This is a genomic window from Clavibacter davisi (genome assembly GCF_052751415.1).
In genome coordinates this window covers 57,672-500,522 of sequence record NZ_CP199882.1, presented here as the reverse complement: position 1 = coordinate 500,522, position 442,851 = coordinate 57,672, and the positions used below count along the sequence as shown (strand labels likewise).

Sequence of the window (442,851 nt, the reverse complement as noted above, 5' to 3'; positions counted from 1 at the left end):
CCGGAGGGCGCGGGCGCGGATCCGCCGCCCGCAGCGGGCGCGCTCGCCGACGGGGCCGGTGCCGGTGTCGATGCCGCGGGCTGCTCCGCGACCGCACCGAGCCCCGTGTTGCCCGCCTTGACCTGGAACGGCGCGTCCGTCCTGAGGAGCTGCATGAGCTCGTCGCCGTCCGTCTTCAGCGGCTGGACCTTGCCGGCGTAGACGCCCGTGCCCGAGGTCGTGCCCGGGTACTGCACGAAGTGCACCTGGTCGAGCGGGATGTCCTTGAGGGCCAGCGCCATGGACGCCATCGTCTGGTAGTCGAGCGACGTGGAGCGCTGCATGTTGTCGACCGCCGCCTTGGCGAGGCCGTAGACGCGCGTGGGATCCGAGAGCGTGCTGGACTGCCGCATCGTGCGCACGAGCGACGACAGGAACACCTGCTGGTTGCTGATGCGGGCGAGGTCGCTCTGGTCGCCCACCGCGTGGCGCGTGCGGAGGAACTGGAGCGCCTCCTTGCCCTTCAGCGGGGTCACGCCGGCCGGGAGGTCGAGGTCGGTCCGCTTGTCCTTGAGCGGGCTCGCCAAGCAGACGGGCACGCCGCCCACGGCGTTGGACATCTCGATGACGCCGTTGAACTCGATGAGCGCCGCGTACGGGATGTCGAGACCCGTGAACTGCGCGACGGTCTTCGCGACGCACGGCAGGCCGCCGTCGGAGAGCGCGGAGTTGAGGGGCGCGGCGGACAGGGGCGAGGTGGTGCCGGATCCGTCGCTGCGCTGGCATGCGGGGATGGGCACGATCAGGTCGCGCGGGAGGCTGACGACGGTGGCCTGCGAGTGGTCCGCGGAGACGTGCAGCACCATGTTCACGTCGTTGAGCGCGCCGTCGGTCTTGCCGTAGCCGTCGCCCTGGCCCTGGCGGGTGTCGGATCCGGCGAGCAGCATGTTGAAGCCGCCGTCGAGGGCGCCGACGCCCACCGTGGTCTGCTCGGTGCCGTCGCTGATGTCGACGGTGTTGGCCTGCACGGACTTGTCGAGCTCCCAGAGGGCGATGGTGGCGACCGAGAGTCCGCTCGCGACCAGCACCACGAGCGTCATGGCCGTGCCGATCAGCAGCGTCCGCGCCGCCGAGGACTTGCGCAGCCGGCCGTGGCGGGCGATGACCGGCGGCGTCTCGGATCGACGGGGGCGCAGGGGCGCGTCGCTCATGCGGGTCCTCTCCGGGCGGAGGGCGTGGGATTCGAACCCACGAGACATCTCTGCCCACCAGTTTTCAAGACTGGCTCCATCGGCCGCTCGGACAGCCCTCCCGATGCGCGCCCTCCCGCGGGGCGGATGGGGCGATCGTGAAGGATCCTACCGGTGGCCGGTCGGCCCGCGGGGTGCGGCCGGGTGACCGCGCGGGATGCGTCACTCTCGCACGTCGCGGATCCGAGCGGGCTGAATCCTCCCCAGGTGGGGAATCTCGCGGCGACCGGAGTCAGAGACGGGCGAGGACCACCGCCGCGCCGTTCTCGGCGATGGGGCCGGTGACCTCGGTGGCCACCGCGATGACCTCGGCGGGCGCCTGGCCCATCGCGACCCCGCGGCCGTGCGCGCCCGCCCACTCCAGCATCTCGATGTCGTTCCGGCCGTCGCCCATCGCGAGGACGTGCGTACGGGCGATGCCGTGCAGCTCGCGCACGCGCTCCATGGCCGTGGCCTTGTTCACGCCGTCGGGCGCGATGTCGAGCCAGGCGGTCCAGCCGATCGAGTAGCTCACGCGGTGCAGGCCCATGCGCTCGACGACGCCCTGGAAGTCCTCCACGTCGTGCCCGGGCGAGATGACGACGACGCGCGTCGCGGGCACGTGGAGCAGCTCCTCGAACTCGACGTGACGGCCGTTGGCCTCGAGCACGCCGGCCGGGAAGTCGCCGCCGGAGTAGAGGTACACGCCCTCCTCGTCCTCGACGGCGTAGCGGCCGCTCGCGAGGTGGGGGCGGATCCGCTGCAGCACGTCGGCGGGGTCGAACGTCTCGACGAAGCGTCGGCTGTACCCGGTGGGGGCGTCGGCGTCGCGCTCGAGGGTGATCGCGCCGTTGGAGCAGACCATGTACTCCGGCCGGATGCCGAGCCGGTCGACGATCGGCAGGGTGTCGGCGACCGAGCGGCCGGTGGAGGGCATGACGACGTGGCCGACCTCCTCCACGCGCCGCACCTCGCGGATGACCTGCTCGTCGAGCGAGCCGTCCTCGCCGAGGAGCGTGCCGTCGATGTCGAGGGCGATGAGGAGGCGGTCGGCGTCGGCCACGCGCGGGGTCATCGCGCCGCCTTCGCCGTGGCGGGCTCCAGCGTCTCGAGGCCGCCGAGGTACGGGCGCAGCGCCTCGGGCACGCGCACCGAGCCATCCGCCTGCTGGTGCGTCTCGAGGATCGCGACGATCCAGCGCGTGGTGGCGAGCGTGCCGTTGAGCGTGGCGACGGGTGAGGTGCGCCCGTCCTCGCCGCGGAAGCGCGTGCCGAGTCGTCGGGCCTGGAAGGTGGTGCAGTTCGAGGTGGAGGTGAGCTCGCGGTAGGCGTCCTGCGTGGGGATCCACGCCTCGACGTCGTACTTGCGGGCGGCGCTCGACCCGAGGTCGCCCGCCGCCGTGTCGATGACGCGGTAGGCGAGGCCCAGGTCCTGCATCATGCGCTCCTGCAGGGCGAGCAGGCGCTCGTGCTCGGCCTCGGCGTCGGACGGGTCGACGTAGCTGAACATCTCGAGCTTCTGGAACTGGTGCACGCGGATGATGCCGCGGGTGTCCTTGCCGTAGGAGCCCGCCTCCTTGCGGTAGCAGGTGGACCAGCCGGCGTAGCGGATGGGGCCCGCGGCGAGGTCGAGGATCTCGTCGGCGTGGTACCCGGCGAGCGCCACCTCGCTCGTGCCCGTGAGGTAGAGGTCGTCGTCGTCGAGGTGGTAGACCTCGTCGGCGTGGGCGCCGAGGTAGCCGGTGCCGGCCATGATCTCGGGCTTCACGAGCGTGGGCGTGATGAGCGGCACGAGGCCGGCCTCGAGCGCGCGCGCCAGGCCGAAGTTCATCAGCGCGATCTCGAGCCGCGCGCCGATCCCCTTCAGGAAGTGGAAGCGGGCGCCGGAGACCTTGGCGCCGCGTCCCATGTCGATGGCGTCGAGGATCTCGCCGATCTCCAGGTGGTCGCGCGGGTCGAAGTCGAACGACGGCCTCTCGCCGACCTCGCGCACGAGCGCCCAGTTGTCCTCGCCGCCGGCGGGCACGCCCTCGATGACGATGTTCGGGATCCGCCGCATGGCCTCGTCGAGCGCGGCCTCGGCCTCCTGCGCGCGCTCCTGCGCCGCCGTGACGCGCGCCTTCAGCTCCTGCACCTCGGCGATGAGGCGCGGCTTGTCGGCCTTGTCGGCCTTCGCGACGAGCTTGCCGTGCACGTTCTGCTCGGCGCGCAGGGCCTCGAACTCCGTGATCGCCCGGCGCCGCTCGGACTCGGCGGCGACCGCCTGGTCGACCACCTCCACGGAGGCTCCGCGCAGCTCCTGCGAGGCGATGACGAGGTCGGGATGGTCGCGGAGGGTCTGCGGATCGATCACCCCGTCACTCTAACGAAGCGGCCCGGGCGCGTCGGGGCGCGTCGACCGGTCAGGCGCCCGCGCCCGGCTCGGCCGAGAGGATGCCCCGCAGCCAGTCGCGCGCCTCGAGGAACACGTCGTCCTCGTACCGGGCGCGGTACCTGCTCCGCGCGCCGTCGGCCCGCGGATACGAGCCCAGGAACGTGACCCGCGGGCTGAAGCGGCGGATCCCGAGCAGGGCGTCGGCCACGCGCTCGTCGTGCACGTGCCCCTCCGCGTCGATGACGAAGCGGTAGCGCCCGAGCTCGTCGCCGATGGGCCGCGACTGGATGAGCGTGAGGTTCACGCCGCGGGTCGCGAACTGCTCGAGGAGGTCGAGCAGGGATCCGGCGCGGTCGTCGGGCAGCTCGACGATGAGGCTCGTCTTGTCGGCGCCCGTGCGCGGCGGCAGCGTGGTGGCGCGGCCGACGAGCACGAAGCGCGTGACCGCATTCGGATTGTCGCCGACGCCGCGGGCGACCGCCTCGAGCGGCCGGCCCTCCGTGATCCGCGGCGGCGCGATCGCCGCGTCCGCGGTGCCGCCGTCCAGCAGGGACAGGGCCGCCGCGACGTTCGAGGTCGCCGGCACGTGCCCGTGCCTCGGCAGCTCGCGCTCGAGGAAGCGGCGGCACTGGCCGTAGGCGACCGGATGGGCGGCCACGGTGCGCACGTCGGCGAGCGCCGTGCCCGGCCGCACCACGAGGTCGAAGGACACCGGCACGAGGTGCTCGCTGAGGATCCGGAGGCCCGGGACGTTCGCGAGCGCGTCCTGCGTGGCCGTCACCCCGCCCTCGACGGAGTTCTCGATGGCGATCATGGCGGCGACCGAGGTGCCGGACACCACGTCGGCGAGGGCCTCGGAGGCGTTGTTGACCGCGCGCCAGGTGCGGCCGCGGGCGGCCTCGACCTGCATGAGCGCGGCCTCCGTGAAGGTGCCGGACGGGCCGAGGTAGCTGTAGGTCTCGTCGGGTCGCGGGGTCTCGGCCATGCCTGCACCCTAGATGGGAATGGGCGGGCCCCGGTGCCAGGATGGGAGCATGCATGACCGCGCAGGCACAGTCGCCCTCCCGTCCGACCTCGTCGACCTCGACGAGCTGATCCGGGCGTACCACGACCTCCACCCCGACGTGGAGGACCCGGAGCAGAAGGTGGCGTTCGGCACGAGCGGCCACCGCGGCAGCTCCCTGAAGACCGCGTTCAACGAGGACCACATCCTCGCGATCACGCAGGCGATCGTGGAGTACCGGGCCGAGCAGGGCATCACCGGGCCGCTGTTCATCGGCCGCGACACCCACAGGCTCTCGAAGCCCGCCGAGGACACCGCGCTCGAGGTGCTCGTCGCCAACGGCGTGCGCGTGCTCGCCGACTCCCGCGACTCCTGGTGCCCGACCCCCGCCCTCTCGCACGCGATCCTCCGCTGGAACCGCGACGACGCACACGGCGACGACGACGTGGCCGACGGCATCGTCGTGACTCCCAGCCACAACCCGCCGGCCGACGGCGGCTTCAAGTACAACCCGCCGCACGGCGGCCCGGCGGACTCCGACGCCACCGGCTGGATCGCGTCGCGCGCCAACGCGATCATCGCGGGCGGGCTCGTGGACGTGAAGCGCGTCCCGCTCGAGGAGGCCCGCGGCCGCATCGAGGGCTACGACTTCCTCGGCCACTACGTGGACGACCTCGGCTCCATCATCGACATGGAGGCCATCCGGAAGGCGGGCGTGCGCATCGGCGCGGATCCCCTCGGCGGCGCGTCCGTCGAGTACTGGGCCGCCATCGGCGAGCGCCACGGCCTCGACCTCGAGGTCGTGAACCCGGAGGTGGATCCCGCCTGGGCCTTCATGACGCTCGACTGGGACGGCAAGATCCGCATGGACCCGTCCTCCTCCTCCGCCATGGCGAGCGTGCTCGCGCGCAAGGACGACTTCGACATCCTCACGGGCAACGACGCCGACGCCGACCGGCACGGCATCGTCACGCCGGACGCCGGGCTCATGAACCCGAACCACTACCTCGCGGTCGCCATCGACTACCTGTACGCGCACCGTCCCGAGTGGCGCGCGGATGCCGCGATCGGCAAGACGCTCGTCTCCTCCAGCGTGATCGACCGGGTGGCCGAGTCGCTCGGCCGCCGCCTCTGGGAGGTGCCGGTCGGCTTCAAGTGGTTCGTGCCCGGCCTCATCGACGGATCCGTCGGCTTCGGCGGCGAGGAGTCCGCGGGCGCGAGCTTCCTCCGCATGGACGGGACCGTCTGGACCACGGACAAGGACGGGATCCTGCTGGCGCTCCTCGCCGCCGAGATCGTGGCGGTCACCGGCAAGACGCCGAGCGTGCTCTACCGCGAGCTGACGGAGCGCTTCGGCGACCCGGTCTACGAGCGCGTCGACGCCGCGGCCACGAAGGCGCAGAAGGCGACCCTGGGCAAGCTCGACGGCGACGCCATCACGGCCATCGAGGTCGCGGGCGACCCGATCACCGCGAAGCTGAGCACCGCGCCCGGCAACGGCGCCGCGGTCGGCGGCGTCAAGGTCGTCACCGGGAACGCGTGGTTCGCGGCGCGCCCGAGCGGTACCGAGGACGTCTACAAGATCTACGCCGAGTCGTTCGTGGGCCTCGACCACCTGCACGCGGTGCAGGCGGAGGCCAAGCGGATCGTCGACGCGGCGCTCGGCGCCTAGCGGCTCGACGCGGGATCGACCGGGCGATGCGCAGCCGCCGCGATGGGAGGCTTCGCATCCACGATGCCTACGCTGGGGGAATGCGCCATTCCGGGGATGTGGATGCGTTCGTCTGGGACGAGCCGTCGATGCGCCCCGGCGACGGTGCGGCCGGCGCGACCCCGGTCGTCGACCGGCACATGCGGCTCCCCGACGGCCACGCGCGCCGGCGGGTCGTGGCGCTCGCGGGGCTGCTCGCCGTCGTGGTCGCCGGCATGGTCGTCACCCACAGCGACGGCCGCGGGCTGTGGCCCGACATCTTCTACGCGGCGGCCTTCCACCTCGCGCTCATCGCGGCGCTCCCCCGCGTGGACACGGTCGTCCACGGCGCCGCCGTGCTCGTGTGGTGCACCGGGATCGAGCTCCTGCAGATCACCGGGTGGCCCGCGCTGTGGGCGCTGCACGTGCCCCTCTGCCGGCTGCTGCTCGGCACCGGGTACGACCCCGTCGACCTCGGGGCCTACGCGCTCGGCGTGCTGCTGGTGCTCGCGGTCGACCGCCTGCTGCGCATCGGCCGCGGGCTCGACGACCCGACCTAGGCCACGCTCCAGAAGTGCACCTGGGCGCCGGGGTGCTCGGTGGTGATGGCGGCGTCGAGGTCGCGGAAGTCGTTGTCGAGGTTGTGGCCGACCATCTTCACGATGTTCCCGCCGGCCCTGGGCTCGATGGCCGAGACGATCTGGGTGTGATCGGGCGAGGAGTTGCGGTTCCAGTCGAAGATGACGATGTCGCCGACCTTCAGCTTGTCGCGGTCCGCGAGCTCGAGGCGCGTGATGCCGAGCGTGGACGCGTTCGAGGTGAGCCACTTGTCGAAGGTGGGCACGTGGATCCACGGGTAGGTCCAGTCGGACCCGCCGCCGCGGTTGTGCCACTCCGTCGTCATCTCCCAGCCGCGCTGGATGAGCGTCTGGCTCACGAAGTTCACGCAGTCGCCGCCGGACGGGTTGAAGTTGCCGTACTCCTTGAGGTTGTAGGAGTCCCAGTGGGCGAGCGCGTACTGGAGCTGCTTGTCGACCGGGGTCTGCGCGGCGTACGCGGCGGTCGCCGTCGTGAGCGCGGCGTCGCCCGCCATGACCTGGATCTCGGCGGACCGGTCCTCGTAGTCGGCGGAGCGGGGCGCCACGACCGTGACGGATCCGTCGCCCGCCACCTTGAGGTCGGTGCCCGCGGTGCCCGCGAACATGACGGCGGTCGCGGCGGAGAGGCCGACGCCGGCGAGCGTGACGGTCTGGCCGCCCGAGACGGAGAGCGTGGCCGGTTCGACGGAGGAGACGGCGGGCGCGGATCCCGACGCGGCGGGCCGGCCGTCGGCGCCGAGAACGGCGCGCGGTTCGGGCTCCTGGCGGGTGCAGGCGGCGAGGGCGGCGGTCACGGGGACCGCGAGCGCGGCGGCGAGGATGCTGCGGCGGCGGATGTCGGCGGTCACGAGCTGCTCCGGGAGGTAGAAGGGGTGCGCCGGGATGCCGGGCGCGACCAGGGTACCCCGCGACCCCGTGCGTCCCCCGGACGGCGCGACGAGGGCCGCCCGAGAGGGAGCACGCGCGGCCGCGGGCGCGAGGACGCCCGAGTGGCCAGTCGATCGACTTGTGGAGAATCGGATGCCTTCCACTCCCCGAGAACCATCCTCATGGAAGCGGCGACCGACGCCGCGTGCACCGCCACGAAGGACATCCACCGAGGAGGCACCGATGACACGCATCACCTCAGCACCATCTCGCACCAGGAACGACCGCGGACGGATCGGACGCGCGCACCAGCACGTCGCCGCGCTCGCCATCGCCATCACCACGGCACTCGCCGTGGTGATCGGCTGCTCCATGCCGGCCCAGGCAGCCGAGAGCCACCCCGCCAGCGCGGCCGCGACCGCGCACGTCACGGCGGCCGAGGCCCGAGCGGGAGCGGCCATCACCGCCACCGCCGCCGCGGTCACGACGAGCGGCGGCACGAGCACCACGCTCACCCCGACCGACCCGGGAGTGAAGGACCCGCACGCGCTCGGCGCGAGCGCGAAGTCGGCCGGCTGGGACAGGCACGGACCGTGGGTCGACATCAGCAAGGACGCGTGGCCGATCATCACCGCCAGCGGGGGCGCCGGTGCCACGGTCAGGTTCTGCGCGATCGCCAAGATCGGCCCCTTCCTCTGCTTCCTCGGCGTGATCGCGATCGCCGCCGTCACCGAGTGGGTGAAGCACCACCCGCCGTGCCCCGGCGACCAGAAGTTCAAGTTCTACTTCGGCGACACGCCCAGCTACTGCCACGACTGATCCACCCCCTGCGATGCGCGTCCCTCCCCCGGAGGGGCGCGCATCCGCGCATAGGGTGGGGTGATGAGCGTCGACGTGACCCACGACCCCGACGGCTCGCGCTACACGCTGTGGCTCGACGGCGAGCGCGCGGGCTTCGCGGACTACCTGATCCAGGGCGACCGCATCGTCTTCACCCACACCGAGATCGACCCCGCGAAGCGGCGGGGCGGCCTCGGAGGCGAGCTGGTGCGGGCCGCCCTCGACGACGTGCGCGGCGGATCACGCACGGTCGTGGCCGCGTGCCCCTTCGTGGCGGAGTGGATCGACGAGCACCCCGACTACCGGGAGCTCCTCGAGCGCGGCTGAGGCGGGTCCGCCGGGCCCGGGCCGGGCTGCCCGCGGGGCGCGTCGCCGCGCCCCGCGAGACCGCTCCGCGATGGGATCGAGCCGTCACGGAGCCGCCCGCGGCAGTCGAGCGCAGCCGCTCGAGGCGGTTCGGTCGTGCCGCTGCCGACGCTCGGCCCCGAGGGGCCGGAAGGCCGACAGCAGGACACTAGGCGTCCCTCGTCCGGGGGAGCGCATCGCGTCGCCGAGCGGACATCCGCGGTTCGCGGGGTGGACAGCGGGCAGCGCGCGACGCCGGTCAGGGGACGCGCGTCAGCCACTCCGGCGTGGAGAACTTCTCCTCCACCAGCTGGCGGGTCTTCGCCCACTCCTCGGGCGTCACCTCGCCGGGCTTGCCGCCGTAGAGGCCGGTGAAGGTGGTCTTCATCCGGTCGATGATGTCGGCGCGGCTCATGCCCGTCTGGCTGCGGAGCGGGTCCACGCGCTTGGCGGCGCTCGTGATGCCCTTGTCGCTGATCTTCTCGCGGCCGATGCGGAGCACCTGCACCATCTTCTCGCCGTCCATGTCGTAGCTCATGGTGACGTGGTGGAGCACGGCGCCGGCGCCGAGCCTCTTCTGGGCGGCGCCGCCGATCTTGCCGGTGGGGCTCGTGATGTCGTTGAGCGGCTGGTACGACGCGTCGATCCCGAGGGAGCGGAGCGCGGTGATGACCCACTCGTCGAGGTAGGCGTAGGAGTCCGCGAAGGTCATGCCCTGCACGAGGTCGACGGGCGCGTAGATCGAGTACGTGATGACGGCGCCCGCCTCCATGTACATCGCGCCGCCGCCGGAGACGCGGCGCACGACGTCGAAGCCGTGGGCCGCGGCCTGCTCGGCGTCGACCTCGTTGCGGAGCGACTGGAAGCTGCCGATGACGACGGCCGGCTGATCCCACTCCCAGATGCGGAGCGTCGGGTTCCGGCGACCGGCGCCGACCTCCTCGGCGAGCACCTGGTCGAGCGCCATCTGCTCGACAGGCCGGTAGGCGCGGTCGTGGATGACCTCCCACTCGTAGTCGCCCCAGTTCGTGGCGCGGGCCAGCGACCGGCGGATCGCGACGGCGACGGCCTCGGGCGAGAAGCCGAGCAGCACGGCCTGCGGCGGGAGCGCGCGACGGATGGCGGCGGCGATCGCGGCCGCGTCGCTGTCCTCCGGGAGGCCGTCGACGGCCCGGTCGATGGCCTCGAGCGCGTCGTCGGGCTCGAGGAAGAAGTCGCCCGCGAGACGGAAGTCCGAGATGCGGCCGTCGGTCACGTCGAGGTCGACCACGACGAGCTTGCCGCCGGGGACCTTGTACTCACCATGCATCCCGCCAGCCTAGGCCGCGGAGGACCCGGCGCTCGGCCCGGAATCGCCGCGGGCACGCCGATGTGGGACGGTGGGACGTGCGCATCACCTGGGCGGTCGTCCGCCTCCTCACCGCCCTCGCCGTGCTCGTCGCCGTCGTCAGCCAGTACGTCGTGAGCTCGGCCTACTGGCGGAGCGTCGGCGTCGAGGGGATCGAGGGGAAGACGCTCGACTTCCTCCTCTACTTCACGATCGAGTCGAACCTGCTCGCGGGCGTCGTGATGGCGGTGGGCGCCGTGCGGCTGCTGCGTCGCGCGCCCCTGCCCGGTCGCGGCTGGACCGTGCTCCGGCTCGTCGCGACGACGTGCATGGTGACCACCGGGGTCGTCTACAACCTGCTGCTGCGCGGGCTGCCCACGATCCCCGGCGCCTCGCTGCCGTGGTCGAACGAGGTGCTGCACGTGGTGGTGCCCGCGCTGGTGCTGCTCGACTGGCTGCTCGCGCCGGATCGGCGGCCGCTCGGCTACGGCGCGGTCGGCCGGGTCGTGGTGTTCCCGCTCGTCTGGGTCGGCGTCACGCTCGCCCGGGGGCCGTTCACCGGCAACGAGGTGACGGGCGCGGCGACGTACTACCCGTACCCGTTCCTGGATCCCGCCACGGGCGCGGGCGGCTACGGCACCGTGGCCGTCTGGGTCGTCGTGATCGCGGCGTTCATCTGCGGGCTGGCGCTGCTGCTGATCGCCGCCGGCCGCCGCTCCTCCCCCGCCCGGCCGGCCTGAAGCGCCCCCGCCGGGCTCGGCCGATTCGAACATGCGTTCGAACATCCGGGCTATGCTCGCGCCATGAGCATCGCGTTCCAGGCCTCCCTCTTCGACGACCTCCAGGCGGAGCCGGGCCTCGGCGCGCTCGGCCGGGAGGTCGAGCGGCTCGACCTCGGGCAGGGCGCCTGGCTCGACATCCGGCCCGGCTGGGTCACCGACTCGGACGCGCTGTTCGAGCGCCTCGTGGAGGACGTCGAGTGGACGGCCGACACGCGGCTCATGCACGGCCGCGTCGTCGAGGTGCCGCGCCTGCTCTCGTGGTTCGGCCCGCGGGCCACGCTGCCCGCGCCCGTGCTGGTCGAGGCGCGCGACGCCCTCAACGACCACTACGGCCGCCCGCCCGGGCAGGTGCTCGAGACCGCCGGGCTCTGCTTCTACCGCACGGGCGACGACAGCGTCGCGTGGCACGGCGACCGGGTGGGGCGCGCCATCGACCGCGACACGATGGTCGCCATCGTCTCGGTCGGGGCGGCGCGCACGCTCTCGCTGCGACCCAAGGGCGGCGGTGAGGTGCGGCGGTTCCCGCTCGGGCACGGCGACCTCGTGGTCATGGGCGGCAGCGCGCAACGCACGCACGAGCACGCCATCCTCAAGACGGCGAAGGCGGTGGGGCCGCGGATCAGCATCCAGTTCCGGCCGGTCTGGCCCGTCTAGGGGCACGCCGCCCGACGGCGCCGCGGATCCCGAGACGGGACGCGGCCGCATCGGGAACGCTCCCGCTGTTCAGGAGGTCTTCCGCCGGAAGTCGCGTCGAGCGACCCGCTGTTCCCCTCGGACGGGGAGGATCGCGCCTGGCATCGACGCTCCCGGGCGCGACCCGCCCGGATCCCCCGCGTCGAGCCGAGCACGCGCCCCGCGGAACGCCGCGACGGCGTGCGCCCTCCGCGTCGCCGCTCCGCGGGATCCCCGCCCGCATCGCCCGGCACGATCCAGGAAGAGAGACAGCCACCGTGAGCACCTCCAAGCCCGAAGAGCACGCCCCGGACGTCGACCTCGAGGCCGGCGTCGACGCCGCTCCCCCGCTCGACCCCTCGCGCCCGTACCGCGGCGCCGTCCGCCCGGGCGTCAGCCGCCGAACCGTCCTCATGGGCGGCGCCGCCGCGATCATGGCGGGCGTCGCCGCGGGATCCGTCGCCGGATCCGGCACCGCGAGCGCCACCGCCGCGGCCGCCGCCACCCGTCGCGGGCTCACGCACAGCATCCGCGACGTCGAGCACGTGGTGATCCTCATGCAGGAGAACCGCTCGTTCGACCACTACTTCGGCACGCTCCCGGGCGTCCGCGGCTTCGGCGACAAGCAGGCCGTCGAGCTCCCGGGCGGCGGCACCGTCTTCGCGCAGCCCGACGCGACCCGCCCCGACGGCGGCCGGATGCTGCCCTTCCCGCTCGACTCGTCGCGCTACAACGCGCAGGGCGCCGGCGGCCTCGACCACTCCTGGAAGGGCGGGCACGCGGCCTGGAACAAGGGCGCGTGGGACAACTGGGTCGTCGCCAAGAGCGAGCAGACCATGGGCTACTTCACGAAGGACGACCTCCCCTTCCACCACGCCCTGGCGTCCGCCTTCACGATCGCGGACCACTACCACTGCTCCCTCATCGGACCGACGACGCCGAACCGCCTCTTCCAGTGGACCGGCACGATCGACCCCCGCGGCACGGCCGGCGGCCCCGCCATCGACAACCCGGACGACTACGCGCCGGTCTTCAGCTGGACGACGTACCCCGAGCGCCTGCAGCAGGCCGGGATCAGCTGGAAGACGTACGCGAACGACGAGGTCGGCGACGAGGGCACGCACCCCTACGTGGGCGACTACGGCGACAACCCGCTGTGGCTCTTCCACCGGTACCACGAGGCGCTCGCGTCGTCGGATCCGGCCACGCGCGCGCTCGCGGAGGCCGGCGGCCTGCACGACGGGTGGAAGCCCGACTCCGGCAAGGGCCTCGACGTCACGCACCTCCTCAGCGAGTTCGGGCGCGACGCCGCCGCCGGCACGCTGCCCGCCGTGTCGTACGTGGTCGCGCCCTACGGCTGGAGCGAGCATCCGAAGGCGAGCCCGGACTACGGCGCGCACTACACGAACGCGGTGATCCAGGCGCTCATGAGCAACCCGGACACCTGGGCGCGCACCGTCCTCCTCATCAACTACGACGAGAACGACGGCTACTTCGACCACCAGCTGCCGCCGCTCGCCGAGCCAGGCACAGCCGACGAGTACGTGGACGGCCTGCCCATCGGCTACGGCACGCGCGTGCCGCTGACGGTCGTGTCGCCGTGGAGCCGCGGCGGCTGGGTCGACTCGCAGGTGTTCGACCACACCTCGGTGATCCGCTTCCTCGAGACGTGGACGGGCGTGCACGAGCCCAACATCTCCGACTGGCGGCGCACGATCTCGGGCGACCTCACCTCGTGCTTCGACTTCGCGCACCCCGACTTCTCGATCCCGTCGGCCGCCGAGGTGCTGCCCCTGAGCGCCACGCAGGCGCTCGTCGCCGCCGCCGACGCCGACATGGCGAAGCCGCCGGTGCAGGAGCCCGCCGTGGGCGCGCAGCGGATGCCCGTGCAGGAGGACGGCACCATGCGCCACCGCCCGCTCCCCTACCGGCAGGACGCGGACGTGGCGGTGGACCGGGCGAGCGGCCGGGTCACGATGACGATGCGCAACGGCGGACGGCAGGGCGTCTCCCACCAGGTGTTCCCGAACATCGCGCTGCCGTTCGCGTCGACGCCGTTCACGGTGGCGCCGCGCGGGACGGCGGCGTACACGTGGGACGCATCGGCGCACGCGGGGGCCTACGACTTCAGCCTCTACGGGCCCGACCGGTTCCTGCGCCGCTTCGCCGGCACCGTGGTCGCGGCCGGGAAGGACGACGTGCCCGTGCCCCGGGTCTCGGTCGAGACGATCCCCGGCGGCAAGCCCGTGCTGCGGCTCACGCTCGCGAACGACGGGACGCCCTCGGTGCACTACACGCTGACGGCGAACGACTTCCTCACGCGCGAGCGCCACGAGACCGTGAAGCCGGGCCGGAGCACGACCGTGAACTGGCCGGTGGACGAGTGGGGCTACTACGACGTGGTGGTCACCGCGGGCGACGGCTTCCGGTACCGGTACGCGGGTCGCGTGGAGTAGCGCGGCGACGCACGACGACGCCGGCCGGCCCCGAGGGACCGGCCGGCGTCGTCGTGCGGGCCGCGTCAGGCGCGGGCGCGGTCCTCGTCCACCGTGGCGGCCGGGCGTCCGACGGCGCTCGCGGGGCCGAGGTGCGCCACGGACGGATCCGGGCGGCCCTCCTCCACCCGCTCCGGGTCGAGCGGTCGGGCGGCGAGCACCACGGCGTCGGCGTCGGCGAATCCCAGGTGGGTGAGCAGCGGGACCCAGAGGGCGCGCAGCCGATCCACCTGGTCGCCCGCCGCCGGACGCGGCGACCGGTACGAGAGCACGCCGAACGTGGCGCTGAGCAGCACGTCGACGGTGTGGTCGAGATCCGGGACGGGGAGATCCCGGGCGGCGAGCTCCGCCTCCAGGTGCTCCCGCGTGAAGCGCCACACGTCGAAGCGCCGCTCCACCGCGAGGCCGAGGCGCGGCATGTCCTGCAGGAGGCGGACGGCGCCGGCGGCGACCGGGCAGACCTCCACGGTGCGGCCGGCGGTGAGGAGGAAGACGACGAGGTCGGACAGCGCACCCGAGCCGTCGAGCGCGGCCTCGATGCGGAGCCAGCGGTCCTCCTGATCCTCGACCACGGCGCCCGCGAGGCTCTCCTTGGACGCGAAGAGGTGGTAGCCGATGGCCGACTTGGGCTTCCCCATGGCCTCGGCGACGCGGGAGAACGACGTGCCCTCGTAGCCGTGGGCCGCGAACAGGCCTCCCGCCGCCTCGACGATCTCGCGTCGGGCCCGGGACACCGCCTGCTGCCGTCGATTCATGTCACGCTCCCGTCTGCCCCGGCTCGGGTGGGAGGGAGTCTACGCAGCCGGAGCCGCGGGACGCCGACGCCCCTGTGAACGGGTGCCGCCGGGATCGGCGGCGAGGGCCTCCGGACGCCGCCCTCCACAGGTGGTGAGAACGGTTCTCACGGAGGGATAGCATCCGCACGCGCCCTCGCGCAGACCCCCTTGAATCGAAGCTGGATCCCGCATGCCCTCTCGTCCCTCGTCCCTCCCACCCGTCGAGGCCCGCGGGCCCGCCGAACGCCCGCCCACCGCGGGCCGGATCCTGGCCCTCGCCCGCCGCCGCCCGCTGCCCGCGCGCGCCCGGTCCGTCGCCCTCGGCACGGGCATCGTCGCCCTGGCGGCCGTCGCCGCGCTCGTCGCGACCGCGCTCGCGGGCACCGGATCCGCGTCCGCCGCGTCCGATCCGGCCGCCGAGCGCGCCGCCTCCGGACTCCGCGCGCTCGAGGGCTCCGCACCCTCGTGGTCCGCCGCCGTCCCCGCCGTCCGACTGGGCGACGCGCCCGCGGACGCGACGGCCGCCTTCACGGTGCTGCTGGATCCGGCCCGACCCGACGCCGCGCCGGCCGTCGCCGCGTGGCTGCGCGACCGCGGCCTCGACGTGGGCGACGCGCGCGGCGAGGTCTCCGCGCTGCCCGTCTCCGGCACGCTCGCGCTCGCGTCGCGGGCCTTCGACACCGGGTTCGCCCGGTTCCGCGTCGGCGGCCGGGAGGTCGTCGCACCGGAGCGGACCCTCGCCGTCCCCGCGGCCCTCGACGCCGTGCGCGGCGTCGCCGGCACCGTGCAGGGCGACGTGCTGATGCCGTCCGACGCGGAGTCGGACGCCGCGCTCGCGGCCGACACCGCGGAGGCGCCCGCCGCCGCGACCCCGATCCCCGCGCCGATCCCCGGCCAGGCGTCCGGCGGATCCCCCGCCTCCTCCGCCGACGACGGCACGTGCGCCGCGTGGTGGGGCCAGCGCCTCACCGACGCGTGGCCCGCATCCGTCGCCGTGGCCCACCGCTCCAACTCGCTGTGCGGCTACGGCCCGGCGCAGCTCCGGCGCGTCGACGACGTGCCCGCCGAGGACCGGGGCGCCGGCGCGACCATCGCGATCGTCGCGGCCTACGACGACCCCGACACGAAGGCCGACACCGACACCTACTCCCGCACGGTCGGCGAGCCGGTCTTCACGGCCGGCCAGTACCGCGACCACCCGTCCGCCTCGCCGCGCACCGGCATCTGCGGCGGACCCACGGCGTGGACCGACGAGCAGCACCTCGACGTGCAGGCCGTCCACGCGATGGCGCCCGACGCGGCCGTCTCCTACTGGGGCGCCGACGACTGCACCAGCACGAGCCTCTACACGCGGATCCTCGACGCGGCGGAGGACGGGCCCGACGTGATCAGCCTGTCCTTCGGCGCGATGGAGGGCCTCGACACGGCCGACGACCGCGAGCTCCTCAACCGCGTGCTCGTGGAGGCGGCGTCGCGCGACGTGTCGGTCTTCGCGTCCACCGGCAACGACGGCGACTACAGCGGCGTCGGCGACCACGGCGGGAACGCCACCGTGGCGTCGCCCGCGTCCAGCCCCTACGTCACGGCGGTCGGCGCGACCAGCACCGGCCTCGCCCAGGACGGCTCGATCGCCGTCGAGGCGGGCTGGGAGACCGAGACCCGCTTCGCGCGCAACGGCGCCCTGATCCCGCCGGGCTTCGCGTTCGGCGCGGGCGGCGGCCAGTCCGCGGTGTACGCGCGACCCACCTGGCAGGCCGACCGGCTCGCGGTGGCGGGCACCGGCAGGCTGCTGCCGGACGTGGCCTCGCTCGGCGACCCGGACACGGGCTTCATCACCTACGGCCCGCATCAGGGCCGCACCGAGTACGCGGCGCACGGCGGCACGAGCCTCGCGACGCCGATGGTCGCCTCCATGGTCGCGATCTCCAAGGCCGTCACCGGCCGGCGCTTCGGCCTCGCGAGCCCCGCGCTCTACGCGCTGATGGGCACGGGCGCGCTGCGCGACGTGCAGCCCTCGTCCGCCGCCACGTGGTCCCCGAAGGGGCCGTCGGCGGGAGCGCTGTGGCCCGAGACGCTCTTCCTGTGGGACACCGGGAGGCAGGGGCTCCGCTCCGCGCCCGGCTGGGACGACGTGACCGGGGCCGGCGTGCCCGCGGGCCGCGCGTTCATCGACGGCCTCGGCGCGGAGGCGGGACGATGAGCCGGGCTGCGGTCCGGGCCTCGCTCCCGACGACGCGGCGGCTCGGCGCGCGCGGATCCCTCGGGATCCTCGGCGCGACCGGCGCCACCGCCCTCGCGGCGCTCCTCGCCCTCGGCGGGCTCGCGCCCCTGGCGGCGCACGCGGCCGACGTCGTGCTCGCGCGCGCCTCGGGCGTGGAGGTCATCGACATCGACGGCGACACGCTCACGGCGCCGACACCGCTCGCCGAGTGGTCGGCGGGCCAGGCGGTGGCGCGGGAGGCCGCATCCACCGGCGACGTGATGAAGCTCAACACGACGCAGACGACCGGGCTCCGCTCCACGGCCGGCCCCACGGGCGCGTCCAGCAGCATCGCGAGCGGCCGGTTCCAGCTCCGCGACCGGCCGGCGATCGTCTTCTCCGGCCTCACCGTGTCGTGCACGCCCGGCGGCACGCCCGCCGTGCACCTCGACCGGCTGACGATCGGCGGCGCGGACGTGACCGCCGAGGCGGACGCGACGCCCGGCTGGTCGCGCGACCTGCCGGCGTCGGTCTACGGCGCGACCCGCGTCATCGTGGGATCCACCGCGAAGGGCGACGACGGGTCCGCGACCACGCTCGGCATCGACGTGGAGGCGGAGGGCGGGGCCTCGGAGATCTGGCGCGTGCGCGCCGGATCCGTGACGTGCCAGGCGGCCGCCGCCGTGCCCGTCCCGACGCCGTCGGCCTCGCCGACGCCCGCGCCCGCTCCGGCTCCCGACCCGGACCCGACGCCCGCGCCCGGGCCGACCCCGGCGCCGGATCCCGCCCCCGCACCCGCCCCCGGCCGCGTCGCGACGGGCGTCACCGTCACCGCCCCCGACGGCACGCGCGTGATCGACGGGCAGCCGCGCGTCGAGGGCCTCGACCGCAGGTCCACCGCCGACGCGCTCGCCGCGACGGACGGATCCGCCGAGCACGCCTCCTCCACGCGCGTCGAGACCGGCGCGGACGGCACCACCACGATCGGCGTCGGCTCGTTCGAGCAGCTGCCGGGCGCCCCCGGCGACCCGCTCGCCCAGTACCGCTGGACGGCGTTCCGGGTCTACGGGCTCACCGTCACGGTCACGCCCACGGGCGAGGTCGCGACGGAGTTCACGGATCCCGGCAGCGCGGTCTTCGTGGACGGCCGCTGGATCGACACCACCACCGACCTCTACACGGGCGTCGACGAGAAGGGCGCGCCCCGCGTCACCGTCGCGTTCGGCGAGCACGAGACGGCGGCCGACGGCACCGTCACGGTCACCGGCGTGCACTACCGCGACCTTACGGGCGCCCACCCGGACGTCCGCCTCGGCACGGTCGTCGTGCCGCCCGCGGCCGGGCAGGTCGTCGGCGCGTACGGCGTCGGCGTCACGGCGGCCGACGGCACGGCGCTCGTCGCGCCGCAGCCGGCCGCGACCGTCGCCGCGCCGCACGCCACGGCTGCCGCCGCGACCGGCACGGGGACGGATCCCGACACCGCGTCGGCCGTCGCCGTCGACCTCGGCACGGGCTCCGCCGCGGGCACCGCCACGGTCGACGTGGGCGGGTTCCGGCAGGTGCCGGGCGCCGCGACGGATCCGCTCGCCGACTACCGCTGGCCGGCCCTCCGGGTCGCCGGCCTCCACGCGGCCGTCTCGGCCGCCGGCGCGATGACCGTGTCGTTCGCGGATCCGGGCAGCGCGGTCTTCGTGAACGGCGTGTGGATCGACACGACCACCGACCTGTACACGGGCGTGGACGAGCACGGCACCCCGCGCGTCGAGGTGCGGTTCGGCGAGCGGTCGGTCGCGAAGGACGGCACGGTGACCCTCACCGCGCTGCACTACCGCGACCTCACCGGGCGCTTCCCCGAGGTGCGCCTGGGCGTCGTGACGGTGGCGGCGGGCAGCGGGTCGACGCCCGTGCCGGATCCGTCGCCGACGCCCGTCACGATCGTGCCGGACACGGCGCCGGCCGGCTGGTCGGCGTACGGGATCCGGGCGACCGGGCCGAGCGCCGTGGCGGCGACGCCGGTGGCGCGGCCGGACGACGCGGCCGCCGCGGCCCCGGCCGCGCTCAGCGCCTCGGAGGCGACCGCGACCGACCCGGGCGCCACCGCCGGGGACGGCGCCGCGGGGCAGATCCGCGCGACGGGCATCCACCTCGCCTCGAGCGGCGGATCCGGCAGCGCCTCCCTCGACGACATCGCGCTCTACCCGGGCAGCCGCACGGCGGTCGCGATCCGGGGCCTGCGGGTGCAGGTCGACGGCGGCACCGTGCGCGTCTCGAGCGACGGCGGCAGCATCGCCGGCGCCTCGCTCGCGGCCGGCGACATCGCCCCGGGCACGCGGTTCGCGCTGCCCGACGGCGGATCCGCGGCGCTCGCGGAGGACGTGACCACGGGCGCGTCCCGCACGGTCACGGGTCTCCACCTGGTCGACGCGTCCGGCCTCGACGCGGACGTGTCCGCGGCCGTGGTCACGACGGCCGCGGTGGCCGACGCCGGCGGCTCGGGGTCGGACCCGGGCGCCGGCAGCGGCTCCGGGACGGGCACGACGCCCGGATCCGGCACCGCCACCGCGGGCACCGCCTCCCCCGGCGCCCTGTCGGCGGACGGCTCCAGCCCGGTCGGCACCTCCGGCGCGAGCTCGGCCGCGAGCCTCCGCGGCTCGCTGCCGCGCACCGGGTCCTCGCCCGCGGCGACGCTCGCCCTCGCGGCGCTGCTGCTGGTCGTCGGATCCGCGGGCGCGCTCGAGGCCCGACGCCGCCGCCGCGCGCCGACGACGAGCCGCCCGACGCGCGCCTGATCGGGTCCGGCCGGACACGCGCTCCGGCCGGACGCCGCGCGCTCCACCCCCGCTCCGCCCTCCCTCCGCCCTCCCTCCGCCCACGCGGAGCGGAGGGCGGAGCCGTGTCCGCACCCGCCGCACGCTGTCGCCGCAGGCCCCGTCCCGCACCGTCGCCGACGATGGAGGAAATGCCTCCGCACATGCGCGGAGAAAGCGTAAGAAATCAGCGGTTATGTACATGGAAATGTGTTAGGAGAAAAAACGGGAATATCTTTCCGACCGGATTCCACTCCGGTCGGCGAGACGAGAGCACGCTGCCCGGCGGGGTCCTCCCACCCACCCGCACATCCGGAGGCAGCGATGTCCAGCACCACCGTCCACCCGTCCACCGGGATGAACCCGTCATCCCCCCACCACCGCCCGCGGCCGATCCGCCGTGGCGTCCTGCTCACTCTCCTCGCGGTCGCGGTCGTCTCCGTGTACTCGACGGGGATCGTGCCGACCGGGATCGTCCCGGCCGATGCCGCGACGCTCGCGTCGTCGGCCACGCACCCCGTCATCGCGCCGGCGATCCCCGCAGCCGTCCGCGCCGGGACCGTCGACCAGGACGTCCGATCCGGGCGCATCACGGTCGACCAGCTCGCCGACGCCGCCGAGGTCAACTCGGGATCCGCGGCCGCGCTGCCCGCCGCCTCCCTGCCCGCCGAGCACGCGCGGCTCGTGACGGAGATCCGCGCGCAGGTCGCCCAGATCCGCCTCGAGCGCCCCGACGCCCAGCCGACGTCGATCGAGCTCGGCGCCGACGCCGCCGGGAGGCTCACGATGGCCGCGGGTGGGCATGGCACCGCCACCCTCGACCCCGCGCACCCCGGCGCGGCCCCCGCCGCGAACCCGCTGGTCGCCTCGGACAGCTGGCGCTCCTTCTGGCACGCCGTCTCGCACCCGCACATCAAGTTCCACATCTCGGCGATCGTCATGAAGACCGCCGTCTCCACGATCGGCGCGCTGACCGCGGGCTCCCTCTGCGCCATCACCGGACCGATCGGATGCGCCTTCGTCGGCGGCTTCATGACCGGGCTCGTCGCGTTCATCCTGGGCACGCGCTGCGGAAACGACGGGATGTGGGTCGTGTTCCCCGACACCCAGTACGACAGCTACTGCGGGTGACGATCCGACGCTGATCCGCGCGCGGCCGCTCGCCGGCCGCGGCACGTGGCGACGCGGGCCGTCGGGAGTCCCCTCCCGGCGTCCCGCGTCGTGCCACATGCGTCACCCGCGCAGCAGCAGCAGCACGTCCGTGGGCGGCTTCGGCCATCGGTCCGCCGGGCGCATCCGTCAGCGCATCGCGACGCGCCGGTCGGCTGATTCGTCGACCAGCTCCCGCTCCACATCGGCCATGATCTCGGGCAGGCGGGTCGAGGTCTGCACCCGACGCACGAGCGCCTCCGCACGAGGGACGCCAGCACCGTTCAGCAGCGACGCCCACAGGGCGCACAGCCGCGAGTCGAGGGGCTCGTGGGGCTGCTTCGCGACGTGGCAGAGCACGAGGCCGCGGGTCGAGTCGAGGAGGAGCTCAGCGAACGATTCGACCTCATCCTCGGAGCCCGGCGACGACGGCAGGTCGGCCGCGAGGCAGTCGCAGACGTACCGGATGCGCTCCACCCCCGTGCGGCCCTCCGCCGGTGCCCCATCCTCGACGTCGAACGCGGGCAGGTCGAGCAGCAGCCGCAGGGCGCCCGCCCGCTCCGGGTGTGACTCGATCCCCCGCATGCGCGAGAGCAGCAGGGAGATGAGGCGCTCCGTCCCCATGGGCAGCCCCGCGCGCTCCAGGGCATCGTCGATCGTCCGCCACCGCATGTCGTCGTCGGTCAGGACGGCCGCGGCCAGCGCGGCCTTCGAGGAGAAGAGGTGGTAGCCGATGGCCGACTTCGGACGATCGATGGCGCGCGCGATGCGTGAGAACGTCGTCCCCGCATAGCCGAATCGCGCGAAGAGGGCCCCCGCCGCCTCCACGATCTCGTGTCGCGACCGCAACATGTCCGCTCGTCGACTGTCCAACTAGCCACCCTCATCCGTACCGGATACGCCCATTCCCATCCGGGAGGGCCGACTTGGACGGTAACAGCGCGCCCATGAGGCGGAGGGGATCCCGGTCAGGCTCGCACTCGCCTGTGCACAACTCCCAGACGATCGTCTGGCAGCACCTAGCGTGCACGTCACACACCGCAACACGACGCACCTCCCGACGGCATGGGCCGCGCCGTCCCCAGACCGGATTCCCTGCACACGCCACGCACCCTCACTCGAACGGAGCTCATCGTGTCGAACGGCCCCGCATCAGGTCCTCGCGATCACATCCGGCGCACCCGCGCCAGCAGCGTGGCCTTGGCCGCGACGATGGCTGTCGTCGGCGCCATCCTCGTCGCCCCGGCATCCGCCGAGGCCTCCACCCGACCGTCCTCGATCGAGGTCATCGCCGCCTCGCTGAAGGCCGGCACGATCATCTCCGACATCACGACGCGGAAGGTCACGGTGGATCAGCTCGTCGACGCCGACCTCACCGCCTGGGCGGGCGGTGGACCCTCGGTCACCACCCCGACCCGCGACGAGGTGACGAAGCGGATGACCGCGGAGGTCACGTCGCTCGAGGTCTCGGGCGGCCTCCCGGCGACCCCGGACGTCGACAGCACGGCATCCGAGCGGGGGCGCGTCTCGGCGTCGGCCAGCACGATCGACTCCTCCCTCTTCTCCTTCCGGCGCTTCGTCAAGCACTGGACTACCATCACCCTCGACGGGCGGATCGCGAAGCTGATCGTCGGAGGCGAGGGCGGCATCGCCGCGGCCTTCATCTGCGCGACCCCCGGAGTCGGCACGCTGATGTGCGGGTTCGCCACCGCCATCATCGGCGTCCTCGTGGGCATCTACGTGTACTACCCGATCTGCAGGGGGAAGAACATCTACATCAAGCTCCCGGACGTGCACAACAGCCACTGCTAGAGCAGCCCCATCGCGGATCCGGTCGGGACGGTGCGCTGAGCATTCGGCGGCCGTGGCGACCGGACACGCACCACCGTCACCCGCGCCACCCGCGTCACCAGCGCAGCAGCAGCACGTCCGATCCGCCCTCGCGCCCGACGACCACGAAGCCGAGCGACTCGTACAGGGCGCGGGCGCGGTCGTTCCCGTCCTCCACGCTGAGGCTCACGGCCGGGGCGCCGGATGCGCGGACCGCGTCGACGAGCGCCACGAGCATCCGCCGCCCGAGGCCCCGGCCGCGCGCGGACGGGACGAGCGCCATGCCGAGCTCGGGGACGTCCGTCGCGACGAAGCCGTAACCGCGGTCGTCGTCGGCGAAGAGGCGCGCCCAGGCGGCGCCGACGGGTTCGCCGTGCCCCTCCGCGACCACGCCCACGTCCCCAGCGCGCGGCCAGCCGGCCACGTAGTGCGCGAGCTCCGGGGCGGCCATCATCCGCTCGCGCGTCATGGAGCCGTCGTCGCGCCAGTCCATCGACGCGAGCAGCATGTCTTCGAGGAACGGGAGGTCGTCGGCGCGGGCCGGGCGGAGGGTCGCGTCACCGGCGGTCATGCGGGCTCCGCCTCCGCGTCCACGTCCGCGTGGGGCGCCACCCGCGACTCCAGCCAGCTCCGCAGGTCGGTGACCACCTCGTCGCGGTTCGTCTCGTTGTAGATCTCGTGCCGCGCGCCCGGGTAGACGATGAGCAGCACGTCGCTGAGGCGCGAGCGCCGGCTGTAGTCGCGCGCGAGGAGCTGCATGCCGCGGCGTCCGCCGAGCGAGTCCTCCTCGCCGCCCTGGATGAGCACGGGCAGGTCGGTCGCGAGCCTCCGGGGCGGGCGGCCCATGATCTGCACGGAGTCGCGCATCCGGTACGGCTTCAGCGCGTTCACGTCGAAGTTGCGGTCGTCGGCGCCGAACGCGCGCTGCGCCTCCGGGTCCCGCGACAGCCATTCGAAGCCCGACGCCGCCGGGTGCCGCCAGCGCTTGTTCAGGTCGCCCGTGTTGATCACGCCGGGCATCGCGAGGGACGCCCCGCTCAGCACGAGCCCCGCGTAGAGCCCGGACGCGCGCGCGACGATGCGCTGCGCGAGGAGCGCGCCCCAGCTGTGGCCGAGGAGCACGAGCGGGAGGTCGGGGTGCTCGCGCCGGAGCTGCTCGCTCACCAGCTGGATCCCGTCGAGCGCGGCCAGGTGCCGCCGGGGCCCCAGCACGCCGATGCCGAGGTGCCCGAGCCCGGTGGCACCGTGCCCGCGGTGGTCGTCGGCCGCGACCGTGTACCCGGCGGCGTTGAGCTCCCGCGCCAGCCGGATGTAGCGCAGCGCGTGCTCGCCGACGCCGTGCGCGATGTGCACGACGGCCCGCGGGCGCTCCGCCTCCCACACGTAGTAGTGGAGGGTCACGCCCTCCGCGTCCACGATGGTGCGGTGGTCGGCTCCGCCGGTGGGGCGCTCGTCGTCGGGCATGGATCCAGACTAGGTGCGGCCACGCTCGACCGGCCGGATCAGGACTCGCGCGTGATCTCCACCCGCACGAACAGCTTCGACCGGAACGGCCCCGCGTAGATGCCGCGGAGCGGCGCGACGTCGCGGTAGTCGCGACCGCGGCCGACGAGCACGTGCCGGTCGCCGATGTCGATGAGGTTGGTGGGATCCCAGCCCCGCCACTCGCCGCAGTACCACTCGACCCACGCGTGCGACTCGCCCGTGACGGTCTCGCCGACGGCCGCGTTCGGCTTCGGGTGCAGGTAGCCGCTGACGTAGCGCGCGGGGATCCCGACGTGCCGGAGCGCCCCGATGACGATGTGCGTGATGTCCTGGCAGACGCCGCGCCCCTGCTCCCACGCCTCGCGCGCGGTCGACTGCACGCTCGTGACGCCGGCCATGTACTCGACCCTCTCGCCGATCGCGCGCGCGATCTCGGCCGCCGCCTCGCAGGGCGTGCCCGCGCCGCCGGCGATCTCCTCCGCGAGCGCGACGACCTCCTCGTGCGGCGCGGTGCGCGCGGTCTGCGCGACCTGCTCCACGTGCTCGGTGGCCCGCTCGACCTCGACCGCGAGGTCGTCCCAGCCCAGCTGGTGCGGCTCGTGCGCGCGCGGCCGGACCTCGACGAGGCTCGTCGCCGTGAGCTCGAGCGAGCGGTGCGGGCTCAGGATCTCGAACGACGACACGCGCGTGCCGAAGTAGTCGACGTAGGTGTGGTGCCCCGGCTTCGGCTGGATGTCGAGGTTCGAGTACAGGACGAACTGGTTCTCGCTCGACACGGGCAGCATCCGCGCCTCGTTGTACGACGCGGTCACCTCGCCCTCGTAGTGGAAGCCGGTCCGGTGGGTGATGCGCAGGCGGTTCACGAGTTCTCTCCGACCCAGCTGGGTGCCGCGTTGGTGGGGAAGTAGCGCTGGCGGACGGCCTCGCTGGTGGCGGATGTCGCCTCCTGCACGGCGTCCATGAAGCGCGGGAGGTCCTCGAGGATCTCCTGGATGGGCCGGTACTCCAGCTCGCTCCGGATCTGCCCGAGCAGCCGCTGCGCCTGGTCGGACACCCCGAGGCGGTCGGTGCGCGGCTCGATGTCGTGCAGGCACTGCTCGGCGCGGCGGATCGAGTGGGTGATCGACCGCGGGAACAGCCGGTCGAGCAGCAGGAACTCGGCCGCGTTGCGCGCGCTCGGCACCCCGCGGTACGTGCGGAGGTAGGCCTCGTACGCGCCGCAGGAGCGGAGGATCGTGGTCCACGACGGGCCGCTCGCCTCGGTGAGCGCGCGGGTGGCGAGGAGGCGGGCCGTCATGTCGGCGCGCTCGATGGAGCGGCCGAGCGTGAAGAACTGCCAGGCCTCGTCGCGGCTCGTGCCCGACTCGACGAGCCCGACCGCGAGCGCCGAGCGCTCGCGCACCCAGCCGAAGAACTCGTGCACCCGGTCGTTCGCGATCTTCCGCGGCATGCGGGCGCGCGTCGTGTTGAGGCACTCCCACAGCTCGCTGGAGACGATCTCGCGGGCCCGCCGCGCGTTCTCCCGCGCGGCGCCGAGCGAGTACGCGATGGACGCGGGCTGCGTGCGGTCGACCGCGAGGAGCGCGAGCACGTCGTCGCGGCCGAGCACGTCGTCGGAGGGGACGTCGCTGCCCATCACGCTGAGGAGCGAGCGGCAGGCGGTGTCCTCGTCGATCCACGGGTCCTCGAGCAGGAGCTGGAGGTGCACGTCGAGGATGCGGGCCGTGCCGTCGGACCGCTCGATGTAGCGGCCGATCCAGAACAGCGACTCGGCGATGCGCGACAGCATGGGCATCAGCGGTCCCCCTCGGCGGTGGTGGCGGGTGCGGTGGACGCGCGTGCGGCGGCGACGGATGCGGCGGGCGGCGCGGCGGCGGCCTGCTGCTGCTGCTCGTGCTGGTCGCGGTTGCGCGGGGCGTCGTGCGGCGACTGGTCGGGCGCCTTGTCGCCGTCGACGATCGGGATCGACGTGGTGACCGCGGCCTGGTCGGCGACGAGCGTCTGCACGCTGCGCTCGCGCGTGGCCGTGGGGAAGCCGGAGTCGCCGACGACCCAGGTGTCCTTGGATCCGCCGCCCTGACTGCTGTTGACCACGAGCTGCCCCTCGGGGAGCGCCACGCGCGTGAGCCCGCCCGGCAGCACCCAGATGTCGCGGCCGTCGTTCACGGCGAAGGGCCGGAGGTCGGCGTGCCGCGGGCGCATCCCGTCCTCCACGAGCGTCGGGATGGTGGACAGCTGCACGACGGGCTGCGCGATCCAGCCGCGCGGGTCCTTCAGCAGCCGCGCTCGCAGCTCGGCGAGCTCGCCCGCGCTGGCGGCGGGGCCGACCACGAGGCCCTTGCCGCCGGATCCGTCGACGGGCTTCACGACGAGCTCGGGCAGCCGGTCGAGCACCTCCTCGAGCGACTCCGGGTCCTCGAGCCGCCAGGTGTCGACGTTCGGGATGATCGCGTCCTCGGCCAGGTAGTAGCGGATGAGGTCGGGCAGGTACGTGTAGACGAGCTTGTCGTCGGCGACGCCGTTGCCGACAGCGTTCGCGATGGTGACGTTGCCGAGGCGCGCGGCGAGCATGAGGCCGGGCGAGCCGAGCATCGAGTCGGCGCGGAACTGCAGCGGATCCAGGAACTCGTCGTCGACGCGGCGGTAGATGACGTCGACGCGCATGGGGCCGCCCGTGGTGCGCATCCAGACGCGGCCACCGGAGCAGAACAGGTCGCGGCCCTCCACGAGCTCGACGCCCATGAGGCGCGCAAGCAGCGTGTGCTCGAAGTAGGCGCTGTTGTAGACGCCGGGCGTGAGGACGACCACGTTCGGGTCCTCGACGCCGTCCGGCGCGCTCGCGCGGAGCGCCTGCAGGAGCTTGTTCGGGTAGTCGCCGACCGGGCGCACGCGCATCGAGACGAATAGCTCGGGGAGCGTCTGCGCCATGACGCGGCGGTTGGAGATGACGTAGCTGACGCCGGACGGGACGCGCACGTTGTCCTCGAGCACGCGCATCTCGCCCGCCTCGTCGCGCACCAGGTCGATGCCGGAGACCTGGATGCGGACGCCGTTGGCCGGGTCGATGCCCGCGGCCTGGCGGTGGAAGTGGCTGGACGAGCTGATGAGCCGGGCCGGGATCACGCCGTCGCGGATCGCGCGCTGCGGCCCGTAGACGTCGGCGAGGAACGCCTCGAGCGCCCGGACCCGCTGGGCGACGCCCTTCTCGAGCCGGCTCCACTCGGCCTGCTCGATGACGCGCGGCACGGCGTCGAGCGGGAACGGCCGCTCCTCGCCCGCGAAGTCGAAGGTGACGCCCTGCGCGAGGTAGCTGGTGGCGAGCGCGTCGGTGCGGTCCTTCAGCTCCTCCTTGGTCATGCGGGAGAGGGCCGCGTGGATCTCGCGGTAGGCCGCCCGCGCGACGGCGGGCTCCCCGGCGACCGGCGGATCCCGGAACATCTCGTCGAACGGCATCGCACCGCCGGTGGCGCGGCGTGCGGCCGCGAGCGTGCCGTATCCCTCGAACAGATCACCCATGGCCGCAGACTAACGGCGGCGTGTGTCGGGGGTGTTTCCGCGCGCGGGGTGCGGGTCCGGGGCGCGCGGCCGGGGCGTGCCGGGTCAGGCGTCGGTGCGCTTGAGGACGTGCACCGGGATCGCGATGGAGGCCGCGACGAGCAGGATGCCGGAGAAGAAGCTCAGCAGCTCGAAGCCCTCGATGGAGAAGGCGAACGCGAACAGCGCCATGCCGCCCAGGAAGAGGGCGAACGCGATGATGAAAGCGACGATGTTCACGAGGGCACCTGGATCCGTTGACGAGACTGGGGGCGACCGACCCGCGCGAGGCGCGATGTGCGGTCACCGTCGAGTCTACGAGATCGCGGGGCGCGCGTCGCCCGGCAGGTCGACGCGTCAGCGCGCGGCGTGCTCCGGGCGGATCCCGCCGGCCAGCGCCTGGAACGCGCGCTGCGGACCGGGCGAGCGGGTGAGCGAGGAGGCGACGGCGTCGAGCATCGCCCGCTGCGCGCCCGACGGGTTCAGCAGCGCCTTGGCCGCCTGCCGCAGCTCCGTGACGGTCGCGACGTTCGGGGCGAGCGCGATCCCGAGCCCGGCCTCCTCGAGCGCCGCGGCGCCCGCGAACTGGTCGGTCGAGAGCGGCAGCACGAGCATCGGGACGCCCGCGGTCGCCGCCTCGGTGACGGAGTTGTTGCCGCCGTGCGTGACGGCGAGGTCGGCATGGGCGAGCAGCGTCACCTGCGGGAGGAACGGGCGCACGAGCCAGTCGGACGGGATGTCGCCGAGCGCGGCCCGGTCGGTGGATCCGGTCGCGAGCGCCACGCGCACGTCGAGGTCGCGCAGGGCCGCCGCGATGCGCGCGAGCACGTCGTCGCGCACGGAGAGGAAGCTGCCGAGCGAGACGTAGACGATGGGGTCGCCGCCGGCGTCGATCCAGTCCTGCACCTCGGCCTCGGGCGCCTCGCGGCGGACGGCCGAGCCGATGAAGGCGTGCGGCGGCAGCAGCTCGGAGCGGTCGGGGTCGTGCAGCTCCTCGGGGTAGTTGAGGAGGAGCACGTCGCCGGCCTCCGCGAAGGCGTCGCGGCTCGGGCGCATCGACGGCGCGAGGATCGCGAGGGCGTCGTTCCACTGCGCGGTGAAGCGGTCGCGCACGCGCACGCAGAGCGCGTGCAGCTCGTCGAGGTCCTCCTCCTCGGGCTCGAAGGCGGCGGGCCACGCGGGCGGGAAGCCGTAGACCTCGTCGCCGACGGGCAGCGCGCTCGGGTGGCCGAGCACGACGTCCGCGTGGCGGGTGCCGGAGGCCAGGAGCGCGAGGCGGGCGCTGAAGGCGAGGTGGTCGACGATCACGTGGTCGGGGCGCACCTCGTCGAGGATGCGCTGCACGGCGCGCGCGGTCTCGACCGGCTCCCACAGCAGGTCGTCGCTCCGGGCCTCGGCCTGGAAGCGGAGGGTCTCGACCATGCCGCGGCGCGTGGCGGCGAAGAAGCCGCGGAGGGCGTCGTCCTCGCCGGTCGGCTGCTCCTCGGCCTTGATGGTGCCGGGGTTGGATCCGCGGCCGAGGCGGAGGTCGACCCGCTCGAAGCCGGAGGCCTCGACGATGCCGGCGGTCGCGGATCCGGTGGCCACGACCACGCGCTCGCCCGCCTGCTGCCAGGCCGACGCGAGCGTGATGAGCGGGAAGAGGTGGGACGCGTAGTCCGGGCTGATGACGAGCAGGGTCATGAGGCGCTGAGCTCCCAGAGGGTTCGGTCGTCGGCTGCGGCGACGTCGCGGTAGACGCGGGACAGGGTGCCCGCCATGGCCTGGATGGTGAAGGTGCGGGCGACCATGTCGCGCGCGCGGTCGGCGGCGTCGTCGGCGTCGGGGCCGGCCGCGATGTCGAGCGCGCGGGCGATCCCGGTGGCGAGCTCCCCCGGATCCGTCGTGTCGACGAGCAGGCCGGTCACGCCGTCCTCCACGTAGGTCGCGGGGCCGCCCGACGCGGGCGCGACGACGGGCAGGCCCATCGACATCGCCTCGAGGAGCGCGACGCCGAACTCCTCCTTGATGCTCGCGCACGCGTACGCGCCGCCCGGCGCCGTGAGCCCGGGGCGGCCGTAGCGCACGGCAGCGAGCCAGCGGGTGACGGTGTCGTTGCCGCGGTGGCCGGCGAGGAGGAGGCCGTGGCGGGCGGCGTCCGCGGGGCCGCCCGCGCCGGGCACGGCGTCGAGCATCCGCGCGAGCTGGTCGCGCTCCTCAGTCGTCGGCGCGTCGAGGTCGCCGCCCACGATCAGGAGGTTCGCGCGGGAGCGAAGCGCGGGATCCGCCGCCCAGACGTGCGCGAGCGAGGCCATGCCCTTGACGCGGGCGAGGCGGCCGACGCTGATGACGAGCGGGAGCTCGCGGCGCTCCGCGGGGAGGCCGGCGAGCAGGGCGTCGAGCTCGACGAACGCGCGGGCGGGGGCGCCGTCCGCGTCGGCGCCGAGCATGGCGTCGTCGCGGGAGCGCTCGATGGCGGCGACGTCGATGCCCTCGGCGACGACGCTGTGGCGCTCGGGGTGCGCGTCCACGTCGATGCCGACGAGCCGGCGCATGTCGCGCTTCAGCTCCGGGCGCGGGAAGAGGACGGTGTGCGCGGCGTCGGCGGCCAGCCGCTGCACCAGCCGCACGCGGAACCAGTAGTGCTCGCGCGCGTCGACCGCGCCGAAGCCGTCGCGGGTGAGGGCGCCGGAGCGGTCGAGCGCGTCCACGACGCCGTGCGGATCCGGCGCGACCGTGAAGACCACCGGGATGCCGAGCTCGCGCGCGACCGTGGACGCGGCGAGGGTGCCGACGTCGGCCATGCGGAGGTGCACGGCGTCGACGCGGCCGGCGGCGCGGAGCACGCGGCGGATCCCGCGCTCGGCCTCGACCCGGTGCGGCCACGCCTCGGGCAGCGAGCGCGGGCCGCCGAGCATCGGGATGTGCGCGAAGACGTGGCCGTCGTCGCCGGCGGAGACGCGGGCGAGGGAGGCGAGCGCCTGATCGGGGGTGCCGCGGGAGAGGGTGAGTACGCGGTCGACCGGCCGGTCGGCGACGGTGGTGGCGGCGACGTCGTGGCTGCCGGTCGACGCGCCCGCGGGATCCACGAGCGCGTCGCCCAGCCGCACGAGCAGCGTCGCGATGCCGCCGTTGTCGCCCGCGCCCACGTGCGTGAGCCCCGCGTCGATGTCGGCGTGCAGGAAGAGCTGGACGATCGTGAGGCCGGGCCGCTCGGGCGCGGCCGGGTGGTCGCCGTGCTGGCGCGCGATGTCGAGGACGGCCAGGCGCGCGACCGCGGCCACCTGGTCGTCGCCGCGCGCGATGTCGGAGACGATCCCGAGGGTCGCCTCGCCCGCGGGGCGGTCGCCGAGCGCGGCCACGGCGGCGGCCCGGGTGAGCGGGCCCTCGCGCGGGTCCTGCGCGGTGCGGAGCAGCACGCGCTCGGGGATCCGGCCGTGCACCAGTCCGACCGTCTCGACCAGCCGCGAGCGCGCGCCGTCACCGCGCACGCCGAGCAGCGCGTTCTCGAGCGCGAGGGAGAGGTGGTCGGGGGTCGAGCCGGCCCACTGCTGCAGGGTCCGCTGCGCGAGCATGCCGGGGAAGCCGCCCTCGACGACCATCGCGACGAGGCCGGACACCGCGTCGAAGCGCGGCAGGCGCGTGCCGAACGCCCAGGCGGCGTGCTCGCGGATCCACCGCACGTCGTGGTCGAGGAGCGCGACGAGCGCGAGGTCGGCGGCGTCGTCGAACACCTGCGCGAGCGCGTGGATGGCGGCGACGGCGGTGAGCTGGTCGGCGGGATCCGCGGCGGCGCGGGCGAGGAGCCGCACCGCGCGTCCGCCGCCGTCGCGGCTGGCGGCGACGGTGAGCTCGTCGGCCTCCTGCATCACGTCGAGGATGCGCGCGGCCTGCGCGACCTGGTCGAGGCTCGTCTGGATCCCCATGCTGGTGTCCCCTCCCGGGTCGCGTGCTCCTGCGACGGAGCCGAGAACCGTCTCACACGGGAGCGTCCGCCCCCGGGACAGCCTCCCGGCCCTCGCGAGTATTCCGCAGTCGGCTGCGAGAACTCCAGCGCGGCCGTCGCGCGCGACCCCGCGCGTACGCTGACGGCATGCCCCACCCCGCGCCGACGGCCCCGCAGATCCGCTTCGGCATCGTGGGGAGCGGCTGGCGCAGCGCCTTCTTCCTGCGCATCGCCAGGGCCCTCCCGGAGCGCTTCGCCGTGACCGGGCTCGTGACGCGCAGCGCCGACACCGGGCGCGCGCTCGAGGAGGAGTGGGGGATCCGCACCTTCCGCACCGCGGCCGAGCTGCTGGCAGCGGAGGCGCCGTCGTTCGTGGTCGTGTCCGTGCCGCGGACGGCCGCGCCGGACGTGATCGCCGACCTCGTCGACCGCGGCGTGGCCGTGCTCACCGAGACGCCGCCCGGCGAGACCGTGGAGGACCTCGAACGGCTCGACGCGCTGGTGCGGCAGGGCGCGCGGATCGAGGTGGCCGAGCAGTACCCGCTCTCACCGCTGCTCGCCGCGCAGCTCGCCATCGCCGCCGGCGGTCGGCTCGGGCGGATCAGCCAGGCCCAGGTCGCGCAGTGCCACGACTACCACGGCGTGCGCGTGATGCGCCGGGCCCTCGGCATCGGCTTCGAGGACGCGACGATCACCGCGTCCCGCTTCTCCTCGCCGCTCGTGGCCGGGCCCGACCGCGACGGCGATCCCGTGCGCGAGGAGGTCGTGACGGCCGAGCAGACCACCGCGCGCTTCGACTTCGGCGACCGCCTCGGCGTCTACGACTTCGCCGACCGGCAGTACTTCTCCTGGATCCGCCGCAACCGGCTCCTCGTCCGCGGCGAGCGCGGCGAGATCGTCGACGAGCACGTGAGCTGGCTGCTCGACGCGACGACGCCGACGTGGGCCGACATCACGCGCGTCGAGACGGGACAGGGCGGGAACCTCGAGGGGCACCACCTGCGCGGCCTGCTGCTCGGATCCGAGTGGGTCTACCGGAACCCGTTCGCGCCCGGCCGGCTCGCGGACGACGAGATCGCGATCGCGCAGTGCCTCGTCGAGATGCACGCGCACGCGGCCGGCGGCCCGTCGACGAACTCGCTCGCGGAGGCGTCGCAGGACCACCACCTCGCGCTGCTGATGCACGATGCCGCGACCACCGGGAAGGCCGTCCGGAGCACACGGCGCGCCTGGGCCGACTGACCCCTCCCTCTCCCCCTCCCACGGAAGGCACTCGCATGCGCATCGACCTCACCGGATCCACCGCCCTCGTCACGGGCTCCACGCAGGGCATCGGCTTCGCCATCGCGGAGGGGCTCGCCGACGCGGGCGCCCGCGTGATCGTCAACGGCCGCGACGAGGAGCGCACGGCCGCCGCCCGCGACCGGCTGCTCGCCGCGCATCCGGGCGCCGCCGTCGAGGCGCTCGCGGCCGACGTCGCCACCGAGGACGGCGCCGCCCGCGCGGTCGAGGCCTTCCCCGAGGTCGACGTGCTCGTCAACAACCTCGGGATCTTCGGCTCGGCCGACCCGTTCGCCATCACCGACGACGAGTGGCGCCGCTACTTCGAGGTCAACGTGCTCGCGTCCGTGCGCCTCACCCGCGCGTACCTGCCCGGCATGATGGCGCGCGGCTGGGGCCGGGTGCAGTACATCGCGAGCGACTCGGCCGTCGTCACGCCGGCCGAGATGATCCACTACGGCGTCTCGAAGACCGCGCTCCTCGGGGTCTCGCGTGGCTTCGCCAAGGCCGCGGCCGGATCCGGCGTCACCGTCAACTGCGTCATGGCCGGCCCCACGCACACCGGCGGCGTCGAGGCGTTCGCGCGCGAGCTCGTGGGCGACGACCTGCCGTGGGACGAGGCGCAGCGGGAGTTCATGCGGGAGCACCGGCCGCAGTCGATCATCCAGCGGCTGATCGAGCCGGAGGAGATCGCGAACATGTGCGTGTACCTCGCGTCGCGGCAGGCGTCGGCGACGACCGGCGGCGCGCTGCGGGTCGACGGCGGGTACGTGGACGCGATCCTGCCGTAGCCGGCCGGGCGCGCCGGGCGACGCCGCAGCCGTGCCGGATCAGCCCGCCAGGTGCCGCCGGATCGCCTCGACGCCGACCTCGACCTCGCGGAACGACGTCGTGAGCGGGCTGAGCCCGAGCCGGAGGCCCGACGGCGCGCGGAAGTCGGGGATCACGCCCTCCTCCCACAGCGCGCCCACGATGTCGCGGAACCGCGGGTGGTCGACGCTCACGTGGCTGCCGCGGCGCTCCTCCTCGCGCGGGCTCGCGACGCGCGCGCCGAGCGGCACGAGGTCGCGGTCGACGAGGGCGAGCGCGAAGCCGGTGAGGGCGAGGGACTTCGCGCGGATCGCGGGCATGCCCGCCTCCTCGATGAGCGCGATCATGTCCTGCATCGCGAGCATGCCGACGATGGGCGGCGTGCCGCTGAGGAAGCGGCGGATCCCGTCGGCCGGCACGTACTCCGGCCCCATCGCGAAGACGTCCTGCGCGCCCATCCAGCCCTGGATCGGCTGGCGCAGCTCGGCCTGGAGGCCGGCCCGCACGTAGCCGTGCGCGGGCGCGCCGGGCCCGCCGTCGAGGTACTTGTAGCTGCAGCCGACCGCGAGGTCGACGCCCCACGCGTCGAGCTCCGTGGGGATCACGCCGACGGAGTGGCAGGTGTCCCAGAGCGCCAGCGCGCCCGCGTCGTGGACGATGCGCGTGATCTCCGGCACGTCCGCGAGGAACCCCGAGCGGTAGGCGACCTGGCTGAGCACGACGAGCGCGGTCCGTTCCCCCACGGCCTCCGCGACGAGCTCGGGCGCGACCCCGGCGTCCGGCGCGACGTCGATCCACCGGATCGTCATGCCGCACTCCTCCGCCACGCCCTCGAGCACGAAGCGGTCGGTGGGGAAGTTGTCGGTGTCGATCACGAGCTCGTCGCGGCCGGGGCGCGCGCGGACGGCGGCGCGCACGAGCTTGTAGAGGATCACCGTGGTCGAGTCGCCGACGAACGTCTGGCCGGCCGCGGCCCCGTACGCCACGCGGCCGAGGTCGTCGCCGATGCGGGTGGGCATGTCGAGCCAATCCTCGTCCCAGCCGCGGATGAGGCGGCCGCCCCACTGGTCGCGCACGAACGACGCGACGCGGTCGACGCTCGCGATCGTCGGCCGCCCGAGCGAGTTGCCGTCGAGGTAGGCGACCACGTCGTCGGCCCGCACGAACAGGTCGCGGAAGCGGGCGAGCGGGTCGCGCGCGTCGAGGTCGGCGGCGGTCGGGATCGGCGCGGTGCCGGGCACGGCAGCGGGCGCGGTGCCGGGCGCGTCGGCAGGCGCGGTGCCGGGCGCGGCGGCGCGCGCGGCGGCGCGCGCGGCGGCAGGCCGTCCGGGGCGGGCAGCCGGCGCGTCGGGGCGGGCGGCGGATGCGGCGTGCGCGTCGGGGATCACGTCCGCAGCCTACGAGCCGCCGCGGGACGCGGACGCTCCGAGCCGGGCCGCGGGTCCCCGCCGGCTAGCGCGCCCGGAAGTAGTACGCATCCGCGGTCAGTCCCGGCGCCGTCGCCCAGAGGCCCTCCCCCGCGCCGTCGATCGGGATCTCGACGACCACGTTCCCGCTCGCCGTGCCCTGGGGGTCGAGCGGCTCCTCGTTGTCGGTGAAGGCCGGGGCCGGCGCGAGCGCGGAGGCGTCGGCGGCCGAGTACTGCGATCCGTCGGGCGCCAGGTACCCCAGGGCGAGCTCCGACAGCGGGTCGCCCTCGTCCGAGCCGAGGTACGTGACCGTGACGGGCACGACCGCGTACTGCATGCCCTCCGCGGGCTCCGGGTTGGACGGGTCCGCCGCGAGCACCGCGGCCGTCGCGTCGAGGACCGGCTGCCCGAGCGTGACCGACCACTCGGGCCCGTCGGCGCCCCCGCCCGTGACGGGCGTGCCGATCGGCAGCGGATCCTCGGGGCTCGTCCCCCGGGCGCCCGCCGCGTCGCCGCCGGGGTCTGTGCCGGTGCCGGGGTCGGTGCCGTCGCCGGAGGTGGATCCGGGGCCAGGGGAGACGCGGGTGCCGTCCGAGGACTCGACCGCGTCCGAGACGGCGGTCACGAAAGCGAGCGTGTAGACGATCGCGAGGACGATGCCGAGCACGAACGCCACGACGCCGAGGATCAGGCCGGTCAGCGCAAGCGGCCTGCCGTCCATGCGCCGCACCAGCGAGATGATCCCGAGAGTGATCGCCGCGAGGGCCGGCACGAACGCCACGTAGTTGAGGAACGGGATGAGGGCGGCGATGACCGCCGCGATGCCCACGACGAGCGCGGCGATCGCGAGGCCCGTGCCGCCGCGCGGACGGGACGGCGGACCGCCCGGGTAGGGCGGGGTGCCGGCGGGCGGGGTGGAAGCGGGGGCGGGGGCGGATGGGGCGTAGTCGGTGGGCGGGGCGTACGCGGCGGCGGCGTAGCCGGAGGGCGGCGCGTAGCCGGAGGGCGACGCGTGGCCGGAGGGCGGCGCGTGGCCGGAGGGCGGCGCGTAGCCGGAGGGCGACGCGTAGCCGGAGGGCGACGCGTAGCCGGAGGGCGGCGCGTAGCCGGAGGGCGGGGGGCTCACCGGATCCGCCGCGGGTCCGTCCGCCCCGTCCGACGGGTCGGCGTCGTCAGGGACCCGGCCCGCCGCCGCATCCGACGTCGCCGGCTCGTCGACGCCGTCCGCCCCCGCGGGCTCGTGCCCCTGCTCATCCTCCGGGCGGGATCCGGGGGTGCGGTCGGCGTCGCGGTCATCGTCCATGAGTCGTTCCTAGCGGAGCCGGTGCCCCGGGCGGCAGGGCTGCGGAGCAAGCGCCCCGAAAGGGGGGCGCGCCGCGATGGCTCCGGCGATCCGCGGCCGTCACGGTCCCCGCGAGGCGGTCCGTTAACCTCGGGGGCGTGCCCCTGCCCGCGTGGACCCCCGACGGCCCCGATCTCGTGATCCACGCGGAGAACCTCGAGGCGGTCCGCGCGCTCCCCGACGGCGCCTTCCAGCTCATCTACCTGGATCCGCCGTTCAACACCGGCCGCACGCAGGAGCGGCAGAACCTCACGGTGACGCGGAGCCCGGATCCGGACCCCGACGAGGCCGCCGTCCCGGCCGCGGCCCCCGCCGACGCGACCCCCGGCGCGGCGCCGCCGGCGGCCCCCTCCCCCGAGGCGCGTCCCACCCTCGCCACCGCGAGCGTCGCGACCCCCGAGCCGGTCCGCCCGCCCGGCGCGCGCCTCGGTTTCCACGGACGCAGCTACGACAGCGTCAAGGGCATGCTCTACGGCTTCGACGACTCCTTCGCCGACTACTGGGACTTCCTCGAGCCGCGGCTGATCGAGGCGTGGCGCCTCCTGCACCCCACGGGGACGCTGTACCTGCACCTCGACTACCGCGAGGTCCACTACGCGAAGGTCGTGCTCGACGCGCTGTTCGGCCGGCGCTCGTTCCTCAACGAGATCGTGTGGGCGTACGACTACGGCGCGAAGTCCCGGCGGCGCTGGCCGGCCAAGCACGACACGATCCTCGTCTACGTGAAGGACCCGGTCCGCTACCGCTTCGACTCCGAGGGCGTGGACCGCGAGCCCTACATGGCGCCCGGCCTCGTGACGCCGGAGAAGCGCGAGCGCGGCAAGCTCCCGACGGACGTCTGGTGGCACACGATCGTCTCCCCCACCGGCCGCGAGAAGACCGGCTACGCGACCCAGAAGCCGCTCGGCGTGCTGCGCCGCATCGTGCAGGCGTCGAGCCGGCCGGGCGACTGGGTGCTCGACTTCTTCGCCGGATCCGGCACCACGGGCGCCGCCGCCCGCGAGCTCGGCCGCCGGTTCGTGCTCGTGGACGAGAACCCCCAGGCCATCGACGTGATGCGCGCCCGGCTCGAGGGCGCCGGCACGGTCTTCGTCGCGCCGGATGCGGGTCCGGTCGCCCGGAAGGCGAAGGCCCCGGACGCAGCCCCGGCGAAAGCGAAGCCGACGGCCACCGCGACGCCGACGCCGCCGCCGCGTCCCTCGGCGCCGAAGCCGGCTCCGCCGCGCACGTCCCCCGCCGCCGACTGATCGCGGGGCCCCGCGCTACCCCTGCTGCGCCAGCGCGAACGGCAGCACGCGCGTGGCGCCGGCCTTCCGCAGCAGCCGGCCGGCGACCGTGAGGGTCCACCGGGTGTCGACCAGGTCGTCGACCAGGAGGACGGGACGCGGATCCGCCGCGAGGTCGTCCGCGAGGTGCGCCGGCACCTGGAACCGCGGATGCACCCGGCCGAGCCGGTAGACGCTGTTGCCGCGCGCGGCGCCGGGGGCACCCGGATCCACCAGGTCGAGCGACCCGAGGAACGGCAGCCGGCCCACCTCGGCGATGCGCTGGGCGAGGCTCCCGACGAGCTGCGGTCGGCTCGCCGACGGCACGTGCACGACGGCGCGCGGACGCTCGGCCCAGCCCCACTCGGCGAGCACGCGGACGCAGGCCGCGACGAGCGCGTCGTCGACGGGCGCGTCGTCCGCGCCCGCGGCGAAGACCGTGCGGAGCCGCCCGCCCCAGCCGAGGTCGGTGAGGCGCGCGAGGGCGCGGCCCTCGTCGACCTGCTCGCCCGCCGCGATGGCGCCGCTGAGCGGCACGCCGACGCTCGACGCGCCCGTGGGCCAGCGGAGCCGCGGCTCGACGGGCAGCCCGACGCGGTCGAGCGCCTGCGACGCGGTGGCCGACGCCTGCTGATCCAGCGACGCCGGGTACCACGCGCCCGCGCACCGGTCGCAGCGCCCGCACGGCGCCGCGGTGTCGTCGTCGAGCTGGCGCTGGAGGAACTCCATGCGGCAGCCGAGGGTGGTCTCGTAGTCGAGCATGGCCTGCTGCTCCCGCACGCGCGCCGCCGCGACCTGCTCGTACCGGGCGCGGTCGTAGACCCACGGGACACCCGTGGCGGACCAGCCCGACGTGTCCCGACGCACGGCGCCGTCGACGTCGAGCACCTTGAGGAGGAGGTCGAGCCGGCTGCGCGAGAGCGACACCCGCGACTCGAGCGCCGGCACCGACAGCGGACGGTCGCTCTCGCCGAGCGTCTGGATGACGGACGCGGCCTGCTGCTCGTCCGGCATGGACGCCGTGGCGAAGTACTGCCAGATGTCCGGATCCTCGCGGCCGGGCAGGAGCAGCACGTCGGCGTCGGCGGACCCGCGGCCCGCGCGGCCGACCTGCTGGTAGTAGGAGACGGGCGACGACGGCGCCCCGAGGTGCACGACGAACCCGAGGTCGGGCTTGTCGAAGCCCATGCCGAGCGCGCTGGTGGCGACGAGCGCCTTGACCTCGTTGCGCTGGAGCTCGCCCTCGGCCTGCTCGCGGTCGGCCGGATCGTCGCGCCCCGTGTACGCCTTCACCGCGTGCCCGGCGTCGCGCAGCAGCCGCGCCGTGTCCTGCGCCGCGGACACCGTGAGCGCGTAGATGATGCCGCTGCCGGGCAGCTCGTCGAGGTGGCTGAGCAGCCAGCCGAGCCGGTCGCGGCTGTTCTCGAGCCGCAGCACGCCGAGGCGGAGCGAGCGCCGGGCGAGCGGCCCGCGGATGGTGACCACGGGCACGCGCTCGGTCTCGACGGCGCCGCCGCCGGTGGATCCGACGCTCAGCTGCTCCTCCACGTCGGCCACCACGCGCGAGTTCGCCGTGGCGGTGGTGGCGAGCACGGGCACGCGCTCGTCGACGGAGGAGATGAGGTCGCGCAGGCGCCGGTAGTCGGGCCGGAAGTCGTGGCCCCAGTCGGAGATGCAGTGCGCCTCGTCGACCACCAGGAGGCCGAGCCGGGCACGGAGGGCCGGGAGCTGCTCGTCGCGGAAGCGCGGGTTGTTGAGGCGCTCGGGCGAGACGAGCAGGAGGTCGACCTCGTCGGCGTCGAGCGCGCGCAGCAGGTCGTCCCACTCGTGGGCGTTGCTGGAGTTCATGGCGACCGCGCGGACCCCGGCCCGACGGGCGGCGGCGACCTGGTCGCGCATGAGCGCGAGGAGCGGTGAGACGAGGAGCGTGGGCCCGAGGCCCTGCTGGCGGAGGAGCAGGGTCGCGACGAAGTAGACCGCCGACTTGCCCCATCCGGTGCGCTGCACGACGAGGGCGCGGGACCGGTCCTGCACGAGCGCCTCGATGGCCTCGAACTGGCCGTCGTGGAAGTCGGCGCCCGCGACGCCGACCAGCCGGGACAGGTGCTCCCGGGCGGCGGACCGGAGGTCGGAGAGCGCGGCGGAGGAGGACGGCGTGGCGGTGTCGGGCATGGGGCCATGCTCCCATCCGCCCCCGACCGGGCCCTCCCCGGCGACCCCGCGGAGGGAGAGCGCGCCGGCGCGCGACCTGGGGAGGGACTACCGCTCGGGCGAGGACCCGGGCTCGATGGCGCGCGACGGCCGGGCGGGACCCTGGGCCCGCGCGGCCTGCACCGCCTGCTCGGCCTGGAGCTGCCGCAGCCGCGCGATCCGGGCGTAGTGCCGCTCCTCCTCCTCGAGGTCGGCGAGCTGCTGCTCCGTGCTGCGCACGCGCAGGTCGACCGCCATGGCCGCGCGCTCGTAGGCGGCGCTCCGGTCCGGCGGTCCGACGGGCTCGCGCCGGGCGTCCCAGTCGTGGCCGACGCAGAACCACACGATGCTGCCGATGAGCGGCAGGAAGACGATGAGCAGGATCCAGACGAGCTTCGGCAGGTGCTTCACCTGGTCGTCCGGTCGCGTGATGAGGTCGACGAGCGCGCACACGGCGACGAGGAGGGGGAGCAGCCCGAAGAGGATCACGGTCAGGCAGCCTAGGTGCGGAGCCGTGCCCGACGGAAGGGCCTTGCACGATCGCGACGGAGGGCCCCGCACCCCCGCGATTCGCTCAGTGGACACGGACCGCGCATCTGCCAGCCATCCAGGAGCCGCCGGTCCTACATTGCAGTCGAGGGCCGCATCCGGTGGCCTCAGTGAGGAGGAGATCATGGGTCTCGACGACAAGATCAAGAACGCTGCTCAGGACATCGCGGGCAAGGCCAAGGAGGCGCTCGGCGACCACAAGGGCGACGACAGCCTCAAGGCCGAGGGCCAGAAGGACCAGGCCGCCGCGTCCGCGAAGAAGGCGGGCGAGGACGTCAAGGACGTCTTCAAGTAGACCCTCACCGGTCTCGGACGGAGGCGGCGATCCCCACGGGATCGCCGCCTCCGTCATGTGCGGGACGGGACGCCTCAGGCCCGCGCCGGCGCTCCCGCCGCCTCGGCGATCCGCTGCACCAGCTCCGCGTCGAGCACCGCGACCTCCTCGCCGTCGTCCACCGCGTGCGCGCGCACCACGACGGAGACGACGCCGCCCGCCGGGTCGACGTCGACCACGAGGAAGCCGGATCCGCGCACGATGCGCTCCGTGCCCGGCGTGGCCGCCACGTCCGTCTCGTTCGCGACGCCCGGCGCGACGAGCACCGGCACGCCCGCGATCGAACCCACGATGTGGTGGTGGTAGTGCCCCGAGAGGATGACCCGCACGTCGCTCCCCCGCACGATCTCCGCGAGCCGGCCCGGATCCTGCAGCGCGAGCGACTCGTGCAGCGTCGTGGGCGCGGGCACCGGCGGGTGGTGGAGCACGAGGACCGTGCCGCGCTCGGACGGCGTGGCGAGCAGCTCGCGGAGCGCGTCGAGCTGCTGCTCGCGGAGGGCGCCGTAGCCCTTGCCGGGCACGGAGGTGTCGAGGGTCGCGATGCGCCAGCCGTCGACGATCGTCACGCCGTCGACGGGCGGGACGGCGGCGGGATCGCGTCCGTCGTCGGTGCCCGGGCTGCCATGTCCGTCGCCGAGCACGAGGCGGAAGGCCGAGCGCACGTCGTGGTTGCCGGGCGAGAGGACGACGGCGGCGCCGCGCGACGCGGCCCACGGATCCAGCCGCTCGCGCAGGAGCGCGTACGACTCCGGGGTGCCGTCCTCCGAGAGGTCGCCGGAGCCGACGAGGAGCCGCACGTCGGGCACGCGGTCGGCCGCGGCGAGCACGCGGTCGAGCGCGGCGGCTGTGTCGACGACGCCCTGATGGAGGCCGCCGTCGCGGAGGAGGTGGGTGTCGCTGAGGTGGACGAGGCGCAGGGATCCGGTGGGCAGTGCGTGCATGCCACGACCCTACGAGGGCGGGCCGACACCGCGGCGCACGGCGGGCGGACATCCGGTGACGGCGTCCCGCGGGCCCGGCCGGCGCGCATGCCCCGGCGGTAGCCTCGTCCCACGACGAGAGGGAACCCCATGGCGACGCGCGACGAGATGGACTGCTGGCTCACCGACATGGACGGCGTGCTGGTGCACGAGAACCAGGCCCTGCCCGGCGCGGCGGCCCTCATCCAGCAGTGGCAGGACCAGGGCAAGCCCTTCCTCGTGCTCACGAACAACAGCATCTTCACGCCGCGCGACCTCTCGGCCCGGCTCCGCGCGTCCGGCCTGCACGTGCCCGAGTCGGCGATCTGGACCTCGGCCCTCGCGACGGCCGCGTTCCTCGAGCAGCAGATGCCCGGCGGATCCGCGTTCGTCATCGGCGAGGCCGGCCTCACGACGGCGCTGCACGAGGCGGGCTTCATCATGACCGACACGCAGCCCGACTTCGTGGTCATCGGCGAGACGCGCAACTACTCGTTCGAGGCGATCACGCGGGCGATCCGCCTCATCAACGGCGGCGCGCGCTACATCGCGACGAACCCCGACGCGACCGGCCCGAGCGCCGAGGGCGTGCTGCCCGCGACGGGCGCGGTGCTCGCGCTCATCTCGAAGGCCACGGGCAAGGAGCCGTACATCGTCGGCAAGCCGAACCCGATGATGTTCCGCTCGGCGCTCAACAAGATCGGCGCGCACTCCGAGAGCACCGGCATGATCGGCGACCGGATGGACACCGACATCATCGCGGGCATCGAGGCGGGGCTCCACACCGTGCTCGTGCTCACGGGCATCAGCGACCGGGCCGAGATCGAGCGCTACCCGTTCCGGCCCGACGAGGTGCTGTCGGGCGTCACGGAGCTGCTCGATCCGGAGCCGGTCGAGTCCGAGCTCTGATGCGCCGTCGCTGATCCGCCCGGCCGCGCCCCCTCCCCGGCACCCCGCGAGGCGAGCAGCGCCCGGATGCCGCGGGAGCGCAGCATCGCGAGCCCCACGAGCACCTCGCCGAGGCCGCCCGCGATCACGACCACCCGCAGCGCCGTCTCCTGCCCGAGCGGGTGCAGCGCGACCGTGAGCGCGCCGCCGAGGAGCACGGCGGGCGGGTAGAGGCCCTGGCCGAGGAGCTTCTTCGCGCCGAGGATCGCGCCCTGCCGGGCGGGCGGCGTGCGCTCCTGCCAGACGGCGGTGAGCGGCGCGCCCTGCACCTGGAGCGCGACGTTGCGGACGACGGCCGCGGCGATCCACACCCCGAGGAGCGCGGTCGACGCCAGTCCGACGCGACCCACGAGCCCGAGCACCACGGCCGCGCCCGCGATGGCGGCGAGCCGCGGGATCCGGTCGCCCCGGGCGGCCACGAGCGCGGCGCCGACGAGGAGCCCGGCGGATCCGGCGACGCTGAAGGCCGCGAGGCTCGCGCCGGAGCCGATGCCGCGCGCCCCGAGGAGCAGCACGTACGCGGTCGTGGCGGAGGCGGCGATCCCGTTGGCGAGGTTGAGCGCGCCGAAGCCGAGCTGGAGGCGGCGGAGGCCGGGGTGCCGGAGGATCCACGCGATGCCGTCGCGCGCGCCGCGGAACGGGTTCGCGACCCGGCGGTCCGGGGGCGCGTCCCACCGCACCACGACGAGCGCGGCGACGCAGCCGAGCGAGGTCACGGCGTCGACGAGGAACACGGCCGACGGGGCCACGGTCGCGGAGAGCGCGGCCCCGAGGACCGGTGCGAGCAGCGTCGGCCCGTCCTGGAGCAGCGACGTGACGCCGTTGATCCGGGTGAGGTCGGCCTCCTGCCGCATCCGCCGCACGCTCGCCGTGAGGGTCAGCGCGAGGGTCGACGACGCGAGGGCCGACAGGAGCGTGAGCGGGTAGACGACGGCGAGCAGCCGGCCGGGGCCCGCCGCCGAGACCGCCGCCATGCCCACGGAGGCGGCCGCGAGCACCGCGTTGCTCGCGAGGGCCGCGCGCCGATGGCCGACCCGGTCCGCGAGCCAGCCGGTGAGCGGCGCGCAGTAGATGGAGGCGACCGTGGCGACGACCGTGAGCGCCGACAGGGCCAGCGCGCTGCCGGTCTCGGCGAACACCTGGAGCGTGAGCGCGAACGACGCCGCGCTCGCCCCGAGGGAGGAGACCGCCTGCGCGCCCCAGAGGAGGAGGAACGCGCGGCTGCCGGGTCGCACGGGAGACGCCATCCGATCCCCCGCCCGCCGCTCGTCCGTGCGGCGGCCTGCGCGCACGGGGTGTCGAGGATAGGGCGGGGCGCGGATCCGGCGGCGTCACCATCCCCACGCGCGACGAGCGCGCGGCAGGCGGCAGGCGCACCGGAGGCGCACCGCAGGCGGCGGGTGCGCGGCAGCCGGCCCGACCGGCTAGGGGATGACGGGCGGCTGCGGGACGCCGATGCTGCCGGCGAAGGTGCCGCCGCCGGCGCGCGAGACGAAGCAGTAGGCGTCGCGGTCGCCGGCCGTCCACTCCTCCTGCGTGATGGGGTACGCCGACTGGTACTGCACGTCCGCGTAGGCGCGGGCCGCGCGGTAGTCGATCACGGTGTCGGCGATGCAGAGCCCGTCGGCGGAGTCCCGCACGGCGTCCTCGCCGGGGAACGCGTCGCCGGTCTGGGGCAGCGCGACGCGGGCGACCATCTGCGCGTGGTGCTCGGATCCGCAGTCCACGACCGTGAACTCCTCCTCCCACGGCATCGTGTACGGCTCGAGGCACTCGCCGCCGAGCAGCGCGTCCCAGGCCCGCACGCCGGCGGCGGCCGGGCCCTGCACGGGATCCGTCGGGGTCGGGGTCGGCGACGGCGTCGGGGTCTCCTCGGCGGCGGCCGTCGCGGTCGCCACGGGGGCGGCGTCGGAGGACGCGGCGGATCCCAGCCGCTGGCCCAGGAGGAAGAGGACGACGAGGAGGAGCACCAGCAGGATCGCGCCGCCGACCCAGAGGGCCGTGCGACGGGGGCCGCGGGGTCCGGTCGCGCCCCGGGGCGGGGACGCGGGCGACACGGCGCGGGCGTCGTCGCGGACGGGCGCGCGGGGTGCGGGCGGGCGCGGGGCGGGCGACGCGGCGGACGGAGGCGGGACGGGCGCGGATGCGGATGCGGCGTCGGGACGCGAGGCCGGCGCCGGCGCCGCGTCGGGACGCGGGGACGCGGGCACGGCGACCGTGGGGGCGTCGCGGTCCGGGTGCGCGGCCGGGGCGGCGGCACCGGCGACTGCGGCGGCCGCGCCGACCGCGCCGACGGTCGGGAGGACGCGCGTGCGGTCCTCGTCGCCGTCCTGCTCGGGATGGTCGGCCTCGGTGACGCGGCGGTCCGCGTCCTCGTCATCGTCGACATCGCCGAAGAGGAGCGCGATGGCGTCGACGGGCTCGGCGTCGGACGCGACGGGATCGCGGTCGTCACGGTCGTCGGCGACGGGCGAGCCCGGGGCGTCACGGTGCTCGTCGGCGTCGGCCGGGGCGGGATCGCCGTCGGACAGGCGGGCCCCGTCCGCGACGGGAGCGGGGCCCGACGACGCGGCGTCCGCCGGGGCGACAGCGGCGACAGCGGCAGCGGCGGCTTCGGCCGGAGCGGGCGCCGCCACCGGGGCACCGGCGGCCCACGCCATGGCGGCGGCACGCGCGGCCGCGGCGGCGGGCGCGAGCGGGGCGGAGGCGTCGTCGCGCTCCTCTGCGTCACCAGCGGCAGCGGCAGGCTCGGCGTCCCCGTCGTGCGCCGCCTCGATCGCGGCCGGCCCCGCGGGGTCGGCGCGGCCGGCGGCATCCGCCGCGCCCACCGGATCGTCGACGACCCCGGCGTCCTCGTCGACGCCCTCGTCGACGCGGGGCGTGAGGCCCACGAGGTCGTCGGCGGGCGTCTCCGCGGGCATCTCGGCGGCCGGCTCCTCGACGAGCTCGGCGTCCACCACGGCGGGCTCCACGGCGCCGTCGGCATCGGGCTCCGGGAGGCGCTCGACGCCGTCCCCGTCCATGATGGGCTCGAGCACGAGCTCGGCGGTCGCGTCGCCGACGGGCTCGGGATCCGACTCCAGCTCGCCGGTCAGCACCTCGCCGGACGTCGGCGCGTCGGACGTCGGCGCATCCGGCAGCGTGGCATCGGACGGCGGCGCATCCGCCGGCACGGTCCCGGCGGGCAGGTCCACGGGCGCCGGGACGTACCCGGGGTCGGGCTCGCCCGCGAACTCGAGCTCGTCGGCGATGCCGGGTGCCGCGGCGATCTCCGGCTCGGGCGCCGGGCCGGGCGCGTCGTCAGCGGGGTCGGCCTCGGCGGAGGCGTCCGCCTGGTCGAGCGGGGCGATCCGGTCGGCGTCCTCGGTCGCGTCGAGCGGGGCGATGCCGGCGAGGATGTCGTCCGCCGGGGCCTGCGGCGCGTCGGCGGGAGCGGGGTCGATGCCCTCCTCCTGCGCGGCGGCGATCTCATCGGCCTCCGCCTGCTCCGCGTCGTCGCGGTCGGCGGGCGCGGGCTCGACGCCCTCGATGCCGCCCCAGCCGGTCGGCGCCAGCGGGCGGACGGGCCGCTCCCGGTCGGCGTCCGTCGCGGGACGGACGGCGAAGGGGTCGTCGTCGCGGTCGCGGTCGCGGCCGGATCCGCCGCCGGGAGGCGCCTGCCCGTCCACTACGCGAGCCCCAGGTCCTCGAGGCCGATGGCGTAGAGGTAGCGGTGGCCGGCGGCCTCGATGACCGCGCGGGCGTCGGTCGAGCGGTCGACGACCACGGCGACCGCGGCGATCTCCGCGCCCACCTTCTCGAGCGCCTCGATGGCCTTCAGCGGGGATCCGCCGGTGGTGGAGGTGTCCTCGACGACGATGACGCGCTTGCCCTGGAGGTCGGGCCCCTCGACCTGGCGGCCGCGGCCGTGGTCCTTGGGCTCCTTGCGGACGACGAACGCGTCGTAGCCGCGGCCGACCGCGGCGCCCTGGTGCAGGATCGCGGCGGCGATGGGATCCGCGCCCATGGTCAGCCCGCCGACGGCGGCGACGTCGGGCACCTCGGCGATGAGGTCGAGCATGACCTGCCCGATGAGCGGCGCGACGCGGTGGTCGAGGCTCACGCGGCGCAGGTCGACGTAGTAGGTCGCCTTCTTGCCGCTCGTCAGGGTGAAGTCGCCGTGGAAGACGGCGTCCTCCTTGATGTGGGCGATGAGCTGCTGGCGCGCGTCGGAGGTCGTCACGCAGCCGATCCTACGGGCGGGGGCCCGCGCCGACAGGTGCGACGGGCGGGCGCGACGCGACGCGGATCAGCTGCCGGATGCGGTCGGCAGGCCGAACACCGTGCCCACCGCCGCCACGTCGTCGCCGCCGTGGCCCGCGGCGGACGCCTCCGCGTACGTCTCGCGGAGCGCCTCGAGCATCGCGGTGTCGAAGTCGTGCGCGTCGGCGCCGTCGAGCGCGGCGAGCATGAGCGTCACGTCCTTGAGCAGGCCGTCGAGCGCGAACGACGGCGCGAGCTCGCCCGCGAGCATCGACCCGCCCTTGAGGTGCGCGTACGGGGTGTCGGCGGCGCCGCCCGCGATCGCGTCGAGGAAGAGGCGCGGCTCGACGCCGAGCAGCTGCGCGAGGCCGAGCGACTGGCCCGTCGCAGCGGTGATGGACGCGATCCAGGCGTTGCAGGCGAGCTTGAGGGCGGATCCGGGACCGGCGGTGGACCCGGCGACCACCGTGCGCGAGCCGGTCGCCTCGAGGACGGGGCGCGCGACGGCGAGGTCGTCCTCGGATCCGGAGACGAGGTGCACGAGGAGGCCCTGCTCGGCGGGGCCGCGCGTGCCGAGGACGGGCGCGTCCACGAACCGGATGCCGTGCTCGGCGGCGAGCGCGGCGATCCGGCGGGTGCCCTCGACGCCCACGGTGGACGACTGGAGCACCACGGCGCCGGGGCGGAGCGCGGGCGCGACGTCGGCGAGGACCTCGAGCACGGCGTCGTGGTCGAACAGCATGACCACCACGATGTCGGCGTCGCGCACCGCGTCGGCGGCGCTCTCCGCGACGGTCGCGCCGTGGTCCGCGAGGGGCGCGGCCCTCTCGGCGCTGCGGTTCCAGACCGTGAGCGGGAGGCCCGCGCGAAGGATCGAGCGGCTCATGCCGGAGCCCATCACGCCGGTGCCGAGCAGCGCCACGCGGGGCGGCCCGTCGGATGCGGGGGCGGAGGCGGGCGCGGCAGCGGTGTCGTCGGTCATCCCCCGACGGTACGCCCGCCGGATCGGAGACCATCGCGCCCGCGCACGACGACGGGCCGCCGATCGCGGGGATCGACGGCCTGTCGGGCGGTGCGGACGGCTCAGACCGCGGGCGCCTCGGCGTCGTCGTCGGAGCCCTCGCCCGGCAGCACGATGTCGGCGATCGTCACGTCGACCCGCGTGACCGGCCGGCCCACGAGCTCGGTGACGGCGTCCGTGATGGCGGCGCGCACGTCGGCGGCGACCTGCTGGAGCGGCACGCCGTATTCGGCGACGAGCGTCACCTGGAACGCGACGCCGGACTCTTCGGTCTCGACCGAGACGCCCTGCGTGAGGTCGGTCTGGCCGATGCGGTCGCGGAGCTGGCCGATGACGCGGGCCGCGCCGCCGCCGAGCGCGTGCACGCCGGGGATATCGCGGATCGCGAGGCCCGCGACCTTCGCGACGACGCCGTCGGCGACGACCGTGTCGCCCTCGGCGAGCGCCCCGGAGGAGACGGTGCCGGAGGATGCCGGCGCGACGCGCGTGACGTCGGCCGGGGTGGGAGCGGGGGTGGGAGTGGGAGTGCTGGGGCTGGTGCTGGGGTTCGTGTCGCTCATGCGGTTCCTCACCGTCGGGGCCCGTCGGACGGGCGTCTGCTGTGGTACTCATGGATCAGACGCGGCTCGTCCCCGGTTCGTCACGGACCGGACCCGGATCCGGCTCGTCTCCCAGCGCACACGGAGGTACGGCATGGCCCTCTCCTCCTCCCTGCAGGACGCGGGCGACGGGATCCTCGCCGAGCGCGCGGCCGACGGCGACACCCGGGCCTTCGAGGTCCTGGTCCGCCGGCACGCCTCCTACATGCGGGCCTTCGCCATCCGGCTCACCGGATCCCGCGCCGACGCGGACGACGCGGTGCAGGAGGCGCTCATCACCGCGTGGGACCGGCTGCCCACGCTCGAGAAGCCGGACCGCGTGAAGAGCTGGCTGCTGCAGATCGTCAGCCGCAAGTCCCTCGACCGGATCCGCGCGCGCCGCCCCGCCGACGACATCGACGACCACGAGATCGCCGACCGGCTCACCTCGCCGGAGCGCGATGCCGAGACGTCGTCGCAGATGCGCGCGCTGGCGGTCGTCCTCGACGCCCTGCCGCGCGAGCAGCGCGAGGTGTGGATGCTGCGCGAGGTGGGAGGCTTCTCCTACGAGGAGATCGCCGAGAGGCTGGGCGCGACGCCCTCGACCATCCGCGGCCGGCTGTCCCGGGCGCGCACCACGGTGATGACGAGCATGGAGGCGTGGCGATGAGCGGCACCGGACCGCACGGGGGACCCGCCCTCGACGCCGACGGCGAGCCCCTCGACATGGCTGCCCTCGCCGACTACCTCGACCGCGGGCGCACCCCGCGCATCGCCGCGTACGAGGACGACCCCGACATCCGCAACGCGCTCCGCGCCCTCGAGCACATGCGCGACCTCGGCCGCGAGCTCGTGGAGGCCGAGGCCGAGGAGGCCGAGGCCCCGGGCGACGACTTCTTCCGCGGCGTGCTCGCGCACATCAGCCGCGAGTCGCGCGCCGGGCGCGACATCCCGCTCTCCCACCCGGATCCGGGGGTCAGCCTCGCGCTCACCGAGGGCGCCGTGCGCACCCTCGTGCGGCAGGCGGGCGACGAGGTGCCGGGTGTGCTCATCGGCCGCTGCACGCTCGACGGGGACGTGACGCGCGCCGGCGAGCCGGTCCGGGTCGCGCTCACCATGAGCGTCGTGTGGGGGGATCCGCTGCCCGAGCTGGCGCAGCGCGTGCGCGAGCGGGTCCACGCGGCCCTGCTCCGGCACACCGAGCTGCGCGTCGAGGGCATCGACGTGACCGTGGTGGACGTGCAGGCGCCACCCGCGCCCGAGGAGGAGGCAGCACGATGACCCTCGACGACGACGCGTCCGCGGCACCCGGCACCGGCCCGCTCCCGGACCCCGCCGACCTCTCCCGCGACCTCACCACGGTGCTCCGCGGGGTCGCGGGCGTCGCCGACGTCTTCGCGCCGCGCTCGCCAATGCTGCTCGCCGCCCAGCAGGTCGTGGAGGGCGTCGTCGCCGGGTCCTCGACCGCGGCCGAGCAGCTCGTCACCGTCGAGACCGGCGAGGGCACCGTGCTCGTGCAGGCGTCCATCGCGGTGGATGCGGCGGGCCGCGCCAGCGACACCGCGCGCGCCGCCGTCGACGCGATCCGCGCGCGCCTCGCCGAGGCCGTCGGCGCGGACGCCGCGGCGCTCGCGACCGTCACGGTGCGCGTCGGCAGCATCGGCTGATCACGAGGACGTCGTCAGAGGGTGACACCAGCTAGTCCGACGGTTTCTCCGCGTACACGGGGACTCGGCGGAGATAAATACGCCCGAAAGTAGTGCCGCGCAGCACCTCCACTGCCCTGAGGCAGTCCTTTGCTTGCGAATGCCGTCTTTCCAGCGCCGCGAGTTGCTGATCTCTCGCCGCGAGCTGCTGTTCTCTCGTCGCAAGCTGCTGCTCTCTCGTCGCAAGCTCGATCTTCATCTCGTCAAGGCGACATGTCGCTTTCGCGAGATCTCCTTCAACGATCGAGGCGGAGCGAAGGGCAGCGTCACGCTCCTCGATCCTGTCTCGGATCTCTCTGCCCAGAGCACGGTTCCGACGCACGAGCGCCTGCATCATCTGAAGCCACTTACCGGTGCTGGCCCAGCCGTAATAGGCCGTGCGCTCCACGCCACCGGCGATGTCGTGGTGGAGCTTCCCTGCCAGGTACTGCTGGAGCACGAGCGCTAGCCCGAACTCACTGACTGCGGGCTGACGCAGCATCTGATGCCGATCGGGCTGGAGGATCCCGGCGTCGACTATCGCGCTCAGGCCGCCGACGTCGAGCGCGTCCTCCGGCCGGGAGGTGTCGGTCACGAGCCGCACTCCGAACGCGGGGATGCGCGTGTCGACCCAATGGCAGTCGTATGTCAGCCATAGAACCCTGGTGGAGCGCTGGGGCTCCCTGTACCGCCGGATGATGTCGTGCTCGCGGGCAGCTTCCTCCCCCTCGACGTTCTCCAGCTCGATTCGGATGAGGTGAAGTACCTGCGGCGTGCGCACAAGGAGATCGACATGCCCCGCCGCCAACTTCGGCGCGACGACGGTCTCGTATCCGAGGGAGCGCGCATGCTCGTCGACGGCGGAGACCAGCGCCCTCTTCCACCCTCCCCCTCGTCGTCTTCCGCGCATCTCCGCACACTGCTCCTCCGCGAGGCCCGGGCCCTCGTCCGGTCGCGGTGTGTGGGCCAGGATGTCGCGTTGAGAAGACGTCCCTCGATGAAGACGCCTCGGGTGCACAGGTCGATCGCAGTCCATGCATCTCAGGCCTTCGCGGGACTCCGTGGAATGCCAGCGGTCATACTGCCCAGGTCTGCGTATGTCGATCGCGGTCCCTCCGGGTCCGATCGCCACGACCATGTTCTGGGGATCCGCCCATCTGCTCATGCCCCTCATCAATAACGGAGACGACCGACAGTCCGTGTGTTCTGTCGACCGGGCACGCGCGCGGCCGGGCCGGTCCCCCGCTCCCGGTACCGTGGACGCATGCGCGTCGCCACCTGGAACGTCAACTCCATCCGCACCCGCGTGGGCCGCGTCGTCGACTGGCTCGTGCGCGAGGACGTCGACGTGCTGGCCATGCAGGAGATCAAGTGCAAGCCCGAGCAGTTCCCGATGGCGGCGTTCGAGGAGGCCGGCTACGAGGTCGCCGTGCACGGGCTCAGCCAGTGGAACGGCGTCGCGATCGCGAGCCGCCTGCCGCTCGAGGACGTCGTGACGACGTTCGAGGGGATGCCGCGGTTCGGCAAGCCCGACGCGTCCGGCCAGCCGCCGCTCGAGGCGCGCGCGATGGGCGCGACCGTCGCGGGCATCCGCCTGTGGAGCCTGTACGTGCCCAACGGCCGCGGGCTCGACGACCCGCACTACTCCTACAAGCTCGAGTGGCTCGAGGCGCTGGCTGCCGACACGCGCGCCTGGCTCGCGGCGGATCCGGAGACGCCGCTCGCGCTCATGGGCGACTGGAACGTGGCGCCGCTCGACACCGACGTGTGGGATCCGGCGCTCTTCGAGGGCAAGACGCACACCTCGGAGCCCGAGCGCGCCGCGTTCGCCGCGTTCCTCGAGGCCGGGCTCGCCGACGTCGTGCGCCCGTCGATCCCCGAGGGCTACACGTACTGGGACTACCAGCAGCTGCGGTTCCCGCGCGACGAGGGCATGCGGATCGACTTCATCCTCGGCAGCGCGCGGTTCGCGGAGCTCGTGGACGCGCCCCGCATCCACCGCGACGAGCGCAAGGGCGACGGCCCGAGCGACCACGTGCCGGTGGCCGTCGACCTCGACGTGGAGACCGAGCTCGACGACGACCGGCCGATGATCTTCTGATCCGCGCCGCGGCCCCGGCCGGAGTCGCGAGCCGATGGCCGCTCCCGATGCCGATTCCGGCTCCGCGGGGCGTGCCCCGTAGTCTCGTGGCGTGACCTCCGACGACGACGCGACCCCCGAGCGCGGTCGCCGCGCCGACCGCGGACGCCGCTCCGCCGCTCCGCCCGCCCGCGCCCGACGCCTGCCGACTCCGCCGAAGGCGGCCGTCCCCGCCGTCCCGCGCCGGACGGTCCGGGACCCGGCCGAGACCGAGGTCATCCGCCGCCCGTCGGAGCGGGACGTCGCGCGCGACCGCCGCGACGCCGCCCGCGACCGCCGCGACGAGGACCTGCCGGGCCCCGCCTGGCTGCCGCGCTGGATCCGCCGGGTGGACCGCCGCGTGCTCGTCACCACCGCGGTCGGCATGCTCGTGGCCGCCCTGATCGGCGGGGCCGTGGCCGCGTACGGACTGGGCCTCATCTTCGTCACCGACGCCTGCGACGTGGACGCGTACGTCTGCGACGACACCCTGTTCACGCTCGGCTACGGGCTCGCCGTCGCCGGCCCGCTGCTCCTCACGGGCATCGCGCTCCTCGTCGCCCTCGTCGGCATGATCCGGGGGCGCACCCGGCCGTGGCTCGTGCTCCTGATCGGGGTGGCCGCGTCGCTCGCGGCGTACGTCCTCGGCGCGGTGCTCGTGCTCGTGGCCGTGCCCGGATCCTCGCCCCTCACCTGACCCGGGAGCCGCATACACCGTCCCGAGCGGGCGCTCCGGCGGCGCGGGCGCCGCACCGCCGTTCCGCTAGCGTGGGAGGCCGGACGCGCTCGACGCGGATCCGGGGGATCGGCCGCACCACGCGGCATGCGAGGGGGCGTAGTGGACAGCGGACGAGTGGCTCTGGTCATCGAGGACGACGGCGACATCCGCCAGCTGCTCGAGGTGGTCCTGCGCCAGGGCGGCTTCGCGGTGCACTCCGCCGGGACCGCGTCCGAGGGCGTCCGCCTCGCCGCGGAGGTCGCGCCCGACGTCATCACGCTCGACGTGGGCCTGCCCGACTTCGACGGCTTCGAGGCCGCGCGCCGGATCCGCCTCGTGAGCGACGCGTACATCGTCATGCTCACGGCGCAGGGCGAGGAGGTCGACACCCTGCTCGGCCTCGAGGCCGGCGCCGACGACTACATCGTGAAGCCCTTCCGGCCGCGCGAGCTCCGCGCCCGCATCTCGGCGATGATGCGGCGCCCGCGCGGCGGCGGCGACTCCCCCGCGGCTCCGGCGGCTCCCGCCTCCCCGGCCGCCGACGCCGCGGATCCCGCGGACGAGCCCGTCCAGCCCGCCGCGTTCGCCACCACCACGACGGTGTCGCCCGCGCTCCCCACCGACGCCGCGCCCGACGACGACGCGGACGCCGACGTCCTCCGCCACAACGGCCTCGTGCTCGACGGGGGCACCCGCCACGTCACGGTCGACGGCGAGCAGGTCGACCTCACCCGCACGGAGTTCGACCTGCTCGCCTCCATCCTCGCGAGCGGCGGCCGGGTGCGCACCAAGGGCGACCTCGTGCGCGACATCCGCGGCGGCCCGTACGCCGTCTCCTCCTCCACCGAGCCGGAGGAGCGCGCCGTCGAGGTGCACCTCGGCAACCTCCGCCGGAAGCTGCACGACGATCCGCGTCAGGCGCGGTGGGTCCAGACGGTGCGCGGCGTCGGCTACCGGCTCGCGCCGCCGCGCGACTGACACCGGGGCGACCGGACGCGGGCGCGCGAGGCCGCCGCGGAGCCGGTGGGCTCCGCGGCGGCTGCGCCGTGGATCGGGGTCCCCTCGGGTGGGATCCCGGTCCCGTCATCCGATCCGGCCTGTCGCGGGAGCCGGTCGGGCGTGCACCTCGACCGTCGGGTCGGCCGCGGGCACGGGTCTGGTGGGGCGGCCTCAGTCGGGCGCGGCCCCGGACGAGGCGCGGATCCAGGACCGCATCGCGTCCATGCTCCGCTCCCCCGTCTCGCCGATGCCGGCGAGGAGGAACCGCGCCGCCTCCGGACGCCCGCCGCGGATGGCCGACTCGAGCTGGGCGGCCGCCGCGCTCAGGCGGAGCGCGCCCACCATCGCGGCCGAGGACTTGACGCTGAGGCAGGCGTCGAGGGCCGCGTCGCGGTCGCCGTCGGCCACCGCGTGCGCGAGGCGGTCCCAGCGGCTCGGCCACAGGTCGACGTAGAAGCGCAGGAAGGCGATGCAGGCGTGCTCGGCGTCCGGGAGCGCGTGCGGCTCGGCGGCCTGCAGCGCGCGCGAGGGGGCGCCGACCGGGCGGGGGGACCCGGCCGGCGCCTGCCCGCGTCCCGGTGCGGGGGCACCACGGGACGCGAGGCGGTCGTCCGGACGGGGGGATCCGGACGACGGGTTCCCGCGGCGCGGCTCGGGGTGGCCGCGCTGCGGGGTCACGTCTCCTGGTGCGGGTACGCCGGGAGACGCAGCGGGGGTGTCCGTCGGGGGGACGACGGACAGTCGGGCGGGACCGGGCACGTCCGACAGCTCGACCAGCAGCTGCTCCAGGACGCGGACGTCGAGGAGCGGGGGGAGCTGCGGGGCACGGGCGGCATGGGCGTTCACGCCCGGCCGCCGACGAGCGGAGCGGAAGGACCGGCCAGGCCGACGGCGGGTACCGTCAGCGCATCCGCGGACCCGGTACGGCACCCGGTGCGCGCGGCTCGGGTGCCGCTCGCGGGGTGGTCGTGGGGGGTCATCCGGTCCTTCGATCGCTCGTGTCGGACGGGTGGGAGGCCCGCCGTGGCACGAGCCTGCCAGCGCCGCATGCCGGTTCGACTCAAGTTGTGGACAAGATCAGCTCAAGTCGGCGCGCCCATGGCAGGGCGGACCGAGGCGGGGCACGCCGGGGCTCAGGATCCCGGGGCCGGCGGCCGGACGCGGAGCGGGATCCGGACCCGCATGGTGGTGCCGACGCCCACGGCGCTCTCCACCTCGATCCGCCCGTCGTGCGCGTCGACGATGGAGCGCGTGATGCTGAGGCCGAGCCCGACGCCCGCGACCGTGCTGGCGCGCGCGGAGCTGGTGCGGAAGAAGCGCGTGAAGAGCTGGGCCGTGTCGTCCTCGGACATGCCCACGCCGTCGTCGCTCACGCAGAGGTGCAGCTGGTCGCCTTCCACGCCGACCTCGGTCGTGACCGTGCCGCCCTCCGGCGTGTACTTCACCGCGTTGCTGAGGAGGTTGTCGAGCACCTGGCCGATGCGCACGGCGTCCACCTCGGCGACGAGCTCCTCGTACTCGGGCTCCACGAGCGCGACGCCGCTCGAGCGCGCGTGCGGCCGGATCACGTCGAGCGCGTTCTCCACGATCTCGCCGACGTCGACGAGGTTGCGGTTCACGGCGAGCCGGTGCTGCGCCGCCGTGAGCAGGTCGCCGATGAGGCCGAGGAGGCGCTGCGCGTTGCGCTCCACGATGGCGAGGCGGGCCGCCGTGATGCGGTCCTCCAGGTCGTCCTCGACCAGGTCGTCGGCGATGAGCTCGATGTAGCCGAGGATCGAGGTGAGCGGCGTCTTCAGCTCGTGCGAGACGCTCGCCACGAACTCCTCGCGCTCGGTGACGGCCAGGGCGAGGGCCGTGACGTCGGTGCTCACGACGACCATGCCGAGGGAGCGCCCGTCCGCGGCGACGAGCGGCGAGACGGAGGCGAGCACGGCCTTCTGCGCGCCGCCGTCGCCCACCCAGTACACCTGCCGCGCCATGGCCTCGCCCGCGCGGGCCCGCGCGACCATCTGCCGCTCGGGCGGCACGACCGTGGTGCGGTCCTCCTCGTAGACCAGGCCGCCGATGATCGGGTCGGCCGGGTCGAGGGGGTCGGCGAGCGTCATCAGCTCCACCGACGCCCGGTTCCGCAGCATGATCCGCCCGGTCGGGTCGAGCACCACCACCGTGTCGTCGATGGCGTCGAGCACGCCGTCGATGATCGTGTTCCGCTGCTGCAGGTCGTCGAGCGTGGCGGTCAGCTCGCGCTCGATCTCCTCCAGGCGCGCGTGCTGTCGGAACAGCTGCTGCGCGAGGAGGTTCACGGCGACGGCGACGAGCAGCATCACGACGGGCAGCACGACGAGGTGCGACCACTCGGTGGTGTTCGAGGGCAGCGAGCCGGATCGGATGAAGGGGAGCGCGAGGACCACCGCCGTGCCGATGGCGCCCAGCCAGAGCACGTGCAGTGCGAACGCGTACGCGAGCCAGACGACGGGGAAGACGAGGAGGAACGACGTCGACGGCACCTGCGCGCGGATGGCGTCGTGGCAGAGGGCCAGCGCGACGAAGTCGAGCATCGGCAGGAGCGCGACCCAGCCGCCGTCGACGCGGTGCCACGGCACGGCCGCGGCGGCCACCGTGACGAGGACCGCGATCACGGCGCCCGCCACGAACCCCGGGTCGGCCACCGAGGCGAGGTCGCCCAGGCCCGCGACGAGCCCGACGACCGCGAGGCTCAGGATGAAGGGCATCTGCGCGTGCAGCGGCTTCGAGAGCGTCATGCTGCGGAGCGCGGCGGGGAGGCGGGAGGCACGGTCGCGCCGGACGGAGGAGGGGGCCTGCTCGCTCACGTGACCCCCCGGTTGCGGTCATCCCCGTGCCGCTCGTCGATCCTAACCGGCGGTGGAGGATCCGCCCCGGACGCCTGTACCCCGTGATAAGGGGGGCCGTAGGGTCGATGGATGACCGATCTGCCCCACGAGCGCCGCGTGGAGATCGCGCACCTCGTGGCCTCCCCCGTGCACCGCCTCGAGGGGCGGCCGGCGGACGGCCCTCGGGACGAGCCGGGAGAGCCCCCGTCGCGCCGCAGCGTGCGGATCCGGGCCGGCCTCGGAATCGTAGGCGACCGCTACTTCGGCCAGCGCGCGCACCGCACAGCCGCGGTCACGGTGATGGCGGTCGAGGCGGTGGAGCGCGTGGCGGAGGAGCTCGGTGTCGAGAGCGGACTGGATCCGGTCGAGACGCGGCGGAACGTGCTGCTCCGCGGCGCCCCCGTCGACGCGCTCCGCGGCATGCGCTTCAGCCTCGACTCGGGCGACGGACCCGTGGAGTTCCAGGGGCACCGGCCCGCGAACCCGTGCGCGTGGATGGACGTGATGCTCGCGCCCGGCGCCTTCCGCGCGCTGCGCGGCCGGGGCGGCGTGCGCTGCGAGCCGCTCGGGGACGGGATCCTCACGGTGGGACTCGCCATCCTCCGCACCGAGCGGCCTGTGGAGGGCGTGCCCGGCGAGCCCGCCCCGCGCGGAGCGACCCGCGGGGACGCGCCGCGCGGGGACGCGCCGCGCGACGGGGTGCGCCTGTTCTGACGCGCCCCGCCGCGCGGCGGCCGACGCCCGTGCGCCGCGCGGTTCCGCGGATCCGCCCTAGTGGACGGGCGTGCCGCCCGTGACCGCGATCGTCTCGCCGCTCGTGAAGCTCGACTCCTGGCTCGCGAGGAACACGTACGTCGCCGCGATCTCCGCCGGCTGGCCGGGGCGGCCGTAGACCGACTGGGATCCGAACTCCTCGACGTCCGACGCCGACTGGCCGACGGGCTGGAGCACCGTCCAGAACGGGCCGGGCGCGACCGAGTTGACGCGGATCCCCTTCGGCGCGAGCTGCTGCGCGAGCCCCTGCGTGAAGTTGCGGATCGCGCCCTTCGAGACGGCGTAGTCGATCTTGTCGGGGCTCGGCTGGTACGCCTGCGACGAGCTGGTCGTGATGATGCTCCCGCCCTTGGGCAGGTGCGGGATCACGGCCTTGCTCAGCCAGAACAGCGAGTAGACGTTCGTCTTCATCGTGCGGTCGAGCTGCTCGGAGTCGAGGTCGAGGATGTCGTCCTCGTTGCGCTGGTAGCCGGCCACCATCACGAGGCAGTCGAGGCCGCCGAGCCCGTCGACCGAGGCCTGGACGATGTCCTGGCAGGTCGTCTCGTCGGAGATGTCGCCGGGCACGAGCGCGGCGGTGCGCCCGTCGGCCTCGATGGTGGATGCGGTGTCGCGCGCGTCCTCGAGCTCCTCGTCGAGGAAGTTGAGCGCGATGTCGGCGCCCTCGCGCGCGAACGCGATGGCGACGGCCTTGCCGATGCCGGAGTCGGCGCCCGTGATGAGCACCTTGCGGCCCTTCAGGCGGCCGAAGCCGACGTAGCTGTCCTGGCCGTGGTCGGGGGTCGGCTCGAATCTCAGCTCGTCGCCGGGGCCCGTCTGCTCCTGCTGCGGGAACGGCGGGGACGGGTACTGCGCGATCGGGTCCTGGATCTCGTACTGGTTGCCGCCGTTGCGGATCTCGCTCATGGGATGCGCCTTCCTTGGTCGGTCGTGGGGTCCCTTCCACCCTGGCCCGGCGAGCGCGCGGCGTCCGGGGGAGGCGGAGGGGTCGTCGGCCGTGCGCTCCTACGATCGGTGCATGACGACGACGCCCGAGTCCGACCTCCCGCCCGTCGAGTTCGCGTTCCCGGGGCCGCTGCGGGATCAGCTCGTGGCGGCGATCGTGTCGGGCGAGAAGACCTCGACGAGCTCGCTGCTCATCCAGTACGCGGTCGACGGCGAGGAGGTGCCGGTCGTCGGATCCCGCGGCACCGTCATCGACTCGGAGGGGCGGCCGGTGCTCGTGACCGAGACGACGGCCGTGGAGATCCGCCGCCTGGCCGACGTGCCGCTCGCGCACGCGGTGGACGAGGGTGAGGGCTTCACGACGGTCGCCGAGTGGCGGGACGGCCACGAGGAGTTCTGGACGTCGCCCGAGGTCGTGGCGGAGCTGCCCGCGGGGTTCCGCCTCGACGACGACACCGAGATCGTCATGGAGCGCTTCCGGGTGGTGGGCACGGCGGATCGACCCGCCTAGGGTCGGGTGATGCGCCCCCTCCTCTCCGCCGCCCTCGTGACCGCCGCTCTCGTCGCCCTGTCAGGCTGCGCGTCCGCGGATCCGCGCCCGGCCTCGGCCCCGACCGGCGAGGCCCGCTCGGCCCCGGCGACCGGCGTGCTCGCGACGGAGACCACCGTGGGCATCACCCTCCCGCCCGTGGGGACCGGCTTCGACTACCAGCTCGGCGGCGCCTCCCCCGTGCCCGCGGGCGCGGGCATCGTCGTGCGCGACAGCACGGACGAGCCCGCCGCGGGCGCGTACGGCGTCTGCTACGTCAACGGGTTCCAGACGCAGCCGGGCGAGACCTGGCCCGACGACCTCCTGGTGCAGGGCGACGACGGGCCGCTCGTCGACCCGAACTGGGACGACGAGTTCCTCCTCGACACCTCGACCGCCGCGAAGCGCACGGCCATCGCCGCCCGGCAGGCGACGGCGGTCGATCGCTGCGCCGACGCCGGCTTCCAGGCCGTGGAGTTCGACAACCTCGACTCGTGGAACAGGTCCGAGGGGGCGCTCGACGAGGACGACGCGCTCGCCCTCGCGACCCTGCTCGTGGATCACGCGCACGGGCGGGGCCTCGCCGTCGCGCAGAAGAACACCACCGACATCGGCGCGCGCGGCCGGGACGAAGCCGGCTTCGACTTCGCCATCGCCGAGGAGTGCGACCGCTGGAAGGAGTGCGCGGCGTACACGGCCGTCTACGGACCGCACGTGCTCGACGTCGAGTACACCGACGACCTGCGCGACACGGTCGAGGGCGCGTGCGCGCGGATCCTGGCGCTGGACCCCGCGCCCCGCGCCATCGTGCGCGACCGCGACCTGGTGCCGGCGAGCGAGGACGGATACGCGTTCGCCGCCTGCTGAGCGGATCCCGGCGCCCCGTGACACGATGCGGGGATGGACGACGACGACCGGCGCGCGGAGATCGCGGAGCTCGTGGAGCTGCGCCGCCGGGTCTTCGGGCCGGACGCGGAACCGGGCGACGCCGACGCGCTCGCGCGGCTCCGGGAGCTGGAGGGGCGCGGGCGCGCGCGACGCGAGCGGACGGCGGATCCCGAGGCCGGCGACGGCGACGATCCGCGCACGGATGACCCGGGCACCGACGACGACCCGCACGTCGACGACGCCCGCGACGGCGGACCCGCGGACGCGCCGCCGCGTCACGGTGCGCGCCGGCCGCGCATCCGCCCGCGCCTCGCCGCCGTGTGGGCCGCCTCGGTCGTGATCGCCGCGCTCGCCTCCGCGGGCGCGACCGCGTGGTGGCTCGACGACGATCGCGACACGGTCGCGGAGCTCGCGCTGGAGCCGCCGCCGGTGCCCGACAACGCGACCTACCTGTCGGTCGACACCGGAACCATCGCGAAGGGCTCCCTCTTCGCGCCGTTCCACGGGATCTCGGTGGCGCGCGTGCCGATGATCGAGTCGTCCACGGGGGTCGAGGAGATCTGCCTGGTCGCCGGGCCCGCGGAGCAGGACGGGGCGGTGAGCGGTCCGGCCGGCTGCGCGACGGGCGCCGTCCCCGCCCGCACCGCGATCGTCATCACGGCCGACCAGCCGCAGGAGCTCCGCGACGCGTTCCCGCTCGGCACCACGCTGACCTTCGAGCTCGAGGCCGACGGCGATACGGTCCGGGTGCGCACCGTCGGGTGACGCGGGACCGCGTCGTCCTCTCCCGATCCGCGGACCGGCGAGCGACGGCGGATGCGATAGGTTGTGTGCTGTTCGGGGAGCGCGCCTATCGGGGCGCCTCGTCTGGTTCGATTTCCGGAGCTCTCCACCACTGGCCGCCGTTGCGGCGCGCGCGCCCGCCGAACCGGATCCGGAAGGGGTCGGCTACTCCTCGGGTCGCGCGTACGAGACCGGCAGCAGGTCGCGGATCGCGACCATCTCCGGCCCGTCGGCACCGGGCACGGCCACGCGGATGCCGGGCTGGAGGTCCAGCATCACCTGGCGGCAGCGACCGCACGGCGGGGCGACGCCGCGACCGCCGTCGCCCACGGCCGCCATCGCCACGAGCGGTCCGGCATGGGCCGCGACGGCAGCGCCCAGCGCGACGAGCTCCGCGCACGGTCCGCCCGTGAAGTGCAGCACGTTGACGCCGAGGTGGATGCGGCCCGCCGCGTCGAGGGCCGCGGCCGCCATGGTGTGGTCCGGGTCGGCGCCCAGCGTCCCGGCGAGCGCCTCGGCCGCGTCGATCAGGCGGGCCTCGGAGTCGTGGAGGGGCATGCGCACATCCTGGCGCACGGGTGCGCGCCCCGCGTCACTTGTCGCCGACCCGCACCGGCGGCAGTCCGCGGTCGGCGCGCTCGGCGTTCACCAGCTCCTCCACGAGGGCGGTCTTGCCCGCCGTGTAGGCGAGCCCGTCCTCGGCGGTCGCGGCGAGCCGCGCCTTGAGCGCGTCGTAGCGGCGCCGGGCGTCGGGATCGCGCAGGAGCCGGTCGCGGAGGAGGCGCTGCGGGCACGTCGCCCACGTCTCGGCCGCGAACACGTGGAGGATGTGCGTCCGCACGCCACCCGCCATCCGCACGTGCACGCCGTGGTTCCGCGGGCCGGTGCGGTGCTGCGCGTAGCCGAGCGGATGCAGCTCCGGGTCGAGCCCGAACGGGTCGACGCCCGGTGCGGCGGCGGCGGCCAGGTCGAGGACGGGCTTGGCGCGGAGTCCCGGCACGGCCGTGCTGCCGATGTGCTCGACGGCCGTGAGCGCGTCGCCGGCGGCCCCGCGGATCCGCTCGGCCTCGGCGCGGAACGCCTCCGCCCACGCCGGGTCGTGCTCCTCGAGGCGGATCATCGCGCCCACCCTAGCGACGGACCCGGCCGCCCCGACCACTCCGGCCGCCCCGGCCGCCCCTAGGCTCGACCACCATGCCCTCCTCCCCCTCCGCGCGGCGCGCGCTCCTGCTCGGCGGCACCGGCGCGATCGGCGGCGCGACGGCCGCCCGGCTCGCGCGCGACGGCTGGACGGTCGACGTGACCGGCCGGGATCCGCTCGGCATGCCCGCCGAGCTGACCGCGCTCGGCGTCCGCTTCCACGCGGTCGACCGCGCCGACGCGCGCGGCATCGAGCGGCTCGCGGGCGACGGGGTCGACCTGCTCGTCGACCTCGCGGCCTTCACCGCGGCCGACGTCGAGGCGCTGCTCCCGGTGATGCGGGCGAGCGGATCCGTGGTCGTCGCGTCCTCCCGCGCGGTGCACGTCGACGCGGAGGGCCGGCACGTCAACGGCGACGAGCCGCCGCGCTTCCCCGTGCCGATGCCGGAGTCGACGCCCACGCTCGCGCCCGCCGCGCCCGGCACCGACCCCTTCACGCGCGAGGGCTACGCGCCGTCGAAGGTGGCCGTGGAGCGCGCGGCGCTCGACAGCGGGCTCGCCGTCACGGTGATCCGGCCCTCCAAGGTGCACGGCCGGTGGGCGCGGAACGCCCGCACGCGCGGCATCGTCGAGCGGATGCTCGGCGGCGCCGGGACCGTCGAGCTCGCCGACCGCGGCGCCTCCGTCGACCACCTCACGGCCGCGGCCAACGCGGCGGCGCTCATCGCGCGCGTGGCCGACGTGCCGGGCGCGCGGATCCTGAACTCGGCCGACCCGGATCCGCTCACGGCCGCCGAGATCGTCCGGGTGATCGCCGACGAGCTCGGCTGGCGCGGCCGCATCGTGCCGCTGGAGCCGGGTGCCGAGGGCGGGGCGCACCCGTGGGCCGCGCCGCACCCGATCGTGCTCGACACCCGGGCGTCCCTCGCGCTCCGCTACGCGCCGGTCGGCCCGGGCGCGGAGCTCCTGCGCGAGGAGGTCGCGTGGGTCCGCGACGGGGTCCGTCGGCGCGACTGAGCGCGCATCCACGCGATCGCGGGGCGCGGTCGCGGGGCGCGGGGCGCGGCCCGTGGACGCCCGACCCGTGGCCCGCGCCGACCTGCCACGATGCCGGCATGCCCGTCGTGACCGTGCGCCCCCAGACCCCGACCGAGCTCGCCGAGATGCTCCTCGCCGCGGAGGAGGACTACGCCGAGCGCCAGGTCGAGGCGGGGATCTGGTCCGCCGCGGACGCCCGCCGCCTCTCCGCCGCGGAGACCGCCCGGCTGCTCCCCGAGGGGATCGCGACGCCGCGCACCCTGCTCCTGCGCGGGCTCGACGAGGACGGCGTCGGGGTCGGCAGCGCCTGGGTCGCGCTCGACCACCCGAACGGCTCGCCGGACACGGCGTTCCTCTTCGAGTTCCTGGTGGACCCGTCGCGGCGCGGATCCGGGTACGGCCGGGCGCTCCTCGCCGCGGTGGAGGACGCGACGCGCGCCGCCGGCGTCCCCGCGCTGGCCCTCAACGTCTTCGGCGCCAACCGCGTCGCGATCGCCCTGTACGCGTCGGCGGGATACGGGGTGACGGCCCAGCAGATGCGGAAGGCGCTCTGACGCGCACCGCGACAGGCCTGGCCGATCCCCGTCGGATCCGCCGCCGACCCGGTCGTCGCGGGCCGTCCCTGGCAGGGTCGAGGAGCGGGCTCCCACCGGATCCCGCAGAGCACCCGAGGAGCACCATGCCGCTGATCCGCTTCCTGTTCGTCGCCGTCCCCGTCATCCGCCGGTTCCTGCGCAGCCGCCAGGGCAAGGCCGCCATGGCCAAGGGCAAGGCCCAGCTGGCCAAGCGCTCGCAGAAGCGCGCCGCCCAGCGCGCCGCCGCGACCCGCCGCCGCTAGGTCCCGGGGGCGAGCAGCGCCGCGATCACCAGCAGCACCGGGATCGACGTGACGGTCGTGATGAGCACCGTGTCGCGCGCCAGCACCACGCCGCGCTCGTAGCGCGAGGCGAAGTTGAAGATGTTCTGCGCCGTCGGCAGTCCCGCGATCACCGTCGCGGCGAACGTCTGCTCGGCATCGAGGTGGAAGGCGAAGCGGGCCAGCAGGAACGCGGCGAGCGGCATGACCACGGTCTTGATCGCCGACGCCACCACGATCTCGCCCCGCCCCGATCCCGGCGCGAGCGGCTTCCGCCCCACGAGCGACATGCCGAACGCCATCAGCACGATGGGGATCGCCGCGCCGCCGATCAGCCGGAACGGCTCGTACACCGCGTCGGGCACCGGCAGCCCCGTCACCGCGATGAGGATGCCGAGCAGCGACGCGATGATCATCGGGTTCCGCAGCGGCTGCGTGAGGATGCCGACCACCGACGCGGATCCGCGGCTCGAGATGTCGAGGATGGTGAGCGTGGTCGGCGCGAGCACCAGCAGCTGGAGCAGCAGCACGGGCGCGACCAGCTGCGCGTCGCCGAGCACGTAGATCGCGACGGGCAGGCCGATGTTGTTGGCGTTCACGTAGCTCGCCGAGGCGGCGCCGATGGTGGTCTCCGCCACCGGACGGCGGAACAGGATCCGCGCCACGACGAGGTACAGCACCGCCGCGACGGCCACCGCGGACGCCGACGCGAGCAGGAACGACGAGAACACGACGTGCAGGTCGGCCTTCGCGAGCACCGTGAAGAGGAGCGCGGGCGTCGCGACGAAGAACGCGACGCGGTTGAGGGAGTGCTGCGCGCCCGGCCCCGCGAGGCCCGAGCGGCCGACGGCGTAGCCCACCGCGATGATGAAGCCGATGATGGCGAACCCGGTCAGCACCCCGATCATCCGGCTCCCCTCGCCACGCGTCGCCTCCACCCTACGGGCGCTCGCGGGCGGCGCCGACACGCGCGAGCCCGTCCGGCGTTCAGCGCCGGGACACCGGCCGGGCCCCGACGCGTCACCGTCACCGCATAGCGTCGGGAGCGTCGCGACCGCGACCGCTCCCCCGCCGGCGCCGTCGCGCCGCGCCCGCTCCGCCAGGAACCCATGCCCCTCCGCTCCCTCCGCCTGCCCGCCTCCCTCGTCCTCGCGCTGGGTCTCGCCGTCGGCGGATCCGCGCTGCCGGCCCTCGCCGCCACCGGCGCGGGCGCCGGGACCGGCGCGGGGACCGCCGCGTCCGCCGACCGCCCGCACTACAGCAGCAAGACCCCGTACGCGCCGCAGGGGTCACCCGCCGACCTGGCGCCCGCGCCCGCCGGCTTCGTGCCGGTGTACACGGAGTCGGTCGCGCGCCACGGGTCGCGTGCGCTGTCGAGCTTCAAGTACGACTCGCTGACCACGCAGGTGTGGGAGCAGGCCCGCTCCGAGGGCGCGCTCACGACGCTCGGGCAGACGCTCGGCCCGGAGGTCCAGAAGCTCACGGCCGCGAACCGGAAGCTCGGCTACGGCAACCTCACCGGTCAGGGCGCGGACCAGCACCGCGGCATCGGGAGCCGGGTCGTCCAGCGGCTCCCGGCGCTGTTCGCCGGCGTCGACGCGGGATCCGACGCCATCGCGCTCGAGAGCTCGGGCGAGGCGCGCGCCACCGCGTCGGGGAAGGCGTTCGCGAAGGGCCTGACGTCGGCGGATCCGCTCCTCGCCTCGCACCTGCCGAAGGACATCGCGAAGGACCCGGACACGCTGTACTTCCACAAGTCGGACGCGAACGCCGACTACCAGGCGTACGAGGACGGCCCCGCGGTGACCGCCGCGGTCGCCGCCATCACCGACCAGCCGCGCAGCCACGAGGTCGCCCGCCGCACGCTCGAGCGCATCTACACGCCCGCGTTCGTCGACCGCCTCGCCGCGGGCAGCTACCGCTTCGTGGACGGCGGCGACGGGAAGACCACCGTCGACGACGAGGTCGACGCCGCGATGATGCTCTACAACCTCTACATCATCGCCCCCGACATGGCCGACGAGGTCTCCGTCGACTTCGACCGCTACATCACGAGCGCCGACGCCGAGTGGTTCGCCTACCTCCTCGATGCGGAGGACTTCTACTCGAAGGGCCCGGCGTTCCAGGGCAGCGACATCACGTACCGGATGGCGACGCCGCTCCTCGACGACTTCCTCGACTCGATGGACGCGCGGCTCGCCGGCTCGCCCACCGCCGCGACGTTCCGGTTCGCGCACGCGGAGACGATCATCCCGTTCGCCGCGCTCCTCGGCCTGCCGGGATCGACGCAGCAGGTCACGCCCGAGGCCCCCTACGACTACGCGACCAACGCCTGGCGCGGCGAGACCGTCACGCCCATGGCCGCGAACGTGCAGTGGGACGTGTACCGCGCCGCCGACGGCCGCGCCATCGTGCGGATGCTCTACGACGAGCGGGCGATCCCGTTCCGCGCGGGCTGCGCGCCCGTCGCCGCCGGGTCCCTCTTCTACGACGTCGCCGAGGTGCGCCGCTGCCTCACGGGCGCCGCCGCGGCGCCCGTGGCGTCGGGCGCTCCCGCCGACCCCGCATCCGCGGCCGGGGTCGCTCCGGCCGGATCCGCGTCGTCGCACGGCGCGGAGCTGCCCGCCACCGGCATGTCGGCCGACGAGCTGCCGTTCCTCGCGGTGCTGGCCTTCGCGCTGGCGGCGGCGGGGATCACCGCGGTCGGCATGGTGCGGCGGCCTCACCGGCCCTAGTCGGCCCCGGACGCTCCGCCGTCGGCGCGACCAGCCCCTCCATCACGTCGAGGAACGGGCTCAGCCCCGGGGGCTCTGCCCTCAGATGAGGATCTTCCGATTCAGGATGCGCAGCACTTGCTCGGAGCGGATCTCCAACCGATCGAGCAGCGTCTCGACCGTCGACGTCCGATGCGCCTCGGACAGGCCCTCTGCCACCGCCCGGAACACGACGGGCGCGATGGACACGAAGTCCGTGGCCCACTCGAGGAACGCATCCCCCAGCAGGCCCGCTTCTCGCGCGACGGCGGCCCATTCGAAGGCACCCATCGATTCCGCCTCGTACCGCCCGGCGATGGCCATGGACATCCGCGTCGCACCGAAGGCGCGGAGCAGGTCCCGCGGCGCATCCCCCCGGGGCCGGACGTAGGGCAACAGGGAGGAGAAGTCATACATCTCCGTCAGGTCGGATGCGGGGGCCGCATGCCGCAGCGAGAAGTTCTTGCCGTGCGCATCCGTGTTCAGCAGGAACCACGACGCGAAGAACGCCTCGACGAAGCGGGACTTCGCGAGCGAGGAGATTTCCCTGTCGGGGATGCGGTCGAGCTGGTCGAGGATGTCGCGATATCCGGGGCCGCCGTCCCTCTGGTACTTCTTCAGCCGTGGCGTGCCGGTCGCTTGCACGAGATCCTCTTGATGGAAGCGCGTGATGCTGCCATCTGGCGCAGCTCGTCGATCGAAGCGGGTCACCACGAGGGATCTCTCACCACCGAAGTCCAGCATCTCGGTCCGCGCAGCGGGGATGCCGAGCAGCGGGAGCGCCGACATCGTCACGTGCTCGACGATCTCGCCATCAGCCAGGCCGACGACCTTGGGCTTGAAGATGTGGGTCGACGGGTGCACGCCGGTCGGCGCGAACCACTTTCCGTCGCGAAGGGCCAGAGCGAACTTGTCTTGCGCGCCGCCGAGAGAGAAACGTCCCGCCTCGCCGCCCACGAGCGCCGGGTCAGGGAGATCATCGCGAATGGCCCGGATGCGCTCCGCGATGGAATCGTGACGGAGCGGATGGGGGCTTCCGGCGGAGCGACGTCCGACCCCTGTCGGGTAGAACTCCAGGGCGCCGGCCACGTCTGCTCCGTGCACGGCGAGGAGCTGGAACGGCTCCGTGTCGTCGAGGCCCGCTTCCCTCGCCCATCGATCCCGCACGGGGCCGCTGTCCGGCAGCAGGTTGTCGATGAAGTGGAACACCAACCCCCCTTCATGCCGCCGCTGCACGACCGGTAGGGACAGGGAGACAGGCGGGCCCTCTGCGTCGCTCCACGCTTCGGCGTAGTCGAGGACGTAATGACGTGGACGGATCTGCTCCACCGTGGCGACGAGCTCGCCGTAGAGGTGCACGTCGAGGACGCGGATCACTCCATGTCCTCACGGTCTTCCCCGCGGCCAGGCCGGGTGCCGGAGGGGAGCTGTCCTTGTCCGCGCATCTGCTGCTGGGAGCGCGAGAGCCGTTCCAGCGCCCCTGCCATCTCGGCGTGCATGGCGGTCGACGTGGACGAGACCGCCTTCCCATCGGGCGCCTTCACCCGCGACGCAGGGCGGGAACGATGCTCGAGGGCGGAGAGGAGGTCCGACGCATCCAGGACGACGGGCTCGTAGACCGGGATCGTGACCCGCGGCCGCCGGGGCGCAGCACGCTCCTCCGGCGTGACATGCACGTGCAACTCGAGTTCCCGGAGGACGCGGAGCACCTTCGAGAGGGTGGGATCGCCTTTGCCCGTCTCGAAGCGCGTCAGCCATTGGCGCGTCACCTCCGCCTTCGCCGCCAGCTCCTCCTGCGACCAGGCCAGATCGAGACGTCGCTGGCGCGCGACGAGACCGAGATCCGACGGCCACGAAGCGCGCATGCCCGCTCCCCTCCCCTGCCGATGTAACGCAAGTGTCCCACAGGGCGCGTGGAACGCACGCGTGACACCTACCAGGTGGAATTCGTGTGTTCCAAGCTGACTACAGCACGAGGAGGCGGCGCACGAACGCCGCCCTCCCGATGGGGGGCGTCAGGCCGTCGGCGTGACCAGCCCCTCCATCACATCGAGGAACGCGCCCCAGCCCTGGATCGTCATCTCGCGCTGCTCGGGCGTGAACTCGCCCGCGGTCTGCGTCATGGTCATGCGCGTGGCGCCGCCCGCGACCTCCTCGAGGTCGACGGTGAGCGGCGGGCCGGCGGGCGCATCCGGCTGGTCGGTCATCGTCATCGCGAGGCGTGTCGGCCGGTCGAGCTCGACGTACTCACCCACCCAGTCGATGGATCCGCCGTCGGGGAGGCGCATCACCGCGCTCCAGGCGCCGCCGACGCGCACGTCCATGCGCAGGGTGTCGAGCGGCACGTCGACCTCCGCGGTGCCGAACCAGGCGGCGAAGTCGGCCGGCGTGGTCCACGCGTCGAAGACGCGCTCCCGTGAGGCGGCGAACGTGCAGGTGATGACGATGGGCTCGCTCACGGCGACCTCCGGCGGCTCGTCGGGACGGGGACGGGCCGCCGCTCGTGGGACGACGGCCCTGCCGCGAGTCGACCACCCGCTCGCGCCCGTGTCAACGGGCGACCGCGGTGACGGGCGACCGCAGCGACAGGCGGCCGTAGCGACAGGCGACCCCGCAGCGACGAGCGACCGCGCGGACGAACCGTCAGCGCTCGGAGCGGCTGTCCCGCGCGTCGCTCGACGGCACCGCGATCCGCGACGCGTCGTCCGTCGCATCCGGCCCGGCCGCCTGCTCCGGGCGCGCACCCGGGCGCGCCCCGGCCCGCTGCTCCGCCTCGAGCCGCTCGGCCTCCTCGCCGCCCACCGCCTCGCCGCGGGCGACGAGCCCGGCGACGTCCGACAGCGGGATCTGCTTCAGCAGCAGCGAGAGCACGAACGCGATCGCGATGAACGGCACGAGGTACCAGAACACCGGCGCCAGCGCGTCGGCGTACGCGTCGACGATCCCGTCGCGCACCGCGTCCGGCAGCCCGTTCAGCGTCTGCGGGTCGATGCTGCTGGCCGAGGCCGCCGCATCACCCGGGGCCGCGCCCGCGCCGGCGAACACGCCCGTGAGGTTCTCGGTGAGGCGCGTCGTGAACAGCGTGCCGAACACGGCCGTGCCGAGCGCCGCGCCCACCTCGCGGAAGTAGTTGTTCGTGCTGGTCGCCGTGCCGATCTGCGCGGCGGGCACCGCGTTCTGCACCACGAGCACGACCACCTGCATGATCAGGCCGAGCCCCAGCCCGAAGATGAAGAGGAACACGCAGATCAGCCACACCGGGGTCTGGGCGGTGAGCGAGGTCATCAGCACGAGCGCCAGCATCGTGAGCAGCGTGCCGACGATCGGGAAGATCCGGTACCGGCCCGTGCGGGTGATCAGGATGCCCGAGGTGATCGACATGCCGATGAGGCCCACCATCATCGGCAGGAGCAGGAGGCCCGAGACCGCCGCCGAGGTGCCGGTGGACATCTGCAGGAACGTGGGCACGAAGCCGATCGCCGCGAACATCCCGATGCCGAGCGCCAGGCCGATGGCCGTCGCGTTCACGAAGACGGGGTTGCGGAAGAGGCTGAGCGGGATGATGGGGTCGTCGGCGCGCGCCTCCGTGAACACGAACAGCGACGCAGCCACGACGAGCCCGATCCCCCAGGCCCAGGTCGCGAGCGAGCCCCAGCCGTAGGCCTTGTCGCCGCCGAAGTCGGTGAAGAAGATGAGGCACGTCGTGGCGGCGGACAGGAACAGCACGCCCGCCCAGTCCACCTTCTTCGTGGCCCGCTTGCTCGGCAGCGTCAGCGTGACGAACGCGATGGCGAACGCCGCGATCCCCACCGGGATGTTGATGTAGAACGCCCACTGCCACGTGAGGTGGTCGACGAAGAAGCCGCCGAGCAGCGGGCCGCCGACGGCCGAGAGACCGAAGATGCCGCCGAGCGGGCCGAGGTACTTGCCGCGCTGGTTGGCCGGGACGATGTCGGCGATGATCGACTGCGACAGGATCATGAGCCCGCCGCCGCCGAGGCCCTGGGCCGCGCGGAACACCACGAACGACCAGAAGTCGCCCGCGAACGCGCAGCCGACCGACGCGAGCGTGAAGATCGCGATGGCCGCGAGGAACAGGTTCCGCCGCCCGAGCACGTCGCCGAACTTGCCGTAGATGGGCATCACGATCGTGGTGGCGAGCAGGTACGCCGTGGTGATCCAGACCTGGTGGTCGACGCCGCCGAGCTCGCCGACGATGGTCGGCATCGCGGTGGAGACGATGGTCTGGTCGAGGCTCGACAGCAGCATGCCGGCGATGAGCGCCGAGAAGATGATCCAGATGCGCCGCTGCGTGAGGAGGAGGGGCGCGGGGGCGGTGGCGGTCATGGGGTCCGTTCGTGCTGGCGGGTGGTCACGGTCGTGGGGTGCGCGATCTCGCGGAGGGCGTCGAGGCGCCGCCGCAGGATGGTCGGCATGGGATCGGCGTTGCCGGGGGCGAGGAACTCGCGCGCGCTCGCCCGGCCGAGCGCGGCCATGACCTGCACCACCACGGATGCGCGGAGATCGCCCTCCGGCAGGCCCTCGCGGCGCTCGACGAGGCGCACGTCGCTCGCCTCGTCCTCGATGGACGCGTCGAGCGCGCGGACGAGCAGGCCGGGCTCCCGGCGGAAGGCGGCGTGCATGTCCTTCATGGAGGTGCCGTCGGTGTCGAGGCGGGCCCACCGCTGGAGGCAGAGGTCGGCGAGGTCGGCGAGGAGGTCGGGCGAGGTGGCGCGGGACGGCTTCCCCGCGGCCACGAAGGCCTCCTCGAGGTCGGCGGTGTCGAGGCGCGCGGGACGCCCGAACACCGCGTCCTCCTTGGAGGCGAAGTAGTTGAAGAAGGTGCGGCGCGCGACGCCCGCCCGCTCGCAGACCTCCTCGACGGTGAAGCCGGCGAGGCCGCGCTCCGCGGTGAGGCGGCGCGCCAGGGTCGTGAGCGTCGCCGACGTCGCCGCCCGGCGTCGCTCGCGCAGTCCTGTTGCACCATCAGTCACGGAGTGCATGTTTGCACCATCTGGTGCTCAGTGCAAGTGGCGGATCCCCGTCGGGCTCAGATGCGGAAGCCCTCCGGCCAGCCGTGCGCCTCGAGGTACGCGCGGACGCGCTCGACGTCCTCGTCGGACGGCATCTCCGAGGTGACGCCCGCGATGGCGTCGGCCACGTCGAGGCGGCTGGCGGGCAGCCCGCCCTCCGAGGCGAGCCGGGCGCTCACCTCCTGCACCTCCTCGTCGCTGAGCCGCCGGCGCAGCAGGGCGAGCAGCGGCACGAAGTCCTGCTCGGGGAGCCCGGCCGGGTATCCGGCGCGCAGCCACGCGACGATGCGCGAGATGAGACCCGTGCGCTCGGTCGCACGCGCGTCGGCGCTGTCCGGCTCGTGGAGGTCGTCGGGCGATCCGAGCGGCCAGCCCGCCGCGGCGAGACGGGCCGAGACGCGCACGAGGTCCTCCGGCATCGCCGGCCCGAGGAGCAGCTCCTCGACGCGCTCGCGGAGCTGACGGCGGCCGATCTCCTCGCCCGCCGCGTCGGCCGCGGTCGCGTCGTCGACGAGCTGGTCCACCACCTGCTCGAGCTCCTCGGCGGTGAGGCTGCGGCGGAGGATCCCGAGCAGCGGCACGTAGTCCTGGTCGGGCACGCCCGACGGGTAGCCCGCGCGGAGCCAGCCGACCACGCGCTGGACGATGCCGCGCTCGGGGGCGGGGCCCTCGGCGGGCCCGTCCTCCGTCGATGCACTGGTGGTCATGGTCAGCCCTTCGAGGTGAAGGTCGGGATGACGTGCTCGAAGCTCACGGTCTGGCCGAGGCCCGTCGCGATGATGAGCGTGAGGCCCGCGACCACGGCGAGGACCACGACGGCGTAGCAGACCGCGCCGACGAGCTGCAGGAGCGGCGCCGGGAGGCCGGGACCGGATCCGGTCGCCCGGCCGCTCGTGTCGGGGCTGGCGAGCGCGAAGGAGCGGACCCCGAGCGCGAAGAGGGCGGGCAGGCCCGCGCCGAGGAGGACGGCGACCACGGCGACCTGGCCGACGGCGGAGAGGAAGAGGGGGAGCATGGCGTGGCCCTTCAGGCGTCGGCGGGCTGGGTGGCGGGGCGGGCGGGCGCGTCGTCCGACCACTCGTCGTTGACGTTGTGGGCGCCCACGTCGTCCTTGCGGGAGCGCACGTAGACCGTGATGGCGACGGCGAGGAGCACGATCGTCATCGCGATGCCGCCCGCGGCGCCGCCGATGAGGTGGCCGAGCCACCACATGACCGCGCCGACGAGGGCCGCGGCCGGGAGGGTGATGATCCACGCCACGACCATGCGCAGCGCCACCTTCCAGCGCACCTGCGCGCCCGGGCGACCGAGGCCGGAGCCGAGGATGGATCCGGTGGCCACGTGCGTGGTGGAGAGCGCGAAGCCGAGGTGGCTGGACGCGAGGATGACCGCGGCCGACGAGCTCTCGGCCGCCATGCCCTGGTGGGTGTCGATCTCCACGAGGCCCTTGCCGACCGTGCGGATGATGCGCCAGCCGCCGATGTAGGTGCCGAGCGAGATGGCGAGCGCGCAGCTGATCTTCACCCAGAACGGCACCGAGGAGGTGTCGGTCCAGCCGCCGGCCGCGATGAGCGCGAGCGTGATGACGCCCATCGTCTTCTGCGCGTCGTTCGTGCCGTGCGCGAGCGAGACGAGCGAGGCGCTGCCGATCTGGCCGATGCGGAAGGTGCGGTCGAGCCCACGGCCGGCGAGGTTCCCGATGATCCGGAACACCAGCCAGGTGCCTATCGCGGCCACGGCGCCGGCGAGGAGCGGCGACATGAGCGCCGGGAGGATGACCTTGCCGACCACGCCGTCGAGCTTCGATCCGTCGCCGGCCCAGTTGACGCCGTTGACGCCGAGGCCCGCGAGCGTGGATCCGATGAGGCCGCCGAACAGCGCGTGCGACGAGCTGGACGGCAGGCCGAGGAGCCAGGTGAGGAGGTTCCAGACGATGCCGCCGATGAGGCCGGCCAGCACGATGAGGAGGAGCGCGGATCCGCCGCCCTCCAGCAGCGCCGGGTCGGGCGCCCCCGTCTTGTCCTGGATCTTGACCACCGCGTTCGTGACCGTGAGCGCGACCTCGATGCTGAGGAAGGCGCCCACCAGGTTGAGCACGGCGGAGAGCGTGACCGCGACCTTGGGCTTCAACGCGCCGGTCGCGATGGACGTGGCCATCGCGTTCGCCGTGTCGTGGAAGCCGTTGGTGAAGTCGAAGGCGAGCGCCGTGATGACGACGAGCACGAGGAGAATGAAGGGATCCACGGCGACGAGCATGCGCCCTGCCCGGGCGTCCCCTCTACGGGGGGCCCTCGGGTTCACCCGCTGTTCACCCGCGGCTGTGGAGAAGCGCGTCGCTCGGACCACCCGGAAGGACCCCATGCCCGACACCCCACCCGCATCCCCGACCGTCGCGCTGGTCCCGGTCGACGTCGACCAGGACCGCGCGGCTCTCCGGGAGTTCCTCACGTCGAACGCGTTCCCGTTCCACATGCGGTCGGCACCGACGGCCGCGGAGGTCGACGCGCGCATCGCCGACGGCGACTTCGCGGGGCCCGAACACGAGGCGCTGTGGGTGGAGGTCGAGGGATCCGGCCGCGTGGGCCTCGTCGTGCTCGACGACCTCGAGGACCCGGGCGTGCTGTTCGACCTGCGCCTCGCGGAGCCCTGGCGCGGCCGGGGCCTCGGCGTGCCCGTGGTGCGCGCGCTGACCTCTCACGTGTTCGGCTCGTACCCGCACGTCACCCGGTTCGAGGCGCAGACCCGCGACGACAACCGGGCGATGCGCCGGGTGCTCGTGCGCGCGGGCTTCGTGAAGGAGGCGCACTACCGCGACGGCTGGCCCGTCGCGGGCGGCGAGCCGCGCGCGTCCGTCGGCTACGCGATGCTGCGGCGCGACCACGAGACGGGGACCACGACGCCGGTGCCGGTGGACGATGAGGCGTAGGCCCCCGCGCCCGCGCACGGATGCTGCGCGGGCGCCGGGATCCACGCGCGGAACCCGCTAGCGGGACACGATCTGACGCCCACCCCGCGGATACGGTGGAGGCACCGCACGCACCCGCACGATCGGAGGTCGATCCATGTCCAGCGCCGCAGCCCCCGCAGCCGTCATCGGCGAGCCCGAGGTCGTCGAGGACGTGCGCTCCGTCGCCTCCTCCCCCGCCTGGCTCGCCCTCAAGGACGCCGCCGTCGCGCTCCAGCCGATGCAGGTCAAGGACGGGTCGATCCCCGACGCGGCGCACCACGCGGAGGCGACCCGCCTGATCACGACCATCCGCGACGGGATCCGCGCGCTCGCCCCGCTCTTCCCGCACGACGCCGCGTACCTCGCGGCTCTCGACGTGGACTTCGCGCGCTGGGTCGACGCCGGCCTCGGCGTGCCCGACTTCCTCGACTCGCTCACCGCGTTCCAGCCGCAGCGGGACCGCGTCGACGGCATCCGGCACCTCGTCGTGTTCCCGATGACCACGCAGAACGGCAGCGCGAGCCGGCTCGTCGAGGCCGTGCTCATCGAGGTGGTCTGGCCCGAGTTCGTCGCCGAGCTGGAGGCGGGCGACTACGGCAACGCGCTCTTCGTCCCCATCCGGTTCGTCGACTTCACGCCCGGCTACGACACCAACTCGGCCGTGCTGTTCCCCGAGACCGTCGCCATGCGCGAGGTGCCGACCTTCACATGGGGCGCGATCTTCGCCGACCGCGAGGCCGCCCGCTTCCGCCGCGTGGTGCGCCACGCCGCCGAGGTCACGAAGCTGGAGCTGCCGGACGACGCCCGTCGCCTGCTGGAGGACCAGCGGCTCGCGGAGGAGACCTTCGTGATGTGGGACCTGATCCACGACCGCACGCACATGCGCGGCGACCTGCCGTTCGATCCGTTCATGATCAAGCAGCGGATGCCCTTCTTCCTCTACTCGATCGAGGAGCTCCGCTGCGACCTCACCGCGTTCCGCGAGGCCGTGCGCATCCAGCGCCGGCTCGCGGCGACGGATCCCGAAGAGCGCACCGCCGCCGACGACGCCCTGCTGGAGCGCGCCGGCATGGTGCAGCACGCGGTGATCTTCGACCGCATCTTCCGCTTCGCCATCACCGGATCCCGCGTCCGCAACTACGACGGCCTCGGCGGCCAGCTGCTGTTCGCCTGGCTGCACCAGCACCACGTGCTGCACTGGACGGACACGCGCCTCACGATCGACTGGGACGAGGTGGCCGACGTGGTCGTCGCGCTCGCCGACCGGGTCAACGACCTCTACTGGCGCTCCATCGACCGGCCGAAGACCGCGCACTGGCTGGCCGCCTACGCGATGGTCACCGAGACGGTCACGCCGCACCCCGCGTCCACGTGGGCGAAGGGGCCGGACGCGCTGCCGCTCGACGGGCCGCCCAAGGGCCTGACGGATCTCGTGCTCGACGACGAGTTCCCGCTCAGCATGTTCTTCGAGGCGCTGGAGAAGAAGATGCGCGACGTGATCGGCTCCACCGCCGGCATCACGGGGCAGGCGGCATGAGCGTCGACGGCCGCGTGGTCGTGGTCGCCGGCGCGTCGAGCGCAGCGGGTCGGGCGGTCTGCTCCGAGCTGACCGCGGCGGGTGCGCGCGTCGTCGCGGTCGGCTCGGACGCCGGCCGGCTCGACGGCGTGGACGCGTCGCGTCGCGAGGTGTGCGACCTCGCCGACCACGCGGCCGTCGTGGAGCTGGCGGCGCGGATCCGCGCGGACCTCGGCGGCGTCGACGGGCTGATCCACCTGGTCGGCGGCTGGCGCGGCGGCAACGGCCTCGAAGGCCAGACCGACGACGACTGGGACTTCCTGCACGAGCGGCTCGTCACGACGCTCCGCAACACGACGCGCGCGTTCGACGCCGACCTGCAGGCGTCCGACGCCGGCCGCCTCGCGATCGTCTCCTCCACCGCCGTGCAGCGCCCGTACCCCGGCGGCGCCAACTACTCGACCGCGAAGATCGCCGCCGAGACGTGGGTGCGCGCGGTCGACCGCGGCTTCTCGAAGGCGGGCTCCCCCGCCCGCACGACGATCTTCGTGGTCAAGGCGCTCGGCGGCCTCGAGCGCGCGCTCGCCCGTCGCGTGGTCGGGCTGTGGACCTCGGTGCCGCCCGAGCGCGATCTGATCGAGGGCTGACCGGGGCTCGCCGCCGGCTCCGGCGGCGGTCCACCGCATCCGCCGCGTAGCACACGTCCGGGCTCGGCACGAGGCCCGCCCCCGTCCTCGATCCGAGCCCGTCGCCGGTATAGCGTCGCTCCGTGACCCCGCCCGCCAGAACCGCCGAGCACGACGCCTTCGGCCCGTGGATCGACACCGTCCGCACCCTCGACCAGGTCCCGCGCCTGTTCCGCCCGCACGGCGCCGACCCGTTCACGGCCCGTCTCGTGCTCAAGGTGCCGCGCGACATCGCGCGCCGCGACACCGATCCGACGATGGACCTCTACGAGCACCTCATCGTGGTCGGCGACCGCGAGCTCGAGGTGCTCTCGCGACGCGGACCCACGTTCGTCGCCCGCCGCATCCCCTACGCCGACGTCGTGGCCGTGCGCGACCGCGTCGACCTCCTCGACGGCCTGCTCACGCTGCACACGATCGACGGCACCGCCCTGGAGATCCCGTTCAACGGAGCGTCGGCGGACGTGGTCGTCGACCTCACCGAGCTCCTCGTGGGCCTCGCGGGGGCGGCGGGGGGCGTCCCCGTCCACGCGCCCGGGCGGGCCGAGCGGGTGGCCCCGCGCATCGACATGGGCACGGACGAGGCGGGCATCGCCTCCGCGTACGACGACCTCACGGCGCGGGATCCGCAGCTGCGGTACCTCTCCTCGCGGCCGCGCACGCCGCTGCGGACGACCGCGACGGGCCTGGTCGGCGCGCTCCAGCGGCTCCGCCCGATGAGCCTCGCCGGAGCTCTGGCCGCGTGCACGCCGCGCGAGCTGCTGATCGTCTCGCGCCGCGACGCGGTGCTGCGCCGCCGGACGGCGACCCTCTCGATCGACCGGCTGCGGATCCTCCGCCACGCCATCACCTCGACGACCTCGGAGCCGCACCCGCGCTGGCGGGGCATGTCGACCCTCACGATCCGGGCGGGTGCCGCGACGTTCGAGCTGATCGCGGAGGCGTCCGAGCCGCTGGAGTGCGACCTGCTCACGGTCAGCCGCTGACGCGGCCCGCGGCCTCGTGGTCATCGCCGTCGGGATCGCGATCCTCGCGACCGCGGATGACCACTTCAGGGGGACGGGCGCGCACGACGACGCCCGCCCGTAGGGTCGAGGCATGACCGACGCCGTGATCCTCACCGGCACGGTCGGATCCGGCAAGACGTCGACGATGCACGCTCTCGGCGCGCTCCTCGGCGAGCGCGGTGTGCCGCACGCGATGGTCGATGCGGACGCCGTACGCCTGCTCCGTCCGTCGCCGCCCGACGACCCGTTCCACCGGGAGCTCGAGCTCCGCAACCTGCGTGACCTGTCGCGCAACTTCCGTGACGCCGGGGCCCGCGTCGTGATCGTGGCCGCCGTGGTCGAGCAGGCCGCCGACCTGCCGCGCTACGCGGAGGCGCTCGGGTCCCGGGAGCCGCTCCTCGTGCACCTCACCGCGGATCCGCGGATCGTGAGCGCCCGCCTCGACGCCCGGCACGACGGCGATGCGGACGCGCGCGCCTGGCATGCGGCCCGCGCGCCGGAGCTCGCGACCATCCTGGAAGCGGCCGACCTCGGGGGCACGGAGGTCGACACGACCACGCGCTCGCCCGCCGAGGCCGCCGCGCTCATCGCCGAGGGCATGCGGTGGTGAGCGCCCGTAGGGTCGAGGGCATGACCGACGACCTGCCGCTCGCCTTCACCGCGCCGCTGTGGGCGTGGGAGGCGCGGCGGGAGCTGTGGACGTTCGTGTCCCTGCCCGCGGAGCTGACGCCGATGCTGCGGGAGCTGGGGCAGGCCGGCCGCCGCGGGTTCGGATCCGTCCCCGTGCGGGTCCGCGTCGGCACCACCACCTGGCGCACCTCGGTCTTCCCGCAGGGCGACGGCACCTGGGTGCTCCCCGTCAAGCGGCAGGTCCGCGACCGTCAGGGGCTCGAGGTCGGCGACGACGTGCACGTCGACCTCGAGCCGCTGCCGTGAGCGGCGACCTCCGCTAGCCGCCGGTCGGCGGCGTGTAGAGCTGGAGGTCGTTGCCCTCGCTGTCCTGGAACGGGAGGATGCGGCCCCACTCGTGGTCGCTGATCTCGCCCGTGATCTCGGCGCCCCGTGCCTTGATCTTCGCGAGCTCGTCCTCGATCGACCCCTCGGGTGTGAACGAGATGACCGCGCCGCCGCTCGACGAGCCGCTCGCCTCCTCGCGCGCGTTGAGCCCGATCATCAGGCCGTCCGCGTCGATCTCGCTCCAGTCGTCGTCCTCGCTCGTGACCGTGAGCCCGAGCGTGTCGCGGTAGAACGCCACCGCGCGCGTCATGTCCTGCACGGGCAGCCAGACCGTCGCCACCGAATCGACCATGGGATTCCTCCTCGTCTCGAGGCCGGTCGGTCGACCGGCTCTCCCCTCCTGCCTACTCCGGGGGCGGGGGCTCTGCCTCCACACGCGGCTGAGGTCGGCACCGGCGACGCAGGCCCATGAATGAGGCGCCGACCGTCGCGAGTCCCACCCCGACGGCGAATGCGGTGGCAAGAGAGGCGTAACCCTGCCCGGCGACGACGACCCCGGCGACGATGCTGGCCGCTCCTCCGCCGACGTTGATCACGAGGTCCGTCGTCCCCTGCGTCGCGAGTCGCTCCTCGGGCTCCAGCGCCTCGACCACGAGCGCGGATCCTGCGACCATCCCCATGGACCACCCGATGCCGAGCAGCGCCAAGCCGAGCCCGAAGCCAATTTCGTCGCCGGAGGCCGACAGCGCGAGGATGGCCCCCGCGGAGCACACGATGATCATGCTGGCGATGGCCGACCCTCTCGCGCCGTGCCGTGCGATGACGAGACCGAACAGCGGGCTCAGGCCGTACATGGCCGCGAGGTGGCCGCTCATCACGAGGCCGACGACCGCATCGGGTGCCATGTCGTGATGGAGGTGCACCGGCGCCATGGCCATCAACGCGACCATGGTCACGTGCACGATGGCGCTGAGACCGAGGCCGGCGGACGCAGTCGGTCGACCGCGGAGGACGCGCAGCACTGTCGCCGTCGAGGACCGCGCACGGGCGCGGCCCGGCCGGGATGATGAGCTCGGAACCGCGAGCATGACGACGAGGGCAGCCGTCGCGTACAGTGCCGCGAGGAGCATGAAGGCCCCGGACGACGCACCCAGTCCCGTCAGCGATACCAGATTCGGTCCGACGATCGACCCGACGGTCGACGCCCAGAGGACCAGCGCGATCGCGAGAGCCGCGTCACGGGGCCGGCGGGCTGTCTCGGCCGCGGCGAAGCGCGCCGCGAGGCCCGCCACGGTACCGCCTCCCACGAGAGACAGACCGAGGAGCACTGCCTCCCACGCCGATGCGGCGATGGCTGCGGCGCACACGAGCGCCCCGAGCATCGCGAGGGCGTAGGCCAGACCGAGGGACCACCGCCGGCCTGCTCGGGCTGCAAGTCGAGAGACCGGGAGCGTGAGCACGCTGGCTCCGACCACGATCGCCGTCTGCGCAAGACCTGCGATCCTCTCCGAACCCGACAGCTCGAGCACGGCGACGCTCGCAATCGTGAGCGAGAGGCCCGCACCGGTGGAAGCGGCCACCTGGGCCGCCACGAGCGCCACGAGCGGTCGCGACCGGAAACGGCCGACATCAGCCTTCGCCCCGCTGCCGCTCACGCGCCCGCTGACGGGATCCCCCGTCGCCTGTAGAAGAACGGCGCCTCATCCCCGGCGACGAAGACGGCCTCGTACTGCTCGAAGTCCTGGTAGACGAAGGCCTCGTACTCCGTCACGATGCGCCCGTCCGGATGTTCGATGGCAACGCCGTGCCAGGGGCTGATGCGGGTCGCATCGTCCTTGATTCGAGGGGAGTACTGCCCCGGCTTCGGATGGACCGTCCCGCGTACCGCATGCGGGAATGCACGCCCGAGCACATCGAGCTCGCGCAGCTTGGTGAGGAGCACGGCGTACTCGAAGGCGGTCCGATCGGCCCGCTCGTCGAGGATCTCGTCTGCTTCTCGCAGGAGCGCCGCGACGTCCACCCCCTCGATGCCGCCTCGCTTGTAGAGCTCGATGAAGGCTGCCGAGATGGCTGTCGTCTCCGTCCCCTGCCGGAGGGCTCGGACGAGATCCCGCCGATGGGTGAAGCGGTTCGAGGCCCACAGACGAGTCACGTCCTCCCTCACGGCCAGGTCGATCGAGGCAAGCTCCTCGCTCCTCGCCTGCATCAGGTCGTGCATGTCCACCGCCTGGATGCGCCCGCGTGCACCGAGCAGGTCGATCTGCTTCCTCACGTTGTCGCCATACGGCATCGCCTCGTCATCGCTGTAGCCGTAGAAGGGCCGATAGGCGCGACCGTCCAGCACCAGGGTGAACAGCACGCCGGGTGCGTAGACGACTGACACGGCGTCGGAGATGTTCTTCAGGAGCTGCAACGCGTAGAGCTCGCCGAGATCAGGGGCCACCCGCCGATGTGCCGCAGGGTTGTGCGGCCGACCCGCGAAAGACGGGAGCACCACCTCCACCGGGCGCCCACACCGGATCGCGTCGGCGACGCGCGCCAGGACGTCTCCGGATGCATCCCAGGGGAACTGCGCCGGTCCCTTTCGGAATCGGTCTTCGTTCATCACCCCGAGCACCGCCTCGGGCGTACATGGGCCCGCTGCGACCCGGCCCCCCGAGCGCCATCCGTGACGCCGCTGGAACGCGTCGACGTCGAACCTCGGCAGGGTGCAGGACGCGATGGGATGCCAGCGCCTCGCCGCGGCCAACAGCTTCGCCGGATCCGCCTTCCACCCCGGGTCCGTGTAGGACACATGCTCGAAGGCCTTCGACGATCGATCCTGGTCCTCTTGCGTTGATGGCACGGTTCTTCCTCGTCTTCATCGAGGGCGCGATGCGCGTTCCTCGATCGCCGAGAGTAGGAGGAAACGAGGGCGCGGATGACGATCCCGGGCCGAATCCGCTGGGTCTTGCACCCGCCGCAGCGCATGCGATATGGCCGCACGCCAGACCGAGATGGTTGACAACTGTCCACCACAGTCATATGGTTGCTTGCAGTCAACTACCGGAGGAACATGTCCCAGCACCACACCGACGCGGCACCCGCGAAGGCCCCACGCCGCACCGTCTCCGCCGACGGATCCATGTCGAAGCGCCAGGTCCTCGAGTCCCTCTCGGGCCTCCTGCTCGGCATGTTCGTCTCGATCCTCGCCGGCACCGTCGTCTCCACCTCGCTGCCGATCATCATCAGCGACCTCAAGGGCGACCAGTCCGGCTACACCTGGGTCGTCACCGCGACGCTCCTCGCCACCACCGTGAGCACGCCGCTCTGGGGCAAGTTCGCCGACCTCTTCAACCGCAAGCTGCTCATCCAGCTCGCCCTCGGCACCTTCGTGCTGGGCTCCGCGCTCGCCGGCTTCTCGCAGAACACGGAGACGCTCATCGTCTTCCGCGTGCTCCAGGGCCTCGGCGCCGGCGGCCTCGCCGCGCTCAGCCAGATCATCATGGCCGACATCATCAGCCCACGTGACCGCGGCCGCTACGCCGGCCTCTTCGGCGCCGTCATGGCCGTCGGAACCGTCGGCGGCCCGCTCCTCGGCGGCGTCGTGACGGACGCGATCGGCTGGCGCTGGAACTTCTTCATCGCGCTGCCGATCGCCATCATCGCGATCATCCTGCTGCAGGTCACCCTGCACCTCCCCGCGCACCCGAAGCGCAAGGTGCACGTCGACTACCTCGGCGCGGTCTTCATCGCGAGCGGCGTCTCGCTCCTGCTCATCTGGGTCTCCCAGGCCGGCAAGCAGTTCGAGTGGGCCTCGGGCACCTCGTACCTCATGGTGGGCGGCGCGGTCGTGCTCCTGATCGCCGCGGTCGTCACCGAGCTCAAGGTCGCCGAGCCGATCATCCCGCTCACGATGTTCCGCAACCGCACCTTCACGCTCTCGGTCGTCGCGAGCCTCGCGGTCGGCATCTCGCTGTTCGGCACCTCGGTCTTCCTCGCGCAGTACATGCAGCTGTCGCGCGGCGCCACGCCGACCCAGTCGGGCCTCCTCACGATCCCGCTCATGGCGGGCCTGCTCATCTCCTCGACCGTGTTCGGCAGCCTGATCAGCCGCCGCGGCAAGTGGAAGACGATCATGATCTCGGGCGCCGTCCTCATCGTCGCCGGCACGGCGCTGCTGTCGACGCTCCGCTACGACACCGACTTCCTGCTCGTGGGCATCTACATGTTCGTGCTCGGCGCGGGCCTCGGCATGCTCATGCAGAACCTCGTGCTCGTCGTGCAGAACGCCATCGAGGTCAAGAACCTCGGCGTCGCCACCAGCGCGGTCACGTTCTTCCGCAGCCTCGGCGGCACGGTCGGCGTCTCGGTGCTCGGCTCGGTGCTCGGCACGATCGTCGCGTCGGAGATCACCGCCGGGATCATGGGACTCGCCCCCGCCGACCAGGCCGCCGCCGCGCAGGCGCTCGGCTCGGGCGTCATCCCGCAGGTGTCGCAGCTCAGCCCCGCGGTCCGCACCGTGGTCGAGAGCGCGTACGGCGTCGGCATCGGCGACGTGTTCCTCTACAGCGTGCCGCTCGCGATCGTGTCGCTCATCGCGGTGATCTTCCTGCCCAACGCGCAGCTCGGCAGCAAGAACGCCGTGCAGATGAAGAACGAGAAGGCGGCGAAGGACGTGCGCCGCGTGGACGCCGAGGACGCGCTCATCGCCGCCTCCGCCGGGGCCGTCGCGCTGACGCCGGCCGGCGAGGCGAACCCGACCGGATCCATCCGACTGCCCGAGCACGAGGACGCCGGGGTCGACGCCCGCCGATGACCGATGACGACCGGATCGCGGCGGGCATCGCCGAGGTCGAGGAGCAGATGACGGCCCTGGCCGCGCGGATCCGCGCCACGACCCGGGAGGCCGCCGCCGCGATCCACCCGGAGCTCCCGCCCATCGGCTACAAGATGCTCCGCGTGATCCGCCGCTGCGGCAGCGCCCACGCCAGCGCCGTCGCCGACCAGCTCGGCGTCGACCGCAGCGTGGTCAGCCGGCAGCTCCGCCAGCTCCAGGACCTGGGGCTGGTGGAGGTCGGGGCCGACGCGCAGGACGGCCGGGTGCGCGTGCTCGCGCTCACGAACGCCGGCCGCACCGGGATCGACGCCGACGACGCGCAGGGCAGCCGCCTCGTCCGCGTGCTCGGCCGGTGGGAGCGCTCCGACCTGGAGGCATTCGCCGGCTACCTCGCGCGGCTCAACGTGGCGGCCGAGGCCGACTCCGGGCCCGCGACCGGTGCGGTCGGCTGCGAGGCGGACGCCCCCGGCGCCGCTCCCGCGGCCGAGGCCCCGCGCGCGCCCGTGCACGCGGCCTGAGACCGAGCGGCGCGACCGCTCGGAGGATCACGACGCGGCAGGTGCCGGCGCCGACGCGGGCGCGCCGCCGATCGCCGCGTGCAGGGCTTCCATCGCCGGCAGCGCGCGGGCGATGGCGCGTCGCTCCTCGGCCGTGAGCCGACGCAGGGCGCCCACGAGCACGCCCTCGGCGGAGCGGTCGAAGGCGCGGAGCAGATCCCGCGCGCGATCCGTGAGCCCCACCTCGGTGCTGCGGCCGTCGCCCTTCACGAGCCGCCGGTCGACGAGGCCGTCGCGCTCCATGGCGAGCACCAGGTTGCTGACGGTGGAGCGCGCGAGCCCGAGCGCGCGGCCGAGGCCGGTGGGCGTGGCCCAGCCGATCGCCTCGAGCCGGCGGAGGACCTCGACCTGCGCGTCGGGGAGGTCGGGCAGGTCGGCGGCGCTCCGGGAGGCGTTCATGAGGCGGCGGCGGAACGGCCCGAGCTCGGAGCCGAGGCGCCGGGCGACGGCCCGCAGCTCCTGGTCGGACGCGTCGGCTGGCATGCACCGAGGATACCCAGGTAGATGCGCTTGTGACAAACGCATTCCGGTGTCAGGATCGGCGGCATGGACAACATCACCACGAGCGTCGAGCACCCCGTGCCCGCTCAGGACCTCAGCCCCCTCGTCGGACACCGCCTCATCTACACGTACGCCAACGGCTGGCAGTACGAGATGTACGTGAAGAACGCCACGACCATCGACTACCGGATCCACTCCGGGATGGTCGGCGGCCGCTGGGTCAAGGACCAGACGGTCGACCTCGTCGCCCTCGCCGACGGCGTCTTCAAGGTGTCGTGGAACGAGCCCACCGGCACCAGCGTCGTCGTCAACATCATCCCCGCCGCGCGCGTGCTGCACGGCACGATCTTCTTCCCGCGCTGGGTGGAGGAGGACGGCTCCAAGACCGTGCTCTTCCAGAACGACCACCTCGAGCAGATGCGCGCGTTCCGCGACGAGGGCCCCACGTACCCGATCTACGTGGTGCCGGAGTTCGCGCACATCACCCTCGACGAGTTCGTGGGCGCCGACGACGAGACCGTCGTCGACACCGCCCCCGGCGACCTCCCGGCCGGCTTCGCCGACCGGCGGAACTGATGGCAGCGGCCGGAGCGCCGCGCGTCACCCCGCTCGCCCTCGACCACGGAGGGCACACGATCCGCGGCTGGGAGCACGGCACCGTGCGTCCCGGCGCGCCCGCCGCGCTGCTCGTGCACGGCTTCGGCGACTCGGGCACCGGCGGCCACGGCCTCTGGGTCCCCGTCGCCCGGGCGCTGGCCGCGTCCGGCACGGCGGCGCGCGCCTACGACCGGCTCGGGCACGGCGTGAGCGACGGCGACTTCGCCGACGTGCGCCTGCTCGACGAGGTCGACCAGGTGACCGCCATGATCCGCGCCCTCGCCGAGGACGTGGACGGGCCCGTGCACGTGGTCGCCCACAGCCTCGGCGGCGTCGAGTCCGCGCTGGCCGCGGCCCGCGTCCCGGAGCTCGTCGCGAGCCTCACGCTGTGGTCGCCGGCCGGCGTGGTCGTCGACGACATCACGGCGAACGACCGCGTGATGAGCGTGCCGCTGGCCGCGGCCCGCGAGCGCGGCGTCGTCGACGTCCAGGGCATGGGCCTCGGCCTGGGCTTCCCGGACGAGGTGCTCGCGGGCGTCGACGTCTACGGCCCGGTGTCCGGCTATCCGGGCCCGGTCGACGTGGTGCACGGCACGGCCGACGAGGTCGTGCCCGCCGCGTACGGCGCCCGGTACGGCGAGCTGATGCCGGACGCGACCTTCACGGCCGTGGAGGGCGCGGATCACGGCTGGTCGTCGGTGGACCTCCGCCGGATGCTCATCGAGCGACTGCTCGCGCACGTGGCGCGGGCGTCGGGGCAGGCCCGCCCGGCATCGGCCTGACGCGCCCGGCGCGCATCGGGGAGGATGGGGGCGTGCTCGCACCCCTCCTCCTCCCCGTCCCCCTCCCGGCTCGCGTGGACGGGGTCACCCTCCGCCGCGCGACGGCCGCCGACCTCGCGCCCGTCATGGACCTGATGGCCGACGACCCGGTGGGCGCCGCGCGGGGCGACCGGGCGGATCCCTCCGATGCCGACCTCTACCGCGCGGCGCTCGACCGCATCGTCGCCGACCCCGCGAACGACCTGCTGGTCGCGACCGACGCGGAGGGCGCCCTCGTCGGCACGCTGCAGCTCACCCTGATCCCGGGCATGTCCCGCCGCGGCAGCTCCCGCCTCCAGGTCGAGTCCGTGCACGTGCGGAGCGACCTGCGCTCCTCCGGCATCGGCGGCGCGATGATGCGCTGGGTCGCGGACGTCGCCGCGCCCGCCCTCGGCGCGACCCTCGTGCAGCTCACCTCCGACGCGGTGCGCGTCGACGCGCACCGCTTCTACGAGCGGCTCGGGTACGCCCGGTCGCACCTGGGCTTCAAGCTGCGGATCCCGCCGGCGGGCTGACCGCCTCAGCCCTCCACGCGCACGCGGAAGTGCCGCGCGAACACGGGGCCGAGCGCCATGAGCTGGGTCGAGTCGAGCACGGCGCCGCGGAGTCCGCTGCCATCGGCGCGACCATCGACGGACCCTCAGTCCGTGAGCGCGCACCCTACCGTGGAGGACGCGACACCCGAAGACCCGCAGGACGGCCTGCGCCTCCTCCTGATCGGCCCCTACCGTGGGAGTCCCGAGCGCGCGCTGCGCTGTGGATTCGGCGGCGGACAGGAGGAAACGTGGAAGGACATCGATCGCTGGACATCCTCGTCGTGCACGACGAGCAGTTGATCCGATCGGGCATCGCGCAGGTGCTCTCGGACAGCGGCGACCTGCGGGTCGAGTGCGCACGGGGTGTCGACGCCATTCCTCGGATCAAGCACCGTGACTCGGACGTCGTGCTCCTCGGCGCTCGGCACCTCCCAGATCCCCACTTCGCAGAGGTCATCCGGCACTGCTCGCGGTCAGATCCACGTCCCGTGTCAGTCATCGCCGAGAGCGACGCCATCGGCTTGGCACGCCAGGGGGTCGAGATGGGAGCATCGGGAGCCCTGTCACTGGACATGGACCCCGAGAGCCTGAGAGCTCACGTCCGATCGCTCGCAGCAGGAGCCGTCGTGCTGGCGTGGGGCCGGTCCAGCCGGAGCCTGCTCCCGGACGCCTCGCGGACTCGTGCCTCCGCCGCGTTGCATTCGCTGAACCCGATCCAGCTGCAGATGCTCAAGGTGATGGCCGAAGGGGCGACCAACTCCGACATCTCCCGGGATCTCCGCGTACCTCTCGGCACGGTGAAGGACTCGGTCAGCGTGATCCTGCGCACCTTGGGTGTGACCACGCGCGTCGAAGCGGTCGCGGTCGCCGCTCGCGCGGGTCTGCCCTTCGCGGCCTGAGTGACGAGCGCCCGAGTGGCCGCTCCGGTCAGGCCTTCGGCGACTCGGAGCCGAACACCTTCAGCAGCCGGAGCCCGGCGGCGAAGACGATGGTGGCCACCACGAAGCCCGTGAACCTCACTCCCGGCTCGTCGGGGAGAAGCGCCATTGCGAAGAGGAGCACAGCTGCCAGGGCGACGGTCTTGATGAGGCTCCGCACGCGCATTCCCCCGGTTCCCGGTCAGACGAAGAGTGAACCTATGCACCCGAAGGCGCCGGCGGCGATGAGCCTAGCAGCGAGCACTTGCGCGTTCCCCTTGCTGAGGTAGTTGTCGACCAGGAGCGCGCCGACCGCTACACCAGCCCCGCGATAGCACTTGAGCTCCTCCTCGCTCGGGCGCTGCGCGACCACGCGGGTCTCGACGCAGTCCCGATACGCCTGGCTGTCTTGCGGCAAGCTGGCGCACAGGTCGCTGATGCTGTCGATCGCGCGGGCCGGTGCGGCGGGCAGAGCCGTGAGCGAGACGCCACCCGCCAACGCGACGGCGAGTAGGAGGGCGACGGGCCGAGATGCTGAGCGTGTCGTCGTGTTCATGGGGCGATCGTGCTCGGGAGGCCATGACCTGCGCATGCCCCCGCGGGACGATCCGTCATCCACGTGGCTGGACAAACCAGCCGCCCGGCGGGCCGCATGACCGCCTCAGTCCTCCACGCGCACGCGGAAGTGCCGCGCGAACACGGGGCCGAGCGCCATGAGCTGGGTCGAGTCGAGCACGGCGCCGCGGAGGCCGTCGGGGGTGTCGAGGTCGTGGATCTCGGCGCCGCGGAGGTCGAGGTGCGTGAGCGACGAGTCGGCGAGGTCGAGCGTGCCGATGGTGGTGCGCGCGAACGCGACGCGCATGCCGGACGTGCCGCGGAGGTCCAGCTCCTCGATGGCGCAGTCGGTGAGGAGCAGGTCGGTGATCTTGGAGCCGCGCAGGTTCACGAAGCCGAGGCGGCAGTCCGCGATGTGCACCGAGGAGAGGGACGCGTCGTAGAGCTCGGCCGATCCGACGCGCGAGCCCTCGAGGCGCACGTCGCGCATCCGGATGCGCGGCGCCTTCAGCACGGGCGCGTCGAGCCGGGAGGCGAGCACGTCCACGAGGCTCGCGGCCGTGAGGTCGGCCTCGTGCAGGCGGATGCGCTCGAGCACGCACTCCTCGAACCCGATGTCGACGAGGTCGGCGTCGCTCAGGTCGGCGTCGGCGAAGCGCAGGCGCTCGAAGGACGCGTGCGCGTCGAGGTCGGACGGGTCGCCGTCGGCGAGGCCGCCCAACCGCGGGTCGCTGATCCGGGGCGGGAGGATGCGGGTCGATGCGGCCATGCGGTGCCTCCGGGGGCGGGTCGATTCGGGTGCGGGCGCGCCGTCGGCGGGCCTCGCCCCACGGTACGGGAGACCCCCGCGATCGCCCCTTGACGCCATTTCCCCAGCCGCAGGATCATCGGTGCATGGTCGCTGTCGAGCACTTCGAGATCCCCGCCGACGACATGGCGCGGACGTGCCGCACCCCACCATCGTGATCACGGTCGGCTCCATCGAGGAGACGGTCGCGCAGGTCGAGGCGCACGGCGGATCCGTGCTGGGCGCCATCCAGATGCTCGACGAGCGCGACCGCTGGGCCTACGTGCGGGACAGCGAGGGCAACGCGATCGGCCTGTTCGACCACGGGCCGGGCACGGCGGACGGCGACGCGACGGACGCGACCTCCGACTAGCGGAGGTCGCGGCCCGACGCCGCGCTACGCGTTGTCGTCGCCGGTGTCGATCGCCGTCTGCCGCGACGGATCCGCGAACGGCAGCCCCTCCGCACCCGACACGTCGGCCATGTCCTCGCCGAACTGCCGCGTGTGCACACGGTGCGCGATCCGCTCGTCGTCCATCCGCTGCGACAGCGCCGCGTAGGTGGTCTCGAGGTGCGGCACGCGGCGGATCACGTCCATCACGAGCCGGAACCGGTCGAGGTCGTTGAGCATCAGCATGTCGAACGGCGTGGTCGTGCCGCCCTGCTCCACGAAGCCGCGCACGTGGATGTTCGCGTGGTTCGCGCGCTTGTACGTGAGGCGGTGGATGAGCGACGGGTAGCCGTGGAACGCGAACACCACGGGCTTGTCGCGCGTGAACAGCGCGTCGAACGAGCCGTCGTCGAGGCCGTGCGGGTGCTGCGTGGAGTCCTGCAGCCGCATCAGGTCGACCACGTTGATGAACCGCACGCGCAGCTGCGGGATCTCCCGCTTGAGGATCTGCACGGCCGCCATCGCCTCCACCGTCGGGATGTCGCCCGCGCACGCGACGACCACGTCGGGCTCGAGCCCCGGCACCTCGGTGCCCGCCCACTCCCAGACGCCCACGCCGCGCTCGCCGTGCGCCCGCGCCTCCTCGAGCGAGAGCAGCGTCGCGGTCGGCTGCTTGCCCGCGATCACGACGTTGATGAGGTCGGTGCCGCGGAGGCAGTGGTCCATGGTCACGAGCAGCGAGTTCGCGTCGAACGGCAGGTAGACGCGCACGATGGACGCCCGCTTGTTCACGACGTGGTCGAGGAAGCCGGGGTCCTGGTGCGAGAAGCCGTTGTGGTCCTGCCGCCACACGTGCGAGGAGAGCAGGTACGTGAACGACGCCACCGGCCGCCGCCACTCCACCTTCGAGCTCGACTCGAGCCACTTCGCGTACTGGTTGAACATCGAGTCGACCACGTGGATGAACGCCTCGTACGAGGTGAAGAGCCCGTGCCGGCCGGTGAGGAGGTACGCCTCCAGCAGCCCCTGCGTGAGGTTCTCGTTGAGGATCTCGATGACCCGGCCCTGGTGCGCGAGGTGCTCGTCGACCGGCAGCACCTCGCCCTGCCACGCCTTCGCCGTCACCTCGTACACGTCGTCGAGCCGGTTGCTGGCGGTCTCGTCGGGGCCGAAGATCCGGAAGTCGAGCGGGTTGCGGGCGATCACGTCGCGGAGCCAGCCGCCGAGCACGCGCGTCGGCTCGGCGAGCGCGCCGCGACCCTCGCTGAGGTCGACGGCGTTGACCTCGAGCGGCGGCAGCGCGAGGTCGCGGCGCAGCAGGCCGCCGTTCGCGTGCGGGTTCGCGCTCATCCGCCGGTCGCCCTCGGGCCGGTTCGGCTGGAGCGCGGGCGTCGGCCGGCCGTCGCGGTCGAAGAGCTCGTGCGGGCGGTAGCTCTCCAGCCACTCCTGGAGCTGGCGGAGGTGGTCGTCGTCGTCGCGCACGCCGGAGAGCGGCACCTGGTGCGCGCGCCACGTGCCCTCGACCTGCTCGCCGTCGACCTCCTTCGGCCCGGTCCAGCCCTTGGGCGTGCGGAGGATGAGCATCGGCCACGCCGGGCGCTCCTCGCTGCCGCCCGTGCGGGCCGCGAGCTGGATCCGGCTGATGTCGTCGAGCGCCTCGCCGAGCGCGAGCGCGAACCGCTCGTGCACCGCGAAGTGGTCCTCGCCGTCGAAGCCGCCCGAGACGATCCGCGGGGAGTAGCCGTAACCGGTGAAGAGCGCCAGCAGCTCCTCCTCGGGGATGCGCGCGAGCACCGCGGGGTTCGCGATCTTCCAGCCGTTGAGGTTGAGGATCGGCAGCACCGCGCCGTCCGACTCCGGGTCGAGGAACTTGTTCAGGTGCCAGCTGGAGGCGAGCGTCGCGGTCTCCGCCTCGCCGTCGCCGATCACGCAGGCGACCACGAGGTCCGGATCGTCGAGCGCCGCGCCGTACGCGTGCACGAGCGAGTAGCCGAGCTCGCCGCCCTCGTTGATGGACCCGGGCGTCTCCGGCGCCGCGTGCGACGGCACCCCGCCGGGGAACGAGAACTGGCGGAACAGGTGCCGCATGCCGGCCCGGTCCGGCGTCGCGGCCGAGAACAGCTCCGAGTACGTGCCGTCGAGGTACGCGTTCGCGACCATCCCGGGGCCGCCGTGGCCGGGACCGGCGATGTAGATCATGTCGAGATCGCGCTCGATGATCACGCGGTTGAGGTGCGCGTAGACGAAGTTGAGGAGCGGCGTCGTGCCCCAGTGGCCGAGGAGGCGCGGCTTGATGTCGTCGCGCGTGAGCGGACGCTCGAGCAGCGGGTCGTCGAGCAGGTAGATCTGGCCGACGGAGAGGTAGTTGGCGGCGCGCCACCAGCCGTCCACGACGTCGAGGTAGAGGGGCGCGGCGGGGTCTCGGGGTGCGGTGTCGGAGGCCATGCATCAGCCTACGGCGGTGGTCCGCCGGTGACCCGGGTGAGGCGGATCCGATCAGCGGGCACGCAGGGGCGGGCGGTGGTCCGTCGGTCCGTCAGCCGAGGCAGGCGCGGTCGTCGAGCGGCGTGGCCGTGGTGCGGGCGACCACCATCTCCTCGCCCGCGAGGATCTCCGAGTTCCCCGCGTTCGCCGCCTGCAGGTCGGCGACGCAGAGGCCGAAGCGGGCGGCGACGCCGGTCATCGTGTCGCCGGGTGCGGGCGTGTAGTAGGTCAGCCCGCCCACCACGGAGGCGATCTCGCCCTGCGCCTGGGAGCGCGGGCCGCCGTCGGTCGGCACGACGGGCTCGGGTGCCTCGGGTGTGCGCGTCGCCGGGAATGCGTCGGCGCTCGCCGACACGGTCGCGGCCGGCGCCGGTGCGTCATCCGTGGACGTGCACCCGCCGAGGGCGATCGCCGCCGCCGCGAGGAGGGCGGCGGCGAGGAGCGGACGATGCGTCATGATCGCGAGGCTAGCGGTCGCGGGGGCGCCGGTCACCGCACGCAGACCGACTCGGCCGAGAGGTGGAGGCCGTCGGAGGCGCCGCGGATGCTCGCCGAGGCGACCCCGTCGGCGCGCCCGTCGCCCGCCGTCCAGTAGTCGCGGCCCATCGCGCGGCCGGCGGGGACGAACCCGGCGTCCGTCCACGACCTCGTGATCGCGTCGAACGGGGGCTGCGGCTCGTCCATCGCGGTGAAGATCGGGATGAGCACGCTGCCGGTCGCCTGCGTCCCCGCGGCGCCGTCCTCGCACTGCGTCGCGACCGTGGTCACCTCGGCGGGCACGCCCGTGGTGGCGGCCGCGGCCTCGAGGAAGGCGCGCACCCCCGCCTCCTGTTCGCTGACGTCGACGAGGTCGTACGGCGGCGCGGGCGTCGCCGGGGCGGCCGGGGTCGAGGTCACGTACGGGTCCGGGAGGTCGTCGGGCTCGGGCGACCCGAGCGGGAGGCCGAGCCAGCCCGTGAGATCCGCGCTCGGGCCCGTGTCCCGGCCCGCGGAGTACGGGGCGCGCACCAGGAAGTCCAGCCTCGGCGCCGCGCCCGCGTCCGCCGCCTCGTCGGGCGTCGCGGCGAGCACCGCGGCCACGCCCGCGGGATCCTCGGACTCCACGAATACCCCGCCGCGGCTCGCCGCAGACCCCAGCGTCGCGGACAGCTCGGAGACGTCCGGCCGCGCGTCGATCCGATCCAGCAGATCGAGGACGCCAGGCGCGGGTGCGGTGGCCGAGACGTCGGCGCTCGTCGTGCCGCGCCGGATCCGCATCTCGCCCGGGCCGAGGGACGGCCAGAGGAGGTCCGCCGCCGCCCGCATCGTCGTGCCCTCCCGGAGCTCGACGTACGGGTGGCCGCCCGTGACGTCCACGGAGGCGACGACCGGGATCCGTCGCCACACCTCCGCGAGGTCGACGGACACCGGATCCCGCGGGTCGAGCGTGACGGGCGCCTTCCCGTCCCCCGCGGGCAGCGCGAGCGACAGCACCAGATCCGCCCCCGTGATCCCGTCGGCGAGGGCGGCGCGGACGGCGACGGCGACGGCCGGATCCGGGGTGTCGGCGGTCGCGTCGACCTCCGCGGTCCACTCGTCCGTCACGAACCCCTCGCCGCCCGGGATCAGGCGCGTCGTCACATTCGCGATCCCGTCGACGGCGGCCAGCCGCACGCGCAGCTCCTCCATGGACGACACCGCGGCCTCGGGCGGATCCGGGTACAGCCACGAGCACCCGCTCAGCGCCGAGGCGAGGATCAGGACCGCCGCGAGCGCGGATGCCGTCCGCCGCCGTGCCCGCATCCTCATCCCCATGCCCTCACCGTACGGAGCGCGGTCGCGCGCCGGCATCCGCCGGAGGCGCCACCGGCATGCCCCGGGAGGATGGCGCGCGCCGACGAGCGCAGGGAACGGCCGAGGAGCGGCGGCGATTCTCCCCAGCCCCGGGCACGGCGTGCCCGCTGAGGAGGATCCGCCCGCCCGTCGCCCGCATCCCCCTATGGTCTCCCCGATCCGACCGGATGGACCGCGCGGACGCCTGAGATGCCCGGAGGCACCATGACCCCCCTGCTCCCCCGACGCCGCACCCGCTCCACCGCCATCACCAGCGCCTTCATCCTGGCGTTCTCCTGCGCCGTGGCGCTGGCCGGCCCCGTCACCGCCCACGCCGCGGGCGGCGGGACCGTCAACGAGATCACCGTCCCCCGCAACGACGTCTCCGGCTTCGGCGGCGGCACGATCTTCGCCCCGAAGGTGGACGCCGGCACGAAGCTCGGCGCCGTCGTCGTCACGCCGGGCTACAGCGACACGCAGGCCGACATGCGCTGGTACGGCACCGACCTCGCCGCCGCCGGCTTCGTGGTCTTCACCATCGACACGAACGACACGCAGGATCCGCCGCAGGCCCGCGCGAACGAGATGCTCGCCGCCGCCGACTACCTCACCGGCTCCAGCGCCGTCGCCGACGAGGTCGACCCCGCCCGCGTCGCCGAGCTCGGCTACTCCATGGCGGGCGGCGGCGTGCTCGCCGCGGCCGAGGCCCGCCACACGCTGAAGGCCGTGATCGCCCTGATGCCCTTCGACGTGCGCGTCAACTACACGAAGGTCACCACGCCGTCCCTCATCATCACCGGCCAGTCCGACCACGTGGCATTCCCGTTCCTCATGGGCAAGCGCATGTACCGGTCACTCCCGGGCGCCACGCCCAAGCAGTACCTCGAGCTCCGGGGAGTCGGGCACGCCGGCGGCGAGCGGACCCCGAACGACACCATCCGCACGGCCGTCACGACGTTCCTCGACCGCTACCTGAACGACGACGAGTCGGCGGCCGCGAACATCTGCCCGGCACCCGCGGCCACCGGCCCGATCAGCGCGTCGATGAGCTACTGCGGCTGACACGCCCCGCTCGCTCGCGCGCTACGACGGCGCCGCCTCCGCGAGGAGACGGCGCCGTCGTCATGCCCGGAAGGGCGGGTCAGGCCGTCTTCGTCGGCCCGTAGAACGCCTCGATGTCGGCGAGCTCGCGCTCGGCCGTCTCCTGGATCAGCGCCATCAGGTCCTTGTCGAGGCCCGGCGCGAACTGCTCGAGCCGCTCGGGCGCGATGGTCGACGGGACGCCCGCGGGCGCCTGCTCGGTGGCGGTGAGGTCGGTGCCGTCGTTCGAGGGTGATGCGCCCTGGAAGATCCGGCCGGCCTCGCTCTTGCCGTCGAGGTCGAAGCTGTACTGCTTGCTCTGGAGCCCCAGGTCGACCAGCTTCTTGACCTCGGGGAACTGCTCCGCGTTGGTCTTCGGGATCGGCAGCAGCTTGCCCCAGTCGACGCCGAGGGTCTCGAGCGCCTTCGCGTACGCGTTCTCGTGCGCCTGGTCGCGCACGATGAGGTACGCGACGGTGGCACGGGCGACGGGGTTGTCGGTCATCTCGTAGATGCGGCACTTCTGCAGGCGGCCGGTCGACTCGAGCATGACGTTGTAGAGCAGGTCGAGCGGGAGGTTGCCCGAGTTGTAGACGTAGCTGCCGCTCCACGGGTTGCCGGCGGAGTCGACGGGCAGCGCGCCCTGGGCGCCCACGAGGTGGTGGTGGATGTTGCCGTGGTCGAGCGCGATGCTCAGCGGCGTCGCGCCGCCCTGGCCCGGGGTGTCGAGCGGGTCGGTGAGCTTGCCGCTGTACTCGGGCGCGCCGTCGAGCAGGCGCGAGATGGTCGTGCCGATGAGCTCGACGTGGCTGATCTCCTCGGTGCCGACGCCCTGGATCAGGTCGCGGTACGGCTTCGCCGCCGCCCCGCGGAAGTTCATGGCCTGGAAGAGGTACTGCATCATCGTGCGCATCTCGCCGAACTGGCCGCCGAGGCCCTCCTGCAGCGCGTTGGCGGCGGCGGGGTCGGGCTCGCCGTCGGCGATCTCGTTGATCCAGGTCTGTGCGTGGAAGTACATAGGGGCTCCTATTTCTTCGTGCGGTGGAATCACCGTCCCCTTCACCCTGCTCCGGGCGTCGAGGAGCGACCGGCAGCACGGAGGTTGTTCCCAGGGCCGGACGGGCGAGGCCGATGGAGGGTGCCGACGGACGTCGCGCCCGGGGCCGGGCGGATCCGCCCTCGGGTGGGACGTGCGGAGCAGCAGGCGAATCAACCGGCCCGCGATCCGGCCGCCGGGCTTGCTGATGACGCGGCGTCATGTGATCCAGTGGGATCACACCCCGACGACGAGGAAGGCCCCTCCATGCATCCGTCCCTCATCCCGCCCCGCTCCGTGCTGATCGGCGACGCCGCCGCGTTCGCCGGCACCACCCCGCGGGCGATCCGCCACTACCACCGCATCGGCCTGCTGCCGGAGCCCGAGCGCGGCACCGACGACCGCCGGCGCTACGGGCATGACGACATGATGCGGCTGCTGTGGATCCTGCGGACCGTCGACGCCGGGATCGCCCTGGGCGACATCCGCGAGGCGTTCGCCGACGCGGGTCCCGACGCGGCCGGCACGGTGCCCGGCGTCGAGGACGCGGAGGCCCACCCCGACGTGGACGGGATCCTGGAGCGGCTGGACGCCTCGCTCGCCGAGCGCGAGGCGGAGATCGGCCGACAGCGCCTCGCCGTGCAGCGCATGCGCGCCCGCGGCAGCCGGCTCGGGCTCCTCTCCGACTTCGTCGCGCGGCGGCTCGACGGCCTGCCCGCCGGATCCGTGCGCCCGGCCGACCTCGACGCCCTCCTGGTGATGGAGCGCATGTACGGTCCGCTGGGCGCGGCCGTGCACGCCTCGCGGGCGATCGCCCTCGCCACCCGCCCGGAGCTGCGCGCGCAGGCCGACCGGGTCGACGCTGCCGAGGAGGCGCTCGACGACGCGGTCGCGGTGGACGATCCCCGCGTCGCCCAGGTCGCCGCCGAGCGGCACGCGTTCGAGCGCGCGCTGGACGCGGCCATCCGCGAGTCGGGCCAGCACGAGGACGACGAGGCCCTCTTCGCCGAGTGGGAGCGGCTGCACCCCGACGGCTCCGACGGCAGCGAGGACGAGCCCGGCGCCGGTCCCTCGCGCGGGCACGGCTCCCTGACCGCGGCGCAGGCCCTCACGCGGATGCCCTACGACCTGTCCCCCGCCCGCCTCCGCTGCATGGAGCTGGTCGTCGAGCTGAGCATGCCCGACTGGGCCGACGCGTAGGGGCCGAGCGCGCGGCGCGCGTGGTCGGCGCCGTCGACCCGGGAGGAGGATGGCCCCACCCGCCATCCGCCCGCACGTGAGGAGCGACCATGACCGCCCCGATCCCCCTGCACGTCACCGACGCCGACCTCGACGACCTCCGCGACCGGATCCGCCGCACGCGCTGGACACCGGAGTGGCCGGTCGAGCCGTGGGAGGCCGGCACCGACCAGGCCCTGCTGCGCCGCCTCGCGGGCGTCTGGGCCGACGGCTTCGACTGGCGGGCGCGAGAGCGGGAGATCCGGGCGCTGCCGTGGGCGGTCGCCGACCTCGACGGCACGCCGATCTCCTACCTCCGCTTCGACGCGGAGCGGCCCGGCGGGATCCCGGTGCTCCTCACCAACGGCTGGCCGAGCTCCGCGCTCGAGCTGGTGCCGCTCGCCGAGCGACTGTCGCAGCCGTCCCGCTCCGGCGGCGACGCAGACGACGCCGTCACCGTGATCGTCCCCGCGCTCCCCGGCTTCCCGTTCTCGCCGGCCCGGCCGCGGATCGACGAGCCGACGCACGAGCTCTGGCACCGGCTGATGACGGAGGAGCTGGGCTTCGCGCGGTACGCGGCGCACGGCGGCGACCTCGGCGCGGGGATCACGTCGCGGCTGGCGGAGGCGCACCCGGAGGCGGTGGCGGGGATCCACCTGATGGCGGTCGCCGCGCCCGCGGACCTCGACGAGGCGACGCTCACGGAGGAGGAGCGCGCGTACCAGGACGAGGTGCGCGCGTGGGAGTCGACCGAGGGCGGCTACGAGCACCAGCAGCAGACACGTCCGCTGACGCTCGCGCCCGCGCTGCAGGACTCGCCCGTCGGGTTGCTGTCGTGGATCCTCGAGAAGCACCGCGCCTGGAGCGACTGCGGCGGCGACGTCTCCACGCGCTTCAGCGACGACCACCTGCTGACGCTCGCGTCGCTCTACTGGTTCACGGGATCCATCGGCGCGTCGCTCCGCCCGTACTTCGCGTACGGCTCCCGACGCACCGCGCCGGTGGAGCGCGTGCGCGTCCCGACCGCGGTCGCGGTGTTCCCGCATGACCTGGTGCACCCGCCGCGGAGCTGGGCCGCGCGCACCTACGACGTCGTCCGCCACACGACCATGCCGCGCGGCGGCCACTTCGCCCCGCACGAGGAGCCGGGGCTGCTGGCGGACGACATCCGCGCGTTCCTGCGGATGCTGCGGTAGGGGCCACCCGCCGCCCGCGTCCTGCGCGTGGGGCAGCTGCTCGCGGAGACCGGATCCCCATTCCCTCGACCGGCGCGACGTTCCTGACGATAGACTTCCCGCGTCAGGATCGGAGCCCCCATGTCCCACGCGCATTCACCGCAGGATCAGCCGATCCCCGCATTGGCCGCCCTGAGCGCCGACCAGCGCCGCGCGCTCGGCGCCTACATCCGCTCGGTCACGACGGATGCGCCGGAGGACTTCGAGCGCTTCATCGCCCGGCAGACCGCCATCTATGCGGAGACCGCCGCCCTGTCCGAGGCCCTGTCCCGGCAGGCCGAGCAGCTCCCGACGGGAGTCGTCAGCAGCCTCAACGACACCGAGCGCTTCTGGCGGAGCATCGAGGCGGAGTTCGGGTTCCTCTCGAGCGTCGACGTATCGGCGGCGCTCGGTGCGCGACCGAACCGCGCCTACGCCAGCGAGTTGCGGACAGCGGGCAGGATCCTCGGACTCCGACGCACGAACAGGTACGTCTACCCGGGCTTCCAGTTCCACGCGGAGGCCATCCGGCCGGTGGTCCCCCGGCTCATCTCGCTCGGACGGGAGAACGGGCTGGAGTCGCGGGACGTGGTGGCCTGGCTCTGCCGCCCGACCACCTACCTCCGCGGGGACGCGCGACGGCCGGTGGACCACCTCGATGACGTCGAGCTGGTCGTCGACGCCGCCGCGCGCGCCTGGGCCGTCGTCTGGTGAGCGTGCCCGCACCGCCGACGCCGTTCACCGCGATCCCCGAGGTCGTCGCTGCCGGGTCGCGCATCCACCGGATCCACTCCGACCGGTTCGGACCGGCGGAGTTCAACCCCGGAGCGGGGGCGCCGACCCGGTTCGCGTTCTTCGGCGACCCGGTCGTCCCGGTGCTGTACGCCGGCGACACCGAGGACGTCGCGATATGCGAGACGATCCTCCACGACGTCCCGCTCTCCGGCGGCGTCGTCGGCGGCCGGGATCTCGCGGGCCGCCGCTGCTCTCGCCTGATCGCGACGCGGGACCTCCGCCTCGCCTCGCTCGTGGGCGGAGGACCCCGAGCGCTCCGCGTCCGTGCGGCCTCGGTCTGCGCGACCGACGCCGCGGACTACCCGCGGACCGTCGCATGGGCGGAGGCATCCCACGCCGCGGGGTTCGACGGGCTGGCCTATCCGTCGCGACAGGCAGCCGGACGACGGGCCATGGTGCTCTTCGGCGACCGCGTGGGCACCCGCGACCTCGAGCCCGACCCGGCCTACCGCTGGTGGTTCGACGACGCCGACGGCTTCGCGCGGCTCTACGAGATGTGCCGCCCGCTCGGCGTCACCGTGCTGCGCCTCGCCTGACGCACTGCTCACGCACGAAGGCGGGACGCCCCGGGATGCGGGGCGCCCGCCGTGGGCGGATCGGCGAGTCAGCGCTTCTTCAGCGCCCCCGTCGACCACAGCGCGACCGCGATGAGCACCGGCTGGAAGAACAGGCGGCGGAAGCGCTTGGCGTCGGTGTCGAGGCCGAACGCGTCGCGCTTGTGGACGTACTGCGCGATGTTGCCCGGGAAGATCGCCGTGAAGAACGCGGCGGCCGCCCAGCCCGCGAGGCCGCGGCGCGAGCGCGCGAACAGCAGGGCCGAGCCGAGCGTGATCTCGCCCACGCCGGATCCGATGACGGTCACGTCCTCGGGTACCGGCAGCGACTTCGGGACCTGCGCGCGGAACTCCTCGCGCGCGACGGTGAGGTGCGAGACGCCGGCGAACGCGAGGAACGAGCCGAGCACCACGCGGGCGGCGGTGCGCGGGAAGGACGTGCGGGTGAGGCCGGCCATCAGTCGTCCGAGACCGTGACGACGACCTCGATGTTGCCGCGGGTCGCGTTCGAGTAGGGGCAGACCTGGTGGGCCTGGTCGGCGAGCTCCTGCGCGAGGTCGTGCTCGACCCCGGGGATGACGACCTCGAGGTGCACGGCGAGCTGGTAGCCGCCCTGCCCGTTGGATCCGATGCTCACGCGGCTGCCCACGCTCGAGTCGGCGATCGAGACCTTGCGGCCGCGCGCGACGCCCTGGAGCGCCGAGTGGAAGCACGCGGCGTAGCCAGCGGCGAAGAGCTGCTCGGGGTTCGCGCCCTCGCCGGATCCGCCCATGGCCTTGGGGATGGAGAGGTCGAGGGCGAGGTCGCTGTCGCTGACGGCGACGCGGCCGTTGCGGCCGGCTCCCGTGGCGAGTGCCTCCGCGGTGTACAGGGCGTCCATGTCGGTTCCTTCCGTTCGTGGCCGCGCGCGGCGGCCGGGATTCTGAGGTGGGTGGTGCGGATCAGGGGGTGCGGGCCGATGCCTCGGCGGGCCGAGTCCACGGCTGCGCGAGCGCCTCGGTCGTGGTCTCCTGCATGCCCGCGGTGAGCAGGTGCAGGGTGGCGAGCAGCTGACGGGCGCGCTCGAGGTCGAGGCCCATGCCGCGGATGATCGCCGCGGGCACGTGCGCGAGATCGACCCGCACGGTGCGCCCGCGCTCGGCGAGCGACACCGTGACGACGCGCTGGTCGGCGGAGATCCGGCGGCGGACGATGAAGCCGGCCTCCTCCATCCGCGCGAGCAGCGGCGACAGCGTGCCCGAGTCGAGATCGAGCTGCTGCCCGAGCTCGGTGACCGTGCGGTCGTCGCCCGACCACAGCAGCACCAGCACGAGGTACTGCGGGTAGGTGAGGCCCCACGGCGCGAGGAGCGCGCGGTAGGCCTGCGTGGTCGACCGCGACGCCGTGTAGAGCGAGAAGCAGACCAGCTCGTCGGCGATGCGCGCGGGCGGCGCGGTCTCGTCGGCGGGGGCGCAGGAGTCGGTCGGGGTCATGCTCCGACCTTGCCACGAAACTAGGTTGTGCGCAATCCAGTTCGGCCGATGCTCAGGCGAGGGGCCTCGCCGCGTACCCTGGACCGACATGATCACGAGACGAGAGGCCGCGCTGCGGCTGGGCATCCCGCTGGAGATGGCCACGCGCCACGGCATCCCGGGGCGCGTCCCGGAGTCCGAGATCGCCGCGATGGACCAGGATCCGCCCGCCTGGCTCGCGCAGTCCCGCGCCAACGCGACCGGCAAGCGTCCCGTCTGGGTGCAGCTCACGTGCGAGGTGTGCGGCTTCACGGAGGCCGTGCGCCCGAAGAAGTGGTGGCCGGAGTTCAGCTACCTCTCCTGCGAGCGGCACTCCCCCGACGAGCTCCCCGAGCCCGCGCTGGGCCTCGCGCGCCGCGAGGTCGACGGGATCGGCAGCCGGTTCGTGGGCGTGGTGGACGAGCGGCCATAGGGGCGCCATCGGTCCCGAACCGTCGCATGCGACGTTCCGGCCAGCGTGTCCGCCACGACGAGAGGGACCCCGCCGTGCGGCGGGGTCCCTCTCGTGTCGATCGCGAGCTACGCGCTCGTGGCCAGCTTCTTGATCCAGTCCTCGGTCTTCCGGCCGCGCTTCTTGTCGACCACGATCCGGATCCGGGCGGCCGATGCCCGTTCTGCGTCGCTGATGGGGTCGGCCTCACCGGCCTGGATGCGCTTCTCGAGTGCGCTCGGGCTTGGGTTCCTCTGCTCCATCGTCACGGCGGTACCTCCTTCATCCATTGTCAGCGCGTGTGGGGATGGTGTCCACCTCAGGTGGATGGGCGCCGGACGCAGATACCACGCTGCCCCTCCGCTCCTCGTCCAACCGAGACGACGACGTCACGGCGTCGATCATCTCCGCCTCGGTGGTCGTCGCCTCCGCTACGAGCACCTCGATCGCGGCGAGCCCCACTTCACGATCCGCCTCGTCCGACGACATGACGAGGTCGAGAGCCCACTTCGCGCGATCCCACCACTCCTGGCGCTCCGCCGACCGTCGCGACACCCGCGCCGCCACCGTCGCGGCCCCATAGGCGAAGCCGGCTCCGATCAGGGTGAAGATGCCCGCAGCAGGAGGCCCCGTCCAGAAGTCCCGCACGAACGCCTCGTCTACGATGCGGCGCACGAAGAGCCCCACGATCACAGCCGCCAGTGCTCCGCAGGCGCCGGCCACAGCCGCGACCGCACCGAGCCGCTTGATCAACAGCGCCCCTCCCCACCATGTCCCAGCGGCAGACCATATGCCTGACCACCGTCATCGCCGGATCCAGCTGACTGCTGCCCGACTCGCCGCACACGGCAGCGGAGCAGAACCGGGGACGGGCCCCCTCGCCGGTGGACGCATGGCGAGCGTTCTGCCATCACCCTCGGGGCCGGGATGGCCCCACCTCCGTCAGGCCGCGACGACCTCCGCGTACGCCGCCCCGCCCTCGCGCAGCGCCGGGCAGTGCTCCGGCGTCGGGTGCAGGCAGATGTCGATGACGCGGGTGAGCTCCTCGCGGGCGCGCTCGAGCTCGGCGATGGCCGCGGTGATCCGGTCGCGCTCGGAGCGCAGGAGCGCGAGGGACTCGGGCGCCGCGACGCCGCTGTCGACGCTCGGGAGCAGCTGGCGGATCGTGCGGCTCGGGAGGCCCGCGGCGAACAGCTGCTGGATGAGCTGCACGCGCTCCACCGCCGCCTCGGGGTAGACGCGCTGGCCGCTCGTGGTGCGCTCGGCCGGCAGCAGGCCCTGCTCCTCGTAGTACCGAAGCGCCCGGGTGCTCACGCCCGCTCGTCCCGCCACGTCGCCGATCCGCAGCATGCCGCCCTCATCCCTCGTGATCCGTCGGAGACGTCGATCTCGCGGGCGGACTTGCCCTTCACGTCGACGTCAACTCCTAGCGTAGGCCGCGCCGCACCTCGCGAACGACGCGGGCGGCAGGAGGAAGAGCACGCATGGACATCCAGGATCAGGTCGCCCTCGTCACCGGCGCCAACCGCGGCATCGGCCGCACGTTCGTCGAGGAGCTCCTCGAGCGCGGCGCCCGCAAGGTCTACGCGACCGCGCGCCGGCCCGAGGCGATCGACATCCCCGGCGTCGAGGTGCTGCGCCTCGACCTCGCCGACCCCGCGTCGGTGACCGCCGCCGCCGAGGCCGCGTCGGACGTGTCGCTCGTGATCAACAACGCGGGCATCTCCACGGGCGCCGCGCTCATCACGGGCGACATGGCGGAGATCCGCCGCGAGATGGACACCCACTTCTACGGGACGCTCGGCGTGATCCGCGCCTTCGCACCCGTGCTCGCCGCGAACGGCGGGGGCGGGATCGTCAACATCCTGTCGGCGCTCTCGTGGTTCTCGACCTCCGCCAACGGCGGCTACGCGGCGGCGAAGGCAGCCGAGTGGAACATGACCAACGCGGTGCGGCTGGAGCTCGCCGGGCAGGGCACCCTCGTGCAGGGCGTGCACCTCGGCGCGGCGGACACCGACATCATGGCAGGCTACGACGGCCCGATGATCGCCCCGCGGGACGTGGCCCGGGCCGCACTCGACGGCGTGGCCGCGGGATCCGTCGAGGTGGTCGTCGACGACTGGAGCCGCATGGTGAAGGACTCGCTGGCCGGCGACCCCGCCCCGTTCTACGAGCGGATGCGCGCGATCCTCGGCTGACCGCCCGCCTCAGAGGGACTCGAGCACCTCGACCGCCTGATGCACCCCGCGGTCCTGCCGCATGAGCGCGCCCACCTCGGAAGCCCGCTCCCGCCGGCTGAGGGCCTCGCCCATCGCGGGCACGAGCGCGTCGACCGACAGGCGGCGCAGCGGGATCGGGGCGGCCGCCACCCCCCGACGGTGCAGCAGGGCGCCCCAGAACGGCTGGTCGGCCATGAAGGGGACGACGACGGCGGGCACCCCGGCCCGGGCGACGGCGTGCGAGGTCCCGGCCCCGCCGTGGTGCACGGCGAGCGCCGCGCCCGGCAGCACCCGGTCGAACGGCGCCGACCGCGTCACCAGCACGTCGGGGCCGCGGCACTCCGTCGGCAGCGCGAGCCCGCCCCACCCGGTGAGGACCAGCACGCGCAGGCCGTGGGAGCGGGCGGCCGTGACGATCGCGCGCCCGCGGGCCTCCGCGTGCCCCTTCGCCATGGAGCCGAACGACGCGACGACGACGGGTCCGGCGGCCAGGAACTCCTCGACGGCCGGGTCGAGCGACGCCGTCGGCGCCTCCGCGTACCAGGCCCCCGTCTGATGCACGCGCTCCGGCCAGTCGTCGGGCCGGGGCAGCAGCGCGGGGCTCGCGGCCATGAGCGTGGCGCGCGACGGCGAGCGCCGGGCAGGGCGGCGACCGCCCGGCAGCTCGGCCGCGGCGCGCGCCACGTCGCCGTCGAAGAAGCGGGCGATGGCGCGCGGCACGGCGTACGTGGACCGGTTGTGCGCGCCGAGATCGCGGGTGGCCGTGGGACCGCCGGCCGCGGGGAAGCGGTCGCTGGCGGTGGCGACCGGCGCGAACTCCACGACCACGCGGGGGACGCCGAGCGCATCCGCCACCATCGGCGCGCTGAGGATCAGGGGGTGGTGGACCACCACATCGGGCTCGAAGGCGACCGTCTCACGGACCGCGGCGACGATCGTCCGCTGCATCGCGGGCCGCACCTCCGTGCGCAGGTGGTGCGCGATGGCCCAGGGGGTGCGGCTCGCCGGGGTCAGCACGCGCTGCACGTCCAGGTCGAGGCGCACGCAGTCGACGCCCTCGGGCGCGACCCCGTCGTCGGGCAGGGCCAGCCGCACCTCGTGACCGCGGGATGCGGCGTGTCGGGCGAGGGCCGCGAAGGGCTCCACGTCTCCTCGGGTGCCGGCGGTGAGCAGCATCAGGCGCATCCGCCCAGTCTGGGCCCGGAAGCCGTAAGGCCGTCGCCCACGTCCACGGCGTACGGTCGATGTCGTGACCGATGGCAGTGAGCGCATGCCGCGCACCGCGCCCGCCGAGATCGCCGTGGCCGTGCGCCGCCTCGTGCTCATCTCGCGGCCGGTGCTCTGGATCAACACCATCGGGTCGGGTCTCGTGGCCGTCTGGCTCACGGGCGCTCTCTTCGACCTGCGGGCCCTGCCGCTCATCCTGTGGCTCACGCTCCCGTTCAACCTGCTCATCTACGGCGTCAACGACGTCTACGACCAGGACACGGATGCGACCAACCCCCGCAAGGGGTCCCTCGAGGGCGCCCGGATCCGGCCGTCCGAGGTGCGGCTCATCGCCGGGGGCGTCGCCGTCCTCAACATCCCGTTCCTCGTCTACTTCCTCCTGGTGCTGCCGCCGCTCGCGAACGCGGCGATCCTGCTCTACGCGGGCGTGTTCGTCTTCTACTCGGCGCCGCCGCTGCGCTTCAAGGCCCGGCCCTTCCTCGACTCGCTGAGCAACGCCGCCTACGCGCTGCCGCTGGTGATCGTGCCGGCCGCCCTCGGGGTGGCGCCGGTCTGGCCCGCCGCCCTCGGCCTCATGGCGTGGAGCGTGGCCAAGCACGCGTTCGACGCGGTGCAGGACATCGTGGAGGACCGCGACGCGGGCATCACCACCACCGCGGTGCGGCTCGGCCCGCGCGGGACGGCCCTGTGGAGCGGGGCCTGGTGGATCGCCTCGACGGCGCTGTTCGCCGTGGTGAGCGTGCCCGTGGCGGCGCTCGACCTGCTGATCGCCGGCATCCTGGTGGTGTCCCTGCTGCGCGACCCGACGCCGCAGACCGGCCACCGCCTCTACCGCCTGTCGGTCGCCTTCCCGTACATCGCGGGGACGCTGGCCGGGGTGCTGCTCCTGGTCGCGATCGTGTTCGGAGGCTACCCGTGAGCCGCATCGTCGTGGTCGGCGGCGGGATGGGCGGGCTCACCGCCTCCGCGCTGCTCGCGCACGCAGGCCACCGCGTGACCCTGCTCGAGGCCTCCGCCGAGCTCGGCGGCAAGAGCCGTCGCATCCAGCTGGGCGAGGACCGCGTCGACACGGGACCGTCGCTGGTGACGTTCCCGGCGGTGTGGGATGAGCTGCTGCGACGCCTCGGCGACGACGGGCACGCGTCCGATCGGATCCGCGGCGACGGCGCGCTCGACCTGGTGCGGATGCCCGAGGTGGGCCGCTACTACTTCGACGGCGACGAGACCTCGCTGCCGGTGGCGCCCGATCACCCCTGGTACCCCGCCTGGCGACGGTTCTCCGAGATCCACGCGCCCCTCGCCGACGACGTGACCGCCTTGCTGCTCGCCGACCCCACGGACCGGGCAGCCCTCCCGGCCGTACGTCGGCTGCTGGGCGTCTACGGCTCGCGCCTCACGACGCGGGCGTACCTCGACAGCCTGACCTGGCTGCCCGACGGGCTGCGCGAGATCATCGCGATCCACACCCTCAACGCGGGCGTCTCGCCCTCGCGCACGCCGGCCCTCTACGCGAGCATGCCGGCGATCATGGCGGAGACCGGCGCGTGGGTGCCCCGCGGCGGGGTCTTCGAGATCGTGCTCGCGCTGGGCCGGCTGGCCGAGGCGGCCGGGGTCGAGGTCCGCGTCGGCGAGGCCGTGACCCGCATCGAGCCCGGGTGGGTCACCACCGCGGCCGGGCGCCACCCCGCCGACCTCGTCGTCAGCGCCCTGGACGCCGACCGGCTCGCCGCGCTGATGGGCCCGTCGCGGATCCCCGCCCTCCCCCGCCGGCGTCCGCGCATCCTCTCCTGCTCGGCCGTCGCCGTGTACGGCGTGCTGCGCGAGGAGCTGCCGGCGCGCATCGCGACGCACAGCGTGGTGCTGCCGACGAAGCCGGCCGCGCTGCACCGCAGCCTGGAGGCGGGCGACGAGCCGGCGGACACCATGGTGTTCGTCAACCAGTACCGCGCCGGGGAGGTGTACCCGAACCCGCGCAGCACCGTCGGGATCCTGCTCACCGCGCCCGCCGACGGCGGTCGCTACACGGCCGAGCACCCCTTCGTGCGGCGCGAGGTCGACCGCGTCTCGGCGGCGATGGGGCTCGACGGGCCGCTCACCGACCTGCTCGACGAGACCACGATCCTCGATCCGCGCTACTACGGCGTCGGCGGCGAGCCGCACGGCGCCCTCTACGGAGCGGCGCGCCCGCCGTGGCTGAGCGGTCCGTTCCACCGCCCCTCCTACAACGACCCCTGGAAGCCCTGGCTGTGGCGCGTCGGCGCGTCGGTGCACCCCGGCGGCGGCATCCCGGCGGTGGTGGGCGGCGCGATGATCGCGGTGACCCGGCTGCTGAAGTCGAGCCCGGCCTGACGCTACCTCGGCGTGCGGGTCGGCGACGGCACGCGCCCCGAGTCGTCGACCCGCACGTGGACGGCGTCGCCGCGCAGGTCGAAGAGGAGGGCCGTGCCCACCGGGTACTCGTCGCGCAGCTCCTCGGGCGCGCCGATGCCGACGACGAACTGCGCGGACGCGCCGAACGCGCCCGCCGCGCATCCGCCGCCCTCGGTCGAGCCGAGCGCGGCGCGCGACGGCTGCACCGAGAGGCACTCCGCGCGGACCTGCGGGTACGCCGACCGGTCGTTCTCGAGGCGCACGAGCGTGAGGCCGTGGAAGCGGGCGGATCCCGTCTCCGCGCCGCCGAAGTAGTCGCGCATGTAGACGGGCAGCTCCTGGTCCGGGTCGAAGCGCACCACCGCGACCTCGCGCCCGACGGGAGCGGTGACCGTCGCGACGATCACCGCGGTGACGGCGACGGCCGCGGCGACGGAGGCGGCCCAGAGGATCGCGAGGCGGAGGGCGGCGCGCGGGCGGGATCGGGCGGAGGGCGCGTCGTCGTCGGCTGAGCCGCCCGCGGTGTTGGTGTCGGCGGGGGCATCGTGGGCGGCGTGGGCGGCAGCTCGTCGCGCATCGGCATCCGCGACGCCCGCGCCGACGCCGCGTCCGGGTGCGGATGCCGCCGCGTCCGTCCGTGTCACGACCGGCGCATCCGCCGTGCGCGCCTCGAGCACGCGCAGCCGCGCGAGGTCCGCCGGATCCGCGTCGCTCCCCGGCCCGTACGCCCGGCGTCGCAGCTCGGCCAGCTCCGCGCGCTCGGCCCGCCGGGTCCGGGCATCCGGGTCCGCGCGCTCGTGGGGCTCCATCTCCCGATCCTGTCACCGCGAGCGGTCGGCGACCGGGCTGTCGACCCCGCTGGCTCGCCGACCGCGTGCCGGGCGCCGAGCTCGTGATCCGCCCGGACGACGGCCACATCTCCGTGCTGCGCGGCGCCGAGGACGCGCTCGGGCGGCTGCGGGAGCGGATCCGCAGCGCCGCATGGAAAGAGGTACGCACCCGCGGAGACGGCTCTCGCCGACCCGGACGGATCCGGATCGGCGAGAGGGTCGAGCGGCGCGGGGTCAGTGCCCGCGCGACACCCGCCGCGGCAGGGCGAACACGAGCGCGAACGCGACGACCGCGAAGATCGCGCTGACGCCCATGGCGGACGCCGACGCGTCGGTGAACGCCTGCGGCACCATCTGCGGGCCGCGGATCCCGGCGCCGGCCACGCCCGCGAACAGCACGCTGCCGATGACCGCGATGCCGACCGCCGAGCCCACGCGCTGCACGGTGCCGATCACGCCGGAGGCCGCGCCCGCCTCCGCGGGGTCGACCGTGGCGACGATGAACTGCGCGTTCGGCGCGATGAAGAGGCCGTTGCCGATGCCCGCGAGCAGCAGCGGGACGAGCAGCATCCAGCTGTTGAGATCGGCCGCGGCCGTGTTGAGCAGCACGAGCCAGAGCCAGATCAGGCCGACGCTGACGAGCGCGGTGCCGATCACGAGCACGGTGCGGCCGAGGCGGTTCGTGAGCCGGTTGCTCTGCGAGGAGCCGACGATGCTGCCGATGGCGAACGGGATGGAGACGAGGCCGGACTCGAGCGCGGAGTTGCCGAGGCCGGACTGCCACAGGATCGAGATGGTGAAGAAGATGCTCGTGAAAGCCGCGAAGTAGACCATCGCGAGGATCACGCCGCCCGTGAACGCCGCGTGCGAGAACAGGTGCGGCGGCACGAGGACACCCTTCGAGCGCTTCGTCTGCAGGACCTCCCACGCGCCGAACAGCGCGAGGAGCACGACGCCGCCCGCGAGGGAGAGGTAGGTCCAGAGCGGCCAGCCCTGGTCCTGGCCGTCGATGAGCGGCACGAGCAGGGCCACGAGGCCGGCGCTCACGAGCAGGATGCCGACGAGGTCGACGCCCGAGGCGGCGGGCTTCGCGGCGGCCGTCCCGCCCTGCTGCGCGCCCGCGCGCTGGCCGGACTGCGCGCGCACGTCGCCCGCGACCTCCTCGGCCACGCGGCGGCTCGGGAGCAGGAAGATCGCGGCGATGACGGTGGCGATGCCGACGGGCAGGTTCACGAAGAAGACCAGGCGCCAGCCCGACTCCTCCCCCGCGGCCTGGATGATCAGGCCTCCCACGATCGGGCCGAGCGCGGACGAGACGCCGATGACGGCGCCCATGATGGCGAACGCCTTGCCGCGCGCCTGCGGCGGGAACAGCAGCTGGATGAAGGCGGTCACCGCGGGCACGAACAGTCCGCCGGCGAGCCCCTGCACCACGCGCGCGATCACGAGCTGGAGGTCGTCCTGAGCCACACCGCACGCGAGGCTGGCGAGCGTGAAGAGCGCGATGCCGGTCACGAACACCCACTTGTGCCCGTAGCGGTCGCCGAGGCGGCCCGCGGGGATCAGCGCGAGGCCGAACGCGAGCGCGTAGCCGGAGATGATCCAGCTCAGCGTCGACTCGGAGGCGTCGAGGCTCGTGCGGATGGTCGGCAGCGCCACGTTCACGATGGTCGTGTCGAGCAGCGCGATGAACATGCCCGCGAGCAGCACGATGAGCGCCTGCCAGGCACGGCGGGAGACCACGGGGGCGGACGGACGACCGGCGTCGGGCGCGCCGGTGCCGCGCGCCGCGGGGCGAGCGGATGCGGTGGTGTCGGACATGGGGTCCTTTCGTTCCGACGCGGGCGTCGGCGGTGGTGCGGGCGGGATCCGGCTCGGCGGACGCAGAAGACGGGGGGCCGCAGGACCGGGCGGTCACGCGGCTCGACGCGGGGCGGGCGCTCGAGGACGGATCCGCGTCGGTGCGGGAGGACGGCCGGGCGATTGGACCCGTCCCTCCAGTGTGTCACTGGTTGACGGATGCGGCCCATCCGGATGTCCGCGGGAGCACGGTCCGAGCGGCCGTCCGCGCGACGTGCCCGGCTTGGGGACGGCCTTCCCGACCGGCACGCGCGCGGCCGTACCCTGACGACCTCGACCGGATCCTGGATCCGTCGACCTCCCGCGCGACGCGCGCGACCCGCCCCGCTGCACGACGCCCGTCCGTCCCCACCTGCCCGGAGGCACCATGTCCCGCCCCCGCACCGCCCTCCGCTCAGCCCTGCTCGCCGCGCTCGTCGCCGGTGCCGTCGGGATCGCCCAGCTGCCCGCCGCCGCGCCCGCGAGCGCCGCGGCCTCGGGAACCGACGCCGTCGCCGCGTCCCACGGCCCGCGCCAGATGGAGCGCCTCGACCGCGCTCCCGAGGCCGCCGCGGTGCCCGGTGGCGTCCACCTGTCCTGGCGGATGCTCGGCACCGACCCCGACGCCATCGCGTTCGTCGTCGATCGCGACGGCACGCGGATCACGCCGTCGCCCCTCACGCACGCGACCGACATGACCGACCCGGGCGGCGGCGCCGGCTCGCACTACGTCGTCTCGAGCGTGCTCCACGGGGTCGAGACGCCGGTCACCGCATCGTTCGGCGTGCGCACGAGCCCCTACACGTCGGTGCCGCTCGACCGGCCTGCCGACGGCGTCACCCCCGCCGGCGAGACCTACAGCTACAGCGCGAACGACACGAGCGTCGGCGACGCCGACGGCGACGGGCAGTACGAGCTGTTCGTGAAGTGGGATCCGAGTGACTCCAAGGACAACAGCCAGGGCGGCTACACGGGCCCCGTGCTCCTCGACGCCTACCGGCTCGACGGCACGCGGCTGTGGCGCATCGATCTCGGCCCCAACATCCGCGCCGGTGCCCACTACACGCAGTTCCAGGTCTACGACTACGACGGCGACGGCCGGGCCGAGGTCGCCATGAAGACGGCCGACGGCTCGGTCGACGGCCAGGGGACGGTCATCGGCGACGGCCAGGTCGATCACCGCGGTTCCGACGGCCGCGACCTGACCGGCCCCGAGTTCCTCACGGTCTTCGACGGCCTCACGGGTGCCGCCATCGACACCGTCGACTACGACCCGCCGCGCGGCGTCGTCACCTCGTGGGGCGATGCGTACGGCAACCGCTCCGAGCGCTTCCTCGCCGCCACGGCGTACCTCGACGGCCAGCACCCGAGCCTCGTCGTGGGCCGCGGGTACTACGCGCGCACCGCGGTCACGGCGTACGACCTGCGTGCCGGCCATCTCGTCGAGCGCTGGAAGCTGGACAGCAGCGCGCCCGGGAACTCGGCGGCGGCCGGCGAGGGCAACCACAACCTCGCGGTGGCCGACGTCGACGGCGACGGCCGGGACGAGGTCGTCTACGGATCCATGACGGTCGACGACGACGGGAAGCTGCTCTACAGCACGGGCCTCGGCCACGGCGACGCGCTCCACGTCGGCGACCTCGTGCCCGGCAACCCGGGCTACGAGGTGTTCGCGGTGCACGAGATCATGTCGCACTCGGGCAACCGGGCCGCCACCATGCGCGATGCCCGCACGGGCCGCATCCTGTGGAGCATCCCGGGCGACCACGACACCGGGCGCGGCTCGGCCGCCGACGTGGATCCGCGTCATGACGGCGCCGAGGCGTGGGCGTCCGGCGTCGGATCCGACGGCCGCGACCATCCGCAGCTCCGCACGGCCGACGGCCAGCTCATCGCGAACCGCATGCCCGGCACGGACTTCACGGCCTGGTGGGATGGGGATCCGCTCCGCGAGATCGTGGACGACGACTACGACCCCTCCATCGGCGCCGGCACGCCCACCATCTCCAAGTGGGACTGGAAGACGGCCACCGAGAGGCCACTCCTGCGCGCCGAGGGCGCCCTGTCCGACAACGGCACCAAGGGCAACCCCATGCTCCAGGCCGACCTCATGGGCGACTGGCGCGAGGAGCTCGTGTGGCGGAGCGCCGACTCGAGCGAGCTGCGCATCTACTCCACCACCGACCAGTCGGACATGCGGCTCCGCACGCTGATGCAGGATCCGGTCTACCGGTTGGGCGTCGCGTGGCAGAACACGGGCTACGACCAGCCGCCCGAGGCGAGCTACTTCATCGGCCAGGGCATGGGCACGCCGCCGAAGCCGGACATCTACCTCACCGGATCGTCCGCGGGGCGATAGCGCGGATGCGGACGCGGACGCGCTCCCCGGTCGGTTCCCCCGATCGGCGGACGCGCCCTGCCCCGCCCGCCGATAGCGTGGCCGGATGAGCGCCCCCTCCGCCCACGCCGGCGTCGCCCCGGACGCCGCCCTCGACCCCGTCGACCGGTTCTGGGTGCGCCCGCGACCCGAGCGGGCGGGGCTGCGGTTCGACTTGATGCTCGCCGCGGTGATGCTCGTGCTCACCACCTTCAGCGTCATGCAGTACTACGCGCTCGGCATGTACCCCTCGCGGCCCGCGATGTGGGTCATCGCCGCCTGGATCGTGCTGATGTGCGTCCCGCTCGCCTTCCGCCGCCTCCAGCCGGAGGCGGTGACGCTGGTGCTCGGCGCGACCTTCGTCATCGGCGCATACCAGTTCGTGCCGGAGGTGCTCTTCTCCAACATCGCCATGTTCATCGCCATGTACTCGCTGGGCGCCTGGGGCAGGAACCGCCTGCGAGCCAACATCGTGCGCGGCGTCATCGTCGTCGCGATGTTCGCGTGGCTGTTCGGCTCGCTGCTGCAGACCTCGGGCTTCTACTCGCTCGCCAGGTCGACGTTCGAGCGCGCGCCGGCCGACGCCTGGATCCCCGCGCCCGTCGCCGCCGGCCTCATCTCCATCATCACGAACCTCCTCTACTTCGGCGGCGCCTGGTACTTCGGCGACCGCGCGTGGGCGTCGGCGCGCGACCGCTGCGCGCTCGAGACGCGCACGGCCGAGCTGGCGACGGAGCGGGAGCGGGTCGCGGAGCAGGCGGTCACGCTCGAGCGGGTGCGCATCGCGCGGGAGCTGCACGACGTCGTCGCCCACCACGTCTCGGTGATGGGCGTGCACGCGGGCGCCGCGCGCCGGGTGCTCGCGCGGGACGCCGACAAGGCCGCCGCCTCCCTCGGCATCGTCGAGGACAACGCGCGCAGCGCCATCGAGGAGCTGCACCGCATGCTCGTCGCGCTCCGGCAAGAGGACGACGGCCAGGGATCCGCCGGGCACGACGACGCCGCCGACCCGACCCGCACCGCGTCCACCCGCGGCGTCGGCCAGCTGCCCGAGCTCGTGGCGGATGCGTCCGGCGCGGGCCTCCAGGTCGCCTTCGACGTCGTCGGCACCCCGCGGCCGCTCACGCCCACGGTCGACCTCATCGTCTACCGGGTGGCCCAGGAGTCGCTCACGAACGTGCGGAAGCACGCGGGCACGGGCGCGCGCGTCGACCTCCGCCTCCGCTACCTCGCCGACCGCGTGGAGGTGGAGGTCAGCGACGCCGGGCCCGCGGGGGCCGCGGCCTCGGCGGCGGCGGGTCCCGTGCGGAACGGGCCCGGCGGGCTCGGTCAGCGCGGCATGCGGGAGCGCGTGGCGGCGGTGGGCGGATCCATCGAGATCGGCCCGAAGGCCCGCGGCGGCTACCTCGTGCGCGCCTCGGTGCCCACGTCGCCGGCCCTGGCCGTGCCGCCCGTGCCGATGCCGGTGCCCATCGACGTGACCGTCCCCGCGCCCGCTTCCGAGCCGGAGGCCGCATCCGCACCCGCGTCCCTCATCGAGCCCGCATCCACACCCGAACCCGCATCCGTCCCCGAGGAGACCCGCGCATGACCGCCGACCCGACCGATCCCACGACAGGGACCGCCGCGCCCGCCGCCGTCCGCGTCCTGCTCGTCGACGACCAGGCGCTCGTGCGCGCCGGCTTCCGCGTGATCCTCGAGAGCGAGGACGGCATCGAGGTGGTCGGCGAGGCCGCGGACGGCGAGGAGGGCGTGCGCCTGGCCGCCGCGCTCGCGCCCGACGTGATCTGCATGGACGTGCAGATGCCGCGCGTCGACGGCCTCGAGGCCACGCGGCGCATCGTCGCCGACCCGGCGATCCGGGCGGGCGTCCTCATGCTCACCACGTTCGACCGCGAGGACTACCTCTTCACCGCGCTCGACGCGGGCGCGAGCGGGTTCGTGCTGAAGAGCGCGTCTCCCGAGTCGCTCGTGGAGGCCGTGCACGTGATCGCGCGCGGCGACGCGCTGCTCTCGCCCGACGTCACGCGCCGGGTCATCGAGCGCTTCGGCCGCGGACCCGCAGCGCCCGGCGGATCCGGCGCATCGGACGGTCCCGACGCACCCCGCGGATCCGACGAGGGGACCGCCCCCGCCGCGACGCCCGCGATCCCCACCGACCCGCGCGTCCAGACCCTCACCGACCGCGAGCTCGAGGTGCTCCGCCTCCTCGCCGAGGGCCTCGCCAACGCGGAGATCGCCGAGCGTCTCTACCTCGGCGAGGCCACCGTGAAGACCCACGTCTCGCGCCTGCTGCTGAAGCTCGGCGTGCGCGACCGGGTGCAGGCGGTCGTGTTCGCGTACGAGCGCGGGATCGTGGTGCCGGGCGCGAGCTGATCCGCCGAGGACGCCGCCGCAGAACCCGCTACGCGTAGGCGGTGATCGCGGCCGAGTCCACGAAGCCGGCCGGGCGTCCGGGCTGCCGCGCGGCTCCCCCGGCGAGCGCGACCGACGCGAGGGCGACCGCGACGCCCGCGAGCACGGCGGCGGCCACGGGGCCGACCGACGAGTGCGCGAGCACCAGGCCCGCGACGAAGGCGACGGCCTGCACGAGCCAGAGCGCGTGGATCCACCAGCGCCACGCCCCGCGACGCGTGGCCACGCGCTCGAGCCCGCGGCGCACCTGGATGAGCGCGGCCACCCGCACGACGAGCGACAGCGTCACCAGCGCGAGCCCGCTCAGGGCCAGCGGCGGGGTGCCGATGTCGGTGGCGATCAGCGCGAAGAGCACGAGGCCGGCCGCGCCGACCCCGTCGGCGACGGCCTGGACGACGGTGGCGATGCGCATGGTCCGACCCTAGGAGCGGCGCCCGCGTCGAGCCAGGCGCGGCGGCACCCCAGATCGGGGGTCCACGTGCCCCCGTCCCGTCCCCCTCCGGGTTCCCCCTCATGGCGGACTCCCCGGCGCAGCCCCGCACCTAGCGTGAGCAGCACGGATCACCCACGCCCACCGAGGAGGCCCTCCGTGCTCGAAGTCCACAACGTCACGCGATCGTTCGGGGACCGCCGCGTCCTCGACGACGTGTCCTTCGCCGTCAGGCCGGGGAGGCTGACCGGCTTCGTCGGCGGCAACGGCGCCGGCAAGACCACCACCATGCGCATCATGCTCGGCGTGCTCACGCCCGATTCCGGGACGGTGTCGCTCGACGGCACCGACCTCGGCACCTCGAGCCGCCGCACGTTCGGCTACATGCCGGAGGAGCGCGGGCTGTACCCGAAGATGAAGCTGCAGGAGCAGATCGTGTACCTCGGCCGCCTGCACGGCATGTCCGCGTCCGACGCGACCACGAGCACCGAGCGCCTGCTCGAGCGGCTCGGCCTCGGCGAGCGCCGGAACGACGCCATCGAGTCGCTGTCGCTCGGCAACCAGCAGCGCGCGCAGATCGCCGCGAGCCTCGTGCACGACCCCGAGGTGCTCGTGCTCGACGAGCCGTTCTCGGGCCTCGACCCGATCGCGGTCGAGAACGTGCTCGGCGTCCTCACGGAGCGGGCCGCGCAGGGCGTGCCCGTGCTGTTCTCCTCGCACCAGCTCGACATCGTGGAGCGCCTCTGCGACGACGTGGTCGTCATCGCCGAGGGCCGGATCCGCGCATCGGGCGACCGCGAGCAGCTGCGCGACGAGCACAGCCGCCCCCTCACGGAGCTGCAGATCGACGGCGACGGCGGATGGGTGCGCGACGTGCCCGGCGTCGAGGTCGTCGAGTTCGACGGCGGCTACGTGCTCTTCGAGGCCGACGACGCCGCGCGCCAGCGCGTGCTCGCCGAGGCCGTCTCCCGCGGATCCGTCACGAGCTTCACGCGCCGCCGCCCCACCCTCAGCGAGATCTTCCAGGAGGTCGTCCAGTGAGCACCACGTCCACCGCGTCCGGCACGAGCCGCGGCGCCGCCCGGGGCCAGGCCCCCACGTTCGGCCAGTCGACGATGCTCGTCACCGGCCGGGAGGTGCGCATGCGCCTGCGCAGCAAGTCGTTCCTCATCAGCACGGCGATCCTCCTGATCGGCGTCCTCGCCTCCATCGTCGTCTCGGGCTTCCTCGCCGGCCGCGAGACCGGGGGCGACACGACGCGCGTGGCCGTGGTCGGCGCGGCGACGCAGGCGGTCGACCGCGCATCCGGCCTCGAGGGCGTGCCCGCCGACAGCGTCGAGGACGCGCGCCAGATGGTGCGCGACGGCGACGTGGACGCGGCCGTCGTGCCCGACGACGCGGCCCCGGCCGACGGCGCCGTGCTCGTGATCGGCGACACCTCCGCCCCCGACGGCGTCGTGCAGGCGCTCACGGAGGCGCCGCGCGTCGAGCTGCTCCAGGAGCCGACGACCAACCCCGCGATCGGCTACCTGATGGCGGTCGTGTTCGGCGTCGTGTTCTTCATCTCGGCGCTCACGTTCGGGCAGATCATCGCCCAGAGCGTCGTGGAGGAGAAGCAGACCCGCGTGGTGGAGCTGCTGATGTCGACGATCCCCGTGCGCGCGCTGCTCGCCGGCAAGGTGCTCGGCAACAGCATCCTGGCGTTCACGCAGATCGCCCTCATCGCCCTGATGTCCGGCGTCGGCCTGCTCGTGACGGACCAGACGGCGCTCCTCGCGGTCGTCGGACCGTCGGTGCTGTGGTTCGTCGTGTTCTTCCTGTTCGGCTTCGTGCTGCTGGCCTCGCTGTTCGCGGCGGCCGCCTCGCTCGTGTCGCGCCAGGAGGACGTGGGCGCGGTGACCATGCCCGTCACCTACCTCGTGATGATCCCGTACTTCGCGGTCATCCTCTTCAACGACAACCCCACGGTGATGACGATCATGTCGTACGTCCCGGTCTCGGCGCCGGTGGGCATGCCGCTGCGCCTGTTCACCGGCACCGCCGAGTGGTGGGAGCCGCTCGTGTCGCTCGTCGTGCTCATCGCGACGACCGCCGTGGTGGTGGCCCTCGGATCCCGCATCTACAGCAACTCGCTGCTCCGCACCGGCAGCCGCGTGAAGCTGAAGGACGCGCTGAAGGGCTGATGCCCGCGCGGCCCGGCCGCATCTCGACGACCGCCCGGTCGCGTCCGCTCCCCCGCGGACGCGGCCGGGCGCGCGTGCGTCCGATCGCGGCCGGCCGGCGCGCGCTTCGGCTGACGACGCGGGCGTGGCGAGCGTGCACGCGGCGACCCCGTCTCCCGCTACGGTGAACCCGATCCGCTCCACCACCCCGAGGACACCATGGCCACCGCTGCCCGCCGCACCATCCTGCCCACCGCGCTCGCGGCCGTCCTCGTCGCCGCCGCGCTCAGCGGATGCTCGCCGCAGCAGATCGCCGATCTGCTCCCGCACGACGCCCCGCGCGACGAGCAGGGCGCCATCACCGCGAGCGGCTCGACCGACGTGTTCGACCTGCGCCAGGGCGACTGCATCGAGGACCAGTCGCTCGTCGACAGCCTCTCGAGCGAATCCGGGAACGGGGCCTCGCAGGAGGTGCACGACGTGCGCACTGTGCCGTGCTCCGACCCGCACGACTTCGAGGCGTACCGCGACGTGACCCTCACGGGCGGGTCCGACTACCCCGGCGCGGACCCCGTCGACGCGCAGGCCGACGAGGCGTGCGGCAAGGGCTTCGACTCCTTCATCGGCTTCGACTACCAGGACTCGGCCTACGAGTACACGTACTACCAGCCCACCGCCGAGGGCTGGATGACCGGCGACCGCACCGTCACATGCCTCGTCGGCGATCCCGCGGGGAAGACCACCGGCTCGCTGAAGGGCATCGGGCGCTAGCGGGCTTTCCGCGCCTCGCCGAGGCGGCTCGCGCGGGCTGGCTCGCGCGGGCCGGCTCGTGCAGGCCGGCTCCTAGGGCCGCTCGACGGCAGCCGGGCCGTCCACCTCGACGCGGGTAGTGCCGTCGGCGCGCTCGTCGACGACCAAGGGGACCTCGGGGTCGTCCGGGTCATCCGCACCCGCCTCGGCGTAGGTGTCGAAGTCGGCGGCCGTGGAATCGTCCTCGACGGAGCGGTCTCGGGTGGATGCGTCCGCATCGCGCTCCGCGGCCGCCTCGCGAGTGTCCTCGACATCAGCCTTCGCGGAGTCCGCGAGCACCGCGCCGACGGCCCTCGCGCGGCCGGCGAGCTCGGATCCGACCTCCCTCGCCGTGTCGCCCGCGCGGTCCCCGGCGTCCCGGGCGCGATCGGCGGCATCGACCGAGGCCTCGTGCACGCGGTCGGCCGCATCGGACCCGGCCGCCTCCGCCTTCTCGAGCGCGTCGGACCCGGCGTCCTCCGCCCGCTCGAGCGCGGCGCCCGCCGGCGATTGCTCGTCGTCGAACGGGCCGTGCACGTCGGCCACGCGGATGTTCACGCGCACCGGACCGGGTGCGATCTGCCGGGCAGCGCGCGCGACCTGCGCGCGGGTCCGGTCCACCACGTCCTGCACGGGCGCGGGGTACTCGACCACGAGGTCGATGTCGATCACCGTGCCGCCCTGCTCCTCCGACACGGTGACGCCGGGCCCCGTGCTCGTGCCGCGGATCGCCCGCGATGCGGCGCCGAGGGCCCGCGCGGCCGATCCGCCGAGGTGGTGCACGCCGGTGACGCCCGCGGCGGTCTCGGCCGCCGCGACGCCGATGCGCTGCGCGGCGGTCTCCCCCTCGGGGTGCGCGGCCTCGATGCCGGTCAGATCGACGGGACGGATGGCGGGTGCGGCGTCGTTCACGGCGGTGCTCCTTCGGTGGGTGCGGATGCGGATGCGGGTGCTGCTGGTGCGGGTCAGGCGGCTGGACGTGCGGAGAGGCAGGCGGGCGGGCGGATCAGGCGGGCACGTCGGCCGCGCGGGTCAGCACGCGGTGCGCGAGGCCGGCGATCGCCGCTCCCACGAGCGGCGCGACGATGAACGCCCACACCTGCCCGAGCGCGACCGGCCCGCCGTAGACGGCGGCCGCGATCGAGCGGGCCGGGTTCACGGACGTGTTGCTGACCGGGACGCTGATGAGGTGGATCAGGGTGAGCGTGAGCCCGATGACGATCGGCGCCACGGCCGCGTAGGCCTTCTGGGCGGTGACCGCGAGGATCACGGCGACGAAGACGGCCGTCAGGATCACCTCGATGAGCAGCACCGCGCCGAGGCCGAAGCCGCCGGGCGACGCGTCGCCGAAGCCGTTGGAGGCGAAGCCCGCGTCCTGGGCCGAGGCGAGGTAGCCCGCCGGGCCGTCGGCGGCGATGAGCGCGAGAGCGCTGGAGGCGAGGATCCCGCCGACGAGCTGCGCGACGACGTACCCGGGCACCTCGCGCCAGCCGATGCGGCCGGCGACCGCGAGGCCGACGGTGACGGCCGGGTTGAAGTGCCCGCCGGAGATCCCGCCGACCGCGGCGACGCCCGCCATGACGGTGAGGCCGAACGCGAGCGCGACCCCGAGGAAGCCGACGCCGGTGGCGTTGCCCTCGTCGGGGAAGGCCGACGCGTAGAGCGCCGTGCCGACGCCGCCGAAGACGAGGAGGAAGGTGCCGAACGCCTCGGCGCCCCAGCGGGCGGCGTTGGAGGGGCGGTTCCCGGCGGCGGCCGCCTTCTGGCCGCGGCCCTGGGCGGGCGTGTCGCGGGGGGCCTTCGCCGGGGTGGTGGACGTGCTCATCGGATCTGTCCTCGGTGTCGGAGGGGTGCGGCGGTGGGAGGCGCGGACCGGCTTCGGCCCGTGCGGCGGCGGGGCCGGGTCTCGCCCGGTCCCGCCCGCGGGTGGTGCTACTGGACGCGGCTCTTCGCGGAGTCGTCGTCCTCGTCCGCGTCGTCCGAGGGGATGTGCACGTCGGAGACGGTGACGTTGACCTCGGTCACGTCCATGCCGACGACCTCGGAGATCGCGTCGGTGACGGCCTCACGGATGCGGTCGGCGAGGTCCTGCAGCGCGACGGGGTACTCGGCGACGACGATGACGTCGGCCGCGACCTGCTTCTCGCCGACCTCGACGGAGATGCCCTGACCGCGGTTCTGCTGGCCGATGACGTTGCGGATCGCGCCGACGGCGCGTGCGGCGCCGTTGCCGAGGTCGTGGACTCCGGCGACCTGGCGGGCCGCGATGCCCGCCACCTTCTCGACGACGCCGTCGGCGATCGTGTTCGTGCCCGAGGTGGAGCCCGCGGGGGTGTGCTTCGCGGCGCTGCGGCTGGTGGTGGCGGGGGTGACGTCGGTCATGGGGTGCTCCTGGTGATCGGTGGCGCGCCCCGGATGCGGGTCGCGGTGCCGGCTGGATGACCGGCACGTCAAGGAGACGGGCAGGGCCACCCGGTCGTCCCGGACGTCCAGGGATCCTCCAGGCAGGAGCGGCTGCGCTTCGCTGCGCGGCCAGCGGGAGGCGGCGCGCGTGCGCTTTCCGGCCAGGAGCCGGGGCACGGAGGCACGCGGGGCGGACCCGTCCGCCGACGCCCGCACGGATGTCGCAGGTCGGGCCTAGGTTGAGCCCATGACCGCTGCTCCCGGCACCACCCCGCACCACGACGTCGTCGTCATCGGCGGGGGGAACGCGGGGCTCTCGGTCGCGGGGCGCCTCCGGCGGTACGGCGTCGACGACGTGGCGGTCATCGAGCCGCGCGACACCCACTACTACCAGCCGATGTTCTCGCACGTCGCGGGCGGCACCGCGCGCGCGTCGCAGGCCACGCGGCCGCAGGGGTCCGTCACGCCGAAGGGCGTCACGTGGATCCGGGATCGCGTCGCCGGCATCGACCCGGTCGCGAAGACGGTCGCGCTCGCGTCCGGCACGCGGGTGTCGTACGGGCAGCTCGTCGTCTGCCCGGGCATCCAGAAGGACTGGGATCGCGTGCCCGGCCTCGTCGAGGCGATGGACTCGCCCGTCGGCATCTCCAACTACGAGCACCACTACGCCGCCAAGGCGTCGAAGGTGCTGCGGGACGTGCGCTCCGGCACGGTCGTCTTCACGCAGCCGGACGGCCCGGGCACCTGCTCGGGCGCGTCGCAGAAGCCCATGTACCTGGCGTGCGACCACTGGCGCGCGCTCGGCGTGCTCGACGACATCCGCGTGGTGCTGGTCCTGCCCACGCCCACCATGTTCGGCATGCCGCTCATCGACGCCGAGCTCGAGCGCAAGGTCGCCGAGTACGGCATCGAGGTGCGGTACGGGCGGGAGCTCGTGGGCGTGGATCCGGTCGCCCGCACCGTGGAGATCGCCGGCGTCGACCGCTCCCGCGCGCTCCTCGGACCGGACCACGCCGCGCAGCAGGGCCTCGACGATCCGGAGCGCGAGACCCTCGCCTACGACGTGCTGCACGCGGTGCCGCCGCAGTCGGCGCCCGACTGGCTCGCCGGCACCGGGCTCGCCGCTCCGGGCGACACGGGCGGCTTCGTCGAGGTGGATCCGCTCACGCTCCGCCACCCGCGCTTCCCGGACGTGTGGGCGCTCGGCGACGCGGCGGCCACCACGAACTCGAAGTCCGGCGGCGCGCTCCGCCAGCAGACCACCACGGTCGCGAAGAACCTCGTCGCCGCGCTCAAGAGCGAGCCCCTGCCGCAGGTCTACGACGGGTACTCGGTGTGTCCCTTCGTCGTCTCGCGCTCGACCGTCGTGTTCGCCGAGTTCGACGACCGCTACCGCCCGAAGCCCACGATCCCCGGCTGGAAGGGCCTCGCGAAGGAGCGCCGCATCACGTTCCTCGCCGACCGGTACGTGCTGCCGTGGGTGTACTGGAACCTGATCCTCCAGGGGCGCGCCTGAGCCGCGGGCGCCGGCCCCTCCGCTGGTCGCACCGGGCCTGATCCGGGCCCGGTCCCGCCGCCGACCCGCCGTCGCCGCCCGCGGATCCGCCCTCCGGGGGACGCGCCGCGCGCCCCCGCCCCGGGAGGATCGCCCCATGACGCGCCCCGGTGAGACCGTGCCCGACTCGCGGGGCCGCACCGGCCTCCACCTCCGCGGGACGGACCTCGACCGGAACCCCGACGTGGTCGTGAAGCGCGTCGAGGTCACCTCCGACGGCTGGCACGTGCTCCGCCGGACCACGCTCGACCTGCGGCTGCGCGACGGATCCTGGCAGGAGCAGCAGCGCGAGACGTACGACCGCGGGGACGGCGCGACCGTGCTGCTCTACGCGGCCGACACGCACCGGATCCTCCTCACCCGCCAGTTCCGCTTCCCCGCCTACGTCAACGGCCACCCCGACGGCATGCTGATCGAGGCGGCGGCCGGCCTCCTCGACGAGGACTCCCCCGAGGACGCGATCCGCCGCGAGGCCCGCGAGGAGCTGGGCGTCGAGGTCGTCGCGCTCACGCACCTGTTCGACCTGTTCATGAGCCCCGGATCCGTCACCGAGCGCGTCCACCACTACCTCGCCGCGTACGCTCCCGCCGACGTCGTGGGCGCGGGCGGCGGCGTGGCCGAGGAGGGCGAGGACATCGAGCGCATCGAGGTGACGCTCGACGAAGCGCTCGCGATGATCGCCGACGGCCGCATCGCCGACGGCAAGACGGTGATCCTCCTCCAGCACGTGGCGCTGCACGGGTTCCCGGGGTAGGTTCGCATTCCCTCGACGAGGATGCTCAGAGCACAGGTGCCGGACCCGAGCCACGGAGCTGGATTCGCGCCTCCTCCTCCCAGCCCCGCGCCATGTCGCGATAGCGCTTCCTCTGCGCCTTGTTGAAGCCCGCACGATCCGCGAGCAGCGCGAATGCCCGCGCCACCTGGTCGGGTATCGCGGCAGGATCTCCTGCGGTCGCCGCCAGGAGGACGCGGATCACCGTCGCCGGATCCCCGCCGAACTCGATGAGCCTCACCAGCTCGCGAGCGTCCTTGGCGCCTTTCTCCGAATCAGGCCGGTCGAGCAACGCCGCCATCTTCGTGGTGATGTGCGCTTCGATGGTGAGGAGGGACCAACCACGCAGCTTCTGCTCGTCCACGTATCGCGCCAGCACCTCCACCTTCAGCAGCAGGTGATCCCCGAGCTGGGACTCGTAGGGGAAGTAAGCGTCTATGTGGATGCCATCCGCTGTGCCCCGAGCCTTCTTCGCCCCTCCGCTGTGCCGAGAGCTCTCGCTGTAGTCCTCCAGTCGATCCCGCAGGGTGATTCGTCGAGACGGGTCCTGCACGATGAGATCGATGTCCTGGCTGATGTCGCCACCGACCCTCAGGTAGGTCGCCCACCCTCCGATCAGGATCGATGGGTCGAGTTCGTATCCGAGGGAGTCGACGAGGCGATGAAGCTGCGCCGACTCGTCGGCCGAGATGTCAGGTGGCATCGGGAGCCTGGTCCCACTCGCGTTCCCGGAGGAACTTGTCCCGGATCGCGTACCGGTATTCCGAGGCTGCCCACCCCGGAGTCGCGAAGAGATCGGCATAGGTCTGGGCCAGCGAGCTGTACCCGTCCCAGGTCCGCGCTGCTCGCTTGTCCATGGTCATGATGCGGACCTCTTCTCCGGGCGGCAGCTTCGTCGAAGCAGGCACATGGGGCACGTAGAGCAGATGCTCGATGAAATCAGCGACATGGACACCCCCGAGGTGCACCTTCGCCGCGTCCGGCCCCCCGAGCGCATACGGATGGGCGGAGGCGTCCATCAGCGGGCGGGCCCCCTCGACCGTGGTCATGGCGAGGGTGTCTTGGATGAGATTCCTGCGCGCGCACAACAGGGTGAGCACCTTGTCCAGGCTCGTCACCGAGAAGCCGCCGCGGGGATACTTGAGGATCGCACCGATCAGGCTCAGGCGCTCAAGGGCCAGGTTCGTGGTCGAGGCGGGCACCCCCGAGGAGTAGGCGAGATCCTCGACGCTCTTCCACCTTCGCTCCTGACGGAGCGCCGCGTCAGCGAGTGTGCGCCACACCAGTTCGTTGCCCTTCATCGCGCACCTCTCGCTCTTTGGAAATCCTGAGCATGAATCTACAGGTAAACCTGTGACCGAAGCCAGTGAACCTCGTCAGGTAGGCGAAGATGGACCCGTGACCGACGCCACCGCCGCCTCCCCCCTCCGCCTCCACGACACCGCCGCCCGCGGCTTCGCCTCCGACAACTACTCCGGGATCCACCCCGAGGTGCTCGAGGCCATCGCGGCCGCGAACGGCGGGCACCAGGTCGCGTACGGCGGCGACGCCTACACGGCCCGGCTCCAGGAGGTCGTCGGCGAGCACTTCGGCCGCGGCGCCGAGGCGTTCCCGGTCTTCAACGGCACGGGCGCGAACGTCACCGGCCTCCTCTCGATGCTGCCGCGCTGGGGCGCCGTGGTCTGCGCGACCACCGCGCACATCAACACCGACGAGGGCGGGGCCCCCGAGCGCGTCGCCGGCATCAAGCTCCTGCAGGTGCCCACCGAGGACGGGAAGCTCACGCCCGAGCTCATCGACCGCGAGGCGTGGGGCTGGGGCGACGAGCACCGGGCGCAGCCGCTCGCCGTGAGCATCACGCAGACCACCGAGCTCGGCACGGTCTACACGCCGGCCGAGGTGCGAGCGATCGCCGACCACGCGCACGAGCGCGGCATGCGCCTGCACATGGACGGCGCCCGCCTCTCCAACGCGGCGGCCACGCTGGACGCGCCGTTCCGGGCCTTCACGTCGGACGCCGGCGTCGACGTCGTCAGCTTCGGCGGCACCAAGAACGGCCTGCTCTACGGCGAGGCGATCGTGGTGCTCGATCCGGAGGCGTCCGAGGGCCTCACCTACCTCCGCAAGCTCAACATGCAGCTCGCCTCGAAGATGCGGTTCGTGAGCGCGCAGCTGCTGGCGCTCCTCGGATCCGAGGTCGACGGCGTGCCGCTCTACCTCCGCTCCGCCCGCCACGCGAACGGCATGGCCGCGCGCCTCCGGTCCGCGCTCGACGGCGTGGACGGCGTCGAGTTCACGCAGGAGACGCAGGCGAACGGCCTCTTCGCGATCCTCCCCGAGGGCGTCGCCGACCGCCTCCGCGGCGAGTTCCGCTTCTACGACTGGGACCCGGCCCGCCGCGAGGTGCGCTGGATGTGCTCCTTCGACACCACCGAGGACGACATCGACCGCTTCGCGGCGGCGATCCGCCGGGAGGTCGGGGCGGCGTAGGCCGCAGCCCCCTGCACGAGCTCGTCAGGGACGAGGCCTCCCGGCCCGGAGGTTCCGCCGTCGGATGATCCGGAACCCGACGAACGTGACGACGAGCACGACGCCCGCTCCGAGAGCCAGACGCGGTAGCAGCTCCAGGCCCGAGAAGGCCTGGACCCCCGCGGCGAGGAACACGGCGATCACCATGAGGGTCATCGACTGCCCGACGGATGCGCGGCCCGATGTCCGCGGTCCTCCTTCGGCTCCCCGGTCGATGTGCACCTCGTCAGCCATGTGTCGACTCTGCCAGACGAGCATCGAGACTCGCCGTCGCGTCTCGATCGATCCCTCAGGGGACGCATCTCCCGGGTCGCCGCGCTTCATCGCGCGGGGCGGGCTCGCCCTGCGCACGCTGTCGGGTGGATGTCGGGCCGTCGTCGGGTCGATGTCGTGGCCGGCGCCGGGGGCCCGTCCCTACTGTGGAGACCATGAACGGGACACGGATCGTCGACCTCCGCACGCAGCGCGGCTGGACCCAGGAACGCCTGGCCGAGGCCAGCGGCATCACCGTCCGCACGGTGCAGCGCCTCGAAGCCGGCAACGACGCCAGCCTCGACACGCTCACGCGTGTCGCGAACGCGCTCGACGTGCCGGTGGGCGACCTGTCCGCCACCCTCGACGAGAGCGACCACGGACGCGCCGTCACCGCCCCCGACACCAGCGCCGCGCGGCAGCAGGAACGCCGCGACACGATCACCGACGGGCTCGAAGCCCTCTACTACGGCGTCGGCGCGCTGCTCACGATCGGCGTGATCGTCGGCATCACGACGGACGCGTTCGAGAACCACGCGATCTACATCATCCCCGCCTACTGGATCGCCGGATGGCTGCTCGCGGTGTTCCTGTTCCTCGTGGTCCTCAGTCCGCGCCTGGATCGCCGGTTCCCGCTCTCGCGCGACCGCACGCAGCGGACGCGTGACGGTCGGACCTGATGCTCGCGTGCGCGAGCAGGTCACGCTCCTGATGGAGCCGCGCTGCACGACTCCATGGGCATGGCTTCGTCCGCTCGACGTCGGCCACGGTGGGATGCCGATGTCACCGGCTCGCCCCTCCGGCCTCCGAAGATGCGCCTTGCCGACTGCGGGTCGCAGTACGGGCACGTTCCCGACTGGCAGCACTGGCGCTGCGTCCGCCTACGAGGAAGCCGAGCTTCCCTGCGGCACCAACCCGTGAAATGAGTCGGCGGGGGCCTCACGGCCCCCGCTGACGTCCGGGCTAGTCTCCGGCCGGCCCGAACTCCACGTGACCCGGCCCGCGGTCATAGCGATAGCCGACTCGGAAGCGCATGTAGATGACACCCTGCGGGAACCGCGCTTCCACCTCGTCGGCGAACTGCGAAGCCTCGGGCTCGCGTGCGAAGACACCGAGCACCGTGTTGTGGGGCGACTCATCCTGCAAGACGATCCAGACTTCGGCAGGCGCCGGGGGCGTCCCGCTACCGCTGTTCTTCCGCGACCTCCACACCAGGCAAGCATGACCCTCGTTCGGCATCCCCTGCAAGCGGGCGCGCGGCCGCTTGGCGCTGCCGGGTGGGCGCCTACCGCAGGGCAGCGGACGAACGTGCTCGCCATCCCTCCCGGTCCACTGCGAGGTCGGGCAGCGGCCGCGGAATCGCGGGTCCCAGCTCGATGGCCGGCAACCGCTCCGCCGTGATCGCGCGTCACCCCGTGTTCTGCAGCCCCGCCGCGATCCCGTTTACCGTGAGGAGCAGGAGCCGGTGGTCCGGATCCGTCGGGTCGGCCTGGCCGGGAGCGCCCTGGCCCGCCGCTTCAGAGGCCGACGTGCGCAGCGCGCGCAGGGCCCGCAGCTGCAGCAGCGAGAGCGCGTCGACGTACGGACTCCGGAGGCGCACCGCGCGGCGCAGCACCGGCCGGCCCTCGAGGATCTCGCCGCGGCCGGTGGCCTTGCGCACCCACTCGCGCGTGAGCTCCATCTCCTCGGTGACGAGCGCCGCGAGATCCGGTCGGTCGCCGAGCGCGAGGTAGCGCTCCGCGAGGCGGCCGTCGGTCTTGGCGAGCGACATCTCGACGTTGTCGATCATCGACGTGAACAGCGGCCACTCGTCGTAGGCCCTGCGGAGCACCGCCTCGTCGCCCACGGCGGCGAGCGCGGAGCCGAGGCCGAACCAACCCGTGAGGTTGATGCGCGCCTGCGTCCACGCGAACACCCACGGGATGGCCCGCAGATCCTCCAGCGACTCGACCGACAGGCCGCGGCGGGCGGGCCGGGAGCCGAGCGCCAGCAGCCCGATCTCCTCCATCGGCGTGACCTGCGCGAACCACGGCGCGAAGCCGGGCGCCTTCACGAGCTCGAAGAAGCGGGCGCGCGAGGCCTCGTCCATGACGCGGACCATCTCGGCGGATCCCTCGGCGGCGACCGCGTTGCGCTCCTCGTTCGAGGGCGCGGACGCCAGCAGCGTGGCCGCGGCCATCTGCTCGATGTGCCGGGCGGCGATGCGCTTGTCGCCGTAGTGGGCGAAGATCACCTCGCCCTGCTCGGTGAGCTTGAAGCGGCCGTCGACGGATCCCGGCGGCTGGGCCCGCACGGCGCGGTCGGCCGGTCCGCCGCCGCGGCCGAGGGCTCCGCCGCGGCCGTGGAAGAGCGTGAGCTCGATGTCGTTCTCGCGTGCCCACGCGGCGATGCGCGCCTGCGCGTCGAACAGCGCGAAGGTCGCCGACACCGGGCCGACGTCCTTGGAGGAGTCGGAGTAGCCGAGCATGACCTCGAGCTTCCGGCCCGTCTGCGCGAGGCGGGCCGCGACCTGGGGCAGGCGGATCATGCCGTCGAGGATCTCGGTGCTCGCGTTCAGGTCGGCGAACGTCTCGAACAGCGGGATGACGTCGAGGACGGGCGCCTCCTCCGCGGAGCCGAGGGCGAGCGCGGCCAGCTCGTGCACCGTGCGGATGTCGTCGGCCGACTGCGTGAACGAGACGATGAAGCGGGAGAACGGCGCGACGCCGTGCCGCTCCTGGAGGCGGGCGAGCGTGCGGAAGACGTCGAGCACCTCCACCGTCATGGGCGCGAGCTCGGGCGCCTGGTCGCCGGATGCATCGGCCGAGGCCACGGCGAGCACCTCGCGGAGGGCCTCGCGGTGCACCTGCGAGTGCTGGCGCACCTCCATCTCGGCGAGGTGGAAGCCGAAGGTCTCGGCCTGCCAGACGAGGCCCTGCAGCTCGCCGCCCGCGATGCGGTGCGCGCCCGCGCTGCGGAGCGACGCCTGGAGCACGCGGAGGTCGGCCAGCAGCTCGGCGGCGGACGGGTAGGCGATGGGATCGTCGTGGCGCTCGCGCGTGGCGGCGAGGCGGCCGGCGATGACGAGGAGCACGCGGCGGTGCAGCTCGGCCGGCGCGCGCGTGCCGATGCGGGCGGTGAGGTGCGGCGCGAGCGCGTCCTGCGCGGCGGCCAGCTCGCGGAGCTCGGGGCTCGGCGGGGTGTCGGCGTCGCCCAGCGTGAGCGAGCGGCCGACGCGGAGGGCGACGCGCTCGAGCCCGAGCAGGATGTGCTCGCTGGCGATGCCCGCGGCCTCCTCGGTGACCGCCGCGGTGACGTACGGGTTGCCGTCGCGATCCGCCGCGATCCAGTTGCCGAGCCGGAAGAACGCGGGCGCCACGGCGTCGCGCACGCCGGCCTCCTCGCCGAGCAGCCAGTCGTCGAGCAGGCGGTAGACGCGCGGCACGACCTCGAACAGCGTCTGGTCGAAGACGCCCATGGCCGTGCGCACCTCGTCGAGCGGCGTGGGCCGGGTGGTGCGCAGCGGCGACGTGCGCCACAGCCCGTCGATCTCCTCGAGCAGCCGCCGGTCGACGTCCTGGCCCGTGAGCGTGCCGGCCATGGCGCCGTCGCGCTCGGTGAGGAGGTCGCCGATGCGGCGGATCCCCGTGGCCACCGCCCGACGCCGGGCCTCGGTGGGGTGCGCCGTGAGCACCGGGTGGAACCGCATCTCGCCGAGGCGGCGCATGGCCTCCTCGCGGCCGAGCTCCGCGGTGAGCTTGCCGACCGCATCCGGGATGGAGTCGGGCACGAAGCCCGACGCCGCCTCGCGCTCGCGGAGGACGCGCACGCGGTGGTGCTCCTCGGCGAGGTTCGCGAGGTGGAAGTAGCAGGTGAACGCGCGGGCGACCTGCTCGGCGCGCTCGGGCGTGAAGGTGGCGACGAGCCGCTCGGCGTCGTCGATGGACGCGTCGCGCGCGCTCTCGTACGCGTCGATGACCAGCTCGCGGAGCCGCTCCACGTCGTCCAGCAGATCCTGGCCGCCGGACTCGCGGAGCACCTGGCCGAGGAGGCCGCCGAGGTGGCTGACGTCCGAGCGGAGAGCGGGCTCCACGGCGTCGCGGGTGCCGTCGCGGGTGGAGTCGTGCTCGAGGGGAAGCGGCTTCTTCGGGGGAGTCGTCACGGAGTCGAGGATACGGACAGCGCGCGGCGGATCCTGCGCATGACGTCCGAGGACGAGCGCTCCGGCCGCGGATCCGCCTGGGGAGGAGCGGCCGGACGACGGATCGGGCGGCCGCGGATCGAAGGGACTCGGATCGCATGGCGGCGGATCGGGCTGCCGCGGATCAGGCGGCGGCGGGCGCGGCCGTGCGCTCGTCCCGCGGCATGCGCAGCAGCGCGTACGCGGAGGCGGCGAGCAGCAGCACGGCGCCCGTCGCGAAGGCGACGGGGAACGACACGGCGTCGGCGAGGTAGCCCGCGACGAGCGGGCCGACGATGGCACCGAGGTCCGACACCATCGAGAAGACAGCGACGGGACGGCCGCTGCGGCCGCCCGCGGCGTCGCCCACCGCGGCCCCCGGTGCCGTGCCCATGAACGACGCGGCCGCGCCGAACAGGCAGAGCAGGATCGTGAGCACGATGACGTTCGGCGCGAACGGGATCGCGACCATCAACACGCCGGCGACGGCGAACGACCCGACGATCGCGGGCCGGCGGCCCACCGTGTCGACGAAGCGCGCGGCGGGCGCGAGCGCGAGGGCCTGCACGACCGCGGCGCACGCGAACGCGATGCCGGTGGAGGCGGCGGGCGCGCGGATCACCTCCACGACGAGCAGCGGGATCAGCGAGCTGCGGACGCCCATCGACGCCCACCCGTTGCCGAGGTTGGCGAGGAGCGCGCCGCGGTAGCGGGTGTCGCGGAGCACCTCGGCGAAGGGCCGCGGCGGCTCGGCGGGGCCGGTCGCGTCCGCCGGGCCCGTGCGCTTCGACAGCAGCAGGAGCCCGATGACGCTCGCGACCGCGAGGGTCGCCGCGTAGAAGAAGAAGGGAGCGGTGAGCGAGACGGTCGCGAGCACGGCGCCGAGCGCGGGCCCGGCCATGCCGCCGATGAGGAAGCCGCCCTGGTAGAAGCCGATCGCGCGGGCCCGGCGGGTGGGATCCGTCGAGCCGAGCAGCAGCGTCATGGCCGCCACCGAGAACATGGCCGACCCGATGCCGCCCGCGCCGCGGAGGAGCAGGAGCTGCAGGTAGTCCTGCGCGAGGCCCGCGAGGCCGGAGGAGAGGGCGACGATCGCGAGGCCGATGGCGAGCACGGTGCGCTCGCCCGTCCAGTCCATGATCCGCGCCACGAACGGGCTCATCACGAGCCGCATGAGCGCGAACGCGGAGATGACCGCGCCGATCTCGAAGCTGCCGACCCCGAAGCTGCGCGCGTAGACGGGCAGCACGGGCACGACCACGCCGAAGCCGACCATCACGAAGAACGCGATGACGCCGAGGACGAGCACGTCGCGCGGCAGCTTCGCGCGGGGGGCGCGCGGCGCGCGCGGGGCGCGCGGGGCGCGGACGGGGCCGCGCGTGTCGGGCATCCCGCCGTCGCCGGGCTCGGGGGTGCTCGCGGATCCGCCACGACGGAATCCGCGCATGCGCTCAGGATACGCGGTGCGCGGCGGCCTCCCCGTCGCCTACGACCGGCCGTGCTCCACGTCGAGCTCGACGCGATCGGCCGCGAACCGCGTCACGTTGAGGAGCAGCGGCGTGCCGTCCGGCAGCGTGTTGAGCGCGCGGACCACGAGGACGACCGCGCCGGACGCGAGCCGCAGCTCCGCGGACTCGGCGGCCGTCGCGAGCCGGCCGGTCACGGTGGTGGTGGCGCGCAGGTAGTCGTCGACGCCGACGGCGCGCAGGGCGTTCGTCATCGACCCGTCGGGCCCGTAGCGGTCGACGATGCCGGGCACGAGCTCGTCCACGAGCCACGAGGTGCCGCGGACGACCGGGCGGCCCTCGACGAGCCGCAGCGTCTCGAGGCGGAGGGCGGGGCGACCGGCGAGGGCGAGGCGCTCGGCGACGTCGGCGGGCGGATCCTCCACGGCCCACTCGAGCAGCTCGCCCGTGGACGCGGAGCCGCGGCCGCCCAGGCTGTCGCTGAGCCGCGTGCGGAGGCCGATGCGGTGGACGATCACGTCGTGCGCGGTCACGAACGTGCCGCTGCCCCGCCGCGAGACGACGAGCCCGTCGGCCGCGAGGGCCGCGACGGCCTGCCGCACGGTGTGGCGGTGCACCTCGAAGCGCTCGGCGAGCTCGCTCTCCGACGCGAGCTTCGCGCCGGCCGGCACCGCGCCCTGCATGATCTCGGCGCGCAGCTCCTCCGCGATGAGCCGCCAGGCGGAGTACCCGCTCGTGGATCTGCTCTGGGTCGCCATGTCCTCTCGATGCTAGCGGGGGCGCGTGGCCCCGGATCGGCGCGCCGACGCGGATCCGGACCGCCGGGCTCTCCGCCGCCGCCCGCGTTCCCCACTGTTCACCTGCCCGCGACCGGCTCGTCGCGCGGGCGCGCGCTCCCGCTCCCCCTCCGCCGCTAGGGTCCACTTATCTAGATGAGCAGACAACTTGGAGGGATCGCGTCCATGACGACGACCACGACCAGCACGACCGCACGGGAGGACGCCGCCGCCCGCCAACGCTGGATGCGCGTCCTCTCGGCCGCCGACGTGGGCGCGCTCGACGCCGCGTGGACCGCGTGGGAGCCGAAGCCCGAGGTGCAGCACATCCGCGGCCCGGAGGCCGGGCTCGTCATGGTCCGCGGCCGCGTCGACGCCGGGGGCGCGCGCTTCAACCTCGGCGAGGCCACGGTCACGCGCGCCACCCTGCGGCTGCACGGGCCCGCGATGGCGGCGGATGCCCTCGGCAGCTCCTATGTCCTCGGATCCGACCTCGAGCACGCCCGCCTCGCCGCCCTCTTCGACGGGATGCTCCTCGACGCCGGGCTGCACGACCGCGTGCTCGCGGAGGTCGTCGCGCCGCTCGAGCGCGAGCGGGCGGAGGCGGACGCGAGGCGCGCCGCCGAGGCCCGCAGCACGCTCGTGGACTTCTTCACGGTCGCCCGGGAGCACGCGTGAGCGCCGTGGCGGGCCGCGCACCCGGGACTGCCGCGCCCGGCATCCCGGCGCCCGGCATCCCCGCTCCGGGCTTCGCCGACGCGACCCGCGGCGCGCAGGCCGCCTTCCGCGCGCTCCTCGACGCGCTCGCGCACCCGACCAGGATCCACCCGCTCACCGGACCCGCCGAGGCGCCCGCCGGCCTCGGCCCGGGACTCGGTGCCGTCGCCCTCACCGTGCTCGACGAGGAGTCCGCGCTGTGGCTCGACCCGCGGCGCGCGGCCGACGCCGAGGTCACGTCCTGGCTCACGTTCCACACGGGCGTGCGGATCGTCGCCGACCCCGCCGACGCCGCCTTCGTCCTCGCCGACCCGGCGTCGCTGCCCCCGCTCGCGGAGCTGGCCGCTGGCACCGACGAGGAGCCGCACCGCTCCGCGACCGTCCTCCTCGACGTGCGCGGCGCCGCGGGCTCCCTCCGCATCCGCGCCGAGGGCCCCGGGATCGACGGGCACGCCGTCGCCGACGCCCCCTGGGCCGACGACGCGTTCCTCGACGCCTGGCGGGCGAACGGCGCCTGCTTCCCGCGCGGCATCGACCTGCTCCTCGTCGACGCGGGATCCGTCGCCGGGCTCCCCCGCACCACCCGCCTCCGGGCGGCCGACCCCCGATCGGAGGCCTGACATGTACGTCGCCGTCAAGGGCGGGGAGCGGGCCATCGCCGCCGCGCACGCCCTGCTCGCCCAGGAGGGCCGGGGCGCTCCCGGATCCCGTCCGCTCGAGGCCGGGCAGGTCGCCGGCCAGCTCGGCGTCCTCGTCTCCCGCGTGATGACCGAGGGCTCGCTGCACGATCCCGAGCTCGCCGCCCGCGCCCTCCTCCAGGCCCAGGGCGACGTGCTGGAGGCGGTCACCCTGCTGCGCTCCTACCGCACGACGCTGCCGCGCTTCGGCTACACGCTGCCGGTGGACACCGCCGGTCTCCCGCCGCAGCGCCGCGTGTCCGCCACCTTCAAGGACCTGCCGGGCGGCCAGCAGCTCGGCGCCACCTTCGACTACACGCACCGCCTGTTCTCGGACGCGGAGCCCGCGGACGTCTCGACGCGCGCGGAGGACGCGGGCGCCACGATGCCGCGCGTCGCCGACCTGCTCGGCGCCACCTCGCTCATCGAGCCCGACTCCCACCCCGGCCAGGACGACGAGGAGCCCGCCGACATCACGCGCGAGCCCACCGTGTACCCGATGACGCGCGCCGAGCGCCTGCAGGCCCTGGCCCGCGGCGACGAGGGCTTCCTCCTCGGCCTCGGCTACTCGACCCAGCGCGGCTTCGGCACGACCCACCCGTTCGCGGGCGAGATCCGCGTGGGCGAGGTGGAGGTGGAGCTCGACGCGCCGGAGCTCGGATTCGCGGTGCCGCTCGGGCGCATCGAGGTCACGGAGTGCCAGATGGTCAACCAGTTCACGGGCAGCGCCGACCAGCCGGCACGGTTCACGCGCGGCTACGGCCTCGCCTTCGGGCGGAGCGAGCGGAAGGCCATGTCGATGGCGCTCGTCGACCGGGCGCTCCGGGCCACCGAGCTCGGCGAGCGCATCACCGCCCCCGCGCAGGACGAGGAGTTCGTGATCAGCCACTGCGACAACGTGCAGGCGACGGGCTTCGTCGAGCACCTCAAGCTCCCGCACTACGTGGACTTCCAGGCCGAGCTCGCGCTCGTGCGGCGCCTGGCGCGGGAGTGGGAGGAGCGGCACGCGGACGGCGCGGGTCCTGCGGATGCGGACGCGGCCGACGCGGACACCGTCACCGCCGCAACCGCCGCCGCCGCCGTCCCGGCCGGACCGGGGGCCCGCGCATGAGCTCCTCCCTCATCGGCTACAACCTCGGCTACCTCGACGAGCAGACCAAGCGCATGATCCGCCGCGCGCTCCTCAAGGCCGTCGCGATCCCCGGGTTCCAGGTGCCGTTCGCGAGCCGCGAGGTCCCGATGCCGCGCGGCTGGGGCACGGGCGGCGTGCAGGTCACGGCCGCGATCATCGGCGAGGACGACGTGCTGAAGGTCATCGACCAGGGCGCCGACGACACCACGAACGCCGTCTCCATCCGCCAGTTCTTCGCGTCCGTCGCCGGGGCCGCCACGACCACGCGCACCGACGAGGCCACCGTGATCCAGACCCGGCACCGGATCCCCGAGACGCCGCTCGCCGACGGCCAGGTCGTCGTCTACCAGGTGCCCATGCCGGAGCCGCTGCGCTTCCTCGAGCCGCGCGAGACGGAGACCCGGCGCCTCCACGCGCTCGAGGAGTACGGGCTGATGTACGTGAAGCTCTACGAGGACATCGCGCGCTACGGCCACGTCGCCAAGACGTACGACTACCCCGTGATGGTCGACGGCCGGTACCTCATGGCGCCGTCGCCGATCCCGTCGTTCGACAACCCGAAGATGCACATGAGCCCCGCGCTCCAGCTGTTCGGCGCCGGCCGCGAGAAGCGCATCTACGCCGTGCCGCCGTTCACGCGCGTGGAGAGCCTCGGCTTCGAGGACCACCCGTTCGAGCCGCAGACGTTCGCCGACCCGTGCGCGATCTGCGGATCCACCGGCGTGTACCTCGACGAGGTCATCACCGACGACCGGGGCGCATCCGTGTTCGTCTGCTCCGACACCGACCACTGCGAGCGCACGGCGGCCCCCGCCGACGCCGCCCGCGCCCACGACGAGGAGGCGCTCGCGTGAGCGACGACGACCGACCGCTGCTCGAGGTCCGCGGGGCCGCCCACCGCTACGGCGACCGCTACGGCTGCCGCGACGTCGACTTCGACCTCTGGCCGGGCGAGGTGCTCGCGGTCGTGGGCGAGTCCGGATCCGGGAAGTCGACCCTGCTCGGCACCCTGTCCCAGCGGCTCGCGCTCAGCGAGGGCAGCATCCGCTATCGGCTGGCCGACGGCGAGACCGTGGAGCTGGCGGACCTGTCCGAGAGCGCGGTGCGCCGGCTCTGGCGGAGCGAGTGGGGCTTCGTGCACCAGGATCCGGCCGACGGCCTGCGCATGCACGTGAGCGCGGGCGGCAACGTCGGCGAGCCGCTCATGACGAACGGGTGGCGGAACTACGGGCGGATCCGCGAGACGGCGGCCGAGTGGCTGCGGCACGTGGAGATCCCCGTCGACCGCATCGACGACCACCCGACGACGTTCTCCGGCGGCATGCGGCAGCGGCTGCAGATCGCCCGGAACCTCGTCGTCTCGCCGCGGCTCGTCTTCATGGACGAGCCGACGAGCGGCCTCGACGTCTCCGTGCAGGCGCGCCTGCTCGACCTGATCCGCGGCCTCGTGGCGGAGCTCGGCCTCGCGGTGATCATCGTCACGCACGACCTCGCGGTCGCCCGCCTCATCTCGCACCGCACGCTCGTGATGAAGGACGGCCGCGTCATCGAGTCCGGCCTCACCGACCGGGTGCTCGACGACCCGCAGGCCGCGTACACCCAGCTGCTCGTCTCCTCGATCCTGCAAGGATGATCCGCCCCATGACCGGAAGCACCGCCGGGAGCACGCCCGGATCCGCGCCCGTCCCCGTCCCCGTCCTCACCGTCGACGGGGTCGCCAAGACCTTCACGATGCACCTGCAGGGCGGGCAGCGACTCGCCGTCCTCGACGGCCTCTCCTTCGTCGTCGGCCGCGGCGAGAGCGTCGTGCTCGGCGGCCCGTCGGGGGCCGGCAAGAGCACGGTGCTGAAGCTCGTCTACGGCAACTACCAGGCCGACCGCGGGCGGATCCTCGTGCTCGGGCCCGGGCCCCGCGGCGCGGTGGACATCGTCACGGCCGCGCCGCGCGCGGTGCTCGCCGCGCGACGCGACGCCGTCGGCTACGTGAGCCAGTTCCTCCGCTGCGTCCCCCGCGTCGGCACGCTCGACGTGGTGGCCGAGCCGCTCGTGGAGCGCGGCGTCGCGGCGGAGGAGGCCCGCGACCGCGCGGCGCGGATGCTCACGCGCCTCTCCATCCCGGAGCGGCTGTGGTCGCTGCCGCCCGCCACCTTCTCCGGCGGCGAGCAGCAGCGCGTGAACGTGGCGCGCGGGTTCCTGCCGGAGCTCCCGCTGCTGCTGCTCGACGAGCCGACCGCGTCCCTCGACGCGCGGAACCGCGACGTGGTGGTCGAGCTGATCGCCGAGAAGCGCGCGGCCGGCGTCGGCATGCTGGGGATCTTCCACGACGAGGAGGTGCGGGCGGCGGTCGCCGACCGGATCGTGGACGTGGAGGCGTTCGTGCCGGCGCTCGCGGAAGCGGCGCTCGAGGCGGGCGCGCTCGCGGAGGCCGCGCGATGACGCGCGTCGCGGTCTACGCGATCCCGGGCATCGGGTCCGGCGACGCCACCGGGATCATCCTGCGGGAGCGCGCCGAGGCGTGGCTCGGCCGGTCCGTCGTGGGCGGGTCCCCGGCCCCGGCCCCGGCCGCGCCCGCCGGGTGGACGCGGGCCGAGGTCGACGCGATCACGGTCGACGCCCGCCGCTACGGCTTCCACGGCACGCTCAAGGCGCCCTTCCGCCTCGCCGACGGGCGCGACCTCGCGGAGCTCGACGCCGCGGTGGCCGGCCTCGCGGGCGCCCGGGACCGCGTCGCGCTGCCCGGGCTCCGGGTCGCGTCGCTCGGCGGGTTCCTCGCGCTCGTGCCGACCGGTCCCACGCCGACGCTGGACGCGCTCGCCGCCGACGTCGTCACGGGCCTCGACGCGTTCCGCGCTCCCCCGACGGATGCGGAGACGGCCCGCCGGGATCCGGCGTCCCTCAGCCCGCGGCAGCGCGAGCTCCTCGCGACCTGGGGCTACCCGCACGTGCTCGACCGGTTCCGCTTCCACCTGACCCTCACCGACCGGATCCCGGCCGCCGAACGCCCGCTCGTCGAGGCCGCCCTCGCCGCCTGGTTCGCCGACGGCACGGACCGGCCGGTCGCGATCGACGCGCTCGCCGTCCTGATCGAGGACGCGCCCGGCGCGCCCTTCCGGCTGCACGCGGTGCATCCGCTGCGCACCCCGCTCGCTCCCCGCCCCGACTCCCCGCCCCACCCCCACGCCCCGCTCCCCGACACCCCGCACGACCCCGACACCCCGCCCCACCCTCGCGCCGCCCCGGCGCCCGACCCCGAAGGACCCCGATGAGCCGCGAGACCGTCCTGCGCAACGCCCGCATCGTCCTCGACGACGAGGTGCTGCACGGATCCGTCCTGATCCGCGACGGCCTCGTCGCCGACATCTCCCCCGGCGCCGCCGGCGCGGCCGGCGGCACCGGCGACGACCTCGACGGCGACCTGCTCATCCCCGGCCTCGTCGAGCTGCACACCGACCACCTCGAGTCGCACGCGCAGCCCCGGCCGGGCACGCGCTGGGATCCGGTCCCCGCCGTCCTCGCGCACGACGCCCAGCTGAGCGGCGCCGGCGTCACCACGGTCTTCAACGCGATCCGCATCGGCACGCTCGAGGGCCGTGACGACGCCACGCACCTGTCCCTCTCGCTCGCGGAGGCGATCGAGCACGCGGGGACCGCCGGGCTGCTGCGCGCGGAGCACCTCATCCACCTGCGCTGCGAGGTCGCGGCGCCGGACACGGCCGCCGAGTTCCGCGAGTTCGACCGCATCGCGTCCGTCCGCCTGGCCTCGCTCATGGACCACACGCCCGGGCAGCGCCAGTACGCGGACGTCGAGGCGTTCACGAAGTACATGGTGGGCCGGGGACGCGTGTCGGCCGCCGGGATCGGCGCGCTGATGGAGGAGCTGCAGGCCGTCGCCGCCGAGCACTCGACGCCCAACCGCGTGGCCATCGCCGAGCTCGCCACCGCGCGCGGGGTGACGCTCGCGGCCCACGACGACGCCACCGTCGCGCACGTCGAGGAGTCCGCGGCGCTCGGCGTGCGCATCTCCGAGTTCCCGACGACCGTGGTCGCCGCCCGCGCCGCGCGGGAGCACGGGCAGCTGATCGTGATGGGCGCGCCGAACATCGTGCGCGGCGGCAGCCAGTCGGGCAACGTGGCGGCCACCGAGCTGCTCGCGCTCGGGCTGCTCGACGTGCTGTCCTCCGACTACGTGCCCGCGAGCCCGCTGCAGGCGGTCGTGCAGCTCGACGCCGACGGGATCCTGCCCCTCACGCGCGGCGTCCGGCTCGTCAGCGGCGACCCGGCGCGGGCCGTCGGCCTCGACGACCGCGGGGCGATCCGCGTGGGCGCGCGCGCCGACCTCGTGCGCGTGCACCGCCACGTCACCCCCGCGAGCGAGCGGCACCCCGGCGGGCGGACCGTGCCCGTCGTCCGGAGCGTGTTCCTCCGGGGAGCGCGGGTGTCGTGAGCGACGCCTCCGCCCGCATCCCCCTCGGCCCCGGACCGTTCGTCGCCGTCGTCGGCGCGAGCGGCGTCGGCAAGGACGCGCTGCTCGCCGCCGCCCGCGCGCGGAGCGGACCGGACGCGCACTTCCCCCGCCGCGCGATCACCCGCCCGCCCGGGCCCGGCGAGGACTTCGACCCCGTGGGCGTCGAGGAGTTCGCCGCGGCCGCCGCGCGCGGCGAGTACGCCGTGACCTGGCGCGCGCACGGCCTCTCCTACGGGATCCCCGCCACGGCCGACGACGCCGTCCGCGCGGGCGCCGCCGTGGTGGCGAACGTCTCCCGCAGCATGCTCGGCGTGCTCCAGGCGCGCTACGCCCGGCTGGTCGTGGTGCGGATCACGGTGGCCGAGGACGTGCGCGCCGCCCGGCTCCGGGAGCGCGGCCGCGAGCCCGACGACGACATCGCCCGGCGCCTCGCCCGCCGGGATCCCGCGCCCGACCGGGTGGCCGACCACGAGGTGCGGAACCACGGCACGGTCGCCGAGGGCGGCGAGGCCCTGCTCGACGTGATCCGGGCGGCCCGCGCGTCCGCGCTCGCCGCCTCCCCGCACCCCGCGGGACACCACCCCCACGACCCCGCACCCCGCGGAGGGACGGAGACCCCATGACCGCGAAGCTCACCGAGGAGCCCGTGATCGGCCCCGACGTCACGATGAGCGGCAGCGCGCTCGGCCGCTGGACGGAGATCGGCGCCGCCACGCGCCTGCTCGACACCGTGATCGGCGACTACAGCTACTGCGACCGGCTGTGCGACCTCGCGCACGTCGACGTGGGCCGCTTCGCGAACATCGCGAGCGCGGTGCGGATCGGCGCCACCGACCACCCGCTCGACCGGGCCACGCTGCACCACTTCATGTACCGCAGCACCATGTACTGGGACGACGTGGAGGACGACGCCGAGTTCTTCCAGCACCGTCGCTCCCGCCGCACCTCCATCGGGCACGACACGTGGATCGGGCACGGCGCCATGATCAAGCCGGGCGTGCGCGTCGGGGACGGCGCGGTCGTGGCGTCCGGCGCCGTCGTCACGCGCGACGTGCCGGACTACGCCATCGTCGCGGGCGTACCCGCCACCGTGATCCGCTATCGCCAGCCGCCGGAGATCGCCGCGCGCCTGCAGCGGCTCGCCTGGTGGGACTGGGACCACGCGACCCTCCGCGCCCGGCTCGCCGACTTCCGGGCCCTGCCGACGGAGGCGTTCCTGGAGCGGCACGAGGGCTGACGCGTCGCGGCGGGCGCGGGCTCAGCCGGGCCCGTCGCTCGCCGCCGCCAGCAGCGGCACGAGCACGGCGCCGATGGGCATCGGCAGGCCGTGCGCCCGGCCCCGTCGGAGGACGACCCCGTTGCGCGCCTGCCACTCGAGCGGTCGTCCGGCGTCCCGGTCCGCGAGGATCGAGGTGCCCTGGTCGGCGGGCGCCTGGGCGAAGTCGTCGACGATCCGGTCGGCCACCCCGTCGTCGAGGTGGGCGCCCTCCGCGCGCGCGACCTCCAGGCACTCCCGCGCGTAGGCCCGGGCGAGCGTCGCGACGTCGTCCCGCCGGAACACGCCGGCCCGCCGTCCGGTGGCGGCCATGATCCCCGCGACCGCGTTCTGCACGAGCTTCCGCCAGGCGGCCGTGGTGAAGTCGGCCGCCAGGTCGACCCGGCACCGGCTGCCCGCGAGCGCCTCGACGGCGACGCGGGATGCCGGCACGTCGGGCAACGTGAGGCGCGGGGTGCCGCGGAGCAGCACGGATCCGTCCGCCTGCGCCTCCGCGGGGAACCACACCACCGCGGGCACCACCGGGCAGCCCGGGACGTGCGGCGCGACGTCCGCCACCTGCTCGACCCCGTTCTGCAGCACGACGACCACCGTGCCCGCGTGGCAGAGCGCCCGGAGCCACGGCGCCGCCGCCTCGATCTGCGTGGCCTTCACCGCGAGGAGCACGAGGTCGACGGGCGCGGTGACGCCGGCCGGATCCGTGCGCACGGGCCCCGGCACCACGATCGTCGTCCCGTCCGGCGTGCGCAGCTCGAGCCGCTCGCGCGCCGTCCGACCGCCGAGGAGCACGGGCACCCCCGCCTCGTGCAGCGCGGCGGCGACGGACGTGCCGATCGCGCCCGGGCCGACCACGGCGACGGCGGGCCGGACGGGCGTCACCGGAAGACGCGGCGCAGCCAGGCGGCGAGCGCCTCGACCGCGAGCACGCTCACGAACACCATCGCGACGAGCGTCGTCACCTGCCCGTGCAGCGTCATCACGGAGGAGGCGTTCGTCAGGTGGAACCCGATCCCGCTGCCGCCGACGATGCCGAGGATCGTGGCCGCCCGGATGTTCGTGTCCACGAGGTAGAGCGAGTTGCCGACGAGCGACGGCAGCCCCTGCGGCCAGGTGGCCGACAGGAAGCGCTGCCCCCGGGTCGCGCCCACCGCGGTGAGGGCGCGCTCGGGACCGGCGCCCACCTCCTCGAAGGAGTCGGCGATGAGCTTGCCGAGGAGCCCCACGCCGCCGAACGCCAGCGCCACGACGCCGGCCTGGTTGCCGAGCCCCGTGATCATGATGAGCAGGATCGCGAGCACCAGCTCGGGCACCCCGCGGAACACGACGAGCACGCCGCGCGCCGCGTTCCGCACGGCGGGGCTCGGCGCCACGTTGCGGGCGGCGAGGGATCCGACGACGAGCGCGAGCACGACCGAGAGCAGCGCCGCGGCGAACGCCACCTGGATCGTCACCAGCAGCGCCTCGGCGAACTCGCCGAACGTGTGCGATCCGGTGCTCGGCGGCCAGAAGCTCTGGAGGGTGGGGACGACGTACTCCCACGTGACCTGGCCGAGGTCGATGTCGGCCATGAGGTAGCCGCCGACCACGACCACCACGGCGAGCGCCGACCACGCCGCCGTGCGCACCCGGTCGGCCGTCCACGGCCGCCGCTGCATCGACTCGACGGTCACGGCGCGCGCGGTGCCGGCGCTCCCGGCGCGGTCGGGCAGGGCGCGGTCGCGCGTGAGGCGCCGCACGATCCGGTCGCCCAGCCCGCGCCCGGCGGGCCGCACGCCCAGCGCGCTCCGGCGGATGGACGACGACACGACCTCCAGCAGCACGCACAGCGCGAAGATGACGAGCGCGATGCCGATGCCGCGGCCGTAGCCCTCCGGGAACTGGCCGAACGCGACCTTCATCGCGTAGCCGAGCCCGCCCACGCCGGCGTAGCCGAGGATCGCGGAGCCGCGGAGGTTGATGTCGAAGCGGTGCAGCACCGTGGCGATCCACGACGGCAGCACCTGCGGGAACACGCCCGCCCAGAACTCCTGCGCGCGCGTGCCGCCGGTGGTGCGGATGGCGCGCTGCGGGCCCTCGTCGACCTGCTCGATGGCGTCGGCGAAGAGCTTCGAGATCATGCCGATCGAGTGGATCCCGATGGCGAGGATGCCGGGCAGCGGGCTCCCCAATGCGAACGCCAGCGCGAACGCCAGCGCGAGCACCACGTCGGGGATCGCGCGCGTCACCACGCCGATCGCGCGGCCGACGAGGCGCAGCCACGGCGCCGGGGTGGTGTTGCGCGCCGACGCGTAGGCGACCGGCACGGAGACGAGCGCGGCGACGAGCGTGCCGAGCACGACGATCCCGAGCGTCAGCCCGATGAGGTACGCGAGGTCCCCGGCCGGCGGGAAGCTGATCGGGTCCATCCGCGAGAACACCTTGGCGGCGTTGGCGACGCTGCGGAGGACGTTCGACCAGGTGAAGTCGAGCGTCGTCAGCGCGTGGATCGCGAACGCGACCAGGGCGAGCACCACGACCAGCGCGAGCGCCTTCTGCCGGTCGGGCCGCCGTCGCGGGGCGCGCTCCTCGACGTCCGGGCGGACGCCGGGCGGCGCCTGGCCCGGGCGCTCGGCGACCGCGGTCACCGGCTGCCGTCCGCGCGCACCCCGACGGGCTCGTCGAGCGGCATCACGTCTCCGAGCTCGGTCGCGATCGCGGCCAGCGCGGAGGTCGTGGACGCCACGCGCCCGTAGATCTCCATCACCTGCGCCTTGCCGATGCCGCGCGTGGGGGTGTCGAGCACGACCTCGCCGTGGCGGAGCCCGACGATGCGGTCGCCCCAGCCGAGCGCGAGGTCCACCTGGTGCAGGCTGCACACCACCGTGAGGCCGTCGTCGGCGGCGATCTCGCGGATGAGGCGCATCACCTGCTCGCTGGACTCCGGGTCGAGGCTCGCGACGGGCTCGTCGGCGAGCAGGATCTCGGGCCGCTGCATGAGCGCCCGCGCGATGGCGACGCGCTGCTGCTGCCCGCCGGACAGCCGGTCGGCCCGCTCGTAGGCCTTCTCGAGCAGGCCCACGCGGTCGAGGTGGCCGAGCGCCTCGGTGCGCGCGGCGCGGGGGTAGGTCCAGATGCCGAGGCGCGGCCCGCGGAGGCGGCCGAGCGCGCCGGTGAGCACGTTCTCGAGCACCGTGAGCGAGGGCACGAGCTCGAACTGCTGGAAGATCATCGCGACCCGGCCGCGGAGGGCGCGGAGGTCCTGCCGGCCGAGGGCGGCGACGTCCTGGTCGAAGACGCGGACGCTGCCGGCGGTCGGCAGCTCGAGGCCGTCCAGGTGCCGGAGGAGGGTCGACTTGCCCGAGCCGGACAGGCCGAGGAGCACGACGACCTCCCCGCGCTCGACCGTCAGGTCGACATCGTGGAGCGCCCGCGTGCCGCCGAAGTCCTTGGTGACCGCGGAGACGGAGATGAGCGGGGAGGTCGTCGTGCCGGTCATGGTCGATTCAGTCCGTCCGCGTCACTTCGCGCACTTGGCGGCGGCGATGGAGTCGCAGAGCTCCGCGATGCCCGAGTAGTACGAGACGTCCTCCGGCTGGGCGCCGAAGTAGCCCTTCGCGAAGCCGTCGGTCATCGGCACGCCGGAGGCCTTGATCGCGTCGATCGTGGCGCCCTGGAGCGCCGTGGTGAGCTTCGCCTTCACGTCGGCGGGCAGCGCCGAGGAGATGGAGAGCGGCCCGCCGGGCACGTACTCCTTGCCGACGACGGTCAGCTTCCCGGCGGCCGCCTCGGGCTCGACGATCGAGTCCTCGGCGAACCCGACGTCGCACTGGCCGGACGCGACCGCCTGCGCGGACTTGTCGTGGGCACCCGCGAAGTAGGGCGTGAAGTCCGCGAACTGCGGGTTGCCGTTGGCGTCGGCGCCCGTGCTCGTGACGTCGAGGCCGGCCTTCTGCAGCTGCTTGAGGCCGAAGAGGAAGCCGGAGGTCGAGTTCGGGTCGACGAAGCACACGGTCTTGCCCTTGGCACCCGAGAGGTCGGTGATGGAGGAGCCCTTCGGCACGATCGCCTCGGAGTAGTAGCCGGGGTCCGTGACGCTCTTCGAGGTGAGCATCGCGGCGACCGGCTCGATCTCGGCGCCCTTGTTCGAGGCCATGACGTACTGGAGGGCGCCCGAGCTCATCATGTCGATCTTGCCGGCGACGGCGGCCGCGATGAGCGCGGTGTAGTCGGCGGTGGGGTAGTACTCGACCTTGAGGCCGGTCTCCTTGGCGATGTAGTCCTCGAGCGGCTTGTTGTTCGAGTCGGAGCCGGCCTGGTCGGGCGTGGCGCCGAAGACGAGGGTGCCCTCGGACTTGGCCCAGGTGCCCGACGAGTCGGCGGATCCGGACGAGTCGGAGCCGCCGGCGGAGCAGCCGGTGAGCGCGAGGGCGGCGACGAGGGCGGAGGCCGCGAGGGCTCCGACGCGGGTGCGGGGGGACAGGGACATGGACGTGCCTCTCGAGTCGGGACCCGCGGGCGGAGATGGGGGAGGCCACGGGTCGGAGCCGACTCTAGGAACACGCGAGGGGAGCGGCGTGCCGCTCAGGTGGCGCGACCGTGAACGTGTCCGGAAGAGCAGACATCTCCTCCGGAGCGCGCACCCTCAGCCCATGTCGGAGCCCAGCTCCACCTCCGTGAAGATCGAGCCGAGCAGCACGCCCGCGGGCGGCGTGGTGTCCGCGCCGAGCTCCGGGAAGCGGTGGGCGAAGACCTCGGCGTCGTCCTCGGGGTGGTAGCCGATCGCCTCGCCCGCGGCGAGCGAGACCCAGCGGCGCGTGTTCCGCGAGACGCCCCACACGATCCGGTGGCCGGGCTCGTCCCACCGCAGCACGGCCTCCACGAGCCGCACGGCGTCGGCCGCGGAGAGCCAGGTGGAGATGCTGCGTGCCTGCGACGGCTCGGGCTCGGCCGTCATGATCCGCACGCTCACCACGATGTGCCCGTGCCGGTCGGCGTAGAGGCTGCCGAGCCCCTCGAGCAGCACCTTGCTGAGGCCGTAGAAGGTGTCGGGTCGGGGCGCGGGCACGTCCTCGCGCGCGGCCTCGGTCGCGGGCAGGAAGCCGACCGCGTGGATGGAGCTGGCCGCGAGGATCCGCGGCACCCCCGCCCGCACCACCGCCTCGTGCACGGCGTGCGCGCCGTCGTTGTTCACGGCCTGGATCGCCTCCCACGGCCGCTCGGCCGCGTGCGCCGCGAGGTGCACCACGAGGTCGGATCCGCGGAACGCCTCCGTGCACGCGTCGACGTCGGTCGTGTCGACGATCGCCGACGTCTCCCCGTCGGCGAGCGGCGTCGGCGGCGCCACCACGTCGAGCAGCCGCAGCTCGTGCCCGGCCGCGAGGAGGAGCGGGCGGATGCTCGTGGCGATGCGCCCGGATCCTCCCGTGATCGTGATCGTGGCCATGTCGGATCCCCTCGTCGTCGACGCGTCGGCCGCCGCGGCCGTCCCCCTCATCCTGGCGGGAGGCCGGCCGCGCGGGGAGGGCGGCGTCACTTCTCCGCGCCGGCCACCATCCCCTTGATGAAGAACCGCTGGAGGAAGAGGTACGCCACGAGCACGGGCACCACGGCCATGAGCGAGGCCGCCGCGGCCGCCCCGAGGTCGCTGCTCTGCTGCCCGAAGAACGCGGCGATCGCGGGCGCGATGGTCCGCACCGCCGGGTCGGTGAGCAGGTAGCCGGAGAGCGCGAACTCGTTCCACACGGCGACGCTCGTGAGGATCACCACGGTCGCCGTCACCGGCTTCAGCAGCGGCAGCACCACCCGCAGGAACACCTGCAGCGTGGAGGCCCCGTCGAGCGCGGCGGCCTCCTCGAGCGACTCCGGGATCGACCGGATGAACGCGCTGTAGAGGAAGATCGCGAGCGGCAGCTGCGTGGTCACCATCACGAGGATCACGCCCCAGTAGGTGTTCGTCGCGCCGAGCTGCGTGAGGAACGAGTACAGCGGCACGAGGATGCTGAGCGGCGGCACCATGATCAGCGCCACGATGCACGCGAACACCAGCCGGTTGAGCGCGGTCGCGCGGCGGGCGAGCGGGTAGGCGGCGAGCGCCCCCAGCACGCACGTGATGGCCGTGGACGCCACGGTCACGATCGCGCTGTTGCCGATGGCGCGGAGGATGCCGCCGTCGCGGGCCGCCGTGACGAACGCGTCGCCCGTCAGCCGGTCGAGCGGGAGCGCGAGCTGCGCGGCCGGATCCCCGGGCGAGCGGAGGGCCGTGGTGACGGCGATCCAGAACGGCAGCAGCTGCACCGCGCACATGAGCGCGAGCGCCGTGCCGAGCGCGACCGTCGCGAGGCGCTGGCGCGGGGTGCGGCTGCCGGCCGTGCGGGAGCGGGCGGCGTCGCGCGGCGCCTCCGCCGCGTCGTCCGGCTCGGGGATCCGGGCGGGTGCGTCCGGCCGGGTGGTGTCGAGGGCGGTCATGTCATGCCTCCAGTCGGCGGCGGTTGAGGACGGTGTTGAGCACCAGCGTGAAGACGACGATCACGGCGAACAGGGCGACGCCCATCGCGGACGCGTAGCCCGCGCTCTGGTTGTCGAAGTACGCCTTGCCGATGAGGGTCGACACCGAGTTGGTGGAGTAGCCGGGCCCGCCGCCGGTGAGCACCTGGATCACGTCGAAGAGCTTCAGTCCGCCGATGAGGTTGAGCACGATGCTCGTCGCGAACGCGGGCTGCAGCAGCGGCAGCGTCACGTGCACGAAGCGCTTCCACCCGCCGGCCCCGTCGAGCATCGCGGCCTCGTGGTACATCGCGGGGATGGACTGCAGGCCGGCCAGGTAGATGATCATCGAGACCCCGACGAACTGCAGCGAGTTGACGAGCACGACGATGGCGACCGAGGTTCCCGCGTCGGAGAGCCACGCCTGCCGCTCCCCGCCGAACGCGAGGACCACGTCGTTGAGCGTGCCCTCGTTGTACTGGAAGAGCAGGTAGTACATCGTGCCCATGATCACGGGTGAGACGAGCACGGGCAGGTAGATGATCGCGCGCATCGCCATGCGCCCCCGGATCGCCTGGTCGAGCGCGAGCGCCAGCCCGAGGCCCAGCACCTGCTGCACGATGGTGGATCCGAACCCGTAGGCGAACGTGTTGAGGAGCGAGCTGCGGAACACGTCGTCGGTGAGGAGGCGCGCGTAGTTGTCGAGGCCCGTGAAGGTCATGGTCGGCGAATAGCCGTCCCAGTTCTGGAACGAGAGCATCACGCCGCGCACGAGCGGGTAGGCGGTGAACGCGCCGAGCAGCACGACCGCGGGCAGGTACATGAGGTTGATGCCCGGACGGGTGGCCGACCCGCCGGCCCGGCGCCTGCGCACCGGGCCCGCGGGACGCCGACGCCCGAGCGGCGGCACGACGGGGGTGGTCGCCATCGGGCGCTACTTCCCCTGGCCGTGGAGGCTGGTGAAGTCCTGCTCCACCTGCGCCACGGCCTTCGGGACGTCGGACTGGCCCGTGATGACGGAGTCGGTCGTGGTCACGAGCGTGTTCCACATGCCGTTGGGCAGGTGGACGCGGTCGAAGTACGGCACGAGCGGCGTCTTGGCCTGGGTGACCCAGGTGTCGTAGCTGCCCTGGAGCGGGCCGAGGTCGCTGGCGGCGTCGGTGAGCCCGGGCGCGGATCCGCCCGCCGCCGCGAGCTCGGCGTCGTTCCCCGGCTCGGCGAGGTAGGCGAGGAATGCCTTCGCCTGGTCGAGGTGCGCGCTGGTCTTGGAGACGCCGAACGCGTTCATCTCGCCGCCGATGAGGTACGGGTCGCCCGTGGAGCTCGGCACGGGCATGAAGCCGAGCGACGCGTCGGGCGAAGTGCGGAGCGCGTTGTTCGCGACCGAGTTCTGCTGGAAGACGAACGCCGCCCGGCCGGCGCCGAGCGCCTTCGACATGTCGTCCTGCGTGGCGGAGGAGTAGTCGGGGTTCACGTAGCCGGCGTCGACCCAGCCGGCGATCCGGTCGAGCACCTTCGCGTAGGGGGCGTCGTCGAAGGTGCCGGACGAGAGGCCCTCGAGCTGGGCGTCGGTGTACTGGCCGGGCGCGATCCAGTCGACGAGGTTGCCGGCCGGGCCGTTGGCCTTGCCGCTCACCTGCACCACGGTCGTGCCCTTCGCGTGGATCCTCGCCGCCGCCGCGTCGAACGCGTCCCAGGTGGTGAGCGAGGCCGGGTCGACGCCCGCGTCGCGGAGCACGTCGGCGTTGTAGAGCACCCCGGCGATGTCGGTGTCGACCGGGAGCGCGTAGATGGCCCCCGACCCGTCGCGCATGGCCGCGTCGAGCTGCGGGTTCACCTTCGCGGCCCACGGCTCGTCCTGAAGCGGCGCGAGGAACTGGGCGTAGCGGTCACGCGACCAGCCGTGCGTCATCCAGATGTCCGGCACGTCGCGGGAGGCGAGCTTCACCTTGAGGTCCTGCTCGTACTGCGTGCTCGAGGGGATCAGGTCGATCTTCACCTCCGGGTTCGCCCGCTCGTACGCCTCGGTCAGGGTCGTGAGGGTCTTCAGCTGGTCGGTGCCCTGGGCGAAGCCGGTCTGCATCTGGATGGCGCCGTCGGAGCCGGCGCCGCCCGCGCATCCGGTGAGCAGGGCGGCGGAGGCGACCACCGTGGTGAGGAGTGCGCCGGTGCGCAGGATTCGTGACTTCATCGTCGGCCCTTCGTGGCTGCTGACCGACGGCGCGAGGGGAGCGGCTCGTCGGTGAGCCGCGGCGTCGCCGGTCGGTGGGCGTGAATCTACACGTGTAGCTATCGCAGGGCAAGGTTTCGCAACGGGTCCGCATTCCGGGCATCCCCGGCGCTCACGCAGAGGGTTGTCACGAGTAGATCGCGCATGCCAGACTTCCCGGCACAGCGCCGACGACGATGCCCCGGCCTCGTCGCGACGACGCTGCCGCACCCGCTGAGCGATGACGCTCACCATCGAAAGGCCAGCCATGCTCTCCCTCGGGATCGTCGGCGCCGGACAGTTCGCCGGCCAGTTCGCCGCCCTCTTCAAGATCCACCCCGACGTCGATCGGGTCCTCGTCACGGACCTGCTCCCCGAGCGCGCGGAGGAGCTCGTCACCCGCGAAGGGCTCGACGGCGCCGTCGACTCCTTCGACGCCCTCCTCGAGACCGACGTCGACGCGGTCGCGCTGTTCACGCAGCGCTGGACGCACGGGCCGCTCGTCGTCCGCGCCCTCCGCGCCGGCAAGCACGTCTACTCGGCCGTGCCGATGGCGGTCTCCGAGGAGGAGATCGCCGACATCATCGAGGCCGTCCGCGAGACGGGCCTCACCTACATGATGGGCGAGACGAGCTACTACAACCCCGCCACGGTCTTCGCCCGGAAGAAGGTCGCCGAGGGCGCGTTCGGCCGGATCTTCTACGCCGAGGGCGACTACGTCCACGACATGGACCTCGGCTTCTACGCCGCGTACCAGTACAGCGGCGGAGATGACTGGAAGCGCACGGCGAGCTACCCGCCCATGCACTACCCGACGCACTCGATCGGCGGCGTCCTCGGCGCGATCCCCGGCCACGCCGTGAGCGTCAGCTGCATCGGCGTGCGCGACGACCGCGGCGACGGGGTGTTCGACCGCGAGGTCAGCCAGTTCGACAACGACTTCTCGAACGCGACCGCGCTGTTCGAGCTCGACAACGGCGGCATCATGCGCATCAACGAGATGCGGCGCGTCGGCTACCCGTCGCAGATCCGCGAGTCGCGCTTCCGCTACTTCGGCACGGAGGCGAGCCTCGAGCAGATCGCCACGGTGAGCGTCTGGCAGGACAAGCACGACGTCACCGACATCTCCGAGGAGCTCACGACGCAGCCGAGCATGTCGCTCGACGACCCGTCGCTCGCGCACGTGGCGCCCGAGCTCCGCGAGGCGTTCGTCTCCGGATACGCGCCCGTGCACGACGAGGACCGGCTGCCCGCGGTGTTCCACGGCGTCCCGAGCGGGCACGAGGGCAGCCACCACTTCCTCGTGGACGACTTCGTGCGCGCGGTCGTCGACCGCACCCTGCCGCCCGTGAACGCCTGGGTTGCCGCGCGCTACACGATGCCCGGCATCGTCGCCCATCGCTCCGCGCTGCAGGGCGGCGAGCGTCTCGACGTCCGCGACTTCGGCGACGCCCCGGCCGACCTGCCGACCACGGCCCCGGCCGGCTCCGCGGATAGGATCGCAGCAGGATCCCGCTGACCGGCGCGACGTCGGGTCGCCGGGACCCGGTCGGGCAGGGAGGAGCGAGGCGCATGGCGACCTCCGCCCCCCTCCCGCCCGACGGGTCCCGTCCCCGCGGCGCGTCCCTCCCCCGCGGCCAGGTCACCCGATCCGACGTCGCCCGGTACGCCGGGGTCTCCACCGCGGTCGTCAGCTACGTCGTCAACAGCGGGCCGCGGCCCGTCGCGGAGGCCACAGCCGAGCGCGTGCGCGACGCGATCCGCGTGCTCGGCTACCGCCCGAACGCGAGCGCCCGCGCGCTCCGCACGGGCAGCACGCAGATGCTCGGGCTCGTGGTGCCCGAGATCGGCAACCCGCTCTTCGCCGAGATGGCGATCGCCGTGGAGCAGTGCGCGGCCCGACGCGGCCACGCGGTGCTGCTCGTGAACAGCGAGAGCGATCCGCAGGTCGAGCGCACCCTGATCCGCTCGCTGACCGCGCGGCAGGTCGACGGGATCATCATCAGCACCGTGCAGCACGGCAGCGCCGTGGTCGACCTGCCGACGCTCGGCGTGCCGGTCGTCCTCCTCAACACCTTCTCCGCGCAGGACGGCGTCGAGACCGTGGGCGTCGACGCGCGGGCGGGCGCGCGCCTCGGGGTGGAGCACCTCATCGGGCACGGGCACACGCGGATCGGCCTCATCATCGGCGGGGCCGAGGTGGAGGCGCGCGAGCACGGCTGGCAGGACGCGACCCGGGCCGCCGGGCTGCCGGACGGGCCCCTCGCCCGCGAGTCGTTCACCCGCGAGGGCGGCTACCGCGGCGCGCTCCGGCTCTTCGGCGGATCCGACCGGCCCACCGCGCTCTTCGCGAGCTCCGACATGCAGGCGATCGGCGCCCTCCGCGCGCTCGGCGAGCTCGGCCTGCGGGTCCCCGAGGACGTCGCCGTGGTCTCCTTCGACGGCACCGACGAGGCGGAGTACGCGGCGCCGCGGCTCACGGTCGTGCGGCAGCCGGTGGAGGAGATGGCGGAGGAGGCCGTGACGCGCCTCATCGCCCCGGATCCCGAGCGGGCCCCGCACCACGCGTCGTTCACGCCGACGCTCGTGATCGGACGGTCGTGCGGGTGCGCGGCTCCGGCCGAGGCGACGGCCGAGCCCGCCTAGAGCGGCGCCGCGTCGAACAGCACGCGCGAGCAGCCGACCGCCTGGTCGTGCGTGACGACCGCGCGCACCCCGTAGACGTCGGCGATGAGCTCGGGCGTGAGCACCTCCCGCGGATGCCCGCCCGCCACCACGCGCCCCTCGCGCAGCACCAGCACGCTGTCGCAGAACATCGCCGCGAGGTTGAGGTCGTGCAGCGCGATCACCGTGGTCACCGGCAGGTCGCGCACGAGCGCGAGCAGCTCCAGCTGGTGGCGGATGTCGAGGTGGTTCGTCGGCTCGTCGAGCAGCAGCTCGCGCGGCTCCTGTGCGAGGGCGCGCGCGATGTGCGCCCGCTGCCGCTCGCCGCCGGAGAGCGTCCGCCAGGCGCGATCCGCCTTCGCCTCGAGCCCGACGTGCGCGATGGCGCGGTCGATCGCCGCCTGGTCCTCGGCCGTGTCGCCGCCGAGCAGCGTGCGGTACGGCGTGCGGCCCAGGCGCACCACGTCGCGCACCACGATGTCGACCTCGGTCTCGCCGTGCTGGGTGACGGTCGCGACCCGGCGGGCGACGTCGCGGCGCCGGAGCCCCGCGAGGTCGTCGCCGTCGAGCGTGACGCGGCCGGAGTCGGGCGACGCGGCGCCCTGCAGCAGCTTCAGGAGCGACGACTTGCCGGAGCCGTTCGGCCCGAGGAGCCCGACGGTGGATCCGGGTGCCGGCTCGAGCGTCACCCCGTCGACCACGAGCCGCCCGCCGCGCGCCCAGCGGACGTCGTGCGCCCGGAGCGTCATGCGCGACCCCGGTTCCGCATCAGCAGCAGCATGAAGACGGGCACGCCCACGAGCGCCGTGCCGACGCCCACCGGCAGCGGCGTCGGCGCGAACGCGAGGCGCGAGAACGCGTCGACCCACACCATGAAGACGGCGCCGAGCACGATCGTGGCCGGGACGACGCGCGCGTGCCGCTGGCCGAAGAGCAGGCGCGCGGCGTGCGGCAGCACCAGGCCGACGAAGCCGATGGCGCCGGCGATGCTCACGAGCGTCGCCGTGAGGAGGGCCGTGACCACCAGGAGGATCGTGCGGGTGCGGCCCACGTGGATCCCGAGCGACGACGCCACCTCCTCCCCGAACGCGAAGGCGTCGAGCGAGCGGGCGTAGGCCAGGCAGACGACCGCGCCGATCACGACCACGGAGACGCTGAGCCCGACCTCGTCCCAGCGCATGCCCTCGAGCGATCCGAGGAGCCAGAAGGTGATGCCGCGCGTCTCGTCGGAGTCCGCGAACGCGAAGACCACGAGGGAGGTGAGCGCGGAGAACAGCTGCGTGCTCGCGACGCCCGCGAGGATCACCCCGGCCGTGCCCGCGGACGAGAACCGCGCGAGCAGCAGCACGAACCCGAAGGCCACGAGCGCGCCGATGAAGGCGCCGCCCGACATGCCGATCGCGCCGCCGCCGAGGCCGAGCACCCCGATGAGCACCGCGCCCGTGGAGGCGCCGGAGGAGACGCCGAGCACGAACGGATCCGCGAGCGGGTTCCGCAGCAGCGACTGCAGCACGACGCCGCACAGGCCGAGGCCCGCGCCGCACGCCGCCGCGACGAGCGCGCGCGGGAGGCGCTCCTGCCAGACGATCGCGTCCTCGGAGACGCGCACCGGGATGCTCGCGAGCCCCGCGTGGTTGAGCAGGATGTCGCGCACGTTGACGAGCGACACGTCGGCCGGCCCGAGCGTGACGGCGACGCCCACCGAGAGCGCGAGCGCGACGATCCCGAGCACGACCAGCAGCCCGACGCGGAGCGCGTGCGGCAGGGCGCGCACCCGCGCGGCCGCGGCCTGGAACGGAGCCCGCGGGGCCGCGGCGCTCAGAGCTTCGCCCCGCGCGCGTCCCACCAGGCCCGGATCTTCTCGAGCCCGTCCACGAAGCGGATCGACGGGTTCATCTCGGCGCCGTGCAGCGCCACCATGCGGTCCTCCTTCACGGCCGTGAGGTCGCGCGTGAGCGGGTCGCTCGTCAGGAAGTCGATCTTGTCCTGCAGCTTGTCGCCGGGGAACCTGTTCCGCTGGAGGTCGCCGAGAACGAGGATGTCCGGATCCCGGTCGACCACGTCCTCCCAGCCCGCGGCGATGAAGTCGTCGTGCACCTCGGGGTACGCGTCCGTGGCGCCGACCTGGCGCGAGAGCAGCGACGTGGCGCCGAACCCGCCGCCCATGTACGGCGTCTTGGTGTCGGCGAACCAGTACATGACCTTCGCCCCGCCGAGGTCCATGCCGTCGGTGGCCGCGGCCGCGCGCTGCTGGAGCGACGCGACGAGCGCCTCGCCGCGGTCCTTCACATCGAAGACCGCGGCCATCTCGCGGATCTCCTGGTACAGCGCGTCGACCGTGAGCGGCGTGGTGCGCTTGCCGCCGCCGTTGATGCTGATGTCGGAGTCGCAGTCCGTCGGCGAGAGGTAGGAGGGGATGCCCGTCTCGGCGAGCCGGTCGCGCGTGACCACGCCGCCGGTGCCGTAGTGGCGGCCGAAGGAGGCCGTGACGAAGTCGGGGTCCGCGTTCAGGAGCACCTCGTAGGTGGGCGCGTTGTCGGCGAGGCGCGGCACCTTCGCGTTCGCGTCGGCGAGCGAGTCGAGCACCGGATCCGTCCACGAGGCCGTGCCGACCATGCGGTCCTGGAGGCCGAGCGAGAGCAGGATCTCGGTGGAGTCCTGGTCGAGCGACACGACGCGCTGCGGCGCCCGGTCGATCGTGACGTCGTGGCCGCAGTTCGACAGCGTGAGCGGGTAGGTCGTCGTCCCCTGGCCCGTCTCGGCGACGGACGCGGCGGGCACCACCTCGGAGGCGCCGCATCCGGTGAGGGCGACGAGCACGAGGCCCGTCACGGCGGTGGCGGTGAGGCGGGCGAGGGCGCGAGCGCGGGGCATGGGTCTCCTGGGGTCGAGGCCGTCGGGCGGCCCGCGGGGAGCCGGGCCGCCGGTAAGCATAGCCTTACCTCACTGGCGGTTCGACCGCTCGCGCACAGCGGGCCGCCCTAGCGCCGCGGTCGCCGCGACACGACGCGGTAGACCACGGCGATGCCCAGCGTGAGGATGGCGAAGAGCACGAGCGACCACTCGGACCTGACGAGCGCGAAGCAGATCACCTCGCAGACGCCGAGGACGAGGACGGCGATCCAGGTGGGGACGGGCTTGCGGTCCATGTCGGGGCTCCAGTCGTGACTGCGGCGACGATCGGGGGTGAGCGCCATCGGCAGCGCGGCGCTCTCGCGCTCCGACCCTAGGCGGGAGTCGTGGGCGCATGTCAACCGATCCACACCCGTCGAACGCCGACGAGAGATCGGGCCCCCGCGTCAGCGCCCGCGCGCCACCGTCGACCCGCGCACGATCAGCTCGAAGCCCATCGTCTCGGAGCGGAAGGCTCCCGCGTCCGCACCGCGTTCGATCCGCTCGGCCAGCATCGCGACCGCACGGCGGGCGATGGCGCGACGGCCGGGCGACACCGTGGTGAGCGGGGGCTGCGCGAAGCGGGAGTCCTCCGTGTCGTCGAGCCCCGCGACCGCCACGTCCTCGGGCACGCGGAGGCCGCGCTCCTGGAGCATCCACTGGGCGCCGAGCGCGAGGGAGTCGTTGAAGCCGAACACGGCGTCGAGCTCGACCCCGTCGTCGAGGAGGCGGGCCATCGCGGCGGCGCCGGACTCGCGGCGCCAGGGGCCGGGATCCGCCCGCAGGCGCGGATCGAGCGGGATGCCGGCCGCGGTGAGGGCGTCCTCGGCGCCGCGCTGCCGGAGCGCGGCGCCCGACGGCTCGCCCGCGTCCCGCACGCCGATGAGCGCGATGCGGCGCCGCCCGGTCTCCACGAGGTGCGCGACCGCGGCGCGCGCGGCGTCCCGGTCGGCGATGAGCACCTGGTCGGCGAGGCCCTCGAGGAAGCGCTGGCCGATCATCACGAGCGGCACGTCCAGGTCGATGAGGCCCGCGTCCTCCTGGTGCAGGGCGAGCGGCTCGTAGATCACGCCGTCGAGCACCTGGCGGTGGAGGCCCGAGAGCGCGCCGATCTCGCGGTCGCGCCGCCCCGCCGTCGTCTCGACGAGCACGCTGAGGCCGAGCTCGTCGGCCGCGTCGATCACGTCCTGCGCGAGCGGGGCGAGGTACGCACTGTCGAGCTCGGGGATCACGAGCGCGATCATGCGCGAGCGGCCGGAGCGCAGGTTCCGGGCCGACACGTTCATCCGGTACCCGAGCTCGGCGACGGCCGCCTCGATGCGCGCCCGCGTCCCGTCGCGCATGTAGGGGTAGCCGTTGAAGTAGTTGCTGACGGTCTTGATGGAGACGCCCGCGGCACGCGCGACGTCGCTCATGGTCGCCGCCATCCGCTCCCCCTCGTGTCCGTGCGCCGTCCGGGTCGCCGCGCGCGGCCCCAGCCTCGCACGCGGGCCGGGCGGCGGCCCTACTTCACCGCGCCGCTGATGAGCCCGGCCACGTAGTACCGCTGCAGCAGCAGGTAGAGCACGACGCACGGGATCACCGTGACGGCGACGCCCGTCTGCATCAGCCCCCAGTCGACCGTGTTGTTCTGCCCGGCCGACAGGATGTTGAGGCTCACCGGCAGCGTGTACAGGCTCTGGTCGGTGATGAGGATGAGCGTCGCGAAGAAGTCGTTCCACGCCGAGAAGAAGGTGAGGAGCGCGGTCGAGACGACGCCGGGGATCGCGATGGGCAGCATCACCCGCCGCATCGCCTGCAGCGGCGTGTTCCCGTCGATGAGCGCGGCCTCCTCGAGGCTCGCCGGCACCGCCGCGAACGAGTTCCGCATCAGGAAGATCCCGAACGGCAGGTTGAAGGTCGCGAGCACGAGCGAGAGGCCGACGAGGCTGTTGTCGAGGTCGAGCTCGATGAGCGTCAGGAACAGCGGCGTGATGATCGCCTGGAACGGGATCATGAACGTGATGAGCACCAGGAAGAACACGAGGTCGCTCCCCCGGAACGGCAGCCGCGCGAACGCGTAGCCGGCGAGCGTCGACACCACGACCGTGAGCGCCGTCACCAGCAGCGACACGAAGACGCTGTTGCGGAGGCTCGTCACGAGGTCGAGGCCGCCGGTCGGCGTGAGCAGCCGCTGCAGGTTCCCGAGCCCGATCGACCCGTCCTGCGCGGTGAGCGCGGTGCCGAGCATGATCCCGAGCGGGTAGAGGAAGAGGAGCGCGACGCAGCCGCACGCGACGTACCAGGCGAGCCGCGGCATCGAGGCGCGGACGGCGCCGAGGCCGCGGGCGTCGCGGGTGCGTCCGGCGCGATCCGGGGACGGGCCGGCGGAGGGCGCGTCGGCGGCGGAAGCGGGGCGGGCGGGCGCGGAGGTGCTCATGCGTGGTCCGAGTTCCGGAGGAGCAGCATCTGGGCTGCGCTGACGAGGCCGAGGACGACCATGAGGATGATGGAGAGCGCGGCCCCGTAGCCGAGGTCGAGCCGGATGAACGAGGAGCGGTAGATCTCGTAGACCGCCGTGATGGTGCCGTTGTCCGGCCCGCCCGCGGTCATGATGTAGAACTGGTCGAACGCCAGCAGCGACCCGGCCACGCTGAACACCAGCACGAGCGCCAGGGTCGGCCGGAGCAGCGGCAGGGTGATGTAGACGAACCGCTGCCAGCGCGTGGATCCGTCCACCTCGGCCGCCTCGTTCACCTCCTGCGGGATCGACTGGAAGCCCGAGAGCAGCAGCAGCATCTGCAGCCCCGCCGACTTCCACGCGACCATGCTCACCACCACGAGGAACGCCGTCACCGGCCCGCCGAACATGTTCGTCGAGACGTCGACGAGGCCGAGGCCCGCGAGCGCCGTCATGGTCGGCCCGATCACCGGCTGCCACATGAAGAGGAAGAGGTAGCTCGCGGAGGCGAGGCCCACCACGACCGGCAGGAAGAAGATCGACTGGAAGACGCGGGCGGTGCGGGTGCGGCGCTGGATGAGGAGCACGAGCGCGAACCCGATCACGAGGAGCACCGGGGTCACGACCGCCGTGTAGACGAGAGTGAAGCCCACGGCCTTGAGGAACGCGGCGTCCTGGAACGCCTCGACGTAGTTCGCGAGGCCCGTGAAGGCGCGGTTGCCGAGGAGCGGCCACGTGTAGGTCGACATGGCGACGGTGCGCATCAGCGGCCAGATGAAGAAGGTGACGAGCATCACGACGGCCGGCAGCACCAGGAGGATCCCGGTGCGGCGCCGCCTCCTCGCCATGCCGCCGCGGTCGCGCACCGCGCTGCGGGCCGGGGACGCGACGGCGCCCTGCAGCCGGTCGATCACGGGTGCGGTCACTTCTCGTCCTCCTCGACGTAGACGACGGAGTCGAGGATGCGCTGCGCGTCGGCCTGGGCCTCGCGCTGCGCGTCGTCGATGCCGCCGCCGAACACGGACTGCGAGATCAGGTTCACCCAGACCCCGTTGTTGTCGTTGAACAGCTCGTTCTCGACCGGGCTGAACGGCACGTGGCCGACGCGGAGGGCGTCCGCGAACACGGCGTAGCGCGGATCCTGCGGCACGTAGGCCTCGTCGAGGAGGTCGGTGCGGATGGGCACGACCGACTGCTCGGCGAGGATCGTCTGCGCCTCGTCGCCCGTCGCCCACTCCACGAACTCCCACGCGGCGTCGACGTTCCGGGACCCCTCGAGGATGGCGAGGGTGTCGCCGCCGCCGAAGGACGCGGAACCGCCGTCCTTCCCCGGCAGCGGGGTGACGCCGAAGTCGACCTGTCCGCCCGCGACGAGCGCGCCCATGGTGGCGGTGCCGTCGGCGATCATGCCGACGTTGCCCTGCTGGAACGCGGTGGCGGTGTTCGGGCCGGCGTCGGTGCGGGCGAGGGACGGCATGCTGCCGTCGGTCCACATGCCGCGCATCAGCTCGAGCGCCTCCGTCACCTCGGGGCTGTCGAGCGTGGCCGTGCGGCCGTCGGCGGTGAGCACGTCGCCGCCGCTCCCCCAGATCAGCGGCGTGAAGCCGAAGATGAGGCAGCCGCCGCACGCGCCGGGGATGGAGTAGCCGTAGGTGCTGTCGCCGAGCGCGGTGATGGCCTTCGCGGCCGCGCGGATCTCCGCGTGCGTCGTCGGCGGGTCCTCCGGGTCGAGCCCGGCCTGGGCGAAGAGGGTCTTGTTGTAGAAGAGCACCGAGGCGTCGCCCGTGAACGGCACGGCGTAGGTGCGGTCGTCGAAGGACGAGACGGACGCGTGCGCCGGGCTGAAGGCGTCGGCGTAGCCGAGCGCGGCGACCCGGTCGGTGATGTCGACGAGGGCGCCGGCCTGCGCGAAGTACGGCGTGAAGACGAGGTCGAGCGCGGCGACGTCCGGCGGGTCGCCGCCGGCGATGGAGGTCGCGAGCTTCTGCACGTAGCTCGGCGACGGCACGAGCGTGATCTCGACCTGCGTCGCGTGCGTGGCGTTGTAGGCCTCGGCGAGCGGCTCGACGAGCGCCTTCTCGTAGTCGCGGATCCAGAGCTGCACGGTGCCGTCGCCCGCGTCGCCGGATCCGGCGGAGCAGCCCGAGAGCGCGAGGCCCGTGATCATGAGGGTCGCCGCGGCGGCCAGCCTCGTCGTGGTCCGCTTCATCGCGCTCCTCGTGTCCGTGATGCGTCGGCCCGTCGGGGCTCGGCCGCGAGGCCGCACGCACCGCCCTGGTGCCCTTCTACATCGTTGTACTAGATTATGTGCATCGATGTACAGCCCGTCAAGAGGACCCCGATGACCATCGCCCCCGCCGCCCCGCGCCCCGCCGCCGCCAGCCCGGGCGCCGCCCGGTCGTTCCCGCTCCAGGCCGTGCGGTTGGGCGACGGCCCGCTCCGGCACGCGCAGCTGACCGATGTCGAGCACGTCCTCCGCATGGATCCCGACCGGCTGCTCGCGCCGTACCTCCGCGAGGCCGGGCTCGACTCCCCCGTTCCGAGCTACGGCAGCTGGGAGGCGATCGGCCTCGACGGTCACATCGGCGGCCACCTGCTCTCCGCGCTCGCGCAGCTGCACGCCGCCACCGGCGACCCGCGGCTCCTCCCCCGGCTCGAGCACATGCTCGACGTGCTCGAGCGCTGCCAGGACGCGGCCGGCGACGGCTGGCTCGGCGGCGTGCCCGACGGCCGCGAGTTCGGCCGCACCATCGCCGAGGGCCGGATCGAGGCCGACACCTTCGACCTCGAGGGCCGGTGGGTGCCGCTCTACAACCTGCACAAGACCCTCCGCGGGCTGCTCCACGCGCACGAGCACGCCGGATCCGCCCGCGCGCTGCGCATAGCCGAGGGCCTCGCCGGCTGGTGGCTCGGCGTCTCCGCGCACCTCGACGACGACGCGTTCGAGGGCATGCTCGCGACCGAGCACGGCGGCATGTGCGACGCGTTCGCGACCCTCGCGGGCATCACCGGCCGCGCCGACCTGCTCGCGGAGGCGCGGCGGTTCGCGCAGCGCGCGCTGGTGGATCCGCTCGCGGCCGGCCGCGACGAGCTCGACGGGCTGCACGCCAACACGCAGATCCCCAAGGTGATCGGCGTCGAGCGGCTCGGGCGGATGACGGGCGACGCGCGCCTGCTCGCCGCCTCCGACGCGTTCTGGGACTCGGTGGCCCACCGGCGGAGCGTCGTGACCGGCGGCAACAGCGTGCGCGAGCACTTCCACCCGGCGCGCGACTTCGCGCCCATGGTGCTCGACGAGCAGGGGCCGGAGACCTGCAACAGCTACAACATGCTGGAGCTCGGGCGGCTGCGGTTCGAGCGCACGGGCGACCCGGCGATCCTCGACCAGGTCGAGCGCACGATGCTCGACCACGTGCTCTCCACGCAGCACCCCGAGCACGGCGGCCTCGTCTACTTCACGTCGCTCAGGCCCGCGCACCACCGCGTGTACTCGGTCGCCGGCGAGTCGATGTGGTGCTGCGTCGGCACGGGCATGGAGAACCACGCGCGCTACGGCGAGCAGGTGTTCGCGCGGACGGACGACGCGCTGCTCGTGGACCTCTACGTGCCGGCCGAGCTGGACTGGGCCGCGCGCGGGATCCGGGCGCGCATCGCGGGCGACGTGGCGCGCGCGGGCTCCGCGACGGTCACGATCACGGCGGACGCGCCCGCCGACCTGGAGCTGCGGCTGCGGCGGCCGGGGTGGGCGACGTCGATGGAGGTGCGGGTGGGGGACGACCCGGTGGCTGTGGTGCCCGGTGCCGACTGGGTGCCGATCCGCCGCACCTGGTCGAGCGAGGCCGTCGTGACCGTCCGCTTCGGCATGGAGGTGCGCGCCGAGGGCCTGCCCGACGGATCCGCGTGGACGTCGTTCCGCTACGGCCCGGTCGCGCTCGCCTCGCGTGACGGCCGGGACGGGATCGCGACGTCGCTCGCCGAGGACTCCCGCATGGGGCACGTGTCGCCCGCGCCCAAGGTGCCGCTCGAGCGGACGCCCGTGGTGACCGCGGTCGACCCGGCCGACGCCGTGACGCTGGTCGACCGCGGCGCGCTCGCGTTCCGTCTCGACGCGTGGCGGGGCGGCGAGCGGGTGGAGGTCGCGCTCGAGCCGTTCGCCGGGATCCACGACGAGCGGCACACGCTCGTCTGGCCCACCGGCGCCGACCCGGTCGCGCGCGCCGCCGAGCTCGCCGCGATGGACGCCGCCGGCACCGACGCGGCCGTGGTCGACGAGGTGGTCGCGGGCGAGCAGCAGCCCGAGGTCGACCACGCGTTCCGCGGGGAGGGCACGCGAGCGGGCGGCGCCGACGGCCGGCACTGGCGGAGCGCGACGGGCTGGTTCGGATACGAGCTGCGCGATCCCGCGGGCACGGCGACCGTGGTGCGGGTGCTGCTGCGGCGGGAGGCGTTGGGCGGCCACGCCGCCGCACCCGGCCCCGCGGCCGATGCCGCTCCCGTCGGCCAGGCCGTCCGCGTCGGCCAGGCCGTCCGCGTCGGCGGCGTCGAGGCGGAGCACGTCGCCGAGGTGGATCTCGGCGGCGAGGTCGGCGACGACGCGCTCGACGTGCGGATCACCGACGCCATGCGCGCCGGATCCCCCGCGGGCGCGCTCGCGGTGTCGGTGCACGCGGCTCCGGGCGGGCGCACGCGCGACGTGCTCGGGATGCAGCTGCGCCGCTGACCGCGACGGCGGACCGTCGGCGCCGCGCCGACCCGCCGGAGCGCGCACGAGGGGCCCGGACGATCCACCCGGGCCCCTCGCGTCGTGCGTCGCCGACTACGCGGAGACGGCCTGCAGGTTCTTCTCGATGTGCGCGTGGAACGCCTGCAGCCAGGAGAGGAGGAACTCCTCCGTGCCGGCGTTCGAGATCGCGCCCTCGGGCGAGATGAGGCCCTCGGTGGTCTGGATGTACGCCTCGGGCTGCGACAGCTCCGGCGACGCGAGGAACGACAGGATGCTGCGGAGGTGCTGCTGCGCGACGGCCGTGCCGACCGCGCCGATGGACGTGCCGATGACCGCGCTGGGCTTGCCCTGGAACGCGTTCTCGCCGTAGGGGCGGCTCGCGAAGTCGAGCGCGTTCTTGAGCACGCCGGGCACCGAGCGGTTGTACTCGGGCGTGACGATGAGGACGGCGTCGGCGTCGGCGATCCGCGCCTTGAACGCGTTCGCGACCTCGGGGTAGTCCCCGTCCATGTCGGCGCTGTAGAAGGGCAGCGGCGCGATGGGGATCTCGGTGAGCTCGAGGCCGGCCTGGGCGCCGAGGCGCTTGAGCGCGAGCGACAGGGCCCGGTTGATGGAGGTGGACGACAGGCTGCCGACGAGGTAGCCGACGCGGTAGGTGGTGCTCATGGGGTGCTCCTTCCCGCACGGATCATTTCCATGCGCGCGCATGGAGCCTAGCGGCGGCGCATGCGTGTCACCCGGGCGTCCGGGGCTCGCGCGGATCCCGGACAGCCCGGGCGAGCACCGCCTCCGATGGCAGGGCGGCGCGCTCGGCCTCGGGCAGGAGGTCGTAGCTGGACACGGCGACCGGTGCCCGCTGCCCGGCCAGCGAGTACCGCACCACCGCATCCGTCTTGCCCGCCACGAGCAGCAGGCCCACGGTGTCCGCGTGGTGTGCCCGGCGCAGCCGATCGTCGACCAGCGCGACGTAGAAGCCGAGCTGCCCGAGCTGCTCCGGACGGAAGCGGCCCGTCTTCAGCTCGATGACGACGTAGCGCAGCTGCTCGACGTGGAAGAACAGGAGGTCCACGAAGAAGTCGTCGCCGTCGACGTCGAAGTGGACCTGACGTCCGACGAACGAGAACCCCTCGCCGAGCTCGCGCAGGGTGTCGATGATCCGGTCCACGAGCGCCCGCTCGAGCTCGCGTTCCGCCGCGTCGCCGTCGACGGCCAGGAAGTCGAGCACGTACGGGTCCTTCGTGAGCTGACGGGCGAGGTCCGACTGCTCGGCGTCCAGGGCCCGGTCGAAGTTCGTCGGAGCGCTCGCCGACCTCTCGTGGAGGCGCGTGCGGATGTGGTGCTCGAGGACGTTGCGCGACCAGCCGTGGGAGACGCTGCGGGAGGCGTACCAGTCTCGATCCGCCTGCGCATCCACTCTGCTCAACAGCACCGTCACGTGTCCCCAGGGCAATTGCGCAACAGGCCGTTGCGCGATTGCCGGGTCGGGCCAGGCCCGCGCAAACGAGCGCATGTAGATCAGGTTCCGAGGCGAGAAGCCCTTCATCTCGGGGAACTCAGCTCGCAGGTCGGCTGCGAGACGTGAGATGACCCCGCTTCCCCACGCCTGCTCATCCGATTGCCGCGCGAGCGTGGCACCGATGCGCCAGTAGAGGATGACCAGCTCGGTGTTCACCCGCCGCTGCGCGGCGTGACGCGCGGCGTGCACGCGACCCTTCAGCTCGGCGAGCACGTCCTCGTAGGGAGGGGTGGGAGTGGGGGTCGAATGGAGGTCCATGCGCGCAGTGAAGCGCCCGCCACCGACATCGGCCGCCGGCTACCCCAGCAGCACCTCCCACGTGCGCAGCGACGGCCAGAGCGCGTGGCGCGGGAGCACGTCGGGGCCGCACGCGCGGGATCCGAGGCCGTGCTGCGCGTCGTCGAGGAACAGGTGCAGGCCGTCGGGGGCGGGGAGCTCGTGCGGGTGGCCGACGTCGGTCATCTGCTGCGGGGTCCAGCGGGAGAGCTGGAACCCGGCGCGGTGGCCGGAGGCGTCGGGCACGGTCGTCACGGTGAGGGGCGTCGCGCATCCGTCGCCGATCACGAGCGACCGCAGCTCCGGCCGGTGGCCCGTCTCCTGCGGGCGCGCGTAGGCCACCGCGAGGCCGTCGACGCTCGAGGCGAAGCGGCCGACGCGCACGGCCGTGCGGCTGTCGGCGTACGACTCCCCCGGCCCCGTGCCGTGCCACGCGACCGGGTGCTCGGCGAGCGCGGCCGGCAGGTCGATGCGCACGGCGACGCGCGGCCACGTGCAGTCCCACACGCCGAACGGCACGACCTCGGTCGCGAGCAGGAGGCCGCGGTCGGTCGCGGCCCAGCGGAAGGCGACGTCGACGCCCGCGCCGGAGTGCGCGGCCTGCACGCGCATCCGCGTCTCGAGGCCGTCCGCCGTGCGGGTGGATCCGAGCAGCCGGTGCGTGAGCCGGTGCAGGCCCCGCTCGCGCCAGCGGTCGGCCGACGGCGGGGTCTCCTCGGCGCCGCGTCCGCCGGTCAGCTCGGGCTCCGCCAGCTCGTACGATCCCTGGCCGGCGCCGCGGTCGTTCTCGGTGGGCGCGCGCCACAGCTCGAGGCGCGGGCCGCGCACGGGCACGCCGCTCCACGCGACGAGGTCGCCGCGCGCGTCGAATGCGCCGACGCCGAGCGCGTCGCCGTGCCAGCGCCCGACCGGCCGGGGTCGCGGCGCGGGCCGGTCGCGCACGAGCGCCTGGTGCTGCGCGACGACGTGGCCGGCCTCCGCCCAGGGCGCGTCGTAGCGGGTGACGACCTGCACGGTCACGTGCGCCTCCTCCGCGTGGCCGGCGACGCGCGCCTCCTCGGGGAGCGGGATCGTGACGGCGTCGCCGGCCGCGAGGGGTGCGTGCTCGAGGATCCCGCGGGCGACCCGGCGGCCGTCGTGGTCGAGGATCCAGACCAGGTCGACGTCAGCCGTGGAGGCGCTGTGCCGCCGGTTCTCGACCCGCACGGAGGATCCGTCGGCCGCCACCCGCACGCGCACCGGCGCGATGACCGCCGCGAGCTCGGCGAGGCCCGGGGTGGGCGTGCCGTCGGAGAGCAGCAGGCCGTCCATCACGAAGGGCCCGTCGTGCACGGGCTCGCCGAAGTCGCCGCCATACGCGTGGAAGGGGCGCCCGTCGGCGGTCCGCGCGAGCAGCCCGTGGTCGCGCCACTCCCACACGAAGCCGCCGTGCAGGCGCGGCCAGCGGTCGATCGCGTCCTCGTAGTCGGCGAGCGATCCGGGCCCGTTGCCCATCGCGTGCCCGTACTCGCACAGGAGGAAGGGCTTCGCGCGCTGCTTCGCGCCGGTCGCGCCCGTGGTCTCGTGGATGCTCGCCGCGGGCGTGCCGCACACCGAGTCGATCTCCTCGAGCGTCGGATACATCCGCGAGTAGACGTCGGTGTGCTCGCCCGTGAGGTCGCCCTCGTAGTGCACGGGCCGGGTCGGATCCGCGCGCCGGACCCACGCCGACATGGCCGCGATGTTGCGCCCGGTGCCCGACTCGTTGCCGAGCGACCACATCACGATCGACGGGTGGTTGCGGTCGCGGCCCACCGTGCGGGCGATCCGGTCGAGGTACGCGCCCCGCCAGCGCGGGTCGTCGGACGGGTTGTCCCGCCACTCCACGTCCCAGAAGCCGTGCGTCTCGAGGTCGCACTCGAGCACGACCCAGAAGCCGAGCTCGTCGGCGATGTCGAGGAGGCGCGGATGCGGCGGGTAGTGGGAGGTGCGGATCGCGTTGATCCCGCTCCGCTTCATCAGCTCGAGGTCGGCGCGCGCCTCGGCCTCGTCGAACACGCGGCCGCGCTCGGGGTGGGACTCGTGCCGGTTGACGCCGCGGAAGGTGAGGCGCCGGCCGTCCACGAGGAGCGCGTCGCCGTCGATGCGCACCGTGCGGAACCCGATCCGGAGGGTCGCCGTCTCGCCGGGCGACGACACGGTCGCGTCGTAGAGGCGCGGCAGCTCGGCGCTCCACGCGTCGACCGCGGGGATCGCGAGGGGCGCGACGTCGGCCGGGGTCTCCCACGTCGCGTGGATCCCGAGCTCGGGCACGCGCACCACCACGGGGAACGCGCCGTCCACCTCCACGGCGAGGAGACCGGATCCGTCGACGGGGTCGCGGTCGGCCCGCACCCGCACGTCATCGAGGGCGCCCGCCGGGCGGGCGAGCAGCTCGACCGAGCGGAAGATCCCGGGCAGCCACCACTGGTCCTGGTCCTCCAGGTAGGAGGCGGCCGACCACTGGTGCACGCGGATCCCGAGCACGTTGTCGCCCGGCACGAGCAGCGCGGTCACGTCGAGCTCGGTCGCGAGGCGGCTGCCGGTGGTCCAGCCCGCCTCGACGCCGTTGACCCAGAAGGTGGCGAGCCCCTCGATCCCGTCGGTGCGCAGCAGCACGCGCTCGGCGTCGGCGAAGGACGCGGGCAGCCGGAACGCGCGCCGGTGCTCGCCCGTGGGATTCGCGTCGGGCACGTGCGGCGGGTCGATGGGGAACGGGTACTGGAGGTTCGTGTACGCGGGCGATCCGTGGCCGTGCAGGACCCAGTGCGACGGGACGGGCAGCGTGGTCCAGCCGGCCGCGTCGAGCGCGGCGTCGTCGAGCGCGGGATCCGCGACCGCGGGCGTCGCGCCGGCCGCGTCCACGGGCGCCTCGGGCAGCAGACGGAACCGCCAGTCGCCGTCGAGCGACAGGGCGGGCGCGTCGGTCGCGAACCGCGCGCGCGGGGCGAGGCGCGAGGTGGATCCGGGGGCGACGTCGTCGAGGTGGGACATGCGGATCCTCCGTGCGTGTGGGTGCGCGCGACGGCGCGGGGTGGGACGGTCAGCGGGGAGCGGAGCGACGAGTGACGAGCCGCGGGTCAGCCCCGCTCGTCGAGCCCCGCGAGCGCGGCCCGGTCGGCGACCACGGTCACGTGCGGATGCCGCTGCAGCACCGACGCGGGCACGCGCTCGGTCACCGGACCGGCGAGCGCCGCCGCGAGGGCCCGCGCCTTCCGCTCCCCCGAGGCCACGAGCAGGATCCGGCGGGCGGACATGATGGTCACGATGCCCTGCGTGATCGCGTGCGTCGGCACCGCGTCCACGTCGCCGCCGAAGTACCGCGCGTTGTCCCGCCGGGTCGCGCCGGCGAGGCGCACCACCCGGCTGACGCCGTCGAACGGGGAGCCCGGCTCGTTGAAGCCGAGGTGCCCGTTGGCGCCGATGCCCACGATCTGCAGGCCCGCTCCGCCGAGCCGTCGGATCCGCCGCTCGTGCTCGGCCGCGGCCTCGTCCGGATCCGCCGCCGCCCCGTCGGGCACCACCACGCGCGCGTCCGGCACGTCGAGCGGCCCGGCGATGCGCGCCCGCACGAACGCGAGGTACGACTGGGGGTGCCCGGGCGGCAGGCCCACGTACTCGTCGAGGGCGACGAGCGACACCCCGTCCGTGATGAGCGCCCGGTCGCGGTGGCGGCGGCCGAGCTCGGCGTAGAGCGGCTCGGGGCTGGATCCCGTCGCGACGCCGAGCACGCCCGCCGGGTCCTCGCCGAGGAACGCCTGCACGACGTCGGCCGCGGCCGAGCCGAGGCCCGCGGCGTCGTCCACCGCCGTGACCCGCGCCGTGCGCAGCGGGGCGGTCGTCACTTCAGCGCGCCCTTCGCGATGTCGCCGATGAACTGCTTCGCGCCGACGAGGAACACGATGATGAGCGGGATCACCGCGAGCAGCGCGCCCGCCATGACCATTCCGTAGTCCTTGCCGTGGGCGCTGTTGAGCTGGCTCATCGCGACCTGCAGCGTGAGCGTGCCGGGGTCGTTGAGCACGATGAGCGGCCAGAGGTAGTCGTTCCACGCGGCGATGAAGGTGAAGATCCCGAGGAACCCGAGGCCCGGCCGGATGAGCGGCAGGCACACCGTGAGGTACTGGCGGAAGAACCCGGCGCCGTCGATGCGGGCGGCGTCGATGAGCTCGTCCGGCACGCTCGAGATGATGAACTGCCGCAGCCAGAAGATGCCGAAGGCGTTCGCCGCCGCCGGCACGATGAGCGCCTGCAGCTGGCCGACCCAGCCGAGGTTGATCATCGTCACGAACTGCGGGATCACCGACAGCTGCGCGGGCAGCATGAAGGTCACGAGCAGCAGCGCGAACAGCGCGCGCCGGCCCGGGAACTCGTACTTCGCGAACGTGAACGCCGCGATCGAGTCGAAGAACAGCACGAGCACGGTGACGGACACCGCGACGATCACGGTGTTCATGAGCGATCCGCCGAAGTCGATCGTGCGGAACACGGCCTGGATGTTGTCCCACAGGTACGGCCCCGGCACGAGCACGGGCGGCGACTTGTAGATGTCGCTCGTGGTGTTGCTCGCCATCACGACGAGCCAGTACAGCGGGAACAGGCTGACGATGGATCCCGCGAACAGCACGCCGTGCAGGATCACCCGCCCGGGCGGCAGCTGCCGGCGCCCCGCGGGACGACCGGCGCGCTCGTCGCGCGGGCGCCCGGAGGCCTGGTCGGCGAGGCGGGCCGCGGCGGATCCCGCGGCGTGGACGGTCGCGCTCATGCGCGGTCTCCCTTCCTCGTGCCGGGCACGCGCACGGCCTTCTCCTTCTTCTCCGACCCGAGCCGGAAGCTGATGATGGAGAAGATCACCACGAGCAGGAACACGCCCCACGCGATGGCGGCGCCGTAGCCGAAGCGGTTGTAGTTGAAGGCCTGCTGGTAGAAGTACAGGACGGTCGTGAGGCCGGCCTGGCCCGCGCCGCCCGAGTTCGGGTTCGTCGTGCTGGAGGAGGCCGTGAGCACCTGCGCCTCGGTGAAGCTCTGCAACCCGGTGATGGTCGAGACCACCAGCACGAACAGGATCGTGGGGCGCAGGAGCGGCAGCGTCACCGACCAGAAGGTGCGGATCGCGCCGGCGCCGTCGAGCTTCGCGGCCTCGTAGACCTCGGTGCCGATGGCCTGCATGCCCGCGAGGAAGATGATCGCGTTGTAGCCGGTCCACTGGTACGTGATGAGCACCGCGATGGTGACCTGGATCGCCCACGGCGTCGACAGCCACGGCACGCCGTCGAGCCCGATCGCGCGGAGCCCCGCGTTCACGAGGCCGAAGCTGTCGCCGAAGATCGAGCCGAAGAGCACGGCCATCGCCACCACGCTGGTGACGTTCGGCACGAAGTAGCTGATCTTGTAGAAGGTGCTGAGCCGCTTCGCCGAGTTGAGCATCGCCGCGACGACGACCGCGATGGCCATCATCGGGAACGTCGACAGGGCGAAGATGATCAGCGTGTTCCGGATGGAGAGCCAGAACGTGGCGTCGGCCGCGAGGGCCTGGAAGTTCGCGAGGCCCACCCACTTCGCCGTGCCGAGGCCGTTCCAGTCCTGGAACGAGAGCACGAGCGAGTAGAGCGCGGGGAACAGGCCGAAGACCAGGAACAGGACGAAGAACGGCGCGATCGCGACGTAGTACGGCCACGTGCGGCGGACGACGGTGGGGATCACTGCTTCGCGGTCTTCAGGGCGGCCTCGCCCGCGGCGACGGCGTCGGAGTAGGCCTGGTCGGGGTCCTTGCCGAGCGAGGTCACGTTCTGCAGCTCCGTGACGAACGCGGCCTGGACCTGGTTGTCGTACGGGCTCGTGTAGGCGGTGGGCATCTTCGCCGCGGCGTCGGCGAAGATCCCGACGGTCGACTGGCCGCCGAAGAAGTCGTCGCCCTTCTGCAGCTCCGGGGAGTCGTAGGCGGCGGTGGCCGACGGGAAGATGCCCTTGTCGGCGTACGCGGTGACCTGGTTGTCCTCGCTCAGCACGTCCTTGATCACGGCGAAGGCCGCCTGCGGGTCCTTGGTGCCGGCGGGGATGGAGAGGAAGGAGCCGCCGATGTTGGCCGGGCCGCCGGGCATGGGCGCCACGCGCCAGTCGCCGGAGGTGTCGGCCGTCGCGCTCTTGAGGTCGGCCTGGTACCAGGACGCGCCGAGGAGGGCCGGGAGGGATCCGTTGCTGATGGCCGACGCCCAGTCCGGGCTGCCGTCGGTCACGTTCGCGGTGAGGCCGTCCTGGTAGGCGAGCACCGCGCGGTCCCACGCGGCCTTCACGGTGGCGCTGTCGCCCGTGTAGTTCCCGTCCTCGTCGACGAACCGGGTGGTGCCCTGGCCGAGCGACTTGGTGAACACGTCGGAGGCGTCCACGAAGATCGCGCCGCCGGTGGCCGCCTTGAGCTTCTTGCCGAAGGCGAAGTAGTCGTCCCAGGTGGCGGTGGCCTTGGCCACGTCGGCGGGCTCGCTCGGCAGGCCGGCCTTCTTGAACACGTCCGCGCGGTAGTAGAGCGCGGTGGGGCCGATGTCGATGGGGAGGCCGAGGAGCTGGCCGTCCTTCGTGGTGGCCTCCTCGAGCTTCCACGCCGGGTACTGGCCGGCGACGTCCTTCGCGCCGAGCTGGTCGAGGTCCTCGAAGAGCCCGTCCTCGCTGCGGAAGTACGGCATGTCCTCGCCCTTGACGCCCGTGACGGACGGCAGGCCCGAGCGGCCGGTGAAGGTGGTGACGAGCTTCTGCTTGAAGTCGCCGCCGATGGTGGAGACGTTGAGCGTGGTGCCCGGCACCTCCGCCGGCACCTTGTCGAGCACCGTCTGGCTGAGGCCGTCCGGCCAGATCCAGAGGTCGAGCTGCCCGCCGGCCGAGGATCCCGACGACGAGCAGGAGGCGAGGACCGGCGCGAGGAGCGCGAGGGTCGCGACGCCGACGACGATGCGCCGGGCGCGAGCGCGGCGGGCGGAGGGGATGGGCATGGTGGTTCTCGATTCGGTGGGGGACGGGCGGGTCGGAGCGGGCGGTCGGGGTCGGGGTCGGGGTCGGGGAGCAGGGGGACGCGGCGGGCCGGCTCAGGCGAGCAGGCGGTCGGCGTCGGGGCGGGAGAGGGCGTCGGCGAGGTAGTCGTAGCGGCCGGGCTCGGCGGCCTCGGGGTGCGCGCGCAGCCACGGCACGAGCTCGTCGAGCCGCGGGGCTCCGGCCGCGCCGCCGGGGCGGGTGACCGTGATCCCCGCCACGAGGCACGCGAAGTCCACGCGCTCGGTGAGGGACCATGGCGCGCGGGCCGAGGCGGCGAGCGATGCGCCGAAGACGTCGCCCGCGCCGGTCGCGTCGACCGCGCGCACGGCGAGCGGCGGTCGGACGACCTCCTCGCCGCGGGCGGAGTCGACGGCGACGACGCCGCGGGATCCGGAGGTGACGACGCTGAGCGGCACGCGCGCGCCGAGCGCCCGGGCGGCCTCGACCGCGGAGCCGGTGCCCGTGTACGCGGCGGCCTCCAGCTCGTTGGGGAGGAAGGCGTGGCACTCGTCGAGCTGCTCGAGGATGGCCGGGTCCCACCGCTCGGACGGGTCCCAGCCGACGTCGGCGTACACGTCGGTGCCCGCGGCGGCGGCGCGGCCGACCCAGGAGCTGCGGTGCGGATCCAGGTGCACGAGCGCCGCGGCGACGGCCGGGACGGCGCCCGGCACGAGCTCGTCGGAGCTGAGCGGGCAGGCGACGCCGCCCGTGACCATGGCGCGGTCGTCGTCGTAGCCGAGCGACGCCGTGACGGGCAGCGACCAGCCCTCCAGCGTGACGAGGTGGTGGAGGTCGACCCCCTCCGCGGCGAGCTCGGCGCGCACGAGGCGGGAGAACGGATCCACGCCCACGGCGGCGGCGATGACGGTGGGCACCCCGAGGCGCGCGCCGGCGACGGCGAAGTTGGCGATGCCGCCGGGGCCGTGGCCGAACGACGAGGTCCAGATCTCGTGGCCCGGCCGGGGGCCGCTCGGCAGGTCGCCGAAGACGACGTCCGCGAACAGCTGGCCGACGACCAGCAGGCCGGCGGGCCGCTCGGGGCGGGGGGCTGCGGACACGGTGACCTCGGCTTCTCGGGATCGCGCCGTGCGGACACGGCGGATGGGGTGGTCCGCCGACGGCGACTCTGCCGGTGGACGCGGTCGTCGGGTGAGCGGCGACCGGTAGTGACGTTTCTAGCCCATGTGAGCACATGGATGGAAGACCTTGTTCATTACGAGATTGTTTCTGACTGATCCTGCGCGCTAATGTTCACTTCATGAGAGACGCCCGGGAGTTCGTGATCCTCGACCGGCTGCGCGCCACGCGCAGCGCCACGGTCGCCGAGCTGGCCGAGGCCGCGGGCACGAGCGACGCCACCATCCGCCGCGACCTCGCCCGTCTCGACGAGCAGGGCGCGCTCCGGCGCACGCACGGCGGCGCCGTCCTCGTCGAGGTGGACGCGCCGTTCGCCGAGGTCGAGCAGGTCAACCGCGAGGCCAAGGAGCGCATCGCCCGGGCCGCGGCCGCGCAGATCCTCGACGGCCAGTCGGTCGTGCTCGACATCGGCACGACCACGCTGCACCTCGCGGAGCAGCTGCGCGGGCGCTCCCTCACGGTCATCACCGCCAGCATCGCCGCGTTCGACGTGCTGCGCGACGACCGGAGCGTGCGGCTCATCCTGCTGCCCGGCGACTGGGATCCGGTCTACCGCTCGGTGTCCGGCCCGCTCACCGCCGAGAGCCTGCGGATGCTGCACGCCGACCACGCCTTCGTGGGCGTGAGCGGCATCGCCGACAACGGCGACCTGCGCGACACGACGATGGCCCAGGTGCCCATCAAGCGCGCGATGGCGGAGGTGAGCGACCGGGTCACGGTGCTCGCCGACTCCTCCAAGTTCCCGGGCACCGGCGCCGGCCGCGTCGCCCCCACCGCGTCGCTGACGCAGCTGATCACCGAGGCCGCCCCGCACGAGCGGGTGTCGCAGGGCCTCGCGGACAAGGGAGTGTCGGTGACCGTCGCATGAGGCTCACGATCCTGGGCGGGGGCGGCTTCCGCGTCCCGCTCGTCTACTCGGCGCTCTTGCGCGACCACGAGGCCGGCCGCGTCTCGCACGTGGCCCTCTACGACACCGACGAGGTGCGCCTCACGGCCGTCGCGCGCGTGCTCGCGGAGCAGGCCGCGGCGTACCCGGACGCGCCCGTCATCTCGCTGCACACCGACCTCGACGAGGCGCTCGCGGGCGCCGCGTTCGTGTTCTCGGCGATCCGCGTGGGCGGCATGGCCGGGCGCTCGTGCGACGAGCGGCTCGGCATGGCGCACGGCGTCATCGGGCAGGAGACCGTCGGCTACGGCGGCATCTCCTACGCGCTGCGGACGCTGCCGGTCGTGATGGACCTGGCCGAGCGGATCCGGGCGCAGGCCCCCGACGCCTGGGTCATCAACTTCACGAACCCCGCGGGCGTCGTGACCGAGGCCATGTCGCGCGTGCTCGGCGACCGCGTCATCGGCATCTGCGACTCCCCCATCGGCCTCGCCCGCCGCGTGCTCGGCGCGCTCGGCGTCGCGGGCGACGACGTGGTCATCGACTACGCGGGGCTCAACCACCTCGGCTGGCTGCGCGGCCTCCGGGTCGACGGCCGCGACGTGCTGCCGGACCTCATGGCCCGGCCCGACCTCATCGGCACGTTCGAGGAGGGCCGGCTCTTCGGCGCCGAGTGGGTCACCGAGCTCGGCGCCGTGCCGAACGAGTACCTGCACTACTACTACTTCCAGCGCGAGGTGCGGCACGCCGACCAGCTCGCCGCGCAGACCCGCGGCGGCTTCCTCGTGGAGCAGCAGGGCCGGTTCTACGAGCAGCTCGAGCACCGGCACGACGTGTCCGCGCTGGCGCTCTGGGAGCGCACGCGGCTCGACCGCGAGACCACGTACATGGCCACGAACCGGCAGTCGGCCGGCATGGGCGACCGCGACGAGGGCGATCTCGTCTCGGGCGGCTACGAGGACGTCGCGATCGCGCTCATGCGCGGCATCGCGTACGACCAGAGCGCGCGGCTGATCCTCAACGTGCGGAACCGCGGCACGCTCGCGGCCCTCGACGCGGACGCCGTGGTCGAGGTGCCGTGCGTGGTCGACGCCTCGGGCGCGCATCCGGTCGCGGGCACCCAGCTCCCCGACTTCGGCGTGGGCCTCGTCACCAACGCGAAGTACGTGGAGCGGCAGACCATCGAGGCCGGCCTCGGCGGATCCCGCGCCGCGGCCGTCCGCGCCCTCGCGCACCACCCGCTCGTCGACTCCGTCACCGTCGCGCGCTCCCTGCTGGAGGACGCGATGCACGCGTTCCCGGCGCTGTCCTACCTGCGCTGACCGCCGGTCGCGCCCGGCTCCCGCCGCCCGCGCCTCCCTCCCGCACGCCCCTCCCGCCCGTCCCCACCCCCGAACCCGGAGGACTCCCCATGCACCAGAACCAGAAGCTCGTCCAGGAGCGGATCCTCCGCGCGCTCGACGAGCGGATCACCCCCGCGGTCTACTCGTCGAAGACGCCCGTGACCCTGCGCGCGTGGATGGCGCCCGACGAGCCCGTGCCCGTCGCCGAGGCGATGCGGCAGGAGTACGCGCCGTTCGAGCTCGGCCAGCCGTGGGGCCGCGCGTGGTCCACGTGGTGGTTCGAGGTCACGGGCGAGGTGCCCGCCGAGTGGGCCGGCCGCACGGTCGAGCTGCTCATCGACCCCGGCTTCATCGGCGACTGGCCGGGCAACCAGGCCGAGTGCCTCGTGCACACCATGGACGGCGTGCCGGTCAAGGGGATCCACCCGCGCAACACCTACGTGCGCCTCGCCGACGAGGCCGCGGGCGGCGAGCAGGTGCGCTTCCTCGTGGAGGCGGCGGGGAACCCGGACATCCTCGTGAACGAGTTCGTGCCGACCCCCTACGGGGACAAGGCGACCGCGCCCGCCGAGCCCATCTACCGCTTCCGCCAGGCCGAGCTCGCGGTGTTCGAGCCCGAGGTGTGGGCGCTGCGCTTCGACGTCGAGGTGCTGTACCAGCTGCTGATGGAGCTGCCCGAGACCGAGCCGCGCCGCCACGAGGTGCTCCGCGTGATCGAGCGCGCGCTCGACGTGCTGGCGATGGACGACATCGTCGGCACGGCCGCGGCCGCCCGCGCCGAGCTCGCCGAGGTGCTCTCCCGCAAGGCCGTGCCGAGCGCCCACACGCTGAGCGGCATCGGCCACGCCCACATCGACAGCGCCTGGCTCTGGCCCATCCGCGAGACGAAGCGCAAGACCGCTCGCACCTTCTCCAACGTGCTCCGGCTCGCCGAGCAGTACCCCGACTTCCGCTTCGCGTGCTCGCAGGCGCAGCAGTACGCCTGGGTGAAGGAGAACTACCCGACGGTGTTCGAGGGCATCAAGCAGGCTATCGCCGACGGCACGTGGTACCCGGTCGGATCCATGTGGATCGAGCCCGACGGCAACCTGCCGGGCGGCGAGGCGATGATCCGCCAGCTCACCCACGGCATGCGCTTCTTCCAGGAGGAGCTCGGCGTCGAGACCCACGGCGTGTGGCTGCCCGACTCGTTCGGCTACACGGCGTCGTTCCCGCAGATCGCGAAGCTCGCCGGGCTCGACTGGTTCCTCACGCAGAAGCTCTCCTGGAACCAGACGAACACGTTCCCGCACCACACCTTCTTCTGGGAGGGCATCGACGGGTCGCGGATCTTCACGCACTTCCCGCCCATCGACACCTACAACTCCACGCTCGAGGCGGAGGAGACGCACCACGCCGTGCGGCAGTTCCGCGAGAAGGGCCGCGCGACCATGTCGCTCGCGCCCTTCGGCTACGGCGACGGCGGAGGCGGGCCCACGCGCGACATGATGGAGCGCCAGCGCCGCACGGCCGACCTCGAGGGGTCGCCGAAGGTGGTCGTCGAGCACCCGGACGACTTCTTCCGCAAGGCCGAGGCCGAGTACCCGGACGCGCCCGTCTGGGTCGGCGAGCTGTACCTCGAGCTGCACCGCGGCACGTTCACCTCGCACGCCCGCGAGAAGCGCGGCAACCGCCAGGCCGAGCACCGCCTCCGCGAGGCCGAGCTGTGGTGGACGATCGCGGCCGTCCGCACGGGCGCCGACTACCCGTACGCGGCGCTCGACCGGCTCTGGAAGCAGACGCTGCTGCAGCAGTTCCACGACATCCTCCCCGGCTCCTCCATCACGTGGGTGCATCGGGAGAACGAGGAGGACTACGCCCGCAGCCTCGCCGAGCTCGACGCGCTCGTGGCCGACGCGATCGCGCGGGTCACGGCGCAGGCGGTCGCGGACGGCGAGGGCGACGGATCCGGCGCGTTCGCGGTGAACTCGACCGGCCACGCACGCACGGCGCTCGTGGAGGCGCCCGACGGATCCGCGCTCGCGCTCGTCGCGGTGCCCGGCAGCGGCATCGCGCCGCTCGTCGCGGTGGAGCCGGCCTCCCCCGTCGTCACGACGCGCGCCGACGGCGGCACCGTGCTCGACAACGGGCTGCTCCGCGTCACGATCGACGCGCGCGGCCTCGTCACCTCGATCCTCGACCTCCGCCACGCCGACCGCGAGCTCGTGCCCGCCGGCCGCGTCGCGAACCTGCTCCAGCTGCACGAGGACATCCCCACGGCGTGGGACGCCTGGGACGTCGACGCGCACTACCGCGCGAGCCGCACCGACCTGGTCGAGGCCGAGTCGGTCGAGCTCGTCGAGGACTCGCCGCTCCGCGCGACCGTCGAGGTGGTCCGCCAGTTCGGGCGCTCGCGCGTCGTGCAGCGGGTGTCGCTGCACGCGGACGACGCCCGGATCCACGCCACGGCCGACCTCGACTGGCTCGAGGACGAGAAGCTCCTCAAGGTGTCGTTCCCGCTCACGATCCACGCGCAGCACCACAGCGCCGAGATCCAGTTCGGGCACGTCCGCCGTCCCACGCACACGAACACGTCGTGGGACGAGGCGCGCTTCGAGGTCATGGCGCACCGCTTCGTGCACGTGGAGGAGCCCGGCTACGGCGTCGCGCTCACCAACGCGGGCAGCTACGGCCACGACATCACGCGCACGGTCGGCGCGACGGGCGAGGTGGAGACGGAGATGCGGATCAGCCTGGTCCGGGCGGCGCGCTCCCCCGACCCGGTGCAGGACATCGGCCACCACCGGTTCGAGTACGCGCTCGTTCCGGGCGTCGGCATCGAGGGCGCGGTGGACGCGGGGCTGGAGCAGAACCTGCCGGTGCGCGTCGTGCGGCCCGGCGAGGAGACCGGGGCGGTGGCCGCCGTCGCGCCCGCGGCCGCGGTCGGATCCGCCGCCACGCCGGACGCGGCCGTCCCGTCGTCGCTGCCCACCGCCTCCGGGCTCGTCACGGTGCACGGCGGCACCGTGCGGATCGAGGCGCTGAAGCTCGCCGACGACGGCTCGGGCGACGTGATCGTGCGGCTCTACGAGTCCACGGGCGCACGCACCGCCACCCGCCTCGAGGCGCACCTCGACGCCCAGCGCCTCACCGAGGTCGACGTGCTGGAGCGCCCCCTCGGCGACGGCTTCCCGCGGGCGATCGCCTTCCAGCCGGAGGACGACGGACGCGGGGCGCGGCTCGTGCTGCGGGCGTTCCAGGTTGTCACGGTGCGGATCCACCGGACCTGACGCGAGTCGACGCCCGCCCTCCCGGCCGCGGCCGCGGCTAGCCGACGGGAGGGCGGATCGCGTCCCCCGCGATCCACACCGCCGACGGCTGCCAGGCGGCGTCCCACCACACGAGGTCGGCGGACGCCCCCGCGGCGACGTGGCCGATGTCGGTGCGCCCGAGGGATCGGGCGGCGTTCTCGGTGCACGCGGCGAGCACGCGGGCCGGATCCAGTCCCGCGCCGATCATGCGCCGCACCCCCTCGTCGAGCACCACGCCCGCCCCGGCGATGGTGCCGTCGCGCCGGCGCCCGAGGCCCGAGGCGTCGTTGGCTACGGGCTTCCCGCCGAACTCGTGCCACTCCCCGGGCTCCCGCCCGGCGGTCACGATGGCATCGGTCACCCCGACCATGCGCCTGCCGGCAGCGCCCATGACGAGCGACACGACCCGGGGGTCGAGGTGCTGGCCGTCGATGATCGTCCCGACGAAGAAGCGCTCGTCGGTGAGGACCGCGCCCGGCACGCCCGGTTCCCGGTGCTTCAGGGGGCGCTGGGCGTTGAACACGTGCGTGGTCATCGTCGCGCCGGCGTCGCCGGCCGCGCGCACCTGGTCCGCGGTGGCGTCGCTGTGGCCGACGGAGACGACGCAGCCCTCCGCGACCAGCCGCCGCGTCGCCTCCTCCGCGCCCGGCAGCTCCGGGGCGAGCGTGACCGTCCGCAGCGCGGCGCGGGCCGCCGGATCCGCGAGCAGCGCATCGAGGTGGGCGGGGGTCGGGAGGAGCATGCACTCCACGCGATGCGCGCCCTTGCGCGCGGGCGAGATGAACGGGCCCTCGAGGTGGGCCCCCAGGATCCGGGCCACCGGCTCGCCGGCGAACTCGCCCTGGGCGCGCCCGACGCGGGCGAGGGCGCTCGCGATCTCGGGCAGCGGCGCGGTGATCACGGTCGGCTCGACCCCCGTGACGCCGCGCGAGGCGAGCCCGGCCAGGAGGGTGCGCCAGCCCGCGGTGTCCGCCGACGCGACGTCGACGCCGAACGAGCCGTTGACCTGGAGGTCCAGCAGGCCCGCGCTGAGCGTCCCGTCGACGAGGTCGTGGTCGACGACCTCGGTCCCCGTCGCCGCGTGGACGGCCGTGATCCGCCCCGCGGCCACGTCGACGACGACCGGCCCCGTGAACGCGCCGTCGACCAGCGCGCGGGCGGCGCGCAGCCGCATCAGAGGCCCTGCCCGGCCGGCTTGCCCGCGAAGGTCTCGCGGTAGTGCTCGACGAACTCGAGCTCGGCGGCGGCCTCCTCGTCGACGACCACCGTGGCGTGCGGGTGAAGCTGCAGCACCGACGCGGGCCAGCGCGCCGACAGCGCCCCCTCGACGGCCGCGCGCACCGCCTGCGCCTTGGCCCGGCCGAAGCCGAGCATGATCGCGTGCCGGCTGTCGAGGATCGTCGCCAGCCCCTGCGTGAGGCAGTGCGTGGGCACCCGATCGACGTCGTCGCCGAAGAAGCGCGCGTTGTCCCGCCGGGTGCGGGCCGTGAGGGTCTTGAGGCGCGTGCGGCTGCCGAGGCTCGACATCGGCATGTTGAAGGCCAGGTGCCCGTCCGTGCCGATGCCGAGGACCTGCAGGTCGATGCCGCCGGCCTCCCGGATGGCCCGCTCGTAGGCGGGACCCTCCTCCAGCGGGTCGGATCCGGCGTCGCCCGGGCCGCGGATCGCGCCGGGGGCGAAGTCGACGTGCCGCTCGAGCTCCTCCGCGATGAACGCGCGGTACCGCTCGGGGTGCCCGGCGGGCAGCCCCACGTACTCGTCGAGGAGGAAGGCCCGGGCCCGCGCGAAGCTCAGCCCCTCCTCCCGGTGGCGCCGGATGAGCTCCCGGTACAGCGGCAGGGGCGTCGAGCCGGTCGCCAGGCCGAGCACCGCATCCGGCCGGCGCTCGAGCAGCGCGCTGCAGGCGTCGGCGACGAGCGGGGCGGCGTCCTCCGCGGTCGGGACGACCACGACCTCCATCAGAGGGCCTCGCGCATCGCGTCCTTCAGGGACTCCGCGCGGGGGCCGAAGACCGCCTGGACGTTGTCCCCCACCTCCATCACGCCGGCCGCGCCCAGCTCCTTGAGGCGCGCGTGGTCGACGAGCGCCCGGTCCGCGACCTCGACGCGCAGGCGCGTGATGCACGCGTCGACGAGGACGAGGTTGTCGCGCCCGCCGAAGGCCGCGATCAGCCGCTCGGCGGTGGGGGCCGACGCGGCGACGGCGGGGCCGGCGGGGCCGGCGGGGCCGGCGCCCGGAGGCGCAGGGGCGGCGGCCCCGGCGTCCGCATCCGAAGGCGCATCCGCATCCGCGTGGGCGACCCCGTCGACCGGCGCCACCACCTCCTCCCGGCCCGGCGTGCGCAGGTTCCACCTCGCGATGACGAGGCGGAAGAGCAGGTAGTAGACGGCGAAGTACGCCACGCCCATGACCACGATCAGCCAGACGTTCTTGGCCGCGGGGGCGGTGCCGTAGAGCAGCAGGTCGAAGAGGCCCGTCGAGAACGAGAAGCCGAGGTGGATGTCGAGCAGGTTCGCGATCGCGAGCGAGAGCCCGGTGAGCAGGGCGTGCACGACGTACAGCGGGAAGGCCGCGAACATGAACGCGAACTCGAGGGGCTCGGTGATGCCGGTGAGGAACGCCGTGAGACCCGTCGCGCCGAGGACGCCGATGGCCGCCTTGCGCTGCGCGGGGTTCGACAGGTGGATCATCGCCAGCGCCGCGGCGGGGAGCCCGAACATGAGCACCGGGTAGAAGCCCGACGTGAGCGTGCCCGCCGTCGGGTCACCGGCGGCGAAGCGGGTCACCTCGCCCGTGACGACGCTCCCGTCGGCCTTCGTGTAGGAGCCCTGGAGGAACCAGACGTAGGAGTTGAGGATGTGGTGCAGGCCCACCGGGAGGAGCATCCGGTTCGCGAAGCCGTACACGAAGGCGCCGAGCGCGCCCGTGCCGCCGATGAACGCGCCGAGACCGGAGAGGCCCAGGTCGAAGACCGGGTAGGCGTAGCTCAGCCCGAAGCCGATGACGAGGCTCACGAGGGAGACGATGATCGGCACGAACCGGCGCCCGCCGAAGAAGCCCAGGGCGGCGGGCAGCTGGATGGTGTGGTACCGGTCGAACAGCCAGGCGGTCACGAGGCCCACGACGATCCCGCCGAAGACGCTGTAGTTGATCAGCACCTGCTCGCCGGCGACCGTCTTCTGGCCGGCGAGCACCACCGGCGACATGACCTTGAACACGTTCGAGAGCACGAGGTAGCCGACGACCGCCGAGAGCGCGGTCGAGCCGTCGGCCTTCTTGGCGAATCCGATGGCGACACCCACGGCGAACAGGAGCGCCAGGTTGTCGAACAGCGCGCCCCCGGCGGCGCTCATGGCCTGGAAGAACGTGCCGACGACGGGCAGGTCGATGCTGCCGAGCAGGTCGGGCTGCCCGATCCGGAGCAGGATCCCGGCCGCGGGCAGCACGGCGATCGGGAGCATCAGGCTCGTGCCGAGGCGCTGCATCTGGGCGAAGCCCGGGACGGCGCGTCGGCGACGCGGCGGGGCGGTGGCGGTCATGGGTTCTCCTTCGCGGTGGGCACCGGTGATGGGTGGAGCGGCGGATCCTCGGGTCGGGCGGGCGGTCGAGCGGGCGGGCGGGCGGGCCCGCGGACTCCCCGGGCGGGTCAGACGGAGAGCAGCGGGGAGCCGGGGAGCAGGCCGGCCCCCTCGTCCACGAGCACGCGGACGTCCTCCGGCGAGCGTTCGAGCACGATGACGGGGACGACGCTGGACAGGCCGGCGGCGAGGATCGCGGGGACGTCGTAGGCGATGACGGGAGCGCCCGCGGCGACGCGGTCCCCCTTGGCAGCGAAGGCCGTGAAGCCCGCGCCCGCGAGGCCGACGGTGTCGATGCCGAGATGGACGAGCACCGCGAGGCCGTCGTCGGCCGCGACCACGAAGGCGTGCGGGAAGACCTGCAGCAGCGTCCCGGCGATGGGCGCGACCACGTCGACGATCTCGGCGGGCGGCGCGATCGCCACCCCGGGCCCCATCGCCCCCGCGGCGAACAGCGCATCGGGCACGGACGGCAGGGGCAGGGCGACCCCCACGAGCGGGGACAGCACACGGACCACGGGGACTCCTCGATGGGACGGACGACTGGTATGCACCAGTGCCGAGCATCTAGAGTCGATGGGACGAAGATCGCCCACACGACGGGGAAACGCGGCTGCAACTGGTACGTACCGGTGAAGCTACGTGCCGCCACCCCGTCGTGTCAACGCCGAGAGACGCGCACATGCCCCGACCCCGCGATGCCGCCGCCGCCCGGACCGCCGTAGTCGCCCCCGGCCCGGTCCCCAAGCACGCCCAGCTGCGGGCGATCCTGCTCGCCGACATCGGCGGCGCGTGGCCCGCGCACGCCGCCATCCCGTCGGAGCGGGAGCTCGCGACCACCCACGACGTGAGCCGCGCGACCGTGCGGCAGGCGCTGCGGCAGCTCATCGAGGAGCAGCGGCTCTACACGGTGCAGGGGAAGGGCACGTTCGTGGCCGGGGAGCGGATCCAGTCGCAGCTGCACCTCGCCTCCTTCACGGAGGACATGCGGCGGCGCGGGATGGTGGCGACCACGCTCGTGCGACGCGTCGGGATCAGCGCCCCGCCGCTCGAGGCGCGCGCCGCCCTGGGCCTCGACGAGCACGAGCGCGCCTGGGCCGTCGAGCGGCTGCGGCTGGCCGACGGCACCCCCATGGCCCTCGAGCTCGGCTGGTACTCCGCACGCGTGGCGGCGGACCTCGGCGACCACGACCTCAGCGCCTCGCTCTACGGCGTGCTCGCGGAGCGGTACGGGGTGCACATCGACAGCGCGGAGCAGACGGTGTGGGCCGAGGCCGCGGATGCCGACACCGCCGAGGCGCTGCAGGTGACCGCCGGATCCTCGACCCTGGTGTTCCGCCGGAGCTCCCGCGCCGGGGGGACCCCCGTCGAGCACGTGACGTCGTGGTACCGCGGCGATCGCTACCAGGTGCACATGGCGCTCGCCGCCGACTGACCCACGCCCGCCGGGGGCGACGCAGGCGCGGTGGCTGCCGCCGCTAGTTGAGCGCCTTGCCGCCGGTGGTGAGCGGCTCGACCGAGCTGGGGGTCAGCGCGAGGGCGAGGCCCGAGAGGCCGAGGCCGAAGAAGAGGAAGTCGTCGACGATCGTGAACCCGGTGGGCGTGAGGCCGCCGAGCTCGTCGTCCACGATGCTGAGGACGCCCATGAGCGTGAACAGGCCGCCGAACGCGGTGAGCGTTCCGCGGATCGCGCCGGGGCCGATCTGCCGGGTGCCGGCGAGCAGCAGCACGACGGCGCTCGCGAGGTAGAGGACGTCGACGAAGAAGTCGACGTTGAGGATCCCGAGCAGGTGCGAGCCCTCGATGAACAGACCCACGAACCCGTGGCCGCCGAGCACGGCCGCGACCATCACCATCCACGCCTTGCCCATGATCCGGTTCCCCTCGGTGACGGACCCGCCGCTCGACGGGCACGGTCTCCACCGAACCGGGCGCGGAGGGGAGCGCCAAGGTCGCGCGGCGGGACTCCCAGGATCCGTTGAGGTCTCCGCCGACGGCGCCGCCGCCCCCGGATGCTGGACATCCTCCGCCCGGCGACACACTGCTCGATCCCCGGCGTAGCGTCCGACGCACAGCACATCGGCCGGCCAGGAGCCGGCCTCGACACGACTCGGAGATGCACATGTCAGAACGCAACACCGTCATCCGCAGCATGCACGACCTCGGCCTCGCGGCCTGGTTCGGCGGGTCCCTCATGGGCGCGGTCGGGCTCAACGGGGCGGCCGCCGCCGCGAAGCTGCCCCAAGAGCGCCTGCGCCTCTCGTCCATCGGCTGGGCGAAGTGGGCGCCCGTGCAGCTCGCCGCCCTCGGCGCGCACGCCGTCGGCGGGCTCGGCCTGATCTACGCGAACAAGGGCCGCCTCGCCGGCCAGAGCGAGGCCCGCTCCAACACCAACGTGAAGGCCGTGCTGACCATCGCCGCCGCCGGCACGACGCTCTACTCCGCGATCGTCGGCGCGAAGATGGCCAAGCACCAGGACGAGGGCGCCGCCGGCACCACCGAGCCCGGTGCGGGCTCCTCGAAGGAGCTCGCGGCCGCCCAGAAGAAGCAGAAGGCGCTCCAGTGGATCATCCCCGCGATGACCTCGGTGCTCGTCGTGCTCGCCGCCCAGCAGGGCGAGCAGCAGCGGCCGGTCGCCGGCTGGATCGACCGCATCAAGCACTAGGCGCGACGCGTCACGACGGCGGGGCGCCTCCGGGCGCCCCGCCGTCGTGCTGCCGCCGCGTCCGGCGGACGCGCCTCAGCAGGTGCTGCGGTACTCGCTGATCTGGAGGCTCACCGCGGGCGCCGGGCAGATGAAGCGCTCGTAGCGGGTGTCCGCGTCGACGTGGCGCTTCAGCCACGCGATGCTCGCGCTCGCGATGGTGGTGTTGGAGATGTTCGGCGCGAAGTGGCTCGCGCCGCGCAGCTCCAGGTAGGCCTTCTCCGACGCCTGCGTGAGCGACTCGTAGAACGGCTCCGCGTGCCGGGCGACCGGCGCCACGCTGTCGTCCTCCGCGCCGATGACGAGCGTCGGCGCGACGACCTCCGGCCACGTCTTGTCGAGGTTGTAGGGCGTCATCGGGATGACCGCGCGGATGGCCGGCTCGTCCTTGGCGGCCTGCAGGGATCCGCCGCCGCCCATGGAGTGGCCCATGACCGCGCGCCGGGACCCGTCGACGCGACCGCGCACGGAGCTCTCGTCCACGACGTAGTCCAGCGCCGCACGGAGCTGGTCGCCGCGCGAGCTCGGCTGGTCGGAGGTGGTGATGGTGTCGATGGTGAAGACGACGAAGCCCTGCGACGCGAGGCGCGGGCCGAGCCAGGCGATGCTGGACTCGCGCGCCGTGTAGCCCGGCGCGATGGCGACGACCCCGAAGGTGCCCGCGCTAGTGCTCGTCGGGTAGTGGATCGTGCCGCCGCCGAAGCCGCGGGCCGTGAAGCGCGACACCGACGTCTCCGCCACCGCGAAGGAGCCCCGCGTGGCCTCGATGCTCGCGGAGCTGGGCTCGGGTCCCCGCTCGTACGGGTTGACCGCCGCCGCCTGGGCGGGAGCGGCGAGGCCCAGGGCGGCCCCCGCCGCCATCAGCATCGCCGCCGCGGTCAGGAGCGGGCCGCGGCGGCCCCTCTCGGTCGTGATCGTGGTCATGGTGTCCCCCCGGACGGTCGTGCGCCCGCCCATCCCGGGACACGCCCCGGGCCCCGCGGGCGCGTTCTGGCATGGACGCTACATTTGCCTTACCAGTTGGTCAAGCAATCGACGGGACGGGGGCGCGGGCGCGCCAGGAGGGGGGCGGATCCGCATGGGCGACGACCCCGTGGACGGCCGCCGGCTGCGCTATGCCCACCGCCGCGGCGAGCTGCTCCGGGCCGCCACCGAGCACGTCCTCGAGCACGGCCTGGACGACCTCACCCTCCGGAGCCTCGCGGACGGCGTCGGCGTGAGCCACGCGACGCTCGTCCACCACTTCGCGACGCGCGACGGGCTCATCGCCGAGATCGTCGCGCGCGTGCTCGCGGAGACGTTCTCCTCGCCCGACCTCGTCGCGGGGGCGGACGACCCGCTGCGCGCGCTGTGGACGCGGGCCACGGCACCCGAGGGCCGGCGGCACGTGCGGCTCTTCGTCGCGATCACCGGCCGCAGCATGCACGGCGACCCGCCCTTCGCCGACGCCGTGGCGCGCTCCCTCCGCGACCGCACCGCCCTCATCGCGGGAGCGCTCGAGGCCGCCGGGCGTCCCGCGGCGGAGGCGTCGGCCGCGGCCACCGTCATCCTCGGCGTGATGCGCGGCCTCATGGTCGACCTGCTGCTCACGGGCGATCGCGAGCGGGTCGACGCGGCCTTCGCCGCCTTCGTCGCGGGCCAGGCGCGCGTCGCGGGCTGATCCGCACCGCCACCCCCCGATGCGGGGCCCGGGCTCGGATCCCGGTAGCGCGGCGCCGGAAAGCCAGTGCCCCCGCCCCCGGGAGGCGTTGTGCGCGACGCGCCGCGAGGGGATCGTGAGCCATGCGGATGCTCGTGGACGAGCCATGCCCACCGCCGAACCTCCGGGAGCGTCACATGTTCGATGAGAAGCCCATCACCCCGCCCATCGGCGAGCGCGCGCAGGCCGCCGCGGGCGCCGCCACGCCGGGGGGTGTCGCCGGCGGCATGCGCACCAGCGGCACGGACTAGCCCGCACCGGGGTCGAGGCGCCAGCGGGCACCCCGACCCCGGCCGCCTCCCGCGCACCGACCGGATCCCCGGCGGCGCGTGACGAACACCCCGCCCCACACGTCCACTCCATGACACGCGACCGCATCCCGGTCGCGCAGGACGGAGGAACCATGAGCACCGCATCCGCGCCCGACGCGCGATCCCGAGCGGCGTCCCCCCTGCACGCGCTGGCCCCGCTCGGCGCCCGCACCGACGACGCCCCGGCCCCGCGACCCCGCGGCAGGCACGGCGACGCCACCGTGGACTCCATCGCCCCCGAGGCCGCATCCACGCTCGCCCGCGCCGCCGATCCCGCGCGCTGGGCCGCCGAGACCGCCGCCCCCGCGCTCCGCCGCGGCAGCATGTCCGGAACCGACATCGACGAGGCCGTCGACCGGTACGCCGCCCTGTTCCCGGGCACCGAGTTCCACGCGGAGGAGGGCAGGGGCGACTTCGCGTACCGCTACTCCTTCGTGGGCGACGAGAACGTCACGCTGCGCTCGTCGAGCTTCCCCGCCACGCACTGGGGCCGCGTGCCCGCCCTGCCCGACTACGTCGTCGCCTGGTGGCGCGAGGGATCCGGCGCGGTCGACGTGGGCTCGCACGAGGTGCGCTCGAGCGGATCCCGCCCCTTCCTCTTCCCCTCCGGCCGGTCGTTCGGCTTCCGCTGCGAGCCGAGCGTGCAGAACCTCGTGCACATCGACGGCGGCTTCCTGGAGGAGACCGCGGCCGAGGTGCACGACGGCCGCCCGCGTCCCCTCGTCTTCGACCACGCCCGGCCGCCGGGCATCGAGCAGGCGTCGCTCTGGCGCCGCGCCGTCGGCGAGGCGAGCCCGGTGCTGCAGGACATCGCGTCGAGCCCGCTGCTGCGGATGCAGGCCGGCCTCCTCGTGGCGCGCGCCACGCTCCAGCTCTTCCCGTGGCACGACGTGCCGTTCAGCGCCGAGATGCGGGGCCCGCGGATGAGCTCCGTGCGCACCGCGATCGAGTACCTGCACCACCACGCCGACCGGCCCATCACGCCGGCGGACGCGGCGCGGGCCGCCGGGATCAGCACGCGCGTGCTCCAGCTCGCCGTGCGCCGGTACGAGGACACGACGCCGAGCGCGCTGCTCCGCGGGATCCGCCTGGACCGCGTGCGCGCCGAGCTCCGCGACGCGTCGCCCGCCACGACCACCGTCCGGGCTGTCGCCGAGCAGTGGGGCTTCGGCCACCTCGGCCGCTTCGCCGCGTCCTACGCGGACCGGTTCGGCGAGCTGCCGAGCGCCACGCTCCGCGCCTGACGCCACCCGGCGGACCGCGGCGGACCGGTGCCGGAGCTGTCCGCTCCGGCCCCGCGCCGTGTCCGGGAGGCGAAGCGGCACGCGCGCTCCCTGGGAGTCACCTGAGCCGCGTGCCGAACCACCCCGCCGATGCGTCTGAATGACGAGGCGGGCCACGGAGGCGACTCCGGTCCGCACCACGCAGCAGCACCACCGCGCACGGTCCACCACCACGAGAGAGAGACACCATGTCGAGCATCACCCCCACGTCCGCGTCCACCGGCGTCACCGGCACCGGCAGCACCGGAGGCAAGAACACCATCGCCGACGGCGTCATCGAGAAGGTCGCCGGCATCGCCGCGCGCCAGGTCGCCGGAGTCCACGACCTCGGCAACGGCGCCGCACGCGCCGTCGGCGCGATCCGCAACGTCATCGGCCAGCAGGACCGCGGCCAGGGCATCTCCGTCGAGGTCGGCGAGACGCAGGTCGCCGTCGACGTCACGCTCATCGCCGAGTACCCGGTCGACCTGCAGCAGGTCGCGGACGACGTGCGCAACGCGATCAGCGACGCGATCGACCAGGTCGTCGGCATGGAGGTCACCGAGGTCAACGTCACGATCACCGACGTGAACCTCCCGTCCGACAAGCCGTCGAACGACGACGCGGCCGAGAAGCGCGTCCAGTGACCCCCACGACCACGGGCCTCCTCGTCGGGGCGGTCCTCGCGCTCTCCGGCCTCGCCTTCGGGTTCGGCGGCTTCCTCCTCGTCCTGATCTTCATGGCCGTCGGCTTCGGCGTCGGCCGCGTGCTCGAGGGCAAGCTGGACGTCCGCGGGCTCGCCGACGCCCTCCGCGGGCGCCGGTCGTCGTGACCTCCGCGCTGGCGGAGCCCGGGTCGCCCGGCACCGCCTCCCGGGCGACGCGGGGCCGCACCACCGTCACGCCGCGCGCCGTGCGCCGCGTGGTCTCCGCCGTCACCGCGGACGCCCTCGAGGTGCCCGCCGACGACGTCTCCGTCACCCTGACGGACGTCGGCGGCACGCTCACCGTGGAGGCGCGCACGCCCATCCGCGTCCCCGCGCTCTCCGACCGGCAGGTCGCCGAGGGGTCGCTGGTGGAGCGCCTGACCCGGGCGCAGATCCAGGTGCGCGAGCGGGTCCTCGGCCTCACGGGATCCACCGTGGGAAGCGTCGACCTCCGCATCACGGGCGCCCGCATCCAGGCACGCAGGAGGGTCTCATGAGCGCCGACAGCACCTACCGCCGCCTCGTGCGGCGGGAGACGCACTCGTCCCGGGCCGGCATCGCCATCACGATCGCCGTCCTCCTGATCCTGGTGCTCGCCTGGCTCGGCACCGAGTCGGTCCTCGCGGCCGTCGGCGCCGCGCCGCTGCTCCTCGCGCCGGCCGACCTCGCGTCGTCCGCCCTCCAGGCGGCGTCGGCCCCGGCCGGCGCGCTGGTCGCGGTGGGCGTCGCGATCGCGATCCTGGGGCTCGTCCTCGTGATCGTGGGGCTGAAGCCCGGCAGCCGCGGCCGCCGCGGCGGGAGCATCGGCCGCACCGCGGCCGTCGTGGACGACCGCGTCATCGCGCGCTCGATCGCCCTCACGGCCAGCCACGCGGGCGACGTGTCGCCCGACCAGGTCGACGTCAGCGTCTCCAAGCGCCAGGCCCTCGTCCGGCTGACCCCCTCCACGGGATACACGCCGGACCGGGCCGCCATCGAGCAGGCGGTCCGCGCCGAGCTCGACGGGTACGACTACACGCCGGCGCTCACCGCCAAGGTGACGCTCGCGACGAACGGGAAGGTGGGCTCATGACCAGCACGAACCGGGCGCTGAACCGCCTCCTCGTCATCGTGGTCGGGCTCGTCCTCCTCGCCGTCGGCGTGGCCCTGGGCGCGGGCAGCCTGCTGCCCGACGTGCAGTCCACGGTCTCCGGCGCGGCGTCCGACGCCGAGCAGCCGGTCGCCGACGCGCTCTCCGGCGACCAGCCGTGGATCCTCTGGGTCGTCGCCCTGGCGGCCCTCGTGCTCATCGTGGTCCTCGCGTGGTTCGCGCTCCGCCAGGGGCACGGCCGCACCGGCACCCTCGTGCGCATCGAGGGCGGACGCGACGGGTCGACGCCCACGGGCGGCGCCCTCGTGATCGACGCGCGGTTCGCGCAGCAGCTGCTCGAGGACGCCCTGCACGACGACCCCGGGATCGTCTCCGTCGACGTGACCGCGTTCGAGGTGGCCCACGCCATCGCGCTGCGCGTCACCGCGGTCGCCCGACGCGGCATCTCGCCCGTCGCGGTGCGCCGCACGGTCGACGAGGCCGTGACCCGGCTCGACGCGGTGCTCGGCACCGAGGTCCCCGTCGTCATCCAGATCACCGGCGGCCTCCGCTCGAGCATGTCGAGCGAGACGCGCCTGGCCTGATCACCCGTCCGCCCCGGCACGGACCCCATCGGTCCGCGCCGGGGCGGGCCTCTGCCCGCACCATCCGCTCCACGAGAGAAGAGACGCACCATGACCGACGACGACAGCTCCTCCCGCAGCGGCTGGTTCGGCGGGTCCTTCGCGCAGAAGGCCGTCGATCCCCTGCTCCGCGCGGTGCGCGCGGAGATCGACTCCGCCAAGCGCGAGATCGGCGAGCGCGCCCGCTCCGCCCGAGCCGGCGCGATCCTGCTCGGCATCGGCGTGGCGCTCGCGCTCGTGTCGCTCGGGCTCCTGGCCACGGTGGTCGTGGCGCTCCTGCTGCTCGCGCTGCCCCTGTGGGCCTCCGCGCTCATCACGCTGGCGCTGTTCGCGATCGCGACGGCGGTCGTCGTGAAGGCGGGGCTCGCCCGGCTCTCGCGCGGGGTGCCGCCCCTGCCGTCGGACACGCTGCACCACGCGCGCGACCGGATCCGACCGGGCGACCGCGACGGGTCCGCGGACGCGGGCCCGACCGGATCCGCCGCCTCCGCCGGCTCCGTTGGCTGATGCCCGCGCGGCCCGCACGATCCATCGCACGGCTCCCCTGTGGACGCCGGGCGTCGGCGTGGAGGCCGCTCCCCTATCTTGACGGTTCACGCCCGCTCGGCCCGGCGGCACCACGCGTCGCCATCAGGCCAACGGACAACCGCAGACCGCCGTCCCCGGACGACCGAGCCGCCCTGCGGACCGGTCCGCCCGGCGGACCGGCATGGGAGGCACACCGATGAACCTGTCCCGACGCTCCGTCCTGGGCGGCGCCCTCGCCGCCGTCCCCGTGGCCCTGATCGCCGCAGGCCCCGCGCACGCCGACGAGGCCACGCCCGCCGCACCCCCCACCACCGACGCCCCGCTCGCGTCCACCGGGCGCCCCGTCGTCCGCGACATCCAGCAGAAGCTGGCCGCGCGCTACGGCACGCGCGCCGGCTTCCCCGCCGTCACCACCGACGGCGTGTGGACCGCCGACGCGCACAAGGCCCTCATCCACGCGCTGCAGCTCGAGATCGGCATCGCCGAGGAGACCGCGAACGGCGCCTTCGGCCCGCTCACGCGCGCCACGCTGCGGAAGCAGCCGACCCTCACCGTCGGATCCGTTGACACCACCGGGTACCTGGTCCACCTGCTCCAGGCGTCGCTCGTGGTCATGAGCACGTGGGACGGGCCGGTCGATGGCACCTTCTCCGCCCAGCAGGCCAAGCGGCTCTCCCAGTTCCAGCGCACCGTCGCCCTCCCCGAGACGGGCATCGGAGACTTCCGCACCTTCGCGGCGCTCCTCGCCAGCAACGGCGACAGCACGCGTCCGGGCCAGGCCGTCGACGGCATCACCGTCATCAATGCCGCCCGCGCGAAGACGCTCCGCGACGCCGGCTACACGGTCGTCGGGCGCTACCTCACGAACTCCGACCGTCCGGACGCGCTCGAGAAGAAGATCCAGGACGGCGAGCTGCAGGCCATCTTCGCCGGCGGCCTCAAGGTGTTCCCGATCTTCCAGGAGGGCGGCACCGACAACACGTACTTCTCGTACGACCTCGGCGTGCGCGCCGCCGGCCGCGCCGTCGAGGCCGCCGACCGCCTCGGGTTCCTGCCCGGCACGGTCATCTACTACGCCATCGACTTCGACGCCACGCCCGCCGAGGTCGAGACGTACCTCCAGCCGTACTTCCGCGGCATCCACGCCGAGCTGAAGCGCCGCGCCAGCGCGTACCGGGTGGGTGTGTACGCCGGCCGCCGCATCTGCGCGAACCTCGCGGCCGCGCACCTCACCGAGCTCAGCTACGTGGCCGACATGTCCACGGGCTGGGGCGCCAACCTCGGTGCGAAGATCCCGGAGAACTGGGCCTTCGACCAGATCCTCGAGCACAACGTGGGCGAGGGCGACCAGGCGTTCGACGTCGACACGAACGTGGTCTCGGGCCGCGACCCGGGCCAGAGCAAGGTGGCGCCCCGCCCCTGATCCACGGCGCGCCGCCGACTGCGCAACGGCGACCCTCGGGGCCGCCCGGACGATTCCCCTTCATGGGGGACGACCGGGCGGCCCCGTTCCTGTGGGATGGGGGCATGACCCCGTCACCGCTCCGTCCGTCCCGTCGATCGCGCCCGTCCCGTCCCGCCCGGACGGCGCTCGCGCTCGCGCTGGCCGCCGTCACCGCGCTCGCGACCGGCTGCTCCGTCGCCCCCGCGGATCCCGCCCCCGCCTCGCCCGCCACCGCCGAGCCCGTGGTGCTCCCGGGATCGCCCGTCGGCCAGCAGGCGCAGTGGCTGCTCGACACGGTGAACGCCGAGGACCCCGTCCCCGTGCAGGAGACGGGCGAGCGCCTGGCGCAGGTGATGCTCGACGCGGCGACCGCGGAGGAGCTCGCCGCCGTGCTCGAGCAGGTGCGCACGGGCCGGCCCTGGACCCCGACCGCGCACGAGGAGCAGGGCGCGCAGTCCGTCACCACCATCGCGAGCGAGGCGGGCGGGACCTTCGACATGCAGGTCGTCGTCGACGACGCCGGCCTCATCACGGGCCTCTTCTTCGGCGAGCCCGAGGGCGACCGGACGCCCGCGACCAGCTGGGCCGAGCTCGAGGAGCAGGCCGCGGCGCTCGGCGGCGACGTGTCGCTCACCGTCACGCGCGTGGCGGACGGCGCCCTCGGCGAGCGGATCCTCGAGGTGCTGCCCGACGGCGTGGCCGCGACCGAGGCGCGCCCCATCGGATCCATCGTGAAGCTCTACGTGCTCGGCGCGCTCGTGCGGGCGGTCGAGGAGGGCCGCATCGGCTGGGACGACCCGCTCACCGTCACCGACGACGTGCGCAGCCTCCCCTCCGGCGAGCTGCAGGACGCGCCGACCGGCACGGTCCTCAGCGTGCGCGAGGCGGCCGGGAAGATGATCTCGATCAGCGACAACACCGCGACCGACATGGTCGTCGAGGCGGTGGGGCGGGAGCGCGTGGAGGCGGCGCTCGCGGACCTCGGCCACTCGGATCCGCCGCGCAACGTGCCGCTCATGACCACGCGCGACCTCTTCCGCATCGGCTGGCAGGACGGCGGCGCCCTCCGCGCGCGCTGGGCCGACGGCGACGCCGCCGAGCGGCGCGCGCTCCTCGACGGGCTGCCGGGCGGCGTGCTCGACGTGCCCGTGTCGGCGGTCACGGACGTGGTGTGGACCTCGGGCGCCGATTGGTTCGCGACGCCCGACGACATCGCCCGCGCGCACGTGCGCCTCGACGAGCTGTCCCGGACGCCGGCCGGGGAGCCCGTGCGCGGGATCCTCGCGGCGAACCCTGCCCTCCCCGAGCCGGAGCGGTTCGACCACGTGGCCTTCAAGGGCGGCAGCTCCGTGGGCACGCTCGCGCTCGCGTACCTCGTGGAGGACGGCGACCAGGCGTGGACCATCGTCGTGCAGGCCGCGGCGCGCGAGGCGTCGGGGCTGGAGCGGCAGTCCGCGTACGCGGGGCTCGCGGCCGACGCCGCGACCCTGCTGGCGGATCCCCCGCGTGGTTGACTCCTCGTGCGACGGGGGTCGCGCGAGGGGAGCACGATGACGACGTCGGATGCGCACGCGGAGGACGGGACGGTCGACGCCGAGGTCCCGGAGGCGCGACTCGAGCCGGGGCCGGGACGGCCGATCCGGCGGGCGATCCGCGCGGCCGGAGCGACCCGTGCGTGAGCCCGCCGCCCGCGCCCGCCTCGCGCGCATCCGCCTCGCCCGCGCCCGCCTCGCGCGCATCCGCCTCGCCCTGGTCGCCGGGCTGCTGACCGCGCTCGCGATCCCGCTCGGGCTCGCCGCCCCTGCGCACGCGGAGGCCGACGACTTCTCCTTCCGCTCATTCGACGCCGTCTACCGGCTGTCGACCGACGCCGACGGCCGCTCCGTGCTCCGCAGCACCGAGACGCTGGTCGCCGAGTTCCCCGACCGGGACCAGAACCGCGGGATCCGCCGCGCGCTCGCGCAGGAGCACGACGGCCACCCCACCGGGCTCCGTGTGCTCTCCGTGACGGACGCGTCCGGCGCCCCGCGCGCGTTCGAGACCGACTCGGACGATGGCGCGACCGTGCTCACCATCGCCGACGACGCCTTCGTGCGCGGCGAGCAGACATACGTCATCGACTACGAGCAGCACGACGTCACGCGCTCCTTCGCCGACACGGACGCCGACGAGTTCTACTGGGACACCAACGGACTCGACTGGGCGCAGCCGTTCGGGAGGGTGACGGCGACCGTCGAGATCGCGCCGGAGCTCCTCGACCGGCTCACCGGCGGCGCGGACGCGGCGGCCGGTCCCGAGGGCGCCGACGGACCCGCCGACATCGTCCGCACCGAGACGGGCTTCACGGCCACGGCGGAGGACCTCGGGCCGCGCGAGAACCTCAGCCTCTCCATCGGGTTCGAGCGCGGCACCTTCACGCCGCGCGACTCCTCCTTCCTCGCGGCGCCGTGGCCGGCGCTGTCGCTCGCGGGCGCGCTCGTCGCCGTCGCGGCCGCGGTCGGTGCGCTCGTCCTGCGCCGCCGCCGGCTCGCCGACGCGCCCGGGCGCGGGCGCGGGACGATCATCGCCCAGTACGACCCGCCGGAGGGCGTCGGGCTCCTCGTCTCCGCCGTGGTCTCGGGCTCGGCGGCGCGCGCGACGACCGCGCTCCTGCTCGACCTCGCGGTGCGCGGCGCCGTGCGGATCCTGGAGCGCGACGGCACGGGGAGGCCGTCGTTCGCGCTCGAGCTGGTGGATCCGGCGCGCGTCACGGACCCGGACGAGCGCGGCTTCGTCGCCGCGGTCTTCGGCGACGACGCCGGGGCCGGCACCGTGAAGGACCTGAAGCGGACCGACACGAAGGCGGCCGCGCGGATCCAGAAGGTGATGGCCGCGGTGCGGAAGCGCACGGTCGCCGACGGGCTGCGGAGGCCGCTGCCCGTGGGCGCGATCACGCTGCTCATCGTCGCCGCGTCGATCGGCACGGCGGCGGCCGTCGCGTTCGCCGCGCTGGCGCTCGCGGACGCGTACGGCGGGCCGGTCGTGATCGCGTTCCTCGTGGCGGCCGTGCTCGCGCTCGGCGTGACGATCGTCGCGCTCGTGACGCACCCGCTCACCGAGCGCGGGGTGGCGCTGCGCGACCACCTGCGGGGGCTGAAGGAGTTCATCCGGCTGGCCGAGGCGGACCGGATCCGGATGCTGCAGTCGCCCGAGGGCGCCCTGCGCGCCGACCTCCCGCACGACCACGTCGACGTGCTGCGGCTCACCGAGGAGCTGCTGCCGTACGCCGCCCTGTTCGGCCAGGAGGAGGAGTGGGGCGACGAGCTCGGGCGCCGCTACGACGACCAGCGCCGCGAGCCCGGCTGGTACTCCGGCAGCACGCCGTTCGCCCCGGCCGTGTTCGCGTCGAGCCTCGGGTCGGTGTCGTCCAGCATGGGAGGCGCGTACTCGGGGTCGAGCACGAGCGGCGGATCCACGGGAGGCACCACCTCCGGCGGCGGCGGTGGAGGAGGCGGGGGCGGCGGGGTCTGACGCCGCGCCCCGTCACCGGGCGGCGGCGGCTCCGCGGGGAGCGCGCACGCCGACGGCGCGAGCGTCGGCCGGCTCCCGCGCGGCACCGGCCGCGTCGGCCGCGTCTGCCGCTCCGTGCGCGTCTGCCGCGCCGTGCGCGCGCACGACGTGGTCGGCGATGCTCGCCAGCTTCTCGCGCGTCTCCTCGAGCTCGCGCGCCGGACGGGACGACCCCGTGACGCCCGCGCCGGCCTGCAGCCACGTCGCGTCGCCGCGGCGGAACAGCGTCCGCAGCACCAGGGACGCGTCGAGCGCGCCGTCGGCGTCGATGCGGAGGACGGCACCGGCGTAGAGCCCGCGGTCGCGTCCCTCCAGGCGGCTGATGAGGTCGAACGCGGCGCGCTTGGGGACGCCGGACGCGGTCACGGCCGGGAACAGCGCGGCCAGCGCGTCCCAGGGCGTGAGCCCGTCGACCAGCTCGCCCGCCACGCGGGAGGCCAGGTGCTGCACCGATCCGCGCTCCTCCACCACCATGAACTCCTCGACGCGCACGCTGCCCGGGCGGCACACGGGCGCCATCTCCTCCACCGCGAGCTTCACCGAGATGGCGTGCTCGTGGATCTCCTTGACGTCCGCCAGGAGCTCCTCGCGCAGCCGCCGCGACTCGCCGGCGTCGGCCACGAGCGCCCGCGTGCCGGCGAGCGGCTGCGTGCGGACGGTGCCCCGGGCATCCACGGCCACGACGATCTCGGGGCTGAAGCCCACCGCCTCGACGCCGCCGAGACCGAGCAGGTAGGAGCGCGCGGGCGTGTTGGCCCGGCGTCCGCGCACGAAGGTGGCGGGCAGGTCCACCTCGCCCGTGACGGGCACGCGACGCGACAGGACGACCTTCTGCAGCTCCCCCGCGTGGATCGCCGCGATGCCCTCCGCGACGGCCGCCAGGTAGCGTGCGCGCCCGTCGTCGGGGTCGGCGAGGCCGGGGCGCTCCGGCTCCGGCTCCGGCTCCCGCTCCGCCGCGGGCGCGGGCACCGACTCGGGCACCGGCGCCGGCTCGGGCGCCTGGAGGATGCGGACCACCTCCGCCGCCTCGCGCGCGTCCCCCGAGCGCACGGTGGCGCTGCCCGCCGCGAAGAGCACCTCCGTGCGCGGCAGGATCACGTGCAGGAGCTCCCCCGCCTCCTCGGCGACCGGCATGCCCGCGTGCGCCCGCGCGAGCTCGAAGCACGCGGTGCCGTAGGCGCGACCGCGATCCGGGCCCAGGCCGTCGAGCAGCCGCTCCACCTCGCGGAGGGGCTGCTCCCGCCAGGGCACGACCACGTCCTCCTCGCCGACGACGCGCAGGCGGACGGTCCGTCGGTCCACCACGACCTCGGCCCACGCGCCGATCGCGCAGGAGAACCGCCCCGCCTCCTCGAGGATGACGTGCGGCTCGTGGCGGAAGGCGCGCGCGAGGTCGGCGGCGGCGCCGAGCGGGTCGCGGGTGATCGACAGCTCGGTCGCGCGGGTCACGGGGGCTGCGGGCATGGGGACTCCTTCAGGCGGGGCGGGGGACGGACGGGATGCCGGGGACGGGACGATCGCCGCGGACGGCGGACGGGATGCGGGGGACGGCGAGCCACGCGCACGTGAGGACGAGGCCGTCGATGACGAGCCAGCTGCCGCGGTAGGCGGGGAACGGGATGGGGCCGGGTGCGCTCCGACGCGCCGTGAACGCGCCGCCCGGGTGGAGCGTCACGTGGAGGTCGGGGAAGCCGAGCCATTCGCGGTAGCGGGCGTAGTGCGCCTTGCCCACGGACTCCTTGGCGCTGAAGAGCACGCAGTCGGCGTGCACGCCGGGCCCGAGCGGCGGATCCGGATGGCGCTCGGCCGCGGTGCCGACGATGTCCCGGGCGTCCCGGGGCAGGGGCGCGTGCGGCTCGGCGTCGATCCCGATGGTGCGGAACGCGTCCGTGCCCGCGACGACGGCGGCCCGGTACCCCGCGCAGTGCGTGAGGCTGCCGACCACCCCGCGCGGCCAGACCGGGTCCCCGCCCACGCCCTTCGGGATCGCGACCGACGCGTCGTCCCGGACCGCGGATGCGCCCGGGGATGCGCCCGGGGCTGCGGCAACGGATGCGCCCCCGGCGAGCGCCGCGAGCGCCGTGCGCGCGCAGGCCCGGGTCGCCGCGAACTCGCGCCGACGCGACGGGACGGCGCGGGCCACCGCGACGGCCTCGGCGGGGTGCAGGGCGTGCTGGCCCGCCGGTCCCCGCTCCTCCGCCAGCACCGCGCCGGCGGGGAGGATCGCCTCAAGCACCGCGGCCGTCGTCGCCCGCGGCCAGCAGCGCCGCCACCCGGGCCTTGTCGATCTTGCCGACGGCGGTGAGGGGCAGCTCGGGCAGCACGACCACCCGGTCCGGGTGCTTGTACGCCGCGACCCCGAGCGCGCGGAGGTGCGCGACGACGGCGCGGCGGTCGGGCGCGGGGCCGGTGCAGGCGATGACGGCGACGGCGCGCTCGCCCAGGTCGGGATCCGGCACCGACACCACGGCCGCCGCGCGCACGGCCGGCAGCGCCAGCAGGTAGCGCTCGATCTCCGCCGCCGCGTACTTCTCGCCGCCGCGGTTGACCTGGTCCTTGGCGCGGCCCGTCACCACGACGTGTCCCGACGGGAGGAGCCGCACGACGTCGCCCGTGCGGTAGAGGCCGTCGGGCGTGAAGGCCGTCGCGTCCGCGTCCGGTGCCGCGTGGTAGCGCCGGAGCGTGCACGGGCCGCGGGTCTCCAGCTCGCCCGCCTCGCCGTCGGGCGCGAGGGAGCCGTCGGCGGCGCGGATCCGGAGCACGTCGTCGGGCGAGATCGGCCGGCCCTGCGTTCCCCAGCGCAGCTCGGGCGGATCGTCGAGGGCGGTCATGCAGATGAGCCCCTCGGCCATCCCGTAGACCTGCTGGAGCGTGGCGCCGAGCGCGGGCTCGAGGGCGCGCGCCGTGACGTCGTCGAGCCGGGCGCCGCCGACCTGGACGACGCGGAGGCTCGAGAGGTCGGCCGTCGTGTGCGCGGCCTCGTCGATCCACGCCCGCGCCAGCGTGGGGGTGAGCGGCACGTGGGTGACGCGCTCGCGGGCGATCAGCGCGAAGGCGGTCGCGGGATCCGGATCGGGCGCGACCACGACGGTGCCGCCCGCCCCCAGGACGCCGAGCACGCCGGGGCACGCCAGGGTGAAGTTGAAGGCCACGGGCAGCACGGCCAGCAGCACCGAGTCGGGGCCGATGCCGGCCGCGCGCGCCGCCGCCCACGCGTTGTAGGAGTAGTCCGCGTGGTGGCGCGGGATCAGCTTGGGCAGGCCCGTGGTGCCGCCCGAGTGGAGGAGGAGCGCGAGCCGGGGCACGCCGTCGGGCGCGACGGGGTCGAGCGCGGGGGCGGTGCGTCCGTCTTCGCCACCGCGCTCGCGGATCCCCTCCCAGGTGAGCGCGCCCGCGACGCTCCGGGGGCTATGGACGATCACGAGGTCGAGCCCGGGGCAGGCCGCGCGCACGCCCTCCGCGAGGACCCGGCCGTCCTCGCGGCCGACGCGCTCCGCGACGACCATGCCGCGCGCGCCGCTGCCGGACGCGAGGTGGGCGAGCTCCATGAGCCGGTGGGCGGGCATCGCGTGCACGGGCACCGCGCCGGCCCGCACGAGCGCGGTCCACACGATGACGAAGGCGGCGCCGTCGGCGAGCTGCACGAGGATCCGGTCGCCGGGGCGGATGCCCGATGCCACGAGCCCGCGCGCGGCGAGGTCGACCTCGGCGTCGAGCTCGGCGTGGGTCCAGCGACCGCCGCCGCCGACGAGCGCCGTGCGGTCGGGCACGCGGGCGGCGCTCCGCCGCAGGATGCCGTCGAGCCGGACGTCCGGCTGCCGCCCGGCGGCGCGGGCGTCCGCGACCACGCCGGCGGCCCAGGCCGCGCATCCGCCCTCGGGCTCCCCGCCGGGACGCCCCTCGTGCTCGCGCTCGTGCTCGTGCATGCGTGGGGCCTCCCTCGTGCCGTGGACGGTCGCCGCACGGACGCGACGACCGGCCATATGATAACGATTCTCAACAGACCGAGCCCGAGGAGCGTGCACATGACCGAGCGGATCCCCTCCGGCCCTCCCGTCGAGCTGCTGCGCGACCAGGTCGCCCGCGCCCTGCGCCTCGACCCCGCCGAGGTCGGCCTCGACGACGACCTGGTGGACCTCGGGCTCGAGTCGACCGCGCTCATCCGCCTGGCCGGACGCTGGCGCCGGGAGGGCCGCGCGGCCGACTTCGCGCGGCTCGCGGCCGACCCCACGATCCGCGCGTGGGAGCGCCTGCTGGGCGCCGCGGCGGATGCGGCGGATGCGGACGCTCCCGCCGCGGCCCCCGCTCTCGACCCCGAGGCGCCCTCCCCCCTCACCCCGCTGCAGCACGCGTACTGGCTCGGTCGCCAGCCCGGCCAGCCCTCCGGATCCGTCGCCGCGCACTTCTACGTGGAGCTCGACGGGGCGGAGCTGGATCCCGATCGGCTGCGCGCGGCCCTCGCCGCCCTGGTCGCGCGGCACGCGTCGCTGCGGATGCGCTTCCGGGACGACGGCACGCAGCAGCCGCTGCCCGCCGGCGAGGAGCCGCCCGCGGCGCGGCTGCGCGTCCACGACCTCCGCGGCCTCGCCTCCGACGCGGTGGCGGAGCGCCTGGCGCGGATGCGCGACGCGGGCACGCACCGCCGCATGGACGTCGAGCGCGGCGAGGTGCTCCGCGTCGACCTGACGCTCCTGCCCGGCAGCGACTGCCGCCTGCACGTCGACCTCGACATGCTCGCGGGGGACGCCATCAGCCTCAGGGTGCTCCTCGCCGACCTCCGCGCGCTGGTGGAGGAGCCCGGGCGGCCTCTCCCCGCGATCCGCCGCGACGTGCGCGCGGAGCTGGCCGCCCGGGCGGCGCACGCCGAGGCGTCCCGCTCCTCCGCCGACGCGCGCTGGTGGCGCGAGCGCGTGCCCGGCCTCCCCGCGGGCCCCGCGCTCCCGGTCCGGGCCGACGCGGACCGGGCGGCCAACGCGGGAGGATCCGACGCCGAGCCGCGCTCCCGCCGGCTGCACCACCGCATCGGGCAGGACGAGCTGCGCCTGCTCGAGGCCGCGGCGCGCGCCCGCGGGCTGACGGTGGCCGCCGTGCTCGCGACCGCGTTCGCCGAGGTCGTCGCCGCCTGGTCGGCCGAGGCCCGCTTCCTCCTCAACCTCCCCGTGCTCGACCGCGGCGACGAGGAGGGGCTGGAGCTGCTCGTCGGCGAGTTCAGCACCTCGATCCTCCTCGACGTCGACCTCTCGGAGGAGCGGTCGTTCCGCGACGACGCGCGGCGGATCCAGCAGGGCGTCCGCGAGGCCGTCGCGCACGCGGGCTACGGCGGCGTCGACGTGCTCCGCGACCTCGCGCGCCGCGACGGCGGGAGCCCCGTGCTGGCCCCGGTCGTGTACACGAGCGCGATCGGGCTGGGCGAGCTGTACGACGCGCCCATCCGCCGCGCGCTCGGGGAGCCGGTCTGGATCATCTCCCAGGGCCCGCAGGTGTGGCTCGACGCGCAGGTCACCGAGCTCGAGGGCGGGCTGCTCGTCAACTGGGACGTGCGGGTCGACATCCTCGAGGAGCCGGCGATGGAGGCCGCGTTCCAGGCGTACCGCGGGCTCGTCGACGGCCTGGTGCACGAGCGGCCGGGTGCGTGGGACCTGCCGGCGCTCGCGGTCCCCGCCCCGGGCGACGTGCGGGCGCGGCTCGCGCGCGAGCGGCCGGCGCCGTCGCCCGATGCCGGCGGCGCCCTCCTGCACTCCGCGTTCCTCGCGCGGGCGGCGGAGGATCCGGCGCGGACGGCGCTCGTCGGATCCGACGGCCGCGCGGTCGCGTACGGCGAGCTGGCGGAGCACGCGCGCCGGGTCGCCGGGCTGCTGCGCGCGGAGGGCGTCGGCCCCGGCGCGACCGTGGCGATCACCGCGCCGGCCGGCCCCGATCGCGTCGCCGCCGTGCTCGGCGTGCTGCTCGCGGGCGCCTGCTACGCGCCCGTCGGACCCGACCAGCCGCCCGCGCGCCGCGCCGCGATCCTCGGGAGCGGCATCACCTGCGTCCTCGCCGACGACGAGCTGGTCGCCGTCTCCGCGGCGACCGCCGGCCCGGGCGGCCCGCCCGTGCTCGCGCTCGGGGCCGCCCACGATGCTCCGCCGCTCGCGGATCCCGTCGCCGTGGCCCCCGACTCCCCCGCCTACCTGCTCTTCACGTCGGGATCCACCGGCCGGCCGAAGGGCGTGGAGGTCCCGCACCGGGCCGTCGTCGCCACCCTCCGCTCCCTCGCGGTCGTCGCGCCCGTGGGGCCCGACGACCGCACCATCGCGCTCTCCGCGCTCGACTTCGACCTCTCCGTCTACGACCTGTTCGCGGCGCTCTCGGTGGGCGCCGCCGTCGTCGTCCCCGCCGAGCACGAGCGCCGCGACGCCGAGCGCTGGCGCGAGCTGGTGCGGGCGCACGGCGTCACGGTCTGGAACACCGTGCCGGCGCTCCTCGACATGCTGCTCACCGCGACCGCCGACGGGCCGCTGCCCCTCCGGCTCGTACTGCTCGGCGGCGACGTCGTGGGGGCGGATCTGCCCGGCCGGCTGGCCGCGTGCGCGCCCGCCGCGCGCCTCGTCGCGCTCGGCGGGATGACCGAGGCGACCATCCACTCCACCGTGCACGAGTCGCGCGCCGGCGACGCCGCGGATCCGGCGTCGTCCGCGCGCGGCCTCCCCTGGGGCGACCCGCTGCCCGGCGTGCGCCTGCGGGTCGTCGACGAGCGCGGCCGCGACCGCCCCGACGGCGTGCCCGGCGAGCTGCTCGTGGGCGGGCACGCGCTGGCCTCGGGCTACCGCGGCGATGCCGAGCTCACCGCCGCCCGCTTCCCGACGATCGACGGCGAGCGCTGGTACCGCTCGGGCGACCGGGCCGCATACCGCCGCGACGCGTCGGGGCGGCCGGTGCTCGAGTTCCTCGGCCGCGCGGACCACCAGCTGAAGATCCGCGGGCACCGCGTGGAGCCCGGCGAGGTGGAGGCGGCGCTCGCCTCGGCCCCGGGCGTGCAGCGCGCCGTCGTCGTCGCGGTCCAGGGCGCGCTCGCCGCGATGGTGGTGCCCGAGCCCGGCGCGGTCGTCGTCCCCGACGAGGTCGCGGCCCACGCGGGCGCCCTGCTCCCGCCGTCCATGGCGTGCGCGCGCGTGGTCGTGCGGGACGCGCTGCCGCTCACGGCCAACGGGAAGGTCGACCGGGCGCGCATCACCGCCGAGCTCGCCGAGCGGCCGGCCCCCGCGCCGCGCGTGGACGACGCCCCGCTGACGCCGGAGGAGCGGCTCGTCGCGCGCGTCTGGACCGGTCTGCTCGGGGCCCCGTGCGGACGCGCGGACTCCTTCTTCGCCGCGGGCGGCGACTCCCTCCAGGCGACCCGCAGCGTCGCCGCCCTCCGCGCCGCGGGCGCGACGGACGCGAGCGTGGCCGCGCTCTTCCGGCACCCGGTGCTGGCCGACTTCGCGGCGACGCTGCACCTCACGGAACCGGAGCCCGCGGACGCGCGCGCCCGCATCGTGCCGGACCCCGCGCACGCCCACGACCCGTTCCCGCTCACCGACGTGCAGCGCGCGTACGCCGTGGGCCGCGACCCCCGCATCCCGCTCGGCGGGGTGGGCACGTACCACCACACCGAGTTCGACGGCCGGGGCCAGGACCTCGAACGCCTCGCCGCCGCGTTCGACGAGCTCGTGCGCCGCCACCCCACGCTCCGCACGGTCATCCACCCCGACGGCACCCAGCGCGTGCTCGAGGAGGTGCCGCCCGTGCACGTCGACGTGCGCGAGGTGCCGGCCGACGCGGATCCGGATGCCGTGACCCGCGAGCTCGCCGCGTTCCGGGAGCGCACGTCGCACCGCCGCCACGACCTCGCCGTCTGGCCGCTCTTCGACCTCGACGCCGTGCGCTACCCGGATGGCCGGGGCGGCACCCGCACGCGCATCGGGATCGGCCTCGACTACGCCGTCGTCGACGCGCTGTCGATCATGATCCTGTACACGGAGCTCGACCTCCTCGTGCGCGGGCAGCCGCTCCCGCCCGCCCCCGCCGAGCTGACCTTCCGCGACTGCGTGCTCCAGACCCGGCCGGATCCGGAGCGGCTGCGCGCCGACGAGGAGCACTGGCGCGCACGGCTCGCCGACATGCCCGACGCCCCGCGGCTGCCGCTCGCCACCGCGGATCCGGCCCCGCGCTTCACGCGCCGCGCGCACCGCTTCGACGCCACGTGGTGGACCGCCTTCCGCGACCGCTGCCGGGCGGCCGGGCTCACGCCCACGAGCATGCTCGCGACCGCGTACGGCCACGTGCTCTCCCGCTGGACCGGGCAGCGCGACCTCACCATGACGCTCACGCTCTTCGACCGGCGCGACGTGCATCCCGACATGCCGCGCCTCGTCGGCGACTTCACCGGGCTGACCCTGCTCGACCACCGCGCCGCGGACTCCGCGGCCGAGGCCGCGCGCGGGCTCCAGGAGCGCCTCGCCGGCGACCTCGACCACCGCGAGGCGCCCGCGTCGTGGATCCTCCGGGAGCGGGCGCGCCTCCAGGGCACGGCCGTGGCGCCGGTGCCCGTCGTGTTCACGAGCGCGATCGGGGTCGGCGACGGCGGCAGCGCCGGCATCGGCCACGGCGTCTCGGCGGACGTGTCGGGGTCGTTCGGCGAGCGGATCCACGGCGTGTCCCAGTCCCCGCAGGTGCTCCTCGACGTGCAGGTGCTGGAGGACCACGGCGGGCTGCGGATCGACGCGGACGCCCGCGACGACGCGTTCCCGCCCGGCCTCGTCGAGGCCCTCGTCGCCGCCTACGTGGCCACGCTCGAGCACCTCGCCACGGCCGACTGGGACGCGCCGCTCCCCGCGGATCCGCCCGCCGACCAGGCGCGCGCCCGCGCCGCGGCGCCCGCGGCCCCCCGACCGGGCCGGCTCCTGCACGACGGCGTGCACGAGGCCGCGCTCCGGGCGCCCGACGCGCCCGCGCTCATCACGGGCACGGGCGCGTCGGCACGCGTCGTGACGCACGGGCAGCTCGCCGACCGCGCCCTCCGGATCGCCGGCGCGCTCCAGCGGCGCGGCCTCGGGCCGGGCGACCTCGTCGGCATCACGCTGCCGCGCGGCGCGGACCAGGCGGCGGCCGTCCTCGGCGTCCTCAGCGCGGGTGCCGCGTACGCGCCCATCGGCGTCGGCCAGCCTCCCGCCCGGCGGCGGGCGATCCACCGCGCGGCGGGCATCCGGCTGGTCATCGCCGACGACCCGGCCGCGGCGGGCGGCGACGCCCCCGACGCTCCCGCCCTCCTCCGCCCGGCCGACGCGGCCGCGGAGGAGCCGCTCGCCGCGCCGGTGCGGCCCCCCGTGTCCGCGCTCGCGTACGTCATCCACACCTCCGGCTCCACGGGCGAGCCCAAGGGGGTGGAGATCGCGCACGACGCGGCGTGGTCCACGGTCGACGCGGTGGGCCGGATGCTCGACATGGGCCCGGCCGACCGGATCCTCGCCCTCTCCGCCCTCGACTTCGACCTCTCCGTCTTCGACGTGCTCGGCGTGCTCGGCGCGGGCGGCGCGCTCGTGATCCCCGAGGAGGGCGAGGAGCGCGACGCCCCGCGGTGGCTCGACCTGGTGCACGAGCACGGGGTCACGCTGTGGGACACGGTGCCGATGCTGCTCGACATGCTCCTCGTCGCGGCCGACGACCGGCCCGGCCTGCTCGGTACGCTCCGGGCGGCGCTCGTCTCCGGCGACCGCGTGGGCACCGACCTGCACGGGCGCCTGATCCGCGCGGCCGGGCCCGACACGCGCCTCGTCGCCCTGGGCGGCGCCACCGAGGCCGCCATCTGGTCGAACGCGTGGGAGGTGGACGGGCCGCTCGACGGCTGGCGGTCCGCGCCCTACGGCCGGCCGCTGCCCGACCAGGCGTTCCGCGTGCTCGACGCGTCCGGCCGGGACTGCCCCGACTGGGTGCCCGGCGAGCTCGTCATCGGCGGTCGCGGCCTCGCCCGCGGCTACCGCGGCGACCCCGCGCGCACATCCGCCGCGTTCGTCGAGATCGACGGCGGGCGCTGGTACCGCACGGGCGACACCGGCAGGTACCGGCCCGGCGGGATCCTCGAGTTCCTCGGCCGCGCGGACCGCCAGGTGAAGCTCGGCGGGCACCGGATGGAGCTCGGCGAGATCGAGGCCGCCCACGCGGCCGCGCCCGGGGTGCGGCGCGCGATCGCGCTCGTGGTCGACGGGACGGCCGGTCGGCGGCACCTGCACGTGGCGATCGAGCCGGACGACGGGCACGACGCGGCCGCCGTGCTCGCCGCGGCGACCGCGACGGCCGCCGACCGGCTCCCCGCGTACGCGATGCCGCGCCGCGTCCACCTCGTGGACGCGTGGCCGCTCACCGCCAACGGGAAGGTGGACGTCCGGGCGCTCGGGCGTGCGCTCGCGGATGCGGACGCCGAGGCCGATCCGGCGCGGCCCGACGCCGCGACCAGCACCGACGCCGACGCCGCCGCGCGCCCCGCCACGCCCGCCACCCCCACCGAGGCCGCCCTCGCCGAGCTCTGGTCCGGGATCCTCGGCACCCCGCCCGCCCCCGACGCCGGCTTCTTCGCCGCGGGCGGCGACAGCCTCGCCATGCTCCGGCTCGTGACCGCGGCCCAGCGCCGCTTCGGCGTCGACGCGGGCGTGCGCCGCTTCCTCGAGGAGCCGACCGTGCGGGCGTACGCCGCCTGCATCGACCGCCTGCGCGTCGCACCCGCGACCACCACCCCCGCGACCACCACCCCCGCATCCGCCCCCGCGGACGCACCCGCCCGCACGCCGGCCCCGGCCGGCACCGACCTCTTCGAAAGCGGAGACCTGTGAACGCTGAACAGCTCATCGACGACCTCAACGCCCGCGGCGTCCGGCTCTGGGCGGAGGACGGGCGGATCCGGTTCCGCGGCCCGCGCGGCGTGATCGACGACGACCGGCGCGAGCTCATCCGCCGGCACCGCGACGACGTGCTCGCGATCCTCGACCGGCGGGCCGCGACGGGCGCGGACGATGCCGGCCCCGGCGAGGCGGCCCCCCGCGCCGACCCGGCCGCCGCGCACGACCCGTTCCCGCTCACCCCCGTGCAGACCGCCTACCTCCTCGGCCGCACCGACGCGTACCCCTACGGCGGCGTCGCCTGCACGGCCGACCTCGACCTGTCGTGGCCGGCGTCGACGGATGCCGCGCGCATCGTCGACGCGTGGATCCGCCTGGTCGCGCACCACGGCATGCTCCGCGCCGAGATCCACCCCGACGGCTCGCAGCGCGTGCTCGCCGACCCCGGCCCCGTCGAGGTGCCGGTCGACGACCTGCGCGGCCTCGGATCCGCGTCCGTCGGGCACCGCCTCGACGCCGTGCGCGCCGAGCTCGCGCAGGGCACGGGCGGCGACCCCGGCTGGCCGCGCGTGCGCGCCGTCGTGACCCGCGCCGACGATGCCGTGCGCCTGCACCTGGCCGTCGACCTGCTCGTGATCGACCACGCCAGCCTCCAGCTCGTGCTCGACCAGCTGCGCACGCTCGTCGAGGATCCGGCCGCCGAGCTGCCCGATTCGCCCGACGGGCCCGGCTTCCGCGACTGCGTGCTGGCCCGCCGCGCGCTCACGGCGTCGGCCGCGTACGAGCGCGACCGCTCCTACTGGTGGCGCCGCCTCGACGACCTGCCGCCCGCGCCGGAGCTGCCGCTCGCGGACCACGACCCGATGGCCGCCCCCGCCCGGTTCCGCCGCCTGTCGGCCGTGCTCGACCCCGCCGCCGCCCGGCGCCTCGACCGTGCCGCCGCCGACGCCGGCGTGACCCCCACGGGCGTCCTGCTCGCGGCCTACGCCGAGACGATCGGCCGGTGGAGCCGCGGCGCGCGCTTCGTCCTCAACCTGCCCGTCTCCGAGCGCGGCGGTCTCGCGGCCGGCGCCGAGCACGTGGTGGGCGACTTCACGTCCGTCGAGCTGCTCGAGGTCGACCTCACGGAGGACCTGCCCGCCGTCGAGCGGATGCGGGCGCTCTCCGCCCGCCTGCTGGAGGACCTCGCCCACCCGCTCTGCGGCGGCACCGAACTGCTCGCCGAGCTCACCCGGCGACGCGGCGGCGACACGCGCGACGTGGCGCTCGCGCCCGTGGTCTTCACGAGCGCCCTGGCCGGCGACGCCGCGAACGCGCCCACGGGCGACGGCGGGCGGATCACCGCGGCCGTCACGCGCACGCCTCAGGTGTGGATCGACTGCCAGGCTCTCCGCGTGCCCGACGGCCTCCAGCTCAGCTGGGACGTGCGGGAGGGCGTGCTCGCGGACGGCGTGGCCGACGCCGCGTTCGGCGCCTTCATCGAGGCCGTGCGCGCCCTCGCCGACGACCCGGCCGCCTGGGACCGGCCGGTCGCGGTCGACCTGCCCGCCGACCAGCGCGCGCGGCGGATCCGGGTGGGCGACACCGGGGATCCGGTCGCCCCCGCGCTCGTGCACGAGCCGCTGCTCACTGCCGCGGAGGCCCGGCCCGACGCGCCCGCGGTCATCGCGCCCGACCGCACGCTGACCCACGACGAGCTCGTGCGCCGCGCGGCCGCCGTCGCCGCGCGGCTCCGCTCCACCGGGCACCGCCGGGGCGACCGCGTGGCGATCGTGGCCGCGCGCGGCTGGGAGCAGGTCGTCGCCGTCGTCGGCGTGCTCCTCGCGGGCGGCGCCTACGTGCCCGTGGACGTGGCCCAGCCCCGGATCCGCCGCGACACCGTGCTCGCGGACGCCGGCATCCGGCAGGTGCTCACCCAGCAGGCCCTCGTCGGCGCGCCCGAGGACTGGCCCACAGGGATCGAGCGGATCGCGGTCGACGCGCTCGAGCCCGCCGCCACCCGGCCGGCCGCCGCCGCCGGGCGCGACGGCGTCGACCCGGGCGACCCCGCCTACGTCATCTACACGTCCGGATCCACGGGCACCCCCAAGGGCGCGATCCTCTCCCACCACGCTGCCCACAACACGCTCGTCGACATCCGCGAGCGCTTCGGCGTCGGCCCCGACGACCGCGTGCTCGCGCTCGCCGGGCTCGGCTTCGACCTGTCGGTCTTCGACGTGCTCGGCGTGCTCGGCGCCGGCGGCGCGCTGGTGCTGCCCGACCCGCGCCGGCGCGACGACCCGTCGCACTGGGCGGCGCTCATCGCCCGCCACCGCGTCACGCTCTGGAACTCCGTGCCCGCGCAGGCGCGCATGCTCCAGGACTACCGCGACGCGGTCGCGGCCACCGGCGGCGCGGCGGCGGGGGACGCCCCGAGCACGCTGCGGCTCGCGCTGCTCTCGGGCGACTGGATCCCCGTGACCCTGCCCGACGCCATGCGCGCCGGCCACCCGGAGCTCACGGTCGTGAGCCTCGGCGGCGCGACCGAGGCCGCCATCTGGTCGGTGCACCACGTGATCGACGAGGTCGACCGGCTGCTGCCGAGCATCCCGTACGGCACGCCCCTCCGCGGCCAGCGCCTGGCCGTCGTCGACCACCACGGGCGCGACCGGCCCGAGGGCGTGCCCGGCGAGATCCTCATCCGCGGCGCGGGCGTGGCGCTCGGCTACCTCGGCGACGCGGAGCGCACGCGGGAGCGCTTCGGCGTGGATCCCGCCACGGGCGACCGCGAGTACCGCACGGGCGACATCGGCCGCTACCTCCCCGACGGGAGCATCGAGCTCCTCGGGCGGGAGGACGCGCAGGTGAAGATCCGCGGCTACCGCATCGAGCTGGCGGAGATCCAGGCGGCGGTGCTCGCCCAGCCGGGCGTCGCCGACTGCGCCGTGCAGGTGGCCGAGGGGGCCGCGGGCCGCCACCTCGTCGGGATCGTGCAGCCCGAGCGGATCGCGCCGACGGAGGCGCCCGACGACGACGCCCCCGCCGGCGCCGCGCGCGCCGCCCTCGCGGTCGCCGCGGCCGATGTGGACACCGACGCCCTCGGCGCCTTCCTCGCCGGCTTCGACGAGCACGCGCTCCGGGTGATCGAGCGCACGCTCGCGGCGGCCGGCGCGCTCGTGGACCCGGCGATCCCCCTCACGGACGACGAGGTCGCCGGCCTCCTCGGCGCGAGCGACGCCCACCGCGTCGTGGTGCGCCGCTGGCTGCGCGCGCTCGCGCGACGCGGGCGCATCGAGCGCGACGACGACGGGCGTCACCGCGGCGCGCTCTCCGCGGATAAGGAGCGGGTCGCCCGCGCCTGGGCCCGGGTGGAGGAGGCCGAGCGGGAGATCGGCTGGAGCGCCGAGCTGCTCCGGCACGTGCAGGCGTCGAGCCTCGCGCTGGGGGACCTCGTGCGCGGCGACCTCGACATCGCGGAGCTGCTCTACCCGGGCGCCCCGAGCGACGCGATCGGCGCGGCCTACCGCGACAACCTCGGCGTGCGGCTGCTCACCGCGGCGCTGACAGCCGCGGTCGTCGCGCTCGCCGACCGGCACGACGCCCGCGGCCACGGGCCGGACGAGCCGCTGCGGATCCTCGAGGTGCGCGGCGGCGTGGGCGGCGCGGCCGACCAGCTGATCCCCGCCCTCGCGGGCCGCGCCGTCGAGTACGTCTTCACCGACCCCTCGATGTTCCACGTCGGCGAGGCGCGCGAGCGCCACCCCGACCGGCCCGGCGTGCGGTTCCAGGCCTTCGACCCGGCGGCCGACCCCCTGCCGCAGGGCCAGCGTCCGAACTCCTACGACGTCGTGATCTGCTCCAACGGCCTGCACGGCGTGCCCGACGTGCCCGCCGCGCTCCGGCGGCTGCAGGGGCTCCTCGCCCCGCACGGCCACCTCGCCGTGATCGAGAGCACGCGCGAGGACAACCCGCCGCTCATGATCGCCACCGACTTCATGGAGGTGCGAGCCGGCGGCCCGGCCGACGCCCGGCTCGCCGGCGACGCGCTGCTCTTCGAGGCCGCCGAGTGGCGGACGATGCTCGGCGACCTCGGCGCCCGCGGGATCCAGCAGGTGCCCGCCGACGAGGATCCGCTCTCCGGCCTCGGCCAGCACCTCCTGCTCGCGCAGGTGAAGGCCGACCGCGCGCCGCTGCGGGCCGCGTCGCTCCGCCGCCACGCCGCGGACCGGCTGCCGGAGTACATGGTGCCGCGCCGCTGGCAGGTGCTCGACGCGCTGCCGGTCACCGCGAACGGCAAGGTCGACCGGGCGGCCCTCGCCCGGCTCGCCGAGGACCAGGCACCGGCCGCCGCGGTCGCCGCCGGATCCGACGCGCCCCGCGACGACGTCGAGCGCCGCCTCCAGGAGCTGTGGGCGGAGCTGCTCGGCCGCCCCGGCATCGGCCGCGACGACGACTTCTTCGCGCTCGGCGGCGACTCGCTCCTCGTGGCGCGCCTCGTCGGGCGGATGCGCGAGCAGCTCCCCGAGGTCGTCGACCTCGAGTGGGACGTGGTGCTCCGCCACATGCTCCGCCGGCCCACGATCGCCGGGCTCGCCGGCTACGTGCGCCAGGCCGGGCAGGGCGCCGCGGGCGAGCGGGACGCCCCCGCGACGCCGGCCGTGAGCCTGCTCTCCGGATCCGGCCAGGGGCCCGCCACCGTGCTCGTCCACGCCGGGATCGGCACGATCATGCCGTACCGCGCGCTCATGACCGAGATCCGCCGCCGGTCCCGCGGCACCGGCTCGCTGTACGGCGTGGAGGTCCCCGACCTCGACGCCTTCCTCGACGCCGACCCGCACGGGCTCATCGACCGGATCGCCGCGGAGTACGCCCGCGAGCTCCTCGCCACCGGGATCCGCACCTTCCACGTCGTCGGCTACTGCCTCGGCGGCCTGGTCGCCACCGAGGTGGCGCGCGCGCTCACGGAGGCCGGCGCCGACGTGGCGTCGTTCACCGCGATCAGCAGCCACAGCCCCGCGTTCCGGCTCGACGACGAGATGGTGTCCGAGTACTCCTTCGCGATGATGATCGGCATCGACCCCGTCGACCTCGGCTTCCCCGCCGACCCGTGGCGCATCGCCGCGGCGGGCGCGCGCATCCTCGAGAAGACCCCCGGCGTCATGCCCGTGGACGGCTACGCGTCGCTCGACGGGGAGTTCGCCGACATCGGCCGGGCCTTCCTGGAGCTGTCGCGCATCCCGCGCCGGGCCCGCATCGCGCGGATGTGCGAGGTCGTGCCGCCGGCGTCCGGCAGCTACACGCCGGAGCAGATGACGCGCTTCTTCCGCACCTTCCGGCAGAGCGTGTTCGCCATCACGCGCTACCGGCCGGATCCGTACGCGGGCGACATCACGTTCCTCCGGCACAGCGGCGCGTACCCGTTCCCGGGCAGCAGGGAGGCGGTCACCGACTACTGGGAGGAGCTCGCGCTCGGCGAGCTCGACATCGTCGACATCCCGGGCGACCACTACGACTGCCTGTCGGTGGAGCACGCGCCGCGCGTGCTCTCGATCCTCACGCGCGTCACGGGCGGGGCGGTGATCGCGTGATCGCGGTGCCGTCGGCCCTCCCGCGCCTCACGCGCCGGGCGGTGTTCGCGTGATCGCGGTGATCGGGGCATCCGGCGCCGTGGGGCGGCCCGCGGTGCTCGCCCTCCGCGCCCTGTCCGAGGAGCCGCTCCGGCTCGGCGGACGCCGCGCCGCGCCGCTGCGCGCGCTCGCCGAGGAGGCGGGCGGCGCGGTCGAGGCCGTGACCGTCGACCTGATGGACGACCACGCGCTCGCCCGCTTCTGCCGCGGGGCCGACGTGGTGGTGCACTGCGCCGCCCCTGCCTTCGCGTTCGGCGACCGGATCGCGGCCGCCGCGCTCGAGGCGGGCGCCGACTACGTGGACGTCTGCGGGGAGGAGCCCGTGCGCGCGGGCCTCGTCGCGCGCGGCCTCGCCGACGCCGCCGTCCGCGACGGCCGCCGGGCGGTCGTGTCGACGGGCGTGGTCCCGGGCCTCTCCGGCCTCCTGCCGCGGCTCGCCGCCGAAGGTCTGCGCGGTCCGCTGCGGCTGCGCGGCTGGGTGGGCGGCATCGAGGCGTGCTCGCCGGGGGTCGCGCTCGACGTGCCGCTGTCGCTCGCGGCCGGCGGGCCCGGATCCACCGCGTACGGCACGCCGCTCGCCGCCTGGTCCGGCGGCCGGCGGGTCGAGCGCGCGCTCCGCGCCGAGGAGGACGCGACGGCGCCCTTCTTCCCGGGCCGGGTCGCGCTGCAGCCGTACCTCTCCGCCGAGACCGAGCGGATCGCGCGCGGGCGCGGCTTCGCGGAGGCCGCGTGGTGGAACGTGCACCCGGGCCCCGCCGTGCGCGACGCCCTCAACCGCCTGCCCGCGCTGCTCGCGGGCGCGGACGGCGCGGCGGCCGCCGCCGACGCGCTCATCCGCGCGGGCGACCTCGACCTGCTCGGCACCCGGCCCTTCCACGTGCTGGCCGTCTCCGTGCGCGGCACCGCGGTCGACGGCACGCCGGTCGAGCGGGTGATCGTGCTGCACAGCGACGACAGCTACGTGCTCGCGGGCCACCTCGCGGCCATCACCGTGCGGGAGATCCGCGCGGGTGCCGTGCCGCCGGGCGTCGGGTTCGCGCACGACGTGCTGGATCCGCAGCGCGTCCTCGACCTCGTCGCCGCGTCGGGCGCGAGCACCGTCACCCGCATCGACGACGCCGGCGACGCGGGCGAGATGGTGGAGGAGGACCTGTGACGGGCGGCGCCGACGACCGCCCGCTGCGGATCGTCGTGTGCGGCACGGGCTTCGGCCGCATCCACCTCCGTGCCGTCGGGGCCGTGCCCGGGCTCCGGCTCGCCGGGATCCTCGCCCGCGGCGGCGAGGCGTCCCGCGCCCTCGCGGCGGCGCACGGCGTGCCGCTCTACACCGACGTCGCCGATCTGCCCGCCGACGTCGACGTGGCCTCGGTCGCCGTCGGATCCGCCGTGCAGGGCGGGCCCGGGACCGACCTGGTGCTCGCGCTCCTCGCCCGCGGGATCCACGTGCTGCAGGAGCACCCGGCGCACCCCGACGAGATCACCGCCGCCGCCCGCGCGGCCCGGAAGGCCGGCGTGCGCTACCGCCTCACGACCCACTACCGGCACGTGCGCGCGACGCGCGGCTTCCTCGCGTCGGCCGCCCGGCTGCGCGCGCGGAGCCCGATCGTGCACGTGGACGCCGCCGGCCCCGTGCACCTGCTGCAGCCGCTGGTCGACGTCCTCGGCCTGGCGGTCGGCGGGCTCCGGCCGTGGGCGTTCGCGGATCCGGTCGAGCGCCCGCGCGAGCTGACCGCGCTGGAGGCCCGGCCGTCGCCGCTCACCGCGATCGAGGGCGTGGTCGGCGGCGTGCCGCTCTCGCTGCGGATCCACGACGAGCTGCACCCCGCCGATCGCGACAACCACGCGCTGCTCTGGCCGCGGATCGCGCTCGCCTCGGAGGCCGGGGTGCTGACGCTGGCGGACGTGCACGGGCCCGTCACCTGGAGCCCGGCCCTGTTCACCCGGCGCGACGCGGCCGGCCGGCTCGACCTCGACGGGGATCCCGCCCGGCGCTCCCTGCCGCGGCTCGCCTCCTGGCCGGACGAGCCCGCCCCGACCGCCGGCGACCTCTTCGACGACGTCTGGCCGGAGGCGGTCGCGCACGCGCTCGGGCTGCTCGTGGCGGAGATCCGCGCGGGCGACGGCGACGCCCTCCGCGCGGCGCAGGCGGACATCACCATGGCGCGCGCCTGGGTGGACCTCACGCGCCGCCTCGGCCCGCCGCGGAGCATCCGCCCGGGCGAGCCGCCGCGGGTGACGGCGGAGGCGATCCTGCCGGCGGCGGACGCGGCTTCGGCAGGCCGGGCGGGCAGCCGCGACGCCTCCGGCTTCGCCGCCGAACCGGGCCCCGCCGATCCAGCACCCGCCGACCCCTACGGCCCCGCCGCCGAGCTCTTCGACCTCGCCGCCGCCGCGCACGCGGAGCTCACCGCCGCGGCCGTCTGCCGCCTGCTCGAGGGCCGCGACCTGTCACGGGCACCCGTGCTCGACATCGGCGCGGGGACGGGGGTCGTGATCCGGGCCGTCGCGCGCGCCCATCCCGAGGCGCGCGTGGTGGCCGCCGAGCCGTCCGAGCCGCTGCGGGCCGTGCTGACCGCGCGGATCCTCGACGCCCCGGGCCTGCAGGAGCGCGTGACCGTCACCGCCGGATCCGCCCCCGAGCTCGAGCTGCCCGACCGCCTCGCCGCGGTGCTGCTCTGCGGCGTGCTCGGCCACCTCGACCGCGGGCAGCGCGCCCGGCTCTTCGAGCGCATCGCCGCGCGGCTCCTCCCGGACGGGGTCGTCGTCGTCGAGACGATGGGCCTCGAGGCCGGGGCGCGCGTGCCCGAGTCGCGGCTCGCCCGCACGCGCGTGGGCGACGACGAGATCGAGTGGTGGTTCCGGTCGGATCCCGCGCCCGACGGCCTGCTCGCCCTGCGCACGCGCTGGCGGAGCATCGAGCCGGGCGGTCGCGCGCGCGAGGTCCACGACGCCTACTCGTGGGATCCGGTGGGCCTCGAGGAGCTCGCCCGCGAGGCCGGCATGGACCTCGTGCGCCTGCCCGCCGCGGCCGACGCCTCCCTGCCGCTGGCCGCGTTCGTCCCGCGGCGCGCGGATCCGCCCGCCGGGTGACGCGTCCCTCCCCATCCGATACCGCTCTTATCGCGGATCGTTCTCAACAAGGGCTACGCTCCTCCCGACCGCCGACCCGCGCGCACGAGCATCCGCACGACCACCCACCCGCACCCGCACCCGCACCCGAGCACCAGGAGCCCGCCGTGATCGACACCCCGCGCATGGAGGACGCCTGGCTGCGGCGCATCCAGGCGGCGCCCGCGCCCCGCATCCGCCTCGTCTGCCTGCCGCACGCCGGCGGCGCGGCGTCCGCCTACCGCGGGTGGGCGCCGTTCGTGCCGCGGGGCGTCGAGCTCCTCGGGGTGCAGTACCCGGGCCGCGGCGACCGCTACGGCGATCCCGTCAGCCCCGACCTCGACGCGCTCGCCGCCGACGTCGCGACGGCCGTCGGCGCGCTGCCGGACCGCCTGCCGGTCGTGCTGTTCGGGCACAGCATGGGCGCCCTCGTCGCCTACGAGACCGCGCGCCTCCTCGCGGCCGCGGGCCGCCCCGCCGTCCGGCTCGTCGTGTCGGGACGCCGCGCGCCGACCGAGCGGTGGGGCGGCACCCTGCACCGGCAGGACGACGCCGTGCTGCTCGCCGACCTCGTGCGGCAGGGCGGCACCGCGCCGGAGATCCTGGCCGACGACGACATGCGCCGCACCGTGCTCGCCTGCCTGCGCGACGACTACCGGCTGGTCGAGACGCACCGCACCCGCCCCGGCCCGGGGCCCGGCTGCCCGGTGAGCGTGTTCAGCGGCGACGCGGATCCGGAGCTCCGGCCCGCGGAGGCCGAGGCGTGGCACCGGCTCGTCGCCGGGGAGGACGACGCCGGATCCGACGGCGACGCGCGCCTCCGCGTGTTCCGCGGCGGCCACTTCTACCTGGCGGAGCGGCCCGCGGAGGTGGTGGAGGCGATCGTCTCCCAGCTGGATCCGGCGCTCGCCTTCCCCGCCGACGCGGAGGCGATGTTCCCGTGACGCTCGAGCTCCAGGACTACTCCCCCGGCGCGGAGTTCTACGACCTCGTGGCCCGACGGCACACGGGGGCCATGGCCGGCGTCCTCGCCGAGGCGCTGGCGGGCGCCTCGGCGAGCGGGGCCGACGCGGGCCGCGGCCCCGGCGCGGGCCGCGGCCCCGACGCGGATCCCGACCCCGGCACGATCGTGGAGCTCGGCGCGGGCACCGGCCGGGTCACGCGCCTGCTGGCCGACCTCGTGCCCGGCGCGCCGATCCTCGCCGCCGAGCCCTCCCCCGTCATGCGCGCCGTGCTGCGGAGCCGCGTGCACGAGGATCCGGCCCTCCGCCACCGCGTGACCATCCGCCCCGAGACGGCGCAGCAGGTCGCGCTGCCCGACCGGATCCGGGCGGTCGTGCTCATCGGCGTCGCCGGGCACCTCGGGAGCGACGACCGCGCCGACCTCTGGCGGCGCTGCCTCGAGCGGCTCGTGCCGGGCGGCGTGGTCGTCGTCGACCTGATGGGGACGAGCGCGCGCTCCCTCCCGCCGACGCGCCTGCTGCGCGAGCGCATCGGCACCCAGACCTACGAGTGGTGGACCACGGCCGAGCCCGGCCGCGACGGCGCCACCCGCTTCACCACGCGCTGGCTCGTGCTCGACGGCGAGCGGACGGTGCGGGAGGTCCGAGGAGGATACGAATGGCACAGCCTGGACCCCGCGACGCTCGAACGGGAGGCGGGGCGGTCGTGGACCGTGCTGCGCGGCGGGGCCGAGGACGCGGCGACCGAGCTCGCGGTGCTCGGCCGATGACGGGCACGGAGGGCGCCCCGGACGCCCCGGACACGACGGCGACCCCGGTCGCCCCGGGCCCGGCCGAGCAGCCCGCCACCGTGGCGGTCGCCGTCCGCGCGGTCCGCGTCCGGCTGGCGGCCGCCGTGCTCCTGCAGGCCGCGGCCTCCGCGAGCGGGCTCGCCGCCGTCGTCGCGGTCGCCGAGATCGGCCGGGCCGCCGTCGCCGACCCCGGCGGTCCCCCGGCGTGGGGCGGGGTGGTCCTCGCGGCCGTCGCCGGCCTCGCGAGCCTCCTGCTCGGCGCGACCGCCGACACCCTCACCCATCTCGCCGACGCCGACCTCCAGCTCGACCTCCGACGCCGGATCGTCGCCCGGCTCGGCCGCGTGCCCCTGGCCTGGTTCGACGCGCACGACGCAGGCCGCGTCCGCCAGGCCGTTCAGCAGGACGTCGCGGCGCTGCACGCGCTCGTCGCGCACACCCTGCTCGACGTCACGCGCCTGGTCGTGGTCACCGTCGCGTCGCTCGTCTACCTCCTCACCCTCGACGTGCCGCTCGCGCTCGTCTGCCTCCTGCCGCTCGTCGCCGGCGTGTTCCTCTTCGCGCGGGCGATGTCCGGCGCCATGTCGTCGATGGCCGAGTACGGGCGCGCGTCGGCCGAGATCGCGGGCAGCGTGGTGGAGTTCGCCGACGGGATCCAGGTGGTCCGCTCCTTCGGCCGGCCCGGCCGCGCGCACGCCCGCTACCTGCAGGCGGTCGACGCCTTCGCCGCGTTCTTCGGCGCCTGGGTCGCGCGCACCACGGCCGTCACCACGGCGTCGTGGCTGACCGTCTCGCCGATCGGCGTGCTCGCCCTCGTCGTGCCCGTGGGCGGCGCGATGGTCGCGGCCGGCGCGCTGCCCGCCGCGGACCTCGCGCCGTTCCTCCTCCTCGCGCCCGCGATGGCGGCGCCCGTCGGCGTCATCGGCCCGCGCGCGCAGGCCATCCGGGGCGCGGTGGATGCGGCGAAGGCCGTCGACGAGGTGCTGCGCGCGCCCGTCGAGCCGGAGGTCGCCGACCCGCGCGAACCCGATGCCCGCCACGGCGCCGGCCTCGTGCTCCGCGGCGTCGGCTTCTCGTACGACGGCGAGTGGGACGCGCTCCGCGACGTCGACCTCGACCTGGAGCCGGGATCCGTGACCGCGGTCGTCGGCCCGTCCGGATCCGGCAAGTCCACCCTCGCGGCCCTCGTCGCCCGCCTGCGCCTGCCCACCCGCGGCACCCTCGAGCTCGGCGGCGTCGACGTGCGCGACGCGACCCCGGCGGCCTGGCACGCCCAGGTCGGCTGCGTGTTGCAGGACACGGTGCTGCTGCGCGACACCGCGCTCGAGAACCTCCGGCTGGGACGCCCGGGCGCGTCGCTCGACGAGGTGCGCGCCGCCGCCCGGATCGCCCAGGTCGACGACGTGATCGACGCCCTCCCGGACGGGTACTCGACCGTGCTGGATCCCCGCGGCGGCCTCTCCGGCGGCGAGGCCCAGCGCATCGCCCTCGCCCGCGCGCTCGTCGCCGACTGCCCGGTGCTCGTGCTCGACGAGCCGATGGCGCACGCCGATCCGAGCACGGCCGCCAGGATGCAGCGCGCCCTCACCGAGGCGACCCGCGGCCGGACCGTGCTGGTCGTCGCGCACCGGCTGGAGACGGTGGAGGACGCGGACCGCATCGTCGTGATGGACGCCGGCCGCATCGTGGAGCAGGGCACGCACGCGGAGCTCCTGGCGCTCGACGGCCTGTACGCGCGGCTCCGGCGCACGGGCGCGCTGGAACCGGCCCCGACCGCCACGACCCGCACGACCCGCACGACCGACACCGACCGGGAGGAGCGCTGATGGGCGCGATAGACGACATCCGCCGCACCCTCGGTCCCGCGGGCGAGCGGGAGCTGCGCCCGGTGGTGGCGCGCATGGCGGCGGCGTCCGTGCTGCACGGCGCGGCGGTGGTCGCCCTCGTGCCGGTGCTGGAGCGCCTGTTCGGGCCGGATCCGGCGTCCGCGTGGCCGTGGATCGCCCTCTTCCTGCTCCTCGCCGCCGCCCACCTCGCCGTGCAGGCGCGGGCGCAGTCGGCCGCGTTCGGCGCGGGCGTGCGGGCGGCGAACGCGCTGCACCACCGCATCGGCGACCACGTGGTGCGCCTCCCGCTCGCCTGGTTCGACGCCGCGCACCGCGCCGAGCTCACGGGTGCGGCGGGCGGCAGCGTGCTCGCGTCGATGGGCGTGCCGGCGTACCTGCTGCGGCCGCTCATCACCGCGACCGTCGTGCCCGCCGTGATCGCGGTCGCGCTCCTGATCCTGGATCCCCCGCTCGGCGTCGCCCTGCTCGTGCTCGCCCCGGTGCTCCTGCTGGCCCTCCGCCTGGGCGGCCGGGTCGTGGCGCGCGCCGACGCCGCGCGCGCCGCGGCCCACACCGAGATCGCCGAGCGCGTCGTGGAGTTCGCGCAGGCGCAGCACGTGCTGCGCGCGCACGGGCGCACGGGACGCGACGCGGGACTCGTCGACGGGATCCTGGTGCGGCACCGCGCCGCGTCCCGCGCGCTCATCGGCCGCATCGTCGCGGGGCTGGTCGCGTTCGGCACGGTCATGCGCGCCGCGCTCGTCGTGGCGCTCGTGCTCGCGGTCGACCGCGTCGGCGGCGGCCCGGTCGACGCCGGCCGCACGGTCGCGACGCTCGTGCTCGTCTTCCACGCCGCCGACCTCGTCGGCCAGGCGGCGGAGCTGGCCGTCGGGGTGCGCGCCGCGCGCCGCGATCTCGGCGCCGTCCGCCGGATCCTCGACGCCGCCCCCATCCCGGAGCGCCCGCTGGGCACGACGCTCCGGCCCGTCGGCGCCGACGTGGAGCTCGACGGCGTCTCCTTCTCCTACCCGGGATCCGCGACCCCGGCCGTCGCGGGCGTCGACGCCGCCCTGCCCGCCGGCCGCATGATCGCGCTCGTCGGCCCGTCCGGATCCGGCAAGACGACGATCGCCCGGCTCCTCGCCCGCGCCGCCGACGTGACCGACGGCGCCGTGCGGATCGGCGGGGTCGACGTGCGCGACATGGCGCTCGCCGACGTGGCCGCGTCCGTGTCCACCGTCTTCCAGGACGTGCACCTGCTCGCCGGCACGCTCGGCGACAACGTGCGCCTCGCGGATCCGGACGCGGACGACGCCGCCGTCACCGACGCGCTCCGCCGCGCCGGCCTGCCGCTCGGCGCCGGGCTCGACCTCGACACGCCCGTGGGCGAGGGCGGCCGGCAGCTGTCGGGCGGCCAGCGCCAGCGCGTGTCCATCGCCCGGGTGCTCCTCGCGGACACGCCCGTGGTCGTGCTCGACGAGGCCACGGCGGCGCTCGACGCGGAGAGCGCCGCGGCCGTGGGCGAGGCGATCCGGCTCCTGCGCGGGCGCCGGACCCTGCTCGTGATCGCGCACCGGCTCGACACGATCCGCAGCGCCGACGAGATCCTCGTGCTCGACGGCGGCCGACTCGTGCAGCGCGGCACGCACGACGCGCTCGCCGCCGAGCCGGGCGTCTACGCGCGGTTCCTCGCCGATCTCGAGGCGGCCGACGGCTGGCGGGTGCGGGCCCAGTACTCGTAGCGCGACGCGGGCTGGAAGCCGAGCCCGTCGTAGAGGGCGAGCGCGCCGTCGTTCTCGGCCACGACCTGCAGCCAGAGGTCGGTGATCCCCCGCTCGACGCCCGCGCCGACCACAGCTCCCATGGCCGCCCGCGACAGGCCGCGCCGCCGGGCCTCGGGGCGCGTCGCGACGGCGAACAGCCCGCCCCAGCGGCCGACGAGCGCGAGGCGCGCGGTGGCGAGCACGCGGTCGCCGTCGCGCACTGCGGCGTACACGGCCGGGCCGCGCGCGAGGATCCCGCGGGCGACGGCGAGCTCGGCGGTTCCGCCGCGCCCGTCGACGCTCCACCACGCGTCGAGCCAGGCGTCGTCGGGCGCGTCCGCGACCGTGAGCGCGAGCGCGAGCGCCGGATCCGCACCTCCCGCCTCCGCCAGCCGCGCCACCACCGCGCCGGCGTCGGCGACCTGCACGAGCGTCCGCGCCTCGGCGACGTAGCCGCGGGCGGTGAGCCGGGCGGCGAGGTCGGCGGGCTCCGACGCGGGCGACACCTGCACGCACGGGTCGATCCCGTGGCGGTCCGCGAACGTCTCGACCGCGTCGAGGGCAGCGTCCGTGTCGTCGACCGGGCCGGCCAGGAGCACGGAGTTCGCGCGCTTCGTCACGCCGCCCGCGGCGCGCAGGATCCAGCCGCCGTGCCGCTCGCGGTGCTCCGCTGGCCAGCCGCGGTCGGCGAGGTCGTCGAGGAGGGCGGCCGCGGCGCGCGCGTCCATGGCGCGCAGGGCCGCGGCGGATGCGGCGCCGAGGGCGTCGCCGCCCCGGGCGCCGCCCTCCGCGCTCACGCCAGGTCCCCCGCGTCCGCCGGCGCGCGCGACACCTCGTCGTCCGCATCCGCCGCCCGCAGCACGCGCAGCGCGTTGCCGCCCGCGAGCGCCCGCAGGTCTCCGTCCGACCAGCCCCGCTCGGCGAGCGCCGCGATCAGCGCCGGGTAGCACGACACGTCCTCGAGCCCGTCGGGAGTGCGGTCGATGCCGTCGTAGTCGCCGCCGAGGCCCACGTGCCGGGGTCCGGCGACCTCGCGGATCCGCTCCACGTGCCGCACGACGTCGGCGAGCGTCGCGCGCGGCCGCTCCCCCGGGCGGCGCGCGGCGACGGCCTGCACGCCCTCGTGGTCGCGCGGATCCACGCCCTCGGCCACGGCGAGCGCCAGCGTCTCGTCGTGCCACGCCGCCACCCGCGGCGACACGAACTGCGGGACGAAGGTCGCCATGCAGACACCGTCGTTCGCGGGGAGCGCGGCGAGCACGTCGTCCGGCACGTTCCGCGGCACGTCGCACTCGGCGCGCGCCCCGGAGTGCGTGAACAGCACGGGACGGCGGGCGATCCGCAGCGCGTGCCGCATCACGTCGGCCGACACGTGCGAGAGGTCGACGATCATGCCGATCCGCTCCATCTCGGCGACCACGCGCTCGCCGGCCGGGCTCAGCCCGTGCAGCACGGGCGCGTCGGTCGCGGAGTCGGCCCAGGGCACGTTCGCGTTGTGGGTGAGCGTCATGTAGCGGACGCCGAGCGCCCGCATCGCCCGCAGCACGCCGAGGGATCCGCCGATCGAGTGGCCGCCCTCCATGCCGAGGAGCGATGCGATCCGGCCGGACGCGACGACGCGCTCCACGTCGTCGGCCGTCACGGCGAGCGCGAGCCGATCCGGGTGCGCGGCGACGAGCCGGCGCGCCACGTCGATCTGCTCCAGCGTGGAGCGCACCGGATCCACGTCCGGCAGGTCCGGCACCCACACCGACCAGAACTGCGCCGCCATGCGGCCGCGGTCGAGGCGCGGCAGGTCGGTGTGCAGGCCGGGCACGGCGTCCTCCACCGCGAGCCGGGCGAGCACGTCGTCGCCGACGGACGCGCCCCGGCCGCCCTCCCGCACCGCGCGCTCGCGGAGCGCCCAGGCGAGGTCGTCGTGGCCGTCGACGATGCCCTGCGCGTCGAGGATCCGGCTCACCCGGTCGGCGAGGGCGGCGCGGTCGGCCGGAGCGGGGAGAGCGGCGAGGCCGGCGGGAGCGGCGCCCTCGGCGAGGTGGGCGGGGGCGGGGGCGTCCGTCATCCGCGGATCAGCGCCCGGTGCCGTCGACCGCGAGCGGCTCGATGGCCGCCAGCTCGTCGTCGGTGAGCGCCGGGGCGCCGGCCGCGGCCACGTTCTGCTCCAGCTGCTCCACGCTCGACGCGCCGATGAGCGCGCTCGTGATCCCGGGGTGCCGCAGCACCCACGTGAGCGCCAGCTGCGCGAGCGTCTGCCCGCGCCCCTCGGCCACGGCCTGCAGGCCGCGCGCCCGCTCCAGGTAGGTCGCGGACACGGCCGACTCGTCGAGGAACCCGCTGGTCGCGGCACGCGAGTCGGCGGGGATGGATCCCGACAGGTACCGGTCGGTGAGCAGCCCCTGCGCGAGCGGCGAGAACACGATGCAGCCGGATCCGGCCTCCTCCAGCACGGGCAGCAGCCCGCCCTCGACGTGCCGGTTGAACATCGAGTAGCTCGGCTGGTGGATGGTCAGCGGCACCTTGTGCTCGGCCAGCGCCGCCACGGCGCGCTCGGTCTGCTCGGGCGAGTAGTTGCTGATGCCGGCGTAGAGCGCCTTGCCCTGGTGCACCGCGGTCGCGAGCGCGCCCATGGTCTCCTCGATGGGCGTCTCGGGATCCGGGCGGTGCGAGTAGAAGACGTCGACGTAGTCGAGGCCCATGCGCCCGAGGCTCTGGTCGAGCGACGCGAGCATCGACTTGCGGGAGCCCCACTCGCCGTAGGGGCCGTCCCACATGAGGTAGCCGGCCTTGGAGGAGATGACGATCTCGTCGCGGTACGGGCGGAGGTCCTCCGCGAGGATCCGGCCGAACGCGGTCTCGGCGCTGCCGGGGGGCGGGCCGTAGTTGTTGGCGAGGTCGAAGTGCGTGATGCCGAGGTCGAACGCGCGGCGCACGATGGCCCGCTGGGTGTCGATCGGGCGGGCGGTGCCGAAGTTGTGCCAGAGGCCGAGGGAGAGCTCGGGCAGCTTCAGGCCCGAGCGGCCGGAGCGGCGATACGGCATGGACGAGTAGCGATCGGGATGAGCGACGTAGGTCATCCGCCGAGCGTACCGAGGGAGGCCGCCGCACCCGCCCGCCGCGACCGCCCCGCGCGGCCGTCGCGCGGGGCGGACCCTCCACCCCCCGTCCGCTGGCGGCAAGCCCCTAGGCGACCGGCGGCGGATGGCCTTCACTGAGAGCGTGCACACCATCCACTACGCCGACGGCCGCTACCTGACCGGCGACGACATCGCCAGCGCCGTGGTGGAGTGCGCGCAGGCGCTCGCTCGGGAGGGCACCGCCGCCGCGACCGTCGAGGTGCCCGTGCGGCTGCCCGAGGGCGGGGTGGGCACGATCGAGATCCTCATCGGGCCGGCCAGCCAGATCGTGGTGGAGCCCGCGGGCTCGTCCGACGACGAGCTGCGCGACACCGACGCCGTGGAGCGGATCCGCGCCCGCACCGTCCGCGCCCGCCAGTCGCAGTCGGGCACGAGCGTCAGCGCCGACCGGCAGGACGGCACGGCCGTCCCGGGGCTCGAGGACCTGGACTAGGCGCACGCGTCGGCAGCCGCGGCGGCACCGGCGCCGGCAGCCGCACGAGCGCGGGAGGATGGATCCGTCCCCACCCGCACCGACGCGAGGAGCCCCATGTCCGACACCGCCGTCCCCTCCGCCCTCCTGCACCTCCGGGCGTCCGGCGTCTCGCTGGTCCTCGACCTCGTCGACGGCCGCCTCCCCGCCGTCGTGCACTGGGGCGCGGACCTCGGCGAGACGACCGCGGCCGACCTCGAGACCCTGGTGCTCGCGTCCGTCGAGCCGATCGTGGGCAGCATCGCGGACACGCCCGTGCGGCTGTCGATCCTGCCCGAGGCGCACACGTCGTGGATGGGCAAGCCCGGCCTCGAGGGGCACCGCGACGGCGCCGACTGGTCGCCGATGTTCCGCGTCACGGCCGCGACGGTCGACGGCTCGCCGCTGCCGTCGGGCGTCGACGGCCGGCCCGGATCCGCCTCCGCCGGCCCCGCGCTCGTGCACGTCGACGCGGTCGACGACGCCGCGGGACTCGCGCTCGCGATCGACGTCGAGCTGCTGCCCTCCGGCCTCGTGCGGATGCGCGCCGAGGTCCGCAACCTGCGCGACGGCCTCTACTCCGTCGGCGCCCTCCAGCTCGCGCTGCCGCTCCCGGCCGAGGCCCGCGAGATCCTCGACTTCGCCGGACGCTGGGGCCTCGAGCGCACGCCGCAGCGCCGGGAGCTGGTGGTGGGGATCCACGAGCGCGAGGGCCGCAAGGGCCGCACCGGCCCCGACGCCGCGACCCTCCTCTCCGTCGGCACGCCCGGCTTCGGCTTCCGCCACGGCGACGTGCGCGGCGTCCACGTCGCGTTCAGCGGCAACCACCGCCACTACGCCGAGCGCCTCTCCACCGGCCGCCAGGTGATCGGCGGCGGCGAGCTGCTCCTGCCCGGCGAGGTGCGCCTCGCCCGCGACGAGTCCTACGCGAGCCCGTGGATCTACGCCGCGTACGGGCACGGCCTCGACGATCAGGCCGCCCGCTTCCACCGCTTCCTTCGCGCCCGGGACTCCCACCCGCGCCGCGACCGGCCCATGACGATCAACGTGTGGGAGGCCGTCTACTTCGACCACGACCTCGCGCGCCTGCAGGACCTCGCGGATCGCGCCGCCGCGCTCGGCGTCGAGCGCTACGTGCTCGACGACGGCTGGTTCCGCCACCGCCGAGACGACCACGCCGGCCTCGGCGACTGGTACGTCGACGAGGCCGTGTGGCCCGACGGGCTCGACCCGATCATCGACCACGTCACGGGCCTCGGCATGGAGTTCGGCCTCTGGTTCGAGCCCGAGATGGTGAACGAGGACTCCGACCTGGCCAGGGCGCACCCCGAGTGGATCATGGCCACCGGCGGCCGCCTCCCCCGTCGGGCCCGCGACCAGCAGGTGCTCGACCTCGTGATCCCCGAGGCGTACGCGTACGTGCTCGAGCGGATGACGGCGATCCTCACCGCCCACGACATCGCCTACGTCAAGTGGGACCACAACCGCGACCTCGTCGACGCCGGGGTCCACCCGCGCGGCGAGGCGGGCGTGCACCGGCAGACGCTCGCGGCGTACCGCCTCATGGACGAGCTGCGGGCGCGCTTCCCCGGCCTCGAGATCGAGGCGTGCGCGTCCGGCGGGGCCCGCGTCGACCTCGGCGTGCTCGAGCGCACCGACCGCGTGTGGGTCTCCGACTGCATCGACCCGCTCGACCGCCAGCAGATGATGCGCTGGACCATGCAGCTCCTCCCGCCGGAGCTCCTGGGCTCGCACATCGCCTCGGGCGTGAGCCACACCACCGGCCGTGCGCACCGCCTCGCGTTCCGCGCGGGCTCGGCGCTGCACGGCCACCTCGGCATCGAGTGGGACCTCGCGCAGGCCACCGACGAGGAGAACGCCGACCTCGCGGCGTGGATCGCCCTCTACAAGGAGGAGCGCGCGCTGATGCACACGGGCACGGTCGTCCGCGCGGACGAGAGCGACCCGACGCTGCTGGTCCACGGCGCCGTGGCGCTGGACGCCGCTTCCGCGCTGTTCTTCCTCGCGTCGATCGGCCGCTCCGAGGTCTCCCCGCGCGGCCGCTTCCTGCTGCCGGGCCTGGATCCCGAGCGCCGCTACCGCGTGGAGCCCGTGCGCGTCGGCACCCCGGAGCCCGGCTTCACGGCCCCGGCCTGGTGGGACGGCGTCGAGCTGACCGGCCGCGCGCTGGCCGCGTCGGGCCTGCACGCGCCGGCGATGCTGCCCGAGTCGATCGCGATCCTGCGGGTGACGGCGGTCTGAGCCGCGAGGACGTCAGGCGCTCGGCGCCTGCTCCCCCGGCTCGTCGCTCCACGCGCGGCCGACCGTGAGGCCCTCGCCGTCCGGCGCGAGGTCGACCCGCACCGCGTCGCCGTCGCGGATGTCGCCCGCGAGCAGCTCGCGCGCCAGGCGGTCGTCGATCTCGCGCTGCATCAGCCGGCGGAGCGGGCGCGCGCCGTACAGCGGGTCGTGGCCGCGCTCGGCGAGCCAGCGGCGGGCATCCGGGGTGACGCCGAGCGTGAGCCGGCGCTCCGACAGCCGCACGCCGAGGCGGTCGATGTAGAGCTCCACGATCTGGCCGAGGTCCTCCAGCGACAGCGTCTGGAACACCACGATGTCGTCGAGCCGGTTCACGAACTCCGGCTTGAACGTCTGGCGCACGAGCTGCTGCACGGCCTGCTCGCGCTGGTCGAGCGGCAGCGAGGCGTCGCTGATGAACTGCGAGCCGAGGTTGCTGGTGAGCACGAGGATCACGTTGCGGAAGTCGACCGTGCGCCCCTGGCCGTCGGTGAGCCGGCCGTCGTCGAGCACCTGCAGCAGCACGTCGAACACCTCGGGGTGCGCCTTCTCGACCTCGTCGAGCAGCACCACGGAGTACGGGCGGCGGCGCACGGCCTCGGTGAGCTGGCCGCCCTGCTCGTAGCCGACGTACCCGGGAGGCGCGCCCACCAGGCGTGAGACGGCGAACTTCTCGCCGTACTCGCTCATGTCGATGCGCACCATGGCCTTCTCGTCGTCGAACAGGAACTCGGCGAGCGCCTTCGCCAGCTCCGTCTTGCCGACACCGGTGGGCCCGAGGAAGAGGAAGGACCCGGTGGGCCGTCCCGGATCGGAGATGCCGGCGCGCGTGCGGCGCACCGCGTCCGCGACCGCCCGCACGGCCGGCTTCTGGCCGATGAGCCGCTTGCCGAGCTCCTGCTCGAGGTGCAGCAGCTTCTCGGTCTCGCCCTGGAGCAGCCGGCCGACGGGGATCCCGGTCCAGGCCGCCACGACCGCCGCGATGTCCTCGGCGGTCACCTGCTCGTTCACGAGCCGGTCCTCCGCGGACGGCACCGACTCGGCGGCCTCGGCCTGCGCGACCTCGCGCTCGATCACCGGGATCTCGCCGTAGAGCAGGCGCGACGCCTTCTCCAGGTTCCCCTCGCGCTGGGCCCGCTCGGCGCGGATCCGCAGCTCGTTGAGCTCGTCCTTCAGCTTGCCGACGCGGTTGACGCTCGCGCGCTCCGCCTCCCACCGCCGCTGCAGGTCGCCGAGGGACGCCTCGCGCACGGCGATGTCCTCGCGGAGCTTCTCCAGCCGCGCCTTCGACGCCTCGTCCTTCTCGCGCTTCAGCGCCAGCTCTTCGAGCTTCATGCGGTCGACCGCGCGCCGCAGCTCGTCGATCTCGACGGGCGACGAGTCGATCTCCATCCGGAGCCTGGACGCGGACTCGTCGATGAGGTCGATGGCCTTGTCGGGCAGCTGGCGGGCCGGGATGTAGCGGTTCGAGAGCGACGCCGCCGCGACGAGGGCCGCATCCGTGATGGGCACCTGGTGGTGCGCCTCGTACCGGCCCTTGAGCCCGCGGAGGATCGCGACGGTGTCCTCGACGCTCGGCTCGCCGACGTACACCTGCTGGAACCGGCGCTCGAGGGCCGCGTCCTTCTCGATGTACTGGCGGTACTCGTCGAGCGTGGTGGCGCCGATGAGGCGGAGCTCGCCGCGCGCGAGCATGGGCTTCAGCATGTTGGACGCGGCGACGGATCCCTCGCCGCCGCCCGCGCCCATGAGCGTGTGCAGCTCATCGACGAAGGTGATGACCTCGCCGTCGGCGTCGTCGATCTCCTTGAGCACGGCCTTCAGCCGCTCCTCGAACTCGCCGCGGTACTTCGCGCCCGCGACGAGCGCCGCGAGATCCAGCGAGACGAGCTGCTTGCCCTTGAGCGAGTCGGCCACGTCGCCCGCGACGATGCGCTGCGCGAGCCCCTCGACGACGGCGGTCTTGCCGACGCCGGGCTCGCCGATGAGCACCGGGTTGTTCTTGGTGCGCCGCGTGAGCACCTGGCTGATGCGCCGGATCTCCGCGTCGCGTCCGATGACCGGGTCGAGCTTGCCGCTCTTCGCGATCTCGGTCAGGTTCACCCCGTACTGCTCGAGCGCGGTCTTCGCGTTCTCGTCGGTGGCGGGTGCGCCCTGCATGTTGGCCACTGCGTTCCCTTCGGTCGTACTTGAGTCGTGCTGGCTCAAGTTTACTTCGGGAGCGGACCCAGCGCCAGCGGACGGCGGTCACTCCCCCAGGCGCAGGGACCCCACGACCTCGGCGACGCGCGCCCGGGCGTCGGGCCCGAGGCCGCGGACGGGTCGCGGGAGCGGGTCGTCGCCGACGAGCCCGAGCTGCGCGGCGATCGCGGCGATCACGCGGTAGCTGCCGTGCGCGGCGAAGAGGTCCCACACCGGGCGCAGCCGATCCGACTCGGCGCGGGCTGCCGCGTGGTCGCCCGCCCGCACGGCGCGCGTGATCGCCGACACCGGGCCGGGGAGCGTGCCTCCGACGGCCGAGTACCACGCGTCGCAGCCCGCGATCAGGCCGGTCGCGCCCAGCGCGTCGCCGGACACGCCCACGGTGACCGACCCGGGGATCCGATCGCGGATCGCCCGCACGTCCGCCGCCGCCGCCTCGGGGTCGACCGGGACGCCGGGGATCTTGATCGAGGCGACGTGCGGGAGCCGCGCGATGGCGGCGTAGAGGTCGAGCGTGAACCGGACGTGCGTCGTGCCCGGGTTGTCGTAGACGACGAGCGGCACGGAGAGGCTCGCGGTGACGTCCTCGTAGAGGCCGAGCACCTCGTCGTCCGTGAGCGCCTGGTACGTCACGGGCGCCAGGAGCACCGCGGCGGCGCCCGCCTGCTGCGCGTCCTCGGCGAGGGCCAGGACGTCCGACGTGCCGAGCGCCCCGATGCCCACGATCACCGGCACCGGACCCGCGTGCCGGACGGCGGCGGCCGCGACCCGCCGGCGCTCGTCGCGATCGAGGTACATGTACGCCCCCGTCGACCCGAGCGCGGCGATCGAGTCGACGCCGGCGGCGGCCAACCGCTCCACCAGGCCCGCGAAGGCGGCCTCGTCGACGGCGCCGTCGCGCAGCGGGGTGAGGGGGAAGGCGCTGTGACCCGTGAGCATGGCATGTCCGATCGGTCGACGACGGGGGATCCCGCCACGGTATCGCCGGGCGCGGAGCGGGTCGGCTGCCCGGCCGCGCTCAGGCGGCGGCCACCGCGATCGCGACGTCCTCGGTCACCATCCCGGCGTTCGCCATCGCGCCCGCCATGGTGCCGGCGGCCATGGCGACGGGCACGTTCGCGGATCCGCTCGACGCGTTGCCGGCGATGAGGAGGCCGGGCACGCTCGTCTGGCCCATCGGATCCGCCGTCACGAACGGACCCCAGGGCGTCTCCTCGGTCGCGGCGCCCAGCACGCGGGCGAACCCGTCGCGGGGCGCGACGCCGGGCATCGCGAAGAGCGAGTCGAGCGGGAGGACCCGGCCGTCGGCGAGCTCGACGCCCTCGAGCGCGCCGCGCTCGCCGAGCACGCGCGTGACGACCGCCACCTCGATGCGGATCCCGCGGGCGTCGAGCCCGGCGCGCGTCGCGGCGTCGATCTCGAGCGGCCGGCCGTCCGCCGTCCCGCCCGCGACGAGGAAGGTGATGTCGGCGGACCACTGGCGCAGCATCTGCACGTGGTGGAGGCTGCCGGGCCCGGTGGCGAGCACGCCGATGCGGCGGTCGCGCACCTCCCAGCCGTCGCAGTAGGGGCAGACGACGACACCCGCGCCCCAGTGCGCGGCGAGGCCGGGGACCTCGGGCAGCACGTCGGCGAGGCCGGTCGCGAGGATCACGCGGCGCGCGCGCACCTCGGCGCCGCTGTCGAGGCTCACGCGGAAGCGCGGGCCGGCGGGATCCTCGATCGCCGCGATCCCCTCCACGCGCCCGTCGGCGACCACGCCCCCGTAGCCCTCGATCTCGCGCCGCCCCTCCGCGAGGAGCTGCCGCGGCGGCTTCCCGTCGTGGCCGAGCACGCCGTGCATGTGGGCGGCGACCGCGTTGCGCGGCTGGCCGGCGTCGACCACGAGCACGCTCCGGCGGGCACGCGCCAGCATGAGCGCCGCGCTCGATCCCGCGGCGCCGCCGCCGACGACCACCGCGTCCCACTCGTGCCGGCCGTCGATCCCTCGTGTGATGTCCATGGCTCGAGCCTCGCGGACCCGGGCGCTCGGCGCACGGCTCCTTGCGGGATCAGCAAGGCGGAGCCGCCTGTCGCGGCCGCCGACCTCAGCGCAGGAGCGCCTCGATGCGCCGCAGCACGTCGTCGGGCGACGGCAGCGCGCGCATCTCCGCGGCGACGGCCGCGGCGGCCGCGCGCGGGGTCGGATCCGCGAGCATCGCCCGGATCCGCGCCGCGATCTCGTCCGGCGTCGCGCGCGCGTCGAGCATCGCGCCCGCCCCGAGCTCCCGCACCCGCTCGCCGTTGGGGAGCTGGTCGGCGCCCAGCGGCAGCACGAGCAGGGGCACGCCGTGCGCGAGCGACTGCGTCATGGTGCCGGATCCGCCGTGCGACACGACGAGGTCGGCCACGTCGAGCACGCCGTCATGCGGCACGTACCGCTCGAGCCGCACGTTCTCGCCCGCCACCGCGAACCCGGCCGGGTCGATGTCGGGCCCGGTCGTGACCAGCGCGCGCACGGGCAGCGTCTCGAGGGCCTGGATGATCCGCGGCAGCAGGTCGCCCGACGCCCTGTTGAAGATCGTGCCGAGGGTCGCGTAGACGCGGCGCTCCTCCTCGCCCGCCGCGAACCAGGCCACGGCGGGATGGTCGCGGTCCGGCCGCGGGGCCTCCGGGCCCATCCGGGTGACGGGCGAGCGGCGCTCGCGGACGCGGCGGAACGACGCGGGGAACGGGATCACGGCGAGCTGCCCGTCGATCACGCACAGCTCGGGGTCGGGCGCCAGTCCGACCTCCGCACGGAAGCCCTGCATGGGCTCGCGGAGCTGCTCGATCCACCCCTCGGGCGCGGTCGCGAACACCTCGACCACGACGCACGGGATGCCGACGCGCTCGGCCGCGACCATGGCGCCGAAGTCCTGCCCGTCGCAGACGACGACGTCGGCCGGCCAGGCGGACGCGATCCCCGAGACGGCGTCCCGCGCCTCCCGGCCGGTGGGCCCGAGGAAGTACGGCGCCACGTTCCGCAGCACCCCGGACGCGGCGACGGGCGTCAGGACGCCGGTGCCGTCCTCCCGCCAGCTCGGCTGCGCGGTCGACGGCATGGTCGACACCTCGCGCGGGTGGAGGTGGTCGAAGCCGGTCTCGTCGAGCACGACGGACCGCGCTCCGCAGAGGGCCGTCTCGTGGCCCGCCGCCGCGGCCGCGTGCGCGAGGGGCATCAGCGGCCCGAGGTGGCCCCGGCCGCGCGCGAACGAGAAGAGGATGCGCGCGGGGCGGCGGGATCGGGTCGCGGTCGTCGTCATGCGGTCGGGCTCCTCCGGGTCGGCCGATGCCGGTTCGGACCCGACGGGGATCGGGAGTCGGGGCGGGCCGCGGGGATCCGGCGCGGACCGCATGGCGTGCCGGCAGCGGGAACGAGGATCGTGGCACGCCGTCGCCCGCCCGCGGCGACCGTGCCCACAGACGGGTCCGCGTCGCGTGCGCATCCGCCTGCGCACCCGCGGACCTGCGCACCCGCGCACCCGCGGACGCCGGACGCGCGAGGGGCGCGGAGCATCCGCCCCGCGCCCCGCGACGCCCCTGCGGATCAGCCCGCGGCGACCGCCATCTCGTTCGGCGTGACGTCGAGGGTCGTGCTCGAGCGCACCTCGCCCGTCGTGAGGTCCACCGCGTGCACCTCCTGCGCGGCCGGCTCCGTGACGTACCCGATGCCGTCGGCGACGACGATCGCGGGGTGCGGGTCCTGCCACTCGACCGGGCTCTCCCATGCGTCCATGACGGGGAAGGAGCCGGTCAGCTCGCCGGTCGCGGGGTCGAGCACGTGGATCGCGCCGTCCGAGCCCATGATGTAGGCCATGTCGTCCGGGCCGCGCGCGACGTCGCGGAACGTGTAGCCGACGCCCTCCGGCAGGTCGACGACGCGGAGGGTCCCCGCCTCGGTGTCGATCAGGGTCACGGCCTCGAGCAGGTAGCCCTCGGCGTCGCGGTCGGACTTGTAGTCGCCGACGATGATCGGGCTGGTCTCGCTCACGTAGGCGTTGCCCATGCGGCCGTACGGCTGGTCGGGCGCGGTGAGCTTGGTGATCTCGCCGTCGTCGTAGACGAGCGCGCCGTCCTCGCAGCCGAACACCACGACCTCGCCGGCCGCGGTGCCCTCGCCGTGGACGCCGGGGCACTGGTCGCTCTGGGCGATGACGGCGCCGGACGCGTCCCTGGCCTCGATGCCGTTCCGGCCGTCGGCGTTCCCGACGGTCGTGAGGAACGTGCCGTCCTCGAGCACGATCGAGACGCCGTGGTGCGCCTCGACGCCCGCGATCGTCTCGGTCTCGGGCATGCCGTCCGTGGTGGCGAGGGCCGCGGTGTCGAAGACCGTCGTGTCGCTCGTGCCGTCGGCGTAGAGGATCGTCTTGCCCGCGTGCCGGACGACGTGGCCGGGGGTGTCGGCCGCGAAGACCGTGTCCGTCAGCTCCGGCTCGTCGCCGGTGCCGGCCGCGGTGTCGAGCACCTGGAAGCCCTCGCTCATGGTGACCATGACGTGCCGGTCGTCGCCCGCGGGATTGAGGCGGGTGAACTCCTCGGAGGCGAGGTCGGCGACGGTCTCGAGCGTCTCGCCGTCGAGGACGAGGATGCCGCCCTCGTACGCGACGGCGAGGCGGGGGCCGGCTGCCTGACCGGATCCGGCCGCGGCGCCGGAGGACGGGGAGCCCTCCGGGGCGGGGGTGGAGCAGGCCGCGAGCGTCGCGGCGAGACCCAGGGTGACGGCGGCGATGCCGGTCCGTCGTAGTCGGGGGGTGCGCATGGTGGTTCCTTCTGTGTGGGAGGGATCGCGGGCGCTCAGGGGGAGAGCCCGGTGGCGATGCGCTGCGTGTTCACGCGCATCATGGCGAGGTAGTCGGGGGCGCCGCCCTCGGGTCCCGTGAGGGACTCCGTGAACAGCTCGACCACCTCCACGCGGATGTCGGCCTCGCTCGCGAGCGCCTGCACGAGGCGGTCGGGTTGCGAGGACTCCGCGAAGATCGTGGGGACGCCGGTCTCCTCGACCGCGTCGACGAGGTCGGCGAGGTCGCTGGCGGAGGGCGCGGCGAGGGTGGTGCCGCCGGGGATCACGGCGCCGACGACCTCGAAGCCGAAGCGGTCGGCGAGGTACCCGAAGACGTGGTGGTTGGTGACGAGGGCGCGGCGCTCGGCCGGGATCGCGCCGAACGCGGCCGTCATCTCGGCATCGAGCGCCTCCAGCTCGCCGCGGTAGGCGGCGGCCTGGTCGGCGACCACGCCCGGATCCATGCCCTCGATCCCGGCGAGCACGGGCTCCAGCGCGTCGACGACGTCGACCATGCGGGCCGGGTCCGTCCAGAAGTGCGAGTCGGGCATGCCCTCCGCGTCGCCCTCGGCGTAGTCGAGCACCTCGATCGCGTCGCCCGCGACGAAGGTGGGCACGTCGGCGGCTGACGCCGCGTCGAGGTGCTGCTGCAGCCCCTCCTCGAGGCCGAGGCCGTTCGCGACGACGAGGTCGGCGGAGCGGAGGCGCGCGGCCTCCTGCGCGGAGATCTCGAAGGAGTGCGGATCCGCGTCCGGCTTCATCAGCGTCACGACCCCGGCCTCGTCGCCCACGAGCTCCTCGACGACGTCGCCGAGGATGTTGGTGGAGACGTAGACGGTCGGGCGATCGTCGCCCGCGGTCGCGCAGCCGGTGAGGGCGAGGGCGGTCGCGGCGGAGGCGGCTGCCGCCGCGAGGGCGGCGGGCAGGCGCCGGGCACGCGCGCTCATCGGCCCGTCTCCGCGGTGAAGGCGGGCTCCGCCTGCGTGTCGAATGTGCGCGAGACACGGGCGCCGTCCGCGAAGTCGATCTCGTGCAGCCGCCGCTCGACCGGGCCCGCGAGGTAGGCGCGCTGCTGGTCGGCGACGAGGGTCGGGATCCGCCCGGCCGCCAGCGAGTCGGCGACGAGCGGGCCGGTGTCGGCGATCACGGCGCCGTCGGCCCCGGACAGCACGAGCACGCGGCCGTCGCGGGTGAGGGCGAGCAGGTGCTCGTCGGTGTCGTCGACCGCGGTCACGTGCACGAGCGGAGACGGCGCCGGGAGCAGCCGCCAGGAGCGCTCGCGGGTGTCGAGCAGCCAGATCCCCTGGTCCCCGGCGAGGGCGGCGACCGTCGGCCGGCCCTCGCGGTTGTCGAACGACGTGGCGGCGGGGGCCGTCGTGCCGTCGGGGTACGGGATCCGCTCGACGGTCAGCTCCTCGCCGTCCACGCTCGCGAGCAGGGCGCCGTCGGAGCAGCCGATCACGGCGCCGACGCGCGTCGTGATGGTGCCGGCCGCGTCCGGGCACGCCTCGACGAGGCCCGTGCGCGCGCCGTCGGCCGTGTATCCGGCCACCGTCGCGTCGGCGCCCCGGCCCTCGGTGACGAGCGCGAGGGACCCGACGGGCACGACCATGCCGGGGCCGGGCTCGCCGTCGAGGCGGAACCGCTCCTCCACCTCGCCCTTCGCGAGCGCCTCGGTGTCGAGCAGCACGGCCTCGCCCGATTCGGGGAAGAAGAGGCCCGTGCCGCCCGTGGTGGAGAGGTTGGAGGTCGCGATGGTCGCGGTGCCCGCGCCCGGGACCGTGCCGACCAGGCGCGGATCCGCCCGGTAGTAGTGGAAGTGGTCGACGTGATCCCACGTCCAGACGCCGCTGTCGACGATCTCGACGCCCGCGTCGGTCTGCGCGAAGAGGTACCGGCCGTCGGTGTCCATCGCGGCGGGGGCGCCGACGCTGCCGAGCTCGGCGACCGATCCGTCGAGGAGGTCGAGGTGCGTGACGGCGCCGGCCGGGTCGATGGACGTGAGGCCGAGGCGGGGCTCCGACAGCTCGGCGGCACCGGAGACGGCGCCGTGCCCCTCCCCCTGGTCGTCGGCGGTCGGATCCGCGGTCGGCGCCGCGGCGGGCGCGGTCGAGCAGGCGGTGAGGGCGAGCGCGAGGCCGGCCAGGAGTGCGGGAGCGGTGGTGCGGGGGCGCACGGGGTCCTCTCGGTGGGGTGGATGGCAGGGTCGCGGCGGTCGTCCGCCGCGGAGGTCAGGGGGCGGGGGCGGTGGATCCGGCGGACGGGCCCGCGAGGACCGGGTCGAGGGCGGCGGCGCGGGCGGCGTCATCGCGGTCGACCGCGCCGGCTGCGCTCCCCCGGCCCCGCGCGCGCAGCGCCGTGACGGCCGCCCGCGCCACGCCGGAGAGCGCGGCCACGGCGATGGCGGTGGCCGCCACCGACGCCCCGGCCGCGGTCGCCGCGTGCCAGGAGACGAGCAGCCCGACGAGCACCGAGGCGATGCCGAGCACGGCGGCGAGGGCCATCCGGGTGGGGATCCGCGCGGTCCAGTGCCCGGCCGCGACCGCGGGCGCGAGCAGCAGGCCGACGACGAGCAGGGATCCGACCGCCTGGTACGACGCGACGACCGCGAGCGTCACGAGCCCCACGAGCGCGGCCTGCGCCGAACGGGGGCCGAGGCGGAGCACGGCGGCGATGCGCGGATCCAGCGCGAGCGCCACGAGCGGTCGGTGGAACGCCCACGCGACGCCGAGCCCCACGACCGCGGCGCCGGCCAGCAGGGCGATGTCGACGGGCGCGATGGCGAGGATGTCGCCGAAGAGGATCGAGGTCGCGTCGGTGGCGAAGCTGCCCGAGTGCGAGACCACGACGACGCCGAGGGCGAGCATCGCGACGAAGAGCAGGCCGATGCTCGTGTCGTAGGAGAGCCGGCCGCGGCGCTGGAGGGCGGCGATCCCCAGGCTCATCGCGACCGCGCTCAGCGCGCCGCCGACGAGCACGGGCGCCCCGAGCACCGTGGCGAGCGCGACGCCGGGCAGCATGCCGTGGGCGAGCGCCTCGCCGAGGAAGGCCATGCCGCGGATGACGACCCACGTGCCCACGACGCCGCAGAGGATCGCGACGAGGGCGCCGCCGAGGAGGGCGCGCAGGAGGAAGTCGAGCGCGAACGGCTCGAGAATTCCGCGGGTGAGGAAGGACACGATCCCGACCGTAGTCGAGAATGAGAACGCTTATCAAATGCGTAGTATCGGAGCATGCCCCGTCAGCAGCCCGCCGTCGTCCTCCGCGGGATCCGCGTCGACTTCGGCGACCGGCGCGCGCTCGATGACGTCGACCTCGACCTCCCGGCCGGGGCCGTGACGGTGATCGCCGGCCCCAACGGCGCCGGCAAGTCGACCCTCCTCGAGGTCGTCGCCGGCACCCGCGCGCCCGCCGCCGGGACCCGCTCCGCCGCGGATCGCGCGGCCTTCGTGCCGCAGCGCGCCGCCGTCTCGGACCGGTTGCCCGTCACCGTCCGCGACGTCGTGACGGTCGGCGCGTGGGGTCGATCCGGGAGGTGGCGACGCCTCGACGCGGACGCCCGCCGGGCGGTCGACGACGCGCTCGACCGCCTCGGCCTGATCCCCCTCGCCTCGCAGGGATTCGCCGCGCTGTCGGGCGGGCAGCGCCAGCGGGCGCTGCTCGCGCAGGGGCTGGCGCGCGGCGCCGACCTGCTGCTCCTCGACGAGCCGACCACCGGCCTCGACGCCGCGAGCGCCGCGCGGATCCGCGCGATCATGCGCGCGGAGGCCGACCGCGGGATCGCGGTGGTCGCCGTCTCGCACGACCCGGCGGTGCTGGCCGAGGCGGACCGGGTGGTGCGGCTCGAGGACGGTCGCGTGGTCGGGGACGAGGCGCGCTGAGCGGCGCGCCTCGCCTGCTCCCGGCTCCCGGCGGCGCCCGCCTCAGTGCCGGTGCTCGGTGTCCCAGGCGGGGAACGGATCCGCGTACGCGCGCCACGCGTCCGGCCCCGCGACCAGCTCGGCGGGCTCCAGGAGGCAGGCCCCGAGGATCCGGTCGAGCGCCTCGCCGTCGAGCCCCTCCCCCACGAAGGCGATCTCCTGGCCCGCGGGCGACTCCGGATCCCAGCTCGGCATGCCGGTCGGGTCGAGGCTCAGCACGTCGCCTGCCGTCGACCACTGGCCGACCGTCTCCGGCCGGCTCGCGAGGCGCACGAGCCCGCGTGACCGCACGATGCGCCCCGCGGGCCCCGGCACGAGCTCGCACGCGACGGCCCGGCGCAGGCGGCCGGGGTGGAACGGGCGCGGATCCCGGAAGACGTGCACGCCCATCGGCGCCGCCTGATCCGACGGCCCGTCGGGCGCGGCCAGCACCGCGAGCCGCGCCGGCAGCCGCCCCGCCAGCGCCACCTGCCAGCCCATGCCCGCCGCGAGGCGCCGCACGCGCTGCCGGGCGATCCGCACGGGCACCGGCACGAGGGCGTCGCGGTCGCCGTGCGTGACGATCCGGGCGTCGGGCGCGAGCAGGCCGACCAGCGCGACGACGCGTCGGGCGTCGGCGGTCGGCCGCTCCGGATCCAGGTCCGCGAGCACCACGACGCTCGCGCACTCCAGCCGCCCGGCGAGGCGCTCGCCCGCGTCGAACGGGGCCGCGTCGTCGTCGCGCGGGTCGAGCAGCACGTCGCGGATCTCGGCGACCGAGGAGACGGCCACGACGTCGAGCACGCCGATGGGCGTGGATCCGGGATGCCGCGCCTCCACCACGTGCTCCAGGACCAGGGCGACCTCGAGCGGATCCGCGGCGGGCTCGAGCGCGACGACCGCGAGGCCGCGGCGGCCGTCGTCGACGTCCGCGATCAGCCCCTCGGCGAGCTCGGCGCCGAGCCGGCCGCTGTCGCCGTCGGGCGCCTCGACGACCTGCGGATCCGCGGCCTCGGGCGATCCGGTGACGGCGGCGGCCACTCGCGAGGCGGCGCGCAGGGTGCTCGCCGAGACGAGGGTCACGGCCAGGCCGCCGCGCGTGACGGGAGGGATGGCGTTCGGGTGGGCGTCCATCCGCCCAGCTTAGAAGAGAACGGTTCTCATCAAGCACCGGGAGGGCATCCGGGGCGGCGACCGGCGGGGCGGCCGGTGTCCCCGGCGCGACCTAGGCTGCGGGAGGGGGACGACGACAGGGAGACGCATGGCCGACGACAGGGATCCGCAGCGCGCCGACGGGGGCGCCGCGCCCGGCACGGAACCGCTCGAGGCCGTGCGCTTCGGGCTCGACGGGTGGGTGCTCGAGGTCGACCTCGACGAGGCCGACGCCCGCGCGCTCCGTTCGACGCTCGCGCCCTACGCCACGGCCGGGCGGCGCACCACCGTGACGGTGACGCCCGTGGCGGATCCCCCGCCCGTGTCCTCCGGCGCGAGCCCGGCCGCGACGGGCGAGCGCGCCGCCGCCCGCGCCTGGCTCGAGGCGAACGGCCACCGCATCGGCACCCGCGGCCGCATCTCGGCCACCCTCATGACGCTGTACCGCGAGCGCGACGGCCGGTGACCGCCGCGACGCACGTGACGGGCGCGACCCGTCCGGGCACGATGGAGGCGTGAGCGCCGCCGACCCCCGCCTGTTCCCCGTACTCCCGCGCCTCGAGGGCGAGCGCGCGGTCCTCCGCCCCTTCACCCCCGCCGACGTCGAGGCGATGGGGCCGATCCTCGCCGACCCCGACGTGATACGCCTCACCGGATCCGCGCACACGAGCGCCGAGGTCGCCGAGATGGCCGGGCGCCCTGAGCTCGACGACCGCACGCGCACCTGGTACGCGACGCGCGCCGACCAGCCCGACCGCCTCGACCTCGCGCTCGTCGACCGCGCGACCGACGCGTGCGTGGGCGAGGCCGTGCTCAACGAGTGGAGCCCCGAGGACCGGAGCGCGAACCTCCGCATCCTCATCGGCCCCGCCGGCCGCGACCGCGGCCTCGGCTCGGAGGCGGTGCGCCTGCTCGTCGACCACGCCTTCGCCGCGACCGACCTCGAGCGCATCTCCCTCGAGGTCCTGTCCATCAACCCCCGCGCCCGCCGCGTCTACGAGCGCGCGGGCTTCGTCGAGGAGGGCCGCCTCCGGGCGGCCTTCCGCTTCGACGGCGAGCCGGTCGACGTGATCGTGATGGCGGTGCTGCGGGCGGAGCGGCGAGGCTGATCCGGCCTCGTCCCGGTCCCAAGGGGAGCGCGACGGGCGCGACCGGGCCGGGACGACGACAGCCGCCCGGGAGCCGCCCGCGCGCTGAATCCCGGAGATGCACCGCGCTGACGCGCCGACGGCCGGCGTCCCCGCGAGGGAGACGCCGGCCGTCGGTACGTGCGGATGGTCCGGTCAGCGACGCCAGGTCGGCGCGTGGCGCGTGAAGAGGGTCCAGCTGTGGTGCACGGTGTCGATCTGACCGAATCCGTCGACGAACTGGCCTTCGCAATTGGGGCTGGGGAAGCTGACGACGCTGGTGCCGTACTCCGACGGGATGAAGACATTCACGTGACTGTCGGTGTCGAGGTTGTTCCGGTAGTTCGGGAAGGTCTCGCAGTAATGGAAGCTCGGACGGTCGGCCCCGTTGACCCACTTGTTGCTGGGGCCCGCGACCATGAACGACTCGACGTTCTGCCCGCCGCGGGAGACCGGGGTCCAGTGCGTCGTGAACGTGTACATCTGGGTGGCGACCTTGGATTCCGTGGGGTCCCCGGCCGGGCTGGTGCTCACGGAGGACTCGGCGGCGTGGGTGGTCGACGGGGCCGCGGACGCCGGCGCGATGCCGAGGCCGACGGTGGCGGAGAGCGCGACGGCCGCCGCGGCGGCGACGGTCCCCGCTCGGCGGCGGAGGCGCGAGGGTCGGGTGGAGTGCGTGGTGGATGGCATGACGATGATGCTCCGTTCGTGGGTGGGAGATCAGAGGCTAAGGAGCCCGCCGATCCCGCGGACGGGCGCATCCACACCGAGCGGGTGATGGGGACTCTCGGCACCCACGCACCGCGGATGTGCATGCGCGCACGACCCGCGACGCCGCGCACGCGCCCCGCCGCGCGAGGCCGAGCTGGTGGTGCGACCGACCGCACCTCGTCGGCGGGTCGCGCTGACGGACGACGGCCGACGTCTCCGCGGGGGAGACGTCGGCCGTCGGTGCGTGCGGATCGTCCGGTCAGCGAGGAGCCGGCGCGTGGTGCGTGAAGAGCGTCCAGTGGATATCCCCCCTGTCGATCGGACCGCTTCCGCCGACCTTCGAGTAGTCGTAGCCGGTGCACGAGGGGCCGGAGTAGCTGGTGACGGTGGTGTTGAGGATCTGCGGCAGGACGATGCCCACGTTGCGGTAGTCAGTGATCTTGGGGTCATATCCGGGGTACGTGACGCATTCGTTGATGTCGTTGACGGCCAGCCCACCCGGCCTGACCGAGTAGCCCCGGATGCGGAAGGACCGGATGTTCTGCCCCCCGTCGGCGACCTTGACCCAGTGCGTCTGGAACACGAACCGGTACTGCGCGCCGGGCCACTTGGGCGCCGGTCCGGGCTTGGCTCCGGGGATGGTGATCTGGGAGGCGTCGGTGGGGGTGGACGCCGGGGCCGCGGCGGCCGTGGCTGCGGATGCCGGCGCGATGCCGAGGCCGAAGGTGGCGGAGAGCGCGATGGCCGCGGCGGCGGCGACGGTCCCCGCCCGGCGGAGGCGACGCGAGGATCGGGTCGAGGGCGCGATGGATGGCATGGCGATGGTGCTCCGTTCGTGTGTGGGTAGAGCGAGAGGTTAGGGAACCATCCCGATCCCGCGGGCGCGCCCATCCACAGCGAGCAGGCGCTGGGGACACCGCCGTACCCTTCCGTCTCGGATGTGCATGCGCGTTCGCGTACGCCGCGCACCGCGCCGGACGCATGCGCACCGCGAACGATCCGCGCCCGCCCCATCACGCACGACGCCCGCCGGCCGCGGATGCGGCGCGACGGGCGCGTGGTCGAGCGGGTGCGGCTAGCCGAGCGACACGGCCGTCCACGACACGGGCGGCAGCGTGATCGTGAGGGTGCCGTCCGTCAGCGACGCCGAGGCGTTCGGCGTGAGGCCCACGCGCTCGCGGTCCTCGAACGTGTTCTTCGCGTAGACGTCGTCGTCGTGGATCCCCACGGCCTCGAGCACCTCGGACACGGCGAGGCCGGCGACGTCGACCTCGATGGAGAGGGCCTCGGTCAGGCTGCGGTTCACGAGGAAGACCGCGGCGCGGCCGGTGGCCTCGTCGAAGGTCGCGACGGAGTCGACGAGCGGCGCGGTGCCGTGCACCTCGGTCTCGTACGTGCCCACGTCGATGCGCGGGCGCAGCACCTCGCCCTGCGCGAGCCGGCTCGTGACCGAGAACGGGAAGAATGTGGTCTGGCGCCAGGCGCCGCCGCCGGTCTCCGTCATGATCGGCGCGATCACGTTCACGAGCTGCGCGAGGCTGGCCGACGTGACGCGGTCGCTGTGCTTGAGCAGCGTGATCATGAGGTTGCCGAGCACGACCGCGTCGGCGACCGAGTAGACGTCCTCGAGCAGGTGCGGCGCGTAGGGCCAGCCCTCGGTGATGACGCCGGACTCCTGGTGCTCGTCGAGGTACCAGACGTTCCACTCGTCGAAGGAGATGTTGATGGTCTTGTCGCTCTTGCGGCGGTACTTGACCTGGTCGGCGGAGGCGACGACCGTGCGGATGAAGTACTCCATGTCGAGCGAGGAGGCGAGGAAGCTGCCGAGGTCGCCCTTGCGCTCCTGGTAGTAGGCGTGGGCGGAGATGAAGTCGACGTTGTCGTACGCGTGCTCGAGCACGGTGCGCTCCCACTCGCCGAAGGTCGGCATGCCGGATCCGCTGCTGCCGCACGCGACGAGCTCGAGCGTGGGATCCACCATCTTCATGGCGCCGGCGGTGCGGTTCGCGAGCTTGCCGTAGTCGTCGGCGGTCATGTGGCCGACCTGCCACGGGCCGTCCATCTCGTTGCCGAGGCACCACATCCTCACGCCGTGCGGCTCGGGGGAACCGTTCGCGATGCGCTGGTCGGAGAGGGCGGTGCCGCCCGGGTGGTTCGCGTACTCGAGGATGTCGAGGGCCTCGAGCACGCCGCGCGTGCCGAGGTTGACGGCCATCATCAGCTCGCTGCCGGTGAGCTCGCACCAGCGCGCGAACTCGTCGAGGCCGACCTCGTTCGTCTCGAGCGAGTGCCAGGCGAGGTCGAGGCGCTTCGGGCGCTCGGCGCGCGGGCCGACGCCGTCCTCCCAGCGGTAGCCGGAGACGAAGTTGCCGCCGGGGTAGCGGATGGTGCTCGAGCCGAGCTCCTTGACGAGGTCGACGACGTCGAGGCGGAAGCCGTCGGCGTTCGCGGTGGGGTGGCCGGGCTCGTAGATGCCGTCGTAGACGCAGCGGCCGAGGTGCTCGACGAACGAGCCGAAGGTGCGGCGGTTGACGGGGGCGACGACCGCGGTGCGGTCGATGGCGATCCGGGCGTCGGGGGCGGGACGGGCGTCGGTCATGGAGTGGTCCTTCACTTCATCGGGAGCGGGGCCGATCGACGCCGGGGGTGCCGGGTGGATCCGAGCCGTTACAACGTTGTAAGAGCAACGCGGATCCATTCTCGCGGCGGCGTCGGGGCGGTGTCAACGCGACGCGGGCCCCGCAGCCGGTGAGGCCGCGGAGCCCGCGTCGGGTCGGTGGCGCGGATCAGCGCCGGGTGACGGTGATCGAGTCGAGCTCGGCGAAGCCGCTGCCGCCCGCGAAGTTCGGCGACCCCTTCGCCAGCCGGATGACGTTCGACCCGGCCTGGAGGGTGACGGACGTCGACACGGTCGCGAAGCGCCCCCAGCCCCCGGTGGTCGGGTACGACAGCGACGTGAACGCGCCGCCGTTCGACGCGAGCCCCTGCGTGGACGTCGCCGTCCCGCCGTTGGCGTAGCGCACGCCGAGCGCGTAGGAGCCGGCCGTCGGCACGTCGACCGTGAAGTCGACGAAGCTGTCGCTCCGCATGTCGGCCGAGCCGACGATCCCACCCACGTACGAGCCGTTCGAGGCCGCCGAGGATCCGAGGATCTGCGCGTTGACGACCGTGGCGTTCTCCGCCTCGTACGTCTGCTGCGTGCCCTGCAGCATGCTCGTGGTGGGCCCGGACGCGGGCGTGACGACGACCTGGTACGCCTGCGTCGCATCCATCCCCGCCACCGGGATGGAGACCGCGCCACCGACGACGGGCAGCGTCTGCGTGGAGAGGGTCGTCGGGGCGGCCACGTTCGTCTTCCGGCCCGTGCCCGGCGTCGAGGACAGCGTCACGCGCACGCTGCTGCCGAAGGACCCGATCCCGGTGACGCGCACGGTGTTCGTGCCGGAGTCGCCACCGAACACCCCGTTCACCACCTTCCGGGAGCCGTCGAGCGACGCGATCCCGTCGAGGTCGCCCGCCGCCGTCACGGGCAGCATGTTCCCGCTCATGTCGCCGTACCACTTGTACATCCAGTAGGAGGCGGTGGGCTTGCCCTGGTAGAGCAGGCCGTTCATCGTCCCCGACTCGTACCAGTACGCGCGCTCGGCGTCGTGGACGCCCGCCCGCTCGAACTGGGCGATGTAGTGCAGCGCCGAGCTCGGCACGTCGACCTCGCCGGTCCCCGCGTACTCGTTGATGGAGATCCGCCGCGGCGAGATGCCCAGCGACCTCTCCAGCGCCCGGTAGTCGGCGACGTGCTCGTCGACCCCCTTCCAGCCCTGGGACAGCTCGTGCCAGACGATCACGTCGGGGAGCGTGCCCGTCGCCTTCGCGTTCTGGAGGAACGAGCGCATGAAGGTCGCGTTGTAGACCGTCGTGCCGGGACCGATGATCGGCGTCACCGTGTCCTTGGCGCGGATCTGCCGGTAGGTGCGCGTCCAGCCGTCGTTGTAGGGCCCCGCCTTGGCGGTGTCCCAGGTCCCGTCGGGCTCGTTCCAGATCTCCCAGCCGTCGATCCCCGTGTTGCCGGTCGCGGCCAGGCGCGCGTCGACCATCGTGTCAACCTTGCTCAGCCAGTCCTGCCAGCTCACCCACTTGTACGGGAAGTTCGGGTAGATGTCCGGCATGCGGACGTACTGCTGCCCGCCGGTCGCGGTGACGCTCGGCGCGACCTTCAGCGCGTCGCCCGTGGGGACGGTCGCGCCGTTGCCGAGCTGCTGCACCCCGGGCGGCGGCTGCGTGTGCTGCCGCAGGCGGAGCGGCTGCAGGATCGACGGATCCGGCATCGTGCTCGTCGCGAACCCGTAGAGGCCGCCCGCGGCGACGTGCGTGACCGGCCGGAGCGAGCTGCCCGCGTCGATGGTCAGCGTCCCTCCCGCCGCGGTGGCCGGGCCGGCGGAGGCGACGAGGCCCGTCGTCGCCAACCCGATGCTCATGATCCCCGCCAGCAGTGCTCTTCTTCTCATCCCATGCTCCTTCGCGTGGTGGTCGCGGTGCCGCCCCGGTGGGCGGCGATCCCGGTGACCGGTTCCGTGCAGTCGTGCTGGTCGTCCCGTCGGATCTGCCGGCCGGCGGGGACGCGGGGGCGGGTCACCGGTCACCGGTCGCCGGGGCGACGGGGATCCAGACCCGCATGGTCGAGGGGCCGCGGTTGGCCCAGGAGGCGTACGGCACGAGGTCGACGAGGCCGAGGTCGTCGATGCGGGCGCCGCGCTCGTCGTGGGCGCCGCGGTCGTCGGACGCGCCGGCCGGGCCGTACGGCCAGTCGGCGGGATCCGCGACCCGGCGCGAGAGCAGCACCCGCGCGCCGCGCCCGGTCGGCTCGGGCGCCGTCGCGGCGTCGACGGACACGTCGCCCACCTCGCCCGAGGGCAGGTCGGTGGACTCCAGCGCGAGCACGAGCGGCCCGCGCTCCACCGCGACCTGGCCTCGCACGGCGTCGATCCGCGGATCCGGCGCGACGAACCGCGCGGTCACGGGCAGGTCGACGGTCATCGTCTCGCCCGCGCGGAACCGGCGGCGCATGACGACCCGCCGCCCGCGGGCCTCGACCGGGGAACCGCCCGGCTCGGTGACGGTCGCGGTGCGGGCCCACGCGGGGATCCGCACGGCCAGCTCCACCTCGCGCTCCGTGTCCTCGCGGAACGTGATCGCCACGTCGCCCTCGTACGGGTAGCCGCTGCGCACCGACAGCGCGACGCGCGTGCCGTCCTCGAGCGCGGTGTCCACGTCGTAGGAGCCCAGCTGGTGGATCTGCACCCCCTCCGGCGAGCGCGTCGCGAAGGTCAGCTCCATGCTCGCGAGCGTGCGGGCGACGTTCGTGGGGCAGCACGACACCTCGAACCACGGCGCGCGGAGGCTCGCGAGGGCGCGCGCGTTCACCACGTCCTCGTCGGGCGCGACCCCGGGGGTCCGCTGGTGCAGCGTGTTCGTGTAGAAGAAGGCGCGGCCGTCCTCCCGGGGGGAGGCGAGCACGGTGTTGAGGAGCGTGCGCTCGATGAGGTCGGCGTAGCGCGGGTCGTCCTCCTGCAGGAGCAGCCGCCACGACAGCATGTTCGAGGCGATGCCCGCGCAGGTCTCGGCGTACGCGCGGTCCGGCGGCAGCTCGAAGTCGGCGCCGAACGCCTCGTCCTGGTGGTGGGATCCCATGCCGCCCGTCACGTACGTGCGGGTGCGGACGGTCTCCTCCCACTGGCGGCGCACCGCGTCGGCGAGCTCGGCGTCGCCCGTCTCGACGGCCACGTCGAGGGCGCCGGCCGCGAGGTAGAGCGCGCGCACCGCGTGGCCGCGGAGCACGTCGGCGTCCCGCACCGGCACGTCGTCCTGGAAGTACTCGGCTCCGTACTCGATCTGGCCGAGCAGCCCGTGGCCGCGCCGCTCGACGAACAGGCGCGCCAGCTCGACGTAGCGCGGCTCGTCCAGCGCGCGGCCGAGCTCCACGAGCGCGACCTCCACCTCCGGGTGGCCGCACACGGCGACCCGGCCGTCGGGCCCGAACGCCTCCCACAGGTGGTCGGCGACGCGCGCGACCACGCCCACGAGCTCGGGTGACGCGCCCGTGCGGTGCGCCGCGACGCCCGCCTGGATCAGGTGCCCCATCGAGTACAGCTCGTGGCCCCACTCGAGGTCGGAGTAGCGCGGCCGCTGCCACGCGCGGCCGAACGACGTGTGGAGGTAGCCGTCGGGATCCTGCGCCGCGGCCACCCGGGAGACGAGCCGCGCGAAGCGGCCGGCGAGGTCGGCGCGCGCGGCGACGGCGGCCTCGTCGCGGGCGTCGACGGACCGGCCGAGCTCCCACGCCATGCCCTCGAGCAGCTTGTGGATCTCCGAGTCGACGAACTCGATGCCGGCGTGCCCCCACCCCTCCTCCCCCGATGCCGCGCGGTCGAAGTTCGAGGTCCAGCCGATCCGCTCCATCCACTCCTCGCAATGGCGGAGGATCACGTCGGCGTTCAGCCGCTGCCGCTCGCCCCAGAAGCCGTCGACGAGGCGGATCTCGGACGCGTCGAGCGGGGTCAACCGCGACGCGCTCGGCGCGACGGGGCCGCCCGGGCGGGCAGGGCGCGAGCCCGGGCGGGCAGGTCCCGGGCCCGGGGCGGCGGGAGGGGCGACGGTCGGGTCGACGGCGGCGGTGCGGGTCACGGGGTGTCTCCTCGTAAGGGAAGGGGGATGCGGATCGGGGACCACAGCGCGCGGATCACGCGTCAGTCCTTCACGGCGCCGGCGGTGACGCCCGCGGCCACGTAGCGCTGCGCGACGATCAGGAGGACGGTCGCCGGGATGGACGCGACCACGGCGGTGGCCATGATCGAGTTCCACTCCTGGTTGTTGTTGCCGATGTAGCGGTAGATGCCGAGCGTGATGGTCTGCGCGGTGCCGCCGCTGTTCAAGGTGGACGAGAACACGAAGTCCGACCACGCCCACAGGAAGGCGAAGAGGCCCACGGTCACGACCGAGTTGCGGCTCACGGGCAGCACGATCGAGACGAAGGTGCGCCAGGTGCCCGCGCCGTCGAGCTCGGCGGCGGACAGCAGCTCGTCGGGGATCCCGCGCATGAACGCCGTGAAGATGAGCACCCCGAACGGCACGGCGAGCGTGCTGTCGGCGATGATCAGCCCCCACCACCGATTGAGGATCCCGGCGTTGAGGTAGATCGCGTAGAAGCCCATCGCCATGATCACCTGCGGGATCATCTGGGCCACGATCATCACGAAGCCGAGCACGCCGCCGCCCACGGGCCTCAGCTTCGCGAGCGAGTAGGCGGCCGGCGCCGAGAGCGCGATGGTGACGATCACGGTGCCGAGGCCGACCACGAGGCTCGTGCCGAGGTACGGCAGCTGGTCGCGCATCACCGCCGCGTAGCCGTCGAGGGTGGGCGTCAGGGGGAACAGCTGCGGCGGGCTCTGCCGCATCCGGTCGGTGGGCGTCAGCGAGACGTTCACCATCCAGTACACGGGGAAGAGCATCACGGCGGTGAGCAGCACGCCGATCACGGTCGTCGCGGCGCTGCGGCGGCCCCTCCGGCGGATCTGCGCGGCGCGCTCGGGCGAGCGGGCCGACGCGGACGCGGGACGGCGGCCGACGGGGGCGGGGCCGGCGGTTCCGGTGGGGCCGACGGGGCCGGCGGGTCGGGCGGGAGCGGCGGTGGACATCAGCTCTCCTGCTTCCTCTGCACGCGCAGGTAGACGAGGCCGCAGACGAGGGCCATGACGATGAGGAGGTTGCCGACCGCGGCGGCCGGCCCGAAGGTGGGCAGCGTCGACCCGAAGCCGAGCTGGTAGGACCAGATGGCGAAGGTCGTCGAGGTGTCCCCGGGGCCGCCGCGGGTCATGATCCAGATGATGTCGAACACCTTGAGCGTGTAGACGAGGCCCAGCAGGATCGTGATCGCCGACACCGGCGCGAGCAGCGGGAACGTGATGCGCCGGAAGCGCTGCCACGACGTCGCGCCGTCGAGCGACGCCGCCTCGTACAGGTCGCTCGGGATGTTCTGCAGGCCGCTGTAGAGGATCACGAGGTTGAACGGGATCCCGATCCAGATGTTCGCGACGATCACCGACGTGAGCGCCCACTGCGGCGAGGTGAGCCAGTTGACCTGACCGCCGCCGAGCGCGCGGATGGCGGCGTTCACGATCCCGCTCTCGCTGTTGAGCATCCACGACCAGGTCGACGCGCTCACGATGAGCGGCAGCAGCCACGGCACCAGGAACAGCGCGCGGAGGGTGGCCGAGAGCCGGAACCGCTGGAAGAAGAACACGGCCAGCGCCATGCCGATCGTGAACTGGAAGGCGATGGAGACGAGCGTGAAGGTGAGCGTGTTCGCGAGGGCCGGGCCGAAGGTGGGGCTCCGGACGATCTTGGCGAAGTTGTCGAGTCCGATGAACGGCGCCGACCCGTCGATGAACGAGCGGATCGTGTAGTCGCGCACGGACAGGTCGACGTTCCGGATGAGCGGGTACGCGTAGAAGACGGCGAGGTAGACGACGACGGGGACGAGGAACGCCCACGCCGTGAGCTGACGAGGTCCGACGCGGCGGGGCCGCCGGGCGTCGACCCGGGGCGCCTCGCGGCGGGTGATGGCGGGGGCGCTCATCCGGGTCAGCCGTTCGCCGACTCGGCGGCCTTCTGGGCCTCGTCGAGCGCGTCCTGGGGGCTGGCCGCTCCGCTGAGGCTGTTCTGCACGGCCTTCCAGAGCTGCTCGGAGATGCGCGGGTACTTCGTGCCGAGGTCGTCGCTCGTGCGGCCCTTGGCCTCGCCGACCGCGGTCACCCAGGGTGCGAGGTCGGGATCCGCCGCCACCTGCGCCTTCTGCGCGTCGGCCGTCGGCGCGACGTAGGAGAGCGTGGTGTCGGTGGCGACGAGGTTGTCCGTGCTGGTGAGGCAGGCCTGGATCCGCTTCGACACGTCGTACCTGGCCTGGTCCCGCTGCACGGGGACGGTGAGGAACTCGCCGCCGGTGGGCGCGGGGGCCGAACCGCCGTCGCTCGCGGGGATGGAGAGGATCCCGTAGTCCATCCCGGAGTCCTTCACGCCCTTCAGCTGCCACGTGCCGTTCTCGCCGAACGCGTACTCCCCGGTGAGGAACTCCTGCCACGAGGTGGTCTGCGTGTTGCCGATGACGCTGTTGGGCGCGAGGCCGCGCTTCACCCAGTCGGTCCAGAGGGTGAGTGCCTGCACGGCCCGGTCGGAGGAGAGGTCGGTGAGCTCGGCGCCGGATCCCCAGAAGAACGGCAGGAACTGGAAGCTGCCCTCCTCCGTGCCGATGCCGGAGAACGTGATGCCCTTGCCGCCGGACGCCGTGACCTTCTCGAGCGCCGCCGTGAGGGAGGCCCAGTCGGTGACGGTGGCCGGATCCACGCCCGCCTTCGCGAGCACCGTCTTGTTGTAGTAGAGCGCGAGGGTGTTGGCGCCGATGGGGACGCCGTACGTGTCCTTCCCGATCTGGCCGGCCGCGAGGACGTTCTCCTCGAAGCCGGAGACGTCCGCGCCGGTCTCGTCCGTCGTGGCGAGGAGGCCGCCCTCGGCGAGCGTGGAGACGACCGGGTTGTCGACGAGCAGCAGGTCGGGTGAGTTGCCCTGCTGGCCGGCGAGGAGCGCCTTGCTCGTGAGGTCGGAGGTGTCGTAGGCGGTGCGCTGGACGGTGACGCCCGCCTCGGTGCCGCACGTGTCGACGAGCTTCGCCCAGGCGGAGGAGGCGTCGAACTGGGGGTACGGGTCCCAGAACGTGTACGTGCCGCTGGCGGCGGATCCACCGGAGGCGGCGCTGCCTCCGGTGGAGCAGCCGGCCAGGGCCAGTCCGGCGACGAGCGCGCCGGCCGCGACGGCCGCGCGCGTGGAGCGGGGGAAGGAGTTCACGGGTTGTCCTCTCGGGATGCTGCAGGGCAGGCCCCCGAGGAGTCCGCGCGCGTCGCGCGGCCGCCTCCCCGATGAGGACTGCAAACCGAAACCGGTTTCGGTATGGAAGGTACGACCGCCTCGTTTGCTTGTCAACATCTGGATGAACTATTTTCGAACTCGTGACCATCGACGGGCCGAGGCCGGGATCCGGCCCGGTGACCCTCGCGGACGTCGCGCGAGCCGCGGGCGTCAGCGTCGCGACCGCCTCCAAGGCGCTCAACGGACGGGCGCAGGTGCGCGAGTCCACCCGACGACGCGTCGAGGAGGCCGCGACCGCGCTCTCCTTCACGCCGAACTTCTTCGCGCAGGCGCTCAACTCCTCGCGCACCGGCACCATCGGCATGGTCACGAGCGACCTCGACGCCCGCTTCGTGCTGCCGATCCTGCTCGGCGCCGAGGACGCGTTCGGCAAGGGGTCGCTCTCGGTGCTGCTCGCGGACGCCCGCGACGACGCGCTCCGCGAGCAGATGCACCTGCAGTCGCTGCTCACGCGCCGGGTCGACGGCCTCCTCATCGTGGGGCGCACCACCAACCCGCGGCCGCCCGCGCCCGTGATGGCCGGCGTGCCCGTCGTCTACGTCTACGCGCCGTCGACGGGAGAGGGCGACGTGTCGTTCACACCCGACAACGTGATGGCGGGGCGCCTCGCGGCCGAGCACCTCATCGCGCGGGGGCGCACGCGCATCGCGCTCGTCAACGGCGAGTCGTCCTACGCGGCGGCGCACGACCGGGCCGAGGGAGTGATGGCGGCGCTCGCCGACCACGGGCTCGAGCTGGTCGGTGGATCCTCGCTCTACGGCCAGTGGGGCGAGGCGTGGGGCCGGGACTGCGCGCGCCTGCTCGTGCGCGGCGGGGACCCGGTCGACGGGATCATCGGTGGCAGCGACCACATCGCGCGCGGCGTGCTCGACACCCTGCGCGACGAGGGCCGCGACGTGCCGGGCGACGTGGCGGTCATCGGCTTCGACGACTGGGACCTGCTCGTGAGCGAGGCACGGCCGCCGCTGTCGAGCGTGGCTATGGAGCTCGAGCACCTCGGCCGGATCGCGGCGCAGCGGCTGGTCGACATGATCGACGGCGAGCGCACCGCCGGCGTGCACCGGGAGCCCGTGCGCGTCGTGGCGCGGGCGTCGACCGGCGCGTGATGACGGCACCCACGCAGGCCCTGTTCCTCGGCGGGCGCTCGGGCGTCGGCAAGTCGACGGTGGCGGCGGAGGTGGCGCGGATCCTCGCGGCGGCCGACGTCGCCCATGCGCTCATCGAGGGCGACGCGCTCGACCAGGCGCACCCGGAGCCGTGGCGGCACGGGATCCCGCTGGCCGAACGGAACCTCGCATGCATGTGGCGGAACTACCGCGACGCGGGCTGGACGCGCGTGATCTACGCGAACACCGTCAGCATGCTCGAGCTCCCGGGGCTCACGGCGGCGCTCGGCGGCGAGGTCGAGGCGGTGGGCGTGCTGCTCACCGCGAATGACGCGACGGCCGCCGCGCGGCTGGCGGGGCGCGAGATCGGGTCGGGGCTGGCGGAGGCGGTGGAGCGCAGCGCGGCGGCCGCGCCGCGGCTCGAGGCGGCGGCGGATGCGGTGCACCGCGTGGCGACCGACGGGCGGACCGTCGCGGAGATCGCGGCGGAGGTGGTGGCGCTCAGCGGGTGGACATCGGGCTGACGCTTCAGACGATCCGCGGCCACGTGCTGGTCAGATGCGCCTCGATCGCCCGGTGCCGGAAGCCGTAGGACGTGCCCCGGTCGATGATGCCGCGCACGGTGTCCAGGCGTTGCGCGGTGGTCCCGACCTCCGCGGCCCTCGACCGGCCCATCTCCTTCGCTATGCGGGTGAGCGTGCGCTCCTCGGTCGGCAGCGCGGCCATGGCCTCCACGAAGGCGCGCTCCCTCGGGGGCAGCCGCTCGAGGATCCGCTCCACATGCGCGGCCGCCTCGCGCTCCGCGCCCCGCCAGCCCGCGTGGACCTCGTCGCGGGTGATCGTCGTCCCCGATCCGGCGTACCAGGCGCGCTCCCCCGCCAGTTGGAAGAGGAACGGCTCCCCTCGGCACAGGTCGACGACCGCGGCGACGGCGTCCTGGTCCATGCGGATCCGACGGGTGCGACCGGAGCCCTCCGCGACCTCCCAGCCGGGCACGACGAAGTCCTGCAGCGCGGCGCGGATGTCCTCGTCGTCGATCGCCGTCAGGACGGTCGTGCGGAAGCGGCGCGCGAACGTCGCCCCCTTGTGCGCGCCCGCCCGGTCCTCGAAGTCCGGCAGGCCCGTGAGGTACACCGCGATCGGCAAGGACCTGCGCACGTGAGCGCCGCCCGGGACCACGACGTCCTGCTCGTGCGTGATCGCGTCGCCGAGGGCGATGAGGAGCTGGGAGAGCGTCCGCTCGTCCGTGATGTTCTGCACCTCGTCGATGTGCACCAGGACGACCCGCTCCTGCCGCATCGCCGCTCGCCCGACTTCGACGAGCAGCGCGGTCAGCGCCGTGTGCGGCTCGGGGCCGGCCTGCTCGGATCCCGCGCGCACCGTCAGCGACAGCCCGGCGGCGGCGACCGCCTCCACCCTCGCGATGGACTCCTTGATCCGCTTCTCACGCACCGAGGGCAGCCCCGCGGCGCGAGCGAGCTCCAGCACCGCGGCCGCGACGGGCTTCAGCGGGTCGACGCCGAGGGGGATGCGGAGCTGCGGCGTGACCCAGTCCCCGTCGCGAGCAGCGGCCTGCGCGATGCGCCGCACGAGCGAGGACTTGCCGAGGCCGGGCTCCCCGAGCACCGTGCGCCCGCGCTCGGGGAGCCCGCGGAGGAGCCGGGGGCGGACCACGTCGCGCCAGTCGCTGAGCTGCTCGGTGCGGCCCGCCCAGATCTCCGGGACCGTGTCGGAGCCGGGGCTGAAGGGGTTGTCGGTCGCGTCACGCATGTTGGTAATGTTACCAAGGTCGCCTGGTCTTGGTAACATTACCGATGACAGTGCTTGGTGGTTCAGGCCCTCCCAGCCGCGTCCGCGACCGCGGTCACCGCCAGCTCCGCGAGCCGGTGGTCGCGCTCCTCCCCGTGGGCCGTGATGGTGACGACCGCGTCGCGGGATCCGTCGACCAGCACGTACTGGCCGTAGCGGCCGTCGAGGCGCCAGGCGTCGCCCGGGCCGTCCCAGGTCGCGAGGCCGTAGCGGGCGAAGGGGCCGCGGGATCGTCGTGGCCCGTGTCGACCCAGGTGCCGTGCATCCGGTCGACCCACTCCGCGCTCACGAGCTGCCGGCCCTCCCACGCGCCGCGGTCGCCCAGCAGCCGGCCGATGCGCGCGAGCTCGCCGGTGCGGAGCTCCAGGCCGCTGCCGCCCACGATGAAGCCGAGGGGACAGCGGTGCCACTGCGGGTTCTCGATGCCGAGCGGCTCGAACAGGCGCGGGAGGAGCCAGTCGCGGACGTCGCCGACCGCGGCGGCGAGCATCCGCAGGGCGACGTAGGGGCTGGCGTCGCTGTAGCGGAAGACGCGGCCGCGGCTCGGGAGGCCGAGCATCGCCTGCGCGAGGTCGGGGCCGGGCACGGGCTCGTCGCCGAACCAGGCGAAGTCGATGCCGCTCGTCATGGTGAGGAGGTGCTCGACGGTGACACCGTCGACGCCCGGGCCGAGGTCGAGATCCGGCAGCAGCTCGGGCACGCGGGTGTCGAGCCGGAGGATCCCCTCGTCCACGGCGATGCCGACGGCGACCGCGCACACGCCCTTGGACACCGAGTGCAGGTTCTCGCGGTCGTCGCTGCGCCAGCGGTGCGCGACCTCGTCGTCGCCGATCCGCACGACCGCGCCGTATGCGCCGAGCCGCTCGCGGTCGATGCCCTCGACGAGGCGGGCGAGGGCGTCGGCGGCGATGCTCATGGATCCAGTGTGGCGCGCGGCGGCATGGTCGGCCGGCGGGGGCGCGGGTCTTCCCCGGGCGGGGGAACCGTGCGAGGGTGGCGGCTCGGCATCGGCGCGACGAACGCGAGCGGCCGATCGAGACGGCAGGGGACGGCATGCGGCTCGCGACGCGGATCACCATCGGGGTGCTGGCGGGGGAGCTCGTCGCGCTGGCGGTGCTGCTGCTCCTCGCCGATCGGTGGGAGGACATGGGCTGGCCCGTTCTCGGGATGGAGCACCCGCTGATCGCGGTCGGGTTCGCGCTGCCGCCGCTCGTGGTGCTGACCGCTGTCGTGCTCGTGCTGCTGGCGGGGACGCGGATCGTCGTGGCTGAAGCCGGCGCGTGGCGCGCGCGGCGGGAGTGGGACCGGGAGCAGGCGGACGCCGCGGCCGCCGGTGCCGCAGCCTCGGCCGGGCTCAGAGCATCGTCGCGTCCCGCTGCCCGTCGGTGAGGGCGCGGTCGGCGTAGACGAGGCGCATCACGGCCGGGTCGGGATTGCCCGGATCCGGCCCGCGGTGCACGAGCACCAACCCGGCCCGCTCGGCCACGGCCGCCGAGGCCCGGTTGTGGGCGACGAGGTAGGCGACCACCGGCAGCTCGGGGCGGAGGATGCGCGCCCGCTCGATCGCCCGGCCGGCCATCTCGGTCGCGTAGCCGCGGCCGTGCACGGCCGGCGTGAAGCGGTAGCCGAGGTTCCAGAAGGCGTCGTGCGCGATGCCGCAGCCGCCGAACCCGACGACCGCGTCGGCGTCCCGTTCCCGCACGATCCAGGTGCCCAGGCCGTCGCGCTCCCAGTCCTCGACGCGCGTGCGGAGGAAGCGGTCGGTCTGCGCGGGATCCGTCACGCGGAGCGACGGGTAGTGGGTCCAGACGGCGGGGTCGGAGAGGATCGCGTGCACCTCGGCGGCGTCATCGGCCGACGGGAGGTGGAGGTCGAGCCGGAGGGTGCGGTCGTCGGGGTCGGCGAGGCGGGCGGCGGGCATGCGTCGACGGTAGCGGCGACCCGGCCCGGAGTCAGCCGCGCGCGACCAGCGCCGCGAGCCGGTCGAGGTCCGCCGCGACGAGCGCCGCGTCCTCCGCGAACGTGACGTCGGTCATGCCCGGCCGCCGGAAGAGCGTGAACACGACCTCGCTGCCGTCGTCGTTCGGGAGGACGCGCAGCGGGTTGCGGACCACCGTGCCGTCGGGGAGCGTCACGTCGTGGTCGAGGATCCCGAGCTCTCGCGGGCCCGTGAACGCGATCTCGATCGCGCCCATCGGCGAGTCCGACAGCCAGCGCCCGCCCTCGAGCCGGATCCCCGCGCTGACGCCCGCCGCCCACTCCGGCAGCCGGGCCGGATCCCCCGCGACGGCCACCACGGAGGCCACGTCGGCGTCGACGGATCGGGTGATGTGCAGCGCGGGCCAGGTCACGCTCCGACGCTACCCGGGAGCGGCACGAGCGCGGGAGCCGCCCCGAGAGGCCAGCACGCTCGCGAGCACGACGGGGAACGTGCCGGCGAGGGCGACGAGCGCGTAGCCGTCGCCGAGCACGAGGGCAGACGCCGCGGCGATCATTTGCAGGGCGAAGCCGACGACCTGCGCCGCTACGCCGACCAGCGTGACGTTCCGCAAGAAGCGTCGTGAGGACGCAGGGCTGTCAATGCCAGAAGAAACGTCGGCCGGGATCACAGTCGCGGTGGACAGCACCACCAGCGCCGTCCCGCCAGCACGATTCAAGGAAAGGGGTGCGTCATGTGCAGCGCTGTTCTCCAGCACGCTTTCCGCGAATCCGGATGTCGCGACGCGTGTGTGCCACGGCGCAAGCTCTATATCCGGCAGATGACACGTCGGGCCCCGAGATGGCGGGGATGCATGGCACGGGGAAGCCTTGGTTGACAGTCACATGCCCGTCTCATGCCGTGTCCGCATATATGAGGACTTGCATTCACGCCCGCTGCCCCATACGACGATTGCGCATGAGTCGGCTGATTCCCACGCCTCGCCCCCAGACCGGGGGTCAATGCACTCGTTCGTGCCGAGTGGGTTGGTGCACCACGTAGCTTCGAAAAGGCACAGATGCCTGTGCAAAGAAGCTGAGGGGAAAGACATGCGCGTCACAAAACGCGGTGAGGGGACGAGCTTCGCTCGTCAAATGAGGTGCACGCTCGCGATCTTCGCGACCAGTGCCGTGATGATCACCGGGCTCGGCGCGATGCCGGCCTCCGCCGAGACGGCCGCGGCCGGCCCGGTGCAGTTCGAGGACCAGACGCAGGACCCTGCGCAGGTCGACAAGAAGATGCAGGACGAAGCCCAGAAGGCCGCGAAGGACGCCGTGTGGACGCCGGGCACGATCCCGGCCGAGCCCGCCGACGCCGACAAGCCCGCGGCCGAGCCGACCGAGTGGAAGATCCCGAACGCGGACCGCAAGCTCAGCCAGCCCGTGACGACCCAGCGCGTCCCTGCGGGCACGCCGGTCGGCGCACCGGGCCTCGGCGCGCTCCCCTACATGTCCTTCGAGGACATCACGCTCTCCGACGACACCGTCGCCCGCGTGAACCTCGCGAACGGCAACCTGCTGCTCACCGCCAACGACGGCACGAGCTCCGCGGCGGGCATCGGCGTCCGCGCCGACCGCTACTACAACGGCCTCTCCAGCTCCGCCGGCGCCCTCGGCGGCGGCTGGTCCTCCACCATGAGCTACGTCGACTTCGGCCTCACCGTGAACAGCGGCGAGACCGAGGCCACGTTCGTCGGCCCCTCCGGCTTCTCCGCGAAGTTCACCAAGAGCGGCACCACCTGGGTCGCCCCGTCCGGCTTCAACGCCACCCTGAGCAAGGGCGACACTTGGAAGCTCACGTACAAGGAGACGGGTGAGTTCTTCACCTTCGATCTCAACCTCAAGCGCCTGGTCAACCACGTCGACCGCAACGGCATCGGCCTCAGCAACGACTGGACCACGTCGGCCACGACCTACACGGTCAAGGACACCTCCGGCCGCTTCACGCGCGTGAACCACACCACCGGCTCCGACCCGAAGATCACCTCGATCGTCGACTCCACGAACCGGACCACGACGTACACGCGCAACGGCGCCGGACAGCTGACCAAGATCGAGAAGCCCGGCGGCGCCGTCACCACCATGACGTACGACTCCACCGGCCGTCTCGCGACGATGACCGTCCCGTCCGCGCCCGGCACGACGACGATCACGTTCGGCTACAACACCGCGCACAAGATCACCAAGATCACGCAGAAGTCCACGTCCCCGACCCACGGCGCCAAGGCCGACGTCGTGACGAACTTCGCCTACAACAGCGGCAACACGGTCGTCACCAACCCGAACGGGAAGGCCTCGACCTACGCCTACGACACCCAGGGCCGCGTGACCTCGACCAAGGACCCGCTGAACCGCACGAAGTCGCAGACCTGGACCGCGAACAGCGACGTGCAGACCTCGACCGACGCCCTCGGATCCGGCAGCACGCCCGGCAACGAGACCAAGTTCCAGTACGACGGCCTCAACAACGCCACGAAGACCGAGCTGCCCACCGGCGCCGCGGCCTCCGCGGTCTACACCGCCGGCGCCGGCTGTGCCTCCACCGGTGGCGACGCCTTCCAGGTGAAGTGCTCCACCGACGCCAGCGGCAACACCTCGAGCTTCGACTACGACGCGGCCGGCAACCCCACGAAGAAGAAGGACACCACCGCCGGCGGCACCGGCGCGGTCGAGTTCGAGCGCACCTACGACAACTGGGACCGCACCATCTGCGGCGGCTGGGCCGGACAGCTCTGCTCCGCGAAGGACGGCAACGGCAACGTCACCACGTACAGCTACGACAAGGTCGGGAACCTGACCAAGGTCACCCCGCCCGTACCCCAGGGTGCGACGACGTACACGTACGACGCTCTGTCCCGCGTCACCAGCGTCACCGACGGCAAGGGCGACATCACCAAGTACGCCTACGACGTCCGCGACCGCCAGACCCTCGTCACCTTTGACAACGGCGGCACCCTCGCGAAGACGTACTACCCGAACGGGCTCGTCCAGTTCGACTCCGACAGCTTCGCCGGGACCAAGCAGTTCGAGTACGACACCCTCGGCCGCACCACCCAGCAGATCGGCTCGCTCGCCGGCCTGAACCAGAAGTACACGCACGACGCGGCCGGCAACATCCTCACCTTCGAGGACACCGGCGGCATCACGACGAACACCTATGACGCCGCCAACCAGCTCACCAGCCAGCGCGAGCCCGGCGGCGTCTGCCCGACCAGCGGAACGCCTGCAGCCAACAGCGGCTGCACCCTGTTCGAGTACGACGGGAACGGAGCCGAGACCAAGCGGATCTTCCCCGCTGGTGCACAGGTCGTGACCACGCTGGACAAGTCCAGCCGCCCCACCCAGGTGCAGGCCAAGAACGCGGCCGGCAACGTCACCGCCGAGGTCGCGTACTCCTTCGCCAAGAACGGCACCGACACCACCAACATCCAGACCCGCACGAGCACGAAGGAAGAAGGCATCCCCGCGGGGGCCGTCACGGCCTACCAGTACGACTCCATGGACCGCATCACGAAGGCGGAGGAGAAGGCGGGATCGACGGTGAACGCCTCATGGGCGTACGCCTACGATGCTGCGGGCAACCGCACGAGCCAGACTCGCGCCGGGAACACCGGTGCCGATGCCGGCACGATCGGCTACACGTACAACGGAGCGAACCAGCTCACGAAGACCACCAAGGACACCACCGCGTGGGTCTATGACGCAATCGGCAACCAGGTCAAGAACGGCATCACCGGTGTCGTCGCGACCTACGGCGACCGTGCACAGGTGCAGTCCATCGGAGACACCAGCTTCGCCGCCTTCGGCGAGGGGAACACGGACACGCAGAGCGCGACCGGCGGACGATCGTTCTCCAACTCGCTCCTCGGCCTGTCGCGCCAGACGAACTCCTCCACGAACGTCGTCCAGAACTACGGACGCACGGGATCCGGAGAGGCAGTGGGCTTCCGCATCAACTCGAGCCACTACTACGTCTCCGATCTCCTCGGTTCCGTCATCGGGATGTTCTCCGGCGCCGGCATCTGGGAGGGCGGGTACTCGTACAGCCCCTACGGTGAGACCCGCGGCGTCACCGACGCCTCGCCCATCACGCTGAACTCGCTGCGCTACATCGGCGGGTACATGGAGTCCGAGAACCTGTACAAGTTCGGAGCGCGTTACTACGACGCGACCACGGGTCGATTCACCCAGTACGACCCGTCCGGCCAGGAAACGAGCCCGTACTCCTATGCGTCAGGAAATCCCATCTCTAAGCTTGACCCCACAGGGCTCGATGGAATCGACTTGAGAGAAGCTTCTATTGTCGGCCTGTCTGCTGGAGTAGGCGGTTTTGTTACCGGCTGCGCCACTGCTTTCCTCCTCGGAGGTCCGGTAGGATGCCTAGCTGGAGGTGCCGCGGTGGGCATTACCGGAATCGCAGGCGGCTTCGCCGCCGACCTCACCGCACAGGGCCTTCGCTCGCTCTAGGGGCGACTAAACAAAGTAGGTGAACACAATGAGTGATATATTTTCTGATACTGCAGTAATCGGCCTGATTGGTGGCATGATTGCGGTAGTAATTGCTGCCTCACTCCTCATCGTAAAGGAACATCGAAGGAAAAATCCAAAGCTGTAAGACATAGATCGGGTTCAGCCCACGTGCCTCGGCACGTGGGCTGCAGCCGTTCCATGCATGTCACTAGGTACCCGAAGGCTCGTCGGCGAGCGTGGCCGGATGCTCCTACATCGACTCGATCGACGAAGGAGACCACTCGGTGAACAAGGTGAGGGGCGACGTCACGCGCCTCGTGCGCGGCGTCGAGACACATCCATGGGCGCACCTGGAGGCCGGCTACTGGCGCGTCCAGGTCGAGGACCACCCCGTGCTCGGCTACGTCCTGCGGGTCCGCGCGGCGCTCGGAGACCCGTTCACGTACGAGATCCACGGCGAGTGCATGGAGAACGAGAACCTTTACAGGCTCGGCGCCCGCTATTACGACGCCACTACCGGCGGTTCACTCAGTACGACCCGTCCGGCCAGGAGAACAACCCGTACACGTACGCAGCAGGAAATCCCGTCAACTCCCTCGACCCCTCCGGGCTCGGCGAAGTTGACTGGGAGGAAGCCGGCAAGGTCGGTCTGACCGCAGGCGTCGGAGGCGCAGTGGGCGGATGTGTTTCTACGCTTGCCGCCTGCCCCGCTGGTGCGGCCACGGGCTTCGTCGGTGGCGCCATCGCCGGATACATCGGCAGCGTCGGCTACCAGCTCATCTCGTAACCAGCCCACATCAGAGAGCAGAAGGATGAACAGATGGATATCACGTTCTACGTGGGAATATTCGTACTGGCAGCAGTGACGGTAGGAATAATCACGTACATTCGCAATAAGCGCAAGAAGACCACTCTCAAGTGATCTGACTGCGGAAGCGCGACCAGCCCGGGCACTGACGTGCTCGGGCTGGTTCCGTCAAGGCGTCGTCAGTGGTCGACCGTACGCTTACGGTGAGATCCGCGGCGTCACCGACGCCTCGCCCATCAAGCTGAACTCGCTGCGCTACATCGGCGGGTACATGGAGAGCGAGAACCTGTACAAGCTCGGCGCCCGCTACTACGACGCCACGATCGGCCGTTTCACGCAGGCAGACCCGTCCGGGCCGGAATCCCAGCCCTACGGCTACGCGATGGGCAACCCCATCATGCTCCTGGACCCCACCGGCCTTGACACCTCCGGGGAGGCGCTCCTGCAGGGCGCCGTGGGTGGGCTCATCGGCGGAACCGTCACCCTCACATGCGGCGCTTTCGTGGCCGGCATCTCTGGCGGCGTACTCCTAGCAGGCGGTGGTGGCTACCTGTGCGGTGTCGCCGGCGCCGCAGTGGGTGCACTCGCCACGAAGGACATGTAGACCTAGCCAACATCACTAGGCGACAAACACATGAGGAGCCCGTGCCGCAAGGCACGGGCTCCTCATTGTCGTCACCTATTTGCGCGTGGTGCGAATGATCATTCGGACGAGGAAATACACGACCGTGAAACTGATCACTGCGATCAGAATAGACAGAGGTGCCTCGAGCTGAACTACCGCCAGGACAAGAGCGGCAACGACTACGCCGGACAGCACAATTGCGACATTCTCCCCCGACGTCAGCGGGCGCCGCTTCTTGGATAACTTATTTGCATTGCTCATCATGTGATGCTCCCCCTCAAGCTCAAGTAGATTCTCGGAATGAGACTACTCCATGAGGCTCTTAGTCAACGCATATCGACACGAACTACCCCGCGCCGTCACCTGATGATGGCCTCTTCGTATTAATCGCTTGCTCCAGGTGTCAGTGAGCTTTCCGAGACTTGCGGCGAGCGTGGCCGGATGCTCCTACATCGACTCGATCGACGAAGGAGACCACCCGGTGAACAAGGTGAAGGGCGTCACGCGCCTGGTGCGCGGCGTCGAGACCGACCCCCGGGCGCACCGGTAGGCCGGCTACTGGCATGTCCAGGTCGAGGACTCGCCCGTTGATGCGGGTCCGGGCGTAGCTCGGAGACCCGTTCACGTACGAGGTCCACGCGGATACGGCGACGAGCGTGGGCGACGGATCCGGGTCCATCGGGAAGCGTCCTCGAATGTGGCCGTGGCGATCGAGCCGCTCGTCCGGGCGGGCTGTGCGCGCCGGCGGCCGCGGAGGTCTCCAGGCGTGCCCGGCTGCGTGTCGGTCATCGGATCATCTCGTCAGCGATGGCGCTGCATGCATCGAGCACGGGGGCCATTCCCGGAGCTCTCCCCACCGCTCCCCCGTGAGGCCCGCCCCTGGGACGATCGCCCGCTGGGGCACGGGAGGGCGAAGGAGCATGCCGGTCTCGCGAGGCCGCGTCGGACGCTGCCGACGCTCACATCGCGACGCCCAGCGGCATCACGCCGGGCGCCGGATCCGTCGCCAACCGCGCGTGCGTCTCGACGTCGAACCGCTCGTCGCCGTACCGGAGCTTCGCGCGCTCGATCCCCTCGGCGCCGAAGCCGGCGCGCGTCGCGACCCGGCACGACGCCGGGTTGTTCACCCGGTGCCCGAGCTCGAGGCGGAAGAGGCCGTCGGCGAACGCCCACGCGGCCGCGCCCGCGAGCGCCCGGGTCGCGAGGCCGCAGCCCCGACCGGATCCCGCCAGCCAGTAGTGCAGCCACGCGGTGTCGTGCCGGCGGTCGATCGCGGAGACGCCGACGCTGCCGACCGCGACTCCCCCGTCGACGATCGCCCAGGCGCGGTGCGCGTCGTCGAAAGCGAGCGGACCCGTGATGTGCGCCTCGGCGCTCGCGATGGTCGACAGGTCCGCGCCGCCGAGCTGGGTCACGAGATCCGGCGTGGTGACGAACGCGTCGCGGAGCGCGTCGGCGTCGGACGCGATCCAGGGGCGGAGGTGGTGGCCGGGCATGCCCCCACCCTGCCAGCGCGCGCCCGGCCTCAGTACTCGATCCGCCCGTGCCGGCTGTGGAACTCCCCCGTCGGCCCGTCGGGTCCCACGAGCGCCATCGCGACGGTCGCGTCCGTCCCCTCGGTCACCGTCTGATGCCCGGTGTTGCCGTTGAAGTCGGTCGCCGTGTAGCCGGGGTCGGTCGCGTTGATCCGGAACCCCGGCAGGTTCTTGGCGTACTGCACGGTCGCGGTGATGAGGGCGGCCTTCGAGGTCGCGTAGGGCACGGTCATCACGTGGCTCTCGTCGGTCCCGTCTCCCGCGAGGGCGCGCGGCCAGCCCACGCCCGAGGCGACGTTGACGATCACGGGGGCGGCGGATGCCCGCAGCAGCGGCAGCGCGGCCTGCGTCACGCGCACCACGGCGACCACGTTCGTCTGCAGCACCGCCAGCATCGCCTCGGGGGTCAGGTCGTCGACGCCCTGGGTCGTGCCGAGGATCCCGGCGTTGTTGACGAGCACGTCGAGCGTCGGCAGCGACGCGATGGCGCGCTCGACGCTCGCCTGGTCGTCGACGTCGAGCTGCACGGGGTGGGCGCCGACGGCGCGGGCGGCATCGCCGTCGGCGGTGTCGCGCATGCCGGCGTGCACGGTGTGGCCGGCCTCGACGAGGCGGCGGGCGGTCTCGAGGCCGAGGCCCCGGTTGGATCCGGTGATCAGTGTCGTGGTCATGTCCCGAGCCTGCGCCTCCGCGTCCGCGCCGCCCAGGCACCGGTCGACGGGAGGACCGGCGGTACCAGGCTGATCCGCCCGCCAGCGCGGAGGATGGCAGCATGACCGAATTCGCGAGCGTCCTCCGCTCCTGGCGCGAGCGCGTGCAGCCCGCGGACGTGGGCCTGCCCGCGGGATCCCACCGCCGCACCGCGGGCCTCCGCCGCGAGGAGCTCGCCGCGCTCGCGGGCGTCAGCGTCGACTACGTCGTGCGGCTCGAGCAGGGCCGGTCGGTGAACCCGTCGCCGCAGATGCTGGGCGCGCTCGCCCGCGCCCTCCGGCTCACCGAGGACGAGCGCGACCACCTCCACCGGGTCGCGGGCGTCGCCCCGCCCGGCCGCGACGAGGTCCCGCGGCACATCACGCCGGGCGTGCACCGCATCGTCGACCGGCTCGGCGACGTGCCCCTCGCGGTGTTCACGGCGACGCACGACCTGCTGCTCTGGAACCCGCTGTGGGCGGCGCTCAACGGCGACCCGTCGACGCGCACCGGCTGGGACCGCAACCTCGTCTGGACCTACTTCACCCAGGGCCACGGAGGCACCGACTTCGACGCCGTGCACGAGGAGGAATTCGCGCGCGACCTCGCGGCCGACCTGCGCACGGCCGTCGGACGCTACCCCGCGGATCGCGCGCTCGCCCGGCTCGTCGCCCGCCTGCGCGCCGAGGTCCCGGAGTTCGAACGCCGCTGGAGCGAGGCGCGCGTCGCCGAGCACCGGTCGAGCCGCAAGACCGTGACGAGCACGCCGGTCGGCCCCATCACGATCGACTGCGACACCCTCTCGGTGCCGGGCAGCGACCTCCGCATCGTCGTCTACACGGCGGAGCCCGGCAGCACGGACGAGGCGCGGCTCGACCTGCTGCGCGTCACGGGCCTGCAGGCGCTGACGACGGCGCCGGTGGAGGTGGCGGGGGCCTGATCCGCCGCCGGCTTCGGGCCGCAGGCCGCAGGCCGCCGGCTCGACGCCGCCGCACGACGGAGCCCCGGCCGCCGCGCGTCGAGGGCGCGGCGTCCGGGGCTCCGGTGCGGACGGGATCGGGATCAGCTCGGCTCGAGCACCCGCTCCGGCACGGTCGACGAGCCGGCGGACGCACCGACCGGCGCCACCGACGTGCCCACGTACCGCTCGTCCGCGATGGTGACGTGATACGTGGATCCGGTGATCTGGATCTCGCCTTCCGTCTCCTTCACCGCGCTCGACGGCCCGACCCACAACTCGACCGCGCCCGGCTCGACCACGCGGCGGTACCTGAGGTCGGTGAGCGCGAGGCGGGTGGTGGGCACCCGGAACGTGACCTCCGCGGACTCGCCGGCCGCGAGATCCAGCCGCAGGTAGCCGAGCAGCTGCGCGACGGGCCGCGTGACGCTGCCCTGCACGTCGCGCGCGTAGAGCTGCACCACGTCGGTGCCGTCGCGGTCGCCCGTGTTGCGCACCACGACGGTCGCGGTGAACGCCTCCCCCGCGGCGACCTCGGCCGACGCCACGGACAGGTCGCTGCGCGAGAACGTCGTGTACGACAGCCCGTGCCCGAACGGGAGGACGGGCGTGGGATCCGCGCTCGTCACCTCGCTCGGGCCCCCGAGGATCGGGTGCAGGTACGAGAACGGCTGCGCGCCCGCGGACCGCGGGAGCGACACGGGCAGGCGGCCCGACGGCGACACCCGGCCGGAGAGGACGCCCGCGATCGCGGATCCGCCCTCCTCGCCCGGGAAGAACGCCTGGAGCACGGCAGCCGGAGCCGACTCGCCCTCGAGCGCCCACGCCACCGCGTACGGCCGGCCGGTGAGCAGCACCACGACCACGGGGGTCCCGGTGGCGCGCACGGCCTCGACCAGCTCGCGCTGCACGCCGGGCAGCTCGAGGCTCTCGACGTCGTTGCCCTCGCCGACCGTGCCGCGGCCGAAGAGGCCCGCCCGGTCGCCGACGACCACGACCGCGAGGTCGGATCCGCGCGCGGCCTCGACCGCGGCGTCGAAGCCGGAGCGGTCGTCGCCCTCGACGTCGGCGCCGTGCGCGAGCACGACCTCCGCGTCGGGCAGCTCCGCGCGGAGCGCCTCGGCCACGGTCGGGATGGCGAACCCGAGCGGCGTGCCCGGGTGGTGCGCGAGCACGTGGTTCGCGAACGAGTAGCAGCCCATGAGCGCCTCGGCGCTGTCGGCGTTGGGGCCGATGAGCGCGATCCGTCCGGGCGCCGTGCGGTCGCCCGACGCGAGCGGCAGCGTGCCGTCGTTCGCGAGCAGCACCACGGACTCCTCAGCGAGCCGGCGCGCGACGTCCCGGTGCGCCGGGGTGTCGAGGTCGATGCTCGTGGGCGGATCCTCGAACGTCGCGTCGAGCAGCCCCAGCTCCTCCTTCTCGTCGAGCACGCGGAGCACCGCGCGGTCGACGAGCGACTCGTCGGCGAGCCCGGCGCGGATCCGCTCCGCCAGCGGCGCGAGGTACGCGTCGCCCGTGGGCAGCTCCACGTCGATGCCGGCCTCGAGGGCCAGCGCCGCCGCCTCGCCGCGATCGCCCGCGACGGCGTGCATCACCTGGAGGAACGCGACCGAGAAGTAGTCGGAGACCACGACGCCGTCGAAGCCCCAGCGGCCGCGGAGCACGTCGGTGAGGTACTCCGTCGTGGCGCCGACGGGCGCGCCGTCGATCTCCGCGTACGAGTTCATCACCGAGCGCACGCCGCCGTCGAGCACCGCCATCTCGAAGGGCGGCAGCAGCACGTCCTCCACGAAGCGCGGGCCCACGTGGGCGGGCGCGTGGTTGCGTCCCGACTGCGAGACCGAGTAGCCGACGAAGTGCTTGAGCGTGGCGTGGATCCCGGCCGACTGCAGCCCCTTCACGTACGCCGTGCCGATGGTGCCGACCACGTAGGGGTCCTCGGCGATGCACTCGTCGACGCGGCCCCAGCGGGCGTCGCGGATCACGTCGAGCACGGGCGCGAGGCCCTGGTGCACGCCGAGCTCCCGCATCGACCCGCCGATGAGCGCGGCCATCTCCTCCACGAGACCGGGGTCGAAGGACGCGCCCCACGCGAGCGGCGTGGGGAACGTCGCGGCCTGCCACGCGGCGAGCCCGGTGAGGCACTCCTCGTGCACGAGCGCCGGGATGCCGAGCCGCGTCTCCGTCTGGAGCCGCCTCTGCTCGGCCCACAGCCACGACGCGCGCTCGACGGGATCCACCGGACGCGTGCCGTACACGCGGGTGAGGTGCCCGAGGCCGTGCTCGGTCGCCTCCTCGTAGCGGCCGGTCGTGGCCATCTCGCCCTGCATGGGCGCGACGACCTCGCCGCCCTGGTCGACCCAGTAGCCGACGATCTGCGCGAGCTTCTCCTCGAGGGTCATGCGCGCGTGCAGCGCGCGCACCCGCTCCGACACCTCGGGCAGCGCGACGGCGCCGGGTGCCGGGGCCTCCGCCCCGGTCACCCCTTCACCGCGCCGGTGAGGCCGCCGACGATGCGGCGCTCGAAGATGGAGAAGAAGATGAGCGCGGGGATCATCGACAGCGACGTGAACGCCAGCACCTTGGCCGTGTCGACCGAGTACTGCGACGAGAACGACTGCACGCCGAGCGGCAGCGTGTACGCCGACGCGTCGCTGAGGATGAACAGCGGCAGCAGGTAGCTGTTCCAGCTGCCGATGAACGCGAGGATGCCGACCGTGATCACGCCCGGCATCGACAGCCGCACGACCATGCGGAAGAAGAACCCGAGGCGGCTGCACCCGTCGATGAACGCGGCCTCCTGGATCTCGTCCGGGATGGCCCTGAGGAACGGCACCAGGATGATGATCGTCGTCGGGAGCGCGAACGCGATCTGCGGGAGGATGATCCCCGGCAGCGAGTTCGTGAGCCCGAGCGAGCGGATCACGATGTACAGCGGCGTGATGGCCACCGTGATGGGGAACATGAGCCCCGACGCGAAGATCGCGTAGAGCGCCCCCCGGCCGAAGAACGTGTACCGCGCCAGCACGTAGCTCGCCATGAGGCCGAGCACGACCGCGCCGACCGTGGTGCCCACGGCCGCGATGAGCGAGTTGCCCACCTGCCGCCAGAACATCGAGCCCGAGAGGACGTCGAGGTAGTTCTGGATCTGGAACGGCGACGGGAACCCCGCCGGGTCGGTCGTGATCTGCGCGTTCGTGCGGAACCCGCCGAGGATGATGTACGCCACCGGCGTCAGCATCAGGGCGATGAGCACGACCGCGACCAGGTACGGGATGGGGTTGCCGCCCTGCCCGGGTGTGCGCGCCCGCTTGGGCTTCGGCGTCTTGGCCGAGTAGGTGGGATCCAGGTCCGCGTTGCGCGGAGCGGCGGTGGCGACGGTCACTTCCTCGCCTTCCTTCCTGCGCCCGTGAGGGCGCCGGCGGTGTCGCGGTTGAGCACGAACCGCTGGTAGACGAGCGCGACGACCAGGGAGATGAGGAACAGCACCACGGCGACGGCGTTGCCGTACCCGTAGTTGCCGGATCCGCGTCCGTTCGCCACGAGGTACGTGGCCATGGTCGAGGTGCCCGCGGTGGCCGAGATGTACTGGCCCCAGATGATGTAGACGAGGTCGAACAGCTGCAGCGAGCCGATGATCGACAGGAACGCCCAGATGCGCAGCGTCGGCGCGAGCAGCGGCAGCGTGATGCGCCGCTGGATCTGCCAGTAGGAGGCGCCGTCGATGGCGGCCGCCTCGCTCAGCTCCTCCGGGATGCCCTGGAGGCCGGCGAGGAAGAGGATCACCGCGAAGCCGATGTACTTCCACGTGATGATCGTCATGAGCGACCAGATCGCGATGTCGGGGTTCGCCAGCCAGTCCTGCTGGAGGTCCGCCAGGCCGATGTTCGCGAGGAAGCCGTTGAGCGCGCCGGAGCCCTGGAGCATGAGGCTCCAGCCGGTGCCGACGACGACCTCGGAGATCACGTACGGCACGAAGATCAGCACGCGGATGATCGACTGGCCGCGCAGCTTCCTGTTGAGCAGGAGCGCCACGAGGATCGCGACGGGGCCCTGCAGCACGAGCGACAGCACCACGATCACCGCGTTGTGCATCAGGGCCTCGTGGAACGTGGGGTCCTGGAGGATCGTGATGTAGTTCCGGAAGCCCACGAAGATCGTGGGCGGGCCGAAGCCCTGCCAGCTGAAGAAGCCGTAGTAGGCCGCCATCACCACGGGGTAGATGACGAAGCCCACGAAGAAGAGGAGGGCCGGGCCCACGAGGATCAGGACCTCGAGGCGCCCGGACCAGCCCAGGCCGCGGCGTCGACCCCGCACCGCCGAGGGCGGCGTCGTCGCGACGCCGCCCTCGGGGTGTGCAGGATCAGCCGCGGGACGCTGCTCGTCGAGCGAGCTCTCGCGGATGGCCATGTCGGTGCGCCTAGGCCTTCTTGGCCGCGTCGCCGACGGTCTGGATGAGCTTCTCCGGGCTGCCGTCGCCGGCCATGAGGTCGACCACGCCGACGTTCATCGCGTTGCCGACGTTCAGGCCGTAGACCGTGTCGAGCCACTGGGACACGTAGGGCGCGTCGTTGTACGCCTTCAGGATCTCCTGCAGGTACGGCTCGGTGACGGCGGCCTGCGCCTTGGTGTTCACGGGCGGGGCGTTGAAGTTCTTGTAGTACTCCTCCTGCACCTCGGGGGTCGCGATGTAGTTGAGGAAGTCGACGCACTCCTTCGGCGCCTGCGCGGAGCAGGAGTAGCCGTCGATGCCGCCCATGATGGATCCGGCCTCGCCCTTGCCGCCGGAGATCTCGGGGAAGGGGAACCAGGAGAGGTCGGCCAGCGGCTTCTGGTCGGGGGTCAGGCCCGCGATGACTCCCGGGTCCCAGGCGCCCATGAGCTCCATGCCTGCCTGGTGGTTGGCGATGAGGCCGGCCGAGCTGCCGGCGCCCTGCTGCGCCGCGGTGGTGAGGAAGCCCTCGTTGAAGGGGTCCGTGCCCGTGAGGTCCTTGAGGTCCTCGCCGGCCTTGACCCAGCAGTCGTCGCTGAAGTCCTTGTCCTTCGCGGCCTTCTCGAGCGTGTCGGAGCTGCACTCGCGGAGCGCGAAGTTGAAGTACCAGTGCGCGGCGGGCCAGGCGTCCTTGCCGCCGAGGGCGATGGGCGCGACGCCCGAGGCCTTCAGCTTGTCGACGGTGGCGTCGAGCTCGTCCATCGTCTTCGGCGTCTCGGTGATGCCCGCGGCGGTGAAGAGGTCCTGGCTGTAGAAGATGCCGCTGGGGAGCACGGCGACGGGCATCGCGTAGGTCTTGCCGTCGAGCGTGTTCGCGTCGAAGGAGCCCTTCGAGATGTCGGCCTTCGCCTCGGAGGAGATGCCGCCCGTGATGTCCATGATCTGACCCGCGGCGACCATGGCGGCGAGCTTGCCGCCACCGCGCTGCAGGAAGATGTCGGGAGCGTCGCCCGAGTTGAGCGCCGTCTGGAGCTTGCCGTCGAGGTCCTCGTTCTGGATCGACGTGGACGTGACCGTGACGCCGGGGTGGGCGGCGTTGAAGTCGGCCGTGGTCTTCTCCCAGAACGCCTTGCCGGGTCCGGTGGTGGAGTTCTGCCAGAGCGTCATCTCGACGGGACCGCCGTCGTCGCCGCTGGAGCCGCTGCCGCTGCAGCCGGTGAGGGCGAGGGCCCCCACGAGCAGGGCCGCGGATCCCGTGAGGATCTTCCGTGCCTTCATGTCGTTCTACCTGTCTCTTCATTGAGCGCACCCTGGCGGGTGTCGGGGGTGACGTGCACGAGCCGCGCGCCTGGTGCTGTGGTGGTGCGGCTCTGCCGGGCCCGCTGTCGCGTCATCGCGTCGTCGCTCCGTCGTGACGGGGGCCGGTGCGGCAAGTCTCGGTCGTGCGCGGATGTCCGTCAAACGTTTTCGAAATCCTTTTCGGCGGGCGTAGTGTCCAGCCATGACCCGCCGCGTCACCATCCACGACGTCGCCGCTGCTGCCGGCGTCTCGGTGTCCACCGTCTCCAAGGCCGTGAACGGGCGGTATGGCATCTCGGCCGAGACCTCCCGCCGCGTGATGGAGGTCGTCGAGCGCCTCGGCTACGAGTCGAGCCTCGTCGCGAGCAGCATGCGCTCCCACCGCACCGGCGTGATCGGCGTGCTCGTGGCCGGCTTCGAGCCGTTCAGCGCCGAGATCCTGAAGGGCGTCGGCGCGGCCCTCCGGGAGTCGCGCTACGACCTCCTCGCCTACAGCGGCTCCCGGCAGGTGGACAACACGGGCTGGGAGCGCCGGTCGCTCAGCCGGTTGAGCGGCACCCTCATCGACGGCGCGATCATGGTCACGCCCACGGTGGTGACGGCGTCGACCGAGATCCCCGTCGTCTCCATCGACCCGCACACCGGGCCCGCCGACCTCCCGACCGTCGAGTCCGACAGCCTCGGCGGCGCGCTCCAGGCCACGCGGCACCTGCTCGAGCTCGGGCACCGGCGGATCGGGTTCCTCGCGGGCCGCCCCGACCTCCGCTCGGCCAGCCTCCGCGAGGCCGGCTACCGGCGCGCGCTGCAGGATGCGGGCATCGCGTTCGACCCGGCGCTCGTGCGCGCGGGCCTCTTCCTCACGGCGGCCGCCCGCGAGCCGGCGCGCGCGCTGCTGTCGCTGCCCGACCGGCCCACCGCGATCTTCGCCGCCAACGACCTCTCCGGCATCGGGATCCTGCAGGTGGCGGCGGAGCTCGGGATCCGCGTGCCCGAGGACCTGTCCGTGATCGGCTTCGACGACATCCCGGAGGCGTCCCAGATGACGCCGTCGCTCACCACGATCCGCCAGCCGATGCAGCGCCTCGGCACCACCGCGGTGGACCTGCTCATGTCGCTCATGGCCGGGCAGGAGCCGGACGCCATGCGGATCCAGCTGCCCACCCGCCTCGTGCGCCGCGCCACCACGGCGCCCCCGCCGCCGCGGCGCAGGTGACCGGCGGTCGCCCTGCCAGGCTGGGCGCATGGACCACGACGACTGGGACGCCCAGGTCGCCGCCTTCTGGGCGACGGCCGACGACGAGCGCGCGGACGAGACCGTCGCCGGGATGCGGGCCCTGGTCGCGGAGCGGCCGGCCGACGATCCGCGCGCGCTCTACGAGCTGGCCAGCGCACACGACCTCGTGGGCCGCGAGGCGGAGGCCGTGCCGCTGTACCGTGCGGCGATCGCCGGCGGGCTGGATGCGGCGCACCTGCCGTTCGCCGTGATCCAGCTGGCGAGCTCCCTGCGCAACGTGGGCGAGCCCGCCGAGGCGATCGCGCTGCTCGAGGCCCTGCCCGACGACGACCACGCGCCGGGCCGCGACGCGTTCCTCGCGCTCGCGCTGCACGACGCGGGCCGTCCGACGGAGGCGCTGGCCGTGGCACTGCGGCGGCTCGCGCCGACGCTGCCCGAGTACGGGCGCGCGGTGGCGGCGTACGCGGACGAGCTCGGGGAGCGGTCGACGGGCGCCGGGGAACGCTAGGCGTCGGGATCGGCGGATCCGCGCCCGTCGCGGAGCCCGAACGCCGCCATCGCCTCGGCATGGCTTGAGGCGGATCGCGGCTTCATCGCTGGAGACCGCTCACGGTCGTCTCTGCCACCAGCGCCTTCTACCAGCAGCCTTCTCATACGGCGGCAGCGGGGTCGCGTGCCCATCGAAGGCATCCGGTCGATCACCCCTGCTGTCATCGGAAGCCCGGCCACTCTCGGCTCGCTGACGCCGCGCCTGCGCTTCCGCTAGGGCGGCCGAGAGCCGTCCATTGAATCCCATCAACTCATCGCTCCTGACTCCTCTGCCTAATTCCGCACGTGTAGATACAACGCACGCGACACCCCGTCATTTCCTACCACGAGGATATTGTCTGCACATCGCGGGCCTCCATCTTGCCCCTGAGTCGCAGCGGAGATGTGGTCACGGCGACGTGTTTCGATTTGTTACTGGGACACGCTTCGGATATGTGATGGTTTCGGCGAGTTGGACCTCGAAGCTCACAGCCAGAAGAGCCACCGACGAAAGGGACCATCTGATGAACAGAAATCGAATCGCGATAGCATCATTTATATCTGCTGCCGCATTGGCGATGACCGTCGCGACGCCAGCGCAAGCAGCGACCGCAACTTTCTTCGACGGAAGCGCGGCTCCTGACACAACATACACAGAAGGGACGGTTTATCAGAGCCGCACCGGGATCACGGCCGGATTCACCGAGCAGACGATAACCGGGTTGGCCAACATACAGGTCTGGCTCGGTACAGCCACTACGAACGCTTGGAGCTATGAGGCCACGATCTACGACACCCGGAACTACCGAAAGGGTGCTTTCAGGTGGAAGTCGCCAGGCGAAACTGCCAGCCTCAACGCAAGGGCCACGGCCTTGGATGTCGGTCGGATCCGCAGTGATGCGGATACCGATTCCACAGCCATCGAGGACCATGTAGAAGGCCCTGCCGTCCCGACTTCTGCCTTAGCCCATGTTGCCTCCACGTACGGATTCTCGAAGGATGACCTGGTCCCCATCGGTCAGCATGAGGGTGTGCAGCTCTGGAAGGCGTCGAACGCGACCGACACCTTCCTGTTCACCTCCGGCCAATCCGAGGACGACTACGTCACATCCGCCCGGGCGTCGAACAGCAGCTTCTCTCAGCGCGCGATCTCCGTCCGAAACAGCATCCCGAAAGCAGATGGCGCCGTTGAGACTCATCAATTCGTTCTCACGGATGACGCCCACGAGGCAGAAGTCGCGTCCGTCGATGGCCTGCGCAACGTAGGCCACGACCTGTTCGTAGACACCAGAGCCGACGACCGCGGAGAAGATCAAATCACCACCTTCGGCGCAGAAGGCACCGTTCTGACGAGCGACGCCGGTGACGCACGTGAGCCCGTCAGCTATGCGCTTGCGCTCTCCGGTACGCAGTGATCGCATACGGGCGGATGCCTGACTGACCTCGACACGATCTGGGGGTGGTCTCGACTCTCCCCACTCGATGGCCAGGGGGCGCAGCTATTGTCGCGATGGCTGCGCCCCTCATCGGCCTCGGCCCGTGGATGCGGCTCGCCTCTCGCAGAACGACATCCATGGCGCGACGCGGCACCGCGGCCCGCCTAGCTGCGAGTCAACGCTGGGGAATTGCTAGGCAGCCGGGGTCGTACGGGGAGGCTCCACCGTAGTGGTCGAGGCTTCGTGAGCCGAGGCGTCCCCCGCGTCCGCCTCCGCCTTCTTCGCGCGGGCCAGGCGGATCGCCGCGCGGCCCGACGGCAGGGAGATGGCCACCGAGATCACCACGACCGTGATGATCCCCGCGGCGACGAGGAGCTCCTGCACGCTGAAGACGTCGGCGAGCGGGCCGAACGCGACCGCGCCGATCGGGGTCGCGAGCGCCATGACGATGCCGACGTAGCTGAAGACGCGGCCGTGCATCTCGGGCGCCACGGTCTCCTGCACGAGCGTCATGAACGGCGCCGAGAACAGCGGCACGAAGAGGCCGATCGCGAACATGAAGCCGTAGAACACCCAGAGGTTCGGGCTGAGGCCGAGGCCCGCGGTGAAGATCGCGAAGCCGAAGCAGCTCACCAGGATCAGGGTCATGCGGTCGGACTTCGCGAACACCGTCGACACGAGCGCGCCGCCGCCGAGCATGCCGACGCTGAACGCGACCTCGAGCACGGTCACCATCCACACCTCGGTGCCGTAGGTGCGGGCCACGAGCAGCGGCGTGATGAACGACGGCGCCACGGTGAGCAGGAAGATGATCGCGAAGACCACGAGCAGCCAGCGGACGACCGGGTTGCCGCCGATGTAGCGGATCCCCTCGACGAGGTCCTCGCGGTAGCTCGACGTCTTGTCGGCGATGGAGGCGAGCGTCGGCACGGCCACGGACAGCAGGAAGGCGATGCCGATGGCGGCCGTGATCGCGTCGACGAAGAAGAGCGGCACGAGCCCGTAGGCGGCGAAGATCGCGCCCGCGGCGGCCGGTGCCAGCAGCGCCATGGCCGACTGGATGGTGCCGAAGATGCCGTTGACCCGCAGGAGCTGCTCGGGCGGCACGATCTGCGGGATCATCGCCTGCACCGCGGGCGTCTGGAACCCGGCGCCGACGGAGCGCACGGCCACCGCGAGCAGGATGATCCAGAGGTCGGTGACGCCGTTCATCATCAGCAGCGCGAGCGCGAGCGTGACCACGGCGATGCTGCTGTCGGAGACGATCACGAGCACGCGCCGGTTCATCCGGTCGGCGAGCGTGCCGCCGAAGATCGAGACGATGCCCTGCGGCAGGAACGCGCAGACCGCGTAGAGCGCGACCGCGAGGCCCGAGCGGGTCTCGAAGGTGACGTACCACATGACCGCGTATTGGACGAGCATCGAGCCGAACAGCGAGACGGTCTGGCCGCTGAGGAAGAGGGTCGCGTTGCGCCGCCAGCGCGCGGCGACGACGGCCTGGTCGGCCGCGCTCAGGGCGGGCGCGTCGGGCAGGTCGGCGTGCGGTGCCGGGTCGCTCATCGGGTCCTCGTGCGCTCGATTTTCCTCGGGTGTGGGACGCCAGGGTACGGCCCCGCGACGGCGGCGCGCCAGGGGTGGGCGCCGTGGATCAGAGGTCGCGGCTCGCCAGCACCACGTCGGAGTCGGAGGGCGTGATCTGCACGGAGCGGATCCGGTCCATCGGGAGGCTGGAGGTGGCCGCGAGCAGCCGCGACTCCGTCTGGCCCGCGCCCCAGGTGGCGACGACCGTGCGGGAGCCGGCGTCGTCGATGGCGACGAGGTCGTAGGAGCCCTGACCGACGCCGCCGCCCGCGTAGGCGCAGCTCCAGTCGAAGCGCGTGCCGTAGGGCTTGGCGGTGACGGCGAGCTGCGCGGTGACCCCGACGTCGAGGTCGGAGCGCATGCTCACGGCGTCTTGGGGCAGGCCCGCGGAGAGGTCGCCGGAGGGCGAGGAGGCGACCGGGGTCGGATCCGCGAGGGGCGCGCTCACGCCGGCACGGAGCGCGGAGCCGAGGCCCGCACCGCCCACGAGGAGCACGACGGCGGCCGCGGCGAGAAGCCAGCCTCCCGTGCGGCGGGTGAGCCGGGCGGGGCGGGACAGGGATCCGGGGAGCCGCCGTCCACTGCTCGGGCGCCGACCGCGGGGCACGTGGTGCGACGCGGACGCCGCGGTGGACGGCAGGGGCACCACGGGCGCGGGGCCCGCCGCCGTGGAGCCGGCGGCAGCGGCGGACGGCGCGGCGTCACGGGCGGCGTCGGCGGCGTCGGCCACCGGATCCGGCTCGTCGAGCAGCGCGAGCGCGTCCTCGACGGGCAGCATGCGCAGCACGCCGGGCAGCCCGGCCAGGTCGGCGAGGGAGCGGGTGCACGCGTCGCAGCGCGTGAGGTGGGCCTCGAACTGCGCGCGGTCGGTGGCGCTGAGGCTGCCGAGCACGTACGCGGCATCCCACTCGTGGATGTCGTCGGCGCGGTCGTTCATCGGGTGACTCCTCGTTCTTGCAGGGCGAGACGGAGCGCCTTGAGCGCGTAGTGGAGGCGGGACTTGATCGTGCCGGGCGGCACGCCCTCGCGTTCCGCCGTCTCCGCCACCGTCCGTCCGAGGTGGTAGCAGCTGACGACCGCACGGCGGTGCTCCGCGGAGAGCGACGCGAGCGCCTCGGCGACGAGCAGGCGGTCGATGATGGCGTCCGAGGCGTCCGCGACGGGATCCTCCGGCAGCACGTCGGTCGGCGTCTCGCGTCCGCGCCAGGCGCTGCGGCGGTCGTCGATCACGAGGTTCCGCACGACGGTGAAGAGCCAGCGGCGGGCCGACTCGTCCTCCTCGGCGAGGATCGCGGGCGAGCGCCAGGCGCGCAGCAGGGCCTCCTGCACCACGTCCTCGGCGAGCGCCGCGTCCCCCGTGAGCCGCAGCGCGTAGCGCTGGAGCGCGGGGGCGTGCGCGTCGTGCAGCGCCCTCATGCGTGCCGTGCTCTCCGTGGTCATCCGTACCTCCTCCTCCCACGACGAGACGGACGGCCGAAAGGTTCACCGCGGTGCGGGAATCATCTCAGGCGGATCGTGGATCGACCCGCGCGTGCCCCCGTCGACCCCTGGCGGGCCGCGTCACATCCGCACGATCACGTTCCCGCGGGAGTCCCCGCGGAGGAGGTCGTCGAACGCCGCGGGTGCCGCCGCCAGCCCGCCCTCGACGATCGTGTGCGGGAACACGATCCGCCCCTCCCACAGCCAGCGCGCGTAGCTCTCGTCCCACGCCCGGATCTGCTCGGCGGTGTGGTGCGTCGAGAACGGGCGGATCCAGCTGCTTCACGAAGGCCGTCATCACGGCGAGCCGCGGCGTGCCGCCCTGACCGCCTCCGACCTGTCCGGCCAGCGGGCCGCACAGCACGAGCCGCGCCCGGGGCGGCAGCCTGCATGGCCGCCTCGAAGCCGAGCTCGTCGACGAGCCGGGCGGCCTTGGCGGCCGAGCCCGCGGATCCGATCACCGTGCTCGCCCCGCGGGCTCGCACGATCTGCCCGGCGAGGGAGCCGACCCCGCCCGCGGCGCCGGTCACGAACACGACGTCGCCCTCCCCGACGCGGGGTTCCCCGCATCCGCAGCCGCGAACCTGGCAGACCCCTGAGCGCGTGAACGTTATCCGGAGCTGGCCCGTCGTCCTCCATGTCGGCGCAACATCCCGCGGCGGACGAAGACGCACCACCCGGATCAGGAGAACCCCATGCAGAAGAAGACCAAGATCATCCTCGGCACGAGCGCAGCCGTCGTCGTCGTGCTCGGTGTCAGCGCCGCCGCGTTCGGCCCGGCGTTCTACCGCGACGTGATCGTCGGCGCACCCGCCGCCGCCCCGTCCGTCTCGGCCGCCCCGGCCGACTCGTCGCTCGACACGAGCAACCTGTCGGGCGACTGGAAGATCGGCGCCGGCAGCACCGCCGGCTACCGCGTCGCCGAGGTGCTCAACGGCACCGACGTCACCGTCGTCGGCAAGACCGAGAAGGTGTCCGGCACCATCACGGTGGACGGCTCCACGCTGAAGGACGCGACCGTCACGGTCGACGTCGGCTCCGTCGCCACCGACCAGGCGGCCCGCGACGACTACTTCCACAGCACCGCCATGGAGGTCTCGAAGTACCCCGACGCGACCTTCACGCTCACGCAGCCGGTCGACGCGGCCGTGCCCGCGAGCGGCAAGGTCGCGACCGTCGAGGCGACCGGCGAGCTCACCATGCACGGCGTGAAGCAGACCGTCACCGTGCCGCTGCAGGCCGCGCTCACCGCCGACGGCGTGCAGGTCAGCGGATCCATCCCCGTCACCTTCGCCGACTACGGCGTCGAGGCCCCCAGCCTCGGCTTCGTGAGCGTCCAGGACAAGGGCACCGTGGAGTTCCTGGTGAAGGCCACGCCCGCGAAGTAGTCGCGGACCGGCCCACGGGGCCGCCCCAGACGAGGGGAGGAGGAGCGCGTTCGGGGCGCTCCTCCTCCCCTTTCCGCGTCCCCGGGCGGGTGCGCCGGCCAGCCGGACGCGCGTGCCGGGCCCCGTCGCCATGCACCTCCGCGGGTCCTCCGCTGCATCTGTCCACGGGCAGCGGCACCTGGGGACGGGCAGGCGGTTCCCCAGGATCACCGCGCTTAAGGTCATGGCGGTCCGGCGCGGGTCTTCCCGCCGAGACGCCATTCACTGCCCATCACAGAGAGAGATGACACGACCATGTCCGTCACCCGCTCCGCGTTCCGCACCCGCCCCGTGGCCGTCGCCGCGCTCACGACGCTCGCCCTCCTCGGCGTGCCCGCGGCCGCCCAGGCCGCCACCCCCGCCCACGCCGGCACCGCCGACAGCGCGTCCGCCCACCACCACCACGCTCCGTACCCCCTCAGCCAGTACACGATCCCCGCCACGGACGGCAGCGGCTTCGGCGACGCCACCCTCTACGCACCGCAGAACACGGGCAAGAAGACCCTCGGCGCGATCGTCGTCGCCCCGGGCCTCAAGGGCGACCAGTCCGACCTCGCCTGGCTCGCCAAGGACCTCGCCGGCGAGGGCTACATCGTGCTGAACATGAACACCCTGGGCGGCTACGACCTCCCGCAGCAGCGCTCCTACGAGATGCTCGCCGCCGCCAAGTACCTCGCCACCGCCAGCCCGGTCAAGGACCAGGTGAACCCGGCCGACATCGGCGTGGTCGGCTACTCGCTCGCCGGCGGCGGAGCCCTCAACGCCGCCGTGGAGCAGCACGGCCTCAAGGCCGCCGTCGCGCTCATGCCGTACGACTTCCCGGCCGGCACCACCGACCCGTACCACCCCACCGCCTCGCCGTCGTACCCCACCGACACCACCCCGACCCTGATCATCACCGGCCAGACCGACCAGACCGCGCCGGCGTCGTTCATGGGCAAGCCCGCCTACGAGTCCATCCCCAACACCACCGCCAAGCAGTACCTGGAGCTCCGCGGCGCCGACCACCTGGCGTTCCGCAACAAGGAGAACGGCACCGTCCGCGACGCCGTGACGAACTTCCTCAAGGTCTACATGGACGGCAACAGCGCGTACAAGCCGTACGTCTGCCCGGCCCAGCCGATCTCGGCCGCCATCAGCGACTCCGCCAGCTCCTGCCCCAAGTAGGACCGATCCCCGGCCTCCGGGCCCCATGAGAGCGGCGTGCGACCTCGTGTCGCACGCCGCTCTCGGCGTTCCGGTCAGTGCGCCTGCAGCACGGCCCAGGCGATGAGGCCGTCGATGCGCCGGATGTCGGCGCCCTTGCCGAGCTTCACCTTGATGTGGCCGGCGCGCGTCCACAGCTCCAGCTCCGCATTCAGGTCGAACCTGCCCGCGTTCTCCGTCGACCACATGTTGATCGCGCTGTAGGGCAGCGAGTACAGCTCGACCTTCTTCCCCGTGATCCCCTGTGCGTCGCGCACGATGAGCCGCTTGGTCGTGAAGGTGGCCGAGTCGCGGAAGGTGCGGAACGAGGCGACCGCCTGCTCCCCCTCCACGAGCAGCTCGTGCACGTCGTCGGGCACGGGGATCTCGTCGGCGAGGGTCCAGGTCAGGAGGGGTGCGGTGGCGTCCATCCTCCGATGGTGGCAGCCGGGCGCGCGCCCCGCAGGCCCCATTCCGGGCCGCCCGCTCGCCACGGCGTCCGCGGACGGCGGGTCACGCGCGGAGCGCCCCGCGCAGGAGCTGCGCCTCCATCGGGGCGCCGTCGAGCAGGGCGCAGAACGGACACGGCGTCTCGGGGGTCACCGGTCCGTGCCCACCGGCGTCGCATCCGTCGCTCCGACCGGCATCAGCGCTCAGGCCGTCGTCGGCTGATCCGAGCGCGGCAGGCCGCGCAACCAGAGGTCGACCTCGCGGGTGGAGCGGAGGCGCACGATCCGCAGGTGCGGGTGGTCGATGGCCGCGTGCACCACGCGCTTCCGCACCTTCGCGCGACCGCGCCAGCCCCAGCGGACGATGTGGTCCGGGTCGGTGAACACCGTGCGCATCGGCGGCTCGACGTTGTCGTGCCAGAGCGGCTCGCGGCGCCAGCGGCGCATGACCGTGCGGCGGATCAGCCGCCCCATCTGCACCTGGACCGGCAGGTCGAGCCACACGAGCGTGTCCGCGCGGGACGGCAGCAGCGGCCCGAGCTGCGTCGTGTACTGCCACTCGGTGACCCAGGCGTCGCACGAGGTGAACGCCTCGACGTCGTCGCGGAAGGTGGGCAGCTCGGTCCAGCCGGGCCCGTGGAAGAGCGCGTCCATCTCGGTGTGCGGGAGGCCCGTGCGCTCCTGGATGCGCCGGGCGAGCGTGGTCTTGCCTGCTCCCGAGGGTGCGGCGATGAGGATGCGCCGGGCGGGCGGATCCAGGCGCTGCAGGGGTCCGAGCATCCGCCGATCCTAGGGCGGCCGGATGCGGAGCCGCCGGGATCCGTCCCCGTCCTTCCCGCCGCGCATCCCGGCCGGTAGCGTGGTGCGGCCCGCGACGAATCGCCGACGAACCGGAAGGGGCCGATCATCCGATCGCTCTCGCGCGACGACGCGCACCCCGTGGATGCCCACCCCGTCCTCACGACCGCGACCGCGGCGCCCACGTGGGAGGAGGGCGTGATCGTCGGCAGCGGCCGGATCGGCGCGGTGGCGCACGGCCCGGCCGACGCGATCACGGTCTCGCTCGCGCACGAGCGCTGGTTCCCGCCGGTGAACCCGCGGCCCGCCGCCCCGGACCTCCGGCCGCGCCTCGACGGGATCCGCCGCGCGCTCCTCGCGGGCGACGCGGACACGGCGAGCGCCGAGCTCGAGGCGGCCGCGCGCGACGACGGATACGGCGACGGCCTCGTCTGGACCGACCCGCTCGGCATCTGCGCGACCCTCGTGATCCGCACGCCCGGCGGCGCGGTCGGCATGCGGCGGAGCATCGACCCGGTCGGCGGCGAGGTCGCGATCGCGTGGGCGGATCGAGACGGCGGGCGGCACGAGGTGCGGATGGTCGCGCCGCGGGCGGGCGCGGCCCGGGCGGGCGGCGCTCCTGCGGACGCGGCGGACGCCGGCACGGACGCGGACTCGGGCGTCGGCTCCGGCGGCCCCGGCGGCGACACCCTCTGGATCGGGCTCGAGTCGGACCGCGAATGCCATGTCGCGATCGAGCTCGGCCTCGGCGCGGGCGACGCGACCTCGTTCGACACGGGCGTGCCGGACGCGTCGGCCGCGGTGCGCGCCTCCGTCGCGGGCGGCGGGCGCGGGGTCCTCACGGCCGAGGCGGGCGAGGGGTCCGTCGCGGTGCGGGCGGTGACGGCGGTCGACGCCGGCGTCGCGTGGGTGGAGGCGGGCGGATCCGCGCGCGCGACGCTCCGGGTCGGACCGGGCGGCACGCGGCTGGTCCGGTTCGCCGTGGGCACCGGCCCGGCCGACGCGACGGCGGCACCCGCCGAGCCCCCGCCCGGATGCGCCCCCACCTGGGACGACCTCCGCGCCGCCCAGCGCGCTTCCCACGGCCGCCTGGTCGGCGCCTCGACGCTCGACCTCGACGGCGCGGCGCCCGCGGAGCACGACGCCGACAGCGGCTCCGACACCGACGCCGGCTCCGACACCGAGGCCGTCTGGTCCGCCGCCCGCGCCGGCGACCCGGCTGCGCGCCGCCGCGTGGTGGAGATCGCCTACCTGAGCGGCCGCGCGAACGTGATCGCCGCCACGGGCGAGCTGCCGCCCACGCTGCAGGGCGTCTGGCAGGGCACGTGGCGCCCCGCGTGGTCGGCCGACTACACGCTCAACGGCAACGTGCAGGACGGCGCGATGGCCGGCATGCTCGCGACCGGCACGCCCGAGCTCGCCCGCAGCCTCCTCGCGCTGGTGCTCCCGCACCTCGACGACTTCCGCGAGAACGCCCGCCGCGTCTTCGGTGCCGAGGGGATGCTGCTGCCCGCGCGCATGTCCACGCACGGCCGCGCGGACCACCTCTCGGCCGACTACCCGCACCCGTTCTGGATCGGCTGCGGCGGCTGGATCCTCCGCATCGCCGCCGACGCCGTCTCCGCCACGGGCGACCGCGGCATCGTCGACGACCGGCTGTGGGAGCTCGTCGAGGGCGTGCTGCGCTTCGCCGAGACGGGGACCGTGCTGGTCGACGGCGTGCGCCGCCTCGTCCCCTCCTACTCGCCCGAGAACACGCCCCGCGGCGAGCGCGTGCCGGCCGCGACCGACGCGACCATGGACGTCGCGATCCTCCGCGACGCCGCCCGGGCCACCGCCCTCCTCGGCCGGGCCCGCGGCGACGCGTCGCTCGACGCGCGCTGGGACGCGGTGGTCAGGGACCTGCCGCCGTACCGGGTGGCCGACGACGGCACGCTCGCCGAGTGGCTGGATCCGCGCTGGCCGGAGGAGGTCGCGCACCGCCACGCGTCGCAGCTGCACCCCGTGGGCACGGGCACCGACCCGGCGTTCCACGGCGACGGCGCGGAGGCCGTGCGCCTGCGAGCCGCGGCCGCGCGCACGGTGGCGGCGAAGATCGCGTGGCGCGCGGAGGACCCGACGGCCCCGCCCGGCCGGATGGAGATGGCGTTCGGCCTCGTGCAGGTGGGCCGCGCGGCCGCCGCGCTCGGCGACGCGGAGTCCGCGCTGACGTGCGCCGAGTGGCTCGCGGTCGACCACTGGAGCCCGACGCTCACGACGCGGCACGACGCCGGCCGGATCTTCAACCTCGACGCGAGCGGCGGCCTGCCGGGCCTCGTCGCGGCGATGCTGCTCGGATCCGACGAGGGATCGCTCGCCGTGCTCCCCGCGGTGCCGGCGGCGTGGCCCCGCGGGTGCGTCACCGGGCTCCGCGCGCGCGGGGGCCTCGTGGTCGACCGGCTCGCGTGGGATCCGGAGGGCGCGACCCTCGTCGTGCGTCGCCTCCCCGCGGCCGCGTGGCTCGCGCCGGAGGGCGGCACGGCCCTCCGGCTGCCGCGGGCGGCGACCGTGCGCGTCGACGGCGCCGCGCACGACGCGGACGCGCCCGTCGTCATCGGCGGGGAACCCGTGCGCGTCGAGGTCGGATGGGCTCCCCGCGGCGTACTGTGAGATCGATCTCTCACTCCGGGACCCCGGTCCCCACCCCAGCGGCACCGTCGCCGCCCCATCGCAGGAGCATCCGTGACCACCACCATCACCGTCGACCTCGACCGCCCCGGCGCCACCATCAGCCGCCACCTCTACGGGCACTTCGCCGAGCACCTCGGCCGCTGCATCTACGACGGCTTCTTCGTGGGCGAGGACTCGCCCGTGCCGAACGCGGGCGGGATCCGCCTGGACGTGGTCGAGGCGCTCAAGGCCCTCGACATCCCCAACCTGCGCTGGCCCGGCGGCTGCTTCGCCGACCGGTACCACTGGCGGGAGGGCGTGGGCCCGCGCGAGGAGCGGCCGAAGCTCATCAACACCCACTGGGGCGGTGCGGTCGAGGACAACTCCTTCGGCACGCACGAGTTCATGGCGCTCTGCGAGCTGCTGGGCGCCGACGCCTACGTCTCGGGCAACATCGGCTCGGGCACGCTGCAGGAGATGTCCGACTGGGTCGAGTACCTGACGGGCGCGGGGCAGTCGCGCATGGCCGACCTCCGCCGCGCGAACGGCCGGGACGAGCCGTGGACCGTGCCGTTCTGGGGCCTCGGCAACGAGGCGTGGGGCTGCGGCGGCAACATGCGCTCGGTCACCTACGCCGACCTCGCCCGGCAGTTCGGCACCTTCTGCGAGAGCGGCGGCGCGACCCCGCTGCACCGCATCGCGGCGGGCGCCGACACCATGGACACCGAGTGGACCGAGACGCTCATGCGCGTGATCCCGGAGATGGACAAGCACCCGTTCTCGTCCGTGCCGTGGGAGTCGATCTCCGTCCACTACTACACGCTCGGCGGCAGCTGGACGGCGAAGGGCAGCGCCACCGGCTTCGACGAGGACGCCTACTGGAGCACCATCGTCGCGGCCCAGGGCATCGAGCCGCTGCTGCGCGCGCACGCCGACGTGATGGACGTGCACGACCCCGCCAAGGAGTACGGCATGGTGCTGGACGAGTGGGGCACCTGGTGGGACGTGGAGCCGGGCACGAACCCGGGGTTCCTGTTCCAGCAGAACACCATCCGCGACGCCATGGTCGCCGCCTGGCACTTCGACGTCTTCCACGCGTTCGCCGACCGGCTGCGCATGGCGAACATCGCGCAGACGGTGAACGTGCTGCAGGCGATGCTGCTGACGGATCCGGACGGCGGCGAGATGGTGCGCACCCCCACGTACCACGTGTTCGAGATGAACCGCGGGCACCACGACGCCACCTCGCTGCCGACCACGGTCGTCGCCCCGGCTCGCGCGGTCGACGGCGGCGAGATCCCGCTGGCCTCCGCGTCGGCGAGCGCCAAGGACGGCCGCGTGCTCGTGTCGCTGACGAACGTCGACCTCGATGCGCCGCAGGAGGTCGTGGTCGCGTTCCGCGGCGGCCGCGCGGTCGACGTCGCGGGGCGCATCCTCACGGCCGACCGGCCCGACGCGCACAACCGCCCGGGCGACGCCGACGCCGTGCACCCGGTCGCCCTCGAGGGGATCGAGACGACCGCCGACGGCGTGCGCCTCACCCTCCCGCCGCACTCGTTCGCGACCCTCTCGCTGCGGCTCGAGGCGTGACCGCGCCGGTCTGCGCGGCCATCCCGCCCCTGGGATGGAACAGCTGGGACTGCTTCGGCGGCTCCGTGACCGAGGAGGAGGTGCTCGCCAACGCGCGCTTCCTCGCCGCGCACCTGCTGCCGCACGGCTGGGACACGGTCGTCGTCGACATCCAGTGGTACGAGCCGGATCCGGGCGCGCACGACTACCGGGAGCGATCCGCCGCCGAGCTCGACGCGTGGGGCCGGCCGCAGCCCGCGGTCGGCCGCTTCCCGTCGGCGGCGGGCGGGCGCGGGTTCGCGGAGCTCGCGCGGCGGATCCACGCGATGGGCCTCCGCTTCGGCGTGCACCTCATGCGCGGCGTGCCCCGGCGCGCGGCCGAGGAGGTGCTGCCGATCCTCGGATCCGACGCCACGTGCGCCGACATCGCCGACCCGGCGAACCCCTGCCCCTGGAACCCCGACATGCACGGCGTCGACATGACGAGGCCGGGCGCGCAGGAGTGGTACGACTCCGTGTTCGCGATGCTCGCCGAGTGGGGCGTCGACTACGTGAAGCTCGACGACGTGCTGTACCCGCCGGTCCAGGCCGCGGAGGTCACCGCGATCTCGCGCGCGATCGCCGCATCCGGCCGCCCGATGACCCTCAGCCTCTCGCCCGGCAAGCGCCTCAGCCTCGAGCACCTCGACCTGCTGCGCGAGACCGCGCAGCTCTGGCGGATCTCGGACGACTTCTGGGACGACTGGGCGCACCTCCGCGAGCAGTTCCAGCGCGCCGCGAGGTGGGCGCCGCACCAGCGTCCGGGTGGGTGGGCGGACGCCGACATGCTGCCGCTCGGCCGCATCGGGATCCGCGCCCACGTCGGCGGCGACCGGCAGAGCCGCTTCACCCCGGCCGAGCGGCGCACGCTCGTGTCGCTCTGGTGCCTGCTCCGCTCGCCGCTGATGTTCGGCGGGCACCTGCCCGACACCGACGCCGCGACGCTCGCGCTCCTCACCAATGACGACGTGCTCGCGCTCCTCGGCAGCGACGCGAGCCGCGAGATCGTGCGCGACGGCGACCTCGTGATCTGGGCGGCCGAGCAGGGCGCCACCCGCTGGCGCGCGGTGTTCCAGCTGGGCGACGCGCCGCTCCGGGTGACCGCGCACCTGGCCGACCTCGGCTGCCCGGACGCGACGCACGCCACCGACCTCTGGACCGGCGAGGAGTTCGCCGTCGTCGGCGGCGGGATCCCGCTCGAGGTCGAGGCCCACGGCGTGCGGCTGCTGCGGCTCGCCTGACCCGCGCGGCGCGACACCGACACGACGACGCCGGCCGCCGATCCCCGAGGGGACGGCGGCCGGCTTCGTGAGGGACGCGCGCCTCAGCCCTTGAACGCCCCGTCCATGATCCCCGTGATCATCCGCCGCCCGACGAAGAAGAACAGGATCAAGAGCGGCAGCGTCGCCATGAACGACCCGCCCATCGCGAGCGCCACGTCGATCGACCGGTTCGCCTGCAGCTGCTTCAGCGCGATCTGCACCGTGAACAGCTCCGGCGACTTCAGCACGATGAACGGCCACATGAAGTCGTTCCACACGCCCGTGAAGGTGATGAGCCCGAGCACGAACGCGGCCGGCCGCACCACCGGGAACGCGACGCCCCAGAACAGCTGCCACGAGTTCGCGCCGTCGAGGCGGGCCGCCTGGATGAGCTCGTCGCTCACCGTGGTGGACATGTGCTGCCGCATCCAGAAGATGCCGAACGCGCTCGCGAGGCCCGGCACGATGATCGCCTGCAGCGTGTCGACCCAGCCGAGCTGGCTGATGATCAGGTACTGCGGGATCACGCTGAGCTGCGCCGGCACCGTCATGGTGAGCAGCACGATGAGGAACAGCGTGTTCCGACCCGGGAAGGTGAGCTTCGCGAACGCGAACCCGGCCATGGCGCAGAGCACCGCGGAGAGCACGGCGACGGTCGTCGACACCAGCACGCTGTTGAGCAGCGACAGCATGAACGGCACCGTGTCGAACACCTTGCCCGCGACCTCGAAGAAGTTCGTGCCCGGGAACAGGCGCGGCGGGATGGAGGTGACGGCGGTCGCCCCCACCGAGGCCACCACGAGCATGTAGTAGAGCGGGAACACCGAGATCAGCACGGCGATGCTCAGGAACACGTAGACGATCGGGCTGATGCCGCCGCCCTTGCCCCGACGGCGCGGCAGGGCCGAGCGCTTCGTGACGGGGGCGGCGACGACGGGTGACACGGTCTGGTCGATCACGTCGGACATCAGCTCGCCTTCCTGGTGCGGGTGGACAGGTAGAAGTTGAGGAGCGCGACGACCACCACGATCACGAACAGCACGACGCCGATGGCGGATCCGTAGCCGAACTTGAACTGACCGAAGCCCTGCTCGTAGAGGAACAGCGCGAGCGTCTGGCACTGCCGCCCGGCGCCGCACGTGAGGCCCGACTCGGGCGCCGCGAGCAGCGGCTCCGTGAAGATCTGCAGGCCGCCGATGGTCGACATGATCACCGTGAAGATGATGATCGGGCGGAGCGCGGGGATCGTCAGGTGCCGGAACTGCTGCCAGCTGGACGCGCCGTCCACCGCCGCCGCCTCGAACATCTCCCGCGGGAGCGCCTGGAGGCCGGCGAGGTAGAGCAGCGTGTTGTAGCCGAACCAGCGCCACATGACCATGGCCGAGATGAGGATCCACGAGCCGTGGTTGGTCGCCATGAAGTTGATCGACGGGAGTCCGAAGATCCCGAGCACCCAGTTGATGAGGCCGAAGTTGCGGTCGAAGATCTGCGCGAACACGATCGCGGTCGCGGCCACCGAGGTGATGTACGGCACGAGCAGCGCCATGCGGAAGAAGTTCGCCCACTTGAGCCGGGCGTGGTTCAAGAGGTGCGCGAGGAAGAGCGCGAGGAGCAGCTGCGGGATCGTGGATATCAGGAAGATCGCGAACGTGTTGACGAGCGCGTTCCAGAACCGGTCGTCGGCGAACAACTGCTGGAAGTTCGCGAGCCCCACGAAGGTCTGCTTGCCGATCGGGTTCCAGTCGAACAGCGAGACGTAGAACGTGAAGACCAGAGGGAACAGGCCGAACACGATGAAGATGATGAAGAAGGGCGCGACGTAGGCGTACGGCGCGATGCGCTCGGAGAGCGACTGCTGGATCCTCCGGGTCGTGCTCGCCTCCGGCGCCTTCCCGCGGCGCTGGCGCTGCCGCTGACGCGGGGCGGGAGGCGCGGGGGGCTCGGTGCTCGTGCGGGGTGATGTCGCCGTCGACATGGGGTACCTCCGTCTGGGGGCGGCCCGGAGCGTGAGCGCCCCGGGCCGCCGGGTGGGTGGGACGGGATCAGCCGCCGATGGCGGTCTTCGCCGAGGCGAGCGCCTGCGGCCACGCCTTCGCGGAGGTGACGTTGCCCGACTCCAGCTCGACGAGCGTGTTGAGCAGGGCCGCGTTGATGGGCGACGTGTCGGGTCCGTTGTAGAAGGACGGGAACTCGGTCACCGACTGCGACATCACCTCGCCGATCTTGGAGTCGCCGAAGAAGTCGTCCGTGTAGGCCGAGACGGCGTCGCTCCCGATCGCGGCGGTCGCCGCCGGGAACGTGCCGGTGCGCTCGAAGTGCTCCTGCTGGGCCTCGCCGGACATCATCGTCTCGATGTACTGCCAGGCCGCCTGCGGGTGCTCGGCGCGGGCGGGGATGGCGATGACGCTGCCGCCCCAGTTGCCGCCGACGCCGGGCACGCTCGCGACGCGCCAGTCCCCCGCGGTGTCGGGGGCGTCGGTCTTGATGCCCTGGAGGATCCACGAGGGCGCCACCGTGACGGCGAACGCGCCGTTCGCGCGGCCCGGGGCCCAGCCCGACGACCACGCCGCGATGCCCGCGCTGATGCCGGCGTCGTGCGCGTCGACCGCGACCTGGAACGCGTCCTCCACCTGGGGGTTCTTGTCGTAGACGAGCTCGCCGTCGGGCGAGTAGTACTTCTCGCTCACCTGGTTGACGGTGGAGAAGAAGACGCTCGTCTCGATGTTGTCGACGAACGGCTTGCCGGTCGCCTTCGCGTACTGCTCGCCCATCGCGATGAACGACGGCCAGTCCTTCCACATGGCCGCGACCTCGTCGGGCTCGGTCGGCAGGCCGGCCTGCTCGAAGAGGTCGGCGCGGTACGCGAAGCCGAGGCCGCCGACGTCGGTGGGGATGCCGATGACCGAGCCGTCCTCCGCGGTGGCCGCCTTCGCCGCCCACGGCAGGTAGTCGCCGGCGATGCCGTCGCCGCCGAGCGTGCGGAGGTCGAGGAAGTTGGCGCTGTTCTCCACGAACTGCGGGAGGTCGTCGTTCTGGATCATGACGAGGTCGGGGACCTTGCCGCCCGCGAGGGCCGCGGTGAGCGCCGTCGCGGTCTCGGTGGTGGAGCCGACCTCGGTCAGCTTGATCTTCGCGTCGGGCTTCTTCTGCTGGTACTCGGCGACGCCGTCCTTGGCGCCGATGCCGGTGAACGACCAGAAGGAGGCCTCCGCGTTCGGGTCGTCCGACCCGGCGCCGCCTCCGCCGGACGAGCATCCGGTCAGGGCGACGGCGACTGCGGCGGCGGCGATGACGGCCGTCAGGCTTCTTCTCACGATGATTCCTCTTCGTCGGGGATTCGCGCGGCGTGGTCGGAGCGCCGGTGCTCCCGCCGAGAGAACGATCTCTTGGCGTCACCGTAGCTCGCGTGCCGAGCTCCTGCAAGCGACGATGCGCAAACGAGACCGGCGCCCCAGACATCGATCTCCGCCTAGGATCAGGAAGGCTCCGCGCCCGGGGCGGCGCCGATCCGGGAGGGATCCATGACCAGCACGGCGGCCGCCGCATGACTCGCCCCACGCTCGTCGACGTGGCGAAGGCCGCCGGGGTCTCCCGCGCGACCGCCGCGCGCGTCCTCTCCGGCGGCACGAAGGTGGACGCCCGCATGGCCGCCGCCGTGGTGCACGCCGCCGAGCAGCTCGGCTACGAGGCGAACAGCGCGGCCCGCATGCTGCGCGGCGGCCGGGCCGGCGCGATCGGGCTGATCATCGCGTTCAACGAGCTCGACAGCCTCACCGGCACGTTCTTCACGTCGGTGCTCAAGGGCGCCGCGAAGGCGCTGCACGCCGCCGACCTCCAGCCCGTCCTCCTGCCGGCCGACCAGGACGACGCCGACCGGATCCCGCGCTTCCTCCGCTCGCGCGCGGTCGACGGCGCGGTCGTGATCCTCCAGCACGAGATCACGCACCTCGCCCCGACGCTCGCGGACTCCCCCGTGCCCATCGGCTGGGTCGGCCGCCCGCGCGGCGCCCTCGCGGACGACGCGATCATCGTCGACTCCGACAACCACGGCGGCGGGCGGCTCGCGGCCCGCGCGCTCGCGGACGCCGGGCGGCGCCACCTCGGGATCATCGCGGGGCCGCACGACATGGAGCCCGCCCGCGACCGGATCCGCGGATGGCGCGACGAGCTCACCGACCTCGGCATCGAGCACGGCGCCATCGTGCACGCCGAGTTCACGCTCGAGAGCGGGTCGGCGGCCATGGCCCGCCTCCTCCACCGCCACCCCGACATCGACGGCGTCTTCGCCTCCTCCGACCTCATGGCCGTCGGCGCGATCCGCATGCTCCAGGCGTCCGGGCGCCGCGTCCCCACCGACGTCTCGGTCGTGGGCTTCGACGACGTGATCATCGCGACGACCTCGGATCCGCCGCTCACCACCGTGCGCCAGCCGCTCGAGGAGATGGGCCGCGTCGCCGCCGAGACGGTGATCGCCGCATCGCTCGGGCAGGAGATCGACCGGCAGCCGGTGCTCCCGACGACGCTCGTGCGGCGCGAGTCGGCGTGAGCCGCGTCATCGGGTGACCCACGCGAGATCGATCTCGGGCGCGGCGGCCTAGAGGCGCGGCGGCGCCACGGATCCGCGCAGCACGAGCTCCGTCTCCAGCTCCATCCGCGACGCCGGCGACCCCGTCGCGCGCGACCTCGGCGACCGGTGCGCCTGCTCGAGCATGTGGAACGCGGTGGCGCCCATCCCGGCGATGGGCTGCCGCACGGTCGTCATGGGCGGCATCGCCCACGCCGACTCCTGCACGCCGTCGAAGCCGAGCACGCTGAGGTCGTCCGGGATCCGCAGCCCCGCGTCGTCGGCGGCCTCGTAGACGCCGAGGCCCATCACGTCGGAGCACGCGAAGAACGCGGTCGGCCGGTCGCGCGCGGCGAGCATGGCGCCCGCCGCCGAGCGCGCGCTCTCGCGGTCCCAGTCGCAGAACGCGATGCGCTCGTCGGGCACCCGGATGCCCGCCGCGCGGAGCGCCGTCATCAGGCCGTCGATGCGCGCGCTGCCGAACAGGTGCGAGCGGAGGCCGCCGATCACGCCGATGCGCGTGTGGCCCTGAGCGATGAGGTGCTCGGCCGCCATGCGCCCGCCCTCCCAGTTGGTGGATCCGACGCTCGCGACCTCGGCGGGCGGCCGCGTGCTCGGGTCGATGACGACCACCGGGATCCCCGCCGTCGTGAGCGTGTGCAGGCCCGCGGCGGAGACGTCGACCAGCACGAGGATCGCGCCGAGCGACGGGCGGCGGAGGAGCCGGCGGATCCACTCGCCGTCGGGCCGCGCGCGCGTGAGCACCAGGTCGACGCCCGCCGCGGACGACTCCTCCTCGATGGCGCTCAGCACCGGGCCGATCCAGCTGCCCTCGATGTGGCCGACCACGACGTCGACGATGCGGGCGGCGCGCGGATCCGGGTCGGTCGCGCGGGCGCGCGGCCGGCGGCGGTAGTCGAGGGCGTGGGCGGCGGTCATCACGCGCTCGCGCGTCGCCTCGGAGACGTCGGTGCCGCCGTTGAGCACCTTCGAGACGGTCGGGACGGTGGTGCCGGCCCGCTCGGCGATCTGCGCCATGGTCGGCCGGGGCGCGGCCGCTCTGCTGTCCATGGGCGGAGCCTAGCCGAGCGGCGGTTGTAGTTGCGCAACTTTGACACGCTCCCGATGCCGGATCGAGACCCGACGCCCTCTTGCCGCCCGACGAGTCGGGGTGGACAATGACGGGACGCCGTGCGGAGCTCGTAGGAGTTGCGCAACGACTGTTCGATGACGAACTGCGGAGCGATCCGCCCGGCACCCGGAGGACGACGATGACCGCCACCCCGCTCATCGAGCTGCGTCCGCGATCCGCGACCTCCCCCGCGCTCGCGGAGACCCCGCCGGCCGATCGGGGCCGCGCCTCCGCCGCCTCCGGTGCCGCCGCCTCCGCCCGTCGCGTCCCCCCGAGCGGGACGACCGCCGCCGTGCAGCGCGACGGCCGCCGCGCCCGCATCGCCGGCCGCGCCGCCCGCCCCGGCAGCGCGCCCGACGACCGGCGCGACGACCTCGTCTGGCGCAGCGGCCGCCTCGAGCTCCACCTCCGCCGGGCGCCCGACGGCCCGGTCATGCTCGGTCGGCTCGTGGCGGGATCCGTCGAGACGGTCGTCGCGGAGCCGGTCCCGCTCGTCGACGCGCGGGTCGCCGCGGGCCCGGGCGCCGCGGCGGGCGTCGGCGCCGACCTGCGCTACGTCGCGCACTCCGTGTCCGCGGACGGCGCGACCCTCGTGGTCGTGCAGGCGACGCCCGCCGGGATCCGCGTGACCGCCACCCTGCGCGGCCGCGACGGCGCCCTCCGCAGCACCGCGGTCGTCACGAACGACACCGGCGCACCCGTGCGCGTCGAGGCCGTCAGCTGCTGGGCCGCGCCGCTCGGCGTGCGGCTCGACAAGGGAGACGTGCCGGATCCGGCCGCCGACTGGGAGCTCCTCGAGGGCCGGGTGGATGCGTCGGGTGCCGAGCGCTGGTCCGTGCGCGACCTGCGGAGCGCCGAGCTGCTGCCGTGCCCGCGTGCGGGAGGCGCGGAGGCGGGAGGCGCGGAGGCGGGACGCGGATCCGTCGACCGCGCGTCGGGTGCCGCCGCGGACGCCGTGCACGCCGCCGCCGCCCTGCCCGTCGCCGCCCTCCTCTCCGAGCGGCAGGAGGTCGCCTGGCTCTGGGAGGTCGCGGCCGACGGACCCTGGCGCTGGCAGCTGCACGAGGGCACGGCCGACTGCCGGCTCGCGCTCTCCCGACCGGCCCACGCGGATCCCGCCGGCGCGGAGATCCTGGCCCCCGGCGCCTCCACCGCGGCCGCGTCCGCCCTCGTCGCCGTGGGCACCGACCTCGAGGACGCCGCCGCGGCCATGACCCGCGCCCGCCGCGCCGAGCGCCTCGCGTCCGGCGCGGTCCCCTCCGACCGGATGCACGACGCCACCGCCGTCGCGACCGCGGCGCTCTCGACCCTCCCCGAGGAGACCGTGGTCCCGGTGCACCTGCGCTCCGGCATGACCACCGCGGAGACGACCGCCGCGCTCGTCGCCGGGCTCGCGGGCGCGCTCCGCCTCGACGCCGACGGCGACCTGCGGCAGGATCAGCGCGCCCTCGCCGCCGACGCCGTCCGGGTCGCCGACGACCTGCGCGACGGCCTCGCCCGCTCGGTGCCGCTCTGGCCCCGCGGCGTCCCCGCGGGCGGCGAGCGCTGGACCTGCACGGCCCGCGACACCGGGGAGGCGGTCGTCGTCGCGATCGGCGACCGCGGCGACGACGCGGACGCCGCGCTCCTCTCCTTCCCGTCGCTCGTGGGCCGCCGCGTCGACGTCGCCGTCCTCTTCCCGCGGGACCTCGCGGACGGCGGCGCGGACGAGGCCGCGGACGGCGGCGCCGAGTGGGACGCCGTGCGCGGGATCCTCACGGTGCGGTCGGCCCCGGGCGGCCCGTCCGCGCGGCTGCTGGAGCTGCGTCGCCGATCGTGAGCCGGGCACGGGTGCGATCCCGCCCGCGATCGCCGCCTGGTGCGGCAGGATCGGCGCGTGACCTCCGCCACCGCACCCGACGCATCCGCCGCCCGCCTCCTCTCCGCCTACGACGCCCAGCTCCGCACCGACGCGGAGACGCCGAACGCCCTCGACGTGCGGGAGCTCGGCCCGCTGCGCCTCGCGGTGTTCCCGGGCGGGCGCGGCTTCGTGACCTACCGGGACCTCGGCGACCTCGACGAGCCCGGCCTGCGCGAGCTCGTCCCCGAGGCGCTCGCGCGCTTCCGCGACGACCCGGCGATCACGGGGGTCGAGTGGAAGACGCGCGGCCACGACCGCGCGCCCGGGCTCGACGGGATCCTGCGCGAGAACGGCTTCGTGCCCGAGGAGCGGGAGACGATCATGCTCGGCGAGGCGCGGGCGCTCGCGGTCGACGTGCCGCTGCCCGCGGGCGTGACCCTCCGACGCATCACCGCGGAGGTCGACGTGCGGGCGATGAGCGCCATGCAGGCCGAGGTCTTCGGCGACGTGGACTCCGCCGACCAGGCCGACGCGATGATCCGCCGCCTCGGGCTCGACGACGGCATGGAGATGTGGGTCGCCTGGGCCGCGGGCCGGATCGTGTCCGCGGGCCGGCTCGAGCCCGTGCCCGGATCCGACTTCGCCGGCATCTGGGGCGGCGCGACCGTGCCGGAGTGGCGCGGCCGCGGGATCTACCGCGCGCTCACGGCCGCTCGCGCGCGCTCGGCCCTCGCGGCGGGCCGCACCCTGATCCACAGCGACTCGACCGACTTCTCCCGCCCGATCCTCGAGCGGTCCGGCCTCCTCGCCTGCTCCACGACCACGCCGTACGCCTGGTCGCGCTGACCACGCCGCACCGGCCCATCCGCGCCCACCGGAGTTGACTGGCCGGGTGCAGACGTTCCTCCCCTACCCCGAGCTCGACGCGAGCATGGCCGTGCTCGACGACAAGCGGCTCGGGAAGCAGCGCGTGGAGACGCTGCAGGTGATGAAGGCCGTGACCGTCGCCGGCTACGGCTGGCAGAGCCACCCGGTCACGCGCATGTGGCGCGGGTACCGGCCCGCGCTCATGGAGTACCAGGAGGCGACGTGCGCCGAGTGGATGCGGCGCGGCTTCGCGGACACGTGCTTCGAGAAGACGCTCGCGGTCATCGCCGAGGTGCCCGCGGACCTCGCCGCGTACGCCGAGGGCCGCATCGTGCGTCCAACGTGGTGGGGCCGCCCCGAGCTGCACCTCTCCCACCGCTCGAAGCTGCTGGCGAAGGCGCCGGAGCTGTACCGGCCGGCCTTCCCGGAGGATCCCGACGACCTCGACTACGTCTGGCCGGTCGCGAGCGGGTGAGGCATTCCCCCGCCCGGGGTACCGTTGCCTCGTGAGCCACATGAGCAGCGCGACGCCCGCGGGGCGTGGGGAGGTCGTCGGCGGCACGTCCGTCGGCACCAGGTAGTCACGGAACCGTCGCCGCGCCTCCTCGGGCCGGCCGCTCCCGGCACGCCGTGGATCCTCGTGGGATCCGGCCGCCGTCACCTGACACCCGTTCCCGCGGCACCGCCGCGACCCCGCCCGAAGGGCCCACCATGCTCCCCCTGACCGAATCCGCCATCCGCGCCTCCCTCGTGAACGCCTCCCAGCGCGAGGCGCGCGACGTCCGCCTCCCCGAGGGCTTCGCCGACCTCGCCTGGGACCGCCTCGACTTCCTCGGCTGGCGCGACCCGAAGGCCCCGCAGCGCGGCATCGTCGTCGTCCCCGTCGGCGACGAGCTGATCGGCGTGCTGCTGCAGCAGGCCGGCGCCGCCCCGCGCTCCCGCGCCCAGTGCTCGTGGTGCCAGGACGTGCGGCTGCCCGCGCCGGTGGTGTTCTACAGCGCGCGCCGGGCCGGATCCGCGGGCCGCAACGGCAACACCATCGGCACGCTCGTCTGCACCGACTTCGAGTGCAGCGCGAACGTGCGGAAGCCGCGGCCGATCCCCTACCTCGGCTTCGACCCCGAGGCGGCGACCGCGCAGCTCATCGACGACCTGCGGACGCGCGTCGCGTCGTTCGCGGCCGACGTGGCGTCGACGGCCTGACGCGGCGCGCGGCTCGCCGGCCCGCGCACGCGGAGGGTGGGTCGGCCGGGCCAGCGCATCGGGGCAGCGGACCCGACCGGGTCGGTGGGCGGGTCAGCGGACCCGACCTGGTCGGTGGCGGGTCAGGACTCCGGGGAGCAGACCGTCGTGAGGGCCGTGCGGAAGGCCTTGCGGTGCGCGTCGTCGAGGCCCTGGCCGAGCTCGCCGCGCGCGTCCTTCACGAGGTGGCCGCACGCCTGGTCGTCGAGCGCGTCGTGCGCGGCGCCGATGGCCGGGATGAGGCGGGCGTCGACGGCGTTGATGCGCGGGCGGACGCTCGTGGTCAGGTCGGGCGCCGTGGTGGGCGCCTCGTCGGGGTGCGCGTGCCAGCGGGCGATGAGGGCGTACTGCACCTGCTTGCTCGCGGTGATCTGCGCCCGCATGATGCGCTCGGCGGCCACCGGGTCGACCCCGTCGGCCTTCGCAGCCGCGATGGTGGCGTCGATGACGGCCTGCTCGCGCGCGGGATCCGCCACGGCCTTGCCGGACAGGTACTTCGACGCGGCCACGTCGTCGGCGATCTCGAGGCGGTCGAGCGCGGCGGACGCCACGGCGGTGACCGCCTGCTGCTCGGCCGGGTCGCGCGGGCATGCCTGCGCGGGCGCGGCGGCGCCGAGCACGGCGGCGAGGGAGACGGCGAAGGCGGACGACACGAGCAGGGCGCGGTGGGGCATGGGAGGGGATCCGTTCTGCGGAGGATGTGCGGGCCGGGGGCCGCGTCGGGTCGGTCGGGTTGCCGTGAGCTTAGGCACACGACGCGCTCGGACGGACGGCGGCGTCCACAGCCCGGCGGCGGATCGTGGGAGCGGCCGTGCGTGGGGCCGGGCGGGTCGATGAGCGGACCGGGGCGCGCCCGGCCGGTCAGCCCGCGAGCTCGCCCAGCAGCCGAGGCAGGTCGCGCATGTCGTCGAAGACCGTCGCGCCCGCGTCGCGCAAGCGGTGCGCGGGCGTGAGCCCGCCCGCGTGGCCGAGCGCGCGCATGCCCGCGGCCCGGGCGCCCTGCACGCCGTACGGACTGTCCACCACGACGACGCAGCGCGCCGGATCCGCGCCCATGCGCGCGGCCGCGAGGAGGAAGAGGTCGGGCGCGGGCTTGCCATTCACGACCTCGGTGGCGCTGGAGAGCCGGCCCTCGAAGCGCGGCAGCAGGCCGGTGCGGGCGAGGTTCGCGCGGATCTTCGGGAAGCCGCCGCTCGAGGCGACGCACGTCGGCGTCGCGATGCGGTCGAGCGCGTCCGCGATGCCGTCGACCGGCCGCAGGTGCTGCTCGAACGCCTCCGTGTACCAGTGCGCGTACGGGGCGTCCCAGTCGTCGGCGAGCTCGCGGCCGAGGTGCGCGGCGACCTCGGCGGTGAAGGACGCGTGCGACTTCCCGACGAAGCGCTCGACGACCTCCTCGGTCGTGATGTCCCAGCCGAGCTCGGCGAGGATCCGCCGGTCGACCTCCACGGCGAGCACCTCGCTGTCGACGAGCACGCCGTCGCAGTCGAGGATCACCAGGTCGACGGGCGCGGCGGGCACGCTCACGCGGTGGTGCGCTCCGGGTCGGCGGCGGCCTCCCGGGCGACGCCGGACGGATCCACGAGCACGCGCGCGAAGGCCAGCTCGGCCGCGCCGATCATCAGCCGGTCGGGGCCGAGGGCGGCGCGGCGGATGCGGAGCGCCTCGCGGGCGCCGGGGAGCGCCTGGGCGGTGGCGCGGGCGAGGACGCGGTCGGGATCCGCCGCGTGCAGCGACCCGAGGAACCCGCCGAGCACGACGAGCGACGGGTTGAAGATGTTGACGACGTTCCGCAGCGCGACCGCGAGGTTGTCGATCTGCCGCTCGACCTCGCGGGTGACGGCCGCGTCGCCCGCCGCGAGCGCCGCGGCGAGCACGTCGCCCAGCTCGTCGGCGCGGGCGCGCGGGAGGCCCGTGACCTCGAGGAGCGCATCCTGGCCGACGGTCGTCTCCAGGCAGCCGACCGCGCCGCAGTGGCACAGCTCGCCGCCGGAGTCGACGAGCGTGTGGCCGAGCTCGCCGCCGTAGCCCTCCGCGCCGCCGAACGGGCGCCGCCCGATGAGCACGCCGCCGCCGACGCCGGACGCGCCGCCGTTGAGGTAGACGAGGTCGTCGACGTCGCGGCCGGATCCGAAGCGCCCCTCGGCCACGGCCGCGAGGCTCGCGTCGTTGGCGGCGAGCGCCGGCAGCCCGGTGGCCTCCGCGAGCAGCGCGGCGAACGGCTCGTCGACCCAGCCGAGGTGCGGCGCGAGGCGCACGAGCCCGCCGTCGAAGCGCACGAGGCCGGGGACCGCGACGCCGATGCCGAGCACGCGCGCGTCGGGCCGGGCGGCGAGGAGGTCGGCCCGCAGCTCGGCGACGATCGCGCTCGCGAGGTCGGCGGCCTGCGCGGCCGTGGGGATCCCGTCGGTGTCGCGGCGCACGCGGCGCTGCACGACGCCGTCGAGGCCCACGAGCCCCACCGTCACGGCGTCGATCTCGGGGTTCACGGCGAAGACGACCACGCGCGGATCCGCGGAGACGATGGGGCTCGGACGGCCGACGCGGTTGGTGCCGGGCGGCTCGGACTCCACGACGAGCCCGAGCTCCTGCAGCTCGCCCACGAGCGCCGCGATGGTGGAGCGGTTGAGGCCCGTCTCGCGCGTCAGCTCGGAGCGCGACGCGGGGCCGGTCTCGTGCACGATCTGCAGCACGGTCGCGAGGTTGGAGCGGCGCACGTGGTCGGGCGTGGTGCCGCGGGAGCGGGCGTCGCCGGCGGGCGGGATGTCGCGGGCCCGCGGATCCGGCGCGAGCGGCACGGCGCGGGCGGGCACGGCGGCGGCAGCGGGAGCAGGTGCGGTCGCGGGAGCGCCGGCGGCCGGTCGGGCGGGATCCGCGACGGGTGCGGGCGGCTCGGGCGCGCGCGCGGCGTCGCCCGTCTCCGGCCCGGTCACTGGATCCCCACCCGACGAGGCTACCCGGCGGCGGCCGGGCGGGCGACGGCCGCGACCGCCGCCGACGCGCCGCCGGCAGTGCCGCCCGCAGTGCCGCCCGCAGCGCCGCTGGCCGGCGCCCCGCCCGCCTGCTCCTGCAGCGCCCGGCGCACCCCCGGGCCGCGCCACGACTCGAGCCGCGCGCGCACGTCGTCGCGCCGCTCGTCGGCGAGCGCGGTCGCGTGCGCGCGCTCGAGCACGTCGTCGATCGCCACGCGCGCGTCCGCGTCCTTGGACTCGATCGCGGCCTCCACCATCGCGAGGCTCATCACGTTGCCGTGCACCTCGCCGTGCGGCCGCTCGCCCGTCCGCAGCGCGCGCACGAACGCGCGCAAGGACCCGGCGATCTCGACGCCCACCGACTCGGCGGCCGCGGGCTCCGCGGGCGGCCCGTCGGGCGCATCCGGCACGTCGCTCGTGGGCGTGTGGTCGCCGTCCCAGAGGGCCGTCCCGAACGCGCCGCTCAGCCGCCAGGATCCGTTCCACGACGTCTCCGCGCCCGGGCTGCACCAGCTGCCCGTGTACACGTACCGCACGCCGCCCTCGAACGTGAACACGGCGGTGGCACCGGCGTCGCCGCGGTACCAGCTCCACACGGGGTTGTACGACTCGCACTGGACGCTCACGGGATCCGCGTCGAGCAGGTACCGCACCGCGTCGAACTGGTGCACGGCCATGTCGAGGAGGAGCACGTCGTCCATCTCCTCGCGGAACCCGCCGAAGCGCGGCGCCTTGAAGAACTCGGTCGTGACGATGCCGACGCCGCCGAGGTCGGCCGCCCGCCGCTTGAGCGCGACGAGGTGGTCGTTGTAGCGACGCGACTGGCTGACCATGAACAGCTCGCCCGTGATCTCGGCGGCGGCCGCGAGCGACAGCCCCTCCGCGACCGTGAGCGCGACGGGCTTCTCGCCGAGCACCGGGATGCCGGCGAAGAGCGCCTGCGTGGTGACGGGGTGGTGCGCGCGCGGGATGGTGACGTCGATCACCGCGTCGGGCCGCACCCGCTCGATCAGCTCGCCGAGGTCGGTCGACCACGCGGCCGTCGCCCCGTGCGCCGCGGCGCCGGCCCGCGCCGCCTGCTCGTCGAGGTCGACGACGCCCACGAGCTCGACGTCGGGATCCTCGGCGACGGTCTGCAGCCACTGCTGCCCCATGCCGCCCGCGCCGACCTGCACGACCCGGAGGCGCGCGCCGTCGGCGGGCGCGACGATCCGGTGGTCGGCGCCGGTGCGCTCCGGCGCGCGCTCCCCCGTGTCCGTCATCGCTCGAGCGCCCCGGCGTAGTCGGCGCCCTGGAAGAACTCGCCCGACTCGTAGCGGAGCAGCGTCGGCGTCTCGCGCTCGCGATCCGGTCGCGCCCACTCGCACGCGTTCGCGATCACGCGGCGGACGTCCTTGTGGTGGTAGACGGGGAAGTCCTGGTCGCCGGGCGAGAAGAAGAAGATCCGGCCGAAGCCGCGGCGGTAGGTCATGCCGCTGCGGAACACCTCGCCGCCCGTGAAGCCCGAGATGAAGACGAGCTCGTCGGGCGTGGGCACGTCGAAGTACTCGCCGTACATCTCCTGCTCGTCGATGACGATCGGGTTCGGCACGCCGCGGGTGATGGGGTGCTGCGGGTTCACGGTCCACACCAGCTCGCGGTCGTGCTCGCTGCGCCAGCGGAGGGTGCACGTGGTGCCCATGAGCTTCGTGAAGATCTTCGACCAGTGCCCGGAGTGCAGCACGATGAGGCCCATCCCGGCGAGCACGTGGCGGTGCACGCGCTCGACGATCTCGTCGTCCACCTCGGCGTGGGCCGCGTGGCCCCACCAGGTGAGCACGTCGGTGCGGGCGAGCAGCTCCTCGGTGAGGCCGTGCTCGGGCTGGTCCATGGTGGCGATCTCGACGTGCGCCCCGGGCAGGTTCTCCTGCACGCCCTCGGCGACGGCGCCGTGCATCCCGGTCGGGTAGCGCTCCTGCACGTGCTGCTCGATCTGCTCGTGGCGGTTCTCGCCCCAGACGGTGACGCGGAGCGGGGAGGTGGTGTCGGTCATGGTGTCTCTTCTCTGAGGATCGTGCGGGTGTCGGAGGCGGCGGGAGGGCCGTCGGGAGCGCGGGGGCGCGGGAGGCGGATCACTTGACCGCGCCGCCCGTCGCGCCCGCCGCGATGAAGCGCTGCGCCGCGAGGAGCAGCACGATCGCGGGGAGCGACGCGAGCACGGCCGTCGCCATCACCGTGCTCCAGTCCGCGGTGTACGTCCCGATGTACTGGTAGATCCCGAGGGTGATGGGGCGCACGTCGTCGGTGGTCGTGAGCGTCAGCGCGAACAGGAAGTCGCTCCAGGTGAAGAGGAACGTGAAGAGCCCGGCCGTGATCACGGCGTTGAGGCTCACCGGCAGCACGATCGAGCGGAAGGCCCGGAAGTTCCCGGCGCCATCCACCTTCGCGGCCTCGATGATCGACGGCGGGATGTTCGCCATGAACGCCCGCATGATGAGGATCGCGAACGGGATGCCGGCCGTGGAGTCCGCGAGGATCAGGCCGGGGATCGAGTTGAGCAGCCCCACGTCGTTGTACGCGGCGTAGAGCGCGTTGGCGACGACGATGCCCGGGATCATCTGCGAGATGAGGATGCCGAACAGCACCGCGTTGATCCACTTGAACTTGAACTGCGCCAGCGCGTAGGCCGCCGGGGTGGCGACCGCGAGGCTGAGCACCACGCTGCCGAGCGCGATCACGAGGCTCGTGCCGAGCGCCTGGCCCTGCTCGCGGAGCGCGGTGGCGTACCCGCCGAACTGCGCCTCGAACGGGAACCACGCGGCCTGGATCGCCGGGCCCGCGGGCTGCAGCGAGATGTTGACCATCCAGTAGACGGGGAACAGCATCACGGCGAGGATCGCGATGCCGATGACCGTGGAGATCCAGCTGCGGTCGGCGCGCGGCCTCCGCGAGCCGACGGGTCGCGGCAGACCGGTGCGGGCGGCGGTGTCAGTCATCGACGGCCTTCCTGTTCGCGCGGAGGTAGACCACCGCGAACACCGCCGAGATGACGATGAGGATGTTGCTGAGGGCGGCGCCCGACCCGAAGTCGAACTGCTGGAACGAGAGCGTGTACGACTGCGTCGCGATGGTCTGCGTCGAGTTCGCGGGCCCGCCGTTCGTGAGGCCGAGGATGATGTCGAGCACCTTGATCGTGTAGACGACGCCGAGCACGAGCACCACGCCCACCACGGGTCGGAGCAGCGGCCAGGTGATGTGGCGGAAGCCCTTCCAGCCGGTGGCCCCGTCGAGAGATCCGGCCTCGTACAGCTCCGGCGGGATGTCCTGGAGGCCGCCGTAGAGGATGGTCGTGTTGAACGGGATCCCGATCCACACGTTCACCGCGATCACCGTGATGAGCGCGAACGCCGGGCTCGTGAGCCACGGCACCGGGTCCTGCACCGCGCCCGTGCCCAGCAGGAACTGGTTGAGCACGCCGGAGTCCTGGTCGAGGATCCACTTCCACACCGCGCTCGAGACGATGAGCGGCAGCAGCCACGGCAGGAGCAGCAGCGCCCGCAGCAGCCCGTTGAGCGGGAACGACCGTCGGAAGAACAGCGCCAGCACGAGCCCGATCACGAACTGGCCGGCGATCGACCCGGCCGTGAACAGGAACGTGTTCAGCAGCGCCGTGGAGAAGATCGACGACGAGATGACGGACGCGTAGTTCGCGAACCCGACCCAGGGCGCCTCCCCCGTGTAGAAGGTGGTCGTCGTGTACTCCTGGAAGCTCATGACGATGTTCTTCACGACCGGGAAGCCGAAGAAGAGCACGAGGTAGACGACCGCCGGCACCAGGAACATCGCCTGGAAGAAGCGCTCCCACCGGAAGCGGGGACGACGGTGACCGGGTCGCGACGCCTCGGCCGCGACCCCGGCGCCCCGGGCCCGCCCGGGAGCCTGCGCGGCCGGGCGGGCGGGGACGGCGGTCGTCGCCATCAGCCCTGCTCGGCGTTCTTCAGCGCGTCCTCCGGGGAGGCCTGCCCGGTGAGCGCCGACTGCACGGCCGTGTAGATCTTCGTGGCGGCCTTCGGCCACGCCTCGCCGAGCTCGCCGGTGCGGGCGCGGGCGTCGGCGACGAGGTCGACGAACACCTGCTCCGCGGGCACCTTCTGGCCGAACTCGGTGGCGACGGCGGTCTTCGACGGGATCGTGAAGCGCTTGGTGGCCATCTCGAGCTGGTTCTCGTCGGAGTTGAGGCACTCGACGACCTTCGCGGCGGTCTGCTGCTTGGCCTTGTCGCCCGTCTGCGGGACGGTCCACACCTCGCCGCCCAGCGGGGCCACGGCGGTGCCGCCGGCCTCGGGCGCCGGGAGCTCCGCGATGCCGTAGTCGACGCCCGACTCGGTGAGCGCGGGGATCTGCCACGGGCCGTTGATCATCATCGCCGTCTTGCCGGCCATGAACTGGTCGTTGACGTCGGACTGGGTCCAGTTGACGACGCTCTGCGAGGCCGAGCCGTCCTTCACGAGGTCGGTCCAGAGCTGGAGCGCCTCCGCGGTCTCGGGGGTGGCGATGTCCTTCTCGTCGCCGCCGTTCGACCACATGAAGGGCAGGAACTGCCAGGTGCCCTCGTAGGTGGCGTTGGCGTCCATCGCGATGCCGTACCGGTCGCCGTCCTTGAGCGCGGCGGCCGCGGTCTTCAGCTCGGCCCACGTGGTGGGCGGCTGGATCCCGGCGTCGGCCAGCATCTTCTTGTTGTAGAACAGCGCGATCGTGTTGACGGTGGGCGCGAGGCCGTACGTCTTGCCCTCGTAGGTGCCCGCGTCCACGACGCCCTTCGCGTAGCCGTCGGTGGAGATGCCGAAGTCGTCGAGCGGGGCGAGCGCGCCGGTCTTGGCGATCTGCTGCAGGTCGGGGTTGTCGAGCATCAGCACGTCGGGGAGGGTGCGCGAGGAGGCCTGCTGCAGCACCTTCTGGATGAGGCTCGAGCCCGGGATCGACGTGCGCTTGATGGTGACGCCGAGCGACTCGCCGCACTTCTGGAGGGTGTCGCCGATGACCGTGTCGTCGTTGCCCTCGTTGTAGTAGTCGGTGACGGTGATGGTCTTCGGATCCCCGCCGGACGAGGATCCGCCCCCGCCGCCGCCGGAGCAGCCGGCGAGCACGAGGGGGACGGTGGCCGCGAATGCGGCGGCGCCGACGAGGCGGCGGCGGGCGGTGGATCGAGGGGACATCGCGTGGTCTCTTCCTTGAGGTGGCGGTGGGTCCGGGGTGCGACGACCTCCCGACCCGCCAGCTCCGCGGCGATCCGGGAGGCGTCGTCGCGCACCCGATGGCGGCGACGCTAACACCGGATCGGGGGTCGTGTAAAGCGGTTAACCACACTCGGATCCGCAACGGCGGTGGACGCGACCGCCGCGGCACCGGATCATGGCGTGCACACCCGCCGCCCGAGGAGGATCCCCCTGCGCACGCTGACCGCCGGCCTGTTCGCGTCCGTCGACGGCGTCGCGGAGGCGCCGCACCGGTTCCCGCACGACTCCTTCGACCCCGAGCTCGGCGCGGGCCTCGGCCGCATGATCGGATCGGTCACGAGCCGGGGCGACGCCGTGCTGACGTACGCGCGGCGCGCCTGAGGGTCGCATGATCCCCTTCGCGACCGCCGTCGTCGTGGCCGTGGCGGCGCGGATCCTCGGACTCGCGGTGCCGGCGCTCGACGCGTGGCCGCCCGCCGTCGCGGTGGGCCTGGCCGCGGGCTTCGCGCTGGCCGCGAGCGCGCACTTCGTCGAGCCGCGGCGCAGCGGGCTCGTCGCCATCGTCCCGCCGCACGTGCCCCGCGCGGGCCTCGTCGTCACCGTCACCGGCCTCCTGGAGGCCGCGGGCGCGGTCGGCCTGCTGATCCCGCCGCTGCGCACCGCGGCCGCGATCGGCCTGGCGCTCCTGCTGCTGGCCGTGTTCCCGGCGAACGTCCGCGCGGCTCGCGGGGTGCCGCATCCGGCCGCCCCGACGACCCCGCTGCCGCTGCGCACCGCGATCCAGGCGGGGTTCCTCCTGGGTTGCGCGGTGGTCGCGCTGGGGTGAGCCCGCGCGCTCAGCGCGGCGCGACCGGCGGCAGCAGCCCCTGCTCGGCGGCGGCGGCGCGGGCGATCAGCAGGGTCGGGTCGACCACGTCGCCCGCGGCGATGAGGGCATCCAGCTCGGCCACGGGCATCCGCACGAGGCGCACCTGCTCGGACGGGTCGGAGCGGTCGGCGGTGCCCGCGGTGGTCGGCGTCGTGCAGGCGAACACGTGCACGAGCCACGACGCGCGGCCCGGGTTCACGGCGTGGGTGCGGAGCGGCCGGACCTCCGGCGCGACGAGGCCGAGCTCCTCCTCGAGCTCGCGGCGGGCGGCGTCGGCGGGCTCCTCGCCCGCGTTCCCCGCCCCGCCGGGGAGGTCGAGGATCCACCGCCCGAGCGGGTAGCGGTACTGGCGGGACAGGAGCACGGCGTCGCCGTCGATCACGAGGGTCGCGACCGCGAACGGCACGCTCTCGTCGACCTCGTAGCGGGACGCGGATCCGTCGGGCAGGAGCACGCCGTGGTCGACCAGCACGACGCGGCCGCGGTGCAGGTCGCGGCGGTCGGTGGTGGTCCAGCCGGGCTCGGGATCCTCCGCCGCGGCGGGGGTCGGGTCGGGGTCGGCGGCCGAGCTGCTCGTCCCGCGAGCCTCGGCGCGGGGCGACACGTCCCCCAGCGCCCGCGACCACGCGACCTCGCGCGCCAGCTGCCCGCTCGCGCGGAACGCGACCACCTGGCGGGCGTCCGGGAGCGCCGCGGCGAGCGCGTCGCGGTCGACCTCCCGGAAGCCGAGGCCGTGCCAGAACGGGCCCGACCGCCGCGAGAACAGCCACGCGCGCCGCCCCCCGGCGGCCGTCGCCGCCGCGAGCGCGTGACGCGCGAGGGCCGAGCCGCGTCCGGACGACCGGAGCCCGGGATCGACCGCCACGCTGCGGATCAGCGCGTGCTCCCCGTCGGCACCGAGCTCGAAGCCCGTGCTGCCGACGATGCGACCGGAGGCGTCCCGCTCGATCCACAGGCGCGCGCCGGGCGCATCCAGGCCGTCGACCGTGAGGTCGGCGGCGCGGAGGAACTCCCGCAGCCCGTCGAGGTCCGCGGCGGCCGCCGGGAGCAGCGGCATCAGAGCAGACCGCCGAGCGCGATCCCGGCGCCCGCGGCCGCGACGCACACCACGAGCATGCCGACGCCGTTCGCGAGCGCCGCGCCCAGCCGGCCGGCCTGCGCGAGGCGGACGGTCTCGAGGCTGGCCGTGCTGAAGGTCGTGTAGCCGCCCATGAGGCCGCCGCCGAGGATCAGCAGCAGGTCGTGCGGGAGGCCGGCATGCGCGGCGGCGCCCGTGAGTAGCCCGAGGCCGAACGAGCCGGTGACGTTGATGACGGTCGTGCCCCACGGGTACGACGCGCCGACGCGGCCCTTCACGACGCCGTCGACGAGGAGGCGGAGGGCGGATCCGGCGCCGCCGGCCACGCAGATCAGCGCGAACACGAGGGGGCCGGTCACGATGCCGCCCCCGTCCCGCGTCCGGCCGCCGCGCGCCGGTGCAGCGCGCCGCCCGCCGCGACGCCCGCGAGCGACGCGGCGGCGCCGACCACGATCGAGAGGGCCGCGTACGCGAGCGCCGTGCCGAGGGCGGATCCCGTGAGCACCGCCGCGTCCGTCGCGAGCGCGCTGTAGGTGGTGAAGCCGCCGAGCACGCCCGTGCCGACCAGCAGCCGGATCCCGCGGCGACGTCCCTCGTCGGGTCCGCGGAGGGCGAGCCCCTCGAGCAGGGCGCCGAGCACGAAGGCGCCCACGAGGTTGATCAGCAGGATCGTCACCGGCAGGCCGCCCGCGGGCGCGGGCCACGTGAGGGCGAGGGCCTCGCGGAGCCCCGTGCCGGCGGCGCCGCCGAGGGCGACGAGGCCGAGCGACGAGGCGCGGAGGTGGACGGGGCGGGGCGGGCGCTCGAGGTGCGCGCGGGGGTCGGACATGCGGTCTCCCATCTCGGATGGCATGGCGGTGCCGTGAGACAGGGACTGTCGTCGACGAGGATGTCGAGGTTCGGGTACGGCGAGCCCCACCGCCGTGCCTCCCGGGGGAGGCCCTCCCGGAGGAGGCACGGCCATTGAACCACGGGTCGGATCCGCGCGGGCCGGGCGCCGTGTCGACTGCTGCTCCCCGAAGTCAAGGGGTCGCCCCCAAGATGGCGCAGCGGGATGCGTGTGCATAGATTCGACTCGCGGTGCATCGCACGAGGCGTGCCGCGGCGCACCGGACCCGGACTGCCCGAGGGCGAGCCACGCGACCGGTGCCGACCGCGATGACGCGCGTGCACCCGCTCGCGCAGCCCGGGACGGCGCAGGACCCCGCGTCGTCCCGGGTCGATGCGGGCGCCGGCGGCCGGCCGCTAGCTGTAGCTGTAGAGGTCGAGGTCGGCGCTCGCGGGCTGCTCCTCGGGATCCTCCGGCTCGTCCTCGCGCTCGTGCACCTCGACGCGCACGGAGGAACGCGACGTGACGAGCACGGACACCCCCACGTGGCCGGCGCCGACGAAGTCGACGAAGCGGGCTCCCCCGGTGACGGCGTCGACGATGCGCGCCTTGAGCGCCTCGACGTCCTGGTCCTCGGCGAGCTGGATCGGCTCGCCGTCGATGCGGATGCTGGTGGTGGTGTGCATGTGACCCTCGTGTCGCGCAGCGCCGGGGAGGCCGGCGTCCTGGCGAGCCGCCACGGGGTCCGGGCGAGCGAACTCGATGCGTCGAGCATATTCCCCAGGCGGGGAGCGGTCTCCCCCCTTGACACGGGCGGGAGCGGGATCACGCGGCCCGCCGCGACGGAGGCGATCGCGCACCGGGCTCCGCCGACGTCGGATCCGCCGTGGTCGTCGCCGCACGGCGCGGGTAGCGTCGGAGCATGAACGCGCACGGCATCGTCGCCCCGCCCCCGCCGGCCGACGGGCGGAAGCCCCACGGTCCCGCCTCCTACTTCCCGAGCATCGAGAGCGCCTACGGCCAGCCGGTGCAGCACTGGATCGACCTCGCCGACGCGCGCCTCGACGTGGAGCCGCACATGCGGGCGGTCACGTGGCTGAAGACCGAGCAGGGGCTCGGGCACGGCCACGCCAACGCGGTCGTCGCATTCGTGAGGGCCGCGCGCACCGCGGGCTGACCGGCACCGGGGCCGGCGCCGGCACCGCCCCGTAGCCTGGGCCCATGCGGATCCGCCGGCCCCTTCCCGCCGCGCGCGTCGCGGTCGGCACCGTGGTCGCGGGCGCCGTCGCCGCGGGCGCCCTGGTCGCGGGCATCCTGGCGGCGAGCGAGTTGATCCACCTCCTCGCGAGCACGCGCGGCCTCGGCCGCGCACCCGGCCGTCCCGACGGCACCGTGGGCCGCGAGGCCGTCGTCGTGCTCGGCTTCGGCGACGCCGGGCCGCGCGCCAACCGGATCAACCGCTTCCGCGTCGACGCGGCCCTCCGCTCCCTGGACCCGGGCGCCGCGTCCACGACGCTCGTGCTGTGCGGCGGATCCGTGATGGGCGACGAGCCCGAGGCGCGGATCCTCGCCCGCTACGCCCGCGAGCGCGGCTACGCGGGCCCCGTCGTCCTCGAGGAGGCGAGCCGGAGCACGCGCGAGAACGTCGCGAACGCGATCCCGCTCATCGAGGACGCCGACACCATCCGCATCGTCTCCGACCCCGTGCACGCCGAGGAGGCCCGCGGCTACCTGCGCGCCGCCCGCCCCGACCTCGCCGACCGCCTGGCGCGCGCAGACGACTACCGCTTCGGCGAGGTCAGCTGGATGAAGCCGCTCGCCATCGTCGTCGCGGTCCTGCGGCGGGCGCGGGCGGGCTGAGGCCGGCCGGCCGCGCTCTCCCCACCGCTCGCCGCGCGCTCCCGCACCCCCATGTCGGGGGACATCTCCCCAGGCCGCATGCGGGACACGGCCGAGCCGGATACCGTCGCGGGGTGAGCTCCCTCCGTGCCCTCCTCGTGATGGACTACGAGTTCTCCTACCTCGGCGGAGCCCAGACGGCCGTCATCCAGCAGGCGCTGGCCCTCGCGCGCGCCGGTCACCGGGTCACCGTCGTCTCCCCGGACGCCACGTCGGCGCCGGAGCTGCAGGGCACGGGCATCGCCCTGCACGACATCACCCCCACCTACCGCATGCGGTTCATGGGGCTCCCGCTCATCCGCGCCGACGCCGCGACGCGCGCCGACCTCGAGCGGCTGATGGAGGGGTCCGGCACCGACCTGGTCATCACGCACTCGGAGCACGGCCTGGCGGCAGCGGCGCTCGCCGTCGCGCGCGGGCGGGGCATCCCGACGATGCACACGGTCCACACCTTCTTCCTGCGCGGCCCCGCCTGGGCCGGGTTCCTGACCCCCGTCGCCACCGGCATGCACCGGTTCATGACCGGGCTGCCGGCCCCGCGCGTGCGGCTCGCCCCGCGCCGGCTCGACAGCGCGCTCCGCGGCCTCACCCTCGCCGTGTGCCGCGAGGCCGACCTCGTGCTCTCGCCGTCGCGCCATCAGGCCGTCGCCCTGCGGGACGCGGGCCTCCCGGCGGTCGAGGTCGTCTCGAACACGAGCTGCGCCACGCGCGCGGAGCCGGCCCCGCTCCCGGCCGGCGGGCCCCTCCGCCTCGTCTGGGCCGCGCGCTTCGCGCCCGAGAAGCGCCTCCGGGTCATGCTCGACGCCATGGCCGTCGTCGCGGAGCGCGCGGGACCCGGCGTGGTGCACCTCGACCTCGCGGGCGGCGTCCTCCCGACGAGCGCCCCGCCCGGGGTCACCCTGCACGGACGCGTGCCGAGCTCCGCGGTCACGGCCCTCCTCCGCGGAGCGCACGCCGCGGTCGTCACGTCGCTGGGCTTCGACAACCAGCCGATGATCGCGATGGAGGCCTTCGCGGAGGGCCGGTCGGTGATCGTCAGCGACCCCGTGCTCGGCGCCGAGTTCGGCGATGCGGCGATCCTCGCGGACGGGACCGACGCCGAAGGCCTGGCCGCGGCCGTCATGCGGCTCGCCCGGGACCGCGGCCTGCTCGACGCGCCGGTGGAGGCGGCATCGCGGCTGGCGGCGTCCGTGTCGCCCGCGGCCCACGCGCGGTCCATCGAGTCGGCGCTCCTCCGCATCGGCAGCTCCCGGCGCGGATCCGCCTCCGCCTGAGCCGCCCGGCCGCCGCTCGGCCACGGGCGCTGGCCTGGGCATCCGCCGGGCATCGGCTGATCCGACCGCGGTCCGTGGACAGTCGGACCCGCCCCGCGCGCAGGCGTGCGAACGTATCGCGTGCGCATCTTCCTCTCCGCCGTCCGGCTCGCTACGGCCGCGGCCGCCCTCGTCGGCGTCATCGCCCAGTACCACGTCAACTACGCCTACTGGATCAGCCTCGGCATCCCCGGCATCGCCGGGAAGTCGCTCGACTTCATGCTGTTCTTCACCACGGAGTCGAACCTGCTCGGCGTGGTGGTGCTCACCGTCGGCGGCCTGCGCCTGGCGCGCGGGAAGGTGGATGCGAGCGTCGCCTGGGCCACGCTGCGTCTGTCGTCCACCGTCTACCTGATCATCACGGGCATCGTGTGGAACCTGCTGCTGCGCGGCCAGCCCGGCCCGCCCGCCCTGCAGCTCGACTGGGCCAACCAGATCGTGCACGTGGCGGTGCCCATCGTCGTGCTGCTCGACTGGCTCATCGCGCCCGACCGCACCCGCCTCGGCGGCGGCGCCATCGGCCGCCTCATCATCTTCCCGCTCGTCTGGATCGGGGTCACGCTCGGCCGCGGCCCCTTCACCGGCGACCAGGTCACCGGCAGCTCCACCTACTACCCGTACGGGTTCCTCGACCCGTCCTCCTCGCCCAGCGGCTACCTCTCGGTCGGCGAGTACGTGGTGGGGCTCACCGTCGCGCTCTGCGTCATCTCCGGGCTGCTCATCGCCGTGACGCGCGTGCGTCCGCCGGTCGGCGGCGCGACCTCCTCGCTGCGCACCCGCGGTGCCTGACCTCCTCGTCGAGCGCTACCTCGCGGCGCTGGAGCACGCGGACGTCCCGGCGGCGCTCGCTCTCTTCTCCCCGGACGGCGTCGTGCACTCCCCGCTGTACGGGATCCTGCCGGCAGCCCGGTTCTATCCGGCCCTCTTCGCCGACACCGGCGCAGCCCGCCTCCACCTCCGCCGGGTGATGCGCTCCGATGACGAGGGCACGCCCACCGTCGCGTTCTGGTTCGACTTCGACTGGGTCCTCGCGAGCGGTGAGCCCGCCCCCTTCTCGGTGGTGGACGTGGCGGAGCTCGACGCGGAGGGGCGCATCGCCCGGCTGCACATCGTCTACGACACGGCTCCCCTCCGCGCGGCGTTCGACCGCCAGCGCGCACGGGCCGCTGGCGACGCCCGCGGGGCCTGACCCCGGGCTACGCTGAGGCGCATCCCGCCCGCACGCGACCGCGCGCGACCGCCGACCGCGAGGAGCCGCCATCCCGACCATGCGAGAGGTCGCCGCACGCGCGGGGGTCTCGATCGCCACGGTCTCGTTCGTCGTCAACGGCACCAAGGCCGTGTCCGACCAGACGCGGCGGGCCGTCACCGAGGCGATGCAGGAGCTCGGCTACCGCAACAACGTCGTGGCCCGCGCGCTCGCCAGCAAGCGCACCCGGATCATCGCGCTGCTGTTCCCCGCCGACGTGCAGCGCCTCAGCCGCATCGCCCTCGAGATCTTCATGAGCGCGGCCACGCGTGCCTCCGAGCTGGGCTACCACCTGGTGCTCTGGCCGACGGGCACGTCGCCGGACGACGTGTCCGACCTCGTCTCCGGGCGCCTCGTCGACGGCGTCATCGTGATGGAGGTGCGCATGGACGACGCGCGCATCGCCGACCTCAGCGCGCTCGACGTGCCCTTCGTCTCGATCGGGCGCACGGCCGACACCCGCGACCTGCCGTTCGTCGACATGGACTTCGAGCGCACCGTCGCCGAGGGCATCGACCACCTCGAGGGCCTCGGGCACCGGCGCTTCGGGCTGATGGTGGAGGACCTCGAGGGCGGGCCCCTCCGCGGGTACGGCCCGACGACGCGCACCGAGCGGGCGTTCCGGGCGGAGTGCGCGTCGCGCGGGCGCGCCGCCGCGGTCGTGCGCTGCCCGCCCACGCCGGTCGGCGGGCGGGCCGCGGCGGGCGAGCTGCTGGCGGCGGATCCGGGCCTCACCGCGGTCCTGATCCTCAACGACCAGGCGGCGCGCGGCCTCATCTCGGGGCTCGACGCGGCCGGGCGGCGCGTGCCGGACGACGTGTCGATCCTGTCGCTCGCGTCGTCGACCGAGGTGGGCGCGCTCGTCGAGCCCGCCCTCAGCACCATGGACGCGCCGGGTCCCGAGCTCGGCCGCCTCGCCGTCGAGATGCTGCTCGCGCGCCTCGACGGCACCGCCGCCGACCTGCCGCACGCGCTGCTGCCGTGCCGGCTGCACGTGGCGGCGTCGACGGGGCCGGCGCCCGCGGCCTGACGCCCCCGGCGCGGCGACCCGACGCGGCGACCGCCTCGTCCTCCGGGGACCCCTGCGTAGATTCGACAGCACCCGCATGGCGCTCGATGGAGGCGAGATGCGCGCCTACCGTCACCGCATCACCACCACCGCCGGCCTCGTGGCAGGAGGCATGGCGCTGACGTCGTCGACATCGGCCGACACGACGAGAGAGGAAGAGCGAACCCGTGAGAGACCTCGCACGATGGCTGCATCCGCTCCTGCTCGGAGGCGCGTGGGGGAGCCTCTGGGCCGCCGTGACCGCATGGCGTGACGGCCCGGACGACGCGGCCCCGTTCCTCCTGGGAGCGGCGGTCGTCGCGGGGGCCCTCGCGGTACCCGCGCTCGCTGTCGCGTCACGGCCGCTGGTGTCGTACTTCTTCGGCTCATCCCGGCGGACCTTCACCGTCGTCCTGCTCCTCGTCCTGAGCGTCGGAGGACCGCGCCTGATCCTCTCGGGCGAGGTCGTGGTCGATGGCCTGATCCTCGGGGCCGTCTCCGTCGTGCTCGCGGCCGTCGCCGCGTCCGCCGCGCAGCGCGCGCTGAGCCGTCGGACGCCCGACTCGACGGACGGCCTCGACGGCGCGTGATGATCATGCGGAGCCCCCGCGCCGGTGGCCCCGCTGCCACGGGCACCCGGGGGCCCGCTCCGGGACGGACCACGTCGGCCGCCACGCGCACGCGGCGGCCGACCGGCGCGGATCAGCCCGCGGACGGAGTCGCGCGGTGCACCCGCGCCGCCGTGACGAGCGCGTCGAGCAGCACGAAGCCGACCAGCGGGATCCCGACGAGCGGCAGGAACAGGCCCACGCCGAGCCCGACGGCGACCACCGCCGCGATGCCCCACCACGGCGCCCGGACGAGCGCGCCCGCGGGCGCCGGGCGGCCGGGTCGCGCGACGCCGGGACGGCGCTTCCACCACATCAGGTAGCCGAACACCACCATGGCCGCGATGCCGAGCGCCGTCACCGCGAGGAGGATCTGGTTCGGGAGCCCGAACATCGTCCCCTGGTGCGTGTCGACGCCCCAGCGCGCGAGCTTCGCGGGGAACGGGTAGTCGGCGAAGTCGGTGCGGCCGACCACCTGGAGGGTGCTGCCGTCGACGGCCACCTGGTCGACCTGCGTGGGGAACGAGCGCTGGATCTCGCTCACGGTCCACGCCGTCCCCGCGGCTGACGGGGGCTTGATCTCCACGAGCCCGGTGTCGACGTTGACGCCCCGCGCGACGCGGAGCACGTCGTCGAAGGTCGCCGGATCGACGGGTGCGGTCGTCGTGGGCGCAGCGCCGCCGTGGTGGCCGGCGTGCGGATCCGCCGCCGCTCCCCCGCTCGCGCCCGCGCCCGCGCCGACGGCCGTCGGCAGGGTGGGCGCCTGCCAGCTGAGCGCGGCGCGGAGGTCGGTCACGTTCTGGCCGGCGAACTGCGACCACGTGATCCCGGTCGCCGACAGGAACAGCGCCCCCACGACCAGCCAGACGCCCGTCGAGGCGTGCCAGGAGAGGATCCGCCGGTAGCCCGTCGCACGGCGGTCGGGCCGCACGAGGTCCCGGCGGCGCGGCGACCGGCGCCAGCGCGCGACCCACAGGCCGAGGCCCGCGAGGGTGACGATGCCGAGCCAGCTCGCGGCCAGCTCGCTGTAGAGCCGGCCCGCGTCGCCCAGGCCGAGGGTGCGGTGGATGTCGCTGATCGCGGAGCGCAGGGGGAGCGCGCCGCTGGTGCCGTAGACCGGGAGATCGCCGCGGACGGACGCGTCGGCCGGGTCGACGAAGATCGCCCGGCTCTCGCTCGCGCGGAGGCCCTCGCCCGTGAACATCACGCGCGTCGTGTCGCCGGGGCCGGGCGCGGGGCGCACGGCGGTGAGGGTGCCGGATCCGCCGACCACCGCCTCCGCGGCCTCGACCTGCGCGGCCAGCGGCACCGTCGTGCCGGTGACGGGGGCGCGGAGCTCGTGCGCGTAGACGACCCGCTCGATCGACGGCGACAGCGCGTAGGCGGCGCCGCTCAGGGCCGCGGTGAGGATGAACGGACCGACGAGGATCCCCGCCAGGAAGTGCAGCCGGAGCAGCAGCGGGAGGAACCAGCCGCGCGGCGGGCGGGTGATGACGGGGGCCGGGGCGTCCGCGGCCGCGGCGTCCGCCCGGTCGTCGACGGCGGTCATCGCCGCGCGCCCTGCTGCGGGCGGCGCATGCCGATGGTGAGGAGCATCACCGCGACGACGCCCACGACGAGCGCGCCGAGGCCGAGCAGACGCGCGACCGGGTCGACCGGGGCGGCGGCGGGCGTGGCCGCGGCGGCCGCGGATGCGCCGGTCGCCGTGCCCGCCGCCGTGCCGGTCGCCCCCGTCAGCGTGATCGCCGGCGCCGGGTGGTCGGGCTCGACGCCCGCGGCGGGGAGGTCCGCCCAGTCGGTGGATCCCTGGACGCACGTCTGCAGCGTCGGGAACGCGACCACGTCCCCGGCCGCGCCGCCCACGGGGAGCAGCGCCTCGATCTGCACGGTCGCGCGCAGGGCGTCGGGCAGAGGCTGGTCGGCCGTGTAGGTGACGGTCGTGCCGTCCGCCGCCTCCTGCTCGGCGACGGACCAGCCGGGCATCAGGGTCGGCTTCACGGCCTGCACGTCGGCGGGGACGCGGATCGCGAGGGCGGTCGTGGCGGATCCCTCGCAGCCGTGCCCGACCGCGAAGGTCAGGACGCTGAGGGCGGCCGGGGCGGTGGAGGAGGCGTCGAGCTCGACGTGCGCGGACGCGGCGAGCGGCGCCGACAGGGCGAGACCGAGGCCGAGAGCGGCGCCGGCGACGACGAGCCCCCGGCGGGGACGTCCCGGCGGGCGGGCGGAGGCGGGCAGGCGGGTGGTGCGGGGCATGGTGGTCCTTCGGTGGGGCACGGGCGTGGCCGTGCGGATCCGGGCGTGCGGGATCGTGCGGGAGCGCGCGGCACCGCGGCGGCGACCGGCGGCGCACGAGGCGCGGGCGGTCGTCGGCGGGAGCGCGGCGCGGACCGCGCCCGGGATCCTCGAGGGACGCGGCGGGCGCGGGTCAGGCGGCGAGCAGGCCGAGCGGCGGACCGCGACGGCCGCGGATCCGCGCGGAGAGCAGGGAGACGAGGCGCGCCGGGCGCACGTCGGCGGCCAGGCGGCCGGGGCGCGGCGCGACCGCGGGCTCGGCGAGCGCGGCGGCCACGGCGACGGCCGCTGCGACCAGCGCGCCGACGGCCCCGGAGATCGCGCCGCGCACGCGCACGGCGAGCGCCCGGACGACGCGGCGGACGGCGTCGGCTCCGGCGCGCAGCGAGCACACGCTGATGAGGCCGGCGATCACGTGGGCGAGCAGCATCGCGCCGTCGTGGTCGGCGGGCATCGCCATGGCGCCCGGGTCGGCGAGCGCGCGTGCGGCCTCGGCGGCGGCGAGCGCGTGGCCGTGCCCGACGCCAGCGAGCGACGCGGCGGATCCGCCGGCCATGCCCCCGCCCGCGCCCATGCCGGAGCCGCCGAACGTGAAGGCCGCGTGCAGCACGCCCTGGGTGGCGCCGACGGCGAGCGCGAGGTGCGCGAGCGTCACGCGACGGCCGCCGAGCGCGAAGCAGAGGACGACGCCCGCGACGAGCGCGAGGCCGAGGACGAGCGGATGCGGGACCCCGCCACCCGCGGCCGCGTGCGCGGTCGCCGTGACGAGCGTGCAGACCAGCGCGGACAGCGCGGCGCGCCGCATCCGCTCCTGCCGTGCCTGCACCCGTCCGCCTCCCGGTCGTCCCGACCAGGGTACGCGAGCGCCGCCGCGCCCCCGGGCCCACAGAGCCGGAGGCACGTCGCCGTCCGTCAGCCGAGGGCTCCGTCGGCGGTGACCCGCTCCGGCAGGGTGTCGCCCCCGTCGTCGTCGAGCCGCAGGAACGCCGCCGGCTGCGTCGGCTCCTCCGCGGCGTCCGTGTCGGCCTGGGCGTGGGCCGCGGCCGGGTCGGGAGCGCCGAAGAGCCCCGCCGATCCGCCCGTCACGAAGGACTGGGACGCCGCCTCGCCCGGCAGGCGCGACGGCCGCAGGTAGAGGAGGTACGTGGATCCCGCCTGCATCATCGCCGCAGGGCCGGGCTGCGCGGCCGTGCCGATCTGCCGCACGTCGACCGTCCCTCCGGCCGCGAGGCCGTCGGCCGCCTTCGCGACCGTCGCGACCCGGACGGTCGAGACGGTGGCCGGCGCTCTGGGCCCGAGGTCGGTCACCACGCGCTGCGCGACGACGGTGCCCGTGACGATCTCGACGCTGTCGCCCGCGAGCGCGGCGAGCGAGCCGTAGTGGGTGTGGCGCGATCCGTGGGTGTGCGATCCCGGTCCCGCCGGCATCGACGTGCCGTCGCCCATGGGCATCGACGAGCCGTCGCCCATCTGCATCGACATGCCGTCGCCCGCCGGCGCGGCGGCGGGGCCAGGCACCGTGCCCGCACTGCAGCCGGTGAGCAGGAGCGCGCTCGCCCCGAGCGCGAGGGAGGCGAGGGCGGCGAGGTGGAGGGTGCTCGTGCGTGCGTTCATCTGCGTGCCCATCAGTAGAGGAAGTCGATCCCGGCGACCTCGTCGTCGGTGAGGCCGGTGACCCCGTCGGCGTAGGCGTCGGAGGGGATGGGGTACATGACGCGGTCGAGGTCCGTCACGTGCGCGAGCCCCAGCACGTGCCCCGACTCGTGCTCCCACACCACCTTGAGCCGCTCCCGCGGCAGGGAGTCGTCGAGGTACTGGCTGTTAAGGTGCATGTCCGCCGAGGTCGTGTGCATGGCGCCGTCGTAGCGCCAGTGCGCGTAGCCCTCGTAGCCGTCGTCGCCGGCGTCGATGACCTGAGCGGTCCACGGCGAGCCGATCGCGTCCTCGGTGCCCACCTTCGCGTCGGTGAGCGCGGTGTACTCGGCCGCCGCGTCGGTGAGGGCGTCGTGGAACCCTCCCGTCGGCACCGCGGACGTGTCGATGGTCAGCCGGTCCGTGGGCCAGTGCGGGCCCTCCCGGTTGAAGGCCTGGGCGGGCGCCGCGACGGCGAGCGCGGCCAGAGCGGCGAGGCCCGTCATCGCGAGGAGGCGGACGCCACCGCGTCGGCGCGTGCGCCGTGCGGCGGGGTTCGCCGAACCGTCGCGGATCATCGCGTGGTCCCGAGGGTGCCGCCGACGACCGGCAGGGCGAGCGAGCTGTGCGCGAGGTCCACCGTCGACCCGGCCGTGACGACCCGCGAGCGGTGCTGGCCCGCGATCGAGCGGCGGCCGTCGTTGTAGACGATCATCCCGAGCCGGTGTCCGGCGGGGACGACGTGGTCGATGGGCAGCAGATCCCACGCGAGGTCGATCGTCTGCCCGGCGGCCACCGGCGTGTAGGCCTGGAGGGACTGGTGGTGCGCCGTGTTCCCGATGCCGCGCGTGAAGACGAAGCTGTCGGTGGTGCGCGTGAACAGGGCCTCGTCGTAGTACGACGAGCCGTCGGCCGGGGTCGCCTGGCCCCACGTGGCGCTGGTCGTCAGGACCATCGAGCCGTCCTTCACGGAGGTGTCCACGTACGTCTGCGGGCCGTAGTCGACCAGGGCGGCGGAGACGTCGGTGTCGCCGGCCCCCGGCGTCACCCGCACCGAGATCCGCGGCGTGCCCGAGATCCGCACGTCGTGGTCGAGGACGGGGGTGGTGAAGACGAGGCGATCGGCGCCCGCGGTCGGCTCGGCGGCGCCCTCCGTCAGGTCCGTCGGCCGGTCGTCCGCGAGGCGGCCCGCGGCGAAGGACGCGGATCCGGCCGCGGGCGTCGGCGCCATGCCGAGCGCGCCGAGCGCGCCGAGACCGGCCGTGACGGCGCCGGGGTGCAGCGTCGTGACGGCGCTCCCGGCGACGGGCCAGGTCGCGCTCTCCTGCCAGGTGGTGGGGGTCATCTGGATCCGCACGGGCGGCTCCCCGGTGATCCCGTTGTCCACCCCGAGGAGCGCGTGGTCGTACCAGCGCAGCAGCGTGTCCGCCCAGGCCGGCCGTTCGAACGTGAAGGGGTCGAGATGCCCGCCGATGTGCAGCCAGAGCTTCGAGGTGACGCCCGCCCGCTGCAGCGCCTGCCAGTGCGCGGCCAGCTCGTTGGTGCGGACATTCATGTCGTTCTGGCCCTGCACGATGAACTCGCTGACGCCGTTGCGGGCGATCTGGTCGACCTTCCTGGTGTAGTCGCGGGCCTGCCAGAACGCGTTGTCCGTGCGCCCCTGGGGATCCGACTGCGCGTGCATGGCGTCGAACGACGGCTGGCACGTCTTCCGCTTGGCGGCCTGGTGGTCGCGCAGCGACTGCGGGAGGGTCGGGGCCTCGGTGCCCGCCGGCTCGGGCTCGGTCAGCCACTTCGAGAACTCGGCCGTGCCGCCTCCCACGTCGATGCCGTTCGGGCGGGTGTCGTAGGCGCTCGTGCCGCCCTCGATGGGGACCACCGTCTTCAGCCCCGGCACCTGGGCCGAGGTCGCGATGGCGTGCGCGATGCCGCCGTCGTAGGACATCCCGCTCACCGCGCTGAGGCCGGAGCTCCATCCGGAGCCGACGGGGACGGCGCGGTCGAGGTCGCGGTACGCGACCGAGCCGGCCTCGTGGTGCAGCCAGCGGATGACCGCGGCCACGGACTCGACGTCGTGGGGGCCGACATCGTCGACGCAGCCCTCCGAGAAGTTCGTGCCCGCGACGTCGAGCGAGAGGATGGCGTAGCCGCGGGGCACGAAGTAGTTGTTCTCCCAGCCCGGCATGACCGCGAGGTCGCTCGTGGCGCGGTGCTCGGGATCCACGTAGGGCTTGACCCCCGGGTAGCCCGGCGTGCCGAAGTACCCGGACGCTTTGATGATGCTCGGGACGGTGACCGCCGCGGGCGTGCTCGGGCGCTGGATGTCGACGCGGATGAGGTCCTTCCGGCCGTCGCCGTCGGAGTCCATGTCGGACTGCACGTAGACGTGCTCGAGGATCGCGTCGGCGAGGGTGTAGACCTCGGCGCTGCGGCCGTCCGCTCCCAGCACGTGGCCCGCCGCGATGCCGCCGGTGGCGGCTTCCGCGGAGGGCGCCGCGGCGGGTGCGACGGAGGACAGGGCGGCGGTCGCCACGGCGAGGGCGCCGAGGGCGGCCCGCACGCGGGACGGTCTCATGGATCGGATGCGGTGCATGGGGCGTGTCTCCCGACGCGGGCTCACGCGGGCGCAGCGGAGCACGCCGGTGCGCACGCGCGCGGGCGCATGTGCCGTACCGGGAGGAGGAGCGTCGTGATCCGTCAGCGCCGCCGACAGGACGCGGCGGGCGAGGTGCTGTCACGGTAACGACGGGCGGGGGCGGCCGTGCGGCGTCTTCACAGCCACCGCACGTCTCCGCGGCGGCCCGCGGCGGCCGGCGGGCCTATCGCTCGGCGGGATCCACCTGCACCCACGCGCTGCCGTCGGCCGAGCTGCGCTCCACGGCGTCGAGCACGCGCTGCACGCGGAGCCCGTCGGCGAACGACGGCTGCGGCTCGCGGCCCGCGGCGATGTCGTGCACGAGGTCGCGCACCTGGTGGGTGAACGCGTGCTCGTAGCCGAGGCCGTGGCCGGTGGGCCACCAGGCGGCCGTGTAGGGGTGCTCGGGCTCGGTGACGAGGATCCGCCGGAAGCCCAGCTTGTCGGCGGGCGCGGTCGCGTCGTACAGCTCGATCTCGTTGAGGCGCTCGAGGTCGAAGGAGATGGCGCCGCCGGATCCGCTGAACTCCAGACGCAGCGCGTTCTTACGGCCGGTGGCCATGCGGGTCGCCTCGAAGCTGGCGAGCGCGCCGCCCGCGAGCTTGCCGGTGAAGTACGCCGCGTCGTCGACCGTCACCCGCCCGCGCTCGCTGGAGGCGACGCCGCCGAGGCCGCGCGTCTCGGCGAGCAGCGGGCGCTCCTCGACGAACGTGCGGAGCAGGCCGCTGACCGCGTCGAGCCGGTCGCCCGTGATGAACTGCACCGCGTCGACGATGTGCGCGCCGATGTCGCCGAGCGCGCCGGATCCGGCCGCCTCCTTGTCGAGGCGCCAGGTCATGGGGCCCTCGGCGTCGGTCAGCCAGTCCTGCAGGTAGAGCGCGCGCACCTGGCGGAGCTCGCCGATGGCGCCCTGGGCGACGAGGTCGCGGGCGAAGGTGATGGCGGGCACGCGGCGGTAGCTGAAGCCGACCATCGCGCGGATCCCCCGGGCCGCGGCCTTCTCGGCGGCCGCGGCCATGATCTCGGCCTCCTCCACCGTGTTGGCGAGCGGCTTCTCGCACAGCACGTGCTTGCCCGCCTCGAGCGCGGCGACCGCGACCTCGACGTGCGTGCTGCCGGGCGAGCAGATGTCGACGACGTCGATGTCGTCGCGCTCGATCGCGGCCCGCCAGTCGGTCTCCGCGCGCTCCCAGCCCCAGCGGTCCGCGGACTCCTGCGTGCGGGCCTGGTCGCGGCCGACGACGGACACCATGCGCGGCGCGAGCGGCAGGTCGAAGAACGCGGGGGCGACGCGCCAGGCCTGCGAGTGGGCGGCGCCCATGAAGCCGTGGCCGATCATCGCGACGCCGAGGGCGCCTCCGCTCTCCGTGGGCGTCGCGGCGGGCTGCGTGTCGGACATGGGACTCCTTCGTCTCATTCGGGGGTGGATCGGCGTGCGGGCGGATCCGCGTGCGGGGATTGGTTGCGGCTCGCGTCAAATGTACGGGGAGGCCGCGGGGCGGGACAAGGCGGTGCCGGCGTCAGCCCGCGGGCGCCAGCACCAGGTCGTCCCCGGAGGCGGCGAGCAGCACGATGCGGTCGTGACCCGCACGTCGTCCCGTCACCACGGGAAGGTCGAGGAGCGCGAGCGGCGCGACGGGATCGTGGCCCGCGTCGGTCAGCCGCTGGGCGAGCTCGCGCAGCGGGAGCCGGCGCGTCGGCTCGGCGGCGAGCGCCTGCACGACGACGAGCTCGATCGGATCCAGCTCCAGCGGCACGCCCGCGAGCCACGCCTCGCCTGTCGCGGGATCCAGCACGAGGTCGCCGACGGTGACCAGCGCGGGCGCGAGGCCGCGGCGGCGGAACAGGTCGCGCACGGTGCCGACCACCTCCTCGAGGCCGAACGGCTTCGTCACGTAGTCGTCGGCGCCCGCTCCGAACGCGGCCAGCCGGTCCTCGAGCGAGTCGCGGCCGGTGAGGAAGACCACGGGGGTCGCGACGCCCGCGCGGCGCAGCTCGGCGACGACCTCCACGCCCGAGACGTCGGGCAGCATCATGTCGAGGAGCATCGCGTCGGGCGCGTCCTCGACCGCCGCGGCGATCGCCGCGCGTCCCGACCCGAAGACGCGCACGTCCCAGCCCTCCATCCCCAGCGCGAGCGACAGCAGCTGCGTGATGGGCGCCTCCTCGTCGACCACGGCGACGCGGAGCGCGCGGGGCGCGGTGGCCGCGACGGATGCGGTGGATGCCGCCGGTGCCGCGGCGTCCGCTCCCGCCCGGGCTCCGGGGACGGCCCGCCCGTCGTCATGGGAGGCGGGGAGCGCGGTGCCGGTCATGGGGATCCTCTCGTCGCGCCGGGATGCCGCCGCCGACCCGGGGGACGGATCGGCGGCGGGGGCTCCTGGCGGAGCCGCGGCGGGGGAGCCGCTCCCCCATCCTCGCGATCGGCGGACGCGCGGGCATCCGCCCCGGGGAGGATCACGGGTGGTCCCCACGGGGTGCACGGCCGGGGCATCGGGGATCGCGAGGAGGCGCACGGCGCGTCCGGAGGTGCGCGGGCCGGGGCGCGCAGGCGGGAGCGACGGCGGCCGCCCTACCGGCCCGGCCCGCGGATCCGCGAGACTGATCCGCACGCCGACCTCACGGATCACCCCGCCCCGGCGTCTACCCGGTGTGGAGATGATGCAGCCGTTCGACAGGGTCGTGACCGAGCACGGCGCCGTGGTGCTCCGCGTGTGCCGGGCCGTGCTCGGCGGGCACGCGGACGCCGAGGACGCGTGGTCGGAGACGTTCCTGTCGGCGCTCGTCGCGTATCCGCGGCTCGGGCCGCGCGCCGACGTGCGGGCGTGGCTCGTGACCATCGCGCACCGCAAGGCCCTCGACGCGATCCGCGCCCGCGGCCGCCGCGCGCTCCCCGTCGACGAGGTGCCCGAGCGGATCTCCGACCTGGGCGTGCCCGGATCCGGCGACCCCGACCTCTGGCACGCCGTCGCCCGGCTGCCCGAGCGGCAGCGGCTCGCGGTCGCCTACCGGCACCTCGGCGGGCTGCCGTACGCGGAGGTCGCCGCGATCGTCGGCGGCACCCCCGAGGCCGCGCGGCGGGCGGCGTCGGACGGGGTGGCGAGCCTGCGGCGGACGATGGCCGACGATCCGCGCGGCGCCGCATCCGCCCGCGTCGGCGCCGCGGACCCACCCGACCCCGCCGAGGCACCCGCACCCGGCCCGGCCGCCCCATCCGACCCGGCACCCGCACCCGCCGCCGCACCCACCCGAGGAGGACGACCGTGACCGACCCCGACGACCGCGCATCCGACGACGCCGCCTTCCTCGCCGCCGACGCGCTCGACCGCGCGGATCCCGTCGCCCCCACCCTCGCCGCCCTCCGCCTCCGCCTCGCCGACGCGGCCGAGCAGGCGGACGCCCTCGACGTCGGCTTCACGACGATCGACTCCCCCGTCGGCCCGCTCCTCCTCGCCGCCACCGACCGCGGCCTGATCCGCGTCGCCTACTCCCGCGAGGACCACGACACCGTGCTCGGCGACCTCGCGCGGCGGCTCGGCCCGCGGATCCTGCGCGCCCCGAAGCGACTCGACCAGGCCGCCCGCGAGCTCGACGAGTACTTCGCCGGCCGCCGCCGCACCTTCGACCTCCCGCTCGACCGCCGCCTGTCGATGGGCTTCCGCGACCGGGTGCAGCGGCTGCTCCCGGACATCCCGTACGGGTCCACCCGCACCTACCGCGAGGTCGCCGAGACCGCCGGCAGCCCGGCCGCCACGCGCGCGGTCGGCACGGCGTGCTCGACGAACCCGCTGCCCGTCGTGATCCCCTGCCACCGCGTCCTCCGCTCCGACGGCACGCTCGGCGGCTACATCGGTGGTCTCACGGCGAAGACGACGCTCCTGGAGCTGGAGGGGCGCGGCTGACCCGTCGGCCGCGTCCCCCGGGAGGCGGACGCGGTCGGGCGCCCGGCCGCCTAGCGTCGAGGACATGAGCGGATCGGACACACCCGGCGGCCCCGCGGCCCCGCCGGACGACGACGACGCGACGAACCCGAACATCGCGCTCGGCATCGTGTTCACGATGCTCGGTCTCGGCCTCGTGCTGGCCCTCGAGGACACGCGCGTCGCCGGCCTGCCGTTCCTGGTCCTCGGGATCACCTTCTTCGTGATGGGGATCCGCCCGCGGAAGAGCGGAACCGCGGCTCCGGCGGAGGTGCCGACGGACCCGGACTCGCCCGCTCCCGGAGAAGACGCCCGCTGACGCACGCCCTTCCGCCCGACAGCCCGGATCCCACCCGACAGCGCGGAGCCCGCCCGCCGTAGATTGGGAGGAACGGATGGGGGAGCACATGGCCGGACGTCGCAGGGCCCTGATCGTCGGCGCGGGGGTGGCGGGCATGTCCGCCGCGATCCGCCTGGAGGAGGCCGGCTGGGAGCCGGTGATCGTGGAGCGGAAGCCGTCGCGGCGGATGGCCGGCTACATGGTCGGGATGTTCGCCGAGGGGGTCGTCGCGGCCGAGCGGCTGGGCGTGCGGGACGACATCGGATCCCGCGACCGGCCCGACCGCGTCACGCTCCAGCTCGACGCCGACGGCACGCGCCGCCCCGGCCCCGGCCTCGCCGACCAGCCCGGCGCCCCCGAGGCCGTGCTCCGCAGCGACATCGAGGCCGCGCTGTGGAAGCGCATGGGCGACCGCATCGAGGTGCGCTTCGGCCTCGAGCCCGTGGGCGTCGACCAGGACGCCGACGCCGCCCACGTCACCCTGCGCACCGTCGCCACCGGCGCGACGCACCGCGAGTCGTTCGACCTCGTCGTCGGCGCCGACGGCGTGCGCTCGGCCGTGCGCACGCTCGTGCTGGATCCCGAGGGCCGTTCCGTGAAGCCCATGCCCGCCGTGGTCTGCGCGTTCCAGGCGCGCGGGCAGATGCCCGGGTTCGCCGAGCACGAGAGCGTCATCGTCTCCGAGCCCCGCCGCGCGATGTGGGTCTTCGCGCTCGCCGGCACCACGCCCACCGTGATGATGAGCTACCGCACTCGCAAGGCCGGGAAGGAGCTCCGGGGATCCGCCGCCGACGCCATGCGCCGCGCGTTCACGGGCCTGTCCGCGGGCGGCGTCGTCGAGGACGCGCTCCGCGAGCTCGATGCGGCCGAGGTCACCCTGTTCGACTCGGTGGAGCAGATCCGCCTGCCGTCCTGGCACCGCGGACGCGTCGTCGTCATCGGCGACGCCGCCTGGTGCCTCACGCTCTTCTCGGGCATGGGCGCGACGTCCGGGCTCCTCGGCGGCGCCGCGCTCGGCGACGCGCTGGCCGCGCATCCGGACGACATCGAGGCCGCCCTCACCGCGTTCGAGGCGGAGATGCGGCCGTTCGTGGTGAAGCACCAGCGCACGGCGGCGATCAAGTCGCAGCTGTTCGTGCCGTCGGGGCGCATCACCTGGTGGATCCGCCGCCGCCTTCTCGCGTCGAAGCGGTTCCGCGTGATGGGCGTCGGCGCCCCGCGCGAGCCGAAGGGGAAGGCCGCGGTCGCGCCCGCCCCGGCCGCGTCTGCCGCCCCTGCCGCGCCGGAGAAGGAGACCGCGACCGCCGCCTGATCCGGTCAGCCGGCGTCGTACCCCGTCGACCGGCTCTCCGCGGCCCACGCGTCGATGTCGGCGCGCAGGTCGTCGAGCGCGCCCGTCACGATCTCCACCGCGTCCGCCCCGAGCAGGAGGTAGTAGGGAGCGCGTCCCGAGGCGACGGCGTCGACGAGCACGCGCGCACCCGCGGCCGGGTCGCCGGGCTGCGTGCCGTCGGTGGTGTCGTTCTCCTTGCGGCGCTTGCCGGCGGTCTCGGCGTAGTCGTCGATCACGGTGGACGACTGCGTGAGCGAGCGGCCGGAGAAGTCGGTGCGGAAGGATCCGGGCGCCACGACCGTCGCGACGATGCCGAGCGGCGCGAGCTCGGTGCGCAGCGCCATGGTCATCTGCTCGATCGCGGCCTTGACGGCGCCGTAGTAGCCGGATCCTGCGCCCGTGCGGGCGGCGCCGATCGACGACAGGTTCACGATGGTGCCGCTGCGGCGCTCGCGCATGCCGGGCAGCACCGCCTTGATCATGCGGACGCTGCCGTGGAAGTGGGTGTCGAACAGGCGCGCGACGTCCTCGTCGTCGCCCTCCTCGACGGCCGCGCGGTAGCCGTAGCCCGCGTTGTTGACGAGCACGTCGACGCCGCCGAAGCGGGCGGTCGCCTCATCGACCGCGAGCGAGACCTGCGCCGGATCCGTGACGTCGAGGTCGAGCGCGAGGGCGTGCTCGGGGAAGCGGTCGGCGAGGTCCTGCACGTTCGCGGCGTCGCGGGCCGTGACGACGACGTCCTCCCCGCGCGACAGCGCCTCCTCCGCGAACGCGCGCCCGAGTCCGGTGGAGCATCCCGTGATCAGCCAGGTCGTCATGCGCGTTCCTCTTCCTCGTGGATGCGGGTGGGCGGCGGCCGGTGCGGCGCGCCCCTCGTCGAGGCTAGGCGCATCGGGCGGCGGCGGTCGGCGCCGGAACGACGACGAGCCAGAGGCGCGATCATGGACAACAAGTCGGGCAACATCATCACCGTCACGAAGGGATAGCAGAGTGAAGATCACCTACGACGCCGAGGCCGACGCGGCCTACATCCAGGTCGTCTCCGCCATCGGGCCGGGCCAGGCCGCTGAGCAGATCCACTCGATCGCCACTCCCGGCGACAAGGGCGAGATCAGCTTGGACTTCGACTCGGACGGTCGGCTCCTCGGTGTCGAAGTGCTCCACGCGGGAGACGTCCTCCCCGCAGAGGTGCTGGCTGCCGCCGAGAGCCCCACGGACGCGTAGACCGCTGTCTGACGTGCGCGTCCCGTCGGTGACGATGGGGCGCGCTCGTCTTCGCCTTCCATCCGCATCGCTCGCGGGTGGATGCGCCGCCTCTCACCGCGGCAGGGCGCACGGGGCGCCTTCCCACTCCCCGGCCGCCGGTGCGGCGGCGACCGGTCTACTGTCGGGACGGATGAGCGACGACGCCCGACACCCGGATCCCGATCCCGGCCCCGAGCCGCGCACCTCGTGGACCTCCCGCCGCGGACCGCTCCTCACCGTCGCCCTCATCGTCGGCATCTCGCCGTTCGCGACCGACCTCTACATCCCGGGCCTCCCGGCCATCGCGACCGACCTCGACGCGTCGACCGCCTCGGTGCAGCTGACGCTGACCGCCTTCCTCGTCGCGTTCGCCGTCGGCCAGCTGGTGATCGGGCCGATCAGCGACGGCGTGGGCCGCCGCCGCATCCTCCTCGCCGGGACCGCGCTCTTCACCCTCGCCAGCGTCGTCTGCGCGATCGCGCCCGACGTGGGGATCCTGATCCTGGCGCGCGTCGTGCAGGGCCTCGGCGGTGCCGCCGCCGCGGTCTCGGCCCGCGCCATGGTCGGCGACGCCTCCACCGGCACCCTCCGCAGCCGCCTCTTCGCGACGCTCGCGGTCGTCAACTCCGTCGGCCCGGTCGTCGCCCCGCTCGTCGGCGGGCTCGTGCTGTCGTTCTCGTCCTGGCGCGCCGCGTTCGTCGTGCTGGCCGCGCTGGGCCTGGCCCTCACGCTCGCTGCCGCCCGCCTGCTGCCCGAGACCCTCGTCCGCACCGGCGCCGGCGGCACGTCGCCCCGCGCCGTCCTCGGCCGCATGGCGGAGCTGCTGCGGATCCCCCGCTTCCGCTGGTACCTCGTCACCGGCTGCACCGCGACCATCGGGTTCTTCTCCTACATCGCCACCTCCTCCTTCGTGTTCCAGGAGCAGTACGGCTTCGGCGAGGGCCTCTACACGCTGGTGTTCGCGTCCAACGCGTCCTGCATGATCGCCTCGACGCTCATGTTCCGCCGCCTCATCGGGCGCTTCGACGAGGACCGCCTCTTCACGATCGGCCTCGCCACCTGCGCGATCGGTTCCACCCTCGTGCTCGTCGGCGCGGTCAGCGGCGCGGGCCCGGCGCTGGTCTGGCCGGCCCTCGCCCTCGTCACCGCGGGCTGGGGGTGGGTGATCCCGGGATCCATCACCCTCACGCAGGCGCTCGGCCACCGGCACCCCGGCACGGCCTCCGCGCTCGTCGGCGGCCTGCAATTCGGCCTCGGGGGCCTGGCGACGCCGCTCGCGGGCGCCCTCGGCGGCACCGCGACCGCCATGGGATCGCTGATGTGCGGCTTCATCGTCGTCGGGCTCGCCGCGCAGCTCTGGGCCTCGCGAGCACACACGGGAGGCTGACGGCGGTCAGCGGATGCGCGCTGGTCGGATGCGAACCGGGCGCGGTCCCGTGCCGCCGCATCCCGCTCCGCCCGCCCAGGACCATCCGCCCAGCACCCGCGCACCTGACCGCACCCTGCACGCGCACCCCGCTCCCGCCCGGAGGTGGCACCATGGGCGACGATGCTGCCGGGCCCGACCGTCGCATCCGCGAGACGGGGCCCCGGCGCCGCCTCAGGAGGATCACCGGTGCGCTGCCCGATCAACGGCTGCCCGACGTCGACACCCCGAACCGCCCCCGCCGGAGACCGGTCGTGAGCGGCCCGAAGCTGCTGCGCGCGCCCGAGCAGCGGCGGGCCCGCGCCGGGATCACCGCCTGGCTCCTCGACGGCCTGCCCGGCGCATCCGGCGCGCACCCCGGTCCGCACGCCGAGACCGTGGGGAAGACGCACTCGTGGTGGCGCGTCATGTGCCTCACCGGCGTCGACTACTTCTCCACGCTCGGCTACCAGCCCGCCATCGCGGCCGTCGCGGCGGGCCTGCTGTCGCCGCTCGCGACGCTCGTCCTCATCCTCCTGACGCTGCTCGGCGCGCTGCCCGTCTACCGGCGGGTGGCGCGCGAGAGCCCGCGCGGCGAGGGATCCATCGCCATGCTCGAGCGCCTCCTCCCCTGGTGGGGCGGGAAGCTGTTCGTGCTCGTGCTGCTCGGGTTCGCGGCGACGGACTTCCTCATCACCATCACGCTGTCGGCGGCGGACGCGACCGCGCACGCGGTCGAGAACCCGTTCGCGCCGTCGTGGTTCGCGGGCAACGAGGTGCTCCTGACGCTCGTGCTCATCGCGGCGCTCGCCTTCGTGTTCCTCCGCGGGTTCCGGGAGGCGATCTCCATCGCGGTCGTGCTCGTGGGCGTCTTCCTCGCCCTCAACGCGGTCGTGATCGTCGTCTCCCTCTTCCACGTCGCCGGCAACCTCCAGGTCATCGACGACTGGTGGCTCGCGCTCACGGCGCAGCACGGCAACCCGCTCGTGATGGTGGGCATCGCGCTCATCGTCTTCCCGAAGCTCGCGCTCGGCCTCTCCGGCTTCGAGACGGGCGTGGCGGTGATGCCGCAGGTGCGCGGCGAGGACGACGCCGACGGGGTGCCGCGCACGCGGATCCACGGCACGAAGCGGCTGCTCGCGACGGCGGCGCTCATCATGAGCGCGTTCCTCATCACGTCGAGCTTCGTGACCACGCTCCTGATCCCGCAGGCCGAGTTCCAGCCGGGCGGCAAGGCCAGCGGCCGGGCGCTCGCGTACCTGGCGCACCAGTTCCTCGGCGACGGCTTCGGCACGCTCTACGACATCAGCACGATCTGCATCCTCTGGTTCGCGGGCGCCTCCGCGATGGCCGGGCTCCTCAACATCGTGCCGCGCTACCTACCGCGCTACGGCATGGCGCCGCACTGGGCCGCGGCCGTGCGCCCGCTCGTGCTGGTCTTCACGGCCATCGCGGTGATCGTGACCCTCGTGTTCCAGGCGGACGTGGACGCGCAGGCGGGCGCCTACGCGACCGGCGTGCTCGTGCTCATCACCTCGGCCTCGGTCGCGGTGACGCTCTCGGCGCGCAAGGCCGGGCAGCGCAAGCGCATGGTCGGCTTCGCGGCCATCGCGACGGTGTTCGCATACACGACCGTGGTGAACGTGATCGAGCGGCCGGACGGCGTGCGGATCGCCGCGCTGTTCATCCTCGGGATCCTCGTGGTCTCGATCGTGAGCCGCGTGCAGCGCTCCTTCCAGCTGCGGGCGACCTCGCTCACGATGGACGAGCAGGCGCGCGCCTTCGTCACGGAGGACGCGGAGGACTACGGCGCGGTGAGCATCATCGCCCACGAGCCGGACGAGCCCGACGAGGCGCTGACGGAGGCCGAGCAGGTCGCCGAGTACCGCCGGAAGGCGAGCGACGAGCGGCGCGACAGCGGGATCCCGGCGCGAGCGCCCGTGATCTTCCTCGAGGTGACCCCGGGCGACTCGTCGGAGTTCGAGGAGGACCTCGTGGTGCGCGGCATCGTCCGCTGCGGCTTCCGCGTGCTCCAGGTCACGAGCGGCAACGTCCCCAACACCATCGCCGCCGTGCTCCTCGCCGTCCGCGACCTCACCGGAGTGAAGCCCGGCGTCTACTTCGAGTGGACCGAGGGATCCCCCGTCGGCAACCTCCTCCGCTTCCTCGTGACGGGCACGGGCGAGGTCGCCCCGGTCACGCGCGAGGTGCTGCGGCGGGCGGAGCCGGTGCGGTCGCGCCGGCCGGACGTGCACGTGAGCTGAGGCGGCGGCGCGCCGGCCGAATGGCGGTGATGTCGAGCAACAACTCCGACGTCTCGTGCCGTGGGCAGCTGTTGGACGAGCGCGAGCGCGTAGTTAGTCGTACGTCAAGGTCCCCTAGATGCCCATAGCCACCACGAAACGTCTCGGTCGCGTCGTGAAGCCCGTCATCACGGGGATCGGGTGGTGCGCTCCCCTCCGCGATCTGGAGCAACCCCTTGCGTCACTTGACGCGGGCGACCAAGGTCGATTCCCAAGAGCCTGCTGACGACCACGAAGGAGCGCACATGACCTGGCACCATCGACTCCGTCCAGACGCGATGACCGGAGCGTGCCTCATCGGGCTCCTCGCGCTCACGGGATGCACCAGCGGCCCGACCGGCGAAGAGGGAGACCCGAGCTCGGCGTCGACGCTCGCCCCTGCGGTCCCGGAAGCGACGCCGAGTGATGCGGAGCAGTTCTCCTCGCTCGAAGCATCCGTGAACCGCAAGTTCTCCTCGTGGGAGCACGCCGGGGACTTCACAGGCAGCGCGGCCGAGCTGGCGGAGGTGCCTCGAACTGATACGGCTGCGGCCACCATCGAGCCGGGTAGCGGGAGCGTCGTTGACGTGACGCTGCCTGCTTCGAGCGATCCGGCGGCGAAGAAGGTCGTCATGACCGTCACGTGCACAGGGAGCGAGAACTACTGGATCAACGTCGCGCAGCCCAACCCCAACCGCGTGGGGACCACATGCGGTACGGAAGGCAGAGGCATCTACGGCGTCCCCCTCGACGATCCGACCGCCCCGACGAAGCTCGAGATCACGATCCCCGATGGCAGCCGTTTCTGGCTGTCGACCTACTACACGAGGGAATAAGAAGCATCGTGACCATGACACGCACATCCCTCGTTGCACGAAGCGCTTCCACCGTAGGCATCGCCGCTCTTCTCCTCCTCTCCGGAGGTACCGCAGCGCAGGCGGTCGGCGCTGGCACGAACTCCGAGTGCTCAGGAGATGGGCCCGACATCGCCGTCTCCAACGTCTCCGATACGTACGTACCCGGCAACCTGCGGATCTATGGCGACAGCGGCGCGGTCCTCTCTATCGAATCGGGCCAGTCATCCGAGGTGCATGCGGATGTCAGCGTGTCCGGCACGGTGACCGCCGACGCTGTCGTGGCATCGGCGAGCGTGACCGCGGGGGTGACGCTGGGCGTTGCGCAGACCATCACCCAGAGCGCCTCCGCGTCCTACACGGTCCCGGAAGGGCTGAACGGGCAGTACATCGAGCTCGGCTCCGCCGGCAAGGCCTTCTCGTGGACGGCGACCACATACAACCGGGCATGCGTGGTGACCGACACCCAGGGCGGGAACAGCGTCGCGCCGACAGCCAACGCGTACGTGACCAAGAGCTGGTGACGACCGGCAGGCGAGCCGCCGTCTCAGAGAGAGACGCCATCCTCCGCGCTCGGCAGGCGGGCGGGCTGCCGGGCCGAGACCGATGCGATGCCTCAGTCGCCACCGGCCGGCCTCTCGTCATGTTCGCCTGATCGATGACGAAGAGTGCCGCTCCCGATGCACCAGACCATCACTCGAGCCGCGCCTGCGGACGAGGGACCCCGGGCGACTCGTCGGAGTTCGAGGAGGACCTCGTGGTGCGCGGCATCGTCCGCTGCGGCTTCCGCGTGCTCCAGGTCACGAGCGGCAACGTCCCCAACACGATCGCGGCCGTGCTCCTCGCCGTCCGCGACCTCACCGGAGTGAAGCCCGGCGTCTACTTCGAGTGGACGGAGGGGTCCCCCGTCGGCAACCTCCTCCGCTTCCTCGTGACGGGCACGGGCGAGGTCGCCCCGGTGACCCGCGAGGTGCTGCGGCGTGCGGAGCCGGTGCGGGCGCGGCGGCCGGACGTGCACGTGAGCTGACGCGGCGACGGGCCGGTCAGGCGCGCGGCGGCTCCTGCGCGGAGCGGAGGCGCGCGGCCAGGACGCCGGCCGCCGCGCGCAGCTCCTCCGGCGCGACGACCGTGATCGGGGCGTCGAAGCGGGCCACGGCGGCGAGGACCCCGGTCCACGACCACGAGCCGACGGTGATCCGCGTCGACGTCGCCGACACCTCCTCCATCTCGCCGTCGCCGATCCACAGGGCGACCTCGCGGGCGGGCAGCTCGACGAGCAGCTCACCGGTGCAGGGCCAGCGGTCCTCCGCCGCGGATCCCTTCGCCCGGGCCGCGAGGAACGTGCGCGCCTCCGTCGCGGGCAGCTCCCGCGGCGCGAAGCGCGGGCCGGTGGGCGTGCGCGGCAGCATCCGGTCGAGCCGGAAGGTGCGCCAGTCGTCGCGGTCGAGGTCCCACGCCACGAGGTACCACCGCGAGCGCCGGGCGACGATCGCGTGCGGCTCGACGCGCCGGGGCGGCCCCGCCTCCTCGCCGACGCGGTCGAAGCGCAGGGTCAGCCGGTCGCGGACCGCGGCGCTCGCGGCCTCCAGCACCACCGGATCCGCCCGTGGCTCAGCGCCCGGCCCCGGCTCCGGCTCCGCGCCCGTGAAGCGGATGCCGTCGATCCGGTGCCGCAGCCGCGACGGCATCACCTGCCGCACGGTCGCGAGGGCGCGCTCCGCGGCCTCGTCGACGTCGACGCCCATCGCGGGCACCGACTGGAGCGCGACGGCGATCGCCACGGCCTGCTCATCGTCGAACAGCAGCGGCGGCAGCTCCGACCCGGCGGCCAGCCGGTAGCCGCCGTCCGGCCCCTTCACCGAGCGGATCTCGTACCCGAGCTCGCGGAGGCGCTCGACGTCGCGGCGGACGGTGCGCGGCGTGACCTCGAGGCGCTCGGCGAGGATCCGCCCCGGCCAGTCGCGCCGGGTCTGCAGCAGCGACAGGAGGGACAGCATCCGCGACGAGCTCCCGATCATGGATCCAGTCTCGCGGGAGTGGAGGACCGCAGCTGTCCGCCACTGCCGGGAGGGTGCTCCTCAGCGGCCCGGATCCGGAGCCGCACCACCCAGCACGAGGAGACACCGTGAGCATCACGACCACCACCCACCTCAACTTCCGCGGCACCGCGCGCCAGGCGCTCGAGCTCTACCGGAGCGTCCTCGGCGGGGACGTCGTCGTCGCCACCTACGCCGACCTCGGCATGCCGGCCGAGGCGCCCGGCGCGGACAAGGTGGTCTTCGGCCAGCTCGAGACCGCCGACGGCCTCCGGCTCATTGCCTACGACGTGCCCGGCCATGACGACGCCGACGGCAGCGCGATCGCCGGCACGACGACGCGCGAGCAGGGCGCGAGCAGGGCGCGACGATCACCGACCGCACCTTCTTCCAGTCGCTGCGGGGCGCGTCCCTCGCCGAGGTCGAGCGCTGCTGGGCGGGGCTCGCGGAGGGCGCGACCGTGATCGAGCCGCTCGCCGCATCCGCCTGGGCGGCGGGCTTCGGGATGCTCACCGACCGGTTCGGCGTGACCTGGGTCATCGACGTGCAGGCGCCGTCCGCCGGCTGACCCGACGGCGACGACGACGAGGCGGCCGACACCCGGAGGTGCCGACCGCCTCATCATGCGCGGGCTCCCGCGCCGTGGCGGGTGGAGGCTGCGCCTTCCTACAGGCGGCCCTCGCACTGGTGCGTCGGGCCGCCCGCGTACTTCACGCACCGCGCGACCGTGCCCTCCAGATGCCAGTGCTCACCGAGGTGGGCCCGGAAGTTGCTCGGGAAGATGCCCCAATCCCTGCTGCAGTCCGGGACCGGGTTGATCGTCGCACCCCAGCCCTGGGCGGTAGTGAAGTCGAGCGAGTTCCACCTGTTTCCCGGGGAGATGGGGATGCAGACCTTGTCGCTCGTGGGCGTGGGCCCGACCTGGACGGCCGTGTACTTGCTGGTCGTGACGAAGAGGTCGAACCCGTCGCCCCAGCCGTGATGCGCGAAGGCCTCGGGCTGCGCGCTCGCGGGCGGCGCCGCGACCGGCAGGGCGGTGAACGCGCCCGCCACGGCCAGAGCGCACGCGATCAGCCGCATGCCGCGGAGAGCGGGACGGCGGGACGCCGGGGGTGGCGTGGAGGAGTCAGGGATCATGGTGGACCTTCCGTGGTGAGGCGGGGTGAGCCGTCGCGGACGCGAGGCGGATGGACGGTAGCCGAGGACCCGGGACCTGCGCGCCCGCCCTCCCCCCGTCCGCCAGGCCACGTGCCGGGCCCCGACGTCGCAGGCCCCGGTCACGCGCGAGGTGCTGCGGCGGGCCGAGCCCGTGAGGGCCCGGCGGCCGGACGTGCACGTGAGTAGAGGCTCGGCACGACGACGCCGCGCCGCGCGGGCATGTCGCTCGTCGTCGGGAAGCGCGCCCGCCGCCCTACCGACCGGCGCCGCGCACCCCCGTCGTGCTCCGGATCCACGCCGCGTCCTGCGAGAGGAGGGCGTAGACGGAGACGCCGTGCGGGTCGTCCCGCTCGTCGCCGAAGCCCTGGGAGCAGAGGGCGCGGACGCGGCCGTCGACCAGGAGCGGACCGCCGGAGTCGCCGTCGTTCGGCACTCCGTTGATGCCCGTGACCTCCTGCGCCGCGCCGTGGAAGCCGTCGACCTCGGCGCCGGTGAGGCGGACGGTGGCCGCGTAGAGCCTCGTCGCCTGCTTCCCGTGCGCGCGGAAGCCGTAGCCCTCGATGGTCCCGGTGCCGGAGGCGGCCGCCCCGGATCGCAGGTCGAGGGGGGCGTACGCCGACAGGGGCGCGGGCGCGGCGAGGTGCATCAGCGCGATGTCGCCCTTCGGGGCCACGACCACGCGGTCCACGGGCGACGCGTCGCCCGAGTCCGTCACCGAGTTCGACTGGTAGACGTCGATGTCGTCGGTGTCCCCCGTGCACTGCCGCGCGGTGAGCACCCAGGAGGCGTCGACCTGCACGCCCGTGCAGTCCTCCTCCCGCCCCGCGGCGATCGTGCCGCCGGTCTCGACGATCTGGACCGCCCACGGGGTGAACGGCGCGACGCGGCCGGCCACGATGTGGGACTGCGCCGGATCCGCGGTCGTCGGCGTGGGCGCGCCGCCCGACAGCCCCAGGGTGATGGCCAGTCCGGCCACGAGCAGGTTCGCGAGCATTCCGTCTCCTTGGTGTTCGATTCGCGCGCGGATCGAGGTCCGGCGCAAGACGCGCGGGAGCCTGCCGTCGCACGGGCACCCGAAGCTGGTCGGTGTTCCACCCGTCCGGACAGGATGGGCGACAGGGGCGGACGCTGCCCGGCGAGTGCACACCCACCGACCAGCGGGAGCTTGCGCGGGGCTATTCGTTTGCGCCCAATGCATAGCTTCTCTAAGCTCGGGCCACACCCTGGGACGCGATCTGCCGATCGCCCTCGCATCGCGTACCGGTCCCGGGGAGCCAGCTGCACCGGATGTAAGACGCGTGAGGTGCGCACCCTCGAGGATCCGGATCGGTGCCGACACCCAGGAGGAACCCCGCATGGGACGCCTGATCTACGACTCGACGAGCCGCACCGAGATGGAGGACCGCGCGCTCGCGCACCTCCAGATCGTCATCACGAACAAGCTCCGCCGCAAGGAGGCCTTCGCCTTCTCGTGGAAGAACCCCGCAGCCGAGGGCGACGGCCGTCGCACCATCTGGATCGCACCGGAGATCCCCGTGGAGTTCGTCTACAGCGGTGGTCGGCCCCCGGCGATCAACGCCGCCTGGGTCGAGGCGCTCATGCAGACCGCGAACACCGCCGCCGGCCTGCACCTCGTCCCGGAGCCGGATCCGGCCGGCTGACCCACGGCGCCGGCGCACCTGGCGAGGCGGCAGGACGCGCGTCAGGCGAAGGCGTAGAGGTCCGGATCCGTCACGGCCGCCGGCAGCCCCTGCCACGTCCGATCATCGTCCTGGTGCTCTCGCACGGTGATGAGGACGGACGAGCGCCCGGTGACCAGGAAGGACACGACCTCGCGGCGCGCGGTCTCGAAGTCGACGAACGCGGCACCCGCCGTCACGGCGGCCGTGAGCTGCGCGCGGAGCACGGCGACGTCCTGGTCGGGGGAGAGGAAGAACGGCTCCCCGTCGATGAGGAGGTGGGTGGATCGCATGGGACCCTGCTTTCTGCCGCGACGGACGGCGGCCTCGGAGATCGAGCACGACCACCCACGGGGTCCAGGCAGGTAGGCCGACACGGCGACGATAGGCCGGCTGCCCGGGGAGCGTCCACGCTCGCGTGAACGCGAAAGGTCTCGTGCGCCCACCGGCCATCCGCGAGCGCGACGGGCCGGGTCGCTGGCCCGCCTGCCGTGCTCGCATGGCCGCGTGCGGGTCAAGCCCCGCGACGATTCGCGGCACCGCCACCAGCATGGGACCCGTGGGAAGGCCCGGCTCGAGCGCTCGGCCGTCATGTGGGGCGGCCACGTGCAGTTCGGACGGTGCACCACGGAAGATGCCCACAGGGGGCTGTTCGGCGATCCGAGCAGCCCCACGAGGCGCACGTCCACACGAGGGGGAACGACATGCCGATGCTCCATCTGAACCGCTACGGCGGTGCGCCGAAGCTCCACTCAGCCGTCGAGTCGACCTTCAGCGCCGTCTGGAACGCCGCCGGCGCCGAGCGCGGTCTCCTGCCCCTGTCCTGGCATCTCGCCGACCCGTGGAGCGGAGCGCACTTCGCCGCATCCGCCGCCGGCCACCCCGAGCAGCACCGCCGGGAGATCGTGGAGTCCTGGATCGTGCAGCTCGGCCTCGTCGACGAGGTGGATCCGCTCACGGAGCCGCTCAAGCGCTGCGGCGACGAGATGGTCTGGACGGGATCCGTCGACGGCGTGACCTTCCAGCTGACCTACCCGGCCGAGGGGACCACGTGGTGGTCGTCGCCGCGGGACGCGGCCGCGCCCGCGGCCTGAGGCACCGCCTCCGGGCGGGTCGCTGACACGGCGGCACCGCCCCCGCATTCGCCACGGGCCCGCATCTCGCCTATCGTTCACCTGAACGATAACGAGGAGGGCCCGTCCCGATGCCATCGATCGTCACCACCCGCACCGCGCTCGCGGACGCGAGCTCGCGCTCCATCCGCGTCGTCGACCGCGCCGCGCGCCCCGACCGACCGGCCGCGCCCAGCCGCCGCGCCGTCCTCGCGGGCACCGCCGGGATCGCCGGCCTCGGCCTGCTCGCCCTCACCGGATGCGCCACCGGCGCGAACAGCACGACCATCCCCGAGGCCGCCGCCACCGGCACCGCCGCCCGCGGGGGCCGCCTCCGCGTCGCGCGGCCGGCCGCATCCGCCGCCGAGACCCTCGACTCCGCCAGCTCGCTCTCGGCGTACGAGTACCTCGGCGCCCTCTACAACCGGCTCGTGAGGCTCGATGAGAAGGGACAGACGATCCCCGACCTCGCCGAGGAGTGGGCGGCGAGCGCCGACGGCGCCACCTGGACCTTCCGGCTCCGCCGCGGGGTGCGCTTCCACGACGGGTCGACCTTCACGGCCGCCGACGCGATCGCCTCCATCCAGCACATCCTCGACCCGGCGACGGCCTCCCCGCAGGGCGGCGTGCTCGCCGACATGATCGGCCCGGACAGCATGTCGGCGCCCGACCCGTACACGCTCCGGTTCCAGCTGCTCACCCCGAACGCGGAGTTCCCCTCGCTGCTCACGGCCTACCAGTGCTACATCGCGCCGGCCGCCGCCATCGGCACGATCGGTCGCACGGGCATCGGCACGGGGCCGTTCCGCCTCTCGTCGTTCCACCCGGCCGGATCCGGCAGCGTCGAGGCCTTCGAGGACCACTTCGCCGGCCGCCCCGTGCTCGACGGCATCGACTTCTCCTCCATCCAGGACACGACGGCCCGCGTCAACGCGCTGCTCGCCGGGCAGATCGACCTCATCTCGCAGACGAACCTCGACTTCGCGACCGCCCGCGTCGTCTCGGCGTCGAGCCGCGCCACCGTCGCACGGGTCGTGGACGCGCAGTGGTACACGATCCCGATGCTCGCCACGAGCGACGAGTTCCGCGACCCGCTCGTGCGGAAGGCCATGAAGCTCGCGTACGACCCCGAGCAGATCGTCGCCACCGCCCTCCAGGGCACGGGCACGCCGGCCCGTGACAACCCGGTGCCGCCATCGCTCGCGGCCTTCGTCGACGTCGACCGCCCCTACGACCCCGACCAGGCGAAGGCGCTGCTCGCGAAGGCCGGCGTGGCGGGCCTCAAGACGGAGATCCACACCTCCAGCTACGAGTCGGTCTTCACGCCCATGGCCGTCGCGTACCGCGACCAGGTGAAGGCCGCGGGCATCGACCTCACGGTGCGGAGCTCCTCCGCCGACTCCTACTACACGGAGATCTGGATGCAGAAGCCGCTCATGGTGAGCTACTGGTTCACCGGCCGGCCCATCGACCAGGTGCTGAACCAGATCTTCCGCACCGGGTCCTCCTACAACGAGAGCGCCTGGTCGAACCCCACGTTCGACGCGCTCCTCGACGACGCCCGCGCCACGATGGACGACGCGAAGCGGCTGATGCTCTACCAGGACGCGCAGCGGCTCGTCGTGGAGGACGGCGCCGACATGACGCCCATGTTCGGCGACCGGCTCGTCGGCATCTCGCGCGACGTCGTCAACTACCGCGAATACGGCTTCGAGTTCGACCACCTGACGATCGGGTTCCGCGCGTGACCGCGTCGCTCGCCGTCGTCCGCCGCATCGGCACGGCGCTCCTCACCATCGTGCTCGCCTCGCTGTTCGTGTTCCTCGCGGTGCAGCTGCTGCCGGGCGACGTGGCGCAGCAGCTCCTCGGGCAGAACGCGACGCCCGAGGCCGTCGCGACCCTCCGCGAGTCGCTCGGCCTCGACCGGAACGTGTGGCTGCGCTACGGCGACTGGCTCCTCGGCGCCGCCCGCGGCGACTTCGGCACCTCGCTCGTGAGCGGGGACCCGGTCGCGCCGACGCTGCTCCTCGCCTTCCGCAACAGCATGCTCATCGCGATCCCGGCGATGCTCGTCGGCGTCACCGTCTCGCTCGCGCTCGGCGTGGTCGCGGGCGTGCGCCGCGGGCGCCGCATCGACTCGGTGATCAGCGTCGTCAGCCTCGTGGTGATGAGCGTGCCCGAGTTCATGGTCGCCACCGTGCTGGTGCTCGCGTTCGCCATCGCGATCCCCGTGTTCCCCGCCGTGGTGCTCCGCGGCAGCGACGCCACGGTCGCCGAGCTCCTGCCCTCGGTGGGGCTGCCCGTGATCGTGCTGACCCTCGCGATGGCGGCCTACATCGTGCGCACGATGCGGTCGTCGACCATCGACGTGATGGCGTCGGAGTTCATCACGACGGCCGAGCTCAAGGGCCTCACCACGCGGCAGGTGGTGTGGCGGCACGCCGTGCCGAGCGCCCTCCTGCCGACGCTCAACGTGGTCGCGCTCAACGTGGCGTGGCTGCTCGGCGGCGTCGTCGTGGTCGAGAACGTCTTCAACTACCCGGGCATGGGCAAGCTGATGCTCGAGTCCGTCTCCACGCGCGACCTGCCGACCATCCAGGCGATCGCCCTCCTGAGCGCCGGCGTGTACGTGGTCTGCAACCTCGCCGCCGACCTCGCCGCCCTCGCCCTCGATCCCCGGCTCCGCACGAGGCAGCGCCCCCGGCGCCTGCCGCGCGGCGCCCGACGGAAGGCCCGCGCATGACCGCCCCCGCATCCGCCCGGCCCGCCGGGTCGAGCCGTCCGACCGGCCCGACCGGTCGCATCCGCGCGTGGCTGGCGCCGCTCCGGGGATCCACCGCGCTCGCCATCGGGCTCGGGCTCATCGCGCTGCACGTGGTGCTCGCGGTGCTCGCGCCGTGGATCGCCGGGCACGACCCCGTGGTCACCGACTCGGGCGACGTGCTCTCCGGCACGACCTGGGCGCACTGGCTCGGCACCGACCAGTACGGGCGCGACATCCTCTCCCGCACGCTCAACGGCGGCCGGTACGCGCTCGTCGTGACCTTCCTCGCGACGACCATCGCGGTCGCGATCGGCACGGTCGTCGGCTGCGTCACGGCGTACGCGGACGACTGGTCCGACGAGGTCGTGATGCGCATCGTCGACGCGCTGCTCAGCATCCCGTCGATCCTCGCGCTGCTCGTGGTGGTGACGGTGTTCGGATCCGGCCTCTGGGTCATCGTGCTCGCCGTGACCGTCGTGTACGCGCCCGCCGTGACCCGCGTGGTGCGGGGCGCCGCGCGGACCGTGATCACGCAGGACTACGTCACGGCCGCCCGCGCCCGCGGCGAGCGCCCGCTGAGCATCGTGTTCCGCGAGATCCTGCCGAACGTGCTCGACGTGGTGCTCGTGGAGTACGCGATGCGCGCGTCGTGGATCGTGCTGCTCATCTCGTCGCTCTCGTTCCTCGGCTTCGGCGCGAACCCGCCGACGCCCGACTGGGGGCTCATGGTGCAGGAGAACCGCACCGCCCTGACCGTCGTGCCCATGGGCACGCTCGCGCCGATCGTCGCGCTCGCGACCCTCGTGATCGGCCTCAACCTCAGCGCCGACGGGCTCAGCAAGTCGCTCGGCGTCGACCGCGCGCAGAAGGGGATGGCATGAGGCCCGGGACCGTCGAGGACACCCTGACCGGGGCCGTGCGCCTCGGCACCGTCGTGCGCGTCGCCGACCTGGCGATCTCGTACTCGAGCGGGAGCGCGGACGTGCCCGTCGTGCGCGGCGTGAGCTTCGAGATCCGCGCCGGACGCGCGCTCGGGCTCGTCGGCGAGTCCGGCAGCGGCAAGTCGACCGTGGCCCGCACGCTCCTCGCGCACCTGCGCCGCGGATCCCGGGTGGTCGGCGGTCGCGTGGAGGTCGGCGGGGACGACGTGTTCGCCCTCTCCCCCGCCGCCACGCGGGAGCTCCGCGGCGGCACGGCGGCCGTGGTCGCGCAGAACGCCGGCCAGTCGCTCACGCCGTCGATGCGCGTGGGCCGCCAGCTCCGCGAGGCGCTCGAGAGCCACGGGCTGCCGAGCGACGACGAGCGGGTGCAGGAGCTGATCCGGCTCGTGCGCCTGCCCGACCCCGCGACCATCGTGCGCCGCTACCCGCACCAGCTGTCCGGCGGGCAGCAGCAGCGCATCGCGATCGCCATGGCCGTCGCGGCGCGCCCCCGCGTGCTCGTTCTCGACGAGCCGACCACCGCGCTCGACGTGGTGACGCAGGCGGCCGTGCTGACCCTGATCCGCGACCTCGCGCTCGAGCTCGGCATGGCCGTGCTGCTCGTGAGCCACGACCTCGGCGTCGTCTCGACGATGGTCGACGAGATCGCCGTGATGCGCGACGGCGTCATTGTGGAGCACCGGCCGACCGCGGAGCTCTTCGCGTCGCCCGCGCACCCGTACACGCGGGAGCTGCTGGCCGCGATCCCGGGCGGCGCGCGCGCGGGATCCGACGCCGCCGCGACACCCGTGCCGGTGCCCGCGCCCCCGGTCGTCGTCGCCGACGGCCTCGTCGTCCGCTACGGCCGCGGCCTGCCGCCGGCCGTCTCGGACGTGTCGTTCACGATCGCGCCGCGCGAGACGCTCGCCGTCGTGGGCGAGTCCGGCAGCGGCAAGACCACGCTCGCGACCGCGCTCGCCGGCCTCGTGCCCACGGAGTCCGGCACCTTCCGGTTCCAGGGCGACGGCGTCGAGGGCGACCTGACCTCCGCGGTCGCGCACCGGCCGCTCGACCTGCGCCGCGCGGTGCAGCTCGTGTTCCAGAACGCGGACACCTCGCTCAACCCCAGGCGCACCGTCGGCGCGGCCATCGCGCGGCCGCTGAAGCTGTTCACCGGCAGCGCGTCGCCGGAGCGCGTGGGCGAGATCCTCACCGAGGTGGGCCTGTCGCCGGACTTCGCCGGCCGGCTCCCCGGGCAGCTCTCCGGCGGCCAGCGGCAGCGCGTCGGCATCGCCCGGGCCCTCGCCGCGGGTCCGCAGCTGGTGATCGCCGACGAGATCACGACCGCGCTCGACGTGCGCGTGCAGGCGGAGATCCTGCAGCTGCTCGCCGACCTGCGGCGCGACAAGGGCCTCAGCTGCCTCTTCATCAGCCACGACCTCGCGGTCGTGCGCGGCGTCGCCGATCGCGTGGCCGTGATGACGGGCGGACGCATCGTCGAGGTCGGCCCGACCGAGCGCGTGTTCGCCGGGCCGAACCACCCGTACACGCGGCAGCTGCTCGACGCGACGCTGGAGCCCGGCGCCACCGAGCTGCCGGTCGTCCAGGACGTGCGCGCCACCTGGCGCGACGCCGCGGGTGGAGGGTGGAGGGAGCTCGGCGACGGGCACCGGATCCGGGACTGGGAGGACGCACGATGACCGACGCCGCACGAGAGACCACCGAGGCCGGAGCCGACGGCGCGGACGGCGCGGACGGAGCCGACGGCGTGACGCATCGCGACGTCTGGATCCCGATGCCCGACGGCACCCCGCTCCACGCCCGCATCTGGGCGCGCGCCGGCGACGGACCCGTCCCGGCGCTGCTCGAGTACCTGCCCTACCGGCTCGACGACTGGACCGCCCCGCGCGACAGCGAGCGGCACCCCTGGTACGCGGCCCACGGGTACGCGTCCATCCGCGTCGACATCCGCGGCACCGGATCCTCCGACGGCCTGTTCGTCGACGAGTACTCCGCGCAGGAGCTCGACGACGGCGTCGCGGTCATCGAGTGGATCGCCGCGCAGGACTGGTGCACGGGCGCGGTCGGGATCTTCGGGATCTCGTGGGGCGGCTTCAACGGCCTCCAGCTCGCGGGCCGCGCGCCCGAAGCGCTGAAGGCCGTCGTCACCGTGTGCTCCACCGACGACCGGTACGACAACGACGTGCACTACATGGGCGGCGCGGTGCTCGGCATCGACATGGCCGCGTGGGGCGCGACGATGTTCGCGTTCAACTCGCGGCCGCCGCGGCCCGAGGTCGTGGGCGAGGGCTGGGTGGAGCGCTGGCGCGAGCGCCTGGATCCCGGTCGGCCGATGACGCCGACCTGGCTCGCGCACCAGGAGCGCGACGACTACTGGCGCCACGGGAGCGTGTGCGAGGACTACGCGGCCATCACCGCGCCCGTGCTCGCGGTCGGCGGGTGGGCGGATCCGTACCGCGACGCCGTGCTGCGTCTCGTGGAGAACGTGTCCGCGCCGGTGAAGGGCGTCATCGGCCCGTGGTCGCACCAGTACCCGGACCGCGGCCTGACGCCCGGCCCGTCGATCGGCTTCCTGCAGGAGACGCTGCGCTGGTGGGACCGCTGGCTGAAGGGCGTCGACACCGGCGTGGAGGCGGATCCCGCGCTCCGCGCCTTCCTCAGCGACTCCGAGCCGCCCGCCACGAGCTACCCCGAGCGGACCGGCCGCTGGGTCGCCGCCGCGTCGTGGCCGCCGCCCGCGTCCGTCTCGGCCTCGCCCGTGCTGCCGCTCGACGTGTTCCACGGTCCCGCCACCGTGGGCGACCCCGTCGTCGTCCGCTCGCCCCAGCACACCGGGCTCGACGCCGGCCGGTTCTTCCCGTTCGGCAACGCCACCGACCTGCCGCCGGACCAGCGCGCCGAGGACGGCCTCTCGGTGTGCTTCGACCTGCTCCTCGACGAGCCGCTCGACGTGCTCGGCAACGTGCTCGTCGACCTCGCGGTCACGAGCGACCTGCCCGACGCGAACGTCGTGGTGCGGCTCTGCGACGTCGCGCCCGACGGCGCATCCACGCTCGTGACGCGCGGGGTGCTCAACCTCAACAAGCGGATCGACCGCGCCCGGATCGACCCGATGGTCCCCGGCGAGGAGGCGGTCGTGCGCGTGCCGCTCGTCTCCACCGGTCACTCCTTCCCCGCCGGGCACCGGCTGCGCATCGCGGTGTCGTCGGCGTACTGGCCGTGGATCTGGCCCCACGCCCGCGAGGCGACCCTCGCCATCGCGCCCTCCCGCAGCGCCGTCACCCTGCCCGTCTGGACGCGCGCGGAGGACGACGGCGTGCGCTTCGAGGCGGCCGTGCAGGCGACGCCGATCGCGATCCAGCGGATCCCCGACGCCTCCGGCCTGCCCGAGCGCAGCGTCTCCCACGACGTGGCGACCGGCGAGTGGACGCTCGACGTCGACCCCGGCTACGGCGGATCCCGGGTCTACCCGGACGGCCTCGTCTTCACCGAGTCGAGCCGCGAGACGTACCGGATCACGGAGGGCGACCCCACCTCGGCCGTCGCGGAGTCGCGGTGGGCCATCGGCCTCGAGCAGGCGGGCTGGCGCGCGCGCCTCGAGACCACCTCGCGCGTGACCGCCGACGCGGACGCCTTCCGCGTCGTCAACACGCTCAAGGCATGGGCGCGCGACGGCGGCCCGGACGCCCCCGAGGTGCTCGTCGCGGACCGCGTCTTCGACGACCTCGTGCCGCGGACCTCGGCGTGACGGCCGAGACGACCGCGGCCCCGGGTCCGATCGCGCCCGCCGGCTCGCCCGCGTCGACCGGGCGCGGCAAGCGCGAGAAGCCCGAGGTGCGGCGGGCGATGATCGTCGCGGCCGCCCGTGCCGTGATCCTCCGCCAGGGCCTCACCGCCACCGGCCTCCGCGACATCGCGGCCGAGGGCGCCGTGTCCGTGGGCACCGTCACGTACCACTTCGGCAGCGTCACGGAGATCCTCGACGAGGTCGTCGCGCTGGAGACCGACCGGTTCTACGCGGGGACCGTCGAGGAGGTCGACGCGGATCCGGATCCGGTGCACGGCATCCGCCTGCTGGTCGAGCCGCTCTTCGACGGCACCGACGCGTCCGAGTCGCACTGGCGGCTTTGGTCGGACTACTGGACCGCCGTCTCGCGGAAGCCCGCCCTCACGCCCGAGCGCCTCGAGCGCCTCCGCGTGTGGGAGGCGTGCCTCGTGCGCACGATCCGCCGCGGCGTCGAGGCCGGCGTCTTCCGGCAGGTGGACGCGCCCGAGGTCGCGCTGAAGGTCGCGGCCTACAGCGACGGCATCGCGACGCAGCTGTCGCAGAAGGTGCCCGGCCTCGACACCGCGCGGGCGCTCGAGTGGATCTGGACCCTCCTCGACGCCGAGCTCGCCGACGGGACGCCGCTCTTCCGCTGAGCCGGGCCATGATGATCGAGGCGACGCGGCCCGAGGGCACGCGGAACGCCGACACGTCACCGCCCACCGCCGAACGCCCGGAGGACCCATGCTCATCGAACCCGTCGACGCCGCCCGCGCGCACGTCAGCAGCCACATCGACCCGGACGACTTCGACGCCTTCTGGTCCGACACCCTCGCCGAGGCCGGACGCCACGACCTCGACGTGCGCCTCGCCCCGGTCGAGACGGACCTCGCGCTCGTCGACGTGCAGGACGTGACCTTCGCCGGATCCGGCGGCACCGACGTGCGCGCCTGGCTCCGCACCCCCGTGGGCGCGACGGGCCCGCTGCCCACCGTGGTCTCGTTCGTCGGCTACGGCGGCGGGCGGGGACGCGCCGAGGAGACCCTGATCTACGCGGCCGCCGGCTTCGCGCACCTGCAGATGGACACCCGCGGCCAGGGCTCGTACTGGAGCGCCGGCGACACCGCCGACCACGGCGAGGCCGGCCCCGCGATCCCCGGCTTCATGACCCGCGGCATCGCCTCCCGGGAGACCTACTACTACCGCCGCCTCTTCACCGACGCGGTGCGCGCGGTCGACGTCGCCCGCTCGCTCGACGTGGTGGATGCGTCGCGCATCGCCGTGCAGGGCGGCAGCCAGGGCGGCGGCATGGCCCTCGCGGTCGCCGGCCTCCGCGACGACATCGCGGCGGTCTCGGCCTACGTGCCGTTCCTCTGCGACATCGAGCGGGCCACGCACATCACCGACGCGTACCCGTACCACGAGGTCGTCGACTACCTGAAGACGCACCGGGGCCGCGGCGAGGACGTGCACGCCGTGCTGCGGTACTTCGACGGCGTCGCGTTCTCGCGCCGCGCGACCGCGCCCGCGCGCTTCTCGGTGGGCCTCATGGACGCGACCTGCCCGCCCTCCACCGTCTACGGCGCCTTCAACTCCTACGCGGGCGAGAAGGAGATCGTCGAGTGGGAGTACAACGGCCACGACGGCGGCGGCATCGACGACGAGCTCGGCACCCTCGCGTTCCTGCGGCGGCGGATGGGGTGACGCGGGCGCTGCCGGGCTCGCTCGCGGACCGGCGCGCGGACCCGCCCGCGGATCCGCTCACGGATGGGGGCGCGACCCGCCCCGGGGTCGGCGGTTCCGCGTAGCCTGGGACCACCTCGCCGGTGGAGCGAGCGGACCGGGAGGACGTCATGCCCCGGCCCCGCATCCGCCCCGCGAAGCCCGCCAAGAGCAGCAAGCCCGGGCCCCCGCCGCCGTCCGTCGCGGCCCGCGTGGCCGCGGATCCGGCGCAGAAGGAGGTCCTCGTCGAGGAGGCCCTGCTGCTCGTGGGCGTGGCGCTCCGGCTGCAGATGGAGAACCTCATCATCCTGCGCACGCTGCGCGAGCGGCGCCCGTTCGACGAGGAGTCGCTCATCGAGGCGCTCCGCGGCGAGCTCGCGGAGCTCACGGGCGAGAAGCGCGGCGAGGCCGAGCGGCTGCGCATGGCCTGCGAGCGCGCGGCGTTGCGCGACGGCAAGGGGCGGCGGCCCGACGACTACCGCGAGGGCGACGTGCCGGGGCTCCGGCTGCGCGCCGAGATCGCGGAGGAGATCGTGGAGCGGCTCGGCGCGCTGTCGCGGGATCCGGAGGCGCTGCGCGAGGTGCTCGTCATCGCGCGCGACTCGGCGCTCGAGCAGATCGTGCGCGCGCGGCTCAGCCCGCAGCTGCTGCCCGGCGCGTTCCCCGAGGAGGGGCGCGACGACCGGGTCGGCGAGCTGCGCGACGAGCTCGCCCGGCTGTCGGCCGAGCGGGCGCGGGCCGAGGAGCGCGCGGGCACGCGGGATCCGGCGCGGACCCGCACGCGGACGCCGGCGCGGGGGCGACCGCAGAAGGTGTGACGGCGCGGCTTCGCCGGCGCCCGCGGCTCAGGGCGCGAACGCGAACCGCGGCTCGACGCGCTCGCCGGTCGCCGCATCCGCCGCGAGGCTGCCGATCAGCGGCGCGAACTTGGCGCCGTGGCCGGAGCAGGGCGAGACGATCGTGATGCCCTCCATCCGGTCGATCACGAAGTCCTCGCTCGGGGTGCTCGTGAACAGGCACGTCGACTCGGCGTACGGCACCGGATCCACGCCCGGCAGGTTGCGGCGCACCCAGTCGACGACGCGCGCGCGGTTCGCCGGATCCACGAGGCCGTCCTGATGCGCGGCCGACGGGATCACGCGCCCGCCCTCGAACTCGGCGACCTTGTGGCCGCGGCCCTCCACGTCGCGGCCGCCGGGCAGCGCGTAGACCTGCATGCGCTCGTCCATGTGGATCGAGGTCGGTACGGATCGGGCGGGCGGGCCATCCCGATACGGACTCTGCCGATACGGACTCTGCCGATACGGGAAGTGGAACACCTGCTCCTGCCGCACGCGCAGCGGCGGGATGCGGTCGAGGGCGGCGCGCGGGAACGGCAGCGCGGCCAGGAGCTCGGGCAGCCAGGCGCCCGCGCCCACGACGACGCTGTCGCCGTCGACGCGGCGCCCGTCGTCGGAGGCCACCCGGAAGCCGGCGCCGGCGCGCTCCACCGACGCGGCCGTCCAGCCCTCGTGCACCACGGCGCCGTGCGCGACGGCCAGGTCGAGCATCGTGCGCACGGCGACCTCGGCGTCGACCACGCCGGCGGCCGGGTGGAAGAGCACGTCGGAGTCGAAGGTCATCTCGGGCCAGCGGTCCTCGGCCGCGCGCGCGGACATCAGCTCGTGGTCGATCCCGACGCGCTCGAGCACGCGCGCGAGCTCGGCCGGGCGGCGCACGAGGCCCGAGTCGACGGATCCGGTCGGTGTCACGATCCGCGTGCCCGTGCTGCGCTCGAGTCGGTCCCAGAGCACGCGGGCGTCGCGCATCAGGCGCACGTAGAAGGGGTCGGGGTAGGCGTAGCGGAGGATGCGCGCGGATCCGTGGGAGCTGCCCCGCATGCTCGCCGGCCGGTCGCGCTCCAGCACCGTGACCTCGTGCCCGCGGCTCGCGAGCTGCCAGGCGGTGGCCGCCCCGGCGAGCCCGGCGCCGATGACCACGTGGTGGGTCGCGCGCCCGCGCCCGGTGGATCCCGTCATGCGGCCAGGCTACGGTCGCGCCCCCGCTTCCGGGTGCCGGGCCCGGGAGCCGTAAGCCCGCCGCGAGCCGTGGGCCGGGCGAGGAGCCGACGGGCATCGGTCCGCGAGGACGGATCCCGGGCGCACCCGCGCCGTTCCCGCCCGCGTGATAGGTCAGACGTTCGTCTGGCGTTCACTCGCGGGCCCTGTGAGCGGCCGCCCTGCCCACGCACGGCGCCCTACCGTCTCCTCGCGGGCTTCTCCCGCCCCGACAAGGAGGTGCGTCACCATGTCACGCCGAACGAAGACGATCCGGATCCCCTTCCCACCGAAGCTCCTCGCGACCCTCGCGATCGGCTCCCTCACCGCCCTCGGCCTCGCCTTCACCGGCCCGGCCCACAGCGCGAGCGCGGAGGAGAGCACCCCGCAGGCACGCGTCGCCGCATCGATCGAGCACGGCCAGCTCCAGCAGGACGTCGGGTCCGGCCGCCTCACGGATGCGACGGCCACCGGCATCGCAGGTCAGCACATCCCCGCGTCGCCCACGGATGGTGCGATCGCCGAGCAGAAGCTCTTCGGCATCCACTGGCCGGAGATCCGCATCCACATCCACATCCCGCTTCCGCCCGTCCACATCCACATCCCGCACATCCACGTCCCGTCCATCAACATCCACATCCCCATCCACGTCCCGCTCCCCCACATCGACCTCCCGCCGATCCACATCCCGCCGGGCGGCCACCGCCCCTGATCGCGCCGGTCGTCCCCACCACCACCCTGTGGAGGTCGCGCCGCGGGCACCAGGCTGGCGTCGCGTCGTCGCGTCGTCGCGACGGCTGCCTGGCGGAGGGCCGGGCCGGAGGATCGCCTCCGGCCCGGCCCTTCGTCGGACCTGCGCTCCACCACGACCGGAGATGCCCGGCGGCGGCGACCGCGGATGCGGGGCCGATCAGTCGAGCGCGATCCCCACGATGACCGCCAGCAGGCCGACCACCGCGAAGGGCAGGGCGGCGAGGTACATCGAACGCGGTGCCGGCTCGTTCGTCCGGGACGTGTGGTTCAGCGTGCGGAAAAAGCCGATCCCCATCCCGATGATGCAGACGATGGTCACGACCTGCAGCGCCTTCGCCAGCGGGTCACCCACGGGCCCGCCTCCGCAGCCGGATCCCCCGCACGGGCGCCCAGCCGAGACCCGCGAGCCCGAACGGCGCGAAGATGCCGGCGCAGAGCCAGGCCGGGGCCTTGCAGCGGAACCCGCCCTCGAGCTCGTCCGTGTCGCCCGCGCCCATGCCGCCTCCGCCCGCGCAGCGTCGGATCGCGGCGTCCCCTCCAGCGTGGCCGACCGGGCGGCCTGGGCCAGTCCCGTCGCTCGAAGCGAGGGATCCGGAGCCGAACTGGGGTCACGTTCGGCGACGCGAATGCATAAGATTTGTCCATGACTCATTCGCGCGCTTTCAGCGAGACTTTCGACAGCCTCATCAAAGATGTGCAGAACCTCATCACATTGTGGCCAGGGGAAGAAGGTAGTCGCGGGCGCCCTGCTGGCGACACCGGCCCTCTGTTGCGTTCGACAGTGGTCCTGCTTCATACGGCCTGGGAGAACTACGTCGAACAAGTCTCCCTGGAGGGACTGGAGTTTATTCTCGTCGAGACCGGTGACGATCACAACAAGCTTCCACGAGCGATGAAACGCAAACTAGGAGAAGGGAAGGACCCCTGGGCGTTAGCCGGTTCGGGCTGGAAGACCAAGGCGCGGGAAACGCTCGCCAGAGAAGCCGGGAATCTGAACACTCCCAACGTCTCCAACAGCGAGAAGCTCATAGAGCTCGCTACAGGAGCAGAAGGGGCGCTCCATCTCGTCTCTTGGAGGAACATGGGAAACGACAAGGTGGTCAAGGAGATCGACGCCTTCGTTCGGGACATTCGAGGAGAGATAGTCCATAAGGGGAAGACCCCAGGGCCACTGCACAAGTCAGGTGTATTGAGCTGGATCAACTTCTTTGTGACTCTCGTCGAGAAGCTCGACAACCGCGTAGCTGAAGACATGACACAGCGATTCGGTAAATCGCCGTGGTGACCGCGAGGCTGCAATGGCGTCAACGGGGATATCACTAGCGGGCGGCGGAAGACCTCGCACCACGCGCCCGCCCACCCATGCGCTTACTCAAGGGATCCTCTCGCTGCCACCCGTCCGGGAGGATGGACGCATGACCGCACCCGTCACGCTCACCGCCCGCGCGCTCCTCCTCGACATGGACGGGACGCTCGTCGACTCGACGGCGCTCGTGGAGGAGATCTGGACGATGCTCGCGCGGCGCTTCGGCCACGACCCCGCGGACCTGATGCGGCGGATCCACGGCGTGCGCGCCGCCGACAGCATCGCCCGGTTCGCGCCCGCCGGCAGCGACGTGCCCGCCCTCCTCGCCGAGCTCGACCGGCTCGAGCTCGACGGCAGCCCCGCGACCGTCGAGATCCCCGGCGCCCGCGACCTGGTCGCCGCGCTGCCCGCCGGATCCCACGCCCTCGTCACGAGCGCCGGCCCGGACCTCGCGCGCGCCCGTCTCGCCGGCGCCGGGATCCGCGTGCCCGACGTCGTGGTCTCCGCCGACGACGTCACCGCCGGCAAGCCCGACCCCTCCGGCTACCTGCTCGCGGCGGAGCGCCTGGGCGTGGATCCGGCCGACGCGATCGTCTACGAGGACGCCGAGGCCGGCATCCGCGCGGGCCTCGCCGCCGGCATGCGCGTGGTCGTCGTGGGCGACCACGCGAGCGACGCCACCGTCGGCCTCCCCCGCGTCCGCGACCACCGCGGCACCACGGTCGAGGTGCGCCACGGGGTCCTCACGCTCACGCTCCCCGGCGACGCCCCCACGCCCACCCCGTGAGGTGGGCCCTCCTCGGCGGCGCCATCGTCAGCGAGGTGACCGCCTCCCTCGCGCTGCAGGCCGCCGTCGACGCGCCCGGCTGGTACGCGCTCGTCGTCACCGGGTACCTCGCGGCGTTCTGGTTCCTGACGCGCGTGCTGAGGACGGGCATGGCCGTCGGTGTCGCCTACGGGGTCTGGGGCGCCACCGGCGTCGCGCTCACCGCCGTGGCCGCCGCGGCGCTTCTCGACCAGCCGCTCACCGGCCCGATGATCGTCGGCCTCGTGCTCATCGTCGCCGGCGTGCTGCTCGTGGAGCTCGGGTCGCAGCGCGCGCAGGCCGCCCGCGCGACCGCCGCCACCGCGGCCTCCGGCGAGGCCCGCTGATGGCCTGGCTGCTCCTGTCGATCGCGATCGTCACCGAGGTCGCCGCCACCATCTCCCTCAAGCTCGCCACCGACGGCCGGAAGCGCTGGTACGCCGTCGTGGCGGTCGGCTACGTCACCGCGTTCTCGATGCTGGGCGGCGCGCTCGCGCTCGGCCTGCCCATCGGCGTCGCGTACGGGATCTGGGCCGCGACCGGCGTCGCCCTCACCGCGATCCTCGGCCGCCTCCTCTTCCGCGATCCCCTGACCCGCACGATGGTCGCCGGCATCGTGCTCATCGTCGCCGGCGTGCTGCTCATCGAGCTCGGGCACTGACCCGCAGCGCCGCGCCGCCCGCTGATGGCACGATCACCTCATGGCATGGACGGACGCGGGCGACCCTCAGCGGTACGGGGCGGGCATCCTCCAGGGCGAGCGGATACGCCTTCGGGCGCTCGAGGACGCCGACCTCCCGGACCTCGTGCGCTGGTGGCGGGATCCGGAGTGGGCGGTGCTGCAGCAGATGACCGTGCGGCCGCGGCCCGAGGCCGACGTCGCGGAGCAGTTCCGGAAGTGGAGCGACAACGAACCCGCGGGCTCCGTGGGCTTCTGCGTGACCGACCGGATCTCCGGCCGCCTCGTCGGCCACGTCACCCTCTACGGCGCCGGGCTGCTGACGCGCGCGGCGACGCTGACGGTGATGATCGGATCCGAGCACGTGGGCGTCGGCTACGGCACGGACGCCGTGCGCACCCTCGTCGGCTACGGGTTCCGCGAGATGGGGCTGAACCGGATCGAGCTGCACGTCTTCGCCTACAACGCCCGGGCCCGCGCGACGTACCGGAAGGTCGGCTTCGTGGAGGAGGGCGTGCGGCGCGAGACGGTCTTCCACGACGGCGCGTTCCACGACGAGATCGTGATGTCGGTGCTGGCGCGGGAGTGGTTCGCGCGCTGACGCGGCTGGCGCCGATCCGCCGCCCTACTGCGGGTGCGGCGCCTCCCCGCGCTCGAGCATCGCGACGAGGCGGGCCAGCCGGTTGGCGCGCACGGTCGCGTTCGGCGCCGTCGACACCCGATGGATCACGGCGTAGCGGTTGACCTTGCTGAGCGTCGCGAAGGTCGCCGCGGCGGCGGGCGACGCGGCGAGCGCGGCCAGCAGGTCCTCGGGCTCCGCAGCGGATGCCGGACCCGCGTACGCCCGCTCCCACCGCCCGTCGGCCTGCGCGCGCTCGACCTCGCGGATCCCGGCCGGCCGCATCCGCCCCTCGGCCGTGAGCGTCGCGACCAGGCCGATGTTGCGTTCCGACCACAGCGACGCCTTCCGCCTGGGGGTGAACCGGCGGCGGAACACCCGCTCGTCGATGCTCGCGGTCTGCCCGTCGATCCACCCGCTGCACAGCGCCTCGTCGAGGGCCTCCGCGTAGGTGAGGGAGGTCGGATCCGTCGTGCCCTTCTTCGCGAGCACCAGCCACACGCCGTCGGACGACTCCTCGTGCGCGTCGAGCCAGGCGCGCCACGCGGTGCGGTCGGGGAGGGTGAGAAGGGCGTGCACTCCCCCGCCGACCGGGGTCATCGGGCTCTGACCGACGGCTCGCCCTCGTAGTGCGAGAGGTCCACGATGCCGTGGCGCACCGCGTGGATCAGCACCTGCACGCGGTCGCGCACGTCCCACTTGGTCATCACACGGCTGAGGTTCGCCTTGATGGTCGGCTCGGAGAGATGCAGCTCCCGGGCGATCTCGGCATTCGACATGCCGCGTCCGATGAGGCGGACGACGGTGTACTCGCGCGTCGTCAACGGCTCGTGCCCCGAGGCCGCCATCGAGCCGGTCTCCGAATCGTCGCGGAGGGACAGGATCAGATCGCGCGTGATGCGTGGCGACATGACAGACCGCCCCGCCCGGACCTCGCGGATGGCGTGCAGGATGTCGTCCGGCTCGCTGTCCTTGACGAGGTAACCGGACGCACCGGCGCGGAGCGCGGGCACCACGTGCCGCTCGGAGGAGAACGTGGTCACGGCCAGCACCCGTGTGTCCGACAGCGCCGCCGTGATCCGCCGAGTCGCTTCCATCCCGCCCATGCGCGGCATCTGCAGGTCCATCAGCACGACGTCGGGCTGCAGCTCCTCGGCTGCGCGCACCGCGAGGACGCCGTCCTCCGCTTCGCCGACGACCGTCATGTCGGGAGCCGACGCCACGAAGATGCGGAGCGCATGACGCACCAGCGCTTCGTCATCGGCGATGAGGACGCGGATGGGTGCCATGCCGCGAGCCTACGGGGCCGTCCGTCGCCGATGACCATACGGAAGTCTCGTGGGTCGCGACCTTCGGATGCATCGACGCGCGCACCGGCGCCGAGACGCTTCTCCAGACGCACGGAGAAGGAGACGACGATGCAGGCACTGATCACGCTGATGGGACTCATCCGACCGACGGGTTTCTGGAACGAGGCATGCAAGCTCCTCAAGATCTGCAAGTGAACGGCCTACGCGACCAGTCATGATGGGCGGGTGACGAGAGCTGGGTACCTCCGACGCCGGATGAGCGGCCTGCCCCAGCCGTGGCGGGGACGCGAACCGGACTTCTCGAACCTCCCGCCCCGTGCGCGCATCGCGCTTCTGACGGTGATCACGCTCGTGCTGGTCGTCGACATCGTCGGCTTCCTGGAGGATCCAGCACCGTCCTGGCGCGAGCTCGTGGCGCAGGAGGCGCCGACCATGGCCGTCGCGCTGTTCGCGTGGTCACCGCCCGCCGCAGCGATCTCGCTGCTCCTCGCCGCCCTGCTGGAGACCGCGGCGGGCCAGGGCGGCGGCCTCGCCGTCTACCTCGCCGTCGCGACCGGGCTGGTCGTCTACACGAGTCCCCGCTGGTTCAGCGGCCTGTACGCGGTGACGGCGTCGGCGGTGGTCGTGCTGCATTGGACGACCGCGGAGTCCCTCACGACGACGGCCCTGCCCGCCGTGCTCCTCATCGGCGCGCTCGCTGCCCTCGTGGGCCGCACCCTGCGCTCCTCGCTCCGGCGCGAGCGGGGACTGGCCGTCGACCTCCTGGACCTGGAGCGGGCGCGTGACGCGGAGCTCGAAGCGGAGCGGCAGCGCATCGCCGACGAGCTGCACGACATCATCGCCCACGACGTCACGCTCGTCGCCATGCACGTGCGCGTGCTGGGGCGGGTCGACGACCCCGCGCTGCGTGAGCAGTCCGTCGTCGCGATCCGCGACAGCGCCGACCAGGCGCTCGCGGACATCCGGCGCGTGCTGCGGGTGGTGCGGGACGACCGGAGCACGACCATCGGCGATCGGGATGAGGACGGAGACACCATCGCCGGCGCCGTGGACTCGGTCCGTCACGACCTCGAGGCCCTCGGAGCGCATGTCGTCGTGGGGCCGCTCGACGGCCTGGACGTGTCGAGCGCCATCCAGCTGACGATCGTCCGCCTGCTACGGGAGGGGGCTACCAACGTCGCGAAGCACGCGGCCCCCCGCCCGGACGTGCGCGTGGACATCGATCCGGGCCAGGACGACGTGACGGTGACGATCACCAGCACCATGGCGCCCACCTCCACCACGAGCCCGATCCCCTCTTCCGGGTACGGGATGCACCGGATGCGTGAGCGCGTCACGCTCCTGGGCGGCAGCCTGGAGGCTCGCGAGGTCGAGGGATCCTGGGTGTTGAGCGCCCGCCTGCCGCGTCACTGAGCGCGCGGCGGCGTCGAGCATCATGCCCACCGTGGCGGCGGGGCGTTCCAGTCGCGCGTACGCCTGCCCGTGCACCGTGGCGATCCCCGCGTCCTGCCGCGTCATGCCGGCGAGGATCCGCAGCGTGGTCGACTTCCCGGCTCCGTTGGGGCCAAGGAATCCCGTGACCGTCCCCGGCGGGCAGCTGAAGGTGACGCCGTCGAGGACGCGTCGGCGTCCGTACGACTTGGCGAGCCCGTCGACGACGATCACCGCCCGGCCTCCGTCGCGTCGAACCCACGCGGCAGTCGCCGGTCCAGCACGAAGCCGCCGACGCAGCCCCCGACCGCCAGCAACAGAGCCGACCACAGCGGCACCGACAGCGGGCCGACCCGCATGGGGATGTCGAGCGTGGCCGACAGCGCGATCAGCGACACCGCGAGGAGCGCGGCGACCACGACCACGACCGTCACGAACCGCTTGCCCGGCGTCCACGTCCGATGCTGGGGGAACTGCGCGGCGAAGACGCGGGGGTCGCCGAAGCGGTCCTCCGGCCCCGCGTCCGCGAGGGAGCAGTCGCTCCGGACGTCGTCGAGCGTCGAGCGGATCCGGTCCTCGTCGAGGCCCCGCACCCGCAGCTCGAACGCCAGCCTCCTGTAGTAGTTCATGTCCCGCTCCTCATCCCGTCGTGACCCGACGCGATCGCGTCGAGCGTCGTGCGGACCCGCGCCCATTCGTCCAGCAGCACCGCGACACGTTCGCGCCCCCGGCTCGTGACCGAGAACACCTTCCGGCCGGGGCCCGGCCCCACGTGCTGCCAGTCGTGTCGCACCCAGCCCCGGTCCTCCAGCCGTGCGAGGAGCGGGTAGACCGTGCTCCCCGTGGCCTCGGCGTGCCCGGACTCCGTCAGCCGCTCCAGCAGCCGGTACCCGTGATCGGGCTCAGATCCGAGCAGGAGGAGGACGGTCAGGGGCAACGTCACGCGGCTCCAGTCCGATGACCATCCGATGTCCATGGATAGATCGTGACGCGACCTATGGCGGGGGCGAATACGGAGGTATCGGATCCGTGAGACTTTTGGATGATCCGGCGGCGTCAGCGGCCCTCGGCGGTCCCTCCGCCGAGCGTGATAACGAGCTTCCGCGCCGAGACGCCCTCGCGGAGCCGGTCCATCGCGGGCTGGATCGCCTGGAGCCCGGTGCCCGTGACCTCCGCCTGCGGCGCCGCGACGTAGCGGCCCTCGGCGAGCGCGTCCGGCAGGAAGCGCTCCCAGAGCATCGGACCGACCTCGTCGTGCATGAGGGCGCTGCCCCAGATGAAGCTCGCGCGGATCCCGCGGACGCGCGCCCGCAGCATCAGGGCCGGGGTGATCGTGCCCATGCGGAGGCCGAGGCGCACGAGCGGCAGGCCGACGCGGCCGCCGCGCGGGAGGGTGTCGAACGAGACCGGCGGGCTCGCCATGCTGACCCGCTTGGCGCCCGTGGCCGCGGCGATCCGCACGGCCGGATCGCCGGATCCGGTGCCGATCGCCAGCACGCCCGCCACGCGTCGCCCGGCCAGGTGCCGCACGATGTCCTGCACCGCCGTCGGGCTCCGGTAGTCGAATGCGCGGCTCGCGCCGAGCGAGCGCACGAGCTCGTGGTTGCGCGGCGAGGCGGTGGTCACGACGTCGTAGCCGGCGGCGACCGCGAGCTGGATCGCGTTCAGGCCGACGCTCGTGGATCCGCCCCACACCACCACGGTCTCCCCCGTCGCCGGCGTGGTCGCGTCCGGGAACCGCAGGCCGAGCTGGCCGGCGCCGAAGAGGCCGGACGCGGCGGTCGAGATCCCGAGCGGGAGCACGGCGGCGTCGGCGAACGCGAGGGAGTCCGGGATCGGCGCGGCGAGGTCGGTGCGCACGATGACGCGGGTCTGGAACCCGCCCTCCGGCGCGTGACGCCGCCCCTTCTCCATGCCGACCGCATACGCGACGACCCGGTCGCCCACGGCGAAGCGCGTGACGCCAGGGCCGACCTCGTCGACGACGCCGGCCACGTCCTCACCGAGCACGGCGGGGTGCGGCAGCCAGCGGTACATGAGGTCGCCCATGTGCTGCTTCATGGTGTCGAGCGGGTTGATCGCGACGGCGCGCACGCGGATCGCGACCTCGCCCGCGCGGGGTGCGGTGGAGGGCGCCGCGCCGACGGTGAGGTCGGCGGCGGACGAGGCGAGCCAGGCGGCGGATTCGGTGGGCACGGCGGATCTCCGATCTCGGGTCGCGGCATCCGATGACATCGCGTGTCATCACCATAGTCCGTCATGGCACGCCGTGTCATCACTAGGATCGACGCATGAGCAGATGGCAGCCGGACACGCGCGAGCGCCTGGCCGCCGCTGCCCTCGAGCTGTTCCACGCCCAGGGATTCGCGGAGACGACCGTGCCCGAGATCACCGCCCGGGCCGGCCTCACGACCCGCACCTTCTTCCGCCACTTCGCCGACAAGCGCGAGGTGCTGTTCGCCGAGGAGGACGAGCTGCCGGCGCTCGTCACGCGCATCATCCGCGAGGCGGCGCCCGACCGCTCGCCGCTCCAGGTCGTGGAGGACGGGTTCCCGGAGGTCGTCGCGTCGCAGTTCGCGGAGGGGCGCGCGACGCTGCTCGCCCGCAAGCGCATCATCGTCGCGGACGCCGGGCTGCAGGAGCGCGAGATGCGCAAGGTCGCGGCGATGCAGGAGGCCGTGCGCGCGGGCTTCGTGGAGCGCGGGGTGGATCCGCTCACGGCCGTGCTCGTCGCCCACGCCACCGCGACGGTCTTCGGGGTGTCCATCGGGCGGTGGCTGTCGGAGGACGGCGGCGCCGCCGACCTCGCCGAGGTGCTGCGCGAGACGCTCGGCGCGTTCCGTCGGGTGATGGCGGCGGGCGCGTGATGCGGGTCACGTACGACGCGGTCGCGGACGCCGCGTACGTCGCCCTCGCGGGGCCGGTCGGCGACGGCGAGGTGGGCACGACCATCCACTCGATCTTGACGCCCGGCGACAGCGGCGAGATCTCCCTCGACTTCGACGCCGACGGCCGCCTCCTCGGCATCGAGGTGCTGAACGCGAGCGCGGTGCTGCCGGCGGCGGTGCTCGCGCAGGCGGAGCGGATCGGCTAGCTGCCGCGCAGCACCTTCGCCATCGGGCGACCGCGCGCGATCTCGTCGACGAGCTTGTCGAGGATCCGCACCTGCTTCATCAGCGGATCGTCGATCTCCTCGATGCGGACGCCGCAGATCACGCCGCGCACCTCGTCGGCGAGGGGGTTGAGTCGGGCCGCGGCGAAGAAGTCCTGGAACGTCGTCTCCGCATCGAGGTGGCGCTCCAGCTCCACGGCGTCGAAGCCGGTCAGCCACGCGATCGCCTCGTCGACCTCCGCGCGCGTGCGGCCCTTGCGCTCGACCTTCTTCACGTAGAGCGCGTGGACCGACGCGAACGAGGTCGTGTTGATGCGGTGCATGTCCGGAGCGTATGCCGGTGCGGACGGGAGGTACAGGTACCGTCGCCTCATCCCGATGAGAGGACCTCCCATGTCTCCCGAAGACGAGACCTCCTACCTGCTCCGGAACCCGTCCGGCGCACGGCGGCTGCTCGCCGCACTCGAACGCGCCCAGCGTGGGGAGTTCGAGGAGCGCGAGCTGAGCGAGCCGCCGATCACGTCCGAGGGGCACCCGACGCGGGAATAGGCGGGCGCCCCGCCGCGGTTCGACTCCATGCAGACGCATCCACCCGGATCCGTCGCCGTCGAGCACCGAGGAGCGCCCCATGGCCACGAAGATCGGCTTCCTGTCGTTCAACCACTGGCAGGACGTGCGCGGATCCCGCGTCCGCACCGCCCAGGACTCGCTGCTCCAGTCGATCGACCTCGCGGTCGCGGCCGAGGAGATCGGCATCGACGGCGCGTACTTCCGCGTGCACCACTTCGCGCCGCAGCAGGCGGCGCCGTTCCCGCTGCTCGCCGCCATCGCGAGCCGCACCAGCCGGATCGAGATCGGCACCGGCGTGGTCGACATGCGCTACGAGAACCCCCTCTACATGGCGGAGGAGGCGGCCATGACCGACCTCATCTCCAACCGCCGGGTGCAGCTCGGCATCAGCCGCGGATCGCCCGAGCAGGTCGAGGCCGGCTACGAGTCGTTCGGCTACGTGCCGCGCGACGGCGAGACCGACGCCGACATGGCCCGCCGCCACACGGGCCTCTTCCTCCGCGCGCTCGAGGGCGAGGAGCTCGCGACCGCGGCACCGCAACGCGGCATGATCGCCGGCGGCGTCGCGCTCACCCCGCAGTCGCCCGGCCTCCGCGAGCGGATCTGGTGGGGCGCCGGCACGCGCGCCACCGGCCAGTGGGCGGCCGAGCAGGGCATGAACTTGATGTCGTCGACGCTCCTCTCGGAGGACACCGGCGTGCCGCTCGACGTGCTCCAGGCCGAGCAGATCCAGCTGTTCCGCGACGGCTGGGCCGCCGCCGGGCACGCGTGGGAGCCGCGCGTGAGCGTGAGCCGCAGCATCATCCCGATCATCGACGACGAGTCGGAAGCTTTCTTCGGCGTCCGCTCGCAGATCGAGGGCCGCGACCAGGTGGGCGAGGTCGGCGGCGAGAAGTGGCGCTTCGGGCGCTCCTACATCGGCACCCCGGAGCGCCTCATCGAGGAGCTCGGCGCCGACCAGGCGATCGCCGCGGCGGACACCCTCCTCGTCACGATCCCCAACCAACTCGGCGTGGACTTCAACCTGCGCTCGCTCGCGGCGATCAAGGGGATCGGGGAGGCGCTGGGGTGGGACCGGGCGGATGCGGCGGTGGGGGCGTCGGCCTGATCCGCTGACGCCTGCTCGTCGGCGCGCTCAGTCGCCGGTCGGCCGCTTGCGCTGCTGCTTCGTCGCGGAGCGCTGCGTCTTGGCCGCGAGGCGTCTCTTCTGTGATCCCTTGGTGGGGCGGGTCGGACGTCGCGGGGCGGCATCGGGTGCGAGCGCATCCGCGACGAGCTGACGCAGCCCGTCGATCGCGGCGACCCTGTTGCGCAGCTGCGACCGCTGCTCGGAGACCGTGACCGTGATCGTCCCCGCGACCAGGCGCCGGCCGAGCCGGTCGAGGATCCGCGTTCGCTGCTGATCCGTCAGCACGAGCGATCCCGCGACGTCCCATGTGAGCTGCACCCGGCTGTCCGACGTGTTGACGTGCTGCCCGCCGGGCCCGGACGACCGCGAGAACCGCCACTGCAGCTCGGCGGCGGGGATGGTCAGCGCGGGGCCGACCTCGAGATCCATGCGGCAAGGGTCGCACGCTCGGGACGCGGGCCGCGCGAGCACCGCCTAGCGGTGTCGGCGGAGGTTGATGCGCTTGAGGATCAGCCGGCCGACGAGGCCCAGAACCACCATCCCGACGACGATGACGACGAACGTGGCGACGGGAGTCAGACGGAGCATCGCCGCGCTGAAGGACATGATCACCGAGGTGATCACCACGAGCACGATCACCTGCCGGAACGACGGCTCGCCCGTCAGCCTCTGCTTCGCCGCGGTGTCGTCCTCGAAGCTGCGCCTGTCGTCCATGCATCCACCGTCCCACAGGCCGGTGCTCTTAGCGCAGCCGAGGGACGAAGCGCAACGTTCTCGGATCCGTTGACACGCTCCTCGGCGTGACCCGAAGCTTCTCCCGTCGCCGGCGCTCGTCCGGCCAGCAGCCCAGGAGAACGGACCCGTGATGGGACAGCAGGATGACGTCGCGGTGCTGGTCGGCAACGGATTGTCGATCGCCTTCAACCCCGAGCTGGAGCTCCGCAGCATCACCGAGGAGGTGATGAGGCGCATCCGCACGGCGGACGGCGATGACGCGGTCGCCGCCATGAAGGAGATCGCGGAGAACGCCCTCCCCGAGGGCGTGACGAGCGCCGAGGACTTCGAGCACCTGGTCGGCGCCTTCGGGACGGAGTCCCGCATGCTGGGGATGCTGGAGACCCTCGCCACGCTGACGAGCCCCAAGGACGAGGAGCTGCGCGAGGCCATCCGACGGGTCGCGTCCTTCGCCGCGCAGGTCCGCGACAACGGCGTCTCGCACGTGCTGGAGGTGATCTGCGAGCGGACCCACGCGGAATTCGAGAAGGCCGCCGAGTTGCATGCTCTGGTCACCGCGATCCTGCAGGCGTTCCCCGGCAGGGTCGCGTTCGGGAACCTGAACTACGACACCCTCCTGCTGGCCGCGCTGCTCCACGTGTGCCGAGAGCGGGAGGTGGCGGATCTCGCGGACGGGCGCACGTCGGTCGAGGTCGCATTCGCCGCGAACAGGACACGCATGGTGAAGGCGTTGCGCCGCACCGCGGCGGATTTCCCGAAGGACTGGCGCGTGAACCTTCTGCACCTCCATGGCTCGCTGACCTACTGGGAGAACAGGCGGGACGACATCTACGCCAAGATCCCCAAGGAGATCCTCGACGATGAGAAGCAGTGGGCCGCCGTGCGGCAGCGCACCACGAACGTCCGGCCCTCGGTCGTCCTGGCGAACCCCCGGGACAAGGCGCAGCACGCGGGCGAATACCCGTACAAGCTCGCCTACGAGGTGTTCGAGGAGGGGCTGAACCGCGCAATGCGCTGGATCGTCATCGGCTACTCGTTCCGCGACGCGCCCATCAACCGGATGCTGAGCGCCCGCTTCCTCGACCTGGAGGAGAAGCCGGCGGTCCTGGTGGTCACGCACGGCGAGGGCCCCACGGATCTGGAGGTCCATCGCGCGTTCGGGTGGGGCGCCGACGACGGCGATCCCTCCTCGTGGCTCACGATCTGCAGGTCCGGCGCGAACGGGCTCCAGCACACGGCGGAGTGGCAGGCCTACCTGGCCGGACCCGCCGGATCGCCTAAGGCGTGACGCCCGCCTCCCCCACCTCCGGCCGCCGCGCCGTGAGATACAGCCGATGCGCCGTGATCACCAGCGCCAGCCACGCGCCGCCGAGGAAGAAGGCGGCGAGGACGTCCGTGAACCAGTGGTGGCCGAGGTACACGCGGGTGGCACCGATGGTCACCGCGAAGACCACGGCCACCGCGATCGACAGCACGCGGGTCGTGCGGCGGTGCTGGCGGAGGAGGAGCAGGTAGGCGAGGATCCCGGCGATCGCCACCGCGTTCAGCGTGTGGCCGCTCGGGAACGACGGCGACGTCTCGTACGGCGGCACCGCGTCGGCGAGGTCGGGGCGGGCGCGGTCGATGATGTCCGTGCCCGCGATGGTGAGCAGCAGGGATCCGCCGCCGGCCGCCAGCACCAGGATGACCGGGGTCCACGAGCGGCGCCTCACGGCCAGGAACAGCATCGTCACCACCGCGATGATCGGCATGACCACGACGCCCGCGACGTCCGTGTACGCGGTCGCCGCATCGTTCAGCCACGGCGTGCGGATGCCGATCATGAAGGCGAGGAGCGGCCGGTCGAGGCCGGCCACCCCGTCGGCGTCGGTCACGTTGTCGTAGACCTGCGCGGCGATCGCGGCGAGGCCGAACGCGAGCACGAGGCCCACCAGCAGCGTGATCACGAGGGCCGCGTACGGCCCGAGCGCCCGCACGATCCGCTGCACGAGCCGCACCAGCGCGCGGCCGGCCGGCGTCACCCAGCGCGTGAGGTCGCGGTCGCCGAGGAAGCGGTCGCGGCGGAGCTCGCCGGCGACGCCCCGGTCGGCGGGGTCGAGGGGATGGAGGGGCCTGCGCCCGCGGGTATCGCTCATGTCGGACGCCTCTCGTCGGCGGACCACCCGCCCCTGCGACGCTACCGACGCGGGCCGTCCGCCGACGCCGCCTCTCCCTCCTTCGGGACCACCGTCCCGATGTCCCACACGAACGGCGGCGCCGTGCCGTTGATGGACCAGTCGCCGACGATGCGCGCCTTGTAGACGACCGGGTTGTGGGAGGCGACCGTGCGCGCGTTGCGCCAGTGCCGATCCAGCCCGCGGGCGCGACTCGTGGCGGAGGCGCCGAGCGTGTCGAACACCCGGGTCGCCGCGCGCGGCACCGACTCCGAGAGCACCACCTGCGCCTGCGCCGAGCGGATCTCGGCGAGCACGTTCGCCTGCACGTCGGCGTCGCTCCCGGGCTCGTGCGCCGTGTCCGCCGCGGCCTGCACCGCCTCCGCGACACCCCGCACGAGCAGCCGCGCCGTGTACGCGACGGCGGAGATCTCCCCCACCACCGCCTGGATCTGCGCGTCGTCCCGCACGAGCGACGCCACCCCGTGGCTGTAGACCCGGGTGCGCTCGCGGACGGCCCGGGCCGTGTCGCGCTCCGCCGCCACCGCCACCCCGGCGAGGACGGCGAGCAGCACGAGCTGGTACAGCGCCGTCTGGTACCGGAACCGCTCGGCGAACGGCGCGACGTGGGCGGCGTCCACCTCCGCGTCCTCGAACACGATGGTGCCGGTGCCGGTGAGCTGCTGGCCGAAGCCGTCCCAGTCGTCGGAGATGCGCACGCCGGGCTGGTCGGTGCGGACGATGGCGGTCACGGGCTCGCCATCCCGGTCGGCCGTCACGTCCGTCCACGCGGCGAAGATGCTGCCCGTCGTGTAGTACTTGCGGCCGTTCAGCACCCAGCGGTCGCCGCGGCGCTCCAGCTTCGTCTGCGCCGTGCCGATCGCGCCCGAGCCGACCTCGCTCCAGGCGTTGCCGACGAGCTCGCCCGCCGCGAACCGCCGCAGCCACGCGTCGCGCTCGGGCCCGGGCGGCGCCTGCAGCCGGTCCTCGACGAACGCGATGTGGCCGCGGAGGATCTGCGGCAGGTTCGAGTCCGCGGCGGCGAGCTCCACGAGCACCTCGGCGAGCTCGGGGATGCTGAGGCCCTCGCCGCCCTGATCCACGGGCACGCGGAGACGGGACAGCCCTGCGTCGACGAGATCGCGCAGGGGCTCGACGGGCAGCTCGTGGTCGCGCTCGCGGGCGACGGCGCCCTCGGCGATGCGATCGAGCAGGGGACGGAGGCGCGCGAGGACGGCGTCGAGTCGGCGGGTCACGGGATCCTCACGTGTAGAGCGAGATCGGCTGGAGCTCGCCGGTGAGCGCGTGCGCCCCGACCTCGAGCTTCTTGTAGTCCACCGGGTCGTGGAGGGAGTGCGTGCGGACGTTCCGCCAGAAGAGGTCGAGGCCCGTCGATGACCTGGCCGAGCTGGATCCCGTGACCTCGAACACGCGGTTCGCCACCTCGACCCCCACCTCGGTGGCCACCACCTTCAGCTTCGCGACCTCGATCGCGATGCCGCCGCGCACGTCCGCCGTGACGGCGTCGCCGAGGTCGACGACCTCGTCGAACGCGCGGCCGGCCCGATCCGCCAGCGCCTCCACCGCGGCGATGCGGGATGCCAGCTCGCCCACGACGCGCTGCACGAACGGGTCGTGCCGGTACGCGTCCGCCGGGCTGAGGAACCAGCTGCCGCGTCGGCCGCGCACGAGGTCGAGGGCCTTCGCGAGGGCCCCCTCCGCGATGCCGAGGTACAGGTTGCCGAACGCGAGCTGGATCCCGGGGGTCACGAGCGTGGAGAACGGCTCGTCCGTGCCGAGGCCGAGCACGTCGGCCGGGTCGACGCGCACTCGCGTGAACCGCACGGATCCGCTCGCGGAGAGGCGCTGGCCGAGCGCGTCCCAGTCGCCCAGGTACTCGATGCCCGGGCGGTCGTGGTCGAGCGCGAACACGACGATGCGCCCGTCGAGGTCGCCGCCCGCGACGACCGCGTTCACGAGGACGACGTCGCCCGCGGACGCGCCCGTGGAGAACCGCTTGAGGCCGTCGAGCCGGTAGCCGTCGCCGTCGGGCGTGAGCCGGAGGTCGGGATCGGTCGGGTTGACGGAGTCGCCCCACACCCAGCGCCCGGCGACCGTGCGACGGTAGCCCTCGGCGCGCGTCGCGCCGGTCGCGGTGAAGCCGAGGTTGCCGGAGTTGATGTAGTGGTACGCGAGGACCTGCGCGATGGACGCATCGGTGCGCGACAGGATCCGCACGGCGAGGAACGCGGACTCCCAGTGCCCGCCTCCCCCGCCGTGCTCGGCCGGGTCGAGGAGGTTGACGAGGCCGCTGTCGCGGAGCAGGTCGAGCTCGGTCGTGGGATCCGCGTTGGCCCGGTCGCGGTCGAGGGCGTCCTCGTCGAGGGTGGCCGCGACCCGCTCGGCGACGGCCCGCCACCGCGCGAGCTCGTCGCGGGACGCGGTCCCGTGCCACGGCGAGCGCGCATCGGCTGCCGCAGCGGGCGCGGGCGCGGGCGCCGGGGCGGCGGCGGATCGGGTGGTCGTGTCGTTCATGTCAGTCCGTTCCGGGATCGGTGGTCGCGGGGAAGAGGGAGGGAGCGGTGTCGTCGGCGGCGCTCGGCGCGCCCACGTAGGCGCCGCGGTAGGCGTGCGCGGGGTGCCACTCGGGGACGACCGGGGATCCCGTGCCGTTGAGGCGGCCGCGGAGGGTGCCCTCCGGGTACTCGTCCCACACGCGTCCGCGGCGGCGCAGCTCCGGCACCAGCAGGTCGACGACCGCCTCGAACGTGCCGGGGGTGACCACGTAGGCGAGGTTGAAGCCGTCGGTGCCGCCCACCTCGATCCATCGCTCGAGCTCATCGGCGACGGTGGTCGCGCTGCCGGAGATGACCGGGCCGATGCCGCCGATGCCCACGTAGTGCGCCACGTCACGGGGCGTCCAGTCGCGATCCGGGTCGTAGCGGGTGAAGATCGCGAGCGCCGACCGGGCGGCGTCCGTGTCGACGTACTTCAGCGGCGCGTCGGGGTCGTACCCGGAGAGGTCGAGCCCGGACCAGCCGCCGTACAGGGCGAGGGCCCCGTCGAGGCTCACGTAGCCGCGGTACTCCTCGAGGAGCGCGGCCGCCGCCTCGTCGGTCTCGGCGACGATCACGGTGGCGAGCGTCAGGATCCGCACGCTGTCGCGCGGCCGGCCGATGCGCTCCGCCCGGTCCCGGATGTCGTCCGTCACCGGGCGGGTGAGCTCCGGCGTGAGGCCGTTGATGAAGATCGCCTCACCGTGCTTCGCCGCGAACTCGCGGCCCCGGGGCGATGCGCCGGCCTGGAAGACGACCGGCGTGCGCTGCGGGCTGGGCTCCGACAGGTGCACCCCGGGCACCCGGAAGTGCTCGCCCTCGTGCGCGATGGGATGCACCTTCGCGGGATCCGTGTAGACGCCGCGCTCACGATCCACCACCACGGCGTCGTCCTCCCACGAGCCCTCCCACAGCTTGTACGCGACGTCGAGGAACTCGTCGCCGATGCCGTAGCGGTCATCGTGCCCGATCTGCGTCTCGAGGCCGAGGTTGCGGGCGGCGGAGTCGAGGTAGCTCGTGACGACGTTCCAGCCGATGCGTCCGCCGGTGAAGTGGTCGAGGGTCGAGAAGCGGCGCGCGAGCGCGTACGGCAGCTCGTAGGTGGACGCCACGGTGAGGCCGAAGCCGAGGTGCCGGGTGGCGTGCGCCATGGCGGAGACCTGCACGACGGGATCCCCCACGGGGATCTGCGCGGAGTCCTCCAGCGCCGGGGCCGCCGAGTGCCGGTACACGTCGTAGACGCCCACCACGTCCGCGATGAAGAGGGCGTCGAAGGTGCCGCGCTCCAGGAGCCGGGCGAGGTCGACCCAGTAGTCGAGCGAGTTGTAGCGGTGGGCCTGGTTGGCGGGATGCCGCCACAGACCAGGCGCCTGGTGCGTCACGCAGCTCATGTCGAACGCGTTGAGGATGATGCGGGATGCCATCGGGCTCCGTCCTTCCCCCGGTGCGGGCGCGTGGCTGTCCGGGGAGACGGCCACGCGGCCGGCCCCGTCAGCGGAGCCGTGCGGCCCGAAGGTAGCCGCGCGCCGCCGCCGCCCGGAAGGGCCGCCGCAACACGGCGACACGTGCCGCGACACGGTTCGTCACACCGTGACGCCGTCCTACGCCGGGCCTCCCGCTGGCGCGCCGGACGCCCTACCTTCCTCAGCAGCGGAGGCGCCGACGCCCTCCGATCCGTCCGACCCACGAGGGGAACCCATGTCCCACATCCGCTCCCGCCGCGGGCACCGCGCGCGCCGCCTCGTGCTCGCCGCCGGTGTCGCGGCCGCCGCCCTCGCCCTGTCGGCGTGCTCCGGCGACTCCGCCGACGCGGGCTCGGCCGACGGCGACATCACGGGCCAGGAGCTCACCGTCCTCATGATCTCCTCCCACGAGGGCGCGGCGAAGTGGCTCGCAGCCGAGTTCGAGAAGGAGACGGGGGCGAAGATCACGCCCGTCATCGTCCCGTACGACGAGATCGGGTCGAAGCTCGCGCTCGACCAGCAGTCCGGCGCCGACACCATCGACGTGGCCGCGCCCTGGTACACGTCCCTCGGCGACCTGGCGGCCGACGGCGCGATCCAGGACATCACCGACCGGGTCGACGGCGACCCCTCGATCGACGTGGGGGACTTCATCCCCTCCATCTGGGAGCCGTACACCCAGGTCGACGGGCGCACCTACGGCCTGCCCTTCGACGGCGACACGCACGTGCTCTTCTACAACAAGGAGATCCTGGCGCGGAACGGCTTCACGGAGCCGCCGAGGACGTGGGACGAGTACCTCCAGCAGGTCACCACCATCACCGCGAACGAGAAGGCGAACGGGGTCTACGGCGCCGCCGTGTTCGGGCAGAAGTCGCCCCTGATCCTCGGCGCGAGCTTCGCGAACCGGCTCGCGGGCTTCGGCGGCTCCTTCCTCGACGCGGACGGGCGGCCCACGATCGACAGCCCGCAGGCGGTCGCCGCCGCGCAGGCCCTCGTCGACGTGCAGGACCAGGCGCTGCCCACGCCCGCCGAGACCGACTTCGGCGCGGGGAACAGCGCGTGGTTCGCCGGGAAGGTCGCCTTCATCGAGAACTGGACCGACCTCGGCGTCCGCAGCGAGGATCCGTCGTCGGGCTCCCAGGTCGCGGGCAAGTGGGGCGTCACCCTGCTGCCCACCGGAGGGGCGAACACGACGCCGCGGGCCTCGCTCGTCGCCGGGTTCAGCTGGGTCGTCGCCGCGAACACGCAGAAGACCGCGCTCGCCGAGAGGTTCATCACGTGGGCGTCGTCGTCGGAGGTGAACGCGAAGCTCCTCACCGCGTCGCCGCCCACGGGCATCGATCCCAACCGCGTCTCCTCGCTCGAGGACCCGACCTACGGCGCCCAGTTCCCGCAGATCCAGCAGGTGAACCGCGCGACCCTCGACGGCGCGCTCGCGTGGCCGACGGGCAAGAACGCCACCGAGGCCGCGCAGGTGCTCACGGACGAGCTCGCGAAGCTGCTCGCCGGCGAGGGCGGGACCGCGCAGGAGACGCTGGACCGGGTGCAGGCGAAGTGGGAAGAGCTCCTCGAGTGAGCGTCGCGATCGCCCCGAAGACGCGGTCGCCGCGGGAGTCGGGGCCGACCTGGGAGTCGGGGTCGCCCCGGGAGCGGGCGCCGCGGATCCCCCGGGCACGCCGTCGCGGACGCGGCACCTGGCCGCGGCGCGTCTTCGTCGCCCCCGCGGTGCTCGCGCTCGTCGTGCTCGGCGGGTACCCGCTCGTGTTCATCGCGCTCGCCGCCCTCACCGAGTCGAGCCTCGGGCGGCCGTTCCAGGAGTTCGTCGGCACCGCGACCTTCGCCGACGTCCTGGCGGAGGGCGACACGACCGCGGCGCTCGTGCGCGGCGTCGTCCACGCGCTCCTCGTCACCGCCGTGAGCCTCGTGCTCGGGGTGGCGACGGCGGTGGCGCTGTGGCGGTCGGTGCACGCGGGCGCCGTGGTGCGCACCCTGCTGCTGCTCCCGATGATCACCCCGCCCGTCGTGGTGGGCGTGCTCTGGAAGCTCGTCTTCGCGCCGAACGGCGGGCTGGTGGACGTGCTCGTGACCGCCGTGGTGCCCGGGGGCGCATCCCTCTCGGTGCTGTCGCAGCCCGTGACCGCCTTCCTCGGCGTCGCGCTCGCGGACGTCTGGGAGTGGACGCCGCTCATCGTCCTGCTCGTGTTCGCGGCGCTCATCGGCCAGGATCCGGCGGTCGGCGAGGCCGCCGCGCTCGACGGCGCGCACGGCCTGCGGCTGTTCCGCAGCATCACCCTCCCCGCGATCGCGGGCACCGTCGCGGCGGTCGCCCTCATCCGCCTGGTGCTGGCGTTCAAACTGTTCGACCTCGTCTACATCCTCACCTCGGGCGGGCCGGGACAGGCGACGACCGTGCCCGCCTACCTCATCTGGCAGGCGGCCCTGCAGCACTTCGACGTCGGTCGGGCGTCCGTCATCACGCTGCTGCTCGCCGTGGTCGTGACGGTCGTCACGCTCCCCGTCGTCGCCATCACCCGGAGGCTCCACGATGCCTGACGCGCCCGTCCGCGCCGCCCGTCCGCGATCCGTCCGACGCCCCGGCGCGCGGCGCCGCTCCCGCGGGGCCGACCTGTGGCTGGCCCTCTCCCTCGCCGCCGCCCTCGTGCCGCTGGCGTACCTGCTGTCGGTGTCGCTCATGTCGCAGGGCCAGGTGTCCGCCGGGATCCTCGTGCCGACGGACCCCAGCTGGGGCAACTGGGCGGCCGCGCTCGCCGGCTCCGGCCTGCCCCGCGGGATCCTCAACTCCCTCGTCACGTCCCTCGCCGCGTCCGCCCTCACGCTGCTCTTCGCGCTCCCCGCCGCGTGGGCGATGGCCCGGCACCGCACGGGAGGCCGGGCGCTCGCCGGGCTCGTGCTCAGCCCGTGGCTGCTGCCGCCGATCGTCGCGATCGTGCCGGTGTTCACGCTGCTGCGGATCCTGCACCTCAACAACACGCTCACCGGCCTGACGCTCGTCTACGCGCTCGCGAACACCGCGGTGGCCGTCTGGCTGCTCGAGGGCTTCGTGCGCCGCATCCCCGTGGAGCTCGACGAGGCCGCGCAGCTCGACGGCGCCGGCGAGTGGCGCGTGCTCGCCAGCATCGTCACCCCGATGCTCACGCCCGCCCTCGTGTCGGTCGGCGTGATCGTGGCGGTGCTCGACTACGACGAGTTCCTGTTCGCCACGTTCCTCACGCAGGGGCACACCGCGCAGACCTTCCCCGTGGTCCTGTCGCTCATGCTGGGCGAGCGCGTGCAGGACTTCGGCAAGATCGCGGCCGCGTCCCTCATCGGCGTGATCCCGCTGTTCGCCGCCGCGACGGTCCTCCAGCGCCGGCTCGTGGCGGGCCTCACGGGCGGATCCGTCGACGCGGGCGCGCACGCTGCCCGCCGCATCCGCCGCGCTCCGGCCCGCTGAGCGCACGGCTCCGGACGGAGGACGCGCCACGTAAGACCGGGTCGTCGTGGCCCATGCGCGAAGCTGGTCCCGGCCGCGGACGACCCGCCGCCCACCCGCGAGGAGGACCCGGATGATCACCCTGACCGCCGCATCCGCCATGGCCGTCGTCGCCCTCGGCATGGTCCTCACGCCGGGCCCGAACATGATGTACCTGGTCTCGCGCAGCATCAGCCAGGGCCGTCGCGCGGGACTCGTCTCGCTGGCCGGCACCGGCGTGGGCTTCGTCGTCTACATGACCATGGCCAACGTCGGCCTGGCCGCCGTCTTCGTCGTGGTGCCGTGGCTCTACACGGGACTCAAGGTCGCCGGGGCGGCGTACCTGCTGTGGCTGGCGTGGTCCACGCTCCGCCCGGGCGGCGCCTCCGTCTTCGACATGCGCGACCTGCCGCGCGACTCCTCCGCGAAGCTCTTCCGCATGGGGCTCGTCACCAACCTGCTCAACCCGAAGGCCGCGATCATGTACCTCGCGCTCATCCCGCAGTTCGTCGACCGGGCCGCGGGCGATGTCGTCGCGCAGGGCTTCCAGCTCGGGGCGGTGCAGATCGCGGTGAGCCTCGCGGTGAACGCGGGCATCGTCCTCGCGGCCGGCTCGATCGCCGTCTTCCTGCGAGGCCGACCCCGGTGGATGCGCTGGCAGCGTTGGGCCACCGGCGGGCTCCTCGGCGCGGTCGGCGTGAAGCTCGCCATCGAGGCGCCGGCGCCGGCCTAGGGCCCGAGCGGGACGACGGTCACCGCGGATCCCCCGCCGCCCCCGCCGCGAACGACCGCGCCGCGCGCGTCACCGCTTCCGACAGCGCGCGCATCGCCGGGGTCTCCACGCGGCGGGCGAGCGACGCGAGGTAGATGGTGCGGGCTGGGATCCGGTCGGCCGGCCGGAACGACACCGCCCGCACGTCGTCCCGGTGCGACGCGAGCGCGAGCCGCGGCGCCATCGCGATGCCGACGCCCGCCGCCACCATCGCCTGCACCTCCTGGTAGTCGTACGCCTCGTACGCGACCTCCGGCCGGATGCCCGCGGCCGCGCAGCTGCGGTAGAGCACGTCGGCCGCCGGGTGCCCGCCGTTGCGCGTGATCCACGACTCCCGCCGCAGCGACTTGAGCGACACCCCGTCGCGGATGGGGCTGTCCGCCGCGACGAGCAGCATCGTCTCGTCCTCCACGAGCTTCCGCAGCGCGAGGTGCTTCTCGGCCTCCTCGGTCCACGCGTAGCTCCACAGCAGCGCGAGCTCCACCTCGCCGGAGCTGAGCTTGTCGATGAGCTCCGGCCGCAGCGCCGACTGCACGCGGATCTCGATGCCCGGCCACGCCGCGTGCGCGTCCTTGAGCGCATCCGCCAGCAGCGACGCGCTGACGGTGGGGAACGATCCGAGCCGCACGGTGCCGTGCTCCAGCCCGCGGATCGCCTCGAGCTCGCCCTCGGCCGCCCGCAGCTCGCGCCGCACCGTGCGCGCCTTCGCCGCGAGGACCTGGCCGGCCTCCGTCAGCCGCATGCCGCGCGGGAGGCGGTCGAGCACGGGCTGGCCGATGAGCTGCTCGAGCTTCGCGATGCGCTGCGACGCCGCCGAGGTGGTCATCCGCGAGCGGGCCGCGCCGCCCGTCAGCGTGCCGGTGTCGACCACGTCGAGCAGCAGATCCAGCGTGACGAGGTCGAAGGAGGCCATGCGCCGACTTTAGCGGAGCTGAACGGGCACGTAGCAGATCGAGCTTCTGCTTGAGCCTCCGGATTCGTAGCGTGAGCACATCGACGACGACCAGGAGGCCTCGTGAGCATCCCCGCCACCCTCATGCGCGGAGGGACCAGCAAGTGCTGGCTCTTCGACCGCGACGCCGTCCCGGCCGACCGGGACGCGCTCGCCGAGCTCCTCATCGAGCTGTTCGGCGCCGACGACCCGCGTCAGCTCGACGGCGTCGGCGGCGGCACCTCGGTCACGTCGAAGGCCGTGATCGTGGGCCGGAGCGACGAGCCGGGCATCGACGTTGACTACCTCTTCGCGCAGGTCGCGATAGGCGCGCACGTCGTGGAGTGGGGCAGCAACTGCGGCAACTGCGCCACGGCCGTCGCCCAGTGGTCGGTCGAGCGGTTCGAGCTGGCGGACGCCGGAGACGCGGCCACCACCGTCCGGATGCGGAACCTCAACACCTCCGCCGTCGTCGTCGCCCAGGTCGCGGGCGCACGGGACGCCGAGGTCTCGGTGCCCGGCGTCCGCGGATCCGGCACCGCCGTCGACCTCGCGTTCGTCGACCCGGCCGGATCCACCACCGGCTCCCTCTTCCCCACCGGCTCCGTGCGCGAGGAGCTCGTCGTCGACGGCACCGCCTACGAGGTGACGATGGCCGACGCGGGCGCGCCCGTCGTGCTGCTCGCCGCGGCCGACCTCGGGCTGCCGTCCGCCGCGACCGAGATCGAGATCCTCGCCGCCGTGCCGCTGCTGCGCCGGATCCGCGCGCACGCCGCCGTCGCCATGGGCATCGCGCCGAGCGTCGCCGAGGCGGGCGACGCCGTGCCCAAGGTGGGCGTCGTCGGCCCGGCGGTCGACCACGTGACCACGCTCGGCGACCAGGTGCGCGCGGCCGACCACGACGTCTCCGTGCGCATGCTCTCGATGAACGCGGCGCATCCCACCATCGGCCTCACGAGCGCCGTCGCCCTGGCCCTGGCGGCCCGCGAGCCCGGCACCGTGCTCGAGCGCGTGGGCGTGGATCCGGCGACCGCACCGCTGCGCCTCGGCACCCTCGGCGGCCCGCTCCGCGCCGGCGTCGAGGTCGACGCATCCGGCACGCGGGTGCTGCTCCAGCGGGCGGCCCGCCGCCTCGCGGACTCCGAGCTCCTCACGCACCACGAACCCATCCCGCTCGCCCCCACCCGCTGACGCGTCCCGCGTCCGCGATCACCAGGAGAAGACAGTGTCGTCTATCGAGATCATCCCCCTCATCGGCCTCGTCGTGATGTTCGTCATCGCGACGGTGTTCCCGATCAACATCGGCTTCCTCGGCTTCATCGGCGCCTTCCTCGTCGGCGCCATCGCGTTCGGCTACGACGACAAGGAGATCCTCGAGGTCTTCCCGTCGTCGATCGTGCTCACGATCATCGGCGTCACCTACTTCTTCGGCATGGCGAAGCAGAACGGCACCATCGACCTGATGGTGAGCGCCTGCATCCGGGCCGTGCGCGGGAAGCTCTACCTCATCCCGTGGGTCTTCTTCCTGGTGGCCGCGTTCCTCACGTCGCTCGGCACGTTCAGCCCGGCCGCGGTCGCGCTCATCGCCCCGGCCGCCATGAGCTTCGCGGGCCGCACGCGCATGAGCCCGCTCGTGATGGGGATCATGACCATCAACGGCGCGCACGCCGGCGCCTTCTCGCCCATCTCCGTCTCGGGCGTGCTGGTGCGCGACATCGTGGAGGGCAACGGCCTCGCCATCGACCCGTGGCAGCTGTTCTTCTCCAGCTTCGGGATCAACACGCTCCTGTCGGTGCTGACGGTCGCCGCCTACGCCATCACGAGCCGCGTGAGGACGCTCGAGTACACGGCCACCGGCAGCGTCATGACCATCGAGGACGACACGGTCGACGCCGACCACGTGCCGCTCACCCGGGTGCGGATGCTGACGCTCGCGCTCATCGCCGCGATCCTGGTGGTCGTGCTCGTGGGGCACCAGCCGATCAGCTTCGTGGCCATCGCGGCCGGCGTGGTCCTCTCCTTCACGGACCTCAAGAACACGAGCCGCTCGATCGCCGGCATCAGCTGGCCCACCGTGCTGCTGGTGGGCGGCATGGTCACCTACATCGCGATGCTCCAGGAGCTCGGCGTGATCGACGACCTCGCCGACATGGCCCTGCTCATCGGCGCCCCCGTGATCGTGGCGCTCGTGCTCTGCTACGTGATCGGCCTGTCCTCGGCCTTCGCCTCCTCCACCGCGCTGCTCGCGGCGATCATCCCCCTGTCCCTGCCTCTGCTGCAGCTCGGCGAGCTGCCCGTGGTGGGCGTGGTCGCGGCGCTCTCGATCGCGGCCACCGTCGTCGACGTCTCGCCCTTCTCCACGAACGGCGCGCTCGTGCTGGCGAACGCGCAGGGCATCGATCGGAACGTCTTCTACCGGCAGCTGCTGCTCAACGCGGGAGCGGTGGTGGCCGTCGCGCCGCTCATCTGCTGGGTGCTGCTGGTGGTCGTGCCGAACGCCTTCGCCTGATCCGACCGCACGCGCACCTCCCGCCGCGTGGCGGGAGGAGGGAGAGTGGAGCATGACCGCACCGATCCGCATCGCCGTCCTCGACGACTACCAGGGCGTCTCCGCGCGTCTCGCCGACTGGGGCGCGATCCCCGGAGCCGAGGCGACCGCGTTCCGGGAGCACCTCGGATCCACCGAGGAGGTGGTCGCGGCGCTGCGGCCCTTCGACGTCGTGGTGGCCATGCGCGAGCGCACCCGCTTCGACGAGGCCGTGCTCGCCGCCCTCCCGGCGCTCCGGCTGCTCGTGACCACCGGCCGCGCGAACGCCGCCATCGACCTACCGGCCGCCGCACGCGCCGGGATCCTGGTGTCGGGCGGCGCGACCGGCGGCACCTCGGGCGCGGCCGAGCTGACGTGGGCGCTGATCCTCGCGACGCTGCGGCACGTGCCCGAGGAGGACCGCCGCGTGCGCGACGGCCTCTGGCAGGGCACGATCGGCGGCGACCTGCAGGGCCGGCGGCTCGGGATCGTCGGGCTCGGCGCGATCGGCGCGCGCGTCGCCCGGGTCGCGCTCGCCTTCGACATGGAGGTGGCGGCGTGGAGCCGGCACCTGGATCCGGAGCGGGCGCGCGGCCTCGGCGTGATCCCCGTCGAGAAAGACGAGCTGATCGCCACCTCCGACGTCCTCAGCGTGCACGCGAAGCTCGGCGCGTCGTCCGTCGGCCTCATCGGGGAACGCGACATCGCCGCGATGAAGCCCACGGCGATCCTCGTCAACACCGCCCGTAGACCGCTCGTCGACGAGGCCGCGCTGCTCGCCGCCCTGCACGCGGGCCGGATCGGCGGGGCCGGGCTCGACGTCTTCGACCGCGAGCCGCTGCCGCTCGATTCGCCGTGGCGACAGGCGCCGCGCACGGTCCTCACGCCGCACCTCGGCTACGTGACGGAGGACGCCTATCGCCGCTTCTTCGCCGAGGCGCAGGAGAGCGTGGCCGCGTGGGTCGCGGGCGCGCCGATCCGGCTGCTCGGCTGATCAGCCCCGGCGGGCCTTCCCCGTCGACCCGCCGGATCCGAGCACGAACCGCACCAGCCGCGTCACGCTCTCCGCGTGGTCGGTCTCGCGGCCGAGCACGCGCAGCACGATGACGCCGAGGATCGCCTGGCCGAGCTCGTCGACGGGCGCATGGGCGGGGAGCTGGCCCGCGCGGATCCCCGAGGCGAGCCGCTCCGAGAGGTCGCGGTCGACGCCGAGGCTCGCGCCGAGGTGGTCGCCGACCGCCTCGTCCTCGGCCGCCGCGGCGACCAGCGAGCGGACGAGCGGCCCGCCGCCGGGCGCGTCGAGCACGGCCAGCACGTCGGTGAGCCAGCGCTCGATGTCGGCGAGCAGGTCGCCCGTGTCCGGCACGGCGAACTCCACCGGGATCAGCCGGCCCTCGGTCATGCACTCGGCGATGAGCGCGCCGCGCGACGGCCACCACCGGTAGATCGTCTGCTTGCCGACGCCCGCCTCCTTGGCGACGCCCTCGATCGTGAGGTGGTCGTAGCCGACGGCGTGGATGAGGCGCACGGTCGCGCCGAGGATCGCCTCGCGGGCCGCCTCGCTGCGGAGCCGCCCGGACCTGTGCTCGTTCATCCGGTCAGGGTAGCTCCAGGGACTAGACGAGACGTAGCGTATCGTCGAAGCGTCTGAAGGAGATGACATGGCGTCAGTGCTGTACCGGCTCGGTTCGATGGCCGCGCGTCGCGCGTGGCTCGTGATCGTCTCGTGGGTGGTGATCCTCGGGATCGGCGTGGGCTCGTTCCTCGCGTTCGCCGGCACCCTCGGCAACAGCTTCGACATCCCGGGCACCGCCTCCGGCGCCGTCACCGACGAGCTCGCGCAGACGCTGCCCGACACCGCGGGCGGCACCGGCACAGTCGTCTACCGGACCACCGACGGCTCGGCCTTCACCGACGAGCAGAAGGCCGACATCTCGGCGCTGGCCGCGAGCGCGGGCGACCTCCCGGGCGTCGCGCGCGTCGTGGATCCGTTCGCCGTCACCCAGCAGCGCGCCGACCAGGCCGCGCAGCTCTCCAGCGGCGAGGAGCAGATCACCGCGGGCCGCACGCAGCTCGACCAGGCGCAGCAGCAGCTCGACGCCGGGAAGGCGCAGGTCGAGGCGGGCCAGCAGCAGCTCGCCGCCGCGCGCCAGCAGGCCGAGGCCGCGGGCGCACCCGCCGCGCAGATCGCCGCGCTCGACGCGCAGCAGGCCCAGCTCGATGCGCAGACCCAGGCCCTGGCTCAGCAGCAGTCGACCGTCGACTCCTCGCGCACGCAGCTCGAGGCGGGCGCCGAGCAGGCCGAGCTCGGCCGCACGCTCCTCGGCCTCACGGACGGCATCGGCGTCGTCTCGGACGACGGCTCGACCGCCATCGTCAACGTGTCCTTCACGGATCCGCGCCTCGAGCTCTCCGAGGAGACCAAGCAGGACGCCATCGCGCACTTCGAGGACGCGCCCGTCGCCGGCACGAGCGTCGACTTCGCGACCGACCTCGCGCAGGGCGTGCCCGAGATCTTCGGCATCGGCGAGGTCGTCGGCCTCGTGTTCGCGGCCATCGTGCTCATCGTGATGCTCGGCACGCTCATCGCCGCGTCGCTGCCCATCGTCACCGCGGTGGTGGGCGTGGGCGTCGGCGTCACGGCGTCGCTCGCCTTCTCCGGGCTCGTCGACATGGCGTCGGTGACCCCGGTGCTGGGCGTGATGCTCGGCCTCGCGGTCGGCATCGACTACTCCCTCTTCATCGTCAACCGGCACCGCAAGCAGCTCCTCGGCGGCACGGGCGTGCGCGAGTCGATCAGGCTCGCCACCGGCACGTCGGGTACGGCGGTCGTGTTCGCGGGATCCACCGTGATCGTCGCGCTCCTCGCCCTCAACATCACGGGCGTGCCGTTCCTCGCGCTGATGGGCACGGTCGGCGCGGTCTGCGTGCTCGTCGCCGTGCTGGTCGCGATCACCCTCACGCCCGCGGTGCTCGGTCTCGCCGGCATGCGCGTGCTCCGGAAGCGCGATCGCGCGCGCGTCGGCGCCGGCCACGAGCGCCACCCGCACGGGGCGCCGACGACGCTGAAGCCCATGTCGAACGCGCGCGCCGTGCTCACGGTGGTGGGCGCGGTCGTCGCCCTGCTCGTGGTCGCGATCCCGAGCCTGTCGATGCGGCTCGGCCTGCCCGACGGATCCAGCGAGCCGGCCGGATCCACTAGCCAGCAGGCCTTCTCCACGGTCGCCGCCGAGTTCGGCGAGGGCGCCAACGGACCGCTGCTCGTGGTCGCCGACGTGCCTTCCGGCGTCTCCGAGGGCGACCTCCTCGCCACCCAGGTCGAGGTCGCGCAGGCGCTGCACGACCTCGACGACGTGGTCGCCGTCGCGCCCGTCGCGAACACCGACGACGGCACCGTGCTCGCGTTCCAGGTGCTCCCGACGGAGGGCCCGAACAGCGCGTCGACCGAGCAGCTGGTGCAGGACATCCGCGCGATGCCCGAGCTCGAGGGCGGCATCACGCTCGGCGTCGCCGGGCAGGCCGCCACGAACATCGACATCTCCGAGGCGCTGGCCGCGGTGCTGCCGCTCTACCTGCTCGTGGTCGTGGGGCTGTCGCTGCTGATCCTGATCGTGGTGTTCCGCTCGATCCTCCTGCCGCTCATCGCGACCGGCGGGTTCGTGCTGTCGCTGTTCGCGACCTACGGCCTCATCGTCGCGGTGTTCCAGTTCGGCTGGGGCGCGAGCCTCATCGGGTTGGAGAGCTCGGGGCCGATCCTGAGCTTCCTGCCGGTGATCCTCGTCGGGATCCTGTTCGGCCTCGCCATGGACTACCAGCTGTTCCTCGCGAGCGGCATGCGCGAGGCGTACGTGCACGGCGCCGAGGCGCGGCTCGCGGTGGTGCAGGGCTTCCGGGCCGGGCGCGCGGTCGTCACGGCGGCGGCGCTCATCATGGTGTCGGTGTTCGGCGGGTTCGTGTTCTCGGAGTCGACCATCATCCGGTCCATCGGATTCGGCCTCGCGTTCGGCGTGCTCCTCGACGCCTTCGTGGTGCGGATGCTGCTGATGCCCGCGCTCATGCACCTGCTCGGCCGCTCGGCCTGGTGGCTGCCGCGCTGGCTCGACCGGATCCTGCCGGACGTCGACATCGAGGGCGCGGCGCTGGAGCGGACGCACCCGCACGCGTCGGCGACGACCACGTCCGCGGCTCCCGCGGTGGACCTCCCGGCCGGGCTGCCGGCCGATGGCGGGCACGGCGCGCACGCGGCGCCGCCCACGCCGTCGACCGTCCGCGCCGAGACGGAGGCCGCGCCGCGCGAGCGGTAGCCGCCGCGGCGTCCACGGCGAGCGCGGACGGCCGCGGCGGGCGGGGCGGTCGCGGCGGGCGGACCGTCCCGGCGGCCGTGCCTGCCGCGGCGAGCGGGGCAGCCGCGGCAGGCGCGGCCGCCCGGCGATCCTCGCGGGACGGTCCCACCCGGCTGCGGGAGAGTGGATGCGAGCACGTCCGCCCGGCCCGCCGCGACAGAAGGACCCGCCAATGACCGACGCCCCCGTCCCCGCGATCGCCGCCCCGCGGATCCCGAAGCCCGAGCATCCGCGCCCGCAGTCAACGCGGCCCGACTGGCTCAACCTCAACGGCACGTGGGACTTCGAGCGCGACCGCGGCGACTCCGGCCTCGAGCGCGGCCTGCTCGAGCGGGAGCTGGCCGAGGAGATCCTGGTGCCGTTCGCGCCGGAGTCGATCGCCTCGGGCATCGGCGACGTCGACTTCCTCACGGCCGTCTGGTACCGCCGCCGCGTGCGGATCCCCGCCGGCTGGAGCGGCCGTCGGGTCCTCCTCCACTTCGGCGCGGTCGACCACGACGCCACCGTGTGGGTGGGCGGCGAGGAGGTCGCGCGGCACCGCGGCGGCTTCACGTCGTTCACGGCCGACCTCGGCGTGCGGGCCGACGAGGAGGAGCTCGTGATCACGGTCCGCGCCCGCGACACCCGGGACGAGCCGCAGGCCCGCGGCAAGCAGGCCACCTGGTTCGCGAACACCGAGTGCTTCTACACGCGCACCACCGGGATCTGGCAGACGGTGTGGTTGGAGCCGGTGCCCGAGGCGCACATCCGCCAGGCGCACATCGAGCCGCAGCTCGGCGACGCGTCGTTCACGGTGACGCCCGAGCTCGCGCCGCGCACGGCGGGCCTCCGGTTCGAGGCCGTGCTCCAGGATGCGGCCGGCGAGATCACGCGCGCGGCCGTGCCCGCCGGCCTCGGCGCCCGGGTCGTCCTGCGGATCCCTGCGGACCGCGTGCGCCCGTGGTCGCCGGAGGATCCGCACCTCTACGACATCGCGCTGCGCCTGGTCGACGGCACGGGCGACGACGCCCGGGTGGTCGACGAGGTCGCCTCCTACGGCGGCCTCCGCTCCATCGCGATCGACGGCCAGGACCTCCTCCTCAACGGCCGCCGCGTCTTCCAGCGCCTCGTGCTCGACCAGGGCTATTGGCCCGACACGCTGATGACCTCGCCCGATGACGCAGCGCTCGTCCGCGACATCGAGCTGTCGATGGCCGCGGGCTTCACCGGCGCGCGCCTGCACCAGAAGGTCTTCGAGGAGCGCTTCCTCTTCCACGCCGACCGGCTCGGCTACCTCGTGTGGGGCGAGTTCGGCGACTGGGGCGCGGGCGGCGGCCTCGGCAAGGACGCGCAGCAGCCGACAGCGTCGTTCATCACGCAGTGGATCGAGGCGGTCGAGCGCGACCGCTCCCACCCGTCGATCATCGGCTGGTGCCCGCTCAACGAGACGTACCAGGCGCTGCACGACCGCATCACGCAGCTCGACGACGTGACCGTCGGCATGTACCGGGCGACCAAGGCGGCGGATCCGTCGCGCCCCGTCCTCGACGCCTCCGGCTACTCCCACCGCGTGCCCGGCGCCGACGTCTACGACTCCCACTCGTACGAGCAGGATCCGGACGCGTTCCGCCGCGAGCAGGCCGGCCTCGCGGACGGCCGCCCGTTCGTCAACGAGCTGGACGGCCGCGCGATGTCGGTGCCATACGCGGGCCAGCCCTTCTTCGTCTCCGAGTACGGCGGCATCTGGTGGAACCCGGCCGAGGCCGACGCCGCCGCCGATGATGACGACCCCGAGCGCGCGGTCTCCTGGGGCTACGGCGAGCGCGTCCGCACCGTGGAGGAGTGGCACGCCCGGTTCCGCGGCCTCACCGAGGTGCTGCTCGAGGATCCGCGCATGTTCGGCTACTGCTACACGCAGCTCACCGACACGTTCCAAGAGCAGAACGGCATCTACGACGCCCACCGCCGGCCCAAGTTCGACATCGCCCGCATCCGCGACGTGCAGGAGAAGCGGGCGGCGTACGAGGAGCGGGACGGCGCCTGATCCGCGACGTGGACTTCCGAACACGTTCCGAATATGATGACGGCATGTCCATCCTCCACGACGCCCGCACGACGATCCGTCGCTCGTCCGAGCTGAGCAAGCACTCGGCGGACGTGTTCGCGGAAGCGGAGGAGCACCCGGTCCAGGTGACGCGGCGCGACGGCGAGACCCTGGTGCTGATGTCCCAGAGCGCCGCGGACGCGCAGGCGCAGCTCCTCCAGCTCGCGGCCGACCTCATCACCGTCACGCTGGACGACGAGGGCTCGCTGGCCTCGCGCATGGCGCAGCGGTTCCCGTGGATGCTCGCCCTGTCGGCCGCCGACCGGGAGAGCTGCGCGCGCGAGCTCGTGGATGCCGCTCGAGCGTCCTTCTCCACCGGCCAGCCCCACCTCGCGATCGCCGAGCTCACCTCCTGGCGCGAGACCGCGACCGCCATCGCCGCCGGCCTGTCGCACTCGCCGGTCGAGTGGCTCGATCGTCCGCTGCCGGTCGAGCGCCCCTGACCGTGGCGAAGGATCCGCTGGTCCCGCGTCCCACGAAGAAGTCCGAGCACACGATCGTCTTCGCCTCCGAGAGCGCGCGGAAGGGGTGGCAGGACCTGGCGGCGACCATCCGCGGCCCGCTGGCGGACGCGTGGGACTTGCTCACCCGGACCCCGACGGAGCGCACGCCGACGAATTACCCGCTCAAGGGAGAGCTCGGCCTCGTCACCCGCGCCGGGCGAGACCACGTGCGCTGGCAGCACAAGCCCACCGCTCAAGGGGACGCCCGCATCTGGTTCTACGTCGAGGGGCAGACGGTCTTCCTCGAGCAGGTCCACACGCGGCATCCGAACCAGACCAAGTAGGGCCGCTCACGACGAGAGCCCGCCCCCGCGATCCACATGGACCACGGGGGCGGGCTCTCGTCCGGGGCGAGACCGCCTCACCTCCCGGCGAGCGACCCGCCGATCCCGCCGACGCTGAAGTACTTGTTCAGCAGGGCGAAGATCAGCACGGGCGGCAGCATCATGATGACCGCGACCGCCATCACCGAGCCCCAGTCGGCCGCGTTCTGCTGGAAGAACGTGTTGAGGCCGATGGGGAGGGTGTACTTCGTGAAGTCCTGCAGGAACAGGAGCGCGATCAGGTAGTCGTTCCAGGCCAGCAGGAACGAGAAGATCGCGGTCGAGAGGATGCCCGGCAGCGAGTTGCGGAGCACTACGCGCACGAACCCGCCGAACACGCTCGCGCCGTCCATCCACGCCGCCTCCTCCAGGGTGATGGGGATGGAGTCGATGTAGGCCGCCATCATCCAGATCGCGACCGACATGGTCGAGCCGATGTAGATGATCGCCACGCCCTGCAGCGTGTTGATGAGGCCCATCGCCGAGAACGTGATGAACAGCGGGATCGCCGCCGTCACCACCGGCAGGGCCTGCACCACGAACAGCACGAGCGAGTACCCGGAGACGAGCCGCGATCGCGAACGGCTCAGCACGTACCCGGCGGGCGCCGCGATCACGACCGACACGAGCACGGTCACGAGCGCGACGACGAGGCTGTTGCCGAGCCAGATCATCACGTCGGTGCCGCCGAGCACGCGCTCGAAGTTCTCGAGCGTGAACCCGGTCGCCGTGGAGTTCTGGCCCGGCTGGGTGGAGAGGAACAGCACCGCGAGGATCGGCGTGATCACCACGAGCGTGATGACCGCGATGAGCAGGAAGCGCCACCACTGGCCCTTCTGCTCGCGCTGCTTCGCGGAGGTCCGCTTGACGTCGCCGACGGTCGCCGAGGTGGCGCCGCCGACCGCGAGTGCCTGGCTCATTCGATGTCCGCCTTCTTGATCTGCCGGTACAGCAGCGTCGACACGAGGACGAGCACGGCCGTCATCATGAACGCGACCGCGGTGGCCGGTCCGGTCTGCAGGTTCTGGAACGCCTGCTGGTACGCCAGCACGATCAGCGACGTCGTCGCGTTCACGGGACCGCCCTGCGTGAGCAGGAAGATCGTCGGGAAGTCGTTGACGCAGAAGATCGTCATCAGCACCCAGCTGATGTACGTGGTGCGGGAGATGATCGGGAGGGTCACGCCGCGGAACGCCTGCCAGGCGCTCGCGCCGTCCATCTTCGCCGCCTCGTAGACGTTGGTGTCCACCGACGCGAGCGCCGAGGACATCATCATCAGCATGAACGGGAAGCTGATCCAGACCTTGAACACGCAGACCACGACCTGCGCGAGGAGCGGATCGCCGAGGAAGTTCGCGTCGGGGAACCCGAGCGTCGCCAGGATGATCGGCACCGGGCTCTGCGGCGTCGCCACCAGCCAGTTCCACGAGGTCGACGACACGACCACCGGCACGATCCACGGCAGGAGCAGCAGCACCTTGAAGAACCCGTTGGCCGGGATCCGGGTGCGCAGCAGCAGCGCGAGCGCGAGGCCCACGAGCCAGGAGCCGAAGACGCCCACGAGCGTGAAGACGATCGTGAAGACCGTCGCGTTGCGGAACGACTCCGAGGCCAGCACGCTCGCGTAGTTCTCGAACCCGACGAACGGCGTCTGCCACGGCAGCGTCGACGGCGTCCCCTTCTGCAGCGACTGCAGGAAGGAGTAGACGACGGGGTAGACGTTCAGCAGGATCAGCAGGATCAGCGACGGCAGGGCGAACAGCGCCAACGTAGCGCCGGCCCGTCCGAGCGGCGTCTTCCCCGAGCCCTTGCGGGTCGGGCTCGGCCGCCGGCCGGAGCCGGCGACGCCCACGCCGCGGCGCGCCAGCCCGATCTTGTCGACGACGCTGGTGTCGCCGCGGGTGTCGCGCGTGTCCAACGCCATCAGGTCACCTCGCCCATGTCATGCCCTCCGGATGCGCGCGGCGTCACGCGCCCGCGTCCAGTTCCTTCTGCAGCTTCTCGAGGGCCTCGCGCGCCGTGACTGTGCCACCGAGGACCGACTGCGCGAACGAGATCGTCGGCTGCGTGCCGTCGACCTTGGTCACGTTCTGGAAGACGGTGTTCGAGCCGGGCGCGCCCCAGGTCTTCGAGATGGGCTGCCAGTCGCTGAGGATCTTCGTGGTGTTCGGGTCGTCCGCGTACGCCTCGTCGGCGATGGACTTGAGCGGCGGCAGGCCGATGCCGGTCTGCTTCGTCCAGAGCGACTTCATGTTCTGGTAGTAGTACGTGAGGAACGCCTCGCTGTTCTCCTGGCTGGGCGTCGACTTGTACATCATGATGTTGTTCGGGAAGTAGAGCGCGCCCTTCTCGCCGCCGGGGCCCACGAGCGGGTCGCCGACCACCATCTGCGCCGCCGTCTCGGGCGTCACGTTCGCGGGGGCGCCCGCGCCGTCCCAGAGCATGCCGAAGGTGCCGGCGTCCATCTGCTGGTACGCGTTGTCGGAGGTGTAGGTGGCGCTGCGGGGATCCACGTAGCCGTTCTTCACCATGCCGAGCACCCACTCGACGGCCTCGATGTTCTTGTCGGTGACGACGTCCGGGTTCTGGTCGCCGTCGAACAGGCCGCCGCCGTTGTTGATCATGTGGGCGACGATCTGGTGGAAGCCGGTGAAGGCGCCGGCGCCGGAGCGGGTGCCGTACCCGTAGACGCCGATCTTCTTGAGCCCGGCGCACGCGGCCTCGTAGGAGTCCCAGTCGGTGGGCGCCTCGACGCCGGCCTTCTCGAGGAGGTCCTTGCGGTACCAGTACATGCGCATGTCGAGGTTGTACGGGACGGCCGCGTAGCCGTTGGCCGTCTTCAGGGTGTCGACGAGGCCCGGGAGGAAGTCGTCGTAGATCCCGTTGCCCTTCCACGTCTCGATGAGGTCGTCGGCGTACGCGATCTTGCCCTGCGACTCGAAGAGGAACGCGGTCGTGCCGCCGCCCGAGCTCACCGCGGGGCCGTTGTTGGCGGCGACCGCGGTCGAGAAGGTCTGCGTGAAGTTGGCCCACTGGACCTGCTGGTAGCTGACCTTGCCGAACCCGCTCGCGGGCTTGTACGCGGCGGAGATCACCTTGTCCTCGGTGAGGAACGCGGGCGCGCCCCAGGGCATGTTCCAGAACTTGAGGGGTGCGCCGGCGCCGCTGGCGCCTCCTCCGCCGCCGCTGCAGGCGGCGAGGAGGCCGACCGCCGCGGCGCCGACCCCCGCGCTGAGGAGGGATCGTCGGGTGAGGCCGTTGCCGAAGGCGCTCGTTGACTGCTGTGGCATTTCTGACTCCGTCGTCTCGTGGTGCTGTGTGTGGTGGGAGGGAAGGGGCTGGGTCTAGGGGCGCGCGTCGGCCGCGAGGGCGGGCGCGGCGGCGAGCAGGGCGCGGAGCTCGGCGACGTCGCCGGGTGCGCAGCGGCCGTGGGCGGCGTCGCGGGCGATCCGCAGCGCCGTGCGGTGGCCCGACTCGAAGACGACGGGCAGGTCCTCGCGGCCGGCCGGATCCGTGACGCTCGCGCGGCCGGGCGATGCCGAGCCGGGCGCGGGCAGGACCACGTGCGCGGCGCGGTCGCCGACGAGGATCCGGAACGTCGAGCGCCCGTGATCGTGGCCAGCGACGACCACGCTCACGACCACGTGCACGCCGGAGGCGCTCGGCCCGGCGAGCATCAGGTGCTGGGGCGTCGCGACGACGGGCACGAGCTCGGCGAGGGGCGAGCCGAGCAGCGTCCCCGCGGTGAGCGCGAGCGCCCGGGCGGCCCCGCGCAGGTCCGCCGGGCCCGCGACCGCGGCGCGCGCCTCGAGGAGCGCGCCCGGAGCGGCGAAGCGGTGGATGCGCGGCGCGACCCGACGGACGGCCTCCGCGTGCCGCCACGGCACGTCGAGCACCACGGGGACGCCGGTCGCGATCAGCGCCGCGAGCGCGGCGTCGTCGGCCGCGCCGGGGTCGAGCACGAGGAGCGCGCGAGCGCCGTCCCGCGTGGCCTCGACCGCACGGGTCGCCCAGCCGGGTCCGCCGTCGAGCACGACGACCTCCCCGGCGTCGTCCGCGCGGCGGAAGGACTCGGGGAGCGAGGCGAGGGTCGCGGCGGCCGCAGCCCGGCGGATCGGGGTCGCGGTGGGGTCGACCCGCACGGCGAGGGAGCTCATGCGGCCAGCCCCGTGCGGCATCCGACGCCCGCGAGGGCGCGGCCGCCGGCGGATGCGGCGGAGCGGATCAGCTCAGCGCACTGCTCGGCGATGGAGGTCGCGAGGGCGAGGTCGGCGAGGAGCTCGTCGAGCGGCACGGGATCGGCGGCGCCGACGAGCACGTCGTGCACGTGCTCCCACTCGCCGACGTAGCCGTTGTCGGCGTACGGGCCCCACGTCGTCGCGCGGCGGGCGTCGGCGAGGGTGGCGGTGCTGGATCCGGCGTGCACGTAGGAGAGGGAGAAGTCGACGTGGAGGGAGCGGTCGACGGCGACCGCGTCGAGCGTCCACTCGGGATCCCACGTCGCGCCGCCCACGCCGTGCACCTCGAGCACGCTCTCGCCGACCATCGCGACGATCTCGTAGCCCCAGGGATCGAGGGTGCGCGCCGCGATCACGCGCGGCGGCGCGACCGGGAGCAGCTGGCGGGCGAGCGGCAGGTCGTGGATCGCGAGGCCGAGCACGCCGCCGGTGATGGCGGCCACGCGAGCCTCCAGGTCCGGGGCGCCGGGCGAGCGGGGCGCGGGCCGGCCGACGATCTCGGTGGCCGAGTCCTCGGAGTCGGGGTTCGGCGGGATCACCGCGGAGATGCGGACGGTGTGCGGGGCGTCGCCGGACGCGCGCCAGCCGTCGAGCGCGGCGGTCCAGGCGGCGTCGAAGGCGTGCATGGTGCCGACGACGACGGGCACGCCGTGCTCGACCGAGGCCCGGGCGATCGCCTCCCCCTCCTCGGCGGAGACGGCGAGCGGCTTCTCGCACAGCACCGCGCGCTTGCCGGCGCGGCACGCGGCGATGACCTGCTCCGCGTGGAAGCGGTTCGGGCTGCCGATCACGACGACATCCACGGCCGGGTCGTCGATGAGCGCATCCGCGTCGGTCGAGTGGCGCGCGTCGACGCGGGCGGCGACGCGGCGGGCCACGTCCGGATCCACGTCCATCACGTGCACCACGCGGAACCTGTCAGCCATGCGCGCCAACGTCGGCAGGTGGATGGCCTGCCCGACCGGCCCGGCCCCGATGAGGCCGACCCCGAACACCACTTCGCTCACGACGCCCTCGTCCCTAGCTGATGACCCAGGACGAAAACTGACGACCTGTTTACGGTTGAGTCACTGTACGTCCCGCTTCGCGGACCGCACAAGGGGGAGGATCGACATCGTGACCGACACCCGCAGGCCGGCCCCGCCCTCGGGCACCCCCGAGAGCGTCGCCCGTGCTGATGAGGATGAGAGCGCGACCACGCTCGGGGGCCGTGTGACCGGCAACGCAGCGCGGGGGCGGTACTCGACCGGCGTCCGCCGCCGTGCCGAGATCGTCGACGCGGCCGTGCGCGTGTTCGGCATCCGCGGCTACGGTGCCGCGACGATCAAGGAGATCGCCGACGAGGTGGGCGTCTCCCCGGCCGCCGTGCTCCGTTACTTCACGAAGGAGGAGCTGCTCACCGAGGTGCTCCGCCAGTGGGACCGGCAGCAGCCGTTCGTCTCCGAGGCCGCGCCGGGCCTCCCCGCCATCCGCGCCTTCGTCGACCTGATGCGGTACCACGTGGAGCACCGCGGCTTCCTCGAGCTGTACCTGACCTTCGCGACCGAGGCGTCGGACGCGACGCATCCCGCGCAGGAGTACATCCGCACGCGGTACGCGCGGACGATCGCGCAGATCCGCCAGCGCATCGACGAGGCCGGCACGCTCGGCCAGGTGCCCGCGATGGACGACGCGACGCTCGACTACGAGGCCGCCTGCTTCCTCGCGATCCTCGACGGCCTCGAGATCCAGTGGCTGCACAACCCGCGGATCGACCTGCCCGGCCTCGTCGGCGAGTACGTGGAGCAGTCGATCGCGCGGTGGCGGGCGGGGGCGAGGGCGGCCGTCCCGCCCGGTTCCGCGTCGTGGGAGTGACGCCGTCGGCGGAGCGGGCGCGCCGGCCGGACCGCGGCCCGCGCCTCGTGCGCGCCCTCTGGATCACGGGCTTCGCGATCGGCACCGTCAGCCACGTGCTCGACCTGGCGACGGCCGGGCTCGACGTCTACGCGGGGCACCCGCTCCCGCTGCGGGCGTTCTGGGTGTCGCTGACGGTCCTGGATCCGCTGGTCATCGCGCTGCTCGCGCTCCGGCGCCCTGCAGGGGTCGGACTCGGCATCGCCGTGATCCTCGCGGACATCGCGGTCAACTGGTCGGTGATCGCGACGACCGGCGGCATCCCGGCGTGGGGTGCGGTCGACCAAACGCTGTTCGCGATCCTGGTGCTGTCCACCGCGCCCGTCCTCCTCCCTGGGCGGAGAGCGGGATGACGCCGTCGATCAGCGCGACCTCGACGACAGCGGCCCTACGGCTCCATGGCCTGACCCACGGCCGCGATCGCGTGCTCGATGCGGGATCGCATCGTCTCGATCGTGAGCGCGTCGGCGCCGTGCGCGGCGGCTCGCCGGGGAAGACCCGGCAGCGCTGACCGCAGCCGCTCCAGGAAGGTCCGCGCCGCAGGCGCACGGATGCCGAACATGTCGAGCGCGTCCGCGGTGGTGAACGAGTCCAGACTCGTCTCCCGGTCGCCGAGGAGCGCCAGCTGGTGGCGCTGACCGTCGCCGAGCGGCACCGGATTCACGTCGAAGGCAGGAGCGAGCGCCCAGGCGGTCCCCTCGCGCAGGAAGCCGTGGTTGCGCAGATGGTCGTCGAGATTCCCGACGAGCGCGCCGAACACGGCTCGTCTCCACAGCTCGGTCACGTCGGCACCGGCCACCTGCGCGAAGTCGACCACGTCGACCCAATCGCCTCCGTCACCGTCCGTCGCCTCGAGAGCGGTCATCGCGGACATGTAGGGGATGCGGACACCGTCGGCGCCGCGGTCGAAGCGCCTCAGGAACAGGACCGTGCGTCGGGTGCCGTCCACCGTGATCCGCTTCGTGTCGTGAGGCGGGACGTCGATCCCCACCTCGCCCATCACGTCGAGCACCGCAGCTTCCCACGCGATCACGTTCCATTCGTCACCGGTGGGCTTGGGGAACTTCGCCAGCCACAGGTCGGCGCCGATCCTGACGTTCGCCTTGGGGCGCGCGCCTCCCAGCGAGCCGGTCGCCCGGAAGAGACGACGGACTGCGGCATCATCGATCTCCGTCTCGCCGCGCTCGATCTGGTCAGCGACGTGGACGATCTCGGACAGATCGGCTTCCGCGGGGACCCCGCCGCCCGTCGCCACGGCGACACCGCCCTGCCAGAACCGGGTCGCCCCCTGTCGCCCCTCGTCGTTGACGCCCAACATCAGGGTCAGCTCATCGAGCGTGCGCCCGGCAGCGCGATTCTGCACCTTCCGACCCCAGGTGTCCGGCGCCGAGTCGCTGAAGGGGTTCGCGGGAGCCAGCGCCTGAGCACCGGGGAAGAGGCCGAGGGCCGGCGAGAGCGCGAATGCGTCTCGCCGGCGCAGGTAGTCGGAGTCGTACTCGAACGACCCGGAGGTCCTGGTGCGGAAGATCCTCCCCGCGCGCACCTCCTCACGGCCGATCACGGTCGTCACGTCGTAGGCGTCAGCCACGCTTGCGCACCCGGACGCGTTCCGGCAGCTTCTCGTCGACCATCAGCCGGCCTCGCTCGGTACCGAACGGATCGGTGGCGGAGACCACGCCGTCCATGAGCCCCAGCACGCGAAGGATCCGGAGCGTGATCTCCAAGCTCGTCCCCTGCCCGTTCTCGAGCTTGCTGATGGTCTGCTGCGTCGTCCCGGCGCGCTCCGCGACCATCTTCGCCGTGAGACCCAGCAGCTTCCGCTGGGTAGCCAGGTTGCGCCCGACGATGCGCAGGGATCTCGTGATGGCGGGAGGCGTGGTCGGCATGGCAGCAGTTTAGGTCAAGCTGACTAGATCTTAAAGGGGTTGATGTCACGCAAGTTTGATGTCAGGCCACACTGACGCACTCCTTGCGGAAGGGGACGGCGCCTAGTGCGCGGCCACACCCTCCGGCAGCGCCTCCGCCGGACGGCGCACGAAGAACGACGCGGCGACGGCGGCGAGGGAGATGAAGCCGCCGATCATGAAGGCCGCCTGCACGCCGGCCGCCGTGGCCGTGACCTCGGACTGGCCGTCGGCGACGCCCGCGACGGTCGTCGTGGTGAGCACCGTGACGAACAGCGCCGTGCCGGCGGCGCCCGCGAGCTGCTGCATCGTGGAGACGGTCGCGCTGCCGTGCGAGTAGAGGCGCGGCGGCAGGGATCCGAGGGCCGAGGTGAGCAGCGGCGTGAACATGAACGCGAGGCCCGCGTTGAGCACCAGGTGCACCGCGATGACCCAGCCGATGGACGTGCCCTCGTGCAGCATCGTGGTCATGCCCCAGAGGGCGATGCTCACGACGATGGCACCGGGGATCACGAGCGGGCGCGGCCCGACGCGGTCGAACAGGCGGCCGACGATGGGCGACAGGATCGCCATGAGCGCGCCGCCGGGGAGCAGCAGCAGGCCGGTCTCGAGCGTGCCGAGCTCCAGCACGTTCTGCAGGTAGAGCGGCAGGACGATGAGGCTGCCGAACAGCGCCATCATGCTGACGCTCACCATGATCACGGCCACGACGAACGCGCGGCTGCGGAACGTGCGGAGGTCCATGAGGGCGCGGTCCTCGCGCTGCAGGCCGATCTGGCGGGCGATGAACGCGGCGAGCGCGGCGACTCCGACGACGATCGGGATCCACAGCGGCAGGGGCGCGTTGCCCTCGGCGGACTCGCCCAGGCTCGAGAGGCCGAAGATCAGGCCGCCGAACGCGAGCGTGGAGAGCACGACGGAGAGGATGTCGAACGGGAGCTTCCGCGGGGTCGTGAGGTTCGTGATCTTCCAGAGTCCGAGCGAGAGCGCGATGACGGCGATGGGCAGCACGATCCAGAACATCCAGCGCCACGACAGCGAGCTGAGGATGAGGCCGGACACCGTCGGCCCGATCGCCGGGGCGACCGCGATGACGATGGAGATGACGCCCATGAGGCGGCCCCGGCGCGCGGCCGGCACGAGGTTGAGGACGGTCGTGAACAGCAGCGGCATCATGATGGCCGTGCCGCTGGCCTGCACGATGCGGCCGACGAGCAGCACGCCGAAGCCGGGCGCGATGGCGGCGATGAGCGTGCCGATCGAGAACAGCGTCATGGCGGCGCCGAAGACCTGGCGCGTGGTGAAGCGCTGCAGGATGAAGCCGGTCGCGGGGATCACGACCGCCATGGTGAGCATGAAGCCGGTCGTGAGCCACTGCGCGGTGGCGGTGGTGATGGACAGGTCGACCATGAGGCTCGGCAGGGCGACGCTCATGATCGTCTCGTTGAGGATGACGACGAACGCGGCGACCACGAGCAGGCCGATGACGAGCGGGGCGCCGTGCGGCAGGCGCTCGTCCTCGGGGGCGACGGGGCGGTCGGCGGCGGCGCGGCCGGCGGTGGGGACGGTCGCCTCGGAGGGCGGGGTGGCGTCGCGCCGGGTGTCGGCGGCGGGCGGCGTGCTCATGGGGATCTCCGGGAGTGGAAGGCGGGGCGCGCGCGACGGTGCGGGGCCGGGACGGTCTCGATGTCAGACTCGGACCATGTGGCAGTATATGACAGATTCGTCGGATCCGACCGGCGGGATGTTCGAGAGGCAGGCGACCGGATGGGCACGCTGAGCGACACGGCCACGACCACCGCGGGCACCGGCGCCGCGGGCACCGGCGCCGCTGGCCTCCGCGAACGGCGCCGCATGGCGACGACCACCGAGATCAGCGAGGCCGCGCTCGCGCTCTTCGAGGAGCGCGGCATGGCGGCCACCACCATCCACGACATCGCGCAGGCCGCGGGCGTCTCCGACCGCACCTGCTTCCGCTACTTCCCGAGCAAGGAGGAGTCGGTCCTCACCCTGCACCCGGTGTTCGACGCGCCGCTCGACGCCTGGCTCGCCGACGTCGACCGCGGATCCGCGCCGCTCCCCCAGCTCGAGGCCGTCTACGAGCGCGTGCTCGCCAGCCTCGACGGCGACCTCTCCGCCATCGCGCACCAGCAGCTGCGCGTGCGACGGCTCATGGCGGCCGAGCCGCAGCTGCGGTCGACGGCGGTGTCGCTCGACGCGGCGCGCTCGTGGGAGCTGGCCGAGAGGATCACGACGGCGTTCGGCGGACGCATCACCGCGCAGGAGGCGCGCCTCGTCACCGAGCTCGCGGGCGTCGCGGTGCGCGCGGCCTTCGACGAGTGGGCGGATGCGCGCACGGCCGGCCTCGACGCGACCCTGGTCGCCTCCCACGCGGCGGTGCGCCGTCGCCTCCGCGACATCGCGGGCAGCGGCGCGGCCTGAGGCGACCGAGGATCACCCGGCCGGACGACGGCCTCAGCCCGCCTCGCCCGCCGGGCGCTCGCGTCCGCGGGCGATTCTCGCCGCGCGGCTGCGGCGCATCGACACCCAGAGGAACACGAGGAGGCCCAGCACGATCGCGCCGGAGAGGATCTCGCGCGGGCCGATCGGCTGCCCCGTCCCCGCCAGCACGGCGAAGAGGACGACCCAGGCGACGGGGAAGACGGCCCCCGGCCACGCGTGCCGGCGGTTGGACAGGACGAACATGTGGACGAGCAGCATCGCGGCGAGACCCGCGTAGAGCAGCCAGCGGGGGGTGTCCTCGAGCAGGGAGGTCATGGTGCTCCTTCATCGGTAGTCGTTGCGGGTGGGGGTGGAATGGGGGGCACGGATCAGCCGTCGCCCTCACGGGCGAGAGCCCGCGCGGCCAGCAGGCCGGCGGCACCGCACCAGGCGACGAGGCCCGCCAGGCCCGCGAGGACGGTCGCGGGGCCCTCCGCGGCGATCGTCGCGGTGCTCATCGCCTTCAGGGCGAGCGTGCCGGGGAGGACGGCGAGGAGGACGTCGGCGGGGCCTCGGAGCGGGACCGGTCCCACCACCGTGAGCACCGAGACGGCGATCGGCAGCACCAGCACGACGAGCATGAAGACGGCCATCGCTGCGGCACCGCGCCGGAGGACCGTGGCGGTGAGGAAGACCAGCAGGACGACCGCCGCTGTCGTGAGGGTCGCCACGGCCGTGGCGACCAGGAGGGCGGAGACGGTCGCGGGCGAGGGCCCGTCCGCGATCAGGTGCACGGCGGCGAGCACGGCGGCGACGCCCAGCACCCCCAGCGCCCCCAGGGCCGTCGGCGCCACGGCGCGCGCCGAGAGCAGCCGGCCCCGCCGCGGCACGAGCGCCAGGGAGGTGAGGACCGTCCCGTCCGTCGTGTCCCGGCTGGCATTCCCGAGGACGGCGAGGGCGAAGGCGACCCCGAAGACCGTGGCCGCCAGCTCGATCGGCAGCGTGAGCACGAGCGCGGCGCCATCCGCGGTCGGATCGGCGAACGCGCCCGTGAAGGCGCGGGCGCCGGCCCCGGCCAGCAGCGCGAGCCCCGCCGCCCAGATCAGGCCGCCCCGCAGCGCTCCTCGCTGGACGCTGCGGTGCAGCTCCGCGGACGCGACGTGCGCCCAGCGCTGGCCGCGTGACGCGGTGGCGGTGGCGGTGGCGGTGGCGGTACCGTGCGACGCGCTCATGACGCGACCTCCCTCTCCGCGGTCGTGCCGGTGGTGGACAGGAAGACGTCCTCGAGCGACGTCCCCGGCGTGCTCAGGTGGCTGAGGCCCGCCCCGGACTCATACGCGATCTGCGCGACGCGCGTCGAGCCGACCCCGTGGACGATGACGCCGCGGCCCTCGCGCTGCGGCGGGAAGCCCGCGGCCATCAGAGCCTGGGCGAGGCGCTCCGGCGCGGGGGACTCGGCGTAGACGCGCGAGGACCCGTCGCCCCCCAGCTCGTCCAGGCGGCCCTCGCGGACGACGCGACCGTGGGCGAGGATCACGACGCGGTCGGCGACGAGCGACAGCTCGCTCATGAGGTGGGAGGACAGGAGGACGCAGCCGCCGCGGTCGGCGTGGATCCGCAGGAGGTCGCGCAGCCAGAGGACGCCGTTCGGGTCCAACCCGTTGACCGGCTCGTCGAGCACGAGGTTCCGGGGGTCGTCGACCAGCGCCAAGCCCATGCCCAGCCGTTGCTTCATGCCGAGCGAGTACGCCCCGATGCGCTTGCTCCCGACCTCCTCGAGGCCCACCATGCGGATGAGCTCCTCGGCGCGACCCCGGGGCCGGCCCTGCGTGCGACACGCGTAGTCCAGCAGTCCGCGCGCGGTCATGCGCGGCGGGAGCCCGTCCGCGGAGAGGAGAGCTCCCACCTGCGCTGCCGGGCGTCGCGCCTGGACGTGGCGCTCGCCGTCGATCCGGGCCTCGCCGGCGTCCGCACGGGTGAGGCCGAGGACGATGCGCATCGCGGTCGACTTGCCCGCTCCGTTGTGGCCGATGAACCCGGTGACCTCCCCGTCGCGCGCGCGGAGGGAGACGTCGTCGAGCACGGTGGTGCCGCCGTAGCTCTTGGAGACGTTCGCGATCTCGATCATCGTGCGGCCCTGGCCTCTCTCTTCGTGCGGGCGATGCGGGGGGACGCCTGCACGAGCGCGCGGGAGAGCGCGTGCAGGTCGGATTCGCGGCAGCGTGCCGCGGTGAGCCGCCGCGGCGAGCCCGCGTACATGCGGAGGGAGGCGAACGTCCACGTGCCGTCCGCCGACCCCGCCGGGCGGACCGATGCAACCGTGTGCACGGCGAGGGCCGAGACGAAGGTGCGCCGCTCCTGGACGACGTGCGAGGTGACGGCGACTTGGTCGGTCGCTGCGTCGAACGCGAGCCTCGACGCGAGCTGGCGGAACAGCGCGGAGGACAGCAGGATCACGCCCAGCCCGATGAGGACGCCGGCAGCGAGCGTGGTCCCGGCGGCCGTCGCGACGAGCGCGGCACCCGCACCGATGGAGCCCATGACCGCAGCGGTGACGCCGCTACGGACGACCGGGCCCGGCGTCACGAGCGAGGCCGCGGCCGCCGCCTGGTCGGGGAAGTGCTCGCGCAGGATCGCCGCGACGGTGGACCGCGGCAGGGTCGGGAGGATGAGGTTCGTGCCGAGCTGGGCACCGGAGTCCGTCGTCAGCAGCGAGAGCCGAGCGCGGCCCAGGACCTGCTCCAGGAGGTTGCGCTGCACGACGACCCCCGCCAGCGCGTGGGCGCTGATGTTCCGCTCGCGCGTCTCGATGAGCCCGTACCTGATCACCAGGTCGTGCGCCGGTGTCGTGCCCACGTGGAAGCCCCGGTACTGGACCGCCGTCGCGACGGTCGCGAGCGCGGCGACGACGACCGCGACGATCGCGGCCACCAGGACCGGGCTGATCCCGCCCGCAGCGTCAGCGAGCGGCACGTCGGCCCCGGCCGTCTGCAGCACTTCCCACACCGATGCCACGAGCGTGGGCGCGAGGACGACGAATCGCGCGTGCAGGAAGGTGACGGCGACGAGGTCGCGCCAGGAGGCCGCGTAGATCGTGCGCTCCCGGTCGTCGGGCCGGGCGGACGGGGGAGCGGGAACGGACGCGGGACCGGACGGCGCGTCACCGGCGACGGGCCGCACTCGAGCGAGGAGCGAGCGGTGCGTCGGCGCGTCGACCCCGCGGAAGACGATCCGGGTGGAGGCGTCACCTGCCTGCGTGACCGTGACCCGGTGCAGCCCGAAGATCCGCAGGGCCCAGGTGCTCTCGGTCTCGACCGCGGAGATCGAGCCCCACGGGAGGACGCGCGAGCGGGCGTCGATCACGCCCGACCACATCCGGACCTCGGTCCCCGTCACCTCGTAGCGCACGGTCGCCCAGCGGTAGACGGGCTCCATGAGCCGGTAGGCGCCGAGCGCGATCAGGAGCGGGATGACGAGGCGGCCGACCCACGGCTCGGCCTGCGGGACCCAGACGAGGGTCGCGAGGACCAGCGTCAGGTAGCTGGGGAGATGACCCGCGAGGTCCGCCGCCATGAACCGCGGCGAGTCGCGGAAGGTCGTCGCGTCGCGGTCAGGCCGCATCGCGGGGCTCCCACGTGCCCATCACGCGCCGACGCAGGGCCTCCGCCTCGCCCGGGAGGACGGGCCCGATCACGGGGCCGTCGCCGATGCAGACGAACCGCACGCGGACCATGCCGAACGCGCGGAGGAGCGGACCTTCGGCGATCTCCACGTTGAGGACCTGCGCGGTGGGCATCACGAGCGAGGTCCGGACGAACCGACCTCGGGCGATGTAGACGGCGTCCGCGGTGACCGTGTACGACCAGTTCGCGAGCCGCAGCGGGTTCAGGACGAGGACGTCCACGAGCGTGAGGACGGCGACGACGGGCACCGCGATCCATGCCGCGGTCTCGAGCGCGCCGCGACCCCCGAGCCACAGGACCAGGGGCAGGACGACGGCCAGGACGCCGACGGCGCCGAGGACCGAATGGGTGCTCCAGTAGAGGGCGGCGGATCGCGGGAGACGCGCGACGCCCGGCGACCCGGATGCCGGCAGCACCGAGCTGGGGTGGAGCGGGCGCGGATCGCGGCCGCCGTCGGCGGTCGGCTCGCCGTCCCCGGGCAGGTGCAGCGTGTCGTCCATGCCGAGGGTCACCTCCTGGTCGCTCTCGATGGCCACGGTACGTCGTCGGCACGCTGCTGGTGGTTGTGGTGGGAGGCGGAGGCCCCCGGGTCGACTGCGACCCGGGGGCGTCCGTCAGGGACTACAACCCGAGGATGTTGAGGATCAGCTCGATGATCGAGGAGACCGACAGGCCACGGGAGATCCACTTCTGCACCTGAGCCCAGTTGGACTGGACCCACTTGGCGACGGCGGCGACCTTGGAGGCGCCGTACTTCCATGCCTGGGCGAGGACCTTGGCGACGAATGACCACATATGCTGCTTCGCTTTCTTCTACGTGCATGATCGATGGACCGTCCAGACGCGTGCACAGGAGTCGACTCTGATTCCGGGTGGATCGGAATCCGACCCGGCGTGGTCACGAAGCTATTGAGGCCGGGCGCTCCGAGCTAAGCCCAGAGGTCTCGACTTCCGCAACGCGAGGCGCGCGAAGCGATACGAAAGTCTCGGATGCCCTGCCCCGGACGTCGTCGCCCAGCTCCTCGACGAAGTCCGCGAAGGCCTCCGCCGTGCCGACGACGCCGACCCGCTCGGCGATGCGGCCGGCGCGGAGGGCCGTGTGGTCAGCGCCCGCCCGGTGCGGCCGTTGCCGTCGCTGAAGCCGTGGGTCGTCTCGAACTGCGCATGCGCGATCGGCGAGAGCGTCGATCGCGTCCTCGGTCGCGCGCACGTTCACGATGACGTCGAGGCCACCCGCGAGCCGTGGTGCATCAGCTCGGCGATCGCGAGGCGCTCAGGCGTGACGCGATCGCCCTCGATGCATGACGACGAGATGCTCTCCGATCGGATGAGCAGGTGGTTCAGGTGCTGGCCGCGCGTCCCGATCCGCTCATCGGCAGGCGCCAGCGCGGCGAGGGCGTCGGTGATGTGCACGACAGCGGCATCATCGCCAGGGACGACTCGCGCCCCCTCACCCGAACGCGCGCCGCGACGCGATTTCCGCGCCCGCGACGAGCGCCCGGAGCTTCGCCCACGCCACGTCGGTCGCGACGAACTCGTAGCTCGCGAACGTGGAGAGGCCGCAGTCGGTGCCGGCGATCACGCGGGTCGGGTCGCCGACCGCGTCGACGACCGCGAGGATCCGGTCGGCGATGACCTGCGGGTGCTCCAGGTAGTTGGTGGTCACGTCCACCACGCCGGGGATGAGGACGGCGCCGTCCGGCAGCGGGTGGGCGCGGAACGCGGGCGCCTCGTGCTGGTGCGCCGGGTTCCCGAGCGGGATGCTGAACGCGCCCACGTTCGCCCGGTACAGGTGCGGGAGCAGCACCTCGACGGGCACGTCGTCCTGGTGCGGGCCCTGCCAGTTGCCCCAGCACACGTGCAGGCGCACCTTCTCGCGCGGGATGTCGCGGATCGCGTGGTTGAGCGCATCCACGTGCAGGTCGACCGCGGCGAGGAACTCCTCGAGCGTGGCGTCGCCGAACTGGATCACACGCTCCATCGCGAGGTCGGGCGCGTCGAGCTGCAGGGTGTGGCCGCGCGCGACGATCGCGTCGTACTCGAGCTTCAGCTGGTCGGCGAGCGCGAAGACGTAGGCGCGGTCGTCGCCGTAGTGCGGGTTCGCGGCGTCGAGCAGCAGGGTCGTGGAGACGATCCCCGGGGTCGCGGCGGAGAAGAACGTGCCGGCGGGGCGGAGGCCGCGGTCGGCCTGCACGGCGAGCTCGCGGTCGAAGCCGTCGAGGTCCTCGGTGATGCCCGCGAGCGTCGGGTCGTACGCGAGGAGGCCCTGCGCGACCGGCGGATCCCAGACCCGCGCCACGTCCGCCCCCTCCACGATCTGCTTCGCCTGGAACGCGGCGTAGTCGGGGAACTTCAGCGAGTCGAGCGTGGGCTTGCGGTGGCCCGCGCCGCCGAAGCCGTCGATCCGCTCGAGCACGTAGGTCGAGAAGCCGACGCGCGGCACCTCGCCGTCGTTCACGATGTCGAGGCCGGTCTCGAGCTGGCGGCGCACGGTGTCGGCGACGGACGACGCGGTGACCTCCGCGAGCTCGGCCGCGTCGAACGGGCGCCCCTGGTCGCGCGCGACGAGCAGGCGGGTCAGCTCCGGCGAGCGCGGCAGGCTGCCGGCGTGCGTGGTCGGGATGCGGTCGGTCATGCGGCTCCTCGGGGTGGGGCGTGGCGGTCGGGCGGGTGCGGTGGGTCGGGTCGGGCGCGGTCGGCGCGGTCGTGCTCGGCGCGGTCGTGCTCGGCGCGACATCGCGACGCGGCGCGACGACGCGACGACGCGACGCGACGCGACGCGACGCGACCAGCCTGGCGGACGGCGCGCCCTGGCGCTCGCGGCGTCGCGACGGGTCCGTCACACCGCGACATGCGCGGGCCGATCCGCCGCCCGCGCGCCGGCCCGGGCCCGTGCATGTGGACGGTCGGGCGCCGATCCCCGCCCCGGTCCCTAGCCTCCATCCGGACGGCAGCGCTCCCGGCGCGCGACGAAGGAGATCGAGCATGCGGCGAGCGGTGGATCCGCACGACCTCCCCCTCGTCTGCGGCGTCGTCGCCCTCGGCTCCGCGTGCATCGCGACCGCTGTCCTCGCGGTCCTCACGGTGGGCGGGCTCCGGTTCCGGCAGCTGCTGCTCGCGGACCCGGCGGCGCGGCCCTCCCCCGCGAACCCCTGACGCGCCGCGCCGCCCTCCCCACCCGGCCCGGCAGCGCGGCCGCCCGATCACGCGATGCGGATCAGCTTCCGGTTCGCGAACTCGTCCACCGCGTGCCGGCCCAGCTCGCGGCCCGAGCCCGAGCGCTTCACGCCGCCGAAGGGCAGCTCGGCGGCGTCGCCGAGCACGAGGTTCACCCAGACCATGCCGGCGTCGATGCCGTCGGCCACGCGCAGCGCCTGCTCCGGATCCGTCGTGTAGACGTAGGAGCCGAGGCCGAACGGGGTGTCGTTGGCGAGCGCCACCGCCTCCGCCTCGGAGGAGACGCGGTAGAGCGCGGCGACCGGACCGAAGAACTCCTCGCGGTAGGCGTCCATCTCGGGCGTCACGTCGGCGAGCACCGCGGGCGGGAACATGTTGCCGACGGGCTCGCCGCTCGCGAGCACGGTGGCGCCCTGTTCCACCGCGCGGGCCAGCTGCTCGGTGAGGCGCTCGGTGGCGGCGCGCGAGGCGAGCGGGCCGAGCAGGGTGCCGTCGGCCATCGGATCCGCGGGCTGGGCGTCCGTGAGCTGCGCCGTGAAGCGCGCGGCGAAGTCGTCGTAGAGGTGGTCGATCACGAGGAAGCGCTTGGCGCCGTTGCAGGACTGGCCGTTGTTGTCGAGGCGCGCGGCCACCGCATCCGCGACGACGGCGTCGAGGTCGTCGGTCGACAGGAGGATGAAGGGGTCGGATCCGCCCAGCTCCAACACGACCTTCTTGAGGTGCCGGCCGGCGATCTCCGCGACGGCGGCGCCCGCCCGCTCGGATCCCGTGACGGAGACGCCCTGCACGCGCGGATCCGCGATGACGCCCTCGATCTGCGCGTTCGTCGCGAGCACGCTCACGTAGACGCCCGGGTCGGCGCCGAGCTCCGCCGCCGCGTCCCGGTACATGCGCTCGATCGCCTCGGCCGACTCCGGGCACTGCGGCGCGTGCTTCAGCAGGATCGTGTTGCCGGTCACGATGGCGGGACCGGCGAACCGGGCCACCTGGTAGTACGGGAAGTTCCACGGCATGATCCCGAGCAGCACACCGAGGCCCGAGCGGCGCACGAACGCGGATCCGGTGCCGTCGGCGAGCGCGATCGGCTCGTCGGCCAGGAAATCCTCGGCGTTCCGGGCGTAGTAGCCGAGGATGTCGGCCGCGAAGTCGACCTCGCCGAGCGCCTGGTCGAGGGGCTTGCCCATCTCGCGCACGATGATCCGCGCCAGCTCGTCGCGGCGCTCCGTGTGCAGCTCGGCGACGCGGGCCACGAGCGCGGCGCGCTGGGCGACGGAGGTGCGGCGCGACCAGCCGCGGTACGCGCCCTCGGCGGCGGCGATCGCGTCCTGCAGCTCCTGGTCGGTGATCTCGGGATGCTCGGCGACGGTCTCGCCGGTGGTCGGATCGGTGACGGCGTAGCTGCTCATGGGTGCTCCTCCTCGAGACCCCGCACGGGTGACGCGGGTGGGGCCCACGATATCGAGCGGGTGGCCGCGCGACAGGGCGTCGGGTCCGCGGGACGACGCTCGAAACCTCACGCGGCGTCGGCTTTGCACGGATGGCCGTCCCCGTCAACGCCTTGAGGAGCGACCGCCGGTCGTGGCACCGTCGTGGCGGGGCCGGGGATCCGCGCCCCGGGTCAGCTCGAGGAGCGGGCGGTCGGATCGGCCCCCGTCATCCGATGGGACACGAGGCGTCCACCGCTCGTATACCGGGTGAGCGCACGATGGGGGCGCGGTGCGGACGTCTCGGGGGCGCGCACCGCGTATCCGAGGGGAGTCGATGGGCGAGGCACGGGAGACCGACCGCGGCCGGATGCTGCGCCCCGGCCAGCCGCTGGGCCTCGGACTGGACGCCCGCGTCGACGAGTTCCTCGAGCTCCTGCTGAGCTGCCCGCTCGAGGACGTGCATCCGGCCGGCCGGGACTGGCTGCGCATGCGCTACGCGGAGGTCGTGCCCCTGGTGCTGCCGTACGCCCTCGCGTCCGTCGAGCACGGCCGACCGCTGCCGCCCGCGTGCCTCGACGCCCTCCGCGAGGACGCCGGGCGGAACGCCACGCGGACGGACGTCGAGCTGTCCGTCGCCCTCCGCGCCGCGCTCCCCGCGCTCCGGGTCTTCGCGCTCGTGATGCACGCCGCCGCCGCCGAACGGCGCGGCGTGCTCATCGTCGCCATGGCCCGCGCATCGCACGTCGCCCACGAGCTCTGCACGTGCTGGGTGGAGTCGTGGATGGGGCACCGCTCGCGCGTGGCGGCGGCATCGCGCGCGGTGGTCGCGGATCCTCCGCGTGCCGACGAGGACGTCGAGCTCGACCTGGTCGCGCGCGCCCCCGACCTCGACCACGTGCAGGAGCGGATGCTCGCGCTCACCGCGCACGGGATGTCCAACGACGAGATCGCGCGCGCCACCTCCTACAGCCGGCAGGCCGTCGCCTGGCACCTCGGCCGGCTGATGCGCACGTGGAACGCGCCCAACCGCACGGCGCTGGTGTCGGTCGCGTTCGTGCGCGGGGTGATCCGCACGCGGCGCGCCCACCGCATCCACCGCGCCGAGCCGCCGCTCATGATCGAGGGCGGGACGACGGACGCCCCGCCATCCCGAGGGGATGACGGGGCGCCGACGGAGCCGTGACGGGGATCAGCCGCCGTTGATGCTGATGACGTTGCCGTTCTTCACGCTGTTGCCGAGGACGCCCCAGTTGAGGAACCCGCCGTCGCCGTTGTTCGTGACCTTGCCCGGTCCGTTGAACCAGTAGATGACGTAGCTGCCGCCCTTGATGGCGATCGGCTTCGCGTCGGCGATGGCGCCCTCCACGTAGATGTCCTGGTTCTTGTTCACCACGGCGACCGTGAGGCGGTCGGGGTTGCCGGCGTTGTAGTAGCCGACGTCGAGGGCGGCCTGGACGGCGCCGTTGCGGTCGCGCTGGTCGTTCACGGCGACGTTGATCGCGTTGACGATCGCGACCGGGTCGAGCGTGACGCTGCCGGTGATGGGGCTGGTGGCGGCGCTGGTCTTGGGGTCGGGCGCGGGGGCCTCCGCGGCCAGGGCGGGAGCCGCCGCGAAGCCGCCGAGGGCGGCGATCATGCCGCCTCCGAGGGCTGCGGTGGCGGCGATGCGGGTGGTCGTCGACGTGAGCTTGCTCATGGGTCTGTTCCTCTTCCTCAGGATCATGGATCGTTCGAGCGGTGCGTGTCGGTGGTGCTGACGAGGAAGAGAGTGCAGGGCGGGAGGGCGGAGCGCACGGGATCCGGGCGGTCGTTGGTCGGTCGTCCAACTCCTCACAGGTGGTTGGCTTCTGGGCACGGACGACGGCGAGGAGCAGGACCGATGACGAAGTGGCTGATCTCCTTCCCGAGCGGGGAGATGGACGTGCCGGACGGCGAGTGGCAGGCGGTGGTGGAGGAGTCGCACGCGGTCGTGCGGGAGGCGAAGGCCGAAGGCGTGTGGGTGTTCGGCGGCGGGATCGACGGGACCGTCCCGCCCGTGCGGGTGGCGGCCGACGGATCCGTGTCCCCGGGCGCACACCCGGGGACGGGTCGGCTGGAGGGCGGCTACGCGATCCTCGACCTGCCGACCCGGGAGTCCGCGTACGCGTGGGCGGCGCGGATGGCGGCCGCGTGCCGGTGCGCCCAGGAGGTGCGCGCGTTCGGGGACGACCCGGAGAGCTGAGGTCAGCGGCCGGAGCGCCGGTCGGTGCGACGGGCACGCCGCTAGCGTCGGGGCATGGACGACGGACGGGACGCGGGGCTGGGGGACGCCGTCGCCGACCTCCTCGGGCGGCCGGTCGCCGCGCTGGTGGACGTGCGCCGGGAGCCGCTGGAGTACGACGCGTTCCTCGCGCACCGGGCCGTGACGCGGGTCCGCGGGCAGGCGGTGCTCGCGGCGGGCGGCGCGCGGGTGCCGTGGTCGCTCGTCGAGAAGCGGACGGAGGGGCCGCACCTCGCCGTCCCGTACCTCGTGGCGAACGGCGCGCGGGAGCTGGCCGCCTACCGGTCGGGGCTGCTCGGCGGGCTGCCGCCGGGGATCCGGGCGCCGCGCGCGCATGGGGCGGCTCGCGACGCGGACGGCGGCGTGACCCTGTGGCTCGAGGAGGTGCGGCACCGGGGCGCGCGCCCGCTGGACCGGGCCGCGCTGCTCGACGCCGCGGAGGCGCTGGGTGCGCTCGGCGGGCGGTGGCTCGGGCGGCCGCCGGAGGATCCGTGGCTCTTCACGGGCTGGATCGACCGGCACGCGCAGCCCGAGGCGGCCGCCGCCGGCGCGCGGGCTCTCGCCGCTCCCGGACCACGTGCGGCCGCGGCGCTCGGTGAGCGGATCCCCGCCGCCGCCAGCCTCCTCGCGCATCAGGACCGCGTGCGCGCGGCGCTCGAGGCGCTGCCGCGGACGCTCTGCCACCACGACGCGACCGGCGCGAACGTGTTCGTCGACGGCGGCGGCATCGTGCTCATCGATTGGGAGTCGGTGGGGCCGGGCCCGGTCGGCGCCGACCTCGCGTCGCTGCTGTTCTCCTCGGTGCGGCGGGGCGATGCGTCGGTCGTCAACATGTCCTCGGTGCTCGACGAGGCGGTCGACCGCCACGCCGAGGGGATCCGCGCGGCGGGCGGATCCGTGCCGCCGGACGCCGTGCGCCACGGCCTCGACGCCGCCATCGCGCTGCGCTGGAAGCTCGCGGCCGACCTCGTGGTCGCGCTCGACGCCGGATCCGCGATGCGCCGCGGCAGCCTGCCGGACGAACCGCCGGAGCGCGCGCAGGCGGAGCTGACGGCGCTGCTCGACCTGCTGCTCGCGTCGGTGGGGCGCGTGCTCGGCTGACGCGCCCTCGCGTCGGCCGGACGGCGCCCGCCCGCCCGCCCGCATACGCTCGCGGCATGCCCACCCGGATCCGCCCCGCCGCCGCCCATGACCTCGCCGCGCTGCAGGGGATCGAGGACCGGGCCGACCGGATCCTCGTGGAGCTGCTCAGCCCCGCCGCGTGGTGGCCCGCGCCGACCGGGGCGGAGCGCGCGGCCGAACACGGGTTCCTGCTGGTCGCGGAGGACGCGGCCGCGGACGCGCCCGCCCTCGTCGGCTTCGCGCACGTCCTCGAGGCCGACGGCCTCGCGCACCTGGAGCAGGTGGCCGTGCCGCCCGAGCACGGGCGCCGGGGCCACGGTGGAGCGCTCGTGGAGGCGGCGGCCGAGGAGGCCCGGCGGCGCGGGCATCGGCGGATCACGCTGCGCACCTTCGCCGACGTGCCCTGGAACGCGCCCGCCTACGCCCGCGCCGGGTTCGTGGAGGAGCCGCCGGCGACGCCGTTCCACCTGGGCCTCGTGGAGACGGAGGCGGGGCTCGGGCTCGACCGGCTCGGGCGACGGATCCAGATGGGGCGCGCGCTGGCGTGAGTCGCGGGGCCGGCTGCGGGACGCCCTCGACGGAGCCGCCGCCTTCGCGGGCGGGACGCTCGGCGTCGGCGCGATGCGCACGCTCGCCTTCGGCTGCCACGCCGCGGCCCGCGACGCCGAGTCCGCGGAGGCGACGGCGGTCGCCCGAGCCGTCGGACAAGCGGCGGCCGTGGCGCACATGGCGGGGCACAGCCGCGAGATCCCGCGGTACACGCGGAAGGCGCTGGCGGGCGAGCAGCTCGTCGCGGAGCTGGAGCGGCAGCGCGCGAGCGTGCCCGCGGGCTTCGCGGCGTACGTCTTCGGCTGAGCCGCACGCATCCGCCGCCCGTCCTTGCGCGCGGTGCGCGCATCGGCCACGGTGGAGGCATGTCGTCGAGATGAGCACCGGCTCCCGCTCCGCTCCCATCCCACCCGTGCCCGGCGGATCCCGCTCGGCGCGCTTCGACGACAGGACCCCGCATGCCCGCTCACCCCGCGCCCACCATCCGCGCCTACTCCCCCGCCGACGAGACCGGCTGGCTCCGCTGCCGGGCGCTCTCGTTCCTCGACACGCAGTACTTCGACTACGCGCTGGCCTCGCGCCCGGATCCGGCCGAACCGTCCGTCGCGCTCGTCGCCGAGGACCCGGACGGCACGATCGTCGGGGTCCTCGACATCGGCGTCGAGGGTGCCCTCGCGACCATCGACGCGATCGCCGTCCACCCCGACCACCGGGGCCGACGCATCGCCACGACCCTCCTCGAGGCGGCTCTCCCGCTCCTCGCCGGGACGGGCGCCACCGAGCTCGACGCCTGGACCCGCGAGGATCCCGCCGCGAACGCGTGGTACCGCCGCGTCGGCTTCGTCGAGGAGACCCGCTACCTGCACGTCTACGTGGGCGAGGGTGACGACACGACCGGCTTCACGACCCCCGACGGCCTCGGCCGGCCGGTGCAGGCGCTCCTCCATGCGCCGATCGAGCGCGAGGCCGAGCTGCGGGCGCGGTTCCGGCGCGTGCACGTGTGCCGGCGTTACGTGCAGCCGCTGGAGTGAGTTCAGGTGGGCTACGAAGGCACAGCGCCGTCGACGATGCAGGCCTCGATCGTCCCTCCGCATGGCGCGCGCGAATACCACATCTGCCACATGCGCCGTGCGCGGTCGACCCGGGCAATCCGCGCCCTTAGCGTGATCTATAGATCGATATCCGATTGCGGCCGAACGATCGCGTGGAACTGGCGAGAGGCCTCCTGCCGTGCGACTGGTCGCGCGGCCGGGAGATAGCCGGAAGAGTGATGAGCTCGAAGGATGAGGGGAATCATGGGAAATAACACGAATCGCATGTCACGAACTGTTCGGGCAGCAGCGATGACGGCGGGCCTCATCGGTCTGTTGAGTGGATCCGGGCTCGTGGTCGCCACATCGGCCTCTGCGGCGGATGGGGCGACGATTGTGGGAACCGAGACCGCTGCCGCTGGTCGGACCATCATCCTCCGCCAAGGTACTTATGACGGTGTCGCCGGCTTCGGTTGGACCAAAACCCAAAAGCGTCACGCGATCTTCAGCAAGAACTCAATCGGCTTTGTCTTGAAGAATCCGGATGGCGGGGTCGACGAGGGGGAAGATAGGCGCTACACAGCTCACGCGAATGAAATCACGTGCACTGACGAAGAGAGCTGCACGGTTACGGACTCCCGAGAAGTCGGAGTGGTCAACAAAGCCGTCGGAAAGAGCGATTGGTATGGCGTCGCTCTGGGCGGTGAAGAGGTCGGCATAATCACGGCGTACTGCCTGAACCCGGACGGAGCGCTTGCCTGCCCCTCCTGGGTCGACCTCGCGATCGGAGTGAAGAAGCCGTCCACGACTCGCCTCTCCGAGGGATCGCCCACCTCCACCTCCACCTCGTGGTCGTATGAGCCGATGTCCATCGGGCAGGACGTCCCGTGACGGTCGACGGAGACGTGTTCGTCGACTCGATCCGCGCGCGCTTCTCGGCGAACCCGGGTCTGGTCCCGCGGAAGTCATGGGTGGCCGGCCAGGCTCGCGCGGACGGCTCCGCCGTGATCCTGTACCGGGCATCCCACTCCCCCCCCCAGGTCGTCGGTCGACGCTGGATGCTCGAGGACCTCGCCAAGTGCTTCTCGCCGAACGACGCGCAGAGCCTGGCATCTGCGGTATTCGCCAACGAGATCGGCGACCCCGACGGCCCGACCGTCTCGCTGGCCGTCGACTGGGCGGACGGACTCGTCGACGAGCCCTCGGCCGTGGGGTGGGTCGTGAACAGGTGGACCGGCGCCGACGGATGACCCCGCCCGCCCCGCGTGGCGGTGGACCGACGCTCAGCGCGAGCGGCGGAGGGCGACGGCGAACAGGATCGAGAGGGTCACGGAGACGGCGGCACCGATGAGCATCACGACCCCGAGGGCGCCGTTCCCCTCCGTGCCGTCCGCCGCCATGAGCGCCAGCACCCCGACCGCGACCTGCGCGACCGCGAGCGCCGCGAAGGCCACGATCATCACGCGCTGCGTCGTGCGGATCCGGCGCGACCCGGCCGCCGACGACCTCTGCTCCTGCATCGGGCCCCCTGCCGATCCGCGCGCGCCGGTGCATCCACGGCGTGCGTCCCCTAGGGTCCCGGCATGCCCGTCCTCCTCGACCTCGACGACACCCTCGTCGATCGCTCGGGCGCCTTCGCGCGCTGGGCGGCCGAGGCCGTGCCCGCGTGGGGCGGCGACGCCGGGGACGAGGAGTGGCTGCTCCAGGCCGACGGCCGCGGACGCACGCCCCGCGAGGTGCTCGCGCAGCGGATCGTCGACCGGTTCCCCGCGGCCGGCTCCGACGTCGACGGCCTGGTCGCCACGCTGCGCCGAGAGGTCGTCGCCCGGAACGACTGCTACCCGGGTGTCGTGGCACGGCTGCGGGAGCTCGGCGATCTCGGGGAGTCGCTCGTCGTCGTGACCAACGGCGACGCGTGGCAGCAGCGGGCCACGATCGACCGCACCGGGCTCGCCGACCTCGTGACCGGCAGCGTGATCTCAGGCGCGCTGGGCGTGAAGAAGCCCGACGCGCGGATCTTCGCGGCCGCCCGCGAGATCGCCGGACCGGGGCGCACCACCTGGATGGTCGGCGACGACATCGAGGCCGACATGGCCGGGGGCCGCGCGGTGGGCCTCGCGACGGCGTGGGTGACGCACGGACGCCCCTGGACGGCCGCCTGGTCGCCGACGCTCCAGGGTCGGGACCCCGCCGACGTGCTCGCCGCGGTGGCCCGCGCGATCCGCGCCGCCGCCTGACCGGATCCGCCCCTACCGCCCCCGCGCCGCCCGCCCGCGCCACAGCAGCCACACGAAGTACGGCGTGCCGACGAGGGCCGTCACGAGGCCCGCTCCGAGCTGGGCCGGGGCGATCACGGTGCGGCCGAGCAGGTCGGCGAGGGTCACGAGCGCGGCGCCGTCAGCACGACCGCGCTCGAGAGCGCGAGCAGGCGCGCGCGGCCGAGCGATTCGAGGGCATCGGCGTAACCCACCTCGGGAAGCACCTCACCTTGGACGCATCAACACTCGTGGTACCACTCCTTGCAGTGCGCCGCCGAGCAGTAAGTGCACCAGATGACGACGCAGGCTAGGAAGATCGGGATCTCAGTGAAAGTGAACCCACAGGGCCCGCAGCACTCGAACAGCCCTTGGAAGTCATATCGACAACACGTGCCGATCGCATTGCCGAGGACGGTGCAGCAGCTCGAAGCCTCGTCCGCCGCCTCTATGCTGCCCGCCTCACCAGAGGCCATCATCTTGGCGTGAGCAGCCGGCACGAGATCTCGGACGAGGTTGTCACCGCCCGCCCAGAGCGTCTGCACAGCCTGGCGATTCAAATGCCCAGTTCCGAACTCCTTCGTGAGCACGAATACGGACTGCGCGTCCAAGATCAGAGAGCACTTGCCGACCCTGTTGCCGCGAGTGTTGACCGAGACGGTAGCCTGTGCGACCGCCGAGGACACGACGTCCCGCGCATACCCCTCTTGGACGGCCGCCGCCACTGCTGCCCGATGGAGGACCGCCAAGTCATCGGCGCCTGCGTTGGCAGTCGCCGCGAGCGGCTGCAAATACCACGGATGGTCGGATTCACGGATGGGCTTCGCCGAAACCGGTGAAGCCAACGCCGACAATGTTCCGACCTTTTCAGTTGCCGTGAGCGCGGCGGCGCCGATGAGGCCCCTCAAAAGATGCTGCGTCGAGTCGACATGTGCATACCTTTCGATCTGATTGATGATCATCTTCCTATTGCACGATACGAATTGGAGCTGATTGCGATGACAAGGAGGCACCCGCATGCCACGACGATGATCTCGCCGGAGTACGCTGGCGCCACGGATGACATTCCAGCGACCGCCAGCGCAGCGAGCATGACGTTGCGGACGATGAGGAGCGGTGAGACGCGATCACTCCCCGCGCAGCCGCAATCGTTCTCGAGGCCGCGGAGCAGAGAGGATGCGATGGCGACACTGAATGCGGCGAGCAGCAGGAGCAGAACGCACCCCGTCCCGGCGGGCCATAGCCCAGCGGCGAAGAACAATCCGGCGACGAACTCGATGGGAGGCAGCGTGGCGGCGAGGAATCTGGCTTGACGGGGTCCGACGATCTTGTAACCCATGATCTGGGACCAGAAGTGTCGAGACCGGCTCAGCTTCGCGCTGCCCGTCCAGACGAAGAATCCACCTGCGCACATGCGGGCAATGATCAGCAGCGTTCCCGACAGGAGTGTCCCCACAACACGGGCGTGGTAGGCGAAGAGGCCCGCGCACGCGAAGCTAGGTGATCCCCAGTCGTCGTGACTTCTTCATCCACACTCTCGCGGTCGGCAGTCCCACGAAAGCCCCTACCGCTCCCGCGCCGCCCGCCCGCGCCACAGCAGCCACACGAAGTACGGCGTGCCGACGAGGGCCGTCACGAGGCCCGCGCCGAGCTGGGCCGGGGCGATCACGGTGCGGCCGAGCAGGTCGGCGAGGGTCACGAGCGCGGCGCCCAGGAGGATCGCGACGGGCACCACGCGCGCGTGCCGCGAGCCGACGAGCGCGCGGGCCGCGTGCGGTGCGACCAGGCCGACGAACCCGATCACGCCCACGGCCGCGACGGCCGTCGCCGTGAGCACGACGGCGATCGAGAGGGCGAGCAGGCGCGCGCGGCCGAGCGAGACGCCGAGGAGGCGCGGGGTGTCGTCGTCGAGGGCGACCAGGTCGAGCATCCGGTGCCGCGGGGCCGCGAGCGCCACGCTGAGCACGAGCGCGACGAGCACGGGCAGGGCGTCGTCGAAGCCGCGGCCGTAGGTGGATCCGGAGAGCCAGGTGAGCGCCTTCGCCGCGTTGAAGGGGTCGGTGAGCACGATGATCAGGCTGATGGCCGCGGCCGTGCCCGCCGAGACGCCGACGCCGATGAGCACCAGCCGGTTCTGCGGGAAGCCGCCGCGCGCGGCCAGCCCGAACACGACGCCGGCGGCCGCGAGCGCGCCGAGCCCGGCCGCGCCGGCGATGCCCCAGCCGGCCGCGAGCGGCACGCTCGTCACGAACAGCACCGCGCCGAGGCCCGCGCCGCCGGAGACGCCGAGGATCGCCGGGTCCGCCAGCGGGTTGCGTGTCACGGCCTGCACGAGCACGCCGGCGAGCGCGAGCGCCGCGCCCGCGAGCACGGCGGCGAGCACGCGGGGCACGCGGGTGTCGAGTACGTAGCTGACGATGGGGCCGGCGGTGCCGCGGATCCCGTTGACGACGTCGCCGAGGAGCAGCTTCGCGTCGCCGAGGAGCACGGCCGCGACGAGCGACGCGGCGAGCACGGCCACGAGCGCGCCGACCACGAGCGCGACGCGGCCGCGGGTGACGACGCCGCGCCGCTCGGTCGGCGCGGGCGCCGCGCTGTCGCGGGTGCGCACGGCCAGCACGACGAGCACGACCGCGCCGATGAGGGACGTGACGAGGCCGGTCGGCACGGCCACCGACGCCTCGGCGCCGACGACCGCGCGCAGCAGCACGTCGGCGAGCAGCACGACGGCGGCGCCCATCAGCCCGGCGACGGGGATGAACACCCACGAGCGGCGGACGCCCGGGACGAGCCGGCGCAGCGGACGCGCGAACGCGGGCGCGTAGAGGCCGACGAAGCCGATGGGGCCGGCGACGGTCACCGCCGCGGCGGAGAGCAGCACGGCGGCGAGCACGGCGACCACGCGGGTCGCCCGCACGTCGACGCCGAGGCTGCGGGCGGCGTCGTCGCCGAGCCCGAGCGCATCCAGTCGACGCGTGAGGAGGAGCAGCAGCGCGAGCGCCACGACCACGACGGGCGCCATCTGGGCGACCGCGTCGAAGCCGTTCTGGCCGATGCCGCCCTGGCCCCAGCGGTAGAGGCCGCCGGTCCGCTGCGGGAACAGGAGGAGGAGCGCGCTGGTCACGGATCCGAGGCCGAGCGCGAGCGCGCTGCCCGCGAGCACGAGGCGCACGGTGCCGGATCCGAGGCCCGAGACCGCGAGCACGACCGCCGCCGCGACGAGCCCGCCGACGAACGCGACGCCCGCGCCCGCGATCACCGGGAGCGTGAGCCCTGTCACGCCCGCGACCGCGAGGGCCGCGTAGGCGCCCGCGTTCACCGCGAGCGTGTCGGGCGAGGCGAGCACGTTGCGGCTCACCGTCTGGAGCGCGGCGCCGGCCGCGCCGAGGGCGAGTCCCACGAGGATCCCGGCCGCCATGCGCGGCAGCCGCGACGCGACCACGACGGACGCGTCGCCCGGCGTCGCGCGGCCGAGGAGCGCCTCCCCCACCTCACGGGGTCCGACCGCGGCGGTGCCCTGGGTGACGTCGACCACCGCGAGCACCGCCACGACGAGCACCAGCAGGCCGACGACCGCGATCGCCCGCACCGGGATCCGCCCGGCCCCGTCGTCGCGCACGACGGCGGCGAGCGACGGGACGGGGGCCGGCATCGCCGACTCGGCCGGACGCGCGGGAGGCGCGTCGGCCGGCGGGGGCGCGGTGCGGGCGGGAGCGGTCATCGGATGGGGAGGGCGGGTCGGGCGCGCCGGGTCAGCCGGCGAGGGTGGAGACGAGCGCCTTCGCGTACGCCGTCATGGAGGCGGGGCCGCCGAACACCCAGATGCCCTCGGGCATGCGGTGCACGTCGCCGGCCTTCACGAACGGGAGCGACTGCCAGACGGCGTTGCCGGCGAGGTTCGACGCGAACGGGTCGTCGCCCTGCGAGGAGTTCGAGTTGTAGAGGAACTGCACGTCGCCGACCTTGGTGAGGCCCTCCACGTCGGTGGATCCGAGGCCGTAGGCGGGGTCGACCTCGCCGGTCCACGCGTTCTCGAGGCCGAGCTCGGCGGTCACGTCGCCGACCAGCGAGCCCTTCCCGAACGGGCGGATGGCGACCTGGCCGGCGTCCACGTACGCGTCCGCGAACAGGAACTTCGAGCCCGCGAGCCCCGCCGCGTCGAGCTTCGCCTTGGCGTCGGTGACGGCCTGGTCGTACGCGCCGATGACCTGCGTCGCCTTGTCCTCGGTGCCGGTCGCCTTCGCGATGAGCTCGAGGTTGTCCTCGCTCTGCTGGATCTGCTTCGTGCCGTCCGCCGACTTCACCTGGAGCACGGGCGCGATGGCCTTGAGCTGGGTGACGGCGTCCGCGGGCAGGTCGTCGGTCGCGACGATGAGGTCGGGCGCGAGCGACGCGATGGTCTCCACGCTCGGCTCGCCGCGCGTGCCGATGTCGGCGGGCTCGTTCACGAGCGGGACGGCGGACGACCAGGCGCCGTAGCCCTTCACGTCGGCGACGCCGACCGGATCCACGCCCAGCGACACGAGGTTCTCCACGACGTTCCACTCGGTGCCGACGACCTTCTTCGCGGGCCCGTCGAGCGTGACCGCGGCACCGGTGCCGTCCGTGAGGGTGATCTCCTGCCCGGCCGGCTTCGCGCCGGTGTCCGTCGACGCCTCCTCCGTGGTGCCGCATGCGGTCAGCGTGAGCGCTGTCGCGGCGGCGAGGGCGGTCATCGCCAGGGTGCGTCGTCTCGTGATCACGGGTGGAGCCTCTCGTTCCTGTGGTGGTGGCGGGCGACCGCGCGGGTGCGCAGGCTGCCCGTCGTCGGGTCCGCGTGGACCTCGACGGGGATGCCGTAGACCTCGGTGAGGAGGTCGGGGGTCAGCACCTCGGTAGGGGTGCCGGTCTTGACGATCCGGCCGTCGGAGAGCAGCGCGACGGTGTCGGCGAGCGCGGCGGCCTGATCGAGGTCGTGGAGGACGACGCCGACGGCGATGCGGCCGTCGTCGGCGAGGTCGCGCACCAGGTCGAGGAGCTCCACCTGGTAGCGGAGGTCGAGGTACGTCGTGGGCTCGTCGAGGAGCAGCACGCCCGTCTCCTGGGCGAGGCAGCTGGCGAGCCAGACGCGCTGGAGCTGGCCGCCGGAGAGCTGGTCGACGCCGCGGTCGGCGAGGGGGACGAGGCCGGTGAGGTCGAGGGCGCGATCCACGGCGGCGCGGCCCTCGGGATCCGCCCCGCCGAACCGGCCGCGGTGCGGGTAGCGGCCGAACTCGACGACGTCGCGCACGCTCAGGCCGCCGGGCGTCGGCCGGCCCTGCGTGAGGAGCGCGACGCGGCGGGCGAAGCGGCGGAGGGAGAGGTCGAGGGCGTCGGTCTCTGTCTCGGCCTCCTCCTCGACCAGCGCGAGGGATCCGGAGCGCGCCGCCTGGAGCCTGGCCATGGTGCGCAGGAGGGTCGACTTGCCGCTGCCGTTGGGGCCGACGAGCACGGTGACGCAGCCGGGCCGGAGCTCCAGGTCGGCGCCGTGCACGACCGCCGTGTCGCCGTACGCGACCGTGATGTCGCGGGCCGCGAGGGCGGATCCCGGCGTCGCCGCGCGCGTCCCCTCCCGCTCCGCCGCGGGCTCGGCGGCGCGCGGGATCGGGACGGTCGAGGCGGCGGAGGTCACGATAGGTGAGGTTAGCCTAACCTCAGCCGTAGCGACAAGCCGTGATGGTCGGGAGCCCGCCGGCACATCGGCCGCACGCCTCCGGGTGGCGGGCGGTCAGCCGAAGCGGGCCATCATCCGCGTCGGATCCGCGAGCGGCACGAACCCGCTCTGCGCGTACAGGTCGTGCGCGTCCGACGTCGAGAGCAGGATCCGGGCGAGGCCGAGCGGCTCCAGGTCGGCGATCACGCCGGACACCAGCATCCGCCCGACGCCCCGGCCGCGGATCTCAGGCGCCACGAACACGTCGCAGAGCCAGGCGAAGGTGACGCCGTCCGTGACCACGCGCGCGTAGGCGACCTGCTCGCCCGTCTCCGTGTCGTGGACGCCGTAGTTGCGCGACCCGTCGATCGCCGCGTCCTGGGTCGCACGGCTACGACCGATCGCCCAGTAGGCCTGCTCGCTCAGCCAGCGGTGGACGCGCGCGCGGTCGATCCTGTCGGTGTCGGACGTGACGGCGAAGCTCGCGGGCATGCTCCGACGCTAGCGACAGGCGTCGGTCGGACGTTGGTCGGATCAGCCGGTCGGGTCGGCCGCGCCGAGCCGGTGCGCGCCGCGCAGCCAGCGGACGAGATCGTCGGGGGTCGCGTCGGCGGCGTCGGGAAGCGGATCCGCACTCGCCAGCGCGTGCGCGATCCCGCCCGGCGCGCTCCCCAGCACCGCATCGAGCAGCGCGTCGCCGCGGAGGCCGGCCTCGCCGAGGAGCGCGACCTCGCGCGCGTGGAGCCCCAGCGGCTGGTCGCCGTTGCCGAGGTCGGTGCCGTAGGCGACGCGGCCGCCGAGCCCCCGGTACCGCCGGGCGTTGTCGAGGGCCGCAGCGAGGTCGGCGCCCTCGTGGATGGCGAGGGTCGAGATCCAGAGCACGTCGCGGGCGGCCGACTCCCGGAGCGCGCGGTCGTCGAGCCGCTCGGTCCACGGCACGTGCACGAGCGCATCGGCCCCCGCGCGGACCGCACGCATCGCCTGCCCTGCGCCCTCGGCGTGCACGGCGGCCCGCAGCCCGGCGGCCTGCGCGGCCTCGATGAGCGCGACCAGCACGTCGTCCGTCAGGAGCGGCCCGCCGTCGTGGAGCACGATCTTGAGCACCCCGGATCCGCCGGCCCTCGCCTCCGCGACCGCCCGGGGCGCGTCCTCCGCGCGGGCCACCTCGCGCACGGCGGCGGCAGGCGCCCACGGCCGATCCGACGGGTAACCCCCGACGGCGGTGTGGAACGGACCCGCATAGTGGACGGCCACGCCGCCGGGAGGGCAGGCGGCGATGCGAGCGATCTCCGCCGGATCCCACCCGAGATCCACCACCGACGTGACGGGCGACGCGGCGAGCGCCGCGTGGTCCACCAGGCCGAGGTGCACGTGCCGGTCGTGGACGCCGTCGCTGATGGCCAGGTCGAGGCGACCGAGCACGGGCTCCCCCGGGTCGGCCAGCGCGACGGCGCCGCCGGAGATCCGCACCGCGACCTCCCGGTGCCGGCGCTCGAGCCGCAGCTCGCGGACGCGCCAGACGCCGTCCGCGGGGGCGGGCCGGCGGGCCGGGCGCGAGGGGGTCATGGGGCGAGCGTAGGCCGCGGCCGCACCGCCTCCCGCGCGCGGCGGCGACGTGCGGGACGGATCCGCGCCCCCGCCGCATGTGCAGGAGCCGACCGGCCGGATCCGCGGGCGCCGTACCCTCGTGCGACCGCCCGTCGATCCGCACCGCGAGGTCCCATGCCGTCCGTCCCGCTCCCGCACGCCGCCCGGCGCCCCGCGCGCCCTGCACGCTCGGGCCCGCCCCGGCCCGCCGCGCCGGATCCGCGACCGGGCCACGCCACGGGAGCCCGCGGATCGTGCTGAGCAGCCCGGACCGCGACGACGACCTCCTCCAGGAGCGCCTCCGCGCGCTGCACGACACGTGGCCGGGCGATCCCGCCGACGACGACCCGCTGCACGACGCGCGTCGGCAGGCCGAGGCCGGAGCGCCGCCGCGCCTCATCGACCTGGTCGCCCCCGTGTGCCGTGCGATCGGCCGCCGCCTCGGGGCCAGCGCCACGGGCCTGCCCCTGCCGCCCGCCGTGACGCCACGCGCCGCGACGCCAGCAGCCGACGACGATGCCGCGGGCACCGAGACCACCGCCGCCCCGTCCGCCTCGGCTCCTGCCGCGGACGCGCGCGACGCCCCCGGCACCGACCTCCCCCGCTGACACCCGCCCCGCCACCCCGTGCCATCCCTGCATCCCGCGTCACCTGCGCATCGCGCACGACCCGCGCATCCCGCACGACCCGCGACGCCGCAGCGCCTCCCACCGCGCGCGCGTCGCTACCGTGTACCCGTGCCCTCCGACCCCGCCCACCGGACCGCTTCCGAGATCGCGCTCCCACCCGCGCCCGCATCAGCGCCCGGGCCCGCGTCGAGGCGCTGCACCGAGGGGCCCCGCGCATGAGGCGCCCGGACGCCGCCCCCACCATCCACGACGTCGCCGCGCGCGCCGGCGTCTCCAAGTCGGTCGTGTCCCGCGCGCTCTCCGGCTCCCCCGGCGTCGCCGCCGCCACGCAGGTGACCGTCCGCGCCGCCGCCGACGAGATCGGCTACGTGCCGAACGCCCACGCGCGCGGCATGTCCGCGCATCGCACGCACACGCTCGGGGTGCTGGTGCGCGACGCGTCCACCCCGTTCTACGGGCACCTGCTCACGGCCCTGCAGCAGCGCGCATCCGAGCGCGGGTACCGCGTCGTCACGGCCACGGGCTTCGGCGCCTTCGACGTGCAGGAGGAGCGCAAGGCCCTCGAGACGCTGGTGTCGCTGCGGGTGGAGGGCCTCGTCGTCTGCAGCGGCGCGCTGCCGGTGGAGGACATCCTGCCCTCGGCCCGCCGGATCCCCACGGTCGTCGCCGGCCGCCCCGAGGTCGACCCGGCGCTCAGCAGCGTCTACTGCGACGAGACCACGGGCGGACACGGCCTCGCCGACCACGTGGCGTCGCTCGGCCACCGCCGGATCGCCGTCGTGACCCTCAGCCCGCGCCTCTCGCTCACCATCTCGGCGCGCACGCACGCGATGCTCGACCGGCTCCGCGCACTGGGCCTCGACGCGGTGCACGTGCGCGCGGACGACCACGCCGACGGCCACCTGGACGGCGCGGACGGCGTCGCCCAGGCGCTCGTGGACGCGGGCGGGATCACGGCCGTCATGGCGCCGAGCGACGTCTGGGCCCTCGCGATCCTCGACGGCCTCGGCCGTCGCGGCGTCACCGCCCCCGACGGCATCTCCGTCACCGGGTACGACGGCCTGCCGCCCTTCACGAGCGAGCTGCTGGGCTTCACGTCGTGGCGCCAGCCGATCCCGGTGATCGGCACGCTCGCGGTCGACGCCGTGGTGGACCGCATCGACGGCACCGTCTCGGGCACCTGCCACACGGCGGTCGACGGCGAGCTGATCCCGGGACGCACGGCGGTCCGCGTCCGCGGCTGATCCGTCGCGGTTCCGCGTCGGGCGTCGCGGTCGACGCCGCGAGAGGGTGGCGCACACCCACGGGATCCGCGGAGGGAGGAGGTGGATGACCGTGCACGACGATCCCGACGCGCTCCGGCCGCCCGCCCCCGTCTTCCATCCCGGCTTCCCCCTCCCGGTCGCCGACTACCGCGCGCTCCGCGACCTCCTCGCCGCCGACGCGACCCTCCCGTCCGAGCTCGTGGTCGCGCACTCGCGCGGCGCCCTCACGGCGCTCGGCGGGCCGACGAGCACGCGCGAGCGCCTCGTGCTGCTGGCGCCGAGCGTGCCGCGGCGGCGCCCCGCGGAACCCCTCCTGCGGGCGGCCTCGCGGGCGACGGCCCGGATCCCCGTGGTCCGCGGCGTCGTCTCCCACGCCCTCCGGCGCGCGGCCTTCCGCCGTAACGGGCTCCGCGCGCCGACGGGAGCGCCGCTGGACCTCGACGCCGTCGCCGACCGTCTCCGCCGCGCACCCGCGCCCGCCCGCGGGCCGAGGTCGATCGTCGTGGTCGTCGCGCGGGCGGACCGCCGATACGACGACCAGCTCCGTCTGGCACGGCATCTCGGCGCGCGCGTCGTCCACGCGCCCGGAGGCCACCTCTTCCCGCTCACGCACCCCGCGGCCACGGCTGCGCTCATCGCCGCTGCCGTCTGACCGCGACCGTCCGAGATCCGGGGTCCGCCTCCGCGGCGCTGGGACCGCGTCACGGCCGGCGTCAGCCGGCCGCCGCACCCGCCGTCCATCCCCCGTTCACCTCGCGGACTTCCCCGCCGACCGCGGATGTGGCACCGTGTCCGTCGCGGTGGGAACGTTCCCATCGCCCGGACCGCACTGCAGGAGGATCCGCATGGACCACGACGACCCGAACGCCTTCGACATCGCCGAACCCGACGTCGCCCCCGCCGCGGCCGGCCGCGTCGACATGCGCCCGTCGCTGCTCCCCCGCGACGACAGCGACCCCTACCGCTACGGGATCTTCCTGCGCCCCGACCCGCGCACCTGCCGCGCCGTCACCGCGGTCACCGACCAGCTCCGCGCGCAGTACGGCCTCGTCTCCGCGGGCGCCTTCCCGCCGCACGCCACCCTCATCGGCAGCCAGCCGTTCGGGCACGGCGAGGCCCGGGTGATCGAGGCCGTCACCGAGCTCCTCGCCGACCGTCCCGCGTTCCCGGTGCACAACGCCGGCGTCCGCGAGCAGGGGTTCGGCTTCGTCTACGACGTCGACGAGCGGCCCGACGGCTCGCAGAACGCCGAGCTCCTGGCCCTCGCGGCCGACATCGACCGCGTCGTCGCCCCGTTCCGCCGACCGATGAACTCGCCCGAGCAGCACACCTTCGACCCCGCGCGCTTCCGCGCCCACCTCTCGCTCGCCTCGCACGACCTCTGCGTGCGCCCGGATCTGCACGACGAGGTCGGCGACTTCATCCGCGGGCTCGAGCAGCCCGTGCCCGAGGGCTTCCTGGGCGACACGGTGATCATGTACCGCACGGCGAGCCCCGACTGGTCGGGCCGCTGGTGGACGACGCTCACCTGGGAGCACGTGCGCACCTGGACCCTCGGCGGCACGGCGCGCTGATCCGGCGCCCTCCGCTGTCCCCGCGGCGCACCGCGGAGGCGCCGGTGCCCCCGATCGGCCTCGCGACGCGCGAGGATGGACGGGAGGCACGAGGGGGATCCATGCGCACGACCGTCTACACCAGCACCGCCACGCGGGACCTGACCGACGACGACCTGGCGGAGCTCCTGCGCCAGTGCGTCCGCAACAACGAGCGGTCCGGGCTCACCGGCATGCTCCTGCACCGGGACGGCCGCTTCATGCAGGTGCTCGAGGGGCCCGACGACGCGGTGCGGGACGTGTTCTCCGTCATCGCCGCCGACACCCGGCACTCCGAGGTCCGCCTGCTGCTCGACGAGCCCATCGCCGAGCGGGCCTTCCCGGCCTGGAAGATGGCGTTCCGCACGGTCGACGACGCGATGGTCGCCCGCCTCGAGGGCTACGACGACTTCCTCGACCGCCCGGCGGAGGCGGCCGCCCGCCCCGACGCGCCGTCGCGGGCCCGCTGGCTCCTGGAGTGGTTCCGCTCGCACCCGGTCTGATCCTGCTCGCCGCGTGCGGCATGACGCTCACGCGGCTCAACGCGATCCTCGGAGTCAGCCAGGCGAACCTGTCGGTTCTGAAGGACGACCGGGCGCGGGCGGTGCGCTACTCCACGATCGTGGCGGTGTGCCGCGCGCTCGAGTGCGAGATCGGCGAGCTGCTGGTGCTGGATCCGCCGTCGTCGTGATGCGCGCAGCGGCGGCAGGTGCGTCAGCCGTGCAGCGCCGCCAGCGCCTTCTGCACCCGGCGGGCGCGGGTCTCCTCCGTCTTCGCCTCGCCGATCGGATCCACGAGCGCCCGCTGCCGGCTCGACGACAGGGCGGCGAACGCCTCGGCCAGGGCGGGCTCCGCGGCGAGGGCGGCGGCGACCTCCTCGGGGAGCACGGCCTCGCGCGGCACGGCGTCGAGCTCGATCGTGACCTCGACCTCGTCGTCGGCGGCGATCCCCGAGGCGGCGCGATGCGCGGCGCTCAGCGGCAGCAGGTGCTGCCCGCCCATGGTGCCGACGGTCGTGCGGTAGGAGTACCCCGCGACGGTCACGACCACGGCCGGCCGCTTCCCGGCGCCCAGCTCCTCGAGCGCCTCGGGCGGCACGGGCAGCCCCGTCGCGTTCACGCGGGCCTGCAGGACGCGTGTGCGGAAGGTGGGCATGGCGGTTCCTCGGTGAGCGGGCGGCGCGGCGCGGCTCGCCGGCTATGGCCCCGAGGATAGGACCTGAGGATCCGCCCGCGTCGAGACGGCGACCGTGAACTTCGCGTTCCGTCCCGCCTCGCGGGTCGGCCCGACGAGCCGCGTGAGCTGCGGCCGGTAGCCGAGCGGGCTGTTGTAGACGGTCCAGAGCTCGCCGCCCGGGCGCAGCATGCGGGCGGCGGACCGGAAGAGGCGCTCGGCGAGGCCGGCGTGCACGGTCGCGCCCGTGTGGAACGGCGGGTTGAGGAGCACGAGGTCGGCGGATCCGTCGGGCACGGTCGATCCCGCGTCGTCGCGCACCACGGTCACCCGCTCCCCCAGCCCGTTCGCGGCGACGGTGGCGCGGGCCGACGCGACGGCGGCCCACGACTGGTCCGTCGCGATCACGCGCAGGTCCGGCCGGGCGAGCGCGACCGCCGAAGCGAGGACGCCGGTGCCGCAGCCGAGGTCGACCGCGGTGCGCGCGTCGGGCAGGAGGTCCGGCAGGAAGGACAGGAGGAAGCGCGTGCCGATGTCGATGCGCGCACCCGCGAAGGCGGCGCCGTGCGCGCGCACCTCGAGGCCGAGGTCGGGGTGCGACTCGCGGCGCGGGAAGGCGTCGGCCGCGGCGTCGCGCATCGGGCCGCGCGCCACGAGCACGCGCGACTTCTGCCGGGCGAGCGTCGCGTGCACGTCGCCGAAGCGCCGGCGGAGCACGTCGGTCATCGCGAGCGCCATGTGCTTGATCCGCCCGCCCGCGAGCACGGTGACGTCGTCCGCCGCCGTGCGCACGACCGCACCGGCCCACTCGTCGAGCGCGTCGAGGCTGCGCGGCAGGCGGGCGACGACGACCCGTGCGCCGGCCGCGAGGGCGTCGTCGAGCCCGTGGTGCGCGAACGCGGCCGTCTCGCCGAGGTCGCGGGCGTTGAGGTCGAGCGCCGTCTCGGAGACGAGGGCGTCCTGGTGCACGCGGATCCGCATCGGATCCGCCGCCCCGGCCCGCCGGAGCGCCGCGGCGGCCCCGAGCGCCAGGGCGCCGTACTGGTCGCCGATCACCACGACCTCGTCGGCCGCGAGGGGCCGACCGGCCGCGGCCGCGTCGGCGAGGAGCGCCAGCAGCTCGTCGAGGAGCAGGCGATCCGCGGCGTCGGCCGCGAAGAGGTTCTCGGCCTCGACGTCGGGCCGGCGCCGGAGCGCGCCCAGGTCGAGGAGGTCGTCGGCGGCGGTCGCCGCCGATCCCGTGGCGTCGGTCACCGCGCGTCGCGCCCGCCGGCGTCCCGGTCGTCGCCGGGGCGGGCCAGCGCCGCGCGGTACAGCACGACCTCGGTCTGCCGCGAGGGGCGCACGCCCGCGCGCAGCGACACCACGTCGCCGTCGCCGCGGGCCGCGAACACGCGGCGGCCGGGCCGGGAGAGCAGCTCGTCCGCGAGCGCGGACTCGAGCTGGCGCACGCGGCCGCGGAGCTCGGACACCTGGTTCTCCAGCTCGAGGATCCGGGCGATCCCCTCCAGGCTCACGCCCTCCGCGCCCAGCCGGGCGACCTCCCGCAGCTGCACGATGTCGCGCATCGAGTAGCGGCGGCTTCTCCCGGCCGTGCGGGTGGGCGACACGAGCCCGAGGCGGTCGTACTGCCGGAGCGTCTGCGGGTGCATGCCCGAGAGCTCCGCGGCCACGGAGATCACGAAGACGGGGGCGTCCTCGTCCATCGCGTCGCGGGGATCCACGTCAGCTCCTGGCCCGCTCGATGAGGTCGGCGCGCGGGTCCTCGACGGGACCCGAGCTGGCGAACGCGTCGAGCGCCACGCGCTGCGCGTCGGTGAGGCGCGACGGCACCGCGACCTCGATGCGCGCGAGCAGGTCGCCCGTGCCCTTCGCGGTCGTGACGCCGCGGCCCTTGACCCGCAGCACCTTGCCGCTGGACGTGCCGGGCGTGACCTTGAGCCGCACCGGGTCGCCCCCGAGCGTCGGCACCTCGATGGTCGCGCCGAGCGCGGCCTCGGGGAACGTCACGGGCACGTTGACCCGCAGGTTCAGCCCGTCGCGCTCGAACACGGGGTGCGGTCGCACGTGGACCGTGAGGATGATGTCGCCCGCCGCGCCGCCGTCGCCCGACGGCTCGCCCTTGCCGGCGAGCCGGATCTTCTGCCCGTCGGTGACCCCGGCCGGCACGCGCACCGTGAGGGGGCGGCCGTCGGAGTCCTGCAGGCGCACGACGTCGCCCTGCACGGCGGTGAGGAAGTCGATCGTGGTGGACGCCGTCACGTCGCGGCCCTTGGTGGGTGCGCCGTAGCCGCGGTAGCCGCCGGTCGACTGGCCGAAGCCGCCGTTGCCGAACATGCCGCCGAGGATGTCCTCGAACCCGCCCTGGCTGTACTGCGGCTGGCCGGATCCGAACCCGGCCGCACGACGCCCGCGGCCGCCGGCCTGCTGGCCGAACATGCCGCCGAACACGTCCTCGAAGCCGCCGCCCTGCGCACCGGCGCCGGGCGCGCTGAAGCGAGCGCCGGATCCCATCGCGCGCATCTGGTCGTACTCGCGGCGCTGCTCCTTGTCGGACAGCACGGCGTTGGCCTCGCTGATCTCCTTGAAGCGCGCCTCGGCCGACGGATCCGGGTTGCTGTCCGGGTGGTACTGCCGCGCGAGCTTGCGGTAGGCCTTCTTCAGGTCGGCCTCCGAGACGTCCTTGGACACTCCGAGGACCTTGTAGAAGTCCTTGTCGAACCAGTCCTGGCTGGCCATCAGACGCCTCCCTTCTTCTTCTCGTGGTGGGGGCCGCACGACCCGGTCCGGGCGCCCGCGCGTGCGGACGCCCGGACCGGGGTGGGTGCAGCCGGATCGATGCTGCGGTTGATGGCGCTACTCCGGCTTGTCGACGACGACCTTCGCGGCCCGCAGCAGCGTCTCGCCGATGTAGTAGCCACTCTCGACGACGTCCGCCACGGTGTCCACCTGGACCTCGGGGTTCGGCTTCTGGAAGATCGCCTCGTGCACCTGCGGGTCGAAGGCGTCGCCCACGGCGCCGACCTTCACCAGCCCGATGCGCTCCACGTTCGTCCGCAGCTTGGCGACGATCGCGGTGAGCGGTCCGCCCTCCGCGAGGTCGCCGTGCTTCTCGGCGCGGTCGAGGTCGTCGAGCACCGGGAGGATGCCCTTCACCACGTCGCCGACCGCGCGCTGGCGCTCGATCTCGCGGTTCGCCTCGGTGCGCTTGCGGTAGTTGGCGTACTCGGCGGTGACGCGCTTCAGGTCCGCGAGGTGCTCGGAGTCGCCCTCGACGGGCTCGTTCCGGGTCTGCTCGATGAGGTCCTGGAGCTCCTCGTCCATGGCGTCGGTCGTCTCGACGTCGGGGCCCTCGGCCTCGACGAACGCGCCGTCCACGCCGGGGACGGAGGCCGCGTCGGCCGCCTGATCCGCCGTGGCGTCAGGCCCGGCCGGGGCCGCGGGGGCCGACTGCTCGGCCCCCTCGTCCTCGGGCGTGGCGTCCTCGGGCACGCGACCCTCGCCGTTCGCGGTGTCCTCGGTCATCGGTCGGTCTTCTTGTCCTGCTCGTCCTCGTCCACGACCTCGGCGTCGACGATGTCCTCGTCGTCCTTCTTCGCCTCGGGCGCGCCCTCGGGGGTCTGGCCCGCGGCCTGCTCCTGCTGGCCCTGCGCGTAGATGGCCTCGCCGAGCTTGGTCTGGCTCGCGGAGAGCTTGTCGAACGCGGTCTTGACCGCGGCCTCGTCGTCGCCCGCGAGGGCGCTCTTCAGGCCGTCGACGTCGCCCTGGACCTCGGACTTGACGTCCTCGGGGAGCTTGTCGTCGTTCTCCTTGATGAGCTTGTCGATCGAGTAGGCGAGCTGCTCCGCGTTGTTGCGGACCTCGGCCTGCTCGCGGCGCGTCTTGTCCTCCGCCGCGTGCTCCTCGGCCTCGCGCACCATGCGCTCGATGTCCTCCTTCGCGAGCGAGGATCCGCCCGTGATGGTCATCGACTGCTCCTTGCCGGTGCCCTTGTCCTTGGCGGACACGTGCACGATGCCGTTGGCGTCGATGTCGAAGGTGACCTCGACCTGCGGGATCCCGCGGGGCGCCGGCGCGATGCCGGTGAGCTCGAAGGTGCCGAGGTTCTTGTTGTCGCGGGTGAACTCGCGCTCGCCCTGGAAGACCTGGATGGCCACGGACGGCTGGTTGTCGTCGGCCGTGGTGAAGGTCTCGCTGCGCTTGGTGGGGATGGCCGTGTTGCGCTCGATGAGCTTGGTCATGATGCCGCCCTTGGTCTCGATGCCGAGGCTCAGGGGGGTGACGTCGATGAGCAGGACGTCCTTGCGCTCGCCCTTCAGCACGCCGGCCTGGAGCGCGGCGCCGACGGCGACGACCTCGTCCGGGTTGACGCCCTTGTTGGGCTCCTTGCCGCCCGTGAGCTTCTTCACGAGGTCGACGACGGCGGGCATGCGGGTGGATCCGCCGACGAGGACCACGTGGGCCACGTCGCCGACCGAGACGCCGGCCTCGCGGATGACGTCCTCGAAGGGCTTGCGGGTGCGCTCGAGCAGGTCGTTCGTGAGCTCCTCGAACTTGGCTCGGGTGAGCGTCTCGTCGAGATTGGCCGGGCCGTTCTCCGTGAGGGAGAGGTACGGCAGCTGGATGCTCGTGCTGGTGGAAGAGCTGAGCTCCTTCTTCGCCTGCTCCGCGGCCTCCTTGAGGCGCTGCTTGGCGATCTTGTCGTTCGAGACGTCGACGCCCGTCGACTCCTTGAAGCGCTTGACGAGGTGGTCGACGATGCGCTGGTCCCAGTCGTCGCCGCCGAGGCGGTTGTCGCCCGCGGTGGAGCGGACCTGGATGGTGCTGAAGTCGTCGTCCTTGCCCACCTCGAGGAGCGAGACGTCGAACGTGCCGCCGCCGAGGTCGAAGACGAGGATGAGCTCGTCCTCCTTGCCCCGGTCGAGGCCGTAGGCGAGGGCCGCCGCGGTGGGCTCGTTGATGATGCGGAGCACGTTGAGGCCCGCGATCTCGCCGGCCTCCTTCGTGGCCTGGCGCTCGGCGTCGTTGAAGTACGCGGGGACGGTGATGACCGCGTCGGTCACCGAATCGCCCAGGTACTGCTCGGCGTCGCGCTTGAGCTTGCCGAGGATGCGGGCGGACAGCTCCTGCGACGTGTACTTCTTGTCGTCGATGCCGACGGTCCAGTCGGTGCCCATGTGGCGCTTGACCGACGAGATGGTGCGGTCGACGTTGGTGACGTTCTGGCGCTTGGCGGTCTCGCCGACCAGCACCTCGCCGTCCTTGGTGAACGCGACGACGGACGGCGTGGTGCGCGCGCCCTCGGCGTTGGCGATGACGGTGGGCTCCCCGCCCTCCAGGACCGAGACCACCGAGTTGGTGGTACCCAGGTCGATTCCTACTGCACGAGCCATGGGGTGTTCTCCTTCTGTTGCCGCGGCGCCCGGATCACGGGGTCGCTTCGTGGGTGACGCGGGTGTCCCGCGGAGTCTCGCTCGCGGTGCCGCTTCGTCAGCGGCGTGCTACTTGAGCCGCGATGACTCAACTCTACCGGAGCCCCGGCCGGCGTCAAGTCGGATCCGCCGAACCTGAGCGCAGGCGGCTCAACTCCCAGGAGGGGGCGGATCAGGTCACGTTCGCATCACGGACCCATCGAGTTCGGGAGGGGTGCCGAATGCCCTGTCGACTCCAACCGGCGGCCGCTCGGCCGCCCCGACCGAAGGACCCATCATGCGCACCATCTCGAAGTCCCTCCTGGGCCTCACCACCGCCGGCTTCCTCATCGTCGGCCTCGCCGCCTGCTCCACGCCGCCGCAGTCCGCGGACTCCGGCTCCTCGTCGAAGCCCGCCGCGACCGCGACGACCGAGGCGAACCCGACCGCTCTCGCCACGATCCCGAAGCTCACCGGCGTCGACACCAAGGTCACGCTCGACTCCGGCTTCACCGGCGCCCTCACGACCCTGGGCCTGACCCCCGGCGTCATCGGCACCGCGACCCTCGACGGCGCCACCGGCACCCTCGCGTTCCCCATCACCGGCGGCAACGTGAAGTACTTCGACCCGCAGCAGTCCTACCGCCCCTACGTCCAGGGCGAGATCGACCACTCCGGCTCCGGCATCAGCCTCACCGCCGGCTCGACCGTCGTGAAGCTCACCGACTTCGTCATCGACCCCGGCACCAGCCGCCTCACCGGCTCGGTCCAGGTCGGCGACGGCGAGGTCATGAAGGACGTCTACATCTTCAACCTCGACGGCACGACCCTGAAGCCCCTCGCGATGGAGGGCGACAAGGCCGTCCTCGAGGGCACCACGGTCAAGATCAGCCCCGACGCCGCATCGCTGCTGAACAGCACCTTCAAGACCGACGCCGTCACCGACAAGCTCGTCGTCGGCATCGCCAAGATCACCGTCAACACCAAGTAGCACCACCCCCGGGCTCGACCCCGGGAGCACCACCAGGAACGGCCCGGCCCACGACGCCGGGCCGTTCGTCGTGCGCCCGGCGCCCTGCGCGCGGCGCCCGGCCGCCGCGCGCAGGGAAGCCCCCTCGCATGCGCGGCGAGGGGGCCCCTGCCGGGCGACTCGGGTCCCGGTGCACGGACTTCGGAACGGAGCGGGGATCCGGCGGGGCGGCTGTCCGCCCGCGGCCCGTCCCCTCGCCGGAGGACGCGTGCGCATAACAGGAGAGCCCGATCAGCGTGCCATCCATGCACATCGGAGCTTCCCAGCCACCACCCCCATCGTGGATGCATGAGCATTCAACGAACTCCCGTGTCCCTGCTCGCGCGCGGCACCGCCGCGCTCGCTGGCGTCGTCGTCCTCGCCGGCTGCCAGGCTGCCGGATCCACCGCGGCCTCCGCCGACACCCCCACCGATGCCACCCCCGTCGTCGCCACCGCTCCCGCGGGATCCGGCGGCACCACGGCCGATCGCGCCGACTCCGACACGGAGGACGCCAACGCGGACGCCGTCTCGAAGCTGATCGCGGCCGCGTTCCCCGATCCGACCAGCGAGGCCGCTCAGTCCGCGGTCGTCGCGGCCGTGGCCCCCGACGCCACCTCGCACGGCTCGAAGGCGGGCCCCGGCGGCCTGCTCGACGAGTTCGTCCAGGCGCACGCCCGGGTGCCCGGCGCGAAGGCCGTCGTCAAGCACATCGGCGCCGACGGCGACCTCGTGGCCGTGCACTGGCAGATCACCGCGAACCCGGACGACGAGCGCACCGGCGAGGCCGCCATCGACCTGTTCCGCCTCGCCGGCGGCAAGGTCACCGAGCACTGGGCGTTCGACCAGCCGGTCCCGCAGGGCAAGCCCGCGAGCGGCAACACGAACACCATGTTCAGCGACCTCTACAAGGGCAAGGGCGGCAGCGCCGAGCCCACCGAGCAGCAGGAGGAGGCGAACCGGCAGCTGGCCGTGGGCGCCTACGACACCCTCTTCAAGGACCACGACCCGAGCGTGCTCGACCGCTCGTTCGACCCGGCGTACCTCCAGCACAACACCGTCGCGGCGAACGGCACTGCGGCGCTGAAGGCGTTCTTCTCCGGCGGCGCGCAGTTCCCGGCGCAGCAGTCGGTGGTCTCGATCTCCGACGGCGACCTGGTCTGGACCTTCTCGCAGACGGTCGGCGCGAAGGCGGACGACCCCTACCTGGCGGCGGACGTCTTCCGGGTGGACGACGGCCTCATCCGCGAGCACTGGGACGTCGTGCCCGCGAGCTGATCCGACGCACGACACGAGGAGGGGCGGCCCGACGGCCGCCCCTCCTCTCGCGTCCCGGGGGGTCAGCGCCCGGCGTCGTAGTGGGCCTTGACCTGCGTGGCCGTGAGCGCCGTCTTGTAGAGCGCGGCGAAGCGCATGCTGCCGGTGAAGTAGCCGCTGCCCGGGTTCGGCCAGCCCGACGTGTTGTCGTAGCCGATCCGCCAGTAGCCGGTGTTGCTCTCCGGGGCGGTGAACGCCGTGTTGCCGGCGACGCGCTGGCCGTCGAGGTAGAGCGTCATGCCCGTGCTCGGCGACATGGTCGACACCACGTGGTGCCAGGTGCCGTCGGCGACGTTGCCCGGGCTCGTGAGCGTCTGGTAGCCGTTGTTGTAGGTGCCGAAGACGAGCTGGCCGGTCGTGGAGACGTAGGTGTGGCGGTCGTACGCCGACGAGGATCCCGACGGGGAGTTGCCGAAGCCGATGAGCTTGCCGGCCTTCACCGACGTCGTGAACCAGACCTCGGTGCTGAAGGTCGCGGGGCCCTGCTGCATGAGGGAGTTGGTGAGCTGGCTCGTGGATCCGTTCAGCGTGTAGGCGCCGCCCGTGTCCCGTGAGCAGGCGATCGGGGAGCCCGAGGTGCTGACCATGCTGCCGCGGTAGGTGCCCGGGTAGGTGCCGGCCGCCGCGTCGACGGCGCGCGTGGATCCGCTCGCCTCGTTCAGCGGGTACGCGAAGACGGCGTTGGCCCGGTCGGCCGCGAACGCGCTCGAGCAGGTGAAGAACGCGGCGGACGACGCGGCGGTGTTGTTCGTGTTGGCGATCGCGGCGGTGTAGGCGCCGTTGGTGCCGGGTGCGAGCAGCAGCACCGCACCGAGGGCGACCGCGGAGACGGAGGCGGCGATCCCGGCGAGGCGCGGGGCGCGACGGGGTGGGAGGCGGGCGTCCGCGGCGGAGGCGGCGCGGCCGAGGAGGCGGGCGGCGACGCTCATGCGCGGCGCTCCTCCTCCGTCGGCAGGCCGACGATCAGCGTCCAGAGGAGGGGGACGGCGCAGAGGGCGAAGAAGACGACCCAGCCCCAGAGCGGGAGGTCGAGCGTGGACGAGATGTCGTGGAAGTGGCCCGCCTCGGCCGCCGGGGCGGTGATCGTGCTGACCGCGCCGGAGACGACGGAGGTGGCGGAGCCGCCCTCGGCCGCGACCCGGATGGGCAGCAGGCCGGTGTTGACGATGGTGGCGCGGACGTCGGAGCCGGCGGTCGCGGCGTCGAGCACGACGAGGCCGACGAACGGCTTCAGCAGGAAGACGGTGAAGGCGGCCACGAGGGATCCACCGAGCATGCGCATCGAGGCGCGGTGGGTGGGCGAGGCGATGAGGCGGGTGAGGATCATCACGATCACGAGGCCGGCGAGCATCAGCGGCAGGCCCTTCGCGAGCCAGCCGAAGCCGGGGAGGATCGTCGTGGCCTCGCCGATGAGGTGCTCCTGGTCGGTCTTCCACGGGTCCACGGCGCCGTTGATGTCGCCCTGGGTGGTGAGGCCGTCGGCGTCGACCGCGATGACGCGGTGTGTGTAGGTCTCGTCGGGCGCGGTGGAGGGGTGGAAGCTCACGATGTCGCCGGGCTCCACGTCCTCGACGAGGACCGGGGTGGTGAGCAGCAGCGTGCCGACGGGGGCCGTGGTGCCCATGGAGGGCGTCTGCACGACGAACCAGCGGCCGCCGGATGCCTGGAAGAGGAGCGTCGCGGCGACGAGGAGGGTGAGGAGGACGGTTACCGTCCACATCACGACGGTGCGGCGGCGGATGCGCGCGGCCCGGCGGGCGGCGCCGCGCGCGGGGAGGGCGGAGGAGGCGGGGTCGAGGTCCGCCTCCTCCACGATGGGGTCCCGCTCGACGGAGGCCGGCTCGGTGACGGCGGGCTCGAGGCGGGCGGGCGGGACGGGCGCCGGCTCGAGGAGGTCGAGTTCGACGGGCGCCAGCTCGAGGAGGTCCAGCTCGAGGAGGTCGAGCTCGAGGGCGTCGAGCGCGGAGACGGTCGTGGCAAGGGGAGCGGTCGCGGGGGCGGTCGCGCGGTCCTGGATGTCGGTCATGGGGCACCTCCCGGGTCAGGGGCTCATGGGGATGGGGCGCGCTGGGGATGCGCGGAAGGGCGGGGCCGCCGTGGCGGCCCCGCCGGGTCGAGCCGGTGCTAGCTGGCGAAGGTCCAGGTGAGGGGCAGCGAGGCGCCGAGGCCCTGGTGCGTGTTGCCGGCGGAGGAGTCGAGCGTGACGGCGAACGTGAAGTCGGTGCTGCCGTTCGCGGCGAGGGCGGTCAGCGTCTTGGCGGAGGAGCCGGCGAGGGTCGCGGCGGTGCCGGAGAAGACGGGCGCGGAGGTGCCGGCGGCCGTGATCACGACGTTGAGCTTGGAGCAGAAGTCGGTGGCGGAGCCGTTGACGGTGCCGTTCTTGGTCTGGGTGCACGCGGCGCCCGGGGTCAGCGTGAAGGTGGAGGCCTTCGAGGTGCCGACGTTCTTGATGCTCACGACGCTCGTGACCGTCTGGCCGGGGACCATCGTGGTCGAGCCGCCGAACTTGTTGATGGTGGAGCAGGTGGCGGCGTTGGAGTCGACGCCGGTCGCCGCGCTCGTGCTGAGGCAGGTGACGGTGGGGGCGCCGTTGGCGCCGGCCTGCGACTCCTGCATGACGAGCGAGCCGGAGGCCGCCGTGTTGGTGTCGTTGGTGATGGAGGCGACGAAGCCCGACAGCGTGCCGGACATCGAGACGGAGAGGAGGACGGCGGCGGCGACGCCGGTCGCGATGGCGAGGGGGGCGAAGCGGACGCGCTTGATCTTGGCGGCGGGGGCGATGTGGTTCGACATGTTCGTGGCTCCTGGGTTCGGAAGGGGTGAGGGGCTGGGTGAGCCCCCGGTCTGAAGATCGTTGACTCGCTTTGCAAGTAACTCGAATGTACAGCTACTTGGATTCCGTGCAATCCCCCCACTGCGAGGGACATCCCCTTCGCGGAGCGGATGACCCCCCTCCGTCGCGTTACAGTCGCTGGACCGCACTCGGATCCGCCCGGATCCCCGACTCAGGGACACCGCCCATGACCCCGGAGAGAACCGCTCCGCGCCGCCGCGACGCCGCGGCCGTGGACGCGCTCGCGAACGCGCTGCACATGGTCGAGACGGCGCAGCGGCAGCTGCGCACGCGCATCGCCCAGGACGTGGGCATGAACACCACCGACCTGACCGTGATCAGCCTGGTCGGCGACCTCGGCCGCATCACGCCGAAGCTGCTCGCCGCCGAGATCTCCATGGGCACGGGCGCGGTGACCGCCGTGATCGACCGGCTGGTGGTCGCGGGGCTCCTCGGCCGCGTGCCCAATCCGCGGGACCGGCGCAGCGTCTTCCTCGAGCTCACCGACACCGGCCGCGCCAAGCTCGCGCGCGTGGCCGCGGACTACCGCGCGGCAGCCGAGGTGGCCCTGCGGGCGTCGCCGGGGCTCGGATCCGAGGAGACGGCGGAGGACATCGCGCGCGCGGCGATCGCGATGACGGCGCACACGATGGACGGGCCGGACGCGGCGGGGACCGCGTGAGCGCTGCGGCGGGAGCGGGCGCGGGCGTTGCGGCGAGCGCGGCCGCGGGCGAGGGCTGCCAGGTCGTGCTCGTGGACGGCAGCGGGCGCATCCTCCTGCAGCTGCGCGACGACATCCCGACCATCCCGTTCCCCGGCATGTGGGCGCTGCCCGGCGGGATGCTCGAGCCGCCCGAGACGCCGCTCGCGTGCATCGTGCGGGAGGCCGAGGAGGAGCTGGGTGCGCGGATCCCGGTCGCCGAGGTCACGCACCTGATGACGCGGACGCGGTCCTACGGCGTCGAGCACACGTTCACGGCCAGGCTCCACGTGCCGGCGGAGGACATCGCGCTCACCGAGGGGCAGCGCGTGGCGTGGTTCCCCGTGGCCGAGGCGGTCGGCATGGAGCTGGCCTACGAGGACGCGGACGTGCTGCGGGAGGTCGCGGGGCTGCTGCCGCGCGGGTGAGGGCGGCGCGTGCGGCGGGTCGCCGGTCAGGCGTCGGCGGCCCGGTCCGCGTCGAGGATCCCGCGGAGGTGCGCGGCGTCGGCCCGGTAGAGCACGGCCTCGTCGCGGAGGTGCGGCTTGCCGAGCTCGTCGGCCTTGGCGAGCGACATCTCAGCGAGGTCATGGAGGCGCAGCATGGCGACGCGGATCACGTCGGTCCAGGTCGCGTCGGATCCGTACGCCTCGAGGAGCAGGGCCACCCGGCGGCGCGCGTCGTCCATGGCGGGCGCGCCCTCCGGGGTGGATCCGGTGAGCGGTACCGCGCGCGTCGCGAGGTACGCGATGTCCCAGATGCGCGGGCCGGGCGAGCACATGTCGACGTCGATCACGCCGATGAGTCGGCCGTCGGCGAAGACCAGGTTGTGCGGCGCGAAGTCGTTGTGGCAGATGACCTCGCTCGGCACCTTGACCTCCGACTGCCAGACGGCGCCGCCGAGGAAGAAGCCGACGCTCGCGTCGTGCAGCTCGCGGAGGCGGCGGCCGGCCTGGACGAGCACGTCGTCGGACCAGATCCAGTCGGGCAGCGGGTAGACGGGCACGACGCCGTCGAGGAAGGTGAGCCGCTCGCGGCCGCCCTCGACGCCGAGCGGCTCGGGGATCCCGTCGACGCCCGCGAGCGCGAGGTGCCGCAGGTAGCGGTGCACGGTCGGGGTCCACGGGCCGGCGTCGCGGAGGACGGTGTCGCCCTCGCGCTCGACGCGGTTCATGTTGCCGCCTTCGAGGGGTCCGTCCATCGGGCCAGCGTAGGGCGGGCCGGGCGGCGGCACGACCCCGGCGGGACACGTGCACGGGCTAGGTTGCGAGCATGAGCACCACCGCGCCCGCCGCCGTCGCCGGACCCGACCCCGCCGCCCCTCCCCGCCGACGCGTCGCCGCGTGGGCGCTCTGGGACTGGGGATCCGCGGCCTTCAACGCGGTCGTCACCACCTTCGTCTTCAGCACGTACCTCGCCAGCAGCCTGTTCGTGGATCCCGCGATCGTGGCCGCCGCGGGCGACGACGACCGGAACCCGGCGCTCGTCGCGGCGAAGGCCGACACGTCCGGCGTGATCTCGCTGGCGCTCACTCTCGCCGGGCTCCTCATCGCCCTGCTCGCGCCGGTGCTCGGGCAGCGCTCCGACGGATCCGGGCGCCGACGCCTCTGGCTCGGGATCAACACGGGCATCGTCGTGCTCGCGATGCTCGGCATGGTGTTCGTGGAGCCGGTGCCGTCGTACCTGTGGCTCGGCGCCGTGCTGCTCGCCACCGGGAACGTGTTCTTCGAGTTCGCGAGCGTGAACTACAACGCGATGCTCGTGCAGGTGAGCACGCCGCGCACCGTCGGCCGCGTGTCCGGCCTCGGCTGGGGCATGGGCTACGTGGGCGGCATCGTGCTGCTCGCGCTCCTGCTCGGCCTCTTCCTCTTCGACTTCGGGACGCCCGGCGCGTCCGGCCTCCTCGGCCTGCCGTCGGGGGCTGCGGGCGGGGCGCTCGACGTGCGCGTCGCGATCCTCGTGGCCGCGATCTGGTGCGCGGTGTTCTCGATCCCCGTGCTCGTGGGCGTGCCCGAGATCCCGGCGGCGCCGGGGCGCAAGCGGCAGGGCATCCTCGCGTCGTACGGCACGCTGTTCCGCCGGATCGCCGAGCTCTACCGCGAGTCACCGCGCGTCATCGTGTTCCTCGTCGCCAGCGCCGTGTTCCGCGACGGGCTCGCGGCGGTGTTCACGTTCGGGGCGATCATCGCGGCCCAGGTCTTCGGCTTCTCGACCACGGAGGTGCTGCTGTTCGGCGTCGCGGCCAACGTGGTCGCGGGCATCGGCACGTTCGCGGCGGGCTGGTTCGACGACCGGTTCGGCGCGAAGCCCGTCATCGTGGTCTCGCTCGTCTGCCTCATCGTCGGCGGATCCGCGGTGCTCGCCGTCGGCGACGCCAAGGCCGGCTTCTGGGCGACCGGCCTCTTCCTCTGCCTGTTCGTGGGCCCGGTGCAGTCGTCGAGCCGCACGTTCCTCGCGCGCATCTCCCCCGCCGGCCGCGAGGGCGAGATGTTCGGCCTCTACACGACCACCGGCCGCGCGGTCTCGTTCCTCGCGCCGGGCCTGTTCGGCATCGCGGTGGCCATCACGGGCGACACGCGCTTCGGGATCATCGGCATCGTGATCGTGCTCGCCGCGGGGCTGGTGCTGATGACGCGGGTGCGCGGGGCGGATGCGCGGGTGGCGTGACCCGGTCCCCGCAGGAGGGGCGGGCCTCCACCTCCGGATGCGCGGATCCACCGCGGGCCCGTAGCGTGGAGGCCGCTCTAGCCGAGGGAGGACCCGCATGCCACGCCGCCTGATCCTGGTCGCCGCCGCGCTGTCCGTCGCCGCGTTGACCTCGTGCAGCACGACCACCGACGACCGCCCGCCCGAGCCCAGCCGCTCGCCGCAGGACGTCGCGGACGAGCTGTCCGCGTCGATGCGGCAGAGCGGGCGGGCGGAGTACGGCGGGCTGGCCGGGCCGGGGGATCAGCCGCAGTCCTCGGCCATCCAGATCACCGGCGACCGCAGGGGTCTGGCGATATACGCGCTGTGCTCCGGCGCCGAGGGGGACGCGACCGTGCGGATCGCGGACGGCGAACCGGTGACCATGGCGTGCGGCACCGGGCAGGTCCAGGTCCTCGACCCCGAGGTGGACGTGGTCGGCTCGCGCCTCACCCTGTCCGTGGAGGGCGCACCCACGGGATCGCTCTGGGCGATCGCCGCGGGCGCACCCGACGCCGGATAGACCGCCCCAGCGGTCGGCGCGGCGCAACGGATCAGTCGAGCGACCCGCCGCCCACCTTCACGTCGGTCGCGTTCGCGAGCGTCGCGCGGACGACCGCGGTGAGGGCCGTCGCGAGCTGGTCCATGCGCATGTAGGGGCGGTCGGTGCCGATCGCCTCCTCCGTGGAGTACGGGATGTGGACGAAGCCGCCGCGGGTGCCGGGGCGGTCGCGCAGCTCGTGCATCAGCAGGTAGAAGACGTGATTGCAGGTGTAGGTGCCGGCGGTCTGCGAGACGACCGCGGGGATCCCCTTCGTGCGCACGGCCGCGACCGCCGCCTTGATCGGCAGGGTGCTGAAGTACGCAGCCGGGCCGCCGTCGACGACCGGCTCGTCGATGGGCTGGAAGCCCGTGTTGTCGGGGATGCGGGCGTCGTCGACGTTGATCGCGATGCGCTCCACCTCGAGCGTCTCGATGCCGCCGGCGAGGCCCACGGAGATCACGACGTCCGGATCCACCTCGGCGAGCGCCGCCCGCAGCGCGTCGTCCACCTTCGCGAAGTCGACCGGCAGCTGGCGCACCTGGATCTCGGCGTCGCCGTCCCAGCGGTCGCGCACCTCCTGCACGGCCGTCCACGACGGGTTGCTGGCGTCGCCGTCGAAGGGCTCGAATCCGGTGAGGAGGACGGTGGTCATGCGGGGGCTCCTGACGGATCGGCGGAGGAAGGGCGGGATCCACGCTACGCCCCGCGCCGACCGGAGGCCGATCCACCGTGGGACCGATCCCGGCCGCTAGCTTCGGGACATGATCTCCAACTCCGGCGCCGGGATCGGCATCGTCCTCTACGTCCTCGTGATCCTCGCCCTCGTGGTGCTGTCGATCGTCGCGACCGTCGTGCTCATCCGGCTCGCGCTCGTGGCGCGGCGGACGCTCCTCGTCACGACCTCGCTGCAGGAGGCCCGGCTCGAGCTCATCCGCGAGTAGACCGCGCGGCTCCAGGCCGACGACGACGGCGACGCCGACGGGAACGGCGGGCCGTACGCGCCCGGGTCCGGTCCCGTCGGTCCGGCGGCCTGAGCGTGGGCGGCGACAGCATCCTGATGCCGACCGCGTACGACGTCTTCGGGTCGGGCGTGCTGCTCGTGTTCGTCGCGCTGCTCGTGCTCGTGGCGGTGGCGCTCATCGTGATCATCCGGGTCGCGCTCGCCGGCCGGCGCACGCTCGCCGCGACCGCCGCGCTCGGCGAGGCGCGCCTCGAGCTGGCGCGCGAGCGGACGGCGCGGCTGCGCGCGGGGCTGCCGGACGCGCCGGGTGCCGGGGGCGGGGATCCCGCGGCCTGACCGGCGCCGCGACCGGCCTACGCCTGCGAGGGCTGCCCGTTGCTCGCCGTGGTGCCGCCGTCGACGGGCAGGATCGCGCCCGTGATGAACGAGGCGTCGTCGCTCGCGAGGAACGCGATCGCCGCCGCCACCTCGTCGGCCTCGCCGCCGCGGCCGAGGGAGATGCGCTTGGCGAACTCGGCCTTCAGCTCCTCGTCGTCCTCCTTGCCGGCGACCAGCTCGGTCCAGATGAGGCCCGGCGCGACCGCGTTCACGCGCACGCCGTCGACGCCGTGGTCGAGCGCGGTGGCGCGCGTGAAGTTGCTCACGCCGCCCTTCGCGGCGTTGTACGCGCTCATGTGGTGGTCCGCCGCCATGCCCGACACCGACGAGACGTTGACGATGGATCCGCGCGTCGCCACCAGATGCGGGAGCGCCGCGCGGGTGCCGTAGAAGACGCCCGAGAGGTCGGTGTCGATGACGCGGTGCCACTCCTCGTCGGTGATGTCGGCGATGGGGCCGGACTGGAACGTGCCGGCGTTGTTGACGAGCACGTCGAGGCGGCCGTGCGCCTCGAGCGCGGCGGCGACCGCGCGGTCGGCGTCGGCCGAGACGGCGGCGTCCGCGACCAGCGCGGTGGCGCTGCCGTCGGGCAGCGAGTCGGCGACCGCGCGGATCTTGTCCTCGACGCTGTCGGTGATCACGACCTTGGCGCCCTCGGCGACGAAGCGGCGGGCCGTGGCCTCGCCGATGCCCGAACCTGCGCCCGTGATGATGACGACCTTGCCGTCGAAGCGTCCAGCCATGGTGATCCTCCTGAGGGTTCGCGGGGACGACGGGCGACGTCGCCGTGAGGCGCGCGCACCGCCGTCGGGAGCATCCAGCCGACTCCCCGCGGGCGCCTCCGTCAAGGACCGTGGAGGCGATTCCGAGGCGCCGGGCGGCAGGGGCGGACCGACCGCTCGACGCCCCCGCTCGTCGCCCCCGCTCGTCCGGCGGCGTAGTGTAGTACGGTCCCCGCGACCCGGGAACCTCGGAGGAAGCGGGCGTTTAGTTGTGTCAGTGCAACTACTATCGCGGATCCTCGAGGGGGCCCTCCTCCCCGACTCCGTGGTCGTGGTGACGTCGAGGGACGACCTGGACGGGGCCCTCGCCGACGACGAGCGGGAGGCCGTCGCGACGGCGCTCCCGGGCCGTCGCGCGGAGTTCGTGACCGGTCGCGTGCTCGCGCGCCAGGCGCTCGCGGCACTGGGCATCCGGGGCGCATCGATCCCCGTCGCGCGGAGCGGAGCGCCGGTGTGGCCGTCCGGGGTCGTCGGCAGCATCACGCACTGCGTCGGGCTCCGCGCGTGCGCCGTGGGGCGACGCGACGAGCACGCCGGGATCGGCATCGACGCGACACCCGCCCGGCCCCTGCCCGGCGGCGTGCTGGCGCGCGTGGCGGATCTCGGCGGCGCACGCGTCGCCGCGGGCCTGGAGGCGCTCCGCGCGGCCGGTGTCGGGAGCCCGGACAGCGTGCTGTTCGCCGCCGCCGAGGCCGTCGCGAAGGCGCGGACGTCGGCGCACGGCGGCTGGTACGGCATCGACGGCGCGCACGTCGTGCTCCACCCGGACGGCTCCTTCGCGGTCCGCGCACGCCGCGGACCGGCGTTCACCGGGACCGGGCGGTGGACGGTGGCCGACGGCATGGCGCTGGCGGGCATCACGCTCGACGAGAACTGAAGCCGGAGCGCAGGAGCGCTCCGGGACGAACGAGGAGAGGACGAACACCATGGGGACTGAGCAACTGGAGAACGAGCACGACGACACGTCGGTCGAGGCGATATTCCAGCAGCACGCCGAGCGGACGGCACTGCGGGAGCGCTCCGGGCCGGACATCACCGACACGAGCTTCCGGGAGCTGTGGGACCGGGCGAGCGCGCTGGCCGCGGCGCTCGGGGAGACCGTGTCCGCCGGCGACCGCATCGCGGTGCTCGGCAGCGCGACCGCGGACGCCATCACCCTCGACCTGGCCACGTGGATCCTCGGCGCGGTGAGCGTGCCCCTGCAGGCGAGCGCGCCCGCCGGGGCCCTGCGCGCCATCGTCGAGGAGACGGAGCCGGCCTGGATCGCGGCCACCGTCGAGCAGGGCGCGATGGCCCGGGCGGTCGCCGGGGCATCGGGCGACGGCGTACGGACGATGCTGCTCGACACGGGCGCCGACACCGGCGCCGACACCGACGCCGACGTGACGCTCGACGGCCTCGTCGCCCGGGGCGCCGCCCTGCCGCGCGTCAGCCCGTGGCACCCCGCGCCCGGCGAGGACCCGCTCGCGCTCCTGCTCTACACGTCCGGCAGCACCGGCACGCCGAAGGGCGCGATGTACACGCGCTCCATGGTCGAGCGGCTGTGGCACGCCATCCCGTCCGCCCCCGCCGGCGACGCATCCACGGCCGCGGACCTCGCGGACGGCATCGTCGGGTACGCGTACCTCCCCCTGAGCCACCTCACCGGCCGCCTCGCCCTGCTCGCCACGCTCGGCCGCGGCGGCACGGTCGCGCTCGCGACCTCGACCGACCTGTCGACGCTCTTCGACGACCTCCGCGCCTTCACGCCGACCGAGTTCGTCTTCGTGCCGCGCGTCGCGGAGATGGTCCGGCAGGAGGGCGAGCGCGAGGAGCAGCGGCGGCTCGCCGCGGGCGACGCGGACCCGGATGCGGTCCGCGCCGCCGTGCAGGCCGACCTGCGCGTCCGCGCGTTCGGCGGCCGCGTCGGCGACGCCATCTGCACCAGCGCCCCGCTGACGCCCGCGCTCCGCACCTACGTCGAGGAGTGCCTCGGGATCACGCTGCACGACATGTACGGGTCGACCGAGGCCGGCGGCATCCTCCGCGACGGGGTCGTCCAGCAGCCTCCCGTCACCGAGCACAAGCTCGTCGACGTCCCCGAGCTCGGGTACCGCACCACCGACCTCCCGTACCCGCGGGGCGAGCTGCTCGTCAAGAGCGCCGCCGCGATGGCCGGGTACTTCCGCCGGCCGGACGTCACCGCGGCGGTGTTCGACGAGGACGGCTTCTACCGGACCGGCGACGTCATGGCCCGGACCGCCCCCGACACCTACGAGTACGTCGACCGCCGGAACAACGTGCTCAAGCTGTCGCAGGGCGAGTTCGTCGCGGTGGCCTCCCTCGAGGCGACGTACGGCGGGACGCCCGAGGTGCACCAGATCGCGCTGCACGGCGACAGCCGGCACGCGTTCCTCGTCGCGGTCGTCGTGCCGGCGACCGAGGGGGCGTCGGAGCGCGACATCCTCGCCGCGCTCCAGCGCACAGCCCGCGAGCACGACCTCGCCCCCTACGAGGTGCCCCGCGGCGTGATCGTCGAGCCGCGGCCGTTCACGGTCGAGGACGGCATGCTCTCCGACGCCGGCAAGCTCCTGCGCCTGCGCCTCACGCAGCGGTACGGCGAGCGCTTCGCCGCGCTCTACGACGCGCTGGCGGAGCAGCAGACCGGCACGCTGGTGGCCGCCCTCCGCGAGCGCCCCGACGACGAGCCGACGGTCGACACGGTGGTGCGCGCCGCCCTGCAGCTCCTCGGGGCCGAGGCGTCCCCCGCGACCGCCGCCGCGGCCCGGTTCTCGGACCTCGGCGGGGACTCGCTGTCCGCGCTGACGTTCTCCGGGATCCTCGAGGACGTGTTCGAGACCGAGGTGCCCGTCGGCGTCATCACCGACCCGACCAACGACCTCGCCGCCGTCGCCGCGTTCGTGGAGCGCTCCGCCTCCGACGACCGGCCGACCGTGACCCGCGTGCACGGCGCCGGCGCCTCCACCCTCCGCGCGAGCGACCTCCGTCTCGACCGGATGCTCGGCGGCATCCCGATCCCGGTCCCCCGGGCGTCGGCCACCACGCCGGGATCCCGGACCGTCCTGCTCACCGGCGCGAACGGCTACCTCGGCCGGTTCCTGGCCATCGACTGGCTCGAGCGCCTCGCCCCGACGGGCGGCACGCTCGTGTGCATCGTGCGCGGCGCCGACGACGCCGACGCCCGGCGCCGCCTCGACACCGCGTTCGCCGCCGATCCCGCGTTCGCCCGGCGCTTCGCCGAGCTGGCGGGCTCGCTCGAGGTGCGGGCCGGCGACGTCAGCGAGCACCGCCTCGGCCTCGACGAGGAGCGGTGGACGGACCTGGCCGCCCGCGTCGACCTCGTCGCGCACGCGGCGGCCCTCGTGAACCACGTGCTCCCGTACCCGGCGCTGTTCGGCCCGAACGTCGTCGGCACCGCCGAGGCGATCCGGCTGGCGATCGCCGCCGGCAGCGTGCCCGTGACGTTCGTGTCGAGCGTCGCCGTCGCGGGCGGCGCCCGGCCGAGCGCCACGGCCGACGCCGCCCCGTCGGCACCCGGCGCGCTCGACGAGGACGCCGACATCCGCGCCACGATCCCCGAGTGGGCCGTCGGCGACGAGTACGCCAACGGGTACGGCGCGAGCAAGTGGGCGAGCGAGGTGCTGCTCCGCGAGGCGCACGAGCACCACGGCGTCCCCGTTGCCGTGTTCCGCTCCGACATGATCCTGGCGCACCCGCGCTGGCGCGGCCAGGTGAACCTCCCCGACGTCTTCACCCGGCTGATGTGGAGCGTGCTCACCACCGGGCTCGCCCCGGCCTCGTTCGTGCGGCGCGGCCCCGACGGCGAGCGGCAGCCGTCCCACTACGACGGCCTGCCCGCCGACTTCACGGCCGCGGCGATCGACGCGATCGGCGCCGCGCTCACCGAGGGGCACCGCACGTTCAACGTCGTGAACCCCCACGACGACGGCGTCTCGCTCGACACCTTCGTCGACTGGCTCCGCGAGGACGGCCACGACATCGAGCGCGTGGACGACCACGCGGAGTGGGTCGCCCGGTTCCGCGCGGCGCTGGCCGCGCTGCCCGACGCGGACCGCGCCCGGTCGGTCCTGCCGCTGATGCACGCGTTCGCCGCCCCCGAGGAGCCGCACGCCGGCTCCGCGATCCCCGCCGAGGCCTTCGCCGCGGCCGTCCGCGAGGTGCGCCCGCTCGGGGAGCCGGAGATCCCGTCGCTCGACCGCGCGCTCATCGCCAAGGTGGCGGACGATCTCGCGTTCCTGGGGCTGCTCGCGCCGGCGCGGGTGGCCGCGCGGTGACGCTCGCGACGTGACCCGATCCCGAGGCGGGACGCACACGGAGGGGCCGGCAGCGATGCGCTGCGGGCCCCTCCGTGCGTGTCGGGGCCGGTGACGGCGGGCGGCGACGGCCACCGGATCCGCCGTCCCGAGAGAAGATACACGCCGGTAACACGAGGGAAACGGCCGCGATACGGGGCAGAACCACACTGGATCGAAATACCTATCGCTCGATAGATACTCCGACCGGGCAACCGGATCTCCGGCGCATCCGCAGCACCGCGCCCTCGTGAGAGGCCAGAAGATTGAGCACCCCGCACACCCCCTCGCCGGCGGCGGCACCCGCCGTGGCCCCCGCCCCCGTCGTCCCGTCCGGCCACGCCCGGGACACCGCGGCTCGCGCTGATCACGCCCCGTCGGGCTACGCGCAGGAGCTCCATCGGGGCGTCGGCCCCTTCTCGTCCTTCGCGGCCGGGTTCTCCTTCGTGTCGATCCTCACAACCGTGTTCCAGCTGTTCGGGCTCGGCTTCGGCCTCGGCGGCGCCGCGTTCTTCTGGGCGTGGCCGGTGGTCTTCGTCGGGCAGCTGCTCGTGGCCCTCAACTTCGCGCAGCTCGCGGCCTCCTGGCCCATCTCCGGCGCGATCTTCCAGTGGTCGAGCCGGCTCGCCGGCACCACGTTCGGGTGGTTCACCGGCTGGACCATGATCGTCGGCCAGATCCTCACGGTCGCCGTCGCGGCCATCGCGGTGCAGGCCGTGCTGCCGTCCATCTGGGCCGGGTTCCAGATCGTCGGCGGCCCGGACGCGGATCCGTCGGTCGCCTCCCCCACGGGCGCGGCGAACGCCGTGCTGCTCGGGATCCTCCTGCTCGCCGTCACCACGGTCGTCAACATCCTGAGCGTGCGGCTCATGGCGCGCGTGACCACGGCGGGCGTGCTGATCGAGATCGTCGGCGTGGTCGTGCTCGTCGCGGTGCTCTTCCTCCTCCCGCAGCGCGGACCCGAGGTCGTGCTCACGACCGCCGGCCGCACGGGCGACGAGCCGTACGTCTTCGCGTGGCTCGCGTCCTCCCTCATGGCCGCGTACGTGATGGTCGGCTTCGACTCCGCGGGCGAGCTCGCCGAGGAGACGCACAGCCCGCGGAAGACGACGCCGCGCACCATCGTGCGGGCGCTGGTGGTCTCCGGGCTCGGCGGGGCGCTCCTCATCGTGGGCGCGCTGGTCGCGGCGCCGAGCGTCACCGACGGGCAGCTCGCCACGAAGGGCCTCGCCTGGGTCATCACCTCGGCCGCGGGCGAGGTGGGCGGACGCCTGCTGCTGTGCGCGGTGGCGGTCGCGGTGTTCGCGTGCACGCTCGCGGTGCAGACGTCGGGCACGCGGATGATGTACTCGATGGCGCGCGAGAAGGCCCTGCCGTTCCACCGCCAGCTCGCCCGCGTGTCGCCGCGCACCGGCACGCCCGTGCTCACCTCGGTGGTCGTCGGAGCGGGCGCGGTCCTCGCGCTGGTGGTCAACGCCGGGCAGTCCGCCATCTTCACGGCCCTCTCGAGCCTCTGCATCGCGATGCTCTACCTCGCGTACCTCGGCGTCACCGGGCCGCTGCTGGTGGCCCGGATCCGCGGGCGCTTCCCGCAGGGCGGCGTCGACGAGGACGGGAAGCCGCTGTTCACGCTCGGCCGCTGGGGCATCCCGCTCAACGTCGTGGCCGTGCTCTTCCAGGCCGGCATGGCCGTGAACCTGATCTGGCCGCGCGCCGAGATCTACGACCTCACGGGCGGGTCGTGGTGGTTGCAGTACAGCGCGCTCCTCTTCATCGGCGCGACGCTGCTCGTCGGCTGGGGGTACCACGCGTGGCGGCACCGCTCCGACGGGCCCATCGAGCTCCGGGACGTGCCGACGACCGCCGCGATCCCGGTCGTCCAGCCGGCGGGAGCGGCGATCCGATGAGGGACGCGCGCACGACCGACAGCGTCACCGCCTCCCGGGACGACGCCCGCGCGCAGGCCGCCCTCCGGAGCGACTGGATGCCGTACGTCCCCGCCTCCTCGTCGCCGTTCGCGCCCGCGGGCGTGGATCCGGCCGACCTCACCTGGGCCGAGACCGTCGCGCCCGGCGGGTACGCGCACCGCGTGCTCGCGCGCGGATCCCGCCTCCGGTTCGACGACCCCACGGGCGACGCCTGCGCGCACCTGCTGCTCTACGACGCGGAGGCGCCCGGCGAGCGGCTGAACGTCGCCGACACCGTGAAGATCCCGTGGCAGGCGTACCTCGGCGAGGGCTCCCCGCTGCTGAGCGGCGACGGGCGGATCCTCGCGAGCATCGTGGAGGACACCTCCGGCCACCACGACGCCCTCTGCGGCACCTCGACCGACGCGCTCAACGAGCGGCGCTACGGATCCGGCGCGCCCGAGGGCCCCACGCCGAGCGGCCGGTCGCTCCTCGTGAAGGCCGCCGCGAAGCACGGGCTCACGCGGCGCGACCTGCCGCCCGGCGTCTCCTTCTTCCAGGGCGTGCGCGTGGAGGAGGACGGCGCGCTGCGGCCCATCGGATCCGCCGGGCCCGGCACCCACGTGACCCTCGTGGCCGAGATGCCGCTGCTGGTGCTCGTCGCGAACGTGCCGCACCCGCTCGACCCGCGGCCCGCCCACGTGGTGGGGCCGCTGCGGATCCACGCCTGGCGCGGCGCCCCCACCGGGCCCGACGACGCGCGCTTCCACGCGACGCCCGAGCTCACCCGCGCCTACCTCAACTCCATCGACCGCTGCGAAGCGAGAGGGAACCGATGACCCCGACCGTCACCTCCACCGTCCCCACCGGCGCCGTGCACGCGCCCGACGCCGTGCTCGACTGGGGCGCGTCGCTCGTGCCGGGCCGCGTGGTGCGCGACGACCGGGTGGCGCCGCTCGCGCCCTGGTCGGCCGTCGTGCGCGCCGGACAGGTGCTGACCATCGTCGACGTGGGCGGCAACCAGTCCGCCGACTTCCTCGTCTACGACGCCGACGATCCCGAGGAGCGGTACAGCGTGCCCGACACGATCGTGGCGCAGGGCAACGCGTACCTCGGCACCGGATCCGTGCTCATGTCGAGCGAGGGCCGGCCGCTGATGACCGTGGTCGGCAACGAGATCGACCGCCAGGACACCCTCGGCGGCGCCTGCTCGAAGGAGTCGAACACGCTCCGCTACGGGCACCACACCGCGCACCAGCACGCCTGCCGGGAGAACTTCCTCACGGAGGGCGCGCGGCACGGGCTGGGCGCGCGCGACATCGTGTCGAACGTCAACTGGTTCATGAACGTGCCGGTCGAGGCCGACGGCGCCCTCGGGATCGTCGACGGGATGAGCGCGCCCGGGAAGCGGGTGGCCGTGCGGGCGGAGCGGGACGTGCTGGTGATCGTCTCCAACTGCCCGCAGATGAACAACCCGTGCAACGACTTCAGCTGCACGCCGCTGCGGATGATCGTGGTGGAGCCGTGAGCGCCGCCGAGCACAGCGCCGCCGAGCGCCGGGCGCTCGACCTCGACACCGTGCTCGTCGCGAACCGCGGCGAGATCGCGTGCCGCGTGATCCGCACCGCGAAGGCCATGGGGATGCGCACGGTCGCGGTCTTCTCCGACGCCGACCGGGCCGCTCCCCACGTGCGCGAGGCCGACGAGGCCGTGCGCCTCGGGCCGGCCGCGCCGCGCGAGTCGTACCTGCGCATCGACGCGATCATCGAGGCG

General features: G+C 73.9%; 432 protein-coding genes, 1 tRNA gene and 4 pseudogenes (2 of these 437 running past the window's edge). 210 read left to right on the top strand and 227 right to left on the bottom strand.

The features are described from left to right. The 5 genes from ACU4ZT_RS02435 to pheA form a co-directional block, all read right to left on the bottom strand. On the bottom strand, positions 1–1,190 hold the 5' portion of the coding sequence (locus tag ACU4ZT_RS02435; protein ID WP_063072479.1) for an LCP family protein. Its footprint begins 73 nt before the window's first position; 1,190 of the gene's 1,263 nt are visible here — the first part of the coding sequence; it begins with the start codon at positions 1,188–1,190; its stop codon lies off the left edge, out of view. 16 nt (positions 1,191–1,206) lie between these two features. Continuing rightward, positions 1,207–1,291 (bottom strand) — tRNA-Ser (locus ACU4ZT_RS02430). 170 nt (positions 1,292–1,461) lie between these two features. Beyond that, complete coding sequence (locus ACU4ZT_RS02425; protein ID WP_414748440.1) at positions 1,462–2,283, bottom strand: HAD family hydrolase; 822 nt, start codon at positions 2,281–2,283, stop codon at positions 1,462–1,464. Next, entirely contained in the window at positions 2,280–3,560 is a 1,281-nt protein-coding gene (serS, locus tag ACU4ZT_RS02420; protein WP_445337791.1) for a serine--tRNA ligase, read from the bottom strand. The genes ACU4ZT_RS02425 and serS overlap by 4 nt, the downstream gene beginning before the upstream one ends. 49 nt (positions 3,561–3,609) lie before the next feature. After that, positions 3,610–4,566, bottom strand: coding sequence for a prephenate dehydratase (pheA, locus tag ACU4ZT_RS02415; protein ID WP_063072482.1), 957 nt, complete (start codon positions 4,564–4,566; stop codon positions 3,610–3,612). Between the two features lie 49 nt (positions 4,567–4,615). Between pheA and pgm the strand changes: the two genes are divergently transcribed. Together pgm and ACU4ZT_RS02405 are read left to right on the top strand one after the other, a co-directional pair. Continuing rightward, positions 4,616–6,256 carry a phosphoglucomutase (alpha-D-glucose-1,6-bisphosphate-dependent) gene (gene pgm, locus ACU4ZT_RS02410; protein WP_445337790.1) on the top strand — a complete coding sequence of 547 codons (1,641 nt, stop codon included), beginning with the start codon at positions 4,616–4,618 and terminating at the stop codon, positions 6,254–6,256. Positions 6,257–6,336: 80 nt separating this feature from the next. Further along, entirely contained in the window at positions 6,337–6,834 is a 498-nt protein-coding gene (locus ACU4ZT_RS02405; RefSeq protein ID WP_063072484.1) for a ribosomal maturation YjgA family protein, read from the top strand. Here the strand turns inward: ACU4ZT_RS02405 and ACU4ZT_RS02400 are convergent. Then, positions 6,831–7,721 (bottom strand): amidase domain-containing protein, encoded by an 891-nt coding sequence (locus tag ACU4ZT_RS02400; RefSeq protein ID WP_445337789.1) that lies wholly within the window; start codon positions 7,719–7,721, stop codon positions 6,831–6,833. The genes ACU4ZT_RS02405 and ACU4ZT_RS02400 overlap by 4 nt on opposite strands. 262 nt (positions 7,722–7,983) lie before the next feature. On the opposite strand from ACU4ZT_RS02400, the gene ACU4ZT_RS02395 reads away from it, so the two are divergent. After that, a complete protein-coding gene (locus ACU4ZT_RS02395; protein WP_445337788.1) occupies positions 7,984–8,559 on the top strand; it encodes a hypothetical protein in 576 nt (191 codons plus the stop codon). Between the two features lie 63 nt (positions 8,560–8,622). After that, positions 8,623–8,907: a GNAT family N-acetyltransferase gene (locus ACU4ZT_RS02390; RefSeq protein WP_063072487.1), complete on the top strand. Its 285-nt coding sequence runs from the start codon at positions 8,623–8,625 to the stop codon at positions 8,905–8,907. A gap of 277 nt (positions 8,908–9,184) precedes the next feature. On the opposite strand, the gene ACU4ZT_RS02385 is transcribed toward ACU4ZT_RS02390, so the two are convergent. Then, positions 9,185–10,234 carry a lipoate-protein ligase LplAB gene (locus tag ACU4ZT_RS02385; RefSeq protein ID WP_063072488.1) on the bottom strand — a complete coding sequence of 350 codons (1,050 nt, stop codon included), beginning with the start codon at positions 10,232–10,234 and terminating at the stop codon, positions 9,185–9,187. A 77-nt stretch (positions 10,235–10,311) separates the two neighbouring features. On the opposite strand from ACU4ZT_RS02385, the gene ACU4ZT_RS02380 reads away from it, so the two are divergent. The 3 genes from ACU4ZT_RS02380 to ACU4ZT_RS02370 all read left to right on the top strand — a co-directional run bounded on the left by ACU4ZT_RS02380 (position 10,312) and on the right by ACU4ZT_RS02370 (position 14,162). After that, complete coding sequence (locus ACU4ZT_RS02380; protein ID WP_445337787.1) at positions 10,312–10,992, top strand: Pr6Pr family membrane protein; 681 nt, start codon at positions 10,312–10,314, stop codon at positions 10,990–10,992. A gap of 63 nt (positions 10,993–11,055) precedes the next feature. Then, complete coding sequence (locus tag ACU4ZT_RS02375; RefSeq protein WP_445337786.1) at positions 11,056–11,688, top strand: alpha-ketoglutarate-dependent dioxygenase AlkB; 633 nt, start codon at positions 11,056–11,058, stop codon at positions 11,686–11,688. Between the two features lie 296 nt (positions 11,689–11,984). Next, positions 11,985–14,162: a phosphocholine-specific phospholipase C gene (locus ACU4ZT_RS02370; RefSeq protein WP_063072491.1), complete on the top strand. Its 2,178-nt coding sequence runs from the start codon at positions 11,985–11,987 to the stop codon at positions 14,160–14,162. Positions 14,163–14,227: 65 nt separating this feature from the next. On the opposite strand, the gene ACU4ZT_RS02365 is transcribed toward ACU4ZT_RS02370, so the two are convergent. Then, positions 14,228–14,956 (bottom strand): TetR family transcriptional regulator, encoded by a 729-nt coding sequence (locus ACU4ZT_RS02365; RefSeq protein WP_445337785.1) that lies wholly within the window; start codon positions 14,954–14,956, stop codon positions 14,228–14,230. A 211-nt stretch (positions 14,957–15,167) separates the two neighbouring features. Between ACU4ZT_RS02365 and ACU4ZT_RS02360 the strand changes: the two genes are divergently transcribed. The 3 genes from ACU4ZT_RS02360 to ACU4ZT_RS02350 all read left to right on the top strand — a co-directional run bounded on the left by ACU4ZT_RS02360 (position 15,168) and on the right by ACU4ZT_RS02350 (position 21,115). Next, the gene (locus tag ACU4ZT_RS02360) at positions 15,168–17,177 is read left to right on the top strand and encodes a S53 family peptidase (protein ID WP_445337784.1); all 2,010 of its coding nucleotides are present in this window, start codon (positions 15,168–15,170) and stop codon (positions 17,175–17,177) included. Next, the gene (locus ACU4ZT_RS02355; protein ID WP_445337783.1) at positions 17,174–19,966 is read left to right on the top strand and encodes a hypothetical protein; all 2,793 of its coding nucleotides are present in this window, start codon (positions 17,174–17,176) and stop codon (positions 19,964–19,966) included. The genes ACU4ZT_RS02360 and ACU4ZT_RS02355 overlap by 4 nt, the downstream gene beginning before the upstream one ends. Before the next feature lie 342 nt (positions 19,967–20,308). Further along, entirely contained in the window at positions 20,309–21,115 is an 807-nt protein-coding gene (locus tag ACU4ZT_RS02350) for a hypothetical protein (RefSeq protein ID WP_063072494.1), read from the top strand. Between the two features lie 168 nt (positions 21,116–21,283). On the opposite strand, the gene ACU4ZT_RS02345 is transcribed toward ACU4ZT_RS02350, so the two are convergent. Then, the gene (locus tag ACU4ZT_RS02345; protein WP_270980304.1) at positions 21,284–21,985 is read right to left on the bottom strand and encodes a TetR/AcrR family transcriptional regulator; all 702 of its coding nucleotides are present in this window, start codon (positions 21,983–21,985) and stop codon (positions 21,284–21,286) included. 360 nt (positions 21,986–22,345) lie between these two features. Here ACU4ZT_RS02345 and ACU4ZT_RS02340 point away from each other — a divergent pair, with 360 nt between their 5' ends. Then, positions 22,346–22,945 carry a hypothetical protein gene (locus ACU4ZT_RS02340; RefSeq protein WP_445337782.1) on the top strand — a complete coding sequence of 200 codons (600 nt, stop codon included), beginning with the start codon at positions 22,346–22,348 and terminating at the stop codon, positions 22,943–22,945. A gap of 94 nt (positions 22,946–23,039) precedes the next feature. Here the strand turns inward: ACU4ZT_RS02340 and ACU4ZT_RS02335 are convergent, their stop codons facing one another. From ACU4ZT_RS02335 to ACU4ZT_RS02300, 8 genes are all read right to left on the bottom strand, one after another. Further along, complete coding sequence (locus tag ACU4ZT_RS02335) at positions 23,040–23,534, bottom strand: GNAT family N-acetyltransferase (protein WP_414748449.1); 495 nt, start codon at positions 23,532–23,534, stop codon at positions 23,040–23,042. Beyond that, positions 23,531–24,427, bottom strand: a complete 897-nt coding sequence (locus ACU4ZT_RS02330) for an alpha/beta fold hydrolase (RefSeq protein ID WP_063072498.1) — start codon at positions 24,425–24,427, stop codon at positions 23,531–23,533. Before ACU4ZT_RS02330 ends, ACU4ZT_RS02335 begins: the two co-directional genes overlap by 4 nt. Before the next feature lie 38 nt (positions 24,428–24,465). Next, positions 24,466–25,311 (bottom strand): transglutaminase family protein, encoded by an 846-nt coding sequence (locus ACU4ZT_RS02325; protein WP_086517973.1) that lies wholly within the window; start codon positions 25,309–25,311, stop codon positions 24,466–24,468. Beyond that, positions 25,308–26,237, bottom strand: coding sequence for an alpha-E domain-containing protein (locus ACU4ZT_RS02320; RefSeq protein WP_063072509.1), 930 nt, complete (start codon positions 26,235–26,237; stop codon positions 25,308–25,310). Before ACU4ZT_RS02320 ends, ACU4ZT_RS02325 begins: the two co-directional genes overlap by 4 nt. A gap of 5 nt (positions 26,238–26,242) precedes the next feature. Beyond that, on the bottom strand, positions 26,243–27,964 hold the full coding sequence (locus ACU4ZT_RS02315; protein ID WP_414763682.1) for a circularly permuted type 2 ATP-grasp protein: 1,722 nt from the start codon (positions 27,962–27,964) through the stop codon (positions 26,243–26,245). Positions 27,965–28,048: 84 nt separating this feature from the next. Beyond that, the gene (locus ACU4ZT_RS02310) at positions 28,049–28,222 is read right to left on the bottom strand and encodes a hypothetical protein (protein WP_175345527.1); all 174 of its coding nucleotides are present in this window, start codon (positions 28,220–28,222) and stop codon (positions 28,049–28,051) included. A 117-nt stretch (positions 28,223–28,339) separates the two neighbouring features. Next, the gene (locus ACU4ZT_RS02305; protein WP_445337781.1) at positions 28,340–29,665 is read right to left on the bottom strand and encodes a nucleotide disphospho-sugar-binding domain-containing protein; all 1,326 of its coding nucleotides are present in this window, start codon (positions 29,663–29,665) and stop codon (positions 28,340–28,342) included. Then, positions 29,662–31,887 (bottom strand): glycosyltransferase, encoded by a 2,226-nt coding sequence (locus ACU4ZT_RS02300; protein ID WP_445337780.1) that lies wholly within the window; start codon positions 31,885–31,887, stop codon positions 29,662–29,664. The genes ACU4ZT_RS02305 and ACU4ZT_RS02300 overlap by 4 nt, the downstream gene beginning before the upstream one ends. Before the next feature lie 167 nt (positions 31,888–32,054). Between ACU4ZT_RS02300 and ACU4ZT_RS02295 the strand changes: the two genes are divergently transcribed. Together ACU4ZT_RS02295 and ACU4ZT_RS02290 are read left to right on the top strand one after the other, a co-directional pair. Continuing rightward, entirely contained in the window at positions 32,055–33,149 is a 1,095-nt protein-coding gene (locus ACU4ZT_RS02295; RefSeq protein ID WP_063072503.1) for a Gfo/Idh/MocA family oxidoreductase, read from the top strand. A 35-nt stretch (positions 33,150–33,184) separates the two neighbouring features. Beyond that, positions 33,185–33,979, top strand: a complete 795-nt coding sequence (locus tag ACU4ZT_RS02290; RefSeq protein ID WP_414763679.1) for an SDR family NAD(P)-dependent oxidoreductase — start codon at positions 33,185–33,187, stop codon at positions 33,977–33,979. 39 nt (positions 33,980–34,018) lie between these two features. Here the strand turns inward: ACU4ZT_RS02290 and ACU4ZT_RS02285 are convergent, their stop codons facing one another. Both ACU4ZT_RS02285 and ACU4ZT_RS02280 read right to left on the bottom strand, forming a co-directional pair. Next, positions 34,019–35,239 (bottom strand): kynureninase, encoded by a 1,221-nt coding sequence (locus ACU4ZT_RS02285; protein WP_445338686.1) that lies wholly within the window; start codon positions 35,237–35,239, stop codon positions 34,019–34,021. Positions 35,240–35,450: 211 nt separating this feature from the next. Further along, on the bottom strand, positions 35,451–36,710 hold the full coding sequence (locus ACU4ZT_RS02280) for a DUF4190 domain-containing protein (protein ID WP_445337779.1): 1,260 nt from the start codon (positions 36,708–36,710) through the stop codon (positions 35,451–35,453). A gap of 137 nt (positions 36,711–36,847) precedes the next feature. Between ACU4ZT_RS02280 and ACU4ZT_RS02275 the strand changes: the two genes are divergently transcribed. Continuing rightward, positions 36,848–37,996, top strand: a complete 1,149-nt coding sequence (locus tag ACU4ZT_RS02275) for a DNA-methyltransferase (RefSeq protein WP_254654600.1) — start codon at positions 36,848–36,850, stop codon at positions 37,994–37,996. 15 nt (positions 37,997–38,011) lie between these two features. On the opposite strand, the gene ACU4ZT_RS02270 is transcribed toward ACU4ZT_RS02275, so the two are convergent. Together ACU4ZT_RS02270 and ACU4ZT_RS02265 are read right to left on the bottom strand one after the other, a co-directional pair. Next, positions 38,012–40,186 carry a RecQ family ATP-dependent DNA helicase gene (locus ACU4ZT_RS02270; protein ID WP_445337778.1) on the bottom strand — a complete coding sequence of 725 codons (2,175 nt, stop codon included), beginning with the start codon at positions 40,184–40,186 and terminating at the stop codon, positions 38,012–38,014. Between the two features lie 87 nt (positions 40,187–40,273). Then, complete coding sequence (locus tag ACU4ZT_RS02265; protein ID WP_063072796.1) at positions 40,274–40,693, bottom strand: PLD nuclease N-terminal domain-containing protein; 420 nt, start codon at positions 40,691–40,693, stop codon at positions 40,274–40,276. 184 nt (positions 40,694–40,877) lie between these two features. Between ACU4ZT_RS02265 and ACU4ZT_RS02260 the strand changes: the two genes are divergently transcribed. Then, positions 40,878–41,048: a CsbD family protein gene (locus tag ACU4ZT_RS02260; RefSeq protein ID WP_063072795.1), complete on the top strand. Its 171-nt coding sequence runs from the start codon at positions 40,878–40,880 to the stop codon at positions 41,046–41,048. 74 nt (positions 41,049–41,122) lie between these two features. Here ACU4ZT_RS02260 and ACU4ZT_RS02255 read toward each other — a convergent pair whose 3' ends face one another. Continuing rightward, positions 41,123–42,028: a metallophosphoesterase gene (locus tag ACU4ZT_RS02255; RefSeq protein WP_414748456.1), complete on the bottom strand. Its 906-nt coding sequence runs from the start codon at positions 42,026–42,028 to the stop codon at positions 41,123–41,125. Between the two features lie 129 nt (positions 42,029–42,157). Here ACU4ZT_RS02255 and ACU4ZT_RS02250 point away from each other — a divergent pair, with 129 nt between their 5' ends. Further along, on the top strand, positions 42,158–42,955 hold the full coding sequence (locus tag ACU4ZT_RS02250; protein ID WP_063072793.1) for an HAD-IIA family hydrolase: 798 nt from the start codon (positions 42,158–42,160) through the stop codon (positions 42,953–42,955). Here ACU4ZT_RS02250 and ACU4ZT_RS02245 read toward each other — a convergent pair. The 5 genes from ACU4ZT_RS02245 to ACU4ZT_RS02225 all read right to left on the bottom strand — a co-directional run bounded on the left by ACU4ZT_RS02245 (position 42,877) and on the right by ACU4ZT_RS02225 (position 48,817). Next, complete coding sequence (locus ACU4ZT_RS02245; RefSeq protein ID WP_445337777.1) at positions 42,877–44,241, bottom strand: MFS transporter; 1,365 nt, start codon at positions 44,239–44,241, stop codon at positions 42,877–42,879. The genes ACU4ZT_RS02250 and ACU4ZT_RS02245 overlap by 79 nt on opposite strands. Before the next feature lie 177 nt (positions 44,242–44,418). Further along, the gene (locus tag ACU4ZT_RS02240; protein WP_445337776.1) at positions 44,419–46,662 is read right to left on the bottom strand and encodes a septum formation family protein; all 2,244 of its coding nucleotides are present in this window, start codon (positions 46,660–46,662) and stop codon (positions 44,419–44,421) included. Then, positions 46,662–47,216, bottom strand: a complete 555-nt coding sequence (pyrE, locus tag ACU4ZT_RS02235) for an orotate phosphoribosyltransferase (RefSeq protein WP_270980542.1) — start codon at positions 47,214–47,216, stop codon at positions 46,662–46,664. Before pyrE ends, ACU4ZT_RS02240 begins: the two co-directional genes overlap by 1 nt. Positions 47,217–47,282: 66 nt before the next feature. Next, positions 47,283–48,218 carry an NAD(P)-dependent oxidoreductase gene (locus ACU4ZT_RS02230; RefSeq protein WP_270980544.1) on the bottom strand — a complete coding sequence of 312 codons (936 nt, stop codon included), beginning with the start codon at positions 48,216–48,218 and terminating at the stop codon, positions 47,283–47,285. 101 nt (positions 48,219–48,319) lie between these two features. Continuing rightward, a complete protein-coding gene (locus ACU4ZT_RS02225; protein WP_063070350.1) occupies positions 48,320–48,817 on the bottom strand; it encodes an Asp23/Gls24 family envelope stress response protein in 498 nt (165 codons plus the stop codon). A gap of 133 nt (positions 48,818–48,950) precedes the next feature. Here ACU4ZT_RS02225 and ACU4ZT_RS02220 point away from each other — a divergent pair, with 133 nt between their 5' ends. Genes ACU4ZT_RS02220 through ACU4ZT_RS02210 form a run of 3 tightly spaced genes read left to right on the top strand, consistent with a single transcriptional unit; the run spans position 48,951 to position 50,502 of the window. After that, a complete protein-coding gene (locus ACU4ZT_RS02220) occupies positions 48,951–49,505 on the top strand; it encodes an RNA polymerase sigma factor (RefSeq protein ID WP_063070351.1) in 555 nt (184 codons plus the stop codon). Continuing rightward, a complete protein-coding gene (locus ACU4ZT_RS02215) occupies positions 49,502–50,116 on the top strand; it encodes an Asp23/Gls24 family envelope stress response protein (protein ID WP_270980549.1) in 615 nt (204 codons plus the stop codon). The genes ACU4ZT_RS02220 and ACU4ZT_RS02215 overlap by 4 nt, the downstream gene beginning before the upstream one ends. After that, positions 50,113–50,502 (top strand): hypothetical protein, encoded by a 390-nt coding sequence (locus ACU4ZT_RS02210; protein ID WP_414748460.1) that lies wholly within the window; start codon positions 50,113–50,115, stop codon positions 50,500–50,502. The genes ACU4ZT_RS02215 and ACU4ZT_RS02210 overlap by 4 nt, the downstream gene beginning before the upstream one ends. Before the next feature lie 31 nt (positions 50,503–50,533). Here ACU4ZT_RS02210 and ACU4ZT_RS02205 read toward each other — a convergent pair whose 3' ends face one another. Further along, the gene (locus ACU4ZT_RS02205; protein ID WP_445337775.1) at positions 50,534–51,430 is read right to left on the bottom strand and encodes a hypothetical protein; all 897 of its coding nucleotides are present in this window, start codon (positions 51,428–51,430) and stop codon (positions 50,534–50,536) included. A 354-nt stretch (positions 51,431–51,784) separates the two neighbouring features. On the opposite strand from ACU4ZT_RS02205, the gene ACU4ZT_RS02200 reads away from it, so the two are divergent. From ACU4ZT_RS02200 to ACU4ZT_RS02190, 3 genes are all read left to right on the top strand, one after another. Further along, a complete protein-coding gene (locus ACU4ZT_RS02200) occupies positions 51,785–52,621 on the top strand; it encodes an exodeoxyribonuclease III (protein ID WP_445337774.1) in 837 nt (278 codons plus the stop codon). A gap of 91 nt (positions 52,622–52,712) precedes the next feature. Further along, positions 52,713–53,336, top strand: coding sequence for a hypothetical protein (locus tag ACU4ZT_RS02195; RefSeq protein WP_445337773.1), 624 nt, complete (start codon positions 52,713–52,715; stop codon positions 53,334–53,336). Between the two features lie 141 nt (positions 53,337–53,477). Beyond that, positions 53,478–54,335: a response regulator transcription factor gene (locus ACU4ZT_RS02190; RefSeq protein WP_270980556.1), complete on the top strand. Its 858-nt coding sequence runs from the start codon at positions 53,478–53,480 to the stop codon at positions 54,333–54,335. Positions 54,336–54,527: 192 nt separating this feature from the next. Here ACU4ZT_RS02190 and ACU4ZT_RS02185 read toward each other — a convergent pair whose 3' ends face one another. Further along, positions 54,528–55,034 carry an Hpt domain-containing protein gene (locus ACU4ZT_RS02185; protein WP_270980557.1) on the bottom strand — a complete coding sequence of 169 codons (507 nt, stop codon included), beginning with the start codon at positions 55,032–55,034 and terminating at the stop codon, positions 54,528–54,530. A 455-nt stretch (positions 55,035–55,489) separates the two neighbouring features. Then, positions 55,490–57,187, bottom strand: a complete 1,698-nt coding sequence (locus ACU4ZT_RS02180) for a sensor histidine kinase (protein ID WP_414748464.1) — start codon at positions 57,185–57,187, stop codon at positions 55,490–55,492. A 111-nt stretch (positions 57,188–57,298) separates the two neighbouring features. Between ACU4ZT_RS02180 and ACU4ZT_RS02175 the strand changes: the two genes are divergently transcribed. Then, positions 57,299–57,922 carry an MOSC domain-containing protein gene (locus ACU4ZT_RS02175; protein WP_445337772.1) on the top strand — a complete coding sequence of 208 codons (624 nt, stop codon included), beginning with the start codon at positions 57,299–57,301 and terminating at the stop codon, positions 57,920–57,922. A 57-nt stretch (positions 57,923–57,979) separates the two neighbouring features. On the opposite strand, the gene ACU4ZT_RS02170 is transcribed toward ACU4ZT_RS02175, so the two are convergent. Next, positions 57,980–58,888, bottom strand: a complete 909-nt coding sequence (locus ACU4ZT_RS02170; protein ID WP_445337771.1) for an SDR family oxidoreductase — start codon at positions 58,886–58,888, stop codon at positions 57,980–57,982. Between the two features lie 112 nt (positions 58,889–59,000). On the opposite strand from ACU4ZT_RS02170, the gene ACU4ZT_RS02165 reads away from it, so the two are divergent. The 3 genes from ACU4ZT_RS02165 to ACU4ZT_RS02155 are packed head-to-tail and all read left to right on the top strand — an operon-like array spanning position 59,001 to position 61,109. Further along, positions 59,001–59,438 carry an ASCH domain-containing protein gene (locus ACU4ZT_RS02165; RefSeq protein ID WP_445337770.1) on the top strand — a complete coding sequence of 146 codons (438 nt, stop codon included), beginning with the start codon at positions 59,001–59,003 and terminating at the stop codon, positions 59,436–59,438. Positions 59,439–59,447: 9 nt separating this feature from the next. Continuing rightward, complete coding sequence (locus ACU4ZT_RS02160; RefSeq protein ID WP_063070360.1) at positions 59,448–60,323, top strand: endo alpha-1,4 polygalactosaminidase; 876 nt, start codon at positions 59,448–59,450, stop codon at positions 60,321–60,323. 33 nt (positions 60,324–60,356) lie between these two features. Then, positions 60,357–61,109 carry a hypothetical protein gene (locus ACU4ZT_RS02155; RefSeq protein WP_414748467.1) on the top strand — a complete coding sequence of 251 codons (753 nt, stop codon included), beginning with the start codon at positions 60,357–60,359 and terminating at the stop codon, positions 61,107–61,109. A 183-nt stretch (positions 61,110–61,292) separates the two neighbouring features. Here ACU4ZT_RS02155 and ACU4ZT_RS02150 read toward each other — a convergent pair whose 3' ends face one another. After that, positions 61,293–61,685 (bottom strand): cytidine deaminase, encoded by a 393-nt coding sequence (locus ACU4ZT_RS02150; protein WP_445337769.1) that lies wholly within the window; start codon positions 61,683–61,685, stop codon positions 61,293–61,295. Between the two features lie 34 nt (positions 61,686–61,719). Next, positions 61,720–62,247, bottom strand: coding sequence for a GrpB family protein (locus ACU4ZT_RS02145; protein WP_063070363.1), 528 nt, complete (start codon positions 62,245–62,247; stop codon positions 61,720–61,722). Positions 62,248–62,321: 74 nt separating this feature from the next. On the opposite strand from ACU4ZT_RS02145, the gene ACU4ZT_RS02140 reads away from it, so the two are divergent. The 3 genes from ACU4ZT_RS02140 to ACU4ZT_RS02130 all read left to right on the top strand — a co-directional run bounded on the left by ACU4ZT_RS02140 (position 62,322) and on the right by ACU4ZT_RS02130 (position 64,143). Then, positions 62,322–63,284 (top strand): NAD-dependent epimerase/dehydratase family protein, encoded by a 963-nt coding sequence (locus ACU4ZT_RS02140; protein WP_270980563.1) that lies wholly within the window; start codon positions 62,322–62,324, stop codon positions 63,282–63,284. Positions 63,285–63,382: 98 nt separating this feature from the next. Beyond that, positions 63,383–63,859, top strand: a complete 477-nt coding sequence (locus ACU4ZT_RS02135) for a GNAT family N-acetyltransferase (protein ID WP_270980564.1) — start codon at positions 63,383–63,385, stop codon at positions 63,857–63,859. A gap of 125 nt (positions 63,860–63,984) precedes the next feature. After that, entirely contained in the window at positions 63,985–64,143 is a 159-nt protein-coding gene (locus ACU4ZT_RS02130) for a hypothetical protein (protein WP_172407153.1), read from the top strand. Here the strand turns inward: ACU4ZT_RS02130 and ACU4ZT_RS02125 are convergent. After that, entirely contained in the window at positions 64,140–65,069 is a 930-nt protein-coding gene (locus ACU4ZT_RS02125) for an AEC family transporter (protein WP_063070366.1), read from the bottom strand. The two genes, ACU4ZT_RS02130 and ACU4ZT_RS02125, sit on opposite strands and share 4 nt — an antisense overlap. Positions 65,070–65,270: 201 nt before the next feature. Between ACU4ZT_RS02125 and ACU4ZT_RS02120 the strand changes: the two genes are divergently transcribed. Beyond that, the gene (locus ACU4ZT_RS02120; protein ID WP_445337768.1) at positions 65,271–66,896 is read left to right on the top strand and encodes a histidine-type phosphatase; all 1,626 of its coding nucleotides are present in this window, start codon (positions 65,271–65,273) and stop codon (positions 66,894–66,896) included. A gap of 81 nt (positions 66,897–66,977) precedes the next feature. On the opposite strand, the gene ACU4ZT_RS02115 is transcribed toward ACU4ZT_RS02120, so the two are convergent. The 8 genes from ACU4ZT_RS02115 to ACU4ZT_RS02080 all read right to left on the bottom strand — a co-directional run bounded on the left by ACU4ZT_RS02115 (position 66,978) and on the right by ACU4ZT_RS02080 (position 74,191). Further along, a complete protein-coding gene (locus ACU4ZT_RS02115) occupies positions 66,978–68,291 on the bottom strand; it encodes a HipA domain-containing protein (RefSeq protein WP_063070368.1) in 1,314 nt (437 codons plus the stop codon). Next, on the bottom strand, positions 68,288–68,779 hold the full coding sequence (locus ACU4ZT_RS02110; RefSeq protein WP_063070369.1) for a helix-turn-helix transcriptional regulator: 492 nt from the start codon (positions 68,777–68,779) through the stop codon (positions 68,288–68,290). Before ACU4ZT_RS02110 ends, ACU4ZT_RS02115 begins: the two co-directional genes overlap by 4 nt. A 150-nt stretch (positions 68,780–68,929) precedes the next feature. Next, positions 68,930–69,373 carry an SRPBCC family protein gene (locus ACU4ZT_RS02105; protein WP_445337767.1) on the bottom strand — a complete coding sequence of 148 codons (444 nt, stop codon included), beginning with the start codon at positions 69,371–69,373 and terminating at the stop codon, positions 68,930–68,932. Between the two features lie 184 nt (positions 69,374–69,557). After that, positions 69,558–71,261, bottom strand: coding sequence for an MDR family MFS transporter (locus ACU4ZT_RS02100; RefSeq protein ID WP_063070371.1), 1,704 nt, complete (start codon positions 71,259–71,261; stop codon positions 69,558–69,560). Then, a complete protein-coding gene (locus ACU4ZT_RS02095) occupies positions 71,258–71,917 on the bottom strand; it encodes a TetR/AcrR family transcriptional regulator (protein ID WP_445337766.1) in 660 nt (219 codons plus the stop codon). The genes ACU4ZT_RS02100 and ACU4ZT_RS02095 overlap by 4 nt, the downstream gene beginning before the upstream one ends. Positions 71,918–71,964: 47 nt before the next feature. After that, complete coding sequence (locus tag ACU4ZT_RS02090; protein WP_414763663.1) at positions 71,965–72,654, bottom strand: DUF3349 domain-containing protein; 690 nt, start codon at positions 72,652–72,654, stop codon at positions 71,965–71,967. Positions 72,655–72,656: 2 nt separating this feature from the next. Further along, the gene (locus ACU4ZT_RS02085) at positions 72,657–72,962 is read right to left on the bottom strand and encodes a hypothetical protein (RefSeq protein ID WP_063070374.1); all 306 of its coding nucleotides are present in this window, start codon (positions 72,960–72,962) and stop codon (positions 72,657–72,659) included. A gap of 11 nt (positions 72,963–72,973) precedes the next feature. Further along, positions 72,974–74,191 carry an inorganic phosphate transporter gene (locus ACU4ZT_RS02080; protein ID WP_063070400.1) on the bottom strand — a complete coding sequence of 406 codons (1,218 nt, stop codon included), beginning with the start codon at positions 74,189–74,191 and terminating at the stop codon, positions 72,974–72,976. A gap of 115 nt (positions 74,192–74,306) precedes the next feature. Between ACU4ZT_RS02080 and ACU4ZT_RS02075 the strand changes: the two genes are divergently transcribed. The 6 genes from ACU4ZT_RS02075 to ACU4ZT_RS02050 all read left to right on the top strand — a co-directional run bounded on the left by ACU4ZT_RS02075 (position 74,307) and on the right by ACU4ZT_RS02050 (position 79,039). Next, complete coding sequence (locus ACU4ZT_RS02075) at positions 74,307–74,873, top strand: GNAT family N-acetyltransferase (RefSeq protein ID WP_414748473.1); 567 nt, start codon at positions 74,307–74,309, stop codon at positions 74,871–74,873. 136 nt (positions 74,874–75,009) lie between these two features. Then, on the top strand, positions 75,010–76,431 hold the full coding sequence (locus ACU4ZT_RS02070; RefSeq protein WP_414748474.1) for a DUF6421 family protein: 1,422 nt from the start codon (positions 75,010–75,012) through the stop codon (positions 76,429–76,431). Next, positions 76,428–77,057: an SDR family oxidoreductase gene (locus tag ACU4ZT_RS02065; RefSeq protein WP_063070377.1), complete on the top strand. Its 630-nt coding sequence runs from the start codon at positions 76,428–76,430 to the stop codon at positions 77,055–77,057. Before ACU4ZT_RS02070 ends, ACU4ZT_RS02065 begins: the two co-directional genes overlap by 4 nt. A gap of 122 nt (positions 77,058–77,179) precedes the next feature. After that, positions 77,180–78,082 (top strand): hypothetical protein, encoded by a 903-nt coding sequence (locus tag ACU4ZT_RS02060; RefSeq protein ID WP_270980580.1) that lies wholly within the window; start codon positions 77,180–77,182, stop codon positions 78,080–78,082. Positions 78,083–78,194: 112 nt separating this feature from the next. Further along, positions 78,195–78,713, top strand: a complete 519-nt coding sequence (locus ACU4ZT_RS02055; protein WP_414763658.1) for an AAA family ATPase — start codon at positions 78,195–78,197, stop codon at positions 78,711–78,713. Positions 78,714–78,733: 20 nt separating this feature from the next. Further along, the gene (locus tag ACU4ZT_RS02050) at positions 78,734–79,039 is read left to right on the top strand and encodes a DUF1905 domain-containing protein (protein ID WP_081234759.1); all 306 of its coding nucleotides are present in this window, start codon (positions 78,734–78,736) and stop codon (positions 79,037–79,039) included. Between the two features lie 13 nt (positions 79,040–79,052). Here ACU4ZT_RS02050 and ACU4ZT_RS02045 read toward each other — a convergent pair whose 3' ends face one another. From ACU4ZT_RS02045 to ACU4ZT_RS02035, 3 genes are read right to left on the bottom strand one after another with little or no spacing between them, the layout of a single operon-like run. Beyond that, entirely contained in the window at positions 79,053–79,412 is a 360-nt protein-coding gene (locus ACU4ZT_RS02045; protein WP_414763657.1) for a VOC family protein, read from the bottom strand. Between the two features lie 52 nt (positions 79,413–79,464). Beyond that, complete coding sequence (locus ACU4ZT_RS02040; protein ID WP_414748475.1) at positions 79,465–80,715, bottom strand: MFS transporter; 1,251 nt, start codon at positions 80,713–80,715, stop codon at positions 79,465–79,467. Beyond that, positions 80,712–81,905, bottom strand: coding sequence for an L-tyrosine/L-tryptophan isonitrile synthase family protein (locus ACU4ZT_RS02035; protein ID WP_414748476.1), 1,194 nt, complete (start codon positions 81,903–81,905; stop codon positions 80,712–80,714). Before ACU4ZT_RS02035 ends, ACU4ZT_RS02040 begins: the two co-directional genes overlap by 4 nt. A gap of 183 nt (positions 81,906–82,088) precedes the next feature. On the opposite strand from ACU4ZT_RS02035, the gene ACU4ZT_RS02030 reads away from it, so the two are divergent. Then, on the top strand, positions 82,089–83,858 hold the full coding sequence (locus ACU4ZT_RS02030) for an MDR family MFS transporter (RefSeq protein ID WP_270980587.1): 1,770 nt from the start codon (positions 82,089–82,091) through the stop codon (positions 83,856–83,858). Next, on the top strand, positions 83,855–84,397 hold the full coding sequence (locus ACU4ZT_RS02025) for a MarR family winged helix-turn-helix transcriptional regulator (protein WP_445337765.1): 543 nt from the start codon (positions 83,855–83,857) through the stop codon (positions 84,395–84,397). Before ACU4ZT_RS02030 ends, ACU4ZT_RS02025 begins: the two co-directional genes overlap by 4 nt. A 27-nt stretch (positions 84,398–84,424) precedes the next feature. Here the strand turns inward: ACU4ZT_RS02025 and ACU4ZT_RS02020 are convergent, their stop codons facing one another. Continuing rightward, complete coding sequence (locus ACU4ZT_RS02020) at positions 84,425–84,919, bottom strand: MarR family winged helix-turn-helix transcriptional regulator (RefSeq protein WP_063070382.1); 495 nt, start codon at positions 84,917–84,919, stop codon at positions 84,425–84,427. A gap of 63 nt (positions 84,920–84,982) precedes the next feature. Between ACU4ZT_RS02020 and ACU4ZT_RS02015 the strand changes: the two genes are divergently transcribed. The 4 genes from ACU4ZT_RS02015 (at position 84,983) to ACU4ZT_RS02000 (ending at position 87,790) form a co-directional block, all read left to right on the top strand. Further along, positions 84,983–85,513 (top strand): phenolic acid decarboxylase, encoded by a 531-nt coding sequence (locus tag ACU4ZT_RS02015; RefSeq protein ID WP_063070383.1) that lies wholly within the window; start codon positions 84,983–84,985, stop codon positions 85,511–85,513. Continuing rightward, the gene (locus ACU4ZT_RS02010) at positions 85,513–86,316 is read left to right on the top strand and encodes an alpha/beta hydrolase (protein ID WP_063070384.1); all 804 of its coding nucleotides are present in this window, start codon (positions 85,513–85,515) and stop codon (positions 86,314–86,316) included. Before ACU4ZT_RS02015 ends, ACU4ZT_RS02010 begins: the two co-directional genes overlap by 1 nt. Before the next feature lie 32 nt (positions 86,317–86,348). Further along, the gene (locus ACU4ZT_RS02005) at positions 86,349–86,870 is read left to right on the top strand and encodes a GNAT family N-acetyltransferase (protein ID WP_445337764.1); all 522 of its coding nucleotides are present in this window, start codon (positions 86,349–86,351) and stop codon (positions 86,868–86,870) included. 269 nt (positions 86,871–87,139) lie between these two features. Beyond that, positions 87,140–87,790: a response regulator gene (locus ACU4ZT_RS02000; protein ID WP_445337763.1), complete on the top strand. Its 651-nt coding sequence runs from the start codon at positions 87,140–87,142 to the stop codon at positions 87,788–87,790. Between the two features lie 220 nt (positions 87,791–88,010). Here ACU4ZT_RS02000 and ACU4ZT_RS01995 read toward each other — a convergent pair whose 3' ends face one another. Then, positions 88,011–88,364 carry a hypothetical protein gene (locus ACU4ZT_RS01995; RefSeq protein WP_063070387.1) on the bottom strand — a complete coding sequence of 118 codons (354 nt, stop codon included), beginning with the start codon at positions 88,362–88,364 and terminating at the stop codon, positions 88,011–88,013. 105 nt (positions 88,365–88,469) lie between these two features. Next, positions 88,470–89,132: a pentapeptide repeat-containing protein gene (locus tag ACU4ZT_RS01990; RefSeq protein WP_063070388.1), complete on the bottom strand. Its 663-nt coding sequence runs from the start codon at positions 89,130–89,132 to the stop codon at positions 88,470–88,472. Between the two features lie 175 nt (positions 89,133–89,307). Here ACU4ZT_RS01990 and ACU4ZT_RS01985 point away from each other — a divergent pair, with 175 nt between their 5' ends. After that, positions 89,308–89,523, top strand: a complete 216-nt coding sequence (locus tag ACU4ZT_RS01985) for a VOC family protein (RefSeq protein ID WP_414763651.1) — start codon at positions 89,308–89,310, stop codon at positions 89,521–89,523. A gap of 24 nt (positions 89,524–89,547) precedes the next feature. Here the strand turns inward: ACU4ZT_RS01985 and ACU4ZT_RS01980 are convergent, their stop codons facing one another. From ACU4ZT_RS01980 to ACU4ZT_RS01970, 3 genes are all read right to left on the bottom strand, one after another. After that, on the bottom strand, positions 89,548–91,986 hold the full coding sequence (locus tag ACU4ZT_RS01980; protein ID WP_414763650.1) for a phosphoketolase family protein: 2,439 nt from the start codon (positions 91,984–91,986) through the stop codon (positions 89,548–89,550). Between the two features lie 91 nt (positions 91,987–92,077). After that, the gene (locus tag ACU4ZT_RS01975) at positions 92,078–92,482 is read right to left on the bottom strand and encodes a LysM peptidoglycan-binding domain-containing protein (RefSeq protein ID WP_414748481.1); all 405 of its coding nucleotides are present in this window, start codon (positions 92,480–92,482) and stop codon (positions 92,078–92,080) included. A gap of 32 nt (positions 92,483–92,514) precedes the next feature. Next, the gene (locus tag ACU4ZT_RS01970) at positions 92,515–93,819 is read right to left on the bottom strand and encodes a hypothetical protein (protein WP_445337762.1); all 1,305 of its coding nucleotides are present in this window, start codon (positions 93,817–93,819) and stop codon (positions 92,515–92,517) included. Positions 93,820–94,062: 243 nt separating this feature from the next. Between ACU4ZT_RS01970 and ACU4ZT_RS01965 the strand changes: the two genes are divergently transcribed. Beyond that, the gene (locus ACU4ZT_RS01965; protein ID WP_131798089.1) at positions 94,063–94,899 is read left to right on the top strand and encodes an alpha/beta hydrolase; all 837 of its coding nucleotides are present in this window, start codon (positions 94,063–94,065) and stop codon (positions 94,897–94,899) included. A 79-nt stretch (positions 94,900–94,978) separates the two neighbouring features. Here ACU4ZT_RS01965 and ACU4ZT_RS01960 read toward each other — a convergent pair whose 3' ends face one another. Further along, a complete protein-coding gene (locus tag ACU4ZT_RS01960; protein ID WP_445337761.1) occupies positions 94,979–95,935 on the bottom strand; it encodes a manganese catalase family protein in 957 nt (318 codons plus the stop codon). Between the two features lie 285 nt (positions 95,936–96,220). On the opposite strand from ACU4ZT_RS01960, the gene ACU4ZT_RS01955 reads away from it, so the two are divergent. The 4 genes from ACU4ZT_RS01955 to ACU4ZT_RS01940 all read left to right on the top strand — a co-directional run bounded on the left by ACU4ZT_RS01955 (position 96,221) and on the right by ACU4ZT_RS01940 (position 99,716). Further along, a complete protein-coding gene (locus ACU4ZT_RS01955) occupies positions 96,221–97,153 on the top strand; it encodes a MerR family transcriptional regulator (protein WP_445337760.1) in 933 nt (310 codons plus the stop codon). A gap of 89 nt (positions 97,154–97,242) precedes the next feature. Further along, positions 97,243–98,367: an epoxide hydrolase family protein gene (locus tag ACU4ZT_RS01950; protein WP_445337759.1), complete on the top strand. Its 1,125-nt coding sequence runs from the start codon at positions 97,243–97,245 to the stop codon at positions 98,365–98,367. Positions 98,368–98,487: 120 nt separating this feature from the next. Continuing rightward, a complete protein-coding gene (locus ACU4ZT_RS01945; RefSeq protein WP_131798090.1) occupies positions 98,488–99,099 on the top strand; it encodes a hypothetical protein in 612 nt (203 codons plus the stop codon). Positions 99,100–99,101: 2 nt separating this feature from the next. Then, positions 99,102–99,716 carry an RES family NAD+ phosphorylase gene (locus tag ACU4ZT_RS01940; RefSeq protein WP_414763646.1) on the top strand — a complete coding sequence of 205 codons (615 nt, stop codon included), beginning with the start codon at positions 99,102–99,104 and terminating at the stop codon, positions 99,714–99,716. Between the two features lie 68 nt (positions 99,717–99,784). On the opposite strand, the gene ACU4ZT_RS01935 is transcribed toward ACU4ZT_RS01940, so the two are convergent. From ACU4ZT_RS01935 to ACU4ZT_RS01925, 3 genes are all read right to left on the bottom strand, one after another. Continuing rightward, entirely contained in the window at positions 99,785–100,192 is a 408-nt protein-coding gene (locus ACU4ZT_RS01935; protein ID WP_445337758.1) for a DoxX family protein, read from the bottom strand. Beyond that, entirely contained in the window at positions 100,192–100,614 is a 423-nt protein-coding gene (locus tag ACU4ZT_RS01930) for an organic hydroperoxide resistance protein (protein ID WP_063070405.1), read from the bottom strand. The genes ACU4ZT_RS01935 and ACU4ZT_RS01930 overlap by 1 nt, the downstream gene beginning before the upstream one ends. Positions 100,615–100,675: 61 nt before the next feature. Continuing rightward, positions 100,676–101,206 (bottom strand): MarR family winged helix-turn-helix transcriptional regulator, encoded by a 531-nt coding sequence (locus ACU4ZT_RS01925; RefSeq protein ID WP_063070406.1) that lies wholly within the window; start codon positions 101,204–101,206, stop codon positions 100,676–100,678. Between the two features lie 88 nt (positions 101,207–101,294). On the opposite strand from ACU4ZT_RS01925, the gene ACU4ZT_RS01920 reads away from it, so the two are divergent. After that, positions 101,295–101,657: a hypothetical protein gene (locus ACU4ZT_RS01920; RefSeq protein WP_063070407.1), complete on the top strand. Its 363-nt coding sequence runs from the start codon at positions 101,295–101,297 to the stop codon at positions 101,655–101,657. A 107-nt stretch (positions 101,658–101,764) separates the two neighbouring features. Here the strand turns inward: ACU4ZT_RS01920 and ACU4ZT_RS01915 are convergent, their stop codons facing one another. The 3 genes from ACU4ZT_RS01915 to ACU4ZT_RS01905 all read right to left on the bottom strand — a co-directional run bounded on the left by ACU4ZT_RS01915 (position 101,765) and on the right by ACU4ZT_RS01905 (position 103,025). After that, positions 101,765–101,944 (bottom strand): hypothetical protein, encoded by a 180-nt coding sequence (locus ACU4ZT_RS01915; protein WP_254654438.1) that lies wholly within the window; start codon positions 101,942–101,944, stop codon positions 101,765–101,767. 13 nt (positions 101,945–101,957) lie between these two features. Beyond that, on the bottom strand, positions 101,958–102,428 hold the full coding sequence (locus tag ACU4ZT_RS01910) for a hypothetical protein (RefSeq protein WP_445337757.1): 471 nt from the start codon (positions 102,426–102,428) through the stop codon (positions 101,958–101,960). Between the two features lie 189 nt (positions 102,429–102,617). Then, the gene (locus ACU4ZT_RS01905) at positions 102,618–103,025 is read right to left on the bottom strand and encodes a MerR family transcriptional regulator (protein WP_270980608.1); all 408 of its coding nucleotides are present in this window, start codon (positions 103,023–103,025) and stop codon (positions 102,618–102,620) included. A gap of 134 nt (positions 103,026–103,159) precedes the next feature. Between ACU4ZT_RS01905 and ACU4ZT_RS01900 the strand changes: the two genes are divergently transcribed. Further along, positions 103,160–103,873 (top strand): SDR family oxidoreductase, encoded by a 714-nt coding sequence (locus tag ACU4ZT_RS01900; RefSeq protein ID WP_063070409.1) that lies wholly within the window; start codon positions 103,160–103,162, stop codon positions 103,871–103,873. 9 nt (positions 103,874–103,882) lie between these two features. On the opposite strand, the gene ACU4ZT_RS01895 is transcribed toward ACU4ZT_RS01900, so the two are convergent. Beyond that, entirely contained in the window at positions 103,883–105,079 is a 1,197-nt protein-coding gene (locus ACU4ZT_RS01895; protein WP_445337756.1) for a glycosyltransferase, read from the bottom strand. A 64-nt stretch (positions 105,080–105,143) separates the two neighbouring features. Here ACU4ZT_RS01895 and ACU4ZT_RS01890 point away from each other — a divergent pair, with 64 nt between their 5' ends. Both ACU4ZT_RS01890 and ACU4ZT_RS01885 read left to right on the top strand, forming a co-directional pair. Continuing rightward, positions 105,144–106,040: a UbiA family prenyltransferase gene (locus ACU4ZT_RS01890; protein WP_254654430.1), complete on the top strand. Its 897-nt coding sequence runs from the start codon at positions 105,144–105,146 to the stop codon at positions 106,038–106,040. Continuing rightward, entirely contained in the window at positions 106,037–107,470 is a 1,434-nt protein-coding gene (locus ACU4ZT_RS01885) for a phytoene desaturase family protein (protein ID WP_063070412.1), read from the top strand. The genes ACU4ZT_RS01890 and ACU4ZT_RS01885 overlap by 4 nt, the downstream gene beginning before the upstream one ends. A 2-nt stretch (positions 107,471–107,472) precedes the next feature. On the opposite strand, the gene ACU4ZT_RS01880 is transcribed toward ACU4ZT_RS01885, so the two are convergent. After that, entirely contained in the window at positions 107,473–108,300 is an 828-nt protein-coding gene (locus ACU4ZT_RS01880; RefSeq protein WP_445337755.1) for a hypothetical protein, read from the bottom strand. 255 nt (positions 108,301–108,555) lie between these two features. Next, entirely contained in the window at positions 108,556–110,142 is a 1,587-nt protein-coding gene (locus ACU4ZT_RS01875; protein ID WP_445337754.1) for an MFS transporter, read from the bottom strand. Between the two features lie 406 nt (positions 110,143–110,548). Here ACU4ZT_RS01875 and ACU4ZT_RS01870 point away from each other — a divergent pair, with 406 nt between their 5' ends. The 3 genes from ACU4ZT_RS01870 (at position 110,549) to ACU4ZT_RS01860 (ending at position 114,913) form a co-directional block, all read left to right on the top strand. After that, entirely contained in the window at positions 110,549–112,519 is a 1,971-nt protein-coding gene (locus ACU4ZT_RS01870; protein WP_445337753.1) for a rhamnogalacturonan lyase, read from the top strand. An 85-nt stretch (positions 112,520–112,604) separates the two neighbouring features. Continuing rightward, the gene (locus ACU4ZT_RS01865) at positions 112,605–114,128 is read left to right on the top strand and encodes a sensor histidine kinase (protein ID WP_445337752.1); all 1,524 of its coding nucleotides are present in this window, start codon (positions 112,605–112,607) and stop codon (positions 114,126–114,128) included. Beyond that, positions 114,125–114,913 (top strand): response regulator, encoded by a 789-nt coding sequence (locus ACU4ZT_RS01860; RefSeq protein ID WP_414763637.1) that lies wholly within the window; start codon positions 114,125–114,127, stop codon positions 114,911–114,913. Before ACU4ZT_RS01865 ends, ACU4ZT_RS01860 begins: the two co-directional genes overlap by 4 nt. Positions 114,914–114,941: 28 nt before the next feature. On the opposite strand, the gene ACU4ZT_RS01855 is transcribed toward ACU4ZT_RS01860, so the two are convergent. Then, a complete protein-coding gene (locus ACU4ZT_RS01855) occupies positions 114,942–115,364 on the bottom strand; it encodes a hypothetical protein (RefSeq protein WP_063070416.1) in 423 nt (140 codons plus the stop codon). Between the two features lie 177 nt (positions 115,365–115,541). Here ACU4ZT_RS01855 and ACU4ZT_RS01850 point away from each other — a divergent pair, with 177 nt between their 5' ends. The 3 genes from ACU4ZT_RS01850 (at position 115,542) to ACU4ZT_RS01840 (ending at position 118,315) form a co-directional block, all read left to right on the top strand. Beyond that, entirely contained in the window at positions 115,542–116,423 is an 882-nt protein-coding gene (locus tag ACU4ZT_RS01850) for an ABC transporter ATP-binding protein (protein ID WP_270980624.1), read from the top strand. Positions 116,424–116,497: 74 nt separating this feature from the next. Then, on the top strand, positions 116,498–117,565 hold the full coding sequence (locus tag ACU4ZT_RS01845) for an ABC transporter permease (protein ID WP_063070455.1): 1,068 nt from the start codon (positions 116,498–116,500) through the stop codon (positions 117,563–117,565). Between the two features lie 198 nt (positions 117,566–117,763). Beyond that, positions 117,764–118,315: a septum formation family protein gene (locus ACU4ZT_RS01840; protein ID WP_445337751.1), complete on the top strand. Its 552-nt coding sequence runs from the start codon at positions 117,764–117,766 to the stop codon at positions 118,313–118,315. A gap of 72 nt (positions 118,316–118,387) precedes the next feature. Here the strand turns inward: ACU4ZT_RS01840 and ACU4ZT_RS01835 are convergent, their stop codons facing one another. From ACU4ZT_RS01835 to ACU4ZT_RS01825, 3 genes are all read right to left on the bottom strand, one after another. Then, positions 118,388–119,245: an Asp23/Gls24 family envelope stress response protein gene (locus ACU4ZT_RS01835; protein ID WP_445337750.1), complete on the bottom strand. Its 858-nt coding sequence runs from the start codon at positions 119,243–119,245 to the stop codon at positions 118,388–118,390. A 94-nt stretch (positions 119,246–119,339) separates the two neighbouring features. Next, the gene (gene aqpZ, locus ACU4ZT_RS01830) at positions 119,340–120,158 is read right to left on the bottom strand and encodes an aquaporin Z (RefSeq protein WP_445337749.1); all 819 of its coding nucleotides are present in this window, start codon (positions 120,156–120,158) and stop codon (positions 119,340–119,342) included. A gap of 107 nt (positions 120,159–120,265) precedes the next feature. Continuing rightward, positions 120,266–120,715 (bottom strand): Asp23/Gls24 family envelope stress response protein, encoded by a 450-nt coding sequence (locus ACU4ZT_RS01825; RefSeq protein WP_445337748.1) that lies wholly within the window; start codon positions 120,713–120,715, stop codon positions 120,266–120,268. 268 nt (positions 120,716–120,983) lie between these two features. Between ACU4ZT_RS01825 and ACU4ZT_RS01820 the strand changes: the two genes are divergently transcribed. After that, a complete protein-coding gene (locus ACU4ZT_RS01820) occupies positions 120,984–122,252 on the top strand; it encodes an NAD(P)/FAD-dependent oxidoreductase (protein WP_445337747.1) in 1,269 nt (422 codons plus the stop codon). A 136-nt stretch (positions 122,253–122,388) separates the two neighbouring features. Then, positions 122,389–123,045 (top strand): NUDIX domain-containing protein, encoded by a 657-nt coding sequence (locus ACU4ZT_RS01815; protein WP_414748496.1) that lies wholly within the window; start codon positions 122,389–122,391, stop codon positions 123,043–123,045. Positions 123,046–123,070: 25 nt separating this feature from the next. On the opposite strand, the gene ACU4ZT_RS01810 is transcribed toward ACU4ZT_RS01815, so the two are convergent. Both ACU4ZT_RS01810 and ACU4ZT_RS01805 read right to left on the bottom strand, forming a co-directional pair. Then, positions 123,071–123,766: a nucleotidyl transferase AbiEii/AbiGii toxin family protein gene (locus tag ACU4ZT_RS01810; RefSeq protein WP_445337746.1), complete on the bottom strand. Its 696-nt coding sequence runs from the start codon at positions 123,764–123,766 to the stop codon at positions 123,071–123,073. Further along, positions 123,756–124,364 carry a hypothetical protein gene (locus ACU4ZT_RS01805; protein WP_445337745.1) on the bottom strand — a complete coding sequence of 203 codons (609 nt, stop codon included), beginning with the start codon at positions 124,362–124,364 and terminating at the stop codon, positions 123,756–123,758. Before ACU4ZT_RS01805 ends, ACU4ZT_RS01810 begins: the two co-directional genes overlap by 11 nt. 97 nt (positions 124,365–124,461) lie before the next feature. Here ACU4ZT_RS01805 and ACU4ZT_RS01800 point away from each other — a divergent pair, with 97 nt between their 5' ends. Continuing rightward, entirely contained in the window at positions 124,462–125,553 is a 1,092-nt protein-coding gene (locus tag ACU4ZT_RS01800; RefSeq protein ID WP_445337744.1) for a threonine aldolase family protein, read from the top strand. Positions 125,554–125,577: 24 nt separating this feature from the next. On the opposite strand, the gene ACU4ZT_RS01795 is transcribed toward ACU4ZT_RS01800, so the two are convergent. After that, positions 125,578–125,826: a hypothetical protein gene (locus ACU4ZT_RS01795; protein WP_270980634.1), complete on the bottom strand. Its 249-nt coding sequence runs from the start codon at positions 125,824–125,826 to the stop codon at positions 125,578–125,580. 194 nt (positions 125,827–126,020) lie between these two features. On the opposite strand from ACU4ZT_RS01795, the gene ACU4ZT_RS01790 reads away from it, so the two are divergent. Beyond that, complete coding sequence (locus tag ACU4ZT_RS01790) at positions 126,021–126,524, top strand: helix-turn-helix domain-containing protein (RefSeq protein ID WP_445337743.1); 504 nt, start codon at positions 126,021–126,023, stop codon at positions 126,522–126,524. 728 nt (positions 126,525–127,252) lie between these two features. Here the strand turns inward: ACU4ZT_RS01790 and ACU4ZT_RS01785 are convergent. The 3 genes from ACU4ZT_RS01785 to phnF form a co-directional block, all read right to left on the bottom strand. Continuing rightward, positions 127,253–129,985, bottom strand: a complete 2,733-nt coding sequence (locus tag ACU4ZT_RS01785) for a phosphoenolpyruvate carboxylase (RefSeq protein WP_270980637.1) — start codon at positions 129,983–129,985, stop codon at positions 127,253–127,255. A gap of 163 nt (positions 129,986–130,148) precedes the next feature. Next, entirely contained in the window at positions 130,149–131,450 is a 1,302-nt protein-coding gene (locus ACU4ZT_RS01780) for an MFS transporter (RefSeq protein ID WP_445337742.1), read from the bottom strand. A gap of 39 nt (positions 131,451–131,489) precedes the next feature. After that, entirely contained in the window at positions 131,490–132,227 is a 738-nt protein-coding gene (gene phnF / locus ACU4ZT_RS01775; protein ID WP_445337741.1) for a phosphonate metabolism transcriptional regulator PhnF, read from the bottom strand. Positions 132,228–132,431: 204 nt separating this feature from the next. Here phnF and phnG point away from each other — a divergent pair, with 204 nt between their 5' ends. The 10 genes from phnG to ACU4ZT_RS01725 are packed head-to-tail and all read left to right on the top strand — an operon-like array spanning position 132,432 to position 140,473. Further along, entirely contained in the window at positions 132,432–132,923 is a 492-nt protein-coding gene (phnG, locus tag ACU4ZT_RS01770; protein ID WP_063070427.1) for a phosphonate C-P lyase system protein PhnG, read from the top strand. Further along, positions 132,920–133,582, top strand: a complete 663-nt coding sequence (gene phnH, locus ACU4ZT_RS01765) for a phosphonate C-P lyase system protein PhnH (RefSeq protein ID WP_445337740.1) — start codon at positions 132,920–132,922, stop codon at positions 133,580–133,582. The genes phnG and phnH overlap by 4 nt, the downstream gene beginning before the upstream one ends. Before the next feature lies 1 nt (position 133,583). Next, positions 133,584–134,750 (top strand): carbon-phosphorus lyase complex subunit, encoded by a 1,167-nt coding sequence (locus ACU4ZT_RS01760; RefSeq protein WP_445337739.1) that lies wholly within the window; start codon positions 133,584–133,586, stop codon positions 134,748–134,750. Further along, entirely contained in the window at positions 134,747–135,625 is an 879-nt protein-coding gene (locus tag ACU4ZT_RS01755) for an alpha-D-ribose 1-methylphosphonate 5-phosphate C-P-lyase PhnJ (protein WP_270980642.1), read from the top strand. Before ACU4ZT_RS01760 ends, ACU4ZT_RS01755 begins: the two co-directional genes overlap by 4 nt. After that, positions 135,622–136,404, top strand: coding sequence for a phosphonate C-P lyase system protein PhnK (gene phnK, locus ACU4ZT_RS01750; RefSeq protein ID WP_445337738.1), 783 nt, complete (start codon positions 135,622–135,624; stop codon positions 136,402–136,404). Before ACU4ZT_RS01755 ends, phnK begins: the two co-directional genes overlap by 4 nt. Positions 136,405–136,412: 8 nt before the next feature. Beyond that, positions 136,413–137,207, top strand: coding sequence for a phosphonate C-P lyase system protein PhnL (gene phnL, locus ACU4ZT_RS01745; protein WP_445337737.1), 795 nt, complete (start codon positions 136,413–136,415; stop codon positions 137,205–137,207). After that, positions 137,204–138,037, top strand: coding sequence for a DUF1045 domain-containing protein (locus ACU4ZT_RS01740; RefSeq protein ID WP_445337736.1), 834 nt, complete (start codon positions 137,204–137,206; stop codon positions 138,035–138,037). The genes phnL and ACU4ZT_RS01740 overlap by 4 nt, the downstream gene beginning before the upstream one ends. Further along, positions 138,034–139,215 (top strand): alpha-D-ribose 1-methylphosphonate 5-triphosphate diphosphatase, encoded by a 1,182-nt coding sequence (locus tag ACU4ZT_RS01735; protein WP_445337735.1) that lies wholly within the window; start codon positions 138,034–138,036, stop codon positions 139,213–139,215. The genes ACU4ZT_RS01740 and ACU4ZT_RS01735 overlap by 4 nt, the downstream gene beginning before the upstream one ends. Next, positions 139,212–139,859, top strand: coding sequence for a phosphonate metabolism protein/1,5-bisphosphokinase (PRPP-forming) PhnN (gene phnN / locus ACU4ZT_RS01730; RefSeq protein WP_445337734.1), 648 nt, complete (start codon positions 139,212–139,214; stop codon positions 139,857–139,859). The genes ACU4ZT_RS01735 and phnN overlap by 4 nt, the downstream gene beginning before the upstream one ends. Further along, positions 139,856–140,473: a DapH/DapD/GlmU-related protein gene (locus tag ACU4ZT_RS01725; protein ID WP_445337733.1), complete on the top strand. Its 618-nt coding sequence runs from the start codon at positions 139,856–139,858 to the stop codon at positions 140,471–140,473. Before phnN ends, ACU4ZT_RS01725 begins: the two co-directional genes overlap by 4 nt. Positions 140,474–140,494: 21 nt before the next feature. Here the strand turns inward: ACU4ZT_RS01725 and ACU4ZT_RS01720 are convergent, their stop codons facing one another. The 8 genes from ACU4ZT_RS01720 to ACU4ZT_RS01685 form a co-directional block, all read right to left on the bottom strand. Beyond that, positions 140,495–141,391, bottom strand: a complete 897-nt coding sequence (locus tag ACU4ZT_RS01720) for an oxidoreductase (RefSeq protein WP_414748507.1) — start codon at positions 141,389–141,391, stop codon at positions 140,495–140,497. After that, positions 141,388–143,136: a PhnE/PtxC family ABC transporter permease gene (locus tag ACU4ZT_RS01715; protein WP_445337732.1), complete on the bottom strand. Its 1,749-nt coding sequence runs from the start codon at positions 143,134–143,136 to the stop codon at positions 141,388–141,390. The genes ACU4ZT_RS01720 and ACU4ZT_RS01715 overlap by 4 nt, the downstream gene beginning before the upstream one ends. Further along, positions 143,133–143,987: a phosphonate ABC transporter ATP-binding protein gene (gene phnC / locus ACU4ZT_RS01710; protein WP_270980655.1), complete on the bottom strand. Its 855-nt coding sequence runs from the start codon at positions 143,985–143,987 to the stop codon at positions 143,133–143,135. Before phnC ends, ACU4ZT_RS01715 begins: the two co-directional genes overlap by 4 nt. A gap of 21 nt (positions 143,988–144,008) precedes the next feature. Then, positions 144,009–144,977 (bottom strand): phosphate/phosphite/phosphonate ABC transporter substrate-binding protein, encoded by a 969-nt coding sequence (gene phnD / locus ACU4ZT_RS01705; RefSeq protein WP_445337731.1) that lies wholly within the window; start codon positions 144,975–144,977, stop codon positions 144,009–144,011. Positions 144,978–145,133: 156 nt separating this feature from the next. Then, complete coding sequence (locus tag ACU4ZT_RS01700) at positions 145,134–145,934, bottom strand: NAD-dependent epimerase/dehydratase family protein (protein ID WP_445337730.1); 801 nt, start codon at positions 145,932–145,934, stop codon at positions 145,134–145,136. An 86-nt stretch (positions 145,935–146,020) separates the two neighbouring features. After that, the gene (locus tag ACU4ZT_RS01695) at positions 146,021–146,956 is read right to left on the bottom strand and encodes a carbohydrate ABC transporter permease (protein ID WP_217491898.1); all 936 of its coding nucleotides are present in this window, start codon (positions 146,954–146,956) and stop codon (positions 146,021–146,023) included. A 1-nt stretch (position 146,957) separates the two neighbouring features. After that, on the bottom strand, positions 146,958–147,902 hold the full coding sequence (locus ACU4ZT_RS01690) for a carbohydrate ABC transporter permease (RefSeq protein WP_414748511.1): 945 nt from the start codon (positions 147,900–147,902) through the stop codon (positions 146,958–146,960). Between the two features lie 6 nt (positions 147,903–147,908). Beyond that, a complete protein-coding gene (locus ACU4ZT_RS01685; protein WP_414748512.1) occupies positions 147,909–149,165 on the bottom strand; it encodes an ABC transporter substrate-binding protein in 1,257 nt (418 codons plus the stop codon). Between the two features lie 286 nt (positions 149,166–149,451). On the opposite strand from ACU4ZT_RS01685, the gene ACU4ZT_RS01680 reads away from it, so the two are divergent. Both ACU4ZT_RS01680 and ACU4ZT_RS01675 read left to right on the top strand, forming a co-directional pair. Next, complete coding sequence (locus ACU4ZT_RS01680) at positions 149,452–150,702, top strand: Gfo/Idh/MocA family protein (RefSeq protein ID WP_414748513.1); 1,251 nt, start codon at positions 149,452–149,454, stop codon at positions 150,700–150,702. Positions 150,703–150,755: 53 nt separating this feature from the next. After that, a complete protein-coding gene (locus ACU4ZT_RS01675; RefSeq protein ID WP_063070443.1) occupies positions 150,756–151,829 on the top strand; it encodes a LacI family DNA-binding transcriptional regulator in 1,074 nt (357 codons plus the stop codon). Here ACU4ZT_RS01675 and ACU4ZT_RS01670 read toward each other — a convergent pair. From ACU4ZT_RS01670 to ACU4ZT_RS01635, 8 genes are all read right to left on the bottom strand, one after another. Next, on the bottom strand, positions 151,826–152,596 hold the full coding sequence (locus ACU4ZT_RS01670) for an ABC transporter ATP-binding protein (RefSeq protein WP_063070444.1): 771 nt from the start codon (positions 152,594–152,596) through the stop codon (positions 151,826–151,828). The two genes, ACU4ZT_RS01675 and ACU4ZT_RS01670, sit on opposite strands and share 4 nt — an antisense overlap. Beyond that, a complete protein-coding gene (locus ACU4ZT_RS01665) occupies positions 152,593–153,693 on the bottom strand; it encodes a FecCD family ABC transporter permease (protein WP_414146341.1) in 1,101 nt (366 codons plus the stop codon). Before ACU4ZT_RS01665 ends, ACU4ZT_RS01670 begins: the two co-directional genes overlap by 4 nt. Continuing rightward, complete coding sequence (locus tag ACU4ZT_RS01660; RefSeq protein ID WP_445337729.1) at positions 153,666–154,721, bottom strand: ABC transporter substrate-binding protein; 1,056 nt, start codon at positions 154,719–154,721, stop codon at positions 153,666–153,668. Before ACU4ZT_RS01660 ends, ACU4ZT_RS01665 begins: the two co-directional genes overlap by 28 nt. A 107-nt stretch (positions 154,722–154,828) precedes the next feature. Next, complete coding sequence (locus ACU4ZT_RS01655) at positions 154,829–154,996, bottom strand: hypothetical protein (protein WP_175345447.1); 168 nt, start codon at positions 154,994–154,996, stop codon at positions 154,829–154,831. A gap of 150 nt (positions 154,997–155,146) precedes the next feature. Beyond that, on the bottom strand, positions 155,147–156,154 hold the full coding sequence (locus ACU4ZT_RS01650; protein ID WP_063070461.1) for a LacI family DNA-binding transcriptional regulator: 1,008 nt from the start codon (positions 156,152–156,154) through the stop codon (positions 155,147–155,149). Positions 156,155–156,243: 89 nt separating this feature from the next. Continuing rightward, positions 156,244–157,158, bottom strand: a complete 915-nt coding sequence (locus ACU4ZT_RS01645; protein ID WP_254654433.1) for a carbohydrate ABC transporter permease — start codon at positions 157,156–157,158, stop codon at positions 156,244–156,246. Next, positions 157,155–158,105: a carbohydrate ABC transporter permease gene (locus ACU4ZT_RS01640; RefSeq protein ID WP_445337728.1), complete on the bottom strand. Its 951-nt coding sequence runs from the start codon at positions 158,103–158,105 to the stop codon at positions 157,155–157,157. The genes ACU4ZT_RS01645 and ACU4ZT_RS01640 overlap by 4 nt, the downstream gene beginning before the upstream one ends. After that, on the bottom strand, positions 158,102–159,388 hold the full coding sequence (locus tag ACU4ZT_RS01635; RefSeq protein ID WP_445337727.1) for an ABC transporter substrate-binding protein: 1,287 nt from the start codon (positions 159,386–159,388) through the stop codon (positions 158,102–158,104). The genes ACU4ZT_RS01640 and ACU4ZT_RS01635 overlap by 4 nt, the downstream gene beginning before the upstream one ends. A 132-nt stretch (positions 159,389–159,520) precedes the next feature. On the opposite strand from ACU4ZT_RS01635, the gene ACU4ZT_RS01630 reads away from it, so the two are divergent. Beyond that, positions 159,521–161,899, top strand: coding sequence for a beta-L-arabinofuranosidase domain-containing protein (locus ACU4ZT_RS01630; protein WP_445337726.1), 2,379 nt, complete (start codon positions 159,521–159,523; stop codon positions 161,897–161,899). A gap of 96 nt (positions 161,900–161,995) precedes the next feature. Here the strand turns inward: ACU4ZT_RS01630 and ACU4ZT_RS01625 are convergent, their stop codons facing one another. The 8 genes from ACU4ZT_RS01625 to ACU4ZT_RS01590 form a co-directional block, all read right to left on the bottom strand. Next, positions 161,996–162,568, bottom strand: coding sequence for an NADPH-dependent FMN reductase (locus tag ACU4ZT_RS01625; protein ID WP_414748519.1), 573 nt, complete (start codon positions 162,566–162,568; stop codon positions 161,996–161,998). 67 nt (positions 162,569–162,635) lie between these two features. Then, on the bottom strand, positions 162,636–163,676 hold the full coding sequence (locus ACU4ZT_RS01620) for a PDDEXK nuclease domain-containing protein (protein WP_063070449.1): 1,041 nt from the start codon (positions 163,674–163,676) through the stop codon (positions 162,636–162,638). Positions 163,677–163,715: 39 nt separating this feature from the next. Then, positions 163,716–166,706 (bottom strand): glycoside hydrolase family 2 TIM barrel-domain containing protein, encoded by a 2,991-nt coding sequence (locus ACU4ZT_RS01615; protein ID WP_445337725.1) that lies wholly within the window; start codon positions 166,704–166,706, stop codon positions 163,716–163,718. An 86-nt stretch (positions 166,707–166,792) separates the two neighbouring features. Beyond that, complete coding sequence (locus ACU4ZT_RS01610; protein WP_445337724.1) at positions 166,793–167,557, bottom strand: glucosamine-6-phosphate deaminase; 765 nt, start codon at positions 167,555–167,557, stop codon at positions 166,793–166,795. Further along, positions 167,554–168,477 (bottom strand): carbohydrate ABC transporter permease, encoded by a 924-nt coding sequence (locus ACU4ZT_RS01605; RefSeq protein WP_107490144.1) that lies wholly within the window; start codon positions 168,475–168,477, stop codon positions 167,554–167,556. Before ACU4ZT_RS01605 ends, ACU4ZT_RS01610 begins: the two co-directional genes overlap by 4 nt. Beyond that, entirely contained in the window at positions 168,474–169,415 is a 942-nt protein-coding gene (locus ACU4ZT_RS01600) for a carbohydrate ABC transporter permease (protein ID WP_063070451.1), read from the bottom strand. Before ACU4ZT_RS01600 ends, ACU4ZT_RS01605 begins: the two co-directional genes overlap by 4 nt. Next, complete coding sequence (locus ACU4ZT_RS01595; RefSeq protein WP_063070452.1) at positions 169,412–170,695, bottom strand: ABC transporter substrate-binding protein; 1,284 nt, start codon at positions 170,693–170,695, stop codon at positions 169,412–169,414. Before ACU4ZT_RS01595 ends, ACU4ZT_RS01600 begins: the two co-directional genes overlap by 4 nt. A 93-nt stretch (positions 170,696–170,788) precedes the next feature. Further along, entirely contained in the window at positions 170,789–171,793 is a 1,005-nt protein-coding gene (locus ACU4ZT_RS01590) for a carbohydrate kinase family protein (protein ID WP_445337721.1), read from the bottom strand. A gap of 200 nt (positions 171,794–171,993) precedes the next feature. Here ACU4ZT_RS01590 and ACU4ZT_RS01585 point away from each other — a divergent pair, with 200 nt between their 5' ends. The 3 genes from ACU4ZT_RS01585 to ACU4ZT_RS01575 all read left to right on the top strand — a co-directional run bounded on the left by ACU4ZT_RS01585 (position 171,994) and on the right by ACU4ZT_RS01575 (position 177,370). After that, complete coding sequence (locus ACU4ZT_RS01585; RefSeq protein ID WP_270980681.1) at positions 171,994–172,740, top strand: DeoR/GlpR family DNA-binding transcription regulator; 747 nt, start codon at positions 171,994–171,996, stop codon at positions 172,738–172,740. Further along, positions 172,737–174,080, top strand: coding sequence for a 6-phospho-beta-glucosidase (locus ACU4ZT_RS01580; RefSeq protein ID WP_063070468.1), 1,344 nt, complete (start codon positions 172,737–172,739; stop codon positions 174,078–174,080). The genes ACU4ZT_RS01585 and ACU4ZT_RS01580 overlap by 4 nt, the downstream gene beginning before the upstream one ends. Before the next feature lie 89 nt (positions 174,081–174,169). Next, entirely contained in the window at positions 174,170–177,370 is a 3,201-nt protein-coding gene (locus tag ACU4ZT_RS01575) for an alpha-mannosidase (RefSeq protein WP_445337719.1), read from the top strand. A 37-nt stretch (positions 177,371–177,407) separates the two neighbouring features. Here the strand turns inward: ACU4ZT_RS01575 and ACU4ZT_RS01570 are convergent, their stop codons facing one another. The 4 genes from ACU4ZT_RS01570 to ACU4ZT_RS01555 all read right to left on the bottom strand — a co-directional run bounded on the left by ACU4ZT_RS01570 (position 177,408) and on the right by ACU4ZT_RS01555 (position 181,487). Beyond that, entirely contained in the window at positions 177,408–178,565 is a 1,158-nt protein-coding gene (locus tag ACU4ZT_RS01570) for an N-acetylglucosamine-6-phosphate deacetylase (RefSeq protein ID WP_063070470.1), read from the bottom strand. Continuing rightward, on the bottom strand, positions 178,565–179,350 hold the full coding sequence (gene nagB, locus ACU4ZT_RS01565; RefSeq protein ID WP_063070471.1) for a glucosamine-6-phosphate deaminase: 786 nt from the start codon (positions 179,348–179,350) through the stop codon (positions 178,565–178,567). The genes ACU4ZT_RS01570 and nagB overlap by 1 nt, the downstream gene beginning before the upstream one ends. Then, a complete protein-coding gene (locus ACU4ZT_RS01560) occupies positions 179,350–180,930 on the bottom strand; it encodes a PTS transporter subunit EIIC (protein WP_414763607.1) in 1,581 nt (526 codons plus the stop codon). Before ACU4ZT_RS01560 ends, nagB begins: the two co-directional genes overlap by 1 nt. 107 nt (positions 180,931–181,037) lie before the next feature. Next, positions 181,038–181,487, bottom strand: coding sequence for a PTS sugar transporter subunit IIA (locus tag ACU4ZT_RS01555; protein ID WP_270980687.1), 450 nt, complete (start codon positions 181,485–181,487; stop codon positions 181,038–181,040). A gap of 164 nt (positions 181,488–181,651) precedes the next feature. Between ACU4ZT_RS01555 and ACU4ZT_RS01550 the strand changes: the two genes are divergently transcribed. Then, positions 181,652–182,404, top strand: coding sequence for a GntR family transcriptional regulator (locus tag ACU4ZT_RS01550; protein ID WP_063070474.1), 753 nt, complete (start codon positions 181,652–181,654; stop codon positions 182,402–182,404). Between the two features lie 43 nt (positions 182,405–182,447). Here the strand turns inward: ACU4ZT_RS01550 and ACU4ZT_RS01545 are convergent, their stop codons facing one another. Then, positions 182,448–182,840 carry a hypothetical protein gene (locus ACU4ZT_RS01545; RefSeq protein ID WP_063070475.1) on the bottom strand — a complete coding sequence of 131 codons (393 nt, stop codon included), beginning with the start codon at positions 182,838–182,840 and terminating at the stop codon, positions 182,448–182,450. Positions 182,841–183,091: 251 nt separating this feature from the next. Between ACU4ZT_RS01545 and ACU4ZT_RS01540 the strand changes: the two genes are divergently transcribed. Beyond that, positions 183,092–183,634 carry a hypothetical protein gene (locus ACU4ZT_RS01540; protein ID WP_445337715.1) on the top strand — a complete coding sequence of 181 codons (543 nt, stop codon included), beginning with the start codon at positions 183,092–183,094 and terminating at the stop codon, positions 183,632–183,634. 75 nt (positions 183,635–183,709) lie between these two features. Here ACU4ZT_RS01540 and ACU4ZT_RS01535 read toward each other — a convergent pair whose 3' ends face one another. Continuing rightward, the gene (locus tag ACU4ZT_RS01535) at positions 183,710–184,597 is read right to left on the bottom strand and encodes a poly(ethylene terephthalate) hydrolase family protein (RefSeq protein ID WP_063070476.1); all 888 of its coding nucleotides are present in this window, start codon (positions 184,595–184,597) and stop codon (positions 183,710–183,712) included. A 154-nt stretch (positions 184,598–184,751) separates the two neighbouring features. Between ACU4ZT_RS01535 and ACU4ZT_RS01530 the strand changes: the two genes are divergently transcribed. The 11 genes from ACU4ZT_RS01530 (at position 184,752) to ACU4ZT_RS01480 (ending at position 194,846) form a co-directional block, all read left to right on the top strand. Further along, complete coding sequence (locus tag ACU4ZT_RS01530; RefSeq protein ID WP_445337713.1) at positions 184,752–185,333, top strand: TetR/AcrR family transcriptional regulator; 582 nt, start codon at positions 184,752–184,754, stop codon at positions 185,331–185,333. 442 nt (positions 185,334–185,775) lie between these two features. Then, the gene (locus ACU4ZT_RS01525; protein WP_445337711.1) at positions 185,776–186,927 is read left to right on the top strand and encodes an AraC family transcriptional regulator; all 1,152 of its coding nucleotides are present in this window, start codon (positions 185,776–185,778) and stop codon (positions 186,925–186,927) included. A gap of 227 nt (positions 186,928–187,154) precedes the next feature. Then, positions 187,155–187,592 carry an Asp23/Gls24 family envelope stress response protein gene (locus ACU4ZT_RS01520; RefSeq protein ID WP_063070478.1) on the top strand — a complete coding sequence of 146 codons (438 nt, stop codon included), beginning with the start codon at positions 187,155–187,157 and terminating at the stop codon, positions 187,590–187,592. Beyond that, positions 187,589–187,777, top strand: a complete 189-nt coding sequence (locus ACU4ZT_RS01515; protein WP_063070479.1) for a DUF2273 domain-containing protein — start codon at positions 187,589–187,591, stop codon at positions 187,775–187,777. The genes ACU4ZT_RS01520 and ACU4ZT_RS01515 overlap by 4 nt, the downstream gene beginning before the upstream one ends. Continuing rightward, entirely contained in the window at positions 187,774–188,148 is a 375-nt protein-coding gene (locus ACU4ZT_RS01510) for a hypothetical protein (RefSeq protein WP_445337709.1), read from the top strand. The genes ACU4ZT_RS01515 and ACU4ZT_RS01510 overlap by 4 nt, the downstream gene beginning before the upstream one ends. Further along, positions 188,145–188,723 carry a hypothetical protein gene (locus ACU4ZT_RS01505; protein ID WP_063070481.1) on the top strand — a complete coding sequence of 193 codons (579 nt, stop codon included), beginning with the start codon at positions 188,145–188,147 and terminating at the stop codon, positions 188,721–188,723. The genes ACU4ZT_RS01510 and ACU4ZT_RS01505 overlap by 4 nt, the downstream gene beginning before the upstream one ends. After that, a complete protein-coding gene (locus tag ACU4ZT_RS01500) occupies positions 188,720–189,325 on the top strand; it encodes a hypothetical protein (RefSeq protein ID WP_414748532.1) in 606 nt (201 codons plus the stop codon). Before ACU4ZT_RS01505 ends, ACU4ZT_RS01500 begins: the two co-directional genes overlap by 4 nt. A 90-nt stretch (positions 189,326–189,415) precedes the next feature. Beyond that, the gene (locus tag ACU4ZT_RS01495) at positions 189,416–189,871 is read left to right on the top strand and encodes a phage holin family protein (RefSeq protein ID WP_414748533.1); all 456 of its coding nucleotides are present in this window, start codon (positions 189,416–189,418) and stop codon (positions 189,869–189,871) included. Between the two features lie 217 nt (positions 189,872–190,088). Continuing rightward, positions 190,089–191,315, top strand: a complete 1,227-nt coding sequence (locus tag ACU4ZT_RS01490; protein WP_063070484.1) for a glycoside hydrolase domain-containing protein — start codon at positions 190,089–190,091, stop codon at positions 191,313–191,315. Positions 191,316–191,419: 104 nt separating this feature from the next. Next, complete coding sequence (locus ACU4ZT_RS01485; protein WP_445337706.1) at positions 191,420–192,850, top strand: serine hydrolase; 1,431 nt, start codon at positions 191,420–191,422, stop codon at positions 192,848–192,850. A 157-nt stretch (positions 192,851–193,007) separates the two neighbouring features. Beyond that, the gene (locus ACU4ZT_RS01480) at positions 193,008–194,846 is read left to right on the top strand and encodes a DUF2207 family protein (protein WP_445337704.1); all 1,839 of its coding nucleotides are present in this window, start codon (positions 193,008–193,010) and stop codon (positions 194,844–194,846) included. Between the two features lie 12 nt (positions 194,847–194,858). Here the strand turns inward: ACU4ZT_RS01480 and ACU4ZT_RS01475 are convergent, their stop codons facing one another. The 3 genes from ACU4ZT_RS01475 to ACU4ZT_RS01465 are packed head-to-tail and all read right to left on the bottom strand — an operon-like array spanning position 194,859 to position 198,811. Beyond that, the gene (locus tag ACU4ZT_RS01475; protein WP_445337702.1) at positions 194,859–196,349 is read right to left on the bottom strand and encodes a salicylate synthase; all 1,491 of its coding nucleotides are present in this window, start codon (positions 196,347–196,349) and stop codon (positions 194,859–194,861) included. Positions 196,350–196,359: 10 nt separating this feature from the next. After that, positions 196,360–197,121: a 4'-phosphopantetheinyl transferase family protein gene (locus ACU4ZT_RS01470; protein ID WP_445337701.1), complete on the bottom strand. Its 762-nt coding sequence runs from the start codon at positions 197,119–197,121 to the stop codon at positions 196,360–196,362. After that, complete coding sequence (locus ACU4ZT_RS01465; RefSeq protein ID WP_445337699.1) at positions 197,114–198,811, bottom strand: (2,3-dihydroxybenzoyl)adenylate synthase; 1,698 nt, start codon at positions 198,809–198,811, stop codon at positions 197,114–197,116. The genes ACU4ZT_RS01470 and ACU4ZT_RS01465 overlap by 8 nt, the downstream gene beginning before the upstream one ends. A 99-nt stretch (positions 198,812–198,910) precedes the next feature. Here ACU4ZT_RS01465 and ACU4ZT_RS01460 point away from each other — a divergent pair, with 99 nt between their 5' ends. The 8 genes from ACU4ZT_RS01460 to ACU4ZT_RS01425 all read left to right on the top strand — a co-directional run bounded on the left by ACU4ZT_RS01460 (position 198,911) and on the right by ACU4ZT_RS01425 (position 219,770). Continuing rightward, the gene (locus tag ACU4ZT_RS01460; RefSeq protein WP_445337697.1) at positions 198,911–205,729 is read left to right on the top strand and encodes an amino acid adenylation domain-containing protein; all 6,819 of its coding nucleotides are present in this window, start codon (positions 198,911–198,913) and stop codon (positions 205,727–205,729) included. Next, entirely contained in the window at positions 205,726–211,302 is a 5,577-nt protein-coding gene (locus tag ACU4ZT_RS01455) for a non-ribosomal peptide synthetase (protein ID WP_445337695.1), read from the top strand. The genes ACU4ZT_RS01460 and ACU4ZT_RS01455 overlap by 4 nt, the downstream gene beginning before the upstream one ends. A gap of 58 nt (positions 211,303–211,360) precedes the next feature. Then, positions 211,361–212,497 carry a saccharopine dehydrogenase NADP-binding domain-containing protein gene (locus tag ACU4ZT_RS01450; protein WP_445337693.1) on the top strand — a complete coding sequence of 379 codons (1,137 nt, stop codon included), beginning with the start codon at positions 211,361–211,363 and terminating at the stop codon, positions 212,495–212,497. Then, positions 212,494–214,431 (top strand): Gfo/Idh/MocA family oxidoreductase, encoded by a 1,938-nt coding sequence (locus tag ACU4ZT_RS01445; RefSeq protein ID WP_445337691.1) that lies wholly within the window; start codon positions 212,494–212,496, stop codon positions 214,429–214,431. The genes ACU4ZT_RS01450 and ACU4ZT_RS01445 overlap by 4 nt, the downstream gene beginning before the upstream one ends. 146 nt (positions 214,432–214,577) lie before the next feature. Then, a complete protein-coding gene (locus ACU4ZT_RS01440; RefSeq protein ID WP_445337689.1) occupies positions 214,578–215,393 on the top strand; it encodes a thioesterase II family protein in 816 nt (271 codons plus the stop codon). Then, the gene (locus ACU4ZT_RS01435; RefSeq protein WP_445337687.1) at positions 215,390–216,181 is read left to right on the top strand and encodes a class I SAM-dependent methyltransferase; all 792 of its coding nucleotides are present in this window, start codon (positions 215,390–215,392) and stop codon (positions 216,179–216,181) included. The genes ACU4ZT_RS01440 and ACU4ZT_RS01435 overlap by 4 nt, the downstream gene beginning before the upstream one ends. Continuing rightward, positions 216,178–218,028, top strand: a complete 1,851-nt coding sequence (locus ACU4ZT_RS01430; protein ID WP_445337685.1) for an ABC transporter ATP-binding protein — start codon at positions 216,178–216,180, stop codon at positions 218,026–218,028. The genes ACU4ZT_RS01435 and ACU4ZT_RS01430 overlap by 4 nt, the downstream gene beginning before the upstream one ends. Then, a complete protein-coding gene (locus tag ACU4ZT_RS01425; protein WP_445337683.1) occupies positions 218,028–219,770 on the top strand; it encodes an ABC transporter ATP-binding protein in 1,743 nt (580 codons plus the stop codon). The genes ACU4ZT_RS01430 and ACU4ZT_RS01425 overlap by 1 nt, the downstream gene beginning before the upstream one ends. On the opposite strand, the gene ACU4ZT_RS01420 is transcribed toward ACU4ZT_RS01425, so the two are convergent. The 3 genes from ACU4ZT_RS01420 to ACU4ZT_RS01410 are packed head-to-tail and all read right to left on the bottom strand — an operon-like array spanning position 219,704 to position 222,865. Then, positions 219,704–220,588: a GNAT family N-acetyltransferase gene (locus tag ACU4ZT_RS01420; protein ID WP_445337681.1), complete on the bottom strand. Its 885-nt coding sequence runs from the start codon at positions 220,586–220,588 to the stop codon at positions 219,704–219,706. The two genes, ACU4ZT_RS01425 and ACU4ZT_RS01420, sit on opposite strands and share 67 nt — an antisense overlap. After that, positions 220,585–221,853 carry a dipeptidase gene (locus ACU4ZT_RS01415; RefSeq protein WP_414748547.1) on the bottom strand — a complete coding sequence of 423 codons (1,269 nt, stop codon included), beginning with the start codon at positions 221,851–221,853 and terminating at the stop codon, positions 220,585–220,587. Before ACU4ZT_RS01415 ends, ACU4ZT_RS01420 begins: the two co-directional genes overlap by 4 nt. Positions 221,854–221,860: 7 nt before the next feature. After that, the gene (locus tag ACU4ZT_RS01410; RefSeq protein WP_445337679.1) at positions 221,861–222,865 is read right to left on the bottom strand and encodes an aldo/keto reductase; all 1,005 of its coding nucleotides are present in this window, start codon (positions 222,863–222,865) and stop codon (positions 221,861–221,863) included. Between the two features lie 142 nt (positions 222,866–223,007). Here ACU4ZT_RS01410 and ACU4ZT_RS01405 point away from each other — a divergent pair, with 142 nt between their 5' ends. Both ACU4ZT_RS01405 and ACU4ZT_RS01400 read left to right on the top strand, forming a co-directional pair. Beyond that, on the top strand, positions 223,008–223,358 hold the full coding sequence (locus ACU4ZT_RS01405) for a hypothetical protein (RefSeq protein ID WP_254654558.1): 351 nt from the start codon (positions 223,008–223,010) through the stop codon (positions 223,356–223,358). A gap of 96 nt (positions 223,359–223,454) precedes the next feature. Next, on the top strand, positions 223,455–225,638 hold the full coding sequence (locus ACU4ZT_RS01400; protein WP_445337677.1) for an alpha-galactosidase: 2,184 nt from the start codon (positions 223,455–223,457) through the stop codon (positions 225,636–225,638). A gap of 12 nt (positions 225,639–225,650) precedes the next feature. On the opposite strand, the gene ACU4ZT_RS01395 is transcribed toward ACU4ZT_RS01400, so the two are convergent. From ACU4ZT_RS01395 to aztB, 8 genes are all read right to left on the bottom strand, one after another. Further along, positions 225,651–227,843, bottom strand: a complete 2,193-nt coding sequence (locus ACU4ZT_RS01395) for an ATP-dependent Clp protease ATP-binding subunit (RefSeq protein ID WP_414763593.1) — start codon at positions 227,841–227,843, stop codon at positions 225,651–225,653. Positions 227,844–227,921: 78 nt separating this feature from the next. Next, complete coding sequence (locus ACU4ZT_RS01390; RefSeq protein WP_445337674.1) at positions 227,922–228,815, bottom strand: dihydrodipicolinate synthase family protein; 894 nt, start codon at positions 228,813–228,815, stop codon at positions 227,922–227,924. Between the two features lie 79 nt (positions 228,816–228,894). Further along, positions 228,895–229,878, bottom strand: coding sequence for an NAD(P)/FAD-dependent oxidoreductase (locus ACU4ZT_RS01385; RefSeq protein ID WP_445337672.1), 984 nt, complete (start codon positions 229,876–229,878; stop codon positions 228,895–228,897). Between the two features lie 85 nt (positions 229,879–229,963). Further along, positions 229,964–231,160, bottom strand: coding sequence for a glycosyltransferase (locus ACU4ZT_RS01380; protein ID WP_445337670.1), 1,197 nt, complete (start codon positions 231,158–231,160; stop codon positions 229,964–229,966). 284 nt (positions 231,161–231,444) lie between these two features. Further along, entirely contained in the window at positions 231,445–232,656 is a 1,212-nt protein-coding gene (gene aztD, locus ACU4ZT_RS01375; RefSeq protein ID WP_445337668.1) for a zinc metallochaperone AztD, read from the bottom strand. Positions 232,657–232,691: 35 nt separating this feature from the next. Continuing rightward, a complete protein-coding gene (gene aztC, locus ACU4ZT_RS01370) occupies positions 232,692–233,624 on the bottom strand; it encodes a zinc ABC transporter substrate-binding protein AztC (protein WP_414748557.1) in 933 nt (310 codons plus the stop codon). Then, positions 233,621–234,853, bottom strand: a complete 1,233-nt coding sequence (locus ACU4ZT_RS01365; protein WP_445337666.1) for an ABC transporter — start codon at positions 234,851–234,853, stop codon at positions 233,621–233,623. Before ACU4ZT_RS01365 ends, aztC begins: the two co-directional genes overlap by 4 nt. Before the next feature lie 55 nt (positions 234,854–234,908). Continuing rightward, positions 234,909–235,856 carry a zinc ABC transporter permease AztB gene (aztB, locus tag ACU4ZT_RS01360; protein ID WP_445337664.1) on the bottom strand — a complete coding sequence of 316 codons (948 nt, stop codon included), beginning with the start codon at positions 235,854–235,856 and terminating at the stop codon, positions 234,909–234,911. A 54-nt stretch (positions 235,857–235,910) separates the two neighbouring features. On the opposite strand from aztB, the gene aztA reads away from it, so the two are divergent. Continuing rightward, positions 235,911–236,558: a zinc ABC transporter ATP-binding protein AztA gene (aztA, locus tag ACU4ZT_RS01355; RefSeq protein ID WP_445337663.1), complete on the top strand. Its 648-nt coding sequence runs from the start codon at positions 235,911–235,913 to the stop codon at positions 236,556–236,558. A gap of 42 nt (positions 236,559–236,600) precedes the next feature. On the opposite strand, the gene ACU4ZT_RS01350 is transcribed toward aztA, so the two are convergent. After that, entirely contained in the window at positions 236,601–237,710 is a 1,110-nt protein-coding gene (locus tag ACU4ZT_RS01350; protein WP_270980739.1) for a CobW C-terminal domain-containing protein, read from the bottom strand. Positions 237,711–237,837: 127 nt separating this feature from the next. Between ACU4ZT_RS01350 and ACU4ZT_RS01345 the strand changes: the two genes are divergently transcribed. Continuing rightward, on the top strand, positions 237,838–238,194 hold the full coding sequence (locus ACU4ZT_RS01345; protein WP_214583673.1) for an Lsr2 dimerization domain-containing protein: 357 nt from the start codon (positions 237,838–237,840) through the stop codon (positions 238,192–238,194). A gap of 49 nt (positions 238,195–238,243) precedes the next feature. Continuing rightward, positions 238,244–238,837: a GNAT family N-acetyltransferase gene (locus ACU4ZT_RS01340; protein WP_445337660.1), complete on the top strand. Its 594-nt coding sequence runs from the start codon at positions 238,244–238,246 to the stop codon at positions 238,835–238,837. Positions 238,838–239,011: 174 nt separating this feature from the next. On the opposite strand, the gene ACU4ZT_RS01335 is transcribed toward ACU4ZT_RS01340, so the two are convergent. From ACU4ZT_RS01335 to ACU4ZT_RS01300, 8 genes are all read right to left on the bottom strand, one after another. Then, entirely contained in the window at positions 239,012–239,545 is a 534-nt protein-coding gene (locus ACU4ZT_RS01335; protein ID WP_214583674.1) for a hypothetical protein, read from the bottom strand. A 280-nt stretch (positions 239,546–239,825) separates the two neighbouring features. Continuing rightward, positions 239,826–240,383, bottom strand: a complete 558-nt coding sequence (locus tag ACU4ZT_RS01330) for a hypothetical protein (RefSeq protein WP_063072250.1) — start codon at positions 240,381–240,383, stop codon at positions 239,826–239,828. A 258-nt stretch (positions 240,384–240,641) separates the two neighbouring features. Next, the gene (gene arfA, locus ACU4ZT_RS01325; RefSeq protein ID WP_270980744.1) at positions 240,642–242,165 is read right to left on the bottom strand and encodes an arabinosylfuranosidase ArfA; all 1,524 of its coding nucleotides are present in this window, start codon (positions 242,163–242,165) and stop codon (positions 240,642–240,644) included. 187 nt (positions 242,166–242,352) lie between these two features. Then, positions 242,353–244,071 carry a carbohydrate-binding protein gene (locus tag ACU4ZT_RS01320; protein WP_445337658.1) on the bottom strand — a complete coding sequence of 573 codons (1,719 nt, stop codon included), beginning with the start codon at positions 244,069–244,071 and terminating at the stop codon, positions 242,353–242,355. Positions 244,072–244,195: 124 nt separating this feature from the next. Beyond that, the gene (locus ACU4ZT_RS01315; protein ID WP_445337656.1) at positions 244,196–246,247 is read right to left on the bottom strand and encodes a glycoside hydrolase family 127 protein; all 2,052 of its coding nucleotides are present in this window, start codon (positions 246,245–246,247) and stop codon (positions 244,196–244,198) included. 62 nt (positions 246,248–246,309) lie between these two features. Then, a complete protein-coding gene (locus tag ACU4ZT_RS01310) occupies positions 246,310–247,071 on the bottom strand; it encodes a carbohydrate ABC transporter permease (RefSeq protein WP_445338684.1) in 762 nt (253 codons plus the stop codon). 185 nt (positions 247,072–247,256) lie between these two features. Beyond that, positions 247,257–248,198 (bottom strand): carbohydrate ABC transporter permease, encoded by a 942-nt coding sequence (locus ACU4ZT_RS01305; RefSeq protein WP_063072253.1) that lies wholly within the window; start codon positions 248,196–248,198, stop codon positions 247,257–247,259. A 5-nt stretch (positions 248,199–248,203) separates the two neighbouring features. Continuing rightward, complete coding sequence (locus ACU4ZT_RS01300) at positions 248,204–249,460, bottom strand: sugar ABC transporter substrate-binding protein (RefSeq protein ID WP_445337655.1); 1,257 nt, start codon at positions 249,458–249,460, stop codon at positions 248,204–248,206. A gap of 161 nt (positions 249,461–249,621) precedes the next feature. Between ACU4ZT_RS01300 and ACU4ZT_RS01295 the strand changes: the two genes are divergently transcribed. Beyond that, a complete protein-coding gene (locus ACU4ZT_RS01295; RefSeq protein WP_081235091.1) occupies positions 249,622–250,647 on the top strand; it encodes a LacI family DNA-binding transcriptional regulator in 1,026 nt (341 codons plus the stop codon). Further along, positions 250,647–251,171 (top strand): nucleoside/nucleotide kinase family protein, encoded by a 525-nt coding sequence (locus ACU4ZT_RS01290; protein WP_445337654.1) that lies wholly within the window; start codon positions 250,647–250,649, stop codon positions 251,169–251,171. Before ACU4ZT_RS01295 ends, ACU4ZT_RS01290 begins: the two co-directional genes overlap by 1 nt. A 4-nt stretch (positions 251,172–251,175) precedes the next feature. On the opposite strand, the gene ACU4ZT_RS01285 is transcribed toward ACU4ZT_RS01290, so the two are convergent. Beyond that, positions 251,176–252,417, bottom strand: a complete 1,242-nt coding sequence (locus ACU4ZT_RS01285) for an ATP-binding protein (protein ID WP_445337653.1) — start codon at positions 252,415–252,417, stop codon at positions 251,176–251,178. Positions 252,418–252,511: 94 nt separating this feature from the next. Beyond that, positions 252,512–253,372, bottom strand: coding sequence for a serine hydrolase domain-containing protein (locus ACU4ZT_RS01280; RefSeq protein ID WP_445337652.1), 861 nt, complete (start codon positions 253,370–253,372; stop codon positions 252,512–252,514). A gap of 137 nt (positions 253,373–253,509) precedes the next feature. Between ACU4ZT_RS01280 and ACU4ZT_RS01275 the strand changes: the two genes are divergently transcribed. Further along, positions 253,510–253,845 carry a hypothetical protein gene (locus ACU4ZT_RS01275; RefSeq protein ID WP_063072258.1) on the top strand — a complete coding sequence of 112 codons (336 nt, stop codon included), beginning with the start codon at positions 253,510–253,512 and terminating at the stop codon, positions 253,843–253,845. On the opposite strand, the gene ACU4ZT_RS01270 is transcribed toward ACU4ZT_RS01275, so the two are convergent. From ACU4ZT_RS01270 to ACU4ZT_RS01260, 3 genes are read right to left on the bottom strand one after another with little or no spacing between them, the layout of a single operon-like run. Next, on the bottom strand, positions 253,811–254,377 hold the full coding sequence (locus ACU4ZT_RS01270; RefSeq protein WP_414748566.1) for a GNAT family N-acetyltransferase: 567 nt from the start codon (positions 254,375–254,377) through the stop codon (positions 253,811–253,813). The genes ACU4ZT_RS01275 and ACU4ZT_RS01270 overlap by 35 nt on opposite strands. A gap of 31 nt (positions 254,378–254,408) precedes the next feature. Then, on the bottom strand, positions 254,409–254,807 hold the full coding sequence (locus tag ACU4ZT_RS01265; protein ID WP_063072260.1) for a polyketide cyclase: 399 nt from the start codon (positions 254,805–254,807) through the stop codon (positions 254,409–254,411). A gap of 9 nt (positions 254,808–254,816) precedes the next feature. Then, a complete protein-coding gene (locus ACU4ZT_RS01260; protein ID WP_445337651.1) occupies positions 254,817–255,008 on the bottom strand; it encodes a hypothetical protein in 192 nt (63 codons plus the stop codon). A 520-nt stretch (positions 255,009–255,528) separates the two neighbouring features. Between ACU4ZT_RS01260 and ACU4ZT_RS01255 the strand changes: the two genes are divergently transcribed. The 3 genes from ACU4ZT_RS01255 (at position 255,529) to ACU4ZT_RS01245 (ending at position 260,315) form a co-directional block, all read left to right on the top strand. After that, entirely contained in the window at positions 255,529–258,900 is a 3,372-nt protein-coding gene (locus ACU4ZT_RS01255; RefSeq protein ID WP_445337650.1) for an RHS repeat-associated core domain-containing protein, read from the top strand. A gap of 287 nt (positions 258,901–259,187) precedes the next feature. Beyond that, positions 259,188–259,556, top strand: a complete 369-nt coding sequence (locus tag ACU4ZT_RS01250) for a hypothetical protein (RefSeq protein ID WP_445337649.1) — start codon at positions 259,188–259,190, stop codon at positions 259,554–259,556. Positions 259,557–259,796: 240 nt separating this feature from the next. Further along, positions 259,797–260,315 (top strand): RHS repeat-associated core domain-containing protein, encoded by a 519-nt coding sequence (locus ACU4ZT_RS01245; RefSeq protein ID WP_445338683.1) that lies wholly within the window; start codon positions 259,797–259,799, stop codon positions 260,313–260,315. A gap of 980 nt (positions 260,316–261,295) precedes the next feature. Here ACU4ZT_RS01245 and ACU4ZT_RS01240 read toward each other — a convergent pair. Continuing rightward, entirely contained in the window at positions 261,296–261,832 is a 537-nt protein-coding gene (locus ACU4ZT_RS01240) for a GNAT family N-acetyltransferase (protein ID WP_445337648.1), read from the bottom strand. 29 nt (positions 261,833–261,861) lie between these two features. Continuing rightward, on the bottom strand, positions 261,862–262,542 hold the full coding sequence (locus ACU4ZT_RS01235) for an SDR family NAD(P)-dependent oxidoreductase (RefSeq protein WP_445337647.1): 681 nt from the start codon (positions 262,540–262,542) through the stop codon (positions 261,862–261,864). A gap of 101 nt (positions 262,543–262,643) precedes the next feature. Here ACU4ZT_RS01235 and ACU4ZT_RS01230 point away from each other — a divergent pair, with 101 nt between their 5' ends. Then, positions 262,644–263,501, top strand: coding sequence for a helix-turn-helix transcriptional regulator (locus ACU4ZT_RS01230; protein ID WP_445337646.1), 858 nt, complete (start codon positions 262,644–262,646; stop codon positions 263,499–263,501). A 122-nt stretch (positions 263,502–263,623) separates the two neighbouring features. Here ACU4ZT_RS01230 and ACU4ZT_RS01225 read toward each other — a convergent pair whose 3' ends face one another. From ACU4ZT_RS01225 to ACU4ZT_RS01210, 4 genes are read right to left on the bottom strand one after another with little or no spacing between them, the layout of a single operon-like run. Next, positions 263,624–266,002 (bottom strand): beta-xylosidase/alpha-l-arabinosidase, encoded by a 2,379-nt coding sequence (locus ACU4ZT_RS01225; protein WP_445337645.1) that lies wholly within the window; start codon positions 266,000–266,002, stop codon positions 263,624–263,626. Continuing rightward, positions 265,999–266,904 carry a carbohydrate ABC transporter permease gene (locus ACU4ZT_RS01220; RefSeq protein WP_414748571.1) on the bottom strand — a complete coding sequence of 302 codons (906 nt, stop codon included), beginning with the start codon at positions 266,902–266,904 and terminating at the stop codon, positions 265,999–266,001. The genes ACU4ZT_RS01225 and ACU4ZT_RS01220 overlap by 4 nt, the downstream gene beginning before the upstream one ends. After that, entirely contained in the window at positions 266,901–267,929 is a 1,029-nt protein-coding gene (locus ACU4ZT_RS01215; RefSeq protein ID WP_445337644.1) for a carbohydrate ABC transporter permease, read from the bottom strand. Before ACU4ZT_RS01215 ends, ACU4ZT_RS01220 begins: the two co-directional genes overlap by 4 nt. Positions 267,930–267,939: 10 nt before the next feature. Further along, the gene (locus tag ACU4ZT_RS01210; protein ID WP_445337643.1) at positions 267,940–269,229 is read right to left on the bottom strand and encodes an extracellular solute-binding protein; all 1,290 of its coding nucleotides are present in this window, start codon (positions 269,227–269,229) and stop codon (positions 267,940–267,942) included. A gap of 223 nt (positions 269,230–269,452) precedes the next feature. On the opposite strand from ACU4ZT_RS01210, the gene ACU4ZT_RS01205 reads away from it, so the two are divergent. From ACU4ZT_RS01205 to ACU4ZT_RS01195, 3 genes are all read left to right on the top strand, one after another. Then, positions 269,453–270,463, top strand: a complete 1,011-nt coding sequence (locus ACU4ZT_RS01205; protein WP_063072268.1) for a LacI family DNA-binding transcriptional regulator — start codon at positions 269,453–269,455, stop codon at positions 270,461–270,463. 28 nt (positions 270,464–270,491) lie between these two features. Further along, on the top strand, positions 270,492–270,992 hold the full coding sequence (locus ACU4ZT_RS01200) for a tetratricopeptide repeat protein (protein ID WP_414748575.1): 501 nt from the start codon (positions 270,492–270,494) through the stop codon (positions 270,990–270,992). A 598-nt stretch (positions 270,993–271,590) separates the two neighbouring features. Continuing rightward, positions 271,591–272,427 (top strand): hypothetical protein, encoded by an 837-nt coding sequence (locus ACU4ZT_RS01195; RefSeq protein WP_131798135.1) that lies wholly within the window; start codon positions 271,591–271,593, stop codon positions 272,425–272,427. 213 nt (positions 272,428–272,640) lie between these two features. Here ACU4ZT_RS01195 and ACU4ZT_RS01190 read toward each other — a convergent pair whose 3' ends face one another. The 3 genes from ACU4ZT_RS01190 to ACU4ZT_RS01180 form a co-directional block, all read right to left on the bottom strand. Beyond that, positions 272,641–274,008: an MFS transporter gene (locus ACU4ZT_RS01190; RefSeq protein ID WP_063072271.1), complete on the bottom strand. Its 1,368-nt coding sequence runs from the start codon at positions 274,006–274,008 to the stop codon at positions 272,641–272,643. Positions 274,009–274,096: 88 nt separating this feature from the next. Further along, complete coding sequence (locus ACU4ZT_RS01185; RefSeq protein ID WP_063072272.1) at positions 274,097–274,966, bottom strand: anti-sigma factor family protein; 870 nt, start codon at positions 274,964–274,966, stop codon at positions 274,097–274,099. Then, entirely contained in the window at positions 274,963–275,469 is a 507-nt protein-coding gene (locus ACU4ZT_RS01180) for a sigma-70 family RNA polymerase sigma factor (protein WP_063072273.1), read from the bottom strand. The genes ACU4ZT_RS01185 and ACU4ZT_RS01180 overlap by 4 nt, the downstream gene beginning before the upstream one ends. Positions 275,470–276,203: 734 nt before the next feature. On the opposite strand from ACU4ZT_RS01180, the gene ACU4ZT_RS01175 reads away from it, so the two are divergent. Together ACU4ZT_RS01175 and ACU4ZT_RS01170 are read left to right on the top strand one after the other, a co-directional pair. Next, positions 276,204–276,896 (top strand): YceI family protein, encoded by a 693-nt coding sequence (locus ACU4ZT_RS01175; RefSeq protein WP_270980777.1) that lies wholly within the window; start codon positions 276,204–276,206, stop codon positions 276,894–276,896. A gap of 294 nt (positions 276,897–277,190) precedes the next feature. Further along, a complete protein-coding gene (locus ACU4ZT_RS01170; protein WP_063072276.1) occupies positions 277,191–278,102 on the top strand; it encodes an alpha/beta hydrolase in 912 nt (303 codons plus the stop codon). Positions 278,103–278,176: 74 nt separating this feature from the next. Here the strand turns inward: ACU4ZT_RS01170 and ACU4ZT_RS01165 are convergent, their stop codons facing one another. Both ACU4ZT_RS01165 and ACU4ZT_RS01160 read right to left on the bottom strand, forming a co-directional pair. Further along, positions 278,177–278,551 carry a PH domain-containing protein gene (locus tag ACU4ZT_RS01165; RefSeq protein WP_063072277.1) on the bottom strand — a complete coding sequence of 125 codons (375 nt, stop codon included), beginning with the start codon at positions 278,549–278,551 and terminating at the stop codon, positions 278,177–278,179. A gap of 222 nt (positions 278,552–278,773) precedes the next feature. Then, the gene (locus tag ACU4ZT_RS01160) at positions 278,774–279,349 is read right to left on the bottom strand and encodes a P-loop NTPase family protein (protein WP_063072278.1); all 576 of its coding nucleotides are present in this window, start codon (positions 279,347–279,349) and stop codon (positions 278,774–278,776) included. 159 nt (positions 279,350–279,508) lie between these two features. On the opposite strand from ACU4ZT_RS01160, the gene ACU4ZT_RS01155 reads away from it, so the two are divergent. The 3 genes from ACU4ZT_RS01155 to ACU4ZT_RS01145 all read left to right on the top strand — a co-directional run bounded on the left by ACU4ZT_RS01155 (position 279,509) and on the right by ACU4ZT_RS01145 (position 284,865). Continuing rightward, on the top strand, positions 279,509–282,016 hold the full coding sequence (locus tag ACU4ZT_RS01155; RefSeq protein ID WP_445337642.1) for a glycosyl hydrolase family 95 catalytic domain-containing protein: 2,508 nt from the start codon (positions 279,509–279,511) through the stop codon (positions 282,014–282,016). A 72-nt stretch (positions 282,017–282,088) separates the two neighbouring features. Continuing rightward, positions 282,089–283,606, top strand: coding sequence for an alpha-N-arabinofuranosidase (locus tag ACU4ZT_RS01150; protein WP_445337641.1), 1,518 nt, complete (start codon positions 282,089–282,091; stop codon positions 283,604–283,606). Next, positions 283,603–284,865: a glycoside hydrolase family 27 protein gene (locus ACU4ZT_RS01145; RefSeq protein WP_445337640.1), complete on the top strand. Its 1,263-nt coding sequence runs from the start codon at positions 283,603–283,605 to the stop codon at positions 284,863–284,865. Before ACU4ZT_RS01150 ends, ACU4ZT_RS01145 begins: the two co-directional genes overlap by 4 nt. A gap of 83 nt (positions 284,866–284,948) precedes the next feature. Here ACU4ZT_RS01145 and ACU4ZT_RS01140 read toward each other — a convergent pair whose 3' ends face one another. The 3 genes from ACU4ZT_RS01140 to ACU4ZT_RS01130 form a co-directional block, all read right to left on the bottom strand. Beyond that, entirely contained in the window at positions 284,949–285,854 is a 906-nt protein-coding gene (locus ACU4ZT_RS01140) for a carbohydrate ABC transporter permease (RefSeq protein WP_081235097.1), read from the bottom strand. Then, entirely contained in the window at positions 285,854–286,861 is a 1,008-nt protein-coding gene (locus ACU4ZT_RS01135; protein WP_414748581.1) for a carbohydrate ABC transporter permease, read from the bottom strand. The genes ACU4ZT_RS01140 and ACU4ZT_RS01135 overlap by 1 nt, the downstream gene beginning before the upstream one ends. A 67-nt stretch (positions 286,862–286,928) precedes the next feature. Next, positions 286,929–288,200 (bottom strand): ABC transporter substrate-binding protein, encoded by a 1,272-nt coding sequence (locus ACU4ZT_RS01130; protein WP_445337639.1) that lies wholly within the window; start codon positions 288,198–288,200, stop codon positions 286,929–286,931. 230 nt (positions 288,201–288,430) lie between these two features. On the opposite strand from ACU4ZT_RS01130, the gene ACU4ZT_RS01125 reads away from it, so the two are divergent. Beyond that, entirely contained in the window at positions 288,431–289,432 is a 1,002-nt protein-coding gene (locus ACU4ZT_RS01125; RefSeq protein ID WP_063072283.1) for a LacI family DNA-binding transcriptional regulator, read from the top strand. 48 nt (positions 289,433–289,480) lie between these two features. Here the strand turns inward: ACU4ZT_RS01125 and ACU4ZT_RS01120 are convergent, their stop codons facing one another. Further along, on the bottom strand, positions 289,481–290,521 hold the full coding sequence (locus ACU4ZT_RS01120; protein WP_270980788.1) for a LacI family DNA-binding transcriptional regulator: 1,041 nt from the start codon (positions 290,519–290,521) through the stop codon (positions 289,481–289,483). Positions 290,522–290,721: 200 nt separating this feature from the next. Between ACU4ZT_RS01120 and ACU4ZT_RS01115 the strand changes: the two genes are divergently transcribed. The 4 genes from ACU4ZT_RS01115 (at position 290,722) to ACU4ZT_RS01100 (ending at position 294,492) form a co-directional block, all read left to right on the top strand. Further along, a complete protein-coding gene (locus ACU4ZT_RS01115) occupies positions 290,722–292,401 on the top strand; it encodes a hypothetical protein (protein ID WP_445337638.1) in 1,680 nt (559 codons plus the stop codon). A gap of 57 nt (positions 292,402–292,458) precedes the next feature. Beyond that, complete coding sequence (locus tag ACU4ZT_RS01110; RefSeq protein ID WP_414763567.1) at positions 292,459–293,268, top strand: GNAT family N-acetyltransferase; 810 nt, start codon at positions 292,459–292,461, stop codon at positions 293,266–293,268. Positions 293,269–293,314: 46 nt separating this feature from the next. Beyond that, positions 293,315–293,764, top strand: coding sequence for an MSMEG_6728 family protein (locus ACU4ZT_RS01105; protein ID WP_063072287.1), 450 nt, complete (start codon positions 293,315–293,317; stop codon positions 293,762–293,764). Between the two features lie 236 nt (positions 293,765–294,000). Next, positions 294,001–294,492 (top strand): FBP domain-containing protein, encoded by a 492-nt coding sequence (locus ACU4ZT_RS01100; protein WP_414748586.1) that lies wholly within the window; start codon positions 294,001–294,003, stop codon positions 294,490–294,492. Between the two features lie 122 nt (positions 294,493–294,614). On the opposite strand, the gene aroQ is transcribed toward ACU4ZT_RS01100, so the two are convergent. The 8 genes from aroQ to ACU4ZT_RS01060 all read right to left on the bottom strand — a co-directional run bounded on the left by aroQ (position 294,615) and on the right by ACU4ZT_RS01060 (position 302,698). Further along, entirely contained in the window at positions 294,615–295,205 is a 591-nt protein-coding gene (gene aroQ, locus ACU4ZT_RS01095) for a gamma subclass chorismate mutase AroQ (RefSeq protein ID WP_414763563.1), read from the bottom strand. Between the two features lie 187 nt (positions 295,206–295,392). Then, entirely contained in the window at positions 295,393–296,058 is a 666-nt protein-coding gene (locus ACU4ZT_RS01090) for an HAD family hydrolase (RefSeq protein WP_445337637.1), read from the bottom strand. Next, the gene (locus ACU4ZT_RS01085) at positions 296,055–297,464 is read right to left on the bottom strand and encodes an ROK family protein (RefSeq protein ID WP_445337636.1); all 1,410 of its coding nucleotides are present in this window, start codon (positions 297,462–297,464) and stop codon (positions 296,055–296,057) included. Before ACU4ZT_RS01085 ends, ACU4ZT_RS01090 begins: the two co-directional genes overlap by 4 nt. 20 nt (positions 297,465–297,484) lie before the next feature. Beyond that, positions 297,485–298,765 carry a Gfo/Idh/MocA family protein gene (locus ACU4ZT_RS01080; RefSeq protein ID WP_445337635.1) on the bottom strand — a complete coding sequence of 427 codons (1,281 nt, stop codon included), beginning with the start codon at positions 298,763–298,765 and terminating at the stop codon, positions 297,485–297,487. Next, positions 298,762–299,535, bottom strand: coding sequence for a ThuA domain-containing protein (locus ACU4ZT_RS01075; protein ID WP_414748590.1), 774 nt, complete (start codon positions 299,533–299,535; stop codon positions 298,762–298,764). The genes ACU4ZT_RS01080 and ACU4ZT_RS01075 overlap by 4 nt, the downstream gene beginning before the upstream one ends. 79 nt (positions 299,536–299,614) lie before the next feature. Next, on the bottom strand, positions 299,615–300,478 hold the full coding sequence (locus ACU4ZT_RS01070) for a carbohydrate ABC transporter permease (RefSeq protein WP_414763560.1): 864 nt from the start codon (positions 300,476–300,478) through the stop codon (positions 299,615–299,617). Continuing rightward, positions 300,471–301,460 (bottom strand): carbohydrate ABC transporter permease, encoded by a 990-nt coding sequence (locus ACU4ZT_RS01065; protein WP_063072317.1) that lies wholly within the window; start codon positions 301,458–301,460, stop codon positions 300,471–300,473. The genes ACU4ZT_RS01070 and ACU4ZT_RS01065 overlap by 8 nt, the downstream gene beginning before the upstream one ends. Further along, positions 301,460–302,698 (bottom strand): sugar ABC transporter substrate-binding protein, encoded by a 1,239-nt coding sequence (locus ACU4ZT_RS01060; RefSeq protein ID WP_063072316.1) that lies wholly within the window; start codon positions 302,696–302,698, stop codon positions 301,460–301,462. Before ACU4ZT_RS01060 ends, ACU4ZT_RS01065 begins: the two co-directional genes overlap by 1 nt. A gap of 201 nt (positions 302,699–302,899) precedes the next feature. Between ACU4ZT_RS01060 and ACU4ZT_RS01055 the strand changes: the two genes are divergently transcribed. After that, a complete protein-coding gene (locus ACU4ZT_RS01055) occupies positions 302,900–303,100 on the top strand; it encodes a hypothetical protein (protein WP_063072315.1) in 201 nt (66 codons plus the stop codon). Between the two features lie 7 nt (positions 303,101–303,107). Next, positions 303,108–303,545: a DoxX family protein gene (locus ACU4ZT_RS01050; RefSeq protein ID WP_063072314.1), complete on the top strand. Its 438-nt coding sequence runs from the start codon at positions 303,108–303,110 to the stop codon at positions 303,543–303,545. A 10-nt stretch (positions 303,546–303,555) separates the two neighbouring features. Here ACU4ZT_RS01050 and ACU4ZT_RS01045 read toward each other — a convergent pair whose 3' ends face one another. From ACU4ZT_RS01045 to ACU4ZT_RS01030, 4 genes are all read right to left on the bottom strand, one after another. Further along, on the bottom strand, positions 303,556–304,644 hold the full coding sequence (locus tag ACU4ZT_RS01045; protein WP_445337634.1) for a GNAT family N-acetyltransferase: 1,089 nt from the start codon (positions 304,642–304,644) through the stop codon (positions 303,556–303,558). Beyond that, positions 304,644–305,024: a fluoride efflux transporter CrcB gene (gene crcB / locus ACU4ZT_RS01040; protein WP_414763557.1), complete on the bottom strand. Its 381-nt coding sequence runs from the start codon at positions 305,022–305,024 to the stop codon at positions 304,644–304,646. The genes ACU4ZT_RS01045 and crcB overlap by 1 nt, the downstream gene beginning before the upstream one ends. Further along, positions 305,021–305,494: a FluC/FEX family fluoride channel gene (locus ACU4ZT_RS01035; protein ID WP_445337633.1), complete on the bottom strand. Its 474-nt coding sequence runs from the start codon at positions 305,492–305,494 to the stop codon at positions 305,021–305,023. The genes crcB and ACU4ZT_RS01035 overlap by 4 nt, the downstream gene beginning before the upstream one ends. A gap of 416 nt (positions 305,495–305,910) precedes the next feature. Beyond that, positions 305,911–306,180 (bottom strand): hypothetical protein, encoded by a 270-nt coding sequence (locus tag ACU4ZT_RS01030; protein ID WP_445337632.1) that lies wholly within the window; start codon positions 306,178–306,180, stop codon positions 305,911–305,913. A 236-nt stretch (positions 306,181–306,416) separates the two neighbouring features. Between ACU4ZT_RS01030 and ACU4ZT_RS01025 the strand changes: the two genes are divergently transcribed. The 7 genes from ACU4ZT_RS01025 to ACU4ZT_RS00995 all read left to right on the top strand — a co-directional run bounded on the left by ACU4ZT_RS01025 (position 306,417) and on the right by ACU4ZT_RS00995 (position 311,593). Further along, positions 306,417–306,671, top strand: coding sequence for a DUF4287 domain-containing protein (locus tag ACU4ZT_RS01025; RefSeq protein ID WP_270981945.1), 255 nt, complete (start codon positions 306,417–306,419; stop codon positions 306,669–306,671). A gap of 44 nt (positions 306,672–306,715) precedes the next feature. After that, positions 306,716–307,354 carry a YdcF family protein gene (locus ACU4ZT_RS01020; protein ID WP_063072309.1) on the top strand — a complete coding sequence of 213 codons (639 nt, stop codon included), beginning with the start codon at positions 306,716–306,718 and terminating at the stop codon, positions 307,352–307,354. 113 nt (positions 307,355–307,467) lie between these two features. After that, on the top strand, positions 307,468–308,667 hold the full coding sequence (locus tag ACU4ZT_RS01015) for a glycosyltransferase family 4 protein (RefSeq protein ID WP_270981948.1): 1,200 nt from the start codon (positions 307,468–307,470) through the stop codon (positions 308,665–308,667). Between the two features lie 120 nt (positions 308,668–308,787). Further along, positions 308,788–309,495: a Pr6Pr family membrane protein gene (locus ACU4ZT_RS01010; RefSeq protein WP_254654566.1), complete on the top strand. Its 708-nt coding sequence runs from the start codon at positions 308,788–308,790 to the stop codon at positions 309,493–309,495. Further along, positions 309,488–309,895 (top strand): nuclear transport factor 2 family protein, encoded by a 408-nt coding sequence (locus ACU4ZT_RS01005; protein ID WP_063072307.1) that lies wholly within the window; start codon positions 309,488–309,490, stop codon positions 309,893–309,895. The genes ACU4ZT_RS01010 and ACU4ZT_RS01005 overlap by 8 nt, the downstream gene beginning before the upstream one ends. Before the next feature lie 79 nt (positions 309,896–309,974). After that, positions 309,975–310,985, top strand: coding sequence for a LacI family DNA-binding transcriptional regulator (locus tag ACU4ZT_RS01000; protein ID WP_445337631.1), 1,011 nt, complete (start codon positions 309,975–309,977; stop codon positions 310,983–310,985). A gap of 206 nt (positions 310,986–311,191) precedes the next feature. After that, on the top strand, positions 311,192–311,593 hold the full coding sequence (locus ACU4ZT_RS00995) for a hypothetical protein (RefSeq protein ID WP_270981952.1): 402 nt from the start codon (positions 311,192–311,194) through the stop codon (positions 311,591–311,593). A gap of 112 nt (positions 311,594–311,705) precedes the next feature. Here the strand turns inward: ACU4ZT_RS00995 and ACU4ZT_RS00990 are convergent, their stop codons facing one another. From ACU4ZT_RS00990 to ACU4ZT_RS00955, 8 genes are all read right to left on the bottom strand, one after another. Further along, positions 311,706–313,160: a PepSY-associated TM helix domain-containing protein gene (locus tag ACU4ZT_RS00990; protein ID WP_445337630.1), complete on the bottom strand. Its 1,455-nt coding sequence runs from the start codon at positions 313,158–313,160 to the stop codon at positions 311,706–311,708. After that, complete coding sequence (locus ACU4ZT_RS00985; protein ID WP_063072303.1) at positions 313,157–313,864, bottom strand: YcnI family protein; 708 nt, start codon at positions 313,862–313,864, stop codon at positions 313,157–313,159. Before ACU4ZT_RS00985 ends, ACU4ZT_RS00990 begins: the two co-directional genes overlap by 4 nt. Positions 313,865–314,036: 172 nt before the next feature. Beyond that, positions 314,037–314,729, bottom strand: coding sequence for a hypothetical protein (locus ACU4ZT_RS00980; RefSeq protein ID WP_270981954.1), 693 nt, complete (start codon positions 314,727–314,729; stop codon positions 314,037–314,039). 86 nt (positions 314,730–314,815) lie between these two features. Further along, complete coding sequence (locus tag ACU4ZT_RS00975; RefSeq protein ID WP_445337629.1) at positions 314,816–315,517, bottom strand: hypothetical protein; 702 nt, start codon at positions 315,515–315,517, stop codon at positions 314,816–314,818. Positions 315,518–315,528: 11 nt separating this feature from the next. Next, positions 315,529–316,113 carry a matrixin family metalloprotease gene (locus ACU4ZT_RS00970; RefSeq protein ID WP_445337628.1) on the bottom strand — a complete coding sequence of 195 codons (585 nt, stop codon included), beginning with the start codon at positions 316,111–316,113 and terminating at the stop codon, positions 315,529–315,531. Further along, positions 316,110–318,110 carry a CocE/NonD family hydrolase gene (locus ACU4ZT_RS00965; RefSeq protein ID WP_445337627.1) on the bottom strand — a complete coding sequence of 667 codons (2,001 nt, stop codon included), beginning with the start codon at positions 318,108–318,110 and terminating at the stop codon, positions 316,110–316,112. The genes ACU4ZT_RS00970 and ACU4ZT_RS00965 overlap by 4 nt, the downstream gene beginning before the upstream one ends. A gap of 244 nt (positions 318,111–318,354) precedes the next feature. Then, complete coding sequence (locus ACU4ZT_RS00960; protein ID WP_445337626.1) at positions 318,355–319,569, bottom strand: Gfo/Idh/MocA family protein; 1,215 nt, start codon at positions 319,567–319,569, stop codon at positions 318,355–318,357. A 121-nt stretch (positions 319,570–319,690) separates the two neighbouring features. Further along, complete coding sequence (locus ACU4ZT_RS00955) at positions 319,691–320,485, bottom strand: response regulator transcription factor (RefSeq protein WP_063071308.1); 795 nt, start codon at positions 320,483–320,485, stop codon at positions 319,691–319,693. Positions 320,486–320,828: 343 nt separating this feature from the next. On the opposite strand from ACU4ZT_RS00955, the gene ACU4ZT_RS00950 reads away from it, so the two are divergent. The 4 genes from ACU4ZT_RS00950 to ACU4ZT_RS00935 all read left to right on the top strand — a co-directional run bounded on the left by ACU4ZT_RS00950 (position 320,829) and on the right by ACU4ZT_RS00935 (position 323,742). Further along, positions 320,829–321,437, top strand: coding sequence for an RNA polymerase sigma factor (locus ACU4ZT_RS00950; RefSeq protein ID WP_445337625.1), 609 nt, complete (start codon positions 320,829–320,831; stop codon positions 321,435–321,437). Further along, positions 321,434–322,072, top strand: coding sequence for a methylated-DNA--[protein]-cysteine S-methyltransferase (locus ACU4ZT_RS00945; protein ID WP_445337624.1), 639 nt, complete (start codon positions 321,434–321,436; stop codon positions 322,070–322,072). The genes ACU4ZT_RS00950 and ACU4ZT_RS00945 overlap by 4 nt, the downstream gene beginning before the upstream one ends. 64 nt (positions 322,073–322,136) lie before the next feature. Next, positions 322,137–322,409 carry a hypothetical protein gene (locus ACU4ZT_RS00940; RefSeq protein WP_414763545.1) on the top strand — a complete coding sequence of 91 codons (273 nt, stop codon included), beginning with the start codon at positions 322,137–322,139 and terminating at the stop codon, positions 322,407–322,409. 88 nt (positions 322,410–322,497) lie between these two features. After that, the gene (locus ACU4ZT_RS00935) at positions 322,498–323,742 is read left to right on the top strand and encodes an FAD-dependent monooxygenase (RefSeq protein WP_445337623.1); all 1,245 of its coding nucleotides are present in this window, start codon (positions 322,498–322,500) and stop codon (positions 323,740–323,742) included. 5 nt (positions 323,743–323,747) lie between these two features. Here ACU4ZT_RS00935 and ACU4ZT_RS00930 read toward each other — a convergent pair whose 3' ends face one another. Beyond that, positions 323,748–324,581, bottom strand: coding sequence for an oxidoreductase (locus ACU4ZT_RS00930; protein ID WP_445337622.1), 834 nt, complete (start codon positions 324,579–324,581; stop codon positions 323,748–323,750). Positions 324,582–324,753: 172 nt separating this feature from the next. Between ACU4ZT_RS00930 and ACU4ZT_RS00925 the strand changes: the two genes are divergently transcribed. The 6 genes and pseudogenes from ACU4ZT_RS00925 to ACU4ZT_RS00900 all read left to right on the top strand — a co-directional run. Next, the gene (locus ACU4ZT_RS00925; RefSeq protein WP_270980808.1) at positions 324,754–324,987 is read left to right on the top strand and encodes a DUF2283 domain-containing protein; all 234 of its coding nucleotides are present in this window, start codon (positions 324,754–324,756) and stop codon (positions 324,985–324,987) included. A gap of 172 nt (positions 324,988–325,159) precedes the next feature. Then, a complete protein-coding gene (locus tag ACU4ZT_RS00920; protein ID WP_445337621.1) occupies positions 325,160–326,395 on the top strand; it encodes a multidrug effflux MFS transporter in 1,236 nt (411 codons plus the stop codon). A 293-nt stretch (positions 326,396–326,688) separates the two neighbouring features. Further along, positions 326,689–328,677: an APC family permease gene (locus ACU4ZT_RS00915; protein ID WP_445337620.1), complete on the top strand. Its 1,989-nt coding sequence runs from the start codon at positions 326,689–326,691 to the stop codon at positions 328,675–328,677. A 284-nt stretch (positions 328,678–328,961) separates the two neighbouring features. Then, positions 328,962–329,531 carry a hypothetical protein gene (locus ACU4ZT_RS00910; RefSeq protein ID WP_415318003.1) on the top strand — a complete coding sequence of 190 codons (570 nt, stop codon included), beginning with the start codon at positions 328,962–328,964 and terminating at the stop codon, positions 329,529–329,531. A gap of 14 nt (positions 329,532–329,545) precedes the next feature. Further along, on the top strand, positions 329,546–330,073 hold the full coding sequence (locus ACU4ZT_RS00905; RefSeq protein WP_445337619.1) for a hypothetical protein: 528 nt from the start codon (positions 329,546–329,548) through the stop codon (positions 330,071–330,073). A gap of 200 nt (positions 330,074–330,273) precedes the next feature. Then, positions 330,274–330,576, top strand: a pseudogene (locus ACU4ZT_RS00900) (amino acid transporter); the annotation flags it as partial. Positions 330,577–330,592: 16 nt separating this feature from the next. Here the strand turns inward: ACU4ZT_RS00900 and ACU4ZT_RS00895 are convergent. After that, positions 330,593–331,567, bottom strand: a complete 975-nt coding sequence (locus tag ACU4ZT_RS00895) for a helix-turn-helix transcriptional regulator (RefSeq protein WP_445337618.1) — start codon at positions 331,565–331,567, stop codon at positions 330,593–330,595. A gap of 107 nt (positions 331,568–331,674) precedes the next feature. On the opposite strand from ACU4ZT_RS00895, the gene ACU4ZT_RS00890 reads away from it, so the two are divergent. Next, positions 331,675–332,049 (top strand): VOC family protein, encoded by a 375-nt coding sequence (locus tag ACU4ZT_RS00890; protein ID WP_445338693.1) that lies wholly within the window; start codon positions 331,675–331,677, stop codon positions 332,047–332,049. Between the two features lie 202 nt (positions 332,050–332,251). Here ACU4ZT_RS00890 and ACU4ZT_RS00885 read toward each other — a convergent pair whose 3' ends face one another. Next, positions 332,252–332,722: a hypothetical protein gene (locus ACU4ZT_RS00885; RefSeq protein WP_094126813.1), complete on the bottom strand. Its 471-nt coding sequence runs from the start codon at positions 332,720–332,722 to the stop codon at positions 332,252–332,254. Positions 332,723–332,996: 274 nt separating this feature from the next. Next, positions 332,997–333,737, bottom strand: coding sequence for a S1 family peptidase (locus tag ACU4ZT_RS00880; RefSeq protein ID WP_445337617.1), 741 nt, complete (start codon positions 333,735–333,737; stop codon positions 332,997–332,999). 361 nt (positions 333,738–334,098) lie between these two features. Here ACU4ZT_RS00880 and ACU4ZT_RS00875 point away from each other — a divergent pair, with 361 nt between their 5' ends. Then, on the top strand, positions 334,099–334,404 hold the full coding sequence (locus ACU4ZT_RS00875) for a DUF7882 family protein (RefSeq protein WP_270980815.1): 306 nt from the start codon (positions 334,099–334,101) through the stop codon (positions 334,402–334,404). Between the two features lie 41 nt (positions 334,405–334,445). On the opposite strand, the gene ACU4ZT_RS00870 is transcribed toward ACU4ZT_RS00875, so the two are convergent. Further along, positions 334,446–334,715 carry a hypothetical protein gene (locus tag ACU4ZT_RS00870; protein WP_445337616.1) on the bottom strand — a complete coding sequence of 90 codons (270 nt, stop codon included), beginning with the start codon at positions 334,713–334,715 and terminating at the stop codon, positions 334,446–334,448. Between the two features lie 411 nt (positions 334,716–335,126). Here ACU4ZT_RS00870 and ACU4ZT_RS00865 point away from each other — a divergent pair, with 411 nt between their 5' ends. The 9 genes from ACU4ZT_RS00865 (at position 335,127) to ACU4ZT_RS00825 (ending at position 345,545) form a co-directional block, all read left to right on the top strand. Then, on the top strand, positions 335,127–335,516 hold the full coding sequence (locus ACU4ZT_RS00865; protein WP_445337615.1) for a hypothetical protein: 390 nt from the start codon (positions 335,127–335,129) through the stop codon (positions 335,514–335,516). Positions 335,517–335,626: 110 nt separating this feature from the next. Then, positions 335,627–337,282, top strand: a complete 1,656-nt coding sequence (locus ACU4ZT_RS00860; protein ID WP_445337614.1) for an ABC transporter substrate-binding protein — start codon at positions 335,627–335,629, stop codon at positions 337,280–337,282. Next, entirely contained in the window at positions 337,279–338,277 is a 999-nt protein-coding gene (locus ACU4ZT_RS00855) for an ABC transporter permease (RefSeq protein ID WP_094126817.1), read from the top strand. The genes ACU4ZT_RS00860 and ACU4ZT_RS00855 overlap by 4 nt, the downstream gene beginning before the upstream one ends. Beyond that, positions 338,274–339,179 carry an ABC transporter permease gene (locus tag ACU4ZT_RS00850; protein ID WP_445337613.1) on the top strand — a complete coding sequence of 302 codons (906 nt, stop codon included), beginning with the start codon at positions 338,274–338,276 and terminating at the stop codon, positions 339,177–339,179. Before ACU4ZT_RS00855 ends, ACU4ZT_RS00850 begins: the two co-directional genes overlap by 4 nt. Further along, positions 339,176–340,918: a dipeptide ABC transporter ATP-binding protein gene (locus ACU4ZT_RS00845; RefSeq protein ID WP_445337612.1), complete on the top strand. Its 1,743-nt coding sequence runs from the start codon at positions 339,176–339,178 to the stop codon at positions 340,916–340,918. The genes ACU4ZT_RS00850 and ACU4ZT_RS00845 overlap by 4 nt, the downstream gene beginning before the upstream one ends. Beyond that, on the top strand, positions 340,915–342,987 hold the full coding sequence (locus ACU4ZT_RS00840; protein WP_445337611.1) for a CocE/NonD family hydrolase: 2,073 nt from the start codon (positions 340,915–340,917) through the stop codon (positions 342,985–342,987). Before ACU4ZT_RS00845 ends, ACU4ZT_RS00840 begins: the two co-directional genes overlap by 4 nt. Continuing rightward, positions 342,984–343,661, top strand: a complete 678-nt coding sequence (locus ACU4ZT_RS00835; protein ID WP_414748613.1) for a TetR/AcrR family transcriptional regulator — start codon at positions 342,984–342,986, stop codon at positions 343,659–343,661. Before ACU4ZT_RS00840 ends, ACU4ZT_RS00835 begins: the two co-directional genes overlap by 4 nt. Positions 343,662–343,749: 88 nt before the next feature. After that, positions 343,750–344,709 carry an acetylxylan esterase gene (locus ACU4ZT_RS00830; RefSeq protein ID WP_445337610.1) on the top strand — a complete coding sequence of 320 codons (960 nt, stop codon included), beginning with the start codon at positions 343,750–343,752 and terminating at the stop codon, positions 344,707–344,709. Positions 344,710–344,858: 149 nt separating this feature from the next. Then, positions 344,859–345,545 (top strand): hypothetical protein, encoded by a 687-nt coding sequence (locus tag ACU4ZT_RS00825; RefSeq protein ID WP_254654497.1) that lies wholly within the window; start codon positions 344,859–344,861, stop codon positions 345,543–345,545. Between the two features lie 27 nt (positions 345,546–345,572). Here ACU4ZT_RS00825 and ACU4ZT_RS00820 read toward each other — a convergent pair whose 3' ends face one another. Then, positions 345,573–346,745 carry an FAD-dependent oxidoreductase gene (locus tag ACU4ZT_RS00820; protein WP_445337609.1) on the bottom strand — a complete coding sequence of 391 codons (1,173 nt, stop codon included), beginning with the start codon at positions 346,743–346,745 and terminating at the stop codon, positions 345,573–345,575. A gap of 268 nt (positions 346,746–347,013) precedes the next feature. Between ACU4ZT_RS00820 and ACU4ZT_RS00815 the strand changes: the two genes are divergently transcribed. Further along, positions 347,014–347,475, top strand: a complete 462-nt coding sequence (locus ACU4ZT_RS00815; protein WP_445337608.1) for a hypothetical protein — start codon at positions 347,014–347,016, stop codon at positions 347,473–347,475. Between the two features lie 198 nt (positions 347,476–347,673). Here the strand turns inward: ACU4ZT_RS00815 and ACU4ZT_RS00810 are convergent, their stop codons facing one another. Beyond that, a complete protein-coding gene (locus ACU4ZT_RS00810) occupies positions 347,674–347,868 on the bottom strand; it encodes a hypothetical protein (protein WP_445337607.1) in 195 nt (64 codons plus the stop codon). Next, positions 347,861–348,013 carry a hypothetical protein gene (locus ACU4ZT_RS00805; RefSeq protein ID WP_445337606.1) on the bottom strand — a complete coding sequence of 51 codons (153 nt, stop codon included), beginning with the start codon at positions 348,011–348,013 and terminating at the stop codon, positions 347,861–347,863. Before ACU4ZT_RS00805 ends, ACU4ZT_RS00810 begins: the two co-directional genes overlap by 8 nt. Positions 348,014–348,159: 146 nt before the next feature. Here ACU4ZT_RS00805 and ACU4ZT_RS00800 point away from each other — a divergent pair, with 146 nt between their 5' ends. The 5 genes from ACU4ZT_RS00800 (at position 348,160) to ACU4ZT_RS00780 (ending at position 350,907) form a co-directional block, all read left to right on the top strand. Continuing rightward, positions 348,160–348,801: a HEPN domain-containing protein gene (locus tag ACU4ZT_RS00800; protein ID WP_445337605.1), complete on the top strand. Its 642-nt coding sequence runs from the start codon at positions 348,160–348,162 to the stop codon at positions 348,799–348,801. Positions 348,802–348,931: 130 nt separating this feature from the next. Next, a complete protein-coding gene (locus tag ACU4ZT_RS00795) occupies positions 348,932–349,609 on the top strand; it encodes an HAD-IA family hydrolase (protein ID WP_270980835.1) in 678 nt (225 codons plus the stop codon). After that, positions 349,606–349,974, top strand: a complete 369-nt coding sequence (locus ACU4ZT_RS00790) for a DMT family transporter (RefSeq protein ID WP_270980836.1) — start codon at positions 349,606–349,608, stop codon at positions 349,972–349,974. Before ACU4ZT_RS00795 ends, ACU4ZT_RS00790 begins: the two co-directional genes overlap by 4 nt. Next, positions 349,974–350,288, top strand: coding sequence for a DMT family transporter (locus tag ACU4ZT_RS00785; protein WP_445337604.1), 315 nt, complete (start codon positions 349,974–349,976; stop codon positions 350,286–350,288). Before ACU4ZT_RS00790 ends, ACU4ZT_RS00785 begins: the two co-directional genes overlap by 1 nt. Positions 350,289–350,328: 40 nt before the next feature. Next, on the top strand, positions 350,329–350,907 hold the full coding sequence (locus ACU4ZT_RS00780) for a GNAT family N-acetyltransferase (RefSeq protein ID WP_445337603.1): 579 nt from the start codon (positions 350,329–350,331) through the stop codon (positions 350,905–350,907). A gap of 24 nt (positions 350,908–350,931) precedes the next feature. Here the strand turns inward: ACU4ZT_RS00780 and ACU4ZT_RS00775 are convergent, their stop codons facing one another. Beyond that, on the bottom strand, positions 350,932–351,504 hold the full coding sequence (locus ACU4ZT_RS00775; RefSeq protein WP_445337602.1) for a YdeI/OmpD-associated family protein: 573 nt from the start codon (positions 351,502–351,504) through the stop codon (positions 350,932–350,934). Positions 351,505–351,521: 17 nt separating this feature from the next. After that, positions 351,522–352,214 (bottom strand): response regulator, encoded by a 693-nt coding sequence (locus tag ACU4ZT_RS00770; RefSeq protein WP_063071280.1) that lies wholly within the window; start codon positions 352,212–352,214, stop codon positions 351,522–351,524. Between the two features lie 246 nt (positions 352,215–352,460). On the opposite strand from ACU4ZT_RS00770, the gene ACU4ZT_RS00765 reads away from it, so the two are divergent. Further along, positions 352,461–353,648: a sensor histidine kinase gene (locus ACU4ZT_RS00765; protein ID WP_131798109.1), complete on the top strand. Its 1,188-nt coding sequence runs from the start codon at positions 352,461–352,463 to the stop codon at positions 353,646–353,648. Between the two features lie 30 nt (positions 353,649–353,678). Here the strand turns inward: ACU4ZT_RS00765 and ACU4ZT_RS00760 are convergent. The 4 genes and pseudogenes from ACU4ZT_RS00760 to ACU4ZT_RS00745 all read right to left on the bottom strand — a co-directional run. Next, positions 353,679–353,900 (bottom strand): annotated as a pseudogene (locus ACU4ZT_RS00760) (ATP-binding cassette domain-containing protein); the annotation flags it as partial. Then, positions 353,897–354,295 (bottom strand): hypothetical protein, encoded by a 399-nt coding sequence (locus ACU4ZT_RS00755; protein ID WP_270980843.1) that lies wholly within the window; start codon positions 354,293–354,295, stop codon positions 353,897–353,899. The gene ACU4ZT_RS00755 and the pseudogene ACU4ZT_RS00760, both read right to left, overlap by 4 nt. Continuing rightward, positions 354,292–354,609, bottom strand: coding sequence for a PadR family transcriptional regulator (locus ACU4ZT_RS00750; protein ID WP_270980845.1), 318 nt, complete (start codon positions 354,607–354,609; stop codon positions 354,292–354,294). The genes ACU4ZT_RS00755 and ACU4ZT_RS00750 overlap by 4 nt, the downstream gene beginning before the upstream one ends. A 113-nt stretch (positions 354,610–354,722) precedes the next feature. Then, positions 354,723–355,862, bottom strand: coding sequence for a zinc-binding alcohol dehydrogenase family protein (locus tag ACU4ZT_RS00745; RefSeq protein WP_414748621.1), 1,140 nt, complete (start codon positions 355,860–355,862; stop codon positions 354,723–354,725). 95 nt (positions 355,863–355,957) lie between these two features. Here ACU4ZT_RS00745 and ACU4ZT_RS00740 point away from each other — a divergent pair, with 95 nt between their 5' ends. Continuing rightward, a complete protein-coding gene (locus tag ACU4ZT_RS00740) occupies positions 355,958–356,533 on the top strand; it encodes a TetR/AcrR family transcriptional regulator (RefSeq protein WP_445337601.1) in 576 nt (191 codons plus the stop codon). Further along, a complete protein-coding gene (locus ACU4ZT_RS00735; RefSeq protein WP_445338681.1) occupies positions 356,533–356,760 on the top strand; it encodes a DUF2283 domain-containing protein in 228 nt (75 codons plus the stop codon). Before ACU4ZT_RS00740 ends, ACU4ZT_RS00735 begins: the two co-directional genes overlap by 1 nt. Here ACU4ZT_RS00735 and ACU4ZT_RS00730 read toward each other — a convergent pair. After that, a complete protein-coding gene (locus ACU4ZT_RS00730; RefSeq protein ID WP_414763527.1) occupies positions 356,757–357,101 on the bottom strand; it encodes a DUF2200 domain-containing protein in 345 nt (114 codons plus the stop codon). The genes ACU4ZT_RS00735 and ACU4ZT_RS00730 overlap by 4 nt on opposite strands. Positions 357,102–357,171: 70 nt before the next feature. Here ACU4ZT_RS00730 and ACU4ZT_RS00725 point away from each other — a divergent pair, with 70 nt between their 5' ends. Further along, entirely contained in the window at positions 357,172–357,327 is a 156-nt protein-coding gene (locus ACU4ZT_RS00725; RefSeq protein ID WP_445337600.1) for a type II toxin-antitoxin system Phd/YefM family antitoxin, read from the top strand. 79 nt (positions 357,328–357,406) lie between these two features. Continuing rightward, positions 357,407–358,456 (top strand): LLM class flavin-dependent oxidoreductase, encoded by a 1,050-nt coding sequence (locus tag ACU4ZT_RS00720; RefSeq protein WP_445337599.1) that lies wholly within the window; start codon positions 357,407–357,409, stop codon positions 358,454–358,456. 27 nt (positions 358,457–358,483) lie between these two features. Here the strand turns inward: ACU4ZT_RS00720 and arfB are convergent, their stop codons facing one another. Both arfB and ACU4ZT_RS00710 read right to left on the bottom strand, forming a co-directional pair. Then, complete coding sequence (gene arfB, locus ACU4ZT_RS00715) at positions 358,484–358,906, bottom strand: alternative ribosome rescue aminoacyl-tRNA hydrolase ArfB (RefSeq protein ID WP_445337598.1); 423 nt, start codon at positions 358,904–358,906, stop codon at positions 358,484–358,486. A 45-nt stretch (positions 358,907–358,951) separates the two neighbouring features. Next, positions 358,952–359,191: a hypothetical protein gene (locus tag ACU4ZT_RS00710; protein WP_270980853.1), complete on the bottom strand. Its 240-nt coding sequence runs from the start codon at positions 359,189–359,191 to the stop codon at positions 358,952–358,954. A 148-nt stretch (positions 359,192–359,339) separates the two neighbouring features. On the opposite strand from ACU4ZT_RS00710, the gene ACU4ZT_RS00705 reads away from it, so the two are divergent. After that, a complete protein-coding gene (locus ACU4ZT_RS00705; protein WP_445971904.1) occupies positions 359,340–360,500 on the top strand; it encodes a hypothetical protein in 1,161 nt (386 codons plus the stop codon). Here the strand turns inward: ACU4ZT_RS00705 and ACU4ZT_RS00700 are convergent. The 4 genes from ACU4ZT_RS00700 to ACU4ZT_RS00685 are packed head-to-tail and all read right to left on the bottom strand — an operon-like array spanning position 360,490 to position 365,344. Then, entirely contained in the window at positions 360,490–361,347 is an 858-nt protein-coding gene (locus ACU4ZT_RS00700; protein WP_445337596.1) for a phosphatase PAP2 family protein, read from the bottom strand. The two genes, ACU4ZT_RS00705 and ACU4ZT_RS00700, sit on opposite strands and share 11 nt — an antisense overlap. Positions 361,348–361,388: 41 nt before the next feature. Further along, on the bottom strand, positions 361,389–362,621 hold the full coding sequence (locus ACU4ZT_RS00695) for an acyl-CoA dehydrogenase family protein (protein WP_270980855.1): 1,233 nt from the start codon (positions 362,619–362,621) through the stop codon (positions 361,389–361,391). A gap of 7 nt (positions 362,622–362,628) precedes the next feature. Continuing rightward, complete coding sequence (locus ACU4ZT_RS00690) at positions 362,629–363,900, bottom strand: acyl-CoA dehydrogenase family protein (RefSeq protein WP_445337595.1); 1,272 nt, start codon at positions 363,898–363,900, stop codon at positions 362,629–362,631. 1 nt (position 363,901) lies between these two features. Beyond that, a complete protein-coding gene (locus ACU4ZT_RS00685) occupies positions 363,902–365,344 on the bottom strand; it encodes an LLM class flavin-dependent oxidoreductase (RefSeq protein WP_063071262.1) in 1,443 nt (480 codons plus the stop codon). Positions 365,345–365,618: 274 nt separating this feature from the next. On the opposite strand from ACU4ZT_RS00685, the gene ACU4ZT_RS00680 reads away from it, so the two are divergent. The 4 genes from ACU4ZT_RS00680 (at position 365,619) to ACU4ZT_RS00665 (ending at position 369,591) form a co-directional block, all read left to right on the top strand. Continuing rightward, complete coding sequence (locus ACU4ZT_RS00680) at positions 365,619–366,962, top strand: ABC transporter substrate-binding protein (RefSeq protein ID WP_063071261.1); 1,344 nt, start codon at positions 365,619–365,621, stop codon at positions 366,960–366,962. Then, the gene (locus ACU4ZT_RS00675) at positions 366,959–367,939 is read left to right on the top strand and encodes a carbohydrate ABC transporter permease (protein ID WP_254654496.1); all 981 of its coding nucleotides are present in this window, start codon (positions 366,959–366,961) and stop codon (positions 367,937–367,939) included. The genes ACU4ZT_RS00680 and ACU4ZT_RS00675 overlap by 4 nt, the downstream gene beginning before the upstream one ends. Beyond that, entirely contained in the window at positions 367,932–368,840 is a 909-nt protein-coding gene (locus ACU4ZT_RS00670; protein ID WP_063071260.1) for a carbohydrate ABC transporter permease, read from the top strand. The genes ACU4ZT_RS00675 and ACU4ZT_RS00670 overlap by 8 nt, the downstream gene beginning before the upstream one ends. Before the next feature lie 112 nt (positions 368,841–368,952). Next, on the top strand, positions 368,953–369,591 hold the full coding sequence (locus ACU4ZT_RS00665; RefSeq protein ID WP_063071259.1) for a LysE family translocator: 639 nt from the start codon (positions 368,953–368,955) through the stop codon (positions 369,589–369,591). 19 nt (positions 369,592–369,610) lie between these two features. Here the strand turns inward: ACU4ZT_RS00665 and ACU4ZT_RS00660 are convergent, their stop codons facing one another. Then, positions 369,611–370,543, bottom strand: coding sequence for a LysR family transcriptional regulator (locus tag ACU4ZT_RS00660; protein WP_414748635.1), 933 nt, complete (start codon positions 370,541–370,543; stop codon positions 369,611–369,613). Between the two features lie 102 nt (positions 370,544–370,645). Between ACU4ZT_RS00660 and ACU4ZT_RS00655 the strand changes: the two genes are divergently transcribed. From ACU4ZT_RS00655 to ACU4ZT_RS00645, 3 genes are read left to right on the top strand one after another with little or no spacing between them, the layout of a single operon-like run. Beyond that, positions 370,646–371,752, top strand: coding sequence for a PrpF domain-containing protein (locus tag ACU4ZT_RS00655; protein ID WP_445337594.1), 1,107 nt, complete (start codon positions 370,646–370,648; stop codon positions 371,750–371,752). A 34-nt stretch (positions 371,753–371,786) separates the two neighbouring features. Further along, positions 371,787–373,070: an SLC13 family permease gene (locus tag ACU4ZT_RS00650; protein WP_414763516.1), complete on the top strand. Its 1,284-nt coding sequence runs from the start codon at positions 371,787–371,789 to the stop codon at positions 373,068–373,070. A gap of 52 nt (positions 373,071–373,122) precedes the next feature. After that, a complete protein-coding gene (locus tag ACU4ZT_RS00645) occupies positions 373,123–374,082 on the top strand; it encodes a D-2-hydroxyacid dehydrogenase family protein (protein WP_445337593.1) in 960 nt (319 codons plus the stop codon). On the opposite strand, the gene ACU4ZT_RS00640 is transcribed toward ACU4ZT_RS00645, so the two are convergent. Continuing rightward, positions 374,083–374,682: a TetR/AcrR family transcriptional regulator gene (locus ACU4ZT_RS00640; protein WP_414763514.1), complete on the bottom strand. Its 600-nt coding sequence runs from the start codon at positions 374,680–374,682 to the stop codon at positions 374,083–374,085. Between the two features lie 67 nt (positions 374,683–374,749). On the opposite strand from ACU4ZT_RS00640, the gene ACU4ZT_RS00635 reads away from it, so the two are divergent. The 4 genes from ACU4ZT_RS00635 to ACU4ZT_RS00620 all read left to right on the top strand — a co-directional run bounded on the left by ACU4ZT_RS00635 (position 374,750) and on the right by ACU4ZT_RS00620 (position 380,301). Further along, entirely contained in the window at positions 374,750–377,392 is a 2,643-nt protein-coding gene (locus tag ACU4ZT_RS00635) for an MMPL family transporter (RefSeq protein ID WP_445337592.1), read from the top strand. Positions 377,393–377,603: 211 nt separating this feature from the next. Beyond that, positions 377,604–379,454 (top strand): glycoside hydrolase family 2 protein, encoded by a 1,851-nt coding sequence (locus ACU4ZT_RS00630; RefSeq protein WP_445337591.1) that lies wholly within the window; start codon positions 377,604–377,606, stop codon positions 379,452–379,454. Between the two features lie 44 nt (positions 379,455–379,498). Then, positions 379,499–379,957: a hypothetical protein gene (locus tag ACU4ZT_RS00625; RefSeq protein WP_063072067.1), complete on the top strand. Its 459-nt coding sequence runs from the start codon at positions 379,499–379,501 to the stop codon at positions 379,955–379,957. A gap of 2 nt (positions 379,958–379,959) precedes the next feature. After that, positions 379,960–380,301: a hypothetical protein gene (locus ACU4ZT_RS00620; protein ID WP_445337590.1), complete on the top strand. Its 342-nt coding sequence runs from the start codon at positions 379,960–379,962 to the stop codon at positions 380,299–380,301. 77 nt (positions 380,302–380,378) lie between these two features. Here ACU4ZT_RS00620 and ACU4ZT_RS00615 read toward each other — a convergent pair whose 3' ends face one another. From ACU4ZT_RS00615 to ACU4ZT_RS00595, 5 genes are read right to left on the bottom strand one after another with little or no spacing between them, the layout of a single operon-like run. Further along, complete coding sequence (locus ACU4ZT_RS00615) at positions 380,379–381,260, bottom strand: carbohydrate ABC transporter permease (protein ID WP_194664939.1); 882 nt, start codon at positions 381,258–381,260, stop codon at positions 380,379–380,381. Continuing rightward, positions 381,257–382,264 carry a carbohydrate ABC transporter permease gene (locus ACU4ZT_RS00610; RefSeq protein WP_414748643.1) on the bottom strand — a complete coding sequence of 336 codons (1,008 nt, stop codon included), beginning with the start codon at positions 382,262–382,264 and terminating at the stop codon, positions 381,257–381,259. Before ACU4ZT_RS00610 ends, ACU4ZT_RS00615 begins: the two co-directional genes overlap by 4 nt. Positions 382,265–382,307: 43 nt before the next feature. Next, complete coding sequence (locus ACU4ZT_RS00605) at positions 382,308–383,630, bottom strand: ABC transporter substrate-binding protein (RefSeq protein WP_063072071.1); 1,323 nt, start codon at positions 383,628–383,630, stop codon at positions 382,308–382,310. A 54-nt stretch (positions 383,631–383,684) separates the two neighbouring features. Continuing rightward, a complete protein-coding gene (locus tag ACU4ZT_RS00600) occupies positions 383,685–384,497 on the bottom strand; it encodes a hypothetical protein (protein ID WP_270980875.1) in 813 nt (270 codons plus the stop codon). Continuing rightward, complete coding sequence (locus tag ACU4ZT_RS00595; protein WP_414748646.1) at positions 384,494–385,585, bottom strand: Gfo/Idh/MocA family protein; 1,092 nt, start codon at positions 385,583–385,585, stop codon at positions 384,494–384,496. The genes ACU4ZT_RS00600 and ACU4ZT_RS00595 overlap by 4 nt, the downstream gene beginning before the upstream one ends. Positions 385,586–385,694: 109 nt before the next feature. Between ACU4ZT_RS00595 and ACU4ZT_RS00590 the strand changes: the two genes are divergently transcribed. Next, the gene (locus tag ACU4ZT_RS00590) at positions 385,695–386,432 is read left to right on the top strand and encodes a TetR/AcrR family transcriptional regulator (protein ID WP_445337589.1); all 738 of its coding nucleotides are present in this window, start codon (positions 385,695–385,697) and stop codon (positions 386,430–386,432) included. Beyond that, positions 386,429–386,824, top strand: a complete 396-nt coding sequence (locus ACU4ZT_RS00585) for a hypothetical protein (protein ID WP_445337588.1) — start codon at positions 386,429–386,431, stop codon at positions 386,822–386,824. Before ACU4ZT_RS00590 ends, ACU4ZT_RS00585 begins: the two co-directional genes overlap by 4 nt. 35 nt (positions 386,825–386,859) lie before the next feature. Here the strand turns inward: ACU4ZT_RS00585 and ACU4ZT_RS00580 are convergent, their stop codons facing one another. The 3 genes from ACU4ZT_RS00580 to ACU4ZT_RS00570 form a co-directional block, all read right to left on the bottom strand. Next, positions 386,860–388,059, bottom strand: a complete 1,200-nt coding sequence (locus ACU4ZT_RS00580) for a type II toxin-antitoxin system HipA family toxin (protein WP_270980878.1) — start codon at positions 388,057–388,059, stop codon at positions 386,860–386,862. Continuing rightward, positions 388,052–388,357: a helix-turn-helix domain-containing protein gene (locus ACU4ZT_RS00575; RefSeq protein ID WP_063072076.1), complete on the bottom strand. Its 306-nt coding sequence runs from the start codon at positions 388,355–388,357 to the stop codon at positions 388,052–388,054. The genes ACU4ZT_RS00580 and ACU4ZT_RS00575 overlap by 8 nt, the downstream gene beginning before the upstream one ends. A gap of 102 nt (positions 388,358–388,459) precedes the next feature. Next, on the bottom strand, positions 388,460–390,001 hold the full coding sequence (locus ACU4ZT_RS00570) for a DHA2 family efflux MFS transporter permease subunit (protein ID WP_414748649.1): 1,542 nt from the start codon (positions 389,999–390,001) through the stop codon (positions 388,460–388,462). Between the two features lie 141 nt (positions 390,002–390,142). Between ACU4ZT_RS00570 and ACU4ZT_RS00565 the strand changes: the two genes are divergently transcribed. Next, a complete protein-coding gene (locus ACU4ZT_RS00565; RefSeq protein WP_270980880.1) occupies positions 390,143–390,817 on the top strand; it encodes a TetR/AcrR family transcriptional regulator in 675 nt (224 codons plus the stop codon). Between the two features lie 33 nt (positions 390,818–390,850). Here the strand turns inward: ACU4ZT_RS00565 and ACU4ZT_RS00560 are convergent, their stop codons facing one another. The 9 genes and pseudogenes from ACU4ZT_RS00560 to ACU4ZT_RS00520 all read right to left on the bottom strand — a co-directional run bounded on the left by ACU4ZT_RS00560 (position 390,851) and on the right by ACU4ZT_RS00520 (position 397,135). Next, entirely contained in the window at positions 390,851–391,153 is a 303-nt protein-coding gene (locus ACU4ZT_RS00560) for a hypothetical protein (protein ID WP_063072078.1), read from the bottom strand. A gap of 53 nt (positions 391,154–391,206) precedes the next feature. Beyond that, positions 391,207–392,049: a hypothetical protein gene (locus tag ACU4ZT_RS00555; protein ID WP_445337587.1), complete on the bottom strand. Its 843-nt coding sequence runs from the start codon at positions 392,047–392,049 to the stop codon at positions 391,207–391,209. Beyond that, on the bottom strand, positions 392,046–392,945 hold the full coding sequence (locus ACU4ZT_RS00550) for an ABC transporter ATP-binding protein (protein ID WP_414748651.1): 900 nt from the start codon (positions 392,943–392,945) through the stop codon (positions 392,046–392,048). Before ACU4ZT_RS00550 ends, ACU4ZT_RS00555 begins: the two co-directional genes overlap by 4 nt. Beyond that, positions 392,942–394,438 (bottom strand): PH domain-containing protein, encoded by a 1,497-nt coding sequence (locus tag ACU4ZT_RS00545; protein ID WP_063072081.1) that lies wholly within the window; start codon positions 394,436–394,438, stop codon positions 392,942–392,944. The genes ACU4ZT_RS00550 and ACU4ZT_RS00545 overlap by 4 nt, the downstream gene beginning before the upstream one ends. Further along, positions 394,428–395,036 carry a PH domain-containing protein gene (locus tag ACU4ZT_RS00540; RefSeq protein ID WP_063072082.1) on the bottom strand — a complete coding sequence of 203 codons (609 nt, stop codon included), beginning with the start codon at positions 395,034–395,036 and terminating at the stop codon, positions 394,428–394,430. The genes ACU4ZT_RS00545 and ACU4ZT_RS00540 overlap by 11 nt, the downstream gene beginning before the upstream one ends. Before the next feature lie 85 nt (positions 395,037–395,121). Further along, a complete protein-coding gene (locus ACU4ZT_RS00535) occupies positions 395,122–395,295 on the bottom strand; it encodes an aureocin A53 family class IId bacteriocin (RefSeq protein ID WP_175345513.1) in 174 nt (57 codons plus the stop codon). 309 nt (positions 395,296–395,604) lie between these two features. Beyond that, positions 395,605–395,673: pseudogene (locus ACU4ZT_RS00530) on the bottom strand (Fic family protein); the annotation flags it as partial. A 39-nt stretch (positions 395,674–395,712) separates the two neighbouring features. After that, positions 395,713–395,913: a hypothetical protein gene (locus ACU4ZT_RS00525; protein ID WP_270980883.1), complete on the bottom strand. Its 201-nt coding sequence runs from the start codon at positions 395,911–395,913 to the stop codon at positions 395,713–395,715. 37 nt (positions 395,914–395,950) lie between these two features. Continuing rightward, positions 395,951–397,135, bottom strand: a complete 1,185-nt coding sequence (locus ACU4ZT_RS00520; RefSeq protein WP_445337586.1) for a cobalamin-independent methionine synthase II family protein — start codon at positions 397,133–397,135, stop codon at positions 395,951–395,953. 350 nt (positions 397,136–397,485) lie between these two features. Between ACU4ZT_RS00520 and ACU4ZT_RS00515 the strand changes: the two genes are divergently transcribed. Beyond that, positions 397,486–397,656: a hypothetical protein gene (locus ACU4ZT_RS00515; protein WP_175345514.1), complete on the top strand. Its 171-nt coding sequence runs from the start codon at positions 397,486–397,488 to the stop codon at positions 397,654–397,656. Positions 397,657–397,703: 47 nt separating this feature from the next. On the opposite strand, the gene ACU4ZT_RS00510 is transcribed toward ACU4ZT_RS00515, so the two are convergent. Beyond that, positions 397,704–399,083, bottom strand: a complete 1,380-nt coding sequence (locus ACU4ZT_RS00510) for an NAD-dependent succinate-semialdehyde dehydrogenase (RefSeq protein ID WP_445337585.1) — start codon at positions 399,081–399,083, stop codon at positions 397,704–397,706. A 355-nt stretch (positions 399,084–399,438) separates the two neighbouring features. Between ACU4ZT_RS00510 and ACU4ZT_RS00505 the strand changes: the two genes are divergently transcribed. Next, positions 399,439–400,287: a helix-turn-helix transcriptional regulator gene (locus tag ACU4ZT_RS00505; RefSeq protein ID WP_270980886.1), complete on the top strand. Its 849-nt coding sequence runs from the start codon at positions 399,439–399,441 to the stop codon at positions 400,285–400,287. 6 nt (positions 400,288–400,293) lie between these two features. On the opposite strand, the gene ACU4ZT_RS00500 is transcribed toward ACU4ZT_RS00505, so the two are convergent. After that, positions 400,294–400,800: a hypothetical protein gene (locus ACU4ZT_RS00500; RefSeq protein WP_063072088.1), complete on the bottom strand. Its 507-nt coding sequence runs from the start codon at positions 400,798–400,800 to the stop codon at positions 400,294–400,296. Positions 400,801–400,983: 183 nt separating this feature from the next. Between ACU4ZT_RS00500 and ACU4ZT_RS00495 the strand changes: the two genes are divergently transcribed. The 7 genes from ACU4ZT_RS00495 to ACU4ZT_RS00465 all read left to right on the top strand — a co-directional run bounded on the left by ACU4ZT_RS00495 (position 400,984) and on the right by ACU4ZT_RS00465 (position 405,316). Further along, positions 400,984–401,325: a YciI family protein gene (locus ACU4ZT_RS00495; RefSeq protein ID WP_270980887.1), complete on the top strand. Its 342-nt coding sequence runs from the start codon at positions 400,984–400,986 to the stop codon at positions 401,323–401,325. 54 nt (positions 401,326–401,379) lie between these two features. Next, the gene (locus tag ACU4ZT_RS00490; protein WP_445337584.1) at positions 401,380–402,465 is read left to right on the top strand and encodes a phosphotransferase family protein; all 1,086 of its coding nucleotides are present in this window, start codon (positions 401,380–401,382) and stop codon (positions 402,463–402,465) included. A 56-nt stretch (positions 402,466–402,521) separates the two neighbouring features. After that, the gene (locus ACU4ZT_RS00485) at positions 402,522–403,034 is read left to right on the top strand and encodes a GNAT family N-acetyltransferase (protein WP_445337583.1); all 513 of its coding nucleotides are present in this window, start codon (positions 402,522–402,524) and stop codon (positions 403,032–403,034) included. A 13-nt stretch (positions 403,035–403,047) separates the two neighbouring features. After that, positions 403,048–403,341, top strand: coding sequence for a putative immunity protein (locus tag ACU4ZT_RS00480; protein WP_445338679.1), 294 nt, complete (start codon positions 403,048–403,050; stop codon positions 403,339–403,341). Between the two features lie 152 nt (positions 403,342–403,493). Next, positions 403,494–404,066, top strand: coding sequence for a GNAT family N-acetyltransferase (locus ACU4ZT_RS00475; RefSeq protein WP_414763499.1), 573 nt, complete (start codon positions 403,494–403,496; stop codon positions 404,064–404,066). Positions 404,067–404,330: 264 nt separating this feature from the next. Beyond that, the gene (locus tag ACU4ZT_RS00470) at positions 404,331–404,957 is read left to right on the top strand and encodes a hypothetical protein (protein WP_445337582.1); all 627 of its coding nucleotides are present in this window, start codon (positions 404,331–404,333) and stop codon (positions 404,955–404,957) included. Further along, positions 404,954–405,316, top strand: coding sequence for a hypothetical protein (locus tag ACU4ZT_RS00465; protein ID WP_445337581.1), 363 nt, complete (start codon positions 404,954–404,956; stop codon positions 405,314–405,316). The genes ACU4ZT_RS00470 and ACU4ZT_RS00465 overlap by 4 nt, the downstream gene beginning before the upstream one ends. A 33-nt stretch (positions 405,317–405,349) precedes the next feature. On the opposite strand, the gene ACU4ZT_RS00460 is transcribed toward ACU4ZT_RS00465, so the two are convergent. Next, positions 405,350–405,586, bottom strand: a complete 237-nt coding sequence (locus ACU4ZT_RS00460) for a hypothetical protein (RefSeq protein WP_063072096.1) — start codon at positions 405,584–405,586, stop codon at positions 405,350–405,352. A 63-nt stretch (positions 405,587–405,649) separates the two neighbouring features. Here ACU4ZT_RS00460 and ACU4ZT_RS00455 point away from each other — a divergent pair, with 63 nt between their 5' ends. Further along, entirely contained in the window at positions 405,650–406,303 is a 654-nt protein-coding gene (locus ACU4ZT_RS00455; protein ID WP_445337580.1) for an HAD family hydrolase, read from the top strand. A 12-nt stretch (positions 406,304–406,315) separates the two neighbouring features. Here ACU4ZT_RS00455 and ACU4ZT_RS00450 read toward each other — a convergent pair. From ACU4ZT_RS00450 to ACU4ZT_RS00415, 8 genes and pseudogenes are all read right to left on the bottom strand, one after another. Further along, a pseudogene (locus tag ACU4ZT_RS00450) lies at positions 406,316–406,462 on the bottom strand (iron chelate uptake ABC transporter family permease subunit); the annotation flags it as partial. Between the two features lie 101 nt (positions 406,463–406,563). Beyond that, positions 406,564–407,283, bottom strand: coding sequence for a hypothetical protein (locus ACU4ZT_RS00445; protein ID WP_445337579.1), 720 nt, complete (start codon positions 407,281–407,283; stop codon positions 406,564–406,566). After that, entirely contained in the window at positions 407,280–407,777 is a 498-nt protein-coding gene (locus ACU4ZT_RS00440) for a MauE/DoxX family redox-associated membrane protein (RefSeq protein WP_445337578.1), read from the bottom strand. Before ACU4ZT_RS00440 ends, ACU4ZT_RS00445 begins: the two co-directional genes overlap by 4 nt. Before the next feature lie 108 nt (positions 407,778–407,885). Beyond that, complete coding sequence (locus ACU4ZT_RS00435) at positions 407,886–410,042, bottom strand: iron ABC transporter permease (protein WP_445337577.1); 2,157 nt, start codon at positions 410,040–410,042, stop codon at positions 407,886–407,888. A gap of 31 nt (positions 410,043–410,073) precedes the next feature. Then, on the bottom strand, positions 410,074–411,063 hold the full coding sequence (locus tag ACU4ZT_RS00430) for an iron-siderophore ABC transporter substrate-binding protein (protein WP_081235061.1): 990 nt from the start codon (positions 411,061–411,063) through the stop codon (positions 410,074–410,076). Beyond that, entirely contained in the window at positions 411,060–411,971 is a 912-nt protein-coding gene (locus ACU4ZT_RS00425; protein WP_414763493.1) for an ABC transporter ATP-binding protein, read from the bottom strand. Before ACU4ZT_RS00425 ends, ACU4ZT_RS00430 begins: the two co-directional genes overlap by 4 nt. Before the next feature lie 96 nt (positions 411,972–412,067). Further along, positions 412,068–412,484 (bottom strand): GNAT family N-acetyltransferase, encoded by a 417-nt coding sequence (locus tag ACU4ZT_RS00420; protein ID WP_063072101.1) that lies wholly within the window; start codon positions 412,482–412,484, stop codon positions 412,068–412,070. 42 nt (positions 412,485–412,526) lie between these two features. Continuing rightward, the gene (locus ACU4ZT_RS00415; protein ID WP_445337576.1) at positions 412,527–413,558 is read right to left on the bottom strand and encodes an amidohydrolase family protein; all 1,032 of its coding nucleotides are present in this window, start codon (positions 413,556–413,558) and stop codon (positions 412,527–412,529) included. A 275-nt stretch (positions 413,559–413,833) separates the two neighbouring features. Here ACU4ZT_RS00415 and ACU4ZT_RS00410 point away from each other — a divergent pair, with 275 nt between their 5' ends. From ACU4ZT_RS00410 to ACU4ZT_RS00385, 6 genes are all read left to right on the top strand, one after another. After that, a complete protein-coding gene (locus ACU4ZT_RS00410; protein WP_270980898.1) occupies positions 413,834–414,187 on the top strand; it encodes a hypothetical protein in 354 nt (117 codons plus the stop codon). 236 nt (positions 414,188–414,423) lie between these two features. After that, a complete protein-coding gene (locus ACU4ZT_RS00405) occupies positions 414,424–415,452 on the top strand; it encodes a LacI family DNA-binding transcriptional regulator (RefSeq protein ID WP_063072102.1) in 1,029 nt (342 codons plus the stop codon). Between the two features lie 85 nt (positions 415,453–415,537). After that, positions 415,538–416,125, top strand: coding sequence for an alpha/beta hydrolase (locus ACU4ZT_RS00400; protein ID WP_270980899.1), 588 nt, complete (start codon positions 415,538–415,540; stop codon positions 416,123–416,125). Positions 416,126–416,318: 193 nt separating this feature from the next. Next, positions 416,319–417,047 (top strand): heme utilization protein, encoded by a 729-nt coding sequence (locus ACU4ZT_RS00395; protein ID WP_445337575.1) that lies wholly within the window; start codon positions 416,319–416,321, stop codon positions 417,045–417,047. 101 nt (positions 417,048–417,148) lie between these two features. Beyond that, entirely contained in the window at positions 417,149–417,568 is a 420-nt protein-coding gene (locus ACU4ZT_RS00390) for a BLUF domain-containing protein (protein ID WP_063072105.1), read from the top strand. Continuing rightward, on the top strand, positions 417,544–417,756 hold the full coding sequence (locus ACU4ZT_RS00385) for a helix-turn-helix domain-containing protein (RefSeq protein WP_445337574.1): 213 nt from the start codon (positions 417,544–417,546) through the stop codon (positions 417,754–417,756). Before ACU4ZT_RS00390 ends, ACU4ZT_RS00385 begins: the two co-directional genes overlap by 25 nt. Before the next feature lie 23 nt (positions 417,757–417,779). Here ACU4ZT_RS00385 and ACU4ZT_RS00380 read toward each other — a convergent pair whose 3' ends face one another. The 6 genes from ACU4ZT_RS00380 to dnaK form a co-directional block, all read right to left on the bottom strand. Continuing rightward, complete coding sequence (locus tag ACU4ZT_RS00380) at positions 417,780–418,220, bottom strand: DUF1905 domain-containing protein (RefSeq protein WP_414763818.1); 441 nt, start codon at positions 418,218–418,220, stop codon at positions 417,780–417,782. A gap of 42 nt (positions 418,221–418,262) precedes the next feature. Continuing rightward, positions 418,263–419,492 carry a class I SAM-dependent methyltransferase gene (locus ACU4ZT_RS00375; protein ID WP_445971903.1) on the bottom strand — a complete coding sequence of 410 codons (1,230 nt, stop codon included), beginning with the start codon at positions 419,490–419,492 and terminating at the stop codon, positions 418,263–418,265. Beyond that, positions 419,489–419,944 carry a heat shock protein transcriptional repressor HspR gene (locus ACU4ZT_RS00370; RefSeq protein ID WP_063072114.1) on the bottom strand — a complete coding sequence of 152 codons (456 nt, stop codon included), beginning with the start codon at positions 419,942–419,944 and terminating at the stop codon, positions 419,489–419,491. The genes ACU4ZT_RS00375 and ACU4ZT_RS00370 overlap by 4 nt, the downstream gene beginning before the upstream one ends. Before the next feature lie 19 nt (positions 419,945–419,963). Beyond that, the gene (locus ACU4ZT_RS00365; protein WP_063072108.1) at positions 419,964–420,977 is read right to left on the bottom strand and encodes a DnaJ C-terminal domain-containing protein; all 1,014 of its coding nucleotides are present in this window, start codon (positions 420,975–420,977) and stop codon (positions 419,964–419,966) included. Positions 420,978–421,094: 117 nt separating this feature from the next. Continuing rightward, positions 421,095–421,763 (bottom strand): nucleotide exchange factor GrpE, encoded by a 669-nt coding sequence (locus tag ACU4ZT_RS00360; RefSeq protein WP_414763489.1) that lies wholly within the window; start codon positions 421,761–421,763, stop codon positions 421,095–421,097. Then, positions 421,760–423,631: a molecular chaperone DnaK gene (dnaK, locus tag ACU4ZT_RS00355; protein WP_063072110.1), complete on the bottom strand. Its 1,872-nt coding sequence runs from the start codon at positions 423,629–423,631 to the stop codon at positions 421,760–421,762. Before dnaK ends, ACU4ZT_RS00360 begins: the two co-directional genes overlap by 4 nt. Positions 423,632–423,947: 316 nt before the next feature. On the opposite strand from dnaK, the gene ACU4ZT_RS00350 reads away from it, so the two are divergent. After that, positions 423,948–424,640, top strand: coding sequence for a hypothetical protein (locus ACU4ZT_RS00350; protein WP_445337573.1), 693 nt, complete (start codon positions 423,948–423,950; stop codon positions 424,638–424,640). A 327-nt stretch (positions 424,641–424,967) separates the two neighbouring features. Beyond that, positions 424,968–425,936 carry a nuclear transport factor 2 family protein gene (locus tag ACU4ZT_RS00345; RefSeq protein ID WP_063070864.1) on the top strand — a complete coding sequence of 323 codons (969 nt, stop codon included), beginning with the start codon at positions 424,968–424,970 and terminating at the stop codon, positions 425,934–425,936. Positions 425,937–425,998: 62 nt separating this feature from the next. On the opposite strand, the gene ACU4ZT_RS00340 is transcribed toward ACU4ZT_RS00345, so the two are convergent. From ACU4ZT_RS00340 to ACU4ZT_RS00330, 3 genes are all read right to left on the bottom strand, one after another. Further along, positions 425,999–426,904, bottom strand: a complete 906-nt coding sequence (locus ACU4ZT_RS00340; RefSeq protein ID WP_445337572.1) for a LamG domain-containing protein — start codon at positions 426,902–426,904, stop codon at positions 425,999–426,001. Further along, positions 426,901–428,001, bottom strand: coding sequence for a S26 family signal peptidase (locus tag ACU4ZT_RS00335; RefSeq protein ID WP_445337571.1), 1,101 nt, complete (start codon positions 427,999–428,001; stop codon positions 426,901–426,903). Before ACU4ZT_RS00335 ends, ACU4ZT_RS00340 begins: the two co-directional genes overlap by 4 nt. A 98-nt stretch (positions 428,002–428,099) precedes the next feature. Continuing rightward, positions 428,100–428,768 (bottom strand): hypothetical protein, encoded by a 669-nt coding sequence (locus ACU4ZT_RS00330; protein ID WP_063070866.1) that lies wholly within the window; start codon positions 428,766–428,768, stop codon positions 428,100–428,102. Between the two features lie 227 nt (positions 428,769–428,995). Between ACU4ZT_RS00330 and ACU4ZT_RS00325 the strand changes: the two genes are divergently transcribed. Further along, positions 428,996–429,490, top strand: coding sequence for a MarR family winged helix-turn-helix transcriptional regulator (locus ACU4ZT_RS00325; protein ID WP_063070867.1), 495 nt, complete (start codon positions 428,996–428,998; stop codon positions 429,488–429,490). Then, positions 429,487–429,936, top strand: a complete 450-nt coding sequence (locus tag ACU4ZT_RS00320) for an NUDIX hydrolase (protein ID WP_445337570.1) — start codon at positions 429,487–429,489, stop codon at positions 429,934–429,936. The genes ACU4ZT_RS00325 and ACU4ZT_RS00320 overlap by 4 nt, the downstream gene beginning before the upstream one ends. A 26-nt stretch (positions 429,937–429,962) precedes the next feature. Here the strand turns inward: ACU4ZT_RS00320 and ACU4ZT_RS00315 are convergent, their stop codons facing one another. After that, entirely contained in the window at positions 429,963–430,709 is a 747-nt protein-coding gene (locus ACU4ZT_RS00315) for a phosphotransferase (RefSeq protein WP_445337569.1), read from the bottom strand. Positions 430,710–430,780: 71 nt separating this feature from the next. Here ACU4ZT_RS00315 and ACU4ZT_RS00310 point away from each other — a divergent pair, with 71 nt between their 5' ends. Together ACU4ZT_RS00310 and ACU4ZT_RS00305 are read left to right on the top strand one after the other, a co-directional pair. Beyond that, positions 430,781–432,175, top strand: a complete 1,395-nt coding sequence (locus ACU4ZT_RS00310; RefSeq protein WP_445337568.1) for an MFS transporter — start codon at positions 430,781–430,783, stop codon at positions 432,173–432,175. A gap of 97 nt (positions 432,176–432,272) precedes the next feature. Then, complete coding sequence (locus ACU4ZT_RS00305; RefSeq protein WP_445337567.1) at positions 432,273–432,716, top strand: hypothetical protein; 444 nt, start codon at positions 432,273–432,275, stop codon at positions 432,714–432,716. Positions 432,717–432,747: 31 nt separating this feature from the next. On the opposite strand, the gene pcp is transcribed toward ACU4ZT_RS00305, so the two are convergent. Beyond that, positions 432,748–433,389 carry a pyroglutamyl-peptidase I gene (gene pcp / locus ACU4ZT_RS00300; protein ID WP_445337566.1) on the bottom strand — a complete coding sequence of 214 codons (642 nt, stop codon included), beginning with the start codon at positions 433,387–433,389 and terminating at the stop codon, positions 432,748–432,750. Between the two features lie 109 nt (positions 433,390–433,498). On the opposite strand from pcp, the gene ACU4ZT_RS00295 reads away from it, so the two are divergent. Together ACU4ZT_RS00295 and ACU4ZT_RS00290 are read left to right on the top strand one after the other, a co-directional pair. Then, on the top strand, positions 433,499–433,678 hold the full coding sequence (locus ACU4ZT_RS00295) for a hypothetical protein (protein WP_445337565.1): 180 nt from the start codon (positions 433,499–433,501) through the stop codon (positions 433,676–433,678). A 116-nt stretch (positions 433,679–433,794) separates the two neighbouring features. Continuing rightward, entirely contained in the window at positions 433,795–434,034 is a 240-nt protein-coding gene (locus ACU4ZT_RS00290; protein ID WP_063071027.1) for a hypothetical protein, read from the top strand. Positions 434,035–434,051: 17 nt separating this feature from the next. On the opposite strand, the gene ACU4ZT_RS00285 is transcribed toward ACU4ZT_RS00290, so the two are convergent. Next, the gene (locus ACU4ZT_RS00285) at positions 434,052–434,819 is read right to left on the bottom strand and encodes a meso-2,3-butanediol dehydrogenase (RefSeq protein WP_445337564.1); all 768 of its coding nucleotides are present in this window, start codon (positions 434,817–434,819) and stop codon (positions 434,052–434,054) included. Between the two features lie 256 nt (positions 434,820–435,075). Here ACU4ZT_RS00285 and ACU4ZT_RS00280 point away from each other — a divergent pair, with 256 nt between their 5' ends. The 6 genes from ACU4ZT_RS00280 to uca form a co-directional block, all read left to right on the top strand. Further along, positions 435,076–435,735, top strand: a complete 660-nt coding sequence (locus ACU4ZT_RS00280; RefSeq protein ID WP_254654466.1) for a 4'-phosphopantetheinyl transferase family protein — start codon at positions 435,076–435,078, stop codon at positions 435,733–435,735. Between the two features lie 49 nt (positions 435,736–435,784). Then, on the top strand, positions 435,785–439,153 hold the full coding sequence (gene car, locus ACU4ZT_RS00275; protein ID WP_445337563.1) for a carboxylic acid reductase: 3,369 nt from the start codon (positions 435,785–435,787) through the stop codon (positions 439,151–439,153). Between the two features lie 326 nt (positions 439,154–439,479). Then, a complete protein-coding gene (locus ACU4ZT_RS00270; protein ID WP_445337562.1) occupies positions 439,480–441,078 on the top strand; it encodes an APC family permease in 1,599 nt (532 codons plus the stop codon). Beyond that, positions 441,075–441,917, top strand: a complete 843-nt coding sequence (locus ACU4ZT_RS00265) for an urea amidolyase associated protein UAAP1 (RefSeq protein ID WP_270980917.1) — start codon at positions 441,075–441,077, stop codon at positions 441,915–441,917. Before ACU4ZT_RS00270 ends, ACU4ZT_RS00265 begins: the two co-directional genes overlap by 4 nt. Next, the gene (locus ACU4ZT_RS00260; RefSeq protein ID WP_063070877.1) at positions 441,914–442,606 is read left to right on the top strand and encodes an urea amidolyase associated protein UAAP2; all 693 of its coding nucleotides are present in this window, start codon (positions 441,914–441,916) and stop codon (positions 442,604–442,606) included. The genes ACU4ZT_RS00265 and ACU4ZT_RS00260 overlap by 4 nt, the downstream gene beginning before the upstream one ends. Next, positions 442,603–442,851: the beginning of an urea carboxylase gene (gene uca, locus ACU4ZT_RS00255; protein ID WP_445337561.1), read on the top strand. The gene runs 3,414 nt beyond the window's last position; only the first 249 of its 3,663 coding nucleotides appear in the window; its start codon is at positions 442,603–442,605; its stop codon lies off the right edge, out of view. The genes ACU4ZT_RS00260 and uca overlap by 4 nt, the downstream gene beginning before the upstream one ends.

Bases quoted from the DNA above. Each gene is read 5' to 3' on its own strand.
- ACU4ZT_RS01165 (WP_063072277.1), bottom strand. From the start codon at position 278,551: ATGGACGCCACCGCACCCCTCCTGACCTGGACCCTCGCCGACGAGATC.
- ACU4ZT_RS01530 (WP_445337713.1), top strand. From the start codon at position 184,752: ATGGGCGACGACCCCGTGGACGGCCGCCGGCTGCGCTATGCCCACCGC.
- ACU4ZT_RS01380 (WP_445337670.1), bottom strand. From the start codon at position 231,160: ATGACGACGACCGCGACCCGATCCCGCCGCCCCGCGCGCATCCTCTTC.
- ACU4ZT_RS00520 (WP_445337586.1), bottom strand. From the start codon at position 397,135: ATGACCGACCGCATCCCGACCACGCACGCCGGCAGCCTGCCGCGCTCG.
- ACU4ZT_RS01960 (WP_445337761.1), bottom strand. From the start codon at position 95,935: ATGTACTTCCACGCACAGACCTGGATCAACGAGATCGCCGACGGCGAG.
- ACU4ZT_RS00920 (WP_445337621.1), top strand. From the start codon at position 325,160: ATGAGCGACGACGCCCGACACCCGGATCCCGATCCCGGCCCCGAGCCG.
- ACU4ZT_RS01345 (WP_214583673.1), top strand. From the start codon at position 237,838: ATGGCCGACGACAGGGATCCGCAGCGCGCCGACGGGGGCGCCGCGCCC.
- ACU4ZT_RS02170 (WP_445337771.1), bottom strand. From the start codon at position 58,888: ATGAGCGAGATCCGCAACGGCGGCAACCAGTACGAGATCCAGGACCCG.
- ACU4ZT_RS01075 (WP_414748590.1), bottom strand. From the start codon at position 299,535: ATGACCGACACCACCTCCCCGCTCCGCGTCACCGTCTGGGGCGAGAAC.
- ACU4ZT_RS01790 (WP_445337743.1), top strand. From the start codon at position 126,021: ATGAACGGGACACGGATCGTCGACCTCCGCACGCAGCGCGGCTGGACC.
- ACU4ZT_RS02075 (WP_414748473.1), top strand. From the start codon at position 74,307: ATGCCCGACACCCCACCCGCATCCCCGACCGTCGCGCTGGTCCCGGTC.
- aztD (WP_445337668.1), bottom strand. From the start codon at position 232,656: ATGCGCACCCCCCGACTACGACGGACCGGCATCGCCGCCGTCACCCTG.
- arfB (WP_445337598.1), bottom strand. From the start codon at position 358,906: ATGGATCTCGAGGTCGGCCCCGCGCTGACCATCCCCGCCGCCGAGCTG.
- ACU4ZT_RS02375 (WP_445337786.1), top strand. From the start codon at position 11,056: ATGAGCATCGCGTTCCAGGCCTCCCTCTTCGACGACCTCCAGGCGGAG.
- ACU4ZT_RS01170 (WP_063072276.1), top strand. From the start codon at position 277,191: ATGTCCGTCACCCGCTCCGCGTTCCGCACCCGCCCCGTGGCCGTCGCC.
- ACU4ZT_RS01685 (WP_414748512.1), bottom strand. From the start codon at position 149,165: ATGAAGTCACGAATCCTGCGCACCGGCGCACTCCTCACCACGGTGGTC.
- ACU4ZT_RS02355 (WP_445337783.1), top strand. From the start codon at position 17,174: ATGAGCCGGGCTGCGGTCCGGGCCTCGCTCCCGACGACGCGGCGGCTC.
- ACU4ZT_RS00955 (WP_063071308.1), bottom strand. From the start codon at position 320,485: ATGACCGGCACCGCGCTCCCCGCCTCCCATGACGACGGGCGGGCCGTC.
- ACU4ZT_RS01920 (WP_063070407.1), top strand. From the start codon at position 101,295: ATGATCACGAGACGAGAGGCCGCGCTGCGGCTGGGCATCCCGCTGGAG.
- ACU4ZT_RS00880 (WP_445337617.1), bottom strand. From the start codon at position 333,737: ATGCTCGCGAACCTGCTCGTGGCCGGACTGGCCATCACCCTGGGGCTG.
- ACU4ZT_RS00860 (WP_445337614.1), top strand. From the start codon at position 335,627: ATGCCATCGATCGTCACCACCCGCACCGCGCTCGCGGACGCGAGCTCG.
- ACU4ZT_RS00415 (WP_445337576.1), bottom strand. From the start codon at position 413,558: ATGACCCCCTCGCGCCCGGCCCGCCGGCCCGCCCCCGCGGACGGCGTC.
- ACU4ZT_RS00310 (WP_445337568.1), top strand. From the start codon at position 430,781: ATGAGCACCACCGCGCCCGCCGCCGTCGCCGGACCCGACCCCGCCGCC.
- ACU4ZT_RS02140 (WP_270980563.1), top strand. From the start codon at position 62,322: ATGCCCTCCTCCCCCTCCGCGCGGCGCGCGCTCCTGCTCGGCGGCACC.
- ACU4ZT_RS02365 (WP_445337785.1), bottom strand. From the start codon at position 14,956: ATGAATCGACGGCAGCAGGCGGTGTCCCGGGCCCGACGCGAGATCGTC.
- ACU4ZT_RS01025 (WP_270981945.1), top strand. From the start codon at position 306,417: ATGAACGCGCACGGCATCGTCGCCCCGCCCCCGCCGGCCGACGGGCGG.
- ACU4ZT_RS01540 (WP_445337715.1), top strand. From the start codon at position 183,092: ATGTCAGAACGCAACACCGTCATCCGCAGCATGCACGACCTCGGCCTC.
- ACU4ZT_RS01700 (WP_445337730.1), bottom strand. From the start codon at position 145,934: ATGGCCACGATCACGATCACGGGAGGATCCGGGCGCATCGCCACGAGC.
- ACU4ZT_RS00895 (WP_445337618.1), bottom strand. From the start codon at position 331,567: ATGATCGGGAGCTCGTCGCGGATGCTGTCCCTCCTGTCGCTGCTGCAG.
- aztC (WP_414748557.1), bottom strand. From the start codon at position 233,624: ATGAGCGCGCGTGCCCGGCGCCTGCCCGCCGCCCTCGCGGCGGCAGCC.
- ACU4ZT_RS00990 (WP_445337630.1), bottom strand. From the start codon at position 313,160: ATGACCGCCGTCGACGACCGGGCGGACGCCGCGGCCGCGGACGCCCCG.
- ACU4ZT_RS00470 (WP_445337582.1), top strand. From the start codon at position 404,331: ATGGGAAATAACACGAATCGCATGTCACGAACTGTTCGGGCAGCAGCG.
- ACU4ZT_RS00295 (WP_445337565.1), top strand. From the start codon at position 433,499: ATGATCTCCAACTCCGGCGCCGGGATCGGCATCGTCCTCTACGTCCTC.
- ACU4ZT_RS00875 (WP_270980815.1), top strand. From the start codon at position 334,099: ATGGGACGCCTGATCTACGACTCGACGAGCCGCACCGAGATGGAGGAC.
- ACU4ZT_RS01945 (WP_131798090.1), top strand. From the start codon at position 98,488: ATGTCCCACGCGCATTCACCGCAGGATCAGCCGATCCCCGCATTGGCC.
- ACU4ZT_RS01035 (WP_445337633.1), bottom strand. From the start codon at position 305,494: ATGTCCGACCCCCGCGCGCACCTCGAGCGCCCGCCCCGCCCCGTCCAC.
- ACU4ZT_RS00615 (WP_194664939.1), bottom strand. From the start codon at position 381,260: ATGAGCCAGGCACTCGCGGTCGGCGGCGCCACCTCGGCGACCGTCGGC.
- ACU4ZT_RS00905 (WP_445337619.1), top strand. From the start codon at position 329,546: ATGACACGCACATCCCTCGTTGCACGAAGCGCTTCCACCGTAGGCATC.
- ACU4ZT_RS01270 (WP_414748566.1), bottom strand. From the start codon at position 254,377: ATGCCCGCCGCCCGCCTCGCCGACCCCGACGACCGCACCCTCCGGCTC.
- ACU4ZT_RS00735 (WP_445338681.1), top strand. From the start codon at position 356,533: ATGCGGGTCACGTACGACGCGGTCGCGGACGCCGCGTACGTCGCCCTC.
- ACU4ZT_RS01880 (WP_445337755.1), bottom strand. From the start codon at position 108,300: ATGGAGCCCCACGAGCGCGCGGACCCGGATGCCCGGACCCGGCGGGCC.
- ACU4ZT_RS01780 (WP_445337742.1), bottom strand. From the start codon at position 131,450: ATGCGCGGATTCCGTCGTGGCGGATCCGCGAGCACCCCCGAGCCCGGC.
- ACU4ZT_RS01895 (WP_445337756.1), bottom strand. From the start codon at position 105,079: ATGCGCCTGATGCTGCTCACCGCCGGCACCCGAGGAGACGTGGAGCCC.
- dnaK (WP_063072110.1), bottom strand. From the start codon at position 423,631: ATGGCTCGTGCAGTAGGAATCGACCTGGGTACCACCAACTCGGTGGTC.
- pheA (WP_063072482.1), bottom strand. From the start codon at position 4,566: ATGGCCGAGACCCCGCGACCCGACGAGACCTACAGCTACCTCGGCCCG.
- ACU4ZT_RS01280 (WP_445337652.1), bottom strand. From the start codon at position 253,372: ATGAGCATCGCCGCCGACGCCCTCGCCCGCCTCGTCGAGGGCATCGAC.
- ACU4ZT_RS01210 (WP_445337643.1), bottom strand. From the start codon at position 269,229: ATGAAGGCACGGAAGATCCTCACGGGATCCGCGGCCCTGCTCGTGGGG.
- ACU4ZT_RS02270 (WP_445337778.1), bottom strand. From the start codon at position 40,186: ATGCCCGACACCGCCACGCCGTCCTCCTCCGCCGCGCTCTCCGACCTC.
- ACU4ZT_RS01875 (WP_445337754.1), bottom strand. From the start codon at position 110,142: ATGTCCGACACCACCGCATCCGCTCGCCCCGCGGCGCGCGGCACCGGC.
- ACU4ZT_RS01125 (WP_063072283.1), top strand. From the start codon at position 288,431: ATGACTCGCCCCACGCTCGTCGACGTGGCGAAGGCCGCCGGGGTCTCC.
- ACU4ZT_RS01995 (WP_063070387.1), bottom strand. From the start codon at position 88,364: ATGAACACGACGACACGCTCAGCATCTCGGCCCGTCGCCCTCCTACTC.
- ACU4ZT_RS02390 (WP_063072487.1), top strand. From the start codon at position 8,623: ATGAGCGTCGACGTGACCCACGACCCCGACGGCTCGCGCTACACGCTG.
- ACU4ZT_RS01810 (WP_445337746.1), bottom strand. From the start codon at position 123,766: ATGCCACCTGACATCTCGGCCGACGAGTCGGCGCAGCTTCATCGCCTC.
- ACU4ZT_RS00550 (WP_414748651.1), bottom strand. From the start codon at position 392,945: ATGATCGAGATCGCGAACGTCTCCAAGAGCTACGGCGGCACCACCGTG.
- ACU4ZT_RS02100 (WP_063070371.1), bottom strand. From the start codon at position 71,261: ATGACCGCCACCGCCCCCGCGCCCCTCCTCCTCACGCAGCGGCGCATC.
- ACU4ZT_RS01905 (WP_270980608.1), bottom strand. From the start codon at position 103,025: ATGCTGCGGATCGGCGACGTGGCGGGACGAGCGGGCGTGAGCACCCGG.
- ACU4ZT_RS00565 (WP_270980880.1), top strand. From the start codon at position 390,143: ATGGGCACGCTGAGCGACACGGCCACGACCACCGCGGGCACCGGCGCC.
- ACU4ZT_RS00815 (WP_445337608.1), top strand. From the start codon at position 347,014: ATGTCACGCCGAACGAAGACGATCCGGATCCCCTTCCCACCGAAGCTC.
- ACU4ZT_RS01475 (WP_445337702.1), bottom strand. From the start codon at position 196,349: ATGCCCGCAGCCCCCGTGACCCGCGCGACCGAGCTGTCGATCACCCGC.
- ACU4ZT_RS00670 (WP_063071260.1), top strand. From the start codon at position 367,932: ATGCCTGACGCGCCCGTCCGCGCCGCCCGTCCGCGATCCGTCCGACGC.
- ACU4ZT_RS02015 (WP_063070383.1), top strand. From the start codon at position 84,983: ATGGACAACATCACCACGAGCGTCGAGCACCCCGTGCCCGCTCAGGAC.
- ACU4ZT_RS01655 (WP_175345447.1), bottom strand. From the start codon at position 154,996: ATGGACCGCAAGCCCGTCCCCACCTGGATCGCCGTCCTCGTCCTCGGC.
- ACU4ZT_RS00335 (WP_445337571.1), bottom strand. From the start codon at position 428,001: ATGACCGACATCCAGGACCGCGCGACCGCCCCCGCGACCGCTCCCCTT.
- ACU4ZT_RS00850 (WP_445337613.1), top strand. From the start codon at position 338,274: ATGACCGCCCCCGCATCCGCCCGGCCCGCCGGGTCGAGCCGTCCGACC.
- ACU4ZT_RS01305 (WP_063072253.1), bottom strand. From the start codon at position 248,198: ATGAGCGCCCCCGCCATCACCCGCCGCGAGGCGCCCCGGGTCGACGCC.
- ACU4ZT_RS01545 (WP_063070475.1), bottom strand. From the start codon at position 182,840: ATGGGCAAGGCGTGGATGGTGATGGTCGCGGCCGTGCTCGGCGGCCAC.
- ACU4ZT_RS00965 (WP_445337627.1), bottom strand. From the start codon at position 318,110: ATGAGACCGTCCCGCGTGCGGGCCGCCCTCGGCGCCCTCGCCGTGGCG.
- ACU4ZT_RS00975 (WP_445337629.1), bottom strand. From the start codon at position 315,517: ATGAACGCACGCACGAGCACCCTCCACCTCGCCGCCCTCGCCTCCCTC.
- ACU4ZT_RS00720 (WP_445337599.1), top strand. From the start codon at position 357,407: ATGGCCACGAAGATCGGCTTCCTGTCGTTCAACCACTGGCAGGACGTG.
- ACU4ZT_RS01605 (WP_107490144.1), bottom strand. From the start codon at position 168,477: ATGAGCGCGACCGTCCACGCCGCGGGATCCGCCGCGGCCCGCCTCGCC.
- ACU4ZT_RS01925 (WP_063070406.1), bottom strand. From the start codon at position 101,206: ATGACCCCGACCGACTCCTGCGCCCCCGCCGACGAGACCGCGCCGCCC.
- ACU4ZT_RS00885 (WP_094126813.1), bottom strand. From the start codon at position 332,722: ATGATCCCTGACTCCTCCACGCCACCCCCGGCGTCCCGCCGTCCCGCT.
- ACU4ZT_RS02395 (WP_445337788.1), top strand. From the start codon at position 7,984: ATGACACGCATCACCTCAGCACCATCTCGCACCAGGAACGACCGCGGA.
- ACU4ZT_RS01575 (WP_445337719.1), top strand. From the start codon at position 174,170: ATGCACCAGAACCAGAAGCTCGTCCAGGAGCGGATCCTCCGCGCGCTC.
- ACU4ZT_RS00515 (WP_175345514.1), top strand. From the start codon at position 397,486: ATGCGGCGAGCGGTGGATCCGCACGACCTCCCCCTCGTCTGCGGCGTC.
- ACU4ZT_RS01795 (WP_270980634.1), bottom strand. From the start codon at position 125,826: ATGGCTGACGAGGTGCACATCGACCGGGGAGCCGAAGGAGGACCGCGG.
- ACU4ZT_RS02345 (WP_270980304.1), bottom strand. From the start codon at position 21,985: ATGTTGCGGTCGCGACACGAGATCGTGGAGGCGGCGGGGGCCCTCTTC.
- ACU4ZT_RS01185 (WP_063072272.1), bottom strand. From the start codon at position 274,966: ATGAACGACCGCGCCGACGACATCCACGAGTGGGATGCCGCGTACGTG.
- ACU4ZT_RS00680 (WP_063071261.1), top strand. From the start codon at position 365,619: ATGTCCCACATCCGCTCCCGCCGCGGGCACCGCGCGCGCCGCCTCGTG.
- ACU4ZT_RS02085 (WP_063070374.1), bottom strand. From the start codon at position 72,962: ATGCTCCCCCTCTTCCTCTCCGCCGTCGGCCAGGTCGCCGTGGTCGCC.
- ACU4ZT_RS00630 (WP_445337591.1), top strand. From the start codon at position 377,604: ATGACCGACGCCCCCGTCCCCGCGATCGCCGCCCCGCGGATCCCGAAG.
- ACU4ZT_RS01570 (WP_063070470.1), bottom strand. From the start codon at position 178,565: ATGCGGCTGCGCGCCGCCCGCGCGCTGGTCGACGGCGCGTTCACGGGG.
- ACU4ZT_RS01660 (WP_445337729.1), bottom strand. From the start codon at position 154,721: ATGCCCCGCGCTCGCGCCCTCGCCCGCCTCACCGCCACCGCCGTGACG.
- ACU4ZT_RS00370 (WP_063072114.1), bottom strand. From the start codon at position 419,944: ATGGACGAGGACGCCCCCGTCTTCGTGATCTCCGTGGCCGCGGAGCTC.
- arfA (WP_270980744.1), bottom strand. From the start codon at position 242,165: ATGACCGACGCCCGTCCCGCCCCCGACGCCCGGATCGCCATCGACCGC.
- ACU4ZT_RS00780 (WP_445337603.1), top strand. From the start codon at position 350,329: ATGGCATGGACGGACGCGGGCGACCCTCAGCGGTACGGGGCGGGCATC.
- ACU4ZT_RS01135 (WP_414748581.1), bottom strand. From the start codon at position 286,861: ATGTCGACGGCGACATCACCCCGCACGAGCACCGAGCCCCCCGCGCCT.
- ACU4ZT_RS02315 (WP_414763682.1), bottom strand. From the start codon at position 27,964: ATGGGTGATCTGTTCGAGGGATACGGCACGCTCGCGGCCGCACGCCGC.
- ACU4ZT_RS01670 (WP_063070444.1), bottom strand. From the start codon at position 152,596: ATGACGCTCCGGGCGCACGACGTCCGCTGGGCGCGCGGCGGGCGGCTC.
- ACU4ZT_RS00535 (WP_175345513.1), bottom strand. From the start codon at position 395,295: ATGTGGTCATTCGTCGCCAAGGTCCTCGCCCAGGCATGGAAGTACGGC.
- ACU4ZT_RS01840 (WP_445337751.1), top strand. From the start codon at position 117,764: ATGGCCACCGCTGCCCGCCGCACCATCCTGCCCACCGCGCTCGCGGCC.
- ACU4ZT_RS01550 (WP_063070474.1), top strand. From the start codon at position 181,652: ATGCCCCGACCCCGCGATGCCGCCGCCGCCCGGACCGCCGTAGTCGCC.
- ACU4ZT_RS00315 (WP_445337569.1), bottom strand. From the start codon at position 430,709: ATGGACGGACCCCTCGAAGGCGGCAACATGAACCGCGTCGAGCGCGAG.
- phnC (WP_270980655.1), bottom strand. From the start codon at position 143,987: ATGACCGGCACGACGACCTCCCCGCTCATCTCCGTCTCCGCGGTCACC.
- ACU4ZT_RS01580 (WP_063070468.1), top strand. From the start codon at position 172,737: ATGAGGCTCACGATCCTGGGCGGGGGCGGCTTCCGCGTCCCGCTCGTC.
- ACU4ZT_RS02250 (WP_063072793.1), top strand. From the start codon at position 42,158: ATGGCGACGCGCGACGAGATGGACTGCTGGCTCACCGACATGGACGGC.
- ACU4ZT_RS00395 (WP_445337575.1), top strand. From the start codon at position 416,319: ATGGACCACGACGACCCGAACGCCTTCGACATCGCCGAACCCGACGTC.
- ACU4ZT_RS02260 (WP_063072795.1), top strand. From the start codon at position 40,878: ATGGGTCTCGACGACAAGATCAAGAACGCTGCTCAGGACATCGCGGGC.
- ACU4ZT_RS01465 (WP_445337699.1), bottom strand. From the start codon at position 198,811: ATGCACGAGCACGAGCGCGAGCACGAGGGGCGTCCCGGCGGGGAGCCC.
- ACU4ZT_RS01065 (WP_063072317.1), bottom strand. From the start codon at position 301,460: ATGGCGACGACCGCCGTCCCCGCCCGCCCGGCCGCGCAGGCTCCCGGG.
- ACU4ZT_RS01740 (WP_445337736.1), top strand. From the start codon at position 137,204: ATGACGCGCGTCGCGGTCTACGCGATCCCGGGCATCGGGTCCGGCGAC.
- ACU4ZT_RS00365 (WP_063072108.1), bottom strand. From the start codon at position 420,977: ATGGCCAGCCAGGACTGGTTCGACAAGGACTTCTACAAGGTCCTCGGA.
- ACU4ZT_RS01140 (WP_081235097.1), bottom strand. From the start codon at position 285,854: ATGTCCGACGTGATCGACCAGACCGTGTCACCCGTCGTCGCCGCCCCC.
- ACU4ZT_RS01410 (WP_445337679.1), bottom strand. From the start codon at position 222,865: ATGACCTACGTCGCTCATCCCGATCGCTACTCGTCCATGCCGTATCGC.
- ACU4ZT_RS00845 (WP_445337612.1), top strand. From the start codon at position 339,176: ATGAGGCCCGGGACCGTCGAGGACACCCTGACCGGGGCCGTGCGCCTC.
- ACU4ZT_RS00825 (WP_254654497.1), top strand. From the start codon at position 344,859: ATGCCCCGGCCCCGCATCCGCCCCGCGAAGCCCGCCAAGAGCAGCAAG.
- ACU4ZT_RS00660 (WP_414748635.1), bottom strand. From the start codon at position 370,543: ATGGCCTCCTTCGACCTCGTCACGCTGGATCTGCTGCTCGACGTGGTC.
- ACU4ZT_RS02335 (WP_414748449.1), bottom strand. From the start codon at position 23,534: ATGACCGCCGGTGACGCGACCCTCCGCCCGGCCCGCGCCGACGACCTC.
- ACU4ZT_RS02290 (WP_414763679.1), top strand. From the start codon at position 33,185: ATGCGCATCGACCTCACCGGATCCACCGCCCTCGTCACGGGCTCCACG.
- ACU4ZT_RS01425 (WP_445337683.1), top strand. From the start codon at position 218,028: ATGGGCGCGATAGACGACATCCGCCGCACCCTCGGTCCCGCGGGCGAG.
- ACU4ZT_RS00820 (WP_445337609.1), bottom strand. From the start codon at position 346,745: ATGACGGGATCCACCGGGCGCGGGCGCGCGACCCACCACGTGGTCATC.
- ACU4ZT_RS02020 (WP_063070382.1), bottom strand. From the start codon at position 84,919: ATGCCAGCCGACGCGTCCGACCAGGAGCTGCGGGCCGTCGCCCGGCGC.
- ACU4ZT_RS00605 (WP_063072071.1), bottom strand. From the start codon at position 383,630: ATGCCACAGCAGTCAACGAGCGCCTTCGGCAACGGCCTCACCCGACGA.
- ACU4ZT_RS00455 (WP_445337580.1), top strand. From the start codon at position 405,650: ATGCCCGTCCTCCTCGACCTCGACGACACCCTCGTCGATCGCTCGGGC.
- ACU4ZT_RS01255 (WP_445337650.1), top strand. From the start codon at position 255,529: ATGAGGTGCACGCTCGCGATCTTCGCGACCAGTGCCGTGATGATCACC.
- ACU4ZT_RS00360 (WP_414763489.1), bottom strand. From the start codon at position 421,763: ATGACCGAGGACACCGCGAACGGCGAGGGTCGCGTGCCCGAGGACGCC.
- ACU4ZT_RS02280 (WP_445337779.1), bottom strand. From the start codon at position 36,710: ATGGACGATGACCGCGACGCCGACCGCACCCCCGGATCCCGCCCGGAG.
- ACU4ZT_RS00285 (WP_445337564.1), bottom strand. From the start codon at position 434,819: ATGGCTGGACGCTTCGACGGCAAGGTCGTCATCATCACGGGCGCAGGT.
- ACU4ZT_RS01485 (WP_445337706.1), top strand. From the start codon at position 191,420: ATGACCCCGTCACCGCTCCGTCCGTCCCGTCGATCGCGCCCGTCCCGT.
- ACU4ZT_RS00545 (WP_063072081.1), bottom strand. From the start codon at position 394,438: ATGCGGCCTGACCGCGACGCGACGACCTTCCGCGACTCGCCGCGGTTC.
- ACU4ZT_RS01385 (WP_445337672.1), bottom strand. From the start codon at position 229,878: ATGGACATCACACGAGGGATCGACGGCCGGCACGAGTGGGACGCGGTG.
- ACU4ZT_RS00770 (WP_063071280.1), bottom strand. From the start codon at position 352,214: ATGGCACCCATCCGCGTCCTCATCGCCGATGACGAAGCGCTGGTGCGT.
- ACU4ZT_RS02360 (WP_445337784.1), top strand. From the start codon at position 15,168: ATGCCCTCTCGTCCCTCGTCCCTCCCACCCGTCGAGGCCCGCGGGCCC.
- ACU4ZT_RS00805 (WP_445337606.1), bottom strand. From the start codon at position 348,013: ATGGGCGCGGGCGACACGGACGAGCTCGAGGGCGGGTTCCGCTGCAAG.
- ACU4ZT_RS02300 (WP_445337780.1), bottom strand. From the start codon at position 31,887: ATGGGGATCCAGACGAGCCTCGACCAGGTCGCGCAGGCCGCGCGCATC.
- ACU4ZT_RS01970 (WP_445337762.1), bottom strand. From the start codon at position 93,819: ATGGGGATGAGGATGCGGGCACGGCGGCGGACGGCATCCGCGCTCGCG.
- ACU4ZT_RS01955 (WP_445337760.1), top strand. From the start codon at position 96,221: ATGCATCCGTCCCTCATCCCGCCCCGCTCCGTGCTGATCGGCGACGCC.
- ACU4ZT_RS02070 (WP_414748474.1), top strand. From the start codon at position 75,010: ATGTCCAGCGCCGCAGCCCCCGCAGCCGTCATCGGCGAGCCCGAGGTC.
- ACU4ZT_RS01285 (WP_445337653.1), bottom strand. From the start codon at position 252,417: ATGCGTGACGCGACCGACAACCCCTTCAGCCCCGGCTCCGACACGGTC.
- ACU4ZT_RS01330 (WP_063072250.1), bottom strand. From the start codon at position 240,383: ATGCCATCCATCGCGCCCTCGACCCGATCCTCGCGTCGCCTCCGCCGG.
- ACU4ZT_RS01180 (WP_063072273.1), bottom strand. From the start codon at position 275,469: ATGACCACGGAGAGCACGGCACGCATGAGGGCGCTGCACGACGCGCAC.
- ACU4ZT_RS00260 (WP_063070877.1), top strand. From the start codon at position 441,914: ATGACCCCGACCGTCACCTCCACCGTCCCCACCGGCGCCGTGCACGCG.
- ACU4ZT_RS01230 (WP_445337646.1), top strand. From the start codon at position 262,644: ATGACCGAATTCGCGAGCGTCCTCCGCTCCTGGCGCGAGCGCGTGCAG.
- ACU4ZT_RS01860 (WP_414763637.1), top strand. From the start codon at position 114,125: ATGACCGCCGACCCGACCGATCCCACGACAGGGACCGCCGCGCCCGCC.
- ACU4ZT_RS01195 (WP_131798135.1), top strand. From the start codon at position 271,591: ATGACCGTCGCGACGCCAGCGCAAGCAGCGACCGCAACTTTCTTCGAC.
- ACU4ZT_RS01865 (WP_445337752.1), top strand. From the start codon at position 112,605: ATGAGCGCCCCCTCCGCCCACGCCGGCGTCGCCCCGGACGCCGCCCTC.
- ACU4ZT_RS01680 (WP_414748513.1), top strand. From the start codon at position 149,452: ATGCTCTCCCTCGGGATCGTCGGCGCCGGACAGTTCGCCGGCCAGTTC.
- ACU4ZT_RS00910 (WP_415318003.1), top strand. From the start codon at position 328,962: ATGACCTGGCACCATCGACTCCGTCCAGACGCGATGACCGGAGCGTGC.
- ACU4ZT_RS00420 (WP_063072101.1), bottom strand. From the start codon at position 412,484: ATGCCCGCGAGCTTCGCCGTCACGTCCGACACCGACAGGATCGACCGC.
- ACU4ZT_RS00610 (WP_414748643.1), bottom strand. From the start codon at position 382,264: ATGGCGTTGGACACGCGCGACACCCGCGGCGACACCAGCGTCGTCGAC.
- ACU4ZT_RS00960 (WP_445337626.1), bottom strand. From the start codon at position 319,569: ATGTCCGACACGCAGCCCGCCGCGACGCCCACGGAGAGCGGAGGCGCC.
- ACU4ZT_RS02210 (WP_414748460.1), top strand. From the start codon at position 50,113: ATGACCCTCGACGACGACGCGTCCGCGGCACCCGGCACCGGCCCGCTC.
- ACU4ZT_RS00725 (WP_445337600.1), top strand. From the start codon at position 357,172: ATGTCTCCCGAAGACGAGACCTCCTACCTGCTCCGGAACCCGTCCGGC.
- ACU4ZT_RS02135 (WP_270980564.1), top strand. From the start codon at position 63,383: ATGCCCGTCGTGACCGTGCGCCCCCAGACCCCGACCGAGCTCGCCGAG.
- ACU4ZT_RS01805 (WP_445337745.1), bottom strand. From the start codon at position 124,364: ATGAAGGGCAACGAACTGGTGTGGCGCACACTCGCTGACGCGGCGCTC.
- ACU4ZT_RS02205 (WP_445337775.1), bottom strand. From the start codon at position 51,430: ATGCGCGGAAGACGACGAGGGGGAGGGTGGAAGAGGGCGCTGGTCTCC.
- ACU4ZT_RS01735 (WP_445337735.1), top strand. From the start codon at position 138,034: ATGAGCCGCGAGACCGTCCTGCGCAACGCCCGCATCGTCCTCGACGAC.
- ACU4ZT_RS00785 (WP_445337604.1), top strand. From the start codon at position 349,974: ATGGCCTGGCTGCTCCTGTCGATCGCGATCGTCACCGAGGTCGCCGCC.
- nagB (WP_063070471.1), bottom strand. From the start codon at position 179,350: ATGGAGGTCGTGGTCGTCCCGACCGCGGAGGACGCCGCCCCGCTCGTC.
- ACU4ZT_RS00305 (WP_445337567.1), top strand. From the start codon at position 432,273: ATGCCACGCCGCCTGATCCTGGTCGCCGCCGCGCTGTCCGTCGCCGCG.
- ACU4ZT_RS00940 (WP_414763545.1), top strand. From the start codon at position 322,137: ATGAGCGGATCGGACACACCCGGCGGCCCCGCGGCCCCGCCGGACGAC.
- ACU4ZT_RS01490 (WP_063070484.1), top strand. From the start codon at position 190,089: ATGAACCTGTCCCGACGCTCCGTCCTGGGCGGCGCCCTCGCCGCCGTC.
- car (WP_445337563.1), top strand. From the start codon at position 435,785: ATGGGGACTGAGCAACTGGAGAACGAGCACGACGACACGTCGGTCGAG.
- ACU4ZT_RS01845 (WP_063070455.1), top strand. From the start codon at position 116,498: ATGCTCGTCACCGGCCGGGAGGTGCGCATGCGCCTGCGCAGCAAGTCG.
- ACU4ZT_RS00870 (WP_445337616.1), bottom strand. From the start codon at position 334,715: ATGCGATCCACCCACCTCCTCATCGACGGGGAGCCGTTCTTCCTCTCC.
- ACU4ZT_RS00625 (WP_063072067.1), top strand. From the start codon at position 379,499: ATGTCCATCCTCCACGACGCCCGCACGACGATCCGTCGCTCGTCCGAG.
- ACU4ZT_RS02095 (WP_445337766.1), bottom strand. From the start codon at position 71,917: ATGCACTCCGTGACTGATGGTGCAACAGGACTGCGCGAGCGACGCCGG.
- ACU4ZT_RS02120 (WP_445337768.1), top strand. From the start codon at position 65,271: ATGCCCCTCCGCTCCCTCCGCCTGCCCGCCTCCCTCGTCCTCGCGCTG.
- ACU4ZT_RS00340 (WP_445337572.1), bottom strand. From the start codon at position 426,904: ATGAGCGTCGCCGCCCGCCTCCTCGGCCGCGCCGCCTCCGCCGCGGAC.
- ACU4ZT_RS01820 (WP_445337747.1), top strand. From the start codon at position 120,984: ATGACCGCTGCTCCCGGCACCACCCCGCACCACGACGTCGTCGTCATC.
- ACU4ZT_RS02330 (WP_063072498.1), bottom strand. From the start codon at position 24,427: ATGCCCGACGACGAGCGCCCCACCGGCGGAGCCGACCACCGCACCATC.
- ACU4ZT_RS00485 (WP_445337583.1), top strand. From the start codon at position 402,522: ATGCCCACCCGGATCCGCCCCGCCGCCGCCCATGACCTCGCCGCGCTG.
- ACU4ZT_RS00555 (WP_445337587.1), bottom strand. From the start codon at position 392,049: ATGAGCGCGTCGCACGGTACCGCCACCGCCACCGCCACCGCCACCGCG.
- ACU4ZT_RS00730 (WP_414763527.1), bottom strand. From the start codon at position 357,101: ATGCACCGCATCAACACGACCTCGTTCGCGTCGGTCCACGCGCTCTAC.
- ACU4ZT_RS00445 (WP_445337579.1), bottom strand. From the start codon at position 407,283: ATGATCATCAATCAGATCGAAAGGTATGCACATGTCGACTCGACGCAG.
- ACU4ZT_RS00460 (WP_063072096.1), bottom strand. From the start codon at position 405,586: ATGCAGGAGCAGAGGTCGTCGGCGGCCGGGTCGCGCCGGATCCGCACG.
- ACU4ZT_RS01160 (WP_063072278.1), bottom strand. From the start codon at position 279,349: ATGCTCGGACCCCTGCAGCGCCTGGATCCGCCCGCCCGGCGCATCCTC.
- ACU4ZT_RS02045 (WP_414763657.1), bottom strand. From the start codon at position 79,412: ATGGTCGATTCGGTGGCGACGGTCTGGCTGCCCGTGCAGGACATGACG.
- ACU4ZT_RS02110 (WP_063070369.1), bottom strand. From the start codon at position 68,779: ATGCGCGCTTCGTGGCCGTCGGATCTCGGTCTCGTCGCGCGCCAGCGA.
- ACU4ZT_RS02320 (WP_063072509.1), bottom strand. From the start codon at position 26,237: ATGCTGTCGCGCATCGCCGAGTCGCTGTTCTGGATCGGCCGCTACATC.
- ACU4ZT_RS00635 (WP_445337592.1), top strand. From the start codon at position 374,750: ATGGCGTCAGTGCTGTACCGGCTCGGTTCGATGGCCGCGCGTCGCGCG.
- ACU4ZT_RS02065 (WP_063070377.1), top strand. From the start codon at position 76,428: ATGAGCGTCGACGGCCGCGTGGTCGTGGTCGCCGGCGCGTCGAGCGCA.
- ACU4ZT_RS01900 (WP_063070409.1), top strand. From the start codon at position 103,160: ATGGACATCCAGGATCAGGTCGCCCTCGTCACCGGCGCCAACCGCGGC.
- ACU4ZT_RS01980 (WP_414763650.1), bottom strand. From the start codon at position 91,986: ATGGCCTCCGACACCGCACCCCGAGACCCCGCCGCGCCCCTCTACCTC.
- ACU4ZT_RS00600 (WP_270980875.1), bottom strand. From the start codon at position 384,497: ATGAGCTCCCTCGCCGTGCGGGTCGACCCCACCGCGACCCCGATCCGC.
- ACU4ZT_RS02230 (WP_270980544.1), bottom strand. From the start codon at position 48,218: ATGACCGACGACACCGCTGCCGCGCCCGCCTCCGCCCCCGCATCCGAC.
- ACU4ZT_RS01990 (WP_063070388.1), bottom strand. From the start codon at position 89,132: ATGGCCGCATCGACCCGCATCCTCCCGCCCCGGATCAGCGACCCGCGG.
- ACU4ZT_RS01930 (WP_063070405.1), bottom strand. From the start codon at position 100,614: ATGGACGCCCTGTACACCGCGGAGGCACTCGCCACGGGAGCCGGCCGC.
- ACU4ZT_RS01050 (WP_063072314.1), top strand. From the start codon at position 303,108: ATGATCCCCTTCGCGACCGCCGTCGTCGTGGCCGTGGCGGCGCGGATC.
- ACU4ZT_RS00710 (WP_270980853.1), bottom strand. From the start codon at position 359,191: ATGGACGACAGGCGCAGCTTCGAGGACGACACCGCGGCGAAGCAGAGG.
- ACU4ZT_RS01080 (WP_445337635.1), bottom strand. From the start codon at position 298,765: ATGACGGACACGGGGGAGCGCGCGCCGGAGCGCACCGGCGCCGACCAC.
- ACU4ZT_RS02350 (WP_063072494.1), top strand. From the start codon at position 20,309: ATGTCCAGCACCACCGTCCACCCGTCCACCGGGATGAACCCGTCATCC.
- ACU4ZT_RS02050 (WP_081234759.1), top strand. From the start codon at position 78,734: ATGACCGACGACCTGCCGCTCGCCTTCACCGCGCCGCTGTGGGCGTGG.
- ACU4ZT_RS01675 (WP_063070443.1), top strand. From the start codon at position 150,756: ATGGCGACCTCCGCCCCCCTCCCGCCCGACGGGTCCCGTCCCCGCGGC.
- ACU4ZT_RS01190 (WP_063072271.1), bottom strand. From the start codon at position 274,008: ATGAGCGACCCGGCACCGCACGCCGACCTGCCCGACGCGCCCGCCCTG.
- ACU4ZT_RS01535 (WP_063070476.1), bottom strand. From the start codon at position 184,597: ATGACCACGATCACGACCGAGAGGGGCCGCCGCGGCCCGCTCCTGACC.
- ACU4ZT_RS01235 (WP_445337647.1), bottom strand. From the start codon at position 262,542: ATGACCACGACACTGATCACCGGATCCAACCGGGGCCTCGGCCTCGAG.
- ACU4ZT_RS02165 (WP_445337770.1), top strand. From the start codon at position 59,001: ATGACGACGACGCCCGAGTCCGACCTCCCGCCCGTCGAGTTCGCGTTC.
- ACU4ZT_RS01975 (WP_414748481.1), bottom strand. From the start codon at position 92,482: ATGACGCATCGTCCGCTCCTCGCCGCCGCCCTCCTCGCGGCGGCGGCG.
- ACU4ZT_RS01595 (WP_063070452.1), bottom strand. From the start codon at position 170,695: ATGCCCATCCCCTCCGCCCGCCGCGCTCGCGCCCGGCGCATCGTCGTC.
- ACU4ZT_RS02340 (WP_445337782.1), top strand. From the start codon at position 22,346: ATGGCTGTCGTCGGCGCCATCCTCGTCGCCCCGGCATCCGCCGAGGCC.
- ACU4ZT_RS01320 (WP_445337658.1), bottom strand. From the start codon at position 244,071: ATGAGAAGAAGAGCACTGCTGGCGGGGATCATGAGCATCGGGTTGGCG.
- ACU4ZT_RS01000 (WP_445337631.1), top strand. From the start codon at position 309,975: ATGCGAGAGGTCGCCGCACGCGCGGGGGTCTCGATCGCCACGGTCTCG.
- ACU4ZT_RS00865 (WP_445337615.1), top strand. From the start codon at position 335,127: ATGCCGATGCTCCATCTGAACCGCTACGGCGGTGCGCCGAAGCTCCAC.
- ACU4ZT_RS01635 (WP_445337727.1), bottom strand. From the start codon at position 159,388: ATGAAGCGGACCACGACGAGGCTGGCCGCCGCGGCGACCCTCATGATC.
- ACU4ZT_RS01620 (WP_063070449.1), bottom strand. From the start codon at position 163,676: ATGGACCTCCATTCGACCCCCACTCCCACCCCTCCCTACGAGGACGTG.
- aroQ (WP_414763563.1), bottom strand. From the start codon at position 295,205: ATGCCCCACCGCGCCCTGCTCGTGTCGTCCGCCTTCGCCGTCTCCCTC.
- ACU4ZT_RS02385 (WP_063072488.1), bottom strand. From the start codon at position 10,234: ATGCATGGTGAGTACAAGGTCCCCGGCGGCAAGCTCGTCGTGGTCGAC.
- phnD (WP_445337731.1), bottom strand. From the start codon at position 144,977: ATGTCCCTGTCCCCCCGCACCCGCGTCGGAGCCCTCGCGGCCTCCGCC.
- ACU4ZT_RS01625 (WP_414748519.1), bottom strand. From the start codon at position 162,568: ATGAGCACCACCTACCGCGTCGGCTACCTCGTCGGCAGCCTGTCGTCC.
- ACU4ZT_RS01275 (WP_063072258.1), top strand. From the start codon at position 253,510: ATGCGGCTCGCGACGCGGATCACCATCGGGGTGCTGGCGGGGGAGCTC.
- ACU4ZT_RS00495 (WP_270980887.1), top strand. From the start codon at position 400,984: ATGACGAAGTGGCTGATCTCCTTCCCGAGCGGGGAGATGGACGTGCCG.
- ACU4ZT_RS00930 (WP_445337622.1), bottom strand. From the start codon at position 324,581: ATGACGACCTGGCTGATCACGGGATGCTCCACCGGACTCGGGCGCGCG.
- ACU4ZT_RS00640 (WP_414763514.1), bottom strand. From the start codon at position 374,682: ATGAACGAGCACAGGTCCGGGCGGCTCCGCAGCGAGGCGGCCCGCGAG.
- ACU4ZT_RS02305 (WP_445337781.1), bottom strand. From the start codon at position 29,665: ATGACCCTGCTCGTCATCAGCCCGGACTACGCGTCCCACCTCTTCCCG.
- ACU4ZT_RS01290 (WP_445337654.1), top strand. From the start codon at position 250,647: ATGACGGCACCCACGCAGGCCCTGTTCCTCGGCGGGCGCTCGGGCGTC.
- ACU4ZT_RS00740 (WP_445337601.1), top strand. From the start codon at position 355,958: ATGAGCAGATGGCAGCCGGACACGCGCGAGCGCCTGGCCGCCGCTGCC.
- ACU4ZT_RS01430 (WP_445337685.1), top strand. From the start codon at position 216,178: ATGACGGGCACGGAGGGCGCCCCGGACGCCCCGGACACGACGGCGACC.
- ACU4ZT_RS01200 (WP_414748575.1), top strand. From the start codon at position 270,492: ATGGACCACGACGACTGGGACGCCCAGGTCGCCGCCTTCTGGGCGACG.
- ACU4ZT_RS00665 (WP_063071259.1), top strand. From the start codon at position 368,953: ATGATCACCCTGACCGCCGCATCCGCCATGGCCGTCGTCGCCCTCGGC.
- ACU4ZT_RS00795 (WP_270980835.1), top strand. From the start codon at position 348,932: ATGACCGCACCCGTCACGCTCACCGCCCGCGCGCTCCTCCTCGACATG.
- ACU4ZT_RS01615 (WP_445337725.1), bottom strand. From the start codon at position 166,706: ATGTCCCACCTCGACGACGTCGCCCCCGGATCCACCTCGCGCCTCGCC.
- ACU4ZT_RS02200 (WP_445337774.1), top strand. From the start codon at position 51,785: ATGCGCGTCGCCACCTGGAACGTCAACTCCATCCGCACCCGCGTGGGC.
- ACU4ZT_RS00325 (WP_063070867.1), top strand. From the start codon at position 428,996: ATGACCCCGGAGAGAACCGCTCCGCGCCGCCGCGACGCCGCGGCCGTG.
- ACU4ZT_RS02090 (WP_414763663.1), bottom strand. From the start codon at position 72,654: ATGACCACCAGTGCATCGACGGAGGACGGGCCCGCCGAGGGCCCCGCC.
- ACU4ZT_RS01585 (WP_270980681.1), top strand. From the start codon at position 171,994: ATGAGAGACGCCCGGGAGTTCGTGATCCTCGACCGGCTGCGCGCCACG.
- ACU4ZT_RS02125 (WP_063070366.1), bottom strand. From the start codon at position 65,069: ATGATCGGGGTGCTGACCGGGTTCGCCATCATCGGCTTCATCATCGCG.
- ACU4ZT_RS01630 (WP_445337726.1), top strand. From the start codon at position 159,521: ATGACCATCGCCCCCGCCGCCCCGCGCCCCGCCGCCGCCAGCCCGGGC.
- ACU4ZT_RS01175 (WP_270980777.1), top strand. From the start codon at position 276,204: ATGCAGAAGAAGACCAAGATCATCCTCGGCACGAGCGCAGCCGTCGTC.
- ACU4ZT_RS00500 (WP_063072088.1), bottom strand. From the start codon at position 400,800: ATGAGCAAGCTCACGTCGACGACCACCCGCATCGCCGCCACCGCAGCC.
- ACU4ZT_RS02245 (WP_445337777.1), bottom strand. From the start codon at position 44,241: ATGGCGTCTCCCGTGCGACCCGGCAGCCGCGCGTTCCTCCTCCTCTGG.
- ACU4ZT_RS00400 (WP_270980899.1), top strand. From the start codon at position 415,538: ATGACCGTGCACGACGATCCCGACGCGCTCCGGCCGCCCGCCCCCGTC.
- ACU4ZT_RS01045 (WP_445337634.1), bottom strand. From the start codon at position 304,644: ATGCCGCTGCTCCCGGCGGCCGCCGCGGACCTCGACGGGCTGCGGGAG.
- ACU4ZT_RS02255 (WP_414748456.1), bottom strand. From the start codon at position 42,028: ATGCACGCACTGCCCACCGGATCCCTGCGCCTCGTCCACCTCAGCGAC.
- ACU4ZT_RS00265 (WP_270980917.1), top strand. From the start codon at position 441,075: ATGAGGGACGCGCGCACGACCGACAGCGTCACCGCCTCCCGGGACGAC.
- ACU4ZT_RS01520 (WP_063070478.1), top strand. From the start codon at position 187,155: ATGTCGAGCATCACCCCCACGTCCGCGTCCACCGGCGTCACCGGCACC.
- ACU4ZT_RS00570 (WP_414748649.1), bottom strand. From the start codon at position 390,001: ATGAGCACGCCGCCCGCCGCCGACACCCGGCGCGACGCCACCCCGCCC.
- ACU4ZT_RS01390 (WP_445337674.1), bottom strand. From the start codon at position 228,815: ATGCTCACGGGTCACAGCGCCTTCCCCCTCACCCCGCTGCGCGACGGC.
- ACU4ZT_RS02160 (WP_063070360.1), top strand. From the start codon at position 59,448: ATGCGCCCCCTCCTCTCCGCCGCCCTCGTGACCGCCGCTCTCGTCGCC.
- ACU4ZT_RS01815 (WP_414748496.1), top strand. From the start codon at position 122,389: ATGACGCGCCCCGGTGAGACCGTGCCCGACTCGCGGGGCCGCACCGGC.
- ACU4ZT_RS01690 (WP_414748511.1), bottom strand. From the start codon at position 147,902: ATGGCGACCACCCCCGTCGTGCCGCCGCTCGGGCGTCGGCGTCCCGCG.
- ACU4ZT_RS00435 (WP_445337577.1), bottom strand. From the start codon at position 410,042: ATGACCGCTCCCGCCCGCACCGCGCCCCCGCCGGCCGACGCGCCTCCC.
- ACU4ZT_RS02010 (WP_063070384.1), top strand. From the start codon at position 85,513: ATGGCAGCGGCCGGAGCGCCGCGCGTCACCCCGCTCGCCCTCGACCAC.
- ACU4ZT_RS01460 (WP_445337697.1), top strand. From the start codon at position 198,911: ATGACCGAGCGGATCCCCTCCGGCCCTCCCGTCGAGCTGCTGCGCGAC.
- ACU4ZT_RS01695 (WP_217491898.1), bottom strand. From the start codon at position 146,956: ATGACCGCCCTCGACACCACCCGGCCGGACGCACCCGCCCGGATCCCC.
- ACU4ZT_RS00405 (WP_063072102.1), top strand. From the start codon at position 414,424: ATGAGGCGCCCGGACGCCGCCCCCACCATCCACGACGTCGCCGCGCGC.
- ACU4ZT_RS01755 (WP_270980642.1), top strand. From the start codon at position 134,747: ATGAGCTCCTCCCTCATCGGCTACAACCTCGGCTACCTCGACGAGCAG.
- ACU4ZT_RS00830 (WP_445337610.1), top strand. From the start codon at position 343,750: ATGCTCATCGAACCCGTCGACGCCGCCCGCGCGCACGTCAGCAGCCAC.
- ACU4ZT_RS00935 (WP_445337623.1), top strand. From the start codon at position 322,498: ATGGCCGGACGTCGCAGGGCCCTGATCGTCGGCGCGGGGGTGGCGGGC.
- ACU4ZT_RS02130 (WP_172407153.1), top strand. From the start codon at position 63,985: ATGCCGCTGATCCGCTTCCTGTTCGTCGCCGTCCCCGTCATCCGCCGG.
- pgm (WP_445337790.1), top strand. From the start codon at position 4,616: ATGCATGACCGCGCAGGCACAGTCGCCCTCCCGTCCGACCTCGTCGAC.
- ACU4ZT_RS01100 (WP_414748586.1), top strand. From the start codon at position 294,001: ATGCTCCCCCTGACCGAATCCGCCATCCGCGCCTCCCTCGTGAACGCC.
- phnG (WP_063070427.1), top strand. From the start codon at position 132,432: ATGACGACGACCACGACCAGCACGACCGCACGGGAGGACGCCGCCGCC.
- ACU4ZT_RS00575 (WP_063072076.1), bottom strand. From the start codon at position 388,357: ATGCCGACCACGCCTCCCGCCATCACGAGATCCCTGCGCATCGTCGGG.
- ACU4ZT_RS02055 (WP_414763658.1), top strand. From the start codon at position 78,195: ATGACCGACGCCGTGATCCTCACCGGCACGGTCGGATCCGGCAAGACG.
- ACU4ZT_RS01500 (WP_414748532.1), top strand. From the start codon at position 188,720: ATGACCAGCACGAACCGGGCGCTGAACCGCCTCCTCGTCATCGTGGTC.
- ACU4ZT_RS01855 (WP_063070416.1), bottom strand. From the start codon at position 115,364: ATGCGCATCGCCACCGTCGTCCAGGCCGTCGCCGACGGGGTCGGCGCG.
- ACU4ZT_RS01030 (WP_445337632.1), bottom strand. From the start codon at position 306,180: ATGCACACCACCACCAGCATCCGCATCGACGGCGAGCCGATCCAGCTC.
- ACU4ZT_RS00950 (WP_445337625.1), top strand. From the start codon at position 320,829: ATGATGCAGCCGTTCGACAGGGTCGTGACCGAGCACGGCGCCGTGGTG.
- pcp (WP_445337566.1), bottom strand. From the start codon at position 433,389: ATGACCACCGTCCTCCTCACCGGATTCGAGCCCTTCGACGGCGACGCC.
- ACU4ZT_RS00685 (WP_063071262.1), bottom strand. From the start codon at position 365,344: ATGGCATCCCGCATCATCCTCAACGCGTTCGACATGAGCTGCGTGACG.
- ACU4ZT_RS00755 (WP_270980843.1), bottom strand. From the start codon at position 354,295: ATGAACTACTACAGGAGGCTGGCGTTCGAGCTGCGGGTGCGGGGCCTC.
- ACU4ZT_RS01070 (WP_414763560.1), bottom strand. From the start codon at position 300,478: ATGACTGACACCGCCGCCCGCACCGGTCTGCCGCGACCCGTCGGCTCG.
- ACU4ZT_RS00345 (WP_063070864.1), top strand. From the start codon at position 424,968: ATGAGCATTCAACGAACTCCCGTGTCCCTGCTCGCGCGCGGCACCGCC.
- ACU4ZT_RS01415 (WP_414748547.1), bottom strand. From the start codon at position 221,853: ATGACGGACGCCCCCGCCCCCGCCCACCTCGCCGAGGGCGCCGCTCCC.
- ACU4ZT_RS01725 (WP_445337733.1), top strand. From the start codon at position 139,856: ATGACCGCGAAGCTCACCGAGGAGCCCGTGATCGGCCCCGACGTCACG.
- ACU4ZT_RS02405 (WP_063072484.1), top strand. From the start codon at position 6,337: ATGCGCCATTCCGGGGATGTGGATGCGTTCGTCTGGGACGAGCCGTCG.
- ACU4ZT_RS02220 (WP_063070351.1), top strand. From the start codon at position 48,951: ATGGCCCTCTCCTCCTCCCTGCAGGACGCGGGCGACGGGATCCTCGCC.
- ACU4ZT_RS01950 (WP_445337759.1), top strand. From the start codon at position 97,243: ATGACCGCCCCGATCCCCCTGCACGTCACCGACGCCGACCTCGACGAC.
- ACU4ZT_RS01205 (WP_063072268.1), top strand. From the start codon at position 269,453: ATGACCCGCCGCGTCACCATCCACGACGTCGCCGCTGCTGCCGGCGTC.
- ACU4ZT_RS02215 (WP_270980549.1), top strand. From the start codon at position 49,502: ATGAGCGGCACCGGACCGCACGGGGGACCCGCCCTCGACGCCGACGGC.
- ACU4ZT_RS01645 (WP_254654433.1), bottom strand. From the start codon at position 157,158: ATGAGCACCTCCGCGCCCGCCCGCCCCGCTTCCGCCGCCGACGCGCCC.
- ACU4ZT_RS00330 (WP_063070866.1), bottom strand. From the start codon at position 428,768: ATGTCGAACCACATCGCCCCCGCCGCCAAGATCAAGCGCGTCCGCTTC.
- ACU4ZT_RS01935 (WP_445337758.1), bottom strand. From the start codon at position 100,192: ATGGCCGGCCTCACCCGCACGTCCTTCCCGCGCACCGCCGCCCGCGTG.
- ACU4ZT_RS02425 (WP_414748440.1), bottom strand. From the start codon at position 2,283: ATGACCCCGCGCGTGGCCGACGCCGACCGCCTCCTCATCGCCCTCGAC.
- ACU4ZT_RS01870 (WP_445337753.1), top strand. From the start codon at position 110,549: ATGTCCCGCCCCCGCACCGCCCTCCGCTCAGCCCTGCTCGCCGCGCTC.
- phnL (WP_445337737.1), top strand. From the start codon at position 136,413: ATGACCGGAAGCACCGCCGGGAGCACGCCCGGATCCGCGCCCGTCCCC.
- ACU4ZT_RS02225 (WP_063070350.1), bottom strand. From the start codon at position 48,817: ATGAGCGACACGAACCCCAGCACCAGCCCCAGCACTCCCACTCCCACC.
- ACU4ZT_RS00490 (WP_445337584.1), top strand. From the start codon at position 401,380: ATGGACGACGGACGGGACGCGGGGCTGGGGGACGCCGTCGCCGACCTC.
- ACU4ZT_RS00380 (WP_414763818.1), bottom strand. From the start codon at position 418,220: ATGCCCACCTTCCGCACACGCGTCCTGCAGGCCCGCGTGAACGCGACG.
- ACU4ZT_RS00390 (WP_063072105.1), top strand. From the start codon at position 417,149: ATGCGCACGACCGTCTACACCAGCACCGCCACGCGGGACCTGACCGAC.
- ACU4ZT_RS00690 (WP_445337595.1), bottom strand. From the start codon at position 363,900: ATGAACGACACGACCACCCGATCCGCCGCCGCCCCGGCGCCCGCGCCC.
- ACU4ZT_RS01240 (WP_445337648.1), bottom strand. From the start codon at position 261,832: ATGCCCGGCCACCACCTCCGCCCCTGGATCGCGTCCGACGCCGACGCG.
- ACU4ZT_RS01335 (WP_214583674.1), bottom strand. From the start codon at position 239,545: ATGCCATCCACCACGCACTCCACCCGACCCTCGCGCCTCCGCCGCCGA.
- ACU4ZT_RS00475 (WP_414763499.1), top strand. From the start codon at position 403,494: ATGCCCGCTCACCCCGCGCCCACCATCCGCGCCTACTCCCCCGCCGAC.
- ACU4ZT_RS00700 (WP_445337596.1), bottom strand. From the start codon at position 361,347: ATGAGCGATACCCGCGGGCGCAGGCCCCTCCATCCCCTCGACCCCGCC.
- ACU4ZT_RS01060 (WP_063072316.1), bottom strand. From the start codon at position 302,698: ATGTCCCCTCGATCCACCGCCCGCCGCCGCCTCGTCGGCGCCGCCGCA.
- ACU4ZT_RS02025 (WP_445337765.1), top strand. From the start codon at position 83,855: ATGACCGATGACGACCGGATCGCGGCGGGCATCGCCGAGGTCGAGGAG.
- phnF (WP_445337741.1), bottom strand. From the start codon at position 132,227: ATGGCGACCCAGAGCAGATCCACGAGCGGGTACTCCGCCTGGCGGCTC.
- ACU4ZT_RS01560 (WP_414763607.1), bottom strand. From the start codon at position 180,930: ATGACCGCCACCGCCCCGCCGCGTCGCCGACGCGCCGTCCCGGGCTTC.
- ACU4ZT_RS00560 (WP_063072078.1), bottom strand. From the start codon at position 391,153: ATGACCTCCCTGCTCGAGGACACCCCCCGCTGGCTGCTCTACGCGGGT.
- ACU4ZT_RS01215 (WP_445337644.1), bottom strand. From the start codon at position 267,929: ATGGCCATCCGCGAGAGCTCGCTCGACGAGCAGCGTCCCGCGGCTGAT.
- ACU4ZT_RS01825 (WP_445337748.1), bottom strand. From the start codon at position 120,715: ATGACCGACGTCACCCCCGCCACCACCAGCCGCAGCGCCGCGAAGCAC.
- ACU4ZT_RS00840 (WP_445337611.1), top strand. From the start codon at position 340,915: ATGACCGACGCCGCACGAGAGACCACCGAGGCCGGAGCCGACGGCGCG.
- ACU4ZT_RS00350 (WP_445337573.1), top strand. From the start codon at position 423,948: ATGCGCACCATCTCGAAGTCCCTCCTGGGCCTCACCACCGCCGGCTTC.
- ACU4ZT_RS01965 (WP_131798089.1), top strand. From the start codon at position 94,063: ATGACCCCCCTGCTCCCCCGACGCCGCACCCGCTCCACCGCCATCACC.
- ACU4ZT_RS00800 (WP_445337605.1), top strand. From the start codon at position 348,160: ATGACTCATTCGCGCGCTTTCAGCGAGACTTTCGACAGCCTCATCAAA.
- ACU4ZT_RS00290 (WP_063071027.1), top strand. From the start codon at position 433,795: ATGCCGACCGCGTACGACGTCTTCGGGTCGGGCGTGCTGCTCGTGTTC.
- ACU4ZT_RS01400 (WP_445337677.1), top strand. From the start codon at position 223,455: ATGTCCGACACCGCCGTCCCCTCCGCCCTCCTGCACCTCCGGGCGTCC.
- ACU4ZT_RS01505 (WP_063070481.1), top strand. From the start codon at position 188,145: ATGAGCGCCGACAGCACCTACCGCCGCCTCGTGCGGCGGGAGACGCAC.
- ACU4ZT_RS02155 (WP_414748467.1), top strand. From the start codon at position 60,357: ATGGACGACGACGACCGGCGCGCGGAGATCGCGGAGCTCGTGGAGCTG.
- aqpZ (WP_445337749.1), bottom strand. From the start codon at position 120,158: ATGAGCACGTCCACCACCCCGGCGAAGGCCCCCCGCGACACGCCCGCC.
- ACU4ZT_RS01310 (WP_445338684.1), bottom strand. From the start codon at position 247,071: ATGCTCTTCCCCGTGTACTGGATGGTGAACGTCTCGCTGACGCCCACC.
- ACU4ZT_RS00505 (WP_270980886.1), top strand. From the start codon at position 399,439: ATGGGCGAGGCACGGGAGACCGACCGCGGCCGGATGCTGCGCCCCGGC.
- ACU4ZT_RS01020 (WP_063072309.1), top strand. From the start codon at position 306,716: ATGCGGATCCGCCGGCCCCTTCCCGCCGCGCGCGTCGCGGTCGGCACC.
- ACU4ZT_RS00645 (WP_445337593.1), top strand. From the start codon at position 373,123: ATGACCGCACCGATCCGCATCGCCGTCCTCGACGACTACCAGGGCGTC.
- ACU4ZT_RS01350 (WP_270980739.1), bottom strand. From the start codon at position 237,710: ATGGACGCCCACCCGAACGCCATCCCTCCCGTCACGCGCGGCGGCCTG.
- ACU4ZT_RS00970 (WP_445337628.1), bottom strand. From the start codon at position 316,113: ATGATCCGCGACGGTTCGGCGAACCCCGCCGCACGGCGCACGCGCCGA.
- ACU4ZT_RS01525 (WP_445337711.1), top strand. From the start codon at position 185,776: ATGAGCACCGCATCCGCGCCCGACGCGCGATCCCGAGCGGCGTCCCCC.
- aztA (WP_445337663.1), top strand. From the start codon at position 235,911: ATGCCCCGTCAGCAGCCCGCCGTCGTCCTCCGCGGGATCCGCGTCGAC.
- ACU4ZT_RS01495 (WP_414748533.1), top strand. From the start codon at position 189,416: ATGACCGACGACGACAGCTCCTCCCGCAGCGGCTGGTTCGGCGGGTCC.
- ACU4ZT_RS00510 (WP_445337585.1), bottom strand. From the start codon at position 399,083: ATGAGCAGCTACGCCGTCACCGATCCGACCACCGGCGAGACCGTCGCC.
- ACU4ZT_RS02145 (WP_063070363.1), bottom strand. From the start codon at position 62,247: ATGATCCGCCTCGAGGAGCACGACCCGGCGTGGGCGGAGGCGTTCCGC.
- ACU4ZT_RS02150 (WP_445337769.1), bottom strand. From the start codon at position 61,685: ATGCCCCTCCACGACTCCGAGGCCCGCCTGATCGACGCGGCCGAGGCG.
- ACU4ZT_RS02175 (WP_445337772.1), top strand. From the start codon at position 57,299: ATGACCGATCTGCCCCACGAGCGCCGCGTGGAGATCGCGCACCTCGTG.
- ACU4ZT_RS00985 (WP_063072303.1), bottom strand. From the start codon at position 313,864: ATGCCCCGCACCACCCGCCTGCCCGCCTCCGCCCGCCCGCCGGGACGT.
- ACU4ZT_RS01650 (WP_063070461.1), bottom strand. From the start codon at position 156,154: ATGAGCGACGTCGCGCGTGCCGCGGGCGTCTCCATCAAGACCGTCAGC.
- ACU4ZT_RS01115 (WP_445337638.1), top strand. From the start codon at position 290,722: ATGACCGCCACCCCGCTCATCGAGCTGCGTCCGCGATCCGCGACCTCC.
- ACU4ZT_RS02295 (WP_063072503.1), top strand. From the start codon at position 32,055: ATGCCCCACCCCGCGCCGACGGCCCCGCAGATCCGCTTCGGCATCGTG.
- ACU4ZT_RS01120 (WP_270980788.1), bottom strand. From the start codon at position 290,521: ATGGACAGCAGAGCGGCCGCGCCCCGGCCGACCATGGCGCAGATCGCC.
- ACU4ZT_RS01760 (WP_445337739.1), top strand. From the start codon at position 133,584: ATGTACGTCGCCGTCAAGGGCGGGGAGCGGGCCATCGCCGCCGCGCAC.